Source organism: Psychrilyobacter atlanticus DSM 19335 (assembly GCF_000426625.1).
Classification (GTDB): Bacteria; Fusobacteriota; Fusobacteriia; order Fusobacteriales; family Fusobacteriaceae; genus Psychrilyobacter; species Psychrilyobacter atlanticus.
In genome coordinates this window covers 863043-1324415 of record NZ_KE384547.1, presented here as the reverse complement: position 1 = coordinate 1324415, position 461373 = coordinate 863043, and the positions used below count along the sequence as shown (strand labels likewise).

The following is a 461373-nucleotide window of genomic DNA, read 5'->3' as shown; positions in this document are numbered from 1 at the left end:
CAGGGTAGAATCCATGGAAGTAGCTCCTGCAGGAGCTATAGCGGTATAGTCATTTAAATATTTTGCAATGAATGGTATAGAAACCACAGTGATAAGTTCCCGGAAGATATTGGTTAAAAAGGCTATAGTGCCTATCTCTGCGCTGTGTAATTGGGTGAGGATGATCCCAGAAAGACTATACCATCCAAAACCAGAAGAAATAGCTAAACTTAAATTTTTAGGTATATGAAAGATATATCCGCCAATAAGTCCTCCTATTAAACTTCCTGCAATTATAGAAGTTGGGACTACCAAAATAATTAAACTATGTTTTTTTAGGTCTTTAAAAATATGTTTATTTAATCCTATATCTATTCCCACACAAAATATCAAAAGATAAAGTGCTGAATCTATAAGGGTATCGATATATGGGGTAAAGGATTCAGGGATAAAAAAATATCCTCCTAAAATACCAGTGATAATAGAAGCTACTATAGATAGTGTCATTAATTGTTCCTCCTTTTAATTATTATTCTACTCATAAAAAATACTAAAATAATACTGAATAGGGAAGTGAGAAGTGCAAAGACAAGGGAGATACCGCCTATTTTATTTAAATTACTTAGCAGTGATCGGTTGATCCCTATGGTAATTCCAATGGCAAACAATAAAATAATTACTCCTAGATGCTGAAATGCACCATTAAATTTTTTCATCTTATCAGAAAACTTCACTATAGAACCTATTAAAATGCCTAGAATTAATGATATTAAGATATTTTGCATGGCTTCACTCTCCTAATTATAAGAGATACGATCCTTATTTAAGGATCGCATCATAGATTTTATTTTTATATATTTTTAATTCTTTTGAAGACAGGGTTCTTTTAGATTTTGGAAAATCAATGGTAAGAACCTCTTCTATGACAGTTGGTTTTTTAGAAAATATAATGACTTCATCTGCCATGAGTAAAATTTCATCGATATCATGGCTTATCATGATGAGTGTCTTTGAGTATTTTTCCAGGAGGGAGGTTATCAGATCGATTAATTTGATCTTTAGGGAAAAATCTAAAGATTTTAAAGATTCATCCATCAATATTAACTCTGTGTCATATAAAAAAGCACGGGCTATGGCAACCCTTTGCTTCTCACCGCCACTTAAATTTTTAACTAGATTATCTGCCTTATGGGGGATGTGCAGTAGTTTCAGTATATTTAATATTTTTTCCTCGGTAGCTCCAGGTATAATATTCAAATTTTCTTTGACACTTTCCCAGGGAAGGAGTCTGTCCTCCTGAAATATATAACCTACATTTTTAAAATTTTTAACTACTTCTCCAGTATGGTTTATCTCTAATCCGGCAATGATGTTAAAGAGGCTGGTTTTCCCTCCTCCAGAAGGTCCCAAGATTGCAGTGACTTTATTTTTTTTAAATTTATATGTGATCCTATCCAAGATTTTTTCCCCATGGAAGGTGAGGGAAAGATCCTTTAATTCAATCATAAGTACCTCCTAAACCGGTTCTTTAAAGATGTTAAAATTAATTTTGAGATAAGAAAACTGAGAATATATATTATCAGCGTCCATCCTAAAATTGTATCTGTTTCTATATTGAGCCATCCGATGTTTAAACCGTTTCCAATTCCGCCGCTGACCCTGGAGATGACCTCTGCCATGATGATCACCTTAAATGAGGAACCAAGGATGATCTCGGTGGCAGGAAGAAGATATCTGATAAGAGACGGGAGCTGAATCTTAAAGAAACAATCCTTTTTAGAGATATTATATATACTTGCCATCTCCAAGATCTTTTTATCGATCCCCTCCATCCCGCTGACTATATTTAACACCAGGATGGGAATAGTATTGATACAGATTATAAATATCGGAATATACTTGTTATTAAACCAAATTAATGCCAGTAAGATCCATGAAATTATAGGAGTGCTCTGCATAAAAAGTAGCACAGGCCGAATGAAGATCTTAAGATTTTTAGAAGATACTATCCCCAGAACCAGGATTATTCCTATAAGGTAGGTTAGGATGAGTGAGATCCCTAACCGGCCCAGGGTAATGAAGATCTCATTATAATTATTTTGGAGTAAAAATAATGAGGTATAAAAAACCCGTAGGGGGGAAGGCAGGACTAGCGGAGATACCTTAGTCGAAATCCCAGCCCATAAGATTAAAAATACGGTGATGGGAATCAATTTTTTTTTCATCTATTCTCTCCTAAAATTTTTGTATATTCTTCTACCAGCTGATCTCCTTTTTTTCCATCAATAAGAGTTAGGTTCATATACTTAATGGATTCTTCATATCCACTATCACTCAGTTTAATATTAAAATTAATCTGGGCCAGATCTATAAATTCATTGGGATCTTTCTTCAGATCTTTCAGATTGTTTTTATAGTCATCTATAAATTTTTCGATCTCTTTGGAGTGGCTTTTATTATATTTGCTGGTAGTATACAGCCCTACTTGGGGGATTCCAGAAAGGGAAGTTACTTTTTCCCACTCATCCTTATACACAACGGTTCTGATCAATTTAGAATTTTTTTCCAGAACAAGGGTAGCCATAGGTTCAGGAAGGACAGCATTCTCACCTTTTTGAAGGATCATCAGCTTAGCCACTTCAGGAGTGGATCTATAGGTAATCAGAGGAGATATATCGTTATTTTTAAACAAGAACTTTGATATTATATCGGGAGATGAACCCTGAGCCCCAATAAGGATATTTTTTTTGTCCAGGTCTTTTATACTATCTATTTTTTTATTGGATATTATGGAGATAAGCCCCTGACTGGTTACTCCCAATAGTTCTAATTCAATACCTTTCTTTTTTAAATTTTCACCTAAATTAGTGGGAATGACATAGACTCCATCTTGATTCTTAATGAGTTTCGGAATGATTTCTGTATGGACATCCTGATAATAATGGAGACTAACGTCATCTTCCATAGGCAGCATAGGGATGCTGGGTGGAGCTTTTGGGGTATAGACATCTATGGAAAAACTATTTATGGATATAGCCAGACTCAATAAAGCTGTTATTTTTATTTTTTTATTTATCATTTTTTTACTCCTGTTTAAATTTTTTTTTAATCATAAAAAAGTGGCAGAGATATCTACCACTTTGATATTGAAAATATATATCTATTTATATCTATTTTTTGTGGAATTTTCTTAATTTAACCATTTCATCCAACCAATATTCATCGGTTTTAGCAGTTCTTCGACAAGACTCACGAGCGACATTTAAAATTATCTTGCTGAACAACTTCATGTTTTTACTGTGCAGAGAGTAAAGTGCGGATTTAGAAAATACAAGTAACTTTACATCTGTTAAAGCAATAGCAGAAGCAATATATTTGAAGATACCAATAAGTTCAGTTTCACCAAATAAATTTCCCTCCTTAAATCGAATTAATTCAATTTCAATGTCATCCTGTTGTTTAACTATTTTAATTTCACCACTTTGGATAATAAAGATATTATTTGGTGATTCCCCCTGGGTAAAGACAGCCTCTCCTTTTTTAAAGGAAGCTGTAGTCAGCATGGGAATAAGGCATTCTAGTTCTCCGGCAGTTAAACCGCCAAAGAGTGATATTTTGTTTAACATAGAAAAAATTAATTGTTTTTCCTTATAAGTTACCTCAGGTTTAGATTTATTTGTATTCATAGCTATAATTAAAACTCCCTTACATTTTAGATTTTAGACTTTTTTCTCTATATAGGCAATAATCTCATGAAGTAATTCCTTCTTATGATGATCAGTGACCTCAGTTAAATATGATTCTAAATCTTTTATATCAGATTCGATCTCCTCTTTTGGAATGATATCATAGGCTCGGTCTAATTCTATATGTAATTCATGGATAACAGTATCGTGTAATTTTAAAAATGCATCAACTTCTTCAGCTCTTTCATACATAGGTAGTTCTTTTATAATTTCATCAATTCTTGAATTCATATATTTCCCCCTCATATTTTGATTAATATTAGTTTACTATATAATGGATGAAATACCTAAATTTATTTTATTTCAAAAAAGCAACATGATCTTGTATCCAAAAAATCACAATTCAGATTTTTATAATTTTCTAGACAATAAAAAACTAGCTGATATCTATCAGCTAGTTTTAATTTTCTATTTAGTCACTTAATTTTAAAACTGAGATGAATGCTTCTTGTGGTATCTCTACATTACCAATCTGCTTCATTCTTTTCTTACCAGCTTTTTGTTTCTCTAATAATTTTTTCTTTCTACTTATATCTCCACCATAACATTTAGCTGTAACGTTCTTTCTAAATGCTCTAATAGTTTCTCTTGCTATTATTTTAGCTCCCAGTGCAGCTTGAATAGGTATTTCAAATTGTTGTCTTGGGATGATCTCTTTTAATTTTTCTACGATTACCCTTCCTCTAGCTGTTGCATGGTCTGTATGTGCGATAAATGAGAACGCATCTACACCTTCACCAGATACTAAGATATTAACTTTTACTAGATCTCCAGGTCTATATCCTATCATCTCATATTCAAATGAAGCATATCCCTTAGTTCTAGATTTTAATTTATCATAAAAATCTAATACGATCTCTGCAAGGGGTAACTCATATGTGATCATAGCACGAGTATCATCGATATAGTTCATACTTACATATGTTCCTCTTTTTAATTGACATAATTCCATAACTCCACCAACATAGTCTTTTGGAACTATTATATTTCCTTTGATATATGGTTCTTCCACGATTACCTTACCTTGTCCTCCACCTGGGAAATCTTCCGGGTTATCAATAGTATACATTGGTTGATTTTCCTTATGGATTCTATACTCAACTGATGGTGAAGTAGATATAAGGTCGATATTATATTCTCTTCTAAGTCTTTCTACAATGATCTCCATATGTAAAAGGCCCAAGAATCCACATCTAAATCCAAATCCTAATGCTAATGATGTTTCAGGTTCAAAAGTAAGTGAAGCATCGTTTAATTGTAATTTTTCAATAGCTTCCCTAAGATCTTCATAGTCATCGGTAGATATTGGATATAATCCAGCAAATACCATTGATTGAGCTGGTCTATAACCGTCTAGTGGAGTTTCACAAGGGGTTTTAAGACTAGTAATCGTGTCTCCTACCTGTGAATCGTGGATAGATTTTGTACCAGTAATAACATATCCTACAGATCCTGCAGTCAATACATTAGTAGGAGTCATCCCAGGAGAGAATATACCACATTCAAGAACATCAAATTGGTGATCGTTAGAGAATACTTTAACCTTATCTCCTTTTTTTATAGTTCCATCTATAACTCTTACATAGGTAATTACACCTCTATAATCATCAAAATGTGAATCAAATATAAGAGCTTTTAGAGGCCCGTCTTCACTGTTTGAAGGAGCAGGGACAAATTTAACGATAGCTTCTAAAAGATCTTCTATTCCTATACCTGATTTAGCAGATGTAAGAACTGCTTCATCAGCAGGAATACCAATAACGTCTTCTATTTCATTTCTAACCTTTTCTACATCAGCAGCAGGTAGATCTATCTTATTGATTACTGGTACTACTTCTAAGTCTTGCTCTAAAGCCAGGTATACATTTGCTAAAGTTTGTGCTTCTACACCTTGAGCTGCATCTACTACTAATAGTGCACCTTCACAGGCAGCTAGAGATCTCGATACCTCATAGATAAAGTCTACATGTCCTGGTGTATCGATTAAATTTAGTTCATATGTTTTACCGTCATTAGCTTTATAGTTAATTGTTACAGTATTAGCTTTTATTGTGATACCCTTTTCTTTTTCTAAATCCATACTGTCTAATAACTGGTTTTCCATATCTCTATCTGCAACAGTTCCTGTTGATTGGATAAGTCTATCAGCTAAGGTTGATTTTCCGTGGTCTATATGTGCGATGATTGAAAAGTTTCTTTTTAATTCTTGTGACACAACGTTCCTCCTAATGTTTATATTAAATTTTTTATAAATTAATTTATAATTTTACATTCTATTATAAGCTATCTCAGTAGAAAAAGCAACCATTACTCCCTCTACTTTGTTTTCTATATGGGACATGGATATTGTAGGTCAGCTCTTATCTTTCTATCTTTTGACTTTAATTTTTAATTAACTAATTTTTACTATATACTTAGGTAGAGATTAATATAATATTGGAGGGAAGTTATGAGTGATAAGAAAATAAGGTTTACCGTCCCAAACTTTGTCAATGAAATAACATTTAGGGATATAGAGAACTTTGATATAAAGATTAATAGTTTTTTTAACAGATTATTTACCAGCTCCTACACCAGTGTAGATAAATATCCATTTAAGAAGAGTTCGGGAAACAAAAAGATACAGTTTAATCTAAACAAAGAAAATCAATTAATCTATGATAATTTGCTTCCTAAAAATAAGATACAAAATGAGTCAGAGTATTTTAGAGACCTTATAAGAACATATATATCCCAGCCTCACTATAAGAGGGAAAGAAAAATTTTTTATTCTGAATATGAGTCCATACAAAAAGCTATACAGAGGAAGGAAGAAGTTTTAATAACCCACTTAGGGAATGATTATATAGTAGAACCTTATTTTTTTAAAGTTACATCTGAGGAGAAAAATAATTTTTTATTTTGCTGGATATACGAAAGGGAAGAATACAGTGTCTTTAACCTATCCAGAATATCTAAGGTAACTTCTATAAGATTTAGAAAAAATAAAAGATATGTGGATTCGGATTATATAGACAAAGTACATAAAAACTTTGATCCTTTCCTATCTTACGGGAATATCGTAAAGGTTAGATTAACAGACCAGGGAAAGATTTGGTTCAAAAGGATAAGTCATTATAAACCAACTTTGGTGAAGATAGAGGGAGATATATATTACTGTGAATCCAGTGACAGAAAAGCCACCTTATATTTTTCTAGGTTTTATGATGAAGCTGAAATTTTAGAACCCCTGTCTCTGAGAAAAAAAATAAAGGTTCTTTTGAAAGATACCCTGTCTCAATATGAGTAAAGATGAACCTAAAAAATGAACCTTTTGAATGAATATATATCTATAACTTCTTTATTTTGATTATCCTCAAGACAAAATATAATGAACCTTTAAAATAAAAAGAAGCAGTATTGAGAGGGAGTTATTTTAGTGGTAGAATATATAGTATAAAAAAAGCTTATATTCGGGGTGATCTATGAAGACAATGAAGAAAAGAAAGATGATACTAGAGGGGAATATGTATAAGGTAATAATCTTACTCTCCCTTCCTATAATGTTAAACAACCTTATACAGACCATGTATAATCTGACAGATACATATTTTTTAAGCAAATTAGGTGCAGTAGAAGTAGCTTCTATGACCTTGGCTTGGCCGGTTGTGTTTTTACAGCTGGCATTAGGAGTGGGAATAGGTATAGCCGGGACTACTCTAATATCTCAAAATATAGGTGCAAAGAAAATAGACGAAGCTAAAAAAATAGCAGGACAGCTGGTAAGTTTTGCCATGGGATTTTCTATACTACTCAGTATAAGTGGAATAATAAGTACACCATATATATTAAAAGTTATGGGAGCAACAGGTGATATATACAGCAATGCTTATACCTATCTGGTACTTATAGTTGGAGGAGCTCCCCTTATGTATGCTGGTTTTGTATATTCATCTATAAAACAGGGAGAGGGAGATACGATATCTCCTATGATCCTCAGCCTTATATCTGTAACTATCAATATAGTGCTGGATCCAATATTTATATTTTACCTAGACCTGGGAATAAAGGGAGCAGCTTTGGCTACCCTCCTTGCAAGAGCTATAATGTTATTCTATATAATATACCAATTATTTATAAGGGACACTCCTATGAAGTTAAGATTGAAAGATCTGAAACCAGAGTTTAGTTATATAAAAAGATTAACAACATTAGGAATCCCAGCCTCTATAGGACAAGCTACCATAGCTATGGGGTTTGTTGTACTTAATAGTTTTGTAAATACCTATGGAGAGTTAACCCTGGCTGCCTTTGGAATTGGAAACAGGATAAACGGACTAATAGTGATGCCTGCCATGGGAATTGGAGGGGCTGTATCTTCCATAGTTGGTCAAAATATAGGAAATAATGATGTGAAGAGAGTTAAGGAATGTGTATTTAAGAGTTCAGTTTTAGGAGCAATTTTTTCTATAGCAGGTACGGCTATCCTGTTATTCTGGGGAAGCACTATTGTTAGGTTTTTCTCTACCAACAAAGATATCATATATCTAGGAAATGATTATTTAAAGTATATCTCTTTAAGTTTAATAGGGCTGGCTATCCTTCCTATAATTACAGGAGCATTACAGGGTGCGGGGCAGACAAAAAAAGCCATGTATCTCAGTATGTCCAGACTCTGGGTATTTAGATTACCTACTCTATTGTTGCTGCCATATTTTATAGGTAAAACGGAAAAGGTTATATGGTATGCTATATCTTCTAGTAATATAATCGCTATGCTGGTTGCCATCTACTTCTATAAAAGATCTGAATTCAAAAGTATAGTAGGTGATACTGAAGATGAGAGGGTAAAAGATAAAATAAACCAAGGTGTAGAAATTGAGATGGAAGCTGAATTTACGAAGATAGAAACTAAATAAGGAGCATTTGATGATTAATCGATTAGAAAGTGAACCGATATCAAAATTATTAATAGAATACTCTATACCTGCTATATTGGGAATGGTAGTAACAGTTATGTATTCTGTAGTAGATACTATGTTTATTGGCCATAGATTGGGAACAGAATCTTTGGCAGGAGTTGCGATGGTTTTTCCGCTTTCTAGAGTATCTAATTCAATCTCTGTGTTAATTAGTGCTGGAGGCGGAGTCTTGATCTCTATAGCCTTAGGGGAAAAGAACAAAGACAAGGTGAAAAAGATATTAGGAAATCAAATTTTTCTAACTCTGACTCTATGTTTAGTAATAATAGTAAGTCAGGTATTATTTTTACCGTATTTTTTAAAAGGTCATGATAATAATTTAAAAATGGTAGAAGAAGCTATAAGTTATGGGAGAGTATTTTTGTTCTGTTCCTTCTTTAATACTGTGACACTGAGCTTCAATAATGCTATAAGGGCTCAAGGTTATCCAAAATTAGTTTTGTTGACTGCTGTGGCCAGTTCTTTGACCAATATAGTTTTAGATTATATCTTTATATTCCCATTGAATTTAGGAGTTAGAGGAGCAGCTATAGCTAGTTTGATAGCCAGTATTTTACCCCTATGGATGATAGCTTACTTTATGTCGAAAAACAACAGATTAATGAGAATAAAATTAAAGGATTTAAAATTTGATTTTAAAATAATAAAAAATATTTTGAAATTAGGTGCTGCTACAGCAATAATACCATTTGCAAATGGGGCATTAATAGGTATCTTCAATATGAAATTAATAGTTTTAGGAGGTACCACTGCAGTAGCTGTTTATGGGATATATATGACTATTCATTCTGTTGTTTTGATGATCAGTTCAGGCATTTCAGCAGGAGTACAGCCAATCATAAGCCATAACCTAGGTGCTGAAAAATATTTTAGAGTTTCAGAAGCAATAAAAATTGCTGTAAAAAGCGGTACTTTAATATCCTTAGGAATATTTTTCTTAATCCAGTTATTTCCCGGGCTAATCATAAAAAGTTTTATTACTGACAGCGAAACTATTGAGTTAGGGATAGAGGCTTTGAGGTACGGATTTATCCTTGCTCCAGTTATGATAATGACTATCATGATTTCAGGTGTTTATAGAGCTATGGGGGATGCTAAAAAAGCATTCACTTATAATTTTTTAAGAAAAGTTATAATTATATTTCCTATTATATTTATACTTCCAAATATCCTAGGAATAAAAGGAATATGGTTAGCAAGACCTATATCAGATCTCATAGCATTAACTATAATGCTGCCGGCATTACTAAAAACCATAAAAAAATTAAACTCTAAAGTAGAAATTTCTACTTTAACTTAAATGTTAGTTGCTCTTTAAATAAAGAGCAACTTTTTTTCGTGTATGCGATAGCATCAGCGTTCAATTTCTTTAACTCCCGCTGAACACGAATCTCTACCGAGATACACAGAAATTCTCTAATTTTCACAGATAATCAATCCTCTCAACGCAGAGTCCTAGAGTGCATTGAGTTTCACAGAGATATTTACTTTACACTAAGTCTACGGAGAAAAAATAAAAAGTATATGAGGCTTTATTTATTCTTCGCGATCTTCGGATATAAGTTTTTTTACTAAAAAAAGAAAAATCAGCGATTATTATAGTCTTTTTGTGTATGCGATAGCATTCGTGTTCTTCCTTTTAAAATCTTTTTCTCTTACTATAATTCTTGACTAGGTCTATTCTCTATCTCTTGATTTTTCATTATTAGTTGTACATTATCAATTATCCATTGACGTCTTACTTCAAAAATACCTTCTCATTTCACTTCTAAGCTTTCCTAAAAACTTCCCCTTGTAATTACACCTTTACTATTGGGATTGGATAAGTATTGACTAAAAAAACAGGGACAATTTATTTTTTAAAAAAATGTTTCTATTAATCAAAGAAATCACCTGTATTTATAAACTTACAAATTAGAGGTTAAAAATGGTATTTACTTATACATTTGAACCCTCATAATATTAATTTTAAATTTTTATAAGGGGATAAAATCAACCTAAAAAAATTAGAGAATTCACTTCTAATAAAAAAAGCAATTAATCTCAATGAGATTAATTGCTTTTTTTATTATTCTTCTTGACATTGTCATATAAATATCGTATTATAACCACATAAATTAACTCGTATATGCTCTTAATAAGGAGGAGCGTCTCTACAGGTCACCGTAAACGACCTACTATGAGTGAAAAAATTAAGTATATGGTGAATTCTACTAAGTTATTAGGGGAGTTCTTTAACCTAAATGCCTATTTTCTCACTTATTGGGAGGAGTGGGCATTTTTTGTTTACTCGAACCACAATTAGAGTTATAAAAAAGACTTTAGGAGGAACAAAATGAAAAATAGATCACCATATGATTTGGATGGAGTACCGGTACTGAAGGAAGCTATACCATTAGGTTTACAGCATATATTAGCAATGTTTGTGAGTAACCTGGCACCGATATTGATAGTTGGAGGAGTTATAGGAATTCCAAGTGAGAAGTTGACATTTTTAATTCAATGTACTATGTTTGTATCAGGGATAAATACATTGATTCAGGCATATAGAATAGGGCCTATTGGAGCTAGATTACCAGTTGTTGTGGGAACAAGTTTTGCATTCGTACCTGTGGCGATCTCAATCGGATTAAAATATGGATTCGAGGGTGTATTAGGAGCAGCATTGGTCGGTGGATTATTTGAAGCATTTATCGGATTGTTCATGAGAAAAGTTAGAAAGTTTTTCCCACCAATCGTAACAGGTGTAGTAGTTTTATCTATTGGGCTATCTTTATTACCAGTTGGGATAAAAAACTTAGCTGGCGGATTTGGAGCAAAAGATTTTGGATCATTATCAAACTTATTTTTAGGTGGAACAGTACTAGTAGTTGTTATTATCTTCAATCAATTTGCAAAGGGTATTTGGAGAACAGCAGCAATAGCAGTTGGAACAGTAGCAGGAATAATAATAGCAGGATTTATGGGGAAGATCGATTTTGGAGCTGTAAGTCAAGCCAGTTACTTTGTAGTACCTAAACCATTTACATATGGATTAGAATTTCATCTAGACGCTATATTAGCAATGATGCTGATGTATGTAGTATCAGCTGTGGAAACAGTAGGAGACATGTCAGGAGTAACAATGGGTGGAGCCAATAGAGAAGTAACAGATAAAGAATTATCTGGAGGAATCTTAGCCGATGGTTTTGGAGGAGTTGTAGCAGCTTCTTTTAGTATCTTACCGACTACTTCATTCAGCCAAAATACAGGAATTGTAGCCATGACAGGAGTTATGAGTAGATTTGTTGTAGGAACTGGAGCCATGTTCTTAATAGTAGGAGCGTTTATTCCAAAGATAGGAGCATTGATATCTATCATACCTGCCAGTGTCATAGGTGGAAGTTTAGTTATGTTATTTGCAATGATAGCTATAAGTGGAATAAATTTGATCACAAAAGAGCAATTAGTAGGTAGAAATGCAGTAATAGTAGCTGTGGCTCTAGGATTAGGATTTGGAATGGGAAGTGTTCCAGAAGCATTAGCTTATTTACCTGAGTCGTTTAAATTAATATTTGGAGGATCTGGAATAGTTGTATCAGCTGGAATAGCAGTTGTATTAAATATAATCCTGCCTAAAGAAATAGAGCAAAAAGAAGAAATCAAATTAAAAAGAGCATAGATGTTTTAAAATAAGTAAAACAGCTGAAATTACTTTTCGGCTGTTTTTTTTATAAAGTAACAGGTGTTAAAAAGAGGAAAAATAAAAAATAAACAGTAAAGAAAATAAGAAAAAAACGTAGGAGGAGAGTATGTTTACAATAAAACAGCATTTAATGGCTCAGTCCATAGAGGAAGGGTATGAAACTTTAGTTAAAAATAGAAATAATCTGATCTTAGGAGGGACAGCCTTTTTGAGATTAGGAAATAAAAATATCAATATAGGGATAGATCTGTCTAATTTAGAATTGGATTATATCAGAGAAGACGAAAATAATATAGAGATAGGCCCTATGACAACTTTTAGAAGTATAGAAACTAATAAGTTGTTAAAGGAAAATTTTGATGGGATAGTAGCTGAATCAGTAGAGGAAATTGTAGGTATCCAATTAAGATCTGTTATAACTGCAGGGGCTACAGTAGCTTCTAAATATGGGTTTTCAGATTTTATAACAGCACTTCTATCTTTGGATACTCATATAGAGTTGTATAAGGGTGGAGTCATGTCTTTAGAAACATATTTAGCTGAGGAAAAAGTGCCTAAAGATATATTGGTAAGAATTATAATTAAAAAGGATGGAAAAAAAGCAGCTTTTAAAACTATGAGAAATTCAAAGAGTGATTATGCTATCTTAAATTGTGCTGTTTCCAACCTAGGTGGAGAATATAGAATAGCTGTAGGAGCTAGACCTGGAAGGGCAGTAGTAAAAATAATTAATAACGATGAACTGATGAATAATATAGAAGCAGTAGTAGATGAGATGAAATTTGGAACAAATATGAGAGCCAGTGGAGAATACAGAAAGATGATAGCAAAAGTTCTGATTAGAAGATGTATAGAGGAAGTGAAATAAAAAATTATAACAATAGATATTAGTTATAAAGAGGTTTTAAAAAGAAGATGGCGGGAGGAAAAGTAAAATGGAAATTAAATTAAAAATAAATGGTATAAGTAAAGATATAACTATAAAAGAAGGTGAGTATCTACAGTCGGCTTTAAAAAGACTGGGATTTTTAAATGTAAGAAAAGGATGTGAGACTGGTTCTTGTGGTCTATGTACAGTATTATTAGATGGTAAACCAACTCTTTCTTGCTCAACATTGGCTGTTAGAGGAATCAAAAAAGAGATCACTACCCTAGAGGGAGAAAGTGTCGAAGTAGCAAAATTTGCTGAAGTTTTAACTGATGAAGGAGCAGATCAATGTGGATATTGTTCTCCTGGGTTTACTTTGACTGTAATAGCAATGAAGAGAGAATTGGAATCTCCTACAACAGATGAGATAAAGCATTATTTAACTGGGAACCTATGTAGATGTACTGGTTACATGGGACAGCTTAGAGCAGTTAAAAAATATATGGAGGTAAAATAATGGGATATGTCGGGAAAGGAATAAAAAAGATAGACGGGATGGGGCTCATCAAGGGAGCATCATCGTACACTGAAGATATTGCATTAGGACACAACTATCTGACTGTTAAATTACTTCGTAGTCCCCATGCTTTTGCCAGAATAAAAAAGATAGATACAACTATAGCTTCTAAGATCGAAGGTATAGAATGTATATTGACCTATAAAGATGTAACTGATAAAAGATTTACTTTAGCAGGACAGTCTTTTCCTGAACCATCTCCTCATGACAGGAGAATATTGGGGGAATATGTAAGATATGTAGGAGATGAAGTTGCTATAGTTGCAGGAACAAATGAAGAAACTGTACTAAAGGCTATGAAACTCATAAAGGTAGACTATGAAATATTAGAACCGGTATTAGATTTTGAAAAAGCTATAGATCATAAAAGTATAATACATACTGAAAAACCATACACAAGTTTTAATTTTGGAAACGAACACATGAGAAATATAGCTGCCCAGGATCTTCTTGTAGAAGGGGATGTAGAGGAAGAATTAGCGAAATCAGACGTAGTAATTGAGCACAGCTATCATACTCAGGCACAGATCCATGGGATGATGGAAAATTATATAGCAGTTACCTATATGGACTTCCAGGAGAGAATGAATATAATCAGTTCTACTCAGATACCGTTTCATGTGAGAAGACACGTATCTAAGATACTGGATATACCGAGAAGTAAGATAAAAGTTATAAAACCTCGTGTAGGAGGAGGATTTGGAGGGAAACAAACGGCTCCAATGGAAATCTATCCTGCATTGATAACCAAAGTAACCGGGAAACCTGCAAAGTTAGTATATAATAGAAAGGAAACTCATACCTGTACCACTACCAGACATGAGATGAAATTAACAGTGAAATTAGGTGCTACTAAGGATGGAATCATAAATGCTGTGGATATCCACGGATTATCCAATACAGGAGCATATGGGGAACACGCATGGACTGTATTTAGTGTGGTAGGGCAAAAGACACTACCTATGTATAGAGCTAAGGCACGTAGATTTTATGGAGAAGTGGTATATACCAATATGACTACAGCAGGAGCATTTAGAGGTTATGGGGCTACACAAGGAACATTTGCATTGGAATCTGCAGTCAATGAATTGGCCAAAAAATTGGATATGGATCCAAGTGTAATACGTGAGAAAAATTTGGTAAAGCAAGGGGAAGTAAATCCTACTCTAAATAGTTTTGTAGGAGAGAAATCTATTGTTCTGGACAGTAGTACTTTGGATGAATGTATTACCAGGGGTAAGGAGATGATTGGATGGGATAAAAAATATCCAATGCAAATGCTATCACCTACAAAGGCAAGAGGTATTGGGATGGCTGTAACTATGCAGGGATCAGGTATCCACGGAATAGATACAGCGTCTGCAACATTAAAATTAAATGATGATGGATTCTACACACTGTTAGTAGGAGTAAGTGATATGGGGCAGGGCTGTGACACAGTAGTAGCTCAGATGGCTGCAGAAATACTATGTGTACCTGTATCTAAAATAATTGTAAATAGTACAGATACAGATGTAAATCCATACGACCCAGGTGCCTACGCTTCTAGTGGAACCTATGTTACAGGAAATGCAGTTATAAAAGCCGCTAACCTTATGGTAGAAAAGATAGTTGCTGGGGCCTCTAAAATATTGGACATTTCAGAGGAAGATATAGAGTTTAACGGAGATTCATTGCTATTAAAAGATGGGAAAGAGATCTCGCTGGATGAAATAGCATATAGACTGGTAGCCTATGAAGGGCAGAATCAAATTATAACTACCGGTACCTGGGGAGGACACACTTCTCCACCACCATTTATAGCCGGGTTTGCTGAAGTTGAAGTGGATTTAGAAACTGGTAAGGTAGAGATGATAGACTATGCAGCTGTAGTCGACTGCGGTACAGTGATTAATCCAAATTTAGCTCGTATCCAGGTTGAAGGTGGAGTAGCTCAAGGGATTGGATTAGCTCTATTTGAGGATATAAAGCACGACACAAAAGGTAAGATGATATCCGATACATTTATGCAGTATAAGATCCCGTCTAGATGTGATGTTGGAGATATAAGGGTAGAATTTAAACCTAGTTTTGAGCATACAGGCCCATTTGGTGCAAAATCAATAGGAGAGGTAGTTATCAACACATCTGCTCCTGCAATTGCAGATGCAGTAGCTAATGCTACAGGGGTAAGAATAAGAACCCTACCTATTACACCTGAAAAAGTACTTATGGGAATGTTAAACACAAAGCATTCAAATTAAAAATTAATAACTAAAAAAAGTGAAAAATTAGTCACAGAGTTACACTGAGGGAATGTAAAGATACACAGAGATTAACTCTGTGAAACTCTATATTTTTCCCTGAGAATCTCTGTGTCAAGAGAGGTTATTTGTTATGAATGATTTAAAAATTAAAAAAGGGGATGTGGTATCCATAGTAGGAGCGGGAGGGAAGACCACTCTCCTAAACCATCTATCCATTGAGTATAGTCTGGATAACTCAGTTCTTATGACTACAACTACTAAGATATTTACCCCTCTAAAATATGATTATCTTTATCATGATATAAATTTTTTAGATACAATATCTTACCCTCTAAAAAATAGTCTCTATGTAGTAACTCCTAAATATAAGGATAAATTGTCCAGTCTTCCTATGGTAGATTTAAAAAGGTTGATAAAATATTTTGACTATACTTTTGTAGAGGCAGATGGTTCAAAGATGAAACCCCTTAAGGGGTGGAATGAAACTGAGCCAGTTATATGTACTGAGACCACTATAACCATAGGTGTAATAGATCTTACCCATATAGGGAAGGTAATAGACAAAAATTTTATCCACAGAGTAGAATTATTTTGTAAGTTAGTAGGGAAGAGGGAAGGAGATATCCTTACTCTAGATGATTATGTTAAAATCATTCTAAAAAAAGACGGGATCTTTAAAAACTCAAAGGGAAAAAAAGTTATATATTTCAGTAAGGTAGATCTGATGAAAAATTTAGAAATTATAGATGAGATAAAAAGTAAACTATACGATAGAAAATTTGTTGGAGAAATTGTAGAAATATAACAGTAGGAGGGATCTCATGATTACAGCTATAGTGTTAGCTTCTGGGTTTAGTTCACGGATGGGAAGGAATAAACTCCTACTATCAAAAGATGGTATCCCAATGATTGAACACCTTTTTCGTAAATTATATAAAATAAATTTTCATAGTATTATAGTAGTTACCCAGTATAGGGAAGTGGAGAGGCTGGCCAAATCATATGGTTATACAACGATTATAAATGATATGCCGCAAAATGGAATAAGTGAAAGTATAAAATTAGGGGTGAACAATACAGATATAGACTCTAATTTTATGTTCTTTACCGGGGACCAGCCATTTCTTACCAGTGAAGTTATAGAAAAAATAATGGATGTTTCTGACGATCAATATATAGTAGTTCCAAGATTTTTAGGTAAAAATAAAAGTCCTGTTATATTCGGAAATGTATACAGAGGTGATCTCTTAAAGTTAACTGGTGACACCGGTGGAAAAGTAATAATAAAAAATAACCTAGATAGTATAAAATATGTAAATTTTTCTGATGGAAGTGATTTTTTAGATATAGATACCGTGGAAGAATATGAAAAAATAAGGTAGGAGGTTCCTGCCTTATTTTTTTAAAAACTATTTATAATTATTTTATAATTGTAATTTATACAAATATATGGTAAAACTTATGTATACTATATCTAGTATTTAAAATAATTATAATCACAACAGGAGGTATTTTTAATGATAAAAATATACGGAAAAGAAAATTGCAGACAATGTGAGGAATTAAAGTCTAAACTGATTAATAGTGGTACAGAGTTTAAATATATAGAAGATATCAAAGAATTGAGGATTGTAGCAAGTAAGGCAAAGATAATGTCAGCACCAATAGTTGAATATAACAATAAATTCTTTACTATGGATAGTTTTTTAGAAGAGGTAAAATAATATGAATAGGATGGTCATCAATAGAGATGGGATAAAGGAACCTATAGATGTAGATAAGATCAGAGAAAAATTAATTAAAGCCTGTGAAGGATTGGATATTAATATGGTTGAGTTAGAAAGTCATATAGATACTATCTATCAGGAAGATATTACAACTAAAAGGATACAGGAATCCCTGATCAACTTAACTGTATCTATGACAAACTTTGAATCCAGCCATTGGACAAATGTCGGCGGAAGACTCCTAATGATGGAAATCGAAAGGGAAGTATATCACGGCAGAGGTTATTCATATGGTGACTTTTATAAAACTGTAACTGATCTATGTAAAGATAATATCTATGACAACAGACTATTAGATTATACAAAAAAAGAAATTCAAGAGTTAAATAACTACATGGTGCCTGATAGAGATATGAACTATGACTATGCCGGAGCCAATATGTTTATAAATAGATACTTGTTAAAATATAATGGGGAAGTGTGGGAACTGCCTCAAGAGGTATTTATGACTATATCTATGATGCTCTCTCTGAATGAGAAAAAAGACAGGGTAGAAAAGGTTAAAAAGTTTTATGATGTTTTATCATTAAAAAAAATATCATTGGCAACACCAATTTTAGCTAATCTTAGGGTACCCAATGGAAATCTTGCTTCATGTTTTATAAGTGCCATAGATGATAATATAGAATCTATATTTTATAATGTAGATTCTATAGCAAAAATAAGTAAAAACGGTGGAGGAGTAGGAGTAAATCTTTCCAGAATCAGAGGAAAAGGGTCAGTCGTTAATGGATATTTAAATGCCAGTGGTGGAGTAACCCCTTGGATAAAGATAATAAACGATACTGCAGTAGCTGTAAATCAACAAGGAAGAAGAGCAGGAGCTGTGACTGTAGCACTGGATACCTGGCATATAGATATGGAACAATTTTTAGAGCTTCAGAGTGAAAATGGAGACCAGAGAGGTAAATCATATGATGTATATCCCCAGGTAGTGGTATCGGATCTATTCATGAAGAGAGTAGAAGAAAATAAAATCTGGACCTTATTTGACCCGTATGAAGTTCGAAAGAAATATAATCTTGAATTGTGTGAACTATATGGAGATGAATTTGAAGAGGCTTATAATAAACTTGAGGAAGATTTTGATCTGAAAATAGTAAAAAAAATAAGTGCTCGTGAACTCCTAAAGGAGATTATGAAGACACAGATAGAGACAGGAATGCCTTATATCTTTTTTAAAGATACGGCCAATAGGATGAATCATAACTCCCATAGTGGGATGATTGGTAACGGAAACCTTTGTATGGAAAGTTTTTCAAATTTCTCTCCTACGAAAAAGTTTGATGAAGTGAGAGAAGATACGGTCGGGATATCTAAAAATACACTGGGAGAGGTGCACACTTGTAACCTATTGTCTTTAAATCTGGCAGAGGTACAAGATGAAGAATTGGAGGAGATCAGTATATTAGCAGTAAGACTTCTCGATAATACAATCGAACTTACAAAATCACCCCTCAGAGAATCTGACAGACATAATGAACTATATAGAACTGTCGGTGTAGGAGCCATGGGCCTATCTGATTATTTGGCATATAGATACCTTATGTATGAGGAGTCTGCAGAAGAGGTCGATAAATTATTTGAAAAAATTGCTCTCTATACTCTGAAAGGAAGTGCTATTTTAGCCAAGGAAAGAGGACAATATAAGATGTTCTCTGGGTCTAGCTGGGATAAGGGAGTATTCTTTGGGAAACCAAAACAACACTATATAGATAGTTCAGAGATAGGATCGGAATGGGCAGAGGTATTTGAGATGGTAGCGGCTGATGGAATCAGAAATGGAGAACTTACAGCAGTAGCACCAAACACATCTACATCACTTCTAATGGGAGCTACAGCTTCTGTAAATCCAGTATTCTCCAGATTCTTTATTGAAAAAAATCAAAAAGGAGCCGTTCCAAGGGTAGTAAAACATCTGAATGACCGGTCTTGGTTTTACAGTGAAGCTAAAAAAATAGATCCCAAAGAATATGTTCGTGTAATGAGTAAAATCTCTAGATGGATCACTCAAGGTGTATCTATGGAATTATTATTTGACCTGAACAAAGATATAAAAGCTAAAGATATATACGACACTATAATGACTGCATGGAAAACCCAGTGTAAGTCAATATATTATACTAGAACCATTCAGAAAAACAGTAATATAATGAGGGAAAAAGAGGAGTGTGAAAGCTGTAGTGGATAGAAAAAAAATATTTAACCCTTTTGGGATAGACAGCTTGGATCAAAGAAAAATCATAGGTGGAGATACAACTAATATATTCAACCTGAATAATGTTAAATATCAATGGGCAAATAATCTGTATAGGACTATGATGGGGAATTTTTGGATTCCAGAAAAAACAGATCTGACACAGGATAAAAATGACTATGTCAGTTTAGTGGATGAGGAGAAGGATGCGTATGATGGGATATTGTCATTTTTAGTATTTTTGGATAGTATCCAAACCAATAATGTTCCGAATATTTCAAACTATATAACAGCTCCAGAGGTAAATTTGATCCTGGCTATTCAGACATACCAGGAAGCTATCCATTCTCAATCCTACCAATATATAATTGAGAGTATCCTTCCCAAGGAAAAGAGAAACCTTATATATGACAAGTGGAGAGATGACGAGGTATTGTTTGAAAGAAACCAGTACATAGCAAAGATATACCAGGATTTTATAGATACTCCCAGCAATAAGAATTTTTCCAAGGTATTGGTAGCTAACTTTTTGTTAGAATCACTGTATTTTTACAATGGGTTTAACTTCTTCTATCTACTTGCCAGTAGGAATAAGATGATGGGGACCTCTGATATTATTAAATTAATAAACAGAGACGAACTATCCCATGTAGTCTTATTTCAAAATATGATAAATGAGATCAAACAAGAAAACGTAGATTATTTTAGTGAAAAAGAAATATATGAGATGTTTGAAGTAGCTGTAGATCAGGAGATAAAGTGGAGTAAACATATCATAGGTAAGAAAATACTAGGGGTTACAGAAAAAACTATTGAAGACTATACTAAATGGCTGGCCAATGAAAGGCTCAGAAGTCTTGGATTGAATAAACTTTATGAGGGATACGATAAAAACCCTTATAAACATCTGGAAAAATTAGCAGATACCGAAGGAGAGGGAAATGTAAAAGCCAATTTCTTTGAAGGGAATGTAACTTCATACAATATGAGTTCCTCCATAGATGGATGGGACGAACTTTAAAATTAATACTTTTTAATTTTAAATACTAAAATAAGAGTACTGTGTCTTTGGTTTTTAACCTAAAAATATAATTCTTTATTTCACAAGTGCAAAAAAAAGAACACAAAATATACAGAAACCGAACCTTTCATCCGGTATAAATATATAAGTTGACAAATTTGATAAAAAATAAGTGAAAAAGCAAATAAAGTTTGTAATTTAACGGGTTATAAGTTACAATAAGGAGAACTTTGTAAATCAAAGTAAAAGACTGTTGTTAACTTAAACTTAATAAATGTGAAAAAAGTTAAATTATAATGAATAAAAAGGGTTGACTTTTTTTATTCAAGCTGTTATACTTTTCACATAGTAAGACTATTTTGGAATCAGGAGGAATAAAATGAGTAATTATTTAAATAGCTTCAAAGGAGATCTTTGGAAAACAGAGATCAACGTAAGAGATTTTATACAAAGTAACTATACACCATATGAAGGTGGAGATGAATTTTTAGCAGGTGCTACTGATAACTCTAAAAAATTATGGGATAAATTAACAGAAATGTTTAAAGTAGAAATAGAAAAAGGTGTTTACGACGCAGAAACTAAAATGCCTTCAGATGTAGATGCATATGGAGCAGGATATATAGAGAAAGAATTAGAAAGTATTGTAGGATTACAAACTGATGCACCATTAAAGAGAGCAATGTTCCCTAAAGGTGGATTAAGAACAGTTCAAAACGCATTAGAATCTTATGGATATGAGATGGATCCAGTAACAGCTGAATTCTTCAAGAATAACAGACCTACTCATAACGATGGTGTATTCTCAGCATATACTGATGATATCAGAGCAGCTAGAAGATCTGGAATCATCACTGGTTTACCAGATGCATACGGAAGAGGAAGAATCATAGGAGACTACAGAAGAGTAGCTCTTTATGGTGTAGACAGATTAATAGCTGATAAAGTAGCTCAAAAGAAAACTTTAGATACAGCTGAAATGACTGAAGATATCATCAGAAGCAGAGAAGAAGTTGCACAACAAATTGCATCTTTAAAATCTTTAATCACTATGTGTAACGCATACGGATTTGATGTATCTAAGCCAGCTACAAACGCAAAGGAAGCTATCCAATGGACTTACTTCGCATACCTTGCTGCTACTAAGCACCAAGACGGAGCTGCTATGTCATTAGGTAGAGTATCTACTTTCTTAGACATCTATATTGAAAAAGATGTTGCTGAAGGAACAATCACTGAAGAAGAGGCTCAAGAATACATGGACCAATTCATCATGAAATTAAGAATAGTTAGATTCTTAAGACCACCTGCATACAACGAGTTATTCTCAGGAGACCCTACATGGGTTACAGAATCAATCGGTGGAATGGGTACAGATGGAAGAACTTTAGTAACTAAAACTTCATTCAGAACATTAAATACTTTATATAACTTAGGTCCAGCACCTGAGCCAAACTTAACAGTATTATGGTCAACTAGCTTACCTGAGAACTTTAAGCAATTTGCTGCAAAAGTATCTATGGATACATCATCATTACAATATGAAAATGATGACCTTATGAGAAACCAATTTGGTGACGATTATGGAATCGCTTGTTGTGTATCTCCTATGAAAATAGGTAAAGGAATGCAATTCTTCGGTGCCAGAGTAAACTTACCAAAAGCATTATTATATGCTATAAATGGTGGAAAGGATGAGAAAAGTGGTGCACAAGTAGCTCCTAAATTCGCTCCTATCACATCTGAATACTTAGACTTCGACGAAGTTATGGAAAAATTAGACCAAAGTATGGAATGGTTATCTAAAGTATACGGAAAAGCATTAAACATAATTCATTACATGCATGACAAATATGCTTACGAAGCATTCCAAATGTCATTACATGATTTAGAAATAGACAGAACACAAGCTCATGGAATTGCAGGAATCTCAATCGTTGCTGACGCATTAGCAGCTATCAAAAATGCTAAAGTAAAAGTAATCAGAAATGAAGATGGATTAGCAGTTGACTATGAGATCGAAGGAGAATATACTCCATTCGGAAACAACGATGATGAAACTGATGGATTTGCAGTAATGATCACTAAAAACTTCATGAACAAAATCAGAACTCACCACATGTATAGAGGAGCTAGACCTACTCAATCTCTATTAACTATCACTTCAAACGTAGTATACGGAAAGAAGACAGGAAATACTCCTGACGGTAGAAGAGCTGGAGAACCATTTGGTCCAGGAGCTAACCCTATGCACGGTAGAGACAGAAGAGGAGCAATCGCTTCTATGTCATCTGTTGCAAAATTACCATTTGAACATGCAAATGATGGTATATCTTATACATTCGCTATAACTCCAGGAGCATTAGGAAAAGAAGATTCTATCAGAAGAAACAACCTAATCTCATTAATGGATGGATATTTCTCTCCAACTGGTGGACAACATTTAAACGTTAACGTATTCGATAGATCATTATTAGAAGACGCTATGGAAAGACCTGAGTTATATCCTCAATTAACTATCAGAGTATCTGGATATGCAGTTAACTTTGTTAGATTAACTAAGGAACAACAATTAGATGTTATAAAAAGAACTATTAACTCAACTATGTAATAAAAAGTTATAGTTTAGAAAGTGGTAGTTAATTAATTTTAACTGCCACTTTTATGTTATAATGGTATTAATAATAATATCCCTCTTCCTTGATGTAAATCACTTATTAAAAAGTTAGTGATTTACGAGAAAGGGTAAAGCAAAGGAGATGAAAGAGATGGAATTAACAGGAAAGTTACATTCATTTGAAAGTTGCGGGACCGTAGATGGACCTGGTATTAGATTTATTGTATTTACACAAGGGTGTCCTTTAAGATGTAAATATTGTCATAACCCGGATACATGGGATCTTAAAGATGCTAAATATGAAAGAAGTATTGATTTTACTATAAATGAAATAAAAAAATATAAGCCGTTTTTTAGAAATGGTGGTGGATTAACAGTTACAGGCGGGGAACCATTTGTACAAATAAATTATATAGAAGCTCTATTCAAAAGAGCTAAAGAAGAGGGAATTCATACTGTTGTAGATACTTCTGGCTATATATTCAATGACAGGGTAAAAGAAGTCCTTGAAAATGTAGACTTAGTATTATTAGATATCAAAAGTATAAATCCAGATACTTATAAGAGCCTAACAGGAGTAGAGTTAGAAAACACTCTAAAGTTTGCTGAATATTTAGACAGCATAGGAAAACCTGTATGGATAAGACACGTTGTTGTTCCTGGAATAACAGACAAGAAAGAAAATTTAGAAAAATTAGCAGATTATGTTTCTAAATTAAAAAATGTAGAGAAAATTGAATTATTACCATTTCATCAACTTGGAACACATAAGTGGGAAGAGATGAATCTTGAATATCCATTAAAAGATGTAAAGGAACCTACTGCTGAAGAGATGAAAAGTGCTAGACAAATATTTAGAGATAAAGGCTTAAACGTAGGATAAAAATTTATCTTTGAATTAATAATTTTTTAGAAAAAAAGATCAAAATCTTTAAAGATTTTGATCTTTTTTTCTTATTATATTTAACTTAATCTAAAGAAAAATATCATTAGAAGGTGTTATACACCATTTAATAAAGTCATTGAGCTTAAGAGGTTTAGTAAAATAATAGCCTTGAGCATAGTTACACTTAAAATCAGATAAGATATCAAAAGATTCTCTGTCTTCTACTCCTTCCGCTAAAGGGTAGACATTCATTATATGTGCTAACTGTATAGAAGATTTTACAATATCTTGATTTTCTTGATTTGTAGTCATATCTCTTACAAATGCTTGATCAATTTTTATTTTATCAAACGGTAGTTTTTTTATATATAAAATAGAAGAATATCCAGTTCCAAAATCATCTAGGGAGAAACTTATTCCATATTTTTTTATTTCATTCATAGCATCTGAAATAACATCAAAATCTTCTATCAGATCTCTTTCTAAAACTTCTATTTCTAAACTCTCCAGAGGATAACCTAGACTTTTAAATCCTTTTATAGCCCTTAGAAAATCAGGATTAGTTAGGTATTTTAAAGGGATATTAACTGATAAATTAATATTTATCCCCTCATGTCTTAATTTGTTCAAAGCCTTGAAAGCTTCTTTTAGGACAAAAAGAGTAATTTCATTTATAAAATTTGTAGTTTCTATAAATGGTATAAATTTGTCTGGACTTATTACTCCTTTTATTGGATGTAACCACCTAATAAGGACTTCAGCACCTTCTATTTTTTTTTCTAATACATTCACTTTTGGATGAAAACAAATGTAAAATTCTTTCTTTTTTAAAGCTCTTGGTATCTCACTAAATAATTCAAAATTGACCATTTGTTGTTTTGATACTTCAGGAATATACATATAAAAATCTAATAGGTTCTTTCTTGCTAATATTCTAGCCATTTCAGCTTCTTTTAGAAGTTCTAAATTATTTTTATTGTATTTTGCTACCCCTAAAGAGATCTCAGGGAAAAACTTTGTATCTTTTAAATCTATAGTATGTCTTAAAATTTTAGATATTTTTTTAAATTCTTCTGTTTCACTTTCACTATTTTCATTTTTTAAAAGTATCGCAAATTCATTGTCTGAAAAATGAAAAATTTTATCATTACTACTATTATTAAAATTTTTATAGTCTTTTAGTTTATGAGAAAATTTCTCTAATATTTCTGCAGCCATATCAGAACCTAAGTTTGAAATAGCCTTAGAATAATTTTCAATTTTTAATATAGCAAGAAAATATCCTGTGTCTTTATCCAATTTAATATTTTCAAAATATTTTCTATTATGTAAATTGGTAATGGGGTTATAAAATGCAAGAGTATTGATAACTTTTATATGTTTTGTTAATAGATTAAGTATTAGCCCCATAAGGACTCCAATAATTGTAAAAAATAAAATCCTTACTGCCCAATTTGAGAAGCTCTGCATACTCATAACTGAAACATCTATAGGCATATATGGACCAAGGATCATGCCTCCTAAAATCCCAAAGGATAGGCCTCCTAAAGGTCCAAAAATTAAGCTTCCTAAAAATATGGGAAAATACATAATATGAAGGTATACATATTTAGTTCCACCAGTAGCAAACACAATACTACCTAAAATAATCTCTAATACTAAAATTAATATAATTACAATAGATTTCTTAAATCCTTTTGGGTTTATCCAATTATTTATATAATTAGTTATAGATACAATATTTTTCATTGTACACCTCCTAAAATTAGTATTATTTTATACCAAAAATAATTGTAAATCCCTTTTATTTTGAAGCTTTAAATTTTTATGATCTTGCTCTCATAGGGAGAGAAAATGATCTCTTTGAATAGTTTTTTTTCCGAGGAATGATTGGTGATAATAAGATAATCTCCCTCCTCACACCTTCTTTTATAGACTTCTAAACCTGTAGGAGATTCTAGAGTTTCAATCTGTTTTTCTTCTAAAATGTCATGTGCTATTGTACTCAACACTATATTATCTACTCCGCCTCCAATATAATATACCTGTCCTCTACCATAAGAATTTTTTGTTATACACGCTTTATGACTATAAAATTTATCATTGTATTTAAATAATGTTTCAGCAGTATTAGGTGTAATTAGATCTCTCCACACTTCACATCTTCCAGTGTGTCCTATATAGCTTCCAGTTCCTACTACTTCAACGTCCTGACCTTGTTGAAGTGATTCAATCTCCTCTATGGAAATTCCGCAAAGATCTTTTACCAAACATGGAAGTGTTTTTCCAAAATAAAGATTATTATCTCTGTCTTTGATACCTGCTCTATATGAGAAAATTATTGTACCTCCATTCTTAGCAAAATCTTCAAGTCTCACTGCTAAAATTTCATCGATAATTTTAGTTACTGGTAGAACCAAAATCTTATATCTATTAAAATCCTTCTTATAGGAGATTACATCAATATTAATATTTTTTTCATAAAAAGGAGTATAGAGCCTCATAAGTTCAGAGGTGAAATCAAAATTTAAACTCTGGTTTTGGACTTTCCAACTCCATATGTTATCAAAATCATAAATAATAGCAAGATCGGATTTTATATTGGATGTAAATAATGTTTTATATTTAGATATGTCTTTAATAGCAGACTGTACCTCCCTGTATTTTCTGTTGATCTGATTATCCTGATCAAGTATTCCAAAGCAATATTGTTCTGCTCCCTTTGTCATCCCTCGATACCTAAACCACAACATAGATTCACACCCATGAGCAAAAGCTTGGTAAGCCCACATCTTTCCCTGATCAGGCCGAGGAAGATATCCTATTACATCATGTCCCTGGGCTCCCATGAGCTGTTCTAATATCCAAAAGTTCTTTTGCTGAAGACCTCTTATAAAATCCAGTGTCATAGCTATTTGTCCCGGTGACACTGGTTCTTTTAATCCACCCCAAACAGGATAGTTATCATAGGAAACAAAATCTAAATGTTTTGTATTTTCTTCATGATCATACAACTTAGTATAAAATCCACCTGATAGATTAGTGGTCACAGTCTGATGAGAGCCGCTAAGTTTTTTAACCAGTTGAATTTGAGAATTTGCATATTGATTTAAGGAATCAGATTTGAATCTCATCCAATCTAATTTTAGAGTAGGGTTATGGGTAGTGATGGTTTTTAAAGGTGCTGGAATTTCATCGAAGTAGTTGTAAGTCTGTCCCCAAAATATTGTTCCGTAGACCTCATTTAATTTATCGATAGTTTGATATTTATCTCTTAAAAATCCTTGAAACTTTAACTGGCATATCTCGCAATAACAGTTATCAGAGCCTTCATGACCGAATTCATTATCTACCTGCCAAGAGATTACAGAAGGGTTTTTTTTATAATTTTCCAGGAGTTTAGTCACAATCTTATTGGAATACTGGAGATAGATCTTTGAATTATAACAGTATTGTCTTCTTCCTCCGAAGGCACGAACTTGTAGATTTTCATCTTTAGATAAAATACTAGGATGTTTCTTGGCTAACCAAGCAGGGAAGGTAGCAGTAGGAGTGCCAAAGATTACTTTTAATCCTGCTTTTTCACATTTTTCTATAACCATATCAAAAAATGTAAAATCAAATTGATTCTCTTCTTTTTCCATTAAATGCCAGGCAAATTCACCAATTCTAACGATATTACACCCCATCTCAACTATTCTTTGAATATCACCGTCAATCATACTTATATTCCAATGTTCCGGATAATAATCTACTCCAAAATACATCTATACCTCCCTTGACTAAATAACTATAATTTATTAATAAGTATAATTCTTTTTCTTTTAGAATGCAACATTGTAGAAGGAAACAAATAAAAAAGCAACGTGACGCTGCATCCAGATAAGCATAATTGAGGTTCTTATCTCAAAATCCTATGTTTATGTTGTAAAGTAATAGCATTATGCCCCTTGCGGGTAGAATTTCCTAGATAATAAAAAAAGAGATCTCAGATTCAAAGTAATCTGCGATCTCTTTTTTTGAAATTTTTCTTAGAAGTTGATATAAAATTCTGTATTTTGAATCTTATCAAAGTTTTCTAATTCATGATGTCCTTTGAACTCAGCTGGTAAGATCTCCTCTGCTTTGAAAAAGTTTAAAAAGTTTATTCCTGCTCTTTTGATTTTTGCCATTTTTATTTCCTCCTATTGAAATCTTATTTATACAAGTATAATATCAATTTTTTCACTATATTAAAAATATATATATTAAATTGATATATCGGTGATTATTAGTTTTATTGATGATATTTTACTATAAATAAAGTTTTATGTACCATAAAAAAAGCATTTAAAATTAAAATAAATAAATAAAAGCTTTTAAAGATCCTCCTAATATCCTACAGATAATGGAAAACAAAAAATCATATATGTTATATATACATAAAAATGAAAATAACTTTATTAACTCAGTTAAAAATGATTTGACATTTAAAAAATCATGGGGTAAATTTTATTAAAGGGTATTGTTTAAAAATAAAATTTAGGGGGAACTATATGAAGAAAATATTTGCAGTAATGGCGATGGCAGCAGCGATAACAGCTTGTGGTGGAAATGATAAATCAGCGACTACAGAGGGAGAAAGTGCACCTAAGATTGGAGTAGCTATTTATAAGTTTGATGATAACTTTATGTCAATCCTGAGACAAGATCTGGGTAAAATCTCAAGTGCTAAGGGGATCAAATTAGACCTAGTAGATTCACAAAATAATCAATCTACTCAAAATGATCAAATAGATGTATTTTTATCTAAGGGAATGGATGTTTTAGCTGTAAACTTAGTAGACCCCGCTTCTGCTTCGACTATTATCAATAAAGCCAAGGAAGAAAATAAACCGGTAGTTTTTTTCAATAAGGAGCCATCTCAAAAAGATATGAATTCATATGACAAAGTATATTATGTAGGAACAGATTCTAAGGAGTCAGGAGTAATACAAGGGGAACTCATTGCTAAACACTGGATGAATAGCAGTGATAAATGGGATTTAAATAAAGACGGGAAGATTCAATTTGTATTATTAAAAGGAGAGCCTGGACATCCAGATGCCGAAGCTAGAACTGAATGGGCAATAAAAACATTGAATGAAAAAGGTATAGATACAGAAGCATTGCATTTAGATACCGCAATGTGGGATACAGCAATGGCTAAAGACAAGATGGATGCCTGGATTGCAGGCCCTAATAAAGATAAGATAGAAGTAGTTATAGCAAATAATGATGGAATGGCATTTGGAGCAATAGAGTCATTAAAAGCAGCAGGAAGATCAGATATACCAGTATTCGGAATAGACGCTCTCCCAGAAGCTCTTGCAATGATTGAAAGAGGAGAATTAGAAGGAACAGTTTTAAATGATGCTAAAAACCAAGCACAAGCTACCTTTGACCTTTCTCATAATTTAGCTGTTGGGAAAGATCCATTAGAAGGAACAGAGTGGAAGTTAGATGATAAAAAAGCTGTAAGAGTCCCTTATGTAGGAGTAGACAAAGATAATCTTGCAGATTTCAAATAATATATTTTAGCTGGGTTTTATCACCCAGCTTTATTTTATAAAAGGAGGATCTTAAAAATGGAAGAAAAATTTCTTTTGGAGATGAAGGAAATAACTAAGGAGTTTCCGGGAGTAAAAGCTTTAGATAAGGTTACCATTCAAATAAAAAGTTCTAGTGTTCATGCACTTATGGGAGAAAATGGAGCAGGGAAATCCACTCTTATGAAATGCCTTTTTGGTATCTATCGAAAAGATCACGGAGAAATTATATTTTGCGGAAAAGAAATAAATTTTACCTCTCCTAAAGAGGCTTTAGATAGTGGAGTATCCATGGTTCATCAGGAGTTAAATCAAGTGTTACAAAGAAATGTTATGGATAATATATGGCTTGGAAGATATCCTCAAAAAGGTTTTTTTATAGACGAAAAGAAGATGTATGATGACACAAAAAAAATATTTGATGAATTAGATATAGATATAGATCCAAAGAAGAAAGTTGGGGAATTATCTGTTTCAGAGATGCAGATGTTAGAGATAGCTAAGGCTGTCTCCTACGATTCTAAAATAATAGTGATGGATGAACCAACATCTTCACTGACTGAAAAAGAGGTGACCCACTTATTTAGAATCATCAATAAATTAAGGGACAGAGGGTGCGGAATCATCTACATATCCCACAAGATGGAAGAAATCTTGGAGATAGCGGACGAAGTAACTGTTATGAGAGATGGAAAATGGATTTCTACCGATAATTCCAAAGACCTTACTACAGATATCATTATCAATATGATGGTAGGAAGAGATCTCAGTGAAAGATTCCCTCCTAAAACCAATGTACCTAAAGAAATAATTTTGGAGATAAAAGATTTTACCGCTAAACAGCAGCCATCTTTTAAAGATATAAACTTTAAATTACGTAAAGGTGAGATCTTGGGGATAGCTGGTTTAGTAGGAGCTAAAAGAACTGAGATCTTGGAATCTATTTTTGGAATGAGGGAAAGGGAAACAGGAGTAATAATATTAGATGGTAAAGTCGTTAATAATAAAAATCCTCATGAAGCTATAAAAAATGGATTTGCACTGGTTACAGAGGAACGCAGATCTACAGGGATATTTGCAGGGTTGGATATAACCTTTAATTCTGTTATATCAAATGTTGATATTTACCAAGGGGTTGGACATTTTTTAGATGATAAAAAGATGAAAGTAGATACAGAGTGGGTTATAGATAGTATGAGAGTGAAAACTCCTACTCAAAAAACCCATATTGGAAGTCTGTCTGGAGGTAATCAGCAAAAGGTTATCATTGGAAGGTGGTTACTTACAAATCCTGAAATATTGATGTTGGATGAGCCGACTCGGGGGATAGACGTAGGAGCTAAATTTGAAATCTATCAACTTATGAATGAATTAGCTAAAAAAGATAAAGGTATAATAATAATTTCATCTGAAATGCCTGAGCTCATGGGGACAACCGATAGAATATTGGTTATGAGTAATGGAAGGATAGCAGGTATAGTAGATACAAATAAAACCACACAAGAAGAAATAATGACCTTGTCAGCTAAATTTTTATAATATTTGGAGGAAATATGGATAAGAAAAAAATAAAGAATTGGGGAACAGAAAACGCGATATACCTAGTATTGATAGCTTTACTGGTATTTATAGTCATGAAGGAACCGACGTTTTTATCGGTTAGAAATTTAACCAATATACTGACACAGTCATCAGTCAGAGTAATTATTGCTTTAGGAGTTGCCGGTCTTATCGTAACACAGGGAACAGATCTATCAGCAGGGCGTCAAGTTGGAATGGCTGCTCTAATATCAGCATCGCTCCTACAAGCTACTAATGCCACAACTAAGGTATTCCCTAATATAGGAGAGATGCCTTTAATGGTAGTTTTATTATTAGTTATAATAATCGGTGCCATAGTTGGGTTATTAAATGGAATAGTTATAGCAATTTTTCATGTGACACCATTTATAGCAACTTTGGGCTCTATGATCATTGTATATGGTGCTAATTCACTATATTTTGATGTGATAGGAGCATCTCCTGTAGCATCTTTTGATCCTCGATTTTCAAAATTTACCCAAGGGGTCTTTAGGATATCAGGATATAGATTTTCATATTTGATAATCTATGCTACTATTGCGACTATTATTACTTGGGTATTGTGGAATAAAACTAAATTTGGTAAAAATATATTTGCCATAGGGGGGAATCCTGAAGCGGCAGCAGTTTCCGGAGTAAATGTAAGGAATAACCTATTGAAAGTATATATTCTTTCTGGAGTTTTCTATGCTGTAGGTGGATTTTTAGAAGCAGGAAGGATCGGATCGGCTACAAATAATATTGGATTTATGTATGAGTTAGACGCCATCGCTGCCTGTGTCGTTGGTGGAGTTTCATTCAGCGGAGGAGTAGGAAAGATCAGCGGGGTAGTAACGGGAGTTATAATCTTTACTGTTATAAACTATGGATTGACATATATAGGAATCAGCCCATATTGGCAGTATATTATAAAAGGATTGATCATTATAATAGCTGTAGGTTTAGATACAAGAAAATATCTTAAAAAGAAATAGGTGGTTTTTCATATGATTAAATTGATTGGTATGTCAGTACAGGAGATAAGGGAAGCTTTAGAAAATATACAATGTTCAATCTCTGATGAGATTGGAATTGGAAAGGGAAATTTAGGGTTTCTAGAGGAGATGTTAGAACATAAAAGTATAATAGGTTTTGCCTTTAATCTGGGGAGAGAAATTGATTTTTTTAAAAATGATGAATCTCTTGCTGAGACAGGTCAAAAAATATTAAGTGCTAAAAAACACGGAATCGAAAGGGGAATGTATAAAAATTTTGGGACATTTAAAGAGCAAGTAGATAGGATGGAATATGAAAAAGTTGAGGCCAACCCCGTAGAAGAATTAGAGATATTAGGGTTTTGTTATCTGTTAGAGGGCCTAAAATATCACTTTAAAAATGATATCTATATCCTCTTAGAGATTGAAACTAAATTTACTAATTTTACAAAAAAACCAGATGAAGCTGTAAAATTTTTATTGGATCTTCAAGAAAAACATATTTTATTAGATGATGTAGAAAAATATTTTGAGGAAAAGTTATCTCTAGAAGAGAGACAGAACTTAGAAAAGATAATGAAAAAATATGAGAAGATGGAGCTATAATCAATCTATAATTTATTAAAATTAAAAAAAGGCACTTAGAAAAAATTCTAAGTGCCTTTCTATTATTATTTATTTATTTTTAAAGGTAGATATTATATCAATTTGAAAAATACGTAGAAAACTAGGAATATAATTATGAGAAAAAATATGAATTTTAGAAATCCTCCCTTTCTAGCTGCTGAATTACTTCTTATTCTGATTTTTTTCTTTTTTCTCATCTCCTAACCCCCCGGTATTATTTTCTCGTAACTATAGTATATTATAAAATTAATTAAATTTCAAAATTATTTATAGAATCAATCATACACAACTATAAGATTCCCTTAATATATGATTAGTTTTTTATACTTACTCAATAATTTTCAACAGATTCCCTACTTTTCCTTTATTTTTTCATGGATAAACGGCTTTATTGAAATTTATTTTTTCTTATGTTATACTTAATTGAAATTTAAGTTTATAGGAGGCAGTAATGAAAAAGAAAATCTTATTAATTGCAGCATTGTTAACATTAGGAACAGCTTGTACAACAGCGAAACCAAAAGTATCTGAGCCAACTGCAAAAATCAACATGGTATCTAACGAGAATAATGATATAGCCAGATTTGCCAATCAATCGGTATTGGGAACAGTGTGGGTAAGAGATTCAGGAGAATACAGAGCATTGACTCATCAAGCTTATAATTCTGGTAAATCTTATCTAAAAGAAATCGTGAAAGACCCAATAAATAAAGATAAAAAATTGGCTGTAGTGCTAGACTTAGATGAAACGGTATTGGATAATAGTGCATTTGCTGCCTGGCAGGCTGTTAATCACAAACTGTATAGTTCCAAAGACTGGGCAAGATGGGTAAATGCAAAAGAGGCAACAGAAGTACCGGGATCTGTGGACTTTATAAAAACTGCAAAGGAGTTAGGTTTTGAAGTGTTTTATGTTTCAAATAGAAGTGCTGAATTAACAGTGCCCACAATAGAAAATTTAAAAAAGATTGGAGCACCATTTGCAGATGAGGATCATGTGTTAGGAAAAACCACTACATCAAATAAAGCACCAAGATTAAAGAGTATAGAGGATAAAGGATATACAATAGTTCTTTTAGGTGGAGATAATCTGGATGATTTTGACAGTGTGGTTCATCATAAACTGAATATAGACAGAAGAAATCATGTAGAAGATATGAAAGATAACTATGGGACTAAATTTATAGTTTTACCAAATCCGGAATATGGCGGATTTGACAGTGGAATCGTAGAAGGATACTATCAGTTATCAACAGGTGAGAAGGTGGAAACTAGAAAAAAAGTGATAAATCCATGGGATGGGAAATAAGTAAGATGATGTTGCATCCAGGCAGGTACAATCCAGATTTTAATAAGCCTTTATTCATTCAATAAATTTTGCTGATTTAATTTTCTAAATAATAATAAAAAGTGTCGAGAATTTCTCGACACTTTTTTTACTTTCTAAGATGCAACATCACGTTGCTTTTTAGATCTCTTTTTTTAGAGTTCCTATTATACCTGCAGTTGCAAGTGAACCTGTAACTACTGAAAGAAGGTACATCATGGGATGAGTTATGATAGGGATAACAAATAATCCACCGTGAGGAGCAGGTAATTCTGTTCCAAAATACATAGCCATTCCACCAGCAAGAGCAGAACCGATTATACATGCAGGGATAATCTTTAATGGATCTGCTGCAGCAAATGGTATAGCTCCCTCTGTGATAAATGAAGCTCCTAATATAAAGTTAGTTTTACCAGAGTTTCTCTCTTCATCTGTAAATTTCTTTTTAAATAATACTGTAGCTATAGCTATTCCTAGCGGTGGTACCATTCCACCAGCCATAACAGCTGCATGGGGAGCATAGTTTCCAGAGGCGATAGCTGCAATACCAAAGGTAAATGCCGCTTTATTGATAGGCCCACCCATATCTACTGCCATCATACCACCTAGTACTATTCCTAATACAATTAAGTTACTCGTTCCCAGTCCATTAAGGAAAGTTACCATTCCACTGTTTATAGAGGCAATAGGCCCTAATATAATTGTCATTATTCCACCTGTGATAAATAACCCTAATACAGGGAAGATTAATATTGGTTTTAATCCTTCCATAGATTCTGGCATATTAGAAGTTGCTTTCTTTATAAAGTTAACAACGTAACCACCAATGAAACCAGCTAATAATCCACCTAAGAATCCACCACCGTTAGAGTTGGCCATCATACCACCAACCATGGCAGGCATAAATCCAGGTCTATCTGCAATACTCATTCCAATGAAACCGGCTAAGATTGGAACCATTAGTGCAAATGCTCCTCCTCCTCCTATATCCATCAAGAATTTTGCAAATTTATTAAAGTTAGGATCTGTAGGATCAAAAGCTTTTATTCCAAACATAAATGAAACAGCGATTAATATTCCTCCTCCTACAACGAATGGGAGCATATTAGACACACCATTCATTAGATGTTTATAAAATCCGCTTCTTTTAGGAGTGTTGCTACTATTAGATTTTTTATTTTGATCTGCTCTGTATATAGGAGAGTTAGGAGCTTCATTAATCAGTTCTTCCGGTCTCTTAATCCCATCTTTTACAGGAACGATAAGTACAGGTTTCCCGTCAAATCTATTCATCTCTATAGCTTTATCAGCAGCTATAATGATACCTGCTGCACCATCTATCTCTTCATCTGTAAGCTTATTCTTTATCCCTGTAGAACCATTAGTTTCTACCTTGATATTTATTCCTATCTCCACAGCTTTCTTCTTCAATGCATCTGCTGCCATATATGTATGGGCTATTCCTGTAGGACATCCAGTTACTGCTAAGATGCTTCCCTTTGCTGCTTCTACTTCTAAATTTATATTTTCATCCTCTTCTACCTCTTTTTTATTGATTAAAGAGATAATTCCCTTAGGAGTTTTTGCATTTAAAATATCTTCTCTAAAATCATCATCAATTAGAAATGTAGTTAACTTAGATAGTGTTTCTATATGGGTATCGCTTGCATTTTCTGGAGCTGCAATCATAAAGAATAGGTTGCTGGGTTCTCCGTCTAAAGAATCATAGTCTATTCCATCCTTTGAAATTCCTAACACTAAAGATGGATTTATCACATATTTAGATTTTGCATGGGGAATAGCTATCCCCTCCTCTAATCCTGTTGAGCTTTGAGATTCCCTCTTTAAGATATCTTTCATATATCCTTCTAAGTTATTGATATTATTATTTTTATAGTGTAGTTCACATAGTTCAACGATAACTTCACTTTTGTTTATCCCTTTTAAATCCAAAGTAATACTACTTTCGTTTATTAAATCTGTAATTTTCATATTCTTCCCCCTTATGGTATAGATTAATAGTTAAATTTTTCTTTTATGATGTCTCTATAATTTGTTCTATTTTCACCTCCTGCAACAATCTTTCTACTTCTATTTCGGTACATAAATTTTCTGAAAATGCTGATGCACTTCCACATGCAATACCCAATTTAAATGCCTTTAAAATATCCAGGCCCTTATAAACACCGCAGGTAAAGCCGGCTACTAAAGAGTCACCTGCACCTACAGAATTAACTAATTTACCTTTTGGAGCATTGGCTATATATGAAGCTGTAGGAGTGATAAGAAGTGCACCGTCTCCAGCCATAGAAACAATTATATTTTGAGCTCCTAAATTGAGCAATTTTTTTCCATAGTTGATTGTATCCTCTATCGATTCCAGTTTTACACCAAATATATCACCTAATTCGTGATTGTTAGGTTTTATCATATATGGTTTCCCCTTTATTCCCTCTAAGAGGGCCTCACCTTTGGCATCTAATATGACTTTTATCCCGTGAGGTATATCAGTCATAATATCTTTGTATATAGTTGAACTTATAGATTTCGGTACACTGCCAGAGAGAACCAAGGTATCTCCAATTATCAATGATCCTAATTTTTCTTTTAATTTTTTTAATGCATCTGATGATATATCAGGTGAATTTCCGTTTATTTCACTCTCGCTGTTGATATCTTTCATCTTTATATTTATTCTGGTATCACCTGATACTTCTATAAAGTCGTGATTTATGTTTTTTTTATCCAGAGATTTTTTTATAAAATCCCCTGTAAATCCCCCTGTAAATCCTAGTGTTGTATTAGGAGTCTGTAAGTTAGTCAGCACCTGGCTCACATTTATACCTTTCCCTCCTGGTAATTTATATTCTGATTTTGTCAGGTTTATATCTCCAGGAACAAAATTTTCAACGTTTATTATATAGTCTATAGATGGGTTTAATGTTAGTGTATAGATCATTTTATGACCTCCTCAATTGTTTTTATGTTATGATATCTTTCATCTATAATGGTATCTGTAATTATCCTTACTTCCTCTAGGTTTCCAAATTTTGAGAATGAAATTTTATTAAATTTAGTATGATCTGCTAAAATATATGAAACTTTAGAATTTTGAATAACCCTTTCTTTTATCAGGGCCTCATCTGGATCTGGAGTTGTCAGCCCAGCTTTTATATCTATAGAATTTGAACCTATAAATGATATATCATAGTTATAGCTTTCAATGGTCTTCAATGCATCTTTTCCAATCAATGCACCTGTTTTATGTTTTAATGCTCCACCTGTAAAATAACTTTTTATCTTGTATTTAGACAGTTCCTTTATATGGTGGATACCGTTAGTTACTACGGTAACATCTTTTGACCTCATATGTTTTATAAGGTATTCTGTAGTTGTCCCGGCATCTAAAAATACACAGTCATTTTTCTTTATATAGGTAGAGGCAAGGAAGGCTATATCCTCTTTAGCTTCATTGTTTTGACTGATTTTGGAATCTAAATCTTCCTCATAGGAGATATTTGATATACGGGCTCCTCCATGAACTCTGTTCAAAACTCCATTTTCTTCCATTCTTGCTAAATCTCTTCTAATTGTTGATTCAGACGTTTTTAACTTTTCTGTTAATTCTTTTAATGTCACTGTTTTTTTGATTTCTAATATTGACTTTATTATCTCTTCTCGTTTTATTTGTATCATTTCACATCACCTACATTCATTATATTATACTTCTAAATAAATTTCAATCATTTTCTTTCAAAAAACTTCAAAAACATCCAAACAAAGGATGAAATACTCAAAAAAAATAAAATAAAATAACAGAAAAAATGTTTTTACTCCACCTATATTATATAGGGAATAAATGTAACTGAAGTCAATAAAAACAAGGAATTTTAAAAAAAAATAAAGCTAATAAAATAACACCATGTCAAAAGAAATCAAACTATTGGAAATATAAAAAAAGATGCTTATTTCATAGGAAATAAGCATCTTTTAATAATATTTAACTTTCTGGTTGCAACGTCATATTGCTTTTTATTTTTCTAATTTTAATGTCTTTAAAGCTGCCCATCTATAAAATGAAGCATCATAATTTCTTGCATCATAACCTAATTTTTCTAAAACAACCTGCATATGAGCAGATCTTATTCCTGCAGTACAATAAGTTACTATCTTAGCAGTATTTTCAATTCCATTTGATTCTAGTATTTTTTTTATCTCTTTAGTATTTTTTAGAGCCCCATTTTTTTCTAAGAAAGAATTAAATGGAATGTTAATAGCTCCTTCTATATGCCCACCTCTAGCTTCTCCAAACTTAGTAGCTCCCAAATATTCATCTTCTTCTCTGGTATCTATTATAACTAAATCGTTAAATTCTTTGATCAATTGATCGGTAGTTATAACTCTACTATTATCTAATTTAACTATAGAATTAGTGACCTCAGGGTATTTTGTCTTAGAAAAGGTAGTCTTTCTACCCTCATTTTTCCATTTTTCTATCCCACCATCTAATATATGAAGGTTTTTAAATCCTGCCATTTGCAGAGTCCAATATATACGACCATCTTCTCCCCAAGCACCATGTGTTTTACTATAAATTACAATTTCATCTGTAGACTTTATCCCTAATTCATTTAACCTTTTTGATAAATCGTTAAATTCTAATACTGTTCCCCATTTTTCAGATCCAAACTCAGCATCCATATCCGATAGAGATTTCCAGCTTACTTCAATAGATCCTGGAATATGCCCTAACTTATAAGCTTTTCCTCTAGCATCTATAATCTTGATATTATTCTTATTTTGAGACAACCATTCTGTAGATACAAAACTCTCACAAAAAGATAACACCCCCATTAAAAGAAATATCCCTAGTATTAATTTTTTTCTCATTTTTTAAATCCCCCTATATTTTTTTATCTACCACTTCTATAGTTTATAACATTTATTTTTTAATTATACAAGAAAAAAAGCAATGTTACATTGTAAAAAAAAAGAGCTTCTTAGAGCTCTTTAGAAAAAGAATAAAGTTATTTTTTTTCCGAGTTAAAAGTCCAAGCTATAATTCTAGTTATTTTATTCCCATGAACCATCTCTATAATTTTAATATCTAATGCTCCTAATTTCTTTAAAATCTTTTGCATAGGTTTTACATTTTCCCCTTTAGATACAAGGGAAGTAAAGTATCCCACCTTATTTGAAAATAAAAGACTTTCTCTAGCCATTTTTTTTAAGAATAAAATTTCTCCACCTTTGCACCAAAGTTCTGCTTTTTGGCCACCAAAGTTTAATTTTTCACTTAGATTAGAAGATCTAGTTTTATTTAAATTATCTCTTTTTTGTTTGTTAGCAGATAATGCATCTTTTAAAGAAGCGTGAAATGGCGGATTACACATAGTCATATCCATATATTCCTCATCTATAATCCCTTTAAAGAAATTATTTTTATCAGCTTGAAGTTTAATAACTATACTGTCTTCTAAATGATTTTTTTTGATTATTTCCTTTGCATTTTCCACTGAAACGGGATCAATATCCGAACCTATAAATTTCCAACCATAAGCTTTATTTCCAATAATAGGATAAATACAGTTTGCACCGGTTCCAATATCTAAAACTTTAATATCTTTTTTAGATTTTGGTAATAGATCTGATATATGGTGGATATAGTCCGCTCTTCCTGGAATAGGGGGGCATAAAAATCCCTTTGGAATGTCCCAATTTTCAATACCATAATAAAATTTCAGTAAAGCTCTATTTAATTCAAGAACTGCATTTTCATCTCCAAAATCAATTGTATTATCACCACTAGGGTTACTTTTTATATATTTTTCTAATCCTTTAGAATTTTCTATAAGGGATTCAAAATCATATCTTCCTGAATGCGGATTTCGTAAATGAAATCCTTTTTGTTTTTTATTTTTCAATTTATTTCTCCTATATAATCATTGATTTTATCAGTTTAAATTGTAACATGATTACAATAAATTAGCAATGTAGTAGCTTAACTCCAGCATAATAAAAGAACGTCACAGGGTGACGTTCTTTTATATAATCTTATCTATCTATCTCTGTCTAGCCTGTTCCTCTAATTTTTCAATCCTATCTTTTGTAGCTGGATGGGTACTGAATAATTTTGCCATATTTTGTCCCTTTAATGGATTTACTATAAACATATGTGCTGTTGCCGGCTTAGCATCCATAGGTGTTCTAGTACTCCACATCTCTAATTTTTTCAGAGCGTTAGCTAGATAGAGTGGATTCCCTGCTAATTTTCCACCATAACGATCAGCTTTATATTCACGGGTACGTGAAATTGCCATTTGAACTAACATTGCTGCCATTGGTGCAAAGATAGCTATTCCAATAAGAGCTATAGGATTTTTATCTTCATCATCTCTTCCACCAAATATAGCAGCCCATCTTGCCATAGTAGCCAGATATGCAATGGCTCCAGCAAAAGATGCAGCAATAGTTCCAATTAATATGTCCTTATTATGTACATGTCCCAATTCATGAGCTAAAACACCCTTTAGTTCGTTTCTATCTAAAATTTCTGTAATTCCACGAGTAACTGCCACTGCTGCATGTTTTGGATTTCTTCCTGTTGCAAATGCATTTGGCTGAGATTGGTTAATCATATATACTTTTGGCATAGGAAGGTCAGCTCTTTCTGCTAGTTCCCTTACTATAGAATATACTTCAGAATTTTTTTCTACCTCTTGTGCTCTATACATCCTTAAAACTATTTTATCACTGTTCCAATAACTTATCATATTCATACCAAAAGAAAATATTAGAGCGAACATGGCACCATTGCGTCCCCCGATGGCTCCTCCTATAAATAATAATATCAATGTCATAGTGATCATCAATAAAAATGTTTTAACTGCGTTCATAAACTTCTCCTCCTGTCTAACTCAATAATGGTTTACAGCATATTATAACCTAAACTGGTGAAATAGTAAAACTTTAAGATATAACTAGGAATTTTTTCTTATTTATGGTATATATATGTATGCACTTTATTTTATTAAAAAAAATTAATTTTAAAATGAATGAGTGTTATCAAATGGGAGGTATATATATTATGAAAAAATTATTATTAATATTAGCATTATCAGGATTTATCATCTCGTGTTCTGCTAATAAGCCGATGGAAACAAGGTCCGATTCAGTAACTATAGAAGTCGTTCAAAAAGAATTTACAGGAACTACTTGGAAGTTATCTAAGTATGTTTCGGATGAAAAATTAAAAGATGTAACACCTACTTCAAAAGCTGATTTGAAATTTGAAGATGGAAAGTTTAATGGTGATGCAAGTGTAAATAGATATTTCGGTAGCTATACATTAAATAACAATGAACTTACTATGGGTAGAATTGGATCAACTATGATGATGGGACCTGAAGATGCTATGCAACAGGAATATGCATTTACTGCACTTCTAGAAAAAGTTACATCTTATGAGATCGTAGGTGAAGAATTAAAACTTTTAAGTGATGGAGAAGTTATATTGGTTTTAACTGCTGTAGAAGAAACTGAAGAAAATAAATAAAATTAACTAAAAAAAGAATCATCTCTATTGAGGTGATTCTTTTTTAATCTAGGAAATTAAACTCGCAAGGGGCACCACCAAAATACTACTCGCAGAGAGCATCACCAAGATTTCTAAAGATTATTACATAATCTAAGAATCTTGAGGTATTAGTTTATTTATAAACTAAGGATTTTGAGATGAAATTTATAAAAATCTAGATTGTACATATCTGGATGCAACGTCACGTTACTTTTTTTATTTTTCTTTCAATTCATCCAATATTTTTTCTTCCCCTTCTAAGTGGGCAATATCACCTAAAGATACTATAGAAAATCCAAAATCATTATAAACTAATTTGGTTATACTAGTATTAGAGATCATAAATTTTCTGTGTGTTTCATAGGGAATACATAGTAAAGCTCTGATCAATGGGCTGATAACTCCACCATGTGTAACTATAACTATCTTTTGATCTTTATGGTTTTCAATAATATCCACAAGACTCTCCATGGTTCTTTTAGTAACCTGATTATAAGATTCTCCATTTGGGATCATATAATTTTTACTATCATTTCTATAGTACTTATATTGAGTAGGAAAAAATTTCTTAATCTTTGGCCAGCTAGCACCTTGAAATACTCCCCAATGTCTTTCTCTGACTCCAGAAATTTCAACTATCTCTTTATCTACATATTGATTTATTATGTTTGCTGTATCGACAGCTCTCTTTAAATCACTGGTATAGATTATATCGGGATTTATTTTTTTCATCCTTTGGGATAAAAGATTAGATTGGTGGATACCGTTGTCTGTTAAAGGACTATCTAATTGTCCTTGTATTAATTTTTTAGTGTTCCAAATAGTTTCCCCGTGTCTAATTAAGAAAATTTCTGTGTTCATCTTTGTCACCTCGTAAATTTTATCTGCTTACAATTTTACCACATTTTGTAGAATAAAGACAGGTCTAAGTAAATACATGGTATAATGACAGAATAAACAAATAGGAGCTGATAGGATACGATGAGATGGGGAGAAAAAAGATATAATTCATTAAATTATTTTTTAAGAGAAAAATTTGGAGAGAAAGTATATAAAGTTTCTTTGGACGGAGGATTTACTTGTCCCAATAGAGATGGAACATTGAGTAAGAAAGGATGCATATTTTGTAGTGATAATGGAAGCGGAGAATTTGCAGGCTCTAGAAAAAAAAGTATAACAGATCAGATCGAGGAACAACTGGAATTGATAAGCAAAAAATTCCCCCATGGAAATGTTATTGCTTATTTTCAAAATTTTACAAACACATATGGAAATTTAGAATATTTAAGAAAAATATATGAGGAAGCACTTTCTCATCCTAGGGTAGTCGGACTAGCTATAGCTACCAGACCAGATTGTATAGATGATGGGATCTTAGATCTTTTAGAAGAGTTAAATAATAAAACATTTTTATGGGTAGAGTTGGGCTTACAGACTACCGATGAAAAGACAGCTATAGATATAAATCGTGGTTGGAAATTAGAAGTGTTTAAAAATATGATGGAAAAATTAAACAATAGAAATATAAAGGTTGTTGCTCATATTATTTTAGGTCTTCCAAATGAGAATCATAAAACAATGTTAGATTCTATAAGATATATCGTCAAGAAAAAAGTGTGGGGAGTAAAATTTCATCTTTTACATATAATTAAAAATACAAATTTAGAAAAATTATATATAGATACAAAATTTCATATTTTAGCTAAGGAGGAGTATATAGATCTCATAGGAAAAGCTATTGAAATTTTAGATACAGATATGGTTATTCACAGGCTGACTGGAGACGGAAGTCGAGAAACTCTTATTGAACCTAAGTGGAGTTTGGATAAAAGAAATGTTTTGAATTCCATAGAAAAACATCTCAAGGAAAACAATATATCACAAGGAGATAAGTATGAAAAAATTACTTAGTTTTATAGCGTCTGACAGCTACCTGGAGCAAATAGGAGATGGATGGAATGAATTGGATAAAATTTTACAAGAATACCAATTAGACGGCATCGAAACTATGACAGGAGGATTTTATAACCCTGAAAACATAGAGACTGTAAAACCCATTGGACATCATCTGCTATATTTCCCATCATGGCTTCATATGTGGCTGGAAGATAAAGAAGAACTGATAAAGGAATTCGAAAGTTTAGAAAAAGCTGTAGAAGTTTATGGGGGATGGGGACGTCAAAGACTAATTGATTTTTATAAAAACGAATTTTTGGACTCTATTAAAATGGGAGCGGAATACATGGTTTTTCATGTAGCCCACGTTGGATTGGACGAAATATTTGGCGATAATTTTAAATATGGAAATAAAGAAGTTTTAAGTTATACAGTAGAACTTCTCAACGAAGCTTTTAAAGGTGTGAAGGATGGACCTATATTACTTTTAGAAAATTTATGGTGGCCAGGAATGGATCTCTTAGACGAGATAGAAACAAAAGAATTTTTAGATCAGATAAACTATTCTAACAAGGGGATCATGTTGGATATATCCCATCTGACACTGACAGATAAAAATATAAAAAATTTTGAAACAGTTGAAAAATATATAGGAAAGATTATTTTAAATTCTCCAATTTTAAAAAAACATATTCGTGGAATCCATCTAAATGCCACTTTCCCATTTTTATATAGAAAAAATAAATTAGAGACAAATCAAAAAAAAATAACTGTAACTAAAAATAGAATGGACAGGTATGGGATAATAATAGATCATATCACCAATTTAGATTCTCACGAAATATATAACGACAACTCAATAAACAGAATTTTAGAAAAACTAGACATTGAATATTTAGTCTATGAATTCAAATGGAAAGACAAAAATCAGTTGCTGGAAAATTTGAAAAACCAAAATAAAGTCCTATTAATTTAATTATGGATTTATTTAGATGAAACAAAATATAAGGAACTAAAACGACACCCTTTATATTTATATATAAATGGTGTCGTTTTAGTTTTATTGACAACATTACAAATTCATTGTAATAAAAATTATCTCGAGTAATCAGATGTTTTTATGTGAAAACAGAAATAAGATTAAAACAAATATTTGGATATTTGTTTTAAAAAAATAATTTGTTATTTTATTTTTTGTATAGGCAGCATAAAAAATATTATTTTATTTCATTTAATTAAATTCTCTTTTCTCAAATTAAAGTATAAAATAAATATGAAAATAATCTTCTTCTGGAAACGTGTTTAAAAAAGAGAATTATATTATGCCCTGGAGAAGATTCCAGGTTTTAATTCTATGACCTATAAAAAAATATAAGCAAAAAAGCATTTCAAAACCTACAAAGTGTTTTCTTTCTCGGTATTTTATAATGGGGAAACAGAGCAAGTACAAGTTACAGGTTCTATCGAAGTCACTCCTACACCCTTATATTTATTACAGAGTTATAGAATTTATAATTATCTAAACTAATTAAAAAAGCCTGAAAATAAAACTTCAAATTTTAAAATCATGAAAATAACTAACATTATCTATATTTCTTTTTAAATCGTTGATTTTTAAGGGTTTATAGCATTATATTACACCAAGTAATTATAATCTATTTAACAACACTAAATATAACAGTTATTATATTTAGTATTTTATAGATTATATAGAGGATAATTATTATTTTAAGTAATTTGATTAGTTCTATATACTGTAAAATCTAAGTTCTTTATCAAAGGAACTTTTTTTAATACCTTTTATAGGAATTACAGAATAAGGAAAATAATTATTATTTATTTTTCAAAAATTACAGGAAAAGGAGTTTGGAGGATAATTACCTCCCATTCTTTTTAAAAATAAAATTTTAGAGATTGGGGTGGGTATCAATGAGAGAAATATTATATTCAGGATTCGACACTTTAGTATTCAGTACTAAGGAATTTCATGTTGATAATATCGGACTTTTTAGTGACAGTAAAACTTTGGCAGGATTAGAAAATAATAAATTATATGGTTTCTCTTATGATCCTACCTGTAATGTTATTATTGATGGAGATTGGAAGGACATTCAAGGTAACTGTGAATATCTAATGAGATCTACCAGTTTTAACCCTTTTGCATGGTCTTTCTATGATGTGGATAAACTTTTCTTATTTAATGTAGTTTTTTCAGAAACTAAAAAAATCTTTCAAGTTAAGATCCTCGCTGAGGCATTTATGAAGTATAAGAGCTACACTGCGTTAAAGAAAGTCTTACAGGAGAAACTAGAGCCTTTCGGCATTAACCTCAATAAAATGAAGGTTAAAAGACTAGACTATGCAGTTGATGTGTCATATAAGAAAAAGAAAATTGATATATGGTCTAAAAGGAATGGTTTTTTATCTTCTGGACTAACTAGTCACTATTCTAGTTTGTTAAGACCTGCAATGAAAAATTTTTATATACAAGATTTTGGTAATGATATTGGATCTGTAACAACTGGATTTTATGTTGGCTCAAAATCTGTTTTATTAAGAGTATATGACAAAGTTTTAGAATCAATAATGAAATATAGTGAGAATAAAAGAAAAGCAGAAACAATTTTAAATCACTATTATAAAAAAGATAAATTAACAGATTATGAAGTAGGTACAGAATTTGATAAAAAAAATATAGATATTCAATATTGGAATAATTTACTTTTAGAAGAATATTTGAAAGATGATTACCAAGTGGTTAGATTTGAGTTTCAGCTTAAAGGTTCTTATCTAGAAAATAAATTTCAATTTGTAGAAGATCTTGATATTGAAGATGTAAAATGTTTGGTTAAATATTCATTTACACATCATTCAGGAATAACACCTAAAAATTTAAAAGTTGTTCAAGAAGACTATAAAAATGCAAGAAGAGTATATGAAAAGGATGTTCAATTTTATGTAGATTCACTAGAAAATAGTGGATCTATCAACATAATAAAGAAATTAGAAAGCGATATCGAAAATTCAATTATTAGATCAGTTAGAATGATTTTTTCAAATCTAGCAAATTTAGGTGAAAAAATGTCAATAAAAAATGGAGAGTTAGCAACAAATTATGAAGTTAGGCAGTATTTAGCAAGGTTTCAGAAGTATTATGATGTTGTTTTTTATGACAAAATGTGGAGCAATGAAAAAGTTTTATTCAGTTTAAAGAAATATAGAAATGATATACTCTCTTTTATCCAGTATGATGAATACAAAAAAGAATATAATTTTGCTTTGAGTGGTGATGTTCAGTGTTTATTTGGCACTAAAAAAGAAGAAGAGGTTTTAAAAGTTGATGAACAATTTCTTCAACAGGTGAGAGGATATAAGAATTTATCTTTATGTTAATTAGATGGGAGAAGCTTTTTATAGTTTTCTCTTGAGGTGCTACCCTTATATCATAGCATTAGGTGATCGATATAACCCCAATAATTGCAAGGGTAAAAAGTTTAAAATTGAAGAATTAAAAAATTAAAAAATAATACTAGCTAACTAGTTTATTAATAAATTAATTGATGGAGATGATTAAGGATGAAAGCGAAAAGAATTGTATTAGAAGTAGAAGTTTATGAGGTAGCAGTAGGGGAATTTCCTGATGAAAAGTCAGGTAAAGTTATAAAATATCAAAATTTGAAAGAAAATTATAATGGTGGAGAGGCAACACCAAGCTTTAAAATTGCTAAACCATTAGCTGAAAAAATGGAAAATGAGTTGATGTATGGGGATAAAGTGAAAATTACTTTGCCACTTAAAATGTATAAGGATAAATGGACACTTGGAGAAATAGTAGCTTATGAAAAAATAAAGTAAAATCAGTAAAAATGGGGGTCTGAATGGAAATTGAAATTTTGGGAAAAATCAAACTTGTGCCTATGAAAGATCATTTTGAAGTTTATGAACCCTTAAAATTTAAAGTGGATGGTAAAGAATATCTAATTAAGGCAAAAATGGAAACAGATCTTGGATCTATTCCAAAAGTATTTAGATTTATTTTTGATAGATTTGGTGTAGAAACAAATAGTTATGTGCTGCATGATTTTGGTTATAGAGTGCAGCCAAAAGGTACTGATAGGAAATATTGGGATAATGTTTTAAGATCTCAACAGAAAAAAGATGGGGTAAATTGGTTTAAAAGTTATCTTATTTATAAAAATCTTAGGTTATTTGGTTGGATAGCTTGGGAAAATAACAAAAAAATAAAGGGGGAATTATTTGGCTAATTATGAAAAAGCATTATTAAAAAAAATAGAAAAAGATGACCCTTTATTATTTGAAAGTACGGTATATATACTAGATAAAATGACACGTATTGATAAATGGGCTAAAATTATAGTTTTACTTTTAGGTTCTATTGTAATACCAATATATGTTTTATTATTTCAGTTTATATCAAAATAAAAAAAAGGGGTGGTTTAATGGGAATATTGTTTGATAGTAGCCTATATAGTGGTGAACTCTTAGCAAAGGATGTTTTTTATTATCTAAGTAAATTTAGAACTGATAGAAAATTTTCAAAATTAAGTTTTAAAAAAGGTATTACAGGAAAATTTGAGCCGTTACAGACTAACGGTATTACTGCATATTTTAATGACTTGATAATGATTGTTAAAGTAAGCGGTTTGGATAATGGGCAAGATATAGAAGAGTACATGACTTATGATGAGTATCTAATTTATAAAGATCTTGGTAGACCAATTGATTATTTGTCTGTTGAATTTGATGACATATTTATAGGGTTTAAATCAATATCATCAGTAGATACAGAAGAATTAAATAGTTATACTCATGAAACTGTTTTATTAAACTTGGGAAATGGTAGATATTGTGTAAGATTAAAATCTTTATTCGATGAAGTAAAAAAAGGGAATGTAAGTTTTGATGGAGGAAGTGACTTTAGTACTAATCTATCTGTCTTACAAAGAAATGGATATAATGAAAATTATTTAGAATTTGCTTTTATGGTAGGTGATTCAAAATTTTCAAGTGGATATCCTATTGATATGTTGAATTTTATTAAACCAAAAATAAATAATCCGTTTTTATATCCTACTTATTTTGGTGATAATAAAGAAATTAATGTTGAAAGTTCAGGTGGAGGAAGTGGTGGAGGATCTCCATTTAGTCCAATTCAAGCAGAGTTGATAAGTAAAGCATTATGTAAAATCTTGTTAACTGTTGATCCTTTTGAAAGAGATGAAAGAGTCTTAGAGGGTGCAGGGATAAATAATTCAGGAAGACGACCAAGACCACCACAATAATAAATACAATGGGGGGATTAAGTTCCCCCTTAAAATGAGGTTGATTTTATGGTTTCTGTTTCAAAAATAATAGAAAATTCAAGAATTGCACAAGATCATACATATTTTAGGCATGATAAACACTTTAGGAAAGTTTTTTTTATGGATATGCAAAAAGTTAATACAATAAGTGAATTAAGAGGAATAACAAATTTCTATTCATTTGCTCGTTATATTAAACCTGTGATGTCTTATTTATTCCCTTACTCTGACAGTTTTACTATGGTTTCTTCTTATGGACAAACTGAGTATTCAGATGTAAAACCTAATCCTGTTGATGATGATGACTATGGTGATGTTTTATATGGTAATTATTATTTATTTTTTAACCATTATATTGAGGTGATCGCACCAAATGAAGAAAAGTATTTGTTTGTATTTACTACTATGGGTGCTTTAACTAGATATAATTCAGAAGAATATTCCGCATTTACTCAAGAATATTTGAACTTTTTTAAAAGATCATGGAAAAGTTATAGAATTTCAAGAAATGATTTTAATTATTTTTTAAGGGGTTATTCTGATTTTAGTTATATGAAAAAATACTTATATTTTAGATTTTATTTAAACTCTTTTACTGAGGATGGGGCAATGTATGATTATTGGTTTAAACGTCTATTTAAGTTTAATTACCCAGTATTAAAGGTTTACTATAATTCAGAGGATTATTTATCAAATATAAAAAGTGATTTTTTAAAAGAAGATAGTCCAGAGTTACAAGAAAAAGAAAATCTTCAACTTTTATATGAAGAATTAAAATCAAAATACTTAGATAAATTAGAGAAAAAGAAAAGATCAAATCCTGATTTTGATTATGAAGTAAAAGAATATTTTAATGGTTCAGATAGTAAACTTGGCATAATTATTAAAGAAAAAGGCTTTATTGTAGATGAAATCTTTATAACTCTTGATGGTATCGGAAAAAATATTTCAAAGAATTTTGATAAATTAGATTTTGAAATTATGTTTAATGAAATTTATATAAAAAATTAGTTAAAAGGGGGATAGAATGGGATTTTTAGGTTTATTTCTTGTAACATCATTTTCACATTTACTTCTATTTTATTCTATAAATTATTACTTTTTTAGTCCTGATGATGAAAAAAGAAATGAAATATTTAATGAAATGATTGATAAATTGATTAATAGTTTACCTCAAATATATGAGGGATTAGACCCGTTTCCAGTGGATAGCAAGATTAAATCTATTCTTATAGATTCTAATAATTTACATTTAAATGTGGTAACAAACAACCCTAATTATTCTAGCGGTCACTTAAGGTATACTATTCCTTTCGATGAAAAGTCAAAACAGGATGAATTTAATTTTTTAAAAACCTTTAAATGGTTATTTAAAAGTCATCCTTTATGGGATTTAGCTCAACAAAAACATACAACTTTTGAAGTTGAAATGCTAGAAAAAAATTATAAATTTTATTATATAATGAGTGATTTATCTTTAAGCCAATTAGAAAATTTTTCAAATGATTTTAGTGAAGATCTTTATCCAATCCATAACCCTGATTATGATCCTGAAACAAATCCAAATGTTCCGCAGATCATAACAGAAAAAGGACAAGAAAGAGTATTTTTAATGTTAGAACATCATGTGGATAAGAAAAAGCTAGAAATAAAATTAATTGATAAATCAGATGGAATATCAGAGTTTGAAAAAGAATTAACTAAAAAAGAAAAAGCAGAAAATGAGTTAGCAAAATTTTTATATTATCTTTCTAACTCTGGAATAGTAAAGAATTTAGAAAATAAGAAAAGATTAGATCCTAGTTTTGGTTATAACTTAGACTATGGAATAAATAAAGATGATGAATTTTATTATACTCTTGAAACTTTTAAAATAAAAATTGATGGTAGTAAACAGGAAGGATCAGAAAAAAATGAGGAAGTTTATAATCCGAATGTATCCGATATCTTAGAAAAGGCAGGTGCAACAGTGGTAAAAATAGACCCTGAAAGTAGAAAATTATATATTCAAAATCCTGAATTGAAGATGGAAAACAATGCGAGTGTCAATTTGGCAGTTACAGAGGGGTCTAAAGTCGGACTTGATACAGGTGGTCAATCAGTAAAATTAGATGGTAATGGTCAATCAGTGGCTTTAAATACAGCCAATAAATCAGTTGAATTAAATGTAAGTAATAAGAAAGTGGCTTTAGATGTTACTGGAAAAGAAGTTAATTTAAATGTTCCTAAAGATTCTCAAATAGGTTTAAAAACTACTGATGATACAGGAAAATTAAAACAAGTTGAATTAAAGGTAACAGATGAAAATGGTGAAACGAAAACTATTGCCATAGATGGAATAGGTACAGAAGAGTGGAATACTTTGATTGGGGCTTTAAGTGTAAGACAAGAAAAGTTAAAAATTATTGATCAAAATAATATTGATAAATATAAATTTAATTATGATGGTGATGATTCATTAAAAATAATTGAAAAATCAAATGCTAAATATTTAGAGAGAAGAAATAAAACGACCATAGATGAACCTAATGGAGAATTAGACTTGATAGGTAGAGAACTTCAAGCATGGAAACAAAAACATAGTTTAAAGAAAAAAGGTGAATTTAATGATTCTTATGGGGACACAGTGGAAATTAAACAAGGATATTATGCTAATCAAGACCCATTAGTCAAAGCATATACAGAGCTTAATAATGAAAAATATGACACTACTCAGGCTAGAATCTATTATGCACAAAATGGAGATTTGAAATTGAAACATGATGACGTTTCCAAAGAGGTTGAAAATTTAGATATAATTAAACCAAAATTACCAATAGAATTAACAGATTATGAAATAGTAGCAAAGGTGGGAGAAAAATTCTTCGATTCTTCAAAGGTTGAAGATGTTCAAAATGATTTAGACTTACAAAAATAAAAGAAAAAAGAGGGATTATTTCCCTCTAAGTTCTGAATGACAATGTGAACATTTAATGGCTTTTTTATTAATTCGGTTTTTACAATATGGGCATTGTTTAAAGAAAATTTTTAATATTGTAAAGTATGGGATTCCTACAACAACCATTGCTATAATTATTGCTAATGTTAATTTAATTATCATTTCTATTATATCTATCATAATTATCACCTCGGTTTAATTATACTATAAAAAATAAAAAAATAAAATTTAATGAGGTGGTTTTATGGTTACTTTTTTAGCTATGGCGGGTGTTGCTGCTTTAAATACAGTTACAAATGTAGTGGCAGAGGCTTTCATTGATACAACGGTAGACTTTGTAATAGATGGTGTGGACGAAATCATGCAAAAAGCTATGCCAAATTTTAATAATAAGTATGTAAAACAGTTTACAAATCAGGTTAGAATGGGGGTTGCAGTCTCAACAAATGCTCGTATTATGGGGGGAGCTTTAAAATCTCAAAATATGTTTGAACAGAAAATGGATGTTTTGAGAGAAGAATCAAGAAGTAAATATTTAGTTAAAAAGAAAGAGATAAAAGGTTCTGTCTTAAAAATGGGTGGTAAAAGTGAGGCAATAAAAAATCTAGAAAAAAATTATTATAAAGAAATGGAACATTTGAACCAGGGATCAAATAGATATACAAATATAAGGAGTTCATCAGCTACCGAAGCAAGTGCTTTCAGTGTTGGTACTGGAGCTTTAAAAACTGGTCATGATGGAACTATTCAGAATTTAAAAGGTAATCCAAACGCGGATCTCGTTGTAAGTATAAATAGATTATTAAATGGGTTAGGTAACTATCCTGATAAAGAGGGGGTACTTAAAATATGAAACTAAGTGAAGTATTTAGTATTTGGAGAGTAATAAGTCAAGCATATGAAATTTCAATTACTCAAAATGAAGAAATTAATTTTTATGATAAAGAAAAAAAACTTTTATTAACATTGCCAGTATCAATTTTTGAGAAATTTAGAAAGGTTTCAGGTGTTAAAAATGTTATTTAAACTTACTTATTCCCTTGCTAGTGGTGATAATTCTATTCGTGAGGCAAGTTTTAAAACTGAAAGCAAAGCCAATGATTTTGTTCAGGCATATAATGCTTTAAATAATGGGGCTAAAATAGTAAGAGTAAATAAATTAGTCTCTGAATTATCATTGAAAGATAAAGTGAAATTTGCTAATCAGAACATAAATAAATCGGATTATTTTGATTTAAAAGTTCTATATGAAACAAATGAAAAAGAAAGATTTAATATAACAATTCCATACTTGGACACAGGAACTACAAGTAAACCTGATATTAAAGGATTACTTACATATCTACAAGACTATTCTAAAGATTTGAATATGGGATATAAAAAAAGTTATTAATTCGCGATTAATATATATATAATAATAAAAATGGAGGTAACAAATTATGTCATTTAAGCAAAGAAAATCAACAACATTAACGGTGAGAAGGGGAGATTCAGCAGGAAAGGTAGTAGTATTGGCAGATTCCCAAATGTACCAAAGAGGTAATGGAATTTATATTGATTTACCAACTGGTAGTGATGTAGAAACAGTTATTAGTGGAATAGTTGGAGAATTAGATGGTGTTATAAATAAATATAATTCTCCTGCAGGAACTTATATTGATGAAGATATGGTGATCCCACAAGATACACATGGTGATTCAGCAGTAAAAGTGTTTACTGTTTCATTCTCTGATTCAAAAGATAAGTGTAATATCGTTATACCAAATGTTAAGGCAACAGGTAATGTTGCAACTATTGCCGCACTTTTAAAGACACAAAAATTTAAAGATGCAGCAGATACAGCTTTAACAATAGCTAAGGTTGATGTTAAACAATCTTTCTAAGTTAAAAAAGGTTTTGACTCTGGAGTCAAAACCTTATAAGAACTTGAAAGCCTCTTTACTTAAATGTTTAGAGGCTTTTTATTTTTAATAGAAATATCATGCCTATTTTACACCTAAAACCTTGGGAGAGGATCTTAATAATTTTCCCTTTTAAACTAAAAATGATTGTACGGCTAGTGGATAGGAGTTTGACTTTTCGCCTTAAAGAAAAAACGACCGTAGGAAGTAGCACACGCAGTGGAAACTTAAAGATATATATTCTCTAGAAAAAAGTTCTAGTAAGTCCTACAATCTAAAATTAGATGGGTTTCTGAGGCTGATAAGTTATCATTTAGGTTGATTTTAGGACTTAGATTGAGAAATATATAAAAAAAAGTTGCAAATTAAAAAAAAATTGAGTATACTTTTCTTAACGGTTGAAATAAAAATAAATTTAATAAAAAAAATGGTTCCGTAATCCTTGCAGGGAGAACGAAACCTAGTTAAATGATAAGGTCTATTTATCAAGTAACTTTTTATAATTATATAACATTTTTTAATGTTTGTAAAATAAAAATGCACTTAAAGTATCTAGAGTTTTTCTAGGTACTTTTTTTTATTTCAATCGTTAAAAAAAATTAAGATAAAATAACATAAATTGTACTTTTTTAGGAGATAATGAAACTTTTATGAACAGTTATTATATTTAGTATTTTAATCAAACTATAGAACTTAATAATTAGTTTAACTAATATATTGTGTAAAAAAGAAGCTATCATCAAATCAGCTTCGGTAATTTGGTGATAGCTCTTTTCTCTAATATGTTCTTTGCATTGATATATACTTCGGTGACTTTGGTGTCAGCATGACCTAAAAAATCACGTATTTCTAAAATATCTGCACCACGCAGGGATAACTCAGTAGCCACTGTATGCCTGATATTATGTGGCGAAATATCCTTTCCTATGGTGAGACCTTTATCCTTTATGATTCTATACAAATTATTATAGGACATTTTTTCATTAGGAAGAAAACTCTTAGAAAAAATATAGTGATCTAATATCTCTTCTAAATCAACCTTATAAAGCTTCATGATGTAATTTTTAAATTCCATTATTTTTTTATAACATTCATCATGGAGGGGTTTATACTGTTCTTTTCCACTTTTCGTCTCTTTTAACCTTAAAACTATGCTTCCCTGTCTTTCAATGATATCTTCATATTTTAAGTTTATCAATTCAGAACTTCTCAGTCCAGTGTAAAATAGCGTGTATAAAATTACTAAATCCCTAAAACTCTTATCATCTACAACAGAAAAATTTAGTATAATCTCCTTTAATTCTTCATAGGAGAGTTTTAGAACGTTATCTAAATTATGTTTAGTTGTTTTAAATAGAGGGATATATTTGAATGGATTATTGTAACCATTCTTCTCCAATTCCTTATACAAACTCTTAAGAGATGATATACTTTTATTAATAGAACTTTTTTTTAAATCTCTCTCATTAAGAAGATGTTTTAGATAATCCTCTATATCTTCTTTTTCAATATTATTCATCATATTCATAGTCTCATCAGGATTTAGATCTCCATCATATTCATATATATATTTCAAAAAATCATTCAAATGAAACATATAATCTTTTAAAGTTTTTTCAGACTTATAGATGGAAAATATTGTCCCGCTATTTTCTCGATTTCTCCTACGTTTTTTAGGAATCGAGAGACTGGTATCTTTTTTTATTAAATCCATAACCCCTCCTAAAGTCCTATTATTGTTTTTATGGAAACGCTTTATACTTAGATATAAGCATCCATTACTTACTGATGGCTTGTATAAAAATAAAAAACCTCTAATTTAAAAAATACAAAAAAGTTATTTTTAGAGGTTTTTCCTATTTTTTTACTCCTCCCATTTAAAATCTGAAACTTCAATCTTGTAGTCTCTACCTGAAATTCTTTCTAACTTAATTCTTTTATTGAATTCCTTACATTCTCTATAATCGAGATCTTTTATGGTAAATGTTTTCAATGTCGAATATTGTCCATCTATTTTCCATTTTATATTATAGGTAACATAGTCTAATTTTTTTCTACTTTGATTTGTAACTTTTCCTGTTATACTTCTTCCGTTACTTCTTTTAGCAGAAACTTCTACATTGGATAATTTAACTTTATTTTCAAACTCTTTTACACTTTCAAACTCTTTTTCCAATTCCCAAGTGTTATCTTCCATCAACAGAATATTTTTTCCTTTGGCATTTTTAACAATTTCTTTCACTTCTGAATATGTAGAAATTGTAATGGCTAAAAAAGTAAATATAATAATTTTTTTCATATTTCTCACCTCTATATATTTTTACCTCTAAGAGTTACAAATTCCTTTAATTTTTCTTCATTTGTATTCAATATTAATTCTTTGTCATAACTTCCAATTAATTTTACAGCTTCTGTAAATTCACCTATGAGAGTAGAAAAATGTGCATCACTTCCTAAAGATATAAATGGTTTATGTTCAAAACAAAGTTCCATGATCTTTTTACAGTTTGGTTTTGACCCCGCTCTGCTGGTAGTCAATGATCCATTGTTAATTTCTATAGCTACATTATGTTTCTTTGCTGCAATAACTACCTTTTCATAATCTATAGGAAACTCTGGATTTCCTAAATGCACTAAGATATCAACTACATTATTTTGTATAACATTTACAATAGCTTTAGTATTTTTATTGATATCATTGGTATCTCCATATTCAGGGATACTATGAAACCCTCCTATAACAATATCACAGATCTCGATTATTTTATCATTTATATCTAGCTCACCATCTATGTTTACTACATTAGCTTCTACACTTTTTAATATTCTTACTCCGTCAATATAATCAGGTAATGTTCTTTGATTAGCAATCGCCCACCAATGAGGTGAATCTTGAAGATAAGGACCATGCATAGTATTAGCAATAATTTTAATCCCCTTTGCCTTTCCAGCCCTAATATTTTCCTCTAGGGAACTATATGCATGAGGTGTGGTATTTGTATGGGTATGCATATCTATTAAAAAATTCATAAGATCTCCTCCGCATTTATTTCTCTTACATCTCCAATTTCTAGATCACCTAATTCTAAATTAGCAAACTTAATTCTCTTTAAATATATTACACTGTTATCTACAGCATGAAGCATCTTTTTAACTTGATGAAATCTCCCTTCACTTATTGTAAGATTCATCTTATTTTCATCCACTCTTTCACATTTTGATGGCTTAGTTATATACCCGCCTATGTCGACTCCTAGTTCTAATTTTTTTATATCCTCATCAGTAATATTTTTTTCAGCTTCTACATAATAAATTTTATCTACATGTTTTTTAGGTGATAAAAGTTCATGAGACATAGGCCCATCATTTGTGAAAAGTAATAAACCCTCTGTATCTTTATCTAATCTTCCTACAGGAAATAAGTTTTTTTGAATTACCCATTCTGGAAGAATCTCCATGACTGTTTTATGCTTTTTATCTTCAGTAGCCGTAATATATCCAGCAGGTTTATTCATAATATAATATCTCATCTCTTTATATTCTATAGTTTCGCCGTTAAATACAATTTCATCATCAATAGAAACATTAAATTTGGGTGAAAACTCTATCTTCCCATTCACTCTAATTTCTCTCATTTTTAATATTCTTTTTACTTCACTTCTACTTCCTAATCCACATTCTGTTAAATACTTGTCTAATCTCATCTTTTTCTCCTCATCTATTTTAATCATTAATTATAATTATAATTATATCTTTTCTAAATTTTATAACTATTTATCCTTTATTATATCATAATTTTTGATTTATTTTTTACCATAAAAAAATAACCTGAAAAGGTTATTTCTTTAAATTGCATTTTATATAGTTAAGCGAATACATGGTCTTTCCATCTAGAGGAGTTTTTAACATCTCATCGATCTCTTTTCGATCAACTTCTAAAACTTCTAAAAACTCATCCTCATCTAAATTTTGACATGTTTTAACCAAATCTTCAGCATGATATATATACATTTTTGAAGATGAAAGTCCCGGACTTCTAAAATATTCACAGACTTTAGTCATCTTTCCTGCTCTATATCCAGTCTCTTCTTCGAGTTCCCTTCTAGCAGCTTTTTCTACATTTTCCCCTGGGTCTACAAGCCCTGCAGGGATTTCAATTATTTCTTGTTTTAAAGCTGGTCTATATTGCTTAACTAATAAAAGTTTTCCTTCTGGAGTAAACGCAATTACTCCTACAGCTATATAATTCTTTAAGAAAGTCCATCTTACTTGATTCCCATTAGGTAAGACTAGGTCTTCCTCATATATCTCAAAATGTTTATTCTCAAAAACTTTTTCTTTTTTTAAATGTTTATACCTCATATTCCTCCAGTATTTCTTTGACCTTATACAATATGATTCCAGTGGCCACTCCTACATTCAGCGATTCTGCACTTCCGTATATAGGTATTTTTACAATCTCATTACTCGCCTCTAATATATCTTTTGATACCCCTTGTCCTTCATTTCCAAAAACAACTGCATTTTTACCCTTCAACTTAACCTTGTTATAATTTACACTTTCATTTGTTAATCCGCTGGATAAAATATTATAGTTATTTGACTTTAAAAAATCTACAAGTTTTTCTTCTGACATGTAGTTTATATTTAGATTAAATAATGATCCCATACTACTCCTAACACTTTTATCATTATATATATCAACACTTCCAGTCGTTAGTATGATATCTTTAAATCCTACTGCATCAACTAATCTAATGATTGTCCCTAGGTTTCCTGGATCCTGAATACGGTCTAAAACAACTATATTTTTTTCTAAATCTTCCATAGAATTAGATAGAAAATCATAGATTAAAATCACACCTTGTGAATTTTCCTGTGTTGAAATATCGTTGAATAAAGTGTCACTATAGATGTATTTCTTGCAATTAAAATTATCTATCTTAGGAAAATTTTCTTCCACACCATCACGTAATATGATATATTTAGGGGCAATAGAAAAATCTAAAAATTTATGTCCTTCGGCTAAAAAAAGTTCTTCTCTTTCCCTATATTTTTTTTGTTTTAATTTCTTTATAGTTTTAAATAATTTATTTTCCTTACTGTTTATAAATTCCACTCTTACATCTCCTAACAAATAAATTTGATTACTATATAGTATATATTTATAAGTAAAAAAATACAACTATTTTTTCCTTACGATTCCATATTTAATTAGTAGATTAACAATGAAGATTAGGGTTATTAAAAATTTAAAAGGCTTCTTTTATTTATTTTGACTCTTTCAGTTCCACCTTGAACTACAGTTATTTTCAACTCCTCGCTATGACTTCAGCAGTTTTATTCCAGTAAATAACGTACACTGTTTCTTGTGCCCCTTAGAACCAAACTTTTTAAACTTGTGTATTAATACTCTACAACATAAAGAGTCTTTTTCCTCTTTAAAATAATCATGAACTTCCTTTGACAGCTTTAAAGTTTATCTATAGCTTTACCTCTCCTAAAAAACTCCAATAGCATGTTAGCTTCCACCTTCATAATATTTATTAATCATTATATCCTCTCTATGAATTAAATAATAATAATTCATAATCCCCTCCTAAAAAAAAGCAAAAAAATTCTAAGGATCATAAGATCCTTAGAATAATTCTTAATTGTTTTTTAATTTCATGATCTCTACCCGTACAGGCTCACTTCCACTTCCTGTCCCCCTAGTAGTTATTTCATCTTCTGACATACCATATCTTTTAGCAATAATTTTTTTTACCCGTGGCTCACAGAATTTACCTTGGCATATTCCCATCCCTGCTCGAGTACGTCTTTTTATCCCATCAGTAGAAGTAATTTTTATCCCCCTATCCAATGCATCCAAAATTTCTTTTTGCCTGACTTGTTCGCACCTGCACACGATCCTTTCAGGATCATCTTCATCTAAATTGATATACTCATTTACTATTTTCATAGGAAGCATATCATCCTTTGACCTCTTTATAATGTTCGGCTCTCTATAGGGATTAAATTCATTATTTTTAGGCAGCTCAATTACCTTTTCGACTAAGTCTCTTACATATTGGGCTATTGCAGGAGAAGATGTTATCCCTGGAGATTCTATTCCTGCCACATTAATAAAGTTTTTAGATTCTGTTTCCTCGATTATAAAATCATGGAGACTGCTGGTTGCTCTAGTCCCTGCAAAACTTCTAATAATTTTTTTATTTTCTAAATTTGGAATAGATTTCTCTGCTTTACCTATAATATCAAATAACTTGTCTATATTAGTAGAAGTGTCATATTTATCATCCATTATTTGTGCATCTGGACCTACCATGAGGTTATTGTGATAGGTAGGTGTAACCAATACCCCCTTTCCTTTTTCATTGGGACATTGAAATATAACATGGTTAACTTTATCTCCATATCCCTTTGTATATACCAAATATTCACCCTTTCGAGGGATTATATGAAAATATTCATCATTCATCATATTAGAAACAGTATCGGAGTTTACTCCTGCAGCATTGATAACTAACCGACTCTTTACTTCTCCTGAAGTTGTTTTTATGGTATACATATCATTTATCTTATCTATATTTTCAACTCTGCTGTTAAATTTAAATTCTACTCCATTTGATATGGCATTTTCAGCCAGAGCTATACAATATTCATAGGGGGAAACTATCCCAGCATCCTTACAATATAAGGCCCCTACAGCATTTCCTACATTCGGTTCTAATTTCAACAGATCTTCTCTACCTATAATATTTAGATTCTCTACCCCATTTTTTACCCCATTTGCAATTATTTTAGATAATGTTTTTAATTCCTCCTGGTCAAAGGCCAATACCAATGATCCAATTTTTTCAAATCCAAAATTTAGTTCTCTATTCAACCCGTCAAAAAGTATATTGCCTCTACGACTAAAGTAACCTTTCTTACTACCATGTGCAGCATCATAGCCCCCATGAACAATCCCTGAATTTGCCTTTGTAGCACCGCAGCTTACATCTCCTTCTTGCTCTATTACCATTGTTTTTATCTTATATTTAGAAAGTTCCCGAGCTATACTACATCCGATAACTCCTCCTCCAATTATAGCAACATCATACATTTTACCACTCCTTACCTAAATTTATTTCGTAATATGATATTACCTCATTATTGATTTAATTACAAATATTTTAACTGTAATTGCACCATTATAGTAATTATGGTAGACTATATAGACTTGAATTATACATAATTAGGAGGATGGAATGAAACATAAATTAGAATATTATCTCATGATTAGTTTTGTAAAATTACTTATGATGTTCTCAGAAAAAACAAGATATAAAATTGCTGAAAAAATAGGAATTATAGGATATCATTTGATTAAAAAAAGAAGGATGATAGCATTAGCTAATTTAAAATTAGCTTTCCCAGAAAAGACAGAAGCAGAGAGGATAGAATTAGCTAAAAAAAATTATAAGGTACTGACTAAAGCATACCTCTCGTCTCTGTGGATTATGGACTTTATCTTTGATGAAACAAAGGTCAATGTAGAAAATTATCCTATCTTAGACGAAGCTGTAGCTGAGAATAAAGGCCTTATCATAGCTAGTATGCACATGGGAAATCTAGAAGCTTCTCTAAAAATCACAGAAAAATATAGATTATCTGATGTAGTTAAAGCTCAAAGGAACCCTTATATCGACGAATATATCACTAAAAATCGTAGTCAGCTTAATTTTAATATGATAAAGAAATCAAAGAGTACCCCTAGAGAACTTCTAAAGGTAATTAAAAATAAAGAGATCTTAGCTCTTTTTTCAGATCATAGAGACAAAGGAACAACTGTTAATTTCTTTGGAAGAGACACTATAGCTCCTACAGGTGCTATACACTTCGCATTAAAATTTAAAGTCCCATTGGTATTTGGATATTCCATATTAAATGAAGATAATACTAATACGGTAAAAATTGTAAAAAGAATTGAACTTATTGAAACAGGAGACCTGAAAAAGGATGTAAAGGTTAATACACAAAATTTAATACACCTTATTGAGGAAGCTATCAAAGAACATCCAGAGCAATGGATGTGGTTCCATGATAGATGGAGATTGAGTAAAGAATTTAAAAAATAAATATAATAAAGAAATGGCAGGCCTATAAATTAAATTGGCTTGCCATTTTTAAAATAAAAATTTATTTTTTTATTTTATGAAGAGTCTTTTTTCTCTTTTCAAAGGTAGTCACATATTCAAACCCTGTACATCTTAGATAATCCATAGCTTTTTCATAGTTACTGAGTATTCTTTCAGCTATGTGGGAATCACTTCCTATAGTAACTATTGTTCCTCCCATCTCCCTATAAAATTTAATTATATCCAAGGTAGGATTTATATTAGCAGAATCATAAAAAAGTCCACCTGTATTTATCTCTATCCCTTTTCCCTCTTGTATTATGTGGACAAAAAGTTCCCTCAGCACCTCTTTTGACTCTCCTAATTCATGGGTTTGTGCCTCTAAAAAGTACCTTCTTATTAAGTCTATATGACCCACTACATCGTAATCATTAAACTCTTTAAAAACATTTAGCATCTCACGAAAATATTTTGAAAAAAGGTCATCTAGATTATTCACTTTAGGATCCATACCATATAGCCCTACCCCTTCTAAACAATGAGCAGATGCCAAAATAAAATCAAATTTATGTTCATTTGTATACTTGATTAGCTCCTGGATATTTTTTTCCCCTGCCTGTATTCCTATTTCCACTCCCATATAAAGCTCTATCTGCTCTCCATAGATAGATTTTATTCTTTCAAATTCTTTTTCATATCCCTGATAATCTAAATTAAATTTAATATTTTTATCGGGATAATTAAACTCTTTATGCTCTGTAAAACATAACTTTTTTCCACCCTTTCTTATAGCTTCCTCTACAATATTAGACATTTTTTCCGATGAATCATCAGAAAATTCCGAATGAATGTGATAATCAAACATAATTCCTCCTCTTTTTTATTTATATCGTTAGGCATTTTTAACCAAATAATAACATATATTGCTATAAAAAATAAAATAATATTTCTTTAAAGAAAGTTATGAAATATGATTTTTATAGCTAATAAATACATTTAGCTACTTGTTGACAACACGAATAGTATATGTTAAACTTAAATCGTACACGAACGAACTATTTAGGAGGGGATGACACAGTGAATTGCGATTGTATTGCTCTTAAACTTAAAGATGTAATTGTATTGACAGAAAAATTTTATGCAAAAAGGATTAAAGAGCTTAGTTTGCCAATTTTGAAAAACCATTTACCCCTTTTTTACTTTTTATCTGATGCTGAAAGACCATTAGCATTTACAGAAATATTCAATAGTTGGGAAATATCTAAATCATCATTGTCTGAAGTCATTAACAAATACCATAGATTAGGCTTCATAGAAAAAATAGACTCGGCGGAAGATAAAAGATCGTTCTCGATTGCTTTAACAGAAAAGGGAAAAGAACTTCGTAATATTCTAGCAGAGTTAGAAGATGAATTAATGACTAAGTTCTACTCAAACTTTAGCACTGACCTTAAAGTTAGTTTTGAAAAAAATGTTGATCAAGTGATAGATAATTTAAGTGAAATATAGATACTCGGAAGAGTATTTTTATTTATAAATATAGTTCGTGCGGAAACTAACTAAATAATTAAAAAGGAGATGTAAGATTATGAATGATGTTCTAAATACGATTAAAAGAAGAAGGATGACTAGAAAGTTTAAGAGTGAGCAATTAAAAGATGAACAAATCATAGCAATTATTGATGCCGGGCAACATGCACCAACAGTTCATAAGCAACAGGCATGGAATTTCACCATTATTCAAGACCCAGAGTTACTTGATGAGTTAAGTAGAGAAGCGAAAAAAATTGGTCAAAAATCATCTATTGATATTATTCGAAAGCTGAACAGCAGCGAAAACTATCATCTTTTCTATAACGCACCAACGGTAATAGTGGTATCGGCAGACAAAGAAGCAATGATGCCAGAAGCAGAATGTGTTGCAGCTACTCAAAACATTTTGCTTGCTGCTGAGTCGATGGGTATTGGAGCCTGTTGGATTGATGGAATAAACATGCTTCTAAATAGTGAAGAAGGGGAAAAGTACAAGAAAAAATTGAATCTAGCGGACAATCAAATATCTCAACGTGCTATTTCATTAGGCTATAGAGCGTTAAAACCTCTACAGCCATATCCGCGTAAAGAGGGGAAATATCAGTTTATTAGATAAAGGGAGGGAAAATTATGAAAGTTATAGTTTACTATTATTCCAGCACAGGAAATACTAAGTTAGCAGTTAACTATCTGAAAAATCATATTAGAAATGCAGAAATCAAATTATGCAACATAGCTACTGAAGAAGTTGAGTCTCCGGACGAGTATGATATTGTTGGTTTTTCATCATTTACAGAATATCTCGGACCACCAACTTTGATGAAAAGATTTATTGGATCACTAAACCCTGTATCTAGCAAACCAGCTTTTGTACTTAACACATATGCAGGGTTTAATGGCTCTACACAAATTGAGTTCGCAAAACAAGTTGAAGCAAGAGGCTATAAAGTTATATTAGGATATTCATTAAAGACTCCCATGAATTATCCACCTATGAAGCGAAAGGGGAAACACGCTGAAAATGCTCCATCTTTAATAGATATTGAAGAATTCAACTTGTTTATTAATAAAATAGATGACACTATTATTCGGATAAAAAATACTGAAGATCTAAAATCAATATTTGGTGCGTTTAGTTTAAAAAAATTCATACCAAGTATGTCAAGAAGTAAAGTGAAAAAAGACTTTGGAATTCAGCAAATCAGCAAAGAGCAATGTGTTAAATGTGGAAATTGCGTAAAAGTCTGTGCTTATCAAGCGATTAAAATGATCCCATATCCACAAGTAGATCATAGTAAGTGTAATGGATGTTGGGCATGTTATAATCAATGTCCGAAGCAAGCAATTCATACTAAGAGTTTTAAAGGGGATAATCAATATAAAGGTCCATCACAAGAGTTGATAAATAAACTAAGCTAGACACTTAATTGGTTATAAACTAAATAGTAATAAAAAAATTCATACAGAATTCTGTGGAGAATCAAGTATTACATTTAATTTGATAATCTAGAATATATAAAAAACCTGTAAATTTTGACACTCTTTTTAAGTGTCTAGTTTACAGGTTCTAATGTTATTAACTTTTATAATAGATTAAAAATCAAAATTATTAATATGTGATTGTTATATCAACTCTTCTATTTGCCGTTCTTCCATCTCTGGTATCGTTATCATCAGTAGGTTCAGAACTTCCAACTCCTATACTTTCTATTCTAGAAGAATCAATTCCCTTATCCATTAAATAAGTAGAAACTGCCATGGCTCTATCCTCTGATAATTTTTGGTTGAATTCTTCAGGCCCTGAGCTGTCTGTATGACCTTTAATTACAGCATCTGTTCCCGGATAAGTCATTAAAGTTTCAGCAATTGGATCTAATATTGTTTTTATACTCTCATTTAATACTGCTTTACTTGATTGAAAAGCTGTATCTCCAGGAAGAGTAAGATGTAATCCATTGTCTACTGCAGTTACAGTAACACCTGTTCCTTCAAATGCCTTTACCATCTTCATATGTTCTGCCATCACAGCAGCTTTTTGCTGACCTTCTTCTAATTGAGCTCTAATTTCTTCATTTCCAGACTTAACATCTGTTAGAGTAGCAGCATTCATCTCTACACTTTCATTCAATGTCTGAACTTGTGTAGGGATATCTACTTTTTCCTCTGAACTTGAGCAAGCTGAAAGAGCCGCTACTATTAAAAGTCCTAATAATATCTTTTTCATAATATTCCTCCTAGTTTTTAGATTCATTGATTGAATTATTTAATTCTTGTACTTGCATCTTTAATTCTTCAGTCTCTGCTTTTAATGATTCATATTCTTGTATCTGAGTAGATACAGTTTCATTCAACGTCTGAACTTGAGTTGGGATATCTACTTTTTCCTCTGAGCTTGAACAAGCTGAAAGAGCTCCGACTATTAAAAGTCCAAATAATATTTTTTTCATAATATTCCTCCTAGTTTTTAGATTCATTCATTAGATCATTTAACTCTTGTACCTGCATCTTTAATTCTTCAGTTTCTGCTTTTAATGATTCATATTCTTGTATCTGAGTAGACACAGTCTCATTCAATGTCTGAACTTGAGTTGGGATGTCTACTTTTTCCTCTGAGCTTGAACAAGCTGAAAGAGCTCCGACTATTAAAAGTCCAAATAATATTTTTTTCATAACTATTACCTCCTATATTTAATAACTCCTATCTTAACTATACCTGTTTTTTCTGTTTTTCTTTTTATTTTTTTGTTTTTTTTTGTTTTTTTTACAACTTCACGTCTCTACGCCAATAAAAACAATAAAAAAAAGAGAATTTAATTCTCTTTTTTTTTCAAAATTATTCTTGTATCAACGACCTTTATCTCCTTTTCATCCGATGCTGAGTCATTCTCGTCTTTTATTTCTATGGTTATCCTATCAGGATCAAATCCCTTTTCGGTAAAATAAGAACTTAAAAATTCTGTATTTATCTTATTCCCACTGAAAATAACAGGATCTTTAGAATCATATTTAGTTATCTCTATAAAATTATCCAGTATATTATTATACTCTCCTTGACTGAGATCTTCACTTGCGATCTTTAGAGTGAAACTTTCTATATCCCTTCTTATCTCTACCCCTAAATCTTCAAATTTCACTTCCTTGGCTAAATTTATTTCTAATTTATCTAGGATTTTACTTAACCTCTTTATTTCTTCTCTGAGTTGGGCATTTTCTGATTTAACATTATCTAGTACAAGTTGATTCTGTTTAATATCTGTCCCCATATCTCCCTTAGCTGCTATGCTCAAAAGTATAAATCCTATAATAAAAGTTTTTTTCATTGTTCCTCCTTAATTTAACTCATAAAAATCCTCAACCTTCTGAATCCTTTTATTTAAATTTTCCATATCTTTCCTTAATTCTTTATTATCTTCCTGTAGCTTCTTAAACTCTATCCCTTGTTCTCTTACTGTAGCCTCTAGACTTTTATTGGTTTTCATAGACGTACTAGTCCTGGGATTGTTGGAAACACAAGCGGTAAATAATAGTGACATCAATAAAATATAGCTTTTCATATGATCCCTCCTAAAATATTATAGTTTATATATTATTCTATAATTTAAGAAAAAATCCTTTATTTCATATTCTTTATCATACATCTATTATCCTTCTATGATAACAGTTTCAAGAAAAGATATCAACCAAAAAATATTCTCTATTGAGTTATTAGATTAAATACAAATTAGGAGGAAAAAAGTGAAAAAATAAGTAAATTAAAGAAGGACTTGTAAAGCTAACTGCATTTGTAGAAGTTTTTGTTAGGTTGAAAACAACAGACATTAAAAAAAATTAAAATGTTAGATTGACATGAAAAAAAGGATGGTGGAGTAATGATATATTCATTGATAACAGGGGGCAGTTCGGGACTGGGTTACGAAATGGCAAAAAAGCTAATAAAGCTAGGAAAAAACGTTATAATAATGGGAAGAGATGAAAAAAAACTAAATACTTCAATTAAAGAACTGAAGACAATTTCTCAAGAAGTAAAAATAATAGGTGTTAAAATTGATATTTCTAACCTATCTGAAGTAGATAAATTTTTTTTAGATCTAAAAACAGACAATATAGAGATAGAGTATCTCTATAATAATGCAGGGAAAGGATTCTTTGGAAGTGTGGAGGAGCTGACAGAAGGCGGTATAAGCTCTATCTTAAATTCCAACCTAGTTGGGTTGATCAATATGACTTCAAGGGCTGTAACACACATGAAGAATCTGGAAAGAAGATGTAGAATTATTAATGTCTTATCTACTGCCGCACAGACAGGGAAGAAAAATGAAACTATATATTGTGCTGCCAAGTGGGGGGCAAAGGGATTTCTTGAATCAGTAAGAGAGGAAGTCCGTGGTGGGAATATAGAAATTATTATAGTTTATCCAGGGGGAATGGATACTCCATTCTGGAATGACATAGATTCAGGATATGATTTTTCAACATTTATGAAAGCTGAAGATGTGGCCGAAGAAATTATTCATGCAGGTCTTAATTATAGGATGGTAATTTCAGATTTAGTCATCAATAGGAGAAAGTAAGTGAACTTATTGAATTTTTTAACTTCTAATACCATGATGTAGACTCTAAATGTCATAGGAGTATCTTAATCAAAAAGGCTCGATGAAAATTATGGGCCTTTTTATTTTTTCCCTTTATATGCTTATATAAAGAAAGTACAATCTTTTAGATATTGATTCTATTTTAAGTGTGATATAATGGTATGTAAAAATAAATTATATTATAGTTATGGAGGAGATATCTCTTGAAAAATGAACTGAAAAAAGATATCTTAGAATCATTTCGTGGATATTTAATGTTAGGCTTGATTACTTTATTATTCAACTTTATTTCTATTCGACTATTAGGAAGTGAAGTTTTTGGTAGATTTAACTATGGATTTAATATTATCGCCTTTATTATGACATTTGCTGGTGTAGGGTTAAAAAGTGGAATCATGTATTTTTTCCCTAAAAATGAAGGTAAATATATTAGTTTCGCATTTTTATTTAACTTTCTAGCTTCAATTATTATAGCTATCATAACTTATATTTTTGCTGATGATATATTCTTAAAAAGGATGGTTCCATTAATATGGATATTATCTGCACAACAATTATTCTTAGGTATATATTCTAGCAGGAGTAAGATAAAAATTTATTTCAATATACAAGCTATCCTAGGTCAATTTATTACTATTGGAATTACTGTACTCCTTTACTATATAGGCCTTAGGGATACAAATAATCTTATCTATGCTAGCTTTATTGCAGGATTTATATGTTTAATTCTCCACTTAATAGTAAATAAAGATCTATTTAGTAGGATAACAATTAGTAAAACTTTAATAATATTTTCCCTTCCTACATTATTTAGTGAAGTTATGTTCCAAATAATGAGTAGGATAGATGCAGTTATGATCGGTCATATGACCGATAAAACTCAGGTTGGAATATATATCGTAGCAGCACAGATTGCTACAAGTACGTCTGTAGTATTACTCATATTTAATACTGCATTTGCTCCTAAAATTTCCCATATGTATCACAACGGTCAATTAAAGGAGCTAAAAGTTCTTTATTGTAAAGCAACCAGAATTCTAGGTTTATTTTCATTGATTACTTTTATCCTAATATTAATATTTGGACATCTAGTTCTAACACTATACGGGGCTGAATATGAAGTAGGATACAAGGTTGTGGTATATCGTGCTATAGGTCAGTTTATTAACGCGGGAGTCGGTTCAGTATGGCTCATGTTACGAATGACTGGTAAAACTAAATATCAAGTATATGGAACTATGGCAGGGGCTGTGTTCAATATTATTTTAAACTATCTTTTAATCCCTGTTTATGGAATAAGCGGTGCCGCTATAGCTAGTATGGTAGTCACTATATTCATGAATTTATTGGGATTTATATTGGTTATAAAAATATTCAAGATAAACCCTTATATTAAAAATAAAAAACAAATTAACTAACGAGGTGAGAGATGAAAGCTGTTATTAATAACATAATGATTCCAATAGAAAAAAATCAGGATCATGCTATAAAAAATGAACTTATAAAAAAAGGGATAGATATATCCAACGTTGTCCATATAGAATATATAAAGAGATCCATTGATTCAAGAAAAAAAACTCAGATAAAATTTTTATATAATTTGGAGTTAACTTTTAAGAAAGATATCAATTTAGAAGGACATAAATGGTTAGTTAAACCAAAGGCCCTGCAGGTAAAACCTAGAAAATCTAAGAATTTAGAAGGTCGTATAGGAGTAATTGGCAGCGGACCTGCTGGATTATTTGCAGCCCTTAGACTGTGTGAACACGGGTATAAGCCCATTATATTTGAACGTGGGAAAAAAGTAGATGAAAGAGATGCATCTATCGATAACTTCTACGCAAATGATGATCTAGACATAAACTCTAACATACAGTTCGGTGAAGGAGGAGCAGGAACTTATTCCGACGGTAAACTAAATACTCGTGTGAAGAGTGAGTACATTACCCATGTATTTGAAACTCTAGTGGGATTAGGAGCACAAAAAGAAATTATGTGGGACTACAAGCCTCATATAGGTACCGATATACTAAAAGTTGTAACAAAAAACCTAAGATCTAAAATAATACAGATGGGAGGAACTTTTTACTTCGACACTTTGGTTGAAAACATCATTATAAAGGACAATAAAGTAATCGGTGTAGATACAGTATCTCATGGTAAAAAAGACAGAATAGAGATAGAACATTTGGTTTTGGCCATAGGTCATAGTGCAAGGGATACCTACAGGATGCTCCATCAAAATGGTGTATTCATGGAAAATAAACCCTTTGCCATGGGAACAAGGATCGAACATCCTAGAGCAGCTATAGATAAGATGCAGTATGGGAAATTTGCTAATCATGAAAACTTAGAAGCCGCTACATACAGTATGACATATAACAACAAGGCGGAGAGCAGAGGAGTATTTTCGTTCTGTATGTGTCCTGGAGGAGTAATCGTAAATGCTGCTTCTGAAAAAAATACAAGTTTAGTTAACGGAATGAGCTACTCTAAAAGAGATGGAGAATTCAGTAATTCCGCTATTGCAGTGGGAATTAAAGCCAATGAATTTGGTGAACATCTATTCAGTGGAATGGAATATCAGGAAAAGTTAGAGAGAGATGCATATAGTTCTGTGGGAAATTATGGAGGAGTAGCACAGAGAGTTGTAGACTTTATGAAAGATAAAAAATCAACTTCTTTACCAAAAAGTAGTTACCCTATGAGAATGAAATCTGAAAATTTAAATGATTTTTTTCCAGAAGTAATAAAGAAAAATATGAAATCAGCCTTCCATCAGTGGAAGAAGATGCCTAACTTTGTATCCAATGAGGCACTCCTAATAGGGCCTGAAACAAGAACTTCTGCACCAGTTAAAATTACTAGGAATGATGCAGGAGAGTCTATCAGTACAAAGGGATTATATCCGATTGGCGAAGGAGCAGGGTATGCCGGTGGAATAACCAGTGCTGCCATAGATGGGTTAAAAATTATAGACAATATATTTGCTGAAGAAATAAGTTAAACAGTGGTATAAATTTTCACAGGATTTTCACAAAACTATTGTATATTTAATAATGAAAAATAAAGCTATCTGCTAAAATTAGTAGGTAGCTTTTTCACTATCTAGGAAGTCACAAAATTTATATAATAAATAAAAGATAATAAAAATATAAATTGTACTTGTCTAGAGGCAGCGTCATGCTGCTTTTTTATAAAAGGAGGGAAATATCTTGAAAAAATTAGGTTTACTTATAGCAGCATTACTTCTATCCTCTCAATCCTATTCAATGACTTTGGATGATCTTGTCTTACAGTTAGAAGAAAATGGTTATTCTGCCAAATATCGTACTTTAGAACAAAAACAACTGTCTATAGATAATAAAAAGATAGAACGGATAGATAGAGATGGTATTGATCTAAAAGGGAGTGGTAAATTCACAGATGATGCGAATGGTGAAAGGTCTAGCGGATTGGTATCTGCTTCATATGACTTTCTTAAATATGAAGGTGAATATGATGAGGAGTATAATGGAGAAAATAAACAGTTAGTCGGATTGGAAAAGAACTTAAAGGATATATTTTATGGGGACAGGAAATATAATAGAAACTTATTCACCATCGATGAAGTGATCCGATTAAACTTTGAAGATCAGCGGATGGAAGGGGAGATTCTATCACTTATAGATACCTATAAAACTCTTATGGATACGAGGCTCGAATTAAAATTAAAAAAAGGACTGCTACCTAGTTTAGAAGCAGATGCCGTTAAACTTGAAAGAGGATTTAATACAGGACAATCTTCCAAACTGGACTATAAATATTCAAAGATGCGTTTAAAAAACTTAAACAATGATATAGAACAACTAAACCTTGACTTGGTCCAAATAGAAAAAACTTTTGAAACAGTATTTAATCTAAGAATTTATTCTGATATAAAATATTCTAAATTAGAAAAATTGTATACCGGTGATATCAATAATATTGGTGATAGATCGATGGAAAATATAGACCTTTCCATAGATCAAGTGAAAGAAAATAAAAAATATTCGGCCTACAGCACCAGTTGGCCTGACCTCAATGCAGGAACTTTCTATGATGTGAAAAATGATGGCTGGTTGGTAAGGTTGAGTATAGATAAAACTTTATTTGAATATGATAATACCACAGCTACCTATGAGGTAGAGAAGGAACGTCTGGAGATGGAGAAAAAAAAGTTAGAAAAAAACCTAGAGAATTTAAAAAATGAATATTTCAATAGATACAACTTTCTTGTAAAAGAGGTTACAAACCTAAAACTCCAAAAAGAAGTGGATGAGATGACATACATGATGTATAAATTAAACTATGAACAGGGGAACGAAACTTATATAAACTATATAGAAAAATATGAAAATTATATTATAAATTCCATTGAATTGGAGAAGAAAGAAAATGAATTGACTGCATTTATATATGAGATGCAGTATAGGAGGTAAGATGAAGAAAATTATTGCAGGGCTGACAGCTGTGGTATTGATAGGAGGAGGTTTTTTCTATTATAAAACTAATCCCAATAAAGAAATATCTAATAAATATCAAATATTCAGTGTAAAAAAATCTACATTCAAAAAGATAGTGGAAGCCGATGGAGTAGTACAGGCAAGGGATACAAAACTCGTGTATGCCGATAGGTCCCTCAAGGTAGATGAAGTTTTTTACAGTGCCGGAGACTATGTAAAAAAAGGTGAGGTTATCATGACATTTGATCCTGAGGACAAAAATACCGTCATCAGAAACTTAAAAAAAGAGCAAATAAATCTAAAAAAATTGGAAAGAAACCTGAAAAATGCTGTCTCTATGTTTGAAGTAGGAGGATCTTCCCAGGTGGAGATAGAGGATCTAGAGTTCGATATAAGAAAGTCTAAATTAGATATTGAAGGCCTTCAGGAGGAGTTATCTAAGATGTTAGATGAGATTAAGAGTCCTTTCGACGGGACAATCATATCTATGATTGCAGAGGCTAACTACAGAGTAAACACCGAGGTAGAACTATTTGAGGTAGCCGATCTTTCAGACCTTATTGTAGTTGCCAATGTACCGGAGTATAGTATTCACGGTATATCATTGGGCCAAGATGTGAGAATAAGACCAGATGCCTATCAGGAGGAGTTTCATGGTGTTGTTAGTAAAATATCGACCCTTTCTTCTGCTACAGTATCAAACTCTTCCAATAACAACAACAGTTCCACTGCAAGTGATACTGAAGCCTACGTAGAGGTAGAAATCACAATAGAAAATCTACCTAAGGAACTTCGTCCTGGATTTAATTCATCGGTAGATATAATTGTAAGCTCCATAGATGATGTTGTTTCTATCCCAAGAGTCTCTGTTCTAGAGGACGGAAAGGGTTACTATGTATTTATTTTGAATGCTGAACAGAAAATAAGAAAAAACTATATCAGTATAAAGGACAGTAATAGCAGTATGGTTGCAGTAGATAATTTAGAAGACGATATTTCAATCTTAAAGAATCCTTATGCTGCTTTAGAAAATGGCCAGGAGGTCAAAACAGGAAATGGCAGGGGTAAAAAGAAAGGCCAGGGTGAAAGTTAATGAGTAATCTTATAAATTACAGGGATAGGGAGACAGTCATTGAAATAACCCAGTTAGATAAAATATATCGAACTGGAGACCTTACATTAAAAGCATTAGATGATGTTTCCTATACTATCAAAAATGGGGAATTTGTAGCTATTATGGGGCATAGCGGAAGCGGAAAATCTACCATGATGAATATCTTAGGCTGCCTGGACACTCCTACCTCCGGGACTTATAAATTAGATGGGATCGATACGTCTAATTTAAATGACAATCAATTGGCAGAAGTCAGGAATAAAAAGATAGGATTTGTATTTCAGTCCTTCAACCTCCTGCCTAAATTAAAATCCTGGGAAAATGTAGCTCTTCCATTGGTTTACAGCGGAATACATGCAAAACTCAGAAAGGAGAGAGCTCTAGAGGCCCTAAAAAGTGTCGGGCTGGAAAATAGAGCCAACCATAAGCCAAATGAACTATCTGGAGGGCAGCGTCAAAGAGTGGCTATCGCAAGGGCCTTAGTTGTAAACCCTGAAATTATTATGGCAGATGAACCTACTGGAAATCTAGATTCTGCATCTGAAGCAGAGATAATAGATATATTTAAAAAACTTAATAATGAAGGAGCTACTATAGTTATGGTTACCCATGAGGATAACGTAGGAGCAAACTGTAAAAGGATTATCCGATTCCACGATGGGAAATTAATAAAAAACGAGGTAATAGATCATGAATTTTATAGAGATATTTAAGAGTTCAATTCAGTCTTTAATAGGTAATAAGATGAGATCACTTCTAACTATGCTGGGAATAATTATTGGAATATCTTCAGTCATAGCAATGTCTGCCATTGGTAAAGGAGGAGAGGAAAAAATCACCGGGAATTTAGCTAATAGTGGATTTGGTGTCTATGAAATAAATGTCGATACCGATGCTGATGAATATAAAAGCATCTATTCATTGGACAGGGAAGACATTGAAGATATTAAATATAATATAGATGGAATTGAAGCTATAACACCTAGTATACGTGAAAGGATCTCCATTAAAAATAAGACGGGGCCGGATGTCAGAAGGATGGCTCTTGTTTATTCTACTACTCCTGATTTTGAAAAAGTAGACAGGGTAAACTATATAGAAGGAAGACCTATTTTAAGTATTGAGTATGAAGAAGGCTCACCTGTTATCGTAATAGATCATCTTACGGCAAAAAAACTCTTCAATTCAGAATCACCCTTAGGAAAGAAAATAAGTTTGGAGTTTCGGTCTCTAAAAAAAGTAAAAGAGTTTGTCATTGTAGGAGTATTTCAACATCCAGATTCTGCTATGAATGAGATTGGTTTGTCCAGGATGATGCCTACCTTTACCAGGATACCTCTAGCTCAGATGGAAAGGATAAAAGGGACAAAAAATTATGAAACTCTCGTAGTCATGCCAGAAGACCCCCTTATGGGAAAAGATATCCTTGTAAGGGTTATTCAGCAATTGGAATCAAGAAATCATTCTAACATCTATGATTATGAGGAAAAAATCCCCAGGGGAAGTGAATTAAAAAGTATTTTAGAAACACTAAATATATTTATCCTGTTTGTTGCTGGGATCTCTCTTTTTGTAGGAGGAATAGGTGTCATGAATATAATGCTTGTCAGTGTCACTGAAAGGATAAAAGAGATAGGTATTAGAAAAGCTATTGGAGCTCAAAGTAAAGATATCCTATTTCAATTTTTAACAGAGTCTATAATTTTATCTTTAGTAGGAGGGGGACTGGGGATTGTCATAGGTTATCTAATATCTAATATCATAGGTTATTTTATAAATATATCACCGATTGTTTCCCCTGCAATTGTATTAATCTCAGTTATCATCTCAACCTTAATAGGGCTTATCTTTGGGGTTTATCCAGCCAGACAGGCATCGAGGTTAAATCCTATCGATGCTTTGAGGAATGAATAAAATAACACTGATTCACCTAAAATAAGTTTTGTTTAACATAGGATAAAAACCACACTCAGGTCAATGATACCAGGAGTGTGGTTTTTTAGTTTTTTTTTATAAAATAACAAAAGATGATAAAAGTATTTATTTAAAATCTATATTTTTAACTATTTGGGCCTATATCTTTTAATAATAGATCGTATTGAAAATTTCCCCTGGCTCTGTCTATTTTTTCTAAGATTTCTTTGGATTCGTCTCCTACCTTCTGACTATAACCTATCTCTGTAATTTCTGAGATAATATATCCTATAGAGAGAATATCGATATTTTTAGAGAGTTTATATTTTCTTTCATCGCTGGATGTAACTATCTCCACTATGAAGTTTGATTTTGCCAGCATATTGAGAATGTCCTGAGTCACTCCTATGGCTATTCCCAGTTTATGGGACAGTTCATTGGTACTCATGGGTAGTTTATTCTCCTCGTAGTTTTTTATGAGGTAGTATATACATATAATGGATATATCTCTTTTAGAGGAAAAATTTAAATTTATCTCATTTATAGTATAAGTGTATTTGTAGGAGTTTTGTATAATAAAGGATAAGTGAGCTCCCAATAAAATAATAAACCACACTATCTTCTGCCACATTATAAATATAGGTATAAGGGAAAAACTTCCATAGATAGCATTATAGTTTAATAAGCTGACTTGAAGGTGGATAAAGATAGATTGTGTTATCTGAAATACAACTCCTGAAAATAACCCTGCTATAAATGCTGTAGATAGTTTAACCTTTGTATTTGGAATAATTAAATATATAAGAGTAAAAAATATTATTATAAGGACCTGTGGAATAAAATTTAAGACTCCTATCAACCCTGGATGTATCTTTAATATAAAAATCTGCAGGATTGCTGAGAGTCCATTAGACAACACTACGATCAATGGAAATAAAAATATTAATGACATATAATCGGTAAGTTTTCTTACAAAACTCCGGGATTCCTGCACCTTCCATATTTCATTGAATGATCTTTCCACTGCAGAAAATATCTTTATTACTGACCAGATCAAAAATAAAATTCCTGTTCCTGCTATCAATTCTCCCTTGGTGTTTTCCAATGTTCTCTGGGAAAAAATCAGGATTTGATCCAAAATTTCATCCTGTAAAAAAAATGTTTTATATAACTCATCTTTTATTAGTTTTTCCACTCCAAATCCCCTGGTAACTACGAAGGCTATTGCTATTACCGGAACAATAGTAAGAAGAGAGTAAAACGTCAGTGCAGATGACCATAGATCCGATCTGCTTTTTTTATAATTTTCAAATGTAAATAAGATCAGCTTTAGTATTTTAAAGACCAATTTATTACTCTGACTTATCTGCTTCCTTATACCCTGTATAAATTTTTTTATAGTTAATTCCATCTTTACCAACTCCTTATTGCAATTTTCATCTATATTATATGGTAGGATTTATAGTTATTTGTGTGTATACCTATATTATACCTTACTAATTATAACTATATATTCCTATAAAAGTATATAGTTTTTCAAATCCAAGATTATATTTTTTTAAATTTTATATTACACTATGATAAGTTCTTCACACTAATATGTTTGTCCGCCGAAGGCGGGCAGTCAGCTTTTAACCTTCTTTAAACTCAACAAAAGTAACCATTTTAGAAAAAAGTTAACATTTATAGGGCTTTAGTTACAAAATTAACAATAATTATTAAATTACAACAGTAATTTAATAAGGTAGATATTATAAATTACCTTGTAAATATAGTAAATATTATGATAAACTAATCAGACGGAGGTGTTTAATAAACATGATAATTAAACCAAGAGTAAGAGGAAGTTTAGCTCTAAACTGCCATCCCATGGGATGTAAAAAAATAGTTGAAGATCAAATTAAGGTTGCAAAAAATAGTAAGCAGTATGAAGGTGCGAAAAAAGTACTGATTTTAGGAGCGTCTTCAGGATATGGATTATCTACTAGAATTTCATTAGCATTTGGTGGAAGTAAATCTGATACCATTGGAGTCTCATTTGAAAAAGAAGGGACAGAGAAAAAAGTTGGAAGTGCTGGTTGGTATAACAACATTTGGTTTAAAGAGGCCGCGGAAAAAGAAGGCTTAGTTGCTAAAAACTTTATTGGGGATGCTTTTTCCCATGATATGAGAAAAGAAGTTATTGAATATATAAAAGATGAATTTGGAGGGAAAATTGACCTTCTAATATATAGTGTCGCTTCTGGAGTAAGACAAGATCCTGATACTGGAGTTGTTCATAGATCTTGCATCAAACCTATAAATGAAGAATTTGGTGGATATACATTAAATATTCAAAAAGAAGAGATCGAGTATTTAAGTGTTGACTCTGCGACAGAGGAAGAAATTGAAAATACTGTAAAAGTTATGGGCGGAGAAGACTGGAGCCATTGGGTAAATGCTTTAGTAGATGAAGGTGTTTGTAACGATGGATTTAAAAGTGTAGCTTATTCATATATTGGCGGAGATATAACTCGTGCAGTATATAGAGATGGAACTATCGGTAGAGCAAAAGAACATTTAGAAAATAGCGCTATAAAATTAAATACTTTGGTTAGTGAGAAATTGGGCGGAGAAGCGTATACTTCTGTCAACAGAGCAATCACCACAAAGGCCAGTGCATTTATTCCATGTTTTTCTATCTATGCTTCTGTATTATTCAAAGTTATGGCAGAAAAAGGACAGGAAGAGCCGTGTATGGAACACACTCACAGACTTCTTGCTGACATGATATATGGAGATTCTCCTAATTTTGATGTACAAGGTAGAATGAGACCAGATTCTTGGGAATTAAGCAATGATATCCAGGAAGAAAGTGTGAATATCTATAAAGATATTACAGAAGAGAACTTCAAAGAGTTATGCGATTTTAAATTATATAAAAAATATTTTATGAATTTAAATGGTTTTGAAGCAGATGGGATCGATTATAATGAGGATGTAGATCTAGAGTGGTTGTCAACTTTAAGACCTTAAGTTCTATTTACGGATAATGTGGGTTTTATGGACATGTTTTAACGAAATTATTTGCACTTTTTTTTGAATTATGATATTCTAAATTTGTAGAAACATTTATTCAAATTATTAGGAGGATTAAAAAAAATGGCATCAAAAACAGTAGAAATAACAAATGACACAGGCTTACATACAAGACCAGGAAATGAGTTCGTAACTGTAGCTAAAACTTTCGAATCAAAAATTGAAGTTGAAAATGAATCTGGTAAAAAAGTAAAAGGAACATCTTTATTAAAATTATTATCTTTAGGGATAAAAAAGGGAACTAACGTAACTGTTCATGCAGAAGGATCAGACGCTGATACTGCTGTTGAGAAATTAACAGATCTTTTAGCAAACTTAAGAGACTAATCACTTAAGATAGAAGGTTTGACCTTCTATCTTTTTTTTAAAATTTTTTAATTACGGAGGTTCTCAAATGAGAAAATTAATAGAAGGTATAGATGCTTCTCCAGGAATTGTTGTTGGAAAAGTATTTTTATATAAAGAAACAGAATTGGTTATCAATAAAGATAAAGTAATGGATACAAAGAATGAAGAAAAAAGATTATTAGATGGTAGAGATGAATCTAGAGAGCAATTATTCGAAATCAGAAAGATGACTGCTAAGAAATTAGGAGAGGATAAAGCTACTATTTTTGATGGTCATATCACTCTTTTAGAAGATGAAGATCTATTTGAAGAAGTAGTTGAATTAATCGAAGATGATCAAATTTCTGCAGAATATGCATTGACTCAAGGAATAGAAGTATATTGCGATATGCTAGAAAACTTAGATGACCCATATTTGAGAGAAAGAGTAGCAGATCTTAGAGATATTGCTAAAAGATGGTTATATAACATCACAGGAACTCCAATTATAGATTTAGGAAATCTTCCTGCTGATACTGTTATCGTGGCAAACGATTTAACACCATCAGATACAGCTCAAATAGACCTTAAAAATGTTGTAGCATTCGTTACACAAATAGGTGGGAAAACTGCTCATTCATCTATCATGGCTAGATCTTTAGAGCTTCCTGCTGTTGTAGGTACAAAGACTATCTTAGACGATGCAAAAGATGACGAAACAATCATTGTAGATGCATTGACTGGTAAAGTTATTATTAATCCTACCAACGATGAGATTGTAGAAGCTATTAAATCAAAGGAAAAATTCAATGTTGAAAAAGAAGAATTAAAAGAATTAAAAGATAAAAAAGCTACATCTAAAGACGGTATTACTGTAGGAGCATGGGCTAACATTGGTGGGCCTTCTGATATTGAAGGTGTTCTTAGAAATGGAGCAGATGGAATCGGTCTTTATAGAACTGAATTCTTATTTATGAACTCTGACAAGTTCCCTACTGAAGAGGAACAATTTGAGGCATACAAAGAAGTTGCAGAAAGAATGAATGGACTTCCTGTAACTATTAGAACAATGGATATCGGTGGAGACAAAGCACTATCTTATATGGAACTACCTGAAGAGGAGAATCCATTTTTAGGATGGAGAGCAATCAGAGTTTGTTTAGACAGAACTGAAATTTTAAAAACTCAATACAGGGCCTTACTTAGAGCCTCTGGATTTGGATATGTTAAGATCATGCTTCCTATGATTATTTCATTGGATGAAGTTAGAAAATCTAAGGTTATCTTAGAAGAGTGTAAAGCAGAATTAAAAAGTGAAGGTATCAACTTTGATGAAAATATTCAATTAGGTATAATGGTTGAAACTCCATCTGTAGCATTTAGAGCAAAATATTTTGCTGAAGAAGTAGACTTCTTCTCAATTGGTACTAATGACCTGACTCAATATACACTAGCTGTAGACAGAGGAAATGAAAAAATCTCTAATCTTTACGATTCTTTCAACCCTGGTGTATTAGCAGCTATCAAATTATCTATTGAAGGTGCTCATGCAGGTGGAATCAATATCTCTATGTGTGGAGAATTTGCAGGAGACGAATTAGCTACTCCTATCTTATTTGGTATGGGATTAGATGCATTCTCAATGTCTGCTATATCTGTATTAGGTATTAAAAGAAATATTATCCACTTAGATAAAAAAGAATGTGAAGCATTAGTTGAAAGAGTAATGGCTATGGCCACTGCTGAAGAGATTAAAGCTGAAATAAGAAAATTTAACGAAAATTTATAAAAATTTATATAAGAGAGCAATAATTTTTATTATTGCTCTCTTTTTTTATTATCTAATTACCAAGGACTGTTTAGATGAAAAGTCACGTCTATCTACACTCTAAAACCTCTATTATTTCGGCCATATAGAAGATATGTTCTCCTCCAATATCATTTGGACCATCATACCAGGAATTTATATTATTATCTAAAAAGTTTTCTTTCCCTATTTCACTTCTAAATATTTTTTTACACTTTATTATTAATTTAGCTTCCTGAAAATAAGGCAGGTTTTCCCCTTTTACTAAATTTAAATTACTATTTTCTATCTTATCTTCATCTCTTCCAGATTTAGTACCTAAATAAACTAAATCTTTTTTGTACTTTTCATCAAAAAAAGATAGGGTAAAATACTCATTTTCCTCAATAAATTCATAGGTGTATCTTTCAGGTCTTACTGCTATCATGGCTACATTCTTATTCCACATCACACCTAATGTTCCCCAGGCTGCTGTCATTGTATTAACCTTTTTCTCATCTCCTGCTGTAATCAGCATCCAATCTTTTCCAATCAAATCAAAGACATTTCCTATTTTCGATATCTCTATTTTTTTAAACATCTTTCCCTCCTCAACCTTGATTTTTAAGTGATATTATCTTCAATAAATCTGAGCCGCAATCCTCTAATTCTATGTCTACATAAAATTCTTTTTCCGAAAGGTTATCTCTTCTGTCTACTTTCTTTAAACTTATTATTAATTGTATCTTATAATAATTTTTTTTAATTTCTAATATCTCAATATCTTCAATCCTATGGTCTAAATTTTTATACTCCTTACTGTTGGATATATAATATTTTTTTAGACTTTTAAATGAATCAATATTTTTCCCCTGAAAATCCAGATTAAAACTTTCACTTAATATTTCTTTAAAACATTCTACTTCTTTGTCGTTTTTATCGATTAAAAGGTAAAAATAATTCAGTGATGCCAAGATCTTATTTATATTTTTTTCTAAAACATGATCATGAATCCCCAGTGTAGATACCCTTACACTCTGAATTAAAGGCATGAACATCTTGTTTTTTCCATTTTTTTCATACTTTAGACTAAAAATATATTTAAAAGTTGTCTTCAAGTTCTCTTCTACTCCTAAATTATCATATTCTACTAAAGTATCAACTATATAACTTCCATTTTTTCTACTTTCAATCTCAAAAGCTAAAATATTGTACAGACTTTCCCAATTTTTAGGGATTAAATCTAGTTTATTTTTATAGTCATCTACGCCAAAAACTTTTTCTAATCCTGAATCAATAGATATATTCTTACTCAATATCTTTAATTGAGATTCTAAAGTTGAATTTTTTTCATAAAATGAAAACCACCTATAGATTTGTGTTAATATTTTTTTCTCATTTAAATACATTTCTCACCTCTATAGTATTATATCTTATAATGCCTACATAGTTAGTATTATTTTTTATACCTCCATTAAAAAATATTTATTTTTTTATTTGATTTTTAGTAAAATTTGAGTTATATATCTTATTAGATATATTTTTGTAATGTTTTTATACAATTTATACTTATATTTTTGAATTATTATATTTCAATATAACCTTACTCTAAAATTGATATTACTATCAATTTTTTTTACAGCTAACTTTGTTAAAAAATTAACATAAAATATATTGGAAGTTTAAATAGCATTTATTTAGACTGTAATAGTAAAAAAGGCAATACAATATTAATAACTTGAGGAGTGATTAGATGAAAAGCTTGGATTTAATTAAGGTAACAGATGCTGTAGAAAAAATGTGTATGGATGCCAATTTCTATTTAGGTTCCGATGTTCTGGATAATTTAAAAAAAATGGCTGAAACAGAAATTTCACCTGTAGGGAAAAATATATTAGACCAAATAGTTGAAAATCATGAACTGGCTAAAGAAAATAGAGTTCCTATGTGTCAAGATACTGGTATAGTAGTGGTATTTTTAGAAATAGGTACCGAAGTTTATATAGATGGCGATATATACGAGGCTGTCAATGAAGGAATTAGAAGGGGCTATGAAAAAGGATTATTGAGAAAATCTGTTGTTAAAGATCCTTTAGACAGAGTAAATACAAAGGATAATACTCCCGGAATAATTCATACTAAGCTGGTACCTGGAAGCGATAAGGTGAAAATTGTACTTGCTCCTAAGGGCGGAGGAAGCGAAAATATGAGTGCTATCAAGATGTTAAAACCAGCTGATGGTATCGAAGGTATCAAACAATTTGTTGTGGAGACAATTAAGAGTGCCGGTGGGAACCCATGTCCTCCAATTATTGTAGGAGTAGGAATAGGGGGATCTTTTGAAAAGGCTGCACTATTAGCTAAAGAATCCCTTATGAGAGATGTCAATGACAGCAGCTCAAATCCTATAAATGCTAAATTAGAAGACGAATTATTAGAGTTAGTAAATAAAACTGGAGTAGGACCCATGGGATTAGGTGGAAGAAATACTGCACTTTCAGTAAAAATAGAAGCTTATCCCTGCCATATTGCATCACTGCCAGTTGCCATCAATATAAACTGTCATGCTGCTAGACATAAAGAAGTAATCCTATAAAATATTAATTCTTCATCACAGAGTAACCACAAGGGTCATAGAACTATTAGTTTATTTCATAAATATAGAATTTTGAGAAAATGAGATAAAGAACTACACTAATAAATTCTAAGGGTTCCACTCTTAACTGGCTCTATTTCTTTTAGTGAGTAAAAGAAACAGAGGAAAGAAAAGCTCAAACTTTGAATATTGTTCCTAAGTAAAATATTAATATACGAGCTTTGAAAGCTACAGTCCTCGTTACACTGCGGAACTTAATTTGTTGAACGCTCTAGTATACATGAAAGTACAAAGTAATATCACTTTCAAAGTTAAAAAAATCTATCAACACAGAGATTCCCAGGGATATTTTTTTGGTTTAAAGCGAAGTTTATAGTCGTTCCACTTCAGCAGTACTGTTTCTACAATGACAATCGTGATTTACTTATTAAGACAATTATAAATCTTCTGGCTCTTTTTGGATACTTATTTCTAGCTACAGAGAAAAAGTATCTCGCTCCTTGAAAAGGAGTGAAAAATGTTTTTTCTTGAACCTGTATAAAAGAGGGACTCTTTATAATTTTCTAATAGTCGTAACCTCGCGAAACCATAAAAAGGAGGAGTTAAATCTTCTTAAGTCTTTTCTACAAGCAGCAACTCAAATTAATTTAGTGTAGATTAATGAAAAAAACTTTAGTCACAGATAACGTATAAAAAGTAATATGACGTAGATCCAATAAAAAATTAGAATTTATTATGGAGGTTATAAAATGAAGTTAACAACGCCATTAAAAGATCATGATATAGAAAAATTAAAAGCAGGAGATACTGTAAAGATCTCGGGGATCATATATACAGCAAGAGATGCTGCTCACGCTAGATTAATTAAATTATTAGAAGAGGGGAAAGATCTTCCCTTTGATCCAAAGGGACAAATAATCTATTATGTAGGACCAACTCCTGCTAAACCAGGGAAAGCCATAGGAAGTGCAGGTCCTACAACTTCTTATAGAATGGATCCATATGCACCAAAATTAATTGAAGCTGGATTGAAAGGAATGATAGGTAAAGGAGCTAGAAATCAAGAAGTAAGAGATTCTATTATAAATCATAAAACTATATATTTTGCAGCAGTGGGTGGTGCAGCAGCTCTTATAGCTCAATCTATTAAAAAATCTGAAGTTATTGCATATGATGATTTAGGATCTGAAGCTATTAGGAAGATGGAAGTGGTAGATTTTCCTGCTATTGTTATAAATGATCTATATGGAAATGACCTATATGAGATAGGTCAAAAAGAATATAACTGTGAAAATAAATAAAATTTGCAAAAACCTCACTATGAGGAACAAAATAAACAGGAGGAATATTAGTATGAGAGTATACGAAGAATCATTAAAACTACACGATCAACACAAAGGTAAGATTGAAGTTATTTCAAAGGTATCAGTGGCTACTAAAGAAGATTTAAGTTTGGCATATTCACCAGGTGTAGCAGAGCCTTGTAAAAAAATAGCAGAAAACAAAAGTGATGTTTATAAGTATACAGCCAAAGGGAATATGGTTGCAGTAATCACAGATGGTACCGCAGTATTAGGATTAGGAGATATTGGTCCTGAAGCCGCATTGCCTGTAATGGAAGGGAAAGCTATCTTATTCAAAGAATTTGGTGGGGTAGATGCATTCCCTATCTGCTTAGATACTACAGATACCGAAGAAATTATCAAAACTTGTAAGTTATTAGCACCTAGTTTTGGGGGGATAAACCTAGAGGATATAGCAGCTCCTAAATGTGTTGAAATTGAAAGAAGATTAATCGAAGAGTTAGATATTCCTGTATTCCATGATGACCAACATGGTACGGCAATAGTTACTACAGCTGCAATAATAAATTCTGCTAAATTGTTAGGTAAAAACATATCTGATTTAAGAGTATCTATGATTGGTACTGGTTCGGCTGGATCATCTATTGCTAGAATGCTTAAAGGGTTAGGAGTCAAATCATTATATGCTTATAACTCAAAGGGTGTTATAATGCAGAAAAAATATGAGAAATATAGATTTCTAGTAAAGGAATTATTAGATCAAAATATCATAGATACTCCAGAAAACTTAGAGGAAGACTCAGTAGCGGGATTAGTTAAAGGAACGGATATATTTGTAGGAGTATCTGGACCTAATATGCTTACTAAAGATATGGTCAGATCTATGAATACAGATCCTATTATTTTAGCTATGGCAAATCCTACACCTGAGATCATGCCTGAAGATGCTTTAGAAGCAGGAGCGGCAGTAGTAGGAACAGGTAGATCAGATTATCCTAACCAAGTAAATAATGTATTGGCGTTCCCGGGGTTATTCAAAGGAGCTTTAGAGGCAGGAGCTACAGTAATTAACGATGAGATGAAAATAGCAGCTGCATATGGTATCGCTAACGTGTTAAAGGAAGATGAATTAAGAGCAGATTATATCATTCCTAGCCCATTTGATGATAGGGTCGCATCAGTAGTAGCAGAAACTGTTAAAAAAATTGCTATTGAAAATAACTTAACAAGAAAATAATAATTAACGCCCCAGAATATTTCATGGGGCGTGATTTATTTCCTTATAAAATTAAATAACTCATAAAATAGGCATAAAGTAACTAATTTTAGTTATTTTATTTTTTTTATTTTTTTTAGTTGATTTTTAGTTTTTTCTGAGCTATATATATTATTAGATTTGTTTTTATAGTATTTTTTTAAATTTATTCTTATATTTTAGAATCATTATATGTTGATATAAACTTTTTCTAAAATCAAAAATTGATGTTATTATCAATTTTTTTTACAACCAACTTTGTTAAAAATTTAACAATATTATATTTGAAATAAAAAAAAGGGGGGTGAAGGTCTGTACCATTTATATCTTAAGGTACAGATTAAATAAATGAAATATAGCTATTATCCGGGATGTACCTTAAAAACAAAAGCACAAGAACTTGAAAAATTTGCTTTGGATTCAGCCAGCGAATTAGGGATTGAATTGATAGAACAAAAAGACTGGCAGTGCTGTGGTGCAGTATATCCAATGGGAGAAGATGAGATTGTTACAAAACTATCTTCCGTTAGGAGTCTTTCAGTAGCACAGGAACGGGGAGAAAAACTAGTGACTCTTTGCTCTGCCTGTCATCACGTTATTAAAAGAGTCAATAAAGATATGAAGGATAAAATTGAAGTCAGGGACAAGGTCAATAATTATCTCAAACTTGAAAATAATTACAATGGTGATGGAGAGGTCATTCATTTTTTAGAGATGATAAGGGATGATTATGGGTTTGATAAATTATCCGAAAAAGTAAAAGTGTCTCTCAATGACCGTAAAATAGGAGCTTATTATGGATGTCTCCTCCTCAGACCAGAGAAAGATATGAAGTTTGATGATTCGGAAAATCCTACTATCATTGAAAATTTTATAGATGCATTAGGAGGGAAGGCTATAAAATATCCTTACAGAACAGAATGTTGCGGTGGATATCTGGTAACCGAAAATAAATCTATAACAGAAGAAATGACAAATAATATTATAAAATCTGCTGTCACAAATGAAATTCAAGAGATCGTAACTGCATGTCCTCTATGTAAATATAATCTAGAGAATAGTCATGAAGCCAAGGTCAATAATATATCGGTTGTTTATTTTACAGAACTTTTAGCTGAAGCTTTAAATGTGAAATAATTATTTTTATTAGGAGGCGGAAAATGAGTAGAACAAAACATATTCCCGATAAATACGAAAAAGATATCTTACAAATAAAAAAAATAAGTAATGAGATGGTCAACGACTGCATGCAATGTGGAAAATGTACTGCAGGGTGCCCGGCAATTACAGAGATGGATATACTTCCTCATCAAATTTTAAGACACCTTCAATTAGGTCAGTTTGATAAAGTTATTCACAGTAAAACAATCTGGAGTTGTGCATCGTGTTTTACCTGTGCGGCTCGTTGCCCAAGAGGAGTTGATCTGGCTAAACTCATGGAAGCTATACGTCTTATTAGTTTGAGACAGAAAGGAAATGATAGATTGAAAGTTCAAAATATAGGGCAGTTAATGACAGATCAAAAAATGCCACAACAGGCTGTTGTAAGTGCACTTCGTAAATACAGTAAATAGATATTATCTTGCAAGGGGGTATAAAGTTGCGAAAAATTGGAGTTTTTGTATGCTGGTGCGGTTCAAATATAGCCGCTACTGTCGATGTAAAACAGGTTGTAGAAGAAGCAAAAAAAATGTCAGGAGTTGCATACGCTGCGGATTATCAGTATATGTGTTCTGAGATTGGGCAAAATATGATGAAGGAAGTTATAGATAAACACAACTTAGACCGGGTTGTAATCGCTGCATGTTCTCCTAGGATGCATGAAAATACATTTCGTAGAGCAGCAGAAGAAGCTGGAATAAACCCATACTTAGTAGAGATTGCTAATATAAGGGAGCAGTGCTCTTGGGTACATAAAGATAAAGAAGCTGGAACTGAAAAAGCTATAGCTCTTACAAGAGCAGCAGTGGCTAAAGCTACTTTGAATAGCGAGTTAGTTCCAGGAGAGATTGATGTAGTAAAAAAAGCACTGATAATTGGTGGTGGAATAGCTGGTATCCAATCTGCATTGGATATTGCAGATGCTGGATACAAGGTAGATATTGTAGAAAAAACGCCTAGTATCGGTGGGAAGATGGCTCAATTAGATAAAACGTTTCCTACTTTGGACTGTTCAGCATGTATCTTGACACCAAAAATGGTAGATGCTGCAAAACATCCAAACATAACACTTCACACCTATAGTGAAGTTGAAAAGATTAGTGGTTATGTAGGTAATTTTAATGTCCAAATAAAGAAAAAAGCCCGTTATATTGATATGGAAAAATGTACTGGATGTAGAATATGTACTGATAAATGTCCTTCTAAAAAAGCTAAAAGTGAATTTGAAGAGGGACTTAAAAATAGAGGTGCAGTCTATATTCCATTTGCACAAGCTGTTCCTAATGTACCGGTTATCGATACAGATGAATGTATTAAATTAAAAACAGGAAAGTGTGGTTTATGTGAAAAACTATGTCCTTCAGGAGCTATTAAATTTGATGATAAAGATGAAGTAATAACCGAAGAATATGGTGCCATAGTGGTAGCTAGTGGTTACGATATCATTGATTTAAATAAATTTGGAGAATATCAATATGATCATCCAGATGTAATTACATCTCTTGAATTTGAAAGAATTACAAATGCTGCCGGGCCGACAAATGGAAAGTTTTTACGTCCATCTGATGGAAAAAAACCAAAAAAAGTAGTATTTATACAATGTGTCGGTTCTAGAGATAAAACTGAAAGAGGTAAATCATATTGTTCAAAAATTTGTTGTATGTATACGGCTAAACATTCCATGTTGATAAAGGAAAAATATCCTGATATAGAAGCATATGTATTTTATATCGATGTACGTACTCCTGGAAAGAATTTTGATGAATTTCAAAGGAGAGCAGTAGAAAAATATGGAGTTCAATATATTAAAGGAATGGTTGGAAAAATTTTTCCTGAAGGAAAAAAACTTATGGTTCATGGAGTAGATACCATGAGTGGTGAAACCCTTGTGATCGATGCAGATATGGTTGTATTAGCGGCTGCCACAAAAGCTAAAAACGATGCTGTCGATCTAAAAAGAAAACTTAATATCAGTACCGATATTAATAACTTTTTTACAGAAGCTCATCCGAAACTTCGTCCTGTAGAAACAGCTTCAGCAGGAATATACCTAGCAGGTGCCTGTCAGGGACCTAAAGACATCCCTGAAACTGTAGCTCAATCAAGTGCTGCTGCTGCCAAAGTTATTGGTCTTTTAAATAAATCAAAACTTGTCAATAACCCTTGTGTCTCTGCAGTAGATGAATCTCTATGCAGTGGATGCCTTGCATGTACAAAAATGTGCCCATACGATGCTATCTCCTATAAAGATATAGAGGTTAATGATCATGGAAAAAAAATAAAAAAAGTAGTAGCTGATGTGAATGAAGCTCTCTGTCACGGGTGTGGAGGGTGTACCGTTACCTGCAGGCCTGGTGCAATAGACCTCAAAGGATTTACAAATAAACAGATCTTAGCGGAGGTAGATGCAATATGTCATTAAATACTAATGTCGCCAATAAAGATGAGGAGTTCAAGCCATTAATAGTCGCATTTTGCTGTAATTGGTGCAGCTATGCAGGTGCAGACCTGGCTGGAACTAGCAGATTAAACTATCCTGCTAACATAAAAATTATACGTGTTCCATGTTCTTGCAGAGTAAATATCAATTTTGTACTAAGAGCATTCCAAAATGGAGCTGATGGTGTAGTAATAGCCGGGTGTCATCCAGGAGATTGCCACTATTCTACAGGTAACTACCATACAAGACGTCGATTTTCACTTATAACAAATTTAACAGAATATATAGGGATAGAAAAAGAACGTTTTAAAGTCGATTGGATCTCGGCAGCAGAAGGAAATAAATTTGCAACTGTGATGAATGATATATTGGAAGATGTTTATAAACTTGGGCCAAATAAAAAGTTGAGGGATGCCAGATGGAAAATATAACTAAAAAAATCAGAGCTGTTGCAAAACAGGCTCTTATAAATAAAGAAGTAGACAAAATTTTAGGGTGGAAAAAAGGGGATCTATGGTCTGACTCGTATCCGGTATTTATCACTAAGCCAGAAGATACCGATACTTTGATCTGGGATTTATTCTGTATAAACAATCTCAGTAAATTTCTTATCAAGGAACTTTCAAAACATGACAAAATAGGAATTTTTCTTAAAGGCTGCGATTCAACTGCTTTTAACCAGCTTCTAAAAGATAACAGGATAAACAGGGACGATGTAGTCCTCTATGGAATCCCCTGCCAAGGGATGGTTGATCCTGAAAAAGTAAAAAAAATAATGTTAAACGATAGAGTCAGAGAGGTAAAAAAGTCTGAAAATGGCTTCACTTTAAGCAGTAAGAATAAGAGTAAGGATGTTTTAGAACGTGAGATAAAATATGATAAATGCATAACATGTATCTCTCCTAATCCAGTGGTTTATGACCATCTTTTAGGGGATGAAATCGAAAACAATGAAGATAAAGAGGACAGATTTAAGAGAGTTCAAGAGATCGAATCCATGTCCCCTGATGAACGTTACAATTTTTGGAAGGAAGAATTTCAAAGATGTATCAGATGTAATGCATGTCGTGATATCTGTCCTGCCTGCAGTTGTGTAAAGTGTATATTTGACAATGAAGATGCAGAAGTCTCTGGAAAAGCTAAGACAGAAGGGGAAGATACTTTTTTTCATATTGTAAGAGCTTACCATGTGGCAGGTCGTTGTGTAGATTGTGGTGAATGTGCAAGGGTCTGTCCTGAAGGGATTCCTCTTGATCTACTAAATCGAAAGATAATAAAAGATATAAGTGAGGTCTATGGTGAATTTAATGCTGGTATGGATTCTACAACTCCAGCACCACTGGTTACGTTTAAACTAGAAGATACAGATACATTTTCAAAAAAAGGAGGAAAATAATGAAAAAGATTTTAAAGACTAAATTGCCTGAATTGTGGCAAAAAATCAGTTCTGACTTCGATTTATTTCTTCCTATTGAAAAAAATAAAACACTTAATTTTTCCCTTTGGAAGGAGGATGAAAAAGTTAATCTAGACAGAGTAAGAACAAATGCTTCGTGTAAACATCTTGTTTTTCCTCAGACAGAAACTTATCTCAAATTTAAAAATCAAAATAACAAACTAAGCCTTAAAGCTGTAAAAGCTGTAGGAGATGAATATGTTATTTTTGGTGTAAGACCCTGTGATGTAAAGAGTTTTAAACTTTTAGATAATATATTTTTAAGAGAACCTATAGATACTTATTATAAAGAACATAGGGATAGAGGAACCATCATCTCTCTTGCCTGCTCTAATCCTGAAGATACTTGTTTTTGTACTTCTTTTGGAATAGATGCTGCATCAGTGCCTAAGGGGACAGACATAGCTGCATGGGATATAGGAGATTCTTATCTATGGAAACCTCAAAGTGAAAAAGGTCAAAAATTGATGGAAAATGTAAATGATTTTTTTACAGATACAGATGAAAAAGATATTCAAAATTTAGAAAAAGAAAAAAATAATATCCATGAAAAATTAGAAGATCTTCCATTCAATAATTTAGATCTTTCTAAGATAAAAGGAACCCAGCAGGAAATATTTGATAAGGAAGAGATATGGAATGAATTCAGTGAAAAGTGTCTTGCCTGTGGGACGTGCTCATACCTCTGTCCTACTTGTCACTGCTACGATCTCCAGGATTATAAGGGAAACGATCACGGTGAAAAATTTCGTTGCTGGGATTCTTGTATGTCCTCGGATTTTACACTTATGGCCCATGGAAATCCCAGAACCACCCAGATGCAGAGACTGAGACAGAGGTTTATGCATAAACTTGTCTATTATCCTAAGAATCATGAAGGAGATTATTCATGTGTAGGCTGTGGAAGATGTGTCGACAAATGCCCAGTACATATAGACATTGTAAAAATAATAAAAAAATTAGGCGGTGAAAATAATGAGTTGTAGTTGTCATGATCAAGATCCATTGATACCTCAAATAGCTGTTATAAAGGAGGTCAGAGTAGATACACATGATGTTACTACTTTTAAAATAGTTGATAGTTTTGGGAAAAAGCCTTTTGAATTTCTTCCTGGACAATGTGCTATGATCTCTATCCCCCCAATAGGAGAGGCTATTTTTTCAATAACTTCCTCTCCTACACAGGAGGAATATATAGAGTGCAGTATCAAAAAATGCGGTACTGTCACAGATTATTTACACGAGCTTGAACCTGGTTCTGAAGTTGGTGTAAGGGGTCCCTATGGAAACAATTTTCCTGTAGAAGATCTAAAAAATAAAGATTTAGTCTTTATAGGAGGAGGGATAGGACTGGCTCCTCTGCGTTCTGTAATTAATTATGTGATGGACAATAGGGGAGATTTTGGAAAGGTAGATATTGTTTATGGTGCCCGTACACCTGGAGATTTAGTGCATTCAAAGGATATCTTTGATGTCTGGCCAAATGAAAAAGAAACTGCGGTACACCTTACAGTAGATAATGTATCTGAAAATTGGAATGGACATGTAGGTTTTGTTCCTAACTTCGTAAAAACTTTAAATTTTGGCAGTAATAAGATCGCTTTGGTCTGCGGACCGCCTATCATGATAAAGTATACCCTTCAGGCATTGGAGGAGATGGGATTTAAAAAGGAACAGGTTTATACTACTTTGGAATTAAAGATGAAGTGCGGAATTGGAAAATGCGGACGTTGTAATATAGGGGATAAATACGTATGTAAAGATGGTCCTGTATTTAGATGTGATGAAATTATGGAACTTCCAAATGAATATTAATTAATTTATTTAATAATATCACTAAATAATTAAACTTTTGCAAAAATGTGAGTATTAAAAATCCTAGAGTTTGCCCGCCAGAGGCGGGCAAACAGCAATAATTTTTCTTTAAATCACATTTAAAATTAAGTTTTAAATATACTTAATTTTAATATTCGTGAATCTCAAAACACATTATTTAAAATAGAATTTTAAAGAAAGTAACAATTATATTTTAATATTATCGTTGGCTTTGTAAACGTGAAACATCAATGAATAATAAATAATAAATAGCAAGGGGGACATAGATGTCTGAAAAAAAAATGATCGATGTATATATATTTGGTAAAAAATACACAGTACCTTCTACTTTAACAATCATGGATTCTATGGAATATGCGGGATATCAATTAACTAAAGGCTGCGGATGCAGATCTGGATTCTGTGGTGCATGTTCTACTATCTACAGAGTCAAGGGAGATAAAGAATTAAAAATAGCCCTTGCATGCCAAACAAAGGTTGAAGATGGGATGTATTTTACACAGCTTCCATTTTTCCCAGGGGAAAAACCACTGTACGATATAGATAAATTTAAACCTACTATGGATACTATGGCAGAATTTTATCCTGAAATTTATAAGTGTATAGGGTGTAATTCATGCACAAATGGCTGCCCTCAAGATTTAAACGTTATGCAATATATTGCCCATGCCCAGAGGGGTGAATTTGAAAAATGTGCACATGAATCTTTTGACTGTGTATCATGCGGAATATGTGCATCCAGGTGCCCTGCAGGGATAACTCATTATAATGTAGCTCTTTTGGCACGGCGTCTTACAGGTAAATATATTGTTCCTAAAACAGAGCATTTAAACGATAGAGTAGCAGAGATAAAAGCCGGGGAACACGATGAATCACTGAAAGAAGTTATGGACAAAAATATCGAAGAATTAAAAGAATTATATAATTCTAGAGATATCAGTAAATAACTTATATTTACTGATATTGCAGGCCTTTAAAAACAAATAAAATTGTAAAGGAATAAACTAATATTCATGGGGAGGTATTTAATGTACACAGCAGAGATGAGGGAATTATCTAAAAAAGTAGAAGAGACGCGTTCCCAAAGAATTGGAATAAATTTTCCAAGGATGTCTCCAGAGGGTAAAATAGATGTTTTAAACGAAAATCATCCTGATTATAGCGATAAAGGGTTTATGTATTTGAAACATGGAGTCAATAAAGGAAATAGGGTTCCCAATGAATTAGGGGTTCTCTTAGAAGGTAAAAGTAAGCTTGAAAATCTTGAAATAAATCTAGATAAAATAGACTACGATACAGATATCCTGATCATAGGAGGAGGGGGAGCAGGTGCCGCTGCTGCACTAGAAGCCCACAAAAGAGGAGCCAAAGTATTGATTGCCACTAAACTACGTTTTGGTGATGCTAATACTATGATGGCTGAGGGAGGAATTCAAGCGGCAGATAAACCTAATGATTCTCCTGCAAAACACTATTTAGATGTCATGGGTGGAGGACATTATACCAATGTTCCTGAGCTTGCAAGCACTTTGGTAAAAGATGCTCCCTCTGCAATCAAATGGTTAGACGATCTAGGTGTAATGTTTGATAAGGAAAAAGATGGAACTATGATTACTAATCACGGTGGTGGTACTTCGAGAAAAAGAATGCATTCTGCAGCAGATTACAGTGGTGCCGAAATCATGCGTGTTATGAGAGATGAAGTTAAAAATAAAGAGATAGAGGTATTAGAATTCTCTCCAGTTATCGAACTACTCCTTGATAGCGATGGTAAAGCTGCAGGAGCAATTATCTGTGATCTTGAAACTAAGAGAAATTTTGTAGTTAGAGCAAAGACTGTAATAATGGCAACAGGTGGAGCTGGAAGACTTCATTATCAAGGATTCCCTACATCCAATCATTATGGTGCCACAGCTGACGGACTTGTGATGGGTTACAGGGTCGGAGCAGAGCTTGCATTTGCAGACACCATTCAATATCATCCTACCGGTGTAGCCTATCCCTCTCAAATTTTTGGGGCATTGGTTACAGAAAAAGTTCGTAGTTTAGGAGCTACGCCTCTAAATATCCACGGGGAACAGTTTGTATATCATCTGGAAACAAGAGATGTAGAAGCTTCCGCAATTATTAAAGAATGTAATATAAAAGGAAATGGTATTCCTACTCCTAGTGGCGGGTATGGTGTATGGCTGGATACTCCTCTCATTGAGATGATTCATGGGGAAGGTACAATTGAAAAAAAACTTCCTGCAATGATGAGAATGTATCTTAAATTTGGTTTAGATATGAGAAAAAAACCTATCTTAGTATACCCAACTCTTCACTATCAAAATGGCGGACTATTGATAGATAAAAATGGTCAGACAAAAATTAAAAACCTATATGTAGCCGGTGAATGTGCTGGAGGTATCCATGGAACTAACAGACTTATGGGAAACTCATTGCTGGATATAATTGTTTTTGGTCGAAGAGCCGGGATTCATGCTGGGGAAAATTTTAAAGATATAAAGATCAAAGATTTAACATTTGATCATGTAAAAAAATATCATAAAGACTTAAAAAATAATGGGATAGAGAGCAGAGAGTTTTCACCGATGATTCTTCCAACTTATAACCATGGAAGAGAAAGCTAAAAAAGCAATATGACTTTTGCATCCAAACAAGCACAATTTAAGTTTTTATAACTTTTTGTTTGATCTATAATTTTATCTCAAAATTTTATGTTCATATTGTAAATTAATAGTACTTTGGTATGCCCTCACAGGTATATTTTCTTAGATAGTAAAAAAAATTTAATTTTTTTATGAAAAACATTGATTTTTCTATTTTTATATAGTAAACATTATTAAGAAAAGATAAAAACTTCACAAAAAAGTAATTAATTAAACTTACATAACGCTTAAAAAATAACACATTAATTTTTTTATAATAGTACTAATTTTATTAGGAGGGGTTTAAAAATGGCATTAATGACAGGCGAAGAGTATATTCAAAGTTTAAAGAAAATGAAAACAAAAGTTTATTTGATGGGAGAGTTGGTTGAGAATTTTACGAATCATCCTATGATCAGACCTTCTATCAATTCAGTTGCAGCTACTTATGATTTAGCACATGAAGAGGAGCATCAAAATGTTATGACTGCTGTCTCAAATATTACAGGAGAGAGAGTCAATCGTTTCTGTCATCTTCATCAAAACACTGAAGATCTTAAAAATAAAGTTAAGATGCAGAGATTGTTAGGACAAAAAACAGCTTCATGTTTCCAAAGATGTGTAGGGATGGATGCTTTCAACTCTATCTTCAGTACAACATTTGAAATAGATGAAAAATACGGAACAACTTATCATGAAAGATTTAAAAAATATATGAAATTTGTTCAAGACAACGACCTTACAGTAGATGGAGCTATGACAGATCCTAAGGGAGACAGGGGATTAGCGCCTCACCAACAAGCAGATCTAGACCTTTATCTTCGTGTAGTAGAACAAAGGGAAGACGGAATTGTAGTAAGAGGAGCTAAAGCTCATCAAACTGGTGCTGTAAATTCCCATGAACATCTAATCATGCCTACTATTGCCATGGGTGAGAATGACAAAGATTATGCAGTTTCTTTCTCTATACCATCAGATGCTCCAGGAATATTAATGATCTACGGTAGACAATCATGTGACAGTAGAAAATTAGAGGGTGGACATGTAGATGTAGGAAATCCTAAATTTGGTGGACAGGAAGCATTGGTAGTATTCAATGATGTCTTCATTCCAAATGAAAGAATATACCTAAATGGAGAATATGAATTTGCCGGACTTCTTGTAGAAAGATTTGCAGGTTACCATAGACAGAGTTATGGAGGATGTAAGGTAGGAGTAGGAGATGCCCTTATTGGAGCAGCAGCACTTGCAGCAGAATATAATGGTGTTACCAGAGCTTCCCATGTAAAGGATAAACTTATTGAGATGACACATCTTAATGAAACACTATATGCATGTGGTCTTGCGTGTTCTACTGAGGGAGTTCCTACCAAGGCAGGAAATTACCAAATAGATCTTCTTTTAGCTAATGTCTGTAAACAAAATGTAACTAGATTCCCATATGAGATAGCCAGATTAGCTGAAGATATCGCAGGTGGATTAATGGTAACTATGCCTACAGATATAGACTTTAAACATCCTGTAATTGGTCAATACTGCAATAAATACTTTGCCGGAAACAGTAAAGTTCCTGTAGAAAATCGTCAAAAAGTACTTAGATTCATTGAAAACCTTACTTTAGGAGCATCTGCTGTAGGATATAGAACTGAATCAATGCATGGGGCAGGATCTCCTCAGGCTCAAAGAATTATGATCTCTAGACAAGGAAATATTGAAGGTAAAAAACAATTGGTTAAAGATCTTACAGGAATAAAAAAATAAGCAACATGACGTTGCACCCAAACAAAATAATAAAAGAGAGGCTTCGGCCTCTCTTCTAAATAAGGTGATTAAAATGCTGCAAAGAATAGAAAAAATTATATCAGATAAAGTAAGACCCTCTATAAGAGAGCATGGCGGTGACATTGAAATCATTTCAGTCCAAGATGAAATTTTAAAAATAAAATTACTAGGGAGCTGTGTAGGGTGTTACCACGCTAGTTCTACAACATCAGATTTTGTGAAAAAAATAATTCTTTTGGAAGATGTAGGAGTTAAAGATGTTGTCTTAGAAACCGGTGTTTCAGATGACCTCATAGAGATGGCTAAAAAACTTTTAGCTAAAAAAAATGTTTAAAAAATTATATATACAATAAAGGGAGTGAAATAGATGAACTGGAAAGAGCTGTATAAAGAAAAACTAGTATCTCCAGATGAAGCAATCTTAAATATAAATTCCAAAAACAGAGTAGTAGTAGCTCATGCATGTGCCGAACCAAAAATTTTAATAGATGCTTTAGTTAAAAATAAAGAAAAATTTGAAAATTTAGAGATTGTCCATATGGTTGCAATGGGAAAAGCTCAATATGTTAATGATGATATGAAAAAACACTTTGTTCATAATGCATTATTTGCAGGGGCTAGTACCAGAAAAGCAGTTCAAGACGGAAGAGCTGATTTTACTACATGTTATTTTCATGAAGTTCCCAAGTTATTTAGAGATGGTCATCTCCCAGTAGATGCCGCTTTAATACAAACAAGTCTTCCCGATGAACATGGAAACTGCAGTATGGGAATCTCCATTGATTATATCAAATCAGCTGCAGAAAATTCAAAACTTGTCATTGCTCAGGTAAATAAACATATGCCGAGAACCATGGGAGATTCTTTCATCCATATCTCAGACATAAATTATATTGTGGAACATTCTGAACCTCTTATTGAACTCAATCCTCCTAAAATAGGAGAAATTGAAAAAGCTATTGGAAAAAACTGTGCATCTCTTGTTGAAGATGGTTCTACCCTTCAGCTTGGGATCGGTGCTATTCCAGATGCAGCTCTATTGTTTTTAAAAGATAAGAAAGATTTAGGAATTCACTCTGAGATGATCTCCGATGGTGTCTTAGAACTAGTAAAATCTGGTGTCATAAACAATAAAGCTAAAAATTTTCATAAAGGAAAGATGGTTGTTACCTTTGTAATGGGAACCAAGGCACTCTATGATTATGTAGATAATAATCCTTTAGTTGAGTTTTATCCAGTGGATTATGTCAATGATCCGGTAATAATAGCTAGAAACGATAATATGGTCTCTATTAATTCATGTGTACAGCTAGACCTAACTGGTCAGGTCTGTTCAGAATCTATAGGATATAAACAAATAAGCGGTGTAGGTGGACAGGTGGACTTTGTCAGAGGAGCCACTATGAGTAAAGGTGGTAAATCAATTATTGCTATCCCTTCTACAGCTGCCAAAGGAAAAGTATCCCGTATAGTCTCAGTCTTAGATGAAGGTGCTGTAGTGACTACATCTAGAAATGACGTAGATTATATAGTAACTGAATATGGTGTTGCTAGACTTAAAGGTAAAACCATCAAAGAAAGAGGACGGGCATTGATAGATATTGCTCACCCTGATTTTAGGGAAGATCTCATTAAAAATTGGGAGGAAAGATATCACTGTAAATTCTAATTTTAGCTGAGGCAATTTGTCTCAGTAAAAATTAAATCATTAAAGTGAAAAAAATAACTTTTAAGGGGGATGTGTATGTTTGTATTTAAAAGTATTCATTGGTTAACTAATCCTTTCATTCTTATGTTTGTAACAATTTTTTTAGGGTTACTTTTAGGAAAACTATTAAAAATTGGAACCTCTGGAGCCTTGTTCTCTGGATTGGTAATAGGATGGCTCGTTGTAAAAATGGCCAATGCTTCAATAAATGCACAAGGACCTTACACCTCTACATTTAATTCTATGCTCAAGGTCAGCGTTATAGATAAAAAATTCTTTAGTTTATTTTTAATTCTTTTTGTAGGAGCAGTCGGACTTTTGGCTGCAGATAAAATTGCCATAATACTAAAAACATACGGCACAAAATTTATTGTGTTGGGGCTTCTCATTGTATTTATAGGAGCGGGGACAACTTATACACTTACTATCTTGAGTAATAAAGCAAACCCCTATGAAGTTTCAGGTGTTTATACCGGAGCTCTTACCAGTTCCCCTGGATTAGCTGCTGCTATTGAAACATCTAGAGAACACGCTAAGGAATGGACTGTAGACTATCCAACACTTAGTCATCACAACAAAGAGATAATGCTCAACATATTAAATTCTAATGGTACTCTCACACCAGAAAATACACCGACCTTATCTTCAGAGCAAGCAGACGAATTTATTATTGATGCGGAATCTGGAGTAGGTATAGGTCATGCTATCGGGTATCCATTTGGAGTTCTTATCGTTATCTTAGCGATGAAGCTCTTTCCTAAATTATTTAGATTAAACTTGGAAGAGGAACATCAGCAATTCCAAGATGAGATGAGAGAAGCAGAAAAACAAATAAATATTAAACATATAGAACCTGTAACATTTGATCTCGTCGCCTTTGCATTTGTCTGTGTCATGGGTTATACACTGGGGATGATAAAAATAAACCTTGGCTACTTAGGATACTTCAGTCTGGGATCTACAGGAGGGATTTTAGCGGCTTCCATCTTCTTAGGACATATCGGGAAATTAGGATTTATGACTTTTAGAATGGATAAAAAAATTCTTGGAGTAATCAGAGATATTGCTCTTACTTTTTTCCTCTCTATAGTTGGTTTAAGATATGGATTCGCGGCTATTGATTCTATAACAGGAGCTGGATTTTATCTGTCTATAGTTGCTATTCTAGTCGGTATATTCTCTATGTTTTCAGGTTTCCTTGTAGGGAAATACGTATTTAAAATTAACTGGATCATGCTTTCAGGAGCAATCTGCGGTGGTATGACTTCTACTCCTGGTCTTGGAGTTGCTGTAGATGTTATTGGTACCGATGATCCCGCAGCAGGATACGCTGCTACATATCCATTTGCTCTATTTGGAATGGTTTTATTCACAATTATTTTACATAAATTACCCATGTAACAGTCAGTTAAGCAGCTGATATTTTGCGATAATTAATCCTTGATAAGATTCAAATTTAACTTTTAAAGGCGTGCAATATTGCGAAAGATTAGTTAGATAAAATATTTTTTAATAAAGGGGTGTAATAAATGCAATCTAGAATTAGAAATGAAAAACTCAAAGAAAAAATTATGAATCCTATGGAAGCAGCTCAATTAATAAAAGATGGAATGGTTATCGGTACCAGTGGATTTACTCCTTCAGGTTATCCTAAGGTTGTCCCTCTTGCCCTTGCAGAGAGGGTGAAATCCACTAACGAAAAAATGAAATTAACACTTTACTCCGGTGCCTCCCTTGGACCAGAAGTAGATGGAGCATGGGCTGAAGCAGGGATTCTTGCCAAAAGACTTCCCTACCAGACAAATAAACAATTGAGACAGGATATAAACTGCGGAAAGGTAGAATATCTGGATATGCATCTCAGTCACTCATCTCAATATCTCAACTACGGTGTCTTACAAAAAGTTGATGTAGCTATCGTAGAAGCTATCGCTATAACAGAGGAAGGTAATATAATCCCTACAAGTGCAGTGGGGAATTCGCCGTCATTTATAAAGAATGCAGATAAGATCATCGTTGAAATAAGCTCAAAGCAGCCAGTAGAATTAGAAGGGATGTCAGATATATACATGCTTGAAAATCCCCCTATGAGAACTCACATTCCTATAAAAACTCCTGGTGACAGGATTGGAACACCGTTTATAGTGTGTGATAAAGATAAAATTGCAGCTGTGGTTTTTTCAGATATGGAAGACCATGTAAGAGACCTGGCACCAATTTCTGATGTGGATAGAGCTATCTCTAAAAATATTATTAATTTCTTAGAAAAAGAAGTTTCTTTAGGAAGATTAACTAAAAATCTACTTCCTCTACAATCTGGTGTAGGTAATGTTGCAAATGCTGTTCTTGCCGGACTCTGTGATTCTACTTTTGAAAATTTAGTCTGTTATACCGAGGTTATCCAGGATGCAATGCTTGAACTCATGCAGTGTGGAAAGATAAAAAAAGCATCTGCCTGTTCTATAAGTCCTTCTCCTAGAGGTCTTAAAGTATTCAGAGAAAATATCGATTTCTTTAAAGATAAAATTATTTTGAGACCATTAGAGATTTCAAACAGTCCTGAAATGGCTAGAAAATTAGGAGTAATTGCAATGAATACAGCTATCGAAGTAGATATCTACGGAAATGTAAATTCAACTCATATAATGGGATCGAAAATAATGAATGGTATCGGAGGATCTGGTGACTTTGCTAGAAATGCATATCTAACAATTTTTAGTACAAGCTCTATTGCAAAAGGTGGAAAAATTTCATCGATTGTACCTATGGTTTCCCATGTAGACCATACAGAACATGACACAATGATAATAGTTACAGAACAAGGTGTAGCTGACCTTCGTGGACTCAGTCCAAAAGAAAAAGCAAGATTAGTCATTGAAAATTGTGTCCATCCCGATTTCAAAGATCAAATGAGAGACTATTTTAACAGAGCGTGTGAAGTATGCCATAGCTGCCATACACCTCACATTTTAGAGGAAGCTCTTTCGTGGCATGCAAATTTCTTAGAAACAGGAACTATGAAAAAATAAAAACAACCATGATTTTATTTGAAATTATCAAAACACTTTATTTAAAATAGAATTTTAAAGGAAATAAGAATTATATCTTAATATTATTATGGGCTTTCTAAGCACGAAACATAAATTATTAAATTATTTTATAATTGTACAAAAATATAAAAGTAACTTATTTTTAGAGGAGGAACAAAAATGGATTCAAAAAACTACATCAACAACATGATTCAAAAAGCAACGGTAGCTCAAAGAGAATTAGCAACATACAGCCAAGAAGAGTTAGATGCCATAGTTAGAACAATTGGTAAAACTGTATATGATAATGCTGAAGAACTTGCAAGAATGGCTGTAGATGAAACTAGAATGGGTGTATATGAAGACAAAGTAGGAAAAAATAAAGGTAAATCTAAAAATATATGGCACAATTTAAAAGATAAAAAAAGTGTAGGAATAATAGAAAGAGATTTAGAAAAAAATCTTATCATGGTAGCTAAACCTGTTGGGATTGTTGGAGCAGTTACTCCTACAACAAATCCAATAGTAACACCTATGTGTAACGCTATGTTCGCTGTGAAAGGGGGAAATGCAATTATCGTAGCTCCACATCCTAGATCTAAAGGTTGTACTACTGAAACAGTTGCTAGAATCAATAATGCTTTAGTAGAAAATGGAATCAGATGTCCAAAGGATGCTATCCAAGTAATCACAGAACCATCTCTAGCTTATACAAACGAATTGATGGAAAAAGTAGATGTAGTTCTTGCAACTGGAGGAATGGGAATGGTTAAAGCTGCTTATTCAAGTGGAAAACCTTCATTTGGAGTAGGAGCAGGAAACGTTCAGGTAATTGTAGATAAAGGCGTTAATTACGATGATGCAGCAGCTAAAATTATAGCTGGTAGAAAATTTGATAACGGTATAATTTGTTCTGGTGAGCAGACAGTAATCGCTCCAAAATCAGAATATAATAAAGTTATAGATGCTATGGTTAAAAACGGAGCTCACTATATCGATAATCCTGCTGATATTCAAAAGTTTAGAGATACAATTTTTGAAGGTGGACATATGAATAAAGATGTTGTAGGACAGTCAGTTGCTAAAGTTGCAGAGATGGCAGGAGTAGCAGTTCCAAAAGAAGCAAAAGTTATACTTTTAAAAGCCAGTGGAATAGGAGCAGAAGATCTTCTTTGTAAAGAAAAAATGTGTCCTGTACTTTCAGCTTTTGAATATGATACTATTGAAGACGCAATTAATATTGCTCAAACAAACTTAGATCTTGAAGGAAAGGGACATACAGCATCTATCCATTCATTTAATTTAGAAAATATTGAATTAGCTGGAAACTTATTAACAGTAAGTAGATTAGTTGTAAATGCTTCCTCTTCAACAACTGCTGGAGGATCTATGTTAAACGGATTTGCTCCTACGACTACACTAGGTTGTGGAACTTGGGGAAATAATATTATTTCAGAAAATTTAGATTATAAACATTTAATCAATGTTTCTAGAATAGGTTTAATTAGAGAAGACGTTATAATTCCAACAGATGAACAAATCTGGGAATAGGAGGAGAAATAGATGAGACTTTTAAAAATACAACCAGAAATACATAAATTTGATAAATTTAAAGAGTTTGCTACAGAATTTAAAATAGGAAAGGGGGACTTACTTTTTACCCATGATTTCCTTTTTGATAACTATATGAAAGAGTTAAATTTAGAATCTGAAAATTTATTCTTCGAGTGCTTTGGCTTAGGAGAACCTTCTGATGAAACTATAAATTATATTATGGACGCTATCAGAGGGAAGGATATAAAAAGAGTTATCGCTGTAGGTGGAGGATCTGTCATAGATATCTCAAAATTATTGATATTAGAAGATACCAAAGATTGCCTTAATTATTTTGAAAAAACAGTTGAGATAAAAAAAGTAAGAGAATTAGTCATAGTACCTACAACTTGTGGAACAGGAAGTGAGGTAACAAATATCTCTATCTCTGAAATAAAATCTAAAAAAACTAAGATGGGATTAGCTGTAGATGAGCTTTACCCTGAAAGTGCAGTATTAATTCCGGAATTACTTATGAATTTACCATATAAATTCTTCGTAACAAGTTCAATAGATGCTTTGATCCATGCTATAGAAGCCTATGTGTCTCCAAAAGCAAATATGTATACTGAGATCTTCAGTGTCAAAGCAATTGAGATGATCCTGAAGGGATATATGGAAATTTTAGAACATGGAGAAGATCATAGAAAAGAGATCATAGAAGAATTTATGATAGGAAGTAACTATGCAGGAATAGCATTTGGAAATGCAGGAGTAGGAGCAGTTCATGCACTATCTTATCCTTTAGGAGGAGTGTATCATGTTCCCCATGGAGAAGCTAACTATCAGTTCTTCACAGAGGTATTTAAAACATACTTAGCTAAGGATCCAAATGGTAAGATCGCTGAAGTTAATAAAGTATTGGCTGATATTATGAATATCCCAGCTGGGGAAGATGTTTATGCAGGTTTATCAAATGTTTTAGACAAACTACTTTCTAGAAAACCACTCAAAGAATATGGGATGAAGGAAGAGGAAATTGAAGGATTTGCAGATGCAGTAATTGCAGGACAGCAAAGGCTTTTGGCCAACAACTATGTTCCTTTAGAAAGAACCGATATAATAAATATCTATAAAAATCTTTACTAAAAAATTTTTAAATTAAACCTCCCAGATTATTAGTTTGCCTCTCTAATAATCTGGGAGGTTTTTTAGTTTAAAATATATAATGCTACAGGTGATCCCAGTGCTAAAATAAATAGTAATGAAATAAAAAAAGGACTCTCCAGAGCCCAATTTTATTAACCATATATAATTTTTTAACTTCCATTTAAATTTCCAAATAAGAACCTCTATTTTATTTCCTTCTATATTTTAGATCAAAAAAATATCCATCTATTAATTTTTGAGTCTCCTCCTCATAATTTTTGATCTGCTTCTTCACTAGCTTCTCAATATAGGCTATTTCACTTTTATCTTCAGAATAATATATAGGTGTTTCCTTTAGAGGAGTGGCGTAGAGCTCTAAATTATCCCCCTTCATCTTCCCGTTATATTTAAACCAGTCATAGAAAACCTTGGAATTTAGATAACCCAGGATATAAAATAAATTTATATCTTTTTGCTTAGGAGTGAGATAATATATGTCTGCACTCCCATAGAATTCACCTTCTGAATATGAAAACTTATTTATCTTAGATCTCTGTCTCCCGATTATCTTAGGCACATTAAATATCTTTTCATCTCTGGCCCACTGGAGTTCCCACCAATTAATAATGGATTTTAGAACTTCCCTCCTCCTACTGAGTCGTTCCTTATAAGGGTTCATATGCTTAGCCAGTTTTTTATCTAAAGCTACCTTATAATCCAGATAGAGGATCCAGTATTTATTGGAAGCATAAGAATACTGGTCTATATCTTTATTTTTATAGAATGGTTTTAGATATTCACTGTATTTTTTTTCATAGGAATCAAAAACAAAGGCCCTATCATGCCCGCTGACTATTCCCTGATTGATATTTAGGAGTTCTCCTAAGAAATGAGTTCTTCCATTATATACCTTATCCAATCGTTCCAAATCATCATTTTTAGCCAGGATAATCTTATCTCTATAATTATATATTTTATCACTATCTATAAAGTATTTTTCCCTATCATCTATTACTTCTAATCTGCCTTGTTTTTTTTCCTTTTTCAGGGTAAAAACAACGTTGTGCTGTCCTACAGCATCCTCAAAGACAGATTTATTATAGTTATTTATATATTTAAAGGTAGTATGTTTTTTTATCTTCTCCCTCAGTTTTTTAGCATGATCAGCTTTAAACCAATAATTTGTGGTTATGTAGCTCAGGACTCCTCCGTCTTTTAGTACATCTATCCCCTTGGCTATAAAAAAATAGGCGTAATCCATCTTTCCCTCATAATTTTCCTTCCCGAACTTATATTGCCTCATATCTTTAAAGATCTCTTTATTGTTCTTCTCACCAAAATAAGGAGGGTTTCCTAAAACAATATCATAGGTTTCATCGATCTCCTCCATGAGGGAGTTAGTCTCTATTAAATTTATATCTTTATCTGCAATCTCATATTTTTCCAGCACCTTTGAAATATTATTTTTGCATATCACCAGGGCTTCCCCGTCTATATCATAGCCTGTAATCCATGAACTGTTATAGATATACTCTCCTAATTTTCCCTTGGATAACTCCATAATAGTCTGTAGTAGTGGAATGATAAGATTACCCGTCCCGCACGAAAGATCAGCACACCTGAGGTTATCAAATTTGGATCTGCTGTAATCTCCATGAAAATATATTTCTAAGCTCTTGTCTACCATCTCTTTTGCTATATAATCCGGTGTGTACACCTTAAAATTTGTATCACTGTTTATATTCACTGATCCCCCCTTTTTTCCCTTTGCCTCTTCTTCTAATACTAATTTATAATTTTCTTCTACTTAAGTATACCACTAAATTTTATCAAAAAAAAGAAGCCACTATATAATTTATAGCAGCACTTTTAATCCTTTTTCTGTTTTTATTCATTTTTGATAGAATAGATCTCTCTCTTTTAAAAAATTATACCTTAAACCTACTCCCATAAAATAGTTAGCTCTTTCATCTACAATGGGTGAGTTCCCAATTTCGTCTGCCACATACTGCATCTCTGCTAGAGCAAATGCCGACCATTCAGATGTAAATTGATAATTACCTACTCTCTTCTAGTAACCTAGTTTGCAAATAGAATATATTTCTAATAATTTAAAGGTTTTTTTATTTTTTATCAAAAAAAGGCTTCCAACTTGGAAGCCTTTAAAACATGCTTTTTAAATTTAATTTTGTGACAGATCTTCTAATAATTTTTTTACCTTTAACTCTATCATCTCAACACATTTTTCCTTATCCTTTATACCTTCTAACCCAAAATTAACAACTTTATCTGCATGATGGATCGGACAGTCAATATCGCATCCCATCTTCACTAGAACATCTACTTTTTCAGGTAATTCATCCATACTGCTTGGAGAGTATCCCTCCATTGAGTATCCTTTGGCTTTCATTATCTTTTCCCCAGCTTCATTAATCTTTTCAGCTGGGTTGGTTCCTGCTGAATAGATTTCAAAACTCCCATCATTGAATTCATTTCCAAACCTTTCTCCGATAAGAGATTTAAAAGAATTTCCGTTACATACAAATGCTATTTTCATTGTTTACTCTCCTTTTTATTTTAATTTTTATCTATACACTTACCTTAAAGTATTTTCTTGTTGAATTTGAAATTTTTACTAAAATTAACATAACAGGCACTTCTACTAAAAGTCCTACTACAGTTGCTAAAGTTACTCCTGAGTCAATACCAAATATTGATATGGCTACCGCTACTGCAAGCTCAAAGAAATTACTGGCACCAATCATAGCACCTGGAGATGCAATTTCATGGGGCATATTCCATTTCTTAGCCCATAGGTAGGCTATAATAAATATCAGGAATGTCTGTATAGTCAGAGGTACAGCTATAAGAGCTATATCCATTGGATTGGTCAGTAATTTCTCTCCTTGAAAAGAAAATATGATGATCAGTGTTAATAATAACCCCGTCATAGTACTTTTATCAAATTTTTTAATAAATATATTTTCTAAATAATCCAGTCCCCTATGAGCCACTATAGATTTTCTTGTTATCCATGCTGCTACTAGAGGGGTTACCACAAATAAAATCACCGATAAAAATAAAGTTCCATAGGGTACACTAACATTGGAAACTCCTAATAAAAAACCTACAATAGGAACAAATGCCACCAGAAGAATCAGATCATTTACTGCTACCTGTACCAAGGTATAGGCTGTATCACCTTTGGTTAGTTTACTCCATACAAATACCATGGCTGTACAAGGTGCGGCCCCCAATAAAACTGCTCCTGTGATATATTCATCCGCAAGCTCTGTAGGGATAAGGCCCCCAAATATACCTTTTAAAAAAAGTACTGCTATAGCATACATTGTAAAGGGTTTAATCAGCCAGTTCATACTGGTTGTTATCGTCAACCCTTTTAAATTTTTAGTTGCATTGACTATACTTTTAAAATCAATTTTAAGCATCATTGGATAGATGATAAGCCATATCAATACTGCTATTGGCATGGATATATTTTCATACTCCAATTTTCCCAGTGCTGTGGGAATTTGAGGAATATACCTTCCGATTAATGTTCCTCCTATCATACATAAGATTACCCAGACTGTAAGGTATTTTTCAAAAAAATTAATTTCTATTTTTTTTTTCATTCCTTTTCCCCCTAATATAATTATATATATCTCTGTCTTAACATTTTAAATCTTTAGTTTTTTCCAGATCTTCCAAAAATATTCCCCCATCTAATCTTTCCTCTAATATTTCTTTTACAAAATAATTTTCTTCTAGAAACTTTTCAGATATTCTGTAATCAACCCATTGAACTCTTTTTTCTCCTACAATTATTCCTGCTTTTTTTAGTCTGTTGAGATGCCTGGAAAGGTTCGACTGGTTAAGCTCCAATATCTCTTCCAATATACAGACACAGGTTTTATTTTTATTGTACAGTATATTTAATATTCTCAATCTATTTTTATCTGCAATCAGTTTTAATATATCTATTATTTCCATACTTTCCTCCTGTAGTATATGATTATATAATCATATACTACTTTTTTTTTTGATAAAAGTCAAGATATTATAAATCGTTTATTCCAAAATTTAATTTATGAATAACTCTACTCTGTATAAACTCATCAATAAGTTAGAAGAAGGAGAGATTATAGCTAAAAATCTCAAATATGTAGATATCTTAGACAAAAAAATTAATGGAGTGTTTTTAAAATATTATCTGATAGATTCATTATATGAAAAAACAGGTCTTTTTTTTCTATCTATGGTATATTATTAGGTAGTTTTTATAAAAATCACTAAAAAAATATATAAATATTTACAGGAGGCTTTAAAATGAAAAATTTTATAAGTGTAAATCAATTAAAAGAAAATTTAAAAGACGTAGTAATCTTAGACGTAAGATTTGATCTACATAATTCGGAGTACGGACAAAAAAAATATAATGAAGAGCACATCGATGGTTCTTTTTTTATAGATCTGGACAGAGATTTAGCAGGAGATAAAAAAGAACACGGGGGTTCCAGACCTCTTCCTGAGATGGATAGATTCATTCAAAAGATAGAAAGACTGGGAATAACAAAAGAGAGCTCTATCGTCGTATACGATGAGGAGATGGTTACAGCAGCCAGAGCTTTCTGGATGTTTAAATATATTGGCCATGAGGATGTTAAAATATTAGATGGAGGATATCCAGAATGGATAAAAGAAAATGGAAACGTTACTAGTGATATAACTCCATTTCCTACAATAAGCACGTATGATTTTGAAATTCAAAATAATCTCTATGTTGATATCGATGAAGTTAAAGAAGCAATAATAGATAAAGAGATCTCCCTAGTAGAGTGCAGATCTTATGAAAGATATTTAGGGCAAAATGAACCTTTTTATTCTAAGCCGGGACATCTCCCTACAGCTCTCTCTATAGATTCCAAATCATTATTAAAGGATGGGAAGATAAAATCCGTTGATGAGTTAAATGAAATTTTTAGGAGACTGGACAGCTTAAAAAATATAGTATTTTCATGTGGATCCGGGGTAAATGCATCTTTAGACTATGCAGTTTACAGTGAATTTTTCTCCAATGGAAAAGTATACATAGGAAGTTATTCAGACTGGACAAGTTACCCTGAGAACTCCATTGAAACTAAAGATGAAAATTAAAATTTAGTTTTGGAATAGTAATAAATTAAGAAGTCATTTTAAAATGACTTCTTTTTTTATTATTTCTTATGAAGTCGATTATATGTAAAATGTTATTTTTTTCTTGCTAATAGTTATTATTAGAAGTATAGTTTTACTAATAGTTAATTTTTGAATAACTTAATTTCCTCTGTTGGTTCACAAAAAATATTTAAAAATCTATATAAATAATCCAAACTTAATAAATTTAAACAACTGCATCTAAATCAGATATAACCAAAGGAGGCGAGGAGATGGGAAAAAATGGATATACTCTAGCATTTTTAGCAGGTGTTGGATGGGGAACAATCGGGATTATCTCCTACTTTCTGGGAAAAACAGGTATTGGTCCCTTTGAAGTAGCTTTCTTGAGATTATTTTTTGCATTTTTAATCATGTTTCTTTTTTATTTCATGACGGATAAAGGAAAAGTGAGAATAGAAAAAAAAGAATTAAAACATGCCATTTTAATTGGAATTATAAGTCAGGGAACCATGAGTTTAGCCATGTATAAATGTATTTCTATGACATCTACAACAGTTGGAATAATGATGGTATGTTTGGGACCGCTTTTTACAGCACTTCTATCCAGAATCTTTTTCTCTGAAAAAATAACTTTATTCAAAGGTTTAGCTTTATTTTTAGCTCTTTATGGGGCATCTCTTGTTGTAACAGGAGGAGATTTTTCTAAGCTGCAAACCAATGGAGCAGGTCTTCTTGTGGGACTGTTATCGGCATTAGCCTTTGGATCTTTTCCTATATTAAGAAAAAAAATCCCCGAAAATTTTAATTTTACAGGGATTCTTATGTATAGTTTTCTAATAGGGTCTATTTTTACATTTCCTATGCTGGATATAAAAATACTTTTAAAAACATTCAGTCTCAATACTATTATTTTTTCAATCTTATTAGGGCTGATTCCCACAGTTTTTTCTTATACTATTTATTCTATGTCACTTAAATTTATCACACCTACAAAAGCAAGTATAATCAGTCTGGTAGAACTTCCAGCAGCTGCCATTATCGGTCATTTTTTCTTAAAAGAATATCTTTTGGCTGTAAATATAATTGGTATTGTTATATTATTAGGAGGGATAGTCATATCCAAAATAGAAATCCCCAGGGGGAAAAATATCTTTAAAACAAAATATTAGATTTTTTAACTAAACATTCTTCATCTTAAGATATTTTTTTAATGCACTGATATGCATTGGATAAAAATCACTTTGAGATCTTTCCAACTTTTCTTTTAATACCTTCAATGAAATCCATTGAATTTCTTGAGATTCGTTGGAAGATCTAAGAAGCTCCCCTTTAGCTTTACAGAGAAAGATCTGCACCATTACAGGGTATTCTCCACCTATATTTTGAGAAGTACTAAAAGACTCATAGTTTAAAACACAATATCCATTTTCTACTACTTTAACAGCTTCGTCTTCCCCTACAATTTTTATAACCTCTAAACCAGTCTCTTCCCTGATCTCCCTTCTTAAACATGTAAATATATCTTCAAATTCCCTTATTTTTCCTGCCGGTATCTCTAATAATCCATTTCCATCTTTGGAATCCTTAAATCTTTTTTGTATCAAGATAACATCTTCCCCATCTATATTATCCTCTATTATTCCTCTTACTGCCGGAATAGTAAATTTTTCTTTCTCCATTTCCCCACCTCATATTTCAAATTTATTTCAAAAACCATTTTTGTCAGTACTTACCCAAGCGTTTGAGGCTTAACGGCAAACGAAATGCAACTTCAAAGATCTGATTTTTATGAGAATAAAGGAAATCTTCAAATATTTAAATTAATTTATAAAAACTTAAAATTAGTGAGCATAAGCTCTAAATCTTTAAGAGTACGTTCGATTAAATTATAATTCCCTTCATGTAAACACCAATCAAAAGTGACACCTCTTGTTAATCTCATTATCATATCAGTGATTTCTTTAGAGGTTAGACTAGATATAATTTCTTTTTTATTCAGACCGTTTTCCAAGGTTTCATTTAAACATTTATAGAGATAGCGGTTCTCATCTAAAATATATTTACTATCAATTGTTAATTGGGTCGAATAAACATGCGTTGTAAGCTTGTAGCCATAAGATATTGTTATTTGCGATGATTCTTCAATTAAAGAATAAATAGTCTTAAAAGTATCTTCAAACTTTATATCTTTATATTTGTCTTTCAACAATGAATCTATTTTTTCATAACTAACTTTTATAACGTCTTCTTTAGATTGAAAATGATGATAAAAAGTACCAACAGATATATTCGCTTTTTCACATATGTCTTTTATTTTTACATCCCCGAAGTCAGAATATTTAAAAAGATCAATTCCTGCATCTATAATTTTTAATCTCGTATTAATAGCTTGTTTTTGACGGTTAGTTAGTTGTTTCATAGTACACCTCTTTTGATCATTATTTATTTATTTATTTATTATATCATTCACAGTTGGGGAAAACAATGTTGACAATCTATTCACAATGTGTTAAAGTTTTATCGAATCAAGTTCGGTGAATATGATTCAGCATTTTAAAAAAAGGAGTGGTGAAATTATGAAAATAGCAATTATGGGTGCTGGCGCAATGGGATGCTTGTTTGGAGGCTTACTAAGAAAAGCTGGAGAAGAAGTATGGTTGGTAGATCCTTGGAAAGAACATATGGATAAAGTAAAAAAAGAAGGTCTTTTAATGAGTGATAGCAGTGGTGATGAGTATATTGATATTAATGCAACTGTTGATCCTAAAGAAGTGGGCACTGTAGATTTTGTTATCCTTTTATCTAAAAGTAATTACTTGTCTAAGTCTATAAGAGAAGCACTTCCAATGATTGATGAAGATACTACGGTTCTTGCATTGCAAAATGGTCTTGGAAATGTAGAAATAATCAGTGAAGTTGTGGATAATAATCAAATAATGTTTGGAATTTGTGAAGTTGGAAGCGATTTAAAAGGACCTGGACACATCAAATGCCATTTGTTAGATGGTGTTATTAAAATCAAACCTTTGAATGGTACAGTAGATCATAAAGTAGAAAATATAGTAAATACATTTGCAAAATCTGGTGTAAATGCAATATTATCTATGGATGTTGAAGAGGATATTTGGGGGAAATTAGCTATAAACGGATGTTTCAACGCTGCTTGTGCATTAACTAGATTAAAAGCTGGTGATTTCATCGGTCACAATGAAGGAATGGCATTAGTAGAAGATATACTTAGAGAAATTGTTGCTGTAGCTCGTGCAAAGAAAATTTCCTTAGATTATGATAAAATCATGGGATTCATAAAAATACAACTTCCTAAAGTGGGAGCACACTATCCTTCTATGGCTCAGGATGCTATGAATAAACGATTAACTGAAATTGAATCAATCAATGGAGCGGTAGCAAAAGAAGGAAAAAAATTCAATGTACCAGTTCCAGTTAATGAAACAATAGTCAAATTAATGTCAATTATTCAAAATTCTTATGAACTACAGTTTTAGATATAACTATTTATATAAATAAAAGAATATCTTTTAATAAATTATTTATAAGAAGTTCCCGAATTTGTGTACTCGGGAATTTCTTATTATAAAGAGGCATTAACAGGGGGGATACATGGAACTTATTTTATTGTTATCAGTTATTGTGGTTATGGTTTTGACTGGTGTTGTATTTACTAAACTGGCAGGCGCTACTAAATTACCTGCGATTGCGGGGATATTAATTGGAGGAATAGTATTGGGAACGATAGGAAGGCTACTCAATATTGAATGGTTAACACCAGATAAATTAATGTCAATTCCTTTGTACAAAATTATATATGTATTGGCTCTTTCACCACTTGGTTTTTTACTGACAAAGGATGTTAGATTAAGTATAATAAAATCAAACTTTAAAAGTTCAATATCCATAGCACTTATTGAGATTGCAATCACCTTTTCAATTGTTTTTGGTGTTATGCGTGCATTTGGTATGCCTATGAGTGAAGCAATAATATTGGGCATAATTGGAGGTGGCACTTCTGTAGCTACGATTATTATGGCCATGCAAGGTTTAGAAGAAAAAATAAAAGCACGCTTGTTGCCAACTATGTTTATGAATCTTGTTTTGGTATTGCTTATCTTTGGTATTGTTAAGAATTTGTTAACGGGTTCAGGAGGCATCGCTATACCATTTATCATCATGACAACTTCATTAATATATGGTATCGTATCAGGTTTTGTTCTGTTATTTCTAGTAGGAAAGGTAAGTGATAAAGTAGCCCCACTAATTTATACTATAATATGCACTATTTTGTTGTTAGCTGGGACTAAATTATTAACAATTGATTTATTAATCACTTTAACTGTAGCCGGCATCACCTTTGTTAATATGATGATAAAAAAAATGCCACAAAAATTTGTTGTGATGGAACAAGGATTTCAAAAAATCATTAATGTCTGTATTCTTTTTTTTATGGTTGATTTAGGTATGAAATTGAATGTTATGCTTTTAGCTAACGTTTCTACCTTGGCAATTTCGATTGCTTACACAGTATCAAGAATCACTTCTCGTAGAATCGGATACAAAGCAGGTAGTATGTTAGTTAAAGGCACTAGAAAGGACGTTAGTATGCTAGGTAAACTAATGTTGCCTCAAGCAGGTCTTGCATTGACATTTATAGCATTTGCGTATAAAGACGGAATTGTCTCTGAACAAACCTTGTCAATGGTATTAGCAGCAATGTTGATTACTGAAATTCTTGGATTAATTATTGCTAGAAACACAGTTGTGAAACGAATCACTGAATTAGCAAGTTAAGGAAAACACTAGGGAATAAACCATTTGAAGGTTTAAAGTTAAGTCTTTGGATTGGGATAAATGTTTTTTTTAGTATAAAAATTTGTGTATTTGTGTAAATGTTTTTTTAGTATAAAAAAATGGAGAGTGATTTATTGTGAAAAAAAAAATTATAGTTCTTTTATCGTTACTTAATACCTGTCTTTTTGCTGGAGAACTTTCGGGCGCTCCTAATGAAGAGGTTAACTTAAAAGATGCTGCTAAAGTGACCAGGGAACTATCAAACCCTAATACTTCTTTGGCAAGTTTAAAGTTTAAATTTCAATATAGGGATATGAGTGGGGATCTTCCAGGAGCAGACTCTCATAACAGTTCTTTAGTTTTATTTCAACCAACCTTACCTTTTAAATTAGATAATGGTAATAAGATACTTTTTAGACCTGCTATTCCACTTTATTTAGATCAGGGTAGTCCTGGCTCCGACGGTAGAATACACTCTGAAAGTGGTGTTGGAGATCTGGGATTTGATTTAGTTTATGCAGTCAATAATCCAAACGGGATACTTTATGCTGGTGGTATTATAGGTCAGCTGCCTACCGGAAGTAATGAATTTACTCAGAACAAATTTGCCTTTGGTCCTGAAGTGTTAATAGCTAAAATAACAAATGAAAATTTAGTGGGGATACTACCTAATCACCGTTGGGATACTGGTGGAAGCGGTGATACTTCTATTTCTACATCGACAACCCAGGTATTTTGTATGAAATTCCTAGGAGAAGGTTGGGGAGTAGGTTCAACACCTAAATTTGCATATGACTGGGAAAATGAACAGTGGGATGTACCAATAAACGCAACTATAACAAAAACCGCTATCATCAATGGAAGGCCATGGAAGTTTGATCTTGAGGTTAACTACTATCTTGAACAAAATGAATTATATGGTAATGAGTGGATGATTAGTATAAATGTAGCTCCTGTAGTTTCAAATATATTTGAAACTATGATTGAAAATATGTTTAATTGATCACTCGCGTAATGGTTATTTAATATTATTTTTAAAAATTTAAAAGTAGAAGCAGATAGGATAAACCTATCTGCTTTTTTATATTCCTAATATTCTCTTTGTCCTTTTGAATAACCAAATTTTACCTTTCTCATTCAACATAAACTGATATATAACCATTCCATTGATAATTTAGTAATCATTTGAAAATAACCAGTCTTAATATAACGCTAATAAGGTCTATTTTGACTACTAATAAAGTTCAATTTTTTCTGGCCAAGGATTTTCTAAAGCCATTCTCCAGGTCTTATCGATATACTGATGTGTATATTTCTGTTCTACTAGATGAAAGTAATATGCACCTCTTTCGGTTAACCTATACCCAGTGGGATACTTTTCTAAAAATCTTAATTTCTCTAAGATCTTTAATTCCCAACTATATTTTTCAGCTAAGGTTTCATTAAATAACTCATTAAATGAGTCTGAATTTATCTCTATATTATAACAACTCCAAAAAAGCCAATATGCGGCTCTTGTTCTAAAATCAAATTTCATTACTAAACAAGTTGGATTTTTCCCCATTTCTATGCTTTTTATATATTCTTCTACAGAAAAAGTATTCACCTTAAAAAAATTGTCTGCAAGAGAAGCCGCACTTGGTCCTAATCCTATAAAACTATCCCTTGTTACCGAAGAGTATTTTGATGAACCTTTTTTAGCAAATGTCCATACTGAAGTTCTCTCAAAATTATTTTTTTCAGATACCTCCGACAGTCTATTCAGCATTTTTTTCTTTTGACTCCTCCCCAAAGGTTTATTTTTATTTTTTGAGTATGAAAAATCTATAAATGGATATGTTGATATCTGAGTAGCTCCTAACTCTACTGCTTTGTCAAAATCATACTCCAAGTCATCTTCAGTTTGTCCTGGGATTCCAAAGATCAGATCCACGTCAACAACATCAAATTGAAATTTTCTAACTCTCTCTAATTTCTCTTCAATATTCTCTTTATCTCTCCCTAGATTTTTCAAACAGTTTTCAGAAAATGATTGAACCCCTATGCTTATCATATTGAATCCATTCTCCTTTAACTGGGACAAAATTTCGTTTTCTAAATTGTCTGGATGTAGTTCAATTGCGAAGTTATTTTCAACATCAAAACTATTCCTTATTTCCGTAACAACATTCCCCAATTTCTCAATTAATAAAGCTGGAGTTCCTCCCCCAAAGTATATTGAAGTAATCTTTTTAGGGTATCTCTCTGAAACAATTTTTATCTCTTTTATCAGGGCATTTATAAAAAAATTCGCCAGATCTTCATTGTATAAAACCTTAAAATAGGGGCAAAAACTACATATTGACTTACAAAATGGAATATGGATATATAGACCAATCTCACCTGAATTGTATTTCAACTCTACTTCTTTTTGAGGTTTATAAAATATAAAGGGATTCCATCGTCTTGTTAAAATTAATTTTAATATATTGGTTAATAACATAGTATCCTCCTTTTACTATAAGAACCTTAAATACTCTAATATTGCTAAGGGTTTCATCCTCTGCAACACATAAATTTCCACACTAATGGAAATCCCACAATTTTTACATGTATACTTATCAAATATTCCCTCTCTGCAGCAGCAATTGGTAATTTGTCCCTGATTCATAACAACACTTCCCCATACTGGTCTCTCCCATTTATCACTTTTTAGTGCCCTCAAGCCATCAAAAGTATTTAAAATTCTAAAAGGATGTTTCTTTTTTAATCTTAACAACCTTAAGATTACATCTTGTTTTTCTTCAAAATTAAGCATAAGACTTCTGTCTAATCCGACATAAGGAGTGAATGTATGTACTAGTATTCCTTTTATTTTCTTTATGCTCAATATTTTCTTTATGGATTCTTCAAAGTTTTTATAATTTATTTTACTTATCACAAAATTTATATAGATATTTTTATGATTGCTATCCAAAATGTTTCTATATACTTTTGAAAACACCTCTCCCCTCAGTTTATTGTGTTCTATTTCATTTCCATCCATACTTACCCAGAGATAGTCAGCTTTTGATTTTAACTCAAAAGTTCCATTAGTACATATGAAGACTCTAAAAAATCCAAGTTTTTTAGCGTAAGAAACTACATCCTCAACATCATAGATCTCATCTTTCCATATAAATGGTTCTCCTCCGCTTATAATTAATATTCTAGATCCGAGGTTATAAAGTTTCTTTAAATCATCTTTAACCGAGTCAAAATGATAGTTCGGGTACCCAAGGTTTGCAACAATGCAGTGTTTACAATGTAAGTTACATTTGTCAGTTAAAATTATAGAACTGTTCAGAGGTATTCTTTTTTTTAATATTACCCTGTCTATAGCCCATTTTATATAAAATAGTACTTTTATCATAAAACCTCCTATCTGATCCTTATCGAAAAATTTTGATTTTGTAATTATATTAAAGGATTTAAAGTTTTTTCCTTTAATAAAGTATTAATAGGCTAATTTTATTAATTATTATCTCTTCTATAACCTATCAATCTATCATTATTAAGTAAATTTTAAATTAAAAATTAACTTTAATTATTGATCATGGAGGTGCTTCGATGCATAGTAATTTTTTTTGGATAATCATAACGATGATATTTTTCTTCTGTACAAGTTATACAAATGATAAACAGAAAACTAATAAAGTAATAAAATATTTTTCCAACGACTATACAAAAGCCCGAAAAAAATTCATAGACACATCCCTTATGGCAGGTGCCAGTATTAAGAGTTTAAAGAATCCAAATAAAGGACCTAATAATGAAGCTCTTTACACAGATATCGCCTTGTTCGGATCTAAGGATGCTAAAAATGTTCTCGTCTTGATATCAGGAACCCACGGGGTAGAAGGATTTGCAGGTTCCGGTATTCAGACTGGACTTTTACAGGAAGGGATTACTTCTAAATTAACCCATGATACAAGTATTCTTATGATTCATGCACTAAATCCTTATGGATTTGCACATATCCGAAGATTTGATGAAGACAATGTTGACCCGAATCGTAATTTTATCGATCATTCAGAATCACTCCCTAAAAATACAGGGTATGAATACCTTTCGGATTCGATTGCACCTAATTCTATTTCTTTTTTCTCTAATATAAAATCATTTTTCAAACTTTTATGGTATGGTGTAAAAAATGGCCAAACTAAATTGAAGTTTGCTATAAGTGGCGGTCAATATTCAGACCCTAAAGGTCTTTTTTATGGAGGTCGGTCCAAAACCTGGATGAACCAAACAATGGGATATATATCAGAGAAATATCTTGTACAGGCTGAACGTGTGGTAGTTCTAGATATCCATACCGGCCTGGGTCACTATGGAGAATATGAAATCATATTAAATGAAAAAGAGGAAACAGCAGCCTATAAACGTGCTAAAAAGTGGTGGGGAGACAAAGTAAAAACCACTTTTTCCAATGAATCTGTTTCTATCCACCTGCCCGGTTCTTTTAAACTTGCCCTTCCCCGTATGTTCCCAAATGCTGAAGTTACTGCTGTGAGTTTAGAATTTGGAACAATATCTTCTATGCGAGTATTTTGGGCTCTCCGGTCGGAAAATTGGCTATATCATCATGGCGGTAGAAATCATCTAAAAGCTGAAAAAATAAAGTCCAAACTATTAAGGGCTTTTTACCCAGATGATCCCAAATGGAAATTCAAAGTCTGGATTCAGGGACAGAAAATCGTAGAACAGACTCTAATGCACATACAATAAGTAGTACTAGCAAAATTATTGATGGAAACTAAATTAGCTGGAACACTTATATTTTGATTTTTTTATTTTCTGGTTTAAGTTAGAAACTTTATATAGACTATGAGAGGAATAAAATATATTTTTCGTAGACATACTCCTTTCCCACTACGAAATCTACCACCATAAAAAAAATAGACAGAACTAAGCTTAAGTGCCTGGCTCTCTCTATTTTTTTATACTGTATCTACAAATCCTATCCCGTTACGTCCACTTGTTTTAACTCTATACATGGCATCATCTGCTCTATTAATCAACTGATCAACATTACTCCCATCATGAGGGAAAAGTGCAATTCCAAAACTTGCACTGAGATCTCTGCATATTTTTTTCTCATGGTTTTCAAACCTCTTCAGTATACTCATCTTTATCCTTTCTGATACTAAAAAAGCTTCTTCTCTACTCAGTTTAGGCAGAAAATATATGAACTCATCTCCACCATGTCTGAAAACTATATCCTGATCTCTCAAATTTTTTTTTAGTATCTGTGAAATCACCTTAAGAATTTCATCCCCATAACTATGGCCATAGGTATCATTTATTTTTTTAAAATGATCTATATCCATCATAATAACTGAAAACGGCAACTTACCATATTTACTCTGATCAATCAGGTTTCCCAAGAGAAGCATTCCCTTACGCCTGTTATAGATCCCTGTAAGTTCATCATAGGAAGCAAGTTTCTCCAGATGTTTTTCCTGCATTACCTCTTTGGTAATATCAAATACTGCTCCAATAAGGCCGGTAATTTCCCCACTGTCATTTTTAAAGGTAGCTTTATGAAAACGAACATTATATAAATCATTTTCACGGGATGCTACCTGTCCGTCATAAACTTGAATGCCCGGACTATTAAATAACTCTTCATCTTTTTGAAAATAAATATCTGCTTTTCCCTTAGGGAATAATTCATGCACAGTCTTTCCTACCAACTTCTTCCTTGGAAGTTTTATAAACTCTTCAAATGCTTTATTGCACCCTAGATATACACCCTTTCTATCTTTATAGAAGATAGGAATAGGGAGTAGATCCACTAACTCTTCTAATGGTTGATTCTGCTCTTTAATAAATTCTATTAAGTTCATATTCCCTCCCTGTCCCTACTACTAATAATACTGCTATTAACTACTTTGTTATATTATACAGTTAGAAATAATAAATAACAAATTAATACCTTTTAGAAAAATTAACAAACTTTTAGGAAAATCAATAAGAAGTAAAATTGAAAGAAAGGTTAATTGTAAATATACAAAAGATAGTCTCTTTACATTTATAAGACTTTTAATACTATTCCCTCTATAAATTTTTTTACATTTATTTTCCCTTTTTTCCCCTCATTTTCATCAAAATTATTTATAACCTTTCTAATTTCACCTATATCAAAAAGTATATTTGAATATTTAGAAAAAACAGGGTTATAAAAATCTGCTGCTCCCACATGACACATATTTTCAAATGCTTTATATACCAATCTTCTTATCCTCTGCTCAAAGCTTTTAAAATTAATATCAACTCCATCATTAATTTTATAGTTTTTGATCACCTCTTGAAATATATCCTTTAATTGATAAGATTTAGAATGATTTTTTTCTTTAAGAATCATTATAGAGAGAATTACTTTTTTCAAATCATTTATTCCAAATTCTGATATTATTCCAAGGTCAGAAAATATTTTTTTTAGATCATCCTTACTTTCTTTTTCTTTAGGAGAAGTAGTATTTATTAAGGTAGTTCTTATAATTTCCATTGATCGATCCATATCTATAGTTTTTATTATATTTTCTAAAACTGTTTTTACCTCTATTTCATTGATGGGTTTATGGATAAAAAAAAGAACCCCTTGTTTATAGGCTTCACCTATCATATCTGAATCTTTCACTTGAGAGATCATGATAAATTTTCCTCTATATCCATTTTTGACACACTCTTTTATAATTTTCACTCCATCTTTTTCAGGAAGGAGAAAGTCTATCAAGACTATATCAGGATTGTAGATCTTTATCAATTCTGATGCATTGTCTCCCGAAGATAGTTCTTCAATAACCTCTCCTAATGAATTCTTTTCTATTATAAAACGAAGCATCATTCTAATAGATATATCATCATCAATTATAATAATTTTATTCTTCATATTGTATCACCTCTAAAATTTTTGATAGGAAGTTTTATTTTAAATTTTGTTCCATCTTCATGGGAAGATATTATATCCATATCTCCCTCCATTTCATCTACTATATTTTTTACATGGGAAAGTCCCATTCCCGTAGAAGAAATCCCAGTTTTTTTATCAAATTTTGTTGTAAATCCTGGATTATAAATAATTTCAAAAAATCCATTGGGTATTCCAGGTCCATTATCTGAGACAATGATATAGATATAATCAGTATCGCTATATTCCATAACTTCAATTTTTGAATTAGAAATTAGATAGGTAGTCTCCTCGGCCATAGCTTCTATGGCATTAATAATTAGATTATTTATTATTATAAAAATTTTATGATAATATCTGATTTTAAAATTATCTTTAAATTTAACCTTAAAAACAATATCTAGATTTTTTTCTACGAGATAGCGTTTAGTATTATTTTTTATTATATCTCCAATCTTTGTCAGGGATATAATTTCATCATGCTCAAATTTATTAAAAAGATTATCCAAACCTATCACTACCCTTGTATAATCCTTTTTTAACTCGTGTATTTCTCTAGATAAATCTAGAAAGTATCTTTTTGCTTCCTCTATCTCTGACACTGTCTTGTAAGAAGTATATGCCTTTTTCATAAGGGTTTCCACATTAGTAGATATCTTTTTTAGATAAAAAGATTCTGCTTCAAGATCTGAAGCCATTAGATTTAACTTTATATACTTTTCATTGTGTTCCTCTTGAAGTATCAACATTTCTTTTTTTTTGTATGCAAGAAAAATGGTATACACTATAATCCCCCTTATAATTATTGCTATTATCATATAATTAATAAGAGGCAGATGATGGCTATTTTTAGCTAGAAGTTCTAAAAGATTACAGATAAAATCCATAATTAAAAGTATAATCATCATTTTCCCATGATTATATTTTTTTATATCAATTATTAAACAGCCCATTAAAAAAGTATAATAATAAAATATTGCCGGCAGAGCCAAAAACCAAGATTTTTCTAGGGTATAATTAAAGAATCCCCAATTTAATATAAAAATATCGATAAAAAATATGCCTAAAAATAATCCCATAATTTTTTTAAAATTAATATTTCTATCTAAAAGAATCAAAAGAAAAATAGTGAAAACAGCCCCAGAAAATTCAAGTTCCTTTTCGAAAAAATAGTAACGTAAATTCTTAGTTAAAAGAAGGAGTATAAAGTAAGAAAAATATTTGTTCAAAGTATCACCTCAAAAATATATATATTGTAGTCTCTGTATTATCATTATCAAAAAAACATAACAAAATTATACTATATAAATAAATGGAACACAAAAGATTTAATAACAAGACACAAAAAAAACCTTGTTCTAGATTTAGAACAAGGTTCAAATTTAAAAACTTTTTATATCAAATTTAAACATTTACAGTTTTAACTTGCTTTTCTGTAAATTGTTCTGCATGTTTTTCTGTCCAAACTTCCGCTTTTTCAAGTCCTTCTATATTAGAAGATATAAATACTGGATCTTTCCCTTGAGATTTTTGTTTTTTATAATCTGCTAGGATAGCAATTGCTAGATGACCTAATCTAACTATAGCATATAGGTTCATAAGAGCCATAAGACCCATGAATAGATCGGCCATATTCCATACTACTGATACTGCTGTTTGAGTTCCAAAGAAAACCATTCCTAATACAGCTATTCTAAATACTTGAAGCCAATTTTTATTCGCTTTAAGGAATTCTATATTAGATTCACCATAATAATAATTACCTATGATCGAGCTGAATGCAAATAACATGATACATACAGCGATAAATAGATTAGCCCAAGAACCCACTTGTGAAGAAAGAGCTGTCTGAGTAAGTTGAATTCCAGTAAGTCCTTCAGTCTGGTTAGCTCCTGAAATAAGAACTACAAGTGCAGTACAACTACATATTAATATAGTATCTACGAAGACTCCTAAAGTCTGAAGAAGACCTTGTTTTACAGGATGACTTACTTCAGAAGTAGCAGCTGCATTTGGAGCAGATCCCATTCCAGCCTCATTGGAGAAGAGTCCTCTTTTTATACCCATCATCATGGCAGCTCCAATACCTCCACCTGCTGCAGCTTTCATCCCAAAAGCTCCTTCAAAGATCATAGCAAAAACTTGAGGGACAAGAGTAATATTCTTTCCAATTACAAAGAACGCAACTAAAACATATGCTGTAGCCATAACAGGTACTAAAATCTCAGAAACTCTTGCAATTCTATTAACTCCTCCAAATATAACCATGGCAGTAACAGCACTAAGTCCTACTCCCACAAAGATTCTACTTATACCAAAAGCTTCCTCAAAGGCAAATGAAACAGTGTTTGCTTGAACTGAGTTGAAAACAAGTCCAAATGATATTGTTATAAGTACAGAGAAAATCATTCCCATTTTTTTCTGCCCCAAAGCTTTTTCCATATAGTAGGCAGGTCCCCCACGATAACCATTTTTATCTTTTATTTTAAATGCCTGGGCCAAAGTATTTTCAATAAAACTTGAAGATGCTCCTAAAAGAGCAATAACCCACATCCAAAATACTGCTCCTGGACCTCCTACAGATACTGCTATTGCAACTCCTGCAAGATTTCCTGTCCCAACATGGGAAGCCACACTTATACAAAATGCCTGAAATGCAGATACTCCCCCTTCTTTTTTTGAACCACTTCCTCCTAAAACTTTAAACATCTCTCCTATAAAACGAAATTGAACAAAGTTTGTTTTTACAGTAAAAAATACCCCTACTCCTATTAAAACCGCGATAAGTACATAAGACCATAAAATTGTGTTTCCTGTATTGATAATATTATTGATTAAATTAAACATTTATTCCTCCTTATTTTATTATGTATTTTATTTTAAAAAATGCTGCAAGAGAGAATTTTAGATATACTCTCTAAAAGAGCATAACCTCCTATGGAGTTACCTTTTGAATCTAAAGCAGGGCCATAAACTCCTATTCCCATCTTTCCTGGAACTAATGAAAGTATTCCTCCACCTACTCCTGATTTAGCAGGTATTCCGACTCTTACTGCAAACTCTCCTGAACCATCATACATGCCGCATGTAACCATCAAGCTTTTTATTAATTTAGCAGTATGTATAGAAATAACCCTTTCTCCTGAACTAATTACCCCATTATTTGCAAGAAAAAGCCCTATTTTTGCCAAATCATATGCAGATACTCTTATGGAACATTGTTTAAAATAAACATCTAAAGCTTCTTCTACATCTCCCTCAATGATCCCATCATTTTTCATGAAATAAGCCATAGCTCTATTTCTATTTCCAGTTGTTTTTTCTCCCATATAGATATCCTCATCATGATCTAAATTAGGATTTTCTGAAATTTTCTTTATAAATTTTAAAACTCTGTTAAATTTATCCTCTGAAGAGTTCCCTTTTATCATAGAGGATACTGCTATTGCTCCAGCATTTATCATAGGATTAAAAGGCTTACTTAAAGATGTTTCTAATTTTTTTATAGAATTAAAAGCATCTCCTGTAGGCTCCATTCCTATCTTTGAAAATATATAATCTTCTCCATTATCCAATATTGCTAACATTAAAATCAAAGGTTTGGATATACTTTGGATAGTAAATTTTTGCTCATAATCCCCAGCCCAGAAAACTGTCTTATTGTTATCAATAAGACAAACCCCAAAGTTTTCCTTATCTGCATTTTTTAAACCTGGAATATAATCAGCTACCTTACCATTTTTACATTTTTCTTTATTTGCCAAAATTAAATCATAAAGAACATCTGAATCTATCATTATGAATCTCCCCCTATAACAAAATATACAATTATATATCATTATATTTATTCTGAACTATTAGGTCGGCCAACCTTCTGTTTGTACAATTGTAATACACAAAATATAGAATGGTCAATGAGGAGGAAAATATGATTTATATACAAAAAAAACTCATATAATATACGATATATATATATCATATGCTTTGTTTTATTTTTATTTTACAATCTCAGTAGGTTATAGTAGGGCTCAGTAATATCTTGTTAGTTAAAAAAATAATAGAACACTACATATAAACTACATATATTTAAACAATATAATTTATGTATAAAAATATTAAAAATTTAAAATCAGATGTTTTTATCTAAATCCCTTTAAAATAAAGGTTTAAAATGTATTTTTATCTTTTTAATTATTATATATTTTTTATTTTACAATCTCTAATTCAATGATTACAAATGTAACAACTATCATAACCATGGACATATTCAGTAAAAAATCACCTTATAAGAGGTTTAATAAACCCTCTAAAGGACTCATTAAACCTCTTCTTTAATATTTGGGTTCTATACCCAACCTTCCCCTCTCTATCCTTAATTTTATTAGCTTATAGCCAAGCTCTCATTTCAATTCTGAGAAAACAGAGGATAGATTATAAGGGAGAGTCTCTCAACAGGCCTTCAGGGGCAAATAAACGATTTTTTATTCTTTTACTTCTATTTTTTCGGCTCCTATGCACGATATCGTGCATCCTTTGTATTTTTTTAGTTTTCTATGGAAGACTTAAATAGGAGGACTTTTAAAATATCATATAGGGAAGGTGATCAAAATGATAAAAGTTTATACAGATATTGAAGAACTGGATCAAAATATTTTTAATTATACAGACATGTCTTATAGGGGAAAGTTATTGTTTATCTATATCTTGTCGATACATAAAGATAATTTTCACTTTTCTCCTACAGAGATATCCAGAAAACTTGGCTGTTCAGTTACTTTTGTAAAAAATGCCATGTGTGAACTTGAAAAATATAATATTTTATCTAAAATAAGTCACAAAGAGGGTTCTCATAGATACGAATATACCTTTAATTTTTATAAGAGACCTAAAAGATAAATTTATAGTTTAAATTTCTCCAATATTTCATTTTTATATACAAAAATATCATAAAAATGAACTTTTTATAAAAATAAAGACATTAGTCCTTTTATTAAACAATTTCACATGATAAACTAATTAAAATTTAACAAAGTTAAGTTATATCAAACGCGATATTGTTAAAGATAAAAGTATTTAAAGGAGTATAAATGAAAAATAAAAATGATGTATTAGTATTTGGATTAGCAATATTTGCTATGTTTTTTGGAGCGGGGAATCTTATCTTTCCTCCAGAGATTGGTTTAATGACTGGAAAAGAGTGGTTAGCAGCTTCAGCGGGATTTTTTCTTACTGGAATATGCCTTCCTGTCTGCGGTCTACTTGCATTTAGCAGGGTTACAGATATAAATAAGTTTGGTAACAAAGTTTCTAATAAATTTAACACCGGTTATTTCACACTATTGATTCTTTCTATAGGACCGATGCTTGGAGTACCTAGAACAGCTGCTACAGCCTATGAAATGGGAATAGCTCCTAATTTTGGAGATATAAACCCACTATTAGTCTCATCTATATATTTTACTGTTGTATATATTTTAGTCATGAAGCCTTCAAAATTAATGAACAATATAGGTAAATACTTGACTCCTATAATATTGACAATCCTTGCAGTTATAATCCTTAAGGGATCTTTCATGGGGTTTGGAGTTCCGGGAAATAAAATTATAGATCAGAACTCATTTTCTTATGGATTCTTTGGTGGATATCAGACTATGGATGCTATAACTTCTGTAATATTAGGAGCAATAATAATAAAAGGTCTAAAAGCTAATGGGTACGTCAGAGAAACAGAGCAGAGAACTATGATAGTAAAATCAGGTCTTTTAGCAGGTTTAGGAATGGCTCTTGTTTATGGGGGACTATTATATCTTGGAGCTATGGCTAACGGCAACGGTCTGTCTCTTAGTAGATCTGAATTAATTATGTATTTTGCACAAACAACTATGGGTTCTTTAGGTATAGCGGCTTTAGGGATGTGTGTAACTGCGGCTTGCCTGACAACTTCGATAGCGCTGGTTGCTATAGTAGCTGATTTTTTCTCAGAGAGAACAAAATTATCATACAGGACGATCACAACAATAACTTGTGTAATATCAGCAGTATTGGCTGCTACAGGATTAGGATTTATAATAGATATAGCAGTCCCTATACTGACAATACTTTATCCAGTTACTATAATACTTATAGCCTTAAATATATTAAAAATAGACAACCCGAATATATTCAAAGGAAGTATATATACTGGATTATCATTTAGTATCCTTGAAGTTATATCTAAAGCAGGAATATCAGACAACCTTACTGGAGCTTTTAATCTTCTTCCATTTTCTTCTGAAGGATTCGCATGGTTATTGCCCACACTTCTTATTTCCATATTTACCGGGACTCTATTAAAGGGCCATACAAAGATTGCAGTTGAATAGAATATTCACTATTAAGATCGTCGTAATGACGATCTTTTTTTATATCCTATAATAATTTCCTCTCCTAGTTATTTAAGTTATTTAAGTCAAATAACTTTTATTTTCGGCCTTTTTACTTAACTTAATTAAACAACTCATTTAAATAATTAGTTAAATAGTAAATGAAAAAATTATCATATATAATCGAAACATAAATATTTTCACCTATTTTTCTAAGATTAATAGTGAAAATAATAATTTAATTTTTCATAGGAGGGCTTTTAATGAGCTTAGGAATTATTTTACAAAGTATATTTAGTAACAACAATATTGTCGGTGCCATAGCATCCTCTATATTAATTATCTTATTCGGTTTTTATTTGAGAAAAAAGGATATTTTTTCAAGTGAACTCTCTAAGATGTTAAGTAATGTTATCTTATCGGCGTCTTTACCTGCATTGGCATTTAAAGCATTTATGCAAGATATCAACAAAGATAGTCTGAGAGAGGGAATAAATCTTTTAATTTGGGGATTTGCCATATATATCATCCTTATCTTGGTAACTAAGGTTATCTACCTAAGATATAAAGGAGATAAAAAAGATGTTTTCAGAGTTTTAACTATCTTCGGGTCTACAACATTCTTTGGAATTCCTATTATAGGAGCAGTTTACGGAGCAACAGGGGTAATGTATGCTTCTATATTTAATATCGCCTACAGAGTATTCTTATATTCTTATGGATTCATTAAGATGTCTGGTGTAAAGATGGATAAAAATAATCTTAAAAGTATGATATTAAATCCAATCGTCGTAGCAACATTTGCCGGAATGTTTATCTGGATCTTCCAATCATCGCTGCCGCAAGTTTTAATTGGTGAAAAAAGTTATGCATTTCTTAGGATAGATAAAACAGCATTTTGGTTATTTAAACCAATGACATTCTTAGCAAGAATCTGTTCTCCACTGGCCTGGTTAGCTATCGGATCAAAGTTAGCAGATATCTCATTAAAAGATGCATTTCTATCTACTGAATCTTGGTTATATAGTGTTGTAAAAGTCATCTTAGTACCTGTTATAAATATTGTTGCTCTATATATTTTGAAAGTAACTGGGATATTACCCCTTTCATTTACAGCAGTAGCTACTGTAGTTATAATGATGGCTACTCCTACAGCAACAGTTGCAGCAGCCTTTGCCATAAAATTTGACAAAGAGTCACTGCTGACATCTAACTGCTCATTGCTGTCAACAGTACTGAGTGTTGTGTGCATGCCAATTATCATCATTATTTTAGAAATTATCAAAAATTTAAATATATTTGCATAGGGAGGAGAGAAGATGTCAATAAATCTAATGTGTTACGGAGTAAGAGAGGTAGAAGTACCTTATTTCAACGAATTAAATAAATACAGCTACAACACTACATTGGTAGAGGACCTTTTAAATAGTGAAAATTTAGATATGGTTAAAGGACATAACTCTGTCATGCTGAGAGGAAACTGCCATGCAACCAGAGATGTTATAAAAACTATGGCTGACTATGGAGTGAAATATCTTCTTACAAGAACTGTAGGATTTAATCATATCGATATCGATGCAGCTAAAGAATACGGGATGAAGGTAGCTAGAGTTCCTGGTTATTCACCCAATGCAATAAGTGAGTTAGCTCTGACCCTTACAATGACCCTTTTAAGAAGTACTACCTACACAGTTAATAAAACTGTAAAAAAAGATTTTACTGCTGACCCTACAATGTTCAGTCCAGAGATAAGAAATTGTACAGTTGGAATAATCGGTACAGGAAAAATCGGACTGACTACAGCCAGACTTTTTAAGGGATTAGGTGCAGATGTTATAGCATACGATGTCTTTGAAAATGAAAGCGCCAGGGATATAGTAAGATATGTCTCTATGGAAGAACTGCAAAAACAATCAGATGTTATTTCTATCCACTGTCCTTATTTTAAAGACAGCAACCATCATATGGTAAATGATAAATTTATCGGCAATATGAAAGATAACAGCATTCTGATAAATACTGCAAGGGGAGAACTACAGGATATAGAAGCAGTTATCAGAGGATTAGAATCCGGTAAACTAAAGGGATTCGGTACCGATGTTTTAGAGGGAGAGCACAATATCTTCTTTAAAAATTTAGAAGGGAAACCTTTAGATGCAAATGTGGAAAAATTAATAAATTTATTCCCCAGAGTAATGATCACACCACATATTGGTTCATATACAGATGAAGCACTGACAAATATGGTAGAGATCTCATACGACAACTTAAATGACATCCTCACTCAGGGATACTCAATTAATGAATTATAATGTATAATATAAAGGCTGTTGAATAACTCAACAGCCTTTATTATTAAATGGAAAATTTTTCTTTAACAATAATGTGAATTCTTTATCAAAATATATGGAGGAAAAATGAAAGGTAAATTTGAAAAAAAAATTATCCTGTGGTCTATCCTGACTGCTCTCATCCCCCTATTGCTTTCCTACGGGATATTTATCTATGATAAATTCACCTCTATACAGGATCGCGTGGATGGAAATTTATACAGGATGTCGGTAAATATCAGCAAAACCCCCTTTATCATAGACAGACTTTCCAAACATCAGCAGGATATGTCCATTCAAAATTATACATCTTTCTTTGTGGATCAATTAGAAGATGTAGATATCATTGTAATTGCCGATATGAACGGGATCAAATATTCCCATTTGGATGAGACACAGATTGGAGAAGTTTTTGTCAATGAAGATAAATGGAAAATTTTACACGAGGGAGTCCCTTATTTTTCCCTTAAAAAAGGTTCCCAGGGACTCACCCAAAGACGCTTTGAACCTGTATTTAAAGATGGAAAGCAGATAGGCTTTGTTATGGTGGGAAAATACTATAACGATCTCAAACTTCTCACTGTGAGGACAGCTATCATGTATCTATTCCTATTTTTAGGAGGAGTTATCTTAATTTGGATTTTAGCAGGGATCTTTGCAAAAAACATTAAAGATAAAATTTTAGGGCTGGAACCGGAAGAAATATCCCGTCTCTATAAGGAAAAAACTATTATTTTGAACAATGTCAATGAGGGGATAATTGCACTGGATAAAAGTAATAAAATTATGGAAGTAAACAGCGCTTATTTAAAACTTTTCCCTGAAAATTCTCCTGCTCTGTTTATAGAGGAGATAAAAAATATTATCTTTGAAGAAAAGCCCTTTGATATGAAGGAGATTATCATCTTCCAAAAGAAAATATTTATAAGTTTTCACCCCATTATAAACTCCAACGAATACATTGGCTCTATTATAACAATTACCAGTAGAAGCCAGATTAAAGATGTAGTTGAAGAAATTACAGGGGTAGACCAGATTATCAAAAGTATGAGAGCAAATATACATGAATTTAAAAATCGATTACATGTCATCACCGGACTTTTAGAACTAAAAAAATATGATATTCTAAAGAACTATGTTTTAGAACTTCAAGAAGTTGAAAAATTAGACCAGGTTAATTTCAATAATATAGATGACTACTATATAAAAGGTATTCTCATTGGGAAGTTGGGGATTGCCAAAGAGCAGAGGATCAATCTAAAATTAAAGGAAGGATCTTTACTCTATGAAAAACACGGTATTATCTCCTACAACGATCTTATTGTTATCATCGGAAATCTCATAGAAAATGCCTTTGAATCTTTCCATCTTTCAAATATCGAGGAAAAAAATGTAATATTATCCCTTATGGAAGACAAAGAATTCATTGAGATCTCTGTTTTTGATAATGGTTCCCCTGTAGATCCCAAAATTAAAGATAAAATTTTTCAAAGAGGTATCTCCTCCAAGGGAAATAAACGTGGTTCTGGTCTATATCTGGTTAAAAATAGAACTAAACTTTATAATGGAAACTTTTCCTTCAGGGAAGATACAAATGGAAAAACTTTTACTATTAGATTATTTAAAGAGGTGAATTACAATGTATAAAGTATTAATTGTTGAAGATGATCCAATGGTTGCAATGATCAACCAAGACTATATAGAGATGATAGAAAATTTTGAAGTTATCGGCTGTGTAGCAACTAAAATAGATGTTTTTAACAGTTTAAAATCAAATAAGATAGACCTGATTATCTTAGATGTATACCTTCCAAACTCAGATGGTCTGAATATATTAAAAAAAATCAGAGAAAAGCAGTATTTAACCGATGTTATCATGGTTACTGCTGCCAATGGAATTGAAGGTATAAAAAAAGCCATGGCATACGGAGTTATAGATTATTTAGTCAAACCCTTTCAAAGAAACAGATTCAATGAAGCTGTGGATAAATTTTTAACTAAAAATAGTTTTTTTGAGACTACCAATAGATCAGAGAAGGCTAACCTCAGCCAGGATAAAATAGATATGTTTTATACTAAACCTGTCATGGAAAAATTAGATCTGCCCAAGGGTCTCCATGAAAAAACTCTGGATAGGATTTTATCTCTCCTTTTAAAAGAAAAAAATAAAATATGGACTATTCGGGAGATCTCTAAGGAACTCAACATCAGTAATGTTACTATAAAAAAATATATGGATTATTTGGAGAGTGTAAGAAAAATAAGTTCTACCACAACCCATGGAAATATTGGCAGACCGGAATATAATTATCGGGTAATCAAGTAAAGTAGATGCAGTTAAGAAAGGAAATTTAAATTAAAAGAGTAATATATTAATATGTTTTACAATTTAAAAGTCCCATAAAAATTTGATAATTATGACAAATTTAAAAAGTTTTTATTTATTAGAGGTGATTTATGAAAAATTTAAGAAAAATAGGAAAAAGTTTTCGTTATACCATACTGTTTATAGTGGTCATCAATATCCTATTTATAGGCGGTGTATGGATCTATTCCACATATAATTATTTTAATAAAGAATCTGAAAAGATAAAGCAGGATTATACAACCAAAGAAAAAATGAGGGTAAAGGATGCTATTAATAAAGTTATACAAAGTATAGAGTATCATAAGTCTGAAACAGAGAAAATCTTAGATAGGAGTATTAAAGAAAGGACCTATGAAGCTCATGATATGGCTTCGGTTATATATGAAAAAAATAAAGGGAAGAAAACCGATGAAGAGATAGAAAATCTTATCAAAGAAACTCTTGAAGTTATTAGATTTAGTGATGGAAAAGGATATTATTTTGGTGGAAATGTTGATAAAGGGAAGCTTTTATTCACATCTAATCCTGATTATGTCGGAGAGATGGTTTTAGATTACAGAGGTCCAAATGGAAAATATATATTCAGGGAGATGGTAGCCTTAGTAAAGAAAAAAGGAGAAGGTTTCTATGAATATCTGTGGGCAAAGCCTGGAAACACAGGATATGATCATAATAAAAAATCATTTTTAAAGCTCTTTAAGCCTCTTAATCTCTGGATAGGAACTGGAGCATATTTTGAAGATGTAGAAAAAGATATAAAAGAAGATGTTTTAAATGAAATTACTCATAGAAGTCCAGATAATGGAAAATATATCTTTGTATTGGATTTTTCAGGAAATCTTTTGGCCACTGAAAATATCGATGAGAAAAAAGCCATAGGAAAAAATTTGTGGGAGTTGAAAAATTCTAATGATGTAAAAATAATACAGGAACTAAAAAAAATATCTGTAAACCCCCAGGGAGGATTTTTAAACTACAATTGGACAAAACCGGGAAAGGGAAGTAAAGAAATTTCTAAAATGACTTTTATCAAGGCAATAAATGACTGGGAGTGGATGGTAGGAACTGGAGTTTATTTAGATGATATAGCTAGGACAATTTCCAATAACAAAAAAATTTTAAAGGATCAAATGGAAGGGATCTTAATAGAAATTTCATTTTTCATATTTTTAATGGGTGGGATAATTTTTTTATCTGAATTTTATGTTATGAGAAAAATAAAGAGGTTTATTGATGAAAGTGAAACTGTCTATGAGACATTGATAAATCTATCCCTTGATGGAATTTATTTAGGAAATGAAAAAGGAGAAATAGAAGATTGTAACATCAGTGCATATAAGATGCTAGGATATACTAGGGAAGAATTAGGAACTTTATCTCTATATGATTTCAAAAAAAATACTTCAGATGATTTTGACACTTCTAAAAATCCTGTTACAGGTGATTCCTACGAAGAAAGAGTTTTTAAAAAAAAGAATGGAAAATTTCTTTTTCTCGAATTAAACTCAAAATATGTAAAACTTAACAACAAAAAAATGTGGATTGCCTTTGTTAGGGATATTACAGACAGGAAAAAAATGGAAAAAAAACTTATGGAACTTTCAATCACAGACGGACTGACCCAGTTAAACAATAGAAGATACCTTCTAAAACAACTGGAATTAAAACTCGAGAATGTAAACCTTGAGAAACCACTGTGTGTATCTATGATTGACATCGATCATTTTAAACAAGTTAATGACACTTTAGGCCATAGTGCTGGAGATGAGGTCTTAAAAGGATTTGCAAAGATATTGACTGAAAATCTTCGAAAAACTGACCTCATAGGCCGATATGGAGGAGAGGAATTTTTAATAGTACTCCCAGATACCTCTCTAAAAGAAGCTGAAAAAATTATGAATAAAATAAGATTAATTATCTACGATACATCTTGGAAATATCCGGAACTCCGGGTAAGTTTCAGCGGTGGTATATTAGAAGTAAATAAAACTCAAGATATAAGTTTAGAAAATATAGTTATTAAGGTAGATGAATTACTTTATAAAGCTAAAGAGGAGGGAAGAAATAAAATCGAGGTAAATACTCAATAAAGATCAAGATATAATAACAGAGAGAAATCCTTTATTTTAAAGGATTTCTCTCTGTTTATTTTAAAACATATTATATATCTTATTTTTGATCAATTATCTTAAATGATCAATTGGTTTTCAACCTTATTCCAATTTTCAATTAGTTGATCTAGTTTATTCTGATCTTCTCCAAAAATAAGAAGGGAATCAAATTCTAATATTTTTGTGTTTGCCTGAGGAAAAATTTGGTGGTTATTTCTTTCGATGAGAAGGAGAAGGACTCCTTTTTCAAATTGCATATCCATTACACTTTTATTATGAAATGAACTTCCACTTTTTACTTTTAATTTAATCATCTTTTCTTCCATAAATTCTATTTGTTCTAAGTCAGGTTCAACCCATTTAGAACTCTCCGTATCTTTCATTCCAAATAATGTAGCTACAAAGGGTAACGTTGTTCCCTGTATAGTCACTGAGATTACTACAACATAAAAAACTATAGGAAAGATAATTTCAGCACCCTCTATCTTTGCAAGCACAGGTAGAATTGCAAAAACTATGGGAACTGCTCCTTTTAACCCTCCCCAGCTTATAAATAATTTTTCCTTCATGGAAAGTTTTGTTTTATATAGAGTGATAATCACACTAAGTGGCCTCGCAATTAATATAAGTGCAAACCCTATAAAAGTTCCAACTTTCCAAACATTAAGTAATTCACTGGGGAATACTAGAAGTCCTAATATAAGAAATATACCAATTTCAACACCCCAAGATAAACTAACAAAAAACCGTCTAGAACTTTTTTTGAATTGGATTGCTGAATTTCCTAATACTAATCCATAGATATAAATTGCAAGATAACCATTACCATTTAATATATTTGTAATCCCAAAAGTTAAAAATACTCCAGATACCAGGATCAGCTGGTGTATTTCCGGCAACTTGATTGAAAATCTTTTAAGGAGACCTATAGTTCCTCTAGCTGATAAAAATCCAATTAACCCACCAACGACTATTTGAAGAAATAAAAATGTTAGACCCTCAAGTGTACTAAAATCAGGCCTTGTAATCAGACTAATCAATAAAATGATAATTACATTAGCCATTGGGTCATTTGTCCCCGATTCAACCAAGAGGATTGAAGAAACTTTTTTCTTTAATTTTAATCCTCCAAAGGAGAGGAGTGACATCACTGCCGATGCATCTGTAGATGACACAATAGCACCTATTAGAAGTGAGTACGTAATACTAAATCCAGTAAAAAAATAAACTATAATCCCGACAATAGCCGTGTTTATAAATACTCCTATAAAAGCTAATAATAACCCTTCGAAAGCTCCATTTCTAACAGTGTTTATATTTGTTGAAAAAGCTCCATTAAAAAGGATAAAAGCAAGAGCAATTCCTCCTATCAACTGAGCTATTGCCATATTATCAAAATAAATACCTCCAAAGCCTTCTGATCCTGCCAACATCCCAACACCTAAAAATAATAGTAAACTTGGCAGACTATATTTTTTTGAAATACGCAATGAAAAAATAGAAGATAATATTAGAAAACCTATTATCATACTAATTTTATCTATATTCATACTTTCCTCCTCTATTTTAAAAACTTTCCCTAATTATTATAAATATTAAATTACTGTAAAACATCTTTTTTACTTTTCTAGTAAAATATATAGTATCATAAATATCTAAATTTGAGTTGATTTTATAATTTTTTTCACCCTAAAAATAAGTTTTATCCTTTAGTTTGTTTTAAGCTGACCGGTATATCAAACCCTTTATTAGAGAAAAGATGAATTCAAGTTCACAAAGATACAGTGTATCATATCGTTCTAAATTAATTGTTTTTTCTGTGTCGCCTTCTTTAAATTCAAACTTTTTTGTATTTCCCCTAACTCTCCCCTCCCTTAATTCCTTACTTTAAGATATACATCAATCAATTTAAATTTCTTTTATTTTTTTATTTGTACCGAACAGGACAACTCTTTATTTTATTAGATAATATTATTAGTCTTAATAATAAATCACAGGAGGAAAAAATATGCATTTATTGAAAAGAAATATTAACAGTAAAAAATTAACTGCAGGCGCTATGATTATCGCTGGGATAACAGAAACAAGGGTCTAAAGAGACTAAAATCATCAAAAAAGGAGCTCCTCAAAATTTTGAAGAGCTCCTTTAATTTTAATCCTTTATTATTAATTCAATACTTGACATAGCCTTATTTCGTGAAATATCAGAAATTTGAACTTTTACTCTTTCTCCTAGTTCTTTACCTTTAAAATAATTTTTAATCCCTTCACTTCTTTCTGTTATTATTTTATTTATTTTTTCTTCTAAAATTTCATCTTTTGTATCTCTTTTAAAAAACATCTCTTCCTTTAATTGTGTATTCAACAAGTTTTTTTCCACCTCTTTATCGGTAAATAGGGTAAAAATTATATTTATATCCTCTTTTTTTTCTAATATCTCAACTACTTTCCCCAATGTATTATTATCCTTATTTTTAAAATTTGGATTTAAATAGTCATATTCAATAAATAGATCTTTTTCATCTCCTATATTAAAAGAGTTCAATATAAAGTCCGCTGGAGAAGCGACCGCTCTTATTAAAATATTTTTTAGTGCTTCTAAGACAACCTTGGATATTTTGAATTTAGGATTGTTAAAGTCTCCAGATATAGGAAGGTCTAGTTTTAAATTATCCTCTCTATCTTTAAGTATATTAACTCCTAATTTTAAAGGAATCATAGAATTTACCTTTGTTGCCTCTCCTATGTTGATCTTTTCTACAGAGATAAGGTTTTCTCCTACTACTTTTCCTTTATTTAGACTGATATTACAGTTATAATTAAGTTTTCCATTGTCAATTTCGTTGGGTAAATTTTCAGAAAGTACCTGTTTAAAATCTAAAAAATTCAAATTATATATATCTAACTCTCCATCCATATTTAAACTTACAGGGGAAAAATCCCAGCTCTTTTCCAATGAAGACAGGAAATTAAACTTAAACTTTCCATTCCCTGTTAGATCAGCTCTTATATCCCCGTTAAATTCTTTGTTTTTTTCTGTAGTAAAACTATCTATATCGACTGTAATATCCCTTAGATTATACTTTATATCCTTATTAATATAATCTAGCCGGCCATTACTTACACCTATATTTTTTATGAATAATTCAGGTAGTTTAACTTTCCCTATTTCCTCTTCTTTTAAATTATTTTTTTCATGACCTTTGGAACTTTCTCTCTGTGTTATTTTTTCCTGTATATTATTTTTTTCTTCTTTTTTCTTTATTTTTATCCATGGCCTCTCTAACTTTATTTTATTTAACCTTATTTTATTTTTGGATATTTCTCCTATCTCTATCTCTCCACTCTTTAACCAAAAATTAACTTCATCCATATTAAACGCTCCTCCTTGAGCTTTTATCTTTCCTCTAATATGGTAATCTTTGCTATTCTTTGAGATCGTATTATTAAATTTTAAATTTTCTACTTTTAAAACCATATCATCTTTTTTTAATGATAGCTTTTTTAAAGAAATCAAATTTTCCATCTGGAGATTATTCGTTAAATAATTAAATTTCGAAGATATATCTAAACTTCCATTTAAGTTTAATTTTTCTTGTAAAAGTGGATCTATATTTTTTAAATTTAAAGATAGTATATTTATATTTCCTCCAATTCCAATATAATTTAGATCTTCTTCTTTCCTTACAGCCTTTTCTTTTTTTATTTCCCCGGTAAAATTAACTTCCGAATTTTGAAACTTTCCTGCAAATTCAAAATTTGAATTTCCTTTTAGTGTCCCTAGATCATTTATTTTAAAATTTTCTATCTCTAAGTTTACTTTTTCATCATATATTTTATAATCTGATATTTCAAACCTTTTTATATTAAATATAGGATATTCTAGTTCATCTCTTTTTACACTACTCTCGTTTTCTTTTTCTTTTGAAATTTTTGAGATAAGAGACATATACTTTTTGATATTTTCTATATCTACTACACCTTTATTTGTTCTTATATCTTTTAGAAAAAATTTATTCTCTTTTATTTTAAAATCCTCTATTTCTCCTTCTACACTTCCAATTGAAAAAAGTTTTCCAAACTTGTCAGAACTTACTTTTAAATCTTTTAGACTAAACTGACCTTTTAAATTATAGATTTCTTTTAAAAAATTGAAATTAAAATTAAAGCAACTATCTATCTCTCCCTCTAACTTTTCCAAACCATATAAAGCTTTTACTATATAAAGCTTATCATCTAATAAAAAATCTTTTGTTTTAATTTCTCCCGATAGAGATCCATCTTTCTTATATTCTAAATTTAAATTTATTTCTCCACTTTCATAAAAATCTACTATTGAGTTTAAAATAATATTTTTATTTTCATACAATAATTGTGGTGTTTCCAGAGTAAATTTATTTTTACCCTGGACCACCTGATCATTATAATAAAAAGTAAAATTATCTATAGTAATATTTTCTAATTCAACGCTTTTTATATAGTGGTTAGTTTCAGTTGCATCCTCTACTTTTTTATTGTCTGAACCTATTTTTTTCAGAATAGAATCAAAATTAGCTGTCCCATCACTATATTTCAATGTGAAATTTGGGTTTATAAGGGTTAACTCCTCTATATAAAATTTTCTTTTTAATAGGGGTAATATATCTATATTTACATTAAAAGAATCAAATTTTACGAAAATATTTTCCCCGTCATCCTCATATATCTTCAAATTTTCAATTGAAAGAATATTCCTGAGGTAGTTATACCTGAAATCTCCGCTGCTTACTTTTCTTCCGATTGTTTTCTCTAATTTATTTACTGCTATATTTTTTACTATTGATGGCAGCTGAATCATAAATATAATCCACCCTATAAACAAACCTATATAAATTTTTTTCTTCATTTTTTCTCAAACCTCTCCTTATTTTTATCTATACCACATCTATATTTTTTTAAAAAATTATTTTGGTTTATGAACTCTATAGATATGAATCTTTAATTTTCAAAAAAAATAACAGCTTCTCATAAATCTTGAGAAGCTATTGTACTTTTTTATTATTTTCTTAAACGCCTGCCTAAACTTTATCCCTCCTAATTATTAGGAGAGACAAGTATAAAATGAAGTTAAAATACCTCTAACTTATTTTTTTTCAGTGGCCATGCCCAAAGAGCCAGGTAGATCCCAGAAAAAGTTATTAATTTTATAAAGATGTTATCTATATAAAAACTTCCTCCTAATGCCAGGAGCGTACTCATAACAACTTTAAATTTAAACTTTACTATATAAGTCAGATCTAACTTTATATATTTTTTATTAAATGTAATGTATAACAAGATAAAATTAACCATAGATGCTATGGCTGTTGCCAGTGCCAATCCACTATGCTGGAATTGCCTGATCAATACTGCATTTAAAATTATATTTATTAATATTGACACAACACTAAATATTACAGGTCTTTTGGTATCTTTCATCCCATAGAATGCCCGACTCATAAGGTGAACTGCCGTATAAAAAAATAATCCTACTGAATAATATATCAAACTTTCAGAGGTAATAGTTATGGAATTTTGTGTAAATTCTCCATGACCTAAAACCAGTTTTATTATATCCCTTGCATAAAATATCAAGACTCCCATACTGGGTATGATTAAAAATTGTAAAAAATTCAATCCCCTTTGAAGACTCTTACTGACCACCTCAGTTTCATTGTTTGAAATAGCCTTAGAAAGAGTCGGATAGATTACTGTAGCTATGGAAATACCAAATACTCCCAGTGGCAGATTATATATCCTTGTGGCATTTTCTAATGCCGATACTCCTCCGCTGGCTAGGTGGGATGCAAAGAATTGATCCACTATACTATTTATCTGTCTGGCAAAGATACCAAGAAGCATAGGTACCATCAAGATAAAGATCTTTTTCAGATCATCATCTTTAAAATCTATCCTAAATTCATAGTTTTTAACTATCTTTATAAAAGTAGGCAGAACTACTAAAAATTGTAACAGCCCACCTGCAACTACTCCTACTGCCATTGCCGTTACACCATATTGTTTTCCATAAACCATAATACTAATTATTATGGCAAAGTTAAAAAATAATGAGGTACTAGCAGGAATTAAAAACTTTTTAAAGTTATTTAATATCGCAGAGATCATCCCGGCTAACCCTATAAATACGAAGTAGACAGCCATTATTTTTAAAAGTTTAGAAGCTATGACCTTTGTTTCCTCTGGATATCCTGTCACAATAAAATTAATTATATTATCAGAAAAGATAACCATGAGAATTGTTATCAGAGTTGTAAATATAAATAATAGATTTAAAACTGAATATATCAGAGATTTAGATCTCTCAGCTCCGTATTTTTTTTCCTTGTCGTTGTAGACAGGAATAAATACCGTTCCTAAGGCTCCCTCACCTAATAATTGTCTGAAAAAATTACTTATTTTAAAAGCACTGAAGTAAGCATCAGTAAACTTTGTAGCTCCAAAATAATATGCAATAAGTGCTGTCCGAACCAACCCTAAAACTCTACTGGCCAAGGTGATTATCATAATCAAAATACCACTTTTAAACATCCTAGATCACCTCACAGGGAGTTTTCAATTTTATTCCATGTTCTAATATCTCTATATCATCATCTCTATACAGTTCCAAGAGAGATAGAAATAGATACACCAGATGAAGTCTGTCTACAGCTTTGGAAAATATATCTTCTAAATAAACTTCCCTCCCTGCAGGTATACTCTTCCATAATTTATTTTTTTCCTCTTTAAGGTCATATTTAACTTCAATATCGATCTCATATACATCTGTATTTTTTATATATTTAGAATAGATATTAAATATCAGGTTTCCGCTTAAATTGGATAGATCAAAATCTGTATTTGGAACTTTTATTATATTTTTTCCCTTACTGAATTTAGTATAGGAGATATTATATTCATTTTCTAATTCCCTTATTTTTTCACTTAATTCCTTAAATAATTTATATTCTGCAAGTTTTTGTGAAAGAGCTTCCTCTTTTTTCTCCTTCTCCCTCATATTTAAGATAGATAGTGCTTTTATCTCCAATAATTCACTGGCAACTCCTAAAAATTCCACCTTGATAGAGACACTCTCCCTTCTGGCATCCTCTATAAGAGATAGATATTCATCTATAAGGGTACTTATCTTTACCTCTGTTATCTTCATCTCTTTTTTTTCCAAAAGATGGAGAAGAAGGTCCAGGGGACCTTCAAAATTTTCTAATTTAATCTCTATTTTCATTTTTACCTTCTTTAATTTTTATTTTTATTTAATCTTTTCACCACGAATTACTTTAATTTTTATTACTTTGAAGATAATCCTTCCATATCAAAACATCATTGGCGATGGCTGTCTTTAATTCATCTATCGAATTAAACTTTTTTTCAGTTCGGAGATTCTTTATCAATTCCACAATAACTTTTTTTCCATATATATAATCTGAAAAATCCAATATATGAGTTTCTACACTTAGTTCTCCGTCTTTTAACGTGGGATTCCTTCCAATGTTAACTACCCCGTCATATACCTTGTCGTAACCTTCTATCTGAACCCTAGCTCCATATATCCCAAATGGAGGATAGATCTTATCAATTAATTTTAAATTTGCTGTGGGGAAACCTAGTTGACGTCCATATTTTTTCCCATGAACTACATTTCCTATTATAAACAAATTATAACCTAATAGATTTTTTACTGTGTCCAGCTCTCCACAGGTAATGAGTTCCCTAATTAAAGTACTACTTATGACTTTTTTCCCTGAAGTTACAGGATTCGCCTTATTTACTTCGATTCCACAGGTTTTTCCCATCTTAATCATATCGTCTACAGTTGCTGCTCCTCCTGCACCAAATCTAAAATTAAATCCTACAAATATTTCACGGGTTCTAAATATCTTTAATAGATTTAAAAATTCTAATGGTGTAAGGGCAGAAAAATTTTGATCAAATTTTTGAAATATGACATAGTCTACTCCTAATTTTTCCAAAAGGTGGACCTTCTCTTCCTTTGAATTTATTAGTTTAGGAGCTGTTTTTTGAGGCATAAAACTTTTAGGATGTTTATCAAAGGTAAATACTACTGATTTCCCTCCTATTTTTTTTGCTCTTTTAATTGCCCCTTTAATTACATTTTTATGACCTTCGTGTATTCCATCAAATGCTCCAATCGCCACACATAGATCGTGATTTTTCTCTTTTAATTGAAATATATCATCTATGATTTTCATACTATACTCCTTATTTATTTTCTTCTTTCAAATCATTGTATATCTTTTCTATCCGTCTAAACCTATTTCTAACTCCAGATTTACTCAAATTAATCAGATTTCCTAATTCATGAAGGGAAAATTCTGGATTTTGTAACCTCAACATAGCCATCTCCTGCAATACCGAAGTTAGTGAAGAAAGACCGATCTCCTTGTCTATATACTCTATCATAAGTACGTGTTTTCTCCCAGTATTTAATGTCTTTGTTTCATTGGCTACTTCCCAGTTTATCTCTCTAATGGTCTTATTTTTTATTTCTTTCATCATTATTGTTTCTTCGTATTTAAAAAATTCTTTAAGTACTCCCACAGCCACTAAAACATCCATAATATCCTCTGAATTTCTCAGGTATATCAAAAATTTATTTCTTTTAGTCGTTTTAAAACATCTTTTATCCCTTGATTTTAAAAGGGAATAAAGTTTATCAGCTACTTCTTCAGAATCTATAAAAAAATCAATGGCATATTCTTTTTCAGGATCCTTTATATATCCACAGGCTAAAAATAATCCCCTGAGAAAACCATTGTATAGGTCCTCCCTTTGATCTAACTGCTCCTCTATCAATCGAAAAGAATCTAAAAACTTATTATATCCCATTTGATATGGTATAGTAACCACATATACCTTATGTTCTCCCAGTTTTTTACTGATAGAATATTTTATAAATGTCTTTAAATTTGTTAACTTTTTAAAGAGTTCCACCACCCTCTGCGAAAGAGGGTAGTTTTCCAAAGTTATCTCAATTTTTTTTTCATAAAATGCATTCTTTGAATAAAGTATTCCATAGATCTCAGCTAGATTTTCATCATAACTATCGATCTCTTTACTAAAAATTTCATCTTTTATCCTAAATGTATATGACATCTCCACTCCTATCTATTTAGCTTCACTCCAATTATAACCCATAGCTACATTAGCCTTTAATTTCACATGATCTAGTTTTACAGTTGTTTCCATTATATCTTTTATAAGTTTTGCATACTCTTCTATCTTATCTTCCTTTACTTCAAAGATCAATTCATCGTGAACCTGTAAGTTCATCTTTATATCTTCCCTACCCTCTAACTTTTTATCTAATTCTACCATTACTATTTTCAAAATATCTGCTGCTGTCCCTTGGATTACAGAGTTTACTGCCATCCTTTCAGCTTGTTTTACAATATTTTTATTGGAAGAATTTATCCCATCTATCGCTCTTTTTCTATCATAGAGGGTTCTTACAAATCCATCACATTTAGCATCTTCTATTATCTTTGTTTCTAAAGCCTTTACTCCTGGGTACTGAGTAAAATATCTAGAGATATATTCTTTTGCTTCACTAAGGCTTATTTTTAGTTCACTGGACAATCCAAAGGCTGTTTTCCCATAGATTATACTAAAATTAACGATTTTTGCCAAAGATCTTTTTTCACGACTTACTTCTTCATCTTCTGTCAGAGAAAATAATTTTCTGGCTGTAAGATCATGAAGATCCTTGTCTTGCTCATAGGCAAGGATCAGAGTTTCATCCTGACTTATTTCAGCTAGAACTCTAAGTTCAATTTGTGAATAGTCAATAGCTAGGAGTTTATATCCATCTTTTGCCTCAAATCCCTGTCTGATCTTTATCCCCTCTGGTGTTTTCACTGGGATATTTTGTAGATTTGGATTAGACGACGACAATCTTCCAGTTGCTGTTCCTGTCTGGTTAAATGTTGTATGTATCCTACTATGTTTATCGACTAATTTAGGCAGTGCTTCTACATAGGTACTTTGTAATTTAGCTAATTTTCTATATTCCAAGATATTTTTGGCAATAACTTCTCCATCTCTATCCCTAAGCACTTCTAGCACTTCTACTCCTACAGATTCTTTCTTTACCTTCGCTAATTTCATGAGCTGGAATAAAACTATCCCCAATTGTTTAGGTGAGGCTATATTAAATACCAGCTGGTTATTCAATAATTCCTCCAAATCAGCTTTTTCTATCTTTTCTTCATATGCAGTATATTCTGATTTTTTCTTATAGTTAAGTTTCCCTAACTGTAGGAGACTCTCTCTAATCTGCTCTTCACTCAATTCCATCATATTGATATTATGTTCCACACCTTTTTTTACTTCAGCTTTGATTTGAGGGATTATCTCATCTAATTTTACAGCTAATTCTTGCTGATATTCCTTAAAGTAATCCAAATTAATTAAGATTCCTTCTTCTTCCATCTTGTATAATACTTTAACTAATTCCATCTCGATATTGTATATTTTAGTTAAGTTTTCCTCTTCTAATTCCTCTAAAAATTTAGTTCCTGATCTATATAAAAATTTAGCTCTGATCTCTAAAAATTCATGCATATCTTCTAAACTTATTTTTTCAATAGATTTTTCCTTTAAGATTTCATTTTGTGTTTTTAAAACCTCTCCATCTCTGTCCAAGACCAAGTTTTCAAACTCTTCCTTTGTATGGTTGGTCAAAAGATAATTTCCTATAAAGATATCACACTTTATATTTTTAGGATCTATCCCTGATTTTAGTAATTTCTTATACCCATAAATTATATATGGTGTATCCAGTTCAAATAACGGTTTTAAAGCATCTAAGGTTATCTCTGCTGTTATAAGAGCACTTGGATTCAAAGAGACATATCTGCTCCCCTTATCTGTAACAAATACTATTCCTTCTTCATTTGCAAAGAGTGCCACCTGGTCAGATTTCTCTACCTCTTTTTTTAATTTTTTTATTCCGTCTAGATCTACAATGTTACTTCTTTCAAACTCTTTCTCTTTTAAAATTTCTACTTCTTTACTCTCTTCTTTTTCCTTTTTTTCAGAAAGAGTTTCTTCTATCTTTTTCTCTATCAGTTCAAATTCTTCCATTGTTATAGATGCTGTATCTATAACTTTTAAAATTTCTTCTAAAGCTTTCTCAAGCTCACTCTGCCTTTGAGAATCTGCCTCTTCTAGAATCTTTTTTTCTGAACTTTCAACTTTTTTAATATCCAAAGTTGGCTTACCTTTTTCTTCCTTTTCTAATTCTAAAGTAAATCTTTTGATATAGCTTTTAAAATTTAATTCTTTACATAAATTTACTAATTTATTTAAATCTTTATTATATTTCATATCTTGCAAATTAAAATTTAGATCGATATCTGTCTTGATCACTGCCAGTTCCCTGCTCAAAAATGCAAGATCCTTATCTTCGATAATATTTTTCACTAGACCCTTTCCTATTCCGGGGATGTCACTTAACTTTTCTACATTTTCATATATTCCTTCTAAATTTCCATATAGATCTAACATGGGAACTGCCTTTTTAGGACCGACTTTTCTTACACCTGGAATTCCATCACTGGAATCCCCAATAAGACCAAATAGATCAGGAATTAATTCTGGTGTAACTCCTAATTGTGCCACTACATCTTCAGGAGTTCGAAGGATTCCAAATCTACTTTTCCCATCTCCCTTTCCTAAAAGAGCAATCTTTATATTTTCATCTAAAACTTGAGAAAGGTCTTTATCTCCAGTCACTACATATGTTTCTATTCCTTCTCTTGAGAGTTCCTTTGCATAGGTTCCCATAACATCATCGGCTTCGTGCCCTTCAATTTTTACTTTTTTTATATTAAATACGTCTAAGAGTTCTTCAATTCTTTTTATCTGTAATGCTAGTTCATCTGGCATTGGTTTTCTATCTGATTTATATTTATCATAAATTTTTGTTCTTTCCAAAGATTTTCTGCTTACATCAAAAGCTCCTATTATATATTCAGGTTCAAATTCTTTTAGGACACCTAATAGTGTATTTAAAAATCCAAAGGTTGCACCGGTCGGTTCTGAACTTGTTCTAAGGTTCATATGTGCATAATATGATCTGTACATAATTGCACTTACATCTAATAATACTGCTTTTTTCATTTTATTTTCTCCTCATATTTTTCCATTTTTTAAATTACTTTTTTTTATTTTTTGGAAATATATTAATTATTTTTTTATTTTTAAATTAAATAGATCCAATTGGACTAAATATAAATAATAATATCACTATTTATTATATCATAAATTATTTTTATTTAGAGCTTATTTGAAGATTTTATAGATTTTATTTGGTTTTATTATTTTTATTTTAAATTTTATATAAATTAATTATCGGACTATATAACATATAAAGTAATTATAATATAGTACATGTGTGTCCTGTCAAAAAAAACATTATTTTTTTGAAAAAAAGCCTTGATTTTTGTAAAAAAATAGATTATAAACTTAATAGTGACAATTAAACAACTTAAATGTTTGTAAATAATACAATATAATTCAAAGGGGGATTAATAATGAAAAAGTTTGACTACATGGAGAAATTTGGACATGAGCAATTGGTGTTCTTTCATGACAAAGCTACTGGATTAAAAGGAATTACTGGAATTCACGATACTACTTTAGGACCTGCCTTAGGTGGAACTAGATTATGGAACTACGCTACTGAAGAAGAAGCTATTGAAGATGTGCTAAGACTTAGTAGAGGTATGACATACAAGGCTGCTTGTGCTGGTTTAAATCTTGGTGGGGGAAAAACTGTTCTTATTGGAGATCCTAAAACAGTTAAATCTGAAGCTTATTTCAGAGGATTAGGAAGATTTGTTCAATCATTAAATGGTAGATATATCACTGCTGAAGATGTTAATACATCTACTAAAGACATGTTATTCTTATCTATGGAAACTGACCATGTTGTTGGATTACCTGGTAAGAGTGGAAACCCTTCACCTGTTACTGCTTGGGGAACATTCGCTGGATTAAAAGCTACTTTAAAGGAAGCTTTTGGATCTGACTCTGTAGCTGATAAGACTTTCGCTGTACAAGGTGCAGGACAAACTGGTTATTTCTTAATCAAATACTTATTAGGATATGATTTCTTAACTGATACTTATACTAAAGAAAAAGCAAAGAAAATATACTTTACAGAAATTAATGAAGAGCATATTGCTAGAATGAAAGCTGAGCATCCTGAAGTTGAATTCGTTGCTCCAAGTGATATCTATGGATTAGATGTTGATTTATTCGCTCCTTGTGCATTAGGAGGAGTTATCAATGACGAGACTATCCCTCAATTTAAGTGTAAAGCTATTGCTGGATCTTCAAACAACGTTTTAAAAGAAGACTCACATGCTGATGTTTTAAGAGAGAAAGGTATAGTTTATGCTCCAGACTACGTTATCAATGCTGCTGGATTGATCAACGTTTACTATGAAATTAAAGGATATAACAGAGTTAATGCGCTTAATGATTCTGAATTAATCTACGACAGATTATTAGACATCTATAAGATTGCAAATGAGCAAAATATCTCTACTCATGCTGCTGCTTCTCAATATGCTGAGCATAGAATGGAAACTATGAAAAATATAAACAGAACTTATATCAAAAGATAGAAGTTAAAAAGAGAAAAAAGGAAGTTCTACTTCCTTTTTTCTTTATTTTTTTGAAAATTTTAAAAAATGATATATTATAGTAATAGAGATAAATTTATTCTTAGCTAAATTTTAGGAGGTATTTATGAAAATTTTTGACTATATGGAAAAGTTTGGACATGAGCAATTGGTGTTCTTTCATGATAAATCTACTGGATTAAAGGGGATTACCGGTATTCACGATACTACTCTAGGTCCTGCCTTAGGAGGAACCAGATTATGGAACTACGCTACCGAGGATGAAGCTACCGAGGATGTACTGAGACTTAGCAGAGGTATGACATATAAGGCTGCTTGTGCCGGTTTAAATCTTGGCGGAGGAAAAACTGTTCTTGTTGGAGATCCTAAGAAAGTTAAATCTGAAGCTTATTTCAGAGGATTAGGAAGATTTGTTCAATCATTAAATGGTAGATATATTACTGCTGAAGATGTTAATACATCTACTAAAGACATGTTATTCTTATCTATGGAAACTGACCATGTTGTTGGGTTACCTGGTAAGAGTGGAAACCCTTCACCTGTTACTGCATGGGGAGTATTCGCAGGATTAAAAGCTACTTTGAAGGAAACTTTTGGATCTGACTCTGTAGCTGACAAGACTTTCGCTGTACAAGGTGCAGGACAAACTGGTTATTTCTTAATCAAATACTTATTAGGATATGATTTCTTAACTGATACTTATACTAAAGAAAAAGCTAAAAAGATCTACTTCACTGAAGTAAATGAAGAGCATATTGCTAGAATGAAAGCTGAGCATCCTGAAGTTGAATTCGTTGCTCCAGATGATATCTACGGTTTAGATGTTGATTTATTCGCTCCTTGCGCGCTAGGAGGAGTTATCAATGACGAGACTATCCCCCAATTTAAGTGTAAAGCTATTGCTGGATCTTCAAACAACGTTTTAAAAGAAGACTCACATGCTGATGTTTTAAGAGAGAAAGGTATAGTTTATGCTCCAGACTACGTTATCAATGCCGCTGGATTGATCAACGTTTACTATGAAATTAAAGGATATAACAGAGTTAATGCACTTCATGATTCTGAATTGATCTATGACAGATTATTAGATATCTATAAGATTGCCAAGGAGCAAAATATCTCTACTCATGCTGCTGCCTCTCATTATGCAGAGTATCGAATAGAAATCATAAAAAACATCCATAGAACTTATATTAAAAGATAAGGGGTTATTCAATGAATTTTAAAATTAAAGATATAAAAAAATTACTCCACGATCAAAATTATTTGGAATTTGATAGACTTTTAGTCGCCATGGAAAAGAATTTAAAAGAAGACATTACAATTTATATTTTAGATGATGTGGGCAGCAGGTTAAATGTTATCAATACCTTTGATGAGTTGGAGGAGTTTAAAAAATTGATGATCCAAGTATATGGAATCTATGGATATTTTTAAACCAACGTGACGTTTTATCCAGACAGGTAATGTTTGGATAACATCCTTCCCTAGATAATTAAAAAAACAAGCTGATTTTAAAGAAATTTCTTTAAAATCAGCTTGTTTTATTTAGTATAGATCATCTTCTTTCCAAGTATGCTCCATATAATTTCTGTAAAAATCCAGAGTTTTTTCCTGTTTAATATGTATATAATTTACTATTATTTGATAATTATCAAATAATAGATCTACAAACTTCATATCTATAAAATTATTCCGCCCCATTTTTTTCATTATTTCAAATATTTTATCTTTTCCCATCTCATTTCTATATGACTTTCTCTCCATTCTGGAAATAAATATATCTGAGACTGCGATAATTCTGGCTCCTGTATCTAAATCTTTAGCTACACGATGAAATGGATATCCGCTTCCATCGAGCCTTTCGTGGTGGTAGGACGCCCACTGCACTATCTGATGCAGTCCCCCTATAGAATTTAAAATCTGATAGGTATAGTAGGGATGACTCTTAACAATTTCAAATTCTTCCTTGGTGAGTTCACCCTTTTTCTCCAAGATACTATTTGGAATTATCAATTTCCCTAGATCATGAAAATTCGCTGCTATCCTCAAGACCTTGATCTCTAACTCTGTGAGACCAAATAAATTCCCCAGCATCTCAGAACAAGCTGATACTCCTGTGGTATGCGTTACTGTATATTTTGATTTAAAATCAATAACATCTTTAAAGAGATCTCCCATACTGGCAAGTTCATTTAAGTTAATTTCTTTTTTCTTTAGAGGCCCTTCATGCAAAAGGATAGAATATAATCTATAGGATGTCAGATCAAACCAAAACTCCTCCTTGGTTGAAATTGCTTTAAATCCTCCTACTACTTTACTATTTAATATATCGTTCTCTAATCTAGCTAGTTCTTTCCATATATTTTCTACCTGATGGAGGATATACCTGTCCCTGCTGATCATCATATCTACAAAGTTGGCAAGGAGTATAATCTGTGAAGATATCGTTAATGGTTTATCGATATTTCCCTTCCAATCTTTCCAATCTAAATAATGATACCTTATAACCTTAGCAGCATCTTTTAATATGGATACCCTCTGAACAAATAATTCACCCCTTATACATTGTAATTCATAGTCTATACTTTCCTCTGAATTAATTTTTTTTCCAATATCATGCAGTAAAGAAGCTATAAATATATTTTCTATAGTTACTTCATCTAAATTAAGGTATCTTGCTAATTCTAACGCAATAAAAGCTGTCCTCAATTGATGCTGCGGTGAATTTTGATTTGCCATATCTATAGATTCCGATAGAGATAATAGCAAATTACCTAAATTAATTGTAAAACTATCCTTCAAAGTAACCCCTCCTCCTGTATAAATTTCTCACTAAAGTTTTATACTGAAAAAAAGTTTTAAATCCTACTTTTTAGAAATAGATTTCCAAATAAATATTTTCTAAAGATCTAAAGAAAGGTTAAAAATTATTTTCTCTCCCCGCTTCTTGTTTTTATTTTTTTATTATATTTTTTCTTAAGGGAATCATTTGTGTTCACTACATCTTTTGCTCCATCATATTCCACTCTCTCCAATGGTTTTCCTAAGAGCGATTCAATCTCTCCTAATACTCTTCTATCTTTTGGATCTACAAATAGATATGTTTCTCCCTCTTCCCCTGCTCTGGCAGTACGTCCTATACGGTGAATATATGTTTCAGCTTTTTCCGGTATATCTACATTAAATATATGGGTTACTCCTGTGATATCTAGTCCACGGGATGCTACATCTGTAGCTATCAAATATTGTATCTCAGCTTTTTTAAATGACTTTATGATTTTTTCCCTTTTAATTTGAGGTATATCACTATGTAATTTTTGCACATTGTATCCCCTCTCCTCCAACTTAGCCTCTATCTTATCTACCCTAGCCTTGGTTCTGCAGAATATAATAGTCATAAATGGATTCGTTCTATTCAAAATAGTTGCAAGTGCATCTATCTTCCATCTGTCTGTAGTTTCTACTAGGTATTTTTTCATCTTATCATTTTTATTTTCATCCTCTACTTTTATCACTAGTGGATCTTTTGTGATTTTATATGCTATTTTTTTTACCTGGCTACTAAGAGTAGCTGAATAGCACAGAGTTTGTCTTTTTTTATTACTCTTATTCAAGATTATTTCCACTTCTTTTTGGAACCCCATAAGAAGTGTTTGGTCTACTTCATCTAAGATCAATGTTTTTAAAGTATTTAGTTTAATCAATCCCTGGTTGATAAAATCTACCAACCTTCCTGGAGTGGCAACTATCAGGTCTACTGAACCTTTCGCTTCTTTCAATTGTTTAGAATATTCCTTTCCTCCGTAGACAGTCAGGATATTGATCTTATTACAGTTTATCTTTTGAGCTTCTTCCGATATTTGTATAGCTAATTCCCTCGTGGGACTTATAATAACCCCTTGAACACCGCTGTTATTAGGCTGCATAAGACTCATCATAGGCAGAAGGAAAGCTAAAGTTTTTCCTGTTCCTGTAGGTGCTTCTGCGATTATATCTTTTTTATCTAGTATCGCCTCTATACTCATCTCCTGTATGGGAGTAGGAGTTTTAATCCCATTTTTTTTTAGAGAATCCACAAATTCTCTCTTTATTCCTAAATCTTTAAATGTATACATAATTAATTCTTCACCTCATTTTTTATTTTACTTTAAATTATATCATAAAAACACCCTCTTTATAGAAGAAAAGATAATTTGTTTTCATAAATGAAAAATAATTAATGTAGAAGGATATAAATTTAAATGGTAATATAGAAGTAAATAAATTTAACGGAGGTAAGATTATGGATAACACCCATTCTTCAAATCCCTATAAAAAAAATCTTGGTTTTACCATGATAGAACTATTAATTGTCATAGGAATAATCGGTCTGCTGGCTACTACCCTTGTCCCTAAACTCAGAAAAGAACTAGCCAAAGGTAAGGTAGCAAAGGTACAGCATAAATTAGGTTTAATTAGATCCAAACTTTCCATTGACAGTAACTTTGCCGATGAATTTCCCAACCTGGGTTCCAACGATGTTAGTTTACTCAATAAGTTTGATATTCACCCTACCGAAGCATTTTCAGATAATAACGGTTCTTATGGTGAAACTGATAGAGTTGTTGGAATCAGAGATAATACAGGGGGATGGTTCTACAATAAGACCACAGGTGAGATCTATGCCAACCTTCCCAATGGGGCATATACCTACGACAAGGTATATGAGATATGGAAAGGTGAAGGTTCTGTCACTTTAGATGATCTTCGAAATCAAAATCTGGACGTTGATGACAATGGACAGTATAGAAATAATCCAAGTTTTGAATCCTTACCCAGGGATTTCACAAATTGGACTCTATTCAATGAAGGTCAGATCGATAATTGGAAGACTACTGCTACAGATAAAAAAATAGAGATATGGAAAGATGGTTTTCTAGGAGTAAATGCCGTAGATGGAGGTTATTTTCTAGAAATGAATGCAAACCAGGCTGCCTCCTTATATCAGGATATCCCTACCATTCCCGGAACAACTTTAGTATGGACTGTCAGCCACAGGGGACGATCAGGAGACGATACTGCTGCTCTGAGTGTCGGCGGTTCTAGCGAGAGTCTGGACCTCCAAAAAACTATGACAACCGGAAGAGATGGATGGGTAACCTACACCCAGGAGTATGTAGTTCCTGAAGGTCAGACAGTTACCAGATTTTCTCTTGACTCTATCGCCACATCAGATGGCCATCCAGGAACAGGAAATTTGATCGATAATTTCACTGTAAAAGTCAAACTGGATAATTAATAATAACGTGACATTGCACCCAAAGGGTCACAATCTAGATTTTTAATTTTTTTATTTAATAAATTTTATCTCAAAATCCTATATTTATGTTGTTAAGTAATAGCATTTTGGTGATGCCCCTTGAGGGTATAATTTCCTAGACAATAAAAAAATTCTCATAGAACCATCTATGAGAATTTTTTTATTAATCTATTTCTTTATCAGGACTCTTATAAAACAATTCTCCATCTGCATCTATTAAAAAATTAGGAGTATTCACAGTAACAAATTTAACTGTTTTATTGGTATTATTTATCCAGTTATGAGGAGATGATGTTAAATAATGTGCTGTATACTCTGGATATAGATCTGTTTTTACGCCGTCCACTACAAGGGTTAGTATCCCTTCTAATACATATATAAATTCTTCACCTTCATGTTCATGTTCCCTCTCTAAGGCAGAGCTTTTATGTCCTGGTAAAAGTTCAATGAGCCTTGGAAGTAACTGTTTATCCTCTATCACTTTTGAAAGATAGTATTGGATAGAATTCCCTCTTGCAATTGGTGAAACTCTTCTTTCATAAGATTTCATCACATAACTCTTTTCATTTGTTGCATGAGTAAAAAAGAAACTTATATCAACGTCAAATATCTTCGATAATTTTTCAAGGTCATCAATTGCAACACTGGTCATTCCCCTTTCCAATTGTGACAAAAATCCCACTGAAAGATCCGAAAGTAAACTTAATTCTTTTAATGTCATTTTTCTTTTAGTTCTTAATTTTTTTATACGATTCCCTACAGTTTTGTTCATAGTAACTCCTTTTTTTCGATTTCCCTCTTCTCATTCTAACACACTATCAATATAAAGCAAATATAGTAAACAAATAAAATATATTTCTCCTATAAAAAGTTTGTAATTACTTCAAGATGTAATATAATAAATAATAAAATAAAAATCTTAGAAAATACTTCAAGATAAGATCATTGAAGAAAGTGAAGGAACTTTTTAGAATAAATATTTAAACATAAAATTTTACAGAGGAGATTATTGTATGAATAAGAAAATTGGATTTATAGGTTGTGGAAATATGGGAGAAGCAATGTTAAAGGGGATTATCGATTCTTTTGACAATGCTGAGAATATCTATGTCTTTGAAAAAAATGAAGACAGACAAAAAGATTTAAAGAAAAAATACGGAATAAATACCTCATCTACTCCTACTGAACTAGTGAGTTCTAGTGAGATGATCTTGGTAGCTGTTAAGCCTAACATCTTTTCCCTGGTTATGGAAGAAGTAAAACCTGTTGTAGACGATACCAAGGTAATCATTTCAATTGCTGCCGGAGTGACTATTGCTGCAATCGAAGAGAGATTAGGAGATAAAGCTAAAATTATCCGTACAATGCCAAATACACCTGCCTTTGTAGGTATGGGGATGACTTCTATGAGTCCAAATAGAAATGTAACACCTGAAGAAGCTTCCGTAGCCAAACAGATCTTAGAGGGATTTGGAGAAGTGGAGGAAATTCCTGAAACTCTTATCCATAGTGTCATAGGTGTAAGTGGGTCTGCCCCTGCCTATGTGTTTATGTTTATAGAAGCTATGGCAGATGCTGCTGTTTTAGCAGGTATGCCAAGAAATAAAGCATATAAATTTGCCTCCCAGGCAGTGATGGGATCCGCTAAGATGATCTTAGAAACTGGTATACATCCGGGAGCTTTAAAAGATATGGTATGCTCCCCTGGAGGAACAACTATTGAAGCTGTAGCAGAACTTGAAAAAACAGGATTTAGATCATCTGTAATTTCCGGGATGATAAAGTGTATGGAAAAATCTGAAGAAATGAGTAAATAAGAGTTTAATTGTAATTTATAGGAAAAGGAATAGGGAGACCTATTCCTTTTTTATTTTTTTCTAAATATTTTTGCTGTTTCAAAATCAAAATATTTATTGTTCATAAAAATTTAAAATTCTACAAGTATCCTTGCAGGTAGAGCATCTAACCCCTCTATCTTAGTTGGCAGACAATATACCTTAAATCCTTTGGCTGGAATTTTATCTAAATTGCATAAATTTTCAATAGCATATTTCTTTGCTTTTCCCAACAATTTATCAATAGTTCCATGATTTTTTCCTCTTCCAATACCAAGAGCATCTATTCCGACCATATTTATATCTAGTTCAGATAATTTTTTTGCAAGATCTATGGATATTTCAGGATGATCAGCATATTTATCTTCCATTAGATATCGGTCCCAATTAGTTTGAAAAAATATAAATTCTCCCCCTTCTATAAGAGATAGATCGATATCTTTAACCTCAACTGGTCTATCAGTTATATGAGAAACATCGTATTTAATTCCATTTCCAATAAGTCTTTCAAGGGGGATCTCTACCCCTACACCCATAACATCTATATGGGTTCCCATATTGTGAGTAGCGATACTGTATTCAATAGTTTTATATTCTGATTTTGTTCCTTCATTGCAGATAATTTCTTTTACATTGAGAGCTGGAGACCCAGTTCTGTATATTTTTCCAATCTTTGTTTCTTGAGTTATATCAACAAGCATAAACGACCTCCATTTAATAAAAATATATTTTATATAATAACATAAGTTTTTAAGATAAAACATTAAAAACATAAATAGTGGACTGCTCTATTAAACAATCCACTACTTTTATTTGATATTAATCTGTTTTTTGATATTTGGATCCTGAGCATATAGGGCATAGATCTAAAGTTTCGCCTTTTTCCATCTTTAATTCCAAACCACATAAGATACACATATATGTTCCTTTTTCTACTTCATCTCCAAAATAATAAAACTCTTCCATAAAATCATCTCCTAAAATTTATCTTCTACGACTTGAAGTACAGCCTTTATATCTTTTAACTCTTCCATGGTTATCCCTGTCTTTTTTAATATTTCCAAGGGTATACTTTCAGCTTTTATTTTTAATTTCAAGCCTGTTTTGGTTATCCCTATCATTATTTTTCTACAATCGGTATCTGAAGTTACCCGCTCTATAAGTTCCATTTTTTCTAGTTTTTTTAACATAGGAGACAGTGTCCCTGTTTTTAAATCTAATTTTTTACTTATATCAGAAAATGATATTTCATTGTATTCCCACATTACCAGCATAGCCAAATATTGAGGATAAGTAAGGCCTAATTTCTCCAATAAAGGTTTATAGGCCCTTATGATAGATCTTGATATCTTATAAAATTTGAAACAAAGCTGCATATCCAGCTTTAGATAATCTTCCATCTCTCCACCTCTAATATTAATTTTCTATCCCATCTGCCAATTCTTTTAAAATGTTACTATGTCTCAACTCAACATTTCCCAGCACTTCGTATACTTTTGCTATTTCAGAAAATCCTTCTGATTGAGCTACCTTTGAAAATTCAGGATATATTTCTTTATATGCCTGGTATTCTCCGGCAGAAGCCATCCTTAAATTTGAAACTGTTTCACCACACATAGATTTTAAATTCTCTATATCTATATTTATATTTACTTCTCCTAAAAACCTTTTAAAAACTTCACTATGTCCAACCTCTTCCTTGGCTAATTTTTCAAATGATGAAGCTACATCTTCATGCCCCTCTTCTCTAGCTTTTTCCGCAAATATGTTATAAAGTGCGTCTCCTGCTAACTCCACTTGGTATGACTGTATTAAATTTTTCTCAGTTTTACTTCCTTTTATATTCATGACTTTTCCCCCCCACTAAATATTGATCGTATACGATCTTTTTAAAAGTATATGTCATAAACATCTGTCTGTCAATTTTTTTATTTATATTTTTTGATATTCTATTCTATTTCTGCCGTTATTTTTAGCTTTGTAGAGGAGGTTATCCACTCTTTCCAAGGATAGATCCAAAGTATCAGCTTTCATATTCCTAATGACTCCCATACTGACCGTTACAACTACATCGTTCTTCCACGTCATCCCCTCAATTTTTTTTCTCAACCTCTCAGCTACTTCAATTCCCTCAGAGAAAGCCGTGTCAGGAAGTATAATTAAAAATTCTTCTCCTCCGTACCTTCCAAATTTATCTGTGTCTTTTATATTGTTTGACACTATTTTACATACCTCCCTTAAAACTTCATCTCCAAATAGATGTCCGAATTTATCATTTAATCTCTTAAATTTATCTAAATCAAACATAATAATAGTATATTCTGATTCAAAGTTTTTTGCCCTTTGAATTTCTATCTCTATAAAACTTATAATAGCCCTTCTATTACATATATCCGTCAATGGGTCTGTTTCAGATATATATTTTAATTCTACCTCTCTCTTAACTATCTCATAGTTCATATTTTTTATAGCTTCTTTAATAATCTTTAATTCACTTTTTTCTCCTATCATATCCGTTAATTTATCTATATTTTTTGTGTAATTTCCATTGGAGATACTATTAACTATATAGGATAACCTGTCCAGAGACTTATCAAAAAATTTACCAAAAATAAATAATATAACACTTATAATGACAATAACTATAAATAATATTAACAACACTATATTTTTTAATTTATAAAGAGGAGCGTGGAGCTCCTTTTCATAAACTACTCCTATTAAGGCCGCATCTAAATTTTTCAACTTATAAATATGATATATTATAGTTCCCTCTGGAGTATTTTTTTCAAATTCATGAGTCTTGAGACTATCTAAATCCATATCATCTATATAACTAAACTTTTCTTTATCTCCATCTGAGCCAATAAGCATCTTATTATTTTTATCTACAATAAAAAAACTTCCATTTTCTCCAATTTTATACTCTGATAGAGTTTTGGATATTACAGAGAGATCCAGGAGAGCTGTCAATACCCCTGTTTCTTTGCCATCTATCTCTATCTTTTTAGATATTGTAATAATAGGTTCCTTTGTTCCTGCATGTCTAAAAACTTCAGACAGATAGTAACCTGAAGAATTTAACGCTCCTACATACCACGGTCTTACAGTAGGGTCATAATCAGAGGGCAGATGTTGATCCCCTGCATTTTCATCAAAAAACATTTCTTTTTCAGCTGTTCCATAAGCTATAAATTTAACTGTATTTTCTAAGGTAGATAATTTCCCCATGTGATGAAGCATATGGTCAGTTCTTTCCTTATCACCGCCTCCATTATGTATATCCATTAAATAATTATCTTCATTTTTATAGACACCTTCTAAATAAATCAGCATCTCAAGACTATTTGATATTTTTTCATCTAGATGCTTTTCTATAGTCTGGCTTATAAATTCAAATTTTTCCTCTTCTAACTCCTCCAATTTTTCCGAGAAAATAAAATATGTAACCATGGAAATTATTAATATGGGGATAATTGCTGTAAAAAAATTTACTATATATACATTCTTTTTTAAATTCATCTAATCACCTCACTATTAAATATACATTATATATTTTCCTTTCCTCTATCAAATAGTATTTAAAATGAAATATACCTAGCTTAAGATTAAATTATTTTAATTTTAAGATTAAAATAATTTAATCTTAATAGGATTATAGTTTGTTAAGGAGTAAATATAGTGTACTATGTACAAATATTATTTTTTGTTCTAAAATTAAATTTAGTAACAAAAAATAGAAATTAAATAACGAGGTGGAACTATGGAAAAAAGATTTGGTACATTTAATGGAGTTTTTCTCCCTACCTTTCTTACAATAATGGGTGTAATTTTTTATTTGAGATTTGGATGGATAGTAGGTAATGCGGGAATATTAGGAACCTTAGGTATTGTTGTGCTAGCTCACATCATTACTATCTCTACTGCTTTTTCAATGGCTAGTATTACTACAAATATGGAAGTGAAGGGAGGAGGAGCCTATTTCCTGATCTCAAGAAGTCTCGGTTTAGAAATAGGCGGAAGTATCGGGATCCCTCTATATTTATCCCAGGTTATATCAGTAGCTCTTTATATCCTAGGATTTATAGAGTCGGTTAAACTCATATTCCCAGATATAAATACTCTTTTACTTTCTGTGGGTGTAACAGTTATAATAGGTATTATCTCCAGTATTGGAGCAGATCTGGCAGTTAAGATGCAATATGGTATATTCTGCCTTATCCTCCTTTCACTGGGTACAATTATCACTTCTGGTAGTTATAACTATGTTCCCACATCCCTTGGTACATATGTAGAAAGTGGTAATTTTTGGATGACATTTGCTGTTTTTTTCCCAGCAGTAACAGGTATCTTAGCAGGTGTCAGTATGTCTGGAGACCTTACTAATCCCAGGGAAAATATCCCTAAGGGAACATTTTATGCTATTGGAGTTACATTTTTAATCTACATACTACAGATATTTTGGTTTGGATTTAATATCCCAGTAGAAGAACTTATCAGTAATAAATTGGTACTCATAAGTAAAGTTAATTTCCCTGTACTTATTATCGGTGGAGTTTGGGCCGCGACCCTTTCTTCTGCCCTTGGAAGTATGATTTCTGCACCAAGAACTATGCAGGCTCTAGCTAAAGATTCGGTTTTACCCTCATTTTTAGGTCGTGGAAGCGGTAAAGCTAATGAACCAAGAATAGCTGCACTTATAAGCTTCATTATAGCATTTATTTTTATAATAATGGTTAACTTAAACTTTGTAGCTCCTATTATTACTATGTTTTTTCTAAATACCTATGGAGCTATAAATATGGTTGTAGCACTAGAAAAGATAGTTGGTAACCCAAGTTTTAGACCGACTTTTAAAACTCACTGGGTAATATCTTTAATAGGAGCTCTTGGATCCTATGGAGTTATGTTTTTAATTAATTTTACAGCTACGGTTATATGCCTTACCTTTACATTTATCATCTACCTCTATATCAGTAAAAAGAATATTACTCGAACATGGGGAGACCTTAGAGATGGAGTGTTGATATCTATTATCAGAACATGTCTTTTAAAATTAAGATTCAATGAAAAACAGGAAAAAAACTGGAAACCTGATATCATTGTATTCTCCGGAAATCCCCAAAACAGAAGTAATTTAATTTATCTAGCCAATCATTTTTCCAAAGGACGTGGAGTAATTACCCTTGTGAGATTTATTTTTGGACACCTAGAAGATATGCAGGAGAAGATTAAAGAAGCCAAAGTAAAATTAGATTGTTATCTGAAAGAAAATAAAATTTTAGCTTTTTCCGAAGTAGTCGTCGGAGAAAATATGGTAGATACCTTTCTTGAAACTGTACAATCCAGTGGAATCGGTCGTCTAAAACCAAATACCGTTCTCATGGGAATGTCCAGAGACAAAGAAAATATTAAACCCATTGTAGAATTTATGAGAAAAGTTAATTATTTGAATAAAAATATCCTAGTTTTCTGCCAAAATGAAGATGTCACTTTTTTTGAACAAAAAAAATCTATTGATATTTGGTGGAGAGGCTTGGAAAATAATGGTAACCTCATGTTAACTATGGCCCACCTAATCTCCTTAAACGATGATTGGAAGGGTACAAAAATAAGACTTCTAAGTGTCGTCGATACCGAGGATAAAGTAATCTCTAGAAAAAATATTCTTACTGAGATGCTTGTAACCTTAAGAGTTGATGCAGAAGTGGAAATTATCGTTTCTAATAATAATATTAATAAAACAATAAAAGAAAACTCCTCTGGAACAAGTTTAGTTTTAATAGGTCTCAGCCTCCCTGAAAAAGATCAAGAGATCCCATACTACAATAAACTCATGGATATGAGCGAAGGTCTTAATTCAGTTCTTTTTGTCAGAGGAAAATTAAATTAAAAAGATAAGAACCAGTTATTGATTTAACTGGTTTTTTTATACCTCTTCAGAGCAATTCCAATAAAAGAAGGAAAATAAAAAATATAAGGGTATAAAATGACATGTGTTTATGAAATTTAAAATAATTTATTATCTAAATAAACAATTTTATATACATCAAATTCATTTGAGGAGAGGAAATTATGGAAAGATTGATATTGATGGGAGGATTTTTTTTTCTATTATTTATATTGGAAAGAATAATCCCACAGGTAAATAAAAATATTGGTGGAAAAAGACACGATATAAATAATATTGGTCTTGGAGTGGTCAACTTATTTATTGGAAGATATTTTTCACTTTTTACAGTTTATACTTTAGCTAAATACCTTGAAAACCTAGAAATAGGAATTATTAATATGATCCCTTTAGACTACAGATTCAAACTCCTCTTAGGAGTTATAGTTTTAGACTGTATAAATTACTGGTGGCACCGGCTGCTCCACAGGAACTCATTTCTGATGCACTTTCACACAATTCATCATACAGACAGGCTTCTCAACGCTTCTTCTGCCCTGAGGTTTCATTTTTTTGAGGTACTCATGGGGCACCTCTTCAAACTGCCCTTTATACTTCTAATAGGGATACCTGTAGAGGCTCTTTTATTTTATGATGTAATATTTAATGTAAATGTTTATTTTCATCACAGCAATATAAGGATCAACCGAAGCTTAGATATTTTTCTTTCAAAGATTATTGTGACACCATATCTCCATAGGATCCATCATTCTTTAAAGTGGAAAGAATCAAACTCCAACTTCTCATCCTTTCTTATCCTATGGGATAAAATTTTTGGAACATTTCTCCCCCAGAGAGATATATCTACACCTAAGTATGGAATACCTGGATATATAGAAGAGAAATATCAGTATTTTTCATATATGATAAAACAACCCTTTATAGAAAAATGATAAATAACCCCAAATAAAAGGACGCTGAATTTATAGCGCCCTTTTGAAATTAATCTTAAATGAAAATAATAAATTTAATTCCCTTAAAAGGGAATAAAGTTTATTTTTAAGAATTTTTTTATTTATAAATTACACCTTACTCTCTTCAAATATATCCCGAAAATTCTCATGTTTTTTTATAAAGATTTCAACTATTCTAGGGTCAAAATGTTTACCACTCTCAGAAATTATTATTTCCATAGATTTTTCATGGGTAAAGGCTTTTTTATAAACTCGTTCCTGCCGTAAAGCATCATACACATCTGCCAATGCCACTATTCTTGCTTCTACAGGAATCTCTTCTCCTTTGAGTCCCTTTCCATAACCTTTCCCATTCCATTTTTCATGATGATACCTGACTATATTTGATGCCACTGGACTTACATCTAAATCCTTTATAAGGTTGTAACCAATTTCTATGTGGCTTCTCATGATCTCAAACTCTTCCTCTGTCAGTTTCCCTGGTTTTTTTAGGATGGCATCTGAAATCCCTATTTTACCTATATCATGAAGGGAAGCGTATAGTCCTATTTCATTTACAAAAGAATTTGATAATTTAAGTTCTTCAGCCAATAATTCTGAATATTGATTTAGCCGCTTTATGTGTGCACCGGTATCTTCATCATTATAAGTATTTGCACTCTCCAGAGTCTCCACTAGACCTATCGTTATATTTTTTAATTTATTGTATACTTTTTTAAATCTTTTTAAATGAATGTATACTCCTAAAAACCCAAGAATTGAAATCAGTAATATAATAATAGAAAATTTATAGTCCTTTGCTATTTCCGTATTTTTTGAAAAAAATTCATCTTTATTCATTTTTATCCCATAGGAAAAATCATTGTTGAAACCATTTATCAGAAAATAAAGTATTTCGTCTTTTTTAGGGACACCAAACCTCAAGTCTATCTTATCAGGCATAATTCCTGCTATTTTTATGTTTTCTATACGATACTTTTTTAAGAGTTTGTCAATATACTGTATTCTCCCTATAAGAATATCTGCATCACCTTCACTCACAGCAGTCATAGTTTCTTCAATTGTTTTGAAGGTTACTAAGTTATCCTTTAACCCTTTACTCAAAAGATATTTTTCAATAAGAGATCCTCCTACCACGGCTATCTTATAGATTTCTAGATCATCAGAATATGGAATATATCCCTCGTCTGCCCTGTTGAAGATTGAGAATTGAGCTTCTACATAGGGTTCTGTGGAAAGGTGCTCTTTATTGTTTAATTCTTTTCCATTCACCGATAATATAAAGGGATTAATATCAAAAGAAGAAGGTGAATCGTTTTCTTCTAAAACTATTTTCAATCCCATTATTTTTTCTATTTCATTGAAATAATTCACCAAAAATCCAGCTTTATTCCCAAATTTATCTCTGTGATAAAGCTGTGGAATATCATCTACTTTTGGGATAAAAACTTTTATAACCTTTTTTTCTTCCATATATTTTTTTATTTCATTTGAAATCTTCACCTTATTTTTTGTGTATTCCACAGATTCATCATAAAAAAACTTCATTGTTATATCAGCACGATTTAATAATCTTTCAACCAGATTTAATAATTGTTTATATTCTGATTTTCCCCCTATATAATAGTCAGTTTCAAGGTCATTTGAAAGATAGTTTATTCTAGCTTTTGTTTCCGGATTTTCAATCAGATATTTTAATCCATCCTCATAATCTTCAATATAGATATCTGCCTCTCCTAATAAAAGAGAATCCATAGCTCCCTTTCTCGTTGGTTTAAGGATAAGTTTTACTGAATTTCCATACTTTTTCAAAATTTTATCTTTTATCAGATCACCTTCCATACAAACAATTATTTTATTGGAGATATCTGTCTTAAAATCAATGGATGGATAATCATTTCTGGTTATCATCACTCCATCTAAGTTCAGTGATTTTTTTATATAAATATATTTTTTATTGTTTCTTTTGTAGTCCTCTACCCCCATTACGATATCAGGAAAACCCGAATCCACAGATCTTTCAAATTTGTCAGTATCTTCATTAATCACCTGAAATTTTAGTCCTGTGTTTCTTTCCAGAAATTTAATGATTTTAGGGAAAACTCCCCTCCTTCGTCCATTTGAATGATAATTTAATATTCCCCTATTTTCATCCATATAAATAGTTATATTTTTACGTTGATTCAGCTTAACCCATTCCTTTTCCTCTTTAGTTAATTCAATTTTTAGTGTATCCATCCCAAAGGATGAAATATACAAAAAGAAAAAAATCGGCCATAAAATTTTATACATATAAACCTCCAAATGCTTTCAGTAGTGTCTAACAATTCTTCTTTATCAAGTTAATCTTAAAGCTCATACAGAATAATATTTAAATTAGGCAAAATAAAAAAGAGGCTACTTTGTATCACACAAATAGCACACCTCTAAAAAAGTTTTGGCAACTGGCTGTCATCTCTAAATAATATAGACTTAGACCCTTTAGTTTTGCGTCACAGAATTTCTTCTGCTTTGCCTTTTTCAGAATTATTTTTTAATCTCTTTAAACTTTGATTTTAATAATCTTAAAATCAAATTAAATATATTATATATATATTTATAATAAAAATCAAGGATAGGAGTATAAAAAATAAATCTAACAATAAAATATAGATAATAAAAAAACAGAGATACTTCCCTCTGTTTTTTTAACTTTAATTTTCTTAAAATTTTATTATGATTAAGTTTTTTTTTAATTATTTCTATATTTCGTTTTTTACAAGTTCAATTAACTCATCTAACTCTGGAAATCTTCCCGCTTTTTTTTTAGAAAACAAAAGTTTGTCTTCAAATCTAACTTCAAATACACCTCCAGACGAAGGGATAAGTTTAAACTCTAAGAAATAATTTTTATAGAACCCTACCAAGGCTCCAATAGCATCCACTGCTTTCTCTGCATACCCTCATGATGTACAAAACTCAATTGATAATATAGGTTTCATACGTTACCTCCTTTATAATTATATTTTTATCATAATTTTATACGAGTAAGTTAAGTATTTTCCTTTATATTTGTAAAAATAAAAGGAAAATAACACTACCTATAGTATAAAGAACTATTAAATTTAAGGAACTATTAAAAATTCTAAGAATTATAAGTGAATAGGGGGACATATGAATAATAAAAATACTAAAATAATAAAATGTTTAAAATGCAAAAAAAAATTTGAAACAGCAGTAGATTCTCTTGGAGTTCCATATAAGAAGATTTGTCCATTGTGTAAGAAAAAAAATGCTCGTTATGCTAGGGGAATAAGTGGAGTAATATAATATCTTTATTAAAATAGAAATAAAATCCTAAAATGGAGGCATATTATGGTTTCGACTAAAAATATTTATGATAATTTTTATAAAGCTATGGAGATTTCAAATAAAAAAGGTCTTAAAATGGTCCTGAAGAAAAATATCCAAGGAGTTTTATTTATTAACATACCTAATATAGAACCACCTTTAAGTTCTAACGAGAAAATTGATTATATCTATCATACGCAAACTTATATTGATATTTTAATAAAGCATATTATATTAAAAGGGGGAAATAGAGAAAAAATAAAATTACGAAATTTTTATTCTAAAAGTTATAAAAAATTGTGGAATATATACCCAATATTTTAAATAGTTAATTTTTCTCGTTGATAAAATAAATAAGTTAATGAATTATATACCCAGTAGATATATTAAAAAATTATATAATTCAACAATTAATAAAAAACAATAATATTTAAAGCAGGATAATTCATCCTGTTTTTTTAGTTAGCCCCTAAAAATATAAGCTCTAGTGTGATTTTTAATTTTTTATACCAAAAAAAAAGGAATTTCATCATAAAAAAAGAATATAGAATTGTAATCAAAATATATTCTAATTAAATTAAACAATGCCATAGTATTATTTTTTTATTTAAGGAGGTTATTTATGGGTCAAGCTGTTGATTTTCTCAACTCGATAATTTGGAGTCCAGTACTGGTGTATTTACTTCTTGCAACAGGACTTTACTTCTCGTTTGCAACGCGATTTATGCAGATACGCCATCTGAAAGAAATGATAAGACTACTTTTTGGTGGTCAAGAATCTGAACAGGGTGTTTCTTCTTTCCAAGCATTTGCACTAGCTGTTTCTGGTAGAGTAGGAACTGGTAATATCGCAGGTGTTGCAACAGCCATTGCTCTCGGTGGTCCCGGAGCGTTATTTTGGATGTGGGTAATAGCATTTTTAGGTGCAGGTTCTGCTTTTGTGGAATCAGCGTTAGCTCAAATTTACAAGGTTGAAATTGACAATCAATATCGTGGTGGACCTTCGTACTATATAGAAAAAGGTCTCGGTATAAAATGGTATGCTGTGCTATTTGCCGTTTCTTCGGTAGTTGCAATGGGATTTTTATTGCCAGGGGTTCAAGCAAACAGTATAGCTAGTAGTGTAAATACTGCTTTCGGTCTCAGCCCTTATATAACAGGTGCTATAATCGTTATTCTTTTAGGTACTATTATCTTTGGTGGAGTCCATCGTATGGGTAAAGCAGCTGAAATTCTTGTGCCATTTATGGCAGGAGCTTATATTCTTGTTGCCCTTATCATTATTGTTGTTAATATTGCACAGCTTCCGGCTGTTTTCATGTTGATTATCAAGAGTGCATTTGGAGTAAATGCAGCTTTTGGTGGAATTTTAGGAATGGCAATCTCATGGGGTGTAAAACGTGGTATTTATTCTAACGAAGCTGGTCAAGGTACTGGTCCTATGGCAGCCGGTGCGGCTGAGGTTTCTCATCCTGCTAAGCAAGGGTTAGTTCAAGCATTTTCAGTTTATATAGATACATTGTTTGTCTGCAGTGCAACAGGATTTATGATTCTGTTAACAGGTGCATATAATGTCCGTGACAACGTCGGTGGTTTCATCGTTGAAAATATTCCAGGTGTTGAGTATGGTCCAGCTTATACACAGATGGCAGTGGATTCTTTTATGCCAGGTTTTGGTAGTAAATTTGTTGCTATTGCATTATTTTTATTTGCATTCACGACCTTAATGGCTTATTACTACTATGCAGAAACCTGTATTGTTTATTTATTTAAAGGAGGACATCACCATAAACTGGTTGTCAATTTAATGAGATTTGCACTACTCGCTGCTATTTACTATGGTGCAGTTAGAACAGCATCATTGGCTTGGGGTCTAGGAGATGTAGGAGTAGGGCTTATGGCGTGGTTAAATATTATTGCTATTATTCTTTTAAGAAAGCCGGCACTCCAGAGTCTAAAAGACTATGAAGAACAAAAATCTCAAGGTTTAGATCCTCAATATGATTCTATAAAAATGGGAGTAAAAAATGCAGAATTTTGGGAAGGTGGATATAAACATCATCCAGATTATAAAAAACATCATCATAACGTTTAAATTTTAAATAGTTAATCAAGAATAAAAAAAGACAGCCACTAGTTACAAGTAACTAGTGGCTGTCTTTTTTTTAATAAAGTTCTTCCTTATATATATCTACATAAGTAAGATAAATTCTCAAATCTAATTCTACCTCACCACAATTATCTTCCATAGATTGACACAATCTATAAAAAGCCTTATCATGATTTTTTTCCTTTAAATGAGCTAATTCATGTACCACTATATGCTCCAAAAACTTTAACGGCATTTTTTTAAACTTAGAAGCTATCTTTATTTCATTTTTTACCTTTGTTTTTTTACCCTGTTTCCTGGGAATATATGAGTGAAGACCCAAAGCTTGATTTTCTAAAATTATCTTTCCATCGTAAACTACCTTTGACAGAGGCTGACTTTTTCTTAAAAAATTATTTTTTATCTCCATAGTATATTCATATAGTTGTTTATCTGTATCTATTCTATGAGCTTTGGGATATTTATTTTTGATATAAACTCCTAATTTCTCTTTTTTTATCAATTGTTCTACCTGTTGCAGGATATTTTCTGAATACCCATTTAAATATTTGAATTCCATTTTTATCCCTTCTTAAACTTTTCTATATGTTTATTAACCTAGTATTTCCTTCATCATAACTATCGCTACACCTAAAAGTACTTCAAAATCTGCAATATTAAATACGGGCCACCCTTTAAAATTAAAGTATATAAAATCAGTTACATATCCTTTCTTTAGTCGGCCAATAAAATTCCCTAATCCCCCTGCTAATATCAAGGAATAAGATAAATAATTATTTATATCGATATATAGGAGATAGCCTAGATAGGTAAATAAGAATAAATTTATAATTAATATTAAACTTTTTTTCCCTGACAATCTATTGAATGCTATCCCGTAATTTCTCACGTAGATCAATTGTATCTTTCCGCCAAACAGATGTTTAGGAACATTTAGATTTTTTTCAGCCCATTCTTTAGTCCATAGGTCCAAGGTTAAAAAAATTATTATTATTCCTAAGACAAAGAACCACTCTCTATTCAAATTCATACCTGTCATATTGGTATAGTTTATTATGTTCAATGGTAGCTAGAAGTCTGCTGATATAGACTTCCTCCATCTCACTGTATTTGTCTAATTTTGGTACTAAGACCTTATAATCATCCGTTACCTGAAGTTTTTCTCGAAACCTACTATAGGCTTTATGCCTGGCCAGTAATTTCATATAGTCAGCCATAGATTCCTTCAGTGTAGGGTAGCTTCTTAAGTACACCTGTTTATTTACCCTGGCTTCCCCAGCTTTTATCCTAGGTTCAGTGGGATCTACCGACCATACACCAAATATATTATTTGCTTTTTCAAAAAATCTAGAGGTTCCCCAGCCGCTTTCTAAAATAGCTTGAGAAAGTAAGATTGATATAGGAACAGGTTTTAATTTATGATATAAAACTTCTATGTCTTTTTCCTTAACTCTGTATTTAGCATACATCTTTGAAAGATACTCCTCATCCCTCTCCTTCTTCCCTTCCATAATTAATTTTAAACCTTCCCTGGTTTCTTCTATCTCTTCTACCACAATCATTGCCGTAGGCACCATGATTTCAAAAAATTTCTGTTTCTTATTAGGAACATTTAACCCTCTTAAAGATACATTGTCCATGCTATAAACTACTCTAGGAACTAACTTCTCTCCTGGAATCGGCTGAACATCTGATAGATGGAGTAAATCGATCTCTTTGTATGTACCTTTCACCATTTTTTTGATTTCTAATCTAATTTTTACATTTTGCTCTGCTGCTATTTTTTCTTGTTTTTTGATTTTTTCGATTTTTATTGATTCAGTATTTTTAGAAACTACTCTATCCTCTAATTGAGAAAAGTTAATAATTACAACAATTAGATAAAGTAAAAATAATTTAATACCCATATCTACCTCCTTTGAAACATTATAATATTCTTATGATTATATTTTATGATATTTAGGTTGTGTTTCCTACTTATAACCTCAAAAGTTTTTTTATTATAAAATACAACGTGGGTAGGATCTTGGATATACCACCATTTTTTGAACTCCTCATCAGTAGGAGGAGAGACAGCAGTCATGAGGATTAATTTACCATTTTTCTTCAGAATAGACAGCAAAGTTTCTAAAGTTTCTATAGGGTTATATATATGCTCAAAGACCTCTGTAGAGATGATCACATCATACACCTTATCTAAATAATCTTTTTTATTGTAGAAAAATTTATCATAGATATCGACCTTGTATCCCTCTTCTTCCATTACATCAGCCAATACCGGCTGAGGCCCTGATCCATAGTCTAGGATACTATTTCCTCTATCTAGGTTATCTTCTATATAATTTATAAATTTTTTAAAGTAAGATCTATATGACGGATCTGAAATCTCATTGTTATGAACCTCGTATCTCCTACCTTCATCTTCAGGAGTTAAAATATGAGCCTTATCTATAAAAATAAATTCACACTCTGTGCATTTATAATATTTTTTTAATCCAGCTTTATTTTTTACCTCAATGAGGTGAAGGTCTTCATTTTCACATATATTACATTTCATAAGTTTAAAATACTCCTTTGTGCAGGTTGTAAGGAACATATTCTCCTACCCCTGTTTTAATACTCTCTAATACTTTTCTCATCTCGAAATCTGACTCTAAGACAAAGTCTAACCTTACTTCAGCTAACCCTAAATCTTTTAATTTTTCTATTCTAGAGATTACATTCATAGGTTTTTCTAAGAAAACTTGTGTATTGCCTAATTTATTAGTATAAAGCTTAAAGTTATCTTCTTTTTCATTGATTAAACTATCAGCTTCTACATTAAGATTTTCTATATACATCCCTGTAAGGTGGCCGTATACCATCATCCCACACTTACTTAATTCAAGAGTACTTAAGTAATCTAAATCAAATTCAGGTGACAGATAGATAACTCCTACATTTTTCATCTTTGAAAATTCCTCTATAGATCTGCTGTTAGCTATATTAAAGTTGTAATCTACAGATACCGTATCATTCTCATTTTGTATTAATTGATATAGATTAGAAGCCAATCTAGATTTTGTATCGATCCTATCTAAATTTGATTCTTTAGCTACTTCAGGTCCTCTATAATAGATCTTTTTAATTCCAAATTCCTTGGCTACTTTAAACTGCTCCTTGTTTACAACAGATACAGCAACTGTAGTTTTATAGTCATTCTCTCTTATTGTAGGTGTGAATCCGATAACTTCATAGGTATCTAAAGTTCTTCTTGTAGTTGCTAAATACTCACTCTCAAATTTTTCTATAGCTTGTCTCTTTATATCCTTTAAAGTCTTCAACGAAACAAAAGCTTTTCCATCATATTCAATATCGAGAGTAGACAATTTTAATGTAGAGTTACCCATCTCTCCTAATTTTTCAAATATAGTTTCATTGTCTAAAGGTCTTTTTTTAGCTTCTTCTAAAATATCTCCTACGACAGTTAGAGTTACTCCATTTGCATAGATATCAAATCTAATCGGTTCTCCTACGTGTGCAAAAAACTTTCCACCTATAGACATTCTACCCTTTGCAGTTTTTAGTGTAGATTCAATACTGTCATTTAATGCTTTATCAAATGTCTTATAGATAAATTTAGTTCCCTTTGGTGGATATATACTGATAAGATCCAACCTTTTAGCCTCTTTTACCTTTTTACCCATAATGATAATCTGATTTAGATATTCACCCTGTAATATATTCATATCCTTATCTAAATAAGCTATCCCGTCTCCTAAGATAACTGTAGTATTTAATTTTAATATTCTTCCTCTAACGTCACCAATACTGTATCCATAGTTAGAAGCATATTTACTATTCATTAATTTATCACTATCATTTTTATAGAAATACCCCTTTGAATAACCTCTATTAAATATTTTTTCAGGATGGTGGTTTTCATTCTTGTTTTCTAAAATATCACTATATTTTCCTACCATCTCGTATACATAATTAGGAGATTTCATCCTTCCTTCTATTTTAATTGCATTTATTCCTGCTGCTTTTAACTTATCAATCTCAACTTTATCCAGCATCTGGTCTTTTGGGCTTAGAAGATACCCGCTTTCTTTTTTAGTAGTTGTGTACTTTTTTCTACAAACTTGAGCACACATTCCCCTGTTACCACTTCTACTTCCTATAAAACTACTGATATAGCAATTTCCAGAATAAGATATACATAGAGCTCCTGATACAAATATTTCTAACTCAATCTTTGTTTTTTTTCTGATAGTCTTAATCTCTTCAAAACTAAGTTCACGGGATAAAACTACCCTTTTAAATCCTAAGTTATAAAGATAGTTAGCTTCAACATGGTTAGCTACAGTCATTTGAGTACTACCATGGATCTCCAACTCTTTAAAATTCTCCTTTAGATATCTAAAAACACCTAAATCTTGTACGATTACAGCATCTAATCCATGTTCATAAAGTGCAGATAAATTCATATATAAAGAATCTAACTCACTATCTTTCATAATTGTATTCAATGTCAGTAAAACTCTTACTCCTCTTAAATGTGCATAATCGATAGCATCTTTTAATTCATTGATTGTAAAATTGATAGCTGATCTTCTGGCTCCAAAACCTTTCAGCCCTAGATAAACCTCATCTGCACCACCTTTTATGGCTGCCTTCATTCTCTCTATATCTCCTGCAGGAGCAATTATTCTCATCTTTCCACCTCTATTTTTAAATTTTTATTTACCTAATATAGTACTATATTTTATAGGTTTTATCAAGATTTAAAACCTAAGTACTCAAAACTAATAACTGATAATAAAGAATTCTAAATTCTAAATTTTTTGAATTAGTCACCAATTAACACCAATCTTCACAGATTAAAAAAACTTAGTCACAAATAGCATGAATTAAATCTTTTAAATTTAAGATAATTAGTGTAAATTAGTGGTAAAAAATAGGAAAAAGAAGCTTCTCCTGCCTCTTTATGCTATAATATTTTATAACAAATAAACTTAAATTTTGAGAGGATGAAGATAAATGAAAATAGGAAAATTGACGGCTTCACAACTAAAAGAAGTAATTTTTAATAATATAAAGAAGAAGAGAAAGGAATTTTTAAATTCACCGGGAATAGGAGATGACTGTGCCGCTATAGACCTGGGAGAAAAAGTATGTTATATAAGCAGCGATCCCATTACTGGTGCAGTTTCTGAGATAGGCAAATTAGCTGTAAATATAACCTGTAATGATCTAGCTACTACAGGGGTTGAGCCTATGGGTATCATGGTTACCATATTGGCTCCTCCATCGACCAGTGTAGAAGACCTTCAAAATATCATGGTAGATATGGAATCTGAATGTACTGTGTTAAATATTGATATCTTAGGAGGACATACAGAGATTACCGACGCTGTAAATAAAGTCATAATATCTGTAACAGGATTAGGATTCGGAACCAAAGATCACTATGAGGACAAAAAAGAAATTTTAGAGGGAGATATAGTCTTACTCACTAAAGGAACAGGCATAGAAGGGACTGCTATCATAACCTATGAAAAAGAAAAAGAGTTAGAAACTATATTATCTCCAAGTGAAATCGACTATGGAAAATCTATGATGGGTTTAACCAGTGTGGTCAAAGAAGGTTTGTTATCTTCAGAACTCTCTAAGGGGATGCATGATGTCACTGAAGGTGGGATATTAGGAGCAGTCTGGGAGGTTGCAGAACTTTCTAAATTAGGAGTTACCATCTACCGTGACCAATTAAATGTTTCTGAAGTTACCGATAAAATTTGTGATCATTATGAGATCGATCCATTAAAATTAATTTCCAGCGGATCAATGCTTATAGTCGTATCTCCTCAAAATAAAGATACATTATTGAATAGGTTGATATCAGATGATATCCCTACTTTTGAAATAGGCTATTTCACAGAAAATATCGAGGAAAAATATATATATGACTCTAAAGGTCAAAGATCAGACATATCTGAACCAGAAAGCGATGAACTCTATAAAGTGGTATAAAATATAAATTTTTAGGAGGTAGTTAGATGAAGGTATCTATATTAAAAAAAGTAGTTGAATTGAGAAAGAATGGTGAAAAATTAAAAGCTTTGGAAACTATAAAAAACTATCTAAAAGAAGATCCTACAGATCCTATAGCTAACTATCAATGTGCATGGTGTTACGATACATTAGAACAGGAGCAAGAAGCTATTCCCTATTATCTTAAAGCTATCGAAAATGGACTTTCTAGTGAAAATCTAGAAGGTGCTTATCTAGGTCTCGGAAGTACATACCGTACTATAGGAGAGTATAAAAAATCAGAAGAAATTTTTAAAAGGGCTATGAATGAATTTTCGGATAATAAAGACTTTCAAGTCTTCTATTCTATGACCCTTTATAATCTAGGTAATCATAAAAAATCTATGGAGATACTCTTAAAAATTATAAGTGAAACTTCAAATGATACTAAGATTAAAAGTTATAAAGATGCTATTTTATTTTACTCCGATAAATTAGATCAAATATTTTAACGAAGTTCAAAAAAAATAAAAACTGGGTTTCTCTTAGAGAACCCCAGTTTTTATAATCTAGGGAATTATACTTCTCTAGATGCAGCATCACGTTGCTTTTTTATTAACTAATAATTTTACCATCTATCATAACTAAAATTGGATCTTGAATAGTTATAAAAGGTTTTTCTTTCCATACAACTAGATCTGCATCCTTCCCCTCTTCAATGGAACCAATTCTTTTTTCTACTCCCATCATACGAGCTGGATTTATCGTTACTGCTTCTAGACCCTTTTTAAAAGGCAGTCCCTTAGAAATTGCTAACCCTACACAAATTGGCAGATACTGTAGCGGTATTACAGGAGCATCTGTTATTATGGAGATATCCTGATCCTTGGCTAATTTAACTAAATTTTCAAACCCTTTTCCCTTTAATTCCATCTTTCCTCTGGCTCCTAAACTAGGCCCTACTATTAAATTTCTTTTTTTAGTATGGATATAGTCCAGTATATCTGCCCCACACGTCACATGATCCAATGTATATAATAGATCAAATTCCTCTACAACCCTTATGGCAGAGACTATATCATCAGCTCTATGAACATGGATTTTTAAAGGTATTTCTTTATTCATTATAGGTTTCATCGCTTCTAATTGATGGTCATATTTAGCTTCTTTATCTAAGTTATACTCTTTAGACAGTCTCAAAAATTCTCTTAATTTACTTATAAGACCCATCCTAGTCAAATTATGGACTCTTTTTGGATTCTCTCCTAAAGCCGCTTTCATAGCAATATATGGGTTGACCAATATATCATCTATCGTATCTCCAAAAGTTTTTATACATGCATATTGTCCGGCTATCAAGTTAGCTGATCCAGGCCCACTTCCACAAGCTGTTATCCCAGCTGACCTCGCTTCTACAAATGTTATATCCTGGGGATTTATTGCATCTATTGCTCTCACTTCTGGAGTTATAAGATTACTCCTTTCATTGTGATCCGCATAAAAAACACCAGCCGAATCAGTTTTTAATCCCAAATGTGTATGGCAGTCAATTAAACCAGGGGTCAGATAGTTCCCCTCTATATCTATTATTTCTTCACCTTCTAAGGGAACGATCATCTCCTTACTGATGGTTTTAATCTTATTATCTGCTATTCGGATAAAATATACCCCTTCATCTATACCATGGCTCAAAATTCTTGCTTTTGTCAAAATCAATACTCTCAACTCCTACAATTTTATTTTCTTCATTATACACTAAAAGTCTAGAAATTAATTATAATTCCTAGACTTTTATTTTTTAAATATAATTATTTTATTATTTTTTTAATATTCTAATAGAGTTAAATATAGTCAGGATAGCTACTCCTACATCAGCAAAGATTGCTTCCCACATGGTAGCTTCTCCCATGACTCCTAATCCCATAACTGCCAATTTTATAACTAATACTAATATAATATTTTGTGTTACAATTTTTCTAGTAACTTTTGCAACATCAATTCCATCAACTATCTTTGTGAGCTCATCGGTCATTATAACCACATCAGCAGCTTCAATTGCAGCATCACTACCTATTCCTCCCATAGCCATCCCTACGTCAGCACGGGCTAATACAGGAGCATCATTGATCCCATCTCCAACAAAGATTACATTTCCATCGACTTCATTCTGAATTTCTTCAAAGATATTTACCTTTTGATCAGGTAGTAAACCTCCATAAACCTTATCTATTCCTACTTTTTCGCCAATATTAGCAGCCACAGATTTGTTGTCTCCAGTTAACATATACGTTTTTATTCCCATTTTTTTTATAGATGAGATTGCCTTTTCTGAATCTGTCTTCAATTCATCAGAAATTACAAGATAACCCTCAAATTTATTTTCAACAGCTACATAAACGATAGTTCCTATTTTATCTACCTCAGGACATTTTATGTTATTTGTTTCCATCAATTTATAGTTTCCTAATAATATGTTTTTATTTTCTAAAGCTAAACTTACTCCCTGTCCTTCAATTTCCTTATAATTTTTTACCTTTTCTATCTGAATTTCTTTGCCATATGATTCCACTATACTTTTAGCTATTGGATGGTTTGAATACGCCTCTCCATGAGCTGATATATATATAAGTTCATCCTCTGACATCTTACTCGTAAATACTTCGGTTACTTTAAAATTACCCTTTGTGATAGTTCCAGTTTTATCAAATACCACAGCTCCAACTTTGTATAGTGCTTCTAGATGATTTCCACCCTTGATTAAGATACCTTTTTTAGATGCAGCTCCTATACCACTAAAGAATCCAAGAGGTATCGATACTACTAATGCACATGGACACGATATAACTAAAAATATCAACGCTCTATACAGCCACGTATTAAAATCTCCTACAAATAGCGGCGGGATCACAGCTGTCATAGTAGCTACAACTACCACTGCTGGTGTATAATATTTAGCAAATTTAGTTATAAATTTTTCAGTATCAGCTTTTTTATTACTTGCATTTTCTACTAATTCCAATATTTTATTTACCGTAGAATGATAGAAATCTTTATCTACTTTAATTTCTATTACACCATTTCTATTGATACTTCCACTTAGAACTGCATCTCCAGCTTTAACATCTAAAGGAAGAGATTCACCAGTTAATGCAGAGGTGTCTAGAGCAGCATTACCTTTTATTACAACTCCATCTAGTGGTATTTTTTCACCTGGTTTAACCACAATAACTGCTCCTACCTTTACACTTTCAGGTTTAACTTTTTTCATTTCATTTCCCGTTTTTATATTGGCAAAATCTGGTCTTATATCCATCAAACCTTCGATAGATTTCCTAGAATTATTTACTGCTCTTCCTTGGAAATATTCTCCTACTTGATAAAATATCATAACAGCAACCGCTTCAGAGTATTCACCTATGAAAAAGGCCCCAAAGGTTGCAATAGTCATCAGGAAATTTTCATCAAATACATTTCCACGAGTTATATTTTTAAATGATTTTAAAACTACATTTCCACCAGAAACTATGTAAGCCAGAACGAGTACTGCTATTTTAAGTCCCGTATTTTCTATCCCGAAAGTTCCTAGAAAAAATAAAAATAATGCAACCGCTACTCCGATCTCTTCCTTATAAGACCTACCTTGTTTTGAACTAACAATTTTTTCAGGTTCTACATATTCCTCAGTGGTGTCTTCCTCTACTTCAAGGATAGTTGTTCCCGGCTCGATCTTATCTGCTAAAATTTTGATCTCTTTTAAAAATTCATCTCTTTCTCCAGAGAATTCAACCACTAAAGTTTTTTTCATAAAGTTTAATGTAGCCTTTAAAACATGGGGAAGTTCCTTTATAGCATCTTCAACCTTAGATGCACATCCACCACAGTGAAGGTTTTCAACATTATAGGTAACTTTTGTATTTTTCTTAGTTAAAATTTCTTCGATTATTGTTCCCGGTTCTAAGTTGTCTGCTAATTTATTTAACTCCTCCAAAAGATTTTCTTTTATTTCCTTTAATTCAATAAGTAAAGTTTTTTTCATAAAATTTAAGCTGGCATTTTCTACATACGACAGTGAATTGACTGCATTTTCAATCTTAGCAGCACAGCCACCGCAATGTAGGTTCTTTATATTGTATATAACTTCTCTTTTCATAGTATTCTCCTTTTAAATAAATTATGTATGAATATCTACTCATATATTACCCTAAAGTTATATGAATGTCAACTCATATATAAATAAATATTTTCCAGAAAAACCCATTTTTTTTTGACTATTTATAAAGTTTAACTGAATTTATATCAATGTATGAAAATATAACCACGATGAACTCGAGTACTGAACACCATAAAACAGATGAATACATTAAAGATCATAATAAAATAGAAAATGCATTAAAAGGAATATCTTCTATAGCTATATTAAATAATCACGGATAAAATCTAAAGAAAATGACATTGAATTTTTAGTGTCATTGACAAAGGGTATAGATTAAATAAATAATTTTTTTAGTTAAATACATGAAGTGTATGGGTACACTTCATGTGTTTTTTATTGAACAAATTCTATAATATGAGTATCATAGTTATTAGAGTTATTATAAAATATTACTAGGGAGAAATTATATGAAAAAATCAACAAAGTTTTTAAATTTGGTACTAGCGCTATTACTTCTATTCGCTGCAGCTTGTGGAAAAGAAAAAAGTAAAAATGATAAAATATCTGCTAAAAGCAACGAAGTTACGGTATATTCACCACTTTTCCCCGATGCTATCAATAGTGTTACCAATGGTTTTACAAAAAAAACAGGAATAAAAGTTAACCTGGTTGTAGCAGGTACTGGAGAATTACTTAAAAGAATCCAAGCTGAAAGTGAGAATCCTCTAGGGGATGTTATTTTTGGAGGAGGAGCTGAATCTCTGAATTCATACAAAAAATATTTTGCACCATATAGAAGTTCAAACCATAATAATATCGATCCTTTATTTAGAGATCCTGAAGATAAGTGGTTTGGTTTTGCTGTCTTGCCTATGGTTATGATTTATAATACCGATCTTGTAACTAAAGAGGAAGCTCCTACTTCTTGGAATGATTTAATCAACCCTAAGTGGAATGGGAAAATAGCCATGGCTTCTCCTGTTAAATCTGGATCTGCCTATACAATCACAGCCACTCTTTTGACTGCCTTTGGAAAAGATTCTGAAACTGGATTTGATTTTGTTAAAAAATTTATAGCTAATCTTGACGGTAAAGTTTTAGGAGGTTCATCTGCTGTACCTAAAGGTGTTGTAGATAAGGAATATTATATTGGATTAACTTTGGAGAGTTCTGCTGTTAAATATAAGAACGCCGGTGGACACATCGAAATAACATACCCATCTGAAGGTACTTCTGTGGTTGCTGATGGGGCTGCTTTAATCAAAGGTGCTACCAACGAAGAAAATGCTAAATTATTCTTAGACTATATAGGAAGTAAAGAGGTTCAAGAAATCTTAGCTACAAAATTTAATATCAGAGGAGTTAGAACTGATGTTGCTCTTCCAAAGGGATTAGGACCAATTTCAGATATCAAACTACTTGACTATGATTTTGACTGGGCATCTAAGAGTAAAAAAGACATCATTAAAAGATGGAAAAATATAGTTTCAGGAAAGGAATTAAGATAACAGTTAGATCATAAAAATTGAAACTGTATTATCATGTTTAATTCCCAATATTTAAAGTGGTAGAAATCTCTATCACTTTTTTTATTATTTTAGTAAGAATTTTCCTTAAATATAAAAATAAACTCTTGTTTACTTCTTATGGAAAAATAAAAAAATAGCATCGAATGTCTCTTTGCTATAGGGAGAGAAAGAGAAAAAATAATATTTTTTGGAGTGATGGATTAAATGATTTATAAAAACTAAACCAAAAAACTGAACCCCATTTAGAGTTCAGTTTTTTCTTTTTGGATATTTAATTTTTAAGACCGCTTACAGCTGTCTCTATTTTTTTTAGTATATCTTTTAGATTACTCTTTATTTCACTACTGCTAAATCGAAGGTAAGTTACCCCTATAGAATATAGATATTCATCCCTTACTTTTTCATATTTTTTAGTGTGCTTATCATTATCAATCTGTATAGCAAACTCTATCTCAGGACAGTAAAAATTAGCAATATACCTTCCCATTTCATATTTTTTTTGAAATTTTAAGTTATAAAGTTTTCTATCCTTTATATAGTTCCATATTTGTTTTTCTTCAGCAGTTAGCTGTATTTTTATCCTAGATTTTAATGGTTTTGATTTTTTCAGATTAAAAATTTCCACCTTGTCACCTCTACTTTCTATATTTTACAGCCAGTCCCTTTAAAAAGGTTCTTAAGAATTTGTCTAAACATTCCTTATAGTTTTTCTGTCCTTTTTTTCTAAATAATGCAGTCAGATCTGAGTTTGAAATATAGATATCTGCTAATTCCCATATTGCTACCATATCTTCAGTTTTCAAGTTTAAAGCTATCTTTATTTTTTTAAGAATTTGGTTATTAATATTATTAGATGTCATTACCTCTGGTTTTCTTGGAGTTTCTCCAGGTTTTACCTCTTGTCTTCCTCTCCTTTGCACTATTACACCATCTAAGAACATCCCTAGCAATCTATTGTTACACTTTACAAATCCTTCTTCTTCATCTTTTTTTAATAGATTAAGAACTCCTTCTTTATCTATTATATGCCCTGATTCTTTAAATGCGCCAATTACCTCTTTATCACTCATATCCAAAGCGTACCTAAATCTACGTAGTACATCGTTATTATTCATAAAATCCTCCTGATTTTCCTCTGTTTTTTATTATCACTAAGGTTAATTTTACCATATATATAATAAATATGAAAATAATATTTTTTATAGTTAGAAGGTTATGAATAAAGGAAACTTTTTATTTTTGCCAATAAATAGTTAAGACAGTTCAGATTACTAGATTTTTTAAACGAGGTGGGAAACTATGAATAAAGTTATTTATAATCAAAGTGATATTGAAAATAAAAATATTAAATTAGAGATGAATATGAAATTAAGAGATGTACGCCTTCTTTCTAGATATTTAGAGGATGAATTAATTGTTGGAATAGGTAATATTTTGAGTCAATTAGAAGATTCTAAAAGTGAGGAAGGAAATCTAGAGCACGAGCAGATGAGTACTTTTTATAACGGTGTCTATGATATTTTCAACGAGATGGCTGAAATAGTTTATAGAGGTATGGTTGAAAAGGAAAAAAGTATAATTGATGAACTTAAACAACAGGGAATTTCCGTACAAGGAGTCACTGAAATTTTGGCCAAAGAAGCAAATGATGAAGAGAGAATTTCAAATATATATGAAGCGGTAGACGACTTAGAGTTTGAGAAAAAAGAAGCTGAAAATTTAAAAAAACTACTCCCTCCTATCACTCAAAAAATTATGGAGAAGTTAGAGTCGGATATAAGCAGCCTCTATATGCCTCTGGTTGTAAAGTTTGTTTCTTTTCTCAGCGATACCACAAGAAGTTATGCTAAGCCTGTAAATCAAGCAATCTTTTCAGAGAGTGCTCTAGAAGAACTCCTCGATTTAGATTTAAATGCCTTGGATGTATTTTTGACTAAACTGACTAAGATAAAAATTAAAATAGGAGATGTAGAGGGCTTTATTATCGATGATTTTACAATCTATAATAATACAACCCTTATAGTTCATTACCCTATATTTATTACTAATCCAAAAGAATTTCAAAAGCAATTTTCTGTTATGGATTCCAAGGATTTAGAGGTGAGTTTTGAAGCATAAGAAAATTAAAAAGCAGGGATTTTCCCTGCTTTTTTCCTGCTAAAGTTTTACTTTTCTTATTATTTCTTCTGTAATTTCCTTTAGTTTTTTCCCATCTGTGTATACAATAATCTTAGCTAATTTTTCATTCGATGGATTATTTATAAATAAACTATTATGTTCAAACTGAGTTCTTTCAAACAATATCTGTAAGCATTTTTCTCTATCTTCTGAAGGTAGTAATAAAACAATATTTGAATACGGTTCTAAGGCGTTTTGAACTTCTTTAAATAGCTCTTCATCTTCATATACTGATTGTCCTGCTCCAAAGTCATGTATGTGATCCGGATAAAGTTCTAGAGCCCGCTTAACTGAATACGCTTCAAAAGGCTTCCAGTATCTATAAATACCTAAAAAACCTTCTCTTTGCATAATTTCATCTGCAAGTTCAAAATCATATCCAGATTCTTTATATATTTTCCACCTTATGTCATCTAGACTAGCTTGTGGAATGCCTAAATCTTTCGATAATAATTTTCCTATTGTTGATTTCCCGGTACCTACTGGTCCAATTAAAATAATATCTTTTTTCATATTATCATCCCTTATTAAATAATTTTTTAAAGTTCAAACGATAAATTTTTGTTCCTAAGAGACTTTAAGTGTTAATTATATCATTTTTATCTTTTCTTACTTTTTATTAATCAATTTATAAATTTCTGAAAATTTATCTATAGTTGCCCAAGGTATTATATCAGTCGTATTTTTTTTCCCATTAGTTAACCAAATTCCTTTAAGTCCAAGTATTTGTGCGGGATTAATATCCGCTTCTAAACTATCTCCTACCATAATTATATCTTTAATATCACCTCTGTAATCACGGATAGCTTCTCTAAAAAGGAGTGGATTTGGCTTTCTAATTTTTCTACTATAACTGAATATATATTCATCTATAAATTCACCAAGATTATGTTTCTTAAAGACATCTTTATAAATCTCATCTTGTAAAATACAGTTTGAAATCACTTTTATAGTATAACCTTTCCCTTTTAAATATTTTAAAATATCTAAGGAACCCTTACCAGAAACTGCATCTTCAATATATTGGCTATAAAATGTTTCCATACATTCAAAATAATTAATCTCAGAGTCATTAAATCCATTTAACTCTATAACGTCTTTTAAATATTTATTAAAATCAAGTTCGATTAATTTTTCTTTTCTGAGATAAAAGTCATCATACCATTTATCTAAAAATTCTATTTTTAATTGAGAGATAGATATTTTTATTTGGTTTTTATTTTCTAGGTAAGAGCTCAAAAGCGTCAAACCTATTAAATCTTTTTCATCATCAGAAAAAATCCCTTTATGAAAATGTAAAAGTGTGTTTCCCATATCAAAAATTACTAATTTAGTATACATAATTGAACTCCTCCACTACCTTTTACAACGATTTCTTGACATAAGTTAAAGACCTGAATTGATTCTTCTAGTTGTAATTGTTTTAAACACACTTCTATTTTTCTTCCTCTTCCTTAATGAACCTTCCCTCACATTCAAAATTCTCTTTGAGAATAATAATACTATAAATCCTAAATTAAATCAACATTTCCCTTAGTAACTTATAGATGAATAATATCTTAAAGAAAAAAGTCTTGAAATAATATCCAATAATAAAAAAGATGCCTCCTGTAGAGTACAGAAAACATCTTTTTTTTGCATAAACTATTATCTTATTTTTTTCCTTACAGAGGTTACAGTTTATAATCGCTGTTTTTCTCTAGTAAAATTTACTTAATAATTCTTTAGTCTTCTATTCTTTGCGGGATTATCCACTTACTGTCCTTACCTTGAGTATAATTACCTATAAATTCCTCTTTAAAGGCAATAAATCTTTTATCCATGATAGCATCTCTTGCACCATTCATCATCTTTATTAAGAAATAAAGGTTATGATAAGTAGCTAATTTCTGCCCTAACATCTCATTGGCTTTAAATAGATGTCTGATATATCCTCTAGTATAGTTTTTACATACATAACAGTCACAGTCTTCATCTAATGGTCTAGGGTCTAGGGAATACTTAGCATTTTTTATAACTAATCTTCCATATTTTGTAAATGTAGTCCCATGTCTACCAATTCTAGATGGTTGTACACAATCCATCATGTCCACACCGTGCTCTACAGCTTCTAACATATCAAGAGGCTCTCCTACACCCATTAGGTATCTAGGCTTATGCTCAGGAAGTTTAGGAGTTATATAATCTAATATTCTATACATGTCTTCACGAGGTTCTCCTACAGCTAATCCACCTATAGCATATCCAGAAAAACTTTCATCCATTTCCATCAATTCATTCATACTCTTATCTCTTAGGTCTTCATATATTCCACCCTGAACTATAGCGAATAAACCTTGATCATCAGGTCTTTTATGAGCTGTTACACATCTTTTAGCCCATCTAGTAGTTCTTTCAATTGAAGGGATTAAGTATTCTCTAGAAGACTGGCCAGGAGGACACTCGTCAAATAACATAACTATATCTGATCCTAAATTATTTTGAATATCTATAGATTTTTCAGGAGAGATAAATCTTTTAGACCCATCAATGTGAGATCTAAAGTATACTCCTTCTTCTTTTATCTTTCTTATAGCTCCCAGACTAAATACTTGGAAACCACCACTATCCGTTAATATAGGGTGAGACCAATTCATAAATTTGTGTAATCCTCCAAATTTAGCGACTACATCGTCACCTGGTCTAAGGAATAGGTGATAGGTATTTCCTAAGATAATATCTGCCCCTAACTCTCTAACTTCCTCGGGATTCATAGTTTTTACAGTCGCCTGTGTTCCAACTGGCATGAATACTGGAGTTTTTATATCTCCGTGGGGAGTAGTTATTACTCCTGCTCTTGCCTTTCCATCTCTATGGGATAATTCATAATTTACTGGTAATTTTTTCATCTTATACTCCTTTTTACCTCTCCTCTCTCATTTTTCATAGAAAAGGGTTCTTAATTGTTTTGATTTCTTCTAATTTCTATTACATCTTTTAGATTTACAATATGGTTAATTAATTTTTCATAATCTCTCTTTTCGTTGATATCTATAGTTATCTCGATAACCGAAAGTCTTTCAGCTCCATTTTTAATATGACCGGAGTTTACTCCCTCTAAATCTATCTTATGATCGGCTATAATTTTTACAATTTCCAAGAGAATATTTGCTCTGTCTGTGGTGACTATGGTAAATTTAAACCTGTATTTATTGATCTTTCTGCCTATAATTTCATCATCCCATCTAACACCTATCTCTCTATTGTGATCACGGGCAATTAAATTTATATAATTTTTACAGTCCAATCTATGAATACCAATGTCTCCGTAGGTAGTTATATATCCACCTATCTCATCTCCAGGGAGAGGAGTGCAGCATTTTGCAAATCGAATAATAGTATTATCAAGACCATCTATTATAACACCATAATCATTTTTTTTCCGACTTTTTCTTTTAGGAGTTTCATTTTGATAGTCTTCTATAACTTCAAGCTCTATTTTTTCATCTTTTTTTACCAATCGTTCTGAAAGGAGAGTTACATTTAAACCTTTAGAACTTATTTTAATAAGTAAATCATTGAAATTATTGATAGAATTTTTATTTAAATATTCTTTCATTTCAGGGCTGTTTTCAATTTGTTTAACAGAAGATCCCACCTTGAGTAATTCTTTTTCAAATAGTTCTTTTCCTATCTTTAGATTCTCATCAAAGTTTTTTTCCTTTATCCATCTTCTGATCTTACTTTTAGCACTCTGGGTTGCAACTATATTTAACCAGTCTCTTCCAGGCCCCTTTGATATATTAGAAGTTATAATATCAATTCTATCTCCATTTTGGAGTTTATAATCAATCGGAACAATTTTATCGTTGGCTTTGGCACCTATACACTTATAGCCTACCTCTGTATGGATGTGAAATGCAAAGTCTAGCGGAGTTGATCCTTTAGAAAGTTCGATAACATCTCCTTTAGGAGAGAAAACAAATACTGTTTCGTTGAGTATATCCCCTGTAACAGTCTGGATAAACTCTTCCGATGTATCGGCTTCACTTTGCCACTCCAATATCTTACGGAGCCACGAATAAACATTATCAGCTTTAGAATTATTTCTTTTTTCCTTATAGTTCCAATGGGCAGCTATTCCATCCTCTGCAATGGCATGCATATCTTTAGTTCTTATCTGAACCTCGATAAACTTCCCTAAGGGACCTACCAAGGTAGTATGGATAGATTGATAACCGTTTGATTTAGGAACTGCTATATAGTCTTTAAATCTACCTGGAACAGGTTTCCAATGACTGTGAAGAAGTCCTAATATATTGTAACACTCACCCTCTGTGTCCACTAATACCCTAACAGCAGTAAGGTCATAAAGTTCATCAAAACTTTTTCCTTTTTCATACATTTTTTTATAGATACTATAAAAATGTTTAGCCCGTCCAGAAACTATCCCATCTATATTACTCTCATGGATAATTTTTTTCATATTTCTTAAAATAGCACTTGTATATTCTTCCCTTTCAGCCCTTTTATTGTTGACCATTTTGACTAATTTTCTATAAATTTCAGGTTCTAGATAATACAGGCATAAATCTTCTAACTCCCATTTTATTTTTGCCATACCAATTCTATGGGCTAAGGGTGCAAATATATCTAATGTTTCCTTTGCAATTCTCTCCTGTTTATAGGTAGGCATAAATTTTAGTGTCCGCATATTATGCAGCCTATCAGCTAATTTAATGATAACAACCCTTACATCACTAGCCATAGCCACGATCATCTTTCTGATATTTTCAGGCTGTTTATTGCTTCCTACAGGTAGATTAGTAAGTTTAGTTACCCCATCTACTAGTCTGGCTACTTCGGGACCAAAATTATATTCAATATCCTGTATAGTGGTCATGGTATCTTCTACAATGTCATGTAGAAATCCAGCGGTAATTGTTTCCGTATCCATCTTCATATTAATGAGTATCTTTGATACTTCTACAGGATGAACTATGTATTCTTCTCCTGATTTACGGTACTGACCCACATGGGATTCTCTTGCAAATTCATAGGCAGAAAAGATCATATCTTCATCTATTTTTAAATTATTTTTTTTAAGCTCTTCAGCAATATTTGATTTATATTCCATAAAATTCCTTCCTTAAAAATTTTTTAAATAAATATACTTGATTTAAGTACTAATAAGAAAGCGACACCAAGTGTCGCTTTCTTATTAATACTTTAGTACTTCATTAAAGTCATAATATCATAACCTGCTAAATTTTCTCTACCATTCAGATCCTCTAATTCAATAAGAAATGCCATACCAGCAACAATTCCGCCTAAATCTTCAATTATCTTTATAGTGGCCTCAACTGTTCCCCCAGTAGCTAATAGATCATCAACTATAAGAACTCTTTGACCAGGTTTTATAGAATCATTATGCATACATAGTGTATTTGTTCCATATTCTAAATCATATTCATATTCCACTGTTTCTCTAGGAAGTTTTCCAGGTTTTCTTACTGGAGCGAATCCTACTTCTAAAGCATAAGATACTGGACATCCAAAGATAAATCCTCTGGCTTCAGGACCTACTACCAGGTCAATCTCTTTTTCTTTAGCATACTCTACTATCTCATCTGTTGCTTTTTTAAAAGCCTCTCCATTTGCTAATAAAGGTGTTATATCCCTAAACTTTATCCCTTCTTTTGGATAATCTTCTACAAGCGCTATATAGTTCTTTAAATTCATTTTTCTTTCTCCCTTAATTGTTAAGTAAGCGTAAAGCATTATCCACACAATTTTATATTTATTTTTTTACCCATAAAGGGTCTCACCAATATACTACCAGCAAGTGGCATCACCAAGATTTCTACTCGATAAAGAGTATCACCAAAGTCTCTAAAAATTTACGATGTAAATTAAGAACTTTGAGATAGAGATTATTATATAATCTAAGAATCTTGAGATAGTAGCTCACTAAACTAAATATAGAATATTGTGTTACTTATTTAATTATTATTCCCATCTGTTCCCTAGATACTTTATCCCTTTGTTTTCAGATTCAAAATATTCTTTTAATTCTTTTTTTGTATTTGGATATAGTATAACATTTTCTAACTCTGATTTCTTAATATATTCTACACCAATTAAGTTACTCCCGTCTAGCCCGACCTGTAGATCTCCGCCAATATAGGAAACTTTAAAATAAACATTTACAATATGACGTCCGCCGTTAGGAGCTATTCCTTCAGATATAAACACCATATCTTCTACCTCTACATCCAGATTACATTCTTCCATAAATTCTCTTTTAAGAGCAGTTTTAAAGTCCTCTCCGTGATCTACTCCGCCTCCAGGAAGGAGGTAGTATTCATTGTTATTTTTTATATGTTTAACTAAAAGTAACTCATCGTCTTTTTCTAAAATTCCACAAACTCTAATTCTGATACTCTTCACTGTCTAGATCACTCACCTTTTCAATTATTTTTTGATATTTTTCAACATCTTTAGGTTTATTGTTGTGGGCCGCTATCTCTTTTTTCAAGTTTAAAACATCTAAATCATACTTATAAGCATCTGTTAACAGCTTTAGATATAACTCAGTGTCATTTATTTTTCCTACTTCAAAACTTCGTTTAGCAAGCTCTAATATTACACGGTTATTTTTTTCCCTTGCGATATATGTTTTTAAAGCTTTAAAAGCGCCATCATAATCACTAAAAACATCGATTAAAAATCTAGAATATGTAATGACTGCATCTGGGTCATTCTTTTTAACTTCATATACCCTATAGATGAAGGGATAGATCTCATTGGTTCTATTTGTTTTTTGTAAAATCTCCACATATTTACCTACAAAAGTATAGTCTTCGATATCTATCAAATTTAAAACTTTAGTAAAGTTAAGGTAAGCTTCTTCATACTTGTTTTCATCGTATGCAATATACCCCTTTAACAGGTATATTTTAAAATCTATACTGTCAGATGAAATTTGTGATAAATAGTACTGGCTTCTCTCTAATTTCCCCATCTTATAGGATAAAATAGCCGTATTAGATAAAGTTATCTGATCCTTGGGATCTAATTTTAAAGCTTCTAAATAATATTTTTCAGCTGCCTCATAATCACCTAATTGAGCATAGGCTAATCCTAACTCCCTAAGAAGAACGGGATCTTTTTTATCGATTTCATAAAACTCCTTATATTCATCGATGGCTTTGGTATAGTTACCACTCTTACTATAGTTCATTCCTTTGATTAGGTAGTGTTCCTTTTTCTTTTTTTGATCTGCTGAAGTACAGCCTATTAGCATAAGTAAACCTAGAATTAACAATATTTTTTTCATATAATACTCCTAATTTTCTAATTTTTATTGATCTTTGGAACTATTGCTCCACCAGAAATTATTAATTTAACAGCGTCTTCAATCTTGATATCTAACTCTTTAACAGTATCTGCTTCTACCATTATAAACATTCCGGAAGTAGGATTAGGAGAGGTAGGTATAAATATATTGAGTAATTTTTTCCCTCCTAATATCTCTTCAAAAAGTTGATTTTCTCTGTTAGTTAAAAATCCCAAACTATAGATTCCCTTTCGAGGGTACTCTATCATAACTACTTTTTGATAAGCCTTTGTGTTTGATGTAAACATTAGATGTCTAATCTGCAAAATAGTAGTATAGATAGGTTTTACCAAGGGGATATTTGAAAATAACAGGTCTATTTTTTTAGCTATTTTTTTACCAATTACATTTCTCATGGCAAGACCTGCAATGATAATAGTTAATATAATTATCAGCATAGCAATTAAGTAAACCAAAACCTGTGTTGTAAATTTAGAATAAAACTCATATTTTAGTAGGTATGAGGTCATCTCTTTCACAAAAATATTCTGCCTTAAATAATTGTTTAAAAATTTAAATATCCACGACATTATATTGATTGTTATTAATACCGGTAAAACAGTTATCAATCCTGTTGCAAACAGACTTTTTATTTTTTTCATTCCTTTTCCTCACTTATCTCTATAAGAATTTTAACTACTCTCATCTTATCGATCTCCAAAACTTTCATCCTAAGACCTTCTAGCTCAACAATATCTTCAACCTCCGCTACCCGGCCTAAGATGTCTAAAACATACCCTCCAAGACTTTCATAATCTTCTGATTCAGGGATATTCAGTTCCAGTTCTTTGTTTAAATCTTCAATATTTATTCGTGCATCAACTCTATATTTTGATTCACTTATTTTTTCAATTTCATCCTCTTCATGAAGGTCGTATTCATCTTTTATCTCACCGATTATCTCCTCAATGAGGTCTTCGATAGTTGCTAACCCTACTGTCCCACCATATTCATCTAAGACAACAGCCATATGGACTTGTTTATTTCTAAACTCATCTAAGATCTCCACTATAGATTTAGTATCAGGAACAAAATACGCTTCCCTCAATATATTTTTTAATGGAATATCTGTAGTTCCTTCTTTAGCCAAAGTCATAAGATCCTTAACATAAAGAATTCCTAATATTTCATCTAGATCTTCTCCATATACAGGAATTCTAGAATAACCGCTGTCTATAATTTCATCCCATACTTCATCTATTGTAGATTCCGCATCTAACATAAAGATTGAAGTTCTAGGAGTCATAACCTCCTTTGCGGTGGTATCCCCAAACTCTATAATTGAATGGATCATCTCTCTCTCTTCCTCTTCAATTACTCCTTCAGCTTCACCTACATTGATATAAGATTTAATCTCTTCCTCTGTTATCATGAGGTTTTCATGTTTAATATTTACTCCCATCATACCACTGATGATCTTAGTAACAAACATCAATAATTTTATGATAGGCAATGTTACAATACTTAAAAAATAAATTGGTCCTATAACAATCCCTGATATCTTTCTTGAATATGTTTTAGCAACAATTTTAGGAGTTATCTCCCCAAATATAAGCACTACAACTGTCATAGATACTGTAGCTACAGCTATTGCATTTCCAGATTTAGACCCCATTATTTGCAATGTCACTATAGTTGCGATAGATGAAGCTAAGATATTTACAATGTTATTTCCTAATAATATTGCCGTTAAGATCTCATTAGGTTTAGTTAACCACTTTTTCAATAATTTTGCTGTTCTAGGGTTAGTATTTTCAATTTCTTCTAGATCAGTACTTTTAAATGCAGTAAGAGCAGTTTCAGAAGCTGAAAATAACCCCGATAAAATAATTAATACCACCAATAAAATAAGTTGACTATAAATTTCCAACGTTTTTTTTACACCATCCTTTTTTTCTTAATTAAAACATTTTTTAATTAAGTCTGTTTTCGTTATAATACCCTCTATGGAATCATTTTCTACCACAAGCGCATAGTTATATTTTTGTTCTACTATTTGAGTTATGACATTAGCTAGATCATCAGATTGTTTCACAACTAAATAATTTGTAGACATTATGTCCTTTGCAATATATCCTGATAATTTTTTCAATTTTTTCTTGAATTCTTTATTTTCTGGAAGTGTTATAAGCAGGTCCCAAAATGCAATCACCGGAGGAAGCGGTGCAGTTTCCTGTCTTACCAAAATATCATCCCTTGTAACTACTCCTATCAATTGTCCATTATCGATTACTGGAAGCTTGCCCGCACCTTTTTCTGTCATAATCTTTAAGATGTTATCAAAAGTTAAGTTAGCCTCTATTGTTATTAAATCTGTATTCATTACATCACGCACTTGTTTCATAATAAACCACCCCTATTATTTTAAATAATTTTATCATAAATATACATTTATCTCAAATTTAGAAGACCAAAAAACATTTTCTACCCTTCTGTATTACTTAGAATTTCTGATTTTTTAAAAAAATTAATTATCTCTCTTTGAGCACTTGATATAGAATCGGAAGTATGGATAACATTTTGAGTTATGTCAAAAGCATAATCACCTCTTATTGTACCACAATCCGCTTCTTTTGGATTAGTTTTTCCTGCAAAATTACGGATAATTTTAACTATCCCTTCCCCTTCTAAAACAATAGCTACAACGGGTCCTGAGGTAATAAATTCAATTAATTCCTCATAGAACTCCTTTCCTCTGTGCTCATTATAGTGCAGTTCTGCCAATTCCTTTGTTATTTGTAACATTTTCATTGCGGCTATCTTCAGTCCCTTTTTCTCTAATCTAATCAATATATCTCCTACTAATTTTCTTTTCACACCATCTGGCTTAATCATTAAAAATGTTTGCTCCGGCATATCACATCACCCCTTGTAATAAATATACTAAAACTACTTTCTTTTCCTTTTTATACTCTTTTTAATTGACCCTTTGTCTGATATTTTTTTATTTTATTACTAGATCTATATCTTTTTCATGGCCTTTAAATAATCTTTTGAAAAACATATTCATAAACCTTATATTGTCAACCTCTGTGAGAACCAAGACATTATCTTCTCTTTTATAGAACCCTTGTACATCGATCATAGACTGGCCTACGGCATTTCCCTCTACTACCATCTCTAAATTACTATAGAACCCGTCTGCTAAAGTGTTGTCTATAAAGTATGCCATAGCCAACGGATCATTTATTACACAGCCTAGAGTTCTCTCCTGTTCCCAGTGAAAATCTACATAAAATTCTGTAATATCATAGATAAAATTCGATACAGGAGTATCTATAAATTTTAGCAACTGACGATAATCAGGGGTTAGAACACAACTTCTCGTCACATCCAGGCCAACCATGGTAATAGGTTTATTATAATTATCATATACCAACTGCACTGCATGGGGATCTACCCAATAATTAAATTCAGCTACCTGAGAACAATTCCCATGACTTTTATAAGCTCCCCCCATGGAAGTTATAGATAAAAATTTATTGAAAGCTTCTTTGTCTTTTTGTATTGCACGAGCAAGATTTATCATAGGTCCAATGGTAATAAGGTGGCAGTCACTTGAGTTAGCCAGCAAAAATTCTATCGCTCCCTTTTTTATTAAATTATGATCTTCACTCTTTTGAACTACTACCTTTCCTAATCCTCCCTCTCCATGGGTTTCTTCTGCTGTTTCTAATTCTCTGACTAAAGGCTTAGATTCTCCTAAATATACAGGAATATCCAGTCTTCCTCCAACTTCCAATACCTTAATAGCATTAATTGCACATTTCATAGCATCTACATTCCCACCAACTACAGTTATTCCTATTAAATCTACTTCGTTGGAATTTAAAGCTAATAATATTGCTAAACTATCGTCTATTCCTGGATCACAATCGATTATGATTCTTTTCTTTTTTAATTTCATTTTTTCCTCCAGTTGTATGTTTTAAAATTTTATGTATTCTTTTAATTTTTCCCTATCTAAAATTTTGAGAACTTTATTTTCTCTTACTATTAATTTTTCTTCCTCTAATTTCTTAATAGCACTGTATAAACTTTTTCTATCTATACCAAGTATTTCACTGAGAAAGGACATATTTTTAAATCTAAACTTTTCTTTTTTAGAATAGGTTAATATACTGTGTGCTAAAAATTTATTTACACCCTTAAAATGTAAGATAGATATATCCCATACAAACCTATGAAGTTTTTCACAATGAAGCTTTAAGAGAAAGATTTTAAAACTATCATTTTTTATTAATTCAATTCCAATATCCAATGGAACTTCTATAATTTTTGTTTTATCTTTTATAGTATAAAAATCTACCTCTCCCTCCTCTCCAAAGAGCAACTTTTTTTCTCCAATGACATTAAAATCATCCAATAAACTATAGTTTAGATCAACTCCGTCTTGAGTAGTTTGTTTTATCTGTATAATCCCTTCAACAATAAAAAAAATAGAATTTAATTTTTTTTCTGAATAATGAAAATATTCTCCAGAAGATAAATTTAATATTTTTAATCTATCTAAGTATTTTTGAGGAATAAAATCTTTTAGTGGAGTTTTTTCTATAATATTTTTGATCTTTTCCATGATTCACCTCTCTTACTGACAGTATACCCCACAATTTCAAAAAACTGTAGAACATTCTACAGTTTTCTTCAGAATTAATCTATATACTTTTTTAACATCTAAAATTTCGTAATAAATTTATCCTAGAGATATAGTCCTACGAAAATTTGAATGATTTTATAATTATAGATTAAGATTTTAAGGAGAATTATTATGAACAAAGAATGGATACTTAAAGAGGAAAAAATACCAAAAGCATTGTTGAAATTATCACTTCCTGCCGTAGTCGGAATTTTAATATCTGCTATATATAATGTAGTGGATACACTATTTGTTGGGATGCTAAATGACACTCGTGCAATAGGAGCTATTGCAGTTTCCTATCCTTTATTTATGTTGATAGCAGCCATTGGACAGATGATTGGTGTTGGCGGAGGAAATATGATCTCTAGATTTTTGGGAGCCCAGGATAAAAAAAGTGCCACCACTACATTTAATCTATCGATAGCTTTAGGAGTCGTCTTTTCAATAGTAGCAACTATTTTTGGTGTAAATTATTTAGAATGGATATTAAAGAGTATAGGAGCGACTCCTACAATTTTACCCTACGCAAAGACATATACATTGATTATTGTTTTAGGAACTTTTTTTACAGTCATCAACATGGTTTTAAATAACACAATCCGAGCAGAGGGAAACAGTAAATATAGTATGTGTGCCATTGGATTGGGAGCAATTTTAAATATTATCTTAGATCCAATTTTTATTTTTGTTTTAGATTATGGAATAGAGGGAGCCGCCGTAGCCACTGTTATTTCACAGTTTATCTCAACTCTATTTTTATTTAAATATTACTTTTCAAAATCCAGCCTTTTAAAGGTATCTTTTAAACAGTTTTTATTTAAAAAATCTATTTTTTATAGTATTATAATTGTTGGATTGCCGTCATTTTCCAGACAAATTTTAGTCAGTGTATCTATGGCAGTGTATAATAATGCATTGCAAGTTTATGGAGATACAGCTATTGCTGCTGGAGGGATTGCTATGCGTGTGGTCTCTATTATTATGTTTACACTCTTTGGGTTTGCTCAGGGGTTCCAGCCTTTAGTAGCTTATAGTTATGGCCAGAAAAATTATTCCCGTATAGTAGAAGCTCTTAAAGTATCTCTTATATGGGTTACTATATATAGTATAGTTTTAAACGTTATATATATAGTATTTTCTGAAAACATTATAAAAATATTTTCATTTGACCCTCAAGTGATTAAATTAGGACAATTAAACCTTTATTCTTTAAATATTTTCTTTTTTACCTTTGGAATTACGACTATTGTGACTACCCTTTATCAATCTTTAGGAAAGGGTCGGGAAAGTTTTATATTAGCCAGTTGTAGAAATGGTTTTTTCTTTATCCCATTGGTATATATTTTAAATTATAAATTTGGATTGAATGGTATAATTGCAACCCATGCTATAGCAGATTTATTGGCAGGATTATTTACCCTTTACTATATTGTTAAAATAAAAAGGGAGATGAAAAAAATAGTAATCTGTGTTTAAATACCTAGATTATCAAATTAAATACAATATTGAAAAACTCCCTTGAATTATTCGTAGGGAGTTTTTTATATAAGCAACTCCTTGGCCTATTATTAATTTTCTGTACTGCTATATTTACATCTTCTTTTCTTAACTTTAAAAACTCTATTCCCTTTAAAAAAAACTCATCGTTGTAATTAATTATACAATTCAAGTATTAAAAGATATCTTAAAAAATTAAGTCTATAACAATTAAATTTAATTACTAATTAGTTTTATTTTTTTTAAAAAAATTAAAATGAAAAAAAATGACTAAAAAAACTAATCCCCTCTGTATCCCTATTTATAAAGGATTCAAACCATCTCAAAAATAAATGAACGCTGTAATTAAAATAATTTAATTTGACATTTTTATTTTCAAGTAGTAATATTCGATCAGATAATCGTACTAGTTAGTTATATAATGGAGGCAGAATGAGAATTGGTATTATAGGAGCAGGCAGGGTAGGGATATCTTTGGGAAAATATTTAAGATATCGGAATTTTTCTATCTCAGGATACTTAAAGAGAGAAAGAAAAGAAAATGTCATAGATCCATCTAAACTGGGATGGGAATCTTTTGAGAGTTATACAGAGATAGTGGAGCAATCAGATATAATTTTAATTGCTGTTCCCGACGACGAGATTATCGATGTCTGGAATAAGTTGTCTAGGGAAAATATAGAGGGCCGCTGTGTAATCCATACCAGTGGTGCTGTCTCATCAGAAATATTTTGCAACGCAGAGGAACTGGGAGCAGAGGCTGCTTCTCTTCACCCTATGATGACTTTTTCTGATATAGATACGCCAATGAGCAGGATGGAGGAAATGTCCCTGGTTTTAGAAGGTGACTCTCCCCAGGCAAAAAAAATAGTCGAGGGATTGGGAAACAAATGTTTTAGTGTGGAGAAAAAATTTAAAATGAGATATCACCTTGCAGGGGTCTATGCATCCAACCTGATAGTTCCAATGATTCATAGGGGAATAGATAACCTTCAAAAATGTGGATTTTCAGAAAAAGAGGCTAAAGATATCCTCCTTCCCCTGGTTGAAAAAACCGTTGAAAATATAGGAGAAAAAGGGATAAAAGATTCAATTACAGGTCCCCTCCAAAGGGGCGATTTAAATACTTTGAGGGGACATCTAAACTCTCAAGAAAGATGGGAACGAGATCTCTATCTAGCAGGGTCCAGGGAACTTTTAAAAATTATTGGTGAAAATAAAGAGATAGAAGGTATATTGGAGGATAAAAGATGAAAAATACAGTAGTAACATTTATTAATTCTAAAAAAAATGGACAGAAACTCTCCATGCTGACAGCATATGATTATACCATGGCAAAAATTATAGACGGAACAGAGATCAACGGAATACTGGTAGGAGATTCTCTGGGAATGGTAACTCTGGGATATGATTCCACTCTGGCGGTGACAGTAGAAGACATGATCCACCATGGAAGAGCAGTGGTCAGAGGAGTAAAAAATACCCTGGTAACAGTAGATATGCCATTTATGTCCTATCATAACACTCTGGCAGAAGCAATAGATAATGCAGGAAGGATAATAAAACAAACACAAGCCCATGCTGTTAAGGTGGAAGGCGGCAGGGAAATTTTAGATAAGGTAAAGGGTCTTATAAAGGCTCAAATACCAGTAATGGGCCACCTAGGACTGACACCACAATCCCTGAATATCATGGGAGGATTCAAGGTACAGGGAAAGAGTGAGGAAGCGGCAAAAAAAATAATAGAAGATGCCAAACTTTTAGAAGAGGCAGGGGTATTTGCAATAGTTCTTGAATGTATCCCTGAAAAACTAGCTGATCTTGTGAGTAAAAGTATATCTATACCTACCATAGGAATCGGTTCAGGAGCAGGTTGTGACGGACAGATCTTGGTATATCAGGATATGCTCAATATGGATGAGGATTTTAAACCTAAATTTGTTAAAACTTTTGCAGATGCAGGAGCGGTGATAAAAGATGGAATAAAAAAATATGTAGACCAGGTAAGAGATGGAGAGTTTCCTGCCGTGGAACATACTTTCACCATGAAGGAAGAGGTCTTAGAAAAACTTTATTAGGAGGAGTGCTGTGGAAGTTATAAGAGGAATTCAGGAGATTCAAAAAAAGATCAAAGAATGGAAAGATGCAGGTGAAAGTGTAGGTTTTATTCCTACCATGGGATACCTTCACAGGGGTCATGGAAGTCTCATTGAAAGGGCGGCCAGTGAAAATGACAGGGTAGTTGTGAGTGTTTTTGTAAATCCCATGCAATTTGATAATTGTAATGACTTAGATTCCTATCCCTCTGACCTTTCCGGAGATATGGATCTTGTGACAAGATCGGGAGGAGATCTTATATTTAGTCCCACGGTGCAGGAGATCTATCCCCGGGGATTTAATTCCCTTGTAGAGGTAGAAAATTTAGATAATGAACTTTGCGGGGCTACAAGGCCCGGACACTTTAGAGGAGTCTGCACAGTTCTTACAAAGTTTTTTCTTATCCTGGCTCCTCAGAGGGCTTATTTTGGGAAAAAAGATTATCAGCAATTGATGGTTGTAAAAAGAATGGTCGCTGACTTGAATATCCCCCTTGAAATTGTAGGATGTACAACTATAAGAGAGGAAGGCGGGTTGGCTATGAGTTCTAGAAATGCAAGATTATCTGAAGATGAAAAAAGAAAAGCCCTTATAATAAATCAAACCTTGAAAGCTGTAAAAGACAGAGTTGTTCAAGGGGAGGCTGAGGTAGAAAAGATCCGAAGATGGGCTGTAGAAAGGATAGAGGGTGTAGGGGGAGCTGTCGTGGATTATTTTGAGATAGTCCACGCTGATACACTTCAAAAAATAACAAAAATAGAGGATAAAGCAGTGGCAGCCACTGCAGTATTTATAGGAAAATCCAGATTGATAGACAATATAATCCTAGGGGGAAAAGATGAAACTACAGATGCTTAAAGGAAAGATACACAGGGCCATAGTAACACAGGCAGAACTCCATTATGTAGGAAGTATAACTTTGGATGTAGAGCTTATGAAAGCAGCAGGAATAAGGGAATATGAGCAGGTACATATAGTTGATATAGACAATGGGGCTAGATTTGAAACATACGTAATCGCCGGGACAGAGAGGGGAATTGTCTGCCTCAATGGAGCTGCAGCCAGAATGGTACAGACAGGGGACAGGGTAATTATAATGGCCTATTGCTATATGGACGAATCAGAGGCAGAGGAACATAAACCCAAGGTAGTTCTTTTAGGAGAGGATAATAAAGTTATGAAAATTTCCAGTTATGAAAAACACGGTAAATTGATGTAGGAAAAAGTTATTTTTCGTTTATACTTTCAAAATTTAATCAAATCCTAGATTGTCAAATTAAATGCAAAACTGGATTTCTTCCAATAATTTTTCATAGGTGTTTTCCAATAAAAAAAAGCTCAAGGTTATCCTTGAGCTTTTAAAATACTATTTTTTAAATTTATTTTTCAACATATATTACTATGTCTATTTCATCACTGTGTCTAATTCATCAAATTTTAAGTCAGGGAAAGCAGTTGAAACATGCTTATAAACTAACTTACCTTCATAAACGTTTATACCAGGCTTTAATTCAGGGAATCTCTCGATAGCTCCCTCTACTCCTAAATCAGCTATTGCTAATCCATATTTAAGTGTAACATTTGCAAGAGCATATGAAGATGTCTTAGGCATAGCTCCAGGCATATTAGCACAACAATACATTACTACACCATTATCTGTTAAGAAAGTAGGAGCTTCATGATATGTTGGTTTAGAGATTGGAGTTGATCCACCTTGGTCGATTGAGATATCAACGATTACTGATCCTGCTTCCATTGAGTGGATCATATCCATAGTGATTAAGTGAGGACACTTAGCTCCTGGAATTAATACAGTAGAAATTACTAAGTCAGCTTCTTTAAGAGTCGCTGCTAAGTTTCCTGAGTTTGAATAAAGAGTTTTGATCTTATTTCCATAAATGTCATCTAAATACTTTAATTTAGCGATATCTACATCTAATATAGTTACATCAGATTCTAATCCTACTGCCATTTTTAATGCAGCTTGTCCAGAGATTCCAGCTCCTACAATCACAACTTTTGCTCTGGCAGTTCCTGTAACACCACCTAATAAGATTCCTTTTCCACCCATATGTTTTGCTAAGATGTTAGCTCCAAAAATAACCCCTTCTCTTCCAGCTACTTCAGACATTGGTGCTAATAACGGTAAACTTCTATTTGGCATTTCTACAGTTTCAAATGCAATTCCAGTAGCTCCCGCTTTCATTAACCCTACTGTTTGATCGTAGTCAGGTGCTAAATGAAGATATCTATAATGAATTTGTCCAGGTTTAATAAGAGCAAGTTCTCTAGGTTGAGGTTCTTTAACTCCCACAATCATATCTGAAACTTCATATACTTCCTCTAAAGTTGAAAGAATTTCTACTCCTACAGCTTTATAATCTTCGTCAGTTAACCCTATTCCATTTGCCGCTCCAGCTGTCATATAAACATTATGTCCTCTGTTGATAAATTCTGCCGCTCCCTCTGGTACTAGTGCAATTCTATGTTCTTGTGGTTTGATCTCTCCAGGTATTCCTATTCTCATTATGTTGTCCCCCTTTAAACTTATTATTTTTTGATCTAATCATTTATACTATATACTTTTCTCAAAATCAACCATTTTATTTTAAAAAAACGCATTTACTTCGATTAACAAACACAACACTCAATAAGTTGTAGTGAAAAAAATATCTAATGGAAAAATTGTTTTATTAATAAGCACATTTTTCCTTATTTTTCGCTTTTTATATAGTGAAAAAAATATCTTTTAGTATCAAATATTATCTCAAAAGGTTTCTAAAAAAATATAAAATTTTATAAAAAGTTGGAGATAGTTTTACAACCCCTCAGATAAAAAAAGCTCAAAGTTACCCTTGAGCTTTAAAATACTATTTTTTTAATTTATTTTCCTGCATACATTACTGTATCTAATTCATCAAATTTTAAATCAGGGAAAGCTGTTGAAACATGCTTATAAACTAATTTACCTTCATAAACGTTTACACCAGGCTTTAATTCAGGGAATCTCTTGATAGCTCCCTCTACTCCTAAGTCAGCTATTGCTAATCCATATTTAAGTGTAACATTTGCAAGGGCATATGAAGATGTCTTAGGCATAGCTCCAGGCATATTAGCACAACAATACATTACTACACCATTATCTGTTAAGAAAGTAGGAGCTTCATGATATGTTGGTTTAGAGATTGGAGTTGATCCACCTTGGTCGATTGAGATGTCAACGATTACTGATCCTGCTTCCATTGAGTGTATCATATCCATAGTGATTAAGTGAGGACACTTAGCTCCTGGAATTAATACAGTAGAGATAACTAAGTCAGCTTCTTTAATAGTTGCTGCTAAATTTCCTGCGTTTGAATAAAGAGTTTTGATTTTATTTCCATAAATATCATCTAAATACTTTAATTTAGCGATATCTACATCTAATATAGTTACATCAGATTCTAATCCTACTGCCATTTTTAATGCAGCTTGTCCAGCGATTCCAGCTCCTACAACTACAACTTTTGCTCTTGCAGTCCCTGTAACACCACCTAATAAGATTCCTTTCCCACCCATATGTTTTGCTAAGATGTTAGCTCCAAAAATAACTGACTCTCTTCCAGCTACTTCAGACATTGGTGCTAATAACGGTAAACTTCTGTTTTGCATCTCTACAGTTTCAAATGCAATTCCAGTAGCTCCAGCTTCCATTAATCCTACTGTTTGATCGTAGTCAGGCGCTAAATGAAGATATCTATAATGAATTTGTCCAGGTTTAATAAGAGCAAGTTCTCTAGGTTGAGGTTCTTTAACTCCCACAATCATATCTGAAACTTCATATACTTCCTCTAAAGTTGAAAGGATCTCTACTCCTACAGCCTTGTAATCTTCATCAGTTAATCCAATTCCATTTGCTGCTCCAGATGTCATATAAACATTATGTCCTCTGTTGATAAACTCTGCTGCTCCCTCTGGTACTAATGCAATTCTATGTTCTTGTGGTTTGATCTCTCCAGGTATTCCTATTCTCATTATTTTATCCCCCTTTAAATTTATTATTTTTTGGTCTAATCATTTATACTATAAACCGCTCTTTAAATCAACCATTTTATTTTAAAAAAACGCAATTGTTTCGAGATCAATACACTAAACAAGTAAATATGGGGTGAAAAAAATATCTAAGAAAAAAACTTATCCTATTTATTAGAATATTTTTATTAGAATTTAAGTTCTAAAAAGTGAAAAAAATATCTTTGATCTTTATTTGTTTTTTTTGCAAATAACAAACAATTATTTTTTATTTTTTTTAAAAATCTAATTTTTATCTTTTAATTTTTTTACTGCACTTTCAAATTCATCTCTAGTTATCCCAAAATTATTTAATTTGCTTAAAAATTGTTTACTGTTGGCATAACCTATCTTTAATAGACCTCCTAAATCCTGTCTGTTCATCTTAGAATTCGCTCCTACAGATAGATTATTTTCAATCATATCAATAACGGTAAATTCTTTTCTTTCTGAAACCACCTTAAATTTTGCTCCTTCTAAGGCTTTTAGAATAGATTCGGGATCAGCATTTTCAATTCCGATATTATCACCTTTCCTACCTTCTTCCCTGGAAATATAAGCATGCTTGACATCAGGAACATAATTTTCAATAGTTTTTCGAATTTGTTCCCCTGCAAAATCAGGATCAGTTAAAACAATTACCCCTGTTCTTTCACAGGCATTTTTTATCTTTTCCAAAGTAGATTTTCTTCTCACAGCAAACCCATTAACCTCTATCATCTCAGCATCTACAGCCTTCTTTACTGCAGAAATATCATCTTTTCCCTCTACGACTATAACTTCTTGTATTCTTTTTTTCATATATATTCATCCTCCTGTTATATTTTATAAATTTAAACCTTTTTACTCTAAATATGATAAATTATTTTTAATTCACTTTTCAATCTATGTAATTTTGATTCAACTTTATTCTTTTAACTATCAACATTTATCTAAAGTTTATTATATCATATCATTGAAGAAAACTGATTAAAATAGTATAATAATTAGTGTTTCATAACATTTTTAACTAAGTATAGTTTAGGTGATAATACAGAAAAAAATAAAAATAGGAGAAAGCAATGAGTAAAATATATATAACAGAAGATATTAAAAATCATAAAAAAGGAATAGAGATCTTAAAAAAGATAAAAAAATACAATCTTATTGAAGATGAAAAAACATTTATTACGATGATTCGTGATATGAAGTTAACCAATGAAGAGGAGAAGCAGTATATGCTTTTCACCACTAAAAAAGGACATTTTTTAAAAAACTATTATTTAGATGACAATTTATCTAAGATAAAGGAGGAGTTTTACCTTTCCTATGAAAACAACTGCCCCTTTAATTGTCTCTACTGTTACCTTAGAGATTATTTCAACCACAGTGCCTTTATTTTTTATGTAAATCTAGAAGATATGTTTGCTGAATTAGATAACTTTAATAAAAGCGGAACTATGATAAGTGCTGGAATTGTCAACGATACATTGGTCCACGACAACCTCACCAATGTTACTTCTGATCTTATAGGATATTTTAAAGATAGACCAAGATTAATCTTAGAATTAAGAACTAAGAGTCACAATATAAAAAATTTATTAGAAATAACTCCACATAAAAATATCCTTATATCATTTACATTCAGCCCCCAAGAAGTAATAGACAGATATGAATTGGGAGCATCATCTCTAAAAGAACGTATTACAGCTGCTAAAAAACTCCAAGAACACGGTTATTCTATCGGACTTCGATTAGATCCTATGATAGATATAGAGGAGAGTAGCACAGCCTATAGAAATATGGTTGAGGAAATATTTTCTGTTCTTGATCTAACTAAGATAAGAGATATAGGAATTGGTACTATCAGATATAAAAAAGGATTACGTCAAAAAGTATTAGCAGAAAGAAATACAGACCTGTTTTTCAATGAATTTATTGTTGGAATCGATGGAAAAGAGAGATACTTCAAAAAAATACGTATAGATATGTATAAAAATATAGTAAATTCAATAAACAAATATGGAAAATTTGATATTTATCTTGGAATGGAACCGCAATATATTTGGGATGAAGTTTTTAAAAGGGAGGTTAGATGAACTATTTAATCATCGGTGATTCCACAACAGAGTTAGTTTATAAAGATCTAATCACTAAGTTGACAACAGAAACACCAAATATTCTACAAAAAACTTTTGATGCCGGCTTAAAGGAGGAGGAGTTATTTTTTCAGTCTATATCTATCAACTCTATGTTTGGTGGAAAAGAACTATTAATTCTTAAAAGAGCAGAAAAAATAGATAAAATTTGGAATTTTTTTAAGGCTATGAATAATTTTAATATATTGAATAAAGATATTATTATTATATATAACTCCTCTTTAAATGAATTCGGCAAGGAAGTAAAACCTTTCCCTAAAAAAGCAAGAAAGGAAGTCGAAGGGAACTTCAAATTAATGGAAGTGTCGGATAAAGATGGAAACACTACACTTAACTATATAATGAATACCCTCAATGTGGACAAACCCACAGCACTAAAATTTAAAGATATGGTAGGAGGAGATCTGTCTGTTCTCCGTCAAGAGATGCAAAAAATAAATAATTTTTTAGAGGGAGATACTTTCACATTTGAAAAAGTTTTAAATATTTTGACGGTATCCAAAGAATACAATACTTTTGATATGGTTAAAGAGGTTTTACAGGGAAATAAGGAAAACACAATCTTACATCTAAAAAAATCCAAAGAACATATCTTCTTTTTAAATATATTAACAGGAGAATTATTAAATCTATTGAAATTAAGAGTTCTTTTTGAGGAAGGGACTATAAAATCAACTAGAAATTATAATACCTTTAAAGTTGCATTTGAGAAGAATAAAAACTTATTTAAAAATAAAAGGGGATTTAGTCATCCCTACGTTATTTTTTTAAAGCTTCCCCTTATAGAGAGGTTTGATAGCGTTGTACTTCAAAAATATTTGAACAAAGTTTTGGATATAGAAGCTAAATTTAAATCTGGAAATGGTGAATTAGAGATAATGTTAGAGACCTTTATATTGGAGATATAGAAACCCTCTCTTGCCTCTTGGCACTCTCTCCCCGAATAAGAGGGTAAAAAACTATAAAAAGAAAAACCAAACAGGAGACAAATCATGAATAAACCAAAAATAAATTATCAAGTAATCCTAGAAAAAAAGATAAAAGAGATAGAAAAATTAGATTATATCCCGACATTATTACTGCATTCATGTTGTGCACCATGTGGTTCATATGTATTGGAGTATCTAGCAAATTATTTTAAGATTACAGTATACTACTATAATCCGAATATAACCTTTGATGATGAATATCAAAAAAGATATGTTGAGCAGCAGGAATTTATAGAAGTTATAAATAAAACAGCTAAGAATAAGATAGAGTTTTTAGGTGGTGAATATGATACCAAAGAATTTTACAATAAGATAAAGGGCTTAGAGGATGTCAGAGAGGGTGGTGAGCGTTGTTTTGAATGTTTCGACCTGAGACTTACCCAGACAGCAAAGATGGCGAAAGAATTAAACTATGACTACTTTACAACAGCTCTATCTATCAGCCCATTAAAAAATGGTCAAAAGATAAATGAAATCGGAATAGAATTAGAAGAAAGATTGGGTATTAAATTTTTAAGAGCTGATTTCAAAAAAAAGAATGGATATAAAAGATCTATAGAACTATCCCGTGATCATAATCTTTATCGTCAAGATTATTGCGGATGTGTGTATTCGAAATTAGAGAGGGAAGAAGCTGAAAAGCAACGTGACGTTGCATCTAATTAATTTAAATATTAAGTAAGGCATAAAACTTTTAGGTTTTATGCCTTTTTTTATTATCTAAAAAATCATTCTATAATTTAAAAATCTTGAGATAAAATTAATGAAATAAATAAAAGATTATAAAAATCTAAATTGCGCTTGTCTGGATGCAACGTCACGTTGCTTTTTTATAAATTTATGTAAGCTAGCCTTAAAAAGGTGCAACATAGGGCAGAAAAGTTGTGATAAATAAAAAATAGAGGTAAAATCATCATAGGCGTTGAGGAGGAAATTTATGGTATCTAAATTAAAAGAAATACTGAAAAACTTAGGATTAGAAGAAATTAAAGTAACAAGAGATAAAGTTCCTTTCACTGAAAATATAGGAATTATATTTAAAGAGGAAGAGCACCTTATTCCTCTTATAGATATTTTAGAAAAAAGCACGAAAACTGAAAGTCTTTATCTCAAAAGTAAAAAAGGAAAAATCCTTATAAAATATTCTGAAGTAATTTTAATTGAAAAAGTAGATAAAAAAACATATTTTTATACAGATAAAGGTGAGGGTTATACACATAAAACATTAGAATATTATGAGAGGGAGCTATACATAAGAAAATTTATCAGGATAAACAAATCACAGATTGTAAATTTCAATAAAATAGTGAGGATAGTACCACTTATGAATAGAAAGCTTTTATTAGAACTTGATGATGAAAGTGCTTTAGAAGTTAGCAGAGGATATAGAAGGAATTTTGATAAGATGTTTTAAGGAGGAAGAATATGGAAACAAAGTTTGATATAATAAAGGAATTTTTAATAGATTGTTATTCAACTCTCAAGGAGGTCTGTTTTTTTTATGTAATATTTATAATTTTAGGAGATAATAAAATTGGAATAGATATTTTAAAGACATTTATTATAGTTATGATAGTTCAGCGTGCCTATGATTATATCCCATTCAAAAGATATAAAAATTATTTAATCAGAGTTGCGGCGAGATGTCTTATAGAGATTCCATTAATTGGAGTTTTAGTAGCAATATTTTTTAATATTAGAGAAATACCTGTCTTAACCTATATAATGAAAAGAGTTGTTATAATCTATATTATAATGCTGGTAATAAATTACTTAACATATAAAAATTATCAGAAGAGTTTAAAATCTAGAGGAGAAAATCGTGGATGCTAAGCGTAGAGAAATATTGAGAGAGATAGTTCCTGCAATAATATTTATGATGATATATAAATATATTTCATTTTCATGGGCAATTTTAAGTAGTTTTGGAATTGGGTTAACAATATACATTCAAGAATATATTAAACTTAGAAAGCTAAAGCCTTTTAGTTATTTAGGTATATTTTTTTTAGTGACTCAAACAATAATGAGTTTTGTTTTTAAAAATCCTAAAGTATACTATGTATATCCATTGATCTCCAATTTGATGTATGCACTTATATTCGGAGTGTCGCTAATAATAAAAAAAGATGTTGTTTCTTATTTGGCTAAAGACCTATGTGAAAGGAAGGAGGACTTTTATATTCTTAAACCAGCATTTAGAAGAGTTACGATGCTGTGGTTTATATTCTACACCTTTAAGGTTGTTATAAAAGGATTTGGATTAATAAGCTGGTCATTTGAGACTTTGTACTATGTAAACTTCATCCTTGGAATGCCAACAACTCTCTACCTTATCTGGTATAGTTTTGATTACCCTGAAAAATATTATAAAAAAGTTGAAAATAAATTAAATTGAGTTAAAAAGTGAACCTCTTCTAAAACAATCCTAAATCTTTGAGGATATTCACTTTTATAATTTTTTAGATAATAAAAAAGGAGTTGAAAATTCAACTCCTTTTTAGTCTCTGTTATTACAGGTAATTATAAAGCGTTAACTGCAGCAGATAATCTAGCTTTCTTTCTTGATACAGTGTTCTTCTTGAAAACACCTTTAGTAACTGCTTTATCTAACTCTTTGTAAGTTACAGATAATGCTGCTTTCGCTGCTTCTGCATCTTTAGCTTCGATAGCTGTTAATAATTTCTTTACCATAGTTTTAGTTCTAGATTTTACAGCTTGATTTCTCACTCTGTTTCTTTCTGCCGTTCTTATTCTTTTTCTACCTGATTTAGTATGTGCCAAATTAATTCCTCCTAAGAATTTAAAAATTTAATATTTAAAATAATATTTTACCTCGCAATGATATCATACATCACAAGAAACGTCAAGATACTTCTTAACTAATGAGGTTAATTTGGTAAGTAAATAACAAGATTAGAGACCAATATTGTACAATAGACCGAGGATATTATACCATATTTTTAATTACTTTAACAATAATTTTTTTAAGATGAAATAATTAAAGAAAAAAAAGAATTATTTTTTTAATATATACTTTATATAAATTTTTTATATGTCCTTTAATCCCTTGATATCATTAAATTTAATTATTTTTTATTAATAAATAACTAAAAAAATATAAAAAAACTGAAAAAGAACATGTTTAAAAATCGTTTTTTTCCTTGACTAAAAAAAAAAAAGGAGTATAATGAGATTTGCCGAAAAAAAAAGAGGAACAAAAATTAAAAAAAATATTAAAATTTTAGGAGGTTGTGTATTATGGTTTACATTTTATTGATAGTATCTTTTGCTATCTTAATCAAAGGAGCAGATGTTTTTATAGAAGGGTCTTCAGTTGTCGCCAAAGCGTTTAAAATACCAGAATTAATCATTGGGATAGTTATTGTAGGATTTGGAACATCACTCCCTGAGTTTGCAGTTAATATGGCTGCCATTGTTAATAACTCTAACGAGATGGCAGTTGGAAATATAGTAGGATCAAATGTATTTAATATTTTATTCATAGTAGGAGCGATTGCTATATTCAAACCTATGATAATAGATGATAAATTAGCCACATTTGACTTTCCATTAGCGATAGTTGCTGCAACACTATTGCCGTTTTTAGCCTTTGATGGAACACTTTTAGGATTTGATCATAATCTTAGCAGAATTGATGGTATAATATTAATATTGATATTTGCTTATTTTGTTAAGGAAACGATTGGAAAATCATTGGTAGATCAAAAATATAAAGAGAAAAAAATGATGATTTACGAGATTGCAGAAGGAACTTTTAAGTTAAATAAATTTCTACGTGGTAAGAGTGAGAAGAAACCATCTGTAAAACATCTTTCTAAAGACATAGCAATGATCGTAGTCGGTCTTATCGCTGTGGTAAAAGGTGGAGATATGGTTATCGAATACGCATCTGAGATTGCTACTACCTTTGGGATGAGTAAACATTTAGTTGGACTTACTATTGTAGGAGTAGGAACATCACTTCCTGAATTTGTGGTATGTATCATGGCAGCTAGAAAGGGTCAGCAGGGGATTGTAATTGGAAATATAGTTGGATCTAATACTTTTAACATCTTATTTACCCTAGGGGCATCTATGGCTATAAAGCCAATCGTGGTAGACCCAGCTATGATTACAGATGCTATGAATGTGGGGATGGCTACAATCTTGGTCGGAGCCTTTGCTATATTAAATAAAAAAATAGGTAGATTAACGGGAATTATATTGGTCGTAGTGTACATAGGTTATATGTATAGTGTAATTAAAGGTGCATAGTAAATTTATAGGAGGAATCTAATTTATGATGAGTTTAAAAAATATGTTTAAAAAAAATAAAGAAATATTAGTATGTTCACCACTTAAAGGTGAAGTTATAGGTCTAAATGAAGTGCCAGACAACGTTTTTACAAGTAATATTATCGGTGATGGATGTGCTATCATACCTGAACCTGGAGATATTTACGCTCCAATATCTTCTAAGGTGGAGATATTTAAGACTAATCACCTTTTAATTTTTGAACCTAAAAAAGGGGTTTATATTGTTATCCATTTCGGTGTAGGAACATCTCTTTTAGAAGGAAAAGGATTTAAAAGAATCGTAGAGCTATCTCCTAAAAAGATGGTAGAAGTAGGAGACAAATTAGTAAGCTATGATTTAGATTATCTAAAAGAAAATGCCAAGTCTATAATCACACCAATAATTGTAAGTGATGATAATGTAGATCATATAGAACTACTAGTAAATGCTGGAGAAAAAGTAGAAGCAGGAGCTCCACTTATGAAGGTAACCCTTAAATAAAGTTTAAAAAAAAAGAGTGAATATTCACTCTTTTTTTAATTATCTAAAACTTATAAATTAATTACAAAAATTTAAATTACTCCTCATTGGATAGAACGTCACGTTCATTTTTAGAATAAGCTCCTCTGGTCTGTGTCACTCAACCCTTCTATTGCACCTAATTCTTTTAATTTCTCAATTATTGTAGCAGAAGCTTTGGTTCTCCTCTTGAGATCTTCATAGGACGAAAACGTTCTTCCCGTACGTTCACTCAACATATTTTCAACTACTGCTGCTCCTAATCCATTTACAGCGAGAAGAGGTAATCTGATCTTGTCGCCTTCAATTTTAAATTTGAAACCATCAGATTTGTATACATCCACACCTAAAAATTCTACTTTACGAGCATTCATTTCCAGAATAATCTCAGACAATGCCATCTGCCCTTTCTGTCTTACATCCATTCGTGGTTCATTGTTTAATTCTTTTATCTTACTTTTTATTCCGTCTAAAGTAAGCATAAAGTCCGAATCAAAATCATCAGCTTTTCTACTTAGATATGCAGTATAGAAGGCTTGAGGATAATGAACTTTAAAATATGCAATTCTTACAGACATCATAACATAAGCTACTGCATGTCCCTTAGGGAACATATACTTTATCCTCTTACATGATTCTATATACCAAGAAGGAACTTTTCTCCCCTTCATGACATTTGAATATTCCTCCCAAGTATCAGGTTCTTTACTAGGTCTTCCCTTTCTGACAAATTCCATAATCTTAAAGGCTAATCCTTTTTCAATCCCTGAATCGATAAGAAAGTTCATAATATCGTCTCTTACTGAAATAATCTCTGATAAGGTAGCTTCTCCCTGACGAACAAAATCTTGGGCATTATTCAGCCAAACATCTGTTCCATGGGACAGTCCTGATATACGGCAAAGTTCTGAAAAGGTTGTTGGTTTAGTATCAACCAACATCTGCCTTACAAACCCAGTTCCGAATTCTGGTACCCCATAGGTCCCTACTACCGAACCAATTTCATCTGGAGTAACTCCTAGTGATTCAGTAGTGGAAAAAAGTTTAAGAGTTTCCGGATCAGTTAATGGTATATCATAAACATTAACTCCTGTTAAATCTTGTAATAATTTAATGGTTGTGGGATCATCATGTCCTAATATATCTAGTTTTACAAGTTGTTCATCCATTACATGATAATCATAATGGGTAGTTATAGATGTTGATTTTTGATCATTTGCAGGTCTTTGTACAGGAGTAAAATCATAGATAGATTTTCCCTCCGGAACAATTATCATTCCACCGGGATGCTGTCCCGTAGTCTTTTTGACCCCTTCACATTTCTTGGCCAATCTTTCCATTTCGGCCCCTCTCATGGGTTTACTATTTTCTTCAGAAAATTTTCGTACATACCCATATGCATTTCTTTCTGCCAAAGTAGAGATAGTTCCGGCTTTAAACACGTTTTCTTTTCCAAATAAAACCTCACAATATTTATGGATAGTTCCTTGATATTCTCCTGAGAAATTAAGATCTATATCTGGAACCTTATCTCCATTAAATCCCATAAATACTTCAAATGGTATAGAATGACCGTCACGAGTCATTTCTGAATCGCATTCAGGACATTTTTTATGAGGCAGGTCTACCCCGCTTCCCTCTTTATCCATAAATTCTGAATATTGACATTCAGGACATACATAGTGAGGATAAAGAGCATTTACTTCGGTGATATCCATCATAAACGCGACCAGTGAAGATCCTACTGATCCTCTTGATCCTACTAGATACCCATTATCTAGAGATTCCTTTACTAATTTTTGAGCTGACAGGTATAGTACTGCAAAGCCGTTTCCAATGATAGCTTTTAATTCCCTTTTAATCCTAGCATCAATATGCTTAGGAAGTGGATTACCATATATTTTATAAGCTTTATTGTAGGTCATGTCACTTACTTCTTCCTCTGCATTATCCATCTTAGGAGGATAAAAACCATCTGGGATAGGTTGAACCTTTTCAATCATCTCATTGATCTTATGGGTATTATCTATAACCACATCATTAGCTACTTTTTCTCCTAAATATGAAAATTCATCAATCATCTCATCAGTAGTTCTGAAGTAGAGTTGATTATCATATTGCCATGAATTAAATGCCATTCCACTACCATATCTGAGTACACTACGAGTAAGATGCTCATCTGGATTTAAATATTGGACATCTCCTGTAGCTACGACAATTTTACCCTGCTTTTCAGCTAATTCGACAAAATATTTATTCATTTCAATGATACTGTTATATGATTCCACTTCTTTTTTTTCTACTAATTCTGTATATGTACCTCTTGGATGGATCTCGAAATAATCATAATATTTAGCTAATTCTTCAATCTCAGATTTAGCTGTACCACGAAGGTAAGCTTTAGTCAATTCCCCTTCATTTCTAAAGGTACCACTACCACTACTGGCTAGTATTAAACCTTCACGTAGTTCAGTGAGGAGTGACTTAGGTATTCTAGGTTTTTTCTGACCATAGAAATCAATATGAGCTCTTGAAACTAATTCATATAAATTTCTCAACCCTTTTTGATTTTTAACCAATATCATAGTATTAAATGTATCCATAAGTTTTACATCAGTTTCGTAGACATTATCTATCTCACTTAATTTATAGGCTCCCTTTGTCAGCACCATATTCATCATTTTTACAAATATGTGCGCTGTAGCTTCAGCGTCATCTACAGCTCTATGGTGATTATCTAGTTCAACACCTAGATGTTTTGCCATAGCTTTCAAATTATGTCTTTTAAGCTCTTTTAGGATGTTTCTACCCCATAGGAGGGTATCTATCACAGCTGGATCGTAATTTTGATCCAATCTGGCTTTTAATTTTGTCTGAATAAAACCAATATCAAATTTTGCATTGTGAGCTACCATGGTGGCATCTTTTGAAAAATCTAGAAATTTAGGTAACACTTCCTCAATTTGAGGAGCATCTGCCACCATTTCATCAGTAATTCCAGTAAGTTTAACTATATTTTCCGGGATAGGTTTGTTGGGGTTAACAAAGGTAGAAAATCTATCTATAACCTTAGTTCCCTTCAACTTTACTGCTCCTATCTCTGTTACTTCATCATTGTGCGGATCAAATCCAGTCGTTTCTATATCAAAGACTATATATGTTTCATCTTCTATTACGTTATCTTTTGCGTTTTTTACCATCTTGACAGCATCATCTACTACATAAGCTTCACAACCCATAATTACCTTAAAGTCTTCCATTCCTTTAGCTGCATTAAAAGCAAATGGGTATGAATGAGTTACACCAAAATCAGTGATAGCAATAGCCTTGTGACCCCAAGAATGAGCGTGCTTAACTAAATTCTTTGCATCGATAAGCCCTGCCATATCACTCATCTTAGTATGAGCATGAAGTTCTATTCTCTTTATCTCTGCCTCATCTTTCCTAATAACAGTCTGAGATTCAATGGCATTTACATTGGTTGCAGCGAGGATATCTTCGTTATTGGTATACTGGTCATTTTCCTTTTTCCCCTTGACCTTTACCCACATTCCAGCTTTAATATCTACTTTGTTTTCTATCTTTGTAAAGATCTTAATAGAGATTGAATCTTTATGATTGGTCATCCCAAATTTTACAATTCTCCATTTGTTTTTTATCTCGATTTGCTCAACCTTGAAAACCTCTCCCTCTAAGGTGCAGACTTCTCCAGGATAAATTTCATTGAATTCTAAAAAGTCATTGGTTGACCCCTTGATCATTCCACGTCCAAAGAGAATTTTCTTGCCCTCACTGCTCTCAATAACCTTAACTTTTTCCATATCTCTAGGTTCAGTTCTTTTAGGTTGTTCCATTACTTCTTTTGCGGGATTTCTTAATTGAATTTCCTTATTGGATCTTTCGATCTGTTCCTTGGTAATCTTAATAATTTCATCATCCATGTCTTTGACTTCCTTGGTGAAATCTCCTACAAGAAGTCTAATATCTAGATTATTTATTCCATATTTCCCCAATTTGGTATTTAATTTAATATCTACTTCAGCCTTTATAAGGTTTTCTAAAGATACCTGGTCTTTTAATTCTACATCTATATGTTGATCATGGATATAGATCCTATACAGATGTAAAAAAGATCTAGACGGAGCACTAGTCTTTTTTAATTCCTTAATAATTCTCTCTACAACTAACTTTATATCCATCTTGGTTAGGTTCGTAGCCTCAAATTCAACTCCTAAATCCAACTCTAGTTTATCTCCAAATTTTTTATTGATCTCTTTTTGGATAAGATCCAATTCATCTAAGTTGTGAGGATTCTTTACCACACATAACAACTCTATTTTTTTTAGTTTCTCATAGACAATTATTTCTTTTAACTCTATATTTTTTACTCCTACAGACTCAAAAAGATTCTTTTTCGGTCGTATTTTCACTATATTTCTAGGCATCTTTCCTCCCTACTTATCCTTAAACAATATTTCTATCTATTGTTTATGTTACACATAATAAACTTATTTTATTTTTTTTATCACCTTACTATTATATCATAGTCTCTAAATAAAATTTTGAAAAAATAACTGGCTTTCTCAGAATTTAATCTCTTTTAAAAAATATCATTTTTTAACCTTTATAAGGATCTTTAAAATTTTAAAAGGTTGACTTATTTTAACTTATATGATATTATACTTTATCACTCATATTTTTGAATGGTCCTAAGAAGTTAGAAGTGAAATAAAAGTAGTACCGGAAAACTGTAGATGACGAGATCTATGACCGCGGTAACAAAGAGGAGAAAAAAATGAAAAAAATAGTTTATATGTTGAAAGTCTCAACTGTGTTTTCAACTATGATAAGTGTATCTTTAGTTTTAGCTAGATAGACTCAATCAGAATAAAACAAAATGTTTAATGATAGACATTTTGTTAATATAGTATTTTAAAAGCCAACTAAATTATTAGTTGGCTTTTTTACTTTAAATTTTGTTTAGGAAGAAAAGTAGAATATAATGTAGGGGATATTTAAATAAAGTATGGAGGGTTTATACAATGACTATAAAAAAAATTGATAGAAATTCTATGAATGAAATTAAAAAATTATATAGAGAAGAAGGGTGGATACTATACCTCAACGATGATAAGAAACTGACTACTGCTCTTGAAAATAGTCAAATTATAGGTGGATATAACGATACTGAATTAATAGGGTTTTTAAGGTATTTAACTGATTTTGAGCATATTTTATTTATCCAGGATCTAATTGTCACTAAGGAATGGAGAAGAGATGGTATTGGAGAAAAACTTATCAATAATTTATTGGATAAACATTCAGATATAAGATCTATCATATTAATAACGGATATAAGTGATAAAGTAAGCAATAGTTTTTATAAAAAAATAGGATTTGATAAATTAGAGAACAAGGGTATGGTTTCTTATATAAAATAAAACCTCCAATGGAATCATACATCAAGTTCTCAAAAAAATTATAGAATAAAAAAAAGCCAATTTCGCAAAATTGGCTTTTTTTCTTCTATCTTTATCAACATAACTCCCTCCACAAAGCTTATATATTCCCTCTCTTAAAAAGGAAAAATATAAATTTGGACGAATATTGAAAAAATATTCTTTAACTTTTTAAAAGTTTTTCAACTTCATTTAAAATATCTATTGATAATGTTAATTTTTCCATCTCTTCTTTATTGCTATAATTTAGAATAGCTCTAAAACTTGTAGGATTTATCTCTATTGAATCTAATCTTGTTTGAATTTCATCACGGATCTTTGATAACTCGAATTTTTTTAAAGTACCGTGTTCGTTAGCCCAGCATAAAAACATTTTATCATCTTGATCTAAAAATGCTCTATTCATAACTCCGTTAGTATAGTTATAGAAAAAGTCCTCCATTACTACAACTTCTTTTTTTATTAAATGCATTATATTATCCCCCTAATATTAATATAACTAAGTTTACCTTCAAATCCTTAGATATGTCAACGTTTAAAAATAAAAAAATCACAAGCAAAATTAATTTAAAGAACTTAACTAGTCTCAAGTTTTAAGAAGTCAATTTTTTAAATAGAAAAAAATGAAATCTAAAATATTGCATTACTTCCTGTATCATCTAACTATTTTTAATATATTTTTCTCAAAATAGAGTCAGAACTATCTGCTGATTACCATTAAAAGTAATAACCCTTCCTTAACTTTATCATTTTATGTAGTATAATTAATAATAGGTAAAAAAATATTACAAAAAGAATACTTTCAATAACTTAAAAAGAGGAGAACTAAATGAACTTAGGCAATTTAAGTGAAATAATTCAAAATAAAAATATAAGGCTGTATCTATTAAGCATTATGACTGGTCTTTTGACAGGATTAGTAGTCGTATCTTATCGCATTTCTCTAAACTTAATGACTAACCTTAGAATAAAAACTTTTTCTGAAATAGCTTCTGGTAAACTATATTTATTTGGAATAACTATAGTTGTTTTTATTTTTATTGCAATCTTACTTAACAGATTGATTACTAAACATCCTATGATAAAAGGAAGTGGAATTCCACAAATAAAAGGGGTACTCCTCATGCAATTTGAATATAATTGGATTAAAGAACTTTTTTATAAATTTGTTGGAGGTCTTCTCAGTATTGGAAGTGGGCTTTCTCTTGGAAGGGGAGGACCGTCTATTCAATTAGGATCCCAAGTCGGGTATGGGATTGGAAAAATCTTTAAAGTTTCTGATGTGAATAAAAAACACCTTATAAGTAGCGGTATCAGTGGTGGGCTTTCAGCAGCTTTTAGTTCTCCTCTTTCTGGAATTATTTTTACTATCGAAGAAATTCATAAATCTCTTACTCCAGTACTACTTATTTGTATTTCTTTGGGTAGCATTACTGCTGAAGTTGTTAACCAAACAATTTTAGGGAAGGAAAGGTTATTTAACTTTCAAGGTTTTATTCCAAATACCCTTAATCATTTCCAAAATTTTATATTTGTATTTATATTTGCAATTTTAATCAGTATATTAGGAATGTTATTTACTACTAATCTTCTAAAATTTCAGAATTTCTACTTACAATTAAAAGTTACTCCGCTTTTTAAATCTCTAATTATCTTTGCTATTTCTATCATAATAGGAATATTTATTATAGATGTCCAAGGAGTTGGCTATAAATTAATTTTAAAAGCTGGACATGAAACTTTAACATTTAAATTTATCGCATGTTTGTTATTAGGTAAATTAATTTTTACAATCTTAAGTAATGGACCAGGATTTCCTGGTGGCTTGTTTCTTCCAAGCTTAGTTTTAGGAGCTTTAGCAGGAAATTTATTTGGTATGGGATTAGAATTTTTTTCAAGTGGCAATCAAAATTTACAGCAATATTTTTTAGTTCTAGGAATGGCGGCTTTTTTCACTGCAGTTATGAGAACCCCTCTCACTGGAAATGTGCTTCTTTTAGAAATGACAGGTTCTTTTGAATATTTGGACAGCCTTATCTTGGTTACATTGATCTCTTATATCACTACTGAATTAATGGGTATACTTCCAATCACCAGCGTTCTATATAAAAACTTAGAAAAAAATAATAAATATTCATATAACGGAATTAACTAAAGGTGCTACTCTCTTTGATCTCATATTCTTTAACTAAGGCCCTATAAAAGATCATAATTAGATTATTAAACTTATAGAATGGCCTCACTTCTTCTTGGATAGCAAATTCAAAATCACCGTAGAATAGATCATGGATAGTGATCTCATTATCCAGGGATACTAAATTTAGTTTATTTAACTTATTTAGAATACATTGTCTTTTTACATATTTGATATTAAAATATTGGTAAGTGGATTCGAAGCATATGTTCTCAGACTCTCTTTTCTGAGCTTATGTGAAATTACTCTAGTCTAGTTAAATTTTAGAATCCACCTAGAAAAATCCCACCTCAACAGATTTTTCTATCTTTTAAAAGACTCGTTTTATGGGTCTTTTTTTATTTTCTTGTATAAAAAAAGATAGTTTTCATTATCTTCTCCTCACAGCACTATAATAACACTTGGTGCCAGATCAACTTTAACTTTATTAATTCTTTTATATTTTTTAGACAGTTTCTATACCATCATACGCATTACTTTTTACTATTTTCTTTATTCGCTCTTTATTTATCCATTTTTTTCGTTTTATAAATAAAAGTAACTCTCTTTTTATTTCTTCTTTCATAACATCTATTTCTCGAATTTGAAATTCTTCTTCAAGATTCTTAGAATATGCATGTAAATTACGAAAGAAAAGATCTTTTGTTATACTTATGACTGGGTTAGAAACCTCATCAATAAATTTTTTCTGCTTATTATCCCCTCTATATTCTTCATATTTTTCTAAATTAAGTATTTCATATTGAATATTTTCAATAATTTTTTGCCGATCAGTTCAGTTTAGTCCCATATTTCCTCCTCAATTGCTTTCACTAAATGTATCTACAGTATTTTTAAATTCGGTATGCGTTCTAATAATTTCCTGTGTAAATTTTTCTTTTATTTCTCCTTTTCCAGAGACAGTATTGAAATTTTAATATAGAATAATATTTACTAACTAACATCAATATTTTGTTGTATTTCAATTTCATCAAATAATTTTCTTTTTTCATTTATCAAGTAAACATATGATTGTGGTGGTGTAATACCTATTTTTCCTAAACCTATTAAATCTATTGGTTTTAAAATAAAAAGCTTTTTAGCAGGTATCGCATAGCCTTTTTTACAGCCTTTTAAATATTCTAAGGCTCCTTCTTTCCAATGTGGATGCTCTGATTCAGCTATTTTAGCTATTTCTTCTGGTGTATCTAGAATTGGCTTATCGAATAAAATTGCAGCTCTTAATTGTTTTATAGGAGACGTTACATAGATAAAAGCCAATGTTTTTCCATCAATATATTTTCTTCTATATTCAAACTTTTTATCTCCATTTATAAAATCGTTAAAAGCTTCCGTATTTAAGCTGATTAAACATTTTTTTATCTCTTTATTTTGTAGTAATTGTTCCAAATTGTTCACCTCAATTTCTATAGAACTCATAAAATTATTCTTTTGTTGTAATATGTTTAACATGTTCTCCTATGCTTTGGAGCTCCTTAATAAAAAATTTTGGATGTGCTTCATAAGTTTCTAATTTTTCTATTGGAAGCCACTTCATAAATTCTCTTATTCCATCTGTTGCAAAGCTATCACTTTTTAATTCTCTTGTTCCTCTAGACTTCATTAAATAATAGAAACAGACTTCGTGACATTTTACCCCTTTTTTTAGTGTTCCGCCTTTACCCTCAAAGAAATTTTCGTGGATGAAAGCAAGTCTTTCAACTTCATATGCTATCCCTGTTTCTTCTAAAACTTCTCGTCTAACTGCATCTTCTGCAGATTCGCCTATTTTTACTGCTCCACCTACAGAATAGTAATAACTATCTCTTTCATTTTTAGCAAAAAGAATATCTCCACCTTCAATGATTATAGCGGCAGCTCTATATCTAAACCGTTTATCAACTGTTATTAATTTACAACCCATTATCATCTCCCTTTTTCAGGTATACAAAATTTGATTTTTTATTTTCTTGCTTTTTACTAGGTTAATTATATATATTTTAACTTCTTTTTAACTTTTTTACCAGTTAATTTAGCTTATTTTTATAATTGTCTGTATTATTCATATTTTCCATCTAAAAAAGACAGCATTCTACTATCTTTTACTATTTTTAATGCTCTGTTACTGAAGGTAATTTCATTGTCATCCCCTTTACATTAAGTAAATAAAAAGAGATAAATCAAAAACCTCCTAAAATTAGGAGGTTTTTTGATTTATCTCTTTTTTCAGTGGTATTAACCGTTTATAATTTTAGCTCCAAAACTTTGCCCCTTCAATCGGATTACGAGTATAGGGCTCAATTTCATAAAATCCAAATACTATATATAATCTTTGAGTTTGCTTTAATGATGGAATAGTATCTAGTCTAATATAATTGTATTTTAAGTTTTTACCTATTCCTAATCCTCTATAATTATTACGCAAAGCAATACACGCTCCTGCTTTGTTATCAACTAACGTTAATATTAAAGTCCCACTAGGTGGTGCATATTTTAAACGGTAGTTCAAATATTAATTATTTAGAATTTATTTCCTATATTCTTGCATATAATCTGCAAAAGTAAGTGAGCTGCATTTTTTAAATTCTAAGAGAAATTCTTCTACAATTCCTACTACAAACTCAGGGGCTTCTATCACAGTTATAAGATTTTCTTCTTCTTTAGAAAGTTTTTTTCCTTTAGAATCTATTCTTCCACCAATATATACTTTAAAACATTCTGTTAACTTCTTATCTATTAATTTTTTTGTCCCCTCAAATCCAAGAGGTGCAATCTGATTACCGGCACATGAACTTCCACACCCTGAAAACTTTATTCCATCTATTATTTCATTATAGACATCTTTATTGTCAGAGTATTTTATAAATAGTTCATCTAATTTTTTAGAGATCTTTTCCCCAATTACTGGAGTATCTAAAAGACCTATTCCACAAAGACTTGCTCCTAGACAGGTAACTAAATGATTCTCAAATTTTATGTCTGCTGCTCCTTGAATCTCTAAATTTTTCATTATTATATTATAAGCATTTTCTAAATATGACTTGTGAACAAAAGGAATATAAATATCTTGTTCTGGTGTAAGTCTAATAATTGAACAACCAATATTTTCCATTACATCTACTAATTTATATAATTGATTAGCTGTAAAATTTCCTTTCCCTATAAATAGTCTTACTGAAGAGATATCTTTAAATCTAGTTTCTTTTACAGAAACATTAGACCAAGTTTCAAATTCCTTTGAATTATTATTAAAAGTTTCTTTTTGACTTAATTTATCTATTATTTCATTATAATTCTCAGGTTCAAAATTCAAGTATTCGTTTGGTATCTCAACTTTTGAATAATATTCTAGAAATAACTCTTTAAACTCTTTAAACCCTAATTTTTCTGCTAAAAATCTAAGTCTAGCTTTAGTTCTCTGTTCTCTGTTACCATGGTCATGAAATAACTCTATCATTGCTGCTGTAGCTTTTATACATTCTCTAGCAGGAAGGAAATCCAAAAGGGTAGAGCCCATAGCAGGACCTCTTCCTAGTCCTCCTCCACTGTATACTGTAAATCCTTTTTCTCCATCTTTTACTGTAGCTAAAAAACCTAAATCATTCACAATGGTATTTGCATGATCATCAGGCTCTGCAGAAAATGATACTTTAAATTTTCTACCTAGATTAAAAGCTTTTTTCATTCCTTGTACAAATAAATCCGTTTGAATAGCATATGGTCTTACATCGAATATACTCTCTTTAGATATTCCAGAAAGTGGGGATATTAAAGGATTTCTATAAGAATTCCCTCCTCCTCCTTTAAAAGGCATACCATTTTTCGTACATTCTCTTACTACATCATAAACTGCCTCTGGGTTTACTCCTTGAAGTTGAATACAGTCCCTTGTAGATACATGAGCAAATTTAATACTATATTTTTCCATTATATCTGCTAATTTTTTTAGATTTTCAGTAGTAAACTCTCCACCTACTTTTCTCACTCTTGTCATAAATTTCTTGTCTTTTGTACTATATATACCGAATCCAGATGTGACTTTCTTCACATCCATAACCTTTAATTCACCTAAAATGTATTTTTCTATAACTGCTTTTATTTCTAAATGTTCTAAATTCAATTTTTCTTCTGAAATCATGATTGCCTCCTAAGTTTATAAAAATTAATTATACATAATTTAAATTATTTTGATAAATACTTTTTTTTTATTGAAACCATAAGCTTTTACTTATGGTATTTACATACCGAAATTATATTTACTTTGATTACTACCAGTAATTTTCACCAGTAAAAAAGGAAACTATTTCGAGTATTCTTTTAATTATTATTAAGCAAATATTCCTACCTTTTCTGAAAACTTATCTATATATTCTCTAAACTCATCATTCGTTTGACATAAAATTTCAAGTTTTTTAGCTGTTTTCAAGTCGTCAATTATACTCTCTATAGGTTCATTCTCATCAAATATCATATCAGTATAATCATATTCTACTGTAGAAATTTCTTTTAACAAAGTATACATGTTATCTAATAATTTTTTTAATTCTTTCCAAATTAATACGATACTCAATCAACTTATAAATTTTGTTTCGAATTAAATTAAATATTTCTTCTTTACTTTTCATAAATCCTCCTAATTCTCATTTTTATAAAGTTTACCTTTAATTTTTTTTAAAATCAATTTTTAAATAAAGTAATCAAAAAAAAATCAAAAATGTCACTTTTATGGCTTGATAAAAAGCACACTCTAAATACCACGCCTTTTTAGATCCTTTTCTCACTTCCTTTATCACACCTAATATTTTAGTAAAAAATAACACACTTTTATATTAATCAAATAAAAGGAAAAATAATTTTTTATTACTATGGAGGGCAGAATAAAGTTATAATTTTACTCTTGACAATAACCTTATATTGATATACATATATTAGAGTGAAATTATTGCTTATAGTTTAAAAAAGTGAAAAGAGGTGATTTCTATGTATTTTAAAGTAAAGAAAAACACTATCCAGAGCATTTTAAAGACCAAAAACAATCTAATGTAGAAGCAAATAGAGCAGGGAAGATATTATGGTCTATTCCTTAAAAATAGAGGGTAGATTATTTATAGATTTATAATTTTTGTAAAAATAAAGGAGGATAAATATGATATTAATAAATTTCGGAGGGAAATAAAGTAAATAAATAAACCTCCAATTAAGATTATAAATAAAAAATTAGGAGGAACAAAATGAAAACATATATATATATCAATATCTTTAAAAATTTATTCTACGTATTTTTAGGTGCAATATCTCAACCACTTATTGCTTTTGCGTATACATTAATAAATTTAGATAAGAATAATTTAGATAATACAGTAATAACAATTATAAAAACCATATTGCCATTAATAATTTTAGGGGTATTAGTTTCAGGAATTTCTTATATAGGTAAAAGTAATATATCTAACGAAATATTAAATAGAGTTAGAAAGGATTTATTTAAAAATATTCTAAATACTCCTCTTAATAAGTTTTATGAAAAAGATAGTGGTGAATACTATAATATTATTTTAAAAAAAGTTGAAACTTGGAAAAATAGAACATTTGATCAAACATTTAATATTATACAAAACTGCATTGAAATTAGTTTTTTATTTATATTAGTATTTAACATAAACTTTATAGGAGGCATAGTCTGTTTAATTTTTCTAATTCCACTTATATTAAACAATCTTATCTTCCCAAAAAAAATTGATAAAATGTTTCGTGCTTATTTGAATAAATATGATAGTTTGATCACTTCAACAAAAGAGTATTTAAGTGGCTTTGAAATTATAAAAATTAGTTCTTTAAATGAAATTTTCTTGAAAAAATTTAATAAAGTATCTGATGATATTAACGTTGAAGAGAAAAAAATTGATTTTGTATGTAATTTAAGTGGAATTATAGCTAATACATGTGTTGTTTTATCTCAAATTTCAGGTATTTTAATAAGTATATATTTATATATAACAAAAAATATAACTTTTGGAGAACTACTTGCTTTAATTCAAATTGTATTTTTTTTAAATGAACCAGTAATAAAGCTTATAAATTCTATTATTAGTTATAATTCAAATAAATCGCTTAATACAGAGTTAGAAACAATATTAAAAAATAACCAAGAATCAATAGATAGCGATATAAAAATTTCAGCAATAAATTTTGTAGACACCTCATATAAATATAAAGAAAAAAACATTAATACAATTAATAAATTTAATAAAGTTTTTTTTAAGAATAAAAAATATTTAATTACTGGAAAAAGTGGCAGTGGAAAAACTACACTATTTAATCTAATTGTTGGTAAAATTATGCCAACCCAGGGTGGAATTTTTGTTAATGAAGGTATTCCATCAATAAATGCACTAAAAAACAATATATTTGTAGTCTCTCAAAATAATTTTATATTTAATGATACAATAAAAAACAACATTGATATACATGAAAAATATTCAGAAAATGAAGTTTTAGAAGTTATAGAAAAAGTTCACTTAACGGAATTGGTTTATTCGAAGAAAGAAAAATTAAATAGTATTATTAATGATGAAGTTGTAAAAATTTCAGCAGGTGAGAAGGCTAGAATAGGGTTAGCTAGAGCTATGTTAAGTAGTGCAGACGTTATTTTAATAGATGAGGCTTTAGCTTCATTAGACAATAATACAGCAATAAATATAGAAAAGTTAATTTTAGAAATAACAAATAAAATGGTTATTCATATTTCACATAAATCCAATTTAGATTATATTAAACAATATGACGAAGTGATAAAATTAGCTTAAAGAATAAAAAATTGAGTATAAAGCTCAAGGGTGTTTAGAACACTGATGGTAGTATAAAACTTGGACAATCTAATTTTGTTTAAGATGAGAAAAGAGATTGAAAAAGCTCAAAAAGGAGAAGGATTAGTACAATTTTTGGTAGAATATTTCTTATAGAATTCGGGTTACGAAGTATTTTTTTATTCTATATCTTTATAGGGTTATCACAACTATGTAAATTAAAATAAGATGTAAAAAAGAGATAGTGTCAACTATCTCTTTTTTACATCCTATTCTCAACTTTTAAGACTATGTCATATACTTTTTCTAATACAGAAAAACATTTTGTTCTCCTTTTAGTTTAAAATATTTTTGTATTTAAAATCTTAATTAATTATTATTCATAAATTTAGAGTTTTTTTAATCCTCTCCTAAAAAAATTTGGAACTATTAACGCTTTTCAAAAAAATCTGTCACGAAAAAACTTCCAGCCTCCCCATCACCGCAAAGCATTTCTAAACTCTCACAATACCATTTTTTTTAAGTTGACTTTGCTTTTTTTTGTGTTAAGATAAAAATGATTAAAGTTTTTTTAATCTTGGGGAGGGAGTTATTATGACTTATTTTATTGAGGATGCAACTCATACTATTCACAAGTCTGTATGCCCACATATATCGTTAGTTGATATGGTTATGCTGGGTGTTTATCTGGATGATGATGAAGCATTAACAGATGCTAAAGATGAAGGTTATCATGAGGCTGATGGTTGTTGGTATTGTTGTTCTAGCATTAATATTCAAAAATAATTAGGGCTCTTTAGCCCTTTTTGTTTTTATCCATGAGTTTATTTTCCACATGGATATCGCCCTTTTATTTTGTTTTTCTTTTTTTTTGTACTATACTTTTAATAGACTAATTAATAAGGAGGTTCCTTAATGCTCTATTGTATTGATCTCAAAACAAATCAAGTTCATATACTTGGTTGTCGACATATTCCTAAGAAAAATGTAGACAAAAATTTTCTAGGTCGTTTTGATAATCCCAATGATGCAATAACAGATGCAGGACTTAAAGGCTATACAAATGTTAATTCTTGCTCTGACTGTTGTTCGAGTTCCACATAAAATAATTAATTGGGCTAATAGCCCTTTTTTTTTATTCTTTTTCATCTACCCTCACTACCTCTTTACCCGAATCCCTTTTTCTCTCTGCTGCGTAACTATATCCAAAAATGTTGTTGATCTCTCTAATAGCACTAATTTCTGTATCTAAAGATTTTTTATTTTTAACAATCTTCCTTTTGGTGTACTTTCCTCCACATATTCTGTCTCCGATACACCTTCCTTGGATCATTGATCTGTGCATGTGCTCCTAGCTTTGTCTTATCTTAATATCCAACTATCTTCTTGGCTTTCTCTCTTATATTCCCTTTCAATTCTTTTTCTTGTTGCTGTTTTTTATTCTCCCTTTATTTTGTTATTTATTCTATTCCAAACCATTTAAGTTGTAAATCTTAAAGCTATTATTTAAATGATTTATCATTTGCAATTTGGACTGTTCTATTGAGAAAAAAAGGACATAGAGAGAAAAAACAAAACTTTATTTTTTGGACATTAAAAATTAAAAAAATTAGAGGATAAAAACTTTTTATACGTATAGGTTAATAAAAGAGCCGATATTAGTATGGAGGTGAGGGTTTGAAATCAAATAACTTAATTAAAATAATTGAAAAAAATGGATGGTATCTTGTGAATATAAAAGAGTTGCACCTCATAATTTGAACAATTCTCTACAAATACTAGGATAACTATACCACATTATTGAAAAGATCTTGTTAAAGGAACTATTCTAAAATAAGCAGGATCTAAAATTACTGAATCAAAGGAGATGATTTAGATGAAAAATATTTATATTTATCCAGCAATTTTTTCATATGCTAATGACAACGATGATAATGATGATATTTTAGTAGAATTTCCTAATTTAGATGGTGTTTTTACCTTTGGGACTAGACCAAAAGAAGCCTATTATAAGGCTAAAAACTGCTTGGAGTCATACCTTTATAGGATGGAGGAACGTGGAAAAATTATTCCTGAACCTCCTAAAAAAAATGATATAAAACTTAAAGAAAATCAAGTTATAGAAATGATTAAAGTTAATATGAACCTAGTCAGAGATGAGATACACAATAAAGCAGTATAAGGAGTTTTCTACGATATTAAAATTTGCATTGACCTAAAAAATATAGAAAAGTGAATTACATATTAAAGTTAACAATCAAGAAAATAGTTGCTCTTCAAGAAAAGAAAGCTCCTAAAGGTAAATTCGAAATAGAAATACATTTAAGTATCCTTTAAAAAGACTAGAATTAATTTTAGTCTTTTTTATTTTAATTTTTATATTTAAGATAAATGTAGTATTAAATAGTGAGAATAACAATGAAATTTCAATTTACTCTATAGATTTAATTTCTACTCATTTATAGAGTTTAATTTATCAAATTAGATAAAAGAGGAGATGGTTAAAATTTTAACTACAACATTTAAATTCTTACTAGTAATTTTAGTATTTTGGGGATCCTTTATTTCATCATTTTACGTAGCTGATTTTTTTAAAATTAAAGATATAAGATTTATGATGATAGTCACTTTGATCTTAATTACATTTTTTCTATATATACTTAAACTATTTAAATTTAAAGAGGTTTTTGGAGGATGGAAAATAAAAAAAGAAATATTTTTTTGGAGTTTCATTTATATGATAGCCAATTGCTTTTTAAACTATATTATTGACAGCTTATTTCATCCCTCAATACCTCCAAGTAAAATATTTGATTCAAAATCCCTAGAGAATCTAGTTTTTATTGCTTTTCTAATACCACTTATGGAAGAGGTAGTTTTTAGGGGCATAGTATGTAATATCTTAAAAAATAAATTTTCTATGTTTATAACAATTTTAATTTCAGGGTTGATATTTGCCACGATTCATTGGATCCCTGGTATAACGTTTATAATAACAGGAAGTACTTTTTATTTTGGATATATATATTTAAAAACTAAATCTTTATGGAATCCAGTTATTGTTCATGTAATAAATAATTCTATAGCTGCTTTAATAATTATTTTGGGAAAAGATGAGGCAATTGAAACTATCAATTTAGGAATGTTTGGTTATATAGTTGGTTCTATCTCTCTCCTCCTTTGTTTTTATAATTTTTATAGGATGTATAAAGGTATTCATTTTGAAAAACCATTAAAAATAGGGGAGATTAAAGAGGGTGTCAAATAATTTGTTTTTTACCATCTTGCAAGAATTTAACTTCTTTCTTTTAATCAACTGAAAAAACTAAACATTTGGGAGCGCACGTTTCTGCCTGTGTCCTCGAAAGTAATTAAAAAAGATCCTAATTTTTTTATGATTAGCAATAGCTCCTTCTTATCTTTCTTCAAAAATTGAAGGATATGTAAAAAAAACTGTAATATATTAAGTACAAGTGTCTAAATTTGTATTTTAGAAAATTATTTTAAATGTAAAAAAGAGGGAGGATAAAAATGAGGAATATTTATTTAGTTGTATTGTTAATGTTAAGCTTGAACTTCTCTGCTATGGGAGAGGAAGTGAAAATTGCTATAGCTTCTATTGATCAAGCCTGGCTGTCACCTAAACGTTCGGTTGAATTAATTAAAGAAAATGCTTATATAGCTTCTGAAAATGGAGCTGGATTAATAGTTTTTTCTGAAAGTTTTATTGGGGGCTACCCATATTGGCATTATATTCACGCAACAATTGATTTAAATTATAACTATGAAAAATATTTAGATTTTTATAATGCTTCAATAACAAAAGACGGTTACGAAATGAAAAAATTACAGTCATATGCTAAAAGGTATAAAATTGCAATGATTGTTCCTTTCAACGAAAGAAATGAAGATGAAAATTATAAATCTGTCTATAATTCTGCTGTTTTTATAGACAAAAAAGGTAAGATAAAACATATTACCAGAAAAACAAGAGCTTCTCATACAGAAAAATTGTTTTGGGCAGAACCAAAAGATCCGGATATTAGAGTTGTTAAACTTGCAGGTATAAACGTGGCTTATAATTCCTGCTGGCAGACGTATTTACCTTTAATCAGGGGGATTCAATATGCTCAAGGTGCTCAGCTCATAGTAGTAGGAACCCAGGATCAAGGAGAAGAATGGAATTCATTTATAAAATCTGTTGCTCTTGAAGGTCATGTTTATTTAGCTTCTGTAACTCAAATGTATCAATGGGAAGAAATAGAAAAAAAAGATCCGGAATTGGCTCATGAATTTAAACAAGTAATGAATAATGTGTTTAAGCTAATTCCTCCTAAAATTCAAACTGGTGACGGAATGTTAATTGATCCATGGGGAAAGGTTGTTATAAAAGGTAAAAGTATGGAAAGTAAATTAGTTTATGGAATAATAAATACCGATGAAAATGTAAAATCATCCATGTATAAAGATGCGACGACAAATTATCGTTTACCAATAGATGTTTCTTACCGTGGAAGACAATATATCAAAGATGGTTTTGCAGTAGATAAAATAATAAAATAAAAATTCTTTAGTCAGGGAGATGACAAATAATGAAAAAAATATTATTATTATTTATTTCACTACATTCATTGACTTATACAGTAAATTATTTTGATGCAGGGATTAGTTATACCGGAGGTTACGGAATACAAGGGCAAATCACGTCTAAAATTACAGCTGATCAGGGTCATAATTATACTTATAGTTGGCAGGCAGCAGGAGATTCTAAAAACTATATTTGGGATGGAGTAAGATTTTCTCAGGATAGTGACGGAAACTTATCTTTAGACAGTGATATAAGTTATACTGCTAGTTATCGAGAAAAACACTGGCAGAATATTTTGTTTGATAATACCAGTACTGGGAATAGAAGAAATGTTGAATTAAATAATGACAGTATATTAAATGGGAATAAACAGAGGGAACTTAAAACTCAAAATTTAATTTTAAAAGATACAAATTTTGAGATAAATGGATCAAAATTATTTTTTTATGATTATACTAAAAACAGTTTAACTCTAGAAAATTCAAATTTATCAATTGGTACAGGTCAGCTTCTTGTGATGTCTACCTCTGATTTTGATATTATTTCAAAATCTGGAAATAACAGACTAACAGCAATAAATGACCGTATATCAGCAAAGGTTAATTTAGATATACAAAGCGGCTCTGAACTGGAGTTTTACTATTCTGGTAGTATATCCTTTGGTGATAAACCTGTAACTATTGGAAGTAGTGCTAAAGGAACAATAGATAATGCTAAGTTAAAATTAACTTACAGCAATATAAAATTTATATCTAATCCAGATGAATTTGTATTTGAAAATAACAGTACATTGGAATTACACGGAAGCGACACTAAATTAGAAATCACTAATTCAACTTTCAAAGACAGTCATATTTTATTAGGAAACAATACTCAGTTTAAAGGAGATAAATTAAAATTAGAAGATTCCAATATAAATATAAATGACGGAGCTAAGATTTTTTTAGGTGAATTAATAGTCAATGGAACATCGGAGATAGATGGAAGTCATGCTCCAAATACACTTTTGAAGACAAGAGTGTTAACTCTTAATCAATCTTCAGTTTTAAATACCAAGAATATCAAAAAAATAAGTACAGATCTTGTCCATATGACAGGATCAAATAATATTTTGAATATAGACCATGATTATTTATACGTCAACCGAGGTTTTCTTATCGAAGATGGAACAATCAATATAAAAGATGGAAGCTTCCTTATGTACTCCGGTGGCTATCAGAATAGTGATATGAAACTAGAACTAAATATAGAGAGTAACGGTGGATTTTTTATTGAAAAATATGGATCATTTTATCTAAATAATACCAGTGGAACTGACAACAATTACACCACCCTTACAAATAACGGGCTTATATTCATCGAAGATACATTCGGAGGTTCCGGAACTATTTTAGGAATTGGAGATATCTATATGAAAAGCGGCTCTGGATTAGATCCTAAATATACGTCTGGAAGTGAGCTAGGAAACCTAAAAGTGAATAACGGACTTATATTTGAGGGCGGGACATACTATTCCGATATAGATTTAGATAGCAGTAAAAATGAATTATCGGATAAAATATTCTACGTGGATAAAAATGTAGATATCAGCAAAGGTTTAAGTATCAAGACTATATATAAGGGAGCGCCTGGAAGAAGTGCCTTGGATTTCCATGATAAGGAGTTCACCCTAGTTCAGTCGGATACAGCAAGCTCTAGCGGTGATATTATAGGAGATTACAATAATATATCTGTGATAAATTCGCCTTATCTACCAGCACTACTTGATTTTGAAGTATCCGATGAGCAAACAAACGGAAATAAAGATATAACCTTAACCGGAAAGGTGCAGGGAGTACATACTCTTGCCACTCATTCTAATTTAGGAAAAAATCCTAATGCCAAACAAGTGGTAACTATTTTACCGTCAACTACTCCTGGAGTTAATCCGGTATTAAGCCCTGGGGCCCAAAAACTGCAAACTGCATTATTAACTATAACCAATGCACAGGTTTCTCAAAATCTCAATTCTCTCCATGCTGAGCCATATTCATCTCACTTGACTGTAGGTCTTGAACAGAATGACCTCTTCCTAAATATGGCAATGGATCATGCAAGAAGCAGGGGATCGGTTTATTCTATAGATTCAGAAGAGATATCACCAGAGAATAATATATGGATCGATACAGCCTATGTAGAGGGAAAAGTTAATGGAGAAAATAATTTGGGAAATTTCAAATATTCCCTCAGTAACTTTATATTAGGCGGCGATATATACAGGGAAGATCAACTCACTTTAGGGGTATATACTGGTTATGGAAAACACAAGATAAGAGAACATGATATGGTGGATCAAAATTTTGAGACAGATACCTATCATTTTGGTAGTTACGGCAGCTATATCTATAACGATTGGATATTTACAGGTATGTTGGGTTATTCTTATGGTTACAACCAGAGTGAAAGAGATATCACTGTAGGAACTGAAAGCGGAACAAGTAAGGATAAATTTGACAGCCATAGTATCTATACCGGGATCAGGGGAGCTTACCCTATGAAGATAACTAAAAATACAACTTTAACTCCTAATTTAGGATTAAGTTATTCATATCTATACCAGGAAGAGATAGTTGAAAGCGGATTCGATATGGCTGATCTTAGGGTAGAAAGTGCAAGCGCAGATTCATTTATTACTTCAGCAGGATTAAATCTTTCCTACGATGGTTCTGTAAAATCTCTGCTCGTAAGACCAATGGCATTTGTAAAATATGAATATGACTGGTCAGCAGCTAAAGACTCCAGCCATGATATAAGGGCAGGATTTGTACATACACCAGATTCAATGACTACTTTTTCCGGTCAAAACAGAGGAAAAAACCTGATCTTATTTGGGGTAGGAATAGAGGTAGAAATAACCCCTGTTTTCCTTGTAGGAGGAGGAGTAACCTACAGTGATGACAGTAATGGGGAAGAAACTGGTATAGGTTTTAACTTTGAATATCTATGGTAATAATAAAAAATTCTAATATAAGATAAAAAAAACACCTTCAAAATGTAAACTGTAACCATGAAACTAGACACTTGAAAAAGAGTGTTAGTTTCATGGTTACAGTTTATTTTAGTGTCCTTTTTAATTTATTGAATCTTAAAAAAATACATAGTAAGACTATATAGATTTGCCTATCTTCTTAAAGATCTATATATATTCTCTATCCACTTATCAAATTTTTCCCCTTTTTCAAACTGCATAACATCATACATTTCAGGAGCTACTAAACTAAATTGTTTTTTTAAATCTTCTAAATTAAGTTCTTCCATTTTTTTCTCTTTTTTAATTCTTGAAATGATTTTATTAAAATCTTTAGATTGATATTTTATATCTTTTTTACTTAAGAATATTGGTTTTTGATTTTTTGTTAATCCATGATTTTTACAAACTTTTAAACCAGCTTCTTTAACTGCAGTTACTTTGTCATTTAAAGTTAACTGAATTATTTTATCTTTTAGAGATTGATATTCAGGGTTACTTAAATCATAATCGTTTACAGAACTTTCCAATGCCTCTTCTCTTACTTTCCATGATGTTTTACAATTTAAATCTTTCATAATTTTTCTTAATGCTTCTTTTACTCCGCTCATTATATTCCACCTTTAATTTTAATTATATGTAAGTTTAATTTTATCTTTTAAATTTAAAAAAGTCAATTTTAAATTTAAATAAAAGAATTGAGAGTGTAATTTTTATCTCTCATTAAAAGTACTACATTGAATATAATAGTATTTTATGTTTTTTATGACTTTTGACACATTTTATAGAACAGTTAAAAATCACATTATTTTCTTTTTATCTCTATGTTGTATGAAACTCTAACTTTACCATTTAGATGGAAATTTTTAATGTATTCTAATGCTGAGATGGTTCCAACTTTTTCATTATCTAAATAATAGATTATTTTATAATCATTTAGAAAAGAATAATTACAAGTTAAATATTGTGTTATCGAATCTAAAAATAATTGTGATTTTTTTCATCCATTCTATCATCCTCACTTATCAAGTGTCTTTATTACTATTTATACTACTGTGTTCTAATTATTTCAATGTAAATTTAAAAAGAATAAAAAAAGGAATATTTAAAATATCCCTTTTATTTTTCTATATATCTTCTTCATTACAAATTTTACATGGAGTATACCCTTCTTTAATAGCTACTTTTAAAGCTATAGATTCTAAGTTTTTAGAATACGGACATTTCTCTTGATGATATTTTTTAGTTTTCTTATTTATAAAAACAAAATTTATTAATTCTTTTTCTTCCTTTTTTATAATCAGAAAAATGATTACGATTAAAATTACAACTAAGATTATTTTCACCATATTCCCCTCCAATTTTTATTTAAGAAGTTCCACTTACGCCTCTTCCAAATTTTTGAGTACTTTTTTTGCATTTACTACATATCCTACTATACGGGATTCCCTTTGAATCAACTTCAGTAATAAATTTCTTCTTGCACTTTAAACAAATAACTTCTTTTTTTTCCATTAGTATCATCTCTTTAATAATTGTGTTATTTTAAGTATTAGTGTATCATATTTATGCTACATTTTTTAAAAATTAAGTTTAATTCATTATTTTTTATACTTCTTTCTTTTTTTATTTCCTTCTTTAATAAAAAAAAGAAGAGGTTTAATTCTCTCCTAAAAATAATTCTCTTATTGAATTCGCCTTTCTAAAAATCTTAAATTGAAATAACTTAGTCTTATAATTTCATAGATCTACTTTAAACTCTAATCCTTTTCCCTTGATTTGGAATCCTTCAAACCCAACGACACCTTGTATTTATCTAATTCATTATTTATTTGATCATTGGAGGCCAAGTTGATATTTCCATTATGCTTAGATCTCTTAAATCCTTCCGCAAAATCATTAAGAATCTTGTAATTTACACCCTTAGATGTTTTATTTTAAAATAAACTATGTTATAATGATTACAAATATGAAATTGGAGGATATATAATGAGTGAAAAAATAAATAAATTTTTAGGCGCGCACGTTAGTGTTAGTGGAGGAGTTTTTAATGCCCCTAAAAATGCCCACGACATCGGCGGTACAGCCTTTGCAATGTTCTTAAAAAATCAAAAAAGATGGGTTGCTAAAGATTATGATGACAAGGTAATAACTAAGTTTAAGGATGAGATGAAAAAATATAATTTTAATACTGATTATATCATGCCTCATGCTGGATATCTTATAAATTTAGCTAATTCTGATCCTGAAAAATGGCAAAAATCATTAGATGCTCTGATCGATGAACTGAAAAGAGGTGAACAGTTGGGATTAAAATATGTAAATCTACACTGCGGAAGTCATCTGGGACTCATCTCGTTGGAAGAAGGATACGATCTTATAGCTAAAGGTATCAATGAAGCTATTAAAGCTACAGAATACATCACTGTAGTCCTTGAAAACACAGCTGGTAAAGGAAATACCATAGGTGGAAATTTTGAGGAGTTAAAAGGAATTATAGATAGAGTCGAAAACAAAGATCGTATAGGAGTCTTACTTGATACCTGCCACACTTTTGACTATGGGTATGACTTAGCTACTGAAGAAGGGTATGAAAAAACATTTGAGGAGTTCGAAAATCTAGTTGGATTTAAGTATCTAAAGGGAATCCACTTAAACGATTCTATGTATGGGTTAGCCTGTAAAAAGGATAGACATGAAAGTATTGGAAACGGTATGCTAGGAATGGATTTCTTTAAAAGGTTTATGAATGACCCTAGATTTGATAATATGCCGATCACCTTAGAGACAATAGATCAATCTATATGGAAAGAAGAAATAGAGCTTCTGTATAGTCTTATAACAGAATAATAATAAAGAGTTTTTGCCTGGGGCAAAAACTCTTTTTTTATCTAGTAAATTATACCCGCAAGAGGCATCACCAAAATACTATTAATTTATTATATAAACATAGAACTTTGAGATAAAATTTATGGAATAAATAAGAAATTATAAAACCTTAGATTATTCCTATCTGGATGCAAGGTCACGTTACTTTTTTATTTTTCGAAAGTTCCCTTAACTATAGCAACCTTATCTTCTACCATTACAGTCCCCAAAGCTAATACACCATCTATATCTAAGTTTTCATCTAAGATAACCAGGTCTGCATCAAAGCCTTCCTCTATAAATCCTTTTCCTTTTAATTTAAACGTCGTTGCAGGATTAGAAGTAATAACCTTTATTATATCTTCTAACTTTAAATTTTCTTCTTTCATCCCTTCCTTTACAGCCTCATAAAGAGTTTCACATTTCCCTAATTTAACGCCTTTAAAATTTCCCTCTGCATCATATTCAGGCAGACTTCCCTGCCCATCAGATGTATAGGTAATTTGTGAGATGTCAATCCCTGCCTCTATACATAGTTTCGTGGCTTTACCACATTTCACCTCTCCATCGGCTAAAAATTCAGGAGTTGTAGAAGTAGTAAAATCTAAATTCCCGCCTCTTTTACCATATTTCAATGCTGCCTCAAATAGGTATGGGTTTCTATTCATATGGGTAGGTACAAATTGTTTAATTGGCAGTGCTCCTTTGTCAATTGCCTCTAAAAGTAGATCTGTCACTTCATGACTGTCACCCATGTGTACTCCTATAATTCCAGCTTTTCCAGACAGAATCCCTCCTAATCTTGTATCAGATGCCACTCTCAATAATTCATCCGATGTAGGGTGAGAAGATCTGTGGTCTGCTACTGCTAACTCTCCACAGCCGATTACTTCCTCTATTAGAATAATATCATCTGTAACCTTCCCTGTAAGAGTTCTCACAGGTATTTCATAAGATCCTGTAAGCACAAACGCAGATACCCCCTCTTCTTTGAGTCCCTTAGCCTTAGCTATTAAATTTGTCATAGTTCTTGTAGTTCCATCTGTTCCCAACACACCTATTACCGTAGTAACACCAGCAGTAGTCATATCTGTTAACTGAATTTCAGGGGTTCTAGATCTAAAACTTCCCTCTCCTCCTCCTCCACAGATATGAACATGGGAATCAATGAATCCTGGCACTATTTTTTTTCCTTTTAGATCTATGATAGTCGCTAATTTTTCATCTATATCAATAGAATCTTCTATCTTTGCTATCTTGCTGCCTGCAATCAAGATATCTTTTTTACCAATATATTCTGGACTATACACCTCTGCATTTTTTAATAATTTTATCATCTTATCCCCCTTATTCTACTTAACGAAATGTTTAATCAATCACCAGCATTTATAATTAAAACTTCTAACCTTGACTTTTCTTCTTATCTATTAAAAAAGCGAATAAATCCTAAGACTTAATCGCTTTTTTTATTTACATCATTGAACCTAAAGCTAGTAGTGCCATAGTCATCACTATAAATGCAATAAATAGAGGCATTACAAATTTTAACCACTTTGTATATGATACTCTTCCTATTGCTAATCCACCCATTACTACTGCAGATGTAGGAGTAAGTAAGTTTAATACTCCTGATGCAGATTGATATCCAGTAACTACTACATTCTTTGCTAGACCTGAAAATTCTCCTAATGGAGCCATGATAGGCATAGATAGTGTAGCTAGTCCCGAAGTTGAAGGTATTAAGAATGACATAGGCAGATAGAATAAGTATGAGATGATCGCAAATGCTGTAGATCCTACACCTGTTAACGCCTGTTCTCCCCAATATAAAACAGTATTAGTCATTCCACCAGCATTCATTACTATAGTAATTCCTCTAGAAATTCCTACAATAAGTGCTACTCCTAATAGATCTCTGGCACCATTTACAAATACTGATACAATCTCTTTCTCTTCCATCCCGTAGATTTTTCCAATCAATACAGATGAAACCATAAATAATACAGTCATCTCTCCAAACCACCAGTCACCAAGTGCAACTGTGTGCCCTAATAAGTCGCCTACCAATGGCAATCCTTGGAAGAAGTTGTTAATATCTTCAAATATTGTAATGTTAAACTTATAAGCCCATGGGATCACTCCTAAGATCATGACTATAAAAGTTCCACCAAATATCCAAAGGATCAACTTTCTTTTACCTGTCAATTCTGGAGTTTCCTGCTCTTCTCCTCCTAGGAAATGATGTTCATTTTCTTTTTTCATATCGTATACCAATGATTTTGTAGGATCTTTCTTTACTTTTTCAGCATATCTCATAACATAAAATATAGCGAATCCAAGTAAAACTACCATCATTAATAATCTTAATCCCAATCCATCTCCGATAGAGATCTCAGCGAATCCAGAAGCGATTCCTGTAGCAAATGGATTTACCGTAGAGCATAGAACACCTGTTCCTGCCCCTAGCATTACTACCCCTACTGCTGTCAAGGCATCATACCCTGCCCCGATAAATACAGGAATCAACAGGGGATAGAAAGCTATTGTTTCCTCTGCCATCCCAAATGATGTCCCGCCTGCTGCAAATATTGTCATAAGGATAGGTATCATTACCTTTTCCCTTCCCTTTAATTTTTTTATAACCTGTCCAATCCCTGCATCGATAGCACCTGTTTTCATTACTATACCTAAGAATCCACCGATTACTAATACAAACAATGCAATATCCTTAGCTTCATAGAAACCTTTGATAGGAGCATTTATTACTTCCCAAAGTGCTTGAGGATTTGAATCCACTACCTTATATGTCCCAGGAATTGGTTGTTTCGTCCCCTCCACATAATCATATTCTCCTGCTGGAACTATCCATGTAAATACTGCCACTACAATTATTATACTAAATAATATAGTATAAGCTGTTGGCATTTGAAATTTCTTTTTCGCCATCTCTTTCCCTCCAAATATTGTTTTTTTTATCACAAACGTTAAATAACCCTACAATAAGTATAGAATATGTGCAATGTAAAGTCAATACTTTTCTTTGTTTTTCCTTAGAAAACAATATCTTTACTAATTAAAAGAAAAAATAGCAAATTAAGATCAAATACTGTACAATGTATAATTAAAATAAAAAGAAAATCTAGAAGGAGAAAAATATGAAGATAAATATGACAGAGGGAAGTATTACACGTTCCCTCTTAAAGATGGCACTCCCGGTTATGGGAACATCTTTTTTACAGATGGCCTATAACTTAATAGATATGATATGGATAGGAAAGATGGGAAGTGGGGCTGTAGCCGCTATAGGAAGTGCAGGATTTTTCCTCTGGCTTAGTTTTGCGTTTATCAGTATATCCCAGGTAGGGGCTCAAGTTAAGATAGCCCAATCTATTGGTGGTAAAAAATTAAAATTAGCCCAAAATTATACTGTAAATGCTATCCAATTAAATATAATTTTAGCCATTATTTATGGACTTGTTATGATATTATTTAAAGATTCCCTAATTGCATTTTTTAGACTAGGGGATCTGGCAGTTATCGATATGGCTAAAAAATACTTAGTCATTATAGGTTTTGGAATGATATTTAACTTTACCAACCCTGTTCTCACAGCAATTTTTACAGGTTATGGAGACACAAAAACACCTTTTTATATGAATGCCATAGGTTTAGTAATCAATATGATTTTGGATCCCATCCTTATCTTTGGAATGATAGGATTTCCTGCTATGGGAGTAAGTGGAGCTGCAATTGCCACTATTATAGCTCAAGGATCAGTGACATTATCATTTTTTATCTATATTAAAAAATTTAAAACTCAGGTTTCATTAAAAGGATTATCGGAGCTGCCAAAAATTAAAATTATCAAGGAGATAGCTACTTTAGGTATCCCTGTAGGATTACAAAGTGGTCTATTTACCGGCCTTTCCATGATAATAGCCAGGATCATCGCCTTTTGGGGCCCTATGGCAATAGCAGTTCAAAAAGTAGGTTCCCAGGTAGAGTCTCTCTCTTGGATGACTGCCATAGGCTTCCAGGTAGCTTTATCTGCCTTTATCGGACAGAACTATGGTGCAAATCAGCCTAAAAGAATATTAAAGGGATATAAAATATCTATGATTATTATGAGTGTGGTAGGACTTTTAACAAGTTTTCTTTTCTATCTAGGTGCTGAAAGGATATTTAATATATTTATCCAGGAGGAGGAGAGTGTAAAAAATGGAATAGAATACTTAAAGATTCTATCTTATTCCCAGCTCTTTATGTGTATTGAAATCTTGACTGCTGGAGCATTCAATGGTCTAGGGAAAACCAAGCCTCCATTTTATATCACTACTTTTTTTAATATTGTGAGAATACCCTTGGCATTATTTCTTTCCCAGAATGGTCTATTAGGATTAAATGGTGTTTGGTGGGCTATAACTATTACCACTTTATTTAAAGGAACATTTATGGTAGGTTGGTTTATTAGAACAACTAAAAATTGGAATTTTTTTACTGAAAAAAATCAAATGATAGATACACAAAAAACAGATCCTATGAACGTCTAGTTCATAGGATCTGTTTTTTTAATAGTTATTTTATCTACCTTCAAATACTGGTCTAAATCTCTCAAATACCTCTTTAACAGAGATTATATCTTTTATCTTCCACACATCTTTACCGGCAAAGAAAACTCCGTTTTCTAAATCGCCCTCATGACCTTCAACTAATTTTTCACTTACACAGAATGTATGATCACATTTTTTTAAACATTGAACACATTTTTCAGGTCTTTCCTGTGTTCCAGCCTTTAATCTGTCCACAAAAGGACTCACTATAGCATTGGCAGGTAGTCCGGCACACGAAGCAATCTCAACTACTTCACCTTTTTTTGTATTTACATACATCTCTTTAAATTCATCCCCAACTTCACACTCTGTGGTAGCTATAAATCTTGTACCCATCTGTACTCCTACAGCCCCTAGATCCAACATTCTTTTAGCATCTTCAGGCTCTATTACTCCACCGGCTCCAAAGACAGGTATGTTTACTGCTTCTACTATTTCCTTTACAATATCCCAAGAATCAAGATCAGTTCCCAGATGTCCCCCTGCATTTCCACCTTCTACAACAATGGCAGTAGCTCCTAATCTTTCCGATAGTTTAGCTCCCTTTACAGATGACACGATTGGAAATATAGGTATATTTCTTTCTTTTCCAATTTTAAATACACCTTTAGAGAATCCAGCACCACAGACAATTAATTCTGCTCCTGCATCGATAGATGCATTTACTGCTTCTTCAAAATTACTTACAGCAACCATTACATTTACTCCGATGGCTCCTGCTTTCTCACCCATATATTCTTTTGCTTTTATAATTTCACTTTTTAACTCTTCTATTCCAATAGCCGAACCAGCAACTAGTCCTATTCCGCCTTCTCTTGCCACAGCTCCTGCTAATCTCGACATTGATGCTCTAATTGCCATTCCACCCTGAATAATTGGTACTTCTATTTCTAAATTTCCTATTTTCATAATAAATCCTCCTAAAAATTGCTTATCATATAATAACACTTGTTATTATATATTGCAACGTTTTCTAAAAATACATTTAAAAAGATAAAAATTCTATATATACCAAGGGGTTTAAGTGTATTTTTTTTATACGTACTGATCGTTTTTTCTATTCATAGTGTTATTTTAATTTTTACTGTTCTTTGATGATTTCCCAATATGTAGTTTTCCCTGCATCCTTTGAACCACTTGTATTCGGCTGTATTTCGCTTTCTTTTATCTCACTTTTAGGTAATAGTTCTTTAACATGTAAAAACTTTACATGCTTATCGGTCGTTTTAAAAGTTATTGCATATTTTGCTATTTCCTCTCCTTGAATTCCCGATTGAGAATTGGATTTAAAAACATACAGTGTTAAACCCATACTTAAATTTCCGGTAGATGTTATATTTCTGCTGAAATTTTGTTCCCTCAATGTTTCAGATATTTTTTCATATTCAAACACATTGGGCAATTCTAATTCTTCTACAGTACGTCTTGTTCCACCACTTTTCCATTTCCCATTTTCATCTTCTTCTCTATAAATTTCTATCTTTTTCCCAGCTAAGTCAAAGTCAACAGCATATCTTTTTCCAGTTTCCTGAGACCTCTTAGCCGCTACCCTGAAAAAATCTCCAATTTCATTCTTTACTTTTAACATAGCCCTGGATTCAGCTTGTCTTTTTATAGAAACTCCTCCAATGCCCACTAAGACCCCAATAAGAGCAATCACTATCAGTAATTCTATTATCGTAAATCCTCTTTTTTTCATATTCCCTCCCCCTTGCTTAGTAGTCAAAGCACTACTTTATACTTACCATCTTATCATTTTTTTCCTTTAATCCAAAAAAAAATGGAGAAAATCTCCATTTTAAATTTATTTCTAGTGTTTTTATACTAATTCTTTAGCTATGTCTATTGCTTTGTCATAATCAGGATGACTTGTAATTTCTTGTACATATTCTACATGCTTTACAATTCCATCCTTGTCTATAACGATAATACCTCTAGATAAAAGTCTTAATTCCTCCAAAACAAATCCATATTTCATTCCAAAATCTAAATCTTTATGGTCTGAAAGGGTCATTGCTGTATCTACTCCTTTATTTGCACAAAATTTACCTAAAGCAAATGGTAAATCTGCCGAAATAGTAATCACATTAATATTTCCATGCTCATAAGCTTCTGTATTAAATCTAATTGTCTGTAATTCACATACTGGTGTATCTACTGACGGCATAACTGAAATTACAACTACTTTTCCTTTTAATTCTTCCAAACTAAATGGTGATAAATCTGTCTTTAAAGCTGTAAAATTTGGTGCCTTTATCCCTACTTTGATCTCATTACCTATTAATGTTAATGGATTTCCTCCAAATGTAATATTGTTACTCAATCTAAAACACCTCCATATTGATATACTAAACTTTACGACAGTTTTAGGTAAAAGTCAATACTTTGCATCAATTTTATTTTTGTATCTATTATAATTAACTATAAATTTCAACCTCTTCCAAGTCAGGATTAAATTTATGTCCTGCCGAGATCAATCTATTTATCTCTAATTTAGGTAAAAGATTTCTATATTCACTGTCGTGCATTATAAAAAATACTTCTTCTTTTATATATTTTTTTACAGTGTCTTTAAATATTTCTCTTATTTTTTTATCTTCACATTCAACTTGGATATTATCTAAATTTATATCCATTTTTTTTACTATCTCAAACTCATTCATAAGAGGTTCAAATATTTCCATAAATTCCTGAACAATTTTGTTGCCACTTAAATTATCAGCCAAATACCCGCTTGCCCATCTAGGAAAAAGAGAAAGCTCCATAGCCTTTAACTTGACATCTGAAACTACCTTTAATTTTGAAATCTCGTGAAAAATCAAAAGTTCATAGACATAGGAATGATTTGTACTAAGCAGAAGTTCCATATCTTCATCTATATCTATTTTTTCTCCATCTAAAAATCCATCGAGGTCCAAACTAGTTATATATTTTTTTTCAGTATCCACCCTATAGTCAAAATCTCCATCTTCACTCTCTATTGTGAATTCCCCAGACCAATTGATCTTATCTTTTTTTTCATCCAAACGAGTCCATTCATTAAATGAGCCCTCTACTAATCTAGCAAACTCTATCTCATTAAATTTTTCTAGATCGCCTTTTTTTATATCTATATCTATTTTTTTTAATTTTATCTCCATTTTTGCCTCCTAAATTTAAATCTTTTTTTACTCAAAAAATATTGCTAAATGCTCCTCTGAACTAGGTTTTTTTAGATACGATCCTATTACAAACACTATCCCACCTACTACTATTGTAGGCACTATTTGATGCATCCCAAAGAACTTTATTTTTAAAAGAGTCATGGTGACATATACCAAAAGGCTTATCCCCATACTGAGGAGAGCCCCAGTAGAGTTCGCTTTTTTCCAATATAACCCCAACAGTATAGGCCACATAAATACTGCTTCTAATCCTCCTAAGGCAAATAAATTCAGCCAAACTATAAATTCCGGAGGGTGAAAAGCCAGTGCAAATACCATAACACCCATAATTAAAGTTGTCCACAGAGATATTCTGCTCAATTTCTTCTCATCTATATCCACAGCTATATAATTTATATAGATGTCTTTTACTATGGTTGAACTTGTCTGAATCAAAAGAGAATCTACAGTAGACATAATTGCAGCTAATGGTCCTCCTATGAAGACTCCTAATAATACTGGAGATAAATTTCTAATAGCTAAGATTGGAATTACCTTATCTCCCAATTGTTCGTTAGGTATAATCGCTATCCCCATAACTCCAATCAGATGCATCATTATCATTAAAAATCCAACTACAAAGGTTCCTATAACCATAGCTCTATGGAGGGATCTGCTGTCTTTAAACCCCATACATCTTATGGTCGTCTGAGGGAGTCCCAAAAGACCTACTCCTACTAATACCCAAAACGACATGATAAAGGGTTTGGTTATAGCTCCTCCACTACTTGGAGTCAACAGATTTGGATCTATCTCATAGATAGTTTTCATGATGTTTCTCATCCCACCGCCGGCTTCTTTTAAAACCCAAAATAGAATTATACTGGTTATCAGCATTATAACCCCTTGGATAGCATCAGTTATGGCTACAGTTTTAAATCCGCCAAACACAGTGTAAAATATTATTGCAAATCCAAAAATAACTAAACCTACAGTGTAGTCTAGTCCTGTCAGGACTTCAAATAACCTGGCTCCTCCAATAACCTGAACGACCATATAGGCCATAAAAAATAATAGGATAGCCGTAGAAGACATTATTACTACCCACTTATTTTGGTATCTAGCTCGGAGGAAATCATTTATTGTTATACCGTCAATTTTTCTAGAGATAATAGCTAATTTTTTTCCTAATATTCCCAAAGTTAAAAAAGCTGTGGGTATCTGAATAGAAGCTAACAGCACCCACCCTAAACCTAATTTATAGGCTACTCCTGGTCCTCCTAAAAATGAACTGGCTCCAGTATAGGTAGCAATAACAGTCATGGCCAGGACGAATCCTCCCATACTTCTGTTTCCAATAAAATATTCGTTGGTAAAATTTTTACTTTTTTTTCTTCTTGGACTGTTATAATATGCTATATATAAAGTTATCCCTAAATATACCAATAGAGGTAATATTAATTTTATTTTTTCCATTCTTCTCTCCCTGCATTTTTTTCATATATTTTTAAATCTACTTCTTTAAAGAATAACTTGATAGAAACCCATAATAAAGTCGTTATCATCAAAAATCCTAAGACACAAGAATAAAAAAACCATTCTGGTAGACCTAAGATATATTTATAATCTTTTGGATCTACATCTCCTAATCCATATGCAAAACTATACCACCACACAAAATATATGAGGTATAGAACCACTGTTATTATCGCTTCTTTCTTTAGTTGTTTATTAATTTTCTTCATTCACTTTACCCTTTCCTAATTTTTTTAATAATTCAGTTAAAATCAATTTTTCTGTGTCTGTCAGTACATCAAAGGTATTTTTTAAATTTTCAACATGAGTCCCTAAGATATAATCCAATAGATTTAAGCCTTTAGAAGTAATACTAATTAGTACCTGTCTTTTATCTACCTCAGACCTTTCCTTTTTTATATAACCCTCCTTTAATAGATTATTTACCACTACTGTCATTGTTCCACCACTTGAAAATGTCTTTTCAATGATCTCTTTAATATTAAATTTTCCCTTGTGATAAAGTAAATTTAATACTGAAAATTGTGTTTCTGTTAAACCTTCCTCCTTAATTTTTGGATATATCCTACTATTTACAGAGGAGTTACACCTGGATAAAGTTACCAATAACTTCAAATTTCTCATCTCTTTCTCATCATAATTTTTCATAGGAAAATTATACTACTAATTAGTATAAAACGCAATGTTTTCAGACAAAAAGGCACCCATACGGGTGCCTTTCATGAATGTTTTTTCATTATTTTGATTTTTTTACTTTTTTTCCAATTTTTTTACTTTTTTCACCAATTCTGGTAATTTTTTTAAACTGGCTTTTATTTTTAGATGCTCTTTTACACTCACCGGTGGATTTCCAGAAAGAACTTGATTAGAAGCTATATTACCCGATACACCTGATTGAGCTCCTAAAACCACATTATCACCTATTTTAATGTGTCCAGCTACTCCTACCTGCCCTGCCAAGGTACAGTTATCTCCAACCTCTGTACTTCCTGCTATCCCCACTTGGGAGATGATAAAACAGTTTTCTCCAATGATTCCATTGTGTCCTAACTGCACCAGGTTATCAATTTTAGTGTATTTTTTTATAACAGTGTCTCCAATAGCTCCCCTGTCTATGGTAGTATTAGCACCAATTTCTACATCATTTTCTAAAATTACCCTTCCTATCTGTTCTATCTTTATATTATTTCCATCTACCTTAGTATATCCAAATCCATCAGATCCTATCACAGCACCCGGCTGTAAGATACAATTTTTTCCTAAGATACAGAATTCTCTAACCACTGCATTGGGATAGATGACAGATCCTTCTCCTATCACTACATCCTGACCTATATAAGCATTTGGGTGTATAGTCACGTCGTTACCGATCTTTGCTCCATGACCTATATAGACATTAGGCGCTACTCTTACCCTCTCTCCTATTAGTGCACTATCCTCTATTGCTTTTATAGGGAACATCACTTCTTTTTTAAAAAACTTTAACAATATAGGCATCAATTCTCTAGGGTTTTTTTCAACGACTATATATGTTTTATTAGGCAGATATTCCTCTAACTTAGGAACTACCAATACCGTTGCATCAGTCTCACCTAATTTCGTTAAAAATTTATCCTCTGCTGCAAATGTCACCTCACCCTTCTTGGCTTGAAAAAAGGGAGCAAGTCCAGTTATTTTCTGAACTTTATCCCCCTTAATTTCTCCACCAAGAAGAGTCGATAATTTTTCTAAATTATACATAAACTCCTCCTAATATCATTATAATTTTATTTTTTTTGAACTTTCTAAGACTTTTAATACATCTGCAGTTATATCTTTTCCACCGTATAATACAGCACCTTCTTCAATAACCATCTCGTATTTATTTTTTCTTGCTACTTGTTGAACTGCTGATTTTATCTCAGTTTGTATTGATCCCATCTCTTCATATTCTAATCTTCCTAATTTTTGTTGTAACGCTTGACGTTCTTTTCCAAATTCCATTTGTTGTTTTTGGAATTTATCTTTTTCCGCAACTGTTACCTTATCACCTTTAGCATTTAATTCTTTAGCTATTTTTTCTAAGTTTTTAGCTTTAACTGCTAGTTGTCCCTCTAATTTTGTTTTTTCAGTTTCTAACTTTGTTTTAGCAACTTGTGTCTTTGAATAACCTTGAAATACTTTTTGTGTATTTACAGTAGCTATCTTAGCTGCAAAGATTGATACCGACATACCTATTGCCATTGCCAACGTTAACATTTTTTTCATTACACTCACTCCTATTTATTTTAATATTTTTATTTAAAACATTTGTCCCATGTTAAAGAAGAATTGCATTCCATTTTCTTCAGAATCTCCTACTGGGAATCCAAAATCAAGTCTAATTGGTCCAATCGGTGTTTTAATTCTAAGTCCTACACCTGCTGATTGTTTCATATCATCTGGAACATTTCCTTCAGATCGACTCACAAATTTATCTTCACTGTCTCCGTGATACCAAGATCTACCGATATCATAGAAGAAAACTAGACCTAAAAATTCATTTATCTGCGTTCTATTCTCTATATTAAAAACTAATTGATCCTGTCCTCTCAACCAACCGTATTTATATCCTCTCATAGAGTTAGCTCCACCAGACGCATATAATTGTTGATATTTCAATGAATCTGTACCCATTCCTGCAACCATTCTATAGGCCATAGTATTTCCTTTGAATAACCCTTGATGATATTTTCTAAGTTCTAAGGTAGCCTTAGCAAAAGCTTCATCATCTCCATTGATTCCTGGATTATTTTCATATGTACTTCCTACCTCAGTTCCAAAGTATTGACCCATTTCTACACTGAATTTAGCATAGTTACCAGTTGTAGGATCAAGATAGTTGTTTCTCGTGTCATATATAACTGATGGTGTCACACTGGCATAGTTATAAGTTTGTGTTTTTTTCCCATCTTCATTTTCTTCTTCGACTCTCTCTAGTTTAAGTCCTAATTCAAATCTTAAGTATCTACTGAGACCTTTACCTATTGAAATTGTACCTCCATGAATAGTACTGGCATAATGATCAAAAGTTTCACTATCTTCATCCTCTTGTCTATACAAATTCCATCCCCACGATACAAAATCCGTGTCCTTTATCCAAGAATCTCTAAAAGATAGACTTACACTTGTGTAATCTTCCGAAGATTTTTCAAAGGTAAATCCAAAATCTTGTCCTCTTCCCTTATAGTTAGTATCTTTTATACTGATACTTCCTACTAATCCTACTGCTGAACCATAAGATATCGCACCTTGAAGCATAGCTGTTCTGTCCTCATCTATAAGCATAACAACTTTTACACCGTCTGGATCTCCAGGAATACTTTTATATTCAGGCTGGATATTTTTAAAAGCACCACTTCTCATCAAGTTTCTTACTGACTGATCGTAATCTTTTTGATTAAATACCTGTCCTTCTTTTACCTCTAATTCCCTCTCAATTATAAAATTTTCCGTTTTTAAAAGAGTATCATTGGATTGTCTACGGGCACCTTTTTGCTTAGTTACCATCTTTTTATACTCAACATTACGAATAATTCCCTCAGAAAGAGTTATTACTAATTCCATATTGTTATTGATATCTATATTTATTACTTTTGCAAGGGTATACCCATCTTCATGATATTTTTTAAGAATTCTGTCTTTATCATCTCTCAATGTGTTTATATTATAGATCTTTCCAGGTTCAGTTTGAATTAACTTAGTCAATTCCTCTGTTGAATACTTTGTATTCCCCTCGATTTTTACACCAGTTATAACCTGGTTTTCTTCCAAGCTATATTGTACCGATACCCCTTCACCATATTTATATACCTCTGGGTTTACATCTCTGAAATGACCGGTATTAATAAGATTTCTTTGTCCCTCTAAAATCTTTGTCTTAGAAAAAAATGAACCTACTTTAATCGGTATCTGCTTTAAGATCTCTTCTCTAGAGATATGTAAATTTCCAAATATATCTATTGAGCTTATAATTAAAGATTTATCCACCTTCACCCTCTCAGACATAGGTAATATATTTTCTTTCTTTAATAAATTAGCCGCATCTTTATCCTCTTTAATTTCAATAATAAGTTTTATATTATTATTTTCTAATTTAGGATATATAGTTATATCATCGATATAGGATAAGTTTTTTACAGTTTGATAGTCTATTACCATGTTGTTCGTAGAGTATTTATCTCCTACTTTGGACTTTAAATTTCCTTTGATAACTTCCATTGGGACTTCCCGATTTCCTTTAATATCTATACCAGATATTTCGTAATCCAGGGAAAAACTTACCAATGAGATCAAAAAGGTTAATAAAATTATTAATTGTTTTCTCATTCTTCTCCTCCAAGTAAAAATATGTTAAGTATTATCTGCTCCAAATTTTTATATTTTTTTCTCCAACTTAAGTCGATATGGTAGTTAATAAGGGTATCTCCTGTTCTTGCTCTACCCTCTGGAATTTTACCAACTCCTCCACCCCACGACAAGTTTTTTGTTATTCTATGATCTAAAGCAAAATCATACTCAGTGACATTGTCATAATATTTAGATGCTCCCCATCTAGCTTTAGCTTTCCAATATAATTTATCTTTATATATTGGGTTTTCTGCATCTATCGACGCTCCCAAGCCTAAAGTCCCTGTATCTTTATAAGTTCCACCTTCATATTCATACGCTACTAAATCAGATGAAATTTGAAATTTTTCTATTTTTAATACACTGGCAATTTCTGAAGATATAGGTGAAAAAAGTTTATCACTTATCTCTCTATCCAGTACATCTTTCACAACTACATTGGTATTTTTTTCATCACTTACATTATGAAAAGTCAATAACGATCCGATTTCATCCTCATTTAACCCTGAACCTGTACTCATCTGGATCTGTAAATTTGGATATTCACCACTTATATTTATATATACATCCTCATTTGCAATGGTAGAGTTTGCATTTAACACCACTATTGGATGGAAGCTCACACTTTCAGCTTCAGTTTTTATGAATTTTGCTGTAGCAGTACTTAAATAAAATAAATTGTTATTTAACACAATGGACCCATCGTCAATACTGACCATTCCATTATAACTTATCTCTTTATTTTTTAACTTTAAATTCCCGTCTATATTCAAATCTCCATATATATTTTCAACAATAGAAGTATAGGTTAACTTTGAAATCTTTAATTTAATTGGACTTTCAGTTTTTAAATTTATATCTATATCAATACTCGGTCCATCATCTTCAACTGTTTTTATCTCAAAATCACTACCCAATTCTTTGGATTTTCTGATAACTTCCTTTTCTTTAATCTGAGAAGCTATATTAGAAACCTCTGTATCCTTAACATCTGGAATTCCCAGAATTTCACCACTATTGATTATAAAATCACCAGTGACCTTGTTTTTAGTAAAAACTGCGTCTGAACTCAGCACTAAGTTGATCTTATCCTGGTAGGAATAATCCACCTTGTCTAAAACCAAATTAAGTTTATAATCAAGTTTTGATACCTGACTATCTTGATTTTCTATTCCCTCAAAAGCAGGGATTTTTAGATAACCTTCCATTTTGATGTCGCCATTATTTATCTTACCTTTAAAATAATCAATCTTCACAAGTTTTTTATCTAGAAGCACCTGAGTATTAACCTTATCTATGGAGATTCCATATTTTGGCATTTCAGCTGAAAGATCTTTAATTTTAAATTCCCCATAATTATTTTTAGAATTTATCTCTACATCAATAGTAGCGATTCCCTTAATTTTATTTATGTATTCAGAAAAAGAAAATATGTTTAGAAAAGAAAGATCTATTTTATTGGATTTGATATTTAAACTATAATCAAAATCTTTAAAGTTAATTTCTCCTTGAGAAGTCAATTTGTTATTATGATAACTTAAACTTAATTCTTTTAATTTTAACTCTTTTAAATCTCCATGAAGATCCACTTTAAAGTTTTCAAGTTTATTCCCCTCAATAAGAATAGCTTTACTATTTATATTAAGATCATATTTTAAATCATTAAATGGGCCATTTACATTTATATAAGTATTTAATTCCCCACTTATATCCTGTGTTTCTGAATATTCTTTTAAGTTTTCAAGATCTAAAACATCTTTAATTTTAAAAGAAATTTTGTTTTCACTTAGATCAATCCATCCTCCCCCATTTAAAAGTTTCTCTCCTTTTTCAGAAGAAATAGTAACACTGTTAATATCCATGTGACCACTTTTATCTAATTTCCCTAAGTTCCCCCCTTTATAAGTAGAGACCATCTTTATATTTGGCAGCTTTCTTCCCCGGAGATAGACATTATCTGCAAAAGTTTTAAAAACTCCACTAATATTATCGGGCGTTCCCCACAGAACAACTTCTCCTGTGAGACGATATTTTAAGTTTACATCTCCATAATATTCTGCCAAATTATTTTCAAGTAAATTCACCTTTACTCTAAAGTTTTTAGAGGAAATATCGTAGTATCCACCGACATTATTTTCACCGACTTTAAATTCATCAAAATATATTTTTTGATCATAAAACCGGAGTCCTCCCTTTAAATATACCTTTGGTAAATCCTCATATTGAACCCAGGCATTCGTTGAATAAAGTTTAATTTTAAAATCTTTTATTTCACCCTTTAAACTTCCATCGACATTTTCTAGATCCATCTTGAACCCATACTTTTCTAGTAATTTTATCTTGTTTTCTTTTATCCCTCTTATTTTATAATCAAAATCTAAGGTTTGATTAATTATATTATAGTCACCTATAATTGTCAAAAGATTATTTCTGAGTTCTGAGACCTTAAAAACATCATCACTGTAATTTAATCCTACCTTAAAGTCTTTAAATTCAACGTCGTCGTAGGACACTTCTCCTAAATATCCATCAAAGTCTGCTCCAAGTTTTCCATTATTAACGACTCTCAGTCTTCCACGGATATCCTTGTAGGAGACAGCGTATTTTCCGTTCTTGCTTTCAACATTAGAGATCAAAGAAAAATTTTCTTTTTTCCCTATAAAAGTGCCATCAAAATCTATTCCTGTTTCCAAGCCATCAACAGATATAAAATTTTCAACCTTTAAATTTTTTCCTGTATAATCAAAGTTATAGGAGAGATCATCTATGTCTAAATAACCATTAGCAGATAACTGCAGTTCATTATAAAATAAATTCATCTTGTTAAAGTAGATCTTGTTGCCGTTGTTAGTAAAATTTAACGCTAAAGATCTCAATGAATCTTTTTCCTTAATCTCTACTTCTCCCTCTCCTAAGAGCAGGTCTTTGTTGGCATAATCATAGATTACTTTAACATTGTTTTTGGTGGAATAATATTCACCTTTATATTCTATCTCTACATCTTTAGTTCCTATACTAGAGATCCCAAATATTTGTCTGTCCAGATCTATCTTCCCACCTATCTTCAATATATCTGAATAGAGGGTATAATCAATTTTCTCAGTATTTAGATCATATTTAAAATTGCCATTTAACTCTTTTAATTTTAAAGGACTCCTCCTATTTAAAATATTAAAATTCAGATCTAAAATATCTTTATCGTAGGATCCATTGAGTAAGGTATATCCTTCACTTCCATCATAATCCATAAAAAATCTCAAATCTTTTAATTTCACCTGATCTCCAGATAAAACTATACTCCCTTTAAGATCTTTAACCTCTGCACCCTTAATGTTCAGAGTGTTTAATCTCAGATAGTTGTCTAAAGTTAAGTTGAAATCCTTATCAAAATCAAATTTTAACCTTAGATATGAAACGTTGAAATCTCCCAAGTCATCCAATTTTTTCTTCAGGGTATCATCGAATAAGGTTACTTTTTTAATGTCTTCTTTATTCAAATCGCTGGCAGTTATATTCATCTCTACATTATCCGGAAGATATTCTAAGGAAAATTCAACATCTTTCTCTCCCATCTTTCCATCTAATTTTAATTTTATCCTCTCACCTAAAAAATCCACTCCTCCATGGATATCCGTTGCCACTCCATCGTATGCACTGGTTTTAAAACTGGCTTTGGATAGGTAAGCATCACCCCATAGTCCATCACTGTCTATGGTCAGATCCAAATCTGCTTTTCCTCCTAAGTAATTTGTATATTCATCTACATAGGCATATTGCATAAGATCTTGATCGATGTCCCCATTTTTCAATTTGATGGTCATAGAGTACTCTTTTTCATAGTTAGTGAAGGAATAATCAACCATTTCATCCCCTGCAGTATTGTAAAACCTCAAGTCGATCCCATGGGTATCATCAAAACTGACATATCCATCTACATTATTCACAAACATATTTATAGGTTTGTCATAATAATTATCCTGAAACAACAACCTACCATTGGTTACTGTAATTATATCTATAGGTACTCCTACTCCTGCCTTTCCAGGACTTCCAGTAGCAAAAATATCCACTATATTTATATCTCTATTTTTATCTACTGCAATATATAGATATGGATTATCAGCACTGATCTCTGTAATTTTCCCCCTCAAGAGGTCTTTTATGGAGTATCGCAGGGTAAGCTTAGGAGCATAGAGTACCGTTATTCCTTTGTCATCTTTTAGGACTGCATCATCTACCACAATGAGGCCAAATGTAGAAAGGTCAGAGGTCGTATGGGAGATATCGGCTAAAAAATACTTTAGAGAGATATCTACAATTTTATCAAAATTGTTTTTGACGGTAATGTACAACGGGACTGTTATCAACATTAAAACCAATACCGAGGAAGCAATGAAGCTTTTTCGGTATTTCATGATAAGTTTTTTCATAGCTTCCCCCTTTTTATTTAAAATTCAAAAGCTCTTTTACCATAAATTCTTTACTACCCTCTCTCGACTATAGGCACTCTCTCCCAGGTGACGATTATTAGAAACCGCTTATAGATAAAAAAGTGATTTCTAAATGTCAGGGAGAAAGGATTACAGTGGTCTTTTAAGTGGTATCCCTGCTCTTCTTGGATATTTCTCATCAGTCTCTTCCATTTTTTTTATTTCAAATATATATCTTGCATCTTCACAAAATGGTAATTTTAATTCATCCACCTTTACTATTTTACTGTTTAATATTTCAAATGCATTTTTAGAGTATTCCAACTCCTCTTGATAGTCCATCTTTTGTGCTAGAAATGTAGCTCCAACTTTTAGAAAGGGAACCATATATTCCAATATTACATTAAACTTTGATACTCCTCTGCATAACCCAAGGTCATAAGTTTCTCTTTTGTTTTCCAATTTTATATAATCTTCCGCTCTCATATTTACTACTTCTACATTAGATAGATTTAATTTTTCTGCCACCATCTCTAAAAATTTTGTTTTTTTACTTACAGAGTCCATCAAAGTGAAGTTTATATTAGGGTTGGCAATAGCTAATACCATCCCAGGAAACCCTGCTCCTGTTCCTATATCCATAGCTTTTTTAACACCAGAAGGTATTTTATTTTGCAGTAATAAAGAATCTAAAAAATGTTTTTCATACATAGTTTTTTCATCTCTAATAGCTGTTAAATTAGTGTGTTTATTGGTCTCTAACAATAAGTTTCCATACTCTAATAACATATCTACAGTAGTTTCATCCAGTTCTAAGCCTATTTTTTTTAGTCCTTCATAAAAAAATTCTTTCATCTTATTTATCACCTCTTATCTTTAAAACCATAAGTAATACAGATATATCTGCCGGGGATACACCAGATATCCTAGAAGCCTGCCCTATATTTAAAGGTTTTTTCTCTATTAATTTTTCCTTGGCTTCACCAGTTATTCCACTAACTACATCATAGTCGAAATCTTTGGGAATTAATCTTTCTTCCAGCGCTTTATGCTTTTCTATCATCTTTAATGATTTTTTTATATATCCGTCATATTTAACCTGAACCTCTACCTGGTATTCAGTATCCTCAGGATATTCTCCTAACTCAAATCCATCTATAATTTCAGCGATATATTTAATATCTTTATAGTCTAATCTTGGTCTTTTCAATAGTTCTAACAGGGTAGTCCCTGATTTTAGATCCCCACTGTTTTTCTTGATCAATACCTCTGCAATTCTTTTGTTACTCGACCCTAAATTTAAAGATAATTTTTCAACGATCTCTAAAACATCTTTTTTCTTCTTTTCTACTAAGTTATAAGTCGCTTCATCTAATAATCCTGCTTCATAACCTATTTTAGAAAGTCTAAGATCAGCATTGTCCTCTCTAAGTAGGAGTCTGTATTCACTTCTAGCAGTAAACATTCTATATGGCTCATTGGTTCCTTTAGTTACCAGGTCGTCTACTAGAGTTCCCAGGTATGAGTCGGCTCTATCTAATATGATAGGCTCCTTTCCCTGTAATTTTCTAGCTGCATTCATCCCTGCCAAAAGACCCTGTCCGGCAGCTTCTTCATATCCAGAAGTTCCGTTAATTTGTCCTGCTAAAAACAGATTTTCTACTTTTTTAGTCTCTAAACTGTATTGTAATTCTTCAGGTAACACATAGTCATATTCTATGGCATAGGCATATCTCATGATCTTTGCCTCTTCTAATCCATAGATATTTTTTACCATCTTCTCTTGAACTTCTGCAGGGAGTGAAGTTGAAAATCCACTTATATATACTTCATTAGTTCCATACCCCTCTTTTTCTAAAAACAGATGATGTTTTTCCTTCTCTGCATATCTAAATACCTTATCTTCGATAGACGGGCAATATCTCGGTCCTGTCCCCTCGATAGTTCCATTGAATAGAGGTGACTTAGATTTATTTTGAGTTATTACATTATGTACATCTGGGTTTGTATATGTTACATAACAAGGGATTTGTTCCCTTCCTTCTACATCTTTATTTAAAGTTCTATTAGAAAACTTTAGAAGCTGCTCAAAATTTCCTGGTTGTTCCTCTAACCTGTCGAAATTCATACTTCTAAAATCAATTCTTGGAGGAGTTCCTGTCTTAAATCTTCCTAACTCTAATCCGGCTTTTTTTAGTGATAGAGGCAGATCATTTGACGGCAGTTCTCCCATCCTTCCACCTTGAAACTTTTTATCTCCAATATGGATAAGACCTCTCATAAACGTTCCTGCCGCTATGATAACCGTCTTAGCTGAGTAAGTTACTCCTTCTTGAGTTTTTATACCTACAACTTTATTATCCTCTACTACAACTTCCGTTACCATACCCTGGATAGAATCTAGATTTTCTGTATTCTCTATAGTTTTTTTCATCTCCATGTGATAACTCTGTTTATCAGCTTGAGCACGAAGAGACCTTACCGCTGGTCCTTTCTTTGTATTTAAAACTCTTATTTGTACAAAAGTTTTGTCGATGTTTCTTCCCATCTCTCCACCAAGAGCATCTATCTCTTTTACCAAGTGAGATTTAGCAGGCCCTCCGATAGATGGATTACATGACATTACTCCTATGTTATCCAAAGTTATACTAAATATTGCTGTTTTCATTCCCATTCTTGCAGATGCTAAGGCTGCTTCACAACCTGCATGTCCTGCTCCTACTACTATTACATCAAATTCATGCATTATTTTCTCCTTCTTTACTTTAAATTTTCTAATTCTCTGGCTGTTTTAGAGTCCGTGATAACCAAGAGTGTATCACCTTTTTCAATCACACTTGTCGCTCTAGGGCTTGAATTCAGCTCTCCATCACTTTTTTTTATTCCTATTATATTTATATTATATGAATCTCTTACAGCTAATTCCATTAAATTTTTCCCCAAAAATGATGCGGGAGCTTTAAACTCTACCAATAAGAAATCTTTTGAAAATCTCATATGTTCCATCATGTTAGGCTCCATAGCCAGCATAGCTATCCTATGTCCCATATATTCTTCTGGGTATATTACATCATCGGCACCTATTTTTTTCAATACTTTCCCATGACTCTTACTGACTGCCTTTGCTATAATTTTTTTAACACCTAATTCCTTTAAGTTTAAAGTTGTCATGATGCTTGCCTGAATATTACTTCCTATTCCTATAAAGGCTATATCAAAATTACCGGCACCTATCTCCTTCAATGCATTTTCATCGGTAGCATCAAGTATCAGAGCATTATCCACTAGATTATTGTTTATAGCTTCTTGAACCAGCTCTTCGTTTGTATCTATTGCCAGGACCTCACTATCAGCTTCATAAAGTGTCTGTGCAATACTCGATCCAAACCTCCCTAGGCCTATAACTAAATAGTTCTTCATTTTATCTCAACTCCTAGATTTTTTCTTAATTAATTTACCCTATCAATACATTTTCCTGTGGATATTTATAAGATCTAACTTTAATTTTTTCACTGAATGCCAGCATAAATGTAAGGGGACCAACTCTTCCTATCAACATAGTCAAAATTAATAATATCCTTCCGAATACATTCAGATCTGCTGTTATTCCCTGTGATACTCCTACCGTTGCAAAAGCTGATATAACTTCAAAGATAACCTTATCCAAAGTTAAGTTGCTCGTTTGTACCACGGCATTGCCCTGTACAGATCCTTGTAAAACAGCATCTGCCAGATCCTTTATAGAGGTCATCTCATTTGTCATCAATATCAAAAATACTACCACAGTAATATATAATAACGATATTATCAAAATAGCCATAGCCCTGTGTAAAACCTCCCACGGAACACGTCTATTGGATATAACAAGATCTTTTTCATTTCTTAAAATTACCATCACATAAAACATTATTATTCCAAAAGTTGTAGTTTTTAATCCTCCACCTGTAGAACCAGGGGAAGCTCCTATAAACATCAAAATTAAGAATAAAAATAGTGTCGAAGGTCTTAAGTTCTCCATTGGGATTGAATTAAACCCAGCTGTTCTGGTAGTTACACTTTGAAAAAAAGAATTGTTCAATGCATCAATTATTCCCATATTACCTATGGTTCCCGGATTACTTCTCTCAAATATAAAAAATACTATAGTTCCACCGACTGTCAGGAAAAAACTTATAAGAAGTGCTAATTTAGAAGTTAGATTATATGTTTTTTTACCCGTCTTATAGTAGTTTATAGTAGAATTAATAACTGCAAACCCAATTCCACCTAGAGATATTAATATTGCAATGGTTAAAGTTACTACTCCATTACTAGAATATCTGACTATACTGTCTGAAAAAAGCGAGAATCCTGCATTACAAAATGCAGATACTGAATGAAACACTCCATATATCATGGCTTTTTTTAGTGGCATGGTTCTGGCAAATCCAAAGGTTAAAAATATAGCTCCTATGGTCTCTATTCCTATTACTATCAAAACAATCCGCTTTAAAAACTTTATTACTCCTCCAATGGTATAGGTATTGAGATCCTCCTTTAATATCTTTCTCTCCTGGTAGCTTATTTGTTTCCCTATCAGGGTAAAAACTAATGTTGAAAAAGTCATTATTCCAAGTCCGCCCAATTGAATCAATATCAATATTACTGATTTCCCAAAGGGGCTGAATACCAGACTTACATCAACCAATGAAAGGCCTGTCACTGAAACTGCAGATGTAGCTGTAAATAATGCCGTCAAAATACTTATATCCTGTCCTTCTTTTACTGCGATTGGCAGTGACAGAAAAAATGTACCTATAAGTATTATAACTATAAATGACATCACTAAAATCTTAGACGGTAGTATCCTTCTAAAAGATATTTTTTTCATCTTTTCCTCCTAACTATTTGTTCTAACCTACTTGTTCTTTTATTTATATTTTTTTTTGGCTCTAACTTAATTATTATACCTAATTTTTCCCCTCCTTTCAAGGAATACTATTATTTAAGGTAGGTTTTTTAACCATAAAAAAAAGAATCCCTTAAAAAGAGATTCTTTTAGTTAGTTATTTGATATAATTATTTTTTCTATCTTTTGGCAATATTTTCACTTATCTTCACTATTACTTCAACAGCTCTTTCCATAGATGATACAGGTATGTATTCATACTGCCCGTGGAAATTATGACCACCTGTAAATATATTAGGACACGGCAGTCCCATATAAGATAATCTAGCCCCATCTGTTCCACCTCTAACAGGTTTTATAACAGGTTCTATTCCCAACTCAATCATAGAATCACGAGCTATATCAAAGACCTCCATCTTTTCTTCTATCTTTTCCTTCATATTGTAATAACTATCTGTAAGTTCCAACTCAATAACATTATTATATTTTTTATTCAATAGTTCTACAGCATGAGTTATAAATTCTTTCTTCTCCAGGAATTTTTCCATATCGTGATCTCTGATAATATAATCTAACTTTGCATCAGATATATCCCCACTCATCTCACATAACATATAAAATCCTTCATACCCTTCTGTAAATTCAGGACGTTGGTTTACCGGTAATAAATTATGAAGTTCCATTCCTATTTGAAGAGCATTGACTAACTGATCTTTAGCAGTCCCTGGATGTACACTTCTACCTGTTATCTTTATCTTAGCACTTGCAGCATTGAAGTTTTCATATTCTACCTCTCCTAATCTTCCACCATCGATAGTATAAGCGAATTCAGCTCCAAATTTTTCTACATCAAATAAATTTGCTCCTCTTCCTATCTCCTCATCAGGTGTGAATCCTATTCTGATCTTTCCATGTTTTATCTCAGGATGATCCATTAAATATTCCATAGCTGTTAATATTTCAGCAATACCAGCCTTGTCATCTGCTCCCAAAAGAGTAGTCCCGTCAGTTGTGATAAGAGTTTCACCTATATATGAATCTAACTCCTTAAAATCATTAGGAGATAGAACTATGTTTTTTTCTTCATTTAATACTATATCTCCACCCTTGTAATCTACAAATTTAGGTTTTATATCCTTCCCTGAAAATGCAGGTGCAGTATCCATATGTGCTACAAATCCAAAAGTTGGGATATCTTTATCGGTATTGCTAGGCAGAGTCGCCATTAAATATCCGTTTTCATCCAATGTTACCTCTTCTAATCCTAATCCAATCATCTCATCTTTTAAAAAAACAGCCAGCTTCAATTGCTTTTCTGTACTTGGGCATGTTGCTGAGTTTTCATCTGATTCCGTATCAAATTTTACATAATTTATAAATCTTTCTACTAATTTTGACATCTTCTATATCCCCCATTTTTTCATTTTTTCTATAATCTAATATAGTCAGTATAAAATATACCACATTTACACGAAATTTTTACCTAAACAATCAAATAAATTAAGATTATTTCCAATTTATAACTATAAATTCCCCTTTAAATTCCATATTTTTATATTCCCTGTCTAGGATTTCTATAAAATCATACTTATCCAGGGTATAATCTTTACTGTTAAAATTTAAATTTGATCCCTTATCCAAGGAGAAAATAAAAATATTTTTATCGGTAAATAAATTATTTTTACCAGAAATTTTATTTAAATCCGCCTCGATATTTAGAGGATCCCATATCAAATTAAAGTCCAGAACCTGTTTTTCATTTTCAGACCCTATATCATCCTTCCCATCAAAGAAAAAAGTGTCCTCTTCCCATAGATCTATGGTTTCATTTTCCCTGGTCAGTGTTACTTTATTTTCAAGTATTATTAAGATCCTCTTATACCCTGAAAAATCTGAAAATTTACTCGATCCAGGCTCTATAGATGCACTGGATATTCTTATATTAAAATCTTTCTCATCTCGATAGAGTTCTTTTGTAATTCCTCCACTCCACCTATTGCCTACTATTGCCTCTAAGTTCTTTTTTTTCATAAATAACTCCTCTAAAATTAAATACTAGCCTATTTAAATTTTGAAATACATATCCCACCTAAAACTAAAAACATCCCCACTGCCCCACTGACAGTTATTACTTCATTCAAAAATAATGTACCGATTATTGCTGTTGTAGGTATCTCGACTAAACTGATGATACTTGCTTTCACCACAGGAATATAATTTATCGCTTTTAAAAATAAGAAAAATGCTATCCCTGTAGGAAGCAGTCCCAATAAAAGAGAGGTAGCTATTATATGATTGTTGCTGTATTCTGAAACTAAGTTTCCAAAGTCACAGAATATAAATACTACTATAGCCCCTATACCAAAGGCATATGAAGTTATTACCTCGCTGTCATATTTCCCTTCTAATTTCTTACTGAATATAGGAAACAATCCATAGGTTATCCCTGATAAAATACCAAAACCAATTCCAACTACATCAAAATTCACTTTTTTTATATCTCCGTTAACTATTACAAATATACACCCGATCAGAGTAACAGCCAAAGAGATCAGATTAAATTTTGTAAGTTTTTCTTTGAATACAAAGCTTGAAAATATCATTGTAAATAACGGACCTGTACAAATCAATAACGTAGCTATTATAGATCCCGATATATTCACAGCATTATAATAAAATATATTTGTACAGGCTTGAGTTATTACTCCAATAATCAATATATATACAAACCCTTTTTTATCTATTTTCAACTTGTTTTTCCCTTTTTTGCATAAAAAAATAGCTGTCAATAAAAATCCAAAAAACAACCTGTTGAATGCTATCTCATAGGGGGTTAATCCTAGACTACCCAAAACTACTCCTAACCCTCCCATTGTTGCCCAAATTACACCTGCCAGTAAGGCAAAAAAACAGCCTTTTCTTTCCATGATTATCCCCTCCTTTTTATACCCGAATAGTACTCCAAAGTTATAAAATAAGCAACCTATTTTTTACTTATTTTTTATCTTTTTTTCGACCTATTTATGAGGTGAATAATCACTGCTTTTTTCCCCTCTATTTTTCAATATAATAATGAAGATTTTTCTTTATTCTTCACAGCTGATATACTATGTTTCCTATATAAATTTTAAAAATAAAATTACAACTTTTTATTTTTCATAATATATAATTTTTTATTTATTTCTCATTTTAATTTCCTTGAGAAGTTCACATCAGAAGGAAGAGTTTATTTAAATAAATTAGTAAATAAATACTCTTTGGAGTATAATCATCTTAAAAACTACATATTCAACAGGGAGTGAGTCATGCTAAAAGAGATCAATTTTACCTTTAACAACTACATGAAGGCATTTAAATTCATAGGCCAGAACAATCTAAAAAAGTTTTATCTTATTCCGGGAATCATCAACATAATCCTCATAACCTTATTTTATTTCTTGAGCAGGTTCATTGGAGGGACTTTAGTAGAGTTTGCAGGTAATCTTTTAGGAGGAGACCTAAATTCATTTATCCAGTTTATTTTAAAATTTATTATCTATCTGACAATTTTTGCGATCTATTATTTACTCTATAAAACATTGATCTTAATCGTTCTTTCTCCATTTTTAAGTTATATATCAGAAAGAACCGAATCAATAATTACAGGGAAGGAGTTTAACTTCAGCTTTAAGGAAAACTTATACTTCATTAAAAGAGGTATAGTTGTTACAGTAAAGTCATTTTTAAGGGAATTCGTAATGACCTGTATCATCCTACTTTTATTCTTTATTCCTCTTGTAAATACAGCTATCCCGGTATTGTTATTTATGGTGCAGTCATACTACATTGGATTTTCATTTATCGACTATACTCTGGAACGGCATGATTTTGAAACAGGAACAACTATTATTCGTAAAAACTATCTATTTTTCCTAATCAACGGAGGGCTATTTACAATATTACTCTTTATTCCCCTCATAGGAATATTCATAGCACCACTAGCTACAGTAGTAGCGACTACAACGGGGACATTAGAATTAATTGAGGAGAATAAAAAGGGCTGATTTGCCTTCTAAGGCCCCCTAAAAACTTCCCCTTATATTTATACCCTTAGTGTCGAATTTTATTAAATAAGAAGCTCTTCTATCCATTGAAAACACTGGGGTAGAGAGTTATAAAATGAGAAAGGCCACTGAGTAGCCTTAAAGGGTTACTAAATGGCCTTTTAGGCCACTCAGTGGCCCTTTTTTAGGTTAAAATAAGGGGTTAATTACAGTAATTATAAATATGAATCTTAGCTTTTATACACAAACATAAAGTAATTTAATGATGTATTAACAGTTAACTATCAAAGCTGCTGCTCCTATTATTCCTGCTTCGTTACCTAATTTTGCAGGTAAAATTTGTAAATCATCAGTACATGCTTGCAAACTATATTTTTTTATCTTTTTTCTAACTCCGTCAAATAAAATATTTCCTGCAAGAGCTACTCCTCCCCCTATTACTACTACCTCTGGATTAGTTACATGTAATAAAACTGATAGCCCATAGGCTATATATTCCGTAATATAGTCAACTATGTCTAAAGAAAAGCTATCTCCTAATTTTGCTGCATCAAATACATCTTTAGCTTCTATTTTTTGCCCTTCTTTACTCGAAATAATATCCCAAAGTTTATTATTTTTATTTACAATAAGTCTTGATTCTGCTTCTCTTTCAATTCCTGTAGCAGAAACATACGCTTCAAAACATCCTTTTTTTCCACATCCACAAAGTTTTCCATTAGGAACTATTGTCATATGACCAATCTCTCCACCGGCACCTTTAGCTCCACCAACTAATTTACCATCAGTTACTATTCCGCCTCCTATTCCAGTTCCAAGAGCCATTCCAATAACATCGTTGTAGCCTTTAGCTGATCCTTGCCAAATTTCCCCTAAAGTAATTACATTAACATCGTTATCTACCTTTACTCTATATCCTGTTTTCTCTTCTAATATCTTAGCAACATTAAGATTTTTTTTCCAAGGAAAATTAGCAAAAAAACTTACTATTTCTTGATGAAGTACAGGACCAGGGATTCCCATTCCTATTCCAAGTATATCTTTATTATCAATATTTTTTTCAATATTCATTTTTTTTATTACTTCGGAAATTTTATTAAAACATTCATCAAAACCTGCCTGTGAATTTGTTTTTATAGATTTTTTTAATAATATTTCTCCTTCTATATTGAGTAACCCAATCTTGGTATTTGTACCTCCAAGATCTACTCCAAACAAATATTTCATACTTATTTTATCCCCCTAATTTTTTTTCATTTTTTAGTCTAAATCCCCTACGATTTTTTTCCCATGGAATTCAGCAAATGGTATTTTTAACTTTACTTTTTCATAATTTTCTAAAGTAACTCCACCGGCAACAACAATTTTAATTTTATTATTAGCAATTTTAATCATTTTATTTAATATATCCGCTCCTTCTAAAGCTGTTTTATGCCCTCCAGAAGTAAGGATTTTTTTAACTCTTAATTGAGCTAAATTTTCTACCTCATTTTCAGGGTTTGTAACTTCATCTATAGCTTTATGAAAGGTAACTTCCATACCATTAGTTTCTTTTAAAAGTCTCTTTAAAATAGAATAATCAACCTCATTATTAGAAGTTAAAACTCCTAATACCACACCTTTTACTCCTAATTTTTTAAATAATTTGATATCTTCTATCATAATTTCAACCTCTTCAGGAGAGTAACAAAAATTTCCTCCTCTAGGCCTTATCATAACTAATGTTGGTATTTTTAATTTTTCTAAAACTTTTTTTACTGTTCCATATGATGGCGTAGTCCCTCCCTCATGTAGGTTTTCACAGAGTTCAATCCTTTCAGCACCAGATCTTTCAGCATTTTTAGCCTCTATAAAATTCCCAACACAGGCTTCTCTTATTGTCATGTTTCTAAACCTCCAATTAAATTAATTTACTTAAATTTAGGATAGATTTGATTTAGATTACCTAGTATCTCTCTATTCTAATTCTTGCTGTTCTTTTTGAAAAATTTTTACTTGATCCTCTTCATATTTACTAGCTTTATCTAGAATCCTCAAAAATGGTAGATAAATTAATGCTCCAACAATTAAATTTGTAATTTGCATTAAGGATCCTGAAATATCTCCCACTGTTATAAATCCACTTATAAGTGCAGGAGTAGGCCATGGAAATGGTACTCCCAAAGGTTTAGAAACTAATCCAATAGACATTGCTACATATTGAGTAGTTAGCATCACTAACGGTACAATATTAAATGGTATCAACATAATTGGATTCAGTATAATGGGCAGCCCAAATAATACCGGTTCATTGATATTAAAAATTCCAGGTATAGCTCCAATCCCCCCAACACTTCTAATATGATTACTTCTAGCAAATAGTAGAATTGCCAAAAGTAGAGAAAGAGTACTTCCTGCACCTCCCATCCAAATGAGATCAAAAAACTGTTCTGTAATTATATGTGGTAACGGTAAACCTTCTTTTAAAGCATTTATATTATCAACTTGGTTTTCTAACCAAAATGGTCTTATCAATCCATTTATCATGGATCCACTATTAATCCCTACGGACCATAAAAGCGAGATACACAAAACTGTTAAAAATGATCCAATAAATGAAGTTCCTAAAGATTTTAATGGTAGCGCTAAAATATTATATATAAAATCATGAATAGTACCATAATCAGTATTCATCATTGTGACTCTAAGCAACAGAGCTAGTGAAAGAATAACTGTTCCTGGGATTAATGCTTCAAAAGATTTTGTGACTTCAGGAGGAACACCGTCAGGCATTCTAAGTAATATATTATGATTTACAAAAAATTTAAATATTTTAACAACAACAATACCTATAATCATCGCAACAAATAATCCTTTACTACCAAGCCATGTAAAGGTAATAACCTCTCCAAGAGTAGTTGTAGATTTTAAAGGTGTTAATGTTAAAAATGAAGCTAATGAAAGCAGTCCAACAGCAATACTATCAATCTTAAATTGCTTGCCTAATTGTTGCGCTACTAAAAAGGCCACATAGACAGCAATTAGAGAAAATGTTGCATTAATAGGAATCTCTAAAGTTCTTTTCCAACTTGGACCAAACTTATTATACATAAAATCTTGATATACAGCTGACGGTAATACTGAAATAACTAAAAATATAGACCCAATCATAAGTAGGGGCATTAAGATAATAAATGCTTTTCTTATTCCATTAATATAATTATTTTGATTTATCCAAACTGCTATAGGAACTAATTTTTCTTCTAAAGTATTAATAATTTTCATATAACTCTCCTTATCAGATATTTTTATAAAATGTTTCTCAATATAATATTATACTACTAGATATTCAAGAGTCAAAATTCAAGAGTTAACATGATCTTAGATACACAATATTTTAAAACCTTAGGAGATATACTTTAAAAGATTATTTCAAATTTTCCTTTGGATCATAGTCAAAATCTTTATCCAAAGGATAAATAGGTCTTAAAACCTTATCATATCTAATATTTTCAATGTCTTCATTCGTACTTCCTTTAGACAGAGCCATTATTGTTTTTTTAGCAATTTTTCTATGAGGATCAGTAAGATACCCTAATTTACAAACAATAATTTCTGTTGTTAAAGGGTTAAGACCTAAATCAATAAACATTTCAGGAGTAATATATCCCACATGTTTTTCTGAGACAATAATGTCTACACCATTAGAATTAATAAGAGCTAAATCACTTTTATAATTACCCCATGATTTCAAATAATTCTTTACAGTTCCTTTAATAATCAAAGGTTTTGTTGTTAAAACATCGAATTTAGCACCTATAATTATTTCTATAGTTTTACCTACTTCCCCTTCACATTGAAGTGTAGCTTCTGGATCATAAATCCCACCATAGATAACAGGACTATTTAATTTCGATGTTCTTTCATCTTTTAAGATCAATTCTAGCAGTTCAGTACAATCAGAAGATGACCCGGCAGTTGGATTATCTCCAGAATCAGACAAATAAATAGGAAAATCTCCTTCTTTAATAGCTTCAAATGCTTTATCTATAGATTTTTTTGAATGATAAGTCTCTGTATGGAATTTAAAGTTATCTCTCAAACTCCAAAACTCATCCGCTAACTCTAGTGCTAACTTATCAGCTAATCCTTGGTTATTTGAGGTAACAACATATGCAGCAATACCAGCTTCGGTACTGTCTGCCCATGGATAACCCATTAAATAAGAAGTTGCCAATACATCTTCTCTTTTTTCTAATTTTCTTAATTTATCCATGAGGGATACCATAGGCTCTGTAGATGTTTCTGATTTTTCTCCGGCTATAAGGGCAGGCAATCTTACCCATGCTTTTGTCAATTTAGTATTATTTTCCAACATCTCAATTAACATCTTTGCTGAATGTTCTCCTGTTTCAAAACAATCAGTATGAGGAGCAAATTTATACCCTACATATGCCTCACAGTTTTGATGCATATTATCCGTCATTGTTGTATGCATATCTAAAGCACAAACTATAGGAGTATCAGGAAACAATTCCTTTAGAGCAATCAATAAATCCCCTTCTGCCTCTCCTAACCCTTTAACTCTCATTGATCCATGTAGTGCAAGGTTAATTGCATCAATTTTTCTCTCTTCATTAGCAATAACAGCTCTTTCTAGAAAATCTTTTTTTATTGCTTGATAAAAAGATAGGCTAACTTCTCCATTGGGAACAGCTCTAGCATTTACAGTAGGGACTACTTCATAACCCTTATTAATAAGAGTATCTATTATCCCCTTAAGGGAATCATTTTTACTTTTAAAGTTTAATATTTCCATCCCATATTCCACATTAAAATCTTTCTCATCAGCTATTATTGGATTAAAAGAATTTGATTCGTGACGCATTCCTCCAACTAAGATTCTTCTCATAAATTCCTCCTATTTTGATTTTTCAATTAAGTGACATGCTACACTATGACTATTGCTCTTTTTAATTAATTTTGGCATTTTATTTTTACAAACATCTAAAACTTCAGGACATCTTGTTGAAAAAGGACATCCTTTTGGTGCATTAATAGGACTAGGAATATCACCTTTTAATACAATCCTATTTCTTTTTCTAGTTGGATCTGTCACAGGAATCGCTGATAACAATGCCTTTGTATATGGGTGCATAGGGCTACTGTATAGATTCTTTTTATCTGCAATTTCTACTAATTTTCCTAAATACATTACTCCAATCCTATCAGAAATCATTTCTACGACGCTTAAATCATGAGATATAAATACATATGTTAAACCATATTTTTCTTGTAATTCTTTAAAGATATTAAGTACTTGTGCTTGAATAGAAACATCTAAAGCACTAATAGGCTCATCCGCGATGATCAAACTAGGATTAACTGAAAGAGCTCTAGCTATACCTACTCTCTGTCTTTGACCACCACTAAATTCATGGGGATAACGAATCGCATGTTCTTCACTTAATCCTACAATATTAAGCAGCTCTTTAACTTTATTTTCTCGTTGGACTTTATTCATCTCACTATGAATCAAAAGAGGTTCTCCTACTAAGTCTTTTATTTTTAATCTAGGATTTAAGGATCCGTAAGGGTCTTGAAAAATCACTTGCATCTTCTTTCTATATTTTAACATTTCCCTAGTATTGAGATGAGTTATGTCACTACCATTAAAATAAACTTTACCTTCTTCTACATCTAAAATTTTATTAGCTACTCTACCTAAAGTAGATTTTCCACATCCACTTTCTCCTACAATGGCTAACGTTTCACCTTTATAAACCTCTAAAGAAACATCATTTAATGCATGTACAAAGGTTGCTTTTTTCCCAAATGATTTCTTTGTTGCAACAAATTTTTTATGAACACCCTCTAATTTTAAAATTACCTCTTTCATCTATTTCTCCTTCTCTTCTGTAAGATGACAACGACACTCTCTATTTTGACTTATTTTTACTAATTTAGGTTCTCTAGTAAAACAAATGTCTCTTGCAATATTACACCGTGGAGAAAACTTACATCCCTTTGGCATATTTCCTAAACTAGGCACTTTCCCCTCTATAAAAGGTAATTCACTATTCCCACTTCCTAATTTGGGAACTGAAGCAATTAATCCCTTTGTATATGGGTGCTTTGGAGATTCAAATAGATCTAATACATCGGCTTTTTCAACAATTCTACCTGCATACATCACTAAAACCTTATCGCACATTTCTGCAACAACACCAAGGTCATGAGTAATAAGTAAGATTCCCATATTTTTTTTCTCTTTCAATTCTAAAAGTAATTCCATTATTTGAGCTTGAATAGTCACATCCAAAGCAGTTGTTGGTTCATCAGCAATTAGAAGTTCTGGGTTACAGGCCATAGCCATAGCAATCATAACCCTTTGACACATTCCACCACTTAACTGATGGGGGTATCTAGTTAAAACATTGTCTGGACTAGGGATTCCAACAAGATCGAGCATTTTAATAGAATGTTCCTTAGCCTCTATTTTTGAAAGTCCTAAATGGAGCCTACTGCTTTCCATAAGTTGATCCCCAATTTTCAAAACTGGATTTAAAGAAGACATAGGATCCTGAAAAATCATAGACATCTTTCTCCCTCTGAGTTTTCTAATTTCATTTTTGCCTAAGTTTAATATATTTATTCCTTTAAACTCTACCTCACCTTCTGTTACCTTTCCCTGCTCATCTAAGAGTCTCATTATGGAAAGGGAGGTAACTGATTTACCACTTCCACTTTCGCCAACCAAACCTATAATTTCCCCCTCTTTTATATTAAATGAAACGCCTTCAATAGCAGTAACACTACTTTTATCCTTTTTAAATTCTGTTTTTAAATTATTTATTCTCAATAAGTTTTTCATAGTTATCTCCTTAATTTAATTTTGGATCCAAGGTATCTCTTAAACCATCTCCTAATAAGTTAAATGCTAGAACAGTTAAAAATATCATTAAACCTGGATAAAAAAGCATATGAGGTGCTAATCCAATATAATCTCTTCCCGTAGATAACATTGCACCCCAATCTGGTGTTGTAGGGCTTGCTCCAAACCCTAAAAAACTAAGTGATGCTGCAGAAATTATAGCTGTTCCTATTCTCATAGTTAAAGTAACAATTAATGTTGGAAGAGTCCCAGGGAAAATATGAATAAATAATATTCTAAAATTCCCAACACCAATAGATTTAGAAGCTTCTATATAAAGTAATTTTTTTAAAGACAATGTTGAACTTCTTACAATCCGAGTAAAGGAAGGTATTCCATATATTGAAATTGCTACTACAACATTCATAAGACCTGGTCCAATAATTGCAACAATTCCTATTGCTAACAATAATCCTGGAAATGAAAATAATACATCACAACTTCTCATTATAATACTTTCTATTTTCCCACCATAAAAACCAGCAATTAATCCTAATAAAGTTCCTATTAATGCACCTATAAAAACTGAACTAAGAGATACCCCTAGAGAAAGCCTGGTCCCAACTATTATTCTATTAAAAAGATCTCTTCCATACTCATCTGTTCCAAACCAGTGAGCAGAACTTGGTGCTGCTAAAAGATTATCATAATCAGCAAAATCCGGATCTATTGTTATTGGTTGAAAAACCCCTACTAGTATCAGTACCACAATAAATAATAGTGATAATACTGCTATTTTTCTTCGTGTAAAATTTTTAATAAATTCTTTATAAGGTTTTTTTATTTTTTCGTCATTCATTTTAACTCTCCTTTATTCATATCTTATTTTAGGATTTAATATTCCATACATTACATCTACAACTAGATTTACAACTATAAATTGAAGGGTAAATATTAATAAAATCACTTGAATAACTGTATAATCTCTAAATAATATTGAGTCTATTAACAATCTTCCTAGACCTGGTATCGAAAAAACTGTTTCTACTAATACTGATCCTGCAAGTAAAAAACCGAATTGTAGACCAACTATCGTCACTACATCAATCAATGAGTTTCTAAGTGCGTGTTTTCCGACTACTAACATCTCTGAAACGCCTTTAGCTCTAGAAGTACGAATATAGGGTTCTCTTAAAATCTCTATCATAGAAGAACGAGTATAACGAGCTATCATAGACATGATTCCCGCTCCAAGCGTAATAGAAGGGAGTACATAACTTTTTAATCCATCTATTCCTCCTGTTGGAAACCATCCTAAATCAACAGAAAATACTTGAATAAGCATAAGTCCTAACCAAAATAACGGTAAAGAAATACCAGAAATAGCTCCAATCATTACAAAGTAATCAAGAGCTTTACCTCTATTTACAGCAGATATAATACCAGCAACTACTCCAAAAATTGATGCCCAAATAATTGAAAAAATAGCTAAATATAATGTCGGTTTAAATCTTGGAATAAGCATTTCCTTTATAGGCAAACCTGTTTTTATAGATACTCCTAAATGTCCGCTAAAAAAATCTTTTAAAAAATTAAAATATTGTAAATACATAGGGTCATTAAGTCCTAATTGTTCTCTCATAATTGTTATTTCTTCTAATGTTGCTTGATGACCTGCTAGTAATCTTGCTGGATCCCCAGGGATTAAATGTATAAATAAAAATACTAAGATTGAAACTATTATTATTATTGGAATAGTATTTAATAAACGTTTTAAAATATAATGTCTCATTTTTTTATGTATGATAAGTATATAGGCTCCATCATACCCTCCTTATTTTTTTATAATCCTATATATTATTTTTATTAATCCATCTAAAACTTAATATGAATTTTTTTAAAAAAGAAATGCAGTAACACTACATTTCTTTTTTATTAACTATTTACTTGTATCAGCTTTCTCTAAATTAATTGCACCATCAGGCATAACGTATACATTTTTAGTGGTTTTCCTTTTAGCCGAAACTAATTGATCAGAACCTAAGAAAATCCAAGGAGCATCATCCCAGATAGTAGACTGCATATCTGCATAAATCTTTGCTCTCTTTTTAGAGTTAGTTTCAATTGCACCACCATCAATCATTTTATCTACTTTTGAATTCATATAATAAGCTGTATTAGCAGATACTGGAGGTATGAAGTGACTATGGAATAAGTTTTTAGTAGCCCCATCAATATCAAAAGAAGACCAATTTACATACCACATATTAATTTTAGCCTCTTCAGGAGTTTGAGCACTATATATTGAATTAGCTAAAGTTCCTTCTTCCATTGGCATAACTTCAACTTTAATTCCTATTTGAGCTAATTGTTGATTAATAAATTGCATTCCTTTCATATCTTCTGTATTATTAGATCCCCAAATAGAAGTTGTGAAACCATTAGGATATCCTGCTTCTTTCATTAATTTTTTTGCTTTTTCTAAATTAAAAGCATACGGTGTTTGATCAACATGATATTCTAAAGCTTCAGGTACAGGTGATGTTAAAGGAACTAAATACCCTGATTTTACTACTTGTGCATAAGCTTTTTTATTAACTGCGTAGTTTATTGCTTGACGAACTTTTTTATTTTTAAATACATCTTTAGTTGTATTCAAAGTGACATATCTGGATATAGTAGAAAACCCAGTCATAATTTCAATATTTTTATTCCCTTTTATTCTTCTAACTTGTTCTGTAGGCATAGGGTAAATAAAATCAGCTTCCCCTGTTTGAAGCATAGCAATTCTAGATCCATTTTCTATAACAGGTTTAAAGGTTACTTTATCTACTTTTGGTTTTTCTCCCCAATAAGAATTATTTCTTCTTATAACTAATTTATCCCCTTGAACCCATCTATCATAGACATATGGCCCTGTTCCAACAGGATGTGTAATAATTCCCTGGTCACCATATTTTTTTAGAGCTGCCGGACTTATAATTTTTAAAGAGGCAACTCTGTTAAGCATTGGTGAATAAGGTGTTTTTAAAATTATTTTTACTGTATCTGCTCCAATTGCTTCAACTTTCTGTACTGCTAAAAAATTTCTACGTCTTCTTAAATTTTTCTTTTTGTCCATTACTCTATCAAAGTTATACTTGACAGCTTTAGCGTCTAAAGCTGTTCCATCACTAAATTTTATCCCTTTCCTAATTTTAAAAGTATAAGTCAAACCATCCTTGGAGATGTTATAGCTTTCTGCTAAGAGAGGTTTTAATGTCATATCATTTTCATACTTTAGTAACCCTTCATACATAGTCGCACTTGCCGTTCCGGATAATGTATCCGACAAATTATGCGGGTCTAAAGAAATAAAATTGGCATTAACTGCTATCACCAATTCTTTACTCTTTGCAAATCCTGTTATCGATATTACAAACATTAACACCGTCAGTAAGAACACCATTCTTTTTTTCATTTTTTGCCTCCTTAAATTAAATTGTTTAGCATTAAAAATATTCCATACTACTCAAAATCTGTTTTGTTGAATTAAAACTCAAAACAAAATTATATTTTTATTCTACTCTCATCTATAATAATGTCAATTTTGCAATTTTAATGTATTTATTTCGTTTATATAGTTTTAATTGAAGTCGATAGTATTTGAAATTTTAATAAATATAAGTTATAATCGACTATAACGAAATAACGAAATACTCTATATCGTTTAAAATGAGGAAAAATATATTGAAAAAAATTAAATTAAGGAGGTTTTATGGAAAATATTTTAACTTTTGAACAAATTAAAAGATTAAAAAAAGATATTACAATAGAATTTTCTAGTCGATTGACTAAAAAAGAAAAAAAAATTATACAGACTATTATTGATGAAAAAGATTCTGCATCAATTTCTATAAAAAAAATGTGTGAAGTTTTAGAAATAGAAGGAATAGAAGAAATAAAAAAAATACTCTCTAAATTTATGACAAAATATTTACTGTTAACTTCAGATCAAGCCTCTTATTTTAGTTTTGTTAGTATTTTAGAGATGTTCCATATTATAGGTGAAAACATTCATTTGAAATTCTCAAATCAAATTCTCAATTCATTTGAAGTCGGGAGTAATTATGAAAAATTAGGAATAAATAAAATTATAACTTTTAAAGAAAAGTTTACCTACAGATTTTATCAACATATAAAAAGAAATCTTTTTGACAAAGTAGAAATAAGTATGAAAGACTTGAGAGTACTATTAGAGATAAAAGAGACTTATAAAAGATTTTATGATATAGAAAAAAATCTCTTAAAACCTATTTTTAAAGATTTAGAAGACATAGGAGGTTTGTCTCTAGAGTATACTAAGATAAAAGATGGTGAGTTTAAAAGTGCTAAAATTACTGCAATTGTTATAGAAAAAAAAGTTGTAAAAGATATAACTAACAGTGTTATTAATGAGATAATGAGCGAAATAAAATTAAAAGTTGAAAGTTTTACATCTATATATGACCTTATTGAAAAAGCTATAGCACATAGAGGTGTAAAACATGTTAAAATGGAAGTTGACTATGCACTTAAACATTATAATCACAATGAATTAAAAGTAAACTTTGATGAATTTTTAAGTCGAATATTATCCCAAGAAATAAATGTGATTCCAAAGGTAATAATAGAGCCAGATTATACAATAAAGAAAAAATACAAAACATTATTTGAACTTCATAGTGAAGTTTTAAGTACAATAAAAAAATTCAACAAAGGTACATCTTATGCTTCTATCTATCTTTTTAATTCCCAGTTCTTACTAAAGATCTATAATTTAAAAGACGGAGAAAGTGTCGTTTGTTGTGGTAAGGGAGTAAAGGTCGAAATTTATTATAAAAAAAATAGTGTATCTATCCTTAAATTTTATTTTGAGGGGGTTAATAAGTAATGTTTAAATTGATGGAGAAAAAAAGGGGCTGAGTTGCCTTCTAAGACTTTCTAAAAACTTCCCCTTGTGTTTATACCTTTGATCTTGAAAAAACGCAAATAATAAAGCCTTAAACTCACTGAAAACATTGGGATTGAAAGGCTCTAAATGAGAAAGGCCACTGAGTAGCCTTAAAGGGTTACTAAATGGCCTTTTAGGCCACTCAGTGGCCCTTTTTTAGCTTAAAATAGAGGTTAAATTACAGTAATTCGTCCTTACTCATTTTTATAGGGTTCTGCGAATATTCAAAAAGGCACATTGGGATTAATCCCTATATGCCTTCTTCAATTTAAAGATTTTTCTATTTTTTTGCGTTCTTGAATTTGTTGGTGAAAGTGAAGCATTCTCAATCTAGCTCGCGACTGGAATTTTTTAACCCTTGAATTTCATTTCTTTTTTCTAGATGTTACCCAGCTTCGCAGTAAACACCTTACTTAGTCGTTAAACAGAATAAGTTTTCTCAAGATTCTTAGATTATATAATAATCTTTAGAAGTCTTGGGGATGCCCCTTGCGAGTACGCAGTGAAGCGAGGACTGTCACAGTAAAAAGACGGAAATAATCCCTGACTTACTTCTATAACATCAAATGGTTATTGCTTCGGCTTCTCTATTTGAGAGAAGCCATAACGAGAAAGTATAAGATTTTTCTTTCTTTTTCTGCATTTTTATTTTTTTCTAATGTCATTAGAAAAAAATAAAATATTCGCATATCCGAAATGGAGTCCGTTAAGGGTGACACCCTTAGAACCTTTTTTTCAATATTTACTTAAAAATTAAAATACATTTAATAGCTGTATATCCATTAGGTTCCAAAGTTTCCGCCTTTGATACGGGTCTGTTTCAATTCACGATTATCAAAATTAGATATAACAAAATCTAATTTTAAATGTGATTAACACAAAAATAGACGAAAGAAAGTCAAGAAAGTTTCTCACTCTTCCTTTTTATGGTATTTTCAATGATTATTTAAAATAAGCTTATTAAAGCTTATTTTACAAATATTGACTTTGTGAGAGAAACCGAAGCTAAAACCATTCTGTCTTTCCTAGCAAGTGCCAGTGATCCCCGTTTCTTAGCAAGATGCCTGACGGACATGGTGGGCACGACGAAACTCGTGAGAGATTTACTGTTGTCGCTGGACGACTATAAACTTCAGCTTGAAGGAAAAATTCCATTAAAAAAATTATGTGATAGAGCATAAAAAAAGGCACATCAAAGTTAATTCCTGTGTGCCTTTAATATAATTTATGTTCCACACAAACTTTTGGATAATTCCATAAATAATTTTGAAACTTTCACTTTAACTTTTTGTCCTATTAAAAACAAAAATATTTGTTGTACTTCTTTTTTCACTTTTTTTAGTTACTATTCTCCTTTCCTTTAATAACTCGAATACTTCTCCTAACCTGTGAATCTCTACCTTAAATGATATCATAGATTTTTTTATTTCCACTTCATCTATCGAGTCCAACCACTCCAATAACTCTTTACTTTCTTCTGGTGGATTTTCCAGAAGAAAATTAACCCTATCTTCTGAGTTTTCATACTTGTAAAATAAAAACATCTTATCCTCTTCATTCAAATCTATTTTATAACTATTTTCCTTAACTATTTGACTTATGACACCACCCAAATCACTATTTCTAACATCTGGATCTGAAACAGAAATATAGTTTATTTTTTCATTTAAATTAAACTCTTCAGAATTTAAAAATAGTATTTCTTCTTCTGTACCCATAGAGTAAATGTCTAAATTTTCAACAAATACCTCAAAGTTTGTTCTTATAAAATCTAAAAATAAGTTTAAGTTTCTCTCTTTTATAGCTTCATAATTGCCTTTGTTAAATATAAAGCAATTCGATTTTATTGCAACTTCTAGCAATTTGATTCCAGCAGATTCAAAAGGGAACTCTTCAAATTCAAACCTATCTTCTAATTTGACAAGGGTATTTTCTAAAAATTTAGGTGAAGTTTCTTCACATAAAATAATCAACTTCAACATTTCTTCAGTGAATTCCTCTATATCCTCTAATTTACTTAATTTATCTTCTACCCAATTTCTAATACCTTGGTACTCATAGACCTCTAAGTAACCCTTTACATTTTTCCAACTGTGTTTAACTTTGCCTAATGCTATCACATCTTTCCATAGGTCATCTGGAATTTCTGAAAAATTGTAAGTTAACCTTTCTCTTTTCAAAATCTCTTTTCTTAGCTTTATCTCTATTTTATCGTCTCTTAATAGCTCTATTACATCTTCTTTTTTATCTTTTAACTCTCCACCCCAATCTAAAAAAACATTTTTAATATATTCATTCTTATTTTTACTAATCTTAATCCATAAAGGATCATCCTCTTGGAAAATTCTTTTTAAAGTTGAATAATTTGCTTCTAATAATTCTGATAGTTCTGGTATAGGCAATTCATGTATTCTTTGAATAATTATTCTCACATTTTCAAATGTCAAATTATAATTGTGGCTTTCATAGAGATAATTGAATAATTCATCCTTTTTTTCTGGTATATCTATACTTTTAAAAGTTAATTCACACGCAGATATCACTGATATTAAATTATTCATAGGTGTATTAAACTTAAAAAAATCATTCTCTATTCCACTTATAAACTCTCTTATATTACTTTTTTCAATTTCTTTTTTCAATTTTTCAAGACTCGCATACTTAATCAAACTCAAAAGCCATTCTTTTTTTTCATTTTCACCTATATCTAAATTAACTAAATCTTGCCAAACGTTCTCCCAAACTTGAAAAAGCTCTCTTAATAACCCTTTATACATTTTTGTATCCTCTAAAAACACATCTATAAATTCATATTCTTCAAAATAAACTTCTTTAAAATGCTCTAAAAATTTATTTAAATAAATTTTATGTATCTCTTTAAGAGAAATCATCTTATTAAATAATAGCTTTTTCAATATCTCAAAATTCAATATCCCTTTTGTAGAGAAATCTTCCTCTCTCAACCTTTTCATCAATGCGTCAATATTATTAAATTTATAATTAAATTCTTCCTTTCTTCCTACCCTTATTTTTTGTAAAAACATTAACTCTTTCTTAGTATAAGACCCTTCTCTAAATATCGAAATATACATATGATACTCTTCATCTAAACACCCATTTTTTAAAAGGTATACTAATAATTGTTTTTCCTGTTCTTCTATATTTAAAGTATTAAACTTTTCTATTTTTTCAAAAATAAAGTCACTTTCAAGCTCTTTTAAAACTTCTTTCAAGCTTAAATTTTTGAGTTCTATATTTGAGGTTAAACTTTTAAATTCTATATTTTGTTTATTCAACTTTTGAATTTTTCCATAGAGCAAATCAAGGTGTTGTCTATTATTTACACTTTCTATTCTTTTAGCATATTCAAAACCTGCTGCCTCTTCTATATCTTTAAAACCTATCCCACTAGAAATCTTAGAACGATTTTTAATACAGGAGATATTATTTGTTTTTCGAAAAATTTCAAAGTTTTCATCTTCTAAAAGTTCTTTAAGACCCACATAATTTATAGTTACGTAAAGTGAGCTTATCCCTTCTATTTTTTGTGTCAATTCATATATAAGTAATTTCCTTATTTCTTTTATGCTTATCAAAGTTTCTTCTTCTATTTTTTTTATTTTTTCTTTATAAGTAACAATTTTATTATTGTTACTTTCTATCTCTTTTTTTATATAATTATTTTTACTTCTTAAAATCTCAAACAACCCACCTTTATCAAATTGGAGCAACTCGAAGTCTTTATAAAAAATATTTTTATAAATCATCATACTAAAAAATTTCTCTAAGTTAACAACATTTTTTCCCAGCCTATTTTTATAAGTAACATAGTCATTGCAGATTGTTTTTAAAAGCCTCATATCCTGAATATATATTGAAATATCTTCAATGAATTTATCACTTATTTTATCATTAGATATATCTGATGATAACCTTTCCTTTAAAACAGTTTCTGAATTAAAAGAGTTGACTTGAGGAACTATTGGAAGGATATAATCAAAAAATTTACTCCTCTCAAAAGTATTCTCGAACAAACTATCTTTCATAACATATATAAATGTAACTTTTTGTTTTATTGCTTCACACTTATTTAATTTATTATTAATATTTTTTAGTTTTATAAATATATCTATATCTCCTACTCTATCTAAATCTTCTAAAATAACAATCTCACTTTTCGTTTTTTCGAAGAAGTAGATAACCTCATCTAAATATTGATCTAACGGAGATCCTTCTTTAGAACTAATCTCTATGCCACTTTTTTTATATTTAATACTATCTTTTACAAAATTAAAAATAATTATCCCCTCTTTTAGAAGAATGTAAGTACTTACAACAAAAAAGAATCCAATAATAGCTAGCCATACTAAATCTATTTTAAAAAAATTAATGTTTAAAAAAGATATAATTGAAGAATCAAGAGTCATATAATCAGATTTCAGTAAAAAGTATTTCCATTTACTTCTTAAGGGGGCATTAAAAAATAAATAGGTCAATACTAATGTTAATACACTAAATCCTAAACAAAGGACATCTCTTTTCCTCAAATTTCTTATCTTTTTAAACCTAGAATTTGGTAAGTCTGTTATTTTTTTTGAGTAAAAAAGCTGTTTCAATATTTTTTCTTCGATTGAAAAAAGAGATTTTTGTGTCTCTTCTTGAGTTTTTGAATTCGAAGAGTTTAGAGTAGCCAAAGAAATCCTAACGGGCTTAGGATTGTGTTTAAATATTATATTTAAACAATTTCTAAAATAAATCCAAATTATATTTGATTTCCCTAATTTTTCTAATTTCTTCTTATCTTTTTCTTTATCTGACTCTATTAGTCTTCCTATTTCATCTTCTTTCTTAGAATCAAATAGTTTTTTTATATTTCCTACCTTCTCAACATAATAGTGAATAAAGGTGTTTAAAAAAGTAGTTTTACCTACTCCATAACCTCCTGTTATTCCTATATTTTCTACATTTTTTTCATTTATAACTTTATTTAAAATATCTAAACTTCCCTTTATCTCTTTTAAATCTTTATAATCTTTGGCAACTAAAGCTTCTGCCCCCAAAATTTCGTAATCTATCTCTTTTTTCATTCTTCCCCCCTTTTTTATTTTTTTTAATAATATCTATTCAGAAAAAAATTATTTTAGTTAGTTTTAATTTGAATAGATTATACTACTTTTAAAAAATAAATTAAAGTTTAACTAAAATTATGTTAAAAAATTAATAGATATAGAAAAAACCAACCAATCCAATCTAAAATTCCCTCACAGCTTCAAAATCAATTTATGGTATAATAAACCTATAAAACAACAACTTGATGTTGCATCCAAAAAAATCAAAAACTAAATTCAAGGAGGAATTTAATGAATATATTGATGGCATTATCTCAGTTAGAAGTTACAGGAGCTGAAGTATATGCAGTTGAAATAGGAGAAAAATTAATAGATAGGGGACATAATTTATATTTTGTTTCCGATACACTGACGAAAAAAAACAGGGGTAAGTATATCCCCCTTGCATTCAATAAAAGAAATATCTTTCAAAGGTTGGATCAGGTAATAAAAATAGTAAAAATAATAAAACAAAATAAGATAGATGTAGTTCATGCCCACTCCCGTGCCTCTGCCTGGAGTACAGAAATAGCCTGTAAACTCACAAAGACTCCATTTGTGACTACTGTTCATGGGATGCAGCATGTTTCCAAGCACAGAAAAAGAAAACAGCCCATTGGATGTGGATATGCCGTCTGTGAAAATATACAAAATGATTTAATAGAAACTTTTGGTGTCGATCCTGCTGCAATTAAGGTTCTCAGAAATGGGATAGATCTAAGTAAATTTAAAGTCTCAACTCCTCCTAAAAATGAAAAAAAAGTAATCTCTATCATTGGACGTTTATCAGGCCCTAAAGCGGATATAACCTATAATCTCTTGACTAACTCCATTGATTTAGATAAATATACTGTAAATATAATCGGCGGGAAAGATATCCCCGAAAGATTTAATAGTTTTAAAAACAAGGTAAACTTTACAGGATATATCGATAACGTATATGAGTTCATGGCTGATTCCGATCTGGTTATAGGAGCGGGAAGGGTTGCTATGGAGAGTTTACTTATGGGAAGACCTACTTTAGCCATTGGAGAAGCCAAGGAGATCGGTATTATAGATACTGATACCGCCCATTTAGCTTTAGCTTCTAATTTTGGAGATGTAGGAGATAGAACTAACCATAATTTTGATTGGAATTTTATCAAATCTGAGATAGAACTCGGTATAAAATTAAAACAAACTCCTGCAGAAGTAATAGATATTATCGGAGAAAACTTCAATATCCATAAGATTGTGGATACTCTGGAAAAAACATATCAGAGGGAATGGGTAAGGGTAAAAAAATATGATATCCCTGTGATCATGTACCATAGAGTGATCAAGGATGTAGATACAGAATCTGGAAAACACGGTACCTATGTGACCATCGATCAGTTCAGGGATCATATGACGATCTTAAAGAAGGGAAACTATATCCCTATTACGTTTAGTGATCTAGCTGGTATTCCCATCCACCAGAGGTTTGAAAAAAAATATATCATGCTGACTTTTGATGACGGTTATGTAGATAACTATACCTATGCATTTCCCATCCTGAAGGAATTCGGATTCAATGCTGTTATCTATCTGGTTTCTGATAGAACCTACAATAAATGGGATGTTGATTTAACCGATGAAAAAACCTTTGAAATGATGGACCTCCCTATGTTGAAGGAGATGAGAGACAGCGGTATCATTGAATTTGGAGGACATACCCTCAGTCATCCCAGACTTTCCCAGCTGAGCGACATGGAGATGAAAAATGAGATATTTAAGGATAAGGAGATCACCGAGAACAAATTAAATATTCAACTGAATTCCTTTGCCTATCCCTATGGTGATCTGGATGACAGGGCTAAAAAGATGGTCAGTGAGGCAGGATATCCTTACGCCGTAGGCACCGACTCCGGTTCATACTGTCTCAGCGATGATATCTTTGAGATCAGGAGGATAGGAATCTTTCCTACTATTACAAATTTTGGATATAAAAGGAAGATCAATGGGAACTATAATTTTATCAAAATAAAAAGAGAAAATAAAAGGCAACGTTAAATAAACATTAAAACAAAAATTATCCCCTGCCACTATTGACATATGCTGAATTTTGAAAGATACTTTTAGTAGATATATTTATAAGGGGGTAAGGTTTTTGATTGATAAATTAATTAGAGAGACGAGATCTTTTAGGAGTTTTGAAAAGGTAAAAATCAGTAAAAAAGAGTTAGAAGAAGTTATTGAAATAGCCAGATATTCTAGTTCTGCTAGAAATGCACAATGTATAAGATATGTTTTAATCTCAAATGAGGAAATTTGCAGTCAGGTCTTTCCTCATACTAAATGGGCTGGATTTATAAATTGGAATCCTACAGAGGAGGAATCTCCGGCAGCTTATATCCTGATGTTAAATGAGAAAAAAATAGGTATTAGTGAGGCCATGTTCAATTTTGATATGGGAATTGCCAGCCAGAATATCATGTTGAAGTTGAGGGATATGAAGTATGGTGGTTGTCTCCTTGGTGCCTATAATAAACCTGTGATAAAAGATCTTTTAGAGATCTCAGATGACTATGATTTAGGGATTTTGATTGCCATCGGTAAACCAAAAGAAACTGTAGAGATCATAGATACCACTTCTGACACCAGATATTTCAGATCTAATGATATCCACTATGTTCCTAAGTTAAGAAGAGCAGATTTAATTATAAAAAATATATAATATAAAAAGCCGTCAGATAACTTAAACTGTAACCATGAAACTGGACACTTGAAAAAAAGTGTTAGTTTCATGGTTTTTTTGATACAATTTTTTAATAAGAGTTTAAAGGGGTGAATTAAATGTCTAAAAAAATATTTTCAGATATAGAAGTTACTAAATTATCTAAAAATAAAAATATTTCTAAAGTTTCAAATAAAGCTATTACATATACTTTTGAATTTAAAAAGAAATTTATTGAGGAATATAAAATGGGAAAGCCTCCGCGTATAATTTTTGAGGAAGCTGGCTTTGATGTGGATATTTTAGGTATGAAAAGAGTTGAAACTTCCTCTAAACGTTGGAGGAAAGCTTTTAAAGATAATGGTGAACTGGGTTTAATGGATTCCAGGAAAACATCTTCTGGAAGACCTCTGAAAAGAGAGTTAACAGATTTAGAAAAAATTAAACGTTTAGAAGCACAGATTGAATATTTAAAAATAGAGAATGAATTTTTAAAAAAGTTAGACGAGATCGAAAGGGGGGATGCTTAAATAAAACTGAGATTTTTGAAGCTATTAAATTAATAGTTAAAAGATATAAGTTGAAATCAAAAATTAAATTTCTATGTTTTCAAGCGGGGGTTTCCAGGTCTGGTTTTTACAACTATATTAATTCAGAAAAAAATAGAAATAATAAAGAAGCTAAAGATTTAAACTCCAAAAGATTAATTCTAAAAGCTTTTAATAGAAGAGGTTTTAAGAAGGGCGCCCGAAGTATCAGGATGATTTTAGAGAATGAATTTGATACTATTTTTAATTTGAAAAAAATAAGAAGAATTATGAAAAAATACGAAATAATATGTCCTCACAGAAAACCGAACCCCTATAAAAACATAGCTAAAGCAACTAAGGAACATTCGACTGTCCCTAATATATTGAAAAGAGAATTTAAACAAGAAGTTCCTAAAAAAGTTCTCCTAACTGATATCAGCTATCTAACTTATGGAATTGGAAAAAGAGCTTATCTTTCAACAATAAAAGATGGTAGTACTAATGAAGTATTAGCTCATGAGGTGTCTCATAGTCTTAGTATTGATATTGCTTTAAACACGGTTAAGCGCTTAGTTAAAAGAAAGTTTAAACTCCATCCAGAGTGCATTATTCATTCGGATCAAGGCTTTCACTATACTAATCCTAAGTTTCAAAGATTAGTGAAATCAAAGAAAATTATCCAATCAATGTCGCGAAAAGGTAACTGTTGGGATAATGCTCCTATGGAGTCATTCTTTGGACATATGAAAGATGAAATAAATTTAAAGCCCTTAAAAACATTAGATGATGTAAAGAAAGAAGTATCTAAATATATGAATTATTACAATAACCATAGGTATCAATGGAACTTAAAAAAGATGACTCCTGTGCAATACAGAAATCATCTTTTAACAGTATCTTAACCATACCTTTTTTTTAAGTGTCCTTGACAAAGGGTACAGTTTAACTTTGACGGCTTTTTTTTATAGACTAAATTTTTTATATCTGCCTGTTTCCCAACAATCTTTCCATGATCTCTATCTCCTTATTCTGAGTAGTTACTATGTGTTTATTGAGTTCTATCAAACTGCTGTTTTTCCCGACCTTCAAATATTCCTCTGCCATCCTTACTCCACCTTTATGATGATCTATCATATTGGATAAAAATAAAGTTTCCGCCTCCTTTTTATTTAAATTATCTTCAGGTATAACCATCTCTGCCATCATCTCATCCATTAATTTCACCATGAGTTGTTCAAAACCTTTAACCTCATTATCAATCAACCTTTTAGAAGATAGCAGCTGCTGCATCTCCTTTACTTCCCTTACCTGTGAAGTAACTATCCCTTCACACAGGGTCTTTAATTCTTCATCTTCAGTAATAAGAATTATCCCCTGGGCTGTTATTATAGCTCCCTCATGGTGGGGGATCATATAATTCATAAAAATATTTCCGGTATTTTTAGTAATGTACTTAGAATTATCTGCCATCATAACCCTGTGCCCATAAACTTCGTAGTCCTTATAATTATCCAATTCCAAATTTAAAAATTCTTCCACAGGTGTAAACACATCCACAGAATCTATCTCTCCATGCATATGGGTATCCATCTTCATATGACTTTCAGTCTCCATATGAGTCTGCCCGTCCATATGGCTGTCACCAGGTTTATTAAGAGCGCTGCACCCAACCAATAAAATTGCCGTTATCAACAATGAAATTTTCCCGATATTCATCTTTTTCATATTTCCCTCCCTTTATTTTTTTATATTTATACCTGTAAATATAAACTTTTCCTAGTTCCTTTATTTATATTTTTAAAAGGATTCCACTATTTCAACCTGTATAACATTTATATAGCAGGCTTCTTAACCTATCTTTAAAATTTGGAGGGCATCTTATGAAGATTTTTATTTTATTTTTTTTCATCACTCAATTGTGCTTTTCCATAGATTATTTTTTGGAGTTAAGGGGAGATTACAGCCTGCAGAATTATGAGGAAAATTATTGGTACTATAAAGGGATTGCAGGCCTCCGGCATGAAGGGGAAAATTTTTATACAGAACTTTCCCTCATTGGAGAGGAGGGAGCAGATCCTAGTGTAGACCTGTACCGGGGGTATTTAGAGTATTATATAGACGACCTCACCCTTTCAGCAGGCCGGCAGACCATAAGCTGGGGTCATGGCTATATCTTCAACTTTTCAGATGTATTCAATGAGATCGATATAGAAGATCCTAAATCCGATAAAAGAGGAGTCGATTCTATAAGGTTCAAATACAGTCTTTCGGATATGTCCAGACTTGAATTCATTGGATTTAAGACCGATGAAAAAGATGAAAATTTTGCAGGAAGATACACTTTCCTGATAGATGATTTTGAAGTTATGATGAACTATTTTCATATTGCACAACCATCTCCAATAACCGGAAAAATCGAGAAAAATGAAAGGATTGTTTTAGAGACTAAGGGAGATCTCATTATTGGAGTCTGGGGGCAGATATCCTATGATAAATATGAAACCGATGATCTTTATACCCTGGTCGCAGGAATCGACTACAACTTTAATCTCTACCAGAAAAATGTCTATACTGCCATGGAAGGATTTTATAACAAGGAGGGGGGCGGGACCTATTTCACCTATAATTTAAGGATAAATGAATCTTTTGAATTTTATCAGGGGTGTCTCCTTATAGATGATGGAGGATATTTAAACACAACTTTAAATTATATATACAATGATTATGTGAATTTTGAATTTGCCTATAACTACTACCATAATTTTGAAAAATATGGATACTTGACTAAAGATAATAAAGAATTAACCAACGAGATCGTTTTTAGAACTAAGATGTTTTTTTAGGAGGATCTATGACAATTGTAGAAGGAAAAGAAATAACAAAAATATATAAACATGGAAAGGTAGAGGTCAGAGCCATAGACAATATCAACTTTAAGATCGATTCTGGTGATTTTGCCGTAATAGCAGGCCCCTCTGGTTCAGGGAAAACGACTATTTTAAATATTATAGGTGCCATGGATTCCGTCACTGAGGGAAAAATTATTATCCATAACCAGGATATCAGTCTTTTAAATAAAGATGAGAGGGCAAATTTTAGGAGGGATAAGATAGGATTTATCTTCCAGAGTTATAACCTTATTCCTGTACTGACAGTCTATGAAAATATTGAATTTGCTCTGGATCTGTGTGAAAAACACAGCCCTACAGAAAAAAAAGAGAAGATTGATAGCCTTCTCCATGAATTAGGGATTTTTCAGTTAAAAGACCGAAGACCTTCGGAACTGTCCGGCGGGCAGCAGCAGAGGGTTGCCATAGCACGTGCTCTTATCAAAGATCCCATCCTGGTTTTGGCAGATGAGCCCACGGCAAATTTAGATACCCAGACCGGCAAAGAGGTCTTAGATCTAATGGTAAAAATAAATTTAGAAAAAAAGACTACATTTATCTTTTCCTCCCATGACATCATGATCATTGAGAAGGCCAGAAGGATTATAAAGATAAGGGACGGAAAGATAGAAGGTGAAAAATATGATAGTAAAGATGGCTTTTAGAAATATATTCAGGCACCGCATCAGATCAGTTTTAACATTGGCCAGTTTAGCATTTGGGATCTTCTTCATAATTGTAGGTATAGGTTTAAATGTAGGGATGGAGAGAAGGGTCATTAAAATAATGAGGGAAACAGAAACCGGAGACTATAAACTCTATGGAAAGGGTTATTTTGAAGAAAAATATGAAAATATCGATGACCGTTTAGATTTCCTTATCCCCAAAGAAAGCCTTTCTATTATAAAAAAATACGATCACAGCAGCCGACTGATTTTTTCAGGAGTTATAACTGATGGAAGGTATGATTATCCTGTGAGAGTCATCGGCGGAGATATGAAAATTGAAGATAGTTTTTTTAAAAGGAGCTCCTACCTCACCCATGGTAATCTGGGAGTAGTTATCTCTTCTACTCTGGCCAAAGACTTAGAGCTGCATGTGGGAGATCCATTTGTTTTAAGGGGAACTACAGCTAAAGAGAGTTTAAATGCCATAGACCTGGTGGTCACAGGAATAATAAAAACAGGTGGGTTGGAATTTGATCTAAATACCGTATTGATAGATTTAAAATCAGCTCAGGAGTTTACCGAAACCGACCACATCAACGACATCGTTTTAAGGGGTGAGATCTCCCCTACAGACTTAAAAAGTTTAGATAAATTAGGAGTAGAAACCATCTCCTACCTAGATGAACTATTTGACCTAATAGTCATTACTAAACTTAAAGTAAAAGTAGTTATAATCTTAAGCTGCATTATTTTATTCATGTCTGGAGTGGGAATAGTCAATACCATGTTGATGGCAATGCTGGAAAGACAAAAAGAGATTGGTATCCTAATGGCCAATGGTTTAAAACCCAAAGAGATTATGAAGTTGTTCCTCTTAGAAGGGAGTATCTTAGGAGGTATAGGCAGTAGTATTGGATTTATTTTAGGAGGAAGTCTGGTTTATTACTATGAATTGGTGGGAATTCCCATTCCCGATCTTGCCCATGAATTATCTACTACCATCCCCCTTTCCGATAGGATCTACGGTTATTTTGACCTTAAATTAAATTTATTATTTTTAATATTTGGGATTATTATAGCTGCCATAGCAAGTTTTTACCCAGCTTATAAGGCAACTCAATTAAATCCTATCGATGTTATAAGGGAGTAGATGACTATGTTACTTAGTGTAGTTTTTAAAAATTTAAAACGGAATAAAAAAAGATCTTTTTTAACTATTTTGATTATTTTAATTGCCACCTCTGGAATGACATTTGGTCTCAGCTGGATAGAGGGGGAAAAGAATCTATTTTTAGAAAGTGGAAAAAGAATGACCGGTGATGTTAGGATAACAGCACCAGATTATGAACTCCGATCTCGGAGTTTAGATGTTTCATCTAACTTTTCATACTCTAAAATAAAAAAAGTAGTTGAAAGAATCTCTGAAAAAAATATCGGTGTCGGCCGGATAAAATTTGGAGGTTTGATCTATTTCAATGAAAAACATGAAAAAGCCATGGGAAGCGGGATAGAAAGTAAAGATAAAAAAATAATCGGATTCGATAAATTCATCTATTCAGGGAAATTTTTAGAGAATAATAATGAAATTATTATCGGTGAAACTCTCAAAAGAAGGCTCAATTTAAAATTAGGAGATCAAGTTACCCTCCTTACCCAAACCCAGGATAAATCACTCTATTCTCTCAACTATAATATAGTCGGCTTCTATAAGATGGACAATACCAGACTGAATAAAAGTTTCTACATCACCCTGGCAAGCAGTCAATATCTTTTAGATATGGAGGACAGGATAACTGAGTACCTCATATATTCCAATAATAAGGAGATCCCCATAAAAAGTTTTTTGACTAAAAATACAGATAAAACTGTCCTTGTAAAGAGGTGGGATGAAATAGGAATGAATGAAAGTTTCACTCAAGTTTTGCCTTTTATCCAGGGAATATTTATCTTTATCTTTGCCACCCTATCTGGGCTCAGTATCTCCAATACCATGCTTATGACTGTCTTTGAGAGGCGTCATGAAATTGGACTGTTAAAGGCTTTGGGGATGAAGGAGAGAGAAATAAAAAAAATATTTATTTTAGAAGGAGGACTCATGGGAGTCATAGGCGGGATTGCAGGACTTATCTTAGGAGGTGGAATAGCTCTCTACTTAGGCAGAGTAGGAGTAAACTTTGGTGACATGATTGAATCCTTCACCAGTGAGTTAAATATAAAGGGAGTTATCTACCCCCATTTAACTATTTTTGTTACTGCTTTAAGTCTCACGGTTGCCCTTGTTACCTCTACCCTGGCTACTTTTTTAGCTATCTTTTCAGAGGTAAAAAAGGAAGCCGTGGAGAATATGAGAAACGAGTAATCTTAGGAGGAAGAGAGCTATGAAAATATTATTTATTTTTTTTCTTTTATCAAATTTAATTTTCAGTATGAGTTCCAAGGAAATTTTAACCAGATTAGACTACAATATGACCCCTAAAAGTGTAAGTTATAGTGGGGAGATGATCATCCATAGGGAAGATAAAAAATACACAAAAAAATTTATCATGGATGCTGTGGGGAACGAAAGATCTTTTATTGTATTTAAATACCCTGCTAGAGACAGGGGAACAAAATATTTGAGAAATGGGAAAAACCTGTGGATCTATATGCCCAGCACATCCAGAACAATAAAAATTTCAAAACATATGCTGAAGGAAAGTATGATGGGAAGTGATATCTCCTACGATGACCAGACCGATAGAAATAAATACAGCACCCTCTATGACTCCAAAATAATCGACGAAACTCCTGACCAATATGTCGTAGACTTAATCCGAAAAGAAGGAGAGGAAGCTAAATATTACAGGCAGATCCTCTGGATAAATAAAAACACCCTTACCATAGATAAGGGTGAGATGTATGCTAATTCCGGTAAACTGTTAAAAGAATATATAGTTGATGAAATCAAAAAAATTGAAGACAGATACTATATAACAATATTTCGTATAGATGATAAATTGAAAAAAAATTCTTATACCGAGTTAATTTTAACTGATATAAAGTTAAATCCCGATCTGTCTGAATCTGTTTTTACTCTGAAAAATCTGGAAAGAAAATAATCGAACCGATAATTTTCCTTAAAATACATAACCCATATTAACAGATATTATTCCACTATTAGAAGAATCTGCATCATTTGTCGCTGAAATCTCCAGCGGCCCGAAGATAGATTTATATCCTAAAGTTATACCATATCCTTGTTCAAAATCTTCAAATATTAAGTTACCGTTATCTTTTATGGAATCGTTCTCATTTATACCTGTATAGGTTAATACATTAATTTTAGCTAATATATATATGTTTGGGTAGATCATATACTGGGCTCCTATCTGCCCCACTATAAATTCAGAAGCTAACTTTCTCATGGTATTATACCCATAAAACGAGATGTAGTTGTTATCTAAATCATTGTTTATTCCACCGATTTTAAAATGATTTCCCAGGGGAATATGCTCACCACTGACCACTCCTCCACTTAAAGAGGCATTCAATGAAAGTTTAGGAGTTAGTGACATATGACCCTGTATTATCCCCAATTCACTATAATATTCTACATCATCGCTACCTATTCCACCTACCTCATGCCTAGCCTGTAAATAAGTTCCCTTGGTAGGATAGATTGAACTATTTTTCCTGTCCAATACCAGCTTTAAATACGCCTCCTGATACCCGTAGCTTGTACTTAAAATATCTTTATATTCATCGGAACCTACATCAAATTCATTTTCAGCATCGATATATTTTAATCCCGCAGAAAAATCAAACTGCCTGAATAATTTAGTTGTTAAGCTAAGATCAATAAATTTATGAGCCTCTGTAGATTCAGCCTTTAAACTTCTTTCATCATAGATATATAAAGGATTTTCCTCATATCCCAAGCTCAAATTTATTCCTACTTTATTTTTTTCCCCATAATACCAAAAGTTATCGAATTCAATACTTTTATAGTCCCCAGCCTCAAACTCTAAGGATGTTACCCTTCCTATCTTTCCTATTTTTGTAAGATCTGTTCCTACAGCTAACTTTGCCCCTGTATCGGAATTATAGTTTGCCCCGACCCTTATAAAGTTCAGTTCATTTTCATCTACACTTATCTTTAGGGTAGATCCATCAATTGTATAGTAGGATTTTTCAATATACGGCATGGCATAGAGCTTCATCATTAAACTCTCCAATTCCTTATAACTTACCTTCCCCGGGATTTTACTATCCAGATGATCTTCTACTATCTCCCTTCTCATCTCTTCTCCTAAAAATTTAGAATTTTCAATTTGGATATCATCTATATAGACCTCTTCTAGATCTCCTCTTTTCCTCTTTCCTTGCTCTACATTTGGATTTTCATATTTTTTTAATTCTTTCAGCTTTTTCTCAGCTGCTAATTCCCCTTTGGAGATCAGGTCGTCAAAATTATCAAAATTTGTAGCATCTTCTAGTTTTACATCGGGATCTATGATTATAGTTGCCAATTCCCTTTGTTTTTCTGTAGATTCTGTCCCTCTGTATGTAGAAATTTTACTTACTACAGTCAATAAATTATAGGTCAACTGATCTATCTGGGGGGCTCCTACATCACTGGCAATAACAATATCTGCCCCTGCTGAAAATAGATCTTCTACTGGTAGGTTCCTTGAAACCATACCATCTATATACACCTTATCTTCTATTTTTACAGGATCATATATAGTGGGAATTGCCATACTGGCACTGACAATAAGAGCCAGATCTCCATGATCAAAACTTTTAGCTTTTCCCGTATTAAAATCTGTAGCAATTATTCTCAAGGCAGGTTTAAATTCATCAAAAGATTTAACATCCTTTACATCCCAAAATAATTCCTTTAATTTTAAATATGATTTTTCCCCTGTCAGAACTCCCTTTGGAAGGCTGAAATTTAATTTATCATCATAGGTTACTGAAGCAAAATATTTTTCAGATCTAAATTTTTCTTCCAATGGAATATCCATCCTCATGGGATCATTGGACAATCTATATCTCCAATCCATAGTTTTTACAATAGCTTCTATCTCATCTGGGTTATAGCCTACTGCATATAAACTGGCTACAATCCCTCCCATACTGGTCCCACTGATATAGTCTATGGGGATATTATTCTCCTCCAAAACCCGGAGTACACCTATATGAGCAAACCCCTTAGATCCTCCTCCGCTTAAAGCAACCCCGATTTTAATTCTTTCACCGGATTTTTTCTTCTTTAAAATTGCTTTTTTTAAATTTTCCAACTCCATTATCTGGGATCTTTTCAATTCAATCTTTGAATCTATAGCTGAGATCTCCATAGGGTGATCTTTAGAAACTGGTGGTTCAGATTTGAGAGTAATAACAAAAATATTGTATATCACTAATATGTATAAAAATTTTATTTTCATCTTACCTCCTACATTTTTAATATTTTTTCCTTGGTCGGCTCTTCCATATCCATCTGTTTCATAAAATAAGCATTTAGTTTATCCTTAAATTCTCTTCCAGGCAGTTCTCCATTTTTAACAAGATCCTCCCCTCTGATAAGGGGTTTCATTTTAGATAAACTATAGATATAGTTTTCAATTTTTATTTTTATCTTTTCCTTTCTGTTTTGAATATAGATAAGAGTTATTATTTCCATAGATATATTTTTTAGTGCATTATATATATCTGAATTTTTATCTGCTGACTCTAACTGTTCCAATATTTTCTCCCTTATTAATATACCATAATCATACTTTTCTATAAATTTATTTGAAAAATTAAATTTTTTAAATACCAGATCCAGTTCCTTTTTCTCTAAATTTTCCAGTATGATCAAGAACACCAATAACCATTTTTTAATATTAACAAAATTTAGAAGTCCCTCAAGACTTTCTAATTTTTCTATATTTTTCTTCATCTCCAAGTCATATTTGATATTAGGGTTGATCTCAACAAATACATTGTATTTATTTAAGAACTCCATCCCCCTGGTTAAGTTTTTATCAGAAAATAAGATCTCCAACTCCTGTTTAACCCGAGGCCAGGATATTTTTTTTAAAAATCCATCACTTATTGCATTTTTTAAAAATATTTCCGTATCTTTTTCCAGTTCAAATCCATATCTAGCTGCAAATCTAAATGCCCTAATTATCCTTGTAGGATCCTCTACAAAGCTCAAATTATGCAAGATCCTTATTTTTTTATTAGCAAGATCATCATACCCCCCATAAAAATCAATGAGTTTACCAAAATTATAACTGTCAATCTCCAAAGCCATGGCATTTATACTAAAATCTCTCCTATACATATCATCCCTGATATTTCCATATTCCACTACTGGAAGGGAAGTCGGGTATTCATAGTATTCCAGCCTTGAACTGGCTATATCCAATTTTAAATCATCGTGAACCACAACCACTGCTGTTTTAAATTTTTCATGTATCCTTACTTTTTTTGCCCCCAGCATATCTTTTAGTTCCAGAGCGAATTTTATCCCATCTCCCTCCACTACTATATCGATATCCTTATTGTTTATTCCTAAGATAAGATCTCTCACTATCCCTCCTACTAAGAATACTTTTTCATTTCTTTTTTTTGATACCGCTTCTATAATCTTCAATAATTTCAAGAGTTTGGCAGGAACTACCCCTTCAATATTATTTTTTATTTCCGATTCAAATTTTAATTTTTTAGCCTTCCTTACTGGATTTTTACTGTAGATAGATTTCAATATATCGGTTCTAGTCACTATCCCAAGGATCTTCCCTTTGTCATCTACTATGGGAACCCTTCCAATTCCTTTTTCCACCACAAGAGCTTTTAATTCTTCAACACTGAGATGTATATCTGCTGTGACCACTTCCGATGTCATATAGGCACTTACAGGAGCATTTGAAAAACCATGATTTAGCGCTTTATCTACACTATTTCTTGTAATTATCCCTACAATCTTCCCATCTTCTACAATGGGTAACCCACCATAGCCCATCCTATACATTACCTTATAAGCAAGTTTAATTTTGGTATCCCTTAAGATAGTTTTAACAGGAGTATTCATTATGTCTATGGATTTTTTACTGGGTTTAATCACACTTTCTATTCTTTTTTTTATATCCCCGTATAATTTTTTCATGTTTTGATCTCTGATTACACCTGAGACAGCATATTCATGCCCTCCTACCTTGTAATCTTTTAAAATTTCAGCTACATTTATTTTATTTGAAGATCTCCCTACTATACTTATCCTCTTATCATTCCCACATAAAATTACACATAGACTGGATTTCCCTAGATACTGTATCTTATTTATCAACTCATCCATACCAAAAATAAAATCATCACTTTTATAGTAGGTCAGTTGTGCTACCTCTCCATCGATATCTATAAATTCAGAGTTTTCAATAAGTTCTATAAATATTTCCAGCTGCTCCTTTTCCAATCCCTTTTGAACATATTCGTTGACCTTGGACAGATCTCCATTCTTTTGCAATAAATAAGATGCCATCTCCAAATCTTTTGGAGTGGTACTGTCAAAACTAAAGTTTCCTGTATCCTCATATATTCCCATAAGACCCAAGGTAGCTTCTATCTGATCAAATTTAATATCCGGGTCATTTTCTAAGAGAACTTCTAATATATTAGTGGTATTAGATCCATAATTTTTCCTGATAATTCTCCTATTTTTTATATCATTTTCACTGATCTTGTGGTGATCATAGATTACAACCTCTACATCATCCCTATCCAATAATTGCTCGAATAATCCTATCCTATTTTTTTTTGAAGTATCCACAACTATTAGTTTACTCACCTTATCCATCTGAATATCTTTTATTTTTTTTACCTGTAAAAAATTTTGATACAGGTTTACAAAAGCTTTCACACTTTTCCCAATATGTCCCGGGAAAACTAATATCCCATTAGGATATAATTTTTTTATTAAAACCATAGAAGAAAGTGCATCTAAGTCTGCATATATATGACAAGTTATTATTTCCATCTCTACCACCCTCTAAATTTTATAATTATATTCAATATAATTATACACTTTTATCTATTTTTTTCTAACATTTTTTAAAAAATTAAATCTTTCTGTTGACAATCTCATCCCATTCATTATATGATTATTCAAATAAAAAAATAAATGGAGGTGACTATTATGTCTAAGAGACTTACTTGGTGGTGCAAAAACGAATCTAATAAATTTAATACTGAATTATTAAGTAGATCTGTTTTTGACCAATAGTTGCTGTAGTTATATATAATTTCAAAATATATTTAGAAAAAATAATAATAGATATTATTGTTTTTTTAGATATAATGAAAAAAATATTATACAGAAGAGGTTAATCCTATGGATTGACCTCTTTTTTTATTACCTAGGAAACTATAAAAATAAATTAAAAGGGAGTAAGGAAATGAAAAAATTAATTTTAGGAATCATTTTAATCATGAGTTTAGCAGGGTGTCAGGAAAAAAATAAAGAAGGTAAGGAAATAACGAACACCTCAGAAAAAATAAATATTGGTATCACTCAAATTGTAGAACACCCATCACTGGATTTGATTAGAAGTGGAGTGGAAGATGCTCTGAAAAACAGTAAATATAAAGACAAGATTTTATTCAACTATCAAAATGCTCAAGGGGACTTTATAACAGCTCAAACTATTGCAGCTCAATTTAATGAAGATTCTGATATTGTCGTAGCTATCACTACTCCTAGTGCCCAAGCTGCCTTGAATAAAATACCTGAAAAACCACTCTTTTTTACAGCTGTTACCAATCCTGTCGTAGCTGGATTGAAAGGAACAAACATTACAGGGGTCAGTGATATGTCACCGGTAAAAGAGCAGGTAAAACTAATACAGGAATTGCTTCCTAAAACTAAGACAATAGGGACTATCTATACTACCAGCGAAGCTAATTCCACATATCTTACTGAAGAATTTACTAAAGCTGCTAATAAAGCTGGATATAAAGTTATCGCCAGGGGAGTTACCAACGTTACAGAGATAGCTTCTGCAATGGATAGTTTTTTAGGAGAAGTCGATGTAATCTACACAACCAAGGATAACAATGTTGCTTCTGCTTACAGCCTTATCATAGATAGAGCTAATAAAGCTAATACCCCAGTTATAGGTGCTACCAGAGATTTTACTGAAGCAGGTGCATTGGCTTCCTCTGGTATATCAGAATACCAAGTGGGATACCAGACTGGAGAGATGGTTATAAGATACCTCGATGGAGATAAAATTGAAAAGATGCCCATAGAATATTTAAACAAATCTGAATTAACTATCAATGAAAAACAGATGAAAAAATATGGAATTTCACCGAATAGTGATAAGTTAAAAAATATTGAGATTATAAAGGAGTAAATTATGTTATTAGGAACTATTGAACAGGGATTAATTTTTGCAATAATGGCTTTAGGATTATATATTTCCTATAAAATACTAGATTTCCCAGATCTTACCGTAGACGGGTCTTTTCCTATGGGAGCTTCTATCGCAGCTATACTTATTACAAAGGGGGCTAACCCTATCCTAGCTTTAGGTATAGCATTCGTCGGCGGATCCCTTGCAGGATTTATTACGGGATATATCCATATCAAATTTAAGATTACAAACCTTTTGGCTGGAATTATTGTTATGACAGGTTTATACAGTGTCAATCTTCGAATTATGGGAAGATCTAATATCCCACTATTTGGAATTGATAACATTTTTTCCAATAGATCCAATCTTTTTATTATATTATTTATTGTCCTTCTGTCTAAGTTCTTCCTAGACTATCTGTTAAAAACAAAATTTGGATTTTCCCTCCGGGCTTTAGGTGACAATGAAACTTTGGTTATATCTTTGGGAATAGATGAAAAGAAATTAAAGATTATTGGTCTCATGTTAGCTAATGGACTAGTAGCCCTATCTGGCGGTATCTTAGCCCAATACCAGGGGTTTTCAGATGTTGCTATGGGGACAGGAACTATCGTTACAGGATTGGCCTCTATCATAATTGGTGAAAGTGTCTTAAAAAAAGGAAAGATGTTAAATGTCACAACTATCGTAATTATCGGTTCTATCTTATATAGATTTATAATACTTGGCTCCCTCAAGATAGGGTTTAACGCCAGTGATATAAAACTTATCACTGCAATCCTTACTGTTGGAATCATGGCATTTAAAAGTAAAAATTTAAACTCAATATTAAAAAATAGATTAGGAGGTGTATTTCAAAATGCTCAAAATTAATAATTTATACAAATCATTCCACTCTGAATTAGGGAGTGAAAAAAAAGTTTTTAAAGGGTTAGATTTCCAATTAAATCAAGAGGATTTTGTATCTATTATCGGAAGTAATGGTGCTGGAAAATCTACCCTTCTAAATATAATTATGGGAAATATTATTCCAGATGATGGAAGTTTATATATAGAAAATAAAGATTTTACAACTTTAGCCAATTATAAAAGAAATACTTTTATCTCAAAGGTCTATCAAAATCCTACCTTGGGAACAGCACCATCTATGACAATCTTTGAAAATCTTTCCATGGCAGACAACAAAGGAAAAAAATTTAACCTTACTATGGGTCTAAATAAAAAAAAGAAAGAGATCTATAAAAAGTCTCTAACCGAATTAGGTTTAGGATTAGAAAAACAATTAGATACCGAAGTTGGGTTATTATCTGGCGGGCAGAGGCAGTGTCTCGCTCTTATCATGGCAACTTTAAATAAACCAAAATTATTATTATTAGATGAGCATACTGCTGCTCTTGATCCTCAGACATCGGAATTAATCATGGAAAAAACAAAAAAAATAGTGGAATCTCATAATATTCCTACACTTATGATAACTCATAATTTAAATGATGCTATAAAATATGGAAACAGACTGATCATGCTCCATGAAGGAAAGATCATCTTAGATTTTAAAGGGGAAGAAAAACAAGATCTTACTCCTGAAAAACTCCTAAAAATATTTCATACTAAAAACACTGCCATAAAGGATGATGAACTCTTCAGCCTTTAATAGTTCATTTTTGTATTCATAGAACACAAATTAAAGATGAAATCTTTAGAACTTTCTTTTTTGTCACAGATTACACAGATTTTAAACCCTTCAACACAAAGAAAAGAGGTAAAGAGACACGCAAAGGTTCTGTCATAAATTATCGCTAATTTTAGAACTAAATTTTGACTTTGAATTCGAAATTTATAGTCGTCTAGCTACCCCAGTAAATATCTTGCGAGTTTCGTCGTGCCCACCATATCCATCTAACCTTTTAGAAGATTAAAAAAAATTAAAAAACTCTTTTAAAAGGGTTTTTTATTTTTTTCTCTAATAACTATAATAGATATTAATAGTTACTAAAATTTAAATTCTAAACTAAGTAGGTGAATTCAAATGTTTAATTTTAAAAAATTTCCTCTTACCATTATATTTTTTATTCTCATAGGGAATATAATCTTTGGAGAGGAAGAAAAAATTAGTTACAACCTAGATACAGAAAATGTTATTTTTGAAAAAAACTTTGATAAGTTAAAAAAAGATACAGGTTCATTATTTATCCTTGCAGGTGTAACAGCCACTACCCTTTATCTGCTCCCAGGATCATCAACAGGGTGGGATAAGGATGAAGAAACCAGTATATTCCAGAAATGGGAAAACAACATAAAAAGTGGGCCGGTATGGGATCAAGACAGCCCAATGTATAACTATGTAGGTCATGTGTATGCAGGTGGTGCTTATTATATCCTTGCTAGAAATGCCAATTATTCCCCTTTGGAATCTTTTTGGTATACATTTGTTATCTCTACATTTTTTTGGGAATATGGGGTAGAAGCATTTGCTGAGCCACCTTCCATGCAGGATCTTGTTATAACTCCTGTTTTTGGTTCTATCTTGGGAGAGGGATTTTATACTCTTCAAAACCACATATTAGATAATGACGGGATGCTCTTTGATTCTAAATTTTGGGGCAGTGCTACTATGATCTTTATAGACCCAATGGGACACCTTTCTAGTTATATCTATGACGACTATGAAAGAACAAGTCATACAGGGGTAATAGTAAACGCTGTTGAACATGAAGGAGAAATCGATTTACTTTTAGGAATAAATTTTACATTTCCATTTTAGGAGGCAGTTATGAAAAAATTAATATTAGTAGGATTCTTTCTCTTAGGATTAAACCTTTATTCAGTTGGGATAAATTTAGGAGTTGGTGGCGGATATGGTAAATATTTAGATGATAAAACTGGAAGTTTAAATTTAAATTTAGAAATTATTCACGAAATTTTCCCCAATGTTGAACTTGGAGTCGGAGGGATCGGGGAATTTAACTTTAAGAATAATGAGATGGAATCTTTTCCTGTCTACCTCAGTGGTAAATTTTATTCTGAAAATATCCCAGGTTTCTATGCTGCTGGAAGATACGGAAGAACCCTCTATAAAAACAGTGATAAAACTGGAGCTTATGCATATTTAGGCATTGGAAAAAGGTTAGAGTCTGGATTATCTGTCGAAGGAGGAGTTTCAGTTGGTAATCAAGATACTGAAGAATCCACTTTAAAAAATGGAAATATAGTATTTTCATTGATTACACCAATATTTTAAGACTTTAAAAAGAAAAATAGAAGTTTGTCTATAAATATAGACAAACTTCTATTTTTTATCTAGATATAACTTAACTTTGCTTTTCATTCTTCTTCATATGAATTTTAGAAGCTAATAAAGATGTCAGAGGAACAGCTATTAATATTCCTATACTTCCACAAAAAGCCCGGAGAAATTCTACTCCTACAAATTCAAAATTTAATATCCGAATATTAGGAAAATCATTTTGCTGGATAGTAAGGATCATTATTGTGAAGAGTGATCCCCCTATATAAGCTAAGATAAGAGTATTTATCATGGTCCCTATGATATCCCTTCCTATACTCATCCCAGAGTTATATAATTCCAGAGATGTAATATTAGGCTTATGAGATTTTATCTCTGAAAGTGCTGAGGAGATAGACATAGATACATCCATAACTGCTCCTGCACTCCCTATGATTACCCCTGTTGATATGAGTTCCTTCAGATTTATATTTTTTATAAGGGACGCATAGTTAATACTTTCCATAGTCGTATATCCTGTAAGACCCATGGTCTTGGAAAAAAATATAGATAGAACTCCTGCAAAAATAACTCCTCCTAAGGTTCCTAGGATAGCAATAATTCCCTTGGAATTAAACCCGGTCATAAAAAATATCGTAACGATAGAAGATATGGATAAAATAACTATGGAAATTAAGATCGGTGAAAACCCTAAGATGATCCCGGGAATCATAAATTTAAATATTAGAAATCCTGTTATTCCTAAAGACAAAATTGCCTTCAACCCTTGTTTTTTTGCGATTAACAGTGTCAAACCTAAGAAAAGTGAGACTAAAAGGTAGAGACTACCCCTCCTATCCCTTTCAATGATATAGTATCCATCTGTATCATTATATATGACTACATTCATACTAGGCTTAAAGGATAGATTGTGCTGTTTTTCCCTATAGGTTGGATGAGGAATGGTTAAGACCTTTCCCTTCTCCTCCCCTTCCATTATTTCCACCTGAAAATCTGTCATAGAACTAAGATATTCATCCTCTGGTAACTCTTCCTCCTTTAATATAGACAGGATCTTTCCCTTTACATATGTTTCTTTGGCAAAAATAGAGATACCCAGGATAAAAAATATCCCTATAATTAATTTTTTTTTCATACTCTCCTCCAAGATAATTCTGTTATAAATTCATTATTCTTTATATTTTAACATAAAATATCACCAAAGGTCTCTACCTTAACTTTAAAAATTTATAACTGGTTTATTACAATCAAAATAAGTTTTATACCAAGAGTTCATTTTTAAGTTTGATAGTGATATCGTATCCTTTGAAAGTTCTTTTTAAGCCTTTACTTAAAGAGGATAGGGTGATATAATTACTAGCAATAGGAGATAAATAAGTAGTAAGAGATGAAAATATAAATTAAAATAATTATATTTTTTCCCCTTATTATTTTATGTCTCCTATTGAAATAACTGAATTTTTATACTTTCCTGATTGGTATCAGATAGTTAGATTCAGAAAATAAAGTGTAAGGATGGCCCCTAGGCTCATCCAATATAATAGGAGGAATATATGTTTAAAGAAAAAAACATGGAATTAGAAATCGGTGGAAAAGTAATTAAAATGTCTACTGGAAAATTAGCTAGACAAGCTGGAGGAGCTGTATTAGTAGAATGTGGTGGAACTGCATTATTAGTAACAGCAACTAGAAGTAAAGCACCTAGAAAGGGAGCGGACTTTTTCCCATTAACAGTAGATTTCGTAGAAAAATATTATGCAGCTGGAAAGATGCCAGGTGGATTTATGAAGAGAGAAGCTAGACCTTCTACAAATGCTACATTAACAGCTAGATTAATAGACAGACCAATCAGACCAATGTTCCCTGAAGGGTTCAACTATGACGTACATATTGTAAATACAGTAATGTCATACGACGAAACTTGTACTACTGACTACCTTGGGATCATCGGATCATCAGCAGCATTAATGGTTTCTGATATTCCTTTCTTAGGACCTGTAGCAGCAGTTACAGTTGGAATGATCGAGGGAGAATTCGTTTTAAATCCAAGCCCAGCCGAGTTAGCTGAAAGTGATTTAGAATTAACAGTAGCAGGAACAAAGGAAGCTGTAAACATGGTAGAATCTGGAGCAGCTGAATTATCTGAAAAAGTTATGTTAGATGCAATCTTATTTGCTCATGACAACATTAAAAAAATATGTGCATTCCAAGAGGAATTTGCTGCATTAGTTGCAAAAGAAAACATAGAATTTGCTGCACCTGCAATCGACGAGACTGTTAAATCATTCATCGATGAAAAAGCAACTGCAAGATTAAAAGAAGCTGTATTAGTTGTTGGAAAACATGCTAGAGAAGATGCAGTAGACGGATTAGAAGCTGAGTTATTAGAGATATTCACAGCTGACTACATGGAAAAAACTAAAGAAGAAGAATTAGACGGAGCTTTAGCATTTGACTTCGCTAAATATTACCATGACCTTATGAAGCAATTAGTAAGAGAAGCTATTGTTTATAACAAGCATAGAGTAGATGGAAGAAAAACTGATGAATTAAGAGACCTTTTCGCAGAAATAGATATCTTATCTCAACCTCATGGATCAGCAATGTTTACTAGAGGAGAAACTCAAGCAATGGTATTTGCTACATTAGGAACTAAGCAAGATGAGCAATTAATCGACGGATTAGATGACAGTTTCTACAAGAAATTCTACCTTCACTATAACTTCCCTTCTTACTCAGTAGGAGAACCTGGATTCATGAGAGGACCAGGAAGAAGAGAATTAGGACATGGAGCATTAGCTGAAAGAGCACTTTCTTATGTTTTACCAACTGAAGAAGTATTCCCATACACAGTAAGAGTAGTATCTGAGATCACTGAATCAAATGGTTCATCTTCTCAAGCAAGTATCTGTGGTGGATCATTATCACTTATGGCTGCCGGAGTACCTATCAAGGAACATGTAGCTGGAATAGCTATGGGACTTGTTAAAGAGGGAGACGACTATGTAGTCTTAACTGACATCATGGGATTAGAAGATCATTTAGGAGATATGGACTTTAAAGTAGCTGGAACTTCTAAAGGAATCACAGCACTTCAAATGGATATCAAGATCACTGGAATAGATGAAGAAGTTATGAGAATAGCTTTAGAGCAAGCATTAGTAGCAAGAACAGAAATATTAGGTGTTATGAACGCAGCTATCCCTGCTCCTAGAGAAGAATTAGCAGCTACAGCTCCTAGAGTATATCAAATGCAAATTGATACAGATAAAATATCTGCATTAATCGGACCTGCTGGAAAGAATATCAAAGGTATCGTAGAAGAGACTGGAGCTAAAGTTGATATCGATGATACTGGAAAGGTATTAATCTTTGCTGTAGATAAAGACGCATTAGATAAAACTGTTACATTAGTAAATGGATATGTAAAAGACGTTGAAGTAGGAGAAATCTACACTGCTAAAGTTGTAAAAATAGCTTCATTTGGAGCATTTATGCAAGTAGCACCAGGAAAAGACGGATTATTACATGTTTCTCAAATCTCACATGAGAGAGTAGCTAACGTAGAAGATGTATTACATGTTGGAGATGAATTTGAAGTTAAAGTTATCTCAACTGAAAAAGGAAAGATCAGCTTAAGTAGAAAAGAGTTATTACCTAAGCCGGTTAAAAAAGTAGAAGTAAAAACTGAAGAAACTAAGTAGGTTATGGTAAAGGGGTTTAGCACAAAATTGTGCTAAACCCTTTTTTTTGCTTATATGATTTTCTACGATTATCAAAATCAAGTATAGTTAAAACTTGATTTTAAATGTCGATTCTAATATTCATGACCTCGTGAAAACGCTAATAAGAAAGAAGTTTTAAAAAAGTTCTAAAGAGTCCCTCTTTAATACGGGTTCATTTCTCAGCTTGATCTGAGAAACGAACCAAAGAGGATCAAGAAGTTTATAAAGGTCTTTATTGAGTAGTTCACGATCGTCATTGTAGAAACAGGATTTAAAATTTTGGAGTTAAAATTTAAAAAAACTATTTGTCATACCTTAAAAGTATAATAAATAGTTTTTTTATTTCCACCCATAGCATTGCTTCCCCTCTCTTTATCCACATTTTAGAATTTACTCAACTGAGTAAATTCTAAATACTCGTTGATCGAAGGGGAACTAAAGGGGTGAGTTTATTTGGAATTGATTTACTCAGTAAATATACTATTTGTTTATGTATTTCAGAAGTTTATTCTCTATTAGATTAATTTCTTTAAGATTCTTTCGAAAACTTTCATCTTCTAATAAATCAACTAAAGCTTTTAGTAAAGCATTATGAAGTAAAACATCCTTTTTTTCATGTGATCTATTAATATACTCTATCGTTGTATTTATATTTGAAAGAATTTTAAATATTTCACTAAGTTTTTTTATTTCAATAGGATTTAAACCTGCTTTTTCTAATAAAATTAAATCTTTAATTTTTATTTCATTATATTCTAATGGTGAAATAGTGGTGGTATTTTCTATAAGTTCTTTTCTTTTCGGCATAGACTCTATTGTTGAGCTTATATCGTTTAATTCTTGAGTTAATACAATAGCTAGTTTTCTAGTTTTCTTTTCTTCATTTTTTTCACTAATATAACTTCCTAATGAAAAGCTTAAAATAGAACCCAGAATTATAACTACAACTTTCAAAATAAGAGTTGAATAAAACTTACTCTTTTTTATATTTTTAATTTCCCCTTCACCTTTTTCTTTAACTTCCATCCTAAAACAACTCCCCTTTAAATTCTCTCTGTATAATAGAGTTAAAGTTATTCTCTAATTCCACTAGACTATTTACCCCTTTTTCACAAATACCGACTTCTCATTGGAATAAATTACCAACCCAGGTTTTGCTCCCTTTATTTTCTTCACATATTTTTTCAAGCAATAATCAATTCGAATGGTTTCGCCTTGTCCCACTTTAGAATGCTGACTAGCCAACTCTCCTACTTTATAGAGTGTATCATCAGATATCTCTTCTCCGTTTGTCTTGACTATCAGATGACTTCCAGGAACGTCTTTGGCGTGGAACCAGAGGTCGTGTCTGTCTCCTATTTTAAATGTAACATATTCATTCTCTATATTATTTCTTCCATAATACACTGTGAATCCATCTATCTCCGTTGTAGGAGGCATGATCTTAGCTACCTTTTTTTTCTTCTTTGTCTTTACTATCTTTTTAAGATACTTATTGGCGATTAACTCCTCCTCAATACCTTCCAAAGTTTTCTTGTCCTGTGCATGGTTTATAAAGGATAAAATAGATTCTAAATATATAATTTCAGATTTAATGATTTCTAATCTTTCACCACTATGCTGATATCCCCTCTTGTGTTTATTGTATAGATTATAGTAGTTATCCAGATTTTCATTTGAAGTTCTTTGCGGATTTAAAGATATCTCTATATTACAATTTTCATAAAAATCATAGAGGATAACACTTTTCTCATACCCTTTCAATGAATATAAATTAGCTGCCAGGATATCTCCTATCTTTTTATATTTTTCATAAGTAGAATATTTTTCTCTATCTTTATTCACATTTTTCATAGTTTTTTTATTTCTTTTTATTTCTTTTTCCACTACTTTAGCCAGAGTTCTTTTTTGATTATTGAATTGTTCCGAGTTTAATGTCTCCAATATATAGGTATCTATCATACTGTTGATTGATTCAAATTTTACCTCTTCGTATCCCGTTAGAGGAAGATTAAGTATCGTTCCATATTTGATAGTTCCATCCTGTTTATAGAGAGTAGGAGATGCCGCTTCATTTATGATCTCAGAAAATTTATTGTAATCGGTCATATACTTGGCTGTAAGTTTTCCTATTCCATCTACATTTTGAATCAATGTATTATCTGCTAGATAACTATCGAACTCCTCTTTTGATATCTCCATAGGAGATTTTTTTTCAGTCACGATAGGGAATTGATATTTAGCTCCTCCCATGAGTAACCTCAATTTATTCTCCTCTATAGAAAACTTCTTCAACAGATCCAAGATCATAAAGTTATCATCTACCAGGATGATATTACTATGTTTACCCATAATCTCAACGATCATTTTAACTTTTTGTTTTACACCTAACTCGTTGATCTTTTCAAATGAAAGGAGTAATATCCTATCGTTTTTATACTGCTCCACTCCGGTTAATATTGCACCTACCACATATTTTCTAAGAGACAGTGAAAAACTCATAGGTTTATCAGGAGCTACCTCTTTTTTTGTGGCTGTATAACATATGGGCAGATTAGGAGTAGCTGAAATATATAAGTTTATTTTTCCTAAAAATACAGATAAACTCAGTGGTGAATATTGAAATATTTTAGTTACCTTCCTGCCTTTTAATGTCTCATCTAACTCATCTTTTAACTTACTTAGGGATATCCCGTCTATATATAACATAATTTTTACTCCTTTTTCACAGATAAAATCTTTCTAATTTCAGACCTCTTCCTTTTTATAGTTTCTCCTATCTTAGGAGAAACTTAGCGTAAACATTTGGCTTTTTCTCTCCTGACATTTAGAAATATTTTTTAATCTATAAGATATTTCTGATATTCGTCATCTCATAGGAGAGAAAAGAAAGAAAAGAGAGGTCTAAAGAATTTTTTAATTAATTTTACAAAAATAGGAGGAAGGTCATCCCTCCCTCCTACTATTATTTTCTTATATATCTTTTTTTACTACTACTAAGTTTTTAGCATCTATAGTGTTTATCTCTACTATTTCACCATCGGGAGTTTTTATTGCAATTACCCTATGTGAATTAGACATTATTTTTAACTCAGTATATAACTTTATACCCATTCCAGCAAAGAAATTCTTGATTACAGGAGTTCCTTTTACGTCTAGAACACTCACAGAGTCTCCCTCTAAGAAATTAGTAATAACATCTGGTTTAAAAAATTCTACCTGATTTTTAAGATTTTCCAATATTTTAGTAAATACTGTAGTGAATATTTCTAAATTTTCTGTTTCTATATTCTTTGTAATACTTGAAATTATCATTTTATGAAAGTTATTGTGATAAGTAAGTGCATCCTCACCTTTTTTAGATAGGGAAACAAAAACTTTTCTCCTGTCATTGTCCGATCTCTTTCTAGTTATAAATCCTTTATTGGATAATTTATTTATGGCAACTGTAGCAGTACCCATAGTAATACCTAATTTATCAGATAAATTATTCATAGACAATGAATGATTTCCAATAGCTTCTATAACATGAAGCTCTGTTGTAGTCAAACATTTGATTCCTTGCTTAAGTGCTAGTGATTCCGTTTCATAAAAAAGCTTAGTGAAATCTTCTATTACCGTATTAACTCTTTCTAAAGACATATGCCCTCCTTAACCTCTTAATTTTTCTATTTGTTCCTTGTAATCCCCACCAAATACGAAAGATCCGGCTACAAATATATTCGCTCCAGCTTCTATACAAGGTTTGATTGTAGCATCTGTAATACCACCATCTATTTGGATATCCACTGTAGAAGAGATCCCTCTTACATCCTTTATCTTTTCTATAGTAGTAGGTATAAATTTCTGTCCTCCAAAACCAGGATTAACAGACATAAGTAATACCATATCCAGTTCATCTATTACATATTTTAAATTTTCTACAGGTGTAGCTGGATTCAATGAAACTCCGGCTTTCAGACCAAGATTTTTTATTTGTTGAACAACTCTATGAAGATGAGTTGTTGATTCAGCATGAACCACGATCATGTCTGCTCCTGCCTTAGCAAAGTCTTCAATGTATCTTTCAGGTGCGTCTATCATCAAATGTACATCAAAAATTAAATCTGTTTTATTCCTGATTGATTTTATAATTGGAACTCCAAATGAGATATTTGGAACAAAATTTCCATCCATAACATCAATATGGATCATATCCGCTCCGGCTTTTGTTATCTCTATTATTTCGTCTCCTAATTTACTAAAATCAGCTGATAGGATTGAAGGTGCAATTTTAATTGTATTCATTTTTATGGTTCACTCCTTAAAATTAATTTGATTATAAAATAATTATATCATACTTCACTAATATTTATTCCATCTTTCTTCACTATAAAATTTATAGCACCATAGGTAGAAGTCATATCTACTTTGGCTCAGCCCCTGATCAAGCCCATCTTTTATACCACATTTAGGTTCATTTATATGGATACAATTGCTATATTTACAAGTCCTATATTCATTAAATTCTGAAAATAAACCAGCTAATTCATCAGCTGTTTCTATTGGTGGCAGCTCTATAGAAGAAAAACCAGGTGTATCAATTACCCATCCACCATCTTTCATCGGTAACAACGTTGTTCCCTTGGTAGTATGTTTTCCCCTTGAGTTTTTCTTACTAGTCTCTCCTGTTTCTAATACTCTTTCCTCTTGAAGCATATTTAGTAACGATGATTTCCCTGCTCCAGATGGTCCTCCAAATGCAGTTATCTTATCTTTTATGTAGTCTTTTAGATTTTCTATCCCTGTATTTTCATAGGTTGAGATATAAAATACCTCTATATCTAATTGCTTTAAGAACTCTAATTGTCCTTTTAATTCTTCAAAACCTTCATCATCCAATAATTCAACTTTGTTGATAACGGCTACTGGCTTGATATTGTAATAGAAAGCATTCAGTAACAGTATATTAAACCTTCCAATATCAAATTTTGGATCCAATGCTGAAAACTGAATAACCAAATAATCTATATTTGAAACTAGAGGTCTATGGATGATATTTTGTCTAGGATATACCTTTGTAATAAATCCATCTTCACCAAATTCTACCAGATCTCCTGTAACACAGTTATCTTTATTATTTTTTTTCTTTAATATACCTCTTAATCTACATTCATATGTTTTTTCTTCCACTTGAACGTAGTAAAACCCCTTTATTTTTGTAATAACTCTACCTTTGATAATTATTCCTCCTCACTCTGAGTTGTAACTGTAATATTTATAACCGAGCCTGCTAAAACATCTTTTCCAGCAGGGTAACTAATATCAATTATAGTATCTTCAGGAAAATCATTCCTGTATACCTTTTTTATATCTCCTATAACCAGCTTTTTTTCACGAAGAATCTTTTCCCCTTCTTCTATTGAAAATCCTAGTATATCCGGCATTCTGATATTTTTTATCTGACTTACGTTTATCAATAGAGATACTGAACTTCCACGGGAAATTGAACTCCCTTCCGAAGGATCTGTTCCTATAACTCTATTATTCATATAACCTTCCATAGTATGAGAAATCCTCTCTACTTTAATTCCTAGATCACTCAGGATCACTCTGGCATCCTGCATATTTTTTCCCTTTAAATCAGGTAAAATAACTGTATCCATTCCCTTACTTATCCAAATTTTTATAGGTCTGCCTTTCTTTATATGTTTTGGCGACACAGGCAGCTGAGAGTAGATCTCACCTTTTTTTAATTCAGAATAATGTTCCCCCATATTAACCAATTTAAATTCGGATTCTACCAATGCTTCGGCTTCCTCAACTGTAAGCCCTTTTAAATTTGGTGTTTCATATAAATAATCATGAAAGAAAAACTTTAATCCCACATTTCCAGCAAGGAATATCCCAGCTATAATAGCTAAACTACTTATTGTAATAATTATTTTTTTATTCATTTTATGACTCCTTAATATCACTATAAATTTCTCCCTAAATAGTAACATAGATATAGTTAAATATCAATTATACTACAACTTACCATAGGAATTTAGAGGAGGATACAAAATTAAAATAAAAAATTTCACATATATAAAATAAGTGGGGTATAATCTGTTTAGATAATACAAAATTAGGAGGATGATTATGCAGTTAAATTACAAAAAATTAGATGAACAATTTATAGATGAACTAAATGGAAAAATAGTTGCTGTTGAGAGCGCTATTGAGGAATTATTAAAAATAAAAGATAAAACATATGATAATTTCTTCGATGTAATGGAGCACCTTTTAGATGACGTTGAAAAATTTTCATTTCCACTACAGATTGAAATTTCAACTAGTATTACAGATTTAGGTAAGAAGACATATGAGGAGTATATCCCCATCATGAATGAATTTACTTCTAAATTGAGCCAAAATGAAGAGGTAGCTAATGCCATCATAAAAATTTATGAAACTGAAGATTTAAATGATGTAAGAAAAAGAATACTAGAAAAACAAATATTGTCATTTAAATCCAGCGGTATCGGTTTAGATCAAAAAAGCAAGGAGAAGATCAAATCCATCAATTTAGAATTGGCTAAATTAGGAAATGATTTCAGCCAAAATGTAACTGATGCTACAAATGGGTATGAATTAATTATCGAGGATGAAAAAGTTCTTTCTGAATTTTCTGAAATGGATAAAAAATCTGCTAAAATAGAGGGTGGAAAATGGAAGTTTACCCTTCACGGACCATCACTTACTACATTTTTAAAATATTGTAACGACAGAGCATTGAGGGAAAAACTTTATAAAGCCTCTGCTACAAAGGCACCTCAAAATGAAGACCTCATTGAAAAAATCTTGAATTTAAGAGATGAAAAAGCTAATATTTTAGGTTATGAAAATTATAGAGAACTCTCTATTGCCTCAAAAACTGCAAATAACGCTTTAGAAGTTATAGATTTCTTAACAGAATTAGGAAAAGAAGCTCTTCCAAAGGCTACCCAGGAAATTGAAGAATTAAAGAGTTTTGCAAAAGAAAAATTAAACTATGAAACTGTAGAGATATATGACTATTCATACCTTTCTAGAAAACTAAAGGAGATCAAATATAATTTTGATCCTAGTGAAGTAAAACCATATTTTGAGAAAAACAAGGTGGTTTCTGGGATGTTCCAATTCTTAAACAACATCTTTAATTTAAAAGCTAAGCAGATAAAAGATGCCAAATTATGGAACGACAAAGCTTTAGTCTTTGAATTAGAAAGAAATGGAGTACTTTTAGGGAACTTAATCATGGATTTAGAAACCAATGAAAGTAAGAGGGGAGGAGCTTGGGCAGACAGCTGGATTACAAGCTACTCAAAGGATGGAGTCCGTGTTCCTGCAACAGGAATAATCGTTTGCAACTTCCCTCCTAGTAAGGATGGAGTTCCATCACTATTAGATCATTCAGATGTAGTAACATTATTTCATGAGATGGGACACGCTCTTCACCTTATCACATCTAAAACAAAGGAGATTTCTGCTTCTGGATTTAATGGAACTGAGTGGGATGTAGTAGAATATCCATCTCAATGGCTGCAAGAATTTGCCAACAACAAGGAGATCATCAAGACCTTTGGAACTCACTATGAAACTGGAGAAGTTATCTCCGATGAATTAATCCAAAAAGTATTAGATTCTTTAAATTATGGACAGGGATATGGAAACAACAGACAAGTTGAGTTTGGATTATTTGACCTAATGATATATGATAATGCTTATTCTAAAAAAGAAGTTCAAGAAAAATTAGATGAAGTCAGAAAAATGGTTTCAGTAATAAAAACACCAGAATACAATAAGTTCCAATGTTCATTCAGTCATATATTTGCAGGTGGATATGGAGCAGGTTATTATTCGTATAAATGGGCTGAAGTACTCTCTGCTGACAGTTATATAGAGATGACTAAAGACGGGAATATAGATAAGCAGTTAGCCAATAACTTTTTCGACAACCTCCTATCTCTTGGAGGATCGGTAAATATGAAGGAAAGTTTTGTTAATGTTCACGGGAGACAGCCAGACCCTAAGGCATTATTAAAACTTACAGGAATACTGTAGATTTAAATAATTAAAACCCTAGAGAAAGAGTTCAAGTACTCTTTTTCTAGGGTTTTTTAGTCTAAAGAATTATAATGGTTTAGATTATCTAATAAAATATAACATTAGATTACTCCTATCTAGATGCAACGTTACGTTGCTTACTCTGCTAACCTATATATATTTACTATATCTTCCTTGGTCAATTTAACAAAACTACCCAGAGTTCCATTTTCTGTAGCTTTGGCTGCCATCTCCTCAAATTTTTCACCATCTATATCTGCCTGGGATAACCTTGTAGGCATATCAATAGATGTAAAGAACTCCTCGGTTCTCTTGATTCCTTCCAAAATTGTAGCCTCTGGATCATTAAAATTCATATCCACATTCCACACACGGATAGCATACTGTACAAACCTATCCATATTAGTTTTATAGACATATTTCATCCATGCCGGGAATATAATAGCCAGCCCTGCACCATGGGTAATATCATAGATTCCACTCAATTCATGTTCAATTCCATGAGAGGCCCAGTCAGATTCACGACCCATATCAAGAAGGCTGTTATGAGCTATAGTTGAAGATATCATAATCTCAGCACGGGCATTGTAATCCTCTGGAAAATCCAAAGCTTTAGGAGTATTTAAAATAACTGTTTTTAATACCGCTTCCGATAATCTATCTGTTAATTCTACATGTTTTTCATTGGTAAAGTATCTCTCTAAAACATGGGCCATGATATCTACTGCACCTGCTGCTGTCTGATATCCAGGAAGAGTATACGTAACTTCAGGATTCATAATTGCAAATTTAGGTCTGATTATATTTCCACCAAATGATTTTTTATACCATCCATCTTCATTTGTAATAACACTACCGCTGCTAGCTTCACTTCCTGCGGCAGGAATTGTTAGTACTACTCCTAGTGGTAAAGTTTTAGATACTGCAGCTTTCCCCTCAAAGAAATCCCAGACATCTCCATCATATTCTACACCGGCACCAATAGCTTTAGCGGAATCAATGGCACTCCCTCCTCCCACAGCCAGGATAAAATCTATCTTGTTGTCTTTACAAATTTTTATTCCCTCTCTTACCAAGGATAATCTAGGATTTGGTAATACTCCTCCTAATTCAAATATCTCTATTCCTTCATCTGTTAAGTTTTTTACTATTTTATCATACAGACCGTATTTTTTAAGACTGGTTCCCCCATAATGAAGTAATACTTTTTTCCCATACTCGGCTACCTTCTTTCCAACTTTCGTTTCCACATCTTTACCAAAGACTATCTCTGTTGTATTCTGAAAATTAAAATTTAACATTTTTCCCCCTTATAAATATAAAAATTATCTCGCTATTTTTTTTATAGATCTCAAAAGTTCCTTGTTTTCATATATAATTTTAAATTTATCTTTTAACCAATTTAGTTCCGTATCTGAAACACCTAAATTTATTTTTATAAACTCCCCTATCTTTTTTTCTTCATCTGGCAGGAGCTGTATTCTAGTGGAATTGTTTATCTCCTCAATAGTTCCCTTCCCTTCAAAATAAGATAAAAGTTTTTTCCAATTTGACATACTGTCAACTTTTCTAAGGAGCATAACACAGGTGAAATTTAATTCAGGAATCTCCTTATACCCTCTTTTTTTTAGGAATTTTAATATTTCTTCATTTTTTTGAGTGTGAAAAAGCAGCTCACCACTTTTTTTAGTATTCATAATTTTAGGCATCTTATTAGTTTTACCTTCCATCTTCAGGTACTTAGAAAGAGGTACTATCTTTGTCTCCAAATAAAAGTTCACGGCAAACTCATTGAAACTCTGAGATTCCGATATCTCTCCACTGGCTATAATCTTTATCATTTCATCTATTTTTTCAAAATTTACCACACTTAATCACTCCTTTTTTTATCGCTAATCTACACCATTTTTTTAATCTATCTTTACGTAATCTGCGACTAAAACTTTTTTTCGTCATCAATTTACACCAATCTTTATTAGAAACTTACACGAAGGATATTCAAAATATCACTAAATTTTAAACACTCTTTGGGAGTTTTTTTCTTTGTGCACTTTGTGTCCAGTCTTTTAATCTGTTTTTATATAGCCTGTTTATACATAGTATCTGCATTCTATTTTTTAGTTAGAAGTTATCTAATCACTCCTACAACTACTCCTACAAAATAGTCATTTATATCCTGCTCATTGAAATATATGGGCTCATACTCCTCGTTTTCACTGGATAACAATATAGAGGTTCCTATCTTCATATACCTTTTTAAAACCGATTTGTCCTCCATTATTACTGCTATTATATCGTTTGTTTTAGGAGCTTTTTTTTCTACTACCACTAGGTCACCGTCACAGATCAATGGGTCCATACTGTCACCATAATTTTCTATTATATAATTTCCGTTATCACCGACCCAGTCTTTAGGTAATAATATTTCCCCTTCTGGATCTTCATAGTTTGTATATATGTTTACCCATTTAAATTTTGGCAGTGATAGCAAATCGATTCTATTATATGTTATATCTGCATCTTTATCTTCTGCAATTATAGTCTCTTCGTCTATTACAAGATACTGTATCTGTATTCCCTTCTTAAAATCAGAATATATAAATTCTTCCCCTACAGTTTCCTCTATCATGTCCAATGTAAAGTCAGGTATTTCAAAAACTTCTTCAAATTCGGAATTATATATCTTTATATCTCTTCCATTGGTCAATATTCCATATTCCACTGATTTTTCCATAGTCATATAACTTTTCAATTGTTCAAAGCCATCTAACAGTTCAACTTCCTTTGATTTTGTTTCTATGAATATATATGGTTTTTTCTTGTTGTAGATAACCACATCTACAAAGTATTTTTTAGATCCTAAAGTCAGCGAATATTCTATATCTATAAGATCTAATTTATACTCATAAGTAGTTAGAAGTTCTTGAATCAGCCACTGCCTTACCTTCTCCTCGTTGGAATGAATATTTACCAGTCGATCTTTAAAGTAATAATCATCTACAGGGATATTGTAAAATACCCTCATTTTTTTATCAGTATCTATCTGTAAATATTTATATCCTATATCCCCTATGAACTTACTGGGTGTTTCAGAGGATAATAGATACAATTCCTCGATGGCTCTTGTCATCCCTACATACATCAACTTTCGTTCCTGAATCTCCTCATATTCCTTCAATTCTTCTATATTAGATGAATGAAATGGCAGTATTTTTTCATTTAAAGAGATCATAATTATTACCTTGGTTTCAATTCCCTTTATAGAATGCATAGTAAATAATTTTATCTCATTGGAATCAAAATCATCGTTCCCACGATCTATAAATGTTGTCTTCACACCTAATTTTTCCATCAGAAGTTTGAAGTTTAACAATTGATTTTTAGTCCTTCCAATTATAGCAATGTCACTTTTAAGGGTTTTTGAATGTCTCCCATCCAGTATTTTTTTTACATAGGCTGCCTGTTCTCCTTCAGATAAAAATTCTTTAAATATTGGATAATTACCATATCTATCAATAAGATATGGTTTTACATAATCTGAATTTCCTGTGATAACTTCATTTTTATTTAGGAGGCTATAGGCTGCTTTAGATATCTGTGTTGTGGTTCTAAAGTTTTTGCTGAGAGTTTTACTCTTTCCTATCATATTAAAACCTATACTAGCAAATGTCCGTTCCCCTCCCATTCCCAGCCATGAATGAGAATATATACTTTGGGCACTATCGAATAAAAACGTAAAACTAGAGTGACTTTTATTGGCGTATAATCCCCTTATAAATTCCAGCTGTACTTTGGATAGGTCCTGACATTCGTCTATCAGAATATGGGTATATTTTTTCTTAGTTTTATTCTCTAACTCCCCCAAAGCAATGAGTCTCATATCATTATAATCTATACTATTCTCTTTTATAAGATTCTCTGTATAGAGTTCCATCAATTCAAATATTGCCTTCCTGACCATGGAATTCTTGGGTAGCTTTTGAGTAGTCACTCCCAATTTTAGGCTTCCTATTCTGCTGGCTTCCTGATATTCAGCTTCATCTATATAGTTGCAGGCTTTGATCCAATTTATTTCTTCCAATAAAAAAGCCGTATTCACATCTTCAAAGATTGAAACTTCACTATATTTATTCTTTAATTTTTCTATCAATTCATTTAAAATACCATGCTTTTTATGGTTGGTTGGGTTGAGTTTTAACTCTACTTTAGATTTTTTTTGATACTCTAAAAAATACCCATACATCAAACTATCAACTGTTGTTATCTTTACCCTGTCTTTTGGGAATCCAAACAATGAATGCATATTATACTGGGTTATATTATCTACCTTGTTATAAAAATAAGATACATAGTTAACCAGAGTTTTGTTAAATGTTATAAATAAAATATTATCATCTTTATCATGACAATAGTTATTCAATAAATATGATATTCTGCATATTCCCACTGTTGTTTTTCCGCTTCCTGCTATTCCCTTTATAAGCATATGTCCATTTGGTTTGGTATACGCTATTTTTTCTTGCTCCTTATTCATAAGCAACTTCAATCACCTTCTTATATCGTATCTCTGAGCTATAGTTCTATTTCTATTATACAATAATATTTTACTATTCGTAATTATTATTTATTCATTACCCATAATCCTAACTAAAATAGTAACCAAATAGGAATTATAAGGTTATTTATTAAAAATTAATTTTGAATAAGATAATTATTAGGATATAATATTGATATAACTTTTCAAGGGTGGTTTTTACTGTGCGAGACACTAAATTTTTCATTAAACTTATTAAAAAATGGTACCATCCTAAAAAATTGGATATTATATATTCAATTTTGCTTATTTTAATATTAATTTTTGCAGTTTTAGGAATAGTTTACCTTACTGGTGGAACTAAATATGTTTATATAAACCTTATGTATATCCCTCTCATACTGGCAGTATTTAACTTTGGATATCTAGGAGGGCTCTTCTTTGGGACTATAGCCGGTTATCTTACCAGTTTTATTCCTCTATCGGTTGCAACTATGGAGATGCAGTCCACTGAAAATTGGATATACAGACTTTTATTCTTTGTGATTGTCAGTACTGTCAATGGATCTATTATAGATATAATATTAAAAACATTAAAAGATGTTGAGAAATTAACATTTTATAATCGAATTACAAATATAGCCAATAGAAAATGCTTCGATACTTTTTTTACAGAAAAAAAACATCTTCATGGTAAATATTTAGCTCTTTTTGAAATTGAAAATTTCAACCAAATCTTAAATGAATATGGTAATTTTATCTTAGAAGACTTTATAAAAATATTATCCCTTAATTTAAAAAAGGCATCCCAGGATGGGGTTGAACTTTTTCACTTTAGAGATAATGCTTTTGGGCTATTGATGGATCATCACAGTCCCTATTCTTTTGAAAAAAAAATAGAAATCTTAGAACAAAATATATCTATAGGTAATATTTTAATCTATCCTGAACTAAGTGTTGGAGTGGCAAAATTTATAGATACCCAGGAAAGGCTATTACAGAATGCAGAGATAGCACGAGCTTATGCAAGAAAAAACTTATTTTCATATTATTATTTTAACGATAATATCAATAAACTTCATAACAAAAAACTTTCTATCTTAAATGAATTACCTGCTGCCATTGAAAATAATCAATTTCAACTTTATTTTCATCCTAAGATAGAATTTAAAACCGGTTTAATTAACTGTGCTGAAGTCTTGATAAGATGGGTCCATCCTGTGGAAGGAACTATCTCTCCAAATTTATTCATGCCGTATATGGAAAAAACTAACTTAATCAATACTTTTACAAATTGGCTGATCAAATCTTCCCTTGAGATTCAGGAAGGGTGGGAAAGAGATGGATTCCATATGAAATTAGCTTTAAACACACCTGTAGCATGCCTGAAAAATAAATCAGTTACCAATACCATAAAAAATTATGATAGAAGTTTAAACGGTTTAGAGTTTGAAATCTTAGAGAGAAATTTAATTGAAGATTTTGAGGAAATCTATTTAGTTATGGAGTGTTTAAAAAAGTATGGTATTACTTTTGCCTTGGATGATTTTGGAACCAGTTTTTCTGCTATATCTTACCTTCGAAATCTTCCATTTGATAAACTGAAGATAGATAAAATGTTTATAAAAAATATGAATACCGATCAAAGAGATTATAATATCGTTAAATCTTCCATTGATTTAGGAAGATCTATGGGATTGAAAGTTATAGCTGAAGGTGTTGAAAATGTTGATACTCTTAATATTTTAAAAGAATTAAATTGTGATGCTGCTCAAGGATATTTTTTTACAAAACCTTTAGAAACAAAGAAATTTAAAGAATTTTGTATTAAACATAATAATTCTGTAAAAACATCTATAAAATAAAAAGCAGCGTGACGTTGCGTCCAAACAAATACAATTTAAGTTTTTACAACCTTTTGTTTGATCTATAAATTTTATCTCAAGTTCTTAATTTCCATTGTAAATTTTTAGACATTTTGCTTTTACTCTTTACCGAGTAGAAATCTTGATGATGCCCCTTAAGGGTATAACTTCCTAAATAATAATAAAATTAAGAGGCTGACCCCATAGAAATCAGCCTCTTTTTTGTGATATAATAAATTTGATGATTTCATTTCATTATTAATTTTTTTACATGGGAGGAACTTTGAAATACACACTTATAACAGGAGCCAGCTCAGGAATTGGGTTGAATTTAGCTCATATCTTTGCCAAAAATAATCATAATCTGATCTTGGTAGCTAGAAATAAAAACACACTGGCCCTCCTCAAAAAAAAATTAGAATCACTATATGAGGTAGATATAAAAATAATATCTCTGGACATATCAGGAGAAACAGGTGCTTCCAGTCTATACGAAACAATAAAGAAAAAACATCTGAGAGTAGATATCCTTATAAATAATGCAGGTATAGGGTATCATGGTAAATTTTTAGAAAAAGATACTCAGTCTGATCTGGATCTGATAAATTTAAATATAGTAACTCCAACCATCCTTACAAAATTATTTTTACAGGATATGATAAAGGCCGGAAGTGGTAAGATATTTAACATAGCTTCTACAGCTAGTTTTCAGAGTGGACCTCTTATGAGTGTTTACTACGGTACAAAATCATATCTGTTGAATTTTTCAGAAGGAATTGCAGAGGAACTGAGGGATTCTAAGATAAAGGTCATCACCCTCTGCCCAGGTCCTACAAAAACTGCCTTTGAAAAGATGGATCGAATAGAAAAAGGGCTCTTTAAGAATTTTCATATAGCCAACGCTGAAGATGTAGCAGAGTATCTCTATAAAAATATAGATACTAAAAAAGACATCTTAATTCATGGGAAATTTAATAAGTTTATGATAGCTTTCACAAAATTTATTCCCAGGAAACTAAACTTAATCTTAATAAAAAAAATACAAGAAAAAAAATAGGAGGAAGAGATGAAAAAAATAAAATTATTAACTTTATTGACGATCCTAACTGCTAATACGGTCTATGGTGCAGGAAGAAATATCATAGAAGGTAGAGTAGGAGGGAGTTTCAATGGAAAATACAAGTCCATTGAAGAAAACGGAACTGAGGTTCTAGGAGAAGATTCAGAGATAGGTTATGAGGTAATCTTAGAGGGATTAAAAGAGGTCTATCCCAATACATATATGGGGTTGGGAATTGGTTATCAAAAGCATGGAAAAGCTAAAGATTTAAACGAAAAATCCGGTGAATTATATACATCTGTACCAATCTACGGTGCGATAAAGTATCAATTCAATACCGACGGAACTATCCAACCATTTTTAAAAACTAATATTGGATTATCCTTTAATCAAACTGAAAACGGATTGAGAGATATAGATGAAAAGGTCAATCCTATCGGATTTTATGGTGCCATTGGTGGTGGATTTGAGGTGGATCAATTTATCGTGGAACTTGCTTACCAGATAAATACAGCCAAAACAGATAACAATATTGAAGAAAATATAGACCATAGCAGGTTTACATTGGGGTTGGGATATAGATTTGATTTTTAAAGGAGTCTTAATATGTTAATGAAATTATTTACATCTTTTTTCAAGATAGGTTTATTTACCTTTGGAGGAGGGTACGCAATGTTACCCCTTATAGAAAAAGAATTGGTAGAAAAAAGAAAGTGGATTACAGAAGACGAACTTATGGAGATGTTTATAATCTCTCAGATGACTCCTGGAACCATAGCTATAAATGCCTCTACATTTATAGGCAATAAGAAGGCTGGAAAATTAGGAGGATTTATAGCCTCCCTTGGAATAATATTTCCATCACTTATAATTATTACCCTAATCTATAATTTTTTAGGAAACTCTTTTGATAACCCGGTGATTAATAGTATCTTTCTAGGAATCAGAGCCTGTATCATAGGTCTTATTGCAAGTTCAACTCTGAAAATATGCAGAAAAAGTTTTATCTCCGGAATGAGTTATATTATTTTTATCGCTGCATTTATTTTATTATTGATATTTGATATCAGTCCTATCTTACTCATTATCCTTGGGGCATTGTTAGGAGCTGCAGCTACTTTTTTCCTTCCAAATAGGATAAAATCTATTTTGGAGGTGAAATAGATGACTTATTTTATAACTCTCCTAAAATTATTTACCATGTATTTTAAGATTGGATTATTTAACTTTGGAGGAGGACTGGCTTCCATCCCTCTTTTGCAGAATGAATTAGAAAAAAATGGTTTTATGGGATATGATGAATTTTTTAATGTATTGTCTATATCTCAAATGACTCCTGGTGCCATAGCTATGAATACAGCAACATTTGTAGGGAATAAAGTGGCGGGAATTCCAGGAGCTATTGTAGCAACAATAGCACTTGCTCTTCCATCTATCATAGTTATTCTAATTTTAGCTAAAGTCTTACAGCAGTTGGAGGAAAATATATATAAAAGAGCTATTTTTTTTGTTTTAAAATCCCTGACTACAGCTTTAATTTTATATGCAGGATATATGATTGCCCAGGCTACTTGGATAATTGAAAACAAGATAGAGATAAAAACAATCGTTATCTCTATCCTCATGTTTGGGATAGCCTATAAGAAAAAAATCAATCCAGTTATCCTTATCATCTCTTCAGGAGTTTTAGGATATCTCGGATTATACATAATGTAACAAAATACTAACTTTAGGAAGGTAGAAAAGATATGAAGAAAAAAATATTAATTATTATCATGCTATGCTTTAGTCAGCTGGTAATGGCAAAATACGAACCATGGAATTATAATATGGTTCAAGTAAGTTTATTTCAAGGGAATAATGCCGCTGATGGAACCCGTGAAAATGTGGATGACATCTATTTGGAGATGGAAGGATTTCACAGATATAAATTATTGGATCTATATTGGTTCAATGACTTCTTCGATATTCTAAATTCTGGCAGCAGTGATATGCATGGAGTTAAACCTAGTATCTACGGAGAAATTAATCCTCGTATCTCATTAGATGGTCTCTTAGGAAAAGATCTTTCCATTGGAAGATTCAATGAATGGTTTCTCTCGTATCAACTTGACTACGACAATGGAGATTATAAGGGAGGACTGAGACGTCATCAGGTAGGAATAGGTAACTATTTTGATTTAGAAGGATTTGATTATGTCCGAATGAATCTCTTTGCAAGGTATGCTACTAAGTCATATGGTAAACCCAACGAAGGTAAATGGGACGGGTACCTATTCAATATAGCTTACCTTGCTCCTCTGTATAAATTTGAAAATGGTTGGTCATTTGTGTATAGTGGATGGGTAGATTATGTCTTCGGGGCTAAAGAATCTAAAAAATATAATAATACCTGGAATGGGACTTACGGAACAGATAACTCCCTCCAATGGTTTAATCAACTTAAACTCCAAATGGATAATTTTGCAGTCTCTGCTTCGGTGAAGCTCAATCATAATTTTACTGAGGTAGCAAGTAGTTCTTCTAATTCCAGTGATTCTACTCAATATATTTTAGGAGTTCACTATATGTTTTAAATAATTTACATCTCAATTAAAAGGCAGTTTTTTCACTATGAAAAAATTGCCTTTTTTTATTCCGTACCCTACATCTTATTTTTATTGATGTTTCTATAAAATATCACGTTTTTTATAATAATCCATCTAAGTAGAAATTTTATTTTAAAAAATATTGATAAAAAAATCAAAAAAACCTTGATTTTAAAACTAGTTAGTAGTATTATAAGGAAACTTCAGAATAAGTTTTTATCGAATATAGAGAATTGTTCCTAAAAAAAAGGAATACCTTAAGGTTATTCAATAAATCTAATCCTAGATAAATATAATAGACATTAATGTTAGTAAGGGAAAAAGAAAGAAAACCCTTTAGAAACATATCTTTAGGAAGTTCTAGAAGAATAAACTACTAACTTGTACATTAATAATTGATACTACTTAGTAAAGAAATAAGAATATATCATTTAGGGGGAGTTATGAAAAAATTAATAGGTTTATTGGTGTTATTGATATTAGTGATTACTGGTTGCGGGAAAGAAAAGCCATCCAATGAAAATACTCTAAAAACTAAGGTAGACGGAGGAGAACTCGTTGTCAGAATATCTCAGGATATGGATTTTTTAGATCCACACAAAGCATTGGCTGCAGGAACTTACGAAGTTATGTTTAATGTCTTTGAAGGCTTGCTAAAACCAACCCACGAGGGAAAATTAATCCCTGCTGTGGCAGAATCTTTTAAAATATCAAAAGACAATCTTACATATACTTTTAAGTTGAGGGATGGAATAAAATTCCACAATGGTAGAGATGTTCAAGTAGAAGATATTATATTCTCATTGACTAGAATTGGCGGCGATTTTTCAGGAAATTCAGTTGTTAGGGATCTGGCTAAGAATATAAAAAATATAAAGAAAATAGATAACAATACTGTTGCTATAGAATTAAAAAAAGTAGACGGGACAATCTTGAGTAAATTTACTACTGCTATTATCCCAAGAGACGTGGTGGATATTGAACAAACACCTATTGGAACAGGACCATTTAAATTTATAGAGTATCTGCCGGGACAAAAACTCGTTATGGAAAAATTTTCAGATTATTGGATAAAAGGAGTTCCGAGTATAGATAAAGTAGAATTTTCAATTATTAAGGATGAACAGAGTTCAATTCTTTCCCTTCAAAGGGGAGAAATAGACCTCTATCCACGTATGGGATCTACTCATATTTCAACCTTAGAAAACACAAATAATATAATTGTAACTGAACAAAATCTTATGCAGATCTTATCTTTAAATAATAAGGTGAAACCATTTGATGACCTAAGAGTCAGACAGGCTATAGCCTATGCAATAGATTCAGAGGAAATCATCGATACACTGGATGCAGGTTTAGGAAAAGCTATCGGAACTAATATGAGTCCGGTTATGAAAAATTATTATAATATAGAAACCGAAGGGACATATACACATAATATAGAAAAAGCTAAGGAGTTATTAAAGGAAGCAGGATATGAAAATGGATTTGAGTTTACCTTAAGTCTTCCTACAAACTATAGATTTCATGCTGATACAGGGGTAATTATATCTGAGCAGCTAAAAAAAGTAGGGATTAAAGCAAATTTAGTCGAAGTAGAATGGGGAACCTGGTTAAAAGATATCTATGCAGGTAGAAAATATGAAGGTACAATTATCGCATTGGACGGAAAGATCGAACCCTACGACATATTGAATCGTTATATCAGTAATCATCGTAGAAATTTTATGAACTATGAGTCTAAAGAATACGATGCGGTTATGGAAAAAATTACCCAGATTACAGATGAAAAAATAAAGACAGAGTTATATAAAGAAGCTCAAATGATATTGGCTCAAGATATCCCAGTTGTATTTATCATGGCACCAGCAGGAATAATTGCAACAAATAAAGATCTGAGAGGGTATACTCCTTACCCCATCTATGTACAGGATATCTCCACCCTTTATTTCGTAAAATAGGAGAGAACATGATTTATTTTATTAAAAGAATTAGTATAATGATATTCACATTGTTTCTTGTTTCGGTAATATCCTTTTCAGTATTCCAAATAATCCCTGGAGATCCTGCTCTTTCAAAATTAGGAATAGAGGCTAGTCAGGAACAAATAGACACCCTGAGAACAGAACTTATGTTAGATAAACCACTATCTACACAATATATTTACTGGGCAAAAAACATATCGAAGGGAAATTTAGGAGAATCTATAAGATTTTCAAGACCGATAGAGGAACTTATAGGGGAAAGAATAGTGGTTACACTTAGTTTAGGAGTTTATGCTATCTTAATTGCAGTGGTCATTGGGATACCGATTGGCATTTTAAATGCCAAATATAACGATACTAAATTTGGAGCTTTTCTCTCAATGTTTTCTCAACTAGGGCTTGCCATCCCAGAATTTTGGCTGGGGATAATATTCTTAATTTTATTCGGAATAATTTTTAAATTATTCTCATTGAAATATATTTCCTTTGGAGAGGACCCTATCTCACATATAAGAATAATGACCCTTCCTGCTTTTGCCCTTGCTATATCTAGAATTTCAGTTGTAGCAAGGCATATGAAAAACATAACATTGGAGGAACAGGAGAAAGACTATGTAAGAACAGCATACAGCAAGGGACTTTCAGCCAATAAGATCTATTTTTACCACATCCTTCAAAATGCTCTGATCCCAACAATTACTATAATAGGTATGTTGACAGCAGGAGTATTAGGGGGAGCCATAGTGGTTGAGCAGGTATTTAACCTGCCAGGTATTGGAACTCTTTTAATTAATGGTGTCACTACAAGGGATATACCATTAGTACAGGCTATCATAACCTATATAGCTTCAGTTGTAGTAATCATAAATTTTTTAATTGATATATTATATAGAGTTGTAGACCCAAGAATATCAATTTAGGAGAATAAAATGAATATAAAAGTCAAAGATCATAACTTGATAATAGGAGGAGGAATACTTATATTCCTTCTACTTATTATGGGAGTAAGTTTTTTTTACCTGCCTCATTCAGTTACTGAAATAAATACAAAATTAAAACTCTCCTCTCCTAATTTTTCCTACCTTTTGGGTACTGATAATTTTGGAAGAGATATCCTCAGCAGACTCATGAAGGGATCCCAGACAGCTTTTTTAGTTGGGATAATATCTGTAGGTATTGGGAGTAGTATGGGAGTAAGTTTAGGAGCAATCTCCGGATATTTTGGTGGTAGGATAGATGAGTTTATAATGAGAATAATCGACGCCATGATGGCTTTCCCTGGTATTTTATTTGCCCTTATGTTTATCTCTGTATTTGGAGTTGGTATAGAAAATACAATGATAGCTATTGGAATAATGTCGATACCTACATTTGCCAGGATCACCAGAAGCGGATTTTTGCGGGAAAAAGAATTAGAATATATTAAAGCTGCCCGGGTAAGGGGAGCTTCTAATTTTAGAATTATATATCACCATATCTTACCCAATGTTCTATCTCCAATAATAGTAGCCGCAACTATGAGTTTCTCAAATGCTATCCTGGCAGAAGCAGCTCTTAGTTATTTAGGTCTTGGAGTTCAGGCCCCTAATCCCAGCTGGGGCAGGATGTTAAGTGAATCACAGATGTATTTTATGATAGCTCCCTGGTATACATTGGCCCCAGGAATAATGATTACTTTAACTGTATTAGCACTTAATATGCTGGGAGATTTTTTAAGAGGATATCAAAAGAGGTAGGAGAAAAAATGACTATTGAAATTAAAAATTTAAATATCTATTTTAATGAAAAAACAAAACTACAGGCCGTCAACAACCTTTCATTTTGTGTAAAAAAAGGTGAAATTATGGGATTAGTAGGAGAATCAGGATGCGGAAAGAGTCTGACATCCCTGGCTATTATGAGGCTTTTAAGAGGAAATGCAAGCCTTAGTGGTGAAATCAATTTTTTAGGTGAAAACATCTTAAATCTTTCTAAAAAAGAGATGACCAATCTCAGAGGCCGGGAAATTTCTATGATCTTTCAGGAGCCACTGACAGCCTTAAATCCCCTCCATAGAGTAGGGAAACAAATAGGTGAAACCCTAAAAATTCATACCTCTCTATCTAAAAAAGAGAGAAAAGAAAAAACTTTAGAACTCATGAAAGAAGTGAATTTAAAGGATTTAGAAGATACATATAAAAAATTTCCCCATGAACTTTCAGGGGGACAGAGACAGAGGATCGTTATTGCCATGGCTATAGCATGTGAACCAAAATTAATAATAGCCGATGAGCCCACAACAGCACTAGACGTAAGCACACAGACTCAAATTATAGATCTGTTGAAAGAACTGAATAAAAAAAAGGATAACTCCCTTCTTTTTATATCCCATGATTTAGATTTAGTAGGAGATCTTTGTCACAAAATAGCAATAATGTATGCTGGTCATATTGTAGAAGTGATAGAGAAGTTAAAAGATGCAAAACATCCATATACTAAGTGTCTTTTAGATGCAATACCTAATCCATTACACAAAGGGAATGAACTTTATTCCATCCCGGGAAGGGTTCCTAACCTATCGGAAAGGGAAAGTGGATGCCCTTTTGCTGCAAGGTGTCCCATGGCAAAAAAAAGATGCCATGAAATTTTACCCGAACTTTTAGAAAGAAAGGATGGACATCTGGTTAGATGTCTATATACATAGGTGAAGATGATGGAGAATATACTTGAAATAAGAAATTTGAAAAAGAGTTTTGGAAGATCTAGTTTTTTTAAATCTAAAAAATCCAAAACAGCTGTAGACAATATTTCTTTTGAGATAAAAAAAGGGGAAATATTTGGTCTTGTAGGAGAATCAGGATGTGGTAAATCTACAACAGGAAACCTTATAAGTAAGTTACTAAAAACTGATGACGGAGAGATTATATATAAAGGCAGAAACATCAATAACTTAAAGGGACAAGAACTCAAAAATATGAGAAAAAATATTCAAATGATCTTCCAGGATCCCTACCATTCTTTAAATCCTAAAAAAAATATAGGATGGATCTTAATGGAGCCACTGATAATTCATAATCTCTACTCCAAAGATGAAAAAAGAAAAAAAATCTTGGATATGTTAGAGGTAGCCGGCTTTGATGAAAGTTTTCTGAACAAATATCCCCATGAACTTTCTGGTGGGCAGAGACAGAGAGTTGCAATTCTTGCTGCTCTTATGTGTGAACCAGATCTTGTTATAGCTGATGAAGCTGTATCTGCTCTGGATGTATCGGTCCAGGCACAAATATTAAATTTTATGAAGAAACTTCAAAATAAGATGGGACTGACGTATCTTTTTATCTCCCACGATTTAAATGTCGTTTATTATATGTGTGACAGGATAGCAGTCATGAAAGAAGGGAAGATTGTAGAGATAGATGAAGCCAAAAATCTATATCATAATCCAAAACATCCCTATACAAAATCTCTTTTAGAGGCAATCCCAGGCAAAAAATAAAAGTGATTCTCTTTCAAGTTTTGCTCATTAAAAATAAATAAAAAAAAACATAATTTTAAGGGAGACAATAATAATTATCATCTCCCTTTTTTAATAGATTAAAATTAATTTTACATTTCAACACAGAGATATAGTGGTCACAGAGCTGCTCAGAGGATGAAAAAAGATATATCGAGACTCCTCTTTTCTCTGTGAAACTCTAATTTAAATCTCAGTGGATCTCTGTGTTCCAAAAAATTGATCTTTTTATTATTGAATGGTGTCTATTGGTAGCTAAATTATTAACAGACTACATCATAGGCATTACAGGGGCTTCTTCCTTTATGATCTCTCCTACCAATACTTCAGTAGTAAGAATAAGAGCAGAAATAGAAGCTGCACTTTGTAGAGCCGATCTAGTCACCATAGTTGGATCTATTATTCCCCTTTCTATCATATGGACATACTCACAGCTTAATGCATCAAATCCAATTTCAGAGTCTAAATCCATGACTTTTTGAACTATCTCATCTCCATCAAACCCGGCATTTTGAGCTATCTGTCTCAAGGGAGCTAAAAGTGACCTAACTATTATATCTACACCCTGTTTTATCTCCTTTGTATCTCCTAAGTCTAGAGTTTTTAACTGCTTGGAAATATCTACCAACACACAACCTCCTCCAGGTACTATTCCCTCTGAAATCGCTGCTTTTGTAGCATTTAGAGCATCCTCAATCCTCAGTTTTTTCTCCTTTAACTCTGTTTCTGTTGTAGCTCCTACACGAATCACTCCTACTCCTCCAGACAGCTTTGCCAGACGTTCCTGTAGTTTTTCTGTATCATATTCAGAGGTAGATTCACTTATTTGAGTCTTTAGCTGCTTTAATCTAGAATAAACTAACCCGTCATTCCCTAACCCTCCTACAATAACAGTACTGTCTTGTGTTATCTTTACCTTAGCAGCACCTCCTAGATGCAGACTTATAGTATCAGATATATTCATTCCTTTTTCATTGGATATCAAAGTTCCGCCAGTAAGGATGGCTATATCTTCTAACATAGCCTTACGACGATCTCCAAAGGCAGGAGGTTTTACTGCTACCACATTCAGGGTCCCTCTTAATTTATTCAATACGAGGGTATTAAGCACTTCTCCCTCAATATCTTCAGCTATTATCAGCAGAGGTCTCCCTCCTTTCATGCACTCCTCTAATATAGGCAGGATCTCCTGCATATTTTTTATCTTTTTATCAGTTATTAATATATATGGATTCTCTATAACAGCTATCATTTTTTCTGTATTAGTTGCCATATATGGAGATAGGTATCCCTTGTCAAACTGCATACCTTCCACCACATCTAAGGTAGTCTCTATTGAACTGGCTTCCTCTACGGTAATTACACCTGTTTCACTGACCTTTTCTATGGCATCAGCTATTAATTTCCCTATAACCTCATCAGCCGCTGATATACTTGCTACCTGGATAATCTCCTCCTTATTTTCAATGGCTTTGCTCCTTTCTTTTAGAAGCTCCATTACTTTAGTCGTTGCAAGCTCTATCCCCTTTTTTATAAAAACAGGGTTTGCTCCTTCAGATACAACCTTTAAACCTTCCTCTACAATGGCTTGAGCCAATACTGTTGCTGTAGTAGTTCCATCTCCTGCCACATCATTGGCTTTTATAGCCACTTCTTTTATCAACTCTGCTCCCATATTTTCAAATATATCTTCTAACTCTATCTCCTTTGCAATGGATACCCCATCATTGGTTATAAGGGGAGGACCATACTGCTTTCCTAAAACCACATTCCTTCCCTTAGGTCCTAGAGTTACTTTTATTGTATTTGCCAGGGTGTCTACACCTACTTTCAACTTCTCCCTTGCGTCTTCATTAAATTTAAATATTTTTGCCATCTTTCCTCCTATTTTTTCTCTACCTTTATAGGTTAATTTTTTATTTTTATTCTGTCACCTAAAACAAAAAAAGTCGGCTTCTGCTGACTTTCTCATTCCTATTTATTCTTTTTCTTACCCTTTATATTTTGCTTTTTTTTCTGCTTAGCTTCCCATTCTTTTTCTATTTTTTTATTTCTTTTCCAATTAGAAATAACTACCCTTCCAATTATCCATACTACTATAGCAGATCCTCCACCTGCTAATATATTTAACCAATCATTCACGTTATATCCTCCTAAAATTTACCTTTATCATTACATAATTTTTTTATTCCAAAATCCCCTTGGACATTATCTTATACTCACCGTTTAAATTTTCATATACTATAATTTCCATAGGCGGCCTGCCCATTTTAGTGAACTCAAAATAATGATTAACTCCTGCTACTATTTGTCTTCTATACCTGCTTACTGCACCCAGATCTTTTTCAGTTGACCTTATAAAAGTCTCCGCATCTTTACCTCTCTGATCCAGTTGCATCTCATAGGGTGCTCCTACAAGTTGATTTTCTTTTTCTATTATTCTTTCATTTTTAACTTCTGTTTTATAACACGATGTAAACATCAAAATAACTCCCATAATTAAAACAATTTTTTTCTTCATAACTAAACTCCTCCAACTATTAAAATTATTTATGTGCTATTCCCTCTACGGTAATACACTGAATAGAATACCCAATCTTCCATTCAACCCTGTCATCGATAGATATATCTGAAATATATTTAGTTCCCGGATATTGATTTTTAGCCGACTCAATAGCTTCATTGGTTGAAGGTGCAGGACCCATAGGTAATACATAAAACATCATTGTCTGACAACTGCTTCCCTTTACAGGACCTATCTCTTCGGTATTACCTTGATTATCTTTATTTTGTATATATGTACTCGTTATAAATGAACCATGTTTAGCAGTACTGCACCCAGTTAATAATGGAAATAAAATCAATAAAACATAGATCATTTTAGGACAACGCATAGGTTTCCCCTCCTCTGTAAATTTTATCATTATAATTTTCAAACTTTTTTCTCTGTTAATTCTATCATAAAAAATTATTTATTATAATAGTTTCTACAAAAAACAAAAAATCCTTTTTAATAGGACTGATCTCCTCTAAAATTAAAGGAGAACAGCTAATATAGGTGTATATCTTAATAAAAATCGAGGGAGGTTTAATATGAAAAATGGACATAATAAAAAAGAATTATATTTTATCGGTATATTGCCACCTAAAGGTATTCTTGCAGAGATAGAAGAATTAAAAAAAATTTGTATGAAAAAATTTAATTCAAAACATGCTCTAAAATTACCGGCACACATAACTCTTATCCCCCCCTTTTACAGTAATGAACAAAAAATCCTTTCTTTAAAGGCTGGCTTAAGCGGCATATTAAAAAAAGACATCTCTGTGGAATTAAATGGATTTTCATATTTTGATAAAAAGGTTATCTATATAGATGTACAGAAAAATAAAAATCTTTTTAACTTAAAAAAACATATAGATGATAAAGTTTTAATAAAACACAAGATAAAAACTGCAGATATCAATTTTATCCCCCATATAACTATCGCTTCTAAAGATTTAACAGATGAAAGCTTTCTCCTCTCCCGGGAATATTTTAAAGGTATAGAATATAAAAGGTCTTTTAAAGTAAAAAATATAGTTATATTTAAATTAGAAGCTTTAGGCTGGAATAAATTTATATCCCTTTAAAAACAATCAAAAAGATATAAAGATAACTATATTAACTTTAATTATAAAGACTTAATAAAAATTTGTAGATGTTAAAGGATTCGTCCTCAAAACATACGAGAATAATTTTTTTAATACTTACATTATTCTTTAAAAAATCTATTATTGTTGAGATTGCAATTTCAGCAGCCAGATCTTTGGGAAATCCATAAATTCCGGTACTGATACATGGAAATGCTATAGTTTCTATATTGTTTTGTACGGCCAAGGTCAAGCTGTTTTTATAGCAGTTTGATAAAAATGTCTCCATGCCTTTTCTTTCACCATCCCATACAGGTCCCACCGTGTGTATTACATAGTCTGCCTCAAGATTTCCTCCTGTTGTTATCACAGCTTCTCCAGTTTTACACCCTCCCCGGCTCTCTCTAATAATCTTACATTCATCGGCAATTTCCTTCCCACCGGCTCTATGAATCGCTCCATCGACTCCTCCCCCTCCAAACAAACCATTGTTAGCTGCATTTACAATTGCGTCAATTTTTAATTTTGTTATATCCCCCTTGATCACTTCAATAATTTTGTACTTTGTAGACATAGTCCCTCCCTCCAAATTATCTTGCGTCAATTATATTTAATTTATAGTTTTAAATTACACCTCATAATAATTTACGTAAAAAACTTAACAACTCCTCTGCTTATATAATTGTCATCATATAAAAAATAAAATTTAATCAATTATTCCTACTGCCCCTCCTAAAATTAATTTTAAAGGATAACATCTAACATTAATGTATAAATTAATTAGAAAATAAAGGAGATGTAGCTCATGAATTTTGATCTTATTATAGCAATTATAGTATTTATGATAACCTTTTATTTCATCATAACTGAAAAAATACCCAGGTCCTTAAGTGCAATCATTGGAGGAGCTGCTGTGGTATTTTTTAAAGTTATAGATGAACACGAAGCTCTTCACGCCATCAGCAGCAATATAGAGATCTTGATTTTACTTATGGGACTTATGATTATTGTAAATATAATGGCCGAAACAGGAATATTCCAGTGGACAGCAATAAAAATAGCCCAATCAGCCAAGGGGGATCCCATTAAGATCATGATTTTTTTAGGACTGGTTTCTGCTGTTGCATCTGCACTCTTAGACAACGTTACAACTATCCTCCTTATTTTCCCAATCTCTATATTGATTGCCGAACAACTAAAAATAGACTCCTTGCCATTTCTTCTTACCGAAGTATTCTCTGTAAATATCGGAGGGGCAGCTACCTTAATCGGAGATCCACCTAACTTAATTATAGGAACAAAATCAGGTTTAGGTTTCAATGATTTCCTCATTAATATGGGTCCTATCGTAATCATCAATATGATTTTTTTTCTATCTATTATGGTAGTTTTTTATCATAAAAAACTACATGTTTCCAGGATGAGAAAAGCTAAAATTATGGAGATGGATGCAAGTAGAATCATAAAAGATAAGGTGCTTTTAAAAAAATCTATCATAGTTTTTATTTGGGTTATGTTTGGATTTATTTCCAATGTAATCACAGGTATAGGATTAGCCGTAATCTCCATCTCTGGAGCGACACTTTTAATCCTTATAACAAAAAAAGACCCCGATGAAATCTATAAAAAAATAGAATGGTCAACTTTATTTTTCTTTGCCGGATTATTTATCTTGGTAGACGGCCTTGCTGCTACTGGGTTAATAAGTGATATTGGTGATTTCATATTCAATGTTACCAATGGAGATGCAAAATTAACTGTTATTCTGACTGTGATCTCCTCCACTATATTTGCCCCGATAATCGGAGTAGTTCCCTATACAATTTCATTTACTAAGATCATAGGAGAACTCATCCCTCAAATGGGAGAAAACACTGCTCCCCTGTGGTGGGCACTTTCTATGGGTGTCTGTTTCGGTGGTAATATGACTCTCATAGGTGCTGCAGCTAATATTGTAGGAGCTAATATAGCAAAAAAAGCAGGAAAAGATATAGGTTTTTTTCATTTTTTTAAATTTGGAGTAGTTATTACCCTTCAATCCCTTATTTTGAGTATTATATATCTGTTGGTAAGGTATTTTTAAAATCTAATCACTAGAAAAGCCTAGATATATAAATATCTAGGCTTTTATTTAAATTCCTATATTGATCTCTTACCTTCTATACCGAAGTAGAAACCTCTTGTAAATTCCCTTGGTGAAGCTTTTTCTAAATCTTCTAACCACTCTTTTTTTACATTAAAATTCCCATTATAGAAATCATTAATTCCCTCATTATAAACTCTAACTGATGTAGTTAAATAGTCATTATCCATCATTCTTCCCTCAATTCTTATAGCATCTACACCTAATTCTAAAATTTTATCTAAATTTTCAATTGTGCATAGATCCTTTGAATGAAAGATATGAGTCCCATGTTCATCTTCAAATACCGGCATATATTCTCCAGGTCTTGTTAACTCCTCTACTGAATATTTCCATTGGGCATTATTTGAGTCTAAATTTTCTTCCTTAGAAGACATATAGCTAGTCAATAAACTTCTACCAGAGGTAGACATATGCATAGCTCCATGAACATATATTTCTATCTCTATATTAGGAACTTTTTCTCTAATATCTCTTACATTTTCAATAGATATCTCTCTGGCTAAGATAACTCTAGAAGCTCCTAATTTTTGCCACATCCTTACAGCTCTAAAGTTAGTATTACTTGCTTGAGTTAGTACACTTATCTTTAAGTCAGAAAATTCCCTAACTACTTGAAAAACTCCTAAATCTCCTACCATAACACCATGAACACCTATAGCTTCCAAATATTTAACATATTCATCTAAACCTTCTAATTCATGGTTATGTGGGATAATATCTAATGTTACCCATATTTTTTTACCGTTTTCTTTAGCGTAATGTACAGCCTCTTCCAACTCTTCATCTGTAAAGTTATGACTCCCTGTTCTTAGGTTGTATTTTTTCCCACCTAATAATACACTGTCAGCTCCATTTTCAAAAGCTAACTTTAATTTTTCCATGTTCCCTGCTGGGGCTACTAATTCTGTTCTTCTCATTTTTTTACTCCTTAAAAATCTCATGAATTTCTTGCACCTTCATTTCATAATATTTTCATAAACCAAAACCACAGATTATTTTAATTTATCTGTGGTTTCTTTAACTTCTACTCTACTTCTGGTAAAACCCTTCTTATCATATCAAGTCTATTAATATCTGCATCTATCTTTACCCTTACAACAGAGTTAGGGTTAGCATCCGTTACTATACTTGTTACTCTCTTCTTTGTAATCTCCATCTCTGGTAATACAATAATCTTTGGGTTACCATTATTACTTGCTACTTCTAGCTCTTCACCAGTAAATATTTTATTTCTTACTTCTAAGATATATTCATTTTCACTTAGTTTCTCTGCTACTTTTGCAACTAATTGATGACTCTGACTATATGAATTTCTATTGTTATAATTTTGTGAATCTGAATTCGGTTTATTAAAATAGAAACCAGATGTATATTTTCTATGAGATGTTGTTTCAAGCTCTCTTAACCACTTTTCACTATATTCAAAGTTTCCTTCATAGTATCTATTAATTGCTTCTCTATAAACTTTTACAGCTGTTGCAACATAATAAATACCCTTCATTCTTCCTTCAATTTTTAGTGAATCAACACCTGCATCTAATATTTGATCTATAAATTCAATTGTACATAGATCTTTTGAGTTAAATATATGTGTAGCTTCATCTTCAGAATAAACTGGCTTTTTATCTCCGTTATTATTCTCTTCCATTACATTGTATTTCCATCTACAAGATTGAGCACAATCTCCACGATTTGCATCTCTTCCTATCATATAGTTACTTAGTAAGCATCTACCTGATACAGACATACATAGTGCTCCATGAATAAATACTTCTATCTCAATGTCTGGAACACGAGCTCTAATTTCTTTGATATTCTCCAGTGAAATTTCTCTAGCTAAAACAACTCTCGAAGCACCCATCTCCTGCCACATCTTAACCGATCTCCAGTTAGTGTTACTGGCTTGAGTACTTGCACTTATGTGTAAGTTAGAGTTCTCTTTAACTATCTCTAAAATTCCTAAATCTGCTACTATAACACCATCTACTCCAGCTGTTTTTTCCAAAAATTGTACATACTCCGGTAAAGCATCCATCTCATCATTATGTGGAATTATATTTAGTGCTACCCATACTTTTTTACCTCTTGCATGAGCATATTTAACTGCTTCTACTAACTCCTCTCTATCAAAGTTGTGTCCACCTGCTCTTAAACTAAATTCTTTTCCACCTAAAAATACTGCATCCGCACCATAGTGGAATGCCATCTCTAACTTTTCAAAATTTCCTGCTGGAGCTAATAGTTCTACTCTTTTTTTCATCTTTACATCTCCTTTTATATGTGTTTATAAAAAGCAGACTTGCACCCTAACTTTTATTACTATTTTTATTTTTTGCCATAAACTACAGTACGGGTAATTCATGAATTACCCGTACATAAAGTTCAACCCATATTTTGTTTAGACCTCTCTCTTCCTTCTTTTCTCTCCTAAATTAGGAGAAAGAAAGCCACTCACTAAGAGGCTACTTTGGTTTCCTTTTAGAAGTTCTTCCTTTTATCACATCGTAAAATTTATTTTTAGTAAAATAAATTTCTAGTATTCGTGAATTGAGGAAGATGTCCGATAGGACAGAAGGAGTCTCTCAAAGGATTAAGTTATACTTGTAGTATAATCTCCAAATTGTGTATATTCATGGAAGAATCTCAGTTTTACCGTTCCTACAGGACCATTTCTCTGCTTACCGATAATAACTTCGGCAATTCCTGCATCTTCACTATCTTCGTTATAGTAGTCATCTCTATAGAGGAAAACTACCATATCGGCATCCTGCTCAATGGCACCTGAATCTCTTAGGTCAGATAGCATTGGTCTTCTATCAGCTCTTTGCTCAGGACCACGTGAAAGCTGAGATAGTGCTATTACTGGCACTTCTAATTCTCTGGCTATAATCTTAAGTGATCTAGATATATCTGAAATCTCTTGTTGACGTGATTCACCATTTTTATCTCTACCCTTTATAAGCTGCAGATAGTCTATGATTATCATATCTAACTTTCCTGCTGCCTTGGCTCTTCTTGCCATGGCTCTTATTTCCATAACATTTATATTTGGCATATCAGCTATTTGAATACTAGATTCAGCTAATTTTGAACTAGCTGACCCTAATTTTACCCAATGATCCGCTTCTAAAAATCCATTTCTTAAATTTGAAAGTGGAATCCTAGCCTTTGCAGCTAAGAATCTTTGAAGTAATTGAGAATTTGACATCTCCAGACTGAATATCATAACACTTTTTTTCTCTTCTACAGCAGCCTCTAATGCCAGGTTCAGAACAAATGCTGTCTTACCCATAGCTGGTCTAGCTGCTAATATTACTAGGTCTGAAGGATGAAAACCATTGGTCATCTCGTCAAAATGTTTAAATCCTGAAGAGATTCCAGTTGTCATGCCCTTATTATCCATCAATTTTTCCAATCTTTCATATTCTTGAGATATAATATCTTTTACTTCTATTACATCTTTACTCTCTTTATTTTCAGCAATCTTAAAGATCATCCCTTCGGCTTTATCCAATATATCATCTATATCTTCATAACCTTCATGGGTCATCTCCACTATTTGAGTACCTATATCTCCTAATTTACGCAGTGTAGCTTTCTCCTTCACTATTCTGGCATAAGTTAAGATATTTGCAGCCGTAGGAACCTGTTCTATAATCTCATATAGAATAGCTTCTCCACCACTTTCTTCAAATTTATTTTGTTTTTTCAGTGTATTTATTAAAACTACAGGATCTATTACTTCCCCTTTAGAGTAAGCCACCAACATCGCTTCATAAATATTTCTATGTGCACCCTTGTAAAAATCACTGGCTTTTACTATCTCTACAATATCTTCTAGAGAATCTGGTTTTAATAAAACTCCACCTAATACCGACCTTTCAGCTTCTACACTGGTCGGAACCATCTTTAATTTATCTATACCTTGCATATTTTCTCCTACATTCTCTCAGCTATTACTTTTAAGCTAGCCTTTACACCTTTGTGTAATTTTAAGTTTACTTTGTGTTCACCTATTTTTTTTATACTTCCATCTATTTTTTTCTTTTCTATTACCATATTAAATTGAGTTTTTATTGCCTCAGATATCTCTTTGTTAGTTATAGAACCAAATACCTTTCCATTCTCTCCAGCTTTTACCTTCATGAATAAAGTTTTTTCTCCTAATACCTTAGCTTGTTCCTCTGCTACAGCTGTTTCAGCTTGATCTTTTGCCGCTGCTTTATTTTTTTTAGCCTCTAATTTTTTCATTTCTTCATCAGTTGCTATAATTCCTTTATTTCCTTTTAATAAGAAGTTTTTAGCATATCCTTCCGATACACTTACTATGTCACCCTTTCTTCCTTGTCCTGCTACGTCTGTATTAAGTATCACTTTTATCTTTGACATTTTATTTCCTCCTTTTATTTATTTTTATTATCCCAAAACTATTCATTACTCCTAAAATAAAGATCCCTATTGGAAAAAAACATGCAGTTACTATTGCTAATCCCTTCCCATAAACTCTCCATTTTATTCTTGCTCTAAACATATTGTATAATACTTTAATTCCATAAACTACATAGATCAAAGTAGTTATTGAATATAAATTTTTAACATAAAAATTATCGATCTTTAAAGTTCTGTCTATAAAAAATGTAACTATATATATCAATACCCATAGGTAAGAAATATTCCACTTTCTGTATGTTTTCCCCTTAAGTATGAAATACGTAAAATAATTTATTATCAGTGAATAGGTAAACATCACAAATAATAGGTGCTGTTTAATATAACCCATCATGATAGTTATCATACTTTGGTCTAAAATTAAATATTCCCTGTACATAGCATCTAATATTGTTACCAGATCATTTGGTGTCCCAATAAATGCTCTCATAAATAAATATCCCACTGCTGTAGTTAATGTAGTCGAAATAAAAATTCTATCAAATATTTCTATAGAGGTTTTCTCAAATACATAATAAAGCCCCTCTAATAATAGGAAAAATCCTATGTAGACGAAGAATAATTTATCATCTATAAAATATATTACTCCACCAGAAATTAAATTTGCCAAGAGTCTATTCTTAGAATTTAATTTAGGCAACCTTTTTATTTTATAGGCCGGTAAGACAAATGATCCCAACGGTATCAATGATGACGCTAAAAACAATAAGATAATATTTAAAGTTACTCTAATCATGATTTGTGCCTCCCTTTTTCATTTACTTCCACAGTCCTTATTGTACCATAATTCCCATAATTAGTTAAGAATTAGATAAGTTCACCATCAAAAAAGTCCACTACTCTTTCTACAAAATCACTTTTATCTTCTACAACTTTATTCTTCTCATTTAAAAGGTCATATTTTACAAGTACTCTTCCTCCAAATTTATCTTTGAGTACACCTAAGAATATATCGTTGTAATATGGCTTTTCCATGCTTTCTTTATGGAATCTATTCTCTGCATAAAATCCAATATGCAGAAATCCATCTTCTATCTTAGTAGGTGTAGCAGTCGATAAAAATGAGATCAGCGGCATCTTTCTTCTCTTAGATTCATTTACAATATCATTCCAATTTGTCTTGACATCATCTATACTTATATCTACTGTTTTTTCTACTATCTTAGGAGTTTCTACTGCTTCTTCGGAACTAGCAGGAACCTCTTTTTCCACATATACTATTTTTTCTACTATCTTTTCCTGTACTGGTGCTTGTACAGGCAATTCATGAATTGCCACTTCCTCTTTAAATTCTGTTATCTTATGTAAGATAACATATCCTAAGATTCTTTTGTCCTCTTCATACCTGAATTTACCCATTACCTCAAATATATCTTCTATAATTGCTATAGATTTCATGATATTAAAAGGTGATTTTTTTTCAATCATCAGTTCCTTTAGATAATAAGCGAAACTTTTTAAAAACTCCTCTACATTTATAGAGTCATTCCATAAACTATCTAAAAAGTTGATCCCATGGACCAGGTCATTCTTTGAGATGATATCCAAAAATTCTGCCAATTTTTTTTCCGGGATAACTCCCAATATTTTCTCTGTCTTTTCCAAAGTAATTTCTTCTCCATAACATGAAGATATTAATTTTTCAAAGATAGAGATAGCATCTCTCATACTCCCACCGGATTTTTCATAGATCAATCCTAAACTAGAATCATCTATTTTTACTCCTTCAGATTCAGCGATCATAAGAAGATGATCTATGGATTCTTTTTGGTTTACAGGTTTAAAATCATATCTTTGACATCTTGAGATAATAGTCTCTAATATCTTATCCGGTTCAGTAGTTGCCAGGATAAAGATAACATGAGCTGGTGGTTCTTCCAATGTCTTTAGGAGAGCGTTAAAGGCTTCCTTCGTCAGCATATGGACCTCATCTATTATATATACCTTTTTTCTTCCCTTAGCAGGTTGATAGTTTATCTTATCTTTCAGTGATCTGATCTCATCGATTCCACGATTTGATGCCGCATCAATCTCTATAAGGTCTATAAACTTATTTTTACTGATGTCTATACAGTTTTCACATTTATTACAAGGTGTATCGGTAACACCATTTTCCATACAATTTAATCCCTTGGCTATCAGTCTTGCAGTAGTAGTCTTTCCTACTCCTCTAGGCCCTGTAAATAAATATGCATGAGCCATCTTATTTTCCTTTAAAGAATTTTTTATAGTTTTTATTATATCGGTTTCTCCAGCGACCTCATCAAAGGTACTGGGTCTATACTTTCTATAAAGTGTTATATGCATCTTATCTCCTCAAACTCTAATCTAAATTATAGTTATTCATCTTTGTTCTTAATGTATTTCTTGTTATTCCCAGCGTTTCTGCTGCTTCTACTTTTTTTCCATTGGCCACTTCTAATACCTGTCTGATTAATTCTCTCTCTACTCTAGATATTATATTTCCATAATAATCTTTTTGATTAGATCCCTGTAACATTTGGATCTCTCCCTCTACCCAGTCAGATAATATCCAGTCTTGAACATCTCCCCTTCTTTTGGTAGTTTTATTTCCAATAATATTTGAAGGCAGGTCTTCTACTAAGATACTCTTACCTCTAGATAATACCATGGCTGATTTTACAGCTGATTTTAATTCCCTTACATTTCCCGGCCAGTCATATCTCATTATTTTTTTCATAGCTGGAGTAGATACTCCCTTGACTCCTTTAGAAAATTCCTCATTAAATCTTTTGATGAAATGATGGATCATAAGAGGTATGTCATCTTTTCTCTCTCTTAGTGGCGGTATCTCTATTTCTAATATTCTCAATCTATGGTATAGCTCTTCGATGAAATTTCCATTCATTATCAACTCTTCTAAGTTCACACTGGTAGTAGCTATGATCCTAATATCAGTTTTAATGAGCTTTGATCCACCTACTCTAAAGAATGCTCCTTCTTGAAGTACTCCTAATAATTTTGCCTGAAGTGTCAGATCCAATGATTCTATATTTCCTAAATGGATCGATCCCCCATAACCTTTTTCTAAAATCCCTATTTGCTCTACCTGTGATTCAAATATATTTCCCTTCTCATATCCAAATAACTTTCTGTCTAAGAACTCTTTTTGATATGCGGTACAGTTTACACTGACAAATGGTTTTTCCTTCAGACAGCTGAATCTATGGATCGATTTGGCTACTGCTTTCTTACCATTCCCCTTTTCCCCGCTTATTAATACCGGTATTTTATTTGTTGCTACCTTACCAATTTTTTTATATACTTCTACCATCTTAGGACTGTTTCCAATTACTGTTCCTTTGGGAGTTTCTTTTTTCTTCAGTTTTTCAGCTTTTAATTTTTGATCCTTTAATGCTTTTTCAACTATCTTTATTACCTCATCCTCTTCAATGGGTTTAAGCAGATAATCATATATTCCCAATTGAATTGCCCAGGCTATTAAGTTTAATGTTGCTCTCTCTCCTAAGGTTACAATTATAGCCTTATTTTGGTTGTCATAGATCTCTTTTATCACTGTTTTGGTTCTATCTATCTCTTCTAAACCATCTATATCCATAACTATCAGATTATATTTAGTGTTTTCTATATAATCTCCTATATTATTATAGCTATTTTCAAAAGAGAAGTCTCCATCTAAATTCTCCAGTAATGATTCCTTTATTTTTTCCGTTAAATTTATCCCTAATATATTCATCTATTCCCTACCTTTTAACTTAAATTTATATTCCACCATGACACTTCCACTTATAGCCATTCCGCTATTTATAAGTTTTATATTCCAGTCACGGGCTTTACTTTCTACAGCTCTATCTATTATATCTACCCCTGTTTTTATTAATCTTACTCTAAGTACTTTTCCATCAGCATCTACATCTAAGATTATTTTTACATCGGCAGTTTGAGCATTTTTCTCAGCTTCCAGAGGATATTTTGGATCTTTGTTGGATGGATCCCAGATAACTTTAGATTTCCCATCTACAGACCCTACTTTTAACCCTGATTTAGGCCCTATTATATTTGGATTTTCTTCACTCATGAGGTTATTCCATCTTATATCTTCTACCCCGTCTTTTGAGTCATTTTTTACCATAATTTTTTCTGATCTATTGTCAACTATTGCAGCTTCTACTAGATCTAAATTCTCTTCCATTCTATCTTTGGAATTATCAGTAACTTCATTTAATTCCCTGTCTTTAAATTCCTTGTTTTTATTTCTATCTTCTACCTCTGAAACCTTTATTATCTTAGGTTTAATGTCTTCCCTGCTTTTACTTACCTCTCTAGGAGAATCTAAACTTTCTAGTATATCCAAATCATCAAATGACTGGGTAACCTGTAGTATTTTTGGAGATTCCACTTTTTTTTCTATCTTCTCAGGGATTTCTTTCTTTATCTCCTCTTTTTTCTCTGTAACTTTTTCCTCTTTATCCTCTACTGGTAAAACTTCTTTTGGTTCTGTAATTTCTGCAGATTTCTCATTTTCAATAATTTTCTTAGGAGCACTATCAACAGAATAATTATTTATCCCAATTGTAATCTTACTTACTTCCGGTTCCTGTATCACTATTTTTTTTAAACCTGGCATTATATAGAGGAATATTATATGAAGGATAAGGACTCCTACAAATATTTTATTAAAATAATCATTTCTATCTGTTTTCACCTTATCACCTCCTAATCTAAACTTTTAGTATTGAGGTCTAATGAACCTGCTCCCGCTTCCTTAGCTATATCTAATACCTCTATCAGAGATTGGTAGTTTACACTCTTATCAGCACTTACGATTACATTTTTATCCTCTGCAAGTTCTAATCTCTGTCCTAATTTTTCCTTTAGATCTCCTTGATCTACTTTCATCATCTCATTTTTACCATTTAAGTCTTTTACTATAAGATATATTTCTAAATCTTTATTTATCTTTACTTCTAAAGTTTTAATAGTTATTTTATGCTCTGAACTAGATTTTGGCAGTTCAATGTTTACACTAGAATCTACATCTTGAAACGTTGTAGCCACCATAAAAAATATTAGGAGTAAAAATACTACATCTATCAATGGAGTCATATCCAAGATTAAACTTTTACTATTTTTCCTCTTCAGTCTTTGTATTTTCATAGCCCCCCCCTTATTTTCTAAGAGAGTTGATAAACTCAACGGTAGTTTTTTCTATTTCATTTACCACATGATCGATCTTTTTATTATAATAATTATATAATATAAGTGCTGGTATAGCTACTGTAAGTCCTGCTGCTGTAGTGATCAAGGCTTGAGATATCCCATCTGCCAGCATCTCTGGCTTACCTGACCCTACTACTGCGATGACTCTAAATGCTGCGATCATTCCAGATACAGTTCCTAATAATCCTACCAATGGAGTCACGTGAGCCACCACTCCTAATAACCACATATGGTTTTCTAACTTAGGAATCTCTATTAACGCTCTTTCTCTGGCTTTTTCTTCCAGATATTCGATATCTACCTTTCCATCAAAATTATGTTCTAATATAAGTTCTTTTAATACTTTTAAACTAGATGAATTCTCACTTTCACATAAGCTTACAGCTAATTCCTTATCTTTAGAGGTAATTGCTTCCTCCAACTGTGCTTTCAACTGATCTTTTATTCCTTTTTCGTTCTTTAGAAAATATACAAATCTCTCTATTATTACTGTTGTCCCCAATATAGATAGTAGGAGAATTCCGTACATCAACATTCCACCACTTTTAAATATTTCTATCATTATTTTATCTCCTTATTTATATTTTATGTGTCTTTATTTTGACCCTAAAGCCAATCCTGCTACCAATACTCCTAATATAGCCAATCCCCACACCACATAGTTAGGTTGAGTTTTTGTCTCACTTACATCTGCTAAAAGATCATCTGTCTGCTCAGATTGATTATATTCTATATTAGTAGTCTCTAATTTTTGATTTTCATTGTTTATCAAATTCAGGTCAACTGTCTGTAATGTAGGATCTTTTTCTTTTCCTTCCAACAATATTCTACCCTCTGTTGTAGTGCTCTTGTTGACACCGCTGACTTCTTTTTGAATCTCTGCTCCAGTTCCCTCTGCAAAAATACTCATCGACATCATTAGTAGTAGTAATCCACTTATAAATCTTCTCATCTGATCCTCCTAATTATTGTTTGATTTTTTTTCCTCTTTAACTTCTTCTTTGTTTCCGGTATCTACTTGTGCCACGTCTTCTTTTTTATCTTCTTTTTTTTCAAAGTATGAAGTGTAATTTTCTGCAACACCTTTATTTGTTACCAATAATTCATCGTAATATATTTTGGCTTTCTCTATCTTATTTTCATTGATGTTTATTACCAATAATTTTTCTAATATTAAGCTTTTGTATTTACTCTTAGGATAAGTTTCATAAAACTCTTCATAGGTTCTTTTAGCTTTTTCATCCTCTTTTTGGAGTTCATAGGTCGTTGCAATCTTTAATTTTGCTGCTTCCCTCAGATTGCTTTCTTCGTATAAAAGTTCTATCCTCATAAAGTTTCTAAGTGCCTTACTATAATCCTTTGAGTTAAAGTATATCTGCCCTATACGGTATGTGGCAGTATCCTTATAGGGACCATTTTCTACCTTTAATATATTTTCATAATATTTTTTTGATTCATCATAGTTTTTTCCCTTGTAGTAATGAGTTGCTAAATTAAAATTAACTTTACTCCCATACTCCACATTATCTATGAGTTTTTTATATTCCACTACAGCAAGATCAATCTTTCCTTGTTTTTCGTAGATAAGTGCCGACAAGTATATCTTTTCATTGGAATCACTTATTTTTTCCTTCCATAGGTTGGCGTTTTCATAGTCATCTACATTGTAATACAAAGTTGTAAGTTCCTTAGCTGTTTTATTTTTTAATTTTTCCTCACTTGCCTCTTGATATATTTTCGTATAAGTTTTAGCTGCACTCTTTATATCATTTAATTTGAAATACGCATCTGCCCTATAAAAATTAACATCTGCTATATAATTACTCTCTGGATATTCTAAATTGAACTCTCCACTTTTTTTAATTACATCTTCATATTTTTCTTGGGTATAGAGGATATTTATCCCCCAATATAGAGATCTTAAAGCATATTCACCCTTTTTATTCTCTTCGTAGATATCGTTATATCCCTTTAAAGATAGGTCAAATTTTCCTTCATTGTAATATGTTTCAGCTATTTGAAATTGACTATAACCTTTATATTTTGGGGTTTTACCCAGTTCACCAAATTTTTCCCTGGCTTCTGAATATTTTCCCATCCTAAAATTTGATAGAGCTTCTAAATCCATCACTTCATGGCTATATTTTTTATATTCATTCACTGCAAAATACTGTTTTGCAGATCTTATAGCATTTTCATAATTTTTAGCAGCAAAGTGAGTTTTTATTAGGTTATAGCTGGCTTTTTCTTTTTGAGCCAGACTTGCATCTTTCCCTATTATTACACCTTCAAATTTTTCTACAGCTTTCTCATATTGTGTCAACCCTAGATATGCGATTCCTAAAAGATATCTATTTTCCGCTGTCTTAGGCTGGGGAGTCAAGTATGTTACCAGGTCCTTATAACTTCCATCTGCAACTAAAATAGTTATCAAGTTCTCTGAAATTTTAGTATCATTATAAGACCTCAGATATTCTTTATAAGTATTTTTAGCTCCCTTTATATCTCCACCTTTATAATATGTATTTCCCACTGTAAGGTAGATCTTTTGTCTATACTCTATATCTGTAGAAAATTTAGTTTTATATTCATCGAATCTTAACTTTATATTTTTAAGATCTCCTAATCTGCTGTTAACCAAGATCAGCTGATAAAGACCTTCCTTACTCTGTGTTCTATTGTAAACATCGGTATAATAAATTTTGGCTTTTTTATAGTTTTTTGTCTCAAAATATGATTTTCCCAAAAAGAGGTCTATATTGCTCTTATATTCCCTTTTCATCTTAGACTCATCATATGATTTTAAATCTTTGATGACTTCACTATATTTTTCAGCTCTAAAATCTATCAATGCCATATAATAGATTCCTTCAGAATTTAAATTTGTTCCCAAAAGTTTTTTAAAGTCTTCTTTTGATCTTTCAACTAATTTTTCACCCTCTATACCACCCTTTGATTCCCCTACTTTAAACATACTAAAAGCTGACCCATATATAACTTTAGGATCTTTAGAATTATCTACCAGTTCATAATATTTCATAGAAGTTTCATAATTTTTTTGGGCAAAATAATTATTAGCCAAGAGTATATTAGCTTTTTCCTCATTACTACCACCCATTAATTTTTTATAGTACTCGTCTGCTTTTGTCATCTCTCCATTAGACAAATAGATGTCCAAAAGACCATATCTTACATCTGCTATATACTTGCTCTGTGGATAATTTGTTTCTACATCTGTTAATTTCTTTATAGCCAAATCCTTATTCCCCAGCTTGTATTGGTTCATCCCATACATATAACTGGCTAACTCTATGTTCTTACCCTCAGTTGATCCCTTTAAATATTCATCTAAATAGATTGTACTGTTGACATACTCCTTGTTATTATAAGATGACAGGGATATATATAAGAGGGCATCTTTTGATCTTTCAGGTTTTGTAATAAGATATTTAAAAGTTTTTTTAGCCTCCTCATATCTGGCGTTTTCATAGTAGGATATTCCTAAATAGTAAACAGCATCTATTTTTTTAGGAGAATTTTTATCTATTAAATTTATTTCTTTTTTTGCTCCATTATAATCCTTTAGATAGGTCAAATTTCTAGCTAAATAATAGTGTGCTTCGTTTTTTTCATCTATTTTTAATCTATCTAATTTTAAATATTGGTTAAAATAAGTTACAGAACTTTTATACTCTTTATTCAAATAGAGAGTCTTAGACAGTCTTTCTAGCGCTACTTTTTGATAACTGCTCTCAGGGTATTTCCCTACAAAGGTTTTTAATTCATCTGTTGCCATGGAATATTCTTTAGCTTCGTATAATTTATCAATATATTTCATGTCATCTCTATCTGTAGCAAAAATTTGACCACTCACTACAATCAAAAGGGACAAAATTAATAATTTTTTCTTCACTAGTTCCTCCTATCTTAATTTTTCTAGTACACTTTCAATCTCTTGAATTGAAAGATCGGTATTAAAACATGGCCCATTTATTTTTTTGTTAAACACACCGTATACAGACATTGGAAAAGCATCATAGATTCCAGCTACCAAATCTCTTTCACAGGCTACAGCTATTACAAGTTTTGGTTTTGTTTCCTTTAAAAACTTCCGAGCTAGTGTCCCACCGGTAGCAATCTTAGCTTTCACTCCATATTTTCTCTGTAATTCCAGGATATTCCCCACTTTACACTTCCCACATTCCTTACAATTTTCTACCCTAGATGTCACCTTCAACGGGCATTCATAATTTTGAATACAATGGGGGAGTAAGATCGATACCCTGTTTGCAGGTACATCCTTGCATCGTTTTAATACAACACCGTTATTAAAACGAATAAATATCTTAGAGATCTTACTATTTTCAATCTCCTCTTTGGAAAATTTTCTAGCTATGATCACTAGAAGGTAAAATATGAGATATATCCACCTTAAAATAACTATTTTCAACATATCATCTTCTCCATTAGGTCTAACAGACAAAACCGTTATAAACCTTATTTATTCAAGGGATTCTTACATATGGTACTCTTAATTAGTATATCATATTAAAATTACACCGTCAAAAAAAGCTCAAGTTTTAACCAAAACTTGAGCTCACTTATATTTTTAATCTTTTAATGCTAAAGGCATCACTAAATATTTAAAATTCTTTTCATTCTCTATCGTTAACTCTACAGCACCACAAGATGTAGAAAGACTCAAGAGAACATTTTTCCCCTTCTCTATAAAAGAAAGATAATCCAATAAAAACTTTACATTTAGAGAAATTTTCAAATCTTCTCCATCTTTTTTCATCTCTATAGTTTCGTTGATCTTAGCGATCTCAGATATCCCGCTCACTTCTAATAGGTCACCTTTAAATTCAAATATTCCACTATTTTTAGATTCTGCATTATTTCTAACAAATATTTGCACCCTCTTAAGAACATTTTTAAATTCAGCTGAATCTATTAAAACTTCTTTGGTATATCCTGTTGCATTTAATATCCCATCATAGTCTGGAAATGGCAGATCAATAACTCTAGTTAATATTTCAGTTGCTCCTACCATAAATTTAACTTGGTTCCCTTCATATGCAAAGGTGATATCTTCAACTTTTTTCGAAGCTAAGATTTTGATTATAGCTTCCACACTCTTCAGTGGGATACTAACCTTTAATTCGCCCTCTAAATCCACTTGTTCAGTTATATAAACCAACCTGTAAGTATCTGTTGAGATTAATTTCAACATTCCACTTTCTAATTCCATCCTCAAGCAATTTATAGATATATTATCTGTAGTTTGAGACGCAGCGAATTTTGATTTTTCCATTAAGTTTACAAAAAGTTCTATGGGTAATTTATACTCTTTTCCACCTTGGAATCCCCTGATTTTTGGATATTCAGAAGCATCAAAAACAGAAAATTCAGAAGATGAATCTTCAGTTTCAATCAAAAGAGTTTCTTTATCTATACTAAGAGTCACCTCTGTATCATTAATTTCTTTTAAATATTCCTCTACTAATTGATGAGAAAATACTAGGTTTCCACCCTCGATTACTTCTCCTTCCATCTTAGATGTAACTGTTAATTCTAAATTTGTTCCCTTTAGAATTACAGTGGAGTCATTGGCCTCCATGTATACACCTGAGATAATAGGTCTTATTTTATTATCAGTGATCGCCTTACTCACTGTCCTTAAAGTCTTTAAAAATTCTTGTTTATTTACTTTTATTTTCAATTTTTACCTCCCTATCTTTTAACCTTAATTTCCAATTTTAATTCATTCTACCACATCTACCATTAAAATTAAAGATTCCCTGCCGAAAAAGGCAGGGAACTTATATTATTTAAATAAATAAGGCTTCAATTCTTCGCTAAACCTTGTTTTAAGTTTTAATAAGGTTTTTTTCTCAATCTGTCTAACTCTTTCTCTAGTAATATTAAATGTCTTACCAATCTCTTCTAAAGTATGAATATCATATCCATCTATCCCATACCTTAACTTCACTATCTCTTTTTCACGAGGCTTTAGAGCATCTAACATCTTAGTGATCTCTTCCTTACCTATCTCTCTTAAAACTTGGTTTTCAAGGGACTGTTCCTCAGGCTGACTTATGGTATCTTCTAAGAAGATATCCTCTCCTATGGATGCGTTTAAAGACATCAGATCTTGAAATTCTAACATTACTTTTTGGATCTTGTCCTCTGGTATGCCTAAACCCTTTGATATTTCATTAAAATCAGGGTATTTACTGGTTTCCATCACATGATTCATAATATATTTATTTATCTTATTCAACATATCATATTTATAAGATGGTATCCTTATCTCACGACCCTTACTAATAATAGACTTAGTTATAGATTGTTTAATCCACCAAACTGCATAAGTTGAAAATCTAAATCCTTTTTCCACATCAAATTTTTTAATAGCATGAATAAGCCCAAAATTACCTTCACTAATTAGATCTATTAAACCCAATCCTTTTCTGGTATATTTTTTAGCCACATTTACTACCAACCGTAAATTAGATAAAATTAATTTCTCCTTAGATTCCTCACAACCATTTTTGGCTGCTATAAGTAGTTTTAATTCCTCTTCCTTTGTCAAAATTTCATACTGCCTAATATCTTTTAAATATAAAGATACTAAATCTTTTGTTCTCTCCATAGTCTCATCATCCTTAGTTTTAAAATTCTCTCTTTAAGTCTCTAGTCATCAATTCTTTAACCATTTCAGTTGCTAATTTATCTTCATATAATACCTTGTAGACACCTTCTAATATTGGCATTGACACCTTCTTCTTTTGAGCTAATTCGTAGACAGCTTTCACAGTCGGTACTCCTTCAGCCACCATTTCCATCTCATCTAAGATCTCTTGTAATTTCTTTCCTTCACCTAATTTTTGTCCCACATGTCTGTTTCTACTGTGGGTACTAGCACAGGTCACTATCAGGTCTCCCATCCCGCTAAGCCCTGAAAAAGTCTCAGCTTTAGCACCTAGAGCTTCTCCAAATCTTACCATTTCTGCTAAGCCTCTAGTTATAAGTGCCGCCTTTGTATTGTCTCCAAAACCTATACCATCAGCGACTCCTGCAGCTATTGCAATACCATTTTTTACAGCACCGCCTAGTTCTACTCCGATAATATCATTACTTTCATATACTCTAAAACTTTCTGTATTAAATAATTCTTGAATTTTTTTAGCACATTCAGATTCCCCGGCAGCTACTATTGTAGATGGAAGATTTTTAGCTACTTCCTCTGCATGGGTAGGGCCAGATAGAATAACAATATTCTTATGGAATTTCCCCAATATTTCATCCTTGATCACCTGGGATAATCTCATCCCTGTAGATATCTCTATCCCCTTAGCAGTATTAACAATAATTGTTTTTTCCGTCAGTTGATTACTAATTTTGCCCATAACACTTCTCAGCACTTGAGACGGCACAGACATGATAAGGTATTCTACTCCATCTAATAATCCTTCTATCTTAGATGTCACCTGCAAAGTCTCTGGAAATTCAGCATTAGATAAAAACTTTTCATTTACCCTATTTTTCTGTAATAATTCTGCTCTCTCTTCGTTGTAATCCCATAGAGTAACCTCATTTCCCTTCGACGCCATAATCCTAGCAAGAGCTGTCCCCCAAGAGCCTGCTCCCATCACTACAATTCTTCCCATAATTTACTCCTTTTTTAAATCATTTAAAATATTTTAATTGTTTAAATTATTTTTTAGCTCCAAATTTATTTTCATTCCCATGAAGGAGTCTTTGAATATTGCTTCTATGCTTAAATATTACAAATAAAGCTATTACAAGGGCAAATCCAAACATATTCCATTTTCCTAAACCTTCTCTTACAGGCATAAAAAGCACCAATATCGGAAATAATCCCGCTGCTGATACAGAAGCCAGAGATACATATTTAGTTGAAAATGCAATCAATAAAAATACTACAAGTAATATTAAAACTATATTTGGAACTAAGTATATAAATACTCCTAAACTGGTAGCAACACCTTTTCCACCTTTAAACTTTAAAAATATAGACAGGGTATGACCAACTATTGTTACCAATCCTACCAAGATAAGCTGCCATCCAACCAGCCCAGCTAAACTAGCTAGAAAAACCGGTAGATATCCCTTTAGAGCATCTGACAAAAGAACAATTATACCATACTGCAATCCCAGCACTCTATAGGCATTGGTTGCACCAGTATTTTTACTTCCGTGTTCCCTGATATCTATCCCTTTAAACTTTTTTCCTATAACTACACCTGTTGGAATAGATCCCATAAAATAAGCTATTATTAAAAAAATTATTAATTTAACTTCCATCTTCCCTCCTAGATCAATCTATATTTTTTAATTCTTTGAAAATTTTCCTACTACCTCAATGTGACTAGTATTAGGAAACATATCCACTGGACAAACTTTGTTCAATTTATATCCAATTTTCCCTAATATTTCTGTGTCTCTCGCAAATGTTGAAGGATTACAAGATATATATACAACTTCTTTTATCTTTGTTTCAGATAATTTTTCCAATATATTCTGTGCTATTCCTTTTCTCGGAGGGTCAAATATTATTGAATCTATTTGATTTCCTGTTTCTATCAGTTCAACTAATTTTTCCTCAGCTTTACCATTTATAAACTCTATGTTTTCTATCTTGTTTTCTATACTTGTTTTTAAGGCAGCTCTTGTAGCTGATTCTACCATCTCTATAGCATACACTTTGTTTGCATCCTTTGACAGAATCATAGCTATAGTTCCTGTTCCTGAATAAGCATCCACTATATTTTTATTTTTTATATCATCAAAATAAGAGATAGCTTTTTCATACAGCTTTTTAGTCTGCTCTATATTGATTTGAAAAAATGATGTAGGAGATATGTTAAACTGAATCCCGTACAACTCTTCCTTTATATATCTTTCTCCTAATAGGTGGATATTTTGTTCACCTAAAGCAAAGTTTGTTCTTTTATTATTGATAGAAACGTAAACAGACTTGACCTTGTCGTTTTCATTATATAAAGTATTTAGAACACCTTCTATCTTTGAATCTACCTTTCCTTTGATGATAAGTACAACCATAGCCTCATTAAATGAAGTGGTTCTAACCATTATATGTCTCAATATCCCCTTATGGGCTTTCTCATTATATACACTTAATTTAGCTTCATTTAGAAGTTCTTTGATTCTAGATATAATTTCATTTGAAAGCTTAGATTGAAGGATATTTTCTTCCACTTCAAATACTTCATGTGATTTCTTTTTAAAGAATCCTGATATTACCTTTCCATTTTTACGTGCAAATGGTTCAATTACTTTATTTCTATAATTAAATTGATCTTCTGCCCCTACAGTATCTAATATTTCTATTTTATCTAGATCTACTTTTCCTACTCTAGAAAGCACATCTTCTACCATGAGTTTTTTATACTTTAACTGCTCATTGTATTTAAGCATTGCAAAGTCACATCCATGATGATCTTCAAAACTTATTTTATTTCCTGCCGCTCTATCTATTCCAGGTGTTATTATCTTTTTTATAAGACCTCTTGCATAGGTTTTTTTGAATGAAATTATTTCAATTTCTAAAACATCTCCAGGAACAGACATAGGTACAAAAACAGCTAAATCGCCATAATATCCTAATCCTTCTCCTCCGAAAATTATCTTATCTATTTTAACCTCTACTATATTTCCTTTTTTCAATTTATACCCCTTTTCATAACAATTTATATTTAAACTACTACTTACTCATAATACAACCTAAACTAATCAAAGTCAAGTTTCAAACCGTTTTATTTTAATTCGAAACATTTTTTTTCATTTTGACATAGTTTATAGACTCAGAAACTTCCATTCCTATCTCTTGCTCAGCACGTTTTTTCATTGTATTTAAGTCCATTTTTTCTATCAGCTTTATTTTTTCTCTAGATATATCCTTTTGAAGGTTTAGATTGTAAGTTTTTTGAATCTTAATTTCCTTACTTACTCTGACTGCCTCTATTGTGTAATGTAGACGTAACCCTTCCATAAAAATTAAAAAAATTATTGGTAATAAAATCATTAATATTTTATTTCTTTTTTTCATAACTTTTCTACTACTCTCAATTTAGACGAATGTGCTCTGTTATTAAATTCCAGCTCATCTGTATTAGGAATGATAGGTTTTCTAGTTACACGCTTTACCGTAGCTTTATGATTACACTGGCAAACCAATAGATGCGACGGGCAGAGACAATCTGTAGACAATTCTTTAAATTTTTGCTTCACTATTCTATCTTCTAACGAATGAAAGGTAATTATAGCTAACCTTCCTCCTGGTTTTAAAAGGTCTACCGCTTTATCAATTACATTTTTAAGTACATCTAATTCTTTATTAACTTCTATCCTTATGGCCTGGAAAGTTTTTTTAGCTGGATGTTTCTTAGGATGCCCTTTAATAGCTTTTTTTATTACTGCCACCAAATCTCCAGTAGTTTCTATCGCTTTTTCTTCTCTGTTATGAACTATATATTTCGCTATCTTTCTAGCATATCTTTCTTCACCATACTCATATATGATTCTTGAGATTTCCTCTTCTTCATAGTTATTTATAATTTCGTAAGCTGAAATAGGCATATTTTTATCCATTCTCATATCTAAACGGGTATTATATTTATATGAAAACCCTCTTTCAGGATCGTCTAATTGTTTAGAAGAAACTCCTATATCCATCATTATTCCATCTACTTTGTCATATCCTGCCATATATACTACGCTATCCATCTCCTGGAAGTTAGATTTAAATATTTTTACTTTATCGCCATACTTTTCCAATCTTTTTCCTGCAAAATCAATGGCATTTTGATCCTGATCTATAGAGATCAATACACCTTTTTCTGAAAGTCTCTTCACTATTCCTTCTGAATGACCTCCTCCACCTAGTGTTCCATCTACATATATCCCATCTGTATTGGTAACTAAGTTATCTAAAGTCTCTTCATACAACACCGGTATATGGTACTCACACTCTATCTCTTTATGCATTCTTCCTCCTACTTAACTTTTAATTTACTTTTTTACCTAACTTAATATATCAATTTTAAAGATAAGGAGTCTGCCCGCCTTTGGCGGGCAGACTCCATTAATTTTTTTACTTCATACAAATAATTCTTGAATTACCTTTAACCTAAGAGATCATACTCAATATTCTAAAGATCAAATACTTTGCAAGACCCAGCACATAGTATGCCAAGATTGGTGATAGATCTAATCTGGCACCACCTAAAGGAATCATTATTCTAAATGGTCTCAAGATTGGTTCTGTAACTGTATGAATTAATTCAATAAATTCATTCCTGCTACGAGGAGCAATCCACGATAATATGATTCTCAATAAAATTAAAATTTTTAATATCTCTACTGCATAATTTACTACTCTATATATCAAAAACATCTATTCCTCCATTTATTCCATGTTCATAAAATAATGTTTTGCTTTTACTGAATAATCCCATCCTGACCATATAGTCAAAATTACAGAAGGTAACATTATCCAAATATTTAAATGTATCCCTAATAGTTCAATCTCAGTTGCTCCTAAGATCATTATCATTATTATTCCGACCATTTGAGTAGTTGTTTTGTATTTACCTAAGTTTCCAGCTGGAATAACTTCTCCATTAGCTGCTGCCAATGATCTGATCCCACTGATCAGAAATTCCCGTGCTAAAACAACTATAGATATCCACGAAGGTAGATAACCTACTTCTACAAAAACTACCAATGCTGATATAACTAATATTTTATCTGCTAAGGGATCCATCAATTTCCCAAAATCTGTGATCATATTATTCTTTCTAGCTATATATCCATCTAAAAAATCTGTAATAGACGCTACCATAAACAATCCTAAAGCTATCATTCTATATACAAACCCACCATCTCCATCAGATATTCCTAAAAAATAAATAAATGGAACCGCCAAAATCATTCTCGCCATGGTTAGTTTATTAGGCATATTCATACTCATCTTCACTCCTCCTAAAGATTAGTTAATTTCATTTGTTACTATAGGTCCTAACAGGTCATAGTTAAAGTTTTGTTCTACTTTTACTTTCACTATTTCTCCTGGTTTAGCAGTCCCATCATTAGTTAAAACTTTACCGTCTATCTCTAAAGCTTGTCCTCTTGTTCTTCCTTCTAACATATATTCAGACTCTTCTGATATACCATCTATCATTACTTCTATCTCTTCACCTAAGAAAGATCTATTCTTTGCTTCTGCAATCTCAGCTTGAAGATTAGTAAGTTCTACCCATCTTCTATGTTTCACATCTTCATCTACTTGGTTTTCCATATCAAAGGCTACCGTATCTTCCTCTCTTGAGTATTTAAATACACCAATATAATCAAATTTAAACTCTTCTACAAATTCTTTTAATTCTTGGAAATCATCTTCTGTTTCACCAGGGAATCCAACGATTAGAGATGTTCTAAATGTTGCATCAGGAATTTCTCTTCTGATCTTACGTAATAATTCTTTAGAAGCATCTCCAGATATTGCTCTCTTCATCCCTTGTAACATAGAGTCGGCCACATGCTGAATAGGGATATCAAAATAATTACATACTTTTTCTTCTATTTTCATAACCTCTATAAGTTCATCAGTTACTGAATTAGGGAACATATAATAAGTTCTAATCCATTTTAACCCTTCTATCTTAGCTAATTCTCTCATTAGATCAGGTAGAGCTTTTTTCTTATATAGATCCAATCCATATTCTGTTGTTTCCTGGGCTAATAAGTTTATCTCTCTTACACCATTAGCTACTAAGTTTTTAGCTTCCACTATGATATCTTCAATAGTTCTACTACGAAGGTTTCCACGTAAACTAGGTATGATACAGTAAGTACATCTTCTGTTACATCCTTCTGCTATTTTTAAATATGCAGTATGAGGGAAAGTTGTGATTATTCTTTCAGTTTGGGCATTAGCTAAGAAATCTAAAGATTCACTTCTAACAACTCTATTATCTGCTAAAATTTCATCTATTACTTCCTCTATCTTATCTACGTCACCAGTTCCTATGATAGCATCTACTTCTGGCATCTCTGCTAATAATTCATCTGCATATCTTTCTGCTAAACATCCAGCTACAATTATCTTCTTTAATTTCCCACTTCTTTTGTGTTCTGCTACGCCTAATATAGTCGTAATAGACTCCTCTTTGGCATCACCAATAAATCCACAAGTATTTATGATACATAGATCTGCGTCTTCTACCTCTGTAGTTAATTCAAATCCTCTTTTATTTACTAATATTCCTAAATAATGTTCTGTGTCTACTAGGTTTTTACTACAACCTAAAGTTATAACTGCTAATTTCATCTTCTACTCCTACCTTATTTTTTTTGTTTAAAAACAATTTTTATACCTTATTTTTCTAACTTTTCCATCTTTAAATTATATCATATTTAACTAGGAATTACTAGAATTTCGATCTTAAGATTCAATAGATTTAACATGTATTTTATAAGGTTTTTCATTCTTATTCTAACATATAAAAAGATGAAAGACACCTGCCTTTCACCTTTTTTATATGATTATTTTTATACTTCTTCTACTAAGAATAGGTCGGCTCCCTTAGTTACAGGTGCTCCATCAGTTAAAAGTGATTTCACTATTCTACATTTTTTTTCTGCCTTTACTTCATTCATAAGCTTCATAGCTTCTACGATACATAGGATATCTCCAACTTCTACAATTTGCCCTTCTTTTACAAATGTGTCTGCATCTGGAGATGGCGCACCATAAAATGTTCCTACCATAGGTGATTTAATAGAATCATGATTCTTTGTTTCTACCTCTTTTGCTTTCGCTTTTTTAACCTTTTTAGGAGCTGCTGCCACAACTCTAGGCTCAGCCGCCACTTGTGTTACAACCTCTTTTTCGATTTCTCTTTTTAGAGAGATTTTAGTTCCTTCACTCTCTAAAGTTATTTCCTCTAATCCGTATTTCTCTATATTTTCAGATAATTCCTTTATAGCTTTAACGTCTATTTTCATATTTCCTCCTGCTATTCTGGGATAAGCACAAGGCATTACCCTTATATTTTTATTTTTTCATTTTATTATAGAATAAATTCTAGTTATTCCCTATTATTCTTATCTCACTGACACCTGTTTGTTCAGTTATTTTTTCCAACATAGTCTCTATATTTCTTAGTGTATCTGCACTAGTTTTAAGTGCTAACGTTACCCTTGCAATCCCATCAATAGGTATGTTTTGAGTTATTGTAAGAATGTTTACCCCTGAACTTGCTATTACATCTAAGATTCTAGATAAAGTTCCAGGTTCATCATGAAGTGCCATATTTATATTAAATACAGTATCTTTTCCACTTTCAAAGAAAGGTTTAATAAAATCCTTATACTTATAATATGTACTTCTACTTATTCCAACTCTTTTTATCGCTTCATACTTTGAAATTCCTTCTTTTTGAACTATTTCATTTACCTTAATTACATTTTGAATTGAATTAGGTAAGATTCTCTTATCTACTATAAAAAATTCTCTTGATTCGTTTACCATGTCCCCACCCCATTAATTTATATTTTTTCCACTCTTGATTTTACTGTATTTTTCATAAGCATCGCTATTGTCATAGGTCCTACTCCACCTGGTACAGGTGTTATTAATGATGTTTTTTTAGATACATTCTCAAAATCTACATCTCCACATAGTTTACCTAACTTATTTCTATTGATACCTACATCTATTACTATACTTCCTTCTTTGACCATATCTTCAGTCAAAAACTTTTCCCTTCCTATAGCAACTATCACTATATCAGCATTCAAAGTTTTTTCCGCTAAATTCTTTGTTCTACTGTGGCATAGAGTTACAGTTGCATTTTTATTGGTCAGCATAATCGACAATGGTTTTCCAACTATGTTACTTCTGCCTACTATCACTACATCTTTACCATTCAAATCTAGCTCATATCTTTTTAACAACTCCATAATACCATATGGAGTGCAAGATTTAAACCCATTCTTTCCTATAACTAATTTACCTAAGTTTATAGGGTGAAATCCATCTACATCCTTATTTGGTTTTATTGCTTCTATTATTTTATCTTCGTCTATATGTTTGGGCAGTGGCAGTTGAACTAATATCCCGTCTATTTCCTCTTTATCATTTAATTCTTCAATTAATTTTAAAAGTTCAGACTCTGTAATTTCAGAATCCAAATTATATTTTTCAGAATATATGCCTAAAGCACCACATGTTTTTACTTTTGAGTTCACATAAACTTTTGAGGCAGGATTTTCTCCTACAATAACTACCGCTAATCCTGGTGCTCGTTGGCCACCCTCAGTTATTCTCTCTACCTCTAACTTTATCTCTTCTTTAATATTCGCTGATATCTTTTTACCATCTATTATTTTAGTCATTATTTATTAGCTGCTCCTTCCAGTAATTTAATTCCTGTAACTTTGCATATAGATCTATATTTTGTACCGCTATATGATCCGGTACCTCTAAGTTTATTGGTGCAAAATTTAAAATTGATTTTACCCCTGATTCCACCAATACTACAGCCATTTGCTGTGCTACTTTTTTAGGCACTGTTAATATCGCTACATCCACTCTGTCTTTAGATTGTAAAAAGTATGGAATTTCCTTTACATCTCTGATCTTAATTCCTTTCATTTCAGTTCCAATCTTAGTGTCAGAATTATCAAATACTCCTATTATATTGAAGCTTTCTTTTGTGAACTCGGGCTCTGATACCAATGCTCCACCAAGTCTTCCCGCTCCTATAACTATTATATTGTTTGTTTTGTGTACTCCTAATATTCTTTCAATGTCGCTGTAAAGAGTTCTGATTTGATAACCTTTTCCTCTTATACCAAATTCACCAAAATTAGATAAGTCTTTCCTAATCTGAGCTGCGGTGAATCCCATTTTAACTGCTAGTTCCTCTGAAGATATATAATCTTCAGGTGATAAATTTTCTAAACATCTCAAATATTTAGTCAATCTCTCTATTACCCTTGAGGATATACCATTTCTTTTTTCTTTTATAATCACTTGTTTCCCCCTATAATTGAATTACTTTACTGCCTATACTAAATTTTTCCCCCATTTTTATATAGTTTCCATTTACTAAGTCTGCTCCAGTCATTTTCCTTTTATTTTCAGGTTTTATACTGGTTATTATTAAACTTCCATCTAATACCTTTATAACCGGACCCTTTCCTTTAACCAGGTCCACTACTTCTCCAAGTTCACCATCATAAACTCTGTCATATTTTTCTACAAAATAGATCTTGTATAATTTTTCATTACAGAATGAATATGCTGATGGAAACGGGTTTAATCCCCTTATAAAATTATATATTCTTTCCATAGAATGATCCCAATGTATCTCACATTCCTCTTTTTTTATAGGTTTAACAAAAGTTACCTTTGTTTCATCCTGAGGAGTTCTAGTAGCTACTCCGCTTTCTATCATGTTTACAGCCTTCAACAACGCTTCGCTTCCTATTACAGCTAATCTGTCGTGTAGGTCCTCTAATGTATCCATTTCATCTATCGGTGTTTTAGCCTGTAATATTATATCCCCGGCATCCAATTCTTGTACTATATCCATTATAGTAACTCCACTTTCTTTCTCACCATTTATTATGGCAGCATGGATTGGAGCAGCCCCTCTATATTTAGGCAAAAGGGATGAGTGAACATTAATTATTCCTTTTTTAGGGATATCTATCAATTCCTGCGGTAATATCTTACCATAAGCTACCACTACGATAAGATCTGGATTTAATTCTTTTACTAATTCTATTGTTTCCTTTGTCTTTACTGAATTAGGCTGATATACAGTTATCTCATTATCTAATCCATATTGTTTAATCGGGTTAAACTTTATTTTTTTTCCTCTGCTATTAGGTTTATCTATCTTAGTAAAAATCCCAATAACATCATGATTTTCATCTAGTGTTTTAAGTGAATTTAATGCAAATTCAGGTGTTCCCATAAATAATATTCTCAAATTATATCTCCTTCTATGATCCTTTATTTTCCTAATTTTTTCAACGTTTCTTTTTTCATGCTCAATAATTTTTTACTTACCAATCTTTTAGCTACAGGTGCTATCTTATCCACAAATAAAATCCCCTCTAAATGATCGCTTTCATGTTGGAATACACGAGCCCACGATTCACCTAGCTCCTCTTCTATACTTTCACCATTTTCATTTAAATATCTTACTTTTAAACTTTCTGGTCTTTTCACTTTTTTATAAATTCCTGGTACACTTAGACAGCCTTCCTCATGATCAATTTGTATTTCAGAATATTGAATAAATTCAGGATTTATTATTTTTCTTATTATCCCTTCTTCCGCTTCCATAACAAACATTTTAAGATTAATTCCTACTTGAGGAGCTGCTAACCCTACACCATTTATATTTCTCATAGTTTCTACCATACTATCTAAAATTTCCTTTATGCTATCATCTACTTCTTCTATATTTTTATTTTCACCTCTTAAAGCAGAATCTCCATATGTTTTTATCTCGTATATCAACTATATCTCCTTCTGTAACCCTTTATTTTCCTAATTTTTTCAACGTTTCTTTTTTCATGCTCAATAATTTTTTACTTACCAATCTTTTAGCTACAGGTGCTATCTTATCCACAAATAAAATCCCCTCTAAATGATCGTTTTCATGTTGGAATGCACGAGCCCAAAGCTCATCTAATTCCTCTTCTACACTTTCACTATTTTCATTTAAATATCTTACTTTTAAACTTTCTGGTCTCTTTACCTTCTTATGTATTCCAGGAACACTAAGGCAGCCTTCCTCGTGGTCTACACAATGTTTAGAGTATTCTAAAAATTCAGGATTTATTACTTTTTTAACTACTCCTTCCTCTGCTTCTACTACAAACATTCTAAGGTTGATCCCTACCTGGGGAGCAGCTAATCCTATCCCGCTTATGTCCCTCATAGTTTCTACCATACCGTCCAATATTTCTCTGATGTCATCATCAATTTCTTCTACATTTTTGTTTTTATCCCTAAGTACTGGATCTCCATATGTTCTTATTTCGTAAATCATTTTCCACCTCTTACATTAAATTTATCGGATCTACATCCACTATTATCCTGTATTTGTTTTTTTTATCGTTGTTTTTAAATTTTAGCACAGTTTCTGCTATATTTCCCTTTAATTTATTTATCTCGTGACGGCTTCCCTTTATAAATATCTGACTCCTATAATTTCCACCCATCTTGTAGATTGGAGGAGCCATAGGTCCATACATCTCTAAAGTATCCTTTTGTATTTCCTTATAGAACTTATTACTGTATTCTTCCAATCCATCCTCTTCTTTTGAGGATATAATAACATTTATTATCCGAGAAAACGGAGGGTAGCTAAGAATCTTTCTATTCTCTATTTCCTCTTCATAAAATCCCTGGTAATCATTATTTATAATCTTTTGAATTACGTAGTTATCAGGTTGATATGTCTGGACTATAACTTCACCTTTTTTTTCGGCTCGCCCTGCCCGGCCTGCTGCCTGACTAACCAGTTGAAAAGTCTTTTCTCCAGCTCTAAAATCTGGAAAATTTAATATACTATCAGAATTTATTATTCCTACAAGAGTTACCTCTGGAAAATGAAATCCTTTAGATATCATCTGTGTTCCTACCATTATATTGTATTTTTTATTTAAAAAATCAGAATATATTCTGTTATGTGAATCTCTCGTCTTGGTGGTTTCTGAATCTACACGTAAAATAGGAAGATCAAAGAGTTCATTTAACTCCGATTCTACCCTCTCGGTACCTTTCCCTGAAAATTCCAGTGATTTTTCCCTACAATTACTGCAAGTATTGGAATATTTTTTAGTATATTCACAATAATTACACTTATAAAGGCCATCTTTTTTATAATAACTAAGTGAAATAGAGCAATGAGGACAGGTCTCTATATGCCCACATTCATGGCATTGAACAAAGGTCGAATACCCCTTTCTATTCAAGAGAAGCATTATCTGCTCATTTTTTCTCAGCCTTGCTCCCATATGATCTATTAGATCTTCACTAAAAAAATCATTTTTTTCGCCCTTCATGTCCACTAATTTCATATTTGGTTCGATTGCTTCCCCATATCTTTTTTTCAATTCCAATAATTGAAATACTCCCTGGGTGGCATGATAATAAGATTCTATAGATGGTGTAGCTGATCCTAAAAGCACCTTGGCACCCTCTATCTCAGCTCTTTTTATAGCCACATATTTTGCATTGTATCTAGGATTACTATCCTGCTTATAGGTACCCTCATGTTCCTCATCAATTATGATGTATTTAAGATCTTTTACAGGGGCAAATATTGCAGATCGCACACCTAACACAACTCTTTTTTTACCAGAATAAATATCTTTCCATTCAGTGGCTCTGTCCTTTGCTGTTAGTCTACTGTGTAAAATCGCAATTTCATCGAATTCTTTTTTAAATCGGTCTATCATTTGAGGTGTAAGAGAGATCTCTGGAACTAAGAATATAGCTCCTCCCTCTTTCTCCAATGCATCCTTTACAAGTTCGATATATATCTCTGTTTTCCCTGAACCAGTTATCCCTTTTAAAAGATAATATTTTTTAGTACCTTCTAGTATTTTATTTTTTACCTCTGCCTGCTCCGCAGTCAGGTGTGATTTTTTTCTATTGTATCTATATTTTATACTATTTTCTTTATTTTTTAAATACTTATTTTCTTTAATTGTATTATTTTCTAATACAACTTTGGATTTTATAAACTTATCCAGTAGTTTTTTACCAAATTTTTGTACCATTGTAGTTTTAGCAGCTGTCTGTTTTTTAGTGATATACTCGATAAATTCCCTTTCATTTTCATCCATAGGTATAATAGATTTATTGAAAACAATTCTTTTGCTATATGAAATTTTTATATTTTTAGGTCTTGATACTCCTATAATATCCCCAAAATTACAGAGATAATAATTTTTTATCCATAGAAAAAGAGCTATCAACTCTTTCGAATAGGATACCTGTTCCTCCACCTGGCCTAAAATTTCACTTATTTTAAACTCATGATCACTCGAACTGTCTTCACATAGAACTACCCCAACTTTCTTAGTTCTCCTGAAATTAATCCAAACATGGTCTCCAACCTTATATTTTTTTTCTCTATCTGAGTAGGTGTAAAAACCATTTTCTACTCCCTCTACATACAGTACACAGTTCATAATATCACTACCTTAATTTTATCTTTATTTTTTTTACATCTTCAATCTTTGTTCCTGCTTTAGGATCTTGCTGCACTACCTGCCCTTTACCATCAATTACTATCTCAATCCCATATTTATTGGCTATCATTAAGGCTAACCTCACACCAGTACCTTTAAAATCCGGCAATATATCCAAATCTAAATTTTCAGATAGGGTATTTGTATAGTTTCCCTCTTTTAAAATATCTACATTTTCAGGAGTTATCCCCTTATATTTCAATATTCTATCCAAGGTATCCTTAAATACTGGAGCAGCTACCCAGGCACCAAATTTTCTCCAGTAACTCTCTGCATTGGGTTTTTCAAACATAATCAGCATTATATATTTAGGATTTTCTGCTGGAAATATTCCCATAAATGAAGACATATACTCATGTTTGAGATATCCTCCTCGACCACTTATCTGCGCTGTCCCTGTCTTTCCTCCAATAGAATATCCAGATATTCCACCATTTCTACCAGTACCTTTTTCCACCGTTTCCTTGAGCATCTCCCTTATCTTTTTAGAAGTTTTTTCAGAAATAACCCGCCTTTCAGGGTTAGGGATATTTCTTTTGATTGTCACTCCTCCAGGAGTTTTTATGTTTTCTACCAAGTAAGGCTCATAATATATTCCACCATTTACAGTGGTAGATAAAGCTGCAATCATTTGAAGAGGCGTTATAGCTATCCCCTGACCATAGGACATAGTATATTTTTTCATCCCATCCCATCTTTTATAAGGAAGTTGTCTTGGAGCCAATTCTCCAAATGTATCTATTCCTGTTCTCTCATACAGGTTAAATTCCTTTAGATATTTTTCGAATGTCGGCGAATCAAACTTTTCTGAGATCAGTGACATCCCTACATTACTAGATACTCTCATAACTGTCTGGGGACTTATTTGTCCTACCCCATGGGAATCACTATCTCTTATTTTATGACCATACCTCATAATATACCCATTTGGATTATCAAGTCTAGTATTATCGTTTATTACCCCTTCCTCATATGCTGCAGCCATGATTACAGGTTTAAATATCGACCCCATCTCATATTGCGATCTTATAGCTCTATTATTTAAGTATGCTATATTCTTTGCTCTCGGATAACTAGACATAGCCAATATTTTCCCGCTATTAGGTTCCATTATTATCCCTACAGCTGATTTAGGAGTTACCTTTTTGAATTGTTTTTGCATCTCATCATCTAAAATATATTGGATATAATAATCTATAGTCAACTGTACATTATTTCCATCTTTTTCTAAAAAATCATTATTTTTTTTCTCTGTTGGGAGGAGTAAGTTTCTAAAATTAGTATAATACCCATTTTTTTCTATTTTATTACTTTTTAAATACTTGTCATAGTATCTTTCGACCCCATAAGCTCCTAATTTTCTCCTCTCTTTCCCTGAATAAGCTCCCATAAATCCAACTATCGGTGCTAATTCATTATAAGAAAAATATTTTCTTTGAGTTGAATGTTCAAAATATATTTCATTAGCTTTGATCTTATATTTAGATAATATTTCGTCAATTTTATTCTTTTCAACCTCATTGACCTTATTCATTATCTTTATATATCTTTTATTTTTACTATAACTGTCTTTCAGTTTAGTTTTAAAATTTTTCACAGTAAAGGGCTGTATTTTTTTTAGTTCCCCTACTATTTCATCTTTTTCTTTTAGTTTGTAAAATCTTTTTGGATCTATTATAACTTTATAGACATCTACATCATAGGCTAACTCCCTTCCTGTAGAATCTAGTATCTTTCCCCTTTTACCATTGAGATAGTATTTACCATAACTTTGCTGCTTTGCTAAATCTGTAAACTTTTCATGTTTCAACAGTTGGACTTGAACTAATCTCAAACCTAAAATACCAAAAAAAAGTATCATGACAAAGGAAAATAAATATGTTCTCTGATTAAATAGTTCCATACCTTTGGATCTTTTGAGGACTAATCTAACTGTATTTCCGAATAAAAAAATTATAAGTAAAGACACTGCAACAGTAATCTTATCGAGTAAAAAGAATAATATTATCAGAAAAATTATAAGTAGATTTATTATTCTTATTATCTTCCTTTTATTTTCCACCTATACACTCCTTTTGTTTATATCATAAAAAGAGCGAAATACCGCTCTTTTTTTTATGATAATTTTTCTGTTAATATATCCATAACCATCTTAGGATTTGCTTTTCCTTTAGATGCTTTCATTACTTGCCCCATAAGTCCTTTTATAACCCTTGGTTTTCTTCCTTCATCAGCCACTTTATAATCTTCTACTAATTTAGGATTATTTGCTACTACTTCTACTACCATCTTTTCAATTTCAGAAGTATCAGCTACCTGTGCCATTTTTTCATCTTCTACTATTTTTATAGGAGATCTTTCATCATTTAATTTAATCTCAAATAATTTTTTAGCTATCTTACTTGATATAGCTCCCTTATCGATTAATTTTATTATCTCTCCTAGTTCCTCTGAATTGATAGAAAATTCCTCAATAGTTTTATTATTATCTTTTAAAACTCTAAGTACCTCTGTTAAGATCCAGTTACAACTAAGTTTAGAATTGTTAGAAGAAGCTACCGTTTTTTCAAAGTAATCAGCTAATTCAATACTATTAGATAGTGTCTCAGCATCATTTTCACTGATCTTATAATCAGTTACAAACCTTGCTATCTTAGCTATTTTAGATTCTGGCATTTCCCCTTCTAATCTTTCTAATTGTTCATCTGTGATTACTATTCTTACTAGGTCTGGTTCAGGGAAAAATCTATAGTCCATAGCTTCTTCCTTACTTCTCATCACTCTAGTTACTTGTGATTCTTCATCCCATAATCTAGTTTCTTGGTTGATTTCTCCACCATTTTCTATTTCTTCTATTTGTCTACTGATCTCATAGTCGATAGCACGGGCTACACCTTTAAATGAGTTCAGGTTTTTTACCTCTACCCTTGTACCAAATTCTTTGGCTCCTTTCTGCATTACAGATATGTTAGCATCACATCTAAGAGATCCTAATTCCATAGAAACATCTGAAATTTTTGTGTACTTCAACGCATCTTTTACCAAGTTTAAATATCGGTATGCTTCCTCTGAATTTCTCATATCTGGTTCAGATACAATCTCTATAAGAGGCATAGATGCTCTGTTAAAGTTTATAAAAGATTCTTCCCCTGCATGGATAGATTTTCCTGCATCTTCTTCTATATGGATTCTAGTAACTCCTATTCTCTTATCGTCTCCATTAGATAATTTAATATCTATGTGCCCACCTTCAGCATATGGATGATCAAATTGAGTTATTTGGTAGTTTTTAGGAGTATCTGGATAGAAATAGTTTTTTCTATCAAATTTACTTTCTTTATTTATATCGCAATTTAATGCAAATCCTGCTTTGATTGCGTAATCTAACACTTTTTTATTAAGTTTTGGTAGTGCTCCAGGATGTCCCAAACATATTGGACATGTATGTGTATTTTCTGGTGAGTTATCGTAGTCACTACTACATCCACACCATACTTTTGTTTTTGTATCTAATTGGCAATGTATCTCTAGTCCAATTACTGATTCCCATTCTCTAGCCATATATATTCTCCTTCTTTATTATTTTTTATTACCATCTACACTTATCAGAATTTCCCTTAGGGGATTAATTATAAAAAGTAAGAGTGGTTTACAGCTCTGGTATCTCCATTTTTGTGTATGCTTTTTCATAAGCATCTCCAGCTTTTAGTATAGTTGCCTCATCAAAGGCTTTTCCTAATAGCTGTACCCCTACTGGAAGGTTATCTACCTTTCCTGCTGGAATAACGAGTCCTGGGATTCCAGAAAGGTTTGCCGGAATTGTGAATATATCCTCTAAATATAACTCTACAGGTGTTTTCTTATCCGTTAATTTAAAAGAAGTTCCAGGAGTAGCAGGAGTTAAAATTACATCTACCTCATTAAATGCCTTTTCAAAATCATTTTTAATGAGCCTTCTTACTTTTTGAGCCTTTTTGTAATAAGCATCATAATATCCAGCGCTAAGTACATAAGTTCCTATCATAATCCTTCTCTTTACTTCAGGACCAAATCCTTCACTTCTAGTTTTGATGTACATATCTTCTATCCCATCATAACTACTGGCTCTATATCCATATCTTACCCCGTCAAAACGAGCTAAGTTTGAACTAGCTTCTGCTGGTGCAATTATATAATAAGTTGCTGGAGCAAATTCTGTATTAGGTAAGCTGATCGGTACTATCTCTGCTCCTAATTTTCTAAAGTTTTCAATAGCTTCTTCAGTTACCTTCTTTATCTCAGGGTTTAATCCATCTATAAAGTATTCCTTAGGTATTCCTATCTTCAATCCTTTGACATTACCATCTAAATTCATTGTAAAATCAGGCATCTCTAATTCCATAGATGTAGCATCCATTTCATCATATCCACCGATTACATTAAATAAAGCTGCCACGTCTTCTACACTTCTACCCATTGGTCCTATTTGATCCAATGATGAAGCAAAAGCCATCAATCCATATCTAGATACTCTTCCATAGGTAGGTTTCAATCCAACTAACCCACAAAATGCAGCTGGTTGTCTTATACTTCCACCTGTATCTGACCCTAGTGATAATGGTACTTGCCCTCCCCCAACTGATGAAGCTGATCCACCTGAAGATCCACCTGGAGTTCTCTCTAAATCCCAAGGATTTTTACTTTCTTTTATGTAAGATGATTTTGTAGTAGATCCCATTGCAAATTCATCCATATTAGTTTTACCTATTATTATTGCTCCTGCATCTTTTAACCTCTTTACTACAGTAGCATCATAGATCCCTTCATAATTTGAAAGGATCTTAGACGCTGATGTTGTCAGATCTCCCTTAGATACCATATTATCTTTTATGGCAATAGGAATACCTTCTAATGGTAATAATTCTTCCCCTCTAGCTATCTTTTCATCCACTTTCTTCGCTTCTTCTAAAGCACTTTCTTTTTTTAACAGAGTAAAACTCCCAAGTTTTGATTCTGTTTTTTCAATCCTATCAAATATATCGTTTATTAATTCTACAGTTGTTATTTTTTTTGCTTTTAACATAGCGCTTAGCTCTGTTGCTGTATGTTTGTATAACATCTTCTCCTCCTTGATATTTTAACCTCTTTGGCCTATTGGCACTTTCCCATAACGACGAATATTAGAAATAAATAAAATTTCAAATGTCTAATTGGAAAAAGGAACTATTTTTTTTCTGTATTTATTTCATATATTGTTTTAGCTACTAACACCCCTAAAAATCCTGCTGAGATGATATCGCTTAACCAATGTCTGGTACCATATACTCTAGAGCAGCTTAACACTACAGCATAAATTATAGCCAGTACTCTAATAAATTTATTTTTATATCCATAATAAAATGAAAAAGCTACTGCCACCGAGACAATTGAATGTCCTGAAGGCAGACTAGCACTTGCACTTTTAAATGGGTTTATACTTTCATTTCCGCCTATCCAAGATGCCCAATTAAAAAACTGATAGGGCAGCATATTCACATCTGGTCTCAACCTGGATATTATATATTTTAATATATTTACCAGGAGACCTCCTGCGATTATTGTCATAAGAGCTTCTTTAGAAACTTTTCTTAATTTTTTATTCTTAAATAGAGTTCCCAAGAGGAGCAATACGACTACAGTACCTGCTGTTGTATCTCCATCTCCTTGATTAGCAAAAAATCTTTCATATTTTGAATATTTTTCTTTACTAATTTTTTCCACTTCAGCTTTTTGTTGTAAAATCACAATCTCTTCAGGTGTTGCTGTTCTAGCTCCATTTTCTATCCCCTGTAAAGTTTTATCATAATATTTATTGGAAAACTGTTTGGCTACAGGAAGGTCTAAATAAACTATAGTAAATATGGTTATAACTAAACCTACTAGAGCTGTTTTTTTATATCTTACAAGATTTCTTAAAAAAGCTCCTACAAACCCTTTCAAATAACCCTCTCTCAATACATCTATAGCTATTAAAATAACTATTATTATCATTAACGTCTCTTTATCCACTATTTTCTCCCTTTAAAATTATACACTTTATATATATAATATTCCCTTTGAACCCTTCCCCATCTTTTAAATACAACTGTGTCTACCAGTTCTACCTTGTCAAACAAGAATTTATCCTCTGGTTTTCTGTTGTAAAATGAGTGGGCTACAAAGATCCCGTTTTTTCCAATCACTCCATCTCTATCTTTCCAATAATCAAATTGACTTGTCCCGCCACTGAGATTATAGACATACTCTTTTTTCGGCAGATAAGCAGCTAATTGGGAAGATGTCTGGTATCTATCTCCAAATAAAAACCATTCTTCACCATCTTTTGTCGATTCATCGTATATCTGCTGTACTCTAGCACCAGCCATATCCCAGCCCTGCATATCAGCCAAAGCATTTTCTTTTGGCTTTAAGGGAACTACAAGGGTTGTCGCTACAAAGTATAAGATTAGAGATAAACTTGCACTGAGTCCAATCCCTACCCGCCATAACTTATTAAATTCAACATATCTTACAAAAACTATTATCATTGGTATATAAGCACAAGCTAACCAGTGAACTTTCGAGCTATTAGACAGTGAACTAAAAGTAAATACTCCTATGAGTGGCAATGCAAACCAAAATAATATATTTACGTCTGGCTTTTTAAAGTTTTTTATAGAACTTAAAAATAGACCAAAGAATAGGATAGGAGATACTACACCTATCTGTCCTCCTACAAATTGAAAAAACTTTGTAGGCCTTAATCTAAATGTTTTACTCTGTCGTCCCTCTAAGTGAAACTCAAACGATCCCCAATTATGGGAGTAATTCCAGTAGATAACAGGTGTAAACATAAGTATCGATATAATAAATGCTATATAAGGCTCTTTTTTTAGGAGCCAAAATCTATTTTCCTTACTGAGTAATAGATAGAAAAATATACTCGGGTATACCATAAACATATTGTATTTACTGAGTAACCCCAAACCTGTCAATATAGCTATAATATACCAGGCTCTACTATCTTTTTCATAGATCACTTTTAAAAAATAATAAAGGACCATGGTATATAGTAAGATTAATGGTGAATCCGGCAGGGTCATTATAGACAAAAATGAATACAATGGCAATATGTTAAATATCAACCCTGAAATCCCAGCTATCTTCTCACTCTTATACAGATAGTAGGAGATCTTGTAAATATAAATACTGGTTGCAAATATTGTCCCTACCGATACTAGTCTAATAGAAAAATTACTTTCCCCAAATATTAATGTACACATCCTTATTAAATAAGCTACAAAGGGCGGATGATCATAATAACTCATCCCTAAATTTCTAGACCATAACAGATAATATGCCTCATCATCAGATAAGTTCAAGTAACTACCTACAACTAGTCTTAAAACGGTAATTCCCAATAGAAATATCATGAATTTTTTTTTATTAAAATCATCTAATATATTTTTTATCATAAAGTTTCTCCTTAATTTTCTCCAACAGTTCTAGGGACTGCAAATGTTCCCTCTATCTCTTCAGGAGCATTCTTCACCGCTTCTTCCTTAGTTAAAGAATCTACCACCACATCTTCTCTAAATGAGTTATACATGTCATTTACCTGAGTCATAGGCTCTATCCCTTCTACATTCGCTTCATCTAATTTAGAAACAAACTCTAAAATATCATTTAGTTGATTCTGTAAACCCATAACTTCTGATTCCTTGAATTCCAACATAGATAATTTTGCTACTTTTAATACGTCTTCTCTAGTTAATGCCATATTTTTCCTCCATATTTTGTTTAGACCCCTCTACTTTGGTAAATAAGGTCTGTATTTTTTTAATTTTCTTTTAAAAACTTTTTATTAGCTCTCATCCACAACACTTTTAATATAGCTTCTAAGAATATTTTTTTACTCATTTTGGACTTCCCTAAGGTTCTGTCTTCAAATATAATCGGTGTTTCTTTAATCTTCATTCCTTTTAGCCACACTTTATAGTTTAATTCCACTTGAAAAGAATAACCATTAGATACTATCTTATCTAAGTTTAAATTTTCCAAAGTTTCCCTTTTAAAGCATTTGAATCCCCCGGTAAAGTCTTTTATAGGAGCTCCTAAAACTATCCTAGAATATAAACTTCCTCCACGACTAATAAACTTTCTTATGATACCCCAGTTTACAACCCCTCCTCCAGGCACATATCTACTCCCGATTACTAGATCGTGAGTTTCTATCTCCTTTAAAAATTCAGGTATATACTTTGGATTATGAGAAAAATCAGCATCCATCTCAAATATATAGTTATAGTCTCTTTCTAAGGCCCATTTGAATCCAGCAATATAAGCTGTTCCCAGCCCTAATTTACCACTTCTTTTATGGATAAATAACCTATCTTTATATTTTTCTTCCATCAATCTTTCTATGATCTCATAGGTTTTATCTGGAGAATTATCATCCACTATCAATATATTCAGGTCATTTTTAACTTGATATATCATCTCCAATAATTTTTCAACATTTTCACTTTCATTATACGTAGGTATAATTATCAATGTTTTTTTCATTTATTTCTCCTTTTATTTTCGAAATGTTATAAAGTAATTCCCAAAAAAATTAAAAAATGTAGCTACTCCTATTCCAATTATTTGAGCTATTATCTTAATTATTTTATCAGGATTAGATCCTGCATATTTTGTTATTATATCATAGGTCAATTCATTTACCGATAAAAATTCTACTGCTACCTTTAGGATAGATAAATTGATTATAAAATTTAATAAACTTATTACAAAAAAATGTAAATATTTTTTCTTTACACTCTTACCTTTTCCCTTACCTTTAAATGTCCAAATGAAATTTAAGTAAAAATTACTGCTCACTGCAAATAAAAAAGCTATTGTAGCAGCTACAAGATAGTTCACATCCAAAGTTATAAGGGCAGTATAGATCAACATGTTTACTATTACGCCGCTGGCTCCTACTAAACCGAACTTTATAAATATTTTAATTACCTCCAACTTTCAACTCTCCTTCTAAACATTTTTTAAATACTTTACTTCCTCTTTTGTAAGGTGTCTATACTTTCCTACTTCTAAATCTCCCATAGTAAGTGTCCCGATCTTTACCCTAGTTAAACTTATAACTCTGTGTCCAATCGCATCCAGCATCCTTCTAACTTGACGATTTCTCCCTTCTCTAATAGAAACCGTTAACCAGGTAGTACTCCCCTCTTCTTTCAAGAATCTTACCTTAGCTGGTAGTGTTAATCCATCTTCTAATTTTATTCCAGCCTTTAACTGTCCTAAATTTATTTTCTTAATATGTCCCGCAGCCTGTATTAAATATTTTTTATATACTTCTCCTTTAGGGTGGATTACTTTATTATAAAGGTCTCCATCATTAGTTAATATGATCATTCCTTCTGTATCATAGTCCAATCTTCCTATTGGATAAACTCTTTCCTTTGTTTTTACAAAATCTATTACAGTTCTTCTGCCTCTATCGTCTTTTACAGCACTTATAACTTTTTTAGGTTTATTTAAAAGGTAATATACTTTTTTTTCTTTTGTTTTTCCTATCAATCTTCCATCTACTGATATTTTATCTTTGATATTTACCTTAATTCCTGGACTCGGATATTCACCATTTACCATTATTTTTTTTTCTTCTACCATCTTATCTATCTCACGCCTTGACCCTATTCCTATAGATGCAAGGTATTTATTTAATCTTACTTTTTCCATTTTTTCCTCCGTTTTTCTACAAACAATATCTACATTTAAAAATCAATTACTTTTTTATCCTGATTGATATAATTTACAGTTCATTTTCTATTTTTAAATTTTGACTTTCATCTTTGGTTGCCTCTAACTCTTGCCTTATCTCTGTATAATTCGGCAGCATTGTTAAATTCTCTATATTCAAATAATTTAAAAAATTATCCGTTGTACTATATAAATTAGGTCTTCCTATTGTTTCTAATTTTCCGCTAGAATACACCAGTCCCTTTTCTTCTAAATTATGGATAACTCTTTCTACACTTACCCCTCTTATAGATTCAATATGACTTTTCGTTACCGGCTGTTTATAAGCTATTATAGACAGGGTTTCCATGGCTGCCCTAGATAATTTTTTAGGTTTACTCTCTTGATTGAAAAAATTATAAACTCTTTCTCCATACTTCGGGTTAGTTTCAAAATATACCATCCCCTTTTCTATTTTTAAGTTTATTCCAGAATTTTTTTTCTCTTCCCCTAGTTCATCTAAGCATTCTACCATCTTTTCCATATTTATATTATAAAATTTAGCCAATTCTTTTATTTCTAATTCTGAGGCTAAATATAACATCGCTTCTATTTCTTTTCCCAGGTTTTCCCTATTCATTCTTCTCTCCTATCATAAACGGTGTTCAAGTATTTAGATGTGAGGTATATGTCAATACCGTTAACTTCGTATCTCTTTCCACCTTTTAAATAAATTTTATTCGGTATTTTCATAGCATTTTTTTCTATATCTTCATTGAGTTGTAATAGATTAATATCTCCAAATCTCGATAAACTATTGAGGTAAAATCCCCCTAGTAAACTTAAATTTTTTTCAACGTCTATACTTTTTTTGCTGCTAAAATAAGGATATCTCTTAAAAATACTATCACTATAAAGTTTGTCTATCATTTTTTTTGTTTCTATATTATCATAAAATAGCAGATACTCCCACTTAGAATAAGTCTTTTTTCTATCCAATACGTATTTTTTTATACCGTCACCTGATATAAAATTTTTAAATAGATAGTTTTTTAAGGTCTCTTCCATAGAAATATATTTTCTATCACCGTCTATCTCTCTATATAATTTCAAAAGATTATAGGTATAGTAGTAAGTTTTAAACTCATAACCTTTTTCTAATATATTTTTTTTATTAAGGTCTTCTTCTACCCCTTCTACTATCTTTTCAATTTTCTTTCGAATTTTTTCTATATATTCAGCATAAAATTTAGTATCATCTGATTCTTTTAAATAGCTCAGATAGACGTATGCCTCTTGGACCTCTTCAGCGGTCAGCTTTGATCTATTGAGATAAGAAAACTCCTCTTCCTCCTTGATTAATCTAGTTAAAATCTGCTCAGCATCATCAAGGTACCCATATTTTATAAACGTTATAGCCGTATAAAGTACGTCTTTTGTTCTAGAGGTTTCCCTTAAACCTATATTTGTATAGTAGTCAAATCCATCAGTAGATGTTTTTAGATAGATCAAGAACCTCTCCATGATCTTTTGGGTTGCCCTGTCAAGACTTGAGGGTATCGGTTTTAACCATCCATTCCAATATGTTTTTTCTAAAGACACAAGTCTTTCAGAACTTTCAAAAGATAAAAAATTGGGTGCCTTTTTATATCTGATTTGCACTATATCTGATTTTTCACGATCCGTTAACCTTATTTTACTGGACATTATCATCCTTTGATCCCTGTATTTTATAGTTGAGTTTTCTATTTTTTTTAATTTAACTACCTCTAAATCACTGGCTGGCACTATATATCCTGCCATTGAATTTTTAAGGTTTTTTATATAAATATTTTCGTTGTATTTATAATAATCTTTTGTTTTTTTATATTCGATTATTCCATTTCTATCTGACATATTAAAAAGGTATAAAAATTCCAATGTTTCACCTTTTTTTATGTCATAGTCATTTATGATATAGAATGAATTTTTATCTACCATAGATGGGATGTAGGTAGTTTTAATTTCTCCATATGGAAGTTTAGCGACAGTTTCAAATATATTTGTTTGTGGAATAAATCTTTTAGAAATTATATAATCCGATAAAAGATAGTGTTCCCCCTTGTAATATAAGCCAACTTCGATACTATCTATGTCCGATTTATAGGTCCCCATATCCCCGTTGAATCTAGTTATTTTGTTATATTTTTCATTATATTTAAAACTTAGCTCTCCATTGGAAGTTATGAATTCACTGCTCGAAAAAAGGAGGGTATTTAGAAAGAAAAAAAGTAGTATATTTTTTTTCATCTGCCCCCTCCCCTTTTATTTAATAATCTTTCTCTGGAGATATCAAAACACTCTTATATTCCTCAAAATTTTGCAGTAATACCTCTATTCCGTTCACTACACAATTTAATGGATTCTCAGAGGGTCTGACCTCTAATTGAATACTTTCTGCTATTTTTTGATCTAAGCCTCTAATTCCAGCTCCTCCACCAGTTAATATTATTCCCTTCCTCTTAATATCTGCTGACAACTCAGGTGGTGTTTTCTCCAAGACTAATTTTATCTCTTCAACTATCTTCTTTATTAGAGGCATTATTGCTTCCTGCACTTCCAATGAAGATATAATAACATTTTTAGGTAACCCGTTTAAGATATTTCTTCCACTTATTTCATAAGTTACCTCTTCATCTCCTGCCAATGCAGTAGCTATGTTTACTTTAATATCTTCTGCTGTTTTCTCTCCTATGAGCAGGTCGTGTCTCTGTCTTACATATTCTCCTATAGCTACGTCAAATTTATCTCCTGCGACTTTCAATGAAGATGTTCTTACTATTCCACCTAATGAAATTACCGCTATCTCAGTAGTTCCACCACCTATATCTACTATTAGATTCCCTTCAGGATCAAAAATATTTATCCCTACTCCAATGGCTGCTGCCATAGGCTCCTCAATTAAATAAGCTTCCCTAGCTCCCGCTTCTAACGTTACATCTATTACTGCTCTTCTCTCTACTTGAGAAACTCCGGCAGGAACACATATTACTACTCTCGGGCTGCTTAAAAAAGTTCTTTTGTGAACTCTTTTATAAAATTCACGAAGCATCTTTTCCGTTATTTCATAATCTGCTATTACACCATTTTTTAAGGGTCTTATAGCTTCACAACTATCAGGAGTTCTCCCTATCATTTTCTTTGCTTTTTCCCCTACAGCAATTATATCTTTTGTTCTTGTATTTATAGATACTACTGATGGTTCGTTTAATACTACACCTTTATTTTTCACACATACCAATGTATTTGCTGTTCCTAAATCTATTCCCAGGTCTTCCGAAAAAATCCCAAACATATTTTTAGTCAACTTTAATATTTTTAACATTTGATCCTCCTACAACTCTATTATGTTTTGTATTTTTATTCCGTGTTCTTTTAGGTCATCTACAAATTTCGAAATCGGAAATCCCATGACATTATAAAATTCACCCTCTATCCTATCAATCAGTATTCCTGCTCCTACACCTTGTATCCCATAAGACCCTGCTTTATCCATTGGTTCTCCTGTTTCTATATACCAATCTATCTCCTGTTTTGATATCTTTTTAAATTTTACAACAGTTTTATCAAAACTCGAAATAAATATTTCCTTACTTTTATTTATTAGTGAATAAGCCGTTACAACTTCATGAGTCTTTCCAGATAAGCTGGTAAGTGTCGAAAATGCCTCACTACAATCTTTCGGTTTTCCCAATATTTTACCATCTAAGATTACCACAGTATCTGCTGACACTACAAATTCATTAGGATATTTTTTTGCTATTTCTATTCCTTTTTTTACCGCTATATCCACTACTTGTTCAACTAAGTCTTCTTTGTCACTCACTTCTTCTATTTCTGCAACAACTACTTCTATTTTTTTTATCCCAAAATTACTCAGAATTTCAAATCTTCTAGGAGATTTAGAAGCTAATATCATCTTTACACCTCTTCCGTTTTAAATTTAAAGTGCAACTGTCCTTCAGTCACCTCATCTACTCTATTCTCTTCATCTATTTTTTCTTCTTTTAATTCTTTTTTTTCTATCAGGTCTATTCCATTGATATTTAGCTGTTTCTCTATGGAACTTTTTTTCTTACTCTCCATCTTGTTTTTCAACTGTGAAATTCTTTCTTTTCTTTGCTTTTCAACTGTTTTTTCAATTACACTTTGCTTTTCAGCCTCTATTCTTTCACTTTTTTCTTTTTCTAAAATTTGCTTCTTTATTCTTTTTTTCTCTTTTATTAATTTTCTTATTTTTTTTCGTTTTTCACGATTTTCCTTTAGATAATATTTAAGTATTCTTCGAACTACATTTCCCGCTATCTTTCCAAAGAGTATAAACGAGGAGAAAAATAGTATTGTCCCCGTAACCGCAATATTAATATTAACAGGTACTAAAAAATAAAATTTATATAGGATCATAGTTATTAGCATCCCAAAGTTTTTATCCACGTAGAGATAAACGAATATGTTTTTATCTAATCCCTCTTTTTCTAAGTCCGCAACATGAAACAATAACTGTAAGTTACTCAGACATATTAAAAAAATAAAGAAAAAATTAAGTCTCATTAAAAAGACCGTTCTTTTATTTAAATCCGATATGAAATCCGAAAGGATATTCAATATCAAGTATGGAATCAAAACACTCCTAAATCCTCCTAATACCTCTTCCAAAGACTGATAGGTTCTACTTAAATACATTTCTTTTCCGTCTGCAATGTAAACATATATCAAAAATAATATTAAAATAATTTTTAATAAAATAAAAATTTTCCTCTTCTTCTCCAAATCGACCATCCTATCTATCCAAAAATCGAACTTTTATTGTAATTTTATCATATGAGGTAGCAAAATACAAGTTTAGAACATCCAAATATCCAGTAAATACACAACAATATCTATAATTATCCAATTCAAGTTTATTTAAAATTTAATAGGTTGAAAATCCACTTATATTTTGAATATCATATAAAATTTTATTACTTATATACCCATCCTCTAATTTTTCCTTTTCTATAATATAGGTATCTTTATCATCATTCCATAACATATCAAAATATTGCTCTATATCGACAGCCAATTTAGAATCTAAAGGAGCTTCCACTCTTATATTAGTATCTAAAGTATAATCTCTGATATTCCTCTTAGTCAAGTTGGCTGAACCTCCATTTATTATTAACTTATCAGATGTTTTTATAACCACTAATTTAGTGTGATATTGTTCTCCTGAAGATCTATACCACCTTACCTCTATCTTCCCCTTGCTTTTATCTATTAATTTTTTACCCGTAACTTTATTTGGGATCCCTGTTTTCTTCATCCCAAACGCCTCTTTATTTTCATCTAATATCAACTTTATTTCGACACCTCTTTTCGCTGCATCAACTAATTTTTTAACAATTACTTTATCCCCTAGATAGAACATACCTATATAGATCTCATCTCCACTTTGACTATTGTCTATATCTTCGTCTAAAGCACTTCCTATCTTCCCCTCGGTAAGTAACTGAATCTTATACTTACCTTCATTATGAAATTCAACTACAGGCAGATTCATTTCAACTCCTGATAGCTCTCCTACAGCTTTTTCTGATTCTACTACTGAATTTATTATCCCACCGTCAAATTTAAAGCCTATATTGGAATGATATCCACTGGCACTGTGGGGGTTGGCTGAAGTTACTAAAGCTTCTTTTTCTGTCACCAATACCTTCCTATGATTCCCCTTTAAATTAATTAATTTTAAATAAGCCCTTATGGTTACCTTTGGAGCTTCCGAGCTGAATGGATTTGGAAGCCATCCATGTTTCCCTGTTCCAAACCAACTAAAAAAATATTTCCAAAATGTAGAATAAACGCTATTAGCTCCATGAGTTTCTGTAAGATCGGTTAAAATAACTGTAATCCCATTTTTTTCTAATTCCTCCAGCTCACTTGTGTTGTAAACCCCATAAAAAGTATTTATTTCATCGGTTATAAAATATATCTTTATATCTTTATTTTCTTTTTTCTTTTTTATCAGAGCTTTTTTTATTCCAGAAGAAACTTTAGGAAAATTAAATTCACTGGCATTATATAAATTATTGAATAAAAATACATCCATAACTACAAATTCATCGGCATTTTCTATCATTTTTTCCATCTGGTTAAAAATCCTATGCTCAGTATAGACAGTGTCCTCTCTTCTGTGAGTTAAGTCATAATAAAACTCTACATTATTAGTCTGATAAATCGGACTTTCCATAGATATATTTGATGGAAGATTACTGCAGCCATAGAAAATTAAAATAAATAAACTTATAATCCACTTCATCATATCGACCTCCCGTCTAACCACACCAAAAGGTCATCATAAACCTCACATCTGTTTACCTCGTTCAACATCTCATGACGACCTTCTTTATATAATTTTAATGTGATGTCCATATATCCCATTTTTTTATAAAATTCATATAATTTTTTTGTCCCAGCCCCATAGGCCCCCACAGGGTCATCTGATCCAGAAAAGATATATACAGGATTTTTTTTATATTTTCTTTTATCTCCTATCTTTGAGGATTCCTTCAAAAGATAAAATAAACCTTGAAAATAACTCGTATAGGGAATGAACCCACATAGAGGATCACTCTCATACTCCTCCACACTCTTTTTATCCCTAGATAACCATCTGAATTCTTTATCTCCTAAAAATTTCAAGTTATTTCTTCCGAATAACAACTTATTTAATATCAGATCCCTTTTATTTCGAAATAACAAAAGAAATCTCGATATAAAATATCCGAATTCTATTGAAATTTTAGATGGTCTTGTAGACCCTGATAGGATAATCCCATCATTCTCTACCCCTCTTTCCAGTAAAATTTGAGTGATAAAAGACCCCATACTATGTCCCAGTATAAATAACGGTTTCTCACCTCTATTTTGTTCAATAGAGTCCATAAGCTCCTCCATGGAAGTTTTGAACTCATCTTTTATCAATCCCAATTCTTCAATTTTTTTTATATTATTCCCGTGTCCAATGTGATCTATCATAGCCACCCTATATCCATTATTGTTAATATAACCAGCCATTTCTTCATATCTTTTAGAGTATTCTCCCATACCATGAATTATGAATATCGTCCCCTTTACAGATACAGCTGCAGGAGGTTCCCACAATCTAATTTGTCTTCCCATTTCCAATGTTTCCTCCCACCTTCTAGTATTAATTTAATTATATTGTAATTCTAAGTTTTTTCCTAATTTGTATCATTTTTTTTGATTTTTTATTATTTTTAAATTTTATATTTTTCTAAATAAAAAAATGAGACCCACTATCAGGCCTCATCTTACAATTAATTTTTTCCTACATATGTTTTATCAATGACAGTGCTTCTTCTCTGGTTGCAAGATTGGTTCTAAATATTCCCCTTACTCCAGATGTAATTGTCTTTGATCCCGGCTTTTGTATTCCCCTCATAGTCATACACATGTGTTCCGCTTCTATTACAACCAATACTCCCTTTGCACTAAGTTTTCCCATTAGAGCTTCTACTATTTCACTATTCAGACGCTCTTGAAGTTGCGGTTTTTTAGATGCCACATCCACTACTCTGGCTAATTTACTCAATCCCGTTACTTTTCCATTTTCTGGAATATAGGCTATATGCACCTTTCCATAAAATGGCAATAAGTGATGTTCACACAATGAATAAAACTGTATGTCCTTCACTATCACCATATCGTTATGCTCTACATGGAAAAATACAGAAATTTCATCTGCCGGATCCTTGTGCAACCCTCCGCAAATTTCACCAAACATTCTCGCTACTCTGTCTGGAGTCTCAAGTAACCCCTCTCTATTTATATCTTCTCCCATACCCTCTAGGATTAACTTTACTCCATCCATTATTTTGTTCTTATCCATAAAACCGCCTCCTCACTTTTTAACTCTCTTTTATAATTTGCATAAAGTACTTTATAGAAATATTCTTAATTTATAGTTTTTTATATTTTATCATATTTTTCATTTAAAATCACTCAAAATTACTCCTGAATAAATTGTGATTCTCTAAAAAAATAAAAATATCTGCCATAGTAAAATATTTTTTTAAAGGATAGAAAAACACTTTACTTTTCTCTTTATATTATGAACACATTTCTTGTAATAGCCACATAAATAGTATATAATATGTCGTTAGACACTGTTATGAGGAGGAAAAAATGAAAGAAAATTTAATCCCTAAAAAAATTGTAGAAGAATTAAATAAATATATAATTTCTCAAGAAGATGCAAAAAAAAATGTAGCTATTTCACTCAGAAATAGATATAGAAGGAAGCAGATTTCAGATATGAAATTAAAAAATGAAATTACTCCTAAAAATATAATCTTAATCGGCCCTACAGGTGTTGGTAAAACTGAGATTGCTAGAAGATTAGCAACTATTACAAATTCTCCATTTATCAAAGTAGAAGCCACTAAATATACCGAAGTAGGTTATGTAGGAAAAGATGTAGAATCTATGATAAAGGACCTTGTTTCCATTACTTTTAACAAGTTAAAGTCGGAAAAAATAGAGATGTTGAGAGAAAAATATAAGGAACCTACCTTCCTTAAGGTAGCTAAACTTATAAAACCTTACGGTACGATCAATCCCGATGAAAAAAGCACTTTGTTAGAGGAAGTGGTGTCTGGAAAGTACGATGATCAAGAGATTGAAATTGAAAAACACCAAAGTTCAGAGGCTCCAATGGTTGAAGTTTTTGCCACGGGGAATGAATCTGAAGAGGATGGGGTAAAGGGTATTATCGATAATATTATGAGTTCTTTCCCAGGAGGGAAGAAAAAAATAGTTAAGATGAGCGTCAAGAATGCCATTGAATATCTTTTAAGAACTGAGATTGAACAAAATATAGACCTAGAAGAGTTAAAACCTCTAGCAGTAGAAAAAGTAGAGGAAGATGGGATTATCTTTATAGATGAGATAGATAAAATTGCCGAAAGGGAAGGCAGCAACAGCGAGGTTTCACGTCAAGGTGTTCAAAGAGACATCCTTCCAATAATCGAAGGTACCACAGTTATGACCAAATATGGTTCTGTTCGAACTGAACACATTTTATTTATTGCAGCCGGAGCTTTTACCCAGGCCAGCCCCAGTGACTTAATGCCAGAATTACAGGGAAGATTCCCTATAAAAGTAAGATTAAACACTTTAAATAAAGATGATTTTGTAAAGATTTTAACTGAGATAGACTTTAATCTATTGACTCAATATCAAGAACTATTAAAAACTGATAAAGTTAACTTGAGTTTCACTAAAGGCGCTATAGATGAAATAGCAGAAATAGCTATCGATCTCAATGAAGACATTGAAAATATCGGTGCTAGAAGATTATCAGGTGTTATTGAAAAAATATTAAATGACATTATGTTTGAAGCTCCCTATGAAAAAGAATCCACTATAAAAATTGGAAAAAAAGATGTTGTTAAAATATTTAGCTATGACCTCGTAGAAGAGAACTTAGATAACTACATCCTGTAAGGCAATAATAAAAAAAGAGTGAGGAAAATATGTATTTAAAATGTATAGAAATAGATGGATTTAAATCCTTTGCAGATAAGATTAAACTTGATTTTGATATGGGAATAACCTCTATCGTAGGACCCAATGGAAGTGGAAAATCTAATATACTAGATGCTATCCTATGGGTATTAGGGGAACAATCCTATAAAAATATAAGAGCTAAAGAGAGTAGCGATGTAATATTTTCCGGAGGAAAAAATAAAAAACCTAGAAGTACTGCTACTGTGTCACTCTATATAGACAACGAAGACAAGGTTTTAGAGATAGATGATGAAATAGTTAAGGTGACGAGAAAGATCAATAAAAAAAGTGAAAACGAATACTATATAAATGATCAGAGATGCAGGCTAAAAGATATAAATGAATTATTTTTAGACACAGGTGTAGGAAAAAGTGCCTACTCTGTCATTGGACAGGGAAAGGTTGAAAAGATAATTAGTGCTTCTAACAAAGAGATTAAAAGTATTATCGAGGAAGCCGCCGGGATAAAAAAAATAAAATTACGTAAAGACGAAGCCTTAAAGAAACTTGCTAAGGTAGAGTTAGAAACTGATAAAATAAACCTCATTGTCAATGAGTTGGAAGAGAATAAAGAAAAAATCGGTAAACAAGCTGAAAAGGCTATTAAATATAAGAAGTTAGATGACGAGATAAACACTTTAAAAAAATCTATCTACCTGGAAGAGTATCAAACTAATCAAAAAATTGTAGATGATCTATCTAAACAGAAACACAACTCAAGCCTTGCCTTAAAAGAACTCGAAAAACAATTCACAGAAAAAGAAGCTACTTTGGAAGATGTAAATAATAAAAGAAATCTTCTCAGCGATGAAATCAATACATTGACCGACAAAAATATTAATTTGAAAAAAGATGTGGATAAATTAGTCAATGATAAAGTTTTATACGGAGAAAGGATCAAAGGGTTCAATCGTGAGATCTGTAGTAAAAAAGAAAATTTAGGAAATTTAGAGGGTAAGTTAAAAGATCAAATCACTGAATTAGATAGATTAAACTCTAAAAAAGATGTTGTTTTAGAAGAATTAAAAACCCTAGAAGGGGATAACCTAAAGTATGAAAAACAAATAGGTGATTTTGAACTTCTTCAAAGAGATCTAGAGATAGAGATTGGAGTACAGAAAGAACATGTTATGGATTCTGAAGTGGGCAGACTAAAATTGATCGCTGAAATAGAAAACTCTGAAAAAAGAACTAAGAGTAGTGCCAATAAGATTCGTGGATTAGATGAAGAAGCTGTAGAATATAATAAAAAAATTGAAAAATTAACCACTGAATTGAACCTACTAGAAACTAAACAAAAAAATATTCAAACAGAGATAAAGAAGATTGATGATACCATTGAAGATGCTGAAAAACAAATAGACTCCCTCAGTCAAAAGATGAATACAATCTATGATGAGAGGAAAGAAGTGGCCTATAATCTTAGCAGACAAGGTGCAAAATTAGAAAATCTAAAAAAATTAGAAGCTAATAATGAAGGATTTTTTAAAGGTGTAAAAGCTGTTTTAAATGCCAATATTGATGGTGTAGACGGAGCTTTTCTAAGTCTTATCGATATCCCAGAACACCTTGAAACAGCTATAGAATCATCTGTTGGTGGATCGTTACAAGATATTGTCGTAAAAGACAGCGGGGTAGCTAAAAAATGTATCTCCTACCTTAAACAATCAAATGGTGGTAGAGCTTCATTCTTAGCCTTTGACAGTATAAAATTAAATAATTCTAAAAAGACAATATCACAAGATGGCGTTCTAGGTTATGCCAGCGACCTGGTCGGTTACAATTCAATCTATAATAAACCTGTAGAATTTGTATTAGGAAACCTTTTGGTAGTTAAATCTACAGATGTAGCTCTAAAAATATCTAAGGAAAACCTCCACCGTGGAAATATCGTTACCCTAGGAGGAGAGCTTATCTCAGGTAGAGGTCGTATCACCGGTGGACAGCATATAAAATCTGCCAGTTCAATTATCTTTGAAAGAAAAAAAGAGATAAAAAAACTGGATAAAATAGTCGGTGAATTGGACAAAAAACATAAAGAACTAGATAATTCATATGATACACATTCTAAACAAATGGATGAATATGAGAAAAAATTGGAAAATATCGATGATCTTAGAGTTGCAAAGGAAGACTCCTACCGGGAAATTTTAAGAAATCATACAGATCTTACAGACACCTATAGAAAAGAAACAAAAAAATTGAAGGTTATAGAGATGGAAAAAGTTGAAGAAACAAATTACATAAATGAATATAATAAACAACTTAAAAATGCCACTACCCAAAGATTTGATGTTGAAGCGTTTCTAAAAAAATCTAAAGATCGTTTGGCAGATAACAATAAAAAATTAATATCTCTTAAAACAGAAATAGAATTAATCAATAAATCTTATTCCAATATAAAGATAAATTATTTAAATAAAAAAGAACAAGTCAAGCAACTAGAAAGAGAGATCCAAAGAAATAAAGGGTTCCTCCAAGAGTTTCAAACTGAAAATAAAAAAACTGGATTGGAGATTGAAAAACTTAACTCAGATATAATCAAATTAGATGAGAGGTTAAATAATATCCAAAATGAATTCCACAGTGAAAACATAAGGTACGAAAAAGAATTTTTAGAGATCAAAGAGAAGAAAAAACTCCAAGAAGAACTTGAAACCTTGGAGAAAAAGGAAATTTTAGCTGTTAAAAACATTGAGAAAGATCTTATATTAGGAGAGAACAAGATCAAAATTCTCATTGAAAAACTAGAAAAAACTATAAACTGGGTTACTCAAATAGAGGAAAAACTAGCTGAACTAGTAGATATAGAAGAAGCTCCTCTAGAATCAACTGTTGCAGAATCTAAAGAAATCCTCTATCGTTTAGAAGCAAGACTAAAGGGATTAGGTTTAGTTAACCTCTTAGCCATCGAAGAATTTACAGAACTGACAAAAAAACATGAGTTTATAACAGCACAAAGAGATGACCTTATCGTCAGTAAAAAAGCCCTTTTAAAATTAGTTGAAGATATTGAAAAAATTATCGAGACTAAGTTTTTTACTGCATATAAGGAAATTGATAAAAACTTCGAATATATGTGTAAAGAGGTCTTAAATAATTCCATCGGTAGATTACAACTGGTTGATAATGAAAATATTCTTGAAAGTGGCATTGACTTAATGGTAAAATTTAAGAATAAAAAATCTCAATCTATAACTTTACTCTCAGGTGGGGAAAAATCAATGGTAGCTATTGCCTTTATTATGGCACTATTTATGTATAAACCTAGCCCATTTACTTTCTTTGATGAGATTGAAGCAGCACTAGACGAAACTAACATAAAAAAACTTATTAGTAAGTTAAAGGAGTTTACCGACAGATCACAGTTTATTTTAATTACACATAATAAGGAAACTATGAGACGTTCTGATACTCTCTATGGTGTTACTATGAATAAAGAATTAGGAGAATCTAAGATAATATCGGTAAGTGTATAAAAGAGAGGTAGAATGAAAAAATTAAAAGAAGCACTGAATAAGTTAGACGGAAAGAGTTATGGTGGCTATAAAGAGATCAGAGGAAGGTATAATTTTATAGATTATACCTTGGAGATCTTGAGGGTCCAGGGAGACCCATTTGCTTCTCCATCACTTTTTTCTGTAGAGATAAACCTCTTAAAATACGGTTATTCAAAGGATCTTTATGATAACCCCAGCAAAAAAATTGCTTTTGAAGACTATATCTTAAGAAAACTAAATAAATTGATCTCAAAATTAGGGAAAAGGTCTGGTTCAGGTAAAAGCGGTCAGTTAAATATCCTCTCTCCTAAACAGGAAATTCTAAAGAGATCTGCCATTGAAATTATAGGTGACACCCTCATCGTAAAATTTTATGGTGGATTACCTGCCAACGGTAGGAGGATCGCCAGCAGAGGTGCAGTTATGATGATCTTTAATGAAATCCCTAAAATTTCTAAAGAGCTCAAAATTCTCAATGTAGGATTAGAAAAATTACAACTGCATATTAAAACTAATTTGAAATCTGACTCAATAAGACGTGCTATAAAAAAAGAAAACTTAATAGTTTTCATAGAGAATAATTCAAAATTAGCTAGAACAAGCTCTATTGATGACAGGGTTTTAAGGGATGGAATCCCGTTTAATACTCCTAAATCTTTGCAAGTTACCCTTCATCTAGACAATGGTGATACTGTCACTGGGATGGGAGTTCCTAAAGGGATTACCGTAATTACTGGTGGTGGATTCCATGGAAAGTCTACCCTACTTACTGCCATTGAAAAAGGTGTGTATAACCACATTGTAGGAGATGGTCGTGAAGGGGTTATTACCGATAGGGATACTGTAAAAATAAGGGCTGAAGACGGCAGATGGATTGATAAACTGGATATCAGTAATTTTATAAATAATTTACCTCATAAAAAAGACACTCGTAATTTTACTACGGCAAATGCAAGTGGTTCTACATCTCAGGCTGCCAACATAATGGAAGCTCTGGAATTAGGAGCAACAACTCTCCTCATCGATGAAGATACTACTGCTACAAACTTTATGGTAAGAGATCGAAAAATCCAAGAACTTATCTCCCATAAAAAAGAACCTATTACCCCATTTATAGAAAGAATCGAATCTATGAAGGCTAACGATATCTCTGTGATAATTGTAGTTGGAGGGTTAGGAGATTATTTCTCCATGGCAGACAGAGTTATTATGTTAGATGAATATAACCTTCTAGATGTTACTGAAAAGGCAAAACTCATCTCTGAAAAATTTGAAAATTCAAATGTCAGAGGAGTTAATGAAAAGTTTAATATAACCTTTAGAAAACTAGATTCCCAGAAAACAAAAAAATTATTTACCTCAGATCGTTGCAAGGTAAAAACTAGAGAATTAGATGAACTCCTAATAGACAAGGAAAGTATTGATATTCGTCACTTGGAACAATATGTTGAAAATGGTCAGGTAACATTTACTGGGGAGATCATTCGAAAGGTATTCGCCCAAGGTAACCATGGAACTTTTAAAGATAAATTAGAAAATATACAGACAGAGATAGATAAAAACAATTTAAGTAAATTATTAAAAAGCAATAGCGGAAGTCTAGTTGAAGCCAGAAAATACGAGATTGCAGCCGCTATTACCAGATTACGTAAAGATATATTTGAAAAATAATTATTATGAACAAAAAAAATAGTCGAAAAGAGGAATGACATGGAACTTTTAGCGTACCTATATCATTTAATAACAAATTTTAGAAATAGATTATACGACAAACAAATCTTTAAGTCTAAAAAAATAGACGATATAGAGATTTTTTGTGTTGGAAATATTACGGTAGGTGGGACAGGAAAGACTCCTACTGTACAATATCTAGTTCAAAAATTTTTAGATGAAGGAAAAAAAGTCGCCATAGTATCTAGGGGGTATAAGGGCAAAAGGAAAGTTGACCCCATGATCGTTAGTGATGGAAAAAATATTTTTGCAACAACAAAGGAAAGTGGTGATGAACCCCTTTTACATGCTATAAATACAAAAGTTCCAATAATTGTAGGCAGAGATAGATATTCAGCCTGTATGTTAGCCAAAGAACATTTTGATATAGATACGATTGTATTAGATGATGGTTATCAGCATAGAAAATTAGAAAGAGACTGCAACATTGTTTTAATAGATGCTACCAACCCATTTGGAGGGGGAAGACTTCTACCTCTAGGAACACTTAGGGAAGATTTAAAACAACTTAAAAGAGCCAATGAATTTATCATTACTAAAGCTGATCTTGTAGATGATAGAGAGATAAAAAAGATTAAGAAATACCTATCTAAATATAAGAAAAATATCTCAGTAGCCAAATATGGAGTAGTTTCTTTAAAGGATCTTAAGGGAGACAGAAAACCACTTTTTTGGGTAAACAAAAAAAAGGTCTTATTATTCAGTGGGTTAGCCAACCCTCTAAACTTTGAAAAAACAGTGATCTCTCTTATGCCTTCCGCAACTGACAGGATGGATTTTTTGGATCACCACAATTTTAAAGAAAGAGACTTTAAAAAAATAATGAAAAGAGCAGATGAGATGGGGGCAGACTTTATAATAACTACAGAAAAAGATATTGTAAAACTTCCGCAAAATTTTCATATGCCTAGAACGTATGTACTGAAAGTAGAATTAACTATGTTAGAAGACAATCTGTTTCAAAAGTAGGAGGAAAAATGTTTCAAATAGACGATATAAGAGAAAAAAATATAGATAAATTTTGCGAAATTTATCTTACAGGTGGAAAATTAAAATTAATTGAAGCTATTGCAGAAGGATTAGGAAAAAGATCATATTTTACTATCAATTGTGATGGAACTATCAAAAGAAAACCAATGAATCATGCTCTTCCACTTATAACAACTATAAATAATGATAACTATAGAGAGATCATAGAGACTCTTTTAGAGACAATGATCGATCTGACTCAAAGGGAAAAAATAAAAAAAATAGAAAGATTATCTAAATATTCTATGGATACTTTAACTAATAATTTCAATAAAATTATGGCAAGCGGAGATAAGATATTTGGTTTTAAATATGGAAAAGAGCTATTTTTAAGAGATAAAAAATTATTTTTTAAGATGCTGTTTGATTATATTTTATTAGAAGATATCGAGAGTGAAAAATCAACTATGGCTTGGAGCTTATATCAACTAATGAAGGACAATGATTTTTCAGACGAGGTATTTTATGTGGGAATGTCATATATCTTGCAAAAAAGATCTGAATTCAAAAATTTTGAGAGGGTCAGAACTACTAGTTTTACTCCTACATCTAAGATAGAAGTAATCGCAGCATCTAAAACTATGGATTCTTTAGAGATCTCTAGTTATGGAATGATATTAAATGAATTTACATATAAAAAAGAAGATATCTATACAGAGATCTTAAAAGAAAAACTAAAATAATAGCAACGTGACGTTCCATCAAAATAAATACAATTCATGAAATTTATAATTTCTAGATAATAAAAAACTTAATCACAGATTATAGATATAGAGAGAAGATAATAAAAGGATGTTAATATATGGATAATAATAAAATTATAGAAAAAATAGGGATTTTCGGGGGAAGTTTTAACCCTATCCATAGGGGGCACATAGAGATGGCAGACCTGGCTATTAAAGAACTTAATTTGGATAAATTATATATCGTGCCTGTAGGAACTCCATCTCATAGATGTAACAAGGAATTTGTCAGTGGTCATGATAGGATGGCCATGATAAAATTAGCCTGTTCAAAGAACAAAAAGCTCTATCCTTGCGATTATGAGATCAATTCTAAAAAGGTATCCTATACCTATGATACCCTTCTCAAAATCGTAGAGAGCCACCCTGACAGCCTTATATATGAGATTGTTGGAGAAGATTCAGCAGAGTATTTAACCAGCTGGAAAAATTATAATGAGATGGTTGATCTCTGTAAATTTGTTTTTTTCAAAAGAAAGGGCTATTGTTCTACTACTAATGGACTTCTGACCATTGAAGCACCACTATTTGATCTCAGCTCTACTATGATCAGAGAAAAGATAAAAAACAACGAATCATTGGATAAATATATAGTCCCAGAAGTAGAGGAATATATAAAAGAACATCGATTATACAGATAAATAAAATTTTACAATAAGTATAAGGGGGCTGAACATGATAATCAAAGAGTGTGAAACAAAAAAAGTAACCAGTGAAAAACCTCGTGGGGGACATGGTCTTATCCATGGAATGCAATATCTTGTAGGAGATGAAATAACTAATAAGGTAAAGATAGTTATGGCGAATGATCTTGAGGTCGGAGCTATGATAGGAGAACATTCTCATATAGATGATGAGGAGTTTTACTATATTATAGAAGGTCAAGGTCAAGTTATCGATGACGGTGTTGTTAAGGAAGTCGGTGCTGGAGATTTGGTTTATACAGGATCTGACCACTCCCACTCGTTGAAAAATACAGGAGATACAAAATTAAAATTTTTAGCTTTTATAGTTGAAAAATAAGGAACATGACGTTCCATCCAATTAGAAAAATCTAAGATTTTATGAACTTCTATTCATTAAAAATATCTGTAACTTTCTAATATAAAAAAAAAGAGAATGACTCAAGTAAAAAATTTACTTATGAGTTTTTCTCTTTTTTTTTAGAAAAAATTTGACACGCAGTATATTCAATGATATATTAATCACATAAGATGTTGTAATCAATATAAAATTATAATTAAAACAAAAGGAGAGTATAACTATGAAAAAAGAGAAAGTAGTAGTAATTGGAACAAACCATGCAGGAACTCATTCTATCCTTGAGATTGCTAATAAATATAAAGATACCCATGAGGTAGTTACATATGATAAAAATGATAATATATCATTTCTAGGATGTGGAATGGCTCTATGGATTGGTGGAGTAATTGATTCTGGAGATGGATTATTCTATGCTACTCCTGAATCATTATGTGAAGCTGGGGCAGAAGTTCACATGAAACATGATTTTAAAAATGTAGATTTTGATAAAAAAACTATAGAGATAGAAGATCTAGAAAGTGGAGAGATGAAAACTGAAACTTATGATAAACTTATCTTTGCAATCGGATCATGGCCTATCTTACCTCCTTTACCAGGACATGATTTAGAAAATATTATATATGCGAAGATCTTCCAAAATGCACAGGGTGCAATTGAAAAAATAAAGGATCCATCTATTAAAAAAGTTACCGTTGTAGGAGCTGGATATATCGGGATTGAATTAGTTGAAGCTTTCAAAGAAAACGGAAAAGAAGTTACTTTAATCAATGATATGGATGTATTAAATAGATATTATGACTCCAACTTCCAAGAGATGATGAGATCTAACTTGGAAAAAAATGGAATTATTATGAAATTAGGAGAAACTGTTACTGAATTTAAAGGTGATGGAAAAGTAAGTAAAGTTATCACAACTAAGGGAGAGTATGATACTGATCTAGTTCTTATGTCAATTGGATTCAAACCTAATACTGGTATTTTAGCAGATACAGGGATCGAATTAAGTCCTAGAGGAGCTATCCTTACTAACAATAGGATGGAAACAAGTATTAAAGATGTCTACGCTATAGGAGATTGCTCTACTGTATACAACAATGCATCTGAACAATTTGAAAATATTGCTCTTGCAACAAATGCTGTAAGAACAGGGATCGTTGCAGGTCACAATGCTTGCGGTACACCACTTGAGATGCAGGGAGTACAAGGATCAAATGCAATCCATATATTCGGCTTGACACTATGCTCTACTGGATTAACTGAATCAGTGGCCAAAAGTTTAGGAATGGATGTTGAGACAGTTGAACACACCGACTTAATCAAAGCTTCTTTCATGCCAGAAAATGATGAGATCACAGTAAAAGTGGTATGGGACAAGGAAACAAAGAGAATTATAGGAGCACAAATGGCATCTACTTCAGATATTACATTAGCCCTACATTTCTTCAGTTTAGCTATCCAAGAAAAATATACTATTGATAAGTTAGCACTTACAGATACGTTTTTCCTACCACACTTTAACCAACCACATAACTTCATTACGAAAGCTGGTTTATTAGCACTAGGTAAATTATAAAAAATATTAAAAGAGGCTTTGAGCCTCTTTTTTTAAAATTACTCCTCTCCCCTTTGAGGTTAAATAATCATTACTTTTGGAAAAAGGCCTGCTTTTAAAAAAACCTATATGCTGAGAATGGTGAAGGATGATGTGCTTTTAAACAGAAATATATGATTCTATATAAAAAACGTAAATTTTAAAAGCTCCTAATCTAAGATTAGGAGCTTTTTTTTTATACTATTTCTTTTTATAAAATGGAATTCCCGATAAAATTATAATTATAGAATATAACATATAATACGGCTGGCTCACTGTTGCACTTATTGTAATTCCTATCCCACCAATTGCAGCTAACACTGGTATAATCGGATATAACGGAACTTTATATGGTCTTGCTAAGTTGGGTTCTTTCTTTCTTAATATAATCAATCCTATAAATAATACTGAATAAAAAGCCCATATAATTGCTACTGGAATATCAGCAAATATATCAATACTCATACCTATTACAAATGGTGCTAACAAGTATAAACCACTTATTACAAACATTAGAAACCCAGATTTTAATGGTGTGTTAAATTTTGTACTTACCTCTGAAAAATGATTTTTCATAGGAAAATGTCCTTCAATAGCTAAGGTATAAGGAAATCTTATAGCTGCTAGAGTTAGTCCATTTAATGTTCCATACGCAGATATAACGATACCACCAAAGATAGCTTTAGTCGCAATTGGTCCAAATAAAAGATTTGCTGCTCCTACTGTTCCTTGTTCTGCCAATAAATTAGCTGGTAAAGTTTTAAGTAAAGCAATATTTAATCCCACGTATAAAACTATAATCAAACCTAATCCAAAAATAATTGCCTTCGGTAAGTTTTTCGTTGGATTTTTTACTTCTCCACCTATACTACAAGCTAACATCCACCCATCGTAAGCAAACATTACAGGTACCAATGCTGCTAATACTAAACCTATACTAAATGGTGCATCTACTCCTGGTGCCACGCTAAATGGTGTTGGATTCGATCCATTTAATAAACCAAAGATAAGTAATCCTGCTAATGGAATTATCTTAATTGCTGTTATCAAAGTCTGCAATCTACCACCAGATTTCGCCATAAATAAATTTATAACAAAAACCGATAAAAATGCAGGTACAGATATCATCGCTACATTTGTAGGAGTGCTCTCTATTCCTAAAAATATAGTTGCAAAAAACCCTGTATAGTATGCTAATACTGCTACTAATCCCGGCAGATATAAAACTACATGCATCCATCCAGTCATAAATCCGGCAAAGTCTCCATAAATTCTTCTAATATAAGCTACTAACCCACCTGTTTCCGGGATAGCTGCTCCTAATTCTGCGGCTGTTAAACCTGCGAGTATAGTAATAGTTCCACCTAATACCCATGCTAATATAGCCACTGTTGGATTTAAACTAGCTGCTTTTAATATCGCTTCCGCTTTAAAGAATATCCCTATTCCTACCACTATTCCAATTACCATTGCTGTCGCTACAGACAGCCCGTATTTCTGTTCTAATTGAACTTCTTTTATTTCCTTCACTAATACCACACTCCTAATTTTATGTTTTCATATCTAATTCCTACTCTAATACTCTAATACTCTATTCTACATTTTAGATATAAAAAACTTTAGTTATTTTATCATGAATTCAAAGATAAGTCAATTTCCATGTTTTTAGCCTCTTAGTGTTTAAAACTCATAGCCTAAAAATAATGAAAATAAAATACTTTCTGAATCTACATCATTTGAAACTACAAATTCTAAAGGTCCAACCAAGGTATCCCATCCTAAGCCAACCCCTATACCGTGTTCAAAATTTTCTCCAACTCTCTCTTTCTCGATAAAAGAAAATTCATCTAGTGTATTGTAAGTTACCGCATTATACTTTAGATTAAGATACATACTACTATTTAATGAATACCTAAGGGCAAGAGCAGCCATATAAAATTCATCTACATGCTTTCTCATGGCATTCATCCCATAAAAAGAAAATTGATTTGTTTGCAGTCTATTTCGTATACCACCTAGCTTAAAATGTTCATTTTCCGGGACACTTGCTCCTGCAATTTTACCTCCAGAAGCTGCTAGTTCTAAATTAAATTTTTGATTTAGTGGGAGATATCTATGAAAATCATATAACCCTCCGTAAAACTCTACACTTCTACCTGTTATATTAGCTCCTGTAAATAACTCTATCCTATTATTTACCCCTTTAGTGGGAAAATATGCATTATCTCGAGTATCAATAGCTAATATAGTCCTATTTTTACTGTATTCCCAATGAGAATCTTCTATGAAATCCTTACTTCCACTCATATACTCATTTTTTACCCCAATATAGTAAAATTTTGTTGCTAACAAGTAGGAGTTAAATAGAGAAGTTCCAAGCCCAGCACTTATATATAATTCATAGTTATTATAATCTGATATTTTATCATCTTTATCATAGATAAATAATGGTTCTGTTGATATTCCTAACCCCAATAATCCCATATATTGACTCTCATTAAGTCTGTAGTCTGTTATAGTTTCAAATTCCAACTTTGGATACTTAGAGATCTCAGCCATAACCATGTATTCATTATCTACTAAACCATACCTCGTCTTATCAGTAACTATCCTCAGTTTTGCTCCATAATCATCACTGTAGTTCATCCCCAATCTTATATGTTGAGCCTCATTTTCTTTTACATTTATAATCAGATTATTCTCCTCTATCACATAAAAAAACCTCTTTATAATAGATAATCCTTTTATTTTCTTCATCCAGATCCCTATCTCTTCTTTTGTATAATCTTCTGGTAATCCCTTCCCTGATATCCCTAAAACTTTTCCCTCAGTTAAACTTTTATTTCCAATCAAGGTTACTTTTTCTATCCTAATTAAATCCTTCTCTTTTATCATCCCTTTATTATCCCTAGGTGTATTTTTAAGTTCTTTTAATTTTTTCTCATGTTTTTTAGCCTCTATTTTGCCCTTACTTATAAGCTCATCTAGCCCAGTAAAGTCAGCTATGGAATGATCTTTTACATCTGGTATAATTAAAATGTCTGACAAGTTTTTAGCTTTCTCAAATTGTTCCTCACTTTTATAGGTTGTCATTTTTTCTAAAACTTCAAAAATATTTGAATTGTCCTCAATTACATTTGAGTCCGCTGATATGTCAATAGCAATAACTATATCAGCCCCCATCTCTATCACTTCTTTTACAGGTAGATTTTCTATCAGTCCGCCATCCACATAGTATTCACCATTATCTTCTACAGGATCTAATATTGTTGGGATTGCCATACTCATAAATACTGCCTTAGCTAGATCCCCTTTCCCAACTACATTTCTCTCTCCGGTATTTATATTTGTAGAGATTGCTCTAAAAGGTATCTCTAGGTTATCAAAATCATCTATTCCTTCTGCTCTAAATAATAATGACTTTAATTCCAAATAAAATGCCTCACCTGTTAGCACTCCTTTTGGAAATTTCAAATTATAATCTTCATCTATTTCTAAATTCATAAAATATTTTTCACGTTGAATTTTATATTTTAATGACGTATATTTCCTAGCTTGCTTGTCATTTTTAAAGGAATCCCAATCAATTTCTTTCACTATTTTTTCAATCTCATCAGAAGAATATCCTACAGCATAAAGTGCCCCTACTATACTTCCAAAACTAGTCCCTGTTATATAGTCTACATTTATCCCATATTCTTCTAGCATCTTCAAGACCCCAATATGAGCAATTCCTTTTGCCCCTCCCCCACTTAGAACTAAGCCTATTTTAGGGTAGTCTGTTATACTTTTTTTTTCTAAAAGTTCCTGATATAAAACTTTTAATTCCTCCAATTCCATTTCCTTATCAGATATCTTCTCTTCCAATAGTTTTACTTTGTGACCCTCAACCCCTTCTGAATAACCTACTGAAAAAATCAAGACAAACAAAAAAACAATTATTTTAAACCTCATAATCTCCCCCCTTGTATACTAAAATCCCCTCTTATAGAATACATAAATTATGAAAGTACCCATCCTTTAATCTTATGAATTTATTATTCTATGTGCTGTAGCAATCGCTACTTCATTTAGATGTAATATACCAATATTTAATAATACTGCCACAGAAATATCCTCTTCTATTTTAACCAACGATATCTTTCCTCCTACATTAAATCCATTAGTTTTACTGCTGACTTGATTTAAAGCATCTCTTACAGCTCCTACTATGATTCCATTATGACTTCTGTTATCGTCCACCAATCCATTTTTTATTGCAGCTACTATGGAATTTTCTATTATTTTAATGGTCATATCCGGCATCTTCCCGCCTATATTTACTGCTGCTGTTAATATTCCATTTTTCTTGTATTCTTCCTTTAATTTTTTCTCCTCTTCCCTAGTTGTTAACACCATCTTTATAGCTATCTTCGAAATTTCATAACTTTTTTCCTTCATTTTTTTCCTCCTATTTTTATTTTCTTAGAAAAAGGGCTACCCTTTTTAAGGTAACCCTTTTATATTATTTCTCTTCTTCTATATCTGTATCTATTTTTTTCTCTTCCACTTCACCTTCGGTTTCAGTTTCAGTTTCAGTTTCAGTTTGATTTTTATCAACTTCTAAAGGAGAGTTATCTGAATCAGAAATTGTTTTTTCTTCTTCCTTGTTACTTAGATCTTCTTTCAGTTCATCTAGCCCTTTAGCAACTACATCTTCTAATGGTTTTAATGGCTCTAATTCTCCTCCATCCATAAGAATATTAAGTTCTTCTCCGGTTATTGTCTCTCTTTCCAATAACGATTTAGATATCTTATCTAAAAGATCATAATTATCTCTAAGGGTAGTTTTAACCTCATCATATGCATCATTGATCATCTTTCTGATCTCTTCATCTATTGATTTAGCTGTTTCTTCTCCGTAGATCTTATTTTGGAACATATCTCCCTCTTTGGTAGCATCTAATAATATAGGTCCAAATCTATCAGACATCCCTAATTTAGTCACCATAGCATGGGCTATTCCTGTAGCTCTTTCTATATCATTACTAGCTCCAGTTGTAATATCTCCAAAGACTACCTCTTCAGCTGCTCTTCCACCTAATAGTCCTCTTATATCAGCCAGATATTCTTTTTTGCTTCTCAAGTATCTGTCCTCTGTCGGTAAACTCATTGTATAACCAAGAGCTGCCATTCCACGAGGTACTATAGTTACCTTATGAACAGGATCGACTGTGTCTTTATAAAAAGTTTGAATCATTGCATGTCCCACTTCATGATATGCAACTATATGCTTTTCTTTTTCTACCGTTACCCTTGATTTTCTAGCAGGACCAATAGATACTTTTTCAGACGCTTCCTCTAAATCTTCCATCATAATGATATCTCTATGCTGTCTAGCCGCTAATATAGCCGCTTCATTTAATAAGTTAGCAAGATCTGCTCCTACAAATCCAGGAGTTTTTTTAGCTAATGTATGTAAATCTACATCTTTTCCTAGTTTTTTCCCTTTAATATGTACATGTAATATAGCTTCTCTTCCTTTAATATCAGGCTTGTCTACAACAACCTGTCTGTCGAATCTTCCCGGTCTCATAAGGGCTTTATCTAAGATCTCTGGTCTGTTAGTTGCAGCAATTACTATTATAGTTTCCTCAGTGCTGAAACCATCCATCTCTACTAGAAGTTGATTTAAAGTTTGTTCCCTTTCATCATTTCCTCCACCTTGACCAGATCCTCTTTTTCTACCTACTGCGTCTATCTCATCGATAAACACGATACAAGGTGCTGCTTTTCTAGCTTTATTGAATAAGTCTCTTACTCTAGAGGCACCTACTCCTACGAACATCTCTACAAATTCAGAACCAGATATAGTGAAAAACGGCACTGCTGCTTCTCCTGCTACTGCTTTGGCTAATAGAGTTTTACCTGTTCCAGGTGATCCTAATAACAAGACACCTTTAGGTATACTAGCTCCTATCTTTTTATATTTTTCAGGTTCTTTTAAGAAATCTACAACTTCAACTAATTCCTGTTTAGCTTCTTCAATCCCTGCTACATCATCAAATTTAACGTTAGATATATTTTCACCGTTATCTTTAGCTCTAGATTTCCCCATATTAAACACACTAGGACCGCTGTTTCCTCCGCCCTTCATCTTGTTCATCATAAATATCCAGATTCCAACTAGTAATAACATTGGGAACCATGAGATTAGTATTTGAACGATAAGTGGTGTTTTAGCCGGGTCTTCAGACTTTATCTGAACACTTGTCTGAGTCAAAGCTTTCATAAGATTAGCATCTTGTGAAACTCTGTTAGATATCATTCTAGCTCTAACAGCTACTGTATCTTCTAATTTTTGTTTTCCGATTACATAGCCTTCTTTTTCTTGAACTACCTTAAATTCTCCATTGTTAGCTTTTTCCAAAAATTCTGTATAACTGATTACTTTTTGATCTTTTGTTTTAGCACTGTCCATCATTGACGGTAATGACATAATTATTGTAACAACAAATAATAACATTATCACTGTCTTAAAGTTGAATTTCTTTTTAGGTTCTTTTTTTGGTTCTTTATCTCCATTTTCATTACTATTTTTTCTTTTTTTCTTTTTTCTCATTCCGTATTTTAACCTGTCTTTAAGCTCATTTTTTCTTTCTTCTAATTCGTTGTACTCAGTGTTTTTATCTTCTCCATTTTCCTTCTTTTTTTCATCTTTTAAATCATTATTGTTGTTGTTTTCCACTGAAGTCTACCTCCTCAATTTTTTCAATTTTCAGTTTTACAGTTTCCTTTTTTAAATCTTCAAAACGCCTATCCCCTCTAATTCCCCCTATCCATAGAATTTCATCTAAATTAGTAATAATTGGAATAGAATCTCTCTCCTCCTTTGGGATTTTCAAGTTGATAAATAAATCTTTTAGTTTTTTCCTTCCACTCATCCCAACAGGGTAAAATTTATCCCCATTTTTTCTTGAACGAACTGTTAAAACATCATCCTTTCTTAGTTTACAATAAAATTCATTTTTTCCTTCTTTGGATTTTTGATCCTCATTAATTAACTCGGCACTGATTTTATAATTATTCCAAAAAACACTACCTGGAACAGTTAATTTTACAATTAATTGATCATTAAATTTTACTTTTTCTACTTCCACTACCTCTAAAACATCATAGGTTTTTTTGATACGGTATCTGCAATTTCCATATATTTCCTTGCTTCCATCAGAATAAATAAGCTTTTGTATTTCAAGTATTTTATTTCTGTTTACAGATATATCAAATTTTTGCAAATATTCTGAGATAATGGTCCGTTGAATAAACTTTTCCTCTTTTTTTAGTTCCCTTACATCTAAAATATCATTTTTTGTGTACTTTTTCAAGTTACTATTAATAATACCATTAAACTCACCTATATCTGAAATTAAATTTATTATTTTTTCTTTAAAGTTAACATTATATTCTTTTTCTATAGATGGAATTAAATTTAATCTAATCTTATTTCTAGTATATATATCTTCAAAGTTCGTCTTATCTATACAATAAGCAATCCTATTCTCATCTAAATATTTTAAGATCTCATCCTTTCTATAACTTAAAATAGGTCTGATAAAGAATTCTCTCATGACTGGAATTCCCTCTAACCCTTTAAAAGATGTCCCACGAATAAGACGAAACATAAAGGTCTCTACCACATCATCTTCATTGTGGGCTAAAGCTACCTTTGTAGCTCCTACTTGATCCTTTATCTCTCTAAAAAATCCATATCTTACTTCCCGTCCGGCTTCCTCTTCAGATAAGCCATGAAGTTTAGAATATTCTTTAATATCGACTTTTTTTGTATAGGTAGGTATATTTTCTGTGCCTCCTAAACTTATAACAAATTTTTCATCTCCGTCACTATCTTCCCCTCTGAGACCGTGATTTATATGGGTAAAGTATATTTTAAGATCCATCCTGTCTTTTACTTTCTTTAGGAGGTTATATAAAAATACTGAATCTGGTCCCCCAGACATGGCTATAACTATTCTATCTCCATATTCTATCAGTTTTTTCTCTTCATTCAATCTTTCAAATTTTTTTAAATCCATAATACACTTCCTTTTTTTACTCAATCCAACACGGATATTTTTTTAATTTGTCCTCTTGTATTCCTTTATCTCTACACCTTTATAATAATGTTTGAGTATCTCCTGATAATTTTTTCCTTTTTGAGATAAACCATAGGCGCCGTATTGACTCATTCCAACTCCATGTCCTGATCCCTTTCCAGTGAATAGAAAGTAGTTCCCGCTGGATCTTACCCTGAATTGGGTGCTGTATACCTTCCCATATCCAACTATGCTCCTAAATTTATCCCCTGTTATAGTCCGATTTTTATTCCCGTATACTTTGATCTTGTTGACTCTGTTACTCTTTACTTCCAATACTTTAAGTCCCTTTACCTTAAATCCAAATCTTTTAGAAATTTCATTTTTAGATATCTTTACTTCCCATTTCAATCTAGGAGATTTAGTTTCATTTCCCCTGTCATTGACCGAACGAAGGTATGGAGTAACATTTCCTCCCCATACATCTTCATTGTTAGCAGTTATTCCACCACTGGTAGAATAGTAAAGAGCATTTATCGGTTTCCCACTATATAATATCACCTTTCCACGGGTAGTATCTATAGATGAATTTATCTTCTGATTTTCCCTATCCATCCCAAGGTACATCTGGGAATTTACATTATCGAACAGATCAAACTTATCATATTTTGAATACCTCAATCCATAATATAAATAAGACCTAGCTGCTAGACTTTGGGCTTTTATAGCCTCCTCCGGAAAATAGTGGCCTATCTCCGATGGAACTACCGAATATATATAATCCTCTGACTGAACACTATTTAATGGCAGCACGCTATTTTTATAGGGAATAAATTCAAAATCTCCCCTGTATCTGCTGAATTTTTTTCCATCCAGACTGATCTTTATAATGGTCTCAGGGGTTCCTTTATGTAGATAGATCTTCGGCGACCTTTTATCTTTAAACCTTATCATATCTCCACTGATTGATATAGTTTGAATACTACCTGATTTTATCTCATAGGTATAGTATTCATCTGATTTTATCTCTATAATAGCGCTCCCGTTTTCTGAGCTAATATATACTTTGTTCCCTTTAAATCGATTAATCCCTACAATCAGGTCATCCTGTACATATTCTCCCCCGTAGATTGTCAGTCCAATAAATAAAAACATATAGAGTAATTTCATCCTAACACTCCTGTATTTTAGTTTCTTTTCCTTCATATATGAATAACAGCTTGGTTTGTTTTCTTTCACCTGTGAAGATGTCTATATCAAACTCCTCCATCTCTGTGTTTTTAAATCCCTGTCTGTTATTTTTAAATTTTGATTCCTCTACCAGCTTTTCCACCAGTTCATGGTACAGATCTTTATCCTTGGAAGAAATAAACCACTCTGGATATTTCCCTGGTTTCCCCAAGTTGATATAGTCAAATTTCAGATACTCTATAAACCTAATTTTTTCATCATTATCATTCTCTCCAAACTTTTTCTCATTGTAGAAATCTACCAAAAAGTTAAAGATTGCTAATTTTTTATGGGATACTTTAAAGTGTCCCTTTGCCTCATAGAAGTCAGCCAAATCCAAATAGAATTCAAATGGCGAACTATAAAAATTATTTATCAAATGATCTACACTCTTTATAAAGTCACCTGAATTATAATAAAAATCTAAAACTTCCTCTACATCCTTTAATTTTAAGAGTTCTTCATAGGTTATATCATCATTGGATATAACTTCATAGGGAGGAAATCCCATATATTTATAGTCAAATTCTTCTATTTGGTCTGATATTTCGGTACCTCTTAAGATCTTTAAAAACCCCAATTGAATCATCTCAGGCTTTAAGTCATAGACATAATTGAACGAGCTCTTAAAGGTCTCAAAATCTTCTTTAGGTAACCCTGCTATAAGATCAAGGTGAAGGTGGATATTATCCTTTATAGCAAGTACATTTTTTGACAATTTTTCTAAATTATTTTTACGTCTGATCAATTTCATCGTATTCTCATTAATTGTTTGTACCCCTATCTCAAATTGAAATAGATCTTTTGGTACTGTAGTTAAAAATTCTATTACCTCATCATCAAATAAATCTGCACTTATTTCAAAATGAAATGTAGTATTTGGTCTGTAATTTTCTATTAAAAACTTCCATACTTCCATGTAGTGGTCTTTCTTTAAGTTGAAAGTTCTATCTACGAATTTCACTAAATTAACCCCTGCATCTAAAAATGTCATAAGATCTTTTTTTACCCTGGGTAAACTGAAACTTCTAACACTCTTTTCTATGGAAGACATACAATACGAACATCTAAATGGACATCCTCTAGTAGATTCATAATAAAATATCTTACCTTTATTTTCTGTTAATTCCCAGTTTTCATATGGAAATGGTATTATATCTAAGTTCTCTATAGGTGATTCATGCCCGTTAAACTTTATATCATCTTTATTTTCTCTATTCCTATAATAAAGTCCTAAAACATCTTTTTCACCTTTTTTCAGGAGATTGGTTATTATTATTTCCCCTTCTCCCTCTATTATTCCATCTACCTCACTATAAGTTTCCATAATTTCTACAGCGTTATATGAAACTTCCGGCCCACCTAGATAGATCTTCAAATTAGGGTTTATCTTCTTTAATTCCACTATTATTTTGAATACAAATTCTTTGTTCCAAATATATGTCGATACCAATAATATTTCTGGTTTTGATTCTATTACTTCCCTTATAATATTTGGAAGCTGGTTATTAATGCTGCTCTCAACCATGGTAAGGTTGTACCCTTCTACCTGTTCTATCATTTTTTTTATATATCTGATAGCTAAATTTGTATGTACAAATTTACTGTTTATACCTAAAAGTGTTATCTTTTTCATATTTATTTACCTCTTTTTATTTTGGTTTATTCTTATTCTGTTTCTGATATTCTACGTGTTCTCTATATGTCTTTGTAAAATGATGACTATTTGTCCCATCATATGTAGCCACAAAAAAATAATATCCTGTACTGGCAGGGTTTAAAGCGGCTTCAATGGCTAAATCTCCAGGATTTCCAATTGGAGCTGGTGGCAAACCATGATTTCGATAGGTATTATACGGCGATTCTATCTTCAGATCTTTATAGTAGATTCTTCTCTTTTCATAACCGAATATATAGTTTACTGTGGCATCAGATTCTAGCCTCATACCTTTCTTTATCCTATTATAAAATACTGATGCAATGATAGGCTTTTCAATATCTAATACAGCTTCTCTCTCTATAATTGAGGCTAAGATCAGTTTTTTATAGAAATCTTGCTTGTCCTTTTCTGTTCTACCATAATCTTCTACTGGAAACTTTCTTAAAAACTCCCCTAACATAGTCTCTATTATAACTTTAGGACTTGATCCTATAGCAAAATAATATGTTTCAGGGAAAAAATAACCTTCAAAATTATTATCAGGAGTAAGATATGGAAATTTAATATCCTTTAAAATATTTTGGAATTCTGATTCAGTAATCATCTTATTAGATATTAGGAGTTTTTTTATTTGTTCTACTGTAAAACCTTCTGGAATAGTCACTCTAATCATCTCAGAACGTCCTTCTTTTAAGATCTTAAAAAATTCTGATATTGTATATTCACTATCTAACTTATAATATCCAGCTTTTATTTCACTAGAGATCCCTGATATCTTAAAATATACCTTTAAATATATATTTTGCTCTACCCCTACTTTATTTAGAAACGCTCCTACACTTTCTCCTTTTTTAAATTCAATCTCTTTTTTTATTCCTGTTTTTTTCATATGGATCTCATAATAATATGTCCCCATCCCTAAAAAAAACATTATCACTATACTAAATATAAATATTTTTATCGTTTTCATTTTTTCAACTCCCTCTTATTTTTTAAGCCTGACCTCAACGATTAATCTACTCTTATTTCTTAAGTGATACTCCTTACATTATATACTATATCCCTAGAAAATAAAACATTAAAAAAGGGAAGGCATTAACTCCTTCCCTAAAATATATTAGTTTTTAGCTTTTTCTACTAATGGTCTTCCACCTTTTCTAGTAGCGTTTAATGCATGGATAATATCCTCTGCTTCAGAAAACGGAACTGTCATAAATGAAAATTCATTCATAATTTTGATATCTTTGATTTTTCTTCCTGGAACTTTCGCTTCTTTATTAACAATAGCTAATAATTTTCTAGCATCTAAGTCATCTTTTTTACCCATTCCGATAAATAATCTAGTTTGGTTATCTAAAGTTTGTCTTCCACCTCTATCGTTTCTATCTCTTCTGTCACCTCTATCATTTCTATCTCTTCTGTCACCTCTATCGTTTCTATCATTTCTATCGTTTGATCTCATGTTGTTTCTGATTTTTCTATAAGTTTCCTTATCAAATTCATCATCATATACATGTCTTAATAATGCTGCGATTACATCTACAGGATTACTTTCTACAGCTAATTCAGTTGCCATTTCAGAGTATACTGAGAAATCCTTCTCTGCAATTATCTCTCCTACACAAGCATATAAACTTTCTTTCTTAGCTTTTAAAACTTCATCGATTTCAGGAATAGTTGATTTTTTAATTTCTGCTTTAGCTACTCTTTTGATTCTGCTTAATTTACCCATTTCTCTAGGAGTAACAAATGTTATAGCTACACCTTTCTTACCTGCTCTACCAGTTCTACCGATTCTATGTACATATGCCTCAGCTTCTTGTGGTATAGAGTAGTTGATTACGTGAGTAAGGTCATTTACATCTATTCCTCTTGCTGCTACGTCTGTAGCTACTAAGATATTTATGCTTTTTGTTTTAAATTTTCTAAGAGTTCTTTCTCTTTGAGCCTGTGATATATCTCCATGTATTCCTTCAGCTTCATATCCTCTTTCGATAAGCTTACTAACTACATTGTCTACATCATTTTTAGTTCTACAGAACACGATTCCGTAGAAGTCTACTTCTACATCTACAACTCTACAAAGAGCTTCGAATTTATCTCCATCTCTTACTTCAAAGTAAATTTGTTCTGTATTTTTAGTTGTAAGCTCAGTAGCTTTAACTCTCATTACGTCAAATTCACCCATATATTTTTTAGCTACTTTTAAAATTTCATTAGGCATAGTTGCTGAGAAGAATAACATCTTCTTATCATCGTTAGTTGCTGCTAAGATAGTTTCGATATCTTCTACGAATCCCATGTTTAACATTTCATCCGCTTCATCTAAGATAAAGAAATCTAAATTATCTATTACTAAAGTTTTTCTTCTGATATGGTCTTGTACTCTTCCTGGAGTTCCAACTACGATATCTACTCCTCTTTTAAGAGCTCTGATCTGTTGATCCATTGCTTGTCCACCATATACTGGAAGTACTTTTAATCTTCTTTCACCTTTTAAAGAGTTAATCTCTTCTGCTACTTGAATAGCTAATTCTCTTGTAGGAGCTAAAACTATTGCTTTTACTCCTCTTTTGTTTTCATCCATCTTTTCTAAGATAGGTAATGAGAAAGCTGCTGTTTTACCAGTTCCTGTTTGCGCTTGACCAATTACATCTTTATCTCCGCTAAGAAGAGCTGGGATAGTAAGTGCTTGTATTGGACTTGGCTTTTCAAATCCTTTTTTTTCTAACGCTGCTAAAGTTTTGTCTGACAATCCTAATTTTTTAAATTCTACCATTTTTTCCATTTTTCACATCCTTATGTTTTATTAAGGCAGGATCAAATTTTATGCTATATAATAATGCTTTTACAAACAATTTATTCCATACGTGGGTATTCATTCGATCTTAAAAATCAATACAATTTGAGTCCACCTTTATTTAAATTAACATCATAGTGTAACATATTAATCGAAATAATGCTAATATTATTTCAAAAAGTGTATGTTTTCCGTCTTTTCGTTTTTCGAATTCCGAATCATAGAAAAAAAAAAGAGATCTCCACAAATTGGAAAATCTCTGTTTTTTCTATATATTCATTATCTCTACTACTGTTAACATATGATCACTTAAACGTCTATAGTGATTTAACATATCCATGTGCCCTGTACTCAGCATAGGTCTCTGTTTTTTATCATTACCCATTCTTTCTAAATGGCCTTTTCTTGCTTTTCTATACATATTAGTAATCTCAGTAGATTTTTTTACAGCTTCTATTGTTATATCTACATTATTTGTTACATATGCAGTGTTTACTAGTTCAAAGAACTCTACTACTGCATTATGCAGCATAAATAGATCTTGTTTTTTATGTTCATTGATAGTTAAATCATTTTCTTTTAATCTGGCATATACTTTCATAATTCTTTCAGCATAGTCAGTTAAAGACTCATACTGATCACAGATAGCTATATTTTTCCTTGTAACCATAACTAAGTGCTGTTCTATATCTAATCCTAAAATTTGTGAGTTTAATTCCGCCACTTCACTTTGAACCATATCCACTTTTTCTTCAATTCTGAATACTTCTGCTATTTCATCAGAATTTTTTGGTAGATTATTTTCTATAACAGTTTTAACTTTCTCTAAAGCTAACTTAATATCGTCACCTATAGAAGCTACCTCTGCCTTTGTTTGTTCAATAGCTAAAGTAGGAGTTTCCAGCATTCTTACATCTAGATGTGTATATTTTTTTGCTTTCACTTCATCGTTTGGAATTATTTTTTTCAAAAAATTAGCTAACGGAGTCAATAAAAATATAAATAAAACCGCATTTGTAACATTAAATATTGTATGGGCTGCTGCTAAGAAACCACTTATATTTACATTAGGATCTACAATATGCCCTATCATCTTAGTGTATATCCCATATATCGGAAGTACCCATAGAAGTCCAAAGATATTAATGATCGTATGGGCATAAGCTGCTCTTTTGGCATTCGCCTTAGCACCAAACGATGCTAAAAATGCTGTGATAGTAGTTCCGACATTTAGTCCCATTACGATAGCTACACCTGTTTGTGCATCTATCAATCCTTGGCTGGCTAACATTATTGTTATCCCTAAAGTAGCTGCCGAAGCCTGCACTATTGCAGTTAAAAATGCTCCTACCATAGCTACTAAGAATGCACTACCTATCCCTGTTACGTGGAATCTTTGAAACATTGCAACAAATTCTGGCATAGCTCTGAGAGGTTCAAATCCATTTTTCATAAGTTCCATTCCAAAGAATATCAGACCTATTCCCATCATTAATTTTGATTTTTCTTTGCCCTTTTCAGTTTTAGCAAACATTCCTATGATAGCACCGATACCTGCTAAAGGAAGCCCATATTTACCGACCTTTAAAATAAGCAGCCAACCTACAGCAGTAGTTCCTATATTAGCTCCTAAGATAACTCCTAAAGCTTGAGTCAGGTTCATTAAACTTGCATTTACAAATCCAATTACCATAACTGTTGTTACAGATGAAGATTGAACTAAAATTGTAATTATTATACCTACTAAAACACCTAAAAATCTGTTTTTAGTTACTATTGCAATTACATTTTTTAATTTATCTCCCGCTACCTTTTGCATTGCATTGGCCATATTTTCCATTCCATATAAGAAAATTCCTAATCCACCAATTACATTCAATATTATATTCAACGCATCTCCCATTTATTTGCTCCTCTAAATTTTTTTTTCGCATGCTTTACATAACCTTTACACGCAGTTTACAAGACTTTTACACAGCCTTTGAAATTATACAATAACACCTGTAAAAAGTCTAGAAAAAAAGAGCACCTAAGTGCTCAAAATCTATATTTGCAGCCAAATGTAAGTTTTGTTGAACTATACAAACTTTTTTCATCTTGGTGAGGTATTCCAATATTTTGATAATTATATTTTCCATATAATACTTCTATCTCAATACCTTTAAAAGCAATACCGACACCTATTCCATAATTTACCATCTCCGATAAATCATTTAAAACCTTATTAAAGGCTATGTCCTCTCCTTCAACTAAATTAACTCCCAATGAGAACAAATAATAGGGAGAAGATTGATCTTCTGGATCCAATAGATACTTTAATTTTGCGTAATAAGGTATTATTTTCGTGCTGACCCCCACATTTATATAGGGCTCTTCCCCTGTTTCAAATTCCAGTCTTCGATAAAACCCCGCTGGTATTCCAAATTCTCTCTCTATCACAACCAAGAGTGAATTATCTTCCTTAACTTTTATGATTCTGCCCTCTAGAGAAGGTAGAGGATCTCTGGCAAAACATATTCCAGAATATAAAAGCATCAACAGAATAAAACTATATTTTATTAAAATAATAATCTACTCCTATGGAATTTTCCAAAGATAGAAACGTTTCTCCCTCTTTGAAAGTATATTCCTCCAAAAGAATATATTTTACCCCTCCCTCCTCATAAATGTATCTAAATTCCAAATCGTTGACTTTTTTTCTATTTACAGAATCAACTTCAAATTTTATATCTTTTCTAAAGAATTTTTTTAGGAGTTCTCCATCTTTTTTATCTAATTTACATGGGAAATTATCTTTTTTCATCAATATTTCTAGAAATTCTTTTTTCATAAAAAACACCTCAATAAATTTATTCTTACTCTTTAAGTATTACATATTTATTTTACTTTCCTTTTTATATTTTTTTCTTTTCTCCAACTTCTTCTAAAAAACTATTGATCTTTTCGTTTTCCCTTTTATTTACCATATGTCTTCGCACTTTCATAGTCCCTGTATAAGTTTCATCCTCTATTGTAAACCTAGGAATCAGTAATATATCTCTCGGTTTTTGATGGGAAACCAGATGATTTGTCAATCTTTTTACTTCACTTTTTAATAAGATATTTAGTTCACTTTCATGTACCTCATCATAATTTTCTGGGACTGTCAAACATGCATATAAATTTTTACATCCATCTCCGATAACCATCACATCATCTATAATATCTGATTTCTTCAATTCATTTTCAATAAACTCAGGATGAATATTCTCTCCGCCTTTTAAAACTATCATATTAGTTTTTCTACCACTTATATATAATTTTTCCTCTTTATAATAACCTATATCCCCAGTATGAAGCCACCCATCCTTTATCACTTTCGCACTTTCATCTCTGTGATTCCAGTACCCTTTCATGACACAGCTTCCTTTTAAAAGTAATTCTCCCTTGAGATCCTTTCCTCTATTTCCTATTTCATCTAAAAATGTAAAATCTCCAAGTGGCTGATCTAAGAGCCATTTCAATAAGTTCCCTGAACTTCCATAACAATAATCCTCTAGACCATCTACACTGACAACTGGGGATGTCTCAGACAGTCCATAACCCTGCATCACCGGTAGTCCTAAATATCCAAAGTATCTTTGTAAGTTTATATCAAGTGCTGCTCCTCCAGAAATAAATTCTTTAAAATTTTCTCCAAAAACAGATCTAATTTTTACCAGTAATCTTTTATCTAAGATATCATAGATCTGTCTATATTCCTCATTGGGAGTAGAATCATATCGATCACCTTTTATAAGTGGGGCAATCTGCAATAATTTTTGATAGCCCTCTTCAGCTTCTGAACCAGCATTTTTTATTTGTTTTTCTATACTCCCTTTGATCATCTCCAGTATTCTTGGTACAACTAGTACTATAGTGGGTTTAAAAAGAGGAATATCCCCAACAAAAGTTCTCTGATTTTCTGTAAATCCTAAGCTTAGGCCACTCATTATAGATCCTATAACTTCTACAGCTAAAGAAAAACTATGCCAATAGGGAAGGATAGAATAGAGGCAGTCATCAGTTATTAGTTTTTTTATCTTAACAATCGATTCTCCATTACTAATCAAATTTTTATGAGTGAGCATAACGCCCTTTGGATTTCCGGTAGAACCACTGGTATATATAAGAGCTCCTGTATCCTCTGAATCAATCCCAGACCTTTCTTCATAGGCTGAATATTTAGATAACCCATCAAAGTCTTCTAAAAGAATAGTCTCTGCCTCTGGATAGAGATCCTTTATTTTTTCCTCCAGTGAAGAGACTGTTAAAATAACTTTAGGAGTTGAATCCTCTAGTATAAACTTTAATTCAGCCTCCCTGCTATTTTCATTTATAGGGACAATAATTCCATCTGCCATCCATACAGCATAGATAGATTTAAGTTGTTCTATAGACTTAGGAGTTATTATTCCAATTCGATCACCTTTTTTTACCCCTCTTTCGATAAGGTACCCAGACCATTTTAAAACGTCCTTTATTATTTCATCATATGTATAATTTTTTAAAGCTGATTTGACAAATATATCCTCTTTATATTTTTCCTTAGCTGTCAATATACATTCTTTTAGTGTTTTCATCTTTAGATTCTCCTACTTTTTCTTATTTTAATATAGATTTAACATACAATTAACATCAAAACCATACACTTAATTATAGCAGATTTTAAAAGCAAATTAAAATCTAAATTTTAAAGGATTTTTAACACTTTTCCCATATCTATTATAATATAGAAAGATCTCTGTCTATAAATTAAAACTAATCTCATACAAAAGTTATTTTAGCTAATCTGGAGGTATCATTATGAAAAAATGGATGGATCACATATCAGAAGTAGAGATAAAAACTATTGAAAAAGTTCCAAATCATGAAAACTACTATACTTATTGTGATAAGCATGGTATTCATCATCTAGTGGATGAGGAGAAAGAACTGTGTTTTGGAAAAGAGATTGAAATTTTTGCAAACGGTGATTATGCAGTTACTAAAGATTATGATAGTTGGACCCTTTATAGAGATGAAACTCCTCTTTGCAGCGGAGTTTGGGTTATGTCTCATATGGATGGCAGTTATAAATATAAATTTTATAACGACTCCTTCAACAAATATGTCGTTAGAACGGTTACTTCTGAGGGTGATCATCAGGATGAAATCGAAGGACATGAAGAACACAAGATGGAACAGGGAGATTATAACGTGATATAAAAAAATAGGAATTTGCCTCTGATAGGGTAAATTCCTATTTTTATTTTATTCTGATTTTCTATTCTCGGTTTTCAAAATAACCAGAAGCTACCTTTACTCCACTCCCTATCATATAAATTTCTTCTCCCAATTCAATCTCCAACTCTCCTAATAAATGCTGAACTACTACATTATTCCCCATAAGATTTAACCTTTTAGCTACAATTGCTGATGCACAACTTCCTGTCCCACATGCCAATGTCCGTCCCACTCCCCTCTCCCATGTTTTTATCCTCAGTTTACCCTCCTCGATCTTACAAAAATTAACACTGGTATCCAACGGGAAAAATTCCAAATCATTTATAAGAGGACCGTATTCATCTACAAATTCATTTGATATATCATCTACAAAAACTACCGTGTGGGTAGTTCCCATAAATAAGGAAGTTATATTAAATTCTTTATTTTCAACCTTTATTTTTTTGTTAAACAACTCCCCTTGAGAACTCAATTTAATGGATTCATGGTAATAATCTTCCCTTCCCATATTAACTTTTACCATATAAGGATTATTGTTAATAATTTCTGCCTTTAACATTCCTGCCCCTGTTCTAACAGTTAACTCACCTTTATTTATTAAATTATGGTTTTTTAGATAAAGACAAAAACATCTAAATCCATTTCCACACATAGTATCAAAGCTCCCATCAGCATTATAAAAGATCATCTCATTATTATTATCTTCATCTTTAGAAACGACTATTAACCCATCAGCACCTAAGCCTGTCTTCCTGTTACAGACATTTTTGGCCAATTCAGAATATTTTAAAGTTGTCTTTATCTCCTCCTCACCTACAATAATAAAATCATTTCCCAACCCATGATATTTTTCAAACCTCATAACTATCCCTCCCAAATTTAATAAAATTTTAAAACAAAAGCAACGTGACGTTGCATCCAGATAGACATAATTTAGATTTACCAAATAAATTACTGGTATTATGCCCCAACTATAATTTCTCAGATAACAAAAAAACCGACAGATTTTTATCTGTCGGCTTCTATTTTTTAAGCTGTTGGAAGCTCATCTGAATAAAATACCTTCAGATAGCGCTCCATTGAAAACTTCAATGACAGTGATATAATTATTCATTATATCCCCAGTAGTATTTTCCTGTTAAAAAAATACCCTTCGGCAAAAAATCCTTTCATCTAGTTTCACAGACCAACCATCTCCACTAAACTACTAATATCAAGTGCAACCTCTATCAACATTTAATTGTAATAATATATTATACCTCCAAATTATTATAAATTAATATATATAATTTAAATAATTATTATCAACTACTATTACAATATTTTTCCTCTGTTCATTCTTATCTAAATAGAAAAATCACACTAAAGGATAGAAAATATAAAGTTTCCTATTACCCTTTATATACTAATCCTATTCCATCTCCAAAAGGCAGTAATACAAAATTTTCATTTTCATGGAGATATTCAATAAATTCATTCAACTTTCTAACAATAGTCCTAAATCTTTTAGGATATTCATTATATAGGTATCCTCTAAACATAATATTATCTATGAATATTACCCCATCTTTTTTTAATAACTTATAAGAATCTTTATAAAAATCCATATATTTTCCCTTGGCTGCATCGATAAAGATAAAATCAAAAGTATCATTTAATTTCGGGATCTCTACTAAAGCATCTCCTAAAATTTGAGTTACTCTAGAACTATATCCCATCTTTTCAAAATTTATACGGGCTTCATTATATCTATCCTCATCTATCTCTAGAGTTGTAATAGTAACACCTTCATTCCCCTGCAGCATAACACTTCCTGAATACCCAATAGCAGTCCCAACTTCTAATATATTTGTACTCTTATTAGATTTAATCATAAATTTAAGATATTCTGCCACTTCCTTTGTAACAATAGGTACATTGTGTTCTTTTGCATACTCTTCCATCTCAAGGATAACTTCATCATTTTCTTTAATTTTAGATATCACATACTCGTTTGCTTTTATTAAATCATCTATCATAAATATCTCCTTTTTATAAAGAAAAGGCAGACATAACATCCACCCTTACATATTATTCTATTTTTCTATTTTCTTTAATTTAACCATATAGAATCCATCTAAGAATTCATCAAATATATTTAATCCACCTAATTTATCAAAACTTCCATTTACATTAGGAGATATTTCTACTTTTTCTACCTCGAAGTTAGGGTTAGTCTTTAAAAATCTAGTTACATTTTCAAGGTTTTCCTTATTAAGGATAGTACAAGTACTATATACTAGAGTTCCGCCTACTTTTACTACTTTAGCAGCAGCATTTAATATATCCAGCTGTAATTTAGCTAATTCCTGTACATTTTTCATCTTCTTAGTATAAAGTACTTCAGGTTTTTTTCTGATTACTCCAAAACCACTGCATGGAGCATCTACTAATACTCTATCAAAGGACTCAGTTCCAAACTCTTTTTCTACTAATCTAGCATCCATAAGCTCAGCATGAACTATATCTATCCCCATTTGTTTTGTTCTGCTTTCTATTAATTTCAACTTATGTTCATGGATATCTAAAGCTACGATCTCACCTTCATTATCCATCATCTCTGCCATAGCCATGGCTTTTCCACCAGGAGCACTACAAGTATCTAATATTCTTTCACCTGGTTGAGGATCTAAATATTTAGCTGCTAAGAATGAAGATCCATCCTGTACTGTAATTTGACCTCTTTTAAATTCACTAGTTTCTAATATCATTCCTGAATCTATATAATAAACATCCTCTACTTTTTTTAAGATCTTTATACCTTTTATCTCTAATAATCCTAAGAAATCTTCCTCATTATAGTTTAATTTATTTATTTTCACACTGATATTAGGAATTTTTTTATAAGACTTCAATATCTCTAAATAATTTTCCTTATGTTCCCACTTGATCTCATCAAAGAACCATTTTGGATACGATAAAACTATGTCTTCTCTTCCCTCTTCTAATAATTTTTCTATATCTTCATCTTTTTCTCTAATAAATGATCTAAGTACACCATTTACAAAACTTCCGATGAATGTTCCACCTCTTAACTTAGCTACTTCTACACCTTCATATACTACTCCTGCATCATCTGAGTCCATAAAGTGTATTTGATACATAGATAATCTAAGTAAGTTTCTTACCCATAATTTATCTATACTTTTTACTCTTTTATCTATTGAATAATCTAAAAACATTACATTTCTAATCGTTCCATAAAATACTTCAGTGATAAATCCTTTTTCTCCACGAGTCAACCCAGGAATCTCTGTTTCTTGTTCTTTAAAATAATCATTCAATAATATATTTGAAAATTTTCCATGCTCATACTGTGATAACAATCCTATTATATCCATTTTTAAACTCAAACTAACACCTCTTTTAATTTATTTGCTAAATATTATACCATAAATCTAAATAAAATTAATAATTAATAGTCAAGAACTACCAATTATTAATTTTATATTTTCTTATCCAGAAATTTTATAATCTTTTAAAAATTTAAAGTTTCTAAAGACTTAAGTTAAGCATAACTGGATGCAACGTCACGTTACTATTTTACTTAACTTTTACTACTTTTATCTCAAAATTAAGGGTCATTCCTGCATAGGGATGATTTCCGTCTACTATTACTTTATCTTCCTCTGAAATGACTTCCTTTATAGTGAAAACTCCTACTCCTTCATCTGTGTCAGCTTCAAACTCTAACCCTTCATAAAGGCCCATTCCGTCAAAGTCTTCTATAGGCATCTCGATCGTAAGGTTTTCATCGTACTCACCATATCCTTTATTAGGAGTTATTTTAACATTAAATTTATCTCCTGTTTTTTTCCCTAAAAGAGCTTCTTCTAACCCTATAACCACAGCTTCATCACCATAGGTAAAAATTAATTCGTCCCCCTTAGTAGTTTTATCCAATAAGTTCCCCTTATCATCTCTCAACACAAATTCTAAAGTTACTTTTTTTCCATTCTCTATTTTCATTTTAATACTCTCCTTCTAATTATAATTTTATTTTTGTCACGAATTTCACGAATAAAACCCCTGCACTTAGCTCACGAAGTTTTTTGAAATAAGGTCACTAAGTCTTAGCGTCTCTTTCTAGACTCTTTTTTTGTTCTTTGTGAACTTCCTGTCCAAGATTTTAAGCTGTGTAATCTGTGACTGATTCTTTTAATTTTTCTTCTTTATTGTACATTATACATCTTAAATCCCAATTGGTGTCCATTGGCAGCTGAGTCATTAGTTACTCATTAAAACTTTATAAATAGAATATCCTCCATAAACTCCTACTACTATGGATATGGGTACCAGCAGATTAAAATACCATTTTCTAATTTTATGTCTAAAGGTATACATCCCTACAAATCCACCTATTCCGCCCCCTATAAAACAGAGGAGAAATAACGTTTTTTCCGATACCCTTGAATAGTCTTTTTTAGCCTTATATTTATCTATTCCAAAGATTAAAAAAGTTAAAAAATTTATTATTCCCATATAAATATATATGTATTTCATCTAATCCCTCCTATTTCTTTTATGTAAGATTAAAAACTACATTAGTTTAAATTACGATTTCTCTAAAGAATATATTATGAAATTTATGATTATATTTTTTTACTCTTTTAATTTTACCATATTTTCTGTAAAATATAACAAATTTAAAGGAGGTTTCTAGTATTTATAAACTAAAAACCTCCTTCTAATTTTATTTAATAAATTCTTTTAATGCTTTAGATAACTGATCAGGACATGATGTAGGTCTCTTTCCACACTCAGTTCCTTGTAGTCTAGTAACCACATCTTCTACTTTCATTCCCTCTACTAAAGCTGATAGCCCGATAGCATTCCCTGCACACCCACCATTAAACTTTACACTCTTAACAATACCTTCCTCTATTTTAAAATCTATCGTTTTAGCACATACTCCACTAGTTGTAAATGTTTGCATATTTCCCTCCTAATTTTATGTATATTTTCACCAATTATTGTAGCATTTTAGTCAAGAATTATCAACTGTTTTTCCACCAACTAGTGTCCTTGCATTCATGACTATCTTATTTTTGTTTTTCTTCCATAGTTTTATATATCAGAGCTCCTAATATAGCCCCTATAATCGGTGCTACCCAAAATAACCATAATTGATCTATAGCCCATCCCCCTTGAAAAATAGCAACTGCTGTACTTCTAGCAGGATTTACAGATGTATTTGTCACCGGGATACTTATCAAATGAATCAGAGTCAAGCCCAAACCTATAGCTATTGGTGCAAATCCTTGTGGAGCTCTTTCATCTGTTGCTCCCATTATAATAATCAAAAATACTGCTGTAAGAACAATTTCTGTAACTAATCCCGCTAACAAACTAAATCCCATAGGAGAATGGATTCCGTACCCATTTGAAGCAAATCCACTGGCTGCCGGATCAAATCCCGTTAAACCTGAAGCTATAATGTATAGAACACCTGCACCAAGTATCCCCCCTAACACTTGGGAAACTATATAAGGCAGCAACTCTTTTTTCTCAAATCTCCCACCTATACAGAGTCCGATAGAAACCGCTGGGTTTAAATGGCAGCCTGATATGTGCCCAATTGCAAATGCCATAGTTAAAACTGTCAAACCAAATGCCATGGAAACCCCAACAAAACCTATTCCTAAATTAGGAATTCCTGCTGCAAGTACTGCACTCCCACATCCACCTAACACCAACCAAAAAGTCCCAATAAATTCTGCTATCAGTTTTTTCTTCATAACATCCCTCCAAAAAAATTTAATAAAAGCAACGTGACGTTGCATACAGATAGGCATCATCTAGATTTTTCATATAATACTTTTCATTTTTTAGATAGTTTCTTTCTTACTTTTACTATTTTATTTATTTTTCACCTTTAAAAAAAGAGAAAAAGATTAAATTAATAACCTTTTCCTCTCCCTAATATCTTAATATTCATAGACTTTTAAAATCATGTCAAATACAAGAGGTATAATTATATTCTTTTCCCCTCTATCTTCCATATCTCTTTTGCATATTGAGCTATTGTTCTGTCACTTGTAAATTTACCTGCATTAGATATATTCATCCATGCTTTCTTAGCCCATCCTAATCTATCTTCAAAAGCACCATCGATACTCTCTCTAACCGTTCTATAGTCTTCAAAGTCTTGTAATACGAAGTAGTGATCCGGTGCATGCCAAGAAGCTCCCACTAATAGTGCATCATATAATTCTTTAAACATTCCCGTGTCACCGTCACTATAAGTTCCATCTATTAGTTGATCCATTACTTTTTTAAGTCCCTTAGTTTCATTCATAACTTTAGTTGGATTGTACCCGGATTTTTTTAACTCTATTATATCTTCTACCTTCATTCCAAATATGAAGTTGTTTTCGATTCCTGCTTCCTCAACTATCTCTACATTGGCTCCATCTAGAGTTCCCAATGTAGGAGCTCCATTCATCATAAACTTCATATTCCCTGTTCCACTAGCTTCCTTTCCTGCAGTAGAAATTTGTTCCGATACATCTGCTGCCGGGAATATAAGTTCAGCTGGTGAAATATTATAGTTTTCTACAAATACAACCTTTATTCTTCCAGCTACATCTGTATCATTGTTTACAGTTTTTGCCACTTCATTGATTAATTTTATAATTCCCTTAGCTCTGAAATATCCAGATGCTGCCTTAGCTCCAAAGATATAAGTTTTAGGAGTAATTTTCATCCCAGGATTTTCTTTTATTCTATTATACAGATCCATTATGTGGAATATATTCAATATTTGTCTCTTATATTCATGCAGCCTTTTTACCTGTATATCAAATATAGAATCAGTATCTACATCTACTCCTGTATTTCCCTTTATGAATTTAGCTAACTGCTCTTTTTTAGTATTTTTTATATCTAAAAATCTGTTTAATATCTTTTCATCTGTCACATAAGTTTCCAGCTTCTTTAATTCACTCAGATCAATAGCCCAATTGTCACCAATTAATTCTGTAATCAATGCAGATAATTCAGGGTTAGATTTTAACAACCATCTTCTCTGAGTAACTCCATTAGTTTTATTTTGGAATCTTTCAGGATACAGTTCATACCAGTCTTTCAATTCTGCATTCTTTAATATCTCTGTATGGAGTGCCGCTACACCGTTTACAGCATAAGAACCATAAATTGCAAGCCAAGCCATATGGATTAAGTTTGTATCCTCATCAACTATTGCCATACTCATTCTTCTTCCTAGGTCTGCTGGATATTTTTCCTCCAACAATTCTTGAAATTGTACATGAATTCTTACAATTATATTGTATATTCTAGGTAATACCTCTTTGAATAATTCTGTATACCATTTTTCTAAAGCTTCCGATAAGATTGTATGATTGGTATATGCAAATGTTTTACTAACTATTTCCCATGCATCACTCCATAATAACCCTTCTACATCTATTAGGATTCTCATTAATTCAGGTATCGCTACCACTGGATGAGTATCATTTAATTGAATACTCGTAAAATCCGGTAACATACTAAAATCAGTTCCATGTTTCAACTTGAATTTTTTAATAATATCCTGTAATGATGCTGAGGTAAAGAAATATTGTTGTTTTAATCTTAATTTTTTCCCCTCATTCGTGTCATCGTTAGGATACAGAACTCTAGATATATTTTCCGCCTCATTTTTTTCCTTCATAGCTTCTACATAATGCTGTTCATTAAATTCACCTAAATTTAGTTCCTCCACTGGTTCTGCCTGCCATAATCTCAAGGTATTTATATTATTAGTTCCATATCCAATGATAGGTGTATCATAAGGTACTGCCATTACACTCTCATCTTTATTAAATCTTACTTCTACCTTATCCCTGTCCTTTCTTAAGCTCCAAGGATCTCCATATTTTAACCAGTTATCTGGATATTCCACTTGAAATCCATCTTCAAATTGCTGTCTGAACATCCCAAATTTATATCTGATACCGTATCCTGTTCCAGGCAGGTTTAATGTTGCCATAGACTCGATAAAACAAGCTGCTAGTCTTCCTAGTCCACCATTACCTAACCCTGCATCTGATTCAGCACTCTCTATCTTATTGATATCAATATTTAACTCTTCCAATAACTCCTTAACTCCTTCATATACTCCTAAGTTGATTAAGTTATTACTAAATGCTCTTCCCATTAGATATTCAGCAGAAAAATAAAAAGCTTCTCTTCCATTATTATATAGGTCTTTAGTCTCTTTCCAAGATCCACCTATCTCTTCCATTATTGTTTGAGACAATGCGTCATATATTTCAAAATCCTGTCCTTCAGATATTTTTTTCCCGTATTTAACCAATAATTTTTTCTCTAAACCTGTTTTTATTACTTCTTTTTCAAATTTCATGTATTCCCCCTATATCGCCTACAGCGAAATTAAAAATAATTTAAACTTGCTCTTTATATTCAAAATTTTAATCCCCAGCTATTCTTTCCTATCTACCGTATTTAATTGTCATTTCCTTTATTTTTTCAGCCAATTCATCGGTAAGTTCATCACCTTTCAGTCTCCATTTCCAGTTATTTCCCAATGTTGATGGTATATTCATTCTGGCTCTATTATCTAAGCCTAAAAAATCCTGCATCTGAGCTAGAGTTAGATCGGAATTAGATTTCCAGATAGCTTCTATAAATACATCGTTTATTTTTTCACCCTCAAACTTTTTTAACTTTAAATATTTTTTTAAATATTTTTCAGCATGTTCCTTGTCATCTTTCACTACATTTTTATACCAACCTACTACAGTTTCATTGTCATGGGTTCCTGTATAAGCCGCTGAATTTTCAGGATATTTATGAGGAAGATAGTCACTCTCCTCCCTTGAATCAAAAGCAAATTCCAATATTTTCATCCCTGGATATCCGCTATCTTTCAAGAGTTTTCTCACCCCTTTAGTTAAAAAACCTAGATCTTCAGCAATAATAGGCAGATCTCCCAATCCATTTTTTATAGCCTTAAATACTTCTATCCCTGGTCCTTTCACCCATTTTCCAGGTCTAGCAGTAGGAGCATCCGCCGGGATCTCCCAATAAGATTCAAATCCCCTGAAATGATCTATCCTTACCATATCATACAGTTCAAATGCTGCTCTCATCCTTTCAATCCACCATGAGTAGCCACGCCTTCTCATAATTTTCCAATTATATAACGGATTCCCCCATAATTGACCTGTACTGCTAAAAGCATCTGGCGGACATCCTGCCACAACTTTTATATTTTTTTTCTCATCAAATAAAAATAACTCTGTTTTTAACCATGCATCTACACTATCACCGGATATAAATATAGGCAGGTCCCCTATTATCTTTACCTTATTTTCATTGGCATAGTTTTTTAATTTCCCCCATTGAGTATAGAATAAATATTGTAAGTAGATATAGTAATCTATCTTGTCTTTAAGCTCTATCCTATATTTTTTCAGAGTATTTATATGGGCAAATTTTTCTTCCTTCACCCATTTTGTCCACTCTATTCCATCATTTTTATCTTTTAGTGCCATGAATAAAGCATAATCATCTATCCAGTAAATATGCTTTTTCTTAAATTTCTCTATCTCTTCTAAAAAATCTTTCCCCTCGTTTAAATAAGCTTTTTTCAAAAGTTTTAGTTTATTTTTATATAGTTTCTCGTAATCTATATATTCCCTGTTATCTCCTAAATCTGTATCTTTCACTTCTCGTCTGTCCAGTCCGCCTCTGTCTATCAACTCTTCCAAATCGATAAAATAAGGATTCCCTGCAAAGGCTGAAAAAGATTGATATGGAGAATCTCCATATGAAGTTGTTCCCAGTGGTAGAATCTGCCATAATTTCTGTCCTGATTTTTTTAAAAAATCAACAAATTCATAGGCTTCTTTACCAAAAGTTCCAATTCCTCCATCTCCACCTAAAGATGAGATATGTAACAATATCCCACTACTTCTCTCGAACATATTTATTCCCCCCCGTCGCCTATGGCAAATTAATAATTAAAATTTTATAATTAAATTTAAACCTTCCCACTAAGTAAGTGAGTAGCCATAATTTTATTTGTTAAATTAATAATTTAAGTTTTAAAGATATTATATCTTAGTAAAGTATTTTTTTGTTTTGGAATCGTTTCCATATAATTCTAATACAAAAAACAACTCTTGTCAAGAAAAGTCTTCTGTTTTTCTACATTTATTCTTATTTTCAAACATATAGTGTCATTAAAGTTAGTAAAAGTATAAACTGTAAATTAGAATTCTTACTTATATATAACAAAAACACCCCTTTTTTAGGAGTGTTTTTTAGCAGGTACAATTAAAACTTACTTGTATATCCAAATCTTATAAAGGCTGTATCATCTACATTCCCAGTTGAGTTTTTTTCATTTTTCTCAACATAATATCCACCTTGTAAGAAAACTGAATTATTTCCATCCAATAATTTACTCACTTGAATCGATGGTTCTGCATATAACACATAAGTCTCATGTCCTTCTACCCCGCTACCGCTCACATTATTTAGATCCGTAAAATGTCTGGCACCAAATGAATAGGGATCAAATCCACCCTCCAAGAGTGCTTCTAACTTCATACCATTCTCAGACTTATAAAGAGGATAATTAGCATATACATAGGCTTCTATATCTACATTATTATAGTCATCAGAGCCTTCCCCGACGAAAGTATAGTCATAATAGACATTTCCTTCAACTGCCAAATAATTATTTATTGTATAGAAATTTTCAAATGATGATGTAAAAGAATAATCATTAGTTGTATCTTTTATTTTTGGTGAAGTATGTTTAAACCCTACACCTGCCCTTAAGTAGGAGCTCAGATTTTCAACATCTGCAAATAATTGCCATGTTGGCTGCACCCTGAAATATTGTTGGTTACCACCGTCACCACTGCCATATGTGTTTGTCTTCAACTCTGTTCTGATCACCATATTTTCCACAGATGTTTGAGTGTGTAATCTTAATCTTATCTCTGTCCTGTTATCTGCAGTATTACCACTCTCTCTGGTATCTCCAAAACTTCCATACCCTATATCACTATAGTGTCTAAGTCTCATCTCTAACCTATTACTTTTATTCAGATGGAAGTTTCCATTCATCTCTAACCTATTCTCATCAAATCTCACCCTGTCATTGATATTAAAGATACTTAATTGCTTTTCCTCCTGGGTCAATACTTCCGCATCACTGTCCTCCATTGCAAAAGTTATCATCCCCATAGTCATCAATCCCGCTAATACAGCTATTTTTTTTACATTCATCTCTTTCCCTCCAAAATAAATATTTTTTATCCCCAGTAAATTGTTCTTCTATAATTTACATCTTCAATCTAAAAATTCCTTTTTTTATTTTCAAACAATCCACAATAAAATTAAATTAAATAACAACAAAAACACCCCTTTACAGGGGTGTTTTTTTAATATAATTTTTATAAAATCAGTTTAGAATGCAGATGTAAATCCAACTCTTACGAATCCAGTGTCATTATACTTGTCTGAAGAACCTTTCCAAGTTGTACCAGTTTTATCGTTGTCACTTGTTGTTTCAATATAGTAACCAGCTTGTAAGTAAACTGAGTTATTTTCATTTAATGTCTTAGTTGCTTTAACTGAAGGCTCAGCATAGAATACATATGTTTCATGTCCTTTTTCACTTCCACTTACACTAGTTAAATCATCAAAATGTCTAGCTCCGAATGAATACGGGTCCATTCCACCCTCTAATAATGCTGTTACTTTTACATCATTTCCTTCATATAGTGGATAGTTAAGATATGCATACGCCTCTACATCTACATTATGCTTTTCATTACTACTTGAAGCAAATGTATAGTCATAATAAACGTTTCCTTCAACTGAGAAGTAGTTGTTTACAGTATACACATTCTCTGATGATGATGTGAACGAGTAAGAATCGCTACCATCAGTTCCATGAGTATATCCGAATCCAGCTCTTAATAACGCAAATGAATCATTTTCATTGTATAGGTAGTAAGTTGGTTGTACTCTGAAGTATTGTCTATTTGCACTACCTTCATATGAATTAGTCTTTAACTCGGTTCTAACTTCCATATTCTCTACAGAAGTTTGAGTATATAATCTCATTCTCATCTCTGTACTGTTAGTAGTTTCCCCTTTACCTGTTCCTGCACCTGTATCAGAACCAAATGTATCTGATATGTTAGAGTAACTTCTAACCCTTACTTCTAATCTATTGTTTTCATTTAAATGTAAGTTACCATTCATCTCTAATCTGTTTTCATCAAATCTTACTCTGTCATTGATATTAAAGATACTTAATGGCTTTTGCTCTTGTGTTAACATTTCTGAGTTGTCATCCATTGCAAATGATACCATTCCAACTGTCATTAATCCAGCTAATAAAGCTATTCCTCTCTTGTTCATTTGTTTCCTCCTAAAAATAAATATTTTAATTTTTCCAAATCATTAATAAAATTTAACTTTTAAGTTTTATTGATTAAAAATAATTAATCTAATTAACTTGTTAGAAGTTTACTCCATATACCTAAGTTCTACAATGGTTGTTTTATTAAACCGTTTAATTATTAAACTTTTAACTGCTCAAGGTATTTAATCACTGTTTTTTATTGTTTGTGTATCAAAAAGAAACACTCCCCTTAGACAGGAAGTGTTTCTTGTATTATTATAATATTTTTTTAAAATTTACTTGTGAATCCCACTCTTACAAATGCTGTATCATCATAGTTACTACTTGTATTTTCTTCATTCTTTTCAATATAGTATCCACCTTGTAGGTAAACATTATTTGTTTCATTTAAATGCTTAGTTACTTTTACTGAAGGCTCTAAATATACTACATAATAGTCTTCACCATTTTTGTTGTTATCTTTATTGACATCATTTAAATCATCAAAATGTCTGTTTCCAAAACCATAAGGGTCTAGTCCACCTTCAAACAATGCTTCCACTTTCATATCATCATTTTGATATAACGGGTAATTAGCATATGCATAAGCCTCTATCTCTACATTATGATACTGCCCATCAGTAGCTCCATCCCCACCAAATGTATAATCATAATAAACATTTCCTTCAATTGCAAAGTAATCATTTATTGTATAGTAGTTTTCAAATGAAGTTGTTATCATATAATCTTCACCATGGGCATCTCCAGAATGCTCCATTCCCACACCTGCTCTTACCAATGAATCTAACCCATCAACATCTGTAAATAGATGCCATGTTGGCTGTACCCTAAATAACTGCTTACTTCCACTATTCTCGTATGTATTTGTTTTAACTTCTGTTCTTATTTCCATGTTTTCTACAGATGTTTGTGTATGTAATCTTAATCTTACTTCTGTTCTATCTGATGTTTCCTTTCCACTAGATCTTGAGCTGTTTGCATCAGATCCTACACCAGTATAGTTTCTAACCCTCATCTCTAGTCTATTATTTTCATCCAAATGTAAATTACCATTTACTTCTAATCTATTTTCATCAAATCTTACCCTGTCATTAATATTGAAAATACTTAACTCTTTTTGCTCCTGAGTCTTTAACACCTCTGCATTTCCTTCCTCCATTGCAAATGATACCATTCCCATTGTCATTAGTCCGGCTAATAATGCTATTCTTCTCTTATTCATCCTGTTCCTCCTTAAAATAATTTATCTTATTAATAATTTTTAATTATCCAACTTAGATTAATTTATTTTAATAAAAAGCGAGATTAATATCTATCCCTAATTTTTTTAATGAGTTTAGTTTTGAATGGTTCATTTTTTTGCCCATAAAAAAAAGCACGATATTTCATGCTTTAGAATTCACTATTTTTTCAAATATTCTGGTGTCATCGTCCCTAAAGTAAGTCTCATATTCATCAATATTTCAACCATCTTACTCCTGTATAGTTCATATTTAAACTTCTCTTCCTCGCTCAGGTTTTTTATAGTGTTCTCATAGATATCATCTACCCCTTCTACCACTATTTTTTTACCTGATTCTGTTAAGTATAATGGCTTTTTTAAAAGCGATCCTACCATCTCTGTTTTCTTCTCCAGATATCCCATTTTCTCTAACTTACTGACTATTTGATTAGCTCTAGATTTAGTTAGCATTGTATATTTTAAAAGGTTATACTGGGTTTCTCCCGGATTTTTTTCTAAATGACGCAGCATATAATATTCTACAAAACTTATATTATACTTTTCCAAAACATCATTTAACAACTCTTTTCCAGCCCTTGAAATAGCATTTGCTACTGTTAAAATATCTACTATTATCTCTTTTTCTTCCAATTTCAGCCACCTCACTTTTTCCCCTAGATAAAAAGTATACCCTTTTTTTTTATTTTTTTCAATTTAAAATATAAAATGCTCCTGTTTTTGTACACATTTTTTTTGCTTTTAGCACATTTTTCAAATCATTTTTTTAGTTCCAATTGATTTATAAATAATATTATTTTAAGTTATATTTAATCTGTTTTTTCAAAAAAGAAGTAGAAAACTTCATCTCTCTCAAGGAAAAATGAAGTTTTCTACTTCTTTTATTTTTCAGATCCTGCTGTTACTCCCTCTATAATATGTTTTTGTGCAAAGAAATAAAATATTATTATAGGTATTACAGCGATTAATAATCCTGCCATAGCAAGATGCCATTGTTTTGAATACCCTCCAAAGAAAAGATACATCTTCAACGGAATAGTCTGGGTTCCTTTCTTATTTATCATCAGTTGGGGTAATAAGAAGTCGTTCCAAATCCAAATTGTATTTAAAATAGCTACAGTCACATGAATTGGTTTCAACGTAGGAAATATAATCTTCCAAAATACCTTCCAAGGCCCGCATCCATCAATTCTTGCTGCTTCCTCTAGTGATACAGGAATACTCTTTATAAATCCATGATATAGAAATATAGAAAAACTTGATCCAAACCCTAGATACATAAATATAATTCCCAATCTATTTTGTAATCCCAACCTGCCCATAAAAGCTACCAAGGGAAGCATCACAGCTTGAAACGGTACCAGCATCGCTGCAATAAACATATAAAACACAATATTACTCACCTTTGATTTCGTTCGCACTAAAATCCAAGCAGCCATGGAAGAGAATATGATAATTAAAATTGTACTGGTAATCGTTATAAACATCGAATTAAATAATGCCGATCCAAAAAAACCTTCCATACTGAAGTTTTTTCCAATCCATAAAAACGATAGTTTATTTAAAGCCACTTTAAAGTTATCCAGCATCCATTCCTTAGGAAGAGTTAGAGTACTTCCAAAAAGCTCCCTCTTAGTTTTAAAAGCATTGACTATCAATATATAAAATGGCGATATAAATAAAATAGATGTCAGAACTCCTACGATATATAATAATATCCTTGAATTTTGTTTACTTTTCATTACATCTCCACCTCTTTTTTCTTATTGACATATACCTGTACCATGGTAATAGAAGCCACTAACAGGAAAAATACAACTGCTTTTGCCTGAGCTGCACCATAATTAGTGAAAGTATATGCTGTTTTATAGATATTTAAAGCTAACATCTCTGTAGATCCTCCTGGACCTCCATTTGTAAGAGATAAATTTTGATCGAATAATTTAAATGAATTCGCCAAAGTTAGAAACATACTTATAGTAAATGCCGGTGCTACCATAGGAAATATTATATGCCTTGTCTTTGCCCAGCCATTAGCTCCATCTATCTCTGCTGCTTCCAACAATGATTTTGGAATATTTTGCAATGCTGCGATATAGATTACCATCAAATATCCCGACATCTGCCAAACCATGATTATTACCAGTCCCCAGAACCCAGTATTGGCATCTGCCAGCCAGCCCTGAAAAAATGTCCAACCTGTTATTTCACCAATAGTCTGGAATACACCCATAAATATAAACTGCCATATAAAACCTAAGATAAGTCCCCCTATCAGGTTAGGCATAAAAAATATTGTTCTCATAAAATTAGAAATCTTTAATTTTTTAGTTACCAAAAGTGCTAAACTAAATCCTATTGCATTGATAACAATTACAGATACTACTGTGAACTTCGCTGTAAAGATAAAAGCATTTCTGAATCCTTCATCTTTAATTATAGCTATATAGTTGCTTAACCCTATAAAATCTGGAACCTGATCCATCCTTCCATTCCATTCTGTAAATGAATAGTATACTCCTATAAGTAATGGTATTACCAATACCATTAGAAATGCAACTATTATAGGCCCTGCAAATAAACAAAATGTTTTCTTATTATAATTCATCATCATCATTCCTTTTTTAGAAAAAAAGGGGTTTCCCCCTTTTTTCTTTATTAGTTTATCCAGTTTTATTTTTCTTTTCTACTCTCACTCCATGAAGTTTTTGCAGTTTCTAAAACTTCATCCCAAGTAATTTGACCATCTATATATTTTTGTAATTCCACTCCTAACGTCTCCATTCCCCAACCTGTAGGATATCCCATAAACACCCAAGGAATAGTATTTCCAGCTTCTGAGAATGCCATTATATCTTTAGCTAATGGATCTTTTGGCTGCAAGTTATCCCCATCAAAACCTTTATATGGTGGTATAAAATTAAATTTATTGATTACATAATCTTTTCCAGTCTCAGATGTATATACCCAATTTAAAAATTCTTTAGCTGCCTTTATCTGAGCTTCATCTGAATCTTTGTTTACAGTCCAGTACATAGGAATCCCTACTGGTAGCACATTTTCTTTAGCTCCTACAATCGGCATAGGTAAGAACCCTATATTTTTAGCTAACTCTTCATCTATCCCTTTAACCGATCCAAATGCCCAGTTTCCTTGTTGGGTCATTGCTACTTTCCCCATAGAGAATAATCTTTCTACCTGAGTAGAGTAATCAGTTGCATTTATAGGCTTTCTACCATAATCTATCTGTAGATCAAATAGTTGTTTCATTCCATCTGAATATGTAAACTCAACTGCTTTAGCATTATAAGCATCAAATACACTTCCAAATTCTTGTGCTAGGGCTACATTTGAATAATGTAATCCAGTTACCCATGTTTCTTTTCCTGCAGTTGCAAACACAGCTTCCAACCCTAATTCTTCTTTTTTAGAATCTAACATCTTAACAGCAGTTTCTAAAGATTCGTAACTAGTTATAGTTTTTGCATCTATCCCGGCTTTTTTTAACATTTCCTTATTATATATAAATCCATACCCTTCTTGGGTAAATGGTAATCCATATACTTTTCCATCTAATGTTGCTCCGCTTAAGGCTCCATCAAACGCCTTTCCTGCTAATTCTACGTCTGAGAGATCCACTAATTTATCCTGCCAGTCATAGACGTCTTGTGGTCCTCCTACATTAAATATAGTAGGTTCATTTCCTGATGCCATCTTAGCACGAAGTGCAGCACCGTAGTCGTCTCCTCCACCTACAGTTTCTATATTTATCTCTATATTAGGATGTGTTTCCATATAAATTTGAGACAATTCATCAAACTGCTCCGCTATTTCTACCTTAAATTGAAATATATCTACCACAGTTTTTTCCTCTTTTTGCTCTGTTCCACCGCCACAAGCAGTAAGAAGCATTGCTCCTCCGACCATTAATCCCTTCATATAATTCTTCATATTTTCCTCCTAATAATCTTATTTTGTACTTTCCCTTTCTATCATATCGACTTTTAAGCAAATATCCTGTTTTTTTATTTTTTTATCTTTCTCATTTTTTACATCTTCAATGAGTAATTTAGCTGCCATCTCACCCATTAATTTTCTTGGTTGTTCAGTTGTAGTTATGGATGGATAGTAATACTTACTTTCCTCAATCCCATCAAATCCTATTATAGAAATATCTTCCGGAACCTTATATCCACTTTCTAGTATATACCTTGTAGCTCCTATAGCCATGAGGTCAGATATAGCAAATATTGCATCTGGTTTCCCCTGAGCAAACATATTTTTAGCTCCTTCATACCCGCCTTTAGCTGTATATTCACCTTCACATATAATTTCATATTCTAATTTTGCTTCCTCTATAGCATCTTTATATCCTTTTATCCTTTCAAGGGCCAGTTCATCTTCATAGTTTGAAATGATGATTCCTATTTTTTTGCACCCTGTATCTATTAAAAATTTTACAGATTCATAGGCAGCTTTTCTATTATTTATACTTACCATATGAAATTTATCTGAACACGAATTATCTATTGTTGTAGAAGCTAGTACCAATGGTACATTTATCCCCTCTAGATTATCTTTGGATTTCCCCCCTAAGTAAATTATACCCTTCACGTCATAATCTATAAGTGATGATACCGCTACCTGAAAATCTTCTAATTCTGTATAGTGAATAAGTGAAGTTAAATTTTCTTTTTTCAATTCCCTGTCTATTCCACCTATCACATCATCAAAGAATGGATTTGGATATCCAGTAATCAATATTCCTATTACATTATTTTTTTTTCTTTTTAAATCTCTAGCTAGTTCATTAGGTTTATAGTTTACCTCTTCTATTATTTTTAACACTTTATCCTTTGTCTCTTCCTTAACACTTGGATGATTATTAATAACCCTAGAAACAGTCCCTACTCCTACTCCTGCCATCTTAGCTATATCTTTAATTGTATATTTAGCCACCTCTATCGCCCCCATAAATCATTTGTTTTTATTTTAAACTAATTTTCTTTTTTCAACAACTTATTTAAAAGGTTAGAGGGATTTTTTTTGTGGGGCAAAGAAATTCTTTGCCCTCACTTTTATCTTTAAATTCTTTGAATCGTTTCCAAAATTAGTCTAAAAAAATATTAGAACCAGATCTCTGCTTGAACACCTGCTCTTAATTCACTATCTGAACCTGCTACCGTCTTTGTATCAGGTGCTACATCTGATGTCCACCCTACATATGATCCAAATACTCTAAGCTGTGGTCTTCCCCAGAATGAATCATTTAAACTGATTGTAGGAGCTACAGTGGCCTTATAGTACATTCCATTTCTTTTATCTCCACTGGTATTTTCATTTTTATTGTATCCCTCATATCCTAATCCTAATTCAAATTGAACTGAAAAATTATCTACTACTTTATATACAGGTCTTATCACTGCACTAGCTGTTAATTTATTATCATCGCTACTTGCATCACTTACATCATATTGTAAAACTGTTTGAGGCATGAATGACCATTTCTCTCCTTCAGTTACACCAAAAGTTCCTACTCTATATGAAGTATCCTTTTGCTTAGTCTCCCAATTCCATTGAGTATGTCCTAATCCACTAGCTGAACCTAATCCGTATCCAGCTTGGAAGAACGCCTTACTAAATCCATTTTCCATACCATAGAAACCTGAGTTATTATAAGTAACAGTTGTTTGGAATCCATTTTCTGCATAATCAATATCATTTGATTTCGTTTCATTTAAGTAATCTGCATTACCATCCGCAAACATAGCCATCCCATCAAACGTCCAGTTATTATGTCTATAAGTAGCTATAAGGTTATGACTCATTAACTTTCCGTTCCCAGTCAGAAGGTCATCCTGCCAGCTAGACCCTGCAACATAAGCTAAATCTAAGTTTCCATCAGCTAAACCTTGTATCCCGGCACCTGTTCCTGAATAATCATTCCAGTAGTAATCCGTAACATGTATATCCTGTCTATTATAAAATCTTTTTCCCACCCAGTATGTTAAATCTGGGTTCCAGGCAAATCCACCCATTTCAGCATATAATTGTCTTACTGCTACATCTTCCGAACCATTTCCTTCATTCAATCTTTCTCTATTTTGATCGTGTTGTGCAAACATCAAATGCCAGTTAGACCAAACACCGTTATCTGCAGTGAATTTCTTTACAAATTCAAGTTCCCAGTAGTTGTCAGTTTCATTTCCTAATCTTCCAACAAGGTTTTTACTAGGTGTTCCATCGTTAAACATTCCACCAGTTACCTGTTTTCCATCTTGATTCATTAAAACTCCAGCTCTTGCATAACCATGAATCTCAAAAGAATCATTCTTTGCCAACATATTCTCTACTTTTTCTTCTACCCTCTTATCTAAATCTTCCATTGTTATAGATGCTACTGGTGTTGCAGTTGTTGTTTCTGCTGCCATTGTTACTGTTCCAGCTAGCAATAAAGCCATAATTCCAAAACCTAATCTTTTCATTCTTCTTTCCCCCTTAATTAATTTAGTCTTTTTTTATTCTTTATTCTAATAACTCTGCGATAGAGTTCTGTACCACTAAGCTCATAATTTTTATATTTTTTTAAAATATCGTTTCTTATTAAATATTGATAGGTATTTCCATTTTTTTCATTTATTCTAAACATAATTCCATCTGCATCAGAATGAATCAGCTTTTCTCCATATTCCAATAATGGGAGGATATAGTTATTAAACTCTAGTTCAGTTCCTCCAAGGTTATTTTTATAATCTAAATCAAAAGCAGTATAATTTTTATTTCTAATCTCAATTTCACTATAATTTTTTAATTCTAAATTATTATCCTTTGCTAAATTTTTAAAAATTTTTAAATTGTCACTTTGTTCCTCTACAGTCATCTCCTGCAGAACTTTTGAATTATTATCATTATCTGTCTGGCTTTTCAATCTCACATCTAAGATATTTGGATATTCCCCTTCATAGGTGTATTTTTTTGCCGTATATCCATCTTTTTCTACTATGATGATCATTTTTATCATTTTTTTATCAAATTTTGCAGAATAAAATGCACCTTTATAATTTAAATCTTTTATTAAATCTCCGAACTCAATTTTTTTATTTATCTCAGCAATTCCATTTTTATTTGTCTGAAATTCCTCCCTAGTTTTCTCTGTAATTGTATTTATTTTTTGTTCGAATATAAATGGTTCCTTTAAAGAACCTTTAGAAATACGATCCGAATACATATTTTTTCTTTCGTAAACAGTAGTCTCTATCGTTATTTTAACCTCTTCCATTGGTTTTTCTTTATAGTCACTTACCCTTATTTTTTCAAAACTTACAAAAGGATATTCAGTCATTCTATTTTTAGGGATTTCAACTTCTTTACCATAGGTCACAGATCCTAAAATCATCAGTATCCCTATTAATATTTTTTTCATATACATCCTCCTTTTATTTTGGAAACGTTTCATCCTAACTTCCATTATTAGTTTAATTCACTTTTCATGAAATGTCAAATAAAATTTGCACTTTAATCTTTTTTTTAGTTTTATTTCAAAACACTTGATGTAAAATTTGTACAATCAAAGCGAAATTTCTTCAAAATAAAAAAGGACTAGTCAATGACCAGTCCTTTTCTATTATTTTATCTCTATTAAATTTAAATTTGCTACCCTATTAAATATAGTATTTAAAGAAGTTAAAAGTGATAACCTATTATTTTTTATATTTTCATCCTTATCCATTACCATCACCGAATCAAAGAAACCATCTATAGTTTCTTTTCCTGAAAGGATAGTCTTTAAATAAGTTAGATAATCATTCCTACCTAAGATCTCTTCAGATATACTCATAAACTCCATATAGAAGTTATAAAGAGATTTTTCAGCCTCTTCCTTTAGAAGATCTTCACTGATATTTATTTTACCTTTATAATCTTTAGATATATTACCTACTCTTTTTAAAAGTGAAACTAATTCATTAAAGTTTTCATTAGAAGATACTTCATTTAGTGTAGATAATTTCTTCTCTACTTCTAATAAATTTTCATTCTTAACATCTAATACAGCCATAATAAAGTCTCTTCTATATCCTTTATCTAAGAATACATTTATTATTCTTTGACTCATAAATTCCATTACATCAGATTTTACTTTTTCCTTGTCTTTTTTCAATACACCGTCTAATTCTAAAGCGTTAATACTGATATTTACAAGTTCATCTATAGAAATATCTAATTTTGAATTAAATATAATATTTACTATTCCTAATGCTGATCTTCTCAGAGCAAACGGATCTTTTGATCCACTTGGAATAAGACCTATTCCAAAACAACCTACTAAAGTATCTATTCTATCACAAATACCTGTAATTACCCCCTCTATATTTTGAGGTAATCTATCCCCTTGATATCTAGGGTAGTAATGTTCTTCTATTCCCTTAGCTACTTTTTCATTTTCTCCAGATCTAAGTGCATATTCTGCTCCCATAAATCCTTGTAATTTTGTAAATTCTTTTTCTCCAATCATATTAGAGACTAAATCTGCTTTAGATAACTCTATTGTTCTTAATATATCAGATTTATTCCCTTCAAATCCTAATATATCTACCAATTTTTCAGCTATCTTCTTACTTCTCTCTAATTTTTGATGGATAGTTCCCAAATCTTTTTGAAATACAACGTGTTTCAACTTTTCTACATTTTCAGACAATGGTTTCTTAAGGTCCTCTTGGTAGAAAAATCTTGCATCAGAAAGTCTAGCCGATAATACCTTTTCGTTTCCTATTCTTACATTTTCAGATCCATCTATACCATTTCTAACTACTACAAATTTAGGTAACAGGTTCCCATCTGAATCTAAGATTGGGAAATATCTTTGATGTACTTGCATAGAGATGATAAGTACATCTTGAGGTACTTCTAAAAACTCAGAATTAAATGTTCCTACTATTGGATATGGATATTCTACAAGGTTAGTTACTTCATCTAACAGTTCGTTTTCAATAACTACTTTTTCCCCTGCCGCTGAACAATTTTTATTGATCATCTCAACGATCATATTTTTTCTTTCCTCTATATCAACGATTACATTATTAGCTTTTACTTTTGTAAAATAATCATCTATATCAGTGACAACAAATTCTTTTTCTCCGAAGAATCTATGTCCTCTAGACATTGTTCCACTTCTATACCCCTCTACTTCAAATTCAACTAAGTCATTGTCTGCTAAGGCTAAGATCCATTGGATTGGTCTGGCAAATTTCATTTTTTTATCTGACCATTTCATAGATTTAGAAAAAGTTAATCCCTCTACTAATCCTTTTAAAGCTTCTGGTAACAATACTTTAGTTTCTTTTCCCTCTACAAATTTCTTAGCTGCAATATATTCTCCTTTAGGAGTTTCAATTATCTCTAAATCTGTAGCTTCTATTCCTTGAGATTTTGCAAATCCCATCCCCGCCTTTGTAAGATCGCCATTTGATCCAAAAGCAATATGTTTTGCAGGTCCTTGGTTTAATATATTTAAATCATCTTGTTTCTCTGCTAGATTTGATATAGATAATATCAATCTTCTAGGAGTCCCATATGTTTTTATTCCTTCAAAACCTATTCTATTTTCTTTTAAATAAGTTTTCATATTTTTTTCTAGATCATTTAGTGCAGGTTTTAAAAACCTTGCAGGTATCTCTTCCATACCAATTTCTAATAAAATATTCATCTTTCACCTCTATTTTTTTATTATGAACTCTTTAATTAAATCTCTTCTTATACAGAGTTACACAAAGATATTAATTAGAATCTCACAGAGCTTTCTCTGTGTTTCTCTGTGTCAAAAATTTTCAATTATTTTCTACTTCTTCAAAAGTGGGTATCCTAAATCTTTTCTTGCCTGTAAAAACACTTCAGCACATCTTTTAGACATATTTCTAACTCTCAATATATAAGATTGTCTCTCCGTTACAGAGATAGCTCCTCTAGCATCTAATACATTAAAGATGTGTGACCCTTTTAATACAAAGTCGTAAGCTGGGAATACTAAACCTTCATCTAATATTCTTTGAGCTTCCGCTTCACAATCATCAAACCATTTAAAGTGCATATCTAAATCAGCTATTTCAAATGAATATTTTGATTGTTCATATTCATATTGTAATCTCATATCACCATATTTAATTCCAGGTGCCCACTCTAGATCATATACGCTCTCTTTCTCTTGAATATATAGAGCTATTCTTTCTAAACCATAGGTAATTTCAACAGGAGTAACATCTAGTTCAATTCCTCCGACTTGTTGGAAATAAGTAAACTGAGTGATCTCCATACCGTCTAACCATACTTCCCATCCTAATCCCCATGCACCTAAAGTTGGAGATTCCCAATCATCTTCTACAAATCTAATATCATGCTTTAATGGATCTACCCCTAACATCTTTAAACTTTCTAAGTAAAGTTCTTGAATATTAAGTGGTGATGGTTTCATTATTACTTGAAATTGATGATGTTGATATACTCTATTTGGATTCTCACCGTATCTTCCATCTTTTGGTCTTCTTGATGGTTCTACATAGGCTGTGCTCCATGGTTCAGGTCCTAATGCCATAAGCGTAGTATTAGGGTTAAATGTTCCTGCACCTGTCTCTATATCATATGGATTTCCTATTACACATCCTTTTGACCCCCAAAATTGTTGTAACGCCATTATCATATCTTGAAAATTCATTATTGCCTCCCGCTTCTCATTCTTTAAAACTAAAAATTTTTCTAGACATAGATTATACTGATTTTTAGTTTTTCTTTTTTAGTTGCTTTTTCTTTCTCTCTAATATAATTACTTCTAATATCAGTAAAAATACTCCTATATTAATCCAAACATCTGCCATGTTAAATACAAACTTCCAAATACCTCTAAAATCTGCAAAATCAACTACAAATCCTCTATATATCCTATCTATCATATTCCCAATAGCACCTGCTAATATAAAAGCATATGCGTATTTCGAGATGACTTCATGAGGTTTCAGCTGCTTTATCATGAAATATATTATTCCTAATATAGCTATTATGGCTACTATACTAATAGTTTTTATCTCCCCTTGGAACATTCCAAAGGCCACACCATGGTTTTTTACATAAGTTATATGAAAAAAATCATTTAAGATGCCTACAGTATCTCCTTCAGACATAGAGCTTGCTACTAATTCCTTAGTCCATTGATCTATTCCTAAAAGGGCTACAATTAAAATAATTAACCTCATGTTTGCTCCCCCTACTTTAATTTAGAGAAGAGAGGAAAGACCTCAATCTATCCTCTCTCCTCCTTATAACTTAATTATACTTAATTTTTATTTTGTCATTACATCTGTACATCTAGGACAAATATCAGTATACTCTGAATCTGTTCCTAAGTTTTCAGAATATTTCCAACATCTTTCACATTTTTCTCCAGCTGCATGACTTACTTTTAGATTTAATCCTTCTACTTCTTCTGCTACTGTAAATTCTGCTGTTGCTTCACTTACAATATCAAATTGAGATACTAAGAATACTGTCTCTAAAAGATCTTTATTAGATTCAACAAAAGCTTTTAATTTTTCATCAGCTATATGTAATTCTAATTTTGCATCTAATGCATTACCAATTATCTTATCTTCACCTTGTCTAGCTTTTTCTAATACTTTATTTACTTCTTTTCTAAGTTTTGAAATTTCATCCCACTTAGTTCCTAATTCTTCATTGATCCATTCAGGGTTAGCTTCATACCAAGAAGTTAATAATACTGAATCTGTATCTTTAGCTGCATCTGGTAATTTACCCCAAATTTCTTCTGCTGTAAATGATAACACAGGTGAGATCATCTTCGTCATAGCTACTAATACTTCATACATAACAGTTTGAGCCGATCTTCTAGCGTTTGAGTCAGTTTTCTCTACATATAATCTATCTTTGATTATATCTAGGTAGAATGCTGACATCTCGATCCCTGCAAAATAATGAACATCATTGAATAAGTTATAGAACTCATATTTATCATAGTTAGCTGTTACATTAGTTTTTAATGTTTCTAATCTATGTAATGCCCACTTATCTATCTCTGTTAAGTCTTCATATGCTACTTTATCCGTTGCAGGATTAAAGTCATTTATATTTCCTAGAATATATCTGGCTGTGTTTCTAACTCTTCTATAAGATTCAGAAATTTGCTTGATTGCGTTATCAGATATTCTTACATCATCACTATAGTCTACAGATGCACACCATAATCTTAAGATATCTGCTCCATATGTATTTATTATATCCATAGGATCTACTGTATTTCCTACTGATTTAGACATTTTTTTACCATCTTTATCATTTACAAATCCATGAGTTAAGATAGCTTTATAAGGTGCATCTCCAGTAGAACCAATAGAAGTTAATAATGAAGTTTGGAACCAACCTCTATGCTGATCTGATCCTTCTAAATATAGATCTGCAGGTCTTCTTAGGTAATCTCTAGTATTTAATACACTTCTATGAGATACTCCAGAATCAAACCATACATCCATGATATTTGTTTCTTTTCTTAACTCTATATCTTTTAAGTTGTACTTTTCTAATAATTCTTCTCCAATTAACTCTTCAGCTGAATATTTAACCCATGCTGCCGATCCTTCTTTTTTAACTAATGCAATAACTTTATCAGCTATTTCAGTGTTGAAGATCTCCTCTCCAGTCTTGTTGTTATAGAAGATAGGGATATGTACTCCCCAAGTTCTTTGTCTAGAGATACACCAGTCAGGTCTGTTTTCCATCATAGTAGTCAATCTATTTCTTCCCCATGCAGGTAAGAATTCTACATCTTCTAATGCTTTTAATGCTTTTTCTCTAATGTCTGATCCCTCAATCTTTACGAACCATTGTTCAGTTGCTCTAAAGATTACCGGTGTCTTACTTCTCCAGTCATGTGGATAAGAATGCTCTATTATTTCTGTATGTAATAAGTGACCTGTTTCTTCCATATATGCTAAGATAGCTTTATTTGCTTTTTGATAGTACATTCCAGAGAATCTTTCCCCGGCTTCATCTGTTAAGTGACCATCTTGGTCTACTGGACAGATTACTTCAATACCATATCTCGTAGCTACTACATAGTCATCTTGACCATGTCCAGGAGCTGTATGTACACATCCAGTACCAGCTTCTAAAGTTACGTGGTCACCTAAAATAATTAATCCAGTTCTATCTAAGAATGGATGCTTATATGTTAATTTTTCTAATTCTCCACCTTTAAATTTCTTGATTAACTCGGCACCTTCTATTCCCATATCAGCTAATGCTTTTTCTGCTAGTCCCTCAGCTAATACTAAGTTCCCTTTAGATGTCTTATAGATACCATAGTCAAATTCTTCATTTAGACAGATAGCCATATTAGCAGGAATTGTCCAAGGAGTTGTTGTCCAGATTACAAATGAAGCTTCTTCTATACCCATTACTTCTAATGCATCAGGGTTAGCTTCCATCTTAAGAAACATTGTTGGTGATTTATGGTTATGGTACTCTATCTCTGCTTCTGCAAGAGCTGTTTTACTTACAGGTGACCAATGTATCGGCTTTAATCCTTTAAAGATATATCCGTTTTCATATAACTCTTTGAAAACTTCTAATTGCTCTGCTTCATATTCTGGATTTAAAGTTAAATAAGGTTTATCCCATTCAGCTAATATTCCAAGTCTTTTGAATCCTTCTTTTTGCTTTTCAACCCATTTTTTAGCATATTTAGTACATTTTTCTCTAACTTTTAGAGGATGCATATCTTTTATCTTATCTCCTAATTCCTCTGCAACTTTAAATTCGATTGGTAATCCATGTGTATCCCAACCTGGAACGTACGGTGCATCAAAACCTTGTAATCTTTTATATTTTAATATAATATCTTTTAATATTTTATTTAATGCATGTCCAATATGTATATCTCCATTGGCATACGGAGGTCCGTCATGCAATATAAATTGCCTAGCACCCTCTTTTAAACTTTTCTCATATATATTTTGTTTTCTCCAAACATTTAACATTTGAGGTTCCTTCCCAGCTAAATTAGCCCTCATTTGAAAATTTGTTTTTGGGAGATTTAGGGTTTTCCCATAATCTTTTTTCTCTTCAGACATTCATATCCTCCTTATATCTATTTAAAATTATTTTTATCTCTGCTCCTTCACCGAGTTTTGATTTTATTTTAATAATCCCTCTATGGCTACTGATTATCTTGTTAGCGATAGCAAGGCCCAGCCCTGATGACTCTTCATTTCCACTGGCAAATGGTTCGAATAAATTTTCCCCTAAAGCCTTTGTAGATATCCCTGATCCATTATCAAGAATTTTTATTTTTATATTTTCATCATTTACCTTAGATATTATATTGATCCTACCATTTGTGACTCCAGTTATAGCATTCAGTGCATTATTTATAATTTCACGAAATGCTTTTGTAAGTTCTATAGAATCTCCTAAGAAATTGGCTTCTTCACCTAAAAATAGAGAAATATCTCTATTTGGATTACATCTAACATAACTTTCTACTACCTCAGTTAAGAATTTATTGATTTTTAATTTCTCAAAATTATACTCCTTTTTATCGGAATAATCAAATAATATCGAGTCTTCCCTATTGATATTACATATCTCATCTCTAAATTCTTTAAAAGCTTCACCATTTATTTGATCATTATTATAGAGTTTCATCATCATCAGGGTATATTTTTCAATTACTTTATTTCTTCTGTAGATAATTTTTTTAAACATACGTCCTATGGCGATATCTCTTTCATTGGTTATTTTTTCCAGCTCAATCTGTTGATTTTCATAGTGTATCCCAACATTTAATAGGATTACATTAAATAACTCTACATCTTCAACCTCTATCCTTCTACCAGAGATATAATTATCTATTAATATACACCCAACATTTTGATCCCCATTAAAGATCGGCAATATCATAAAATTACTCAGACCAAACCCCATAAGAAGTTCGCTTCCCAGATAGATCTTATAACCTCTTCTGTTCTCAAAGATAATTCTCTTTTCCGATATAGCCTTATGAAATAAGTTATCATCATTTTTTATCTTGATCAATGGAACTATCTCTTTCATAGTTTCATACCTCAGATCAAAACTAGAGAGTTTATCTTCCTTAATTATATTTCTATTTTTCCTTATTTTTTTACCTACCAGACAGCCCTGTTCATTACTATATTCAAAAAATATCGCTCTGTCATAATTTAAGCCTACACCAGAAGTAAACCCCTTCAATATTAGATCTATTATCCCACTGTCACTAGGTTCCTTTCTTACACCTAGGAGGAGTTTTTCCACTCCTTCTACCCTGTGAATATAAGTTTTTAATTTTTCATTCTGATCCTCTAATATAAAATTGTTATTTTTTAATTTTTCTACCATTTTTTTTGTAGCAAGACTCAGAAGTTTTATCTCACTGGTCCCATTCAGCCTCACATCTCTATCTAAGTTTCCCGAAGCTATATCATCTACTGCTAGAGACAGATCTTCTAAAGGCATTAGAAGCTGTTTAAATGTACCATTTATTATAAATGAATTGAGTAAGATCAAGATTATTGTGGCTAAGATTATTAAAGACATGGTTCCCGTTTTAAACTTAGTCAATGCCGGTTCTGATAGACTGAGTACCAGATAACCAACTTCCTTCCCAAAAGAATTTAATACTGGCCTGGAAACAATATTATAGTCTATCCCTTTAATGGTTAAACTTTTAACACTATATCCTTTTTCATTTAATTTTATCAGCTTAGCTTTTTCCTTTTTTAACCTGTTTAATTCCATGGCAGTTAAGGATAATGGGGCTCTACTTTGATATAACCCTAAATCTTCTACATCGTCATGGTCTGCTACCATAAGATATTTGTTTCCTCTAAAATAATCTTTTTCTAAAGGTATTTCTACTAAAACAGCATAGATTTCATCATTTTCTTCTATTGGAACTACAATTTCATAATAAAATTTTTCCTCTAGTTTATCATACATAACAGAATCTATAGTTATAGATAATTTATTTCTTACAATTCTCAAGTTCTTAATAAACTCATTATTTATTTCAGTATGCATACCGTTTTCATCCAATATTGACCCGTCTTTTCCTATGACAGTCAATCTCGACTCATGATAGAGACTAAAATTCTTAGATATCAACTCTTTTTTCATATTCTCATAGATCTCTTTATTTTCTTCCGATGTTCGGATCGAAGTTATAAAAAGGTCTTTTTTTACGAACCCTTCAGAGTTAGCAAAATTTATAAGCTCATTTATAAATTCAGTATTTCTTATATCCAGCATATCCTCTATCACTTGAAACTTTTCTACCGCTTTAATAGAAAAGTTTTTTTCTAATTCTTTAAATACGAAAATAACAACTAGTCCTATTATTGTCAGTCCCGTAAGTAACATAGACAAGTCATTATATAATATCGTTTTAAAAAGTAATGAATCTCTTTTTAGCTTCATCTTATAGTCCTTTCTTAGTTAGTGCTACCCTGTTTCTATTATGGTCTATACTGTCTACTTTTACTTTTATTATCTCTCCTACTGCCAGCTCACTAGTCATATCTACTACTCTTTTCTGAAATTTAGATATATGCAGTAGTGCATCATTTTTTAATCCAATATCGATAAAAGCTCCAAAGTTGACTACATTTCTTACTGTCCCTTCTAATTCCATTCCCTCTTTAAGATCAGATATTTTTAATACATCCGATTTTAGGAGTGGTTTTGGTATATCATCTCTAGGGTCTCTTCTATCCCTAATCAATGCTTCATAGATATCTTTAGCAGTTTCTTTCCCTACCTCTTCCTTGGTTATAAATTCTTCTAAATTCATAGTTTTCAAGTTAGATCTCACACCTTCTAAGTCATCCTTATACTCAACTAGACTAGTCTTAGTATTTTTTAACATTTTTTCAGCTATCTTATAAGATTCCGGATGAATTATAGTGTTATCTAATGGATTTTTACTTTCAGGTACTATCAAGAATCCTGCCATCTGTTCATAGGCTTTAGCTCCTAATCCTTTAACTTTTAGTAATTCTTTTCTAGTAGTAAATTTCCCATTTACCTTTCTATATTCCTCTATGTTTTTCGCTACATTTTTCTTTACACCAGAAATATAAGCTAGTAATGCCCAAGATGCTGTGTTTACATTTATCCCAACTGAGTTTACTACTCCCTCTATAACATCTCCTAGAGAACCCTCTAATTTCTTTTGATTTACATCATGCTGGTACATCCCTACACCAATAGATTTTGGATCTATCTTTACTAATTCTGCTAACGGATCCTGAATTCTTCTAGCTATAGATATAGCTCCCCTTACCGTTACATCAAAGTCAGGGAATTCTTCTGCTGCAATTTTTGATGCAGAATATACCGAAGCTCCAGCTTCATTTACAATGAGGTATTTCACATCTTCCTTGACCTCTTTTAGTAGTTCTGCTACAAAGGCTTCTGTTTCACGAGATGCTGTTCCATTACCAATAGCTATAATATCTATCTTATACTTTTGTATATACCCTAATATCTTCTTCTTAGCTTCCTGTAATTTCCCTGGATTATGCATTCCCTTTACCAGGTATAATACGTCATCCATCTGGTAAAATCCATCTGAATTTATAACAACAGTTTTACATCCTGTTCTATAAGCTGGGTCTAACCCTAAGATATTTTTCTCATGTAGAGGTGGTTGTAAAAGTAGGTTCTTTAAATTTTCTTTAAATATTTTAATGGCATCTAATTCACCTTTTTCAGTCATGATGTTTCTTACTTCTCTTTCTACAGATGGTAAGATAAGTCTGCTTAAAGCATCCTTTACTACATCTAAATAAAATTCTTTTAGGTCTCTATTTATAAATTCACTCAATAGATGAAATTCTACCATCTCTTTAGTTTTATCATTTAATTTTATAGATACTGAGATAATCTTTTCTTTCTCTCCACGATTTACAGCTAATATTCTATGAGATGGCATTCTAGACACATTTTCTATATGCTCATAGTAATCTTCATATGTTTTTTTCTCATCTAAGTCTTTATTTTTTTTGACTAAAGTTGTATTAACTTCACCAAATTTTAACATTCTTTCCCTTATATTTTCCCTGTATTTAGCTTTTTCACTTATATTTTGAGCTAAGATTAATTTAGCTCCATCTATAGCATCTTTTGTTTCTAATATATTTTCATTGATATATTTCTTTGCTTCTTCCTCTATATCACTCAATGTTATTCCTAATTTTCTTGTATACATAGCTAGAGGTTCTAAACCATTCTCTATTGCTGTATCAGCCTTAGTTTTCTTTTTCTTTTTATATGGTAGATATAAATCTTCCACTTTTTGTAATTTTTTAGCTCCTAAAATTGATTTTTTAAGCTTCTCTGTTAACTTACCTTGATCGCCTATTAATTTTATAACCTCTTCTTTTCTCTTTTCTAAGTTTCTCAAATAGGTAATCTTTTCTAATATCTCTCTTATTACTACTTCATCTAAATTTTCTGTAATTTCTTTTCTATATCTTGAGATAAAAGGAACTGTAGCCCCTTCATCCAACAATTTAATCGTATTTTCAACCTGTTCCACTTTAATTTTTAGCTCTTCTGCTACTATTTGGTTAATATTCAATTTTTATCCACCCGCCTTCGTATTTTTACTCATAATTATACCATATCAAACACTTTTTTTAAAATAAAAAGAGAGTATAGGAGGGTTTTATCCCTTCTACACCCCTTGTTTTTATTATAACTTTATTGTTTCTAGATATTCTTTCAGCCCGTCTTTTGTCTCTTCGTTACGCAGACCAAACTCTATATTGGCTTTCAGTAAACCTAGTTTACTCCCAATATCATATCTTTTACCCTTAAATCTATATGCTCCTATATCGTTTCCATCTTTTATCATAGCCAAGATTGAGTCTGTAAGTTGTATCTCTCCACCTACACCTGCCCCTTGCTTTTCTAGATGTTTAAATATATCACTGGTCAACAGATATCTCCCTAAACAAGCCATCTTAGAAGGTGCATCCTCTAAATTTGGTTTCTCTATAAAGTCCTCCATCAACACAGTATCTTCATCTAGGTTTTTAATTGGTTTTACAATCCCATATTTAGATACATCTTCATCTGCTACTTCTTGAACTCCTATTACACTATTACCGTGTTTCTCATAATTTTCAATAAGCTGCTTAGTTACAGGTTTTTCATCATTATACATAATATCATCACCTAGAGCAATAACAAATGGCTCATCACCTATAAATGGTTTAGCTTTCAAGATTGCATGTCCCAATCCTAGAGGATGATTTTGTCTTACGTAGAATATATTAGCCATATCAGATATATCCTTTATCTTATTTAATAATTCTAATTTTCCCTTTTTCTCTAGAGTAGTTTCTACTTCATAAGAATAATCAAAGTGATCCTCTATTGAATTCTTATGTCTTCCTGTTACTATAACAATATCTGTTATTCCAGATTCTACTAATTCTTCAACTATGTATTGTAATGATGGCTTATCTACGATAGTCAGCATCTCTTTAGGTTGAGCCTTTGTTGCTGGCAATACTCTAGTCCCTAATCCTGCTGCTGGTATAACTGCTTTTGTAATTTTTCTCATTTTTTTACCTCCACATACTCGATAGTTTCTTTTTCCCACAATTTTATAAGTTTATTCAATCTATAAAACTGTGGGATTTTTTGGAAAATAATCTGTATATTACTTTATCTTACTAGCTACTTTTACAGCTTCATCTATAAAGATTAATTTAGTTCTCTTTTTTTCAACTGTCGTCAGTAACATCCCTTGTGATATTTCTCCTTGTAACTCTACAGAGTTTAAGTTCAATACTGCCATAACTTTTTTCCCTACTAATTCTTCAGGTTTTTTATAAGTCTTAGCTATTCCAGATACTATTTGTCTGATTCCTGACCCTGTCTCTACCTTGAATTTAATCAATCTTTTAGAACCTTCTACTAATTCTGCTTCTAATATCTCCACTACTTTCATCTCTATTTTTTCAAAATCAGTAATCTCAATAGGGTTTTCAATAACTAAATCTTTATTTATCTCTAACGTTACTTTTTCTACAGGTTTTTCCAATCTTGGGAAAATAGGAGTAGCTTCTCCTAATTTATGTCCAGCTTTTAGGATATCCCATGCTTTTATATCTTCTACCTTAGCTGTTTTTATATCCCCATCAATTCCTAATTGTTCCCACATCTTAGAAGCTGATTCTGGAATATATGGATATACCATTACCGCTATTTTATTCAATGCTTCCACTAAATTTTTCAATACTACTGCTAATCTAGGTTTCCCTTCATCAGTTTTAGCTAGAGCCCAAGGCATAGTTTCATCGATATATTTATTCATTCTTGATACAAATTTCCATATAGCTTCTAAAGCCTTAGAAAATTCAACAGTACTCATATATTTATCTACTTCTGCCAGTGTTTCTTCCCATAATACCTTAATTTCATCATCATAAATTTCATGGCCTTCTCCCGCTTCAACTACTGAACCAAAATACTTACTATACATTCCTAAGGTTCTATTTAATAAGTTTCCTAAGTCATTAGATAGGTTTGCATTTACCCTGTTGATCATAGCTGTAGTGTTATAGTCTCCATCACTTCCAAAATGAACTTCGCTAAGTAGGAAGTATCTGAATGCATCTACACCATATTTTTCTATTTCTGCAATAGGATCCACTACATTTCCCTTAGATTTTGACATCTTTTCTCCTGCTACAGTCCACCATCCATGAGCTACTATCTTCTCTGGTAATTTCTCCCCAGCAGCTAATAACATACAAGGCCAGATTATAGCATGGAATCTTAATATATCCTTTCCTAACAGGTGTACTATCTCTCCATCTTTCCAGAATTTAGAGAACATATCTTCATTATTTTCATACCCTACAGCAGTTAAATAATTTGTAAGTGCATCAAACCATACATAGGTAATATGTTCTTCATCTATCTTTAAAGGAATTCCCCAGTCAAAAGTATTTCTTGAGATAGAAAGATCCATCAATCCTTGCTTTATGAAAGATATAACTTCATTTCTTCTGCTTTTTGGCAGGATAAATTCAGGATTTTCATCTATATGTTTTAATAACATATCTTGATATTTACTCATTTTAAAGAAGTATGACTCCTCTTTTACTACTCCTAGTTCTTTACCACAATCCGGACATCCATTTTCTCCTACGATTTGATTTTCAGGAACAAAAGTTTCACATGAAACACAATATTTCCCCTCATAAGACCCTTTATATATATCCCCATTGTCATATACTTTTTGAATGATCTTTTGTACTGCTTTTTTATGTCTATCTTCAGTTGTTCTAATAAAATCATTGTTATCTATATTTAATTTTTCCCACATCTCTTTAAATCTTACTGACATCTTGTCTGTCCACTCTTGAGGAGTGTATCCCATCTCAATAGCTTTTTCCTCAACTTTTTGACCATGTTCATCTGAACCAGTCAAGAAAAATACATCATATCCCATTGTTTTTTTATATCTAGCCAATACATCTGCTGCTATAGTCGTATAAGCACTTCCCACATGGGGATCTCCATTTACATAATATATAGGTGTTGTTACATAAAAATTTTTACTCATAATATTTCTCCTTCTATTTTTAATATTTATTATTTTTAATTGTTTAATTTAATTTCTGCCTGTTTATCTAACTCCAATAAGATTTTCTCTACTTTCAATGCCACTACATTTAGGTCTTCCTCGGGTGCTATACTTATAGGCTCTCCCAATATACAAACTATCTTAGAAAACGGCTTAGGTAGTTCTATCTTATCCCAAGTTTTTTCAAATACCCATTTATTTTTAGATGCAGCACCAATTGGAACCAATTTTTTCCCGGATCTTTGAGCTAAAAACAACATACCAGGCTTAACCTTATATACAGGTCCCTTTGGCCCATCTACTGGTGTTCCTACAATATATCCATCTTTTAAAAATTTAACCATCTTCAAAAGGCCTTTAACTGCATCTCTTCCACTAGAACCTCTGACTACTTTATACCCAAATTTTTCCAAGGGTACACTGATTAATTCACCATCTTTAGAAGCACTAGCAAGAGCAGCTTTTTTCTTTAATTTATCCATAATCACAGTAATGGGAACTATTTTATTATGCCAAGAAACATATACTGCATTTTCATCCATAACTCCTTCTGCGCTTATCTTTTCAACTTTATAAGTTTTAGATAAAACTCTTAAGATATAGTAGATCAGCAATCCAAATATCTTATATTTTTTCTGTTCCTTCATCGATTCACTCCCTATTTCCTTACTGATTATAAATTTTAGTTATACCACTATATTATAGCACAACTTTTTTATATTCCCAGCAAATAATCACAGTAAATCAAAAAAAACAACATAATATTGTACAAAAAAAAGAGCTCGAAAGCTCTTTTAGATATAATTTGAAGTTATTCTTAGAATAACCCTGGAATATTCATTCCACCAGTTACTGATGACATCTCTTTTTCTGCTAATTCTTCAGCTTGTCTCATTGCTTCTGCTACTGCTGATACGATAAGATCTTCTAACATCTCTTTATCGTTATCTTCTACTGCTTCCTTTAAGATTTCATCTGAGATATTTATTGAAAGGATCTCTTTTTGTCCATTAATCTTAACGTTTACTGCTCCTCCACCTACTGAAGTTTCTAATTCTTTACCTTTTAATTCCTCTTGGATCTCTAACATTTTTTGTTGCATTACTTGAGCCTGCTTTAAGATATCCCCTTGATTTCCTGCCGCTTTATTTCCTTTAGATTTAATTTTTCTAACCAATTGTTGTTCCTCCCTTTATTCATTCTCTTTATTTAAATGCATTTCTTGCTTCTCTATGACAATATTTCTAATCTATGAAATAAATATTCATTCGTAAAAATATTGGTTATACCCTTTACAGATGACTATTACTTCCTAAAAGTATAGCATATCTACCTAGGACAGTGTCAATAATTTAATTAAATTCATAGGGCATCAATAAAAGTGGTTTTTTCGCCTCAAATCGTACAGATTCTATCATAGGCGCGTTTACAAAACTCCTCACTTTACTATATATATTTTTATACCCCAATATAATTTCATACATCCCTTTTTTCTCTGTTATTTCAATCACTTGGTAGTCTGCTAATTTTAAATCTGCTGCTAGAGTTTTTATAGTGGTTTCAAGTCCGCCAATTTCATCTACCAGTCCATTCTCTATTCCCTCTTCTCCTAACCAAATTCTACCACCTGCAATACCTTCTAGTTTATCTAAAGGAATATTTCTTCCTGTACTTACTCTATTTTTAAATTCATCATATATCCCTAAGCTAGATACCCTTATCTTTTCACTTTCTCCCGGTGTCATCTTTGCCGTCAACGAATTCATTCCAGAATACCTTCCTTTTTCTACCCTTTCTATATTGATCATCGTTTTTTCTACCAATCCACTTATCTCAGGAATTATAGATACCACACCTATAGACCCTGTTATAGTTGATTTTGTAGCAAATATTCGTTTTGCCCCTGAAGATATATAGTAGCCTCCTGATGCCGCTACTCCTCCCATAGATACATAGACAGGTTTAGTCAATTTAGAGATTTCATGATGGATTATTTCAGAAGCAAGAGCAGAACCACCAGGAGAGTTAACTCTCAGCACTATTCCTTTTACCTCTTCATCTTCGTCTGCTTTTTTCAACTCTTTTTTCATACTTTCTATATCTATGCTATTTTCACTTTCACGGCCGCCACTATAAACTATGTCTCCAGAAGCGTATATCAAAGCAATTTTTTCTTTTTTCTTAGTCTTTTTAATGGTAGTCAAATAATCCTCTAAAGATAATTTATTTCCCACTTCGTATTTTTCATCAAATTCGCTCTGATAACTGAGTCCATCTATAAGACCTATTTTTTCTCCATATATTGGATTTCTCATAACCAGTTCTCCATCTAATACAGCTTTATTCATTGCAATTTCTTCTATATCTCTTCTTTTAGAGATCTCTTCTATCCTATCATTATATACTCTGTCATATACCCTTTTAATATCTTTTTTAAACTCTTTTGACATCTTACCTTTCGAATACTGCTCTCCGTAAGCTTTATAATTTCCTATGTGTATTACATTAAATTTTATACCCACATAGTCTGCTAATCCTTTAAAATAATTAAATTCCCTATAATACCCACTCAAATCAATCATAGCCGATTGAATCGGTGGCATAACTATCTTTGTAGCATATATCCCCAATCTATAATTTTGATTATTTATATTTCTAGTAAATGCATATACTTTTTTCCCGCTTTTTTTAAACTTATCCAACGCTTCCCCAATTTCCTCTATATGGTTAGCTGAAAGATCTACACGGTCAATATCCATATATATCCCATCTATATTAGGTTCCTTAGAAGCTTCTTTAATTCCTTCTAATACCTGGTATAGATTTAAAGATTTTTCTAATTTAAATAACCCTCCTCCATCTTTTTCAATCATTCCCTTAGAAAAATCAAGTTCTAGATATGTATTTTTTTCAATTACAACTTCTTTTTTATATTCAGTTAAAGTAGCAGTTAATACTCCTGCTATAATAGCTAAAAATATTATCACCACTAAGGCTGCTTGGAATACTTGTTTTGAAAAAAACAAAATAATCTTCCCTATATATTTTAATATCATTTTCATTTTACACCTCATCATTAATATTTATTATTTTATCTATAATTCAGTTTATCACAAAAAAACACCTAAAGTGTATTTTTTTACTTTAAACCTAATTCTTTTCTATAGGTAAATTATAGATCAAAGTTTTAATTTAAGCAATAAAATCTGTTTTTTTCTAAGATTTGACCTTTTTATTTTGTCTTTTTTTTATTAAAATCAAAGTTTTATTAATTTTATTTAATTTTAACCATTATTTTAGAAACATTTTAGTTACTAAAAAATACTTCTAAAAAACAACCATAACCAAAAATAATACTATTTTTTTATAACAAAACCCTTTTATATCACTTCCATGTTCTCTTATAGACAGTTTCATCCTGTTTTCAAAACGAATTATTTGACTTTCTCTTTTATCTAAGTTATACTCCTAATATAATTCTAATAAAAAACTAAATTTATTAATTAAAAACTCGAGGAGGAATGTATGAGTACATCAACAATTAAAAGCAAGAAAAAAGTTAGTTTCGTTGACAAATTTTTAAACGTAATTGAAAAAGGTGGTAATGCATTACCACACCCAGCAACACTATTTGGTATCTTAGCACTTGTAATGGTCGTTATATCTGGAATAGGAGCAGCATTAGGTTGGTCAGTTGAATTTGAAGGAATAAATAGAAAAACAATGCAAATGGAAAACATGGTTATCCAAACTAGATCTTTGATGAATGCAGAGGGACTTAACTATATCTTCACACATATCGTTACAAACTTTACTGGATTTGCTCCTCTTGGAACAGTTTTAGTAGCTATCATCGGTATCGGTGTATGTGAAAGATCTGGATTAATGGCAATCTTATTAAAGAAAACAGCACTTTCTACTCCAAAGAAGTTAGTTACTGTAATGGTAGTATTCTTAGGAATAATGTCAAATGTTGCATCTGATGCTGGTTACGTAGTATTGCCACCATTAGCAGCATTAATATTTTTATCATTTGGTAGACATCCATTAGCAGGATTAGCAGCAGCCTTTGCCGGTGTATCAGGAGGATTCTCAGCGAACCTTTTAATCGGTACAATAGATCCATTATTAGGTGGTATCTCTACAGAAGCAGCTAGACTTTTAGACCATGCATATGAAGTTGCACCTACTGCAAACTACTTCTTCATGTTTGTTTCTACATTCTTAATAGCTGTCATTGGATGGTTTGTTACAGAAAAAATCGTTGAACCTAGACTAGGAAAATATGAAGGGGACGACACTTTAGAATTTGATGAAGTTACATCTGTAGAAAAGAAAGGTTTAAGAGCTGCTGGATTAGCAACTATAGCTTTAATCATCTGTTTAGTACCGTTATACTTCGTATTAGGTAAAAATTTCTTAGGTCACGGATTAGTTCCTATCATCGTATTATTCTTTGCTGTACCAGGATTAGCTTACGGTATGTCTATAGGAGTTATAAAATCTGATAAAGATGTTATGGGAATGATCAGTAAATCTATGGCAACTATGTCTGGATACTTAGTATTAGTATTCTTCGCTGCACAGTTTATCGCTTTCTTTAACTACTCTAACTTAGGTACTATCTTAGCTGTTAAAGGAGCAAGTTTATTAGAAGCTACAGGAATGACAGGTATACCTTTAATCATTGGGTTTATCTTAGTAGTAGGAATTTTAAACTTATTCATGGGATCAGCTTCAGCAAAATGGGCTATCTTAGCACCAGTATTTATACCAATGTTAATGAGAGTAGGATATACTCCTGAATTTACACAATTAGCATACAGAATTGGAGATTCAACTACAAATATAATCTCTCCATTAATGAGTTACTTTGCAATGATCATCGTATTCATGCAAAAATATGACAAAAAAGGATCTATGGGAACATTGATCTCTATCATGTTACCATTCTCAATGGCATTCTTAATTGGTTGGTCAATCTTATTAATTGTATGGATGTCGTTAGGATTACCTATCGGACCTGGAATCGGAATCTATATGTAATTAATAATTATACAGTAAAAGGCGAGATTAATTTCTCGTCTTTTTTTATTAAAATCCATACTAAAGAGTTATAGGTCAAATTTTCCAAACTATAATTTTTTATGTTTTTCTAAACATTAAAAAAGGACAGATTTTATCTGTCCTTTTTAATCAATATTTCTTAATTAAGTTTATTTATTTCCTCTTCTAATTGATCTAAAAGTTTATCTAAATCCCTGGTAACAGCTTCTACAGTCTCCCTCTTAGACAGATCTACCCCTGCTTTTTTCAATTGATTCATAGGGTTGTCATTCCCTCCTGATTTTAAAAGGGTAAGGTATTTTTCTAGAGCCTCTTCCCTCTCCTTCGCATTATAACTCTCATTGGTTATCCTGTCATAAAATACCGACGATGAAGCAAAACAAGTGGCGTATTGGTATACATAATAAGGAGAATTAAAGAAATGTGGTATCCTAGCCCATAGAACTTCCATTATCTTATCAGTTTCTGTTGAATCCCCATAATATTCTTTGAATAACTTAGCCATAATTTCGCTCAGTACATCTGGCGTTACAGGTTTCCCCTCTTCCACTAACCTATGTGCCTGGAGCTCATAATCTGCCAAAAGCGACTGAAAGTAAAATGTTCCAGTTATCCCCCTGATGGCTTGCTGCAATAATGCGATCTTTTCCTTGGGATCAACGGTATTTTTCAGCATATGGTCGAGTAACAGCCTCTCATTGAATGTAGAAGCTACTTCAGCTACAAATATAGTATAGTCATGGGTTGCAAATGGCTGGTTTTCACTAGAAAGAAGAGTATGCATAGTATGGCCCAATTCATGAGCCAGTGTGAATACATTATCCAAAGTCTTATTATAGTTCATGAGCATATATGGATGGACACCATATACACCTACAGAGTATGCACCACTCCTCTTACCCTTACTTTCATATACATCTATCCAGCCATCACTTATGGCTGTCTTCATCTTAGCTCCATAATCTTTCCCTAAGGGAGCTATAGAATCATATACATATTGTTTGGCATCATCATATTCATATTCTTTTTGAAAATCAACCAATGGAATCGAACCATCATAACTATGATAACTTTCTAATCCTAGTATTTTCTTTCTGAGTCTGGCATATCTCTTCAGTGGTTCACTATTTGTTTTAGCAACCTCTATTAGATTTTCATATACCGAAGTGGGTATATTATTTTTTTCCAGAGCAGCTTCCAAGGTAGAGTTATAATTTCTCGTTTGAGCCACTGCAAAATCTCTTTGTAATGAACTTCTATAGATTGCACCATAGGTATTTTTATAATTTTCAAAAGTTTTATAATGAATATCAAAAGCCTTTTTTCTTTCCCCTTGGTCCAGGTTAGTTGCCATAATTTTACTATAGTTTCCATAAGTCATAGGCAGTTTAGTTCCGTCGTTGAATTCTACCTCACCAAATTTAATATCGGTAGTAGATAACTCCGAATATATACTCTTAGGAGCTCCTTGATACTGACCGTAATAAGAGATTAATTTTTCTGATTTTGCATCCAATATATGTCCTTGCAGTCGATATAATTCCATTAGGTTAAATTCATATGGTTTTAAATCTTGATTCCCCTCTATCCAGCTGGCCATGGTTTCCTTTGGGATTGTCAAAATTTCTGGTGTCACCCAAGCTGTAGAAGTACTATACTGGCTAAAGAGTGTTATAATACGCTGGAGATTTTCCCCGGCTTTTTGATCTGCCCCGTTTAAATCTTTTTTCATATTTGGATATAGATAAACCTTATAGGATAGGATATCCACCTTCTCCTGTAATTTTAAAAATTCTGTAAAAGTTTCAGGATCTTTAGAAATTTCCCCCTTATATCCATCTATTTTATTCATCATTTTTCCCATTTGGGTAAAATCTTTCTCCCACATTGACCAGTCATTGTATATATCGTTTAAATTCCATTTATATTTATTTTCCACCTTTATCGCAACCTCCTTAATTTGGGCTTTTTTTTCATCTGCTTTAACTTTTTTTTCATCCACTTTTTGTAAAGTTATCTTTTTTTCTTTTTTTATATAATTTTGACTCATATAGAGGTGACTCGCTATCCCCAGTGCCAAAATTCCAGTTAATATTAAAATCCTTTTCTTCATATATTTTATCCTCCCCATGTTTTTTCTCTATCAATTAAAAAAGCAACGTGAAGCTGCATCCAAACAAACACAATTAAGGTTTTCTAATTTTCTATACTATCAAAAAAATATTCACGACGTTTCTGATCATTTGAGCCTACTTGTAATGAATTTTTTTGATCTTAATTTTCTTTTTTTAGTTTCTTCTTATTACTAGTATATCTCTAATTTTAAGCTTATTCAACAGATTTTATTTATTTTAAAAATACCAAATTTTACAACTCTTAGTCCCCCCTTTATGTACGTTAAAATATTTTAACTTTTCCATTTACAATACCTAGAAAATAGTATACAATGTATTGTTAAGACTAAAATAATTATACAAAAGGAGAGTAAAGTAATGTCAAAAAGAAAAAAACATCTAACGGAATTTTTATTTATTAATCTAGGATTTTTTATAGCAGCAATGGGTATAACTAACTTTTTAGGCCCTGCAAAGTTTACTGCTGGAGGATTCACAGGACTGGCAATTTTAATAAACACGCTTTTTTCAAATTTTTCCATAGGTCAGGCTATGTTATTACTTAATATTCCTGTATTTATTTTAGGTGCTCTTATTATAGGAAAAAAATATGCTCTTACTACTACATACGCACTTATATTATTTCCATTCTATGAATGGTTTACACATAGTTTCTTAAGATTTGTTCATCCTTCTTCTGATGGTTTAACATTTAAATTTATCGCTGTTGTTGCAGGAGCTGTCTGTATCGGTATTGGAATCGGACTGGCTGTAGCTTTTGGTAGTAACACTGGAGGAACAGTTATTGTAGCTCAAATTTTTCATAAACTTTTCAAATTTCCTGTAGGAAATGTAATGATGGTAGCAGACTGTATTGTAATATTAATCTGTGCTTATTTCTTAGGGTTTGATACAGCTATTTATGCTGTAATCTGTTCATTCTTAATTGGAAAAACTGTTAATTTCACCATTACTAAATCTAAAGAATTTCAGGAAAATATATTTTCTGTAGCTTAAGACAAACTCTAAAGAAACTCTTCATTGAAGAGTTTCTTTTTTTTATTTATTGACATCTATAAATAAATAGAGTATAATTTCGAAAGTTTAAAGTAGAGGAGGTAATACAATGTTAAAAAAAGATCTATCTTACACATTAGAAAAAGTTATAAATTCATCGGAAACTGCCATAAAAATGGAATCTGGCGGATTAGATGTTTTTTCTACTCCAAATTTAATTGCTTTTATGGAAAAAGCTGCATTTCTTAGTGTTGAAAAATACCTGGATAAAGAAAATACCACAGTAGGTATATCTGTAAACGCTAAACATCTAAAAGCTAACTTGGTAGGAGATAAATTAAATTGTATTGCTACATTAAATGAGATCGATGGGAAAAAACTTTCTTTCGAAATTGTTGTTATCCACGAAGAAACTATCGTAGGAAGTTGTTTCCATGACAGGTTTATTGTCAATAAGGAAAAATTTATAAATAAATTGATTAAAAGATAGATTTTACTATCTTTTTTTTTGAAAAAAAATTAGGAGGATTGAGAAAAAAATGCATAAAATTAATGGAAAGACAAAATATTTACTGGGGTTACAACATGTACTAGCTATGTTTGGGGCTACTGTATTAGTACCATTCTTAACTGGACTTAACCCATCTATCGCACTATTAGCTGCAGGGGGAGGTACACTATTATTTCATCTTTGTACAAAGAAAGTTGTCCCTGTATTTTTAGGTTCTAGTTTCGCGTTTATTGGAGCTATCTCTTTAGTTCTAAAGCACGACGGTATTGGTGCTGTAAAAGCAGGAGTTATATCAGCAGGTTTTATCTACATTTTAATGGCTATAATCATTAAGGTATTCGGTGTTGAAAAAGTAAAATCATTTTTCCCTCCAATAGTTGTTGGTCCTATCATCATGGTTATTGGTCTTAGAATGAGTCCGGTTGCTTTAAATATGATTGGATATAGTAATGGTAAATTTGAACCAAAAGGTTTAATTATTGCTCTAGTTGTAGTAGCTACTATGGTAATAATCTCAGTCTTAGAAAAATCATTCTTTAGATTAGTTCCCATCCTTGTTTCAGTTATGGTAGGATACACATTAGCAGTTTTATTTGGACTAGTAGATTTTACTCCTATTGCTAATGCTAAATGGATTGGATTTACAGACAGTGCTTTAAAAGATCTTACAACTCTACCTAAATTTTCATGGACATCTGTTATCGCAATAGCTCCTATAGCTCTAGTAGTATTTATAGAACATATTGGAGATATCACAACTAACGGAGCCGTTGTTGGAAAAGATTTCTTCGAAGAACCTGGAATTCATAGAACTATGTTAGGAGACGGTATCGCTACACTTTTCGCTGGATTAATCGGTGGACCAGCTAACACAACTTATGGTGAGAATACAGGTGTTTTAGCCGTTACCAAGGTTTATGATCCTGCAGTCCTTAGAATCGCAGCTGTATATGCTATCGCACTATCATTTATAGGTAAATTTGGTGCTGTTCTACAGACAATCCCTACTCCTGTTATGGGGGGAATATCTATCATCTTATTCGGAATGATTTCAAGTGTAGGAGTAAGAACGTTAATTGAAGCTAAATTAGATTTTGCTCACTCAAGAAATTTAATCATTGCATCTCTTATCTTTGTTTTAGGAATAGCTATCAGTAATGTAGTTTTATGGGGAACTATCTCACTATCTGGTCTAGCAGTAGCCGCTATTGTAGGAGTAGTTTTAAATAAAGTTCTACCTAAAAATATATAGGAAAATAGAAATATAAAAACAGGCAGCCGTTGGCTGCCTGTTTTTATATTTTTTATTCTATGCCAACTTATTTATCCATCTCTTACTTACAAACCTTTTCATTCCAATTACAATACGTACAAACTCTTCTGCTAAAGTAGCCAAGTATACTATATATATAGGAAGTCCTAAATAAAAGGCTGCGAATATTGCTCCAGGTATCCCTACCATCCATAGGGCTATAAGATTTATTCCCATGGCGAACTTTGTATCTCCTCCACCTCTTAGAACTCCTACCATTTTAGTCATACTGAGAGCCTTAAATGGGAAAGATATACAGAATGCTATCAATGTATATTGACCAAGTTTCAATACATTTTCATCTACATTATACATCCCAACTAATTTAGAAGAAAGTAAGGCTAGAGGAATTGCTAAAAGAAGTGCTAACCCGAATGAAACTTTATAAAATTTCTTCCCATCAGAATAAGCTTCGTCTAATTTTCCCTGTCCTATTTTATGAGCTATCATCACTGTAGCTGCATTAGCAAATCCAATTATTCCTACTACCGCTAATCTTTCAAAACTATTCTCTATATTTATCGCAGCTAATGATTCTGTTCCTATCCTACCATAGACAGCACTATACACAGTCTGTCCCAATGCCCATAAGATATCATTTACGATAACTGCTCCTGCAGTCACAACAAATAATTTTAATACTACCATATCAAAACTAAAGAATTCCTTTAGTTTTATAGCTATCGGGTACCTTCTTCTATAGATGACTGCTACTACCACTACACACTCTATTCCACGAGCTATAGATGTAGCTAATGCAGCTCCTTCTACCCCTAATTCCGGGAATCCATAATTACCAAATATGAGTAGGTAATTTAATACAATATTTACCACCAACGATAAAAAACTTGTCAACATAGGTAGCTGACTTTCTCCTAATCCTCTGAGTAATATAGAAAATGAAAATGATACCGCTGAAGCCACATATGACCAAGCTACTACCTTAAGATACTTTGATGCAGTTTCTATAACCATTGGATCTTTTGTATAGAGTCCAATGATATACTCCGGTGTAATATATGAAATAAACCAAAAACATAGAGCCATCAATATACTCAGTATAGTAGATATAGATACGATATATTTCACCTTAGAATAATCCTTCTTCCCATGGTATTGGGCAATAAATACAGCTGCTCCACTATTCACTCCCATTATAAATGTTGTCATCAAGAATACTATTTGATTAGCTAAACCTAAGGATGCCACCTGCATTCCTCCTAATTTCCCAATCATAAATACATCTGCCATATTTACAGATGCCAATATTAAACTTTGAATTGTTATTGGCAGTGCCAATATAAGTAACGTTTTGTAAAAACTTCTCTTCATTTTTCCCTCCTAAAAACATATAAACACAAAAAAAAGGCCAACTTTAAAAAGTTGACCCCTAAAGGTTCAACTTAAAATATCAATTCACAGGATGAGCTTTAGCTTAATGATACTCCTGTAGCACCAATGAGATGGACAATTCTGCCTAACGACACTCTCACAGCACCATTGAATCGACTATTTCAAGTCAAACAATGTATTTAATTTTATATTACGATGCACATTATACTACTAGTTTTTACTTTTGTCAACAAAATCAATCTATAAAATTATAAAGAATATATAGCTATTATTTCTATATTTTAGGTGAATTTTTTTTCCCCTTTTTATAAAAAAAAAATTTATATGAAAAATTTAATTTTACATCATCTTTACCTCAAATAGTTCCTCCTTTTACATGCTTTTGTTATAGTAATTCTAGAAACAAATACAAATAAAAAACAGGAGGGAAAAATGAAAAAATTGTTGAGTGGAGTAATATTTTTTTGGGTATCGGTGATGGCTTTAGCTGCACCAAAGTATGTATTTATGTTTATCGGTGATGGATTAGGAGCTTCCCAAAGGCAGATGGCAGAATATTTTGTTCAGCAGGATAAAGGCGATGATTACAAACTAACTATGAACAAAATGCCAGTAGCAGGATTAAACACCACGCACTCAGTTAATAATCTAGTTACAGATTCAGGAGCAGCAGGCACAGCATTAGCAACTGGAGAAAAGACAAATAATGGAATGATTGCAGTTCTTCCAAACGGTATAGAATTAAAGAGTACTTTGGACTATGCACAAGAAGCCGGTAAAGCAATTGGAGTAATAAGTACTACAAGAATTACTCATGCAACTCCTGCAGCATATGTAGCTAAAAATATAAGTAGAGGAAATGAAAATGAGATAGCAGAGGATTTCTCAAAATCAAATGTAGATTTCATAGCAGGTGGAGGATATAGACATTTCGTTTCTTCTAGTACAACAGGTTCAAAAAGAGAAGACGGGAGTTTATTAACTGAAATGAGAAACAATGGCTATAAAACTTTTATTGGTGAAACTTCTTCTAAAGATTTTATAAATTATAAACCTAGTAAAAATGAGAAAGTATTTGCAGCATTAACACTATCACACCTTCCATACGAAGTAGACAGAATGAATACTCAAAAAGATCAACCATCTTTAGCAGATATTACAAATAAAGGAATAGAAGTGCTACAAGCAAGAGATAAAGACGGTTTCTTCATGGTAGTAGAGGGTGGAAGAATAGATCATGCATCACATGCTAATGATGTGGCAGGAACTATATATGATACTTTAGCTTTTGATAAATCTATAGAAGTAGCTATGGAGTTCTATGACAAGCATAAAGAAGATACACTTATAGTTGTAGCTGGAGATCATGAAACAGGTGGATTAGGAATGGGGTACGGATCTGGTAAACCATTAGATCTTGATGTAATAAAAAATGTTAAGGTTTCTATTAATGGTACTCTTGAGAAAATGTACACAGGAGATAGACAAAAATATATGAAGTTCTTAGAAACTAATTTAGGTTTAAATAACTTAACATCAGATGAAAGATCTAGAATGATAAGCGCAATGGATGCTGAAGATAAAAATGTTGACAATGAAAGTTTATATGGTGGATATAATCCAACTGCAATTGCAGCATCACATATTTTAAATGAAAGAGCAGGTGTAGGATTCACTACATTTGATCATACTGGATCACAAATACCTTTATCGGCAATAGGTCAAGGATCTGAAGCTTTTGGAGGTTTCAAAGATAATACAGAAATTGGAAAAGAAATGATAAAACTTTATAATTAATAGATCTACAAAGGAGAGCAATAATGAAAAACCACAATATTATATTATTCTCTTTTATAATAGCTATGTTATTGTATTTTTCAAAGGAGAATATACTAGAAAAAAATGAATATATAGCTAAAATAACTAATGTAAACAACGAACAGTTAATACATAGAGGAGTTTCTAGAATAGGATCACAAATCTTAGGATTAGAAATATTGTCAAAAGATAGAAAAAATCAAAAGATAAAAACTTTAAACCGTTTAAATGGAAGTCCAGAATATGATGAATTTTATAAAGTTGGAGATAAAGCATTAGTTTCAATAGTTGAAAACAATAATAAACTAATAATCACTCCTATTTCTTTATATAGAGTGCCTTCACTATTATTACTATTAATAATATTCTCTATATTCCTAGTACTATATGCTAAAAAAATAGGATTTAAATCATTACTTTCCTTTTTGGCAGCCATTGGAATGATATATTATCAACTTATTCCTCGAATTTTAAGTGGAGATTCCCCCATGATAACTACATTTATATTTATTTCAATCTTAACAGGAATAATAGTATTTTCAGTAGCAGGATTTTCCAAGAAAGGAGGCGTCGCCTTTTTAGGCACTATAACAGGACTGATTGCTGCTTTTCTAATGACACGATTATTTCTAGGTTCTTTATCATTTACAGGTTTAACTATGCCTATGTCACAAGCTCTAATAGCGGCAGGGAACTTCAGCATAAACTTGGTAGAAATTCTCTATAGCGGGATAATAATAAGTGCTTCGGGAGCAGCTATGGATATTGCTATGGATATGGCGGTAAGTATGGAAGAGATCAAAAAGAACTCACCTAATATAACTAAAAAACAATTAATTAAATCGGGGTTTAATATAGGTAATGCTGTAATAGGAACTATGTCTACGACTTTATTATTAGCCTATACAGGGGGAAATATCACAATGATGATGCTCTTAGTTGATAGAGGGTTATCTTTAAACACAATTTTAAACAGTAAATTAGTTTCTGTTGAGATTGCCAAAACCCTTATAGGAACTACATCTCTTCTAATCGTAGCTCCAGTGACAGCTTTTATTGCAGCCTATGTATATATGTATAATCCTGGAATTATAGTTAAAAAAGTAGTGAAATGTTAAAAGCAGCCCAAAGGGCTGCTTTTTTATAAATCTAATAATATATATTTATTGGAAGATAAGTAATGGATAATTTCTATTCTTGAGGAGATATAAAATGTTCCTCATTAATCTTGGTAACTTTAACCTTAACTTCATATAGATTTTCTAAAATTTCACTTTTAAAAGTGCTTTCCTTATCTCCAAAGTGAATCTGTCTACCATTTTTTAATAACAATAACTTATCACAAAATCTCCCTATTAAACTTAAGTCATGAATTATAATTAAGCACCTCATCTTCTTTTTTTTAATAACTTCTTTTATTATTTTTAAAATATTAAATGCATTTGAAAGATCTAAATTACTAGTTGGCTCATCCATTACTATTATTTCAGAGTTTTGCGCCAAGGCCCTAGCAATATAAGTCCTTTGCTTTTCCCCACCACTTAATGAACTCATTTTTCTATTTTTATGCTTTTGTAAATTAAATTTCATTATCAATTCATCTACTATTTTTTTATCTTCCATTGTCTCATTATATTTGATATATGGAATCCTCCCTAACATAATAGTTTCATATACTGTTAAATTATTAGTTTGAGACTCTTGAGGAACGTAAGCTATTTTTCTTCTTTTTTTTATTAAATTGAGCCTCTTTAAATCTTCCCCTTTAAAAAACACTTCTCCTTCTCCCTCTTTTATACCAATTATATTTTTTATAAGGGTAGTTTTACCACTCCCGTTAGATCCTAAAACACCTAATATTTCCCCTTCTTTCACCTGAAAATTGATGTTCTTTATGGAGAATCCTGTTTTATAGTTGTACGATAAATCTTTTACTATCAATTTTCTTCTCCTTTTTTTAATATTAGATGTATAAGTATAGGAACTCCTACATAGCTCATAATAATTCCAATAGGTATTATTAAAGGACTAAATAAAGTTCTTCCAATTGTGTCGGATAATATAACTAATATCCCTCCCATCAACATAGAATAACTTAGGAGATATTTATGATTTTCCCCTACTATTTTTTTAGATATATAAGGAGCTACCAACCCAACAAAACCTATTATTCCACTCATAGAAATAATACTCGCAGTCAAAACTAAAGACAATAACCCTATAACCAACCTTTCCCTTCCTACATTAACTCCTAAAGTAATTGCATAGTCATCATCGCAATTACAAATTAGGTTTAGTCTCCAAGCTTTCTTTTGAAATACAATAAATACTAAGACTAAAAAAATAAAAACAACATAGACATTGCTCCATTCTACCCCATTAAAACTACCAAAAGTCCATTTTACTATAGAAGACAGCTTTTCCTCTGAAGCAATATATTGTAATGTTGAAGTTAGAGCAGCAAAAAAATAATTTAAGGCTATCCCAATAATTATTATAGTTATAGATTCTATTTTATTTCTTAGACTTAAAAAATAAATGATTAAAGCACATATCATAGTAGCTGAAAAAGCTCCTAAAATAATATATAACTCCCTTTCTCCAAATATAACTATAGACAATGCTGCTCCAAATGCTGCAGCTGAAGATACCCCTAATGTAAATGGGCTTGCCATAGGATTTCTAGTAATAACTTGCATAGATGTTCCACAAAGACCTAGGCCCATTCCAGTTAAAACTGAAAAAATAACCCTTGGTCCCCTTAGATAATATAAAATATTTAATTCATTTGAATCTACTTTAAAAATATTTATCCATTCATTTCCCATTGAAATCCCTAAAAATAACAGTATTAATAAAGTAATAATTGCATATACATAATTTCTTTTCATTTCCTCTTCCCATTCTATTATTTATTATTTACAATACTTGGATAAAAATGTCCTTTTATGTCTTTGAACCCTTGATATTCCTCCAACCAAACTCTAAATATCTCATCTGGATCCAAATCTGTTAATATATCTGGATATATCCATTTTGCCATGTATACGGCTCCAATCATCTTAGAAGCTCCTCCATGTCCAAATTGTGACATTAGATATACATCGTTATTTTTCACAGCCGTTATATCACTCCAAGCTTTTCTCTGTTTTATATTTTCAACGGCCTCTTCCATCTGTTCTTTAGATGGTGCTTGATAGACTCCTGTTCCTTTAATTGTACTTTTTAAACTTATATTTTTTACTATTACATCTGGGTTTCTACTAATTACAGCTTCTGAATCTACTTGAGCTACATTTACTTTCCCACCTACATTTTCAAATACATTCTCTCCTCCTGAAGCTACAATCATATTATAGTAGTAACTCCCTGGAAAAGATGTATAATAATCTTTAGCATCTTCCCAATAAACAGTTCTTTTTTTTACACCTTTTAATTTTTTCTGAATATATTCTAATGGTTCATTATGATATCTTTCAAACTTCTCTGCTTCCTTTTCTTTCCCAAATATTATCCCAATATTCTTAACCTGGTTATGAAAATCATTGGTGTCATAACCAGATACCACAATTACTTTTATTCCAAAAGGAGCTAATTTTTTTTCTGCTTCTTTATAAACTCCATTAGATGGTAAAATAACTACTTCA

The 461373-nt window shown here is 31.6% G+C and carries 406 protein-coding genes, 3 pseudogenes and 3 riboswitches (2 of these 412 running past the window's edge); of the genes and pseudogenes, 162 read left to right on the top strand and 247 right to left on the bottom strand.

From position 1 onward, the window contains the following. From K337_RS0106695 to lepA, 8 genes are all read right to left on the bottom strand, one after another. Positions 1-486, bottom strand: the 5' portion of a protein-coding gene (locus K337_RS0106695) for a LysO family transporter (RefSeq protein WP_028855932.1). The gene continues 111 nt to the left of window position 1, outside the view; only the first 486 of its 597 coding nucleotides appear in the window; its start codon is at positions 484-486; its stop codon lies beyond the left edge, outside the window. Further along, positions 486-764, bottom strand: coding sequence for a LysO family transporter (locus K337_RS0106690; RefSeq protein ID WP_028855931.1), 279 nt, complete (start codon positions 762-764; stop codon positions 486-488). Before K337_RS0106690 ends, K337_RS0106695 begins: the two co-directional genes overlap by 1 nt. Before the next feature lie 34 nt (positions 765-798). Beyond that, the gene (locus K337_RS17850; protein WP_051251644.1) at positions 799-1485 is read right to left on the bottom strand and encodes an ABC transporter ATP-binding protein; all 687 of its coding nucleotides are present in this window, start codon (positions 1483-1485) and stop codon (positions 799-801) included. After that, positions 1482-2204 carry an ABC transporter permease gene (locus K337_RS0106680; protein ID WP_028855930.1) on the bottom strand — a complete coding sequence of 241 codons (723 nt, stop codon included), beginning with the start codon at positions 2202-2204 and terminating at the stop codon, positions 1482-1484. The genes K337_RS17850 and K337_RS0106680 overlap by 4 nt, the downstream gene beginning before the upstream one ends. Continuing rightward, on the bottom strand, positions 2201-3058 hold the full coding sequence (locus K337_RS0106675) for a substrate-binding domain-containing protein (RefSeq protein WP_028855929.1): 858 nt from the start codon (positions 3056-3058) through the stop codon (positions 2201-2203). The genes K337_RS0106680 and K337_RS0106675 overlap by 4 nt, the downstream gene beginning before the upstream one ends. A 91-nt stretch (positions 3059-3149) precedes the next feature. Then, entirely contained in the window at positions 3150-3665 is a 516-nt protein-coding gene (locus K337_RS0106670) for a cyclic nucleotide-binding domain-containing protein (RefSeq protein ID WP_051251643.1), read from the bottom strand. Between the two features lie 33 nt (positions 3666-3698). Further along, positions 3699-3956 (bottom strand): hypothetical protein, encoded by a 258-nt coding sequence (locus K337_RS0106665; protein ID WP_028855927.1) that lies wholly within the window; start codon positions 3954-3956, stop codon positions 3699-3701. Between the two features lie 181 nt (positions 3957-4137). After that, complete coding sequence (lepA, locus tag K337_RS0106660; protein WP_028855926.1) at positions 4138-5940, bottom strand: translation elongation factor 4; 1803 nt, start codon at positions 5938-5940, stop codon at positions 4138-4140. A gap of 234 nt (positions 5941-6174) precedes the next feature. On the opposite strand from lepA, the gene K337_RS17845 reads away from it, so the two are divergent. From K337_RS17845 to pflA, 14 genes are all read left to right on the top strand, one after another. Further along, positions 6175-7014, top strand: a complete 840-nt coding sequence (locus K337_RS17845; protein ID WP_051251642.1) for a helix-turn-helix transcriptional regulator — start codon at positions 6175-6177, stop codon at positions 7012-7014. Positions 7015-7189: 175 nt separating this feature from the next. Further along, positions 7190-8623, top strand: a complete 1434-nt coding sequence (locus K337_RS17840; RefSeq protein ID WP_051251641.1) for an MATE family efflux transporter — start codon at positions 7190-7192, stop codon at positions 8621-8623. A gap of 10 nt (positions 8624-8633) precedes the next feature. Further along, the gene (locus K337_RS0106645) at positions 8634-9986 is read left to right on the top strand and encodes an MATE family efflux transporter (protein WP_028855925.1); all 1353 of its coding nucleotides are present in this window, start codon (positions 8634-8636) and stop codon (positions 9984-9986) included. Between the two features lie 802 nt (positions 9987-10788). Then, positions 10789-10886: riboswitch (purine riboswitch) on the top strand. Positions 10887-11021: 135 nt separating this feature from the next. Beyond that, positions 11022-12347, top strand: a complete 1326-nt coding sequence (locus K337_RS0106635) for a uracil-xanthine permease family protein (RefSeq protein ID WP_028855924.1) — start codon at positions 11022-11024, stop codon at positions 12345-12347. Between the two features lie 130 nt (positions 12348-12477). After that, positions 12478-13239, top strand: coding sequence for an FAD binding domain-containing protein (locus tag K337_RS0106630; protein ID WP_028855923.1), 762 nt, complete (start codon positions 12478-12480; stop codon positions 13237-13239). A 67-nt stretch (positions 13240-13306) separates the two neighbouring features. Further along, positions 13307-13756 (top strand): (2Fe-2S)-binding protein, encoded by a 450-nt coding sequence (locus K337_RS0106625; RefSeq protein ID WP_028855922.1) that lies wholly within the window; start codon positions 13307-13309, stop codon positions 13754-13756. Then, complete coding sequence (locus tag K337_RS0106620) at positions 13756-16059, top strand: xanthine dehydrogenase family protein molybdopterin-binding subunit (protein WP_028855921.1); 2304 nt, start codon at positions 13756-13758, stop codon at positions 16057-16059. The genes K337_RS0106625 and K337_RS0106620 overlap by 1 nt, the downstream gene beginning before the upstream one ends. Before the next feature lie 133 nt (positions 16060-16192). Beyond that, positions 16193-16867, top strand: coding sequence for a selenium cofactor biosynthesis protein YqeC (gene yqeC, locus K337_RS0106615; protein WP_037029227.1), 675 nt, complete (start codon positions 16193-16195; stop codon positions 16865-16867). 16 nt (positions 16868-16883) lie between these two features. Then, on the top strand, positions 16884-17444 hold the full coding sequence (locus K337_RS0106610) for an NTP transferase domain-containing protein (protein ID WP_028855919.1): 561 nt from the start codon (positions 16884-16886) through the stop codon (positions 17442-17444). A 135-nt stretch (positions 17445-17579) separates the two neighbouring features. Beyond that, positions 17580-17786, top strand: a complete 207-nt coding sequence (locus K337_RS0106605) for a thioredoxin domain-containing protein (RefSeq protein ID WP_028855918.1) — start codon at positions 17580-17582, stop codon at positions 17784-17786. Between the two features lies 1 nt (position 17787). Then, positions 17788-20040 (top strand): ribonucleoside-diphosphate reductase subunit alpha, encoded by a 2253-nt coding sequence (locus K337_RS0106600; RefSeq protein WP_028855917.1) that lies wholly within the window; start codon positions 17788-17790, stop codon positions 20038-20040. Then, positions 20033-21067, top strand: a complete 1035-nt coding sequence (locus K337_RS0106595) for a ribonucleotide-diphosphate reductase subunit beta (protein ID WP_028855916.1) — start codon at positions 20033-20035, stop codon at positions 21065-21067. The genes K337_RS0106600 and K337_RS0106595 overlap by 8 nt, the downstream gene beginning before the upstream one ends. A 379-nt stretch (positions 21068-21446) precedes the next feature. Next, the gene (gene pflB / locus K337_RS0106590; RefSeq protein WP_028855915.1) at positions 21447-23678 is read left to right on the top strand and encodes a formate C-acetyltransferase; all 2232 of its coding nucleotides are present in this window, start codon (positions 21447-21449) and stop codon (positions 23676-23678) included. 157 nt (positions 23679-23835) lie between these two features. Next, positions 23836-24567, top strand: a complete 732-nt coding sequence (gene pflA, locus K337_RS0106585) for a pyruvate formate-lyase-activating protein (RefSeq protein WP_028855914.1) — start codon at positions 23836-23838, stop codon at positions 24565-24567. Between the two features lie 90 nt (positions 24568-24657). On the opposite strand, the gene K337_RS0106580 is transcribed toward pflA, so the two are convergent. The 3 genes from K337_RS0106580 to K337_RS19775 form a co-directional block, all read right to left on the bottom strand. Next, the gene (locus K337_RS0106580) at positions 24658-26319 is read right to left on the bottom strand and encodes an EAL domain-containing protein (RefSeq protein WP_028855913.1); all 1662 of its coding nucleotides are present in this window, start codon (positions 26317-26319) and stop codon (positions 24658-24660) included. Positions 26320-26387: 68 nt separating this feature from the next. Next, positions 26388-28337 carry a beta-galactosidase gene (locus K337_RS0106575; RefSeq protein ID WP_028855912.1) on the bottom strand — a complete coding sequence of 650 codons (1950 nt, stop codon included), beginning with the start codon at positions 28335-28337 and terminating at the stop codon, positions 26388-26390. 264 nt (positions 28338-28601) lie between these two features. Then, on the bottom strand, positions 28602-28742 hold the full coding sequence (locus K337_RS19775) for a hypothetical protein (RefSeq protein WP_156877329.1): 141 nt from the start codon (positions 28740-28742) through the stop codon (positions 28602-28604). Positions 28743-29105: 363 nt separating this feature from the next. On the opposite strand from K337_RS19775, the gene mglB reads away from it, so the two are divergent. The 5 genes from mglB to K337_RS0106540 all read left to right on the top strand — a co-directional run bounded on the left by mglB (position 29106) and on the right by K337_RS0106540 (position 34628). Further along, the gene (gene mglB / locus K337_RS0106565; protein WP_028855911.1) at positions 29106-30119 is read left to right on the top strand and encodes a galactose/glucose ABC transporter substrate-binding protein MglB; all 1014 of its coding nucleotides are present in this window, start codon (positions 29106-29108) and stop codon (positions 30117-30119) included. 57 nt (positions 30120-30176) lie between these two features. Continuing rightward, positions 30177-31676 carry a galactose/methyl galactoside ABC transporter ATP-binding protein MglA gene (gene mglA / locus K337_RS0106560; protein WP_028855910.1) on the top strand — a complete coding sequence of 500 codons (1500 nt, stop codon included), beginning with the start codon at positions 30177-30179 and terminating at the stop codon, positions 31674-31676. A 14-nt stretch (positions 31677-31690) separates the two neighbouring features. After that, complete coding sequence (gene mglC, locus K337_RS0106555) at positions 31691-32692, top strand: galactose/methyl galactoside ABC transporter permease MglC (RefSeq protein WP_028855909.1); 1002 nt, start codon at positions 31691-31693, stop codon at positions 32690-32692. Positions 32693-32704: 12 nt separating this feature from the next. Next, positions 32705-33298, top strand: a complete 594-nt coding sequence (locus K337_RS0106550; RefSeq protein ID WP_028855908.1) for a hypothetical protein — start codon at positions 32705-32707, stop codon at positions 33296-33298. A gap of 472 nt (positions 33299-33770) precedes the next feature. Next, entirely contained in the window at positions 33771-34628 is an 858-nt protein-coding gene (locus K337_RS0106540) for a 5'-nucleotidase, lipoprotein e(P4) family (RefSeq protein WP_028855907.1), read from the top strand. A 159-nt stretch (positions 34629-34787) separates the two neighbouring features. Here K337_RS0106540 and K337_RS0106535 read toward each other — a convergent pair whose 3' ends face one another. The 6 genes from K337_RS0106535 to htpX all read right to left on the bottom strand — a co-directional run bounded on the left by K337_RS0106535 (position 34788) and on the right by htpX (position 41542). After that, the gene (locus K337_RS0106535) at positions 34788-36638 is read right to left on the bottom strand and encodes a PTS fructose transporter subunit IIABC (protein ID WP_028855906.1); all 1851 of its coding nucleotides are present in this window, start codon (positions 36636-36638) and stop codon (positions 34788-34790) included. A 43-nt stretch (positions 36639-36681) separates the two neighbouring features. Next, complete coding sequence (pfkB, locus tag K337_RS0106530) at positions 36682-37605, bottom strand: 1-phosphofructokinase (protein ID WP_028855905.1); 924 nt, start codon at positions 37603-37605, stop codon at positions 36682-36684. Further along, a complete protein-coding gene (locus K337_RS0106525; protein WP_028855904.1) occupies positions 37602-38342 on the bottom strand; it encodes a DeoR/GlpR family DNA-binding transcription regulator in 741 nt (246 codons plus the stop codon). The genes pfkB and K337_RS0106525 overlap by 4 nt, the downstream gene beginning before the upstream one ends. A gap of 336 nt (positions 38343-38678) precedes the next feature. Then, the gene (locus K337_RS17835) at positions 38679-39536 is read right to left on the bottom strand and encodes a sulfurtransferase (RefSeq protein WP_051251640.1); all 858 of its coding nucleotides are present in this window, start codon (positions 39534-39536) and stop codon (positions 38679-38681) included. Between the two features lie 137 nt (positions 39537-39673). After that, on the bottom strand, positions 39674-40570 hold the full coding sequence (gene rlmF / locus K337_RS0106515; protein ID WP_028855903.1) for a 23S rRNA (adenine(1618)-N(6))-methyltransferase RlmF: 897 nt from the start codon (positions 40568-40570) through the stop codon (positions 39674-39676). 138 nt (positions 40571-40708) lie between these two features. Continuing rightward, positions 40709-41542: a zinc metalloprotease HtpX gene (htpX, locus tag K337_RS0106510; RefSeq protein ID WP_028855902.1), complete on the bottom strand. Its 834-nt coding sequence runs from the start codon at positions 41540-41542 to the stop codon at positions 40709-40711. A 191-nt stretch (positions 41543-41733) separates the two neighbouring features. Between htpX and K337_RS0106505 the strand changes: the two genes are divergently transcribed. Then, entirely contained in the window at positions 41734-42201 is a 468-nt protein-coding gene (locus K337_RS0106505) for an META domain-containing protein (RefSeq protein ID WP_028855901.1), read from the top strand. Positions 42202-42438: 237 nt separating this feature from the next. Here K337_RS0106505 and K337_RS0106500 read toward each other — a convergent pair whose 3' ends face one another. After that, complete coding sequence (locus K337_RS0106500; protein ID WP_028855900.1) at positions 42439-43083, bottom strand: histidine phosphatase family protein; 645 nt, start codon at positions 43081-43083, stop codon at positions 42439-42441. Positions 43084-43203: 120 nt separating this feature from the next. On the opposite strand from K337_RS0106500, the gene mnmL reads away from it, so the two are divergent. From mnmL to K337_RS0106455, 9 genes are all read left to right on the top strand, one after another. Beyond that, positions 43204-44133 (top strand): tRNA modification radical SAM protein MnmL/YtqA, encoded by a 930-nt coding sequence (gene mnmL / locus K337_RS0106495; RefSeq protein WP_028855899.1) that lies wholly within the window; start codon positions 43204-43206, stop codon positions 44131-44133. Then, complete coding sequence (locus K337_RS0106490) at positions 44117-45094, top strand: TIM barrel protein (protein ID WP_028855898.1); 978 nt, start codon at positions 44117-44119, stop codon at positions 45092-45094. The genes mnmL and K337_RS0106490 overlap by 17 nt, the downstream gene beginning before the upstream one ends. A 953-nt stretch (positions 45095-46047) precedes the next feature. After that, entirely contained in the window at positions 46048-47511 is a 1464-nt protein-coding gene (locus K337_RS0106485; protein ID WP_028855897.1) for a hypothetical protein, read from the top strand. 183 nt (positions 47512-47694) lie between these two features. Beyond that, positions 47695-47973 (top strand): hypothetical protein, encoded by a 279-nt coding sequence (locus K337_RS0106480; RefSeq protein WP_028855896.1) that lies wholly within the window; start codon positions 47695-47697, stop codon positions 47971-47973. A gap of 23 nt (positions 47974-47996) precedes the next feature. Then, positions 47997-48383 carry a DUF1353 domain-containing protein gene (locus tag K337_RS0106475; RefSeq protein WP_028855895.1) on the top strand — a complete coding sequence of 129 codons (387 nt, stop codon included), beginning with the start codon at positions 47997-47999 and terminating at the stop codon, positions 48381-48383. Next, positions 48376-48561 carry a hypothetical protein gene (locus tag K337_RS0106470; RefSeq protein WP_028855894.1) on the top strand — a complete coding sequence of 62 codons (186 nt, stop codon included), beginning with the start codon at positions 48376-48378 and terminating at the stop codon, positions 48559-48561. Before K337_RS0106475 ends, K337_RS0106470 begins: the two co-directional genes overlap by 8 nt. Positions 48562-48578: 17 nt before the next feature. Beyond that, positions 48579-49421: a hypothetical protein gene (locus K337_RS0106465; RefSeq protein ID WP_028855893.1), complete on the top strand. Its 843-nt coding sequence runs from the start codon at positions 48579-48581 to the stop codon at positions 49419-49421. A 48-nt stretch (positions 49422-49469) separates the two neighbouring features. Beyond that, entirely contained in the window at positions 49470-50453 is a 984-nt protein-coding gene (locus K337_RS0106460) for a hypothetical protein (RefSeq protein WP_028855892.1), read from the top strand. Between the two features lie 16 nt (positions 50454-50469). After that, positions 50470-52359, top strand: a complete 1890-nt coding sequence (locus K337_RS0106455; protein ID WP_028855891.1) for a hypothetical protein — start codon at positions 50470-50472, stop codon at positions 52357-52359. A gap of 15 nt (positions 52360-52374) precedes the next feature. Here K337_RS0106455 and K337_RS0106450 read toward each other — a convergent pair whose 3' ends face one another. After that, complete coding sequence (locus K337_RS0106450; RefSeq protein ID WP_028855890.1) at positions 52375-52560, bottom strand: hypothetical protein; 186 nt, start codon at positions 52558-52560, stop codon at positions 52375-52377. 64 nt (positions 52561-52624) lie between these two features. Here K337_RS0106450 and K337_RS0106445 point away from each other — a divergent pair, with 64 nt between their 5' ends. The 4 genes from K337_RS0106445 to K337_RS0106430 are packed head-to-tail and all read left to right on the top strand — an operon-like array spanning position 52625 to position 54263. Continuing rightward, entirely contained in the window at positions 52625-53233 is a 609-nt protein-coding gene (locus tag K337_RS0106445; RefSeq protein WP_028855889.1) for a hypothetical protein, read from the top strand. Further along, entirely contained in the window at positions 53230-53406 is a 177-nt protein-coding gene (locus tag K337_RS19770; protein ID WP_156877328.1) for a hypothetical protein, read from the top strand. Before K337_RS0106445 ends, K337_RS19770 begins: the two co-directional genes overlap by 4 nt. Further along, on the top strand, positions 53396-53773 hold the full coding sequence (locus K337_RS0106435) for a hypothetical protein (RefSeq protein ID WP_028855888.1): 378 nt from the start codon (positions 53396-53398) through the stop codon (positions 53771-53773). Before K337_RS19770 ends, K337_RS0106435 begins: the two co-directional genes overlap by 11 nt. 46 nt (positions 53774-53819) lie before the next feature. Beyond that, positions 53820-54263: a hypothetical protein gene (locus tag K337_RS0106430; RefSeq protein ID WP_028855887.1), complete on the top strand. Its 444-nt coding sequence runs from the start codon at positions 53820-53822 to the stop codon at positions 54261-54263. Between the two features lie 757 nt (positions 54264-55020). On the opposite strand, the gene K337_RS0106425 is transcribed toward K337_RS0106430, so the two are convergent. The 7 genes from K337_RS0106425 to K337_RS0106395 all read right to left on the bottom strand — a co-directional run bounded on the left by K337_RS0106425 (position 55021) and on the right by K337_RS0106395 (position 61389). Next, entirely contained in the window at positions 55021-55995 is a 975-nt protein-coding gene (locus K337_RS0106425; protein WP_028855886.1) for a tyrosine-type recombinase/integrase, read from the bottom strand. A 150-nt stretch (positions 55996-56145) separates the two neighbouring features. Next, positions 56146-56580 carry a hypothetical protein gene (locus K337_RS0106420; protein WP_028855885.1) on the bottom strand — a complete coding sequence of 145 codons (435 nt, stop codon included), beginning with the start codon at positions 56578-56580 and terminating at the stop codon, positions 56146-56148. An 11-nt stretch (positions 56581-56591) separates the two neighbouring features. Then, positions 56592-57311 (bottom strand): PHP domain-containing protein, encoded by a 720-nt coding sequence (locus K337_RS0106415; protein WP_028855884.1) that lies wholly within the window; start codon positions 57309-57311, stop codon positions 56592-56594. Continuing rightward, a complete protein-coding gene (locus K337_RS0106410; RefSeq protein WP_028855883.1) occupies positions 57308-57985 on the bottom strand; it encodes a pseudouridine synthase in 678 nt (225 codons plus the stop codon). The genes K337_RS0106415 and K337_RS0106410 overlap by 4 nt, the downstream gene beginning before the upstream one ends. A gap of 133 nt (positions 57986-58118) precedes the next feature. Further along, positions 58119-58643, bottom strand: coding sequence for an NUDIX hydrolase (locus K337_RS0106405; RefSeq protein ID WP_028855882.1), 525 nt, complete (start codon positions 58641-58643; stop codon positions 58119-58121). Continuing rightward, positions 58633-59400 carry a TrmH family RNA methyltransferase gene (locus K337_RS0106400; RefSeq protein ID WP_028855881.1) on the bottom strand — a complete coding sequence of 256 codons (768 nt, stop codon included), beginning with the start codon at positions 59398-59400 and terminating at the stop codon, positions 58633-58635. The genes K337_RS0106405 and K337_RS0106400 overlap by 11 nt, the downstream gene beginning before the upstream one ends. Before the next feature lie 531 nt (positions 59401-59931). After that, positions 59932-61389 carry an NAD(P)/FAD-dependent oxidoreductase gene (locus tag K337_RS0106395; protein ID WP_028855880.1) on the bottom strand — a complete coding sequence of 486 codons (1458 nt, stop codon included), beginning with the start codon at positions 61387-61389 and terminating at the stop codon, positions 59932-59934. Between the two features lie 145 nt (positions 61390-61534). Between K337_RS0106395 and K337_RS0106390 the strand changes: the two genes are divergently transcribed. After that, entirely contained in the window at positions 61535-62404 is an 870-nt protein-coding gene (locus K337_RS0106390) for a lysophospholipid acyltransferase family protein (RefSeq protein ID WP_028855879.1), read from the top strand. Positions 62405-62465: 61 nt separating this feature from the next. Here K337_RS0106390 and K337_RS0106385 read toward each other — a convergent pair whose 3' ends face one another. Further along, positions 62466-63269 carry a histidinol-phosphatase HisJ family protein gene (locus K337_RS0106385; protein WP_028855878.1) on the bottom strand — a complete coding sequence of 268 codons (804 nt, stop codon included), beginning with the start codon at positions 63267-63269 and terminating at the stop codon, positions 62466-62468. 212 nt (positions 63270-63481) lie between these two features. Here K337_RS0106385 and K337_RS0106380 point away from each other — a divergent pair, with 212 nt between their 5' ends. From K337_RS0106380 to K337_RS0106370, 3 genes are all read left to right on the top strand, one after another. After that, positions 63482-63913: a MarR family winged helix-turn-helix transcriptional regulator gene (locus K337_RS0106380; RefSeq protein ID WP_051251639.1), complete on the top strand. Its 432-nt coding sequence runs from the start codon at positions 63482-63484 to the stop codon at positions 63911-63913. Between the two features lie 79 nt (positions 63914-63992). Further along, complete coding sequence (locus tag K337_RS0106375) at positions 63993-64553, top strand: nitroreductase family protein (protein ID WP_028855876.1); 561 nt, start codon at positions 63993-63995, stop codon at positions 64551-64553. Positions 64554-64567: 14 nt separating this feature from the next. Further along, complete coding sequence (locus K337_RS0106370; protein WP_028855875.1) at positions 64568-65356, top strand: EFR1 family ferrodoxin; 789 nt, start codon at positions 64568-64570, stop codon at positions 65354-65356. 190 nt (positions 65357-65546) lie between these two features. Here the strand turns inward: K337_RS0106370 and K337_RS19105 are convergent, their stop codons facing one another. From K337_RS19105 to K337_RS0106345, 5 genes are all read right to left on the bottom strand, one after another. Then, positions 65547-66161, bottom strand: a complete 615-nt coding sequence (locus K337_RS19105; RefSeq protein WP_051251638.1) for an OmpA family protein — start codon at positions 66159-66161, stop codon at positions 65547-65549. A 10-nt stretch (positions 66162-66171) separates the two neighbouring features. Then, entirely contained in the window at positions 66172-66384 is a 213-nt protein-coding gene (locus K337_RS0106360) for a membrane lipoprotein lipid attachment site-containing protein (protein ID WP_028855874.1), read from the bottom strand. Positions 66385-66394: 10 nt separating this feature from the next. Then, positions 66395-66607, bottom strand: a complete 213-nt coding sequence (locus tag K337_RS0106355; protein WP_028855873.1) for a lipoprotein — start codon at positions 66605-66607, stop codon at positions 66395-66397. Positions 66608-66747: 140 nt separating this feature from the next. Next, positions 66748-67257: a hypothetical protein gene (locus K337_RS0106350; RefSeq protein WP_028855872.1), complete on the bottom strand. Its 510-nt coding sequence runs from the start codon at positions 67255-67257 to the stop codon at positions 66748-66750. A 9-nt stretch (positions 67258-67266) separates the two neighbouring features. After that, on the bottom strand, positions 67267-67491 hold the full coding sequence (locus tag K337_RS0106345) for a hypothetical protein (protein WP_028855871.1): 225 nt from the start codon (positions 67489-67491) through the stop codon (positions 67267-67269). A gap of 315 nt (positions 67492-67806) precedes the next feature. Here K337_RS0106345 and K337_RS0106340 point away from each other — a divergent pair, with 315 nt between their 5' ends. From K337_RS0106340 to K337_RS0106310, 7 genes are all read left to right on the top strand, one after another. Further along, positions 67807-68508 carry an SDR family NAD(P)-dependent oxidoreductase gene (locus K337_RS0106340; protein WP_028855870.1) on the top strand — a complete coding sequence of 234 codons (702 nt, stop codon included), beginning with the start codon at positions 67807-67809 and terminating at the stop codon, positions 68506-68508. Positions 68509-68732: 224 nt separating this feature from the next. Further along, a complete protein-coding gene (locus K337_RS0106335) occupies positions 68733-69947 on the top strand; it encodes an MATE family efflux transporter (RefSeq protein WP_028855869.1) in 1215 nt (404 codons plus the stop codon). An 11-nt stretch (positions 69948-69958) separates the two neighbouring features. Further along, entirely contained in the window at positions 69959-71536 is a 1578-nt protein-coding gene (locus tag K337_RS0106330; RefSeq protein WP_028855868.1) for an NAD(P)/FAD-dependent oxidoreductase, read from the top strand. Between the two features lie 208 nt (positions 71537-71744). Next, the gene (locus K337_RS0106325; RefSeq protein ID WP_028855867.1) at positions 71745-72989 is read left to right on the top strand and encodes a TolC family protein; all 1245 of its coding nucleotides are present in this window, start codon (positions 71745-71747) and stop codon (positions 72987-72989) included. A 1-nt stretch (position 72990) separates the two neighbouring features. Next, positions 72991-74106, top strand: coding sequence for an efflux RND transporter periplasmic adaptor subunit (locus K337_RS0106320; protein ID WP_028855866.1), 1116 nt, complete (start codon positions 72991-72993; stop codon positions 74104-74106). Continuing rightward, positions 74106-74840: an ABC transporter ATP-binding protein gene (locus K337_RS0106315; protein ID WP_051251637.1), complete on the top strand. Its 735-nt coding sequence runs from the start codon at positions 74106-74108 to the stop codon at positions 74838-74840. Before K337_RS0106320 ends, K337_RS0106315 begins: the two co-directional genes overlap by 1 nt. Continuing rightward, positions 74818-76041 carry an ABC transporter permease gene (locus K337_RS0106310; RefSeq protein WP_028855864.1) on the top strand — a complete coding sequence of 408 codons (1224 nt, stop codon included), beginning with the start codon at positions 74818-74820 and terminating at the stop codon, positions 76039-76041. The genes K337_RS0106315 and K337_RS0106310 overlap by 23 nt, the downstream gene beginning before the upstream one ends. Positions 76042-76186: 145 nt before the next feature. On the opposite strand, the gene K337_RS0106305 is transcribed toward K337_RS0106310, so the two are convergent. Beyond that, positions 76187-77452, bottom strand: coding sequence for a YihY/virulence factor BrkB family protein (locus tag K337_RS0106305; protein WP_028855863.1), 1266 nt, complete (start codon positions 77450-77452; stop codon positions 76187-76189). A 407-nt stretch (positions 77453-77859) separates the two neighbouring features. Here K337_RS0106305 and fabV point away from each other — a divergent pair, with 407 nt between their 5' ends. From fabV to ptsP, 3 genes are all read left to right on the top strand, one after another. Then, positions 77860-79056, top strand: coding sequence for an enoyl-ACP reductase FabV (gene fabV, locus K337_RS0106300; RefSeq protein WP_028855862.1), 1197 nt, complete (start codon positions 77860-77862; stop codon positions 79054-79056). 126 nt (positions 79057-79182) lie between these two features. After that, positions 79183-79446, top strand: coding sequence for an HPr family phosphocarrier protein (locus K337_RS0106295; protein WP_028855861.1), 264 nt, complete (start codon positions 79183-79185; stop codon positions 79444-79446). A 67-nt stretch (positions 79447-79513) separates the two neighbouring features. Next, positions 79514-81235: a phosphoenolpyruvate--protein phosphotransferase gene (gene ptsP, locus K337_RS0106290; RefSeq protein ID WP_028855860.1), complete on the top strand. Its 1722-nt coding sequence runs from the start codon at positions 79514-79516 to the stop codon at positions 81233-81235. 88 nt (positions 81236-81323) lie between these two features. On the opposite strand, the gene K337_RS0106285 is transcribed toward ptsP, so the two are convergent. Continuing rightward, a complete protein-coding gene (locus tag K337_RS0106285; RefSeq protein ID WP_028855859.1) occupies positions 81324-81833 on the bottom strand; it encodes a flavin reductase family protein in 510 nt (169 codons plus the stop codon). 10 nt (positions 81834-81843) lie between these two features. Continuing rightward, positions 81844-82641 (bottom strand): hypothetical protein, encoded by a 798-nt coding sequence (locus K337_RS0106280; RefSeq protein ID WP_028855858.1) that lies wholly within the window; start codon positions 82639-82641, stop codon positions 81844-81846. A 344-nt stretch (positions 82642-82985) separates the two neighbouring features. On the opposite strand from K337_RS0106280, the gene K337_RS0106275 reads away from it, so the two are divergent. From K337_RS0106275 to K337_RS0106185, 19 genes are all read left to right on the top strand, one after another. Then, a complete protein-coding gene (locus K337_RS0106275) occupies positions 82986-83828 on the top strand; it encodes a fumarate hydratase (RefSeq protein WP_028855857.1) in 843 nt (280 codons plus the stop codon). Between the two features lie 749 nt (positions 83829-84577). After that, entirely contained in the window at positions 84578-85129 is a 552-nt protein-coding gene (locus tag K337_RS0106270; protein WP_028855856.1) for a Fe-S-containing hydro-lyase, read from the top strand. Between the two features lie 52 nt (positions 85130-85181). Beyond that, positions 85182-86369 carry an NAD(P)-dependent malic enzyme gene (locus K337_RS0106265; protein WP_028855855.1) on the top strand — a complete coding sequence of 396 codons (1188 nt, stop codon included), beginning with the start codon at positions 85182-85184 and terminating at the stop codon, positions 86367-86369. A 366-nt stretch (positions 86370-86735) separates the two neighbouring features. Next, complete coding sequence (locus tag K337_RS0106260) at positions 86736-87524, top strand: CoB--CoM heterodisulfide reductase iron-sulfur subunit B family protein (RefSeq protein WP_028855854.1); 789 nt, start codon at positions 86736-86738, stop codon at positions 87522-87524. Between the two features lie 23 nt (positions 87525-87547). Continuing rightward, a complete protein-coding gene (locus K337_RS0106255; protein WP_028855853.1) occupies positions 87548-87961 on the top strand; it encodes a 4Fe-4S dicluster domain-containing protein in 414 nt (137 codons plus the stop codon). A gap of 26 nt (positions 87962-87987) precedes the next feature. Then, entirely contained in the window at positions 87988-89970 is a 1983-nt protein-coding gene (locus K337_RS0106250) for a CoB--CoM heterodisulfide reductase iron-sulfur subunit A family protein (protein WP_028855852.1), read from the top strand. Beyond that, positions 89961-90419: a hydrogenase iron-sulfur subunit gene (locus K337_RS0106245; protein WP_028855851.1), complete on the top strand. Its 459-nt coding sequence runs from the start codon at positions 89961-89963 to the stop codon at positions 90417-90419. The genes K337_RS0106250 and K337_RS0106245 overlap by 10 nt, the downstream gene beginning before the upstream one ends. Then, complete coding sequence (locus K337_RS0106240; protein ID WP_028855850.1) at positions 90407-91384, top strand: 4Fe-4S dicluster domain-containing protein; 978 nt, start codon at positions 90407-90409, stop codon at positions 91382-91384. Before K337_RS0106245 ends, K337_RS0106240 begins: the two co-directional genes overlap by 13 nt. Next, the gene (locus K337_RS0106235) at positions 91384-92430 is read left to right on the top strand and encodes a 4Fe-4S dicluster domain-containing protein (RefSeq protein ID WP_028855849.1); all 1047 of its coding nucleotides are present in this window, start codon (positions 91384-91386) and stop codon (positions 92428-92430) included. Before K337_RS0106240 ends, K337_RS0106235 begins: the two co-directional genes overlap by 1 nt. Next, on the top strand, positions 92420-93259 hold the full coding sequence (locus K337_RS0106230) for an FAD/NAD(P)-binding protein (RefSeq protein ID WP_028855848.1): 840 nt from the start codon (positions 92420-92422) through the stop codon (positions 93257-93259). Before K337_RS0106235 ends, K337_RS0106230 begins: the two co-directional genes overlap by 11 nt. 287 nt (positions 93260-93546) lie before the next feature. Next, a complete protein-coding gene (locus tag K337_RS0106225; protein ID WP_028855847.1) occupies positions 93547-94227 on the top strand; it encodes a 4Fe-4S dicluster domain-containing protein in 681 nt (226 codons plus the stop codon). An 81-nt stretch (positions 94228-94308) separates the two neighbouring features. Further along, on the top strand, positions 94309-95913 hold the full coding sequence (locus tag K337_RS0106220) for an FAD-dependent oxidoreductase (protein WP_028855846.1): 1605 nt from the start codon (positions 94309-94311) through the stop codon (positions 95911-95913). Between the two features lie 327 nt (positions 95914-96240). Further along, positions 96241-97692 (top strand): 4-hydroxyphenylacetate 3-hydroxylase family protein, encoded by a 1452-nt coding sequence (locus K337_RS0106215; protein ID WP_028855845.1) that lies wholly within the window; start codon positions 96241-96243, stop codon positions 97690-97692. Between the two features lie 73 nt (positions 97693-97765). After that, positions 97766-98047, top strand: a complete 282-nt coding sequence (locus tag K337_RS0106210; RefSeq protein WP_028855844.1) for a NifU family protein — start codon at positions 97766-97768, stop codon at positions 98045-98047. A 33-nt stretch (positions 98048-98080) separates the two neighbouring features. Beyond that, on the top strand, positions 98081-99382 hold the full coding sequence (locus K337_RS0106205) for an acetyl-CoA hydrolase/transferase family protein (RefSeq protein ID WP_028855843.1): 1302 nt from the start codon (positions 98081-98083) through the stop codon (positions 99380-99382). Positions 99383-99457: 75 nt separating this feature from the next. Continuing rightward, entirely contained in the window at positions 99458-100822 is a 1365-nt protein-coding gene (locus K337_RS0106200; RefSeq protein ID WP_028855842.1) for an aspartate-alanine antiporter-like transporter, read from the top strand. 128 nt (positions 100823-100950) lie between these two features. Then, entirely contained in the window at positions 100951-102450 is a 1500-nt protein-coding gene (gene scpC / locus K337_RS0106195) for a succinyl-CoA:acetate CoA-transferase ScpC (protein ID WP_028855841.1), read from the top strand. A gap of 180 nt (positions 102451-102630) precedes the next feature. Beyond that, positions 102631-104001 carry an aldehyde dehydrogenase family protein gene (locus tag K337_RS0106190; protein WP_028855840.1) on the top strand — a complete coding sequence of 457 codons (1371 nt, stop codon included), beginning with the start codon at positions 102631-102633 and terminating at the stop codon, positions 103999-104001. Positions 104002-104013: 12 nt separating this feature from the next. Beyond that, positions 104014-105132, top strand: coding sequence for a 4-hydroxybutyrate dehydrogenase (locus K337_RS0106185; RefSeq protein ID WP_028855839.1), 1119 nt, complete (start codon positions 104014-104016; stop codon positions 105130-105132). A 208-nt stretch (positions 105133-105340) separates the two neighbouring features. On the opposite strand, the gene K337_RS0106180 is transcribed toward K337_RS0106185, so the two are convergent. From K337_RS0106180 to K337_RS17825, 5 genes and pseudogenes are all read right to left on the bottom strand, one after another. Further along, positions 105341-106879 (bottom strand): Eco57I restriction-modification methylase domain-containing protein, encoded by a 1539-nt coding sequence (locus tag K337_RS0106180; protein ID WP_028855838.1) that lies wholly within the window; start codon positions 106877-106879, stop codon positions 105341-105343. Between the two features lie 144 nt (positions 106880-107023). Beyond that, positions 107024-107179: pseudogene (locus K337_RS20470) on the bottom strand (MipA/OmpV family protein); the annotation flags it as partial. A 135-nt stretch (positions 107180-107314) separates the two neighbouring features. Beyond that, positions 107315-107689: an arsenate-mycothiol transferase ArsC gene (locus K337_RS0106170; RefSeq protein ID WP_028855837.1), complete on the bottom strand. Its 375-nt coding sequence runs from the start codon at positions 107687-107689 to the stop codon at positions 107315-107317. Positions 107690-107720: 31 nt separating this feature from the next. Then, positions 107721-108767 carry an ACR3 family arsenite efflux transporter gene (arsB, locus tag K337_RS0106165; protein ID WP_028855836.1) on the bottom strand — a complete coding sequence of 349 codons (1047 nt, stop codon included), beginning with the start codon at positions 108765-108767 and terminating at the stop codon, positions 107721-107723. A 37-nt stretch (positions 108768-108804) separates the two neighbouring features. Continuing rightward, on the bottom strand, positions 108805-109125 hold the full coding sequence (locus K337_RS17825; protein WP_037029217.1) for an ArsR/SmtB family transcription factor: 321 nt from the start codon (positions 109123-109125) through the stop codon (positions 108805-108807). 97 nt (positions 109126-109222) lie between these two features. Here K337_RS17825 and K337_RS0106155 point away from each other — a divergent pair, with 97 nt between their 5' ends. From K337_RS0106155 to K337_RS0106145, 3 genes are all read left to right on the top strand, one after another. Next, positions 109223-109405 (top strand): hypothetical protein, encoded by a 183-nt coding sequence (locus K337_RS0106155; RefSeq protein ID WP_028855835.1) that lies wholly within the window; start codon positions 109223-109225, stop codon positions 109403-109405. A 56-nt stretch (positions 109406-109461) separates the two neighbouring features. Next, complete coding sequence (locus K337_RS0106150; protein WP_028855834.1) at positions 109462-110289, top strand: sulfurtransferase; 828 nt, start codon at positions 109462-109464, stop codon at positions 110287-110289. A 272-nt stretch (positions 110290-110561) separates the two neighbouring features. Beyond that, positions 110562-111461, top strand: a complete 900-nt coding sequence (locus K337_RS0106145) for a DMT family transporter (RefSeq protein ID WP_028855833.1) — start codon at positions 110562-110564, stop codon at positions 111459-111461. 9 nt (positions 111462-111470) lie between these two features. On the opposite strand, the gene K337_RS0106140 is transcribed toward K337_RS0106145, so the two are convergent. Together K337_RS0106140 and K337_RS0106135 are read right to left on the bottom strand one after the other, a co-directional pair. Then, on the bottom strand, positions 111471-111971 hold the full coding sequence (locus K337_RS0106140) for an NUDIX hydrolase (RefSeq protein WP_028855832.1): 501 nt from the start codon (positions 111969-111971) through the stop codon (positions 111471-111473). A gap of 146 nt (positions 111972-112117) precedes the next feature. Next, positions 112118-112711, bottom strand: coding sequence for a TetR/AcrR family transcriptional regulator (locus tag K337_RS0106135; RefSeq protein ID WP_028855831.1), 594 nt, complete (start codon positions 112709-112711; stop codon positions 112118-112120). Between the two features lie 172 nt (positions 112712-112883). Here K337_RS0106135 and K337_RS0106130 point away from each other — a divergent pair, with 172 nt between their 5' ends. The 3 genes from K337_RS0106130 to K337_RS0106120 all read left to right on the top strand — a co-directional run bounded on the left by K337_RS0106130 (position 112884) and on the right by K337_RS0106120 (position 116101). Continuing rightward, the gene (locus tag K337_RS0106130; RefSeq protein WP_169712878.1) at positions 112884-113798 is read left to right on the top strand and encodes a ketopantoate reductase family protein; all 915 of its coding nucleotides are present in this window, start codon (positions 112884-112886) and stop codon (positions 113796-113798) included. 115 nt (positions 113799-113913) lie between these two features. After that, the gene (locus tag K337_RS0106125) at positions 113914-115098 is read left to right on the top strand and encodes a cation:proton antiporter domain-containing protein (RefSeq protein ID WP_028855829.1); all 1185 of its coding nucleotides are present in this window, start codon (positions 113914-113916) and stop codon (positions 115096-115098) included. A gap of 136 nt (positions 115099-115234) precedes the next feature. Next, complete coding sequence (locus tag K337_RS0106120; RefSeq protein WP_051251636.1) at positions 115235-116101, top strand: hypothetical protein; 867 nt, start codon at positions 115235-115237, stop codon at positions 116099-116101. Between the two features lie 231 nt (positions 116102-116332). Here K337_RS0106120 and K337_RS0106115 read toward each other — a convergent pair whose 3' ends face one another. Continuing rightward, positions 116333-117580 carry a coproporphyrinogen-III oxidase family protein gene (locus K337_RS0106115; RefSeq protein ID WP_028855827.1) on the bottom strand — a complete coding sequence of 416 codons (1248 nt, stop codon included), beginning with the start codon at positions 117578-117580 and terminating at the stop codon, positions 116333-116335. A 15-nt stretch (positions 117581-117595) separates the two neighbouring features. After that, positions 117596-118489, bottom strand: coding sequence for a radical SAM protein (locus K337_RS0106110; RefSeq protein ID WP_028855826.1), 894 nt, complete (start codon positions 118487-118489; stop codon positions 117596-117598). Between the two features lie 197 nt (positions 118490-118686). Between K337_RS0106110 and K337_RS0106105 the strand changes: the two genes are divergently transcribed. Further along, a complete protein-coding gene (locus K337_RS0106105; RefSeq protein ID WP_051251635.1) occupies positions 118687-119847 on the top strand; it encodes a M14 family metallopeptidase in 1161 nt (386 codons plus the stop codon). Between the two features lie 212 nt (positions 119848-120059). Here the strand turns inward: K337_RS0106105 and K337_RS0106100 are convergent, their stop codons facing one another. The 5 genes from K337_RS0106100 to glsA all read right to left on the bottom strand — a co-directional run bounded on the left by K337_RS0106100 (position 120060) and on the right by glsA (position 125829). After that, positions 120060-120968, bottom strand: coding sequence for a GGDEF domain-containing protein (locus tag K337_RS0106100; protein ID WP_028855824.1), 909 nt, complete (start codon positions 120966-120968; stop codon positions 120060-120062). A gap of 185 nt (positions 120969-121153) precedes the next feature. Continuing rightward, entirely contained in the window at positions 121154-122014 is an 861-nt protein-coding gene (locus tag K337_RS0106095) for a DNA-binding domain-containing protein (protein WP_028855823.1), read from the bottom strand. Further along, the gene (locus tag K337_RS0106090) at positions 122011-123111 is read right to left on the bottom strand and encodes an ATP-binding protein (RefSeq protein WP_156877326.1); all 1101 of its coding nucleotides are present in this window, start codon (positions 123109-123111) and stop codon (positions 122011-122013) included. The genes K337_RS0106095 and K337_RS0106090 overlap by 4 nt, the downstream gene beginning before the upstream one ends. A gap of 325 nt (positions 123112-123436) precedes the next feature. Then, on the bottom strand, positions 123437-124879 hold the full coding sequence (locus tag K337_RS17820) for an alanine/glycine:cation symporter family protein (protein ID WP_051251634.1): 1443 nt from the start codon (positions 124877-124879) through the stop codon (positions 123437-123439). 32 nt (positions 124880-124911) lie between these two features. Continuing rightward, positions 124912-125829 carry a glutaminase A gene (gene glsA, locus K337_RS0106080; protein ID WP_028855821.1) on the bottom strand — a complete coding sequence of 306 codons (918 nt, stop codon included), beginning with the start codon at positions 125827-125829 and terminating at the stop codon, positions 124912-124914. Positions 125830-126640: 811 nt separating this feature from the next. On the opposite strand from glsA, the gene K337_RS0106075 reads away from it, so the two are divergent. From K337_RS0106075 to K337_RS0106045, 7 genes are all read left to right on the top strand, one after another. Continuing rightward, entirely contained in the window at positions 126641-126928 is a 288-nt protein-coding gene (locus K337_RS0106075) for a hypothetical protein (protein WP_028855820.1), read from the top strand. Positions 126929-127119: 191 nt separating this feature from the next. Then, on the top strand, positions 127120-128394 hold the full coding sequence (gene brnQ, locus K337_RS0106070) for a branched-chain amino acid transport system II carrier protein (protein ID WP_028855819.1): 1275 nt from the start codon (positions 127120-127122) through the stop codon (positions 128392-128394). Positions 128395-128657: 263 nt separating this feature from the next. Next, positions 128658-129701, top strand: coding sequence for an AEC family transporter (locus tag K337_RS0106065; protein WP_028855818.1), 1044 nt, complete (start codon positions 128658-128660; stop codon positions 129699-129701). An 18-nt stretch (positions 129702-129719) separates the two neighbouring features. After that, on the top strand, positions 129720-130706 hold the full coding sequence (locus tag K337_RS0106060) for an NAD(P)-dependent oxidoreductase (RefSeq protein ID WP_211226098.1): 987 nt from the start codon (positions 129720-129722) through the stop codon (positions 130704-130706). A gap of 105 nt (positions 130707-130811) precedes the next feature. Beyond that, complete coding sequence (locus K337_RS0106055; RefSeq protein WP_028855816.1) at positions 130812-132371, top strand: ATP-binding protein; 1560 nt, start codon at positions 130812-130814, stop codon at positions 132369-132371. Further along, a complete protein-coding gene (locus K337_RS0106050; protein WP_028855815.1) occupies positions 132364-133050 on the top strand; it encodes a response regulator in 687 nt (228 codons plus the stop codon). Before K337_RS0106055 ends, K337_RS0106050 begins: the two co-directional genes overlap by 8 nt. Before the next feature lie 131 nt (positions 133051-133181). Next, on the top strand, positions 133182-135182 hold the full coding sequence (locus K337_RS0106045) for a cache domain-containing protein (RefSeq protein WP_028855814.1): 2001 nt from the start codon (positions 133182-133184) through the stop codon (positions 135180-135182). Between the two features lie 98 nt (positions 135183-135280). Here K337_RS0106045 and K337_RS17815 read toward each other — a convergent pair whose 3' ends face one another. From K337_RS17815 to K337_RS0106005, 7 genes are all read right to left on the bottom strand, one after another. Next, positions 135281-136753: a potassium/proton antiporter gene (locus K337_RS17815; protein ID WP_051251633.1), complete on the bottom strand. Its 1473-nt coding sequence runs from the start codon at positions 136751-136753 to the stop codon at positions 135281-135283. Between the two features lie 602 nt (positions 136754-137355). Continuing rightward, positions 137356-140088, bottom strand: a complete 2733-nt coding sequence (locus tag K337_RS0106030) for a DUF748 domain-containing protein (protein WP_028855813.1) — start codon at positions 140086-140088, stop codon at positions 137356-137358. 221 nt (positions 140089-140309) lie between these two features. Next, positions 140310-141770 carry a murein biosynthesis integral membrane protein MurJ gene (gene murJ / locus K337_RS0106025; protein WP_028855812.1) on the bottom strand — a complete coding sequence of 487 codons (1461 nt, stop codon included), beginning with the start codon at positions 141768-141770 and terminating at the stop codon, positions 140310-140312. A gap of 1 nt (position 141771) precedes the next feature. Beyond that, positions 141772-142461, bottom strand: a complete 690-nt coding sequence (locus K337_RS0106020; protein WP_028855811.1) for a segregation and condensation protein A — start codon at positions 142459-142461, stop codon at positions 141772-141774. A 52-nt stretch (positions 142462-142513) separates the two neighbouring features. Further along, positions 142514-143446, bottom strand: a complete 933-nt coding sequence (locus K337_RS0106015; RefSeq protein ID WP_028855810.1) for a bifunctional riboflavin kinase/FAD synthetase — start codon at positions 143444-143446, stop codon at positions 142514-142516. A gap of 10 nt (positions 143447-143456) precedes the next feature. After that, positions 143457-144350, bottom strand: coding sequence for a DNA-binding protein WhiA (gene whiA / locus K337_RS0106010; protein WP_028855809.1), 894 nt, complete (start codon positions 144348-144350; stop codon positions 143457-143459). 12 nt (positions 144351-144362) lie between these two features. Then, complete coding sequence (locus K337_RS0106005; protein ID WP_028855808.1) at positions 144363-147377, bottom strand: DNA polymerase; 3015 nt, start codon at positions 147375-147377, stop codon at positions 144363-144365. Between the two features lie 413 nt (positions 147378-147790). Here K337_RS0106005 and K337_RS0106000 point away from each other — a divergent pair, with 413 nt between their 5' ends. The 3 genes from K337_RS0106000 to K337_RS0105990 all read left to right on the top strand — a co-directional run bounded on the left by K337_RS0106000 (position 147791) and on the right by K337_RS0105990 (position 150343). Then, a complete protein-coding gene (locus K337_RS0106000) occupies positions 147791-148888 on the top strand; it encodes a Glu/Leu/Phe/Val family dehydrogenase (RefSeq protein WP_028855807.1) in 1098 nt (365 codons plus the stop codon). A 124-nt stretch (positions 148889-149012) separates the two neighbouring features. Continuing rightward, positions 149013-150110 carry a Glu/Leu/Phe/Val family dehydrogenase gene (locus tag K337_RS0105995; protein WP_028855806.1) on the top strand — a complete coding sequence of 366 codons (1098 nt, stop codon included), beginning with the start codon at positions 149013-149015 and terminating at the stop codon, positions 150108-150110. 11 nt (positions 150111-150121) lie between these two features. Next, positions 150122-150343 (top strand): hypothetical protein, encoded by a 222-nt coding sequence (locus K337_RS0105990; RefSeq protein ID WP_028855805.1) that lies wholly within the window; start codon positions 150122-150124, stop codon positions 150341-150343. Between the two features lie 111 nt (positions 150344-150454). Here K337_RS0105990 and K337_RS17810 read toward each other — a convergent pair whose 3' ends face one another. Beyond that, a complete protein-coding gene (locus tag K337_RS17810) occupies positions 150455-151711 on the bottom strand; it encodes an HD domain-containing phosphohydrolase (protein ID WP_051251632.1) in 1257 nt (418 codons plus the stop codon). A 125-nt stretch (positions 151712-151836) separates the two neighbouring features. Further along, positions 151837-153024, bottom strand: a complete 1188-nt coding sequence (locus tag K337_RS17805) for a DEAD/DEAH box helicase (protein ID WP_084140799.1) — start codon at positions 153022-153024, stop codon at positions 151837-151839. A gap of 167 nt (positions 153025-153191) precedes the next feature. Here K337_RS17805 and K337_RS0105975 point away from each other — a divergent pair, with 167 nt between their 5' ends. After that, positions 153192-154187 carry a type II secretion system protein gene (locus tag K337_RS0105975; protein ID WP_028855804.1) on the top strand — a complete coding sequence of 332 codons (996 nt, stop codon included), beginning with the start codon at positions 153192-153194 and terminating at the stop codon, positions 154185-154187. 184 nt (positions 154188-154371) lie between these two features. On the opposite strand, the gene K337_RS0105970 is transcribed toward K337_RS0105975, so the two are convergent. Further along, a complete protein-coding gene (locus K337_RS0105970; RefSeq protein ID WP_028855803.1) occupies positions 154372-154980 on the bottom strand; it encodes a helix-turn-helix domain-containing protein in 609 nt (202 codons plus the stop codon). A gap of 241 nt (positions 154981-155221) precedes the next feature. Between K337_RS0105970 and proC the strand changes: the two genes are divergently transcribed. After that, positions 155222-156025 (top strand): pyrroline-5-carboxylate reductase, encoded by an 804-nt coding sequence (gene proC / locus K337_RS0105965; RefSeq protein ID WP_028855802.1) that lies wholly within the window; start codon positions 155222-155224, stop codon positions 156023-156025. Between the two features lie 110 nt (positions 156026-156135). Here the strand turns inward: proC and K337_RS0105960 are convergent, their stop codons facing one another. The 5 genes from K337_RS0105960 to K337_RS19100 all read right to left on the bottom strand — a co-directional run bounded on the left by K337_RS0105960 (position 156136) and on the right by K337_RS19100 (position 159565). Further along, positions 156136-156744 carry a cyclase family protein gene (locus tag K337_RS0105960; protein ID WP_028855801.1) on the bottom strand — a complete coding sequence of 203 codons (609 nt, stop codon included), beginning with the start codon at positions 156742-156744 and terminating at the stop codon, positions 156136-156138. A gap of 118 nt (positions 156745-156862) precedes the next feature. Then, positions 156863-157009 (bottom strand): zinc ribbon-containing protein, encoded by a 147-nt coding sequence (locus K337_RS19765; protein WP_156877325.1) that lies wholly within the window; start codon positions 157007-157009, stop codon positions 156863-156865. 11 nt (positions 157010-157020) lie between these two features. Further along, a complete protein-coding gene (locus tag K337_RS0105950) occupies positions 157021-157443 on the bottom strand; it encodes a MarR family winged helix-turn-helix transcriptional regulator (RefSeq protein WP_028855800.1) in 423 nt (140 codons plus the stop codon). Between the two features lie 16 nt (positions 157444-157459). Beyond that, the gene (locus K337_RS17800; RefSeq protein ID WP_037029513.1) at positions 157460-157891 is read right to left on the bottom strand and encodes a rubrerythrin family protein; all 432 of its coding nucleotides are present in this window, start codon (positions 157889-157891) and stop codon (positions 157460-157462) included. Between the two features lie 84 nt (positions 157892-157975). Beyond that, positions 157976-159565 carry a sensor domain-containing diguanylate cyclase gene (locus tag K337_RS19100; RefSeq protein ID WP_051251631.1) on the bottom strand — a complete coding sequence of 530 codons (1590 nt, stop codon included), beginning with the start codon at positions 159563-159565 and terminating at the stop codon, positions 157976-157978. A 241-nt stretch (positions 159566-159806) separates the two neighbouring features. Here K337_RS19100 and K337_RS17790 point away from each other — a divergent pair, with 241 nt between their 5' ends. Together K337_RS17790 and K337_RS19095 are read left to right on the top strand one after the other, a co-directional pair. Then, the gene (locus K337_RS17790; protein ID WP_037029212.1) at positions 159807-161936 is read left to right on the top strand and encodes an APC family permease; all 2130 of its coding nucleotides are present in this window, start codon (positions 159807-159809) and stop codon (positions 161934-161936) included. Positions 161937-162118: 182 nt separating this feature from the next. Continuing rightward, a complete protein-coding gene (locus tag K337_RS19095) occupies positions 162119-162886 on the top strand; it encodes a sterol desaturase family protein (protein WP_051251630.1) in 768 nt (255 codons plus the stop codon). A 129-nt stretch (positions 162887-163015) separates the two neighbouring features. Here the strand turns inward: K337_RS19095 and K337_RS0105925 are convergent, their stop codons facing one another. Further along, complete coding sequence (locus tag K337_RS0105925; RefSeq protein WP_028855799.1) at positions 163016-165199, bottom strand: HD domain-containing phosphohydrolase; 2184 nt, start codon at positions 165197-165199, stop codon at positions 163016-163018. 144 nt (positions 165200-165343) lie between these two features. Then, positions 165344-165433, bottom strand: a riboswitch (cyclic di-GMP riboswitch). 215 nt (positions 165434-165648) lie between these two features. Next, positions 165649-165834 (bottom strand): annotated as a pseudogene (locus K337_RS17780) (SelT/SelW/SelH family protein); the annotation flags it as partial. Positions 165835-166060: 226 nt separating this feature from the next. Between K337_RS17780 and K337_RS19760 the strand changes: the two are divergent. Both K337_RS19760 and K337_RS17775 read left to right on the top strand, forming a co-directional pair. After that, positions 166061-166216, top strand: a complete 156-nt coding sequence (locus K337_RS19760) for a hypothetical protein (protein WP_156877324.1) — start codon at positions 166061-166063, stop codon at positions 166214-166216. A 643-nt stretch (positions 166217-166859) separates the two neighbouring features. Beyond that, on the top strand, positions 166860-168332 hold the full coding sequence (locus K337_RS17775; protein WP_051251629.1) for an alanine/glycine:cation symporter family protein: 1473 nt from the start codon (positions 166860-166862) through the stop codon (positions 168330-168332). Between the two features lie 70 nt (positions 168333-168402). Here K337_RS17775 and K337_RS0105900 read toward each other — a convergent pair whose 3' ends face one another. Genes K337_RS0105900 through K337_RS0105880 form a run of 5 tightly spaced genes read right to left on the bottom strand, consistent with a single transcriptional unit; the run spans position 168403 to position 173044 of the window. Further along, positions 168403-168906 (bottom strand): YgjP-like metallopeptidase domain-containing protein, encoded by a 504-nt coding sequence (locus K337_RS0105900; RefSeq protein WP_028855797.1) that lies wholly within the window; start codon positions 168904-168906, stop codon positions 168403-168405. Between the two features lie 33 nt (positions 168907-168939). Continuing rightward, a complete protein-coding gene (gene lspA / locus K337_RS0105895; RefSeq protein WP_051251628.1) occupies positions 168940-169410 on the bottom strand; it encodes a signal peptidase II in 471 nt (156 codons plus the stop codon). Then, complete coding sequence (locus K337_RS17770) at positions 169364-170254, bottom strand: glucosaminidase domain-containing protein (RefSeq protein WP_051251627.1); 891 nt, start codon at positions 170252-170254, stop codon at positions 169364-169366. Before K337_RS17770 ends, lspA (K337_RS0105895) begins: the two co-directional genes overlap by 47 nt. Positions 170255-170256: 2 nt before the next feature. Further along, positions 170257-170904 (bottom strand): class I SAM-dependent methyltransferase, encoded by a 648-nt coding sequence (locus K337_RS0105885; protein WP_028855795.1) that lies wholly within the window; start codon positions 170902-170904, stop codon positions 170257-170259. Positions 170905-170908: 4 nt separating this feature from the next. Beyond that, positions 170909-173044, bottom strand: a complete 2136-nt coding sequence (locus K337_RS0105880) for a peptidase U32 family protein (RefSeq protein ID WP_028855794.1) — start codon at positions 173042-173044, stop codon at positions 170909-170911. A gap of 325 nt (positions 173045-173369) precedes the next feature. Between K337_RS0105880 and K337_RS0105875 the strand changes: the two genes are divergently transcribed. Continuing rightward, complete coding sequence (locus K337_RS0105875; protein ID WP_028855793.1) at positions 173370-174359, top strand: AIR synthase family protein; 990 nt, start codon at positions 173370-173372, stop codon at positions 174357-174359. 26 nt (positions 174360-174385) lie between these two features. Beyond that, on the top strand, positions 174386-174871 hold the full coding sequence (locus tag K337_RS0105870; protein WP_028855792.1) for a tetratricopeptide repeat protein: 486 nt from the start codon (positions 174386-174388) through the stop codon (positions 174869-174871). A gap of 103 nt (positions 174872-174974) precedes the next feature. Here K337_RS0105870 and K337_RS0105865 read toward each other — a convergent pair whose 3' ends face one another. Further along, complete coding sequence (locus K337_RS0105865) at positions 174975-176075, bottom strand: amidohydrolase family protein (protein ID WP_028855791.1); 1101 nt, start codon at positions 176073-176075, stop codon at positions 174975-174977. A gap of 100 nt (positions 176076-176175) precedes the next feature. After that, entirely contained in the window at positions 176176-178509 is a 2334-nt protein-coding gene (locus K337_RS0105860) for a heavy metal translocating P-type ATPase (RefSeq protein ID WP_028855790.1), read from the bottom strand. 470 nt (positions 178510-178979) lie between these two features. Between K337_RS0105860 and K337_RS0105855 the strand changes: the two genes are divergently transcribed. Next, the gene (locus tag K337_RS0105855) at positions 178980-180020 is read left to right on the top strand and encodes an ABC transporter substrate-binding protein (protein WP_028855789.1); all 1041 of its coding nucleotides are present in this window, start codon (positions 178980-178982) and stop codon (positions 180018-180020) included. Positions 180021-180312: 292 nt separating this feature from the next. Here the strand turns inward: K337_RS0105855 and K337_RS0105850 are convergent, their stop codons facing one another. Further along, entirely contained in the window at positions 180313-180666 is a 354-nt protein-coding gene (locus K337_RS0105850; protein ID WP_028855788.1) for a DUF559 domain-containing protein, read from the bottom strand. Positions 180667-180676: 10 nt separating this feature from the next. After that, positions 180677-181156 carry a YehS family protein gene (locus K337_RS0105845; RefSeq protein ID WP_028855787.1) on the bottom strand — a complete coding sequence of 160 codons (480 nt, stop codon included), beginning with the start codon at positions 181154-181156 and terminating at the stop codon, positions 180677-180679. Between the two features lie 184 nt (positions 181157-181340). On the opposite strand from K337_RS0105845, the gene K337_RS0105840 reads away from it, so the two are divergent. Next, on the top strand, positions 181341-182159 hold the full coding sequence (locus K337_RS0105840) for a hypothetical protein (protein WP_028855786.1): 819 nt from the start codon (positions 181341-181343) through the stop codon (positions 182157-182159). A 39-nt stretch (positions 182160-182198) separates the two neighbouring features. Here K337_RS0105840 and K337_RS0105835 read toward each other — a convergent pair whose 3' ends face one another. The 13 genes from K337_RS0105835 to K337_RS0105775 all read right to left on the bottom strand — a co-directional run bounded on the left by K337_RS0105835 (position 182199) and on the right by K337_RS0105775 (position 194173). Then, positions 182199-182732 (bottom strand): shikimate kinase, encoded by a 534-nt coding sequence (locus tag K337_RS0105835; protein WP_028855785.1) that lies wholly within the window; start codon positions 182730-182732, stop codon positions 182199-182201. A gap of 96 nt (positions 182733-182828) precedes the next feature. After that, complete coding sequence (locus tag K337_RS0105830) at positions 182829-183560, bottom strand: HAD family hydrolase (RefSeq protein ID WP_028855784.1); 732 nt, start codon at positions 183558-183560, stop codon at positions 182829-182831. A 383-nt stretch (positions 183561-183943) separates the two neighbouring features. Beyond that, positions 183944-185107, bottom strand: a complete 1164-nt coding sequence (gene tgt / locus K337_RS0105825) for a tRNA guanosine(34) transglycosylase Tgt (protein WP_028855783.1) — start codon at positions 185105-185107, stop codon at positions 183944-183946. Positions 185108-185157: 50 nt separating this feature from the next. Then, a complete protein-coding gene (locus tag K337_RS0105820) occupies positions 185158-187335 on the bottom strand; it encodes a RelA/SpoT family protein (protein WP_028855782.1) in 2178 nt (725 codons plus the stop codon). Positions 187336-187427: 92 nt separating this feature from the next. Beyond that, positions 187428-187940 carry an adenine phosphoribosyltransferase gene (locus tag K337_RS0105815; RefSeq protein WP_028855781.1) on the bottom strand — a complete coding sequence of 171 codons (513 nt, stop codon included), beginning with the start codon at positions 187938-187940 and terminating at the stop codon, positions 187428-187430. A 267-nt stretch (positions 187941-188207) separates the two neighbouring features. Further along, the gene (locus tag K337_RS0105810; RefSeq protein WP_028855780.1) at positions 188208-188648 is read right to left on the bottom strand and encodes an NUDIX domain-containing protein; all 441 of its coding nucleotides are present in this window, start codon (positions 188646-188648) and stop codon (positions 188208-188210) included. Further along, a complete protein-coding gene (locus tag K337_RS0105805; RefSeq protein WP_028855779.1) occupies positions 188629-189537 on the bottom strand; it encodes a tetratricopeptide repeat protein in 909 nt (302 codons plus the stop codon). Before K337_RS0105805 ends, K337_RS0105810 begins: the two co-directional genes overlap by 20 nt. A 17-nt stretch (positions 189538-189554) precedes the next feature. Continuing rightward, complete coding sequence (locus tag K337_RS17765) at positions 189555-190199, bottom strand: DUF502 domain-containing protein (RefSeq protein WP_037029202.1); 645 nt, start codon at positions 190197-190199, stop codon at positions 189555-189557. Then, positions 190196-191467, bottom strand: coding sequence for a hemolysin family protein (locus tag K337_RS0105795; RefSeq protein ID WP_028855778.1), 1272 nt, complete (start codon positions 191465-191467; stop codon positions 190196-190198). The genes K337_RS17765 and K337_RS0105795 overlap by 4 nt, the downstream gene beginning before the upstream one ends. Before the next feature lie 27 nt (positions 191468-191494). Next, the gene (locus tag K337_RS0105790) at positions 191495-191941 is read right to left on the bottom strand and encodes a CBS domain-containing protein (RefSeq protein ID WP_028855777.1); all 447 of its coding nucleotides are present in this window, start codon (positions 191939-191941) and stop codon (positions 191495-191497) included. 80 nt (positions 191942-192021) lie between these two features. Then, a complete protein-coding gene (ndk, locus tag K337_RS0105785; protein ID WP_028855776.1) occupies positions 192022-192453 on the bottom strand; it encodes a nucleoside-diphosphate kinase in 432 nt (143 codons plus the stop codon). Positions 192454-192541: 88 nt separating this feature from the next. Continuing rightward, on the bottom strand, positions 192542-193504 hold the full coding sequence (locus tag K337_RS0105780) for a nucleoside hydrolase (protein WP_028855775.1): 963 nt from the start codon (positions 193502-193504) through the stop codon (positions 192542-192544). Between the two features lie 21 nt (positions 193505-193525). After that, positions 193526-194173: a Crp/Fnr family transcriptional regulator gene (locus K337_RS0105775; protein ID WP_028855774.1), complete on the bottom strand. Its 648-nt coding sequence runs from the start codon at positions 194171-194173 to the stop codon at positions 193526-193528. 192 nt (positions 194174-194365) lie between these two features. On the opposite strand from K337_RS0105775, the gene K337_RS0105770 reads away from it, so the two are divergent. From K337_RS0105770 to panD, 5 genes are all read left to right on the top strand, one after another. Beyond that, positions 194366-195712: an MATE family efflux transporter gene (locus K337_RS0105770; protein WP_028855773.1), complete on the top strand. Its 1347-nt coding sequence runs from the start codon at positions 194366-194368 to the stop codon at positions 195710-195712. A 453-nt stretch (positions 195713-196165) separates the two neighbouring features. Next, positions 196166-196987, top strand: coding sequence for a Rossmann-like and DUF2520 domain-containing protein (locus K337_RS0105765; RefSeq protein ID WP_028855772.1), 822 nt, complete (start codon positions 196166-196168; stop codon positions 196985-196987). Next, positions 196984-197811 (top strand): 3-methyl-2-oxobutanoate hydroxymethyltransferase, encoded by an 828-nt coding sequence (gene panB, locus K337_RS0105760; RefSeq protein ID WP_028855771.1) that lies wholly within the window; start codon positions 196984-196986, stop codon positions 197809-197811. Before K337_RS0105765 ends, panB begins: the two co-directional genes overlap by 4 nt. A 10-nt stretch (positions 197812-197821) precedes the next feature. Then, positions 197822-198688, top strand: coding sequence for a pantoate--beta-alanine ligase (gene panC / locus K337_RS0105755; RefSeq protein WP_028855770.1), 867 nt, complete (start codon positions 197822-197824; stop codon positions 198686-198688). After that, positions 198669-199049 carry an aspartate 1-decarboxylase gene (panD, locus tag K337_RS0105750; protein ID WP_028855769.1) on the top strand — a complete coding sequence of 127 codons (381 nt, stop codon included), beginning with the start codon at positions 198669-198671 and terminating at the stop codon, positions 199047-199049. Before panC ends, panD begins: the two co-directional genes overlap by 20 nt. Before the next feature lie 186 nt (positions 199050-199235). Here the strand turns inward: panD and ald (K337_RS0105745) are convergent, their stop codons facing one another. From ald (K337_RS0105745) to rnmV, 3 genes are all read right to left on the bottom strand, one after another. Beyond that, positions 199236-200357 carry an alanine dehydrogenase gene (ald, locus tag K337_RS0105745; RefSeq protein WP_028855768.1) on the bottom strand — a complete coding sequence of 374 codons (1122 nt, stop codon included), beginning with the start codon at positions 200355-200357 and terminating at the stop codon, positions 199236-199238. A 356-nt stretch (positions 200358-200713) separates the two neighbouring features. Then, positions 200714-201844 carry an alanine dehydrogenase gene (gene ald, locus K337_RS0105740; RefSeq protein WP_028855767.1) on the bottom strand — a complete coding sequence of 377 codons (1131 nt, stop codon included), beginning with the start codon at positions 201842-201844 and terminating at the stop codon, positions 200714-200716. A 282-nt stretch (positions 201845-202126) separates the two neighbouring features. Beyond that, entirely contained in the window at positions 202127-202681 is a 555-nt protein-coding gene (gene rnmV, locus K337_RS0105735) for a ribonuclease M5 (RefSeq protein WP_028855766.1), read from the bottom strand. Positions 202682-202941: 260 nt separating this feature from the next. On the opposite strand from rnmV, the gene K337_RS0105730 reads away from it, so the two are divergent. The 6 genes from K337_RS0105730 to K337_RS0105705 all read left to right on the top strand — a co-directional run bounded on the left by K337_RS0105730 (position 202942) and on the right by K337_RS0105705 (position 207405). Further along, positions 202942-203958 carry an SPL family radical SAM protein gene (locus K337_RS0105730; protein WP_028855765.1) on the top strand — a complete coding sequence of 339 codons (1017 nt, stop codon included), beginning with the start codon at positions 202942-202944 and terminating at the stop codon, positions 203956-203958. After that, positions 203955-204926: a DNA polymerase III subunit delta gene (locus K337_RS0105725; RefSeq protein ID WP_028855764.1), complete on the top strand. Its 972-nt coding sequence runs from the start codon at positions 203955-203957 to the stop codon at positions 204924-204926. Before K337_RS0105730 ends, K337_RS0105725 begins: the two co-directional genes overlap by 4 nt. Before the next feature lie 84 nt (positions 204927-205010). Beyond that, on the top strand, positions 205011-205673 hold the full coding sequence (locus K337_RS0105720; RefSeq protein WP_028855763.1) for an epoxyqueuosine reductase QueH: 663 nt from the start codon (positions 205011-205013) through the stop codon (positions 205671-205673). A gap of 271 nt (positions 205674-205944) precedes the next feature. Further along, positions 205945-206421, top strand: coding sequence for a LytR/AlgR family response regulator transcription factor (locus K337_RS19090; RefSeq protein ID WP_028855762.1), 477 nt, complete (start codon positions 205945-205947; stop codon positions 206419-206421). An 11-nt stretch (positions 206422-206432) separates the two neighbouring features. Next, positions 206433-206840, top strand: coding sequence for a hypothetical protein (locus K337_RS0105710; RefSeq protein WP_028855761.1), 408 nt, complete (start codon positions 206433-206435; stop codon positions 206838-206840). Further along, positions 206830-207405, top strand: a complete 576-nt coding sequence (locus tag K337_RS0105705; RefSeq protein WP_028855760.1) for a DUF3159 domain-containing protein — start codon at positions 206830-206832, stop codon at positions 207403-207405. The genes K337_RS0105710 and K337_RS0105705 overlap by 11 nt, the downstream gene beginning before the upstream one ends. 125 nt (positions 207406-207530) lie before the next feature. Here the strand turns inward: K337_RS0105705 and rpsT are convergent, their stop codons facing one another. Further along, the gene (gene rpsT / locus K337_RS0105700; protein WP_028855759.1) at positions 207531-207791 is read right to left on the bottom strand and encodes a 30S ribosomal protein S20; all 261 of its coding nucleotides are present in this window, start codon (positions 207789-207791) and stop codon (positions 207531-207533) included. A 477-nt stretch (positions 207792-208268) separates the two neighbouring features. Here rpsT and K337_RS0105690 point away from each other — a divergent pair, with 477 nt between their 5' ends. Then, a complete protein-coding gene (locus K337_RS0105690; protein WP_028855758.1) occupies positions 208269-209285 on the top strand; it encodes a calcium/sodium antiporter in 1017 nt (338 codons plus the stop codon). A gap of 25 nt (positions 209286-209310) precedes the next feature. Next, on the top strand, positions 209311-209808 hold the full coding sequence (locus tag K337_RS0105685) for a PTS sugar transporter subunit IIA (protein ID WP_084140796.1): 498 nt from the start codon (positions 209311-209313) through the stop codon (positions 209806-209808). Positions 209809-209918: 110 nt separating this feature from the next. Here K337_RS0105685 and K337_RS0105680 read toward each other — a convergent pair whose 3' ends face one another. After that, positions 209919-214271, bottom strand: coding sequence for a PolC-type DNA polymerase III (locus K337_RS0105680; RefSeq protein WP_028855756.1), 4353 nt, complete (start codon positions 214269-214271; stop codon positions 209919-209921). 597 nt (positions 214272-214868) lie between these two features. Here K337_RS0105680 and K337_RS0105670 point away from each other — a divergent pair. After that, positions 214869-215267 (top strand): GNAT family N-acetyltransferase, encoded by a 399-nt coding sequence (locus tag K337_RS0105670; protein ID WP_028855755.1) that lies wholly within the window; start codon positions 214869-214871, stop codon positions 215265-215267. 181 nt (positions 215268-215448) lie between these two features. Here K337_RS0105670 and K337_RS0105665 read toward each other — a convergent pair whose 3' ends face one another. Beyond that, positions 215449-215757 carry a hypothetical protein gene (locus tag K337_RS0105665; protein ID WP_028855754.1) on the bottom strand — a complete coding sequence of 103 codons (309 nt, stop codon included), beginning with the start codon at positions 215755-215757 and terminating at the stop codon, positions 215449-215451. Positions 215758-216114: 357 nt separating this feature from the next. Between K337_RS0105665 and K337_RS17755 the strand changes: the two genes are divergently transcribed. Further along, complete coding sequence (locus K337_RS17755) at positions 216115-217440, top strand: ClC family H(+)/Cl(-) exchange transporter (protein WP_051251625.1); 1326 nt, start codon at positions 216115-216117, stop codon at positions 217438-217440. A gap of 972 nt (positions 217441-218412) precedes the next feature. Here K337_RS17755 and K337_RS0105655 read toward each other — a convergent pair. The 5 genes from K337_RS0105655 to K337_RS0105640 form a co-directional block, all read right to left on the bottom strand. Continuing rightward, entirely contained in the window at positions 218413-218898 is a 486-nt protein-coding gene (locus K337_RS0105655; protein ID WP_169712877.1) for a hypothetical protein, read from the bottom strand. Between the two features lie 4 nt (positions 218899-218902). Further along, a complete protein-coding gene (locus tag K337_RS0105650; protein ID WP_028855752.1) occupies positions 218903-219382 on the bottom strand; it encodes an NUDIX hydrolase in 480 nt (159 codons plus the stop codon). Positions 219383-219709: 327 nt separating this feature from the next. Next, complete coding sequence (locus K337_RS19755) at positions 219710-219967, bottom strand: hypothetical protein (protein ID WP_156877323.1); 258 nt, start codon at positions 219965-219967, stop codon at positions 219710-219712. A gap of 18 nt (positions 219968-219985) precedes the next feature. Next, positions 219986-221596 carry a nitrite/sulfite reductase gene (locus K337_RS0105645; RefSeq protein WP_028855751.1) on the bottom strand — a complete coding sequence of 537 codons (1611 nt, stop codon included), beginning with the start codon at positions 221594-221596 and terminating at the stop codon, positions 219986-219988. Positions 221597-221785: 189 nt separating this feature from the next. Further along, on the bottom strand, positions 221786-221980 hold the full coding sequence (locus tag K337_RS0105640) for a hypothetical protein (protein WP_028855750.1): 195 nt from the start codon (positions 221978-221980) through the stop codon (positions 221786-221788). Positions 221981-222689: 709 nt separating this feature from the next. On the opposite strand from K337_RS0105640, the gene K337_RS0105630 reads away from it, so the two are divergent. The 3 genes from K337_RS0105630 (at position 222690) to K337_RS0105620 (ending at position 225368) form a co-directional block, all read left to right on the top strand. Continuing rightward, complete coding sequence (locus K337_RS0105630) at positions 222690-224264, top strand: ATP-binding cassette domain-containing protein (RefSeq protein WP_028855749.1); 1575 nt, start codon at positions 222690-222692, stop codon at positions 224262-224264. Between the two features lie 594 nt (positions 224265-224858). Then, complete coding sequence (locus K337_RS0105625) at positions 224859-225050, top strand: hypothetical protein (protein WP_028855748.1); 192 nt, start codon at positions 224859-224861, stop codon at positions 225048-225050. Positions 225051-225179: 129 nt separating this feature from the next. Then, positions 225180-225368 (top strand): hypothetical protein, encoded by a 189-nt coding sequence (locus tag K337_RS0105620; RefSeq protein WP_028855747.1) that lies wholly within the window; start codon positions 225180-225182, stop codon positions 225366-225368. A gap of 31 nt (positions 225369-225399) precedes the next feature. Here K337_RS0105620 and K337_RS0105615 read toward each other — a convergent pair whose 3' ends face one another. After that, positions 225400-225609, bottom strand: coding sequence for a hypothetical protein (locus tag K337_RS0105615; RefSeq protein ID WP_156877321.1), 210 nt, complete (start codon positions 225607-225609; stop codon positions 225400-225402). A 531-nt stretch (positions 225610-226140) separates the two neighbouring features. On the opposite strand from K337_RS0105615, the gene K337_RS17750 reads away from it, so the two are divergent. From K337_RS17750 to K337_RS0105595, 4 genes are all read left to right on the top strand, one after another. Then, positions 226141-226446, top strand: coding sequence for a type II toxin-antitoxin system HicB family antitoxin (locus K337_RS17750; protein WP_051251623.1), 306 nt, complete (start codon positions 226141-226143; stop codon positions 226444-226446). 315 nt (positions 226447-226761) lie between these two features. Beyond that, positions 226762-227532: a CPBP family glutamic-type intramembrane protease gene (locus tag K337_RS0105605; RefSeq protein WP_028855745.1), complete on the top strand. Its 771-nt coding sequence runs from the start codon at positions 226762-226764 to the stop codon at positions 227530-227532. A 263-nt stretch (positions 227533-227795) separates the two neighbouring features. Beyond that, a complete protein-coding gene (locus K337_RS0105600; protein ID WP_028855744.1) occupies positions 227796-228827 on the top strand; it encodes a nitrilase-related carbon-nitrogen hydrolase in 1032 nt (343 codons plus the stop codon). A gap of 29 nt (positions 228828-228856) precedes the next feature. Then, on the top strand, positions 228857-231841 hold the full coding sequence (locus K337_RS0105595; protein WP_028855743.1) for an autotransporter family protein: 2985 nt from the start codon (positions 228857-228859) through the stop codon (positions 231839-231841). Positions 231842-232011: 170 nt separating this feature from the next. Here the strand turns inward: K337_RS0105595 and K337_RS0105590 are convergent, their stop codons facing one another. From K337_RS0105590 to K337_RS19750, 3 genes are all read right to left on the bottom strand, one after another. Next, positions 232012-232470 carry a hypothetical protein gene (locus tag K337_RS0105590; RefSeq protein WP_037029199.1) on the bottom strand — a complete coding sequence of 153 codons (459 nt, stop codon included), beginning with the start codon at positions 232468-232470 and terminating at the stop codon, positions 232012-232014. 516 nt (positions 232471-232986) lie between these two features. After that, complete coding sequence (locus K337_RS0105585) at positions 232987-233208, bottom strand: hypothetical protein (protein WP_028855741.1); 222 nt, start codon at positions 233206-233208, stop codon at positions 232987-232989. 19 nt (positions 233209-233227) lie between these two features. Continuing rightward, complete coding sequence (locus K337_RS19750) at positions 233228-233383, bottom strand: hypothetical protein (RefSeq protein WP_156877320.1); 156 nt, start codon at positions 233381-233383, stop codon at positions 233228-233230. 465 nt (positions 233384-233848) lie between these two features. On the opposite strand from K337_RS19750, the gene nfo reads away from it, so the two are divergent. Beyond that, positions 233849-234709, top strand: coding sequence for a deoxyribonuclease IV (gene nfo / locus K337_RS0105575; RefSeq protein ID WP_037029197.1), 861 nt, complete (start codon positions 233849-233851; stop codon positions 234707-234709). 188 nt (positions 234710-234897) lie between these two features. On the opposite strand, the gene iadA is transcribed toward nfo, so the two are convergent. Continuing rightward, positions 234898-236064, bottom strand: coding sequence for a beta-aspartyl-peptidase (iadA, locus tag K337_RS0105570; RefSeq protein ID WP_028855739.1), 1167 nt, complete (start codon positions 236062-236064; stop codon positions 234898-234900). A gap of 133 nt (positions 236065-236197) precedes the next feature. Then, positions 236198-237673 (bottom strand): YfcC family protein, encoded by a 1476-nt coding sequence (locus K337_RS0105565; protein ID WP_028855738.1) that lies wholly within the window; start codon positions 237671-237673, stop codon positions 236198-236200. 209 nt (positions 237674-237882) lie between these two features. Between K337_RS0105565 and K337_RS0105560 the strand changes: the two genes are divergently transcribed. Beyond that, positions 237883-239277, top strand: coding sequence for an MATE family efflux transporter (locus K337_RS0105560; protein ID WP_028855737.1), 1395 nt, complete (start codon positions 237883-237885; stop codon positions 239275-239277). A 30-nt stretch (positions 239278-239307) separates the two neighbouring features. Here K337_RS0105560 and K337_RS0105555 read toward each other — a convergent pair whose 3' ends face one another. The 18 genes from K337_RS0105555 to K337_RS0105470 form a co-directional block, all read right to left on the bottom strand. Further along, complete coding sequence (locus K337_RS0105555) at positions 239308-240246, bottom strand: NAD(P)H-dependent flavin oxidoreductase (protein WP_245584872.1); 939 nt, start codon at positions 240244-240246, stop codon at positions 239308-239310. A 172-nt stretch (positions 240247-240418) separates the two neighbouring features. Next, on the bottom strand, positions 240419-241036 hold the full coding sequence (locus tag K337_RS0105550) for a prepilin-type N-terminal cleavage/methylation domain-containing protein (RefSeq protein ID WP_028855735.1): 618 nt from the start codon (positions 241034-241036) through the stop codon (positions 240419-240421). 120 nt (positions 241037-241156) lie between these two features. After that, positions 241157-241660: a thiol peroxidase gene (gene tpx, locus K337_RS0105545; protein ID WP_037029194.1), complete on the bottom strand. Its 504-nt coding sequence runs from the start codon at positions 241658-241660 to the stop codon at positions 241157-241159. 94 nt (positions 241661-241754) lie between these two features. Next, on the bottom strand, positions 241755-242477 hold the full coding sequence (locus K337_RS0105540) for a methylenetetrahydrofolate reductase (RefSeq protein WP_028855733.1): 723 nt from the start codon (positions 242475-242477) through the stop codon (positions 241755-241757). A 27-nt stretch (positions 242478-242504) separates the two neighbouring features. Beyond that, a complete protein-coding gene (panF, locus tag K337_RS0105535) occupies positions 242505-243956 on the bottom strand; it encodes a sodium/pantothenate symporter (RefSeq protein ID WP_028855732.1) in 1452 nt (483 codons plus the stop codon). Next, the gene (locus tag K337_RS0105530; protein WP_028855731.1) at positions 243944-244225 is read right to left on the bottom strand and encodes a YhdT family protein; all 282 of its coding nucleotides are present in this window, start codon (positions 244223-244225) and stop codon (positions 243944-243946) included. The genes panF and K337_RS0105530 overlap by 13 nt, the downstream gene beginning before the upstream one ends. Then, positions 244212-244664, bottom strand: a complete 453-nt coding sequence (locus K337_RS0105525) for a MarR family winged helix-turn-helix transcriptional regulator (protein WP_037029192.1) — start codon at positions 244662-244664, stop codon at positions 244212-244214. The genes K337_RS0105530 and K337_RS0105525 overlap by 14 nt, the downstream gene beginning before the upstream one ends. 102 nt (positions 244665-244766) lie before the next feature. After that, positions 244767-245756, bottom strand: coding sequence for a UDP-3-O-(3-hydroxymyristoyl)glucosamine N-acyltransferase (gene lpxD / locus K337_RS0105520; protein WP_028855729.1), 990 nt, complete (start codon positions 245754-245756; stop codon positions 244767-244769). A gap of 18 nt (positions 245757-245774) precedes the next feature. Beyond that, positions 245775-246263 (bottom strand): OmpH/Skp family outer membrane protein, encoded by a 489-nt coding sequence (locus K337_RS0105515; RefSeq protein WP_028855728.1) that lies wholly within the window; start codon positions 246261-246263, stop codon positions 245775-245777. 33 nt (positions 246264-246296) lie between these two features. Then, positions 246297-248363: a BamA/OMP85 family outer membrane protein gene (locus K337_RS0105510; protein WP_028855727.1), complete on the bottom strand. Its 2067-nt coding sequence runs from the start codon at positions 248361-248363 to the stop codon at positions 246297-246299. Continuing rightward, positions 248360-252814 (bottom strand): translocation/assembly module TamB domain-containing protein, encoded by a 4455-nt coding sequence (locus tag K337_RS0105505; RefSeq protein ID WP_028855726.1) that lies wholly within the window; start codon positions 252812-252814, stop codon positions 248360-248362. Before K337_RS0105505 ends, K337_RS0105510 begins: the two co-directional genes overlap by 4 nt. Positions 252815-252964: 150 nt before the next feature. Beyond that, entirely contained in the window at positions 252965-253669 is a 705-nt protein-coding gene (gene rsmG / locus K337_RS0105500; RefSeq protein WP_028855725.1) for a 16S rRNA (guanine(527)-N(7))-methyltransferase RsmG, read from the bottom strand. A gap of 1 nt (position 253670) precedes the next feature. Then, the gene (gene mnmG / locus K337_RS0105495) at positions 253671-255560 is read right to left on the bottom strand and encodes a tRNA uridine-5-carboxymethylaminomethyl(34) synthesis enzyme MnmG (RefSeq protein WP_028855724.1); all 1890 of its coding nucleotides are present in this window, start codon (positions 255558-255560) and stop codon (positions 253671-253673) included. 14 nt (positions 255561-255574) lie between these two features. Continuing rightward, positions 255575-256234 (bottom strand): potassium channel family protein, encoded by a 660-nt coding sequence (locus K337_RS0105490; RefSeq protein ID WP_028855723.1) that lies wholly within the window; start codon positions 256232-256234, stop codon positions 255575-255577. Between the two features lie 34 nt (positions 256235-256268). Next, a complete protein-coding gene (locus K337_RS0105485; RefSeq protein WP_028855722.1) occupies positions 256269-257684 on the bottom strand; it encodes a TrkH family potassium uptake protein in 1416 nt (471 codons plus the stop codon). 197 nt (positions 257685-257881) lie between these two features. Further along, positions 257882-259102: a peptidase T gene (gene pepT, locus K337_RS0105480; RefSeq protein WP_028855721.1), complete on the bottom strand. Its 1221-nt coding sequence runs from the start codon at positions 259100-259102 to the stop codon at positions 257882-257884. A 106-nt stretch (positions 259103-259208) separates the two neighbouring features. Beyond that, positions 259209-259733, bottom strand: a complete 525-nt coding sequence (locus K337_RS19085; RefSeq protein ID WP_051251622.1) for a HutD family protein — start codon at positions 259731-259733, stop codon at positions 259209-259211. A gap of 29 nt (positions 259734-259762) precedes the next feature. Then, positions 259763-260629: a DMT family transporter gene (locus K337_RS0105470; protein ID WP_028855720.1), complete on the bottom strand. Its 867-nt coding sequence runs from the start codon at positions 260627-260629 to the stop codon at positions 259763-259765. A gap of 378 nt (positions 260630-261007) precedes the next feature. On the opposite strand from K337_RS0105470, the gene K337_RS0105465 reads away from it, so the two are divergent. Beyond that, complete coding sequence (locus K337_RS0105465) at positions 261008-261745, top strand: EI24 domain-containing protein (RefSeq protein ID WP_028855719.1); 738 nt, start codon at positions 261008-261010, stop codon at positions 261743-261745. 270 nt (positions 261746-262015) lie between these two features. Here the strand turns inward: K337_RS0105465 and K337_RS0105460 are convergent, their stop codons facing one another. From K337_RS0105460 to K337_RS0105420, 9 genes are all read right to left on the bottom strand, one after another. Next, positions 262016-262972 (bottom strand): ROK family protein, encoded by a 957-nt coding sequence (locus K337_RS0105460; protein WP_028855718.1) that lies wholly within the window; start codon positions 262970-262972, stop codon positions 262016-262018. A 33-nt stretch (positions 262973-263005) separates the two neighbouring features. Beyond that, positions 263006-263629 (bottom strand): copper homeostasis protein CutC, encoded by a 624-nt coding sequence (locus K337_RS0105455; RefSeq protein ID WP_028855717.1) that lies wholly within the window; start codon positions 263627-263629, stop codon positions 263006-263008. Between the two features lie 72 nt (positions 263630-263701). Beyond that, on the bottom strand, positions 263702-265009 hold the full coding sequence (locus tag K337_RS0105450; RefSeq protein WP_028855716.1) for a PTS sugar transporter subunit IIC: 1308 nt from the start codon (positions 265007-265009) through the stop codon (positions 263702-263704). Positions 265010-265151: 142 nt separating this feature from the next. After that, a complete protein-coding gene (locus K337_RS0105445) occupies positions 265152-266636 on the bottom strand; it encodes a M81 family metallopeptidase (protein WP_028855715.1) in 1485 nt (494 codons plus the stop codon). Between the two features lie 9 nt (positions 266637-266645). Next, positions 266646-267623, bottom strand: a complete 978-nt coding sequence (locus K337_RS0105440) for an ABC transporter ATP-binding protein (protein ID WP_028855714.1) — start codon at positions 267621-267623, stop codon at positions 266646-266648. After that, on the bottom strand, positions 267624-268604 hold the full coding sequence (locus K337_RS0105435) for an ABC transporter ATP-binding protein (protein ID WP_211226097.1): 981 nt from the start codon (positions 268602-268604) through the stop codon (positions 267624-267626). Between the two features lie 4 nt (positions 268605-268608). After that, positions 268609-269457 (bottom strand): ABC transporter permease subunit, encoded by an 849-nt coding sequence (locus K337_RS17740; RefSeq protein WP_051251621.1) that lies wholly within the window; start codon positions 269455-269457, stop codon positions 268609-268611. A 12-nt stretch (positions 269458-269469) separates the two neighbouring features. Continuing rightward, positions 269470-270390: an ABC transporter permease gene (locus tag K337_RS0105425; RefSeq protein ID WP_028855712.1), complete on the bottom strand. Its 921-nt coding sequence runs from the start codon at positions 270388-270390 to the stop codon at positions 269470-269472. A 147-nt stretch (positions 270391-270537) separates the two neighbouring features. Beyond that, a complete protein-coding gene (locus K337_RS0105420; protein WP_028855711.1) occupies positions 270538-272058 on the bottom strand; it encodes a glutathione ABC transporter substrate-binding protein in 1521 nt (506 codons plus the stop codon). A 297-nt stretch (positions 272059-272355) separates the two neighbouring features. On the opposite strand from K337_RS0105420, the gene K337_RS0105415 reads away from it, so the two are divergent. Next, a complete protein-coding gene (locus tag K337_RS0105415; protein ID WP_028855710.1) occupies positions 272356-273510 on the top strand; it encodes a replication initiation protein in 1155 nt (384 codons plus the stop codon). A 1340-nt stretch (positions 273511-274850) separates the two neighbouring features. On the opposite strand, the gene K337_RS0105410 is transcribed toward K337_RS0105415, so the two are convergent. Next, positions 274851-278657, bottom strand: coding sequence for a YobI family P-loop NTPase (locus K337_RS0105410; RefSeq protein WP_028855709.1), 3807 nt, complete (start codon positions 278655-278657; stop codon positions 274851-274853). Between the two features lie 273 nt (positions 278658-278930). Here K337_RS0105410 and K337_RS0105405 point away from each other — a divergent pair, with 273 nt between their 5' ends. The 3 genes from K337_RS0105405 (at position 278931) to K337_RS19540 (ending at position 282805) form a co-directional block, all read left to right on the top strand. Continuing rightward, positions 278931-280709, top strand: a complete 1779-nt coding sequence (locus K337_RS0105405) for a bifunctional glycosyltransferase family 4 protein/polysaccharide deacetylase (RefSeq protein ID WP_028855708.1) — start codon at positions 278931-278933, stop codon at positions 280707-280709. 97 nt (positions 280710-280806) lie between these two features. Beyond that, complete coding sequence (locus K337_RS0105400) at positions 280807-281373, top strand: nitroreductase family protein (protein WP_028855707.1); 567 nt, start codon at positions 280807-280809, stop codon at positions 281371-281373. Between the two features lie 119 nt (positions 281374-281492). Continuing rightward, positions 281493-282805, top strand: a protein-coding gene (locus tag K337_RS19540) for an IS3 family transposase (RefSeq protein WP_425414013.1) whose coding sequence is annotated in 2 segments (ribosomal slippage) — positions 281493-281883 and positions 281883-282805 — 1314 coding nt in all. Because the reading frame shifts where the segments join, the coding sequence is not laid out codon by codon here. Positions 282806-282881: 76 nt separating this feature from the next. Here the strand turns inward: K337_RS19540 and K337_RS0105385 are convergent. Continuing rightward, positions 282882-283628, bottom strand: coding sequence for a DUF305 domain-containing protein (locus tag K337_RS0105385; RefSeq protein ID WP_028855705.1), 747 nt, complete (start codon positions 283626-283628; stop codon positions 282882-282884). 155 nt (positions 283629-283783) lie between these two features. On the opposite strand from K337_RS0105385, the gene K337_RS0105380 reads away from it, so the two are divergent. Genes K337_RS0105380 through K337_RS17735 form a run of 5 tightly spaced genes read left to right on the top strand, consistent with a single transcriptional unit; the run spans position 283784 to position 288557 of the window. Next, positions 283784-284746 (top strand): hypothetical protein, encoded by a 963-nt coding sequence (locus K337_RS0105380; RefSeq protein ID WP_028855704.1) that lies wholly within the window; start codon positions 283784-283786, stop codon positions 284744-284746. An 8-nt stretch (positions 284747-284754) separates the two neighbouring features. Beyond that, entirely contained in the window at positions 284755-285456 is a 702-nt protein-coding gene (locus K337_RS0105375; protein WP_028855703.1) for an ABC transporter ATP-binding protein, read from the top strand. Beyond that, entirely contained in the window at positions 285434-286609 is a 1176-nt protein-coding gene (locus tag K337_RS0105370; protein ID WP_028855702.1) for an ABC transporter permease, read from the top strand. Before K337_RS0105375 ends, K337_RS0105370 begins: the two co-directional genes overlap by 23 nt. A 6-nt stretch (positions 286610-286615) precedes the next feature. Beyond that, on the top strand, positions 286616-287818 hold the full coding sequence (locus K337_RS0105365; RefSeq protein WP_028855701.1) for an ABC transporter permease: 1203 nt from the start codon (positions 286616-286618) through the stop codon (positions 287816-287818). Between the two features lie 19 nt (positions 287819-287837). Further along, a complete protein-coding gene (locus K337_RS17735) occupies positions 287838-288557 on the top strand; it encodes an outer membrane lipoprotein-sorting protein (RefSeq protein ID WP_051251620.1) in 720 nt (239 codons plus the stop codon). Positions 288558-288575: 18 nt separating this feature from the next. On the opposite strand, the gene K337_RS0105355 is transcribed toward K337_RS17735, so the two are convergent. Together K337_RS0105355 and K337_RS0105350 are read right to left on the bottom strand one after the other, a co-directional pair. Beyond that, positions 288576-290888, bottom strand: coding sequence for a patatin-like phospholipase family protein (locus K337_RS0105355; RefSeq protein ID WP_028855700.1), 2313 nt, complete (start codon positions 290886-290888; stop codon positions 288576-288578). An 8-nt stretch (positions 290889-290896) separates the two neighbouring features. Next, the gene (locus tag K337_RS0105350) at positions 290897-293467 is read right to left on the bottom strand and encodes a CBS domain-containing protein (protein ID WP_028855699.1); all 2571 of its coding nucleotides are present in this window, start codon (positions 293465-293467) and stop codon (positions 290897-290899) included. A 418-nt stretch (positions 293468-293885) separates the two neighbouring features. Here K337_RS0105350 and K337_RS0105340 point away from each other — a divergent pair, with 418 nt between their 5' ends. The 5 genes from K337_RS0105340 to K337_RS0105320 all read left to right on the top strand — a co-directional run bounded on the left by K337_RS0105340 (position 293886) and on the right by K337_RS0105320 (position 298083). Then, complete coding sequence (locus tag K337_RS0105340; protein ID WP_028855698.1) at positions 293886-294845, top strand: ABC transporter substrate-binding protein; 960 nt, start codon at positions 293886-293888, stop codon at positions 294843-294845. A 3-nt stretch (positions 294846-294848) separates the two neighbouring features. Continuing rightward, positions 294849-295718: an ABC transporter permease gene (locus tag K337_RS0105335; protein ID WP_028855697.1), complete on the top strand. Its 870-nt coding sequence runs from the start codon at positions 294849-294851 to the stop codon at positions 295716-295718. Beyond that, entirely contained in the window at positions 295705-296496 is a 792-nt protein-coding gene (locus K337_RS0105330; protein WP_028855696.1) for an ABC transporter ATP-binding protein, read from the top strand. The genes K337_RS0105335 and K337_RS0105330 overlap by 14 nt, the downstream gene beginning before the upstream one ends. 375 nt (positions 296497-296871) lie before the next feature. After that, complete coding sequence (locus tag K337_RS17730; RefSeq protein ID WP_051251619.1) at positions 296872-297606, top strand: DUF3943 domain-containing protein; 735 nt, start codon at positions 296872-296874, stop codon at positions 297604-297606. 9 nt (positions 297607-297615) lie between these two features. After that, positions 297616-298083, top strand: a complete 468-nt coding sequence (locus tag K337_RS0105320) for a hypothetical protein (protein ID WP_028855695.1) — start codon at positions 297616-297618, stop codon at positions 298081-298083. Between the two features lie 70 nt (positions 298084-298153). On the opposite strand, the gene K337_RS0105315 is transcribed toward K337_RS0105320, so the two are convergent. Beyond that, complete coding sequence (locus K337_RS0105315; protein ID WP_028855694.1) at positions 298154-299224, bottom strand: YibE/F family protein; 1071 nt, start codon at positions 299222-299224, stop codon at positions 298154-298156. A gap of 418 nt (positions 299225-299642) precedes the next feature. Here K337_RS0105315 and pnp point away from each other — a divergent pair, with 418 nt between their 5' ends. Beyond that, positions 299643-301793 (top strand): polyribonucleotide nucleotidyltransferase, encoded by a 2151-nt coding sequence (gene pnp / locus K337_RS0105310; protein ID WP_028855693.1) that lies wholly within the window; start codon positions 299643-299645, stop codon positions 301791-301793. A gap of 501 nt (positions 301794-302294) precedes the next feature. On the opposite strand, the gene K337_RS0105305 is transcribed toward pnp, so the two are convergent. From K337_RS0105305 to K337_RS0105280, 6 genes are all read right to left on the bottom strand, one after another. Continuing rightward, positions 302295-302840 carry a hypothetical protein gene (locus tag K337_RS0105305; protein ID WP_028855692.1) on the bottom strand — a complete coding sequence of 182 codons (546 nt, stop codon included), beginning with the start codon at positions 302838-302840 and terminating at the stop codon, positions 302295-302297. Between the two features lie 72 nt (positions 302841-302912). After that, positions 302913-304523 (bottom strand): Rqc2 family fibronectin-binding protein, encoded by a 1611-nt coding sequence (locus tag K337_RS0105300; RefSeq protein ID WP_028855691.1) that lies wholly within the window; start codon positions 304521-304523, stop codon positions 302913-302915. A gap of 264 nt (positions 304524-304787) precedes the next feature. Further along, positions 304788-305456 (bottom strand): MarR family winged helix-turn-helix transcriptional regulator, encoded by a 669-nt coding sequence (locus K337_RS0105295; protein WP_028855690.1) that lies wholly within the window; start codon positions 305454-305456, stop codon positions 304788-304790. Positions 305457-305465: 9 nt separating this feature from the next. Next, the gene (rpe, locus tag K337_RS0105290) at positions 305466-306101 is read right to left on the bottom strand and encodes a ribulose-phosphate 3-epimerase (protein WP_028855689.1); all 636 of its coding nucleotides are present in this window, start codon (positions 306099-306101) and stop codon (positions 305466-305468) included. Between the two features lie 57 nt (positions 306102-306158). Then, a complete protein-coding gene (gene rsgA / locus K337_RS0105285; protein WP_084140794.1) occupies positions 306159-307019 on the bottom strand; it encodes a ribosome small subunit-dependent GTPase A in 861 nt (286 codons plus the stop codon). Between the two features lie 17 nt (positions 307020-307036). Then, complete coding sequence (locus K337_RS0105280) at positions 307037-307750, bottom strand: PASTA domain-containing protein (RefSeq protein ID WP_028855687.1); 714 nt, start codon at positions 307748-307750, stop codon at positions 307037-307039. A gap of 187 nt (positions 307751-307937) precedes the next feature. Between K337_RS0105280 and K337_RS0105275 the strand changes: the two genes are divergently transcribed. Beyond that, positions 307938-309881 carry a M3 family metallopeptidase gene (locus K337_RS0105275; protein WP_037029187.1) on the top strand — a complete coding sequence of 648 codons (1944 nt, stop codon included), beginning with the start codon at positions 307938-307940 and terminating at the stop codon, positions 309879-309881. Between the two features lie 140 nt (positions 309882-310021). Here the strand turns inward: K337_RS0105275 and K337_RS0105270 are convergent, their stop codons facing one another. The 3 genes from K337_RS0105270 to K337_RS0105260 all read right to left on the bottom strand — a co-directional run bounded on the left by K337_RS0105270 (position 310022) and on the right by K337_RS0105260 (position 314418). After that, positions 310022-311185, bottom strand: a complete 1164-nt coding sequence (locus tag K337_RS0105270) for an iron-containing alcohol dehydrogenase (protein ID WP_028855685.1) — start codon at positions 311183-311185, stop codon at positions 310022-310024. Between the two features lie 24 nt (positions 311186-311209). Continuing rightward, positions 311210-311752: a hypothetical protein gene (locus K337_RS0105265; protein WP_028855684.1), complete on the bottom strand. Its 543-nt coding sequence runs from the start codon at positions 311750-311752 to the stop codon at positions 311210-311212. A gap of 260 nt (positions 311753-312012) precedes the next feature. After that, the gene (locus K337_RS0105260) at positions 312013-314418 is read right to left on the bottom strand and encodes a UvrD-helicase domain-containing protein (RefSeq protein ID WP_156877318.1); all 2406 of its coding nucleotides are present in this window, start codon (positions 314416-314418) and stop codon (positions 312013-312015) included. Positions 314419-314720: 302 nt separating this feature from the next. Between K337_RS0105260 and K337_RS0105255 the strand changes: the two genes are divergently transcribed. The 11 genes from K337_RS0105255 to K337_RS17725 all read left to right on the top strand — a co-directional run bounded on the left by K337_RS0105255 (position 314721) and on the right by K337_RS17725 (position 325391). Next, positions 314721-316283 (top strand): GGDEF domain-containing phosphodiesterase, encoded by a 1563-nt coding sequence (locus tag K337_RS0105255; protein ID WP_156877317.1) that lies wholly within the window; start codon positions 314721-314723, stop codon positions 316281-316283. Between the two features lie 283 nt (positions 316284-316566). Further along, on the top strand, positions 316567-317340 hold the full coding sequence (locus tag K337_RS0105250; RefSeq protein WP_028855681.1) for an SDR family NAD(P)-dependent oxidoreductase: 774 nt from the start codon (positions 316567-316569) through the stop codon (positions 317338-317340). Between the two features lie 9 nt (positions 317341-317349). After that, the gene (locus K337_RS0105245) at positions 317350-317937 is read left to right on the top strand and encodes an outer membrane beta-barrel protein (protein ID WP_028855680.1); all 588 of its coding nucleotides are present in this window, start codon (positions 317350-317352) and stop codon (positions 317935-317937) included. Between the two features lie 12 nt (positions 317938-317949). Further along, positions 317950-318507: a chromate transporter gene (locus tag K337_RS0105240; protein ID WP_037029186.1), complete on the top strand. Its 558-nt coding sequence runs from the start codon at positions 317950-317952 to the stop codon at positions 318505-318507. Next, complete coding sequence (locus tag K337_RS0105235; RefSeq protein WP_028855678.1) at positions 318508-319059, top strand: chromate transporter; 552 nt, start codon at positions 318508-318510, stop codon at positions 319057-319059. 32 nt (positions 319060-319091) lie between these two features. Continuing rightward, positions 319092-319919 carry an outer membrane protein OmpK gene (locus K337_RS0105230; protein WP_028855677.1) on the top strand — a complete coding sequence of 276 codons (828 nt, stop codon included), beginning with the start codon at positions 319092-319094 and terminating at the stop codon, positions 319917-319919. Positions 319920-320374: 455 nt separating this feature from the next. Then, on the top strand, positions 320375-321892 hold the full coding sequence (locus tag K337_RS0105225; RefSeq protein WP_037029185.1) for an ABC transporter substrate-binding protein: 1518 nt from the start codon (positions 320375-320377) through the stop codon (positions 321890-321892). 8 nt (positions 321893-321900) lie between these two features. Beyond that, the gene (locus tag K337_RS0105220) at positions 321901-322836 is read left to right on the top strand and encodes an ABC transporter permease (protein ID WP_028855675.1); all 936 of its coding nucleotides are present in this window, start codon (positions 321901-321903) and stop codon (positions 322834-322836) included. Positions 322837-322845: 9 nt separating this feature from the next. Beyond that, positions 322846-323652: an ABC transporter permease gene (locus K337_RS0105215; protein WP_028855674.1), complete on the top strand. Its 807-nt coding sequence runs from the start codon at positions 322846-322848 to the stop codon at positions 323650-323652. An 8-nt stretch (positions 323653-323660) separates the two neighbouring features. Next, on the top strand, positions 323661-324599 hold the full coding sequence (locus K337_RS0105210; RefSeq protein ID WP_028855673.1) for an ABC transporter ATP-binding protein: 939 nt from the start codon (positions 323661-323663) through the stop codon (positions 324597-324599). A gap of 6 nt (positions 324600-324605) precedes the next feature. After that, positions 324606-325391: an ATP-binding cassette domain-containing protein gene (locus tag K337_RS17725; RefSeq protein ID WP_211226082.1), complete on the top strand. Its 786-nt coding sequence runs from the start codon at positions 324606-324608 to the stop codon at positions 325389-325391. 289 nt (positions 325392-325680) lie between these two features. On the opposite strand, the gene groL is transcribed toward K337_RS17725, so the two are convergent. The 4 genes from groL to K337_RS0105185 all read right to left on the bottom strand — a co-directional run bounded on the left by groL (position 325681) and on the right by K337_RS0105185 (position 328333). Continuing rightward, the gene (gene groL / locus K337_RS0105200; RefSeq protein WP_028855672.1) at positions 325681-327285 is read right to left on the bottom strand and encodes a chaperonin GroEL; all 1605 of its coding nucleotides are present in this window, start codon (positions 327283-327285) and stop codon (positions 325681-325683) included. Between the two features lie 98 nt (positions 327286-327383). Then, on the bottom strand, positions 327384-327551 hold the full coding sequence (locus K337_RS19745) for a hypothetical protein (RefSeq protein WP_156877316.1): 168 nt from the start codon (positions 327549-327551) through the stop codon (positions 327384-327386). Positions 327552-327594: 43 nt separating this feature from the next. Continuing rightward, complete coding sequence (locus K337_RS0105190) at positions 327595-327930, bottom strand: hypothetical protein (protein WP_028855671.1); 336 nt, start codon at positions 327928-327930, stop codon at positions 327595-327597. A gap of 25 nt (positions 327931-327955) precedes the next feature. Next, on the bottom strand, positions 327956-328333 hold the full coding sequence (locus K337_RS0105185) for a hypothetical protein (RefSeq protein WP_156877315.1): 378 nt from the start codon (positions 328331-328333) through the stop codon (positions 327956-327958). Between the two features lie 169 nt (positions 328334-328502). Here K337_RS0105185 and K337_RS0105180 point away from each other — a divergent pair, with 169 nt between their 5' ends. Further along, positions 328503-329039 carry a 2'-5' RNA ligase family protein gene (locus tag K337_RS0105180; protein WP_028855669.1) on the top strand — a complete coding sequence of 179 codons (537 nt, stop codon included), beginning with the start codon at positions 328503-328505 and terminating at the stop codon, positions 329037-329039. Between the two features lie 37 nt (positions 329040-329076). On the opposite strand, the gene K337_RS0105175 is transcribed toward K337_RS0105180, so the two are convergent. Further along, a complete protein-coding gene (locus K337_RS0105175; RefSeq protein ID WP_028855668.1) occupies positions 329077-329613 on the bottom strand; it encodes an O-acetyl-ADP-ribose deacetylase in 537 nt (178 codons plus the stop codon). A gap of 231 nt (positions 329614-329844) precedes the next feature. Between K337_RS0105175 and K337_RS0105170 the strand changes: the two genes are divergently transcribed. Continuing rightward, positions 329845-331122, top strand: coding sequence for an ArsB/NhaD family transporter (locus tag K337_RS0105170; RefSeq protein ID WP_028855667.1), 1278 nt, complete (start codon positions 329845-329847; stop codon positions 331120-331122). Between the two features lie 59 nt (positions 331123-331181). Here the strand turns inward: K337_RS0105170 and K337_RS17720 are convergent. The 48 genes and pseudogenes from K337_RS17720 to folE form a co-directional block, all read right to left on the bottom strand. Beyond that, positions 331182-332102, bottom strand: a pseudogene (locus K337_RS17720) (peptidase U32 family protein); the annotation flags it as partial. A gap of 107 nt (positions 332103-332209) precedes the next feature. Next, the gene (locus K337_RS0105160; protein ID WP_037029183.1) at positions 332210-333445 is read right to left on the bottom strand and encodes a peptidase U32 family protein; all 1236 of its coding nucleotides are present in this window, start codon (positions 333443-333445) and stop codon (positions 332210-332212) included. A 330-nt stretch (positions 333446-333775) separates the two neighbouring features. Then, positions 333776-335116: a replicative DNA helicase gene (dnaB, locus tag K337_RS0105155; protein WP_028855665.1), complete on the bottom strand. Its 1341-nt coding sequence runs from the start codon at positions 335114-335116 to the stop codon at positions 333776-333778. Between the two features lie 8 nt (positions 335117-335124). Next, positions 335125-335574 (bottom strand): 50S ribosomal protein L9, encoded by a 450-nt coding sequence (rplI, locus tag K337_RS0105150; RefSeq protein ID WP_028855664.1) that lies wholly within the window; start codon positions 335572-335574, stop codon positions 335125-335127. A 1-nt stretch (position 335575) separates the two neighbouring features. Beyond that, complete coding sequence (locus K337_RS0105145) at positions 335576-336370, bottom strand: hypothetical protein (RefSeq protein WP_028855663.1); 795 nt, start codon at positions 336368-336370, stop codon at positions 335576-335578. 71 nt (positions 336371-336441) lie between these two features. Continuing rightward, on the bottom strand, positions 336442-337941 hold the full coding sequence (gene dnaX, locus K337_RS0105140) for a DNA polymerase III subunit gamma/tau (protein WP_028855662.1): 1500 nt from the start codon (positions 337939-337941) through the stop codon (positions 336442-336444). Between the two features lie 16 nt (positions 337942-337957). Then, positions 337958-339352, bottom strand: a complete 1395-nt coding sequence (locus tag K337_RS0105135) for a sigma-54-dependent transcriptional regulator (RefSeq protein ID WP_028855661.1) — start codon at positions 339350-339352, stop codon at positions 337958-337960. Continuing rightward, positions 339353-340321: a TonB family protein gene (locus K337_RS0105130; protein ID WP_028855660.1), complete on the bottom strand. Its 969-nt coding sequence runs from the start codon at positions 340319-340321 to the stop codon at positions 339353-339355. It lies immediately after the preceding gene. An 11-nt stretch (positions 340322-340332) separates the two neighbouring features. Next, a complete protein-coding gene (locus tag K337_RS0105125; RefSeq protein ID WP_028855659.1) occupies positions 340333-340773 on the bottom strand; it encodes an ExbD/TolR family protein in 441 nt (146 codons plus the stop codon). A 10-nt stretch (positions 340774-340783) separates the two neighbouring features. Further along, positions 340784-341398 carry a MotA/TolQ/ExbB proton channel family protein gene (locus K337_RS0105120; protein ID WP_037029181.1) on the bottom strand — a complete coding sequence of 205 codons (615 nt, stop codon included), beginning with the start codon at positions 341396-341398 and terminating at the stop codon, positions 340784-340786. A 33-nt stretch (positions 341399-341431) separates the two neighbouring features. Continuing rightward, positions 341432-341788, bottom strand: coding sequence for a hypothetical protein (locus tag K337_RS0105115; protein WP_028855657.1), 357 nt, complete (start codon positions 341786-341788; stop codon positions 341432-341434). Between the two features lie 9 nt (positions 341789-341797). Continuing rightward, the gene (locus tag K337_RS0105110) at positions 341798-344749 is read right to left on the bottom strand and encodes a tetratricopeptide repeat protein (protein ID WP_028855656.1); all 2952 of its coding nucleotides are present in this window, start codon (positions 344747-344749) and stop codon (positions 341798-341800) included. A 9-nt stretch (positions 344750-344758) separates the two neighbouring features. Beyond that, positions 344759-345289: a DUF116 domain-containing protein gene (locus tag K337_RS0105105; protein ID WP_051251615.1), complete on the bottom strand. Its 531-nt coding sequence runs from the start codon at positions 345287-345289 to the stop codon at positions 344759-344761. Positions 345290-345445: 156 nt separating this feature from the next. Further along, on the bottom strand, positions 345446-346558 hold the full coding sequence (gene dnaN / locus K337_RS0105100) for a DNA polymerase III subunit beta (RefSeq protein WP_028855654.1): 1113 nt from the start codon (positions 346556-346558) through the stop codon (positions 345446-345448). A 105-nt stretch (positions 346559-346663) separates the two neighbouring features. Next, positions 346664-347491 (bottom strand): sigma-70 family RNA polymerase sigma factor, encoded by an 828-nt coding sequence (locus K337_RS0105095; RefSeq protein ID WP_028855653.1) that lies wholly within the window; start codon positions 347489-347491, stop codon positions 346664-346666. Positions 347492-347510: 19 nt separating this feature from the next. Then, positions 347511-348509 carry an NAD(P)H-dependent glycerol-3-phosphate dehydrogenase gene (locus tag K337_RS0105090; RefSeq protein WP_028855652.1) on the bottom strand — a complete coding sequence of 333 codons (999 nt, stop codon included), beginning with the start codon at positions 348507-348509 and terminating at the stop codon, positions 347511-347513. A gap of 46 nt (positions 348510-348555) precedes the next feature. Next, the gene (gene plsY, locus K337_RS0105085) at positions 348556-349167 is read right to left on the bottom strand and encodes a glycerol-3-phosphate 1-O-acyltransferase PlsY (protein WP_028855651.1); all 612 of its coding nucleotides are present in this window, start codon (positions 349165-349167) and stop codon (positions 348556-348558) included. Between the two features lie 27 nt (positions 349168-349194). Further along, positions 349195-350550, bottom strand: a complete 1356-nt coding sequence (gene rlmD / locus K337_RS0105080; RefSeq protein ID WP_037029179.1) for a 23S rRNA (uracil(1939)-C(5))-methyltransferase RlmD — start codon at positions 350548-350550, stop codon at positions 349195-349197. A 94-nt stretch (positions 350551-350644) separates the two neighbouring features. Beyond that, entirely contained in the window at positions 350645-350932 is a 288-nt protein-coding gene (locus K337_RS0105075; RefSeq protein WP_028855649.1) for a hypothetical protein, read from the bottom strand. Continuing rightward, positions 350929-351870, bottom strand: a complete 942-nt coding sequence (rsmH, locus tag K337_RS0105070) for a 16S rRNA (cytosine(1402)-N(4))-methyltransferase RsmH (protein ID WP_028855648.1) — start codon at positions 351868-351870, stop codon at positions 350929-350931. The genes K337_RS0105075 and rsmH overlap by 4 nt, the downstream gene beginning before the upstream one ends. Positions 351871-352012: 142 nt before the next feature. Then, positions 352013-352279 (bottom strand): YggT family protein, encoded by a 267-nt coding sequence (locus K337_RS0105065; RefSeq protein ID WP_028855647.1) that lies wholly within the window; start codon positions 352277-352279, stop codon positions 352013-352015. Positions 352280-352291: 12 nt separating this feature from the next. Then, positions 352292-352849, bottom strand: a complete 558-nt coding sequence (gene pgsA / locus K337_RS0105060; RefSeq protein WP_028855646.1) for a CDP-diacylglycerol--glycerol-3-phosphate 3-phosphatidyltransferase — start codon at positions 352847-352849, stop codon at positions 352292-352294. A gap of 24 nt (positions 352850-352873) precedes the next feature. Next, a complete protein-coding gene (rimO, locus tag K337_RS0105055; RefSeq protein WP_028855645.1) occupies positions 352874-354214 on the bottom strand; it encodes a 30S ribosomal protein S12 methylthiotransferase RimO in 1341 nt (446 codons plus the stop codon). Positions 354215-354435: 221 nt separating this feature from the next. After that, the gene (gene accB / locus K337_RS0105050) at positions 354436-354891 is read right to left on the bottom strand and encodes an acetyl-CoA carboxylase biotin carboxyl carrier protein (RefSeq protein ID WP_028855644.1); all 456 of its coding nucleotides are present in this window, start codon (positions 354889-354891) and stop codon (positions 354436-354438) included. Positions 354892-354970: 79 nt separating this feature from the next. Further along, positions 354971-355417, bottom strand: a complete 447-nt coding sequence (locus tag K337_RS0105045; protein ID WP_028855643.1) for an ACT domain-containing protein — start codon at positions 355415-355417, stop codon at positions 354971-354973. Positions 355418-355434: 17 nt separating this feature from the next. After that, entirely contained in the window at positions 355435-356283 is an 849-nt protein-coding gene (gene folD, locus K337_RS0105040) for a bifunctional methylenetetrahydrofolate dehydrogenase/methenyltetrahydrofolate cyclohydrolase FolD (protein WP_028855642.1), read from the bottom strand. After that, on the bottom strand, positions 356276-356923 hold the full coding sequence (locus tag K337_RS0105035) for a redox-sensing transcriptional repressor Rex (protein ID WP_028855641.1): 648 nt from the start codon (positions 356921-356923) through the stop codon (positions 356276-356278). The genes folD and K337_RS0105035 overlap by 8 nt, the downstream gene beginning before the upstream one ends. Positions 356924-356933: 10 nt before the next feature. Continuing rightward, entirely contained in the window at positions 356934-357887 is a 954-nt protein-coding gene (gene fmt / locus K337_RS0105030) for a methionyl-tRNA formyltransferase (RefSeq protein ID WP_028855640.1), read from the bottom strand. A gap of 23 nt (positions 357888-357910) precedes the next feature. Beyond that, complete coding sequence (gene def, locus K337_RS0105025) at positions 357911-358423, bottom strand: peptide deformylase (RefSeq protein WP_028855639.1); 513 nt, start codon at positions 358421-358423, stop codon at positions 357911-357913. 22 nt (positions 358424-358445) lie between these two features. Further along, positions 358446-358958, bottom strand: a complete 513-nt coding sequence (gene def, locus K337_RS0105020) for a peptide deformylase (RefSeq protein ID WP_028855638.1) — start codon at positions 358956-358958, stop codon at positions 358446-358448. A gap of 10 nt (positions 358959-358968) precedes the next feature. Next, on the bottom strand, positions 358969-361110 hold the full coding sequence (gene priA, locus K337_RS0105015) for a replication restart helicase PriA (RefSeq protein WP_037029177.1): 2142 nt from the start codon (positions 361108-361110) through the stop codon (positions 358969-358971). A 7-nt stretch (positions 361111-361117) separates the two neighbouring features. Continuing rightward, complete coding sequence (locus K337_RS0105010) at positions 361118-363232, bottom strand: penicillin-binding protein (protein ID WP_037029175.1); 2115 nt, start codon at positions 363230-363232, stop codon at positions 361118-361120. 53 nt (positions 363233-363285) lie between these two features. Continuing rightward, a complete protein-coding gene (gene gatB, locus K337_RS0105005) occupies positions 363286-364731 on the bottom strand; it encodes an Asp-tRNA(Asn)/Glu-tRNA(Gln) amidotransferase subunit GatB (protein WP_028855635.1) in 1446 nt (481 codons plus the stop codon). Between the two features lie 88 nt (positions 364732-364819). Continuing rightward, positions 364820-366268, bottom strand: coding sequence for an Asp-tRNA(Asn)/Glu-tRNA(Gln) amidotransferase subunit GatA (gene gatA / locus K337_RS0105000; RefSeq protein WP_037029173.1), 1449 nt, complete (start codon positions 366266-366268; stop codon positions 364820-364822). 104 nt (positions 366269-366372) lie between these two features. Beyond that, entirely contained in the window at positions 366373-367197 is an 825-nt protein-coding gene (locus K337_RS0104995) for a phosphatase PAP2 family protein (RefSeq protein WP_028855633.1), read from the bottom strand. Then, positions 367197-368642, bottom strand: coding sequence for an ArnT family glycosyltransferase (locus tag K337_RS0104990; RefSeq protein WP_028855632.1), 1446 nt, complete (start codon positions 368640-368642; stop codon positions 367197-367199). Before K337_RS0104990 ends, K337_RS0104995 begins: the two co-directional genes overlap by 1 nt. 11 nt (positions 368643-368653) lie before the next feature. Next, entirely contained in the window at positions 368654-368947 is a 294-nt protein-coding gene (gene gatC / locus K337_RS0104985; protein WP_028855631.1) for an Asp-tRNA(Asn)/Glu-tRNA(Gln) amidotransferase subunit GatC, read from the bottom strand. Between the two features lie 59 nt (positions 368948-369006). Further along, complete coding sequence (locus K337_RS0104980) at positions 369007-369732, bottom strand: polyprenol monophosphomannose synthase (RefSeq protein ID WP_028855630.1); 726 nt, start codon at positions 369730-369732, stop codon at positions 369007-369009. A 12-nt stretch (positions 369733-369744) separates the two neighbouring features. Next, entirely contained in the window at positions 369745-370185 is a 441-nt protein-coding gene (locus K337_RS0104975) for a GtrA family protein (RefSeq protein ID WP_028855629.1), read from the bottom strand. Between the two features lie 15 nt (positions 370186-370200). Continuing rightward, entirely contained in the window at positions 370201-370911 is a 711-nt protein-coding gene (locus K337_RS0104970; RefSeq protein WP_028855628.1) for a pseudouridine synthase, read from the bottom strand. Positions 370912-370984: 73 nt separating this feature from the next. Continuing rightward, entirely contained in the window at positions 370985-371551 is a 567-nt protein-coding gene (scpB, locus tag K337_RS0104965) for an SMC-Scp complex subunit ScpB (protein ID WP_028855627.1), read from the bottom strand. Next, positions 371548-373200 carry a hypothetical protein gene (locus tag K337_RS0104960; protein WP_028855626.1) on the bottom strand — a complete coding sequence of 551 codons (1653 nt, stop codon included), beginning with the start codon at positions 373198-373200 and terminating at the stop codon, positions 371548-371550. The genes scpB and K337_RS0104960 overlap by 4 nt, the downstream gene beginning before the upstream one ends. Positions 373201-373219: 19 nt before the next feature. Next, positions 373220-374275, bottom strand: a complete 1056-nt coding sequence (gene mreB, locus K337_RS0104955; protein ID WP_037029171.1) for a rod shape-determining protein — start codon at positions 374273-374275, stop codon at positions 373220-373222. Between the two features lie 9 nt (positions 374276-374284). Further along, complete coding sequence (locus K337_RS0104950; protein WP_028855624.1) at positions 374285-374869, bottom strand: Maf family protein; 585 nt, start codon at positions 374867-374869, stop codon at positions 374285-374287. Between the two features lie 2 nt (positions 374870-374871). Further along, entirely contained in the window at positions 374872-375633 is a 762-nt protein-coding gene (locus K337_RS0104945) for a cell envelope integrity protein TolA (protein ID WP_156877314.1), read from the bottom strand. A 229-nt stretch (positions 375634-375862) separates the two neighbouring features. Continuing rightward, entirely contained in the window at positions 375863-377248 is a 1386-nt protein-coding gene (locus K337_RS0104940; protein ID WP_028855622.1) for a phospholipase D-like domain-containing protein, read from the bottom strand. Next, complete coding sequence (locus tag K337_RS0104935; RefSeq protein ID WP_156877313.1) at positions 377245-378108, bottom strand: alpha/beta fold hydrolase; 864 nt, start codon at positions 378106-378108, stop codon at positions 377245-377247. The genes K337_RS0104940 and K337_RS0104935 overlap by 4 nt, the downstream gene beginning before the upstream one ends. 169 nt (positions 378109-378277) lie before the next feature. Next, positions 378278-378838 carry a GTP cyclohydrolase I FolE gene (gene folE / locus K337_RS0104930; RefSeq protein WP_028855620.1) on the bottom strand — a complete coding sequence of 187 codons (561 nt, stop codon included), beginning with the start codon at positions 378836-378838 and terminating at the stop codon, positions 378278-378280. 296 nt (positions 378839-379134) lie between these two features. On the opposite strand from folE, the gene hslU reads away from it, so the two are divergent. The 8 genes from hslU (at position 379135) to nox (ending at position 390137) form a co-directional block, all read left to right on the top strand. After that, the gene (gene hslU, locus K337_RS0104925; RefSeq protein WP_028855619.1) at positions 379135-380454 is read left to right on the top strand and encodes an ATP-dependent protease ATPase subunit HslU; all 1320 of its coding nucleotides are present in this window, start codon (positions 379135-379137) and stop codon (positions 380452-380454) included. A 29-nt stretch (positions 380455-380483) separates the two neighbouring features. Beyond that, entirely contained in the window at positions 380484-383996 is a 3513-nt protein-coding gene (gene smc / locus K337_RS0104920) for a chromosome segregation protein SMC (RefSeq protein ID WP_028855618.1), read from the top strand. A 12-nt stretch (positions 383997-384008) separates the two neighbouring features. Then, entirely contained in the window at positions 384009-385688 is a 1680-nt protein-coding gene (locus tag K337_RS0104915; protein WP_028855617.1) for an ABC-ATPase domain-containing protein, read from the top strand. Positions 385689-385727: 39 nt separating this feature from the next. Next, positions 385728-386717 (top strand): tetraacyldisaccharide 4'-kinase, encoded by a 990-nt coding sequence (gene lpxK, locus K337_RS0104910; RefSeq protein WP_028855616.1) that lies wholly within the window; start codon positions 385728-385730, stop codon positions 386715-386717. An 8-nt stretch (positions 386718-386725) separates the two neighbouring features. Beyond that, positions 386726-387460, top strand: a complete 735-nt coding sequence (locus K337_RS0104905) for a hypothetical protein (protein ID WP_028855615.1) — start codon at positions 386726-386728, stop codon at positions 387458-387460. Between the two features lie 119 nt (positions 387461-387579). Next, positions 387580-388161 (top strand): nicotinate-nucleotide adenylyltransferase, encoded by a 582-nt coding sequence (nadD, locus tag K337_RS0104900; protein WP_028855614.1) that lies wholly within the window; start codon positions 387580-387582, stop codon positions 388159-388161. A gap of 34 nt (positions 388162-388195) precedes the next feature. Further along, complete coding sequence (locus K337_RS0104895) at positions 388196-388543, top strand: cupin domain-containing protein (RefSeq protein ID WP_051251614.1); 348 nt, start codon at positions 388196-388198, stop codon at positions 388541-388543. Positions 388544-388784: 241 nt separating this feature from the next. Beyond that, positions 388785-390137, top strand: a complete 1353-nt coding sequence (nox, locus tag K337_RS0104890) for a H2O-forming NADH oxidase (protein ID WP_028855612.1) — start codon at positions 388785-388787, stop codon at positions 390135-390137. A gap of 219 nt (positions 390138-390356) precedes the next feature. Here nox and K337_RS0104885 read toward each other — a convergent pair whose 3' ends face one another. The 13 genes from K337_RS0104885 to K337_RS0104820 form a co-directional block, all read right to left on the bottom strand. Beyond that, positions 390357-391685: an APC family permease gene (locus K337_RS0104885; RefSeq protein WP_245584870.1), complete on the bottom strand. Its 1329-nt coding sequence runs from the start codon at positions 391683-391685 to the stop codon at positions 390357-390359. Between the two features lie 150 nt (positions 391686-391835). Next, a complete protein-coding gene (locus tag K337_RS0104880; RefSeq protein WP_028855610.1) occupies positions 391836-394109 on the bottom strand; it encodes a patatin-like phospholipase family protein in 2274 nt (757 codons plus the stop codon). 72 nt (positions 394110-394181) lie between these two features. Further along, positions 394182-394595: a HutP family protein gene (locus K337_RS0104875; RefSeq protein WP_028855609.1), complete on the bottom strand. Its 414-nt coding sequence runs from the start codon at positions 394593-394595 to the stop codon at positions 394182-394184. A gap of 64 nt (positions 394596-394659) precedes the next feature. After that, positions 394660-396882 carry an ATP-dependent zinc metalloprotease FtsH gene (gene ftsH / locus K337_RS17715; protein ID WP_281168326.1) on the bottom strand — a complete coding sequence of 741 codons (2223 nt, stop codon included), beginning with the start codon at positions 396880-396882 and terminating at the stop codon, positions 394660-394662. Further along, positions 396863-398227: a tRNA lysidine(34) synthetase TilS gene (tilS, locus tag K337_RS20155; protein WP_028855608.1), complete on the bottom strand. Its 1365-nt coding sequence runs from the start codon at positions 398225-398227 to the stop codon at positions 396863-396865. Before tilS ends, ftsH begins: the two co-directional genes overlap by 20 nt. Before the next feature lie 42 nt (positions 398228-398269). Continuing rightward, positions 398270-399397 carry a SpoIID/LytB domain-containing protein gene (locus K337_RS17710; protein ID WP_051251613.1) on the bottom strand — a complete coding sequence of 376 codons (1128 nt, stop codon included), beginning with the start codon at positions 399395-399397 and terminating at the stop codon, positions 398270-398272. A 1-nt stretch (position 399398) separates the two neighbouring features. Continuing rightward, positions 399399-401093, bottom strand: coding sequence for a B12-binding domain-containing radical SAM protein (locus K337_RS0104855; protein WP_028855607.1), 1695 nt, complete (start codon positions 401091-401093; stop codon positions 399399-399401). Positions 401094-401109: 16 nt separating this feature from the next. Beyond that, positions 401110-402087 (bottom strand): endolytic transglycosylase MltG, encoded by a 978-nt coding sequence (gene mltG, locus K337_RS0104850; protein ID WP_028855606.1) that lies wholly within the window; start codon positions 402085-402087, stop codon positions 401110-401112. A gap of 147 nt (positions 402088-402234) precedes the next feature. After that, entirely contained in the window at positions 402235-403905 is a 1671-nt protein-coding gene (locus K337_RS0104845; RefSeq protein ID WP_028855605.1) for a DEAD/DEAH box helicase, read from the bottom strand. Positions 403906-404185: 280 nt separating this feature from the next. Further along, positions 404186-405820, bottom strand: a complete 1635-nt coding sequence (locus tag K337_RS0104835) for a Na/Pi cotransporter family protein (RefSeq protein WP_037029168.1) — start codon at positions 405818-405820, stop codon at positions 404186-404188. Positions 405821-405954: 134 nt separating this feature from the next. Beyond that, entirely contained in the window at positions 405955-406455 is a 501-nt protein-coding gene (locus K337_RS0104830) for a hypothetical protein (RefSeq protein ID WP_028855603.1), read from the bottom strand. 10 nt (positions 406456-406465) lie between these two features. Next, positions 406466-406747 carry a hypothetical protein gene (locus K337_RS0104825; RefSeq protein ID WP_028855602.1) on the bottom strand — a complete coding sequence of 94 codons (282 nt, stop codon included), beginning with the start codon at positions 406745-406747 and terminating at the stop codon, positions 406466-406468. A gap of 64 nt (positions 406748-406811) precedes the next feature. Further along, positions 406812-408518: an AMP-dependent synthetase/ligase gene (locus tag K337_RS0104820; protein WP_028855601.1), complete on the bottom strand. Its 1707-nt coding sequence runs from the start codon at positions 408516-408518 to the stop codon at positions 406812-406814. Positions 408519-408741: 223 nt separating this feature from the next. Between K337_RS0104820 and K337_RS0104815 the strand changes: the two genes are divergently transcribed. Next, on the top strand, positions 408742-409143 hold the full coding sequence (locus K337_RS0104815) for a hypothetical protein (RefSeq protein ID WP_028855600.1): 402 nt from the start codon (positions 408742-408744) through the stop codon (positions 409141-409143). 58 nt (positions 409144-409201) lie between these two features. Here K337_RS0104815 and dapF read toward each other — a convergent pair whose 3' ends face one another. The 30 genes from dapF to sppA all read right to left on the bottom strand — a co-directional run bounded on the left by dapF (position 409202) and on the right by sppA (position 447596). Beyond that, positions 409202-410023 carry a diaminopimelate epimerase gene (gene dapF / locus K337_RS0104810; RefSeq protein ID WP_028855599.1) on the bottom strand — a complete coding sequence of 274 codons (822 nt, stop codon included), beginning with the start codon at positions 410021-410023 and terminating at the stop codon, positions 409202-409204. A gap of 199 nt (positions 410024-410222) precedes the next feature. After that, a riboswitch (Lysine riboswitch) is annotated at positions 410223-410398 on the bottom strand. Positions 410399-410552: 154 nt separating this feature from the next. Beyond that, a complete protein-coding gene (locus tag K337_RS0104805) occupies positions 410553-411179 on the bottom strand; it encodes an O-methyltransferase (protein WP_028855598.1) in 627 nt (208 codons plus the stop codon). Positions 411180-411236: 57 nt separating this feature from the next. After that, entirely contained in the window at positions 411237-412553 is a 1317-nt protein-coding gene (rsmB, locus tag K337_RS0104800) for a 16S rRNA (cytosine(967)-C(5))-methyltransferase RsmB (RefSeq protein WP_028855597.1), read from the bottom strand. Between the two features lie 190 nt (positions 412554-412743). Continuing rightward, positions 412744-413169: an FKBP-type peptidyl-prolyl cis-trans isomerase gene (locus tag K337_RS17705; protein WP_037029476.1), complete on the bottom strand. Its 426-nt coding sequence runs from the start codon at positions 413167-413169 to the stop codon at positions 412744-412746. A gap of 258 nt (positions 413170-413427) precedes the next feature. Then, positions 413428-413703, bottom strand: coding sequence for a DUF1294 domain-containing protein (locus tag K337_RS0104785; RefSeq protein WP_028855596.1), 276 nt, complete (start codon positions 413701-413703; stop codon positions 413428-413430). Positions 413704-413893: 190 nt separating this feature from the next. Beyond that, positions 413894-414136 carry a TIGR03905 family TSCPD domain-containing protein gene (locus K337_RS0104780; protein ID WP_028855595.1) on the bottom strand — a complete coding sequence of 81 codons (243 nt, stop codon included), beginning with the start codon at positions 414134-414136 and terminating at the stop codon, positions 413894-413896. Positions 414137-414242: 106 nt separating this feature from the next. Continuing rightward, a complete protein-coding gene (gene aqpZ / locus K337_RS0104775; protein WP_028855594.1) occupies positions 414243-414938 on the bottom strand; it encodes an aquaporin Z in 696 nt (231 codons plus the stop codon). Between the two features lie 236 nt (positions 414939-415174). Next, complete coding sequence (locus K337_RS0104770) at positions 415175-417565, bottom strand: glycogen/starch/alpha-glucan phosphorylase (RefSeq protein ID WP_028855593.1); 2391 nt, start codon at positions 417563-417565, stop codon at positions 415175-415177. A gap of 88 nt (positions 417566-417653) precedes the next feature. After that, on the bottom strand, positions 417654-419150 hold the full coding sequence (malQ, locus tag K337_RS0104765) for a 4-alpha-glucanotransferase (RefSeq protein ID WP_028855592.1): 1497 nt from the start codon (positions 419148-419150) through the stop codon (positions 417654-417656). A 352-nt stretch (positions 419151-419502) separates the two neighbouring features. Further along, positions 419503-420465, bottom strand: coding sequence for a FomA family porin-like outer membrane protein (locus K337_RS0104760; RefSeq protein WP_028855591.1), 963 nt, complete (start codon positions 420463-420465; stop codon positions 419503-419505). Between the two features lie 180 nt (positions 420466-420645). Next, complete coding sequence (locus K337_RS0104755; protein WP_028855590.1) at positions 420646-421608, bottom strand: FomA family porin-like outer membrane protein; 963 nt, start codon at positions 421606-421608, stop codon at positions 420646-420648. 272 nt (positions 421609-421880) lie between these two features. Beyond that, positions 421881-422834 (bottom strand): FomA family porin-like outer membrane protein, encoded by a 954-nt coding sequence (locus K337_RS0104750; RefSeq protein ID WP_028855589.1) that lies wholly within the window; start codon positions 422832-422834, stop codon positions 421881-421883. Between the two features lie 180 nt (positions 422835-423014). Continuing rightward, positions 423015-423500 carry a MarR family winged helix-turn-helix transcriptional regulator gene (locus K337_RS0104745; RefSeq protein ID WP_156877312.1) on the bottom strand — a complete coding sequence of 162 codons (486 nt, stop codon included), beginning with the start codon at positions 423498-423500 and terminating at the stop codon, positions 423015-423017. 233 nt (positions 423501-423733) lie between these two features. Further along, complete coding sequence (locus K337_RS0104740; RefSeq protein WP_028855587.1) at positions 423734-424594, bottom strand: carbohydrate ABC transporter permease; 861 nt, start codon at positions 424592-424594, stop codon at positions 423734-423736. After that, the gene (locus K337_RS0104735; protein ID WP_028855586.1) at positions 424594-425460 is read right to left on the bottom strand and encodes a carbohydrate ABC transporter permease; all 867 of its coding nucleotides are present in this window, start codon (positions 425458-425460) and stop codon (positions 424594-424596) included. Before K337_RS0104735 ends, K337_RS0104740 begins: the two co-directional genes overlap by 1 nt. Positions 425461-425525: 65 nt before the next feature. Beyond that, complete coding sequence (locus K337_RS0104730; protein ID WP_028855585.1) at positions 425526-426803, bottom strand: ABC transporter substrate-binding protein; 1278 nt, start codon at positions 426801-426803, stop codon at positions 425526-425528. A gap of 18 nt (positions 426804-426821) precedes the next feature. Then, positions 426822-427811 (bottom strand): LacI family DNA-binding transcriptional regulator, encoded by a 990-nt coding sequence (locus K337_RS0104725; protein WP_028855584.1) that lies wholly within the window; start codon positions 427809-427811, stop codon positions 426822-426824. 167 nt (positions 427812-427978) lie between these two features. Further along, a complete protein-coding gene (locus tag K337_RS0104720; protein WP_028855583.1) occupies positions 427979-429337 on the bottom strand; it encodes a carbohydrate porin in 1359 nt (452 codons plus the stop codon). A 17-nt stretch (positions 429338-429354) separates the two neighbouring features. Beyond that, positions 429355-430275, bottom strand: coding sequence for a hypothetical protein (locus K337_RS0104715; RefSeq protein WP_028855582.1), 921 nt, complete (start codon positions 430273-430275; stop codon positions 429355-429357). A 201-nt stretch (positions 430276-430476) separates the two neighbouring features. Next, complete coding sequence (gene glyS / locus K337_RS0104710; protein ID WP_028855581.1) at positions 430477-432555, bottom strand: glycine--tRNA ligase subunit beta; 2079 nt, start codon at positions 432553-432555, stop codon at positions 430477-430479. Between the two features lie 132 nt (positions 432556-432687). Then, a complete protein-coding gene (gene glyQ, locus K337_RS0104705) occupies positions 432688-433557 on the bottom strand; it encodes a glycine--tRNA ligase subunit alpha (RefSeq protein ID WP_028855580.1) in 870 nt (289 codons plus the stop codon). Positions 433558-433621: 64 nt separating this feature from the next. Next, on the bottom strand, positions 433622-434092 hold the full coding sequence (lspA, locus tag K337_RS0104700; protein WP_028855579.1) for a signal peptidase II: 471 nt from the start codon (positions 434090-434092) through the stop codon (positions 433622-433624). 87 nt (positions 434093-434179) lie between these two features. Next, a complete protein-coding gene (ileS, locus tag K337_RS0104695; protein WP_028855578.1) occupies positions 434180-436981 on the bottom strand; it encodes an isoleucine--tRNA ligase in 2802 nt (933 codons plus the stop codon). Beyond that, on the bottom strand, positions 436974-439346 hold the full coding sequence (locus K337_RS0104690) for a sensor histidine kinase (protein WP_028855577.1): 2373 nt from the start codon (positions 439344-439346) through the stop codon (positions 436974-436976). Before K337_RS0104690 ends, ileS begins: the two co-directional genes overlap by 8 nt. A 1-nt stretch (position 439347) precedes the next feature. Then, positions 439348-441510 carry a Tex family protein gene (locus K337_RS0104685; RefSeq protein WP_028855576.1) on the bottom strand — a complete coding sequence of 721 codons (2163 nt, stop codon included), beginning with the start codon at positions 441508-441510 and terminating at the stop codon, positions 439348-439350. Positions 441511-441624: 114 nt separating this feature from the next. Further along, complete coding sequence (galU, locus tag K337_RS0104680; RefSeq protein WP_028855575.1) at positions 441625-442500, bottom strand: UTP--glucose-1-phosphate uridylyltransferase GalU; 876 nt, start codon at positions 442498-442500, stop codon at positions 441625-441627. Positions 442501-442599: 99 nt separating this feature from the next. Beyond that, positions 442600-444513, bottom strand: a complete 1914-nt coding sequence (gene metG / locus K337_RS0104675; RefSeq protein ID WP_028855574.1) for a methionine--tRNA ligase — start codon at positions 444511-444513, stop codon at positions 442600-442602. Between the two features lie 35 nt (positions 444514-444548). After that, entirely contained in the window at positions 444549-445181 is a 633-nt protein-coding gene (locus K337_RS0104670; RefSeq protein WP_028855573.1) for a lysophospholipid acyltransferase family protein, read from the bottom strand. A 170-nt stretch (positions 445182-445351) separates the two neighbouring features. After that, positions 445352-445711 carry a YbaB/EbfC family nucleoid-associated protein gene (locus tag K337_RS0104665; RefSeq protein ID WP_028855572.1) on the bottom strand — a complete coding sequence of 120 codons (360 nt, stop codon included), beginning with the start codon at positions 445709-445711 and terminating at the stop codon, positions 445352-445354. Positions 445712-445886: 175 nt separating this feature from the next. Next, entirely contained in the window at positions 445887-447596 is a 1710-nt protein-coding gene (sppA, locus tag K337_RS17700) for a signal peptide peptidase SppA (RefSeq protein ID WP_037029167.1), read from the bottom strand. A 463-nt stretch (positions 447597-448059) separates the two neighbouring features. On the opposite strand from sppA, the gene K337_RS0104655 reads away from it, so the two are divergent. Continuing rightward, on the top strand, positions 448060-449580 hold the full coding sequence (locus K337_RS0104655; RefSeq protein ID WP_037029166.1) for an AbgT family transporter: 1521 nt from the start codon (positions 448060-448062) through the stop codon (positions 449578-449580). A gap of 160 nt (positions 449581-449740) precedes the next feature. On the opposite strand, the gene pepF is transcribed toward K337_RS0104655, so the two are convergent. Beyond that, positions 449741-451714 carry an oligoendopeptidase F gene (gene pepF / locus K337_RS0104650; RefSeq protein WP_245584869.1) on the bottom strand — a complete coding sequence of 658 codons (1974 nt, stop codon included), beginning with the start codon at positions 451712-451714 and terminating at the stop codon, positions 449741-449743. Between the two features lie 379 nt (positions 451715-452093). Between pepF and K337_RS0104645 the strand changes: the two genes are divergently transcribed. The 3 genes from K337_RS0104645 to K337_RS0104635 all read left to right on the top strand — a co-directional run bounded on the left by K337_RS0104645 (position 452094) and on the right by K337_RS0104635 (position 454495). Beyond that, a complete protein-coding gene (locus K337_RS0104645; protein WP_028855569.1) occupies positions 452094-452732 on the top strand; it encodes a YitT family protein in 639 nt (212 codons plus the stop codon). A 109-nt stretch (positions 452733-452841) separates the two neighbouring features. Beyond that, positions 452842-453222 (top strand): thioesterase family protein, encoded by a 381-nt coding sequence (locus tag K337_RS0104640; RefSeq protein ID WP_028855568.1) that lies wholly within the window; start codon positions 452842-452844, stop codon positions 453220-453222. Positions 453223-453271: 49 nt separating this feature from the next. Continuing rightward, positions 453272-454495 carry a uracil-xanthine permease family protein gene (locus K337_RS0104635; protein WP_028855567.1) on the top strand — a complete coding sequence of 408 codons (1224 nt, stop codon included), beginning with the start codon at positions 453272-453274 and terminating at the stop codon, positions 454493-454495. A 57-nt stretch (positions 454496-454552) separates the two neighbouring features. Here K337_RS0104635 and K337_RS0104630 read toward each other — a convergent pair whose 3' ends face one another. Continuing rightward, positions 454553-455887 carry an MATE family efflux transporter gene (locus K337_RS0104630; RefSeq protein ID WP_028855566.1) on the bottom strand — a complete coding sequence of 445 codons (1335 nt, stop codon included), beginning with the start codon at positions 455885-455887 and terminating at the stop codon, positions 454553-454555. A 453-nt stretch (positions 455888-456340) separates the two neighbouring features. Between K337_RS0104630 and K337_RS0104625 the strand changes: the two genes are divergently transcribed. Together K337_RS0104625 and K337_RS0104620 are read left to right on the top strand one after the other, a co-directional pair. Beyond that, entirely contained in the window at positions 456341-457705 is a 1365-nt protein-coding gene (locus K337_RS0104625; RefSeq protein ID WP_028855565.1) for an alkaline phosphatase, read from the top strand. Between the two features lie 23 nt (positions 457706-457728). After that, on the top strand, positions 457729-458844 hold the full coding sequence (locus K337_RS0104620; protein WP_028855564.1) for a YibE/F family protein: 1116 nt from the start codon (positions 457729-457731) through the stop codon (positions 458842-458844). Positions 458845-458917: 73 nt separating this feature from the next. Here the strand turns inward: K337_RS0104620 and K337_RS0104615 are convergent, their stop codons facing one another. The 3 genes in view from K337_RS0104615 to K337_RS0104605 are tightly spaced (at most 17 nt apart) and all read right to left on the bottom strand, a layout consistent with a single transcriptional unit that may run on beyond the window. Beyond that, entirely contained in the window at positions 458918-459667 is a 750-nt protein-coding gene (locus K337_RS0104615; RefSeq protein WP_037029165.1) for an ABC transporter ATP-binding protein, read from the bottom strand. Further along, the gene (locus tag K337_RS0104610) at positions 459664-460617 is read right to left on the bottom strand and encodes a FecCD family ABC transporter permease (RefSeq protein WP_028855562.1); all 954 of its coding nucleotides are present in this window, start codon (positions 460615-460617) and stop codon (positions 459664-459666) included. Before K337_RS0104610 ends, K337_RS0104615 begins: the two co-directional genes overlap by 4 nt. 17 nt (positions 460618-460634) lie before the next feature. After that, positions 460635-461373, bottom strand: the 3' portion of a protein-coding gene (locus tag K337_RS0104605) for an ABC transporter substrate-binding protein (protein WP_028855561.1). The gene runs 326 nt beyond the window's last position; only the last 739 of its 1065 coding nucleotides appear in the window; its start codon lies beyond the right edge, outside the window; its stop codon occupies positions 460635-460637.

Bases quoted from the DNA above. Each gene is read 5' to 3' on its own strand.
- K337_RS0106690 (WP_028855931.1), bottom strand. From the start codon at position 764: ATGCAAAATATCTTAATATCATTAATTCTAGGCATTTTAATAGGTTCT.
- K337_RS17850 (WP_051251644.1), bottom strand. From the start codon at position 1,485: ATGATTGAATTAAAGGATCTTTCCCTCACCTTCCATGGGGAAAAAATC.
- K337_RS0106680 (WP_028855930.1), bottom strand. From the start codon at position 2,204: ATGAAAAAAAAATTGATTCCCATCACCGTATTTTTAATCTTATGGGCT.
- K337_RS0106675 (WP_028855929.1), bottom strand. From the start codon at position 3,058: ATGATAAATAAAAAAATAAAAATAACAGCTTTATTGAGTCTGGCTATA.
- K337_RS0106670 (WP_051251643.1), bottom strand. From the start codon at position 3,665: ATGAATACAAATAAATCTAAACCTGAGGTAACTTATAAGGAAAAACAA.
- K337_RS0106665 (WP_028855927.1), bottom strand. From the start codon at position 3,956: ATGAATTCAAGAATTGATGAAATTATAAAAGAACTACCTATGTATGAA.
- K337_RS17845 (WP_051251642.1), top strand. From the start codon at position 6,175: ATGAGTGATAAGAAAATAAGGTTTACCGTCCCAAACTTTGTCAATGAA.
- K337_RS17840 (WP_051251641.1), top strand. From the start codon at position 7,190: ATGAAGACAATGAAGAAAAGAAAGATGATACTAGAGGGGAATATGTAT.
- K337_RS0106645 (WP_028855925.1), top strand. From the start codon at position 8,634: ATGATTAATCGATTAGAAAGTGAACCGATATCAAAATTATTAATAGAA.
- K337_RS0106635 (WP_028855924.1), top strand. From the start codon at position 11,022: ATGAAAAATAGATCACCATATGATTTGGATGGAGTACCGGTACTGAAG.
- K337_RS0106630 (WP_028855923.1), top strand. From the start codon at position 12,478: ATGTTTACAATAAAACAGCATTTAATGGCTCAGTCCATAGAGGAAGGG.
- K337_RS0106625 (WP_028855922.1), top strand. From the start codon at position 13,307: ATGGAAATTAAATTAAAAATAAATGGTATAAGTAAAGATATAACTATA.
- K337_RS0106620 (WP_028855921.1), top strand. From the start codon at position 13,756: ATGGGATATGTCGGGAAAGGAATAAAAAAGATAGACGGGATGGGGCTC.
- yqeC (WP_037029227.1), top strand. From the start codon at position 16,193: ATGAATGATTTAAAAATTAAAAAAGGGGATGTGGTATCCATAGTAGGA.
- K337_RS0106610 (WP_028855919.1), top strand. From the start codon at position 16,884: ATGATTACAGCTATAGTGTTAGCTTCTGGGTTTAGTTCACGGATGGGA.
- K337_RS0106605 (WP_028855918.1), top strand. From the start codon at position 17,580: ATGATAAAAATATACGGAAAAGAAAATTGCAGACAATGTGAGGAATTA.
- K337_RS0106600 (WP_028855917.1), top strand. From the start codon at position 17,788: ATGAATAGGATGGTCATCAATAGAGATGGGATAAAGGAACCTATAGAT.
- pflB (WP_028855915.1), top strand. From the start codon at position 21,447: ATGAGTAATTATTTAAATAGCTTCAAAGGAGATCTTTGGAAAACAGAG.
- pflA (WP_028855914.1), top strand. From the start codon at position 23,836: ATGGAATTAACAGGAAAGTTACATTCATTTGAAAGTTGCGGGACCGTA.
- K337_RS0106580 (WP_028855913.1), bottom strand. From the start codon at position 26,319: ATGAAAAATATTGTATCTATAACTAATTATATAAATAATTGGATAAAC.
- K337_RS0106575 (WP_028855912.1), bottom strand. From the start codon at position 28,337: ATGTATTTTGGAGTAGATTATTATCCGGAACATTGGAATATAAGTATG.
- K337_RS19775 (WP_156877329.1), bottom strand. From the start codon at position 28,742: ATGGCAAAAATCAAAAGAGCAGGAATAAACTTTTTAAACTTTTTCAAA.
- mglB (WP_028855911.1), top strand. From the start codon at position 29,106: ATGAAGAAAATATTTGCAGTAATGGCGATGGCAGCAGCGATAACAGCT.
- mglA (WP_028855910.1), top strand. From the start codon at position 30,177: ATGGAAGAAAAATTTCTTTTGGAGATGAAGGAAATAACTAAGGAGTTT.
- mglC (WP_028855909.1), top strand. From the start codon at position 31,691: ATGGATAAGAAAAAAATAAAGAATTGGGGAACAGAAAACGCGATATAC.
- K337_RS0106550 (WP_028855908.1), top strand. From the start codon at position 32,705: ATGATTAAATTGATTGGTATGTCAGTACAGGAGATAAGGGAAGCTTTA.
- K337_RS0106540 (WP_028855907.1), top strand. From the start codon at position 33,771: ATGAAAAAGAAAATCTTATTAATTGCAGCATTGTTAACATTAGGAACA.
- K337_RS0106535 (WP_028855906.1), bottom strand. From the start codon at position 36,638: ATGAAAATTACAGATTTAATAAACGAAAGTAGTATTACTTTGGATTTA.
- pfkB (WP_028855905.1), bottom strand. From the start codon at position 37,605: ATGATCTATACACTAACATTAAACCCATCTATAGACTATATAATAAAC.
- K337_RS0106525 (WP_028855904.1), bottom strand. From the start codon at position 38,342: ATGATACAAATAAAACGAGAAGAGATAATAAAGTCAATATTAGAAATC.
- K337_RS17835 (WP_051251640.1), bottom strand. From the start codon at position 39,536: ATGAGAAAAAAATTAATACTAGGGATATTTCTTTTAATGGGGGTGTTA.
- htpX (WP_028855902.1), bottom strand. From the start codon at position 41,542: ATGAACGCAGTTAAAACATTTTTATTGATGATCACTATGACATTGATA.
- K337_RS0106505 (WP_028855901.1), top strand. From the start codon at position 41,734: ATGAAAAAATTATTATTAATATTAGCATTATCAGGATTTATCATCTCG.
- K337_RS0106500 (WP_028855900.1), bottom strand. From the start codon at position 43,083: ATGAACACAGAAATTTTCTTAATTAGACACGGGGAAACTATTTGGAAC.
- mnmL (WP_028855899.1), top strand. From the start codon at position 43,204: ATGAGATGGGGAGAAAAAAGATATAATTCATTAAATTATTTTTTAAGA.
- K337_RS0106490 (WP_028855898.1), top strand. From the start codon at position 44,117: ATGAAAAAATTACTTAGTTTTATAGCGTCTGACAGCTACCTGGAGCAA.
- K337_RS0106485 (WP_028855897.1), top strand. From the start codon at position 46,048: ATGAGAGAAATATTATATTCAGGATTCGACACTTTAGTATTCAGTACT.
- K337_RS0106480 (WP_028855896.1), top strand. From the start codon at position 47,695: ATGAAAGCGAAAAGAATTGTATTAGAAGTAGAAGTTTATGAGGTAGCA.
- K337_RS0106475 (WP_028855895.1), top strand. From the start codon at position 47,997: ATGGAAATTGAAATTTTGGGAAAAATCAAACTTGTGCCTATGAAAGAT.
- K337_RS0106465 (WP_028855893.1), top strand. From the start codon at position 48,579: ATGGGAATATTGTTTGATAGTAGCCTATATAGTGGTGAACTCTTAGCA.
- K337_RS0106460 (WP_028855892.1), top strand. From the start codon at position 49,470: ATGGTTTCTGTTTCAAAAATAATAGAAAATTCAAGAATTGCACAAGAT.
- K337_RS0106455 (WP_028855891.1), top strand. From the start codon at position 50,470: ATGGGATTTTTAGGTTTATTTCTTGTAACATCATTTTCACATTTACTT.
- K337_RS0106450 (WP_028855890.1), bottom strand. From the start codon at position 52,560: ATGATAGATATAATAGAAATGATAATTAAATTAACATTAGCAATAATT.
- K337_RS0106445 (WP_028855889.1), top strand. From the start codon at position 52,625: ATGGTTACTTTTTTAGCTATGGCGGGTGTTGCTGCTTTAAATACAGTT.
- K337_RS19770 (WP_156877328.1), top strand. From the start codon at position 53,230: ATGAAACTAAGTGAAGTATTTAGTATTTGGAGAGTAATAAGTCAAGCA.
- K337_RS0106435 (WP_028855888.1), top strand. From the start codon at position 53,396: ATGTTATTTAAACTTACTTATTCCCTTGCTAGTGGTGATAATTCTATT.
- K337_RS0106430 (WP_028855887.1), top strand. From the start codon at position 53,820: ATGTCATTTAAGCAAAGAAAATCAACAACATTAACGGTGAGAAGGGGA.
- K337_RS0106425 (WP_028855886.1), bottom strand. From the start codon at position 55,995: ATGGATTTAATAAAAAAAGATACCAGTCTCTCGATTCCTAAAAAACGT.
- K337_RS0106420 (WP_028855885.1), bottom strand. From the start codon at position 56,580: ATGAAAAAAATTATTATATTTACTTTTTTAGCCATTACAATTTCTACA.
- K337_RS0106415 (WP_028855884.1), bottom strand. From the start codon at position 57,311: ATGAATTTTTTAATAGATATGCATACCCATACAAATACCACACCTCAT.
- K337_RS0106410 (WP_028855883.1), bottom strand. From the start codon at position 57,985: ATGAGATTAGACAAGTATTTAACAGAATGTGGATTAGGAAGTAGAAGT.
- K337_RS0106405 (WP_028855882.1), bottom strand. From the start codon at position 58,643: ATGAGGTATAAACATTTAAAAAAAGAAAAAGTTTTTGAGAATAAACAT.
- K337_RS0106395 (WP_028855880.1), bottom strand. From the start codon at position 61,389: ATGTATGATGTTGCTATAATTGGAGGAGGAGTTATCGGATGTAGTATA.
- K337_RS0106390 (WP_028855879.1), top strand. From the start codon at position 61,535: ATGAAACATAAATTAGAATATTATCTCATGATTAGTTTTGTAAAATTA.
- K337_RS0106385 (WP_028855878.1), bottom strand. From the start codon at position 63,269: ATGTTTGATTATCACATTCATTCGGAATTTTCTGATGATTCATCGGAA.
- K337_RS0106375 (WP_028855876.1), top strand. From the start codon at position 63,993: ATGAATGATGTTCTAAATACGATTAAAAGAAGAAGGATGACTAGAAAG.
- K337_RS0106370 (WP_028855875.1), top strand. From the start codon at position 64,568: ATGAAAGTTATAGTTTACTATTATTCCAGCACAGGAAATACTAAGTTA.
- K337_RS19105 (WP_051251638.1), bottom strand. From the start codon at position 66,161: ATGAAAAAGATATTATTAGGACTTTTAATAGTAGCGGCTCTTTCAGCT.
- K337_RS0106360 (WP_028855874.1), bottom strand. From the start codon at position 66,384: ATGAAAAAAATATTATTTGGACTTTTAATAGTCGGAGCTCTTTCAGCT.
- K337_RS0106355 (WP_028855873.1), bottom strand. From the start codon at position 66,607: ATGAAAAAAATATTATTTGGACTTTTAATAGTCGGAGCTCTTTCAGCT.
- K337_RS0106350 (WP_028855872.1), bottom strand. From the start codon at position 67,257: ATGAAAAAAACTTTTATTATAGGATTTATACTTTTGAGCATAGCAGCT.
- K337_RS0106345 (WP_028855871.1), bottom strand. From the start codon at position 67,491: ATGAAAAGCTATATTTTATTGATGTCACTATTATTTACCGCTTGTGTT.
- K337_RS0106340 (WP_028855870.1), top strand. From the start codon at position 67,807: ATGATATATTCATTGATAACAGGGGGCAGTTCGGGACTGGGTTACGAA.
- K337_RS0106330 (WP_028855868.1), top strand. From the start codon at position 69,959: ATGAAAGCTGTTATTAATAACATAATGATTCCAATAGAAAAAAATCAG.
- K337_RS0106320 (WP_028855866.1), top strand. From the start codon at position 72,991: ATGAAGAAAATTATTGCAGGGCTGACAGCTGTGGTATTGATAGGAGGA.
- K337_RS0106315 (WP_051251637.1), top strand. From the start codon at position 74,106: ATGAGTAATCTTATAAATTACAGGGATAGGGAGACAGTCATTGAAATA.
- K337_RS0106310 (WP_028855864.1), top strand. From the start codon at position 74,818: ATGAATTTTATAGAGATATTTAAGAGTTCAATTCAGTCTTTAATAGGT.
- K337_RS0106305 (WP_028855863.1), bottom strand. From the start codon at position 77,452: ATGGAATTAACTATAAAAAAATTTATACAGGGTATAAGGAAGCAGATA.
- fabV (WP_028855862.1), top strand. From the start codon at position 77,860: ATGATAATTAAACCAAGAGTAAGAGGAAGTTTAGCTCTAAACTGCCAT.
- K337_RS0106295 (WP_028855861.1), top strand. From the start codon at position 79,183: ATGGCATCAAAAACAGTAGAAATAACAAATGACACAGGCTTACATACA.
- ptsP (WP_028855860.1), top strand. From the start codon at position 79,514: ATGAGAAAATTAATAGAAGGTATAGATGCTTCTCCAGGAATTGTTGTT.
- K337_RS0106285 (WP_028855859.1), bottom strand. From the start codon at position 81,833: ATGTTTAAAAAAATAGAGATATCGAAAATAGGAAATGTCTTTGATTTG.
- K337_RS0106280 (WP_028855858.1), bottom strand. From the start codon at position 82,641: ATGTATTTAAATGAGAAAAAAATATTAACACAAATCTATAGGTGGTTT.
- K337_RS0106275 (WP_028855857.1), top strand. From the start codon at position 82,986: ATGAAAAGCTTGGATTTAATTAAGGTAACAGATGCTGTAGAAAAAATG.
- K337_RS0106270 (WP_028855856.1), top strand. From the start codon at position 84,578: ATGAAGTTAACAACGCCATTAAAAGATCATGATATAGAAAAATTAAAA.
- K337_RS0106265 (WP_028855855.1), top strand. From the start codon at position 85,182: ATGAGAGTATACGAAGAATCATTAAAACTACACGATCAACACAAAGGT.
- K337_RS0106260 (WP_028855854.1), top strand. From the start codon at position 86,736: ATGAAATATAGCTATTATCCGGGATGTACCTTAAAAACAAAAGCACAA.
- K337_RS0106255 (WP_028855853.1), top strand. From the start codon at position 87,548: ATGAGTAGAACAAAACATATTCCCGATAAATACGAAAAAGATATCTTA.
- K337_RS0106245 (WP_028855851.1), top strand. From the start codon at position 89,961: ATGTCATTAAATACTAATGTCGCCAATAAAGATGAGGAGTTCAAGCCA.
- K337_RS0106240 (WP_028855850.1), top strand. From the start codon at position 90,407: ATGGAAAATATAACTAAAAAAATCAGAGCTGTTGCAAAACAGGCTCTT.
- K337_RS0106235 (WP_028855849.1), top strand. From the start codon at position 91,384: ATGAAAAAGATTTTAAAGACTAAATTGCCTGAATTGTGGCAAAAAATC.
- K337_RS0106230 (WP_028855848.1), top strand. From the start codon at position 92,420: ATGAGTTGTAGTTGTCATGATCAAGATCCATTGATACCTCAAATAGCT.
- K337_RS0106225 (WP_028855847.1), top strand. From the start codon at position 93,547: ATGTCTGAAAAAAAAATGATCGATGTATATATATTTGGTAAAAAATAC.
- K337_RS0106220 (WP_028855846.1), top strand. From the start codon at position 94,309: ATGTACACAGCAGAGATGAGGGAATTATCTAAAAAAGTAGAAGAGACG.
- K337_RS0106215 (WP_028855845.1), top strand. From the start codon at position 96,241: ATGGCATTAATGACAGGCGAAGAGTATATTCAAAGTTTAAAGAAAATG.
- K337_RS0106210 (WP_028855844.1), top strand. From the start codon at position 97,766: ATGCTGCAAAGAATAGAAAAAATTATATCAGATAAAGTAAGACCCTCT.
- K337_RS0106205 (WP_028855843.1), top strand. From the start codon at position 98,081: ATGAACTGGAAAGAGCTGTATAAAGAAAAACTAGTATCTCCAGATGAA.
- K337_RS0106200 (WP_028855842.1), top strand. From the start codon at position 99,458: ATGTTTGTATTTAAAAGTATTCATTGGTTAACTAATCCTTTCATTCTT.
- scpC (WP_028855841.1), top strand. From the start codon at position 100,951: ATGCAATCTAGAATTAGAAATGAAAAACTCAAAGAAAAAATTATGAAT.
- K337_RS0106190 (WP_028855840.1), top strand. From the start codon at position 102,631: ATGGATTCAAAAAACTACATCAACAACATGATTCAAAAAGCAACGGTA.
- K337_RS0106185 (WP_028855839.1), top strand. From the start codon at position 104,014: ATGAGACTTTTAAAAATACAACCAGAAATACATAAATTTGATAAATTT.
- K337_RS0106170 (WP_028855837.1), bottom strand. From the start codon at position 107,689: ATGAAAATAGCATTTGTATGTAACGGAAATTCTTTTAAATCTCTTATC.
- arsB (WP_028855836.1), bottom strand. From the start codon at position 108,767: ATGAAAAAAAAAATAGAAATTAATTTTTTTGAAAAATACCTTACAGTC.
- K337_RS17825 (WP_037029217.1), bottom strand. From the start codon at position 109,125: ATGGAAATAATAGATATATTAAAACTGATTGCAGATAAAAATAGATTG.
- K337_RS0106155 (WP_028855835.1), top strand. From the start codon at position 109,223: ATGAATAACTCTACTCTGTATAAACTCATCAATAAGTTAGAAGAAGGA.
- K337_RS0106150 (WP_028855834.1), top strand. From the start codon at position 109,462: ATGAAAAATTTTATAAGTGTAAATCAATTAAAAGAAAATTTAAAAGAC.
- K337_RS0106145 (WP_028855833.1), top strand. From the start codon at position 110,562: ATGGGAAAAAATGGATATACTCTAGCATTTTTAGCAGGTGTTGGATGG.
- K337_RS0106140 (WP_028855832.1), bottom strand. From the start codon at position 111,971: ATGGAGAAAGAAAAATTTACTATTCCGGCAGTAAGAGGAATAATAGAG.
- K337_RS0106135 (WP_028855831.1), bottom strand. From the start codon at position 112,711: ATGAAACAACTAACTAACCGTCAAAAACAAGCTATTAATACGAGATTA.
- K337_RS0106130 (WP_169712878.1), top strand. From the start codon at position 112,884: ATGGGTGCTGGCGCAATGGGATGCTTGTTTGGAGGCTTACTAAGAAAA.
- K337_RS0106125 (WP_028855829.1), top strand. From the start codon at position 113,914: ATGGAACTTATTTTATTGTTATCAGTTATTGTGGTTATGGTTTTGACT.
- K337_RS0106115 (WP_028855827.1), bottom strand. From the start codon at position 117,580: ATGTTATTAACCAATATATTAAAATTAATTTTAACAAGACGATGGAAT.
- K337_RS0106110 (WP_028855826.1), bottom strand. From the start codon at position 118,489: ATGATAAAAGTACTATTTTATATAAAATGGGCTATAGACAGGGTAATA.
- K337_RS0106105 (WP_051251635.1), top strand. From the start codon at position 118,687: ATGCATAGTAATTTTTTTTGGATAATCATAACGATGATATTTTTCTTC.
- K337_RS0106100 (WP_028855824.1), bottom strand. From the start codon at position 120,968: ATGAACTTAATAGAATTTATTAAAGAGCAGAATCAACCATTAGAAGAG.
- K337_RS0106095 (WP_028855823.1), bottom strand. From the start codon at position 122,014: ATGAAGAATAAAATTATTATAATTGATGATGATATATCTATTAGAATG.
- K337_RS0106090 (WP_156877326.1), bottom strand. From the start codon at position 123,111: ATGGGATTATTTTTAGGCATATTTTTTATCGATATTTTTATATTAAAT.
- K337_RS17820 (WP_051251634.1), bottom strand. From the start codon at position 124,879: ATGTTTAATTTAATCAATAATATTATCAATACAGGAAACACAATTTTA.
- glsA (WP_028855821.1), bottom strand. From the start codon at position 125,829: ATGATAGATTCAGATGTTCTTTATGATTTAATTTTGGCAAATAAAGAA.
- K337_RS0106075 (WP_028855820.1), top strand. From the start codon at position 126,641: ATGATAAAAGTTTATACAGATATTGAAGAACTGGATCAAAATATTTTT.
- brnQ (WP_028855819.1), top strand. From the start codon at position 127,120: ATGAAAAATAAAAATGATGTATTAGTATTTGGATTAGCAATATTTGCT.
- K337_RS0106065 (WP_028855818.1), top strand. From the start codon at position 128,658: ATGAGCTTAGGAATTATTTTACAAAGTATATTTAGTAACAACAATATT.
- K337_RS0106055 (WP_028855816.1), top strand. From the start codon at position 130,812: ATGAAAGGTAAATTTGAAAAAAAAATTATCCTGTGGTCTATCCTGACT.
- K337_RS0106050 (WP_028855815.1), top strand. From the start codon at position 132,364: ATGTATAAAGTATTAATTGTTGAAGATGATCCAATGGTTGCAATGATC.
- K337_RS0106045 (WP_028855814.1), top strand. From the start codon at position 133,182: ATGAAAAATTTAAGAAAAATAGGAAAAAGTTTTCGTTATACCATACTG.
- K337_RS17815 (WP_051251633.1), bottom strand. From the start codon at position 136,753: ATGAATATAGATAAAATTAGTATGATAATAGGTTTTCTAATATTATCT.
- K337_RS0106030 (WP_028855813.1), bottom strand. From the start codon at position 140,088: ATGAAGAAAAAAATTTATATAGGTTTGTTTATAGGGTGGATTATATTT.
- murJ (WP_028855812.1), bottom strand. From the start codon at position 141,770: ATGTTTAAAAGTGGTATTTTGATTATGATAATCACCTTGGCCAGTAGA.
- K337_RS0106020 (WP_028855811.1), bottom strand. From the start codon at position 142,461: ATGAAAATAGAGATTAAATTAGAAAATTTTGAAGGTCCCCTGGACCTT.
- K337_RS0106015 (WP_028855810.1), bottom strand. From the start codon at position 143,446: ATGAAAATCATAGATGATATATTTCAATTAAAAGAGAAAAATCACGAT.
- whiA (WP_028855809.1), bottom strand. From the start codon at position 144,350: ATGTCATATACATTTAGGATAAAAGATGAAATTTTTAGTAAAGAGATC.
- K337_RS0106005 (WP_028855808.1), bottom strand. From the start codon at position 147,377: ATGAAAAAAGCAGTATTATTAGATGTAAGTGCAATTATGTACAGATCA.
- K337_RS0106000 (WP_028855807.1), top strand. From the start codon at position 147,791: ATGAAAAAGTTTGACTACATGGAGAAATTTGGACATGAGCAATTGGTG.
- K337_RS0105995 (WP_028855806.1), top strand. From the start codon at position 149,013: ATGAAAATTTTTGACTATATGGAAAAGTTTGGACATGAGCAATTGGTG.
- K337_RS0105990 (WP_028855805.1), top strand. From the start codon at position 150,122: ATGAATTTTAAAATTAAAGATATAAAAAAATTACTCCACGATCAAAAT.
- K337_RS17805 (WP_084140799.1), bottom strand. From the start codon at position 153,024: ATGTATACATTTAAAGATTTAGGAATAAAGAGAGAATTTGTGGATTCT.
- K337_RS0105975 (WP_028855804.1), top strand. From the start codon at position 153,192: ATGGATAACACCCATTCTTCAAATCCCTATAAAAAAAATCTTGGTTTT.
- K337_RS0105970 (WP_028855803.1), bottom strand. From the start codon at position 154,980: ATGAACAAAACTGTAGGGAATCGTATAAAAAAATTAAGAACTAAAAGA.
- proC (WP_028855802.1), top strand. From the start codon at position 155,222: ATGAATAAGAAAATTGGATTTATAGGTTGTGGAAATATGGGAGAAGCA.
- K337_RS0105960 (WP_028855801.1), bottom strand. From the start codon at position 156,744: ATGCTTGTTGATATAACTCAAGAAACAAAGATTGGAAAAATATACAGA.
- K337_RS19765 (WP_156877325.1), bottom strand. From the start codon at position 157,009: ATGGAAGAGTTTTATTATTTTGGAGATGAAGTAGAAAAAGGAACATAT.
- K337_RS0105950 (WP_028855800.1), bottom strand. From the start codon at position 157,443: ATGGAAGATTATCTAAAGCTGGATATGCAGCTTTGTTTCAAATTTTAT.
- K337_RS17800 (WP_037029513.1), bottom strand. From the start codon at position 157,891: ATGAATATAAAAGGAAGTAAAACTGAGAAAAATTTAATACAGTCATAC.
- K337_RS19100 (WP_051251631.1), bottom strand. From the start codon at position 159,565: ATGAATTTAAAAAAGAATGTATATATAGTAAATTTTTTTACAGCAATT.
- K337_RS17790 (WP_037029212.1), top strand. From the start codon at position 159,807: ATGGAAAAAAGATTTGGTACATTTAATGGAGTTTTTCTCCCTACCTTT.
- K337_RS19095 (WP_051251630.1), top strand. From the start codon at position 162,119: ATGGAAAGATTGATATTGATGGGAGGATTTTTTTTTCTATTATTTATA.
- K337_RS0105925 (WP_028855799.1), bottom strand. From the start codon at position 165,199: ATGTATAAAATTTTATGGCCGATTTTTTTCTTTTTGTATATTTCATCC.
- K337_RS19760 (WP_156877324.1), top strand. From the start codon at position 166,061: ATGAATAATAAAAATACTAAAATAATAAAATGTTTAAAATGCAAAAAA.
- K337_RS17775 (WP_051251629.1), top strand. From the start codon at position 166,860: ATGGGTCAAGCTGTTGATTTTCTCAACTCGATAATTTGGAGTCCAGTA.
- K337_RS0105900 (WP_028855797.1), bottom strand. From the start codon at position 168,906: ATGGAATTCAAATATTTAAATGGGTATTCAGAAAATATCCTGCAACAG.
- K337_RS17770 (WP_051251627.1), bottom strand. From the start codon at position 170,254: ATGGGTATTAAATTATTTTTACTTTATCTAATTGTTGTAATTATTAAC.
- K337_RS0105885 (WP_028855795.1), bottom strand. From the start codon at position 170,904: ATGAAATGTAATATATGTGAAAATGAAGACCTTCACCTCATTGAGGTA.
- K337_RS0105880 (WP_028855794.1), bottom strand. From the start codon at position 173,044: ATGAGAATAATTGCTCCTGCAGGAGATATAGAGAGAATGAAGGCAGCC.
- K337_RS0105875 (WP_028855793.1), top strand. From the start codon at position 173,370: ATGAAAATAGGAAAATTGACGGCTTCACAACTAAAAGAAGTAATTTTT.
- K337_RS0105870 (WP_028855792.1), top strand. From the start codon at position 174,386: ATGAAGGTATCTATATTAAAAAAAGTAGTTGAATTGAGAAAGAATGGT.
- K337_RS0105860 (WP_028855790.1), bottom strand. From the start codon at position 178,509: ATGAAAAGAGAAGTTATATACAATATAAAGAACCTACATTGCGGTGGC.
- K337_RS0105855 (WP_028855789.1), top strand. From the start codon at position 178,980: ATGAAAAAATCAACAAAGTTTTTAAATTTGGTACTAGCGCTATTACTT.
- K337_RS0105845 (WP_028855787.1), bottom strand. From the start codon at position 181,156: ATGAATAATAACGATGTACTACGTAGATTTAGGTACGCTTTGGATATG.
- K337_RS0105840 (WP_028855786.1), top strand. From the start codon at position 181,341: ATGAATAAAGTTATTTATAATCAAAGTGATATTGAAAATAAAAATATT.
- K337_RS0105835 (WP_028855785.1), bottom strand. From the start codon at position 182,732: ATGAAAAAAGATATTATTTTAATTGGACCAGTAGGTACCGGGAAATCA.
- K337_RS0105830 (WP_028855784.1), bottom strand. From the start codon at position 183,560: ATGTATACTAAATTAGTAATTTTTGATATGGGAAACACACTTTTACAT.
- tgt (WP_028855783.1), bottom strand. From the start codon at position 185,107: ATGAAAAAATTACCAGTAAATTATGAATTATCCCATAGAGATGGAAAG.
- K337_RS0105820 (WP_028855782.1), bottom strand. From the start codon at position 187,335: ATGGAATATAAATCAAATATTGCTGAAGAGCTTAAAAAAAATAATTTA.
- K337_RS0105815 (WP_028855781.1), bottom strand. From the start codon at position 187,940: ATGAATTTAAAGAACTATATAGCGCTTGTAGAAGATTATCCAAAAGAA.
- K337_RS0105805 (WP_028855779.1), bottom strand. From the start codon at position 189,537: ATGAAAAAAATATTGTTAATTCTAGGTTTACTTATGCTAATAGGCTGT.
- K337_RS17765 (WP_037029202.1), bottom strand. From the start codon at position 190,199: ATGAAAAAAATAAAAAGTCTGTTTGCAACAGGATTGATAACTGTTTTA.
- K337_RS0105790 (WP_028855777.1), bottom strand. From the start codon at position 191,941: ATGAAACAAGTGCGTGATGTAATGAATACAGATTTAATAACAATAGAG.
- ndk (WP_028855776.1), bottom strand. From the start codon at position 192,453: ATGCCGGAGCAAACATTTTTAATGATTAAGCCAGATGGTGTGAAAAGA.
- K337_RS0105780 (WP_028855775.1), bottom strand. From the start codon at position 193,504: ATGAAATTAAAAAAGAAAAGAATCATAATCGATTGTGATCCAGGAATA.
- K337_RS0105775 (WP_028855774.1), bottom strand. From the start codon at position 194,173: ATGGAAAAGATCAAAAATATTATAGAAAAAACTCCACTAAAAGATTTT.
- K337_RS0105770 (WP_028855773.1), top strand. From the start codon at position 194,366: ATGAACAAAGAATGGATACTTAAAGAGGAAAAAATACCAAAAGCATTG.
- K337_RS0105765 (WP_028855772.1), top strand. From the start codon at position 196,166: ATGAGAATTGGTATTATAGGAGCAGGCAGGGTAGGGATATCTTTGGGA.
- panB (WP_028855771.1), top strand. From the start codon at position 196,984: ATGAAAAATACAGTAGTAACATTTATTAATTCTAAAAAAAATGGACAG.
- panD (WP_028855769.1), top strand. From the start codon at position 198,669: ATGAAACTACAGATGCTTAAAGGAAAGATACACAGGGCCATAGTAACA.
- ald (WP_028855768.1), bottom strand. From the start codon at position 200,357: ATGAGAATAGGAATACCTGGAGAGATCAAACCACAAGAACATAGAATT.
- ald (WP_028855767.1), bottom strand. From the start codon at position 201,844: ATGAGAATAGGAATACCTGGAGAGATCAAACCACAAGAACATAGAATT.
- rnmV (WP_028855766.1), bottom strand. From the start codon at position 202,681: ATGAAAAAAAGAATACAAGAAGTTATAGTCGTAGAGGGAAAAGATGAT.
- K337_RS0105730 (WP_028855765.1), top strand. From the start codon at position 202,942: ATGAGTAAAATATATATAACAGAAGATATTAAAAATCATAAAAAAGGA.
- K337_RS0105725 (WP_028855764.1), top strand. From the start codon at position 203,955: ATGAACTATTTAATCATCGGTGATTCCACAACAGAGTTAGTTTATAAA.
- K337_RS0105720 (WP_028855763.1), top strand. From the start codon at position 205,011: ATGAATAAACCAAAAATAAATTATCAAGTAATCCTAGAAAAAAAGATA.
- K337_RS19090 (WP_028855762.1), top strand. From the start codon at position 205,945: ATGGTATCTAAATTAAAAGAAATACTGAAAAACTTAGGATTAGAAGAA.
- K337_RS0105710 (WP_028855761.1), top strand. From the start codon at position 206,433: ATGGAAACAAAGTTTGATATAATAAAGGAATTTTTAATAGATTGTTAT.
- K337_RS0105690 (WP_028855758.1), top strand. From the start codon at position 208,269: ATGGTTTACATTTTATTGATAGTATCTTTTGCTATCTTAATCAAAGGA.
- K337_RS0105685 (WP_084140796.1), top strand. From the start codon at position 209,311: ATGATGAGTTTAAAAAATATGTTTAAAAAAAATAAAGAAATATTAGTA.
- K337_RS0105680 (WP_028855756.1), bottom strand. From the start codon at position 214,271: ATGCCTAGAAATATAGTGAAAATACGACCGAAAAAGAATCTTTTTGAG.
- K337_RS0105670 (WP_028855755.1), top strand. From the start codon at position 214,869: ATGACTATAAAAAAAATTGATAGAAATTCTATGAATGAAATTAAAAAA.
- K337_RS0105665 (WP_028855754.1), bottom strand. From the start codon at position 215,757: ATGCATTTAATAAAAAAAGAAGTTGTAGTAATGGAGGACTTTTTCTAT.
- K337_RS17755 (WP_051251625.1), top strand. From the start codon at position 216,115: ATGAACTTAGGCAATTTAAGTGAAATAATTCAAAATAAAAATATAAGG.
- K337_RS0105655 (WP_169712877.1), bottom strand. From the start codon at position 218,898: ATGAGTTCTATAGAAATTGAGGTGAACAATTTGGAACAATTACTACAA.
- K337_RS0105650 (WP_028855752.1), bottom strand. From the start codon at position 219,382: ATGGGTTGTAAATTAATAACAGTTGATAAACGGTTTAGATATAGAGCT.
- K337_RS0105645 (WP_028855751.1), bottom strand. From the start codon at position 221,596: ATGATTTCAGAAGAAAAATTGAATTTAGAACATTTAGAAATAAAAGCA.
- K337_RS0105640 (WP_028855750.1), bottom strand. From the start codon at position 221,980: ATGTATACTTTGTTAAAAGAAATTTCTACAGTAGAATATGATTATACT.
- K337_RS0105630 (WP_028855749.1), top strand. From the start codon at position 222,690: ATGAAAACATATATATATATCAATATCTTTAAAAATTTATTCTACGTA.
- K337_RS0105625 (WP_028855748.1), top strand. From the start codon at position 224,859: ATGACTTATTTTATTGAGGATGCAACTCATACTATTCACAAGTCTGTA.
- K337_RS0105620 (WP_028855747.1), top strand. From the start codon at position 225,180: ATGCTCTATTGTATTGATCTCAAAACAAATCAAGTTCATATACTTGGT.
- K337_RS0105615 (WP_156877321.1), bottom strand. From the start codon at position 225,609: ATGCACAGATCAATGATCCAAGGAAGGTGTATCGGAGACAGAATATGT.
- K337_RS17750 (WP_051251623.1), top strand. From the start codon at position 226,141: ATGAAAAATATTTATATTTATCCAGCAATTTTTTCATATGCTAATGAC.
- K337_RS0105605 (WP_028855745.1), top strand. From the start codon at position 226,762: ATGGTTAAAATTTTAACTACAACATTTAAATTCTTACTAGTAATTTTA.
- K337_RS0105600 (WP_028855744.1), top strand. From the start codon at position 227,796: ATGAGGAATATTTATTTAGTTGTATTGTTAATGTTAAGCTTGAACTTC.
- K337_RS0105595 (WP_028855743.1), top strand. From the start codon at position 228,857: ATGAAAAAAATATTATTATTATTTATTTCACTACATTCATTGACTTAT.
- K337_RS0105590 (WP_037029199.1), bottom strand. From the start codon at position 232,470: ATGAGCGGAGTAAAAGAAGCATTAAGAAAAATTATGAAAGATTTAAAT.
- K337_RS0105585 (WP_028855741.1), bottom strand. From the start codon at position 233,208: ATGGTGAAAATAATCTTAGTTGTAATTTTAATCGTAATCATTTTTCTG.
- K337_RS19750 (WP_156877320.1), bottom strand. From the start codon at position 233,383: ATGATACTAATGGAAAAAAAAGAAGTTATTTGTTTAAAGTGCAAGAAG.
- nfo (WP_037029197.1), top strand. From the start codon at position 233,849: ATGAGTGAAAAAATAAATAAATTTTTAGGCGCGCACGTTAGTGTTAGT.
- iadA (WP_028855739.1), bottom strand. From the start codon at position 236,064: ATGATAAAATTATTAAAAAATGCAGAGGTGTATAGTCCAGAATATATT.
- K337_RS0105565 (WP_028855738.1), bottom strand. From the start codon at position 237,673: ATGGCGAAAAAGAAATTTCAAATGCCAACAGCTTATACTATATTATTT.
- K337_RS0105560 (WP_028855737.1), top strand. From the start codon at position 237,883: ATGAAGATAAATATGACAGAGGGAAGTATTACACGTTCCCTCTTAAAG.
- K337_RS0105555 (WP_245584872.1), bottom strand. From the start codon at position 240,246: ATGAAAATAGGAAATTTAGAAATAGAAGTACCAATTATTCAGGGTGGA.
- K337_RS0105550 (WP_028855735.1), bottom strand. From the start codon at position 241,036: ATGAAAAAAAGAGGATTTACGATAATAGAATTACTGATAGTGATTGCT.
- K337_RS0105540 (WP_028855733.1), bottom strand. From the start codon at position 242,477: ATGGAGATAAAATTAAAAAAAATAGATATAGATATAAAAAAAGGCGAT.
- panF (WP_028855732.1), bottom strand. From the start codon at position 243,956: ATGGAAAAAATAAAATTAATATTACCTCTATTGGTATATTTAGGGATA.
- K337_RS0105530 (WP_028855731.1), bottom strand. From the start codon at position 244,225: ATGAAGAAAATTAATAAACAACTAAAGAAAGAAGCGATAATAACAGTG.
- K337_RS0105525 (WP_037029192.1), bottom strand. From the start codon at position 244,664: ATGAAAAATTATGATGAGAAAGAGATGAGAAATTTGAAGTTATTGGTA.
- lpxD (WP_028855729.1), bottom strand. From the start codon at position 245,756: ATGTATAATTTAGAAAAATTATCGACTCTTCTTGGTGGAGAAATTAAG.
- K337_RS0105515 (WP_028855728.1), bottom strand. From the start codon at position 246,263: ATGAAAAAAATGTTAACGTTGGCAATGGCAATAGGTATGTCGGTATCA.
- K337_RS0105510 (WP_028855727.1), bottom strand. From the start codon at position 248,363: ATGAGAAAACAATTAATAATTTTATTAACCTTTTTGATCTCATTGGTA.
- K337_RS0105505 (WP_028855726.1), bottom strand. From the start codon at position 252,814: ATGAAAAAACTTATCATGAAATACCGAAAAAGCTTCATTGCTTCCTCG.
- rsmG (WP_028855725.1), bottom strand. From the start codon at position 253,669: ATGAAAGAATTTTTTTATGAAGGACTAAAAAAAATAGGCTTAGAACTG.
- mnmG (WP_028855724.1), bottom strand. From the start codon at position 255,560: ATGCATGAATTTGATGTAATAGTAGTAGGAGCAGGACATGCAGGTTGT.
- K337_RS0105490 (WP_028855723.1), bottom strand. From the start codon at position 256,234: ATGAAGAACTATTTAGTTATAGGCCTAGGGAGGTTTGGATCGAGTATT.
- K337_RS0105485 (WP_028855722.1), bottom strand. From the start codon at position 257,684: ATGAAAAAAATATCTTTTAGAAGGATACTACCGTCTAAGATTTTAGTG.
- pepT (WP_028855721.1), bottom strand. From the start codon at position 259,102: ATGTCAAAATTAGTAGAAAGATTTATAAATTATGTAAAATTTGATACG.
- K337_RS19085 (WP_051251622.1), bottom strand. From the start codon at position 259,733: ATGAAAAAAAAGAACTTAGAGGCAATAGTAGGCAATAGGTGGAGTGGA.
- K337_RS0105470 (WP_028855720.1), bottom strand. From the start codon at position 260,629: ATGGAAAGAAAAGGCTGTTTTTTTGCCTTACTGGCAGGTGTAATTTGG.
- K337_RS0105465 (WP_028855719.1), top strand. From the start codon at position 261,008: ATGCTAAAAGAGATCAATTTTACCTTTAACAACTACATGAAGGCATTT.
- K337_RS0105460 (WP_028855718.1), bottom strand. From the start codon at position 262,972: ATGAAATATTTGTTTGGAGTAGATCTTGGAGGTACAAATACCAAGATT.
- K337_RS0105455 (WP_028855717.1), bottom strand. From the start codon at position 263,629: ATGACAATAAGAGAAGCCTGTGTTGGGAATTTTATAGAGGCTAAAAAT.
- K337_RS0105450 (WP_028855716.1), bottom strand. From the start codon at position 265,009: ATGAAAATTATTAATACTTTAGAAGAAAAATTAGTTCCTATAGCAGTT.
- K337_RS0105445 (WP_028855715.1), bottom strand. From the start codon at position 266,636: ATGAGAAGAATCTTAGTTGGAGGAATGCGTCACGAATCAAATTCTTTT.
- K337_RS0105440 (WP_028855714.1), bottom strand. From the start codon at position 267,623: ATGAAAGAGGTAATTTTAAAATTAGAGGGTGTTCATAAAAAATTTGTT.
- K337_RS17740 (WP_051251621.1), bottom strand. From the start codon at position 269,457: ATGAATGACGAAAAAATAAAAAAACCTTATAAAGAATTTATTAAAAAT.
- K337_RS0105425 (WP_028855712.1), bottom strand. From the start codon at position 270,390: ATGAGACATTATATTTTAAAACGTTTATTAAATACTATTCCAATAATA.
- K337_RS0105420 (WP_028855711.1), bottom strand. From the start codon at position 272,058: ATGAAAAAAAGAATGGTGTTCTTACTGACGGTGTTAATGTTTGTAATA.
- K337_RS0105415 (WP_028855710.1), top strand. From the start codon at position 272,356: ATGGAAAATATTTTAACTTTTGAACAAATTAAAAGATTAAAAAAAGAT.
- K337_RS0105410 (WP_028855709.1), bottom strand. From the start codon at position 278,657: ATGAAAAAAGAGATAGATTACGAAATTTTGGGGGCAGAAGCTTTAGTT.
- K337_RS0105405 (WP_028855708.1), top strand. From the start codon at position 278,931: ATGAATATATTGATGGCATTATCTCAGTTAGAAGTTACAGGAGCTGAA.
- K337_RS0105385 (WP_028855705.1), bottom strand. From the start codon at position 283,628: ATGAAAAAGATGAATATCGGGAAAATTTCATTGTTGATAACGGCAATT.
- K337_RS0105380 (WP_028855704.1), top strand. From the start codon at position 283,784: ATGAAGATTTTTATTTTATTTTTTTTCATCACTCAATTGTGCTTTTCC.
- K337_RS0105375 (WP_028855703.1), top strand. From the start codon at position 284,755: ATGACAATTGTAGAAGGAAAAGAAATAACAAAAATATATAAACATGGA.
- K337_RS0105370 (WP_028855702.1), top strand. From the start codon at position 285,434: ATGATAGTAAAGATGGCTTTTAGAAATATATTCAGGCACCGCATCAGA.
- K337_RS0105365 (WP_028855701.1), top strand. From the start codon at position 286,616: ATGTTACTTAGTGTAGTTTTTAAAAATTTAAAACGGAATAAAAAAAGA.
- K337_RS17735 (WP_051251620.1), top strand. From the start codon at position 287,838: ATGAAAATATTATTTATTTTTTTTCTTTTATCAAATTTAATTTTCAGT.
- K337_RS0105355 (WP_028855700.1), bottom strand. From the start codon at position 290,888: ATGAAAATAAAATTTTTATACATATTAGTGATATACAATATTTTTGTT.
- K337_RS0105350 (WP_028855699.1), bottom strand. From the start codon at position 293,467: ATGGAAATAATAACTTGTCATATATATGCAGACTTAGATGCACTTTCT.
- K337_RS0105340 (WP_028855698.1), top strand. From the start codon at position 293,886: ATGAAAAAATTAATTTTAGGAATCATTTTAATCATGAGTTTAGCAGGG.
- K337_RS0105335 (WP_028855697.1), top strand. From the start codon at position 294,849: ATGTTATTAGGAACTATTGAACAGGGATTAATTTTTGCAATAATGGCT.
- K337_RS0105330 (WP_028855696.1), top strand. From the start codon at position 295,705: ATGCTCAAAATTAATAATTTATACAAATCATTCCACTCTGAATTAGGG.
- K337_RS17730 (WP_051251619.1), top strand. From the start codon at position 296,872: ATGTTTAATTTTAAAAAATTTCCTCTTACCATTATATTTTTTATTCTC.
- K337_RS0105320 (WP_028855695.1), top strand. From the start codon at position 297,616: ATGAAAAAATTAATATTAGTAGGATTCTTTCTCTTAGGATTAAACCTT.
- K337_RS0105315 (WP_028855694.1), bottom strand. From the start codon at position 299,224: ATGAAAAAAAAATTAATTATAGGGATATTTTTTATCCTGGGTATCTCT.
- pnp (WP_028855693.1), top strand. From the start codon at position 299,643: ATGTTTAAAGAAAAAAACATGGAATTAGAAATCGGTGGAAAAGTAATT.
- K337_RS0105305 (WP_028855692.1), bottom strand. From the start codon at position 302,840: ATGGAAGTTAAAGAAAAAGGTGAAGGGGAAATTAAAAATATAAAAAAG.
- K337_RS0105300 (WP_028855691.1), bottom strand. From the start codon at position 304,523: ATGTTATATATAGACGGGATATCCCTAAGTAAGTTAAAAGATGAGTTA.
- K337_RS0105295 (WP_028855690.1), bottom strand. From the start codon at position 305,456: ATGTCTTTAGAAAGAGTTAATACGGTAATAGAAGATTTCACTAAGCTT.
- rpe (WP_028855689.1), bottom strand. From the start codon at position 306,101: ATGAATACAATTAAAATTGCACCTTCAATCCTATCAGCTGATTTTAGT.
- K337_RS0105280 (WP_028855687.1), bottom strand. From the start codon at position 307,750: ATGAATAAAAAAATAATTATTACAATAAGTAGTTTAGCTATTATAGCT.
- K337_RS0105275 (WP_037029187.1), top strand. From the start codon at position 307,938: ATGCAGTTAAATTACAAAAAATTAGATGAACAATTTATAGATGAACTA.
- K337_RS0105270 (WP_028855685.1), bottom strand. From the start codon at position 311,185: ATGTTAAATTTTAATTTTCAGAATACAACAGAGATAGTCTTTGGTAAA.
- K337_RS0105260 (WP_156877318.1), bottom strand. From the start codon at position 314,418: ATGAATAAGGAGCAAGAAAAAATAGCGTATACCAAACCAAATGGACAT.
- K337_RS0105245 (WP_028855680.1), top strand. From the start codon at position 317,350: ATGAAAAAAATAAAATTATTAACTTTATTGACGATCCTAACTGCTAAT.
- K337_RS0105240 (WP_037029186.1), top strand. From the start codon at position 317,950: ATGTTAATGAAATTATTTACATCTTTTTTCAAGATAGGTTTATTTACC.
- K337_RS0105235 (WP_028855678.1), top strand. From the start codon at position 318,508: ATGACTTATTTTATAACTCTCCTAAAATTATTTACCATGTATTTTAAG.
- K337_RS0105230 (WP_028855677.1), top strand. From the start codon at position 319,092: ATGAAGAAAAAAATATTAATTATTATCATGCTATGCTTTAGTCAGCTG.
- K337_RS0105225 (WP_037029185.1), top strand. From the start codon at position 320,375: ATGAAAAAATTAATAGGTTTATTGGTGTTATTGATATTAGTGATTACT.
- K337_RS0105220 (WP_028855675.1), top strand. From the start codon at position 321,901: ATGATTTATTTTATTAAAAGAATTAGTATAATGATATTCACATTGTTT.
- K337_RS0105215 (WP_028855674.1), top strand. From the start codon at position 322,846: ATGAATATAAAAGTCAAAGATCATAACTTGATAATAGGAGGAGGAATA.
- K337_RS0105210 (WP_028855673.1), top strand. From the start codon at position 323,661: ATGACTATTGAAATTAAAAATTTAAATATCTATTTTAATGAAAAAACA.
- K337_RS17725 (WP_211226082.1), top strand. From the start codon at position 324,606: ATGATGGAGAATATACTTGAAATAAGAAATTTGAAAAAGAGTTTTGGA.
- groL (WP_028855672.1), bottom strand. From the start codon at position 327,285: ATGGCAAAAATATTTAAATTTAATGAAGACGCAAGGGAGAAGTTGAAA.
- K337_RS0105190 (WP_028855671.1), bottom strand. From the start codon at position 327,930: ATGAAGAAAAAAATTGTTTTAATTATGGGAGTTATTTTGATGTTTACA.
- K337_RS0105185 (WP_156877315.1), bottom strand. From the start codon at position 328,333: ATGATAAAATTTACAGAGGAGGGGAAACCTATGCGTTGTCCTAAAATG.
- K337_RS0105180 (WP_028855669.1), top strand. From the start codon at position 328,503: ATGAAAAATGGACATAATAAAAAAGAATTATATTTTATCGGTATATTG.
- K337_RS0105175 (WP_028855668.1), bottom strand. From the start codon at position 329,613: ATGTCTACAAAGTACAAAATTATTGAAGTGATCAAGGGGGATATAACA.
- K337_RS0105170 (WP_028855667.1), top strand. From the start codon at position 329,845: ATGAATTTTGATCTTATTATAGCAATTATAGTATTTATGATAACCTTT.
- K337_RS0105160 (WP_037029183.1), bottom strand. From the start codon at position 333,445: ATGAAAAAAAGAGTAGAACTATTAGCTCCAGCAGGAAATTTTGAAAAG.
- dnaB (WP_028855665.1), bottom strand. From the start codon at position 335,116: ATGCAAGGTATAGATAAATTAAAGATGGTTCCGACCAGTGTAGAAGCT.
- rplI (WP_028855664.1), bottom strand. From the start codon at position 335,574: ATGTCAAAGATAAAAGTGATACTTAATACAGACGTAGCAGGACAAGGA.
- K337_RS0105145 (WP_028855663.1), bottom strand. From the start codon at position 336,370: ATGATTAGAGTAACTTTAAATATTATCTTATTGTTTTTAGCGTCATCA.
- dnaX (WP_028855662.1), bottom strand. From the start codon at position 337,941: ATGCATATAACACTTTATAGAAAGTATAGACCCAGTACCTTTGATGAG.
- K337_RS0105135 (WP_028855661.1), bottom strand. From the start codon at position 339,352: ATGAATATATTAGGGATAAATTTAACGGAAAAAATAAAGGAATCATTA.
- K337_RS0105125 (WP_028855659.1), bottom strand. From the start codon at position 340,773: ATGAAAATACAAAGACTGAAGAGGAAAAATAGTAAAAGTTTAATCTTG.
- K337_RS0105120 (WP_037029181.1), bottom strand. From the start codon at position 341,398: ATGATAGAAATATTTAAAAGTGGTGGAATGTTGATGTACGGAATTCTC.
- K337_RS0105115 (WP_028855657.1), bottom strand. From the start codon at position 341,788: ATGAGAAGATTTATAAGTGGATTACTACTACTAATGATGTCGATGAGT.
- K337_RS0105105 (WP_051251615.1), bottom strand. From the start codon at position 345,289: ATGTTGAAAATAGTTATTTTAAGGTGGATATATCTCATATTTTACCTT.
- K337_RS0105095 (WP_028855653.1), bottom strand. From the start codon at position 347,491: ATGGAGAGAACAAAAGATTTAGTATCTTTATATTTAAAAGATATTAGG.
- K337_RS0105090 (WP_028855652.1), bottom strand. From the start codon at position 348,509: ATGGGAAGAATTGTAGTGATGGGAGCAGGCTCTTGGGGGACAGCTCTT.
- plsY (WP_028855651.1), bottom strand. From the start codon at position 349,167: ATGGAAGTTAAATTAATAATTTTTTTAATAATAGCTTATTTTATGGGA.
- K337_RS0105075 (WP_028855649.1), bottom strand. From the start codon at position 350,932: ATGAAAAAAAGAAATAAAATATTAATGATTTTATTACCAATAATTTTT.
- rsmH (WP_028855648.1), bottom strand. From the start codon at position 351,870: ATGCATAAAGAGATAGAGTGTGAGTACCATATACCGGTGTTGTATGAA.
- K337_RS0105065 (WP_028855647.1), bottom strand. From the start codon at position 352,279: ATGTTTTTGATATATAGAGTAGTAAATTATGCAGTAGAGATATTAAAA.
- pgsA (WP_028855646.1), bottom strand. From the start codon at position 352,849: ATGAATATGCCTAATAAACTAACCATGGCGAGAATGATTTTGGCGGTT.
- rimO (WP_028855645.1), bottom strand. From the start codon at position 354,214: ATGAAATTAGCAGTTATAACTTTAGGTTGTAGTAAAAACCTAGTAGAC.
- accB (WP_028855644.1), bottom strand. From the start codon at position 354,891: ATGAAAATAGACGTTAAAGCTATAAAGGAATTATCTGAAAATATAGAG.
- K337_RS0105045 (WP_028855643.1), bottom strand. From the start codon at position 355,417: ATGGTAAACGAATCAAGAGAATTTTTTATAGTAGATAAGAGAATCTTA.
- folD (WP_028855642.1), bottom strand. From the start codon at position 356,283: ATGACTAAAATAATAGATGGTAAAAAGATATCAGCGAATATTAAAGAA.
- def (WP_028855638.1), bottom strand. From the start codon at position 358,958: ATGATTTACGAAATAAGAACATATGGAGATCCAGTACTTAGGGATAAA.
- priA (WP_037029177.1), bottom strand. From the start codon at position 361,110: ATGAACTGTGTACTGTATGTAGAGGGAGTAGAAAATGGTTTTTACACC.
- gatB (WP_028855635.1), bottom strand. From the start codon at position 364,731: ATGGCTAGAGAATGGGAATCAGTAATTGGACTAGAGATACATTGCCAA.
- gatA (WP_037029173.1), bottom strand. From the start codon at position 366,268: ATGTTATACAAACATACAGCAACAGAGCTAAGCGCTATGTTAAAAGCA.
- K337_RS0104990 (WP_028855632.1), bottom strand. From the start codon at position 368,642: ATGATAAAAAATATATTAGATGATTTTAATAAAAAAAAATTCATGATA.
- gatC (WP_028855631.1), bottom strand. From the start codon at position 368,947: ATGGCATTAACTAGAGAAGACGTATTAAAAGTAGCAAAATTATCTATG.
- K337_RS0104980 (WP_028855630.1), bottom strand. From the start codon at position 369,732: ATGAAAAAAACATTGATAATTATACCTACGTATAATGAAAGTGAAAAT.
- K337_RS0104970 (WP_028855628.1), bottom strand. From the start codon at position 370,911: ATGGAAAAAGTAAGATTAAATAAATACCTTGCATCTATAGGAATAGGG.
- scpB (WP_028855627.1), bottom strand. From the start codon at position 371,551: ATGAATAGGGAAAACCTGGGAAAAGAAATAGAAGCGATGTTATATTTA.
- K337_RS0104960 (WP_028855626.1), bottom strand. From the start codon at position 373,200: ATGAAAAAAAATATACTACTTTTTTTCTTTCTAAATACCCTCCTTTTT.
- mreB (WP_037029171.1), bottom strand. From the start codon at position 374,275: ATGTTAAAAATATTAAAGTTGACTAAAAATATGTTTGGGATTTTTTCG.
- K337_RS0104950 (WP_028855624.1), bottom strand. From the start codon at position 374,869: ATGATATTAGCTTCTAAATCTCCTAGAAGATTTGAAATTCTGAGTAAT.
- K337_RS0104945 (WP_156877314.1), bottom strand. From the start codon at position 375,633: ATGTATTTAAGTAGAACCTATCAGTCTTTGGAAGAGGTATTAGGAGGA.
- K337_RS0104940 (WP_028855622.1), bottom strand. From the start codon at position 377,248: ATGATGAAGTGGATTATAAGTTTATTTATTTTAATTTTCTATGGCTGC.
- K337_RS0104935 (WP_156877313.1), bottom strand. From the start codon at position 378,108: ATGGGAAGACAAATTAGATTGTGGGAACCTCCTGCAGCTGTATCTGTA.
- folE (WP_028855620.1), bottom strand. From the start codon at position 378,838: ATGGATAAGAACAAAATAATGGATGGAGTAAAGTTAATCCTAGAGGGT.
- hslU (WP_028855619.1), top strand. From the start codon at position 379,135: ATGAAAGAAAATTTAATCCCTAAAAAAATTGTAGAAGAATTAAATAAA.
- smc (WP_028855618.1), top strand. From the start codon at position 380,484: ATGTATTTAAAATGTATAGAAATAGATGGATTTAAATCCTTTGCAGAT.
- K337_RS0104915 (WP_028855617.1), top strand. From the start codon at position 384,009: ATGAAAAAATTAAAAGAAGCACTGAATAAGTTAGACGGAAAGAGTTAT.
- lpxK (WP_028855616.1), top strand. From the start codon at position 385,728: ATGGAACTTTTAGCGTACCTATATCATTTAATAACAAATTTTAGAAAT.
- K337_RS0104905 (WP_028855615.1), top strand. From the start codon at position 386,726: ATGTTTCAAATAGACGATATAAGAGAAAAAAATATAGATAAATTTTGC.
- nadD (WP_028855614.1), top strand. From the start codon at position 387,580: ATGGATAATAATAAAATTATAGAAAAAATAGGGATTTTCGGGGGAAGT.
- K337_RS0104895 (WP_051251614.1), top strand. From the start codon at position 388,196: ATGATAATCAAAGAGTGTGAAACAAAAAAAGTAACCAGTGAAAAACCT.
- nox (WP_028855612.1), top strand. From the start codon at position 388,785: ATGAAAAAAGAGAAAGTAGTAGTAATTGGAACAAACCATGCAGGAACT.
- K337_RS0104880 (WP_028855610.1), bottom strand. From the start codon at position 394,109: ATGAGGTTTAAAATAATTGTTTTTTTGTTTGTCTTGATTTTTTCAGTA.
- K337_RS0104875 (WP_028855609.1), bottom strand. From the start codon at position 394,595: ATGAAGGAAAAAAGTTATGAAATTTCGAAGATAGCTATAAAGATGGTG.
- tilS (WP_028855608.1), bottom strand. From the start codon at position 398,227: ATGGATTTAAAAAAATTTGAAAGATTGAATGAAGAGAAAAAACTGATA.
- K337_RS17710 (WP_051251613.1), bottom strand. From the start codon at position 399,397: ATGAAATTACTCTATATGTTTTTATTTATTGGACTGACAATCTACGGG.
- K337_RS0104855 (WP_028855607.1), bottom strand. From the start codon at position 401,093: ATGAAAAAGATAACACTTTTAGGTATAAACAGTAAATTTGTACATACA.
- mltG (WP_028855606.1), bottom strand. From the start codon at position 402,087: ATGAAAACGATAAAAATATTTATATTTAGTATAGTGATAATGTTTTTT.
- K337_RS0104845 (WP_028855605.1), bottom strand. From the start codon at position 403,905: ATGGAAAAAATGGTAGAATTTAAAAAATTAGGATTGTCAGACAAAACT.
- K337_RS0104835 (WP_037029168.1), bottom strand. From the start codon at position 405,820: ATGGGAGATGCGTTGAATATAATATTGAATGTAATTGGTGGATTAGGA.
- K337_RS0104825 (WP_028855602.1), bottom strand. From the start codon at position 406,747: ATGAAAAAAGAATTTCTAGAAATATTGATGAAAAAAGATAATTTCCCA.
- K337_RS0104820 (WP_028855601.1), bottom strand. From the start codon at position 408,518: ATGAAAACACTAAAAGAATGTATATTGACAGCTAAGGAAAAATATAAA.
- K337_RS0104815 (WP_028855600.1), top strand. From the start codon at position 408,742: ATGAAAAAATGGATGGATCACATATCAGAAGTAGAGATAAAAACTATT.
- dapF (WP_028855599.1), bottom strand. From the start codon at position 410,023: ATGAGGTTTGAAAAATATCATGGGTTGGGAAATGATTTTATTATTGTA.
- K337_RS0104805 (WP_028855598.1), bottom strand. From the start codon at position 411,179: ATGATAGATGATTTAATAAAAGCAAACGAGTATGTGATATCTAAAATT.
- K337_RS17705 (WP_037029476.1), bottom strand. From the start codon at position 413,169: ATGAAAATAGAGAATGGAAAAAAAGTAACTTTAGAATTTGTGTTGAGA.
- K337_RS0104785 (WP_028855596.1), bottom strand. From the start codon at position 413,703: ATGAAATACATATATATTTATATGGGAATAATAAATTTTTTAACTTTT.
- K337_RS0104780 (WP_028855595.1), bottom strand. From the start codon at position 414,136: ATGCAAACATTTACAACTAGTGGAGTATGTGCTAAAACGATAGATTTT.
- aqpZ (WP_028855594.1), bottom strand. From the start codon at position 414,938: ATGAAGAAAAAACTGATAGCAGAATTTATTGGGACTTTTTGGTTGGTG.
- K337_RS0104770 (WP_028855593.1), bottom strand. From the start codon at position 417,565: ATGAAATTTGAAAAAGAAGTAATAAAAACAGGTTTAGAGAAAAAATTA.
- malQ (WP_028855592.1), bottom strand. From the start codon at position 419,150: ATGTTCGAGAGAAGTAGTGGGATATTGTTACATATCTCATCTTTAGGT.
- K337_RS0104760 (WP_028855591.1), bottom strand. From the start codon at position 420,465: ATGAATGTAAAAAAAATAGCTGTATTAGCGGGATTGATGACTATGGGG.
- K337_RS0104755 (WP_028855590.1), bottom strand. From the start codon at position 421,608: ATGAACAAGAGAGGAATAGCTTTATTAGCTGGATTAATGACAGTTGGA.
- K337_RS0104750 (WP_028855589.1), bottom strand. From the start codon at position 422,834: ATGAATAAGAGAAGAATAGCATTATTAGCCGGACTAATGACAATGGGA.
- K337_RS0104740 (WP_028855587.1), bottom strand. From the start codon at position 424,594: ATGAAAAGTAAACAAAATTCAAGGATATTATTATATATCGTAGGAGTT.
- K337_RS0104735 (WP_028855586.1), bottom strand. From the start codon at position 425,460: ATGAATTATAATAAGAAAACATTTTGTTTATTTGCAGGGCCTATAATA.
- K337_RS0104730 (WP_028855585.1), bottom strand. From the start codon at position 426,803: ATGAAGAATTATATGAAGGGATTAATGGTCGGAGGAGCAATGCTTCTT.
- K337_RS0104720 (WP_028855583.1), bottom strand. From the start codon at position 429,337: ATGAAAAGATTAGGTTTTGGAATTATGGCTTTATTGCTAGCTGGAACA.
- K337_RS0104715 (WP_028855582.1), bottom strand. From the start codon at position 430,275: ATGAAAAAAATATTAATAGGGATACTGATGATTTTAGGATCTGTGACC.
- glyS (WP_028855581.1), bottom strand. From the start codon at position 432,555: ATGAATATTTTATTAGAAATTGGTATGGAAGAGATACCTGCAAGGTTT.
- glyQ (WP_028855580.1), bottom strand. From the start codon at position 433,557: ATGAATTTTCAAGATATGATAATGGCGTTACAACAATTTTGGGGGTCA.
- lspA (WP_028855579.1), bottom strand. From the start codon at position 434,092: ATGAGGTTAATTATTTTAATTGTAGCCCTTTTAGGAATAGATCAATGG.
- ileS (WP_028855578.1), bottom strand. From the start codon at position 436,981: ATGTCTGAAGAGAAAAAAGATTATGGGAAAACCCTAAATCTCCCAAAA.
- K337_RS0104690 (WP_028855577.1), bottom strand. From the start codon at position 439,346: ATGAAGCTAAAAAGAGATTCATTACTTTTTAAAACGATATTATATAAT.
- galU (WP_028855575.1), bottom strand. From the start codon at position 442,500: ATGAGAAAAATTACAAAAGCAGTTATACCAGCAGCAGGATTAGGGACT.
- metG (WP_028855574.1), bottom strand. From the start codon at position 444,513: ATGAGTAAAAATTTTTATGTAACAACACCTATATATTATGTAAATGGA.
- K337_RS0104670 (WP_028855573.1), bottom strand. From the start codon at position 445,181: ATGAAGGAACAGAAAAAATATAAGATATTTGGATTGCTGATCTACTAT.
- sppA (WP_037029167.1), bottom strand. From the start codon at position 447,596: ATGAAAATGATATTAAAATATATAGGGAAGATTATTTTGTTTTTTTCA.
- K337_RS0104655 (WP_037029166.1), top strand. From the start codon at position 448,060: ATGAGTACATCAACAATTAAAAGCAAGAAAAAAGTTAGTTTCGTTGAC.
- pepF (WP_245584869.1), bottom strand. From the start codon at position 451,714: ATGAAGAAAAGGATTTTAATATTAACTGGAATTTTGGCACTGGGGATA.
- K337_RS0104645 (WP_028855569.1), top strand. From the start codon at position 452,094: ATGTCAAAAAGAAAAAAACATCTAACGGAATTTTTATTTATTAATCTA.
- K337_RS0104640 (WP_028855568.1), top strand. From the start codon at position 452,842: ATGTTAAAAAAAGATCTATCTTACACATTAGAAAAAGTTATAAATTCA.
- K337_RS0104635 (WP_028855567.1), top strand. From the start codon at position 453,272: ATGCATAAAATTAATGGAAAGACAAAATATTTACTGGGGTTACAACAT.
- K337_RS0104630 (WP_028855566.1), bottom strand. From the start codon at position 455,887: ATGAAGAGAAGTTTTTACAAAACGTTACTTATATTGGCACTGCCAATA.
- K337_RS0104625 (WP_028855565.1), top strand. From the start codon at position 456,341: ATGAAAAAATTGTTGAGTGGAGTAATATTTTTTTGGGTATCGGTGATG.
- K337_RS0104620 (WP_028855564.1), top strand. From the start codon at position 457,729: ATGAAAAACCACAATATTATATTATTCTCTTTTATAATAGCTATGTTA.
- K337_RS0104610 (WP_028855562.1), bottom strand. From the start codon at position 460,617: ATGAAAAGAAATTATGTATATGCAATTATTACTTTATTAATACTGTTA.